Source organism: Pseudomonas sp. (genome assembly GCF_049300855.1).
Classification (GTDB): Bacteria; Pseudomonadota; Gammaproteobacteria; order Pseudomonadales; family Pseudomonadaceae; genus Aquipseudomonas.
In genome coordinates this window covers 57,672-519,044 of record NZ_JBAQKH010000029.1, presented here as the reverse complement: position 1 = coordinate 519,044, position 461,373 = coordinate 57,672, and the positions used below count along the sequence as shown (strand labels likewise).

Below are 461,373 nucleotides of genomic sequence, written 5' to 3'. Positions count from 1 at the left end.
CCGATCTGGCGGCGCAGATGCGCCAGCGCCTGCAAGGCTTTACCGGTCTGATCGGCGAACTGCGCGAGCAAATCACCGACAACAGTCAGGTCGTCTACAAGCCGATGGAAGTGGTGTTCGTCGATGAACCGTGGCATCGCGGACGCGTCCTGCTGATCGGCGATGCGGCCCACGCCACCACGCCGCACCTGGGTCAAGGCGCCGGCATGGCCATCGAAGACGCGATTGTGCTCAGCGAAGAACTCACTCACGAGCAGTCCGCCTCCACCGGCGTCGAGCAGCAGTTGCAGCGCTTTATGGCGCGGCGCTTCGAGCGTTGCAAATACATCAGCGAGAGCTCGGTGCTGGCCGGTGACAAGGAGATGCAGCACGACCGCGACTTCGATCGCATTGGCCTGGTCAAGCAAATGCTCGCGCGTACTGCCGAGCCGATCTAAGCCGCACCTGCGACTCATCCACAGCAGTTACCACTATAAAAACAAGAGGTTAACGCGATGGTTAGTTCTACGACTGCGGCGCTCGCGCGTCGCCCGGTCTGCTCGTCTGCACCCTTTGGTTTGAGCGTCGCTGCGCTACTGGTGCTGTGCAGCCAGGCCGCTCACGCTTTCGACATCGATACCGGCAACCCGGATTTCAAGCTGCGCTGGGACAACACGATCAAGTACAGCGCTGCCTGGCGCACGCAGAATCCGAGCAGCAAGTTGACCGAGGGGCAGGTGGCGCTCAATCAGGACGACGGCGATCGTGCGTTCAAAAAAGGCCTGATCTCCAATCGCACCGATATCCTCTCGGAGCTCGATCTGTCATTTAAGGACTTCGGCGCACGCTTGAGCGGCGCAGCGTGGTACGACAGTGAGTACCAGGGCAACAACGACAATAACGATCCGTCCCGCGCCAACGCACGTTCGGTCGACTACGACGAGTTCACCGATGACACCCGTCATTTGCACGGTGGTGACGGCGAAATCCTCGACGCGTTCGTCTACTGGAACGGCGAACTGGCCGACCGTGCAACGTCAGTGCGCGCCGGCCGTCATGGTCTGATCTGGGGCGAAAGCCTGTTCTTCGGCGCCAACGGTATTGCCGGGGGCATGGCCCCGGTTGATGTGGTCAAGGCGCAATCGGTGCCTAACACGCAGTTCAAGGAAATCACCCGTCCGGTCAATCAACTGTCTGGCACCTTCCAACTGACCGATGACGTATCGCTCGGTGCGTTTTACCAACTGGAATGGGAAGAAACGCGCTTGCCCGGCGCAGGCAGTTACTTCTCTACCAGCGACACCATCGGTGAAGGCAATGAACGCCTGATTGTCGGCGCGCCATTTCCGGCGTTTCTGGGTGGCAACGCCAGCAGTCCGGCGGCGTTTTTCCATGGCAAAGACAAAGATGCCAGAGATTCGGGGCAGGGTGGCCTGCAACTGAAATACAACGCCGAGACCGTGGAGTACGGTCTCTATGCCATTCAGTACCACGACAAAACCCCCAAGCTGTACCTCCGGCCTTCCACTGGCGCACCCAACTTCAGCACGGGCCAAATCGGCGATTACTACTGGGTTTACCCGGAAGACATCCGCGCGCTGGGCGCCAGTTTTTCCACCACGGTCGATGCCTACAGCTTTGCCGGTGAAGCCTCGATGCGCTGGAACATGCCGCTGGTGTCCAACGGCGTCACGGTGCTACCGGGGGTTGCTGCCGACAACGATGACGATGCGCTTTATGCCGTCGGGCGCACCGCGCACATCAACCTCAACGTGATCGCTTCGTTCGGGCCGAACTTCATTGCCAGGGAGTCCGGATTCGTCGGTGAGGTCGCCTGGAACCGTCTGCTCAGCGTCACGAAAAACCGTGCCGCACTAGACCCCAACGCCACCGATGACGGTCTCGGCTTCAAGATGGTTTACACCCCGACTTATCGGCAGTTTTTCCCCGGCGTGGATATCAGCATTCCGGTTGGCCTGAGCTATTTCCCGCTGGGCAAGTCGGCGGTTGTCAGTTCGTTCGGCGCGGATAACGGCGGTGACATGAATATCGGTATTACCGCGACCTACCTCGACCGTGTGACCGCCGGCCTGACATACACGCATTACTACGGCCCCGAGAACACCAACCTCAACGCGACCAGCCAATTCAATTTCCAGCAATCGCTGAAGGATCGGGATTACCTCGCCTTCTCCGTCAAGACCACGTTTTAAGAGGACTTGCGCATGACCTATAACAACAAAAATGCCGCGTTCACACTCAAAACCTTGTGCTTCGCGTTGCTCGCAAGCCTGGCGGTATTGAGTCAGGGTGCCGCAGCAGCCACGGCTGACGAAGCGGCGAAATTGAACAAGTCGCTGACGCCGTTCGGTGCCGAGCGCGCCGGCAATGCCGACGGCTCGATTCCGGCCTGGGATGGCGGCTACACCAAGGTCGATCCAGCCTTCAAGGAGGGCGGCAAACGCAGTGATCCGTTTGCGGCCGACAAGCCGCTGTTCAGCATCACCTCGAAAAACCTGGCGCAATACGCCGCCAAGCTCAGTGATGGCACCCAGGAGATGTTCAAGCGTTTTCCCGACACCTATCGCATCGACGTCTATCCGACCCGTCGCTCGGCCGCCGCGCCGCAATGGGTGTATGACAACACCCTGAAAAATGCCACCCGCGCCAAACTGGTCGAGAGCAGCGCTGGCCCGGTGCCCGAAGGAGCGTTTGGCGGTATTCCATTCCCGATTCCGCATAACGGCGCCGAAGCCATGTGGAACCACATCCTCAACTGGCGCGGCACGTCACTGGCCATGCACTTTCGTCATTACCTGATGACTGCAGACGGCAAACAGGTGATGACCACCGACGGCCAGGCGATCCAGGACATGCCGTATTACTACCAGGATGGCACCCCGGAAAGTTTCGCCGGTGATTACTGGCTGTTCCGCCTGCTTAACGTCGGCCCGCCGCTGCGTGCCGGTGAGCAAATCATGGGCCGCACCAATATCAACGGCGACAAGTCCCAGGCTCACGTCTATCTGACCGGCCAGCGCCGCGTGCGCAAGTTGCCGAATGCCTGTTGCGACACGCCGACGCCGGCCACCGCCGGGGTGATGTCGTTCGATGAGTTGAGCGTGTTCCAGGGGCGCATCGATCGCTTCGACTGGAAACTGGTCGGCAAGCAAGAAATGTATATCCCCTACAACACCAACAAAGTCCTCACGGCCGGCAAACCGGAAGACCTGTTTCTGGCTCACCACATGAACCCTGATTACGTGCGCTGGGAATTGCATCGCGTATGGGTGGTGGACGCCGAACTCTCGCCGGGCAAGCGTCATCAATTGCCGAAGGGCCGCTACTACCTCGACGAAGATACCTGGCAAGCCATGCTCGGCGATCGCTGGGACGCCAACGGCCAACTCGCCAAAACCTTGTGGTCGCTGCCCGCCGTGCTGCCGGATCTGCCAGCGCAGGCGCAGCTGTCTTCGGGTTTCTACGACCTGACCTCCGGCGCCTGGTTTATCCAGAACGTCTACACCGGTTTGCCTGAGCAATACGGCGTGGTCGATCGCTACAAGGCGTCTGAATTCTCGCCGGCGGCGATGGCGGGTGCCGGGGTCCGTTGAATCGGGCCGGATCGCCACACGCTGTGGCGATCCGGTTTCACAGGTGGTTTCGAGGTCGGTATGAACAGAATCTGTCAGGTGCTCGGGCGGTTGTTGGCGCTGCTGGCGCTGCCTTGCGTATTACCCGTGAGCCAGGCTCAGGCCGCTGCCGTCGGTGATGTATTGCACACCCCGGCAATGCGCGCGCCGCAGGCCCGGCAAGCGGTCTTGCTTGATCTGGCCCGGGCAGGCGCGCGGTTGGTGGCGGTCGGCGAGCGCGGCATCGTCTTGCTCTCCGATGACAACGGTATCAATTGGCGGCAGGCGCAGGTGCCGGTGTCCGTCAGCCTTACGGCGGTGCAATTTGTCGATGCCAATACGGGTTGGGCGGTCGGCCATGCCGGTGCGGTGCTGGTCTCCCATGACGGCGGTGCAAACTGGGCTGTGCAACTGGACGGCAACCGCGCTGCGCAACTGGAGTTGGATGCCGCACGCGAGCAATTGCCGACAGCCACTGACCAGGATGCAGCGGCGGCACGTGTGCAAACCGCCGAACGGATGGTCAGCGAAGGCGCGGACAAACCGTTTCTGAGCCTCAAGTTCACCGATGCGCGTCACGGCCTGATCGTCGGCGCCTACGGCCTCGCGTTTACCACCGAGGACGGCGGGGTGAGCTGGCAGTCGCTGATGGGCCATATCGACAATCCGATGGGGGCGCACCTGTATGCCATCGCGCAACAAGGCGAGCGTTGGTTTCTCGCCGGCGAGCAAGGTTATGTGGCGCGTTCCGAGGACGGCGGACAATCCTTCGTCGCGCTCGACAGCCCGTACAGCGGCAGCTTCTTCGCCCTGCAACTGCGCGATGACGGCGCGCTGCTGGCGGCAGGATTGAAAGGCAACGCGTTCATTTCCACCGACGGCGGCAACAGCTTCGTGCCCGCGCCTGTACCGATGCCCGTGTCCTTCAGTGAAGCGATTCGCACCGCTGACGGCCAGCTGTTGTTGGTCAATCAGGCGGGCGCAATGTTTCGCACCACGGGCGACGCACCCACCCTGCAGCCTTTCGGCAAACCGCTGGGCAAACCGATTGCCAGCGTCGTCGAGGCCGCCGATGGCAGCCTGGTGCTGGCCGGTTTTACCGGGTTGACGCGCCTGGCGTCGCCCACCGCTACAGCTTCGGAGTGAGGTTATGAAACCATTCGACAACGCCACGGCCAGCCTGGCGAGTTTCGATCCGCGCTCCGGCTCGGTCGTGGAACGCACTTTGTTCAATCACCGGTTGTGGGTGTTGCTGGTGTGCCTGGTGACCACGCTTTTCTTGGGCTATCAGGCCACGCGCGTCGAGCTGAACGCCAGTTTCGAAAAGATGATTCCCACGCAACAACCTTACATCGCCAATTATCTGCAACATCAAAAGCAGCTCAGCGGTCTGGGCAACTCTCTGCGCATTGTCGTCGCCAATCGCCAGGGCGATATCTACGACGCTGATTATCTGAAAACCTTGCAGGCGTTGAGCGACAAGCTTTACCTGCTGCCCGGCGTTGATCGCGCCTACATGAAGTCGCTGTGGACGCCCGCAACACGCTGGGTCGCAGTGACTGAAGACGGACTGGATGGCGGCCCGGTGATTCCGGACGTTTACGCTGGCACCCCGGCGAGTCTCGAGGCCTTGCGCCGCAACGTGCAGCGCTCCAACGAACTCGGCCAACTGGTAGCGTTTGATCAAACCTCGAGCATCATTTACGTACCGTTGCTGGCAACGACTGCCGACGGCCAGGCGCTGAATTACTCGGTGCTGTCGGAGCAACTGGAGGCGTTGCGTAGCCAGTACCAGAACGAAAGGATCGACATTCACATCACCGGTTTTGCGAAAAAGGTCGGCGACCTGATTGCCGGGCTCAAGCAGATCCTGTTGTTCTTCGCCGTCGCGATCCTGATCACCACCGCCGTGCTGTTCTGGTACACACGCTGCCTGCGCAGCACGGTGCTGGTGGTGTTCTGTTCGCTGGTGGCGGTGGTCTGGCAACTGGGTCTGTTGCCGTTGCTCGACTATCAACTGGACCCGTATTCGGTGCTGGTGCCGTTTCTGGTGTTCGCCATCGGCATGAGCCACGGTGCGCAGAAGATGAACGGAATCATGCAGGACATCGGTCGCGGCATGCACCGGGTGGTGGCCGCACGCTTCACCTTTCGACGGCTGTTTCTGGCCGGGCTGACGGCATTGCTCTGTGATGCGGTGGGTTTTGCCGTGCTGATGCTGATCAAGATCCAGGTGATTCAGGATCTGGCCGTGATCGCCAGCATCGGCGTAGCGGTGCTGATTTTCACCAACCTGATTCTGCTACCGGTGTTGCTGTCCTATGTCGGCGTAACGCCGCGCGCGGCGCAACTGAGCCTCAAGAGCGAGCAGAACGATCAGGCCGGCGCGCGGCGTCATGGTTTCTGGCGTTTTCTCGATCTGTTTACCCAACGTCGCTGGGCCAGCCTGTGCATTGTCATCAGTCTGGCGTTGGCGGCATTGGGTTTTGTGGTCAGCCTGCAATTGAAGATCGGTGATCTGGATGCCGGTGCACCGGAGCTGCGTGCCGACTCACGCTACAACCAGGACGATGCGTTTCTGACCCGGCATTACGGCGCCAGCAGTGACTTATTCGCGGTGATGGTCAAGACCCCGGCCGGGCAATGTGCGCGTTACGACATCCTTGCCAAGGTCGATGCGCTGGACTGGCAACTGCGTGCGCTGCCGGGGGTGGATTCGACCAACTCGCTGGCCTTGCTCAACCGGCGCATGCTGGTTGGCCTCAGCGAAGGCAGCGCCAAGTGGTACGAGCTGCAGAACAATCAGGCGATGCTCAACATGATCACCGCCAGTGCACCGCGCGGCTTGTACAACGAGGATTGCAGCCTGCTCACGCTGTACGCCTACCTCACCGACCACAAGGCGGAGACGCTGACGCGGCTGGTCGAGCACGTCGAGCAATTCGCCGCCGCCAATAACGACAAGGATGTGCAGTTCCTGCTGGCAGCGGGCAATGCCGGCATCGAAGCGGCGACCAATATCGTCGTCAAGCAGGCCAATCGCGAAATGCTGTTCTGGGTTTACGGGGCGGTGATCGTCCTGTGCCTGATCACCTTCCGCTCGTGGCGCGCCACGCTGTGCGCGGTGATTCCGCTGATGGTCACCTCGATCCTCTGCGAAGCGTTGATGGTCTGGCTGAACATCGGCGTGAAGGTCGCGACGTTGCCGGTGATCGCGTTGGGTGTCGGCATTGGCGTCGACTATGCGTTGTATGTAATGAGCATCCTGCTCGGCCATCTGCGCCAGGGCGCGAGCCTGTCAGAAGCCTATTACCGCGCATTGGTGTCCACCGGCAAAGTGGTGATGCTCACCGGCATCACGCTCGCCATTGGCGTGGCCACGTGGATTTTCTCGCCGATCAAATTCCAGGCTGACATGGGCGTGCTGCTGGCGTTCATGTTCGTCTGGAACATGGTCGGCGCGCTGCTGCTGTTGCCAGCGCTGGCGTACTTCCTGCTGCCTGCACGGCGCACGAACACCGACGCAGAAACGCCGGAGGAGGCAGTCGATCTAAGCCTGCCGTCGCGAGCCGTGGCGGTAGATGTTCATCAAGCGCGTCATCGGGAGACCTGTCATGGCCGTTGAGTCTTCATTTGAAAACAGCGGCCGTCACGCGGGTGTGACGCAATCGTTGCTGTTGCTGCTCGGCAGCTGTTTGCCCGTGCTCGGCGCGGTATTGCTCGCACCGGTATTGCCGCGCATGCAGGCACATTTTGCCGAGGTCGCAGGTAGCGCGGTGCTGGTGCCGATCGTGCTGACCTTGCCGGCATTGATGATTGCAGTACTGGCGCCGTTTGCCGGGGTCATCGCCGATCGGCTCGGACGCAAACCGCTGTTGTTGGCGAGCATGGCGTTGTACGTGCTTTGCGGTGTGCTGCCGCTGTGGCTGGACTCGTTACCGGCGATTGTCGCCAGCCGCGCCGGTATCGGTCTGGCGGAGGCGGGGATCATGACCTGCTGCACGACGCTGATGGGCGACTACTACAGCGGCGCACGCCGTGAACGCCTGTTTGCGCTGCAGATGGTCGCGACGTCGCTATCCGCTGCGGTGTTTATCGCGCTGGGTGGTTTCCTCGGCCAGGACGACTGGCGCACACCGTTTGCGCTGTACGCAGTCGGGCTGATTTTCCTGCCGCTGATGGCGTGGAAACTCTGGGAACCGCAACCCCGCCTGCAGCCGGCAGCAACGTTGCCGGTGTCAGCGCAGCGCGCATTTCCATGGCGGGCACTCACGCCCATGTATGCGTTGTCGCTGCTCGCGGGACTGAGCCTGTTCATCGTGCCGGTGCAGGCCGGCTACTTGCTCAATTTGTTGCACGTGGATGCGCCGCAGCAGATCGGCATGACCATGGGCGCCAATCAACTCGGTGTGCTCGCCGGGGCCCTGAGTTTTCGTTTGTTGAGTGGTGTGCGCAGCCAGCATGTGTTGCTGATTGCCTATGGTCTGGCCGGTATCGGCGGGCTGTTGATGGCCGCCGCCGGCAGCCACGCGCAGGTGGTGTTCGCGGTCTTGGTCAATGGTCTGGGCATCGGCCTGATGTTGCCGACGTTGATCACCTGGATCATGGCGCAAGTCGGTTTTGCTCAGCGGGGGCGAGCGGCGGGGTGCTTCACCGCAGCGATTTTTGCTGGCGAGTTCATCAGCCCGCTGGTGGTGCTCGCCATCACTTCCGGGGCTGCCACGGCGTTGCCGCAAGCGTTGGCCATGATCGGTTGGCTGCAATTGGTCGTGGCGCTGTTTTGTCTGTCCGTGCCGAGGCTCGGTGGTCTATTGATCCGCACGAATGTCGGCGGGCACGACTCCATCGGCAACGGCCATTGAACGAGGATATTCCATGCAAGCGCTTCCCCCTTTCAAACGCGTGGTCACCGGGCATGATGCCCAGGGCCGTGCGGTCGTCGCCAGTCGCGGAGCAACTGCCAACGTCTTCGCGCTGCAAGCGGTGCCGGGCACGGTGTTTCATGAAATATGGAACAGCAGCGGCAGTCCGGCACTGCTCGACAATGCCGATGATCCAACCAGCAAACCCTTACAGCTGAGCCCCGGCCCGCAGGGCAGTGTGATTCGTGTCGTCGACATTCCGCCAGACAGCGTGCAGAACCAGGTCAGCGCTGCCGCTGCTGCGGCTGCATTTGCCGAGATTGGCCAGGCGCATGCCGGCACCGGTCACGCCAACGCGCGACACAAACTGATGCACCGCACCGAAACCCTCGATTACGGCATCGTCACCGAAGGCGAAGTCTGGCTGGTGCTCGACGATGAAGAGGTCCACCTCAAACGCGGCGACGTGGTGGTTCAGCGCGGCACCCATCACGCGTGGAGCAACCGCACCGAGGCCATGGCGCGCATGGTCTTTATCCTGCTGGACGGGCGTTTCGCCGCTGAACTGCAAAGCTGCCCGGGAGAAAAATCATGAAGCTCGCAACCCTGAAAAACGGTAGCCGTGACGGCCAATTGGTGGTGGTTTCGCGCGACATGTCCCGGGCGCTGGACGCCCGTTCGGTGGCGTCGACCTTGCAGCACGCCATCGAAAACTGGCGCGAAGCCGAGCCGCGTTTGCAGGCCCTGGCGCGTCAACTCGAAAACCACGACTGCCGCGAGGCCATTGCCTTCGACCCCGCGCAGGCGATGGCGCCGTTGCCGCGTGCTTATCAATGGTGCGACGGTTCGGCGTTTCTCAGCCACGGCGCGCTGATGCAGAAAGCGTTCAACCTCGACCCGATCGAAGGTGCTGACCGTACGCCGTTGATGTATCAGGGCGCCGGTGATGACTTCATCGGCGCACACGATGACATCGAACTGCCGAGCGAAAGCCAGGGCATCGATTTCGAAGGCGAATTTGTCGTGCTGGTCGATGATGTGCCGATGGGCTGTTCGGCCGAGAGCGCGTTGCAGCACATCAAGCTGATCCTGCAGATCAACGATGTCAGCCTGCGTGCACTGGCACCGCGGGAAATGCGCACCGGGTTCGGTTTCCTGCAAGCCAAACCGTCCTCCAGTTTTGCGCCGCTGGCGATTACCCCGGATGAACTGGGCGAAGCCTGGCGTGATGGACGCGTGAATTTGCCCCTGCAAGTGCACTGGAACGGCGAATGGTTTGGCCAGCCGCACGGCGCGCAGATGAACTTTCATTTTGGCCAACTGATCGCTCACGCGGCCCTGACCCGTCGCCTGCGCGCCGGCACGCTGATCGGTTCCGGCACGGTGTCGAACGCCGAGCGCAATGTCGGCTCGGCGTGCATCGCCGAACGTCGGGCGATTGAGATGATCGAGCAGGGCGCACCGGTGACAGGTTTCATGCGTTTCGGCGATCGCGTGCGCATGGACGTCACCGACAGCAATGGTCAATCACTGTTCGGTGCGATCGATCAACGCGTCGTCAAAGCCAACGGCTAAGGAACGCCCATGCGTGTACTGATTACCGGAGCCAATGGCTTTGTCGGTCGCGAACTGCTGCGTTGTCTGCTCGCGCGCGGCAGTTTGCGCGGGCAAGTCATTCGTTCGTTGCTGGTGCTGGACACTGACGTCCACGGCCTGCCAGACGACCCGCGTCTGCGTCGGCACAGCGGCAGCGTGACGGACGCGGCGTTGATGCGTCGTGTCCTGGCCGATGGCATCGATGTGGTTTTTCACTTGGTCAGCATCCCCGGCGGAGCGGCGGAGGCGCATTACGAACTGGGTTATCAGGTCAACCTGCTGGCGAGCCTCGAACTGCTTGATCAACTGCGCAACAAGGCGCGGCCACCGGTGCTGGTGTATGCCAGCAGCGTTGCGGTGTATGGCGCTGATCTGCCGGCGAAGATGAACGAGCAGGCGGAACTGCACCCGCAACTGTCGTACGGGACGCACAAGATGATGGTCGAACGTGCGCTGATCGATTTGGGTCGGCGCGCTGAAGTCGATGGCCGCGCGGTGCGCCTGCCGGGCATAGTCGCGCGCCCGCGCGAACCCAACGGTTTGCGCTCGGCTTTCATGAGCGACTTGATGCGAGCCTTTGCCGAGGGCGCTGACTATTGCTGCCCGGTGTCGCCGCAGGCGACGGCGTGGTGGATGTCGGCGCGCTGTTGCGTGAACAACCTGATCCACGCCGCCGAACTGGATGACGCCGCCGCGCAACAGCGGATCTGGCAACTGCCGGTGCTGCAGTTGTCCATCGCCCAGGTCATCGATGCACTGGCGGCAACTTATGGCGAGCAACGCCGTGCGCTGATCAGTTTTGCCGCTGACCTTGACCTCGAAACCCTGTTCGGGCGCATGCCGCCCTTGAAAACCCCGCAGGCCCGCGCTGCTGGCTTCAGCCATGACGGCAACGTCGCCACGCTTATTCGCAACGCCCTCAATCCAGCCCCTTTTCGGCATCTGCCGTTGAACGGAGACACGCCTCATGTCACAGCCTATCCAGCGTAAACGTCGTCTGGTCGACCTTTCGGTGACCCTCGATAACAACCCGTACACAGATCCGCCGCCGCTGTTGCCGAAAATCGATTACATGGACCACCAGCAAGGCTGGCCGGAGATGGCGGCGATGTTCCCGGGTTTGCAGCTAGAGCAGATGCCCGGCAATGAGTCGTGGGCCGCCGAGCGTTTGCAGATCACCACTCACAGCGGCACCCACATGGATGCGCCGTGGCATTACGCCTCGACCACCGATGGTGGTGAGCCGGCGTTTGGTATTGATGAGTTGCCGCTGGACTGGTGCTTGCAGCCGGGGGTCAAACTGGATTTTCGCCATTTGCCCGACGGTCACGTGGTGACGGCAGAGGAGGTCGAAGCGGAACTGGCGCGCATCGAGCACGCGTTGCAACCGCTGGATATCGTGCTGGTTAACACTCGCGCCGGTGCGCTGTTCGGTCAGCCGGGGTATCTCGACGCCGGGATTGGCATGGGCCGCGAAGCGACGATGTATCTGCTGGAGCGTGGCGTGCGCGTTGTCGGCACTGATGCCTGGAGCTGGGACGCGCCGTTCAAATACACCCGTGAACGTTTTGCCGCCAGCGGCGATGCCTCGATCATCTGGGAAGGGCATAAGGCCGGGCGCGATATTGGCTACGGGCAAATGGAAAAACTGGCCAACCTCGAGTCGCTGCCAGCGAGCGGCTTCACGGTCTCGTGCTTTCCCTACAAGATCCGGCATGCGTCCGCAGGTTTTGTGCGCGCGGTGGCCATTTTCGAAGAATGATCGGGCTGTTCGAGGCATTCCTTTAACGACAATAAGAGAACACCGATGGCTCTATCGCGATTACCGCTGACGGCACTTTTTTGCGCCCTGACAATGGGCGGCGGCGTGGCCATGGCGGCCAGCCAACCGAATATTCTGCTGATCGTGGCGGACGATCTGGGGTACTCGGATCTGGGCAGCTACGGCGGCGAGATTCACACCCCCAGGCTGGGTGAACTGGCCCAACAGGGTGTGCAATTCACCAGCATGTACGCGGCGCCGACCTGTTCCATCACCCGCTCGATGTTGCTGTCCGGCACTGACAATCACCTTGTCGGGCTGGGCACCATGGCCGAAGCCTTGCAACCTTTCCAACGAGGCAAAGCAGGCTATGAGGGATACCTGAATGGGAAGGCCTACTCGGTTGCCGAGCTGCTCAAAGCGGGCGGCTACAACACGCTGATGGTCGGCAAATGGCACTTGGGGCTGGAAGCCGATCAAGGCCCGGATCGGCGCGGTTTCGAGCGATCGTTCACGCTGCTGGAAGGCGGGGCGACGCACTTCAAACCCGCCAGCTTTGCCCCGACGCCGTTGGAGCAAGTGCATTACCGTGAAAACGGCCAGCCGGTAGAGGTGCCCGAGACGTTCTACTCCACAGACTTTTACACCGACAAGCTGATTGGCTACCTGCAAAACACCCAACGCCAAGGCAAACCGTTTTTTGCCTATGCCGCCTACACGTCACCGCACTGGCCGTTGCAAGCGCCCAAGGAATATCTGGACAAATACCGCGGCCGCTTCGATCAGGGCTACGACACCGTGCGCTCGTCGCGCATTGAGCGCCTGAAAAAACTCGGCCTGCTGGACAAGGACTTTCAGCCAGCGCAACCGTTGCCCGTGAACCCACGGCTGCCCGGTTGGCAGCAGCTCACGGCTGAGCAGCAGAAAGTCGAAGCGCGGAAAATGGAAATCTACGCGGCAATGGTCGACAACCTCGATCACAACATTGGCCGGGTGATCGACTACCTGCGCCAAAGCGGCCAGTACGATAACACGGTGATCGTGTTCATGTCCGACAACGGCGCGGCGGCGGAAAACCATGCGCAGTTCTATCCGCCCGGCGTGAACACCGATAACAGCCTGGCCAATCTGGGCCAGCGCGGCTCGCAGATCGACTATGGATTGCGCTGGGCGGAAGTCAGCGCCGCGCCTTTTCACTTGTTCAAGGGCACCACGGCCGAAGGCGGAATTAGTGTGCCGGCGATCATTCAACTGCCCAAGACACTGCGTCGTCAGGGCGTAGAACGGGGCGTGGCACGAGTGGATGATCTGGCGCCGACATTCCTTGATTTGGCGGGCATCGCTTTGCCGAGCGAAGCTGACAAACACCCGATCACCGGCCGATCCATCCTGCCAATGCTCGAAGGCAAGGGCAGCCCTCACGACGCTGAGAGTCTGGCCGGAGAGTTGTTCGGCAATGCTTATTATCGCGAGGGCAATCTCAAATTGTTGGGTATGCGCCCGCCAGCAGGTTTCGGCGATAACACGCAGCCGCCGCAATGGCAGTTGTTTGATGTAGCACAGGATCGAGGTGAAACCCATGATCTGGCGGCTGTTCAACCGCAGACGGTCGAACGGCTCAAGGCCGCATGGCTCAAGTACGCCGAGCGGGTCGGCGTAGCATTTCCCCCGCGCTAACGCGGCAGACGCTTCAAACACAGTGGACGGCGTTGCCGCCGCCACTGTTTTGCGGCCATCAACTTGTCGGGTTGCGCAGTCGCTCGATGATTCTGCGGGCACGATTGGCACCGACGTCGACGTGAATATCAATCATCGGGCGCGTACCGAACCGGCACATGTTCTGGTACTGCGCTTCGATCACCACTTTGTCTTCGTCGAAGGTCAATCGCGTCTGGTGCAGAACTTTGGCTGTCACGGCCTCGGGATCATGTTCAGGGTTGGTGGCCATGGTCCAGAAATAGTGGCTTGTGGTGTCTGTTTCCGGTGTCACGCCGTGAAAGCCGCGCATATGAAAACCGCCCCGATCGGGATTGTCCAAATCATCGGTGCCCGCGTCTATCGCGCCAGTCCAGATGCGCAGGTGATTGAAGTGAAATTCGATCTCCTGCCAGCGGTCGATGTTGCCTTTGAACGGGTAGGCCGCGGTGTAGGTCGGCGGCGGAACGGAGTCGGGCATGTGGCGAACCACGCGAACCATCGAGTCATCACCATCGACGTTCATCTTCGCATTCATGTGAATGCTGGCGTTGCCGCCAATGGTGTGCAGATGGACGTAGCCCAGATGGCTGAGATCCATGAGGTTGTCGTGGATGAGTTGATAGGGCGCGTCGTAGTGATAGACATCACCGTCGAACAGGTATTTACCGCTGCTGTGCACGTCGTAGACCGGTGGCGCGAATGTCGGCTCTGGATGCTCAGCGCTGCCGAACCAGATCCAGATGATCTGATCCTGTTCCTGGACGGGGTAGGCAGGCACTTTGGCTTTGCTTGGAATCTTGTCCTGGCCCGGAATTTCGATGCATTTACCGCCTTCATTAAATAGCAGGCCGTGGTAACCGCAGCGCAAACCGCGTTCCTCCACTGTGCCACCGGACAGCGGCAATGCGCGATGGCAGCAGCGGTCTTCCAGCGCGGCGACCTGGTTATCTGCCGTGCGGAAAAGCACCACGGGTTTATTCAGCAACGTACGGCCAAGGGGCTGGTCTTTCAGTTCTCGGCTCAAGGCTGCGACGTACCATTGATCGAGCGGGAAACTCGGCGTAGTGGCCGGGGCGATATCGTATGCAAGGGGCAGGGCAGCGGTGGTCATGATGTTCTCCGGCGAGCGGTCAGGGCTCGGTTCAGGTCAAAGGTCCAATACCAGACGGGGCGATTTGGCACGTGAGCAGCACGGCGTGAAACGGTCGTTGGCAGCGTGTTCGGCGGCGGTCATGAACTGGTCACGGTGATCGCCAATGCCTTCGAGCAAGCCCGTGACACAGGTGCCGCAGACGCCTTGCTCGCACGATGATTCGATGGCAATCCCGGCCTCATCGAGCACTTCGAAAACAGTGCGATCGGCTGGGATGTAAAAAATCTGCCCTGTGCTCGCCAACTGAACTTCGAAGGGCGAATCAGCGCTTGCATCGACAGGAGCGGCGGCGAAGAACTCCCTGTGCACGCGATCTTCGGACCAGCCAGCGGCCTGCGCGGTGTCGAGGATGAAGTTCATGAAGCCGGCCGGGCCACATACGTAGAGGTGAGTGGCAGTGTCTGGCGCGGCGAGGAGGGCGCTTGCATCGAGTTTCTGTTCGGGCACTCCACTGTCGTCATGCAAATGCACGTGGCTGGCGAAGGGCGCTTGCCGCAGGTATTGGATAAACGCAGCGCGTTCGCTGGATCGAAAGCTGTAATGCAGCTCGAAATCTGCGCCTTGCTGATGAAGTTCATGGGCCATTGCCAGCATCGGAGTAATGCCGATACCGCCGCCAAACAGCAGGTGACGCTTGGCTGAGTCCGCGAGTGGAAAGAGGTTGCGTGGTTCGCTGATGCTGAGTGTCTGTCCCTGACTGATACTGTCGTGCATCGCGGTGGAACCGCCGCGGGAGGCAGGATCCTTCAGCACACTGATCACGTAGCGATGACGTTCTCGGGAGTCATTGCACAGCGAGTATTGGCGGGTGAGGCCGCCGGCAATGTGAATGTCGATGTGTGCACCGGCGTTGAACGGTGGTAACGGCCGATCGTCCGCTGCGCACAGCTCAAAACTGCAAATACCCTCGGCCTCGACGACTTTGCGGGTGACGTTGACTTGAAGCATGACTTTTCCCTCCACATTGAAGTGGCTGCTAAAAAACGAACGGCAAAAAGGGTGCGAGCGGGTGACGAATCAGCCGGGCGAGAAGAAATAGAAGCGGTGGGTATTCATGGGCGCCAAGGACTGGCACGGTTGGGGAGCGTTCATAAGCAAGACCTGTAATTATTTTTTTGAGGTTGTGCTACGGCGTATCATGCGGCGCATTGTCCGCAATGCTTAGCTGAGTGAATCCTCAGATAAATTGGTTGCGGTGTCAACCAATATGCAAGATCTTTGATCTATGGTGTTTTCTCGATGGCTACTGATACACAGCTGAACCTGTCGCGTTATGTACCTGGCCTGGTGACGTTCCTGGCGAACAAACTCGCCACCGGGGCTTCCCAGTGCTACCGCAAACACTTCGGAATCGGCGTGGTTGAATGGCGGATGCTTTCGATGCTTGCCGTTGAATCCGACATCACCGCCAATCGAATCTGTCAGGCGATCGGTCTCGACAAGAGCGCGGTCAGTCGTTCGTTGCAGACATTGGAAGCGGCGGGGCGGATCACCAGTCAGCTGGATCCCAAGGACGCGCGGCGTTACACCGTGCGATTGACGGCCAGCGGCAAGGAACTGCATGACCGTGTGCTTAAAGTCGCACTGGAGCGAGAAGCGCGTCTGCTCAGCGGATTGACCCCGGCTGAGGTCGACACGTTGGTTGATTTGCTTGGGCGCCTGCATCTGCAAGTGCCCAATGTGAACAGTTATGACCCGAGTGAGGAGTGAATCAGCGGAAGATCGAGATTTAGCTGACAAATTCGTCGTTCGTCTTCGATATGCGATTAACTACACTAAATGGTCGTTTAGTTGAGCTATCAAAAAACCAGCGTCAAATCATGGAGCGGGCGATGATTCAACGTAAAGCAAGCGCACAAGACGTGATCAATGCGCTGAATCTCGAACCACACCTTGAGGGTGGTTATTTTCGTAGAACCTATCAGTCAGACCATCGCGACTGGCTTGAAACCGCTGCAGGACCGCGTTACCTGTTGACGTCGATCTACTATCTGCTGACCGAGCAATCATCGGTGGGCCAGTTCCATTTCAACCAGTCGGACATCCTGCATTATTTCAATTTGGGCGACGCCGTCGAATACAACCTGATTCATGCTGACGGCTCGTTGCAAACGCTGGTGATGGGCCACGACGTTTTGGCGGGACAGCATCTGCAATTGCACGTACCGGGCGGCATCTGGAAAGCATCACGATTACTGAACGGCGCAAACGGATTTGGATTGATCAGTGAGGCGGTTTCACCAGGGTTTGATTTTGCCGACATGGAGATGGGAAGTCGCCAGAAGCTCACAACAGCGTTTCCACAGCATCGAGCGTTGATTGAAAAGCTGACGCGGGATGAGGATTGAGCGATGCAGATTCAGAGGATTATCAGGTTGGAGGGAAAGACGTTTTGAGGCTTCGCAGGAGAATGAAATCTCGTGGGCAACGAGGCTGATCTCGCAACATCATGTTACGTGTAATGTATATTATGTTAAACGACAGGTCATGTCATAAATGTTCATGAGCTACCTAAGTCGCTGATTCGACAAAACCGCTTCTGACGTCCACTCTCTCAACGGGCCATGTCCTTCGTGTTCATGGCGAGTCCTTGAATGAGGTGGCTGCCGATGAAGCTGATTCAGTGCCGTTTCTCTTCAGGTCAGCGTGTACCGCTGCTCGTGCAAGCTGGTAACGCAGCGCCTTTGCCCATAGTCATTCCGTTCATCTACGTTCAACTCAAACTCAGGTACCGAGCTTACAACACTGCTGCGGCACATCTGCGCGCGATTCAGGCTTTCTACACCTACGCCGAAAGCCGAGACCTAGATATCGATGAGGCCATCTTGGCCTACCACTTTGAGTCGATTCTGGCTTTGCTGGATGGTTACGTCCTCTGGCTCCAAAGTGGCCGTCAAGCCGATAATCTGATCGCCCGAATTGGCACAGCTGCAACGGCGCCTTTTCCGCAGATCGACCCTCGTACCCGTGACCAGTACCTGCGGTTGCTTAAGCAGTACCTGTTCTGGTGTGTCACCCGTTACATCCCGCGCGCCCGTCAGAACTCAATCGCTATGGCTAACATTGAGGTCGTATTTGCAGATGTCGCCGACGTCATTGAGCGGCGTTTTGAGAGCCATATCATCAATGCTCTTCCCGACCGCACTCGTTACCGCAGCCTGACAGATACCCAACTCCAGATCATTCGTACACTGATCCGCCCGGGTGCTCCGGAGAATCCGTTTCCGGAGCGGCTGCAGTTGCGCAATTGGCTAATGATTGAATTGCTGCTGGAGACTGGAATACGTCGCGGAGAGCTTCTGAAGCTCTACAGCACGGATATCAATCAGGGTTCTCAGCACGCCTATGTCAGCATCAATGATCGCGAACATGACGTTGGCGATCCGCGCGCTGAAGAGCCTGCGCTGAAAACACATGGACGGACGGTAGGCATTTCCGCGCAGTTGTATGGGGTCTACGAGCGCTATATCCAGGGCGAACGACGCCCTCTGCGTAACGGCAAACCGATGAAATTGCAGTACCGCTATTTGTTCATCTCGGATCGAGGTCGCCCGCTGTCGATCCGCGCGTTGTCTAACGTCCTCGATCGGCTGTTTCTGACCATTGAATTGGCTGATCCAGGGTTGTTGCCTACACTTTCTGCGCATGACTTTCGCCACACCTTTGCAGACCGGTTTTTGGCTTACCTGGTCGAAAAGCGTGTGTATGACCTCGAGCGGGCCACTGACGAACTCCGACGAGTCTGCGGTTGGTCTGAGACTTCGACGATGCCACGTCGTTATGCAAGTCGTTATTTAGCCGAGTCGGCCAACCTCCACAACGCCCAGCGTGCCTCGGCAGCCTGGAGCCGACTTGACTGTTAAGGAGGTGCGCCGTGACCGAATCAGCCGATCAAGAACACGCTTCACCCTCCTCCACTTTTCCGGCCTACGTGTTCCAGGGCCCGGCTCAGGTTGCTATCCGAACTCGTACTAATGACCAGCCAAAGTACGTCGATACTCGATTGAGCGCTTGGACGTGGTACGACGGCGGTATTGCGATGACAATCGATTGGGCCGCGCTCCAATTGAATTCGGAACTCATTGAAATAGGCAAAGGGTTTATGGCCTACGCACTTGAAAAATATGCGCCTAGAACAGTGGTAATGTTCGCAGACTCTCTTCGTTTTTTATCTAGTACGAATCTCGCAGCGAGCGTCGTCGGCGTACTACTCTCAATCCGAGCAATTTGTCCTATTCCCGGAGTCGGAGCACCAGCTGATCACCCTGCTGGAGCCGCAACGGGAAGATGAACTGGGTACCTTTATCGGCACCATTTTCAGATTTGGTGGCGCTGAACTCACACCTGTGGAAATGAAGTCAATTTTGCAGTCAGCCGGTAAAGCCGAAGAATGGGAGTCTTACGAGAATTTTTCTCGGATGCGCGAGAATGCGGCTAAGTCAGGGGATACACCCATTCAAACGATGATGGATAGCGAGCTCAAAAAGCTTGTGAAGAGATGGACAACCAGTAATCCGCCGCTAATACCACCACGGGTTGATCTTCCGCCAAGCATAAATCAGCAACTTGCGTTACGTAGCGATTACACCAGCCGCTTCGACCCCTTCGTTCTGGCGGTCGAGCATGAGGCATTGAACAGGGGCAAGCTCTCTGCGCCACCTGATGGCGGACGCGCTAAGTTTGTGCGTTTCAACCATCTAGATAATGACCTTGCGCCAAAAGAAACAAACGCTAAAGCGAAGCAGGAAGACGAAACTCAGCAATTGATGAAAAAGCTTGGCATGGCCGATCTGGGATTGATCCGAGAATTTGATCTGTGCCGATTTACCCATGGATATACGCGTGTTTCCGCCACTCCAACACTGAATAAGCGCAACCAGGATATGCCTGTTCGCTTGAAGCTCTTTGAGCCCTTGAGTAATGGCAAGCGACCTATTTATGTCGTGACCCAGGCTAACGAGGCACTGTATGTGCGCCTCGACCCTGATGCCGTTTATAAGTGGTTACAGGCTGTAGGGGTCTCAGACTTGCCGCAGTGGGACAGCAGCGGCTCCATCAAGCTGGGTGGGAAACTGCTAGAAGTGGCAGAACCTTTCGGACGCTATTTCTCCCTTCTCAAAGAAGGGGATGCATCAACCTACCGCTACGTGTACACCCTGTTGCACACATATGCACATGCACTCATGAAAAACGTGGCTGAGCTGTCAGGCTTGGACCTGGGCTCTATGGGGGAGTACATCTTTCCCCTCGACCTCGCATTTGTAGTGTATCGAAATGGCACCACCATGGACCTTGGCAACCTGTCATCGTTGTGGCGCAACGAAAACAATCTATTCCTACGGCGTTTCTTGGATACGTCGATCCACCGCTGCAACTCAGGTCGACTTTGCGATGCCGCCGGAGGGGCTTGTCCTGACTGCATCATGATTCCGGAAACGTCGTGTGTTGCGCAAAATCAGCTGCTGTCGCGTGCCGTACTGAAAGGCGGTCCTCCACCTCGCGAAGATGCGACACACAAGGGACAGCAAATCCGCGGTTTTCTCGAGATGACTAACGAACACAATGAAAGCTGAATTACTCCACGCCTTTGATGTACTCACGCCACACTGCGATGTTAGCGCTGCCTTATGTGAAGCAGCAGGTCAAGGTGCCCTAGATGTGCCCCTGGACGTGCACTCCATTTGTACTCGTGTCGGACTTCCGCAGGCACGAGCGGCGGCAGTAGAGCGGACGTTGATCATGGGGCAAACGTGCAATTTGTTCACGCAGTCAACGCCACACAAATGGCGAGTGGGTGATCGTGTTCTGGCGTTAGAGTTAGCTCCCTTTTTACACGGCGCCCGGCTTTATCGTATACGTGTTAGCCATGCTGGTGGGCAATCCCCAACCCGTATGCAGCACGTGGTTATGACGGGAACTCCCGCGCCCAGCAATTCAGAAATCGATACGGAGTCTGAAAACACTAACGAGTTGGACCTCGCGTCAGGGCTCAACCGCATTGGTCCATCGCACCGTCCAATGAACGCAGCTGAAGTTCGCCGGCGTGCGGTGGTAAAAGTCCGAGAGGATCTTCCGGCGCTTGCCGCTGAGCACCCACTTACCTTGATGGCGCTGCATGCAGATATCGAGCGGGTCTCGCTGCAGCAAATGATCGACTCATACCGCGACATGCTTGCTCAACAACTGAGCGAGAACATCTGGCAGAAGTTTTTCGACCAGAACATTTTTATACTGACGATGTTGTTCTGTGGCCCCGTGCATTTGATAAGCGGGCAGTTTCATGCCCAGCCCAGTGGAATCAGAGGGACAGGAGCCCAAATAGGTGACTACCTATTTCGAGGAGCCGGTCAGGTTTTGTCAATTGTCGAGATCAAAAAGCCCTCCACGCCTCTGGTACAGAGAAGAGAGTACCGCCGTGGCGGTGGAGTTCATGCCCCAGACTCTGAGTTAAGCGGGGCAGTCAGTCAGGTGTTGTATCAGCGCCACTCGCTACAGACAGCGTGGGGGATTCATCGTGATGATGAGATGCTTGCAGGCTCTCGGCCGGACAATACCCGCTGTGTGGTAATCGCCGGAACCCTCCCCGCCGAGTCAAAGCTACTGCGTTCGTTTGAGACTTTTAGGTGTTCCTACAAGGACGTCGAAATAATCACCTTTGATGAACTTCTGCGGAAGTTGGAAACTTTTCTGACGCACCTGGCTGCCAAGTAACTTCCCTAAATGTTAATACTGCACTTTTCATTCTCGTAAGCTCATCTGTGCAGGTACTGAGATAAACTTCGGCACCAACACAGTCGCGAATCAGCTAAATGTGAGACGATATGACCGTACTGCAAAAAGGGACAGATGGTGACTGATATGAATGAAAAACTCGAGATTGCATGCGCCGATTTTCGCCATTACGTTACGCAGATACTCGAACCTGCCAAGGACGACTTAGAGGAGAAGGTCAGGAAGGGCGATGTCTCCCTTTACCAAGCATTCGGCGCAAATCTGATCTTAGCTCACAGTGTCGACTACCTACAGGCGGTGCGATCAGCAACTGGCATCGACGAGACCCGTACTGCCTTGATCCAAATGTTCGATGAGAAGTTCTCGATTGCAGGTGCCTACCTTGGTAACCGAAAGATGGAACTAATTGACGCGATCAACAACGCCTTGAAGCACATCCGGATTGACCCTAAGCGTTACAGAAACCTAGGGGAGCGATATGGGCAGATATCCTTCCAAAGCCTGGTGGAGCAAGACGGCTACGTTTGGTGCCACCTTGAGGAACATCGGTTTGATTATTGCCGTGTGGTCCTGCTGCCGGCTTTAAGAGCGCTATCTAGCTGGCAATTCGACTCGACCGAAGACGTTCTGCATTTCGCAAGAGGCGATTTCCTCGTCATGGAAACTTCCTTCTATCCAGATGAGTATGATCCGGACGACCCGTCTACCGCGATAGATCAAATGATCGAGTTATGCAACCCGCCGTGCAGAAACTGTGAGCTCCACGCTGACGATTGTTTGTGCACTCGGTACGTTTTTGCAGGTGAGAGGGGGCAATACGAGCCCGCGTACACGCCAACCGCGAGCGAAATCAACGAGCTGATGAGCCACATTTCCCCTTCGTACGGCCGGTCGTAGGGTACGCCCAGTAACGGATCAGGCCGCGTGCAGCATTGCACGCCGGCCTCCCCGCACACAGATCCTGGGGCTACTAGAATGTCTTCCATATTTCGTTCAGAGCCTTGGCCTGCGTGGCGACAGTGCCTCGATAGGCAATCTATCGTAGTTGTAAATCATCAGCGGAGTGATGTGAGGACGAATTTGAGTCTGCCACCGTTATTGAAGCGTTTGTTATGATAATCAAGCATTCGTCATCATGCCCAATTGCAAGCGAACCATTTATTCAGAGCGTCGGGGGGGCCAGTTCAGGGTCGAAGCCGTAGCGCCGGCATTGCATATAACCTAACTTGGCAATGCGCACATCCGTTTGCCACAACCGGATGAAAGCCCGAACGCAGGCTGCATGAGGGATATAGGAACGCTCCATATTGGCAAGCTCAGCCAGAAGAATATCCGACGCTTCGTCACGGTCTCGTTCCGCTAGCAGCGCGCCAACTGCGCCAATCATTTGCGCACGCTGCTTGTGCAAATGGTCGCGTCTATTGAGACCGAAAAAATCGATGATGACGCGAGCGCGCAAATTTTCTGGTCCGCTTTGATATTTGGGAACGGCCGTCGTGAGAGTGAAAGTAATCAGATTTTCCGGATCCTCATCCCTCTCTCCCAATGGAAAACAAAGCAACGCCCCTTCGCGGATTAGATTTTCATCGGACTGTGGAACTTGTGCTCGGTCATTGAGAGTCGGAAAAAAATTAAGCTTGAAGATGGTATTGCATACCTTACATGACGCCGCGTAGTTGTGAACGTCGTAAGCAAGCCAGTAGTACCCGGTCTGCGAGGCATCGCCCAGCGGTATGTCGTAGGTTATCTCTGGATGGCGTTTGGCATTTGGCCAAGGTTCAACATCAGACTTCGGTCGGAAGTGTTCAAGGTCCCATTCGATAGGTCCGTACGCACCACCTTCCATCTGTTGTTCGCAATAAGCGCACTTATTGTGCTGAAGCTTCATGTAAACAGGTTTAACCTTGCTCCAGCTAGAGGACCTCTCCTCGTAACGGCCCAGCCGAATCAAAGCATCCGTGCGCTCGGTAGCTCCGCCTAGCCATTTGGGACTGATTAGCGAGATAGCTTGCTCAACGGCTTTTTCATTCCAAGGGTAGCGAATCATTGAAATCACTCCCCTTATGCGGATGGGGGGCTAATGCGCTGTAAAAACTCGAGTGCCGCACTAGCATCGCCTTGAGCAGCCCGTTCGAATAGCTTTCGTGCAGAATTTTCGAATGAAACTGGCCTGGTGGTCTGTAACCCGAAGTAATTGGACAGCAAGATGTGTTCGACACTCTGGCCAAGAACGTGCTCGGTGCTTTGGGTAATTGTAGCGTTGCCATCATTCGTACGGTCGGTGATGAAAATGTTCTCATTGTTCACACTGCTGGCCACCAGCGGGCTATGAGACGTCAGCACGAACTGAAGTTTTGGAAAGGTGGACGACAGCATGGGAACAACCTGCCGCTGCCATGCAGGATGAAGGTGCAAGTCTATTTCATCCACTAAGACGATGCCCGATACCTGATCAAGCCGCGTCTTCTCAGGAGTAACATCCACAAGATGCCCGATCAGATCCCCTACCCAGCCAATGAACGCCTTATATCCATCCGACAAGGCGTTGAAGGGGGTCTGCAGTCCCTCGAAGTTGAATAGGAACTGGTCATCGTCCTGCGAAATTAGACCTTCGAACTGAATGTTGTTCGGCAGGATTCGATTTAGTAGTGCCACCGACTCCTCAAATCGTTCCTCTTTCATACGGTGAGGGATGAGCCATGATGACAAGGGCCGTAAGGCAACATGATCCTCAAACAATCCGGCGATGCGTTGATAGCGCAAGCCCCGGGAGCGTCGTGCGCTGCTCGGAGAATAATCGCCTGACTCCACCCGCCGAGTAGCTCCATATCCGACAACAAAAAATGCAGTTGAAGCTTCATCTTCCAGTAGCAAGGAGATGGGGGAAAGTGGGGTTTCATTTAGGTGAATCCGATCAAGGACCCCCCGTTTCGCCACGTCCAATCGAGCCATCAACTCCATCCTTGATTTCAAGCCTGCAACCTGCTCCTGAGGGTCAGACTGGGCCACCACCTTCAGCAGGCAACGCTCCGCCGCGGGTTCACCGTTGGCCTGTCTGCGTACAAGGCGATAAGGCACAAATCCCGTGTGCATTAAGGCAGGTGCCAGAACTGCCAACGCCAGTGCCCGCAACACCGAAGACTTGCCTCCGCCATTGTCACCCAAGATCAGATTGATATTAGAAATGGTAGATGCTCCTGCACTTCTTCTGCCAGGGTACTGAAGATTGAGGATTGCCTTCTGGAAACATTTGAATTCGTAAATGGACAATTTCTTGGCATACATGTGGTATCTCCTCGTGCGGTAACACTACAAAGTCTAGAATGGGGCACTTCTCTTCTGTTAGCTCTCGTGTTACCCATGAAGATTTAGTGTCGCCTACAGATGATTGCTCTGGTCGAACTGCAAGCAGGCACAAGCGCTCTTACTCAAAGGTTTCAAAGTAACAGTTATCCTGTCACAATCTCGGCAAGCTTGGACCCATTGAAACCGCTCGCACGCCATGCACTTTCCATAATGAGATACGCCAGTAATGTTGAGCGCATCGTAGAAAACCATTGAGTGGGCGGAGCAGATAGCACAGGTGGCAAAAGAGACTACTTCTTTATCTATCGTAAAGCCGCAGCAGTGGCAGAAATAGACATCGGAAGTACGCAAGCTCAAAGACTCGCACTTGCACTTATAGCAATATTTTACAGCTTTCGAGTCAATGTTGTCATAGGCGGCGTCAAGTGCTTCAGAACGATAAGATTCATTACTGGTAAGCACCAAAAGGTTCCCTGCGGAAAGAAAGGTAGAATAGTCTACCATCTCACCATAATCCCGGCTTTGTCCCTTGGCAAACATTGCCAACGCTGAACATATCAACGACAAACAATTACCCTTAAGGACTTCCGGTTCGACTTCGGTAGAAAAGTGGATCAGTTTGTTTCTAAGGGCTGCCATTTTAAGAATTGCATTGTATTCCCATTCAACAAAAGATTCGAGACTCTCAACAGCCTTAATCGACGCTGAAAATGTTATGGTTCTTATAGACTCAATATCCACCCCAGGATTTAAATTTTCCATGATCGCAGCTAGACCGCTCTCTTGCAAAAGCCGATATTTTACCAGCAATTCGACCGCGGTCTGAAGGGAAATTACGGCGAGTTTCACAGATTGCCGATCTAATTTTTCAGCAAAAAGCAGGTTGAGACCCGCATTCAAAAAATCCTTGGCATTTTCTAAGAGCGCGATGGCTGCGCGAGCTTCGACCTCAGAAGCAGATTTTCGATGCGACTGCATTTCGCTTACCTCCGAATAAGATTAGCTGACACCGACAGCGCCCTGCCCTGCCCTGCCCTGCCATGCCATGCATGTAGGGGGCCTACCTGTTTGAAATTCATACTACCCTCTGCGGTTAAGTGGGGCAAAGGTTACCAGCTCTCGGCGGCTTAAATATACAAGGTTTAAAAGGTAACAAAAAGTAATTATAATAACTTGACTGAAGCACTTGGAAGGCGCGCCGCAGGCTAATTCTTTGCCCTTCGAGTGAGACATTGCAGTTGATACCGACGAGGCGGCGCTATCAACGTTTCGTTTAGGCTTCATATACCTAAATCTAACAACCATGATGGCAAAAATCGGTTCCATAGGATGAAGCAATGAAAAAATCAAAAATAAACAAGCCAGAAAATCCTGGTTTTGAATCTACGATTTGGATCAATGAAAGTGACATTGTAGAAAGCGCCTCAGCGTTTGGCGATGTGGCATTAAATATGTCACATACACTTAGCCCCTATGGAGATTCGAGACTTAATGTAATTTTTACCAACGGCGCTCTGGCGCTCGAACTTTTCTTTAAATCCCAATTGGTTGATAGGGTTTTCGAGCCTGCCTATATTGAGATAGAGAGTCAAAGTGTTACTACAGAGGAGCGTTACTGGAGCCAAACGACCCCATCCATAGTTGCGGTACACCATAGTCGACTACAAGTGCCCGCAAAATTTAGGACTCATGAACTAGCGAAACTTTTTGAGTTTATCGATACAAAAACGCAATCAAATATCTTGGCGTCCGTATCAAAAGAAACTCAAAAAATCCAAACCAAAGACCACATGATGGAGTTTCTTTTATCTATAAATAACTTCTTTATAGACAAGCGTTATGGGTTTGAGGGGTTTATTACAGGAGTGGATGCAGATATAAGACACCTCTATACTCTGATTCCAGTACTGCGCGGAGTAAAGAGTGCGCTAAGCGATTCCAAAACAGAATTGCCATTTATTAAATAATATCAACGGTCGCTCTTGCTCGAAAGCGGATCACCACGAACGGCCTACATCAAACTGAAGTGATTGGCGAATTCGTGCAGAAAATGTGGTGACAGCAACACTTTATGCGTATCAAAAATACTTATAAAGTTTACACTGCTTTAGATTCAGAACCTGCACCTTATTTGTTATTACGATAGTTCGTGTTCGTGGATGCATTTTTGGGGGTGTTTTTTATTTTCATCGAAGTTGTCAGTGTGGCAACTTCGCTCTGTGAATCAAATGCTAATTTGCTTATCAAATGATACAGAAGCAGCAACTGGATGACGGATGCATTAATCGGGAGACTATGAATATTAGCAAGCGCGCTTTCGGAATTTGTCCATTACTTGTCGCTGAGGCCAAACATGAAAAGCTATCAGCGTTGCCGTCTCTAGCGCAGAGCTGGAGTCAAATGACCCAAAAGCCCCCAGGGCTACCTAACCCTAGTGTTCGTTGGCGAAGCACTAGGGTGGTTTGCAATGGTTGCAAAGTAGATCTCGATTATTACAACTTTGCGAAGAGCGACGGAACCGGAGTATCCGCTGCCATCTGCTCTCAAGAGATATAACATTCCCGGCCTACCCAAGAGATAAGCATGTCCTCCAGGGTCGCTGCTTCATCTTGGTCCAATTCGAAAGGGGGAGCTTCGCCGATAAAATAAGTATACTTCTCAACGTCGTAGCCTGTCACCTTGGCCTCAATCGCTCTCCCCTTGATGTAGTTCTGTTTGCCGCGACTCGCCGGGTGCAGCTCCAACAGCAGGTTGCTTACATCGGCGGGATTTAACACATAAAGTATGCCATCAATAATAACCTTAACCCCTTCTCCCGAAGGCTCAGGGCATGAAAACCTCTTGTTCTTGCGTGCGTAAATCTTGAACGGATAGAGCATCTCATTTGCTCTCTTGAAGCGAGCATAAAGATCCGCCACCTCTGGCAAATCCGCAAAGTCCGAATGCACAATCTTATTACGAATTTTCCGCAGCTCGTTTGCCTCATCCATGAAACGAGGCCAGTGCGACGCTAACTGAGGATACAGAGGAACAGCGCTCAATCTATCCTTGATTGCATCATCGAGCGTCTCACGTTTTTTCGTGGGCGGAGGCGCTTTTTTCGTTGTTAGGTAGTCGAAGATTGAGCGCTCGAACGCAACCGCTTGGGATCTCAAATCATCGAGGGAAGGGCTATGTGATCCAGGCCTGTCTGTGTACGTGCATTCAAGAAAAGCAGCGCGTTTAAGCTGGTTTTTTTTGAACAAAGCCATCTTCATTTCCTTCTGCGAGTAAACCGGTATCGGACGCTATCACGTGAGTTGTAAGGGCCCGACTGCTGAAATCTGTAGTGTCAAAAACTCTGCGAACTGAAGTAAACTCGCGCCTAAAAAAGTAAAGCCTATAAACGTTGCTTTTTAGCACTGAGTCCTAACAGCCAGAGCTCAAAGCCCTGCACCCTTGCTAACCAGGCATACGGAGTATAATCAGACCCGCTGACTATAAGTTGGTCACCCCGGAGAAATCAATGTCTATCCGAAGCGATTTATGGCGAAAGCGTAATTGATACCCCGTGCGTTACCAAGGGCCTTTCGATGTTGAGACGGCCTACACATGCAATAGAACAAACCCGGCCTAAGTTGGACGCTTAGATCTTCATTCGCAACCACATTATCAGGACGACTACCGATAAACTGATAAATCGATCGGTTATCGTATACGCCCTATTTTATTAAATCCGATCCTGCGCTGGCGCAATGTCATCTATTACAGCAGCGAAATGACGGGCGTTGACGAGAACCGGATAATAATCGCGTATACCTTCAAGGTTTAGTGACTCGCGGGGTGCACACGTCAAATCACCGGTTAGTCAGGACCGTATGTCGGTATAGCTTGGCTTTCAGAACGCGTGACATCTCCGTAACCTCGCATTCATTACCGTGGGGTATCCCATAGCCAATCGGTTATTTAATCCACTGCCAGAGACTGACATTCCAACGCTCGTGAGCGGTCGCCTGTGAACTATTGAATGATCTCCAACTAAGAAAGTATCTATCTTTCAAATATATAGACAGGTTATGAGCAGTCGACATCGCCCACTTGTTAAATGGAGTATTACGTTACGCGCCCTCATTTGTCCAACGTCACTAACCTTCGGTCACGTTCGTACAAAACCACGTTTCTCGAAAAATCAGCAATTTGAAACCTCACCCTCATACCCAGTCTCATGTTTGCTTCTCGCTGCTGTTTCACTAATGGCCGGCTAGCATCACATGTCACGATCAGACTGGCTGTCCCTCAATCTGTTTGCTGCACGTATACGTATCAACCAACGAAGTTGACGAGTCGTGCCTTTCATTCATCCGGTGCAGGATCAACAGGTGGACTTCAAAAGTGCGGGCGGATACGTCATTACCCTCCCCCTATTCCCTGATTTCAGCTCAGCCAAGCCGCCACCCGGGAGTCAGGCAGAGTGAATGCCTTGCGCAGAAGGCTGCTCCCATGGTGGGCATGGTGACCAAGCCTCCACGAGCTTATCGATGAAGAGTCGAATTTTTGGAGATAGGTGCCGCTTGCTAGGGTAGATCACCCGAATAGGCTCTGCGGCCTCTGCATATCCAGCGAGCAATTGAACAAGCTTGCCGCTCCGCAAATCGTCGTTCACCACGTAGGAAGGAAGAGTCGCGATGCCCAGGCCAGCTACAGCTGACTGGTGCAATGACTCAGCACTGTCCATCTGTAGCCTTCCACCATGAGTCACGGGCACAGAGCGACCATTCACGCGAAAATTCCAAGGAAGCAATCTGCCGCCGCTCACGAAATGCAGGCACTGGTGCTCGGATAAATCCTCCGGCGTTTTAGGCTCGGCATGCTCGGCCAAATATTTGGGGGAAGCGCAGGTAATCATTTGTTGGTAGGCCACAGTGCGCGTTAACAACCGAGAATCTTCCTTCGGTGGCCCGATGCGCATGGCCAAATCAAACCCCTCATCGATCAGATCGACCAGCCTGTCAGAGAAGGTGATATCCACGCTCAGCGAGGGCCAATCCTTAAGACAGCGCTCAATGTGCTGAAGGACATGAAGTCTGCCCAGCGCAACCGGCAGACTCATCCGCAGTCGCCCACTGGGTGTCGAACGACGAAACGCAAGGGCATCCTCCACGTCGTCCAGATCCTGAAGAACGCCCACGCAGCGCTCATACAGAACCTGGCCGTCATCCGTCATGCTTAAACTGCGCGTAGTGCGATTCAGTAGACGTACCTGTAAACGAGCCTCGAGCCTGACTATCGACTTCCCCACCGCAGAGCGCGTGAGGCCAAGTTGCTTTGCCGCCGCAGTGAAGCTTCCCGCGTTTACCGAGCTCACAAACGCGGCAATATCATTCAGGTTATGGAGTTCCATATGGCCTCGGAGGTCTCAACGTTCGGGCGGCTTAGCACCTGTTATGGGGAACCCTATTCCCCAATAGTAAGCATAGTATCTCAATTAGCTAATCCACTCCCAACGATCAATTGAGGTCATTATGAACACTAAAGTCCAAGCAGCCGTCCAAACCTGGGCCAACAGCCTTAGCGATCTGGTACCCGTTCTTAAGGGAATCGATACCACCACAAAAATGAGCGACATCCGCGACTCTTACGCAAAAATGCTCGCGCAAAATCCAGCGCCAGCTGGCGTTAAATTCGAAGCAGTCGACATGGGTGGCGTACCCGGCACACTGGTTACTCCAGACGAGATCAAGACTGACGCGGTGGTGATGTACATCCACGGCGGCGCCTACATTGTAGGACGACCAGACGGCTACCACGGTATCGGCGGCAAGTACGCGAAAATGCTCGGTGCTCGTGTGTACATGCCGGACTACCGCCTCGCTCCTGAGCACAAGTTTCCAGCCTCTATTGACGACACATTGCGCGCTTACGAATGGTTGCTTGAGCAGAAAATCCCGGCTAACAAAATTGCGTTCTCTGGCGAGTCGGCTGGCGGCGCAATGGTTGTCAGCGTCATGGTCGCGGCTAAATCGAAAGGGCTTCCATTGCCTGCGGTTGGCTCCTCCATCTCACCATGGGCGAACCTTGAACACACCGGTGCTTCCATGAGCAACCGTGAAGGTCTGGATCCCCTGAACTCCAAGCCTGTCTTGGACATCCTCGCCAGAGCATTCCTAGGCGACACATTGGCCAATCATCCTCTGGCCTCACCTGTGTTCGCGGACGTCACCGGTCTTCCACCAATCTTGGTGCAGATCGGCGAGAACGAGCTGATGTTGAGTGATGCAATACGCCTTGCAAATCACCTGGCTGATAACCGAGTTCGCGTGAACCTGGAAGTATGGCCTGCGATGTTCCACGCCTGGCACTTCTACGCCACCATGCTGCCAGAAGGTCAGCAGGCTATGGAGAGTTCCGTTCGCTTCATCGAGGCTGGCTTGGCCGACGCTAACCACTAATACGCAGAACAACCGTGTAAGTGATCAGGTAAAAGCCGCTTGTAAATAACAGCCTCCTGGCAAAAAGGGCCCTGCAGGGCCCTTCTGTACTCAAACCAAAATCACTTTTTCAGCCAGGACTCAACGGTCGCAGAATGGGTTGAAAAGTCTTAATTAGCTTTGTTCTCAACCAAGCAATTGCCTCCATCCACCACAAGCAACTCACCGGTGATGTAACTCGCTTCAGGTGAAGCCAGGAATACAACGGCTGCGGCCACTTCTTCTGGCCGCCCCGCTCGTCCTAGAGGTGTAGAACGTGCTGCTTTGACTTCGTCAGGAGTAGTCGACCCTGTAGCTATCCAACCAGGGGCAACTGAATTCACCGTAATACCTTGATGAGCAACCTCAAGAGCCAGACTCATGTTCATACCTACCATTCCGGCTTTTGCTGCACTATAAGCCGCCTCTCCTTTATTACTGGCTCGTGTGCCGGTGGTTGAGCTGATGTTCACTATGCGGCCATAGCCTCTAGCTCGCATCCCAGGCAACACCCCTTGAGTTAACAGGAACGCAGTTGTCAGATTTCTAGCGATGGAAAGATTCCAGGTTTCGAGGCTCGTACTCGTGAACTCGGCGAACGGCTCTGGACTCCCTTGCATCGCCATACCGGCATTATTTACAAGAATATCGATGCGCCCCCAGACGGCCTCAGCCCAAGCGACGAATTCACTCACCTGTGTTTCCTGAGTCAAGTCGACCGGTCGACCGACTGCTTCGTAGCCGGCGGCGCGTAACTCCGCAACCCGCTCATTGATGCGTGCGCTGCTTGCCGTGACGATCAGCTTGGCTCCTTGAGCCCCAAGACGATGGGCAATGGCCATACCGATTCCAACCTCACTGCCCGCTCCACTAACAAGCGCCACCTGATCCGCCCAGCTTGAATTCATCATCGTTGCCTCTGTTGAAGGTTTGCGAGAAGCACATGAATGGAGGTGTAGCAGATAGCCGAAAACCAAGGTGAAGGGTTGGTTTTCTGGCTGCCGTCACTCAGTCGCCAATAACTTCCGCAATCATTGTCATGGAGATGATTGATAGCCACAGTATGGTGATCAGTCTCATGGCGGTAGCGTTGATCGCCAAGGCTATCAGCTCAAGAATGGGCCCTGATTTGTATCAGCAATTGGCCCGAGGCTTTCTCGAGAGTGCAGAACCTGCCGCCACGCCAAAGAATCCGTCTCGATAGGCCTACCGTGTGATTTTTCTAGCCAGACCCTAAGCGTCAAGCCTGGCATCCACTTCGACGTTCAACCCAAGCACCTCATAGATCCGAGAAACCACCAGCATCGTCGCCTCTTCAACCGTTCCTTCATTACGGCACAACATCCAGCCGTGATCCTTGACCGCTCGTTCGAACATCTCGGTACACGCCACATGCTCTGCGTGCTTCTGGATCACCGTGCCGCCCAGTCCTCGCGAACGTGTGGCTGCCCTCGTCCACGAAATGTCCGGATCGGTGACGACGCCGACATGCAGGTCCGGCACTCGCACGTCTCGCTCCATATTCAACTGGAGAATCTCGGCAAACGGGATGGTCTGGCGAAATGCGGCATCGGATGGATACCAGCGATCGATCAAGATAATGCTGTCCTGCGGCTGCTTCGTCAGGACGTTCTGGGAGATCCAACGACGGCTATCAGCAAGGCGCTGACACACAGTCCACTCCAGATCCCGGGAAGGATTTCTCGCCAGTGTGTTAACCAGGGCCATGGTTTCACCCCTGAAGGGATCGCTTTTTCTCTCGCAAAGCCGGATGACTTTCTGGTTGCCCGCCCTCAGCACCTGCGTGACGGCCTCCAGCAGTGTGGTTTTGCCGGTGCCTTTGGGCCCATCCAGAGAAACGAACAGCGGACGATTCATGGTTCACGCAACAATCAAGATATTGATGACCACTCTAACCTCATTTCCGCCATTCCTTTAGCGCGTTCCTGCCCCTTGCTGATACTCACGCGGCGTACAACCAAACTCCCGGCGAAACACCGTGTGCAGATACTGCGCAGATTTAAACCCGCAACTGCGCGCAACGTCGGCAATCACCGAGTCAGTATTTTTCAATCCGCGGGTGGCCGCTGCCAGTTTGAAACGCAGGATCTCGTCGTGCACGCTGCAGCCTCGTTCGGCGCGGAAATGCGCTTCGAGTGACGATCGCGACACGCCGACATAAGCCGCCACCTGCGCGGTTTTGATGCCTTGGCAAGCATATTGGCGGATGAACAGCAGCGCTTGCATGACGTACGGATTGCCCAACGGTTGGTGCAAACTCGACACCTGCACGTTGACCGCATCAGGCGGGATCAGGATCTGCGTGCCGGTGGATGGCATGCCGTGCAGCATTTGATGGAGCAATTGCGCGGCGGTACGGCCCATGGTTTCGGTGCCCTGGCTGACCGAACTCAGGGGCACGCGGGTCAGACTGCGGGTCAGCGGATCGTTGTCGATGCCGATCAATGCCACCTGCTCCGGCACGGCAATGCCGGCAGTCAGGCAGGCTTGCAGCAACTGGCGCGCGCGGGCGTCGCTGACGGCGATGATGCCGATGGGTTTGGGCAGGCTTTGCAGCCAGGCGATCAACTGTTCGACGGCGCTGTCCCAGAGCGGTGCGCTGGTACCCATGCCGCGATAGATTTCGCCGTGCAAGCCGTCGCGTTTCATCAGTTTGCGAAAGGCTTTCTCGCGCTCCTGAGCCCAGCGATTGGCCTGCGCTTCCGGCAGGCTGAAGCAGGCAAAACGCTGCAGACCCGCTTCGATCAAATGCGTGTAAGCCAGGTTGATTAGCGCGTTGTTATCGGTGGCGACGTAGGGAATCGCATTCGGATACGCGCGCTTATCCTCGTACGAGCCCCCTACTGCTACCACCGGCAACTGAATGTCAGCCAACGCCTCGCCAATCAGCGGATCGTCGAAGTCGGCGATGATCCCGTCGCCCTGCCAGCGCTCGATCCCTTTCAAACGACAGAGAAAGTCCTCCTCCAGAAACAGGTCCCAGGAGGCCCGAGTGCTGCTCAGGTAGTTGCCGATGCCGCTGATGATGCCACGGTCGTAGATCTTGCTGCCGTTGAACAACAGGGCGATGCGGTGAACAGGCGGTACGGTTTTCATTGTTTTTATGCTTGTCCCGAGCCCCTTGCCACAGAGGCGATTGGCACAGACTAGGCGCCTGGTCGAAGAAGCTCAATACGCAAAATCGCACCCGGTGTTGATGTTTTTCATAATCAGCAGGGCCGGGGCCGTTGCTAGTATCGAGACACCGCCAAGAACAACAAGGACAAGGTCCATGCAGTATTTCCCTGATGTCGAGCCGATTCGCTTCGAAGGTCCAGATAGCGACTCTCCCCTCTCCTTTCGTCACTACGACGCCGACAAACTCATCCTCGGCAAACCCATGCGTGAACACCTGCGCATGGCTGCCTGTTACTGGCACACGTTCGTCTGGCCGGGTTCCGATGTGTTTGGTGCAGGGACGTTCAAGCGCCCTTGGCAACACGCCGGCGACCCGATGGAACTGGCGATCGGCAAGGCAGCCGCGGCCTTCGAATTCTTTTCCAAACTGGGGATCGACTATTACTGCTTTCATGACACGGATGTCGCCCCCGAAGGCCAGTCTCTGAAGGAGTACCGCAACCATTTCGCACAAATGGTTGATCACCTCGAGCAACACCAGGAAGCCAGCGGCATCAAGCTGCTATGGGGCACCGCCAACTGTTTCAGCAACCCGCGTTTCGCTGCCGGCGCCGCGAGCAACCCGGACCCCGAAGTGTTCGCCTGCGCCGCTGCCCAGGTGTTCAGCGCCATGAACGCGACCCATCGCCTGAAAGGCGCCAACTACGTGTTGTGGGGTGGTCGCGAAGGCTACGAAACCCTGCTCAACACGGACTTGAAACGTGAGCGCGAACAACTGGGCCGTTTCATGCGCATGGTGGTCGAGCACAAGCACAAGATCGGTTTCACCGGCGACCTATTGATCGAACCAAAACCGCAAGAGCCGACCAAGCACCAATACGATTACGACAGCGCCACCGTGTTCGGCTTCCTTCAGCAGTTCGGGCTGGAGCACGAAATCAAGGTCAACATCGAAGCCAACCACGCGACCCTCGCCGGGCATAGTTTTCATCACGAGATCGCGACGGCTGTCTCGCTGGGGATTTTCGGCAGCATCGACGCCAACCGTGGCGATCCGCAAAACGGCTGGGACACCGACCAATTCCCCAACAGCGTCGAAGAAATGACCTTGGCCACCTATGAAATCCTCAAGGCTGGCGGCTTCAAGAATGGCGGATTCAACTTTGATTCCAAGGTGCGCCGCCAGAGCCTCGATCAGATCGATCTGTTCCATGGCCACGTCGGCGCCATGGACGTGCTTGCCCTGTCGCTGGAGCGCGCAGCGGCCATGGTGCAGAACGACGAGTTGCAACGGCTCAAGGATCAACGCTACGCCGGCTGGCAGCAGCCGTTCGGGCAGGCGGTGATGGCGGGTGACTTCAACCTTGAAACGTTGGCTGAGCACGCGTTCACCAACGAGTTGAACCCGCAAGCCGTCAGCGGCCGCCAGGAAATGCTCGAAAACGTCGTCAATCGGTTTATCTATCGCTGATCACACAGGGAGTCTGCGGGCGCATCGACGCGGTGACATTTCTACGACAAATCTGTGCCTGCGGCGTCTGCGGATTCTCTACAGTTTTACCAGCCCGATACTCATCGTCAGGCCGTGTCTTTCCAACAACAATAAAAGGACGCCCCACATGAAGAACGTAAAACGCACGTTATTGGCCACTGCCCTGGCGTTGCTGTCACTGCCGGTGATGGCTGACGCTGCCCACCCGAAAATCGGTTTCTCCATTGATGACCTGCGCCTGGAACGCTGGTCGCGTGACCGTGATTACTTCGTCGCGGCAGCAGAAAAAATGGACGCCAAGGTCTTCGTGCAGTCGGCTGATGCCAACGAGCAGAAGCAGATTTCGCAGATCGAAAACCTCATCTCCCGGGGCGTCGATGTCATCGTCATCGTGCCGTTCAACGCCACGGTGCTGACCAACGCGGTGGCCGAAGCGAAGAAAGCCGGGATCAAAGTCGTCTCCTATGATCGGCTGATCCTCAACGCCGATGTCGACGCCTACATTTCCTTCGATAACGAAAAGGTTGGCGAGATGCAGGCCAGCGGCGTGTTGAAAGCCGCGCCCAAGGGCAATTACTTTTTGCTCGGTGGTGCGCCCACCGACAACAACGCGAAGATCCTGCGTGAGGGCCAGATGAAAGTGCTGCAACCGGCCATCGACAAGGGCGATATCAAGATCGTCGGCCAGCAGTGGGTCAAGGAATGGAACCCGACCGAAGCGCTGAGCATTGTTGAAAACGCCCTGACCCGCAACAACAACAAAATCGACGGCATCGTCGCCTCCAACGACGCCACGGCCGGTGGCGCCATTCAGGCACTGGCGGCGCAGCAGTTGGCCGGCAAGGTGCCGATTTCCGGGCAGGACGCCGATCTTGCCGCAGTCAAACGGGTGATCGCCGGCACGCAAACCATGACCGTGTACAAGCCGCTGAAACTGATCGCCTCCGAAGCGGCCAAGCTTTCGGTGCAACTGGCACGCAACGAAAAACCCGCCTTCACCTCGCAGTACGACAACGGCAGCAAAAAAGTCGACACCATCCTGCTTACGCCAACCCCGCTGACCAAGGACAACATCGACCTGCTCGAACAGGACGGCTTCTACACCAAGGCGCAAATTGCCGGAAAGTGACCCCATCACAAATCCCCGGTTGTACGAAAACCCTTGTGGGAGCGAGCTTGCTCGCGAATGCGGTGTGCCAGTCAACGAAGCATTGTCTGAACTGACGCTTTCGCGAGCAAGCTCGCTCCCACAGGTTTCGTGATGTTTGAGTCTTTGATATACGAGCCCTGTCCATGTCCGACTATCTGCTGCAAATGAACGGCATCGTCAAAACCTTCGGCGGTGTCAAAGCGCTAAACGGCATCGACATCAAGGTCAGGCCCGGTGAGTGCGTTGGACTGTGCGGCGAGAATGGCGCCGGCAAGTCAACGCTGATGAAGATCCTGTCGGCGGTCTACCCCCATGGCACCTGGGACGGTGAAATCTTCTGGGACGGGCAACCGCTCAAGGCGCAATCGATCAATGAAACGGAAGCCGCCGGTATCGTCATCATTCACCAGGAACTGACACTGGTGCCCGACCTGTCGGTGGCCGAAAACATTTTCATGGGCCACGAACTGACGCTGCCCGGCGGGCGCATGAATTACCCGGCGATGATCCACCGCGCCGAAGCGCTGATGCGCGAATTGAAAGTGCCGGACATGAACGTATCGCTGCCGGTGTCGCAGTACGGCGGCGGTTATCAGCAACTGGTGGAGATCGCCAAGGCTCTGAACAAAAAGGCCCGCCTGCTGATCCTCGACGAGCCGTCGTCAGCCTTGAGCCGTTCGGAAATCGAGGTGTTGCTGGACATCATCCGCGACCTCAAAGCCAAAGGCGTCGCCTGCGTCTACATCTCGCACAAGCTCGATGAAGTGGCCGCCGTGTGCGACACCATTTCGGTGATCCGTGACGGCAAACACATCGCCACCACCGCCATGGCCGACATGGACATTGCGCAGATCATCACGCAAATGGTCGGGCGGGAAATGAGCAACCTCTACCCCTCCGAGCCGCACGATATTGGCGAGGTGATTTTCGAGGCCCGGCACATCACCTGCTACGACGTCGACAACCCCAAGCGCAAACGGGTCGACGATATTTCCTTCGTGCTCAAGCGCGGCGAAATCCTCGGTATTGCCGGGCTGGTCGGCGCCGGTCGTACCGAACTGGTGACTGCGCTGTTCGGCGCCTATCCAGGCCGGCACGAAGGCGAAGTCTGGCTCGACGGGCAAGCCATCGACACGCGCACGCCGCTCAAATCCATCCGCGCCGGCCTGTGTCTGGTGCCGGAGGACCGCAAACGCCAAGGCATCATTCCCGACCTGGGCGTTGGCCAGAACATTACCCTCGCCGTGCTGGACAACTACTCAAAACTGACCCGCATCGATGCCGAAGCCGAGCTGGGTTGCATCGATCAGGAAATCTCGCGCCTGCACCTCAAGACCGCCAGCCCTTTCCTGCCGATCACCAGCCTGTCGGGTGGCAATCAGCAAAAAGCCGTGCTGGCGAAGATGCTGCTGGCCAAACCCCGAGTGCTGATTCTCGATGAGCCGACCCGAGGCGTCGATGTCGGCGCCAAATACGAAATCTACAAGTTGATGGGCGCGCTGGCCGCCGCCGGTGTGTCGATCATCATGGTCTCGTCGGAGCTGGCCGAAGTGCTCGGCGTGTCCGACCGCGTGCTGGTGATCGGCGAAGGCCAGTTGCGTGGCGACTTCATCAACCATGAACTGACGCAGGAACAGGTACTCGCCGCCGCCCTCAGCCAGCCTGGCAGCCATAACAATAATGATCGGAAATCCGCGTAAATGAATCAGGTCAAACAACTGTTCACCCGCTACAAAATGCTCGCGCTGGTGTTTGCCGTGGTGCTGATCTGGCTGTTCTTCAGCTGGCAGACCGAGGGCGGATTCCTCACTCCGCGCAACCTGTCCAATCTGCTGCGGCAGATGTCGATTACCGGCATTCTCGCCTGCGGCATGGTGCTGGTGATCATCAGCGGCGAGATCGATTTGTCGGTCGGCTCGTTGCTCGGTCTGCTCGGGGGGCTCGCGGCGATTCTTGATGTGGTCTATCACATTCCGCTGCTGGCGAACCTGAGTCTGGTTGCCCTGTGCGGGCTGATGATCGGCCTCGCCAATGGCTACATGGCGGCTTACCTGCGCATCCCCTCGTTCATTGTCGGTCTGGGCGGCATGCTGGCGTTTCGCGGGATTCTGCTGGGGATCACCGGCGGCACGACCATTGCGCCGGTATCGCCGGAGCTGGTCTACATCGGCCAGGGTTACCTGCCCCACGCAATCGGCACGGGCCTGGGCATTTTGCTGTTTGCGCTGACGGTGTTCCTGGCCTGGAAACAACGGCGCAATCGCGCCCTGCACGGCCTGGCGGCGCATTCGTTAGCGCGTGACGTCATCCGCGTGTTGGTGATCGGCGCCGTACTCGCCGGTTTCGTGCAGACGCTGAACAGCTACGACGGCATTCCCGTGCCGGTCTTGTTGTTGCTGATTCTGCTGGGGGTGTTCAGCTACGTGACCAGTCAGACCGTGTTCGGTCGCCGCGTCTATGCCGTGGGCAGCAACATGGAAGCGACGCGCCTGTCCGGGATCAATGTGCAGGCGGTGAAGCTGTGGATTTTCGGGATCATGGGCGTGATGTGCGCCCTCGCCGGCGTGGTCAACACCGCTCGCCTCGCCGCCGGTTCGCCTTCGGCCGGCAGCATGGGCGAACTCGACGCCATCGCAGCCTGCTTCATCGGTGGCACTTCCATGCGCGGCGGTTCCGGCACGGTTTACGGCGCCCTCCTCGGCGCGTTGGTCATTACCAGTCTAGACAACGGCATGTCGATGCTCGACGTCGACAGCTACTGGCAGATGATCGTCAAGGGCAGCATTCTGGTGTTGGCGGTTTGGGTGGATGTGAGTACGCGGACCGGGCGCCGTTGAGCCACAGGGATCATGCGGCGGGCGTGGTTGCGGCCGCCGGACTGAGAATTTCCATCAGGAAATCGATAAACACATTGATCCGGCTGGACCCACGGTGATTGGGTAAATACAAGGCATTGATGCAGGTGCTGGCACTGCCGGGATTGACCTCATACTGCTCAAGCAATCGGGTCAGCCGGCCAGCTGCGACGTCGTCGCGCACCAGCCAGTCGGCCAGCAGCGTAACCCCGCCGCCGCCGATGGCTGCTTCGCGCAGGATGTCGGCGTTATTGCTTTGCAGGCGCCCGTGGACGTTGAGCTGAATGGGCGCGTCTTCATTCTGAAAGGTCCAGTGCTGGTGTGTGCCGCCGTAATCGAAACGCAGGCATTGATGCTCCAGCAAATCCCGTGGATGACCAAGCGCCGGGCTACGCGCCAGATACGCCGGACTGGCCACCACCCAGCGCTCGAACTGCCCCACGCGTTTGCTGACGATGTCTTCACTGACGACAGACGACCCCAGCCGCACCGAAACATCGATCTGCTCGCTGAGCAGGTCGCTGACCTGATCGCTCAGCGACAGACTGATCTCAAGTCCCGGATGCCGCTCAAGCAAGCGGCTCAGGTGCGGCGCAATCAGGCGCCGGCCGAACTCCACCGGCACGCTGATACGCAGACGGCCCTGCGCTTCGGCGCCACGATCGGCAACGACGGCATCGGCCTCGTCAATCGCGTCGAGAATCGCCACGGCTTTTTCGAAATAGGTCTGGCCGGCAACGGTCACGCTGGTGTTGCGCGTGGTGCGATTGAGCAGGCTCGCGCCCAGCTCGTGTTCCAGCCCCGCGACTTGCCGGGTCACTGACGACGTGGATATCCCGAGTTTGCGCGCTGCCGAGGAATAGCCCCCGCAGCGCACGGTTTCCACAAACATCTTCAGTGCCAGCAACTTGTCCATAAGCGGGGTCCGGTCGATAGGGAACGCGGATGATTGTGCATCACTGTTCCCCCGACGTCTTGTACCGCCGTGCTTGCCCGCACTTGCCGGATGTTCAGACATCGGCCTTGCGGCTCAGAAACAAGCCGAGCGCCAGCGCTGGCAGCAGCGCCACCGCGACGGCGGACAGGTTCCAGCCGAAATGCTCGTACAACGGACTGGCGACCAGCGAGCCCAGCGCGCCGCCGATGAAAATGCTGGTCATGTACACGGCGTTCAGGCGCGCACGGCTGTGGGGATCGAGGGCGTAGACCTCACGCTGGCCGAGCACCATATTCAATTGCACGGCGAAATCCAGCAGCACCGCGCACACCACCAGCCAGACATAGCCGCTGCCCGGGAGCGCGGCGATCAACAGCGAAACCGGCGCCAACAGCAACGCGACCAGCGTGCCGCGATGACCGTGCCCGGCATCGGCCAGACGCCCGGCAATCGGCGCGGCAATGGCACCCACTGCACCGACCAGCGCGAAGATCGCCACATGTGCCTGAGTGAAGCCGTGGTGACGCATCAGTTCAATCGGTGCAAGGGTCCAGAACAGACTGAAACTGGCAAACAGCAGCCCTTGATACAGCGAGCGCTGACGCAACAGCGGATAGCGCCGGGCCAAGGCAAACACCGAGCCGATCAGCGCAGCATAGGTGGCTTTATGCGTCGGTAGCCGACGCGGCAGTGCTACAGCGGTAATCAGAGCGATGACGGCCATCAGGGCTGCTGCGCTGTAAAACACCCCGCGCCAGCCGAACGCTTCCACCAACAGGCTCGACAGTGGCCGTGACAACAGAATGCCCAACAGCAGGCCGCTCATGATATTGCCGACGACACGGCCACGGCTGGCTTCGGGCGCCAGGTGTGCCGCCAGCGGCACAAGGATTTGCACGGCCACCGAGGTCAGACCGATCAGCAAAGACAACACCAGGAACATCGACGGTGAATGGGTCAGCCCGGCGCACAACAGCGTGACGCTCGCCGCCAGGGTGAAACCGACCACCAGCCGGCGGTTTTCCATCAGATCGGCCAGCGGCACCAGCAGCAACAGGCCCAGCGCGTAACCAAACTGCGTCAGCGAAACGATCAGGCTGGCATTGGCGCTGGACAGACCGATCTGCGGTGCAATCAGCTCGACGATCGGCTGTGCGTAATAAAGATTGGCCACGACCGCGCCACAGCAAAATGCCAGGAACGCGACCATCAGGCCGGAAAGTGACGTTGGCTGTTCGGCGCTGGCCGCAACGGCTGGGTTGCCCGAGAGCATGATGACACCTCATTGAGTTCAGGAAAGTGCTGACAAGGCTACGGATCTGTGGCGATGCGCAGAATCCACGCGGCGGGCAACGCAGTGATGCGTCCGGCGCAACGGCGCAGGCGTTGCTTCTCACGCAACGCGCTGTTGCGCGCGCCGCTGATTCTCCGGCGCTGGTGGTTTCTCTACGCTTTGGCCTCTGGCGCTGTCGTCCCCGGCGGCGCCCTTCCCCGGCTGTTACAAGGAGCGTTGTCATGATCCGTATCCCATCCGTCCTGTCATCGCCTGCCGCGTTTTTTCCTGTGCCATGAACAGCTCATTTCTGAAGTCCAGAACGCTATGGATCAGCGTGGCAGTCGTCGCCGTGCTCGGCCTGATCGGTGCCGCTTGGCTGATGTGGCGCCCGGCGATTGCGCCGATCGAGCGCCCGACGCTGTTCGACACTGCGCAGTTGCAACGCGGGGCGCGGGTGGTCGAGGCCGGCGATTGTGCGGTCTGCCATACCCGCCCCGGCGGTGAATATCTGGCCGGTGGGCTGCCGCTGGTAACGCCGTTCGGCACGCTGTACAGCACCAACATCACTCCGGACGCAGAGACCGGTATCGGCCAATGGTCACTGCCAGCCTTCGAGCGGGCGATGCGTCAGGGCATTGCTCGCGATGGTCACTTCCTCTATCCGGCGTTCCCCTACGTGCACTACCGGCGCATGAGCGCAGCAGACATCGCCGACGCCTATGCCTACTTGATGAGCGGCCCCGCCGTGCGCGCGCCGGCCGAGCACAACCAGATGAACTTTCCGATGAATATTCGCCCGTTGGTGGCGTTCTGGAACCTGCTGTTCCTGCACGGTGAGCCACTGACGCCGCTGGCGCAGCGCAGCATCACCGAGGCGTGGAATCGCGGGCGTTATCTGGTCGACGGTCCGGGCCATTGCGCCGGCTGCCATTCGCCGCTGAACCTGATCGGCGCGGAACAATCCTCGGAATACCTACTGGGCGGCAGCGTCGACGGCTGGCACGCGCCAGCGCTGGTCGGTATGGGACAACGCAGCAACCCGTGGAGTCGCGAGCAACTGATCGGCTATCTGCGCGCCGAGATCGTTGATGGCCACGGCACGCCCGCCGGGCCGATGCGTCCGGTCAGCTTGAGTCTGGCCCGCTTGCCGGCCAGTGAAGCCGAGGCGATTGCCGAGTATTTGCTCAGTCTGGAAAACCCGCCTTCGGTGACAGAGACGACGGCGAAGACGCCTGCCAGTGAACCGGCAGCCCCTTCGAACGGCGCCCTGCTCTTCAGCAGCGCCTGCGCCGGCTGCCATGGCCCGGCGGCGCCGATGCGCAGCATCGATGGTCGCCCGGGGTTGCAAAGCACCTCGGCGCTGCAAGCGGCCAGTTCGCGCAACTTCCTCAAGACCGTGCTCGAAGGGCTGCCCGCCTCACCCGGATCGCCCGGCCCGCTGATGCCTGCGTTCGCCGCCAGCCTGGACAACGCGCAACTCGGTGCACTGGCCGCGTATCTGCGTCAACAAGTGAGCCCTGATCAGCCGTGGGCCGACCTCTCTTCCACTATCGAAGCGTTACGTCAGGAGACGAAATGAGCCAGATCACCCTCAACGTCAACGGAGCCGCGCAACCGCTTGAGCTGGAGCCGGACATGCCGCTGTTGTATGCGCTGCGCAATCACTTGAACCTCAACGGCGCCAAATATGGTTGCGGTCTCGGTCAATGTGGCGCCTGCACAGTGATCGTCGATGATCGACCGGTGTTCGCCTGCCTGACGCCCTGCGCCGGTCTCGAAGGCAAAAAAATCCGCACCGTGGAAAGCCTCGGCAGCGCGCAAAAGCCCGGCCCTCTGCAAGCCGCGTTCATCGAGAAACAGGCTGCGCAATGCGGTTACTGCATCGCCGGCATGCTGATGCGCGCGCAGGCGTTGCTTGAAGGTAATCGACACCCGGATGAGGCGACCATTCGCGAGCACATGGCCGGCAACCTGTGCCGCTGCGGTACGCACTTGCGCATCATCGAGGCGATCAAACAAGTGGCCGGGCACAACGGGAGCCTGACATGAGTGAGTCGAATGAATTGAACCCGAGTCGACGCGCCTTTCTACGCGGTGGTGCGTTGTTGATGGCGTTTACCTTGATGCCGGTGGCGCGGCGAGCACTGGCCGACACCGAAGTCGATACGCTCGGCACCGTGGTCCTCGCGCCCGACCTGCCCGGAAGCCTGCGCACCAACCCGTTTCTCGACGCCTGGATCCGCATCGGCGCTGACGGCATTACCGTCTACACCGGCAAGGTCGAATTGGGCACCGGGGTGAAAACCGCGCTGCTGCAAATTGCCGCCGAGCGTTTGCAGGTGCCGGCTACCGCCATCAACTTGCTCACCGCCGACACCGCGCTGACGCCCAACGAAGGTTACACCGCCGGCAGCCACAGCATTTTCGACAGCGGAACCGCGTTGTATAACGCCGCCGCGCAGGTGCGCGAAATGCTCGTCGAGGCCGCCGCGCGCCGTTGGCAGGTCGATGCCGCGCTGCTGAGCACCCGCGACGCTGTGATCGTAGGCCCGGCCGGCCAGCAGATGAGTTACGCCGACGCGGTCAAGCATGTCGATGTGCATCAATACGCCGAGGCTCAGTCACCGGCGATGGCCGCCGCTGACTTCAAATTGATCGGCCATTCGTTGCCGCGCCTCGACATCCCGGCGAAGGTCAGCGGCGGCGCAGCATTCGTCCAGGACATGCGCCTGCCGGGCATGCTGCACGCGCGGGTGATCCGCCCGCCTCGTCCGGGCTGCACGCTGCAAGCATTCGATGCGGCGTCCATCGAAGCGCTGGCTGGCGTGGTCAAGGTGATCCGCGACGGCAACTATCTGGCGGTGGTCGCCGGTGATGAGTGGCAAGCGATCAAAGCCATGCGCCGTGCCAGCGAGGTGACGCAATGGAGCGAGGGCGAGGCGATTCCCGAGGCGGCCGAGATTCATCGCCTGCTCAAACGCCTGCCCTCACGGCGCTATCCGATCAGCAACAGCGGCACGCCGAGTGGCGCGGCCGACACGCGTTTTCAGGCTCGGGTCACCAAGCAGTATTTGATGCATGGCTCGATCGGCCCGTCCTGTGCGGTGGCCTGGTTCAAGGACGGCGTTCTAACCGTCTGGACCCACACCCAAGGCGTTTACCCGCTGCGCGCCGGGATTGCCGAAATGCTCGGTCTGCCACCTGAGCGGGTGCGCTGTATTCATACCGAAGGCTCAGGGTGTTACGGCCACAACGGCGCCGATGATGCCGCCGCCGATGCGGCATTGATTGCCCTGCGCGTGCCCGGTACGCCGGTGCGCGTGCAATGGATGCGCGAACAGGAAAATCTTTGGGAGCCGTATAGCTCGGCGATGGTCACCGAAGTCGACGCTGGCCTCGCTCAGGGGCGCCTGCAGGACTGGGCCTACGAACTCTGGACCACGCCGCACAACGAACGCATCGTCAACGCCGGGCGTCTGTTGCCGGCACGCTTGCTCGCGCGGCCTTTTGCCTCGGCGCCATCTGTGCCAATCGCTCAGCCTGAGGGTGATGGTGATCGCAACGCGGTGCCGCTGTACCAGTTGAACTCGACGCGCATCAACATGAGCTTCGTCACCGAAATGCCGTTTCGCACCTCGGCCATGCGTTCGCTGGGTGCGCACATCAATATCTTCGCCATCGAGGCGAGTATCGACGAGCTGGCGATCCGCGCCGGCCTCGACGCGGTCGCCTTGCGTCTGGCCCACCTCAGCGACCCGCGTGCTCGCGCGGTGGTAGAACGTGTGCGTGATGAGATCGGTTGGCCGCTAAAAAGCAGCGAACCCGGCGCCGGTATCGGTTTCGCCTTTGCCCGCTACAAAAACATCATGGGTTACTGCGCTATCGCGGTGAAACTTCGCGTGCATCCGCAGACCGGCGAGATCCGCATCGATCACGTGGTGACGGCGGTGGACGTCGGCCAGATCGTCAGCCCCGATGGGCTGCGCAATCAGGTCGAGGGCGGCATCGTGCAGTCCGCGAGCTGGACCCTGTACGAAAAAGTCGCCTACGACGCAGGGGGCATTCGCAGTTACGACTGGAGCGGTTACCCGATTCTGCGTTTCACACAACTTCCGAAAAAAGTCGATGTGCATTTGCTCGACCAACCGGGAGAACCCTTCCTCGGTGCCGCTGAAATCGTTCAGGGGCCAATGGCCGCCGCTCTTGGCAACGCCGTCGCCAACGCCACCGGCCGGCGCTGGCTGAACCTACCGCTGACGCGCTCAAACCAACCCGCCTGAGCCACGCCCGTGCTCATCGCTGATGAGCACGGGCGCCATTGCGCCGTGCGCAAAACAGCGTAGCGCCGGTCACCGATTATCAGCCCCGCTGAGCGCGGTTAAGTTAGCGGCACTGGTTCGCGGCGCAACTGCCGCACTTGAATTCCCTTTATCGATATCTGGAGCTACCCATGACTCGTCGTCTGTTCCAACCCCTCGCACTCGGTCCTTACACCCTCGCCCATCGCGTGGCCATGGCGCCGTTGACGCGCTCACGCGCCGGCCAACCGGGCGATGTACCGACGCCGATGAACGCCGAGTACTACCGCCAACGGGCCAGCGCCGCGCTGATCATCACCGAGGCCACACAAATCTCCCGGCAGGCTCAGGGATATGCCTGGACGCCGGGCATCTACAGCCCTGAGCAGGTTCGCGCGTGGCGTGACGTCAGCGCGGCGGTGCATGAGGCCGACGGGTTGATCTTCATGCAGCTGTGGCACGTCGGCCGGGTGTCCCACCCCAGTTTTCAACCCGATGCTGGCCTGCCGGTTGCGCCCAGCGCGCTGCCGGTGCCTGGCAAGACGTTTATCGTCGACGAAAACGGTCACGGCGTCTGGTGTGATGTGCCGGTGCCGCGCGCGCTGGAAACCGCGGAAATCGCCGGCATCGTCGAGGACTACCGCGTGGCCGCGCGCAACGCATTACAGGCGGGCATGGACGGTGTAGAGATTCATGCCGGCAACGGTTACCTGCTCGACCAGTTTCTTAACAGCAACAGCAACCAGCGTGACGATGCCTATGGCGGCAGCGTGGCGAATCGCGCGCGGTTTCTGCTGGAAGTGGTCGCGGCCGTGGCTGAAGAAGTCGGTGCCGAACGGGTCGGCGTACGCCTGACGCCGATGGGGCGTTTTATGGGCATGGGCGATGACACTCCAGAGGCAACCTTCGGCCACCTCGTCGAAGCGCTCAACCATTGGAATCTGGCCTACCTGCACCTGGTCGAGCCGGCGATGGTCGGCACAGTCAAAGACGAGAACTTCGACCCGCGCTGGGACGCGATCATTGCCCAGTTGCGCAAAACGTGGAACGGCGTGCTGATCCTGGCCGGCGGCTACGATGCGCAATCTGCCGAGCAGGCGCTGATCGCTGATCGTGCCGACATCATCGCTTTTGGCCGGCCGTTCCTGGCCAACCCGGATCTGCCGCGTCGGCTGCACGATGGTTTGGCGCTCAACGTGCCAGACCCTGGCAGCTTTTTCGGCGGGGATCAGCGTGGCTACATCGATTATCCATTTCATGCCTGAACAAATGCAGACCTGTGGAAGGGGCGGATGCGCCCCTTTTCTATTAGGTCATACGATCTCCGCAGTTAAACAGAGGCGAGGAAAATCCACCGTAACGCCAAAAATATGCCTGGCTTTGCGTTTTCAGGTCTATTGCTCGATGTCGCCGAATGCGATAAAACGGGCTAGTTGTACGACAACATAATAAAAACCAAGTCGTTCGAACGGCTAAAAATCCTGAGATCTGCCATGCCTCGCCCTACCGCTGCGCAAACCGTACCGCCGCCCTACCCCCGTTATCTGGCGGTGATCATTCTGTTGTGCATGGGCTGTGCGTTTGCCGGCAATCATGTGGCGGCGCGAGTCGCATTCGATGATGGTGCGGGGGTGCTGCTGGCGATTTTGATGCGGTCCGGCGGGACCTTGCTGGTGCTCGCCATCCTGGTGCTGTGGCAAAGACAAAGTCTGCGCTTGTCGGCGGGTGCATGGCGCTGGCAACTGTTGCTGGGGTTGCTGATCACTGCGCAGAGTCTGTGCCTTTACTCTGCTGTTGCACGGGTGCCGGTGGCGCTGGCCCTGCTGGTGGCGAACGTATTCCCCATTCTGCTGGCATTGCTCACCTGGGCGTTGGGTGGTCCGCGACCGAGCGCCCGCACCGCGACGTTGATGGGCTTGATTCTATTGGGTCTGGTGTTTGTGCTGGACATCCCCGGGCGTCTCTCGACCACGACAGACGTCAGTGCGCAATGGCTGACCGGCGTCGCGCTCGCGTTCTGCGCCGCCAGTGTGTTCGCCTGCGCGCTGTGGATCACCGACCACAAACTGTCTCAGTTACGCGGCTCGGTGCGCAGTCTGCTGACCATTTTCATCGTGTTCAGCAGCGTCAACCTGGCAGGGCTGACGGGCGCCCTTCCCGGCGGCTTGAACTTGCCCGCCACCTCGACCGGATGGCTGGCCCTCGCCACTCTGGTGGTGCTGTACGGCACCGGTTTTATCGTCCTGTTCATTTCCGTGCCTCGACTCGACATGCCGCGCAATGCGCCGGTCATGAACATCGAGCCATTGGCAACGCTGCTGATGGGCTGGATTGTACTGGACCAAATGCTCAGTAAAGGACAGATTCTCGGCGGGGTGATTGTGGTCACGGGCATCGTTTTGCTGACTTATCGTAAATCAGTGGTCAAGGCTGAGGTTAAAGTCAGTGCGTGAAGAAATGGCAACACCTGCGTCCCAACGTCGCAGCAAACAGCTCTTGGCAAATCCTGCACAAGCCTTAGAATCCCGCGCTCTCTTGCAGCCCCCATCGGTGGTTGCCTGCATCACTGTCACCAAAACGCGTACCTGAATGGTTGGCCGCACCTCGCTGACGTGTGTCCGACTCAACCGCCCTGCCCGATCGGCAGGCACTTGCACCACAACACACCCCGGCTTGGCAATCGCATGCGCAGAGGCGCACGTTGCGCTGTTCGATCTCTAGAGGTTTTTATGTCTCCGCGTTTGCTGGCCATGGCGCTGGCGCCCCTGCTCGGGCTGTTCATTGTTGCGCTGGGCAACGGTTTCCTGTCTTCGCTGACCACCCTTCGACTGGACGCCGCCGGTGCTTCGGCGACGATGATCGGTGTCGTTTCATCGGCCTACTTCATCGGTCTGACCCTGGGCGCCGTATTCAACGACCGTTTGATTTTGCGCATCGGCCATATCCGCGCCTACGGCAGCTTCGCCTCGCTGATTGCCGTAACCATCCTGCTGCAAGGATTGTTCTATGACACGTGGGGCTGGTTCGCCCTGCGCCTGATCAACGGCTGGGCCACGGTCGGCGTGTTTCTGGTGATCGAAAGCTGGCTGCTGCTCGCGGGCGACGCGAAGATTCGCGGGCGCTTGCTCGCGTTGTACATGATCGTCCTGTACGGCGCCGGTGTACTGGGCCAGGCAGCGCTGGGAAAAATCACCGGGTTGAGCGAGAGCGCACCGTTCATGGTTGCCGGCATGCTCGCTTCGTTTTCGGTGCTGCCGATCGTGATCCTGCCGCGCGTGTCGCCGCTGCTTGATCAGGTAGAACCGCTCAAGCCTCGACAACTGCTGGGCGTGACGCCGACCGGGCTGGTCGGCTGTTTCGGTTCGGGTGTCACCATCGCGGCGATTTACACCTTGCTGCCGCTGTATCTGCAACGCGCCGGTCTGAATGTCAGTGAAGTCGGCAGCATGATGGCCTGGACGATCCTCGGCGCGATGCTTCTGCAATACCCGGTCGGGCGTTGGTCCGACCGCAAGGATCGCTTGCAGGTGCTGACGATTCTGACGGTGGCGTGCACCGTGTTATCGCTGGTGATCGTGCTGTTGCCGCTGTCCTCGACAATGCTCGCGGTCATGTTGTTTCTGCTCGGTGGCGGTGTGTTTGCGCTGTACCCGGTGGCTGTCAGCCACGCTGCCGACCGTGCGCCTGCCGAAGCGTTGGTGCCGATGATTCAGGGCTTGCTGCTGATCAACTCACTGGGCTCGGCGATCAGCCCGATGATGATCTCACCGGTGATGAACTCGTTCGGCGCCAACGGTCTGTTCTGGGTATTTGCACTGGTCAACCTGTGCATGGTTACTTTCTTCCTGTGGCGCCGTGGCAAACGCCCGGTCCCGGCCAATCCGGCGCCGTTTGCAGCGGCGGCAACGTTCTCGCCGACGGGTGCGGAATTGCGGGTGACTGAAGATCTGCGTCAGGCAGTGCAGGAGCATCCGCCGATGGTTGATGCACTGAGCGGCGAGCCTTCGCCGCAATGTGAGACGCGCTGAGGGTTGCGCCAGTCTGCGCCAGTCTGCGCCAAGCGCAGACTGGCTCGCAGCACTATTCAGATTCGTGGGTGATATCCACGAGCGGAATCGGCTCAATCGCCCAAGCGCGAATCTGACGACGTTCGGGGCTGGGTACTGCACAGGCCCTGCGTCCGGTGAGCATTCGCGCAAGACGCTCTTCATCGATACGCCAGCCGCGCTGCTCCAGAGCCTGCACGTCTTTGCGAAAAGCAATCTGCAGCGCATCGGATTTCAACGAAACCTCCTGCTGAAAAGAGTCCGGCACACGTTCGGGCCGCACGTTTTTCAGCACGGCATGATCTTGTTCGAAGATACGGATATTGCTCGCAATGAACCGGCGATCCAGCAGTCGGGTACGCAGGAACGTTCTGCCCATCATCCACCAGGTGCGCGTGCGATTGGCGTCAATCGGCACATGCGCCGAGACGATGTAGATCCGCCAGCCGTTCGGTAACTCAAGCTCAAGCGTTGTGCATGGGCCGGACAAATGGAAACCCGGAACGGTGACCACACTGACAAACTCGGTGGAGGATTTGCGCCTCAGCAACCCTTTGCGTGCCGGCCTGCGCATGAGCATTTGCGCGCTGCCACTCCACGCATCGCTGTCGACCTCGAATGATTCAATCTCGGGATGATCCGGATCGCCAAAGGTTGAGCCATGCACGAACGGTGCATGGGCGAAATCCAGACCGTTTTCGATAATCCGGTCCCAACTGGCCTGCCAGTCAAAGTGACCCGAGACCACGCGGATGGCGGGATCGTCGATCCAGTCGAGCACGGGCAAGGGTGGACGCTCAGACTCCGGCAGATCACCTAAAAACGCCCAGATCCAACCGTAGCGTTCCAGCGTCGGGTACGCATCGACGCGGGCCTTGGCGGGAATCCGCAGGTCGGGCTGCGCCGGTATCTGCGTGCAGACGCCATCAGCGCCAAAGCGCCAGCCGTGATAGGGACACTGCACGCTGTTGCCGACCTTGCTGCCAGCGGACAGCGAGCCGCCGCGATGCACGCAAATATCCGAGAGCACATGAGCGACACCGGCGTCATCGCGGAACGCTACGAAAGGCTGTCCGAGCAATTGAACCGGCACCAATCCATCAGTCAGCTGTGACGATGGGACAACGACATACCAGAGGTTTGTGAGCATGGGGGCGTGCGATCCGTCAGTACGGTGAGTTCAAATCAGAAAAACCCTGGAATGCAAAACTAAACCAGAGGGCTCCACTTGGCCAACGTGATTTGCCAGTGCCCTTGCCCTGCCCTTTGCCTACACTTGCTTGCCAATGATGTTTACCTCTCTGCCAAAGGAGTTACGCCATGTCAAAGCTCTATCCCAGTATCGATCCTGAGGGGCTGGTCGAGTACTCGGTTGTTTACACCGACCGCTCGCTGAACCACATGTCGCAGTCCTTTCAAGGCGTGATGAAGAACATTTCCACGACCCTGAAACAGGTCTACAACGCCGAGGCTGTGGCGGTGGTTCCTGGCAGCGGCACTTTCGGCATGGAAGCGGTGGCGCGGCAGTTCGCCACCGACCAGCAATGTCTGGTGATACGCAACGGCTGGTTCAGTTATCGCTGGAGCCAGATTCTTGATATGGGCAATATCCCGGCGGTCACTACGGTGCTCAAAGCGCGGCCGGTCGAGACGGGTCGCCAGGCAGCCTATGCCCCGCCGCCGCTGGACGAAGTGCTGGCAGCCATTGCCGCGCAGAAGCCGAAAGTGGTTTTCGCGCCCCACGTTGAAACTTCATCCGGGATCCTCCTGCCCGACGACTACCTGCGAGCCGTCGGCGACGCTGTGCATGCAGTGGGTGGTCTGTTCGTGCTGGACTGCATCGCCTCCGGCACCATTTGGGTGGATATGCACCAATGCGCCGTCGACCTGCTGATCAGCGCGCCGCAGAAAGGCTGGAGCGCCTCCCCGTGCTGCGCTCTGGTGATGTTCAGTGCTTTGGCGCTTGAGCGCATCGAACAGACGCAAAGCAGCAGCTTCGCCTGCGACCTGAAAAAGTGGCTGCAGATCATGCAGGCCTACGAACAGGGTGGACATGCCTATCACGCGACCATGCCCAGTGATGCCCTCGCACGTTTTAACGAGGTCATGAAAGAGACGCAAGCCTACGGTTTCGACAAGGTTCGCGATGAACAACAGGCGCTGGGTGATCGGGTGCGCGCTCTATTGACCGGCAGAGGTTTCAAAAGCGTCGCCGCAGTCGGCTTTCAAGCGCCTGGTGTCGTGGTGAGTTACACCGAGGATGCCGACATCAAGAACGGCAAGAAATTTGCCGAGCACGGCCTGCAGATCGCCGCCGGCGTGCCGCTGCAATGCGACGAGCCGGCCGACTTCCAGACCTTCCGCCTCGGGCTGTTCGGACTTGAGAAGCTGCAGAATATCGAGCGCACGGTCAGCCTGCTGGAGCAGGCACTGGATGAGGTTATTTAGATACCCGGCAACCAGTCGTAGGGCTGCCCGGTTCGGCAGTTTAATAGACTTGAGGCACCATGATTTCCGGTGGCGTAGGACTGCGAGAGTAGTCCTCCTCGCGCACGCGCTGCGGCAGTTCAATCAGCGGTAACTCTACTTCTTCGTAAGGCATTTGGCCGAGTAGATGATTGATGCAGTTAAGTCGGGCTTTTTTCTTGTCGTCGGCTTGCACCACCCACCAGGGTGCTTCGGCAATGTGGGTGCGTTCGAGCATGATTTCCTTGGCCTTGGTATAGGCCTCCCAACGCCGACGTGACTCCAGATCCATCGGGCTGAGTTTCCACTGCTTGAGCGGGTCGTGAATGCGACTAAGGAAACGCAGGTGTTGTTCTTGGTCGGAAATGGAAAACCAGTACTTGATCAACTGAATGCCGGAACGGGCGAGCATCCGTTCAAACTCTGGCACGGTCCGGAAAAATTCTTCGTACTGATAGTCGTTGCAAAATCCCATTACCTTTTCAACGCCGGCGCGGTTGTACCAACTGCGGTCAAATAGCACGATCTCACCTGCTGCCGGCAGGTGCGAGACATATCGCTGGAAGTACCATTGAGTTCGCTCGCGGTCGTTGGGCGCGGGCAAGGCAGCGACACGGCAAACCCGGGGGTTGAGCCGCTGGGTTATGCGCTTGATTACCCCTCCCTTGCCAGCTGCATCGCGCCCTTCGAACAAGATCACTACCTTGTGTCCGGTCTTGACCACCCAGCTTTGCAGCTTCACCAGTTCACCTTGCAGGCGAAACAGTTCGCTGAAATAAAGCCGTCTGTCGTCCTTCTCAATACCATTCGGAACATGGTCATCGAACAGCGCGTTCAGATCATGCCCGTCTTCGGACAACTCCAATTCCAGCTCCTCGTCACTGTGGTCGAGCAGCTCGCGCTGAATGCGGTGTATCAACTGATCTTGAGCTGAGGGCATGGTGAAGACCTCGGGGACGGGATGGTACTGCCATACTGACGGCGATTTATGACTGAGCAGTTACCGGGGTTCTCGGGATTGCTGATTGCTTGAAGCAGACGTTGTATACCGGCCGGACGTCCCGAGCGTTCAACCTTTCGCGGGTATTTACTGAGCCAGTCCTACGCTCTGCTCTTTCGATATGTGGTCAGTCCGGGCACAATGCGCATCCTTTTTTGGCTGGCCTTGCCGGAGGCCTCGAAATGATCAAGACACCGTACTACCTCATCGATAAACAGAAACTGCTGACCAACATGCAGAAGATCGCCTATGTGCGCGAACAGTCGGGGGCCAAGGCCTTGCTGGCGCTCAAGTGCTTCGCGACCTGGTCGGTGTTCGACTTGATGCAGCAATACATGGACGGCACCACGTCGTCGTCGCTGTACGAACTCAAGCTCGGTCGTCAGAAGTTCGAAGGCGAAACCCACGCCTACAGCGTGGCCTGGGCTGACGATGAGATTGAGGAGATGCTCGACAATTGCGACAAGATCATCTTCAACTCCATCAGCCAGCTGCAACGCTTTGCCGAGCGCTCTGAGGGCAAAGTCCGTGGCCTGCGCGTTAACCCGCAAGTCAGCAGCTCCGATTATCTGCTGGCCGACCCGGCGCGTCCGTTCAGCCGTCTAGGCGAATGGGACCCGGTGAAGATCGAAGGCGTTATCAGCCAGATCTCCGGCTTCATGTTCCACAATAACTGTGAGAACGGTGATTTTGGCCTGTTCGACCAAATGCTCTGCACCATCGAAGAGCGTTTCGGTGAACTGCTGCACAAGGTCAGCTGGGTCAGCCTGGGCGGCGGCATTCACTTCACCGGTGAAGGCTACGCACTGGACGCGTTCTGCGCTCGTCTCAAGGCGTTCTCGCAAAAGTACGGCGTGCAGGTCTATCTGGAGCCTGGCGAAGCGGCGATCACTAACAGCGCTTCGCTGGAAGTCACCGTGCTCGACACCCTCTACAACGGCAAGCACCTGGCCGTCGTGGACAGCTCCATTGAAGCCCATTTGCTCGACCTGTTGATCTATCGCCTGAACGCCAAGCTGGCGCCGAGCGAGGGTGAACACACCTACATGGTGTGCGGCAAATCGTGCCTGGCCGGAGACATCTTCGGCGAGTTCCAGTTTGACCGTCCGCTGGCCATCGGTGATCGACTGTCATTCATCGATACCGCCGGCTACACCATGGTCAAGAAGAACTGGTTCAACGGCCTGAAAATGCCATCCATCGTGGTGAAACAACTCGATGGTACCGTCGAAGTGGTTCGCCAATTCGGTTACGAAGACTACCTGTCCAGCCTTTCTTGAAACGGACAGATAAAGGAGAGAAAAAGCAATTGAAAAAGAACGTTCTTATCATTGGTGCAGGAGGTGTCGCTAAGGTGGTGGCCCACAAGTGCGCGCAGCATAACGATGAACTCGGTCGTATCGCTATCGCGTCGCGCAACATCTCCAAATGCCAGGCCATCATCGACAGCGTCAAGGCCAAGGGTAGCCTCAAACAGCCCGCCGATATCAAAGCCTTCTCGCTCAATGCGCTGGATGTCGAGGCGACCAAAGCACTGATCCGTGAAACCGGATCCCAGATCGTCATCAACGTCGGCTCCGCGTTCCTCAACATGTCGGTGCTGCGTGCCTGCATCGATACCGGCGTCGCTTATCTCGACACCGCCATTCACGAAGAGCCGGGCAAGATCTGCGAAACCCCGCCCTGGTATGGCAACTATGAGTGGAAGCACCTCGCCGAGTGCCAAGAGAAGAACATCACCGCCATTCTCGGCGTGGGCTTCGACCCGGGTGTGGTCAACGCCTATGCAGCACTGGCACAACAACAGTATTTCGACCGCATTGATTCGATCGACATTCTTGACGTCAATGCCGGTTCCCACGGCAAATATTTCGCCACCAATTTCGATCCGGAAATCAATTTCCGTGAATTCACCGGGCAGGTGTGGAGCTGGCAGAACAGCCAGTGGACCAGCAACACCATGTTCGAAGTCAAACGCACCGACGACCTGCCGGTCGTAGGCTCGCAGAACCTGTACCTGACCGGTCACGATGAAGTGCACTCGCTATCGAAGAATCTGGACGTACCCAACGTGCGTTTCTGGATGAGTTTTGGCGAGCACTACATCAACGTGTTCACGGTCCTCAGGAACCTCGGCCTGCTGTCCGAACAACCGGTCAAGACCGCTGAAGGCCTGGAAGTCGTGCCGCTGAAAGTGGTCAAGGCCGTGCTGCCTGATCCGAGTTCGCTGGCGCCCGGCTACACCGGCAAGACCTGCATCGGTGACCTGGTCAAGGGCACCAAGGATGGCCAGTCGCGCGAAGTGTTCATCTACAACGTGGCCGATCACGAGGAAGCCTTTGCCGAAACCGACAGCCAGGGCATTTCCTACACCGCCGGCGTACCGCCTGTTGCCGCGGCCCTGCTGGTCGCCCGTGGCGAGTGGGATGTGCAGCGCATGGCCAACGTCGAGGAACTGCCGGCTGAGCCGTTCCTCAAGGCGCTGGACGTCATGGGACTGCCGACCCGCATCAAGGATGAAAACGGAGATCGTCCCTGGAACGGCGTAGCCTGAGGCTCGCAATAACCCGCGACGCGTCACTGCCTGCTACAAAAAACGCCGCTCATTGAGCGGCGTTTTTGTCTGCACTGAAAATCAGGACACGGCTTCTGGACATTGTTGCGCCGGATTCCTGCTCCTGCTCTGTTGTTGCCGGGCGAGCAGTGCCTGTACGTCAGCGACGGCATCCAGAACCCGCTGCGCCCAATGCTCATCCTCCGGATGCACTACACTGGCACAACTCGCGCGAATGGGCGCCGGCATTGCCCGTATCGGCGAGTTCAGCGTGAGCGAGGATCTGCAGCGCGGCGACCTGATTGCGCTGCTGGAAGCGTGGAACCCGGGGGACCAGGAGCCGATTCATGCGGTGTTCGTCGGCGGCGCGACGATGCCGGCGCGGGTGCGATTGTTTGTGGACTTCCTGGTGGAACATCACCGGATGTCAGCCGAGACGTAAGCTGATATTCGCGCAGCTGCATTGCGGATAATTCGGCGCGTGCGAATGACATCCCAAACATAAGGTGCGGTGCAAGGAAATCACCCTTTGAGTACATTTCGAAAGTATCTTTGCCTGGACTTGTCACTTTGGATCTGACTCGGTTTCTGGAATACCACGCGTCCTCTAATTATCTTGCAATGAGGCAGCCTGCTACGGAACAGCGCTCGCACTCGCGGCGGTCATCTCAATGTTGGGTCTGGCGCCGTGCGCTGAGTCGATGACTTGGGCGGAGAACATTAAAGCTCCTGCCTTTTTTTCCGATAATGCAGTAGCTGGATCTCATCACAAACACATTTTTGCAGGATCATTGCGTTAATGAAAAATCAAAACCTGACAAGCACTGCTGCTCCTGAGGATTCGCAGTCAATTAGTAGAGGAAGAAATTTTCGCGATCTTATGAAGAGAATTGCATTAGCTGGCGTCGCGCTTTGTTTTTTCCTTTTTATTATTCCGGCTCATTGGCGATTTGTATTTTTTTCAACAACTGTATTTCTGCTGATAGTCGCGGGCGGAATTCGGATGATGCAAATTCTCCACCCAGGAAAATATGAATTCACCGAACGTTGGGGGATTATAGTAAATTGGTACGAAAACCTTGAGCGCCGTCATCAACTTTACCTTAACGTCACCCTGTGCCTGCCCCTTCTGGGTTATTTTTACCTGCTGGACGCAAACAATATATTTGCACCGACCGCTATATTGTTTTTTATTTATTGCCTGTGCGTTGTTGCTTATGATGTTTATCGCATCTACGCAATTCTTTATGAGACATCGGTTGGCAAGGGGCTCATTGCCATCGCATTTGCTATTGGCTCTAATCTCGCGTTCAGCATCTCGGGAAATATAATAGGCGCGACGACTCATGTGCCGCCTATAACCTTTCCGCATACATTGTCTTTTCTAGCAATCTTTGCAATTCCATTTCTCTTTCTTGCTGCGGGAGCAGTTTTCATACCCGCCTCCATTGTAATGGCTCCAATTCTTATCTATGGATCGAGTTTTGCAAAAAAAGCACCACGACTTACAAAGTGGTTTTTTGGGGTTGAGCTAAATAGCAAAAAAAATCGCTACGTTATTGCCACAGTGATTTTCCAGATAATTTTTTACACGGCTATTGGAACGTGCGCACCAGCAACATTCCTCCTTCTGCTTAATCGATACAACCAACAACTAGAACTGACAATTGGAAAATCGATATACGAATTCGACATGTATCCCGGTACAGAATGCAAGACGGGGTTGAATTATCGCCAAGCAGCGTTAGGCGACGAGAACTATATTTTGGCAAGCAAAAGATCAACGGGAATAACATTCGAACCGCCCAAGAAGTGTGCTCTCTGACCAGCCCCTTGCTGGCGTGGTACTCCAGAAGAAACGCAAAAAAGAAGCAACTGACGGTGAGGCGAAGGCCTCACCCGCCAACAACCTGATCGGGTCAGGTCGACGTTAATCTTGCGGTCGTGCGGCCCTCTTGGGCATCGCGCTTATGCAATAGCCGGGGAAGAAGGTTTGTCATTGAGTCCCACGCTGCCTCATGAGGTACTGATCTCGTCAGGCTGTCGCGTGCGACTCGACGAGATGAACTTCCGTGGCATTGCGGCCTGCCAACCAGGCCAGCACAGAAGCTGCGACCAACACTGCGGCGCTAAGCTCGAATGTAGCTTTGTAACCGCTCAGATCGAAGGCCAGACCGCCGATGATTGCGCCGCCGGCGATCGCCAGTTGGACAATCGCCACGAGCAAGCCGCCTCCGGCCTCCGCATCATCGGGCAGCGTTTGCGCCAGCCATGTCCACCAGCCGACTGGCGCGGCCGTGGCGACCAGTCCCCAGAGGCCGAGCAAGACGGCAGTCAGCAGCGGTGATTTGCCGAAGCTGACTAATGCCAGCGCGATGGCCGCCATGATCAGCGGGATGACGGTCAGCGTGCGGTAGAGGCCGCGGCCGATAAACCGTTCGATCAAAAAGGTGCCGATAAAGCCGGCCAGTCCCAGCCCCAGCAGCATCAAGGACAACGTAGAAACGCTGACGCCCGTCACGCCTTCCAGAAAAGGTCGCAGGTAGGTGAACAGCATGAACTGGCCCATGAAAAAGACGCTGACGGCGACCATGCCCAGAGCGACGGGCAACTGTTTCATCAGCCGTAGAACGTTGCCGCTATTTGCCTGGCGCTCGACCTTGAAGGACGGCAGGCTGATCAGCAGCCACACGGCGGCAAGCACGGCGACCGGAACCACACAGAAGAATGCGCCGCGCCAGCCGATCAGCGAGCCGAGAAAACTCCCTGCAGGAGCGGCGATGACCGTCGCCAGCGCGTTACCACCATTGACGATGGCCAGCGCTCGCGCAACCTGTGCAGGCTTCACCAGGCGCATTGCGGTCGCCGCCGACAATGACCAGAAACCACCAATCGCTATCCCGATCAACGCACGTCCGAACATGAATGACGGGTAACCCGGCGCGACCGCGACGACCGTACCGGAGACGATCATCAGCAAGGTCAGGCCCAGCAGCAATTTCTTGCGTTCGATGCGCGCGGCCACCGAAGCAATCAACAGACTGGTGATCAAGGCAAACGCACCCGAGACGGAAATCCCCTGCCCGGCCTGGCCTTCGGTGATATGCAGGTCGGCTGCAATCGGCGTCAGCAAGCTGACCGGCATGAACTCTGAAGCGACCAGGGCGAATGCGGCCAACGACATGGCCAGCACGGCGCTCCAGCCGCCTGTTCTTTTAGAAGGATCTGTAGAAGGAAACGTCATGGGGACTACCTGTGGTGCGAAAAACCTGTGGATGTGATGCGCAGGGGCAAGCATTTTTTCGCCCATCCGGACACTGCCCCTGAAACAGATAGACACATTCTCCCGGTCAATCCGGCCCTTCCCTAGCGCATTCCTCTTGAATGCTTGCCTGATCCTCTGGCGATGCAGGGTGATGGATAGGAAACGTCTCGTGCGCGGATTAGAGTTCGGTCAACAGGAGTGACCCGACATGATCCCTACCCCTCTGCCCGAGGAATCACCTTTGGCGTTGCACATTGACCCGCGCGTGAGTGCGCCGGGTGACTTCGCCACGGCCATACCCGGGCTGTCGCTGTTTCGTCGCGACCAGCCAGCGCCGCCCGTGGTGTGCATGATCGAACCCAGCCTGATTCTCGTCGGTCGCGGCGAAAAACGTTTGTGGGTCGGTGGTGAGGGCTACAGCTATGACCCTTCGCGGTTTCTGGTGACCTCTCTGGACCTGCCCGCCAACTCCGAAGTGATGCTTGCCAGCCCCGAGCGGCCCTGTGTCGGCCTTGTGTTGAAGCTGGATGTGAGCATGCTCGCCGAGGTCATCACCAAAAGTGGCTTGCCGGCCAAGCGGCAGCCATCAACAGGCTCCGGCGCCGCGATTGGCAGCCTGTCGTCTGCGCTGGAGGATGCGCTCGATCGCCTGCTGGCATTGCTCGATGAGCCCGAGGCGATCCCGGTGCTGGCGCCGCTGATTCTGCGCGAAATCCACTATCGGTTGTTGCATACCGACCAAGGTGCACGCCTGCGGCAAATCACGGCCGTCGATGGTCAGGGTTACCGCATCGCCAAAGCGATTGACTGGCTCAAGGTCAACTACGCCGATGCCCTGCGCATCGACGATCTGGCCGCGCGGGTGCAGATGAGCGCGCCGACCTTTCACCATCATTTCCGCCAACTGACCGGCATGAGTCCGCTGCAGTACCAGAAATGGCTGCGGCTCAACGAAGCGCGGCGGCTGATGCTGGTCGAGCGCCTCGACGTTTCGCGGGCGGCATTTGCAGTCGGCTATGAAAGCCCTTCGCAGTTCAGCCGTGAATATGGCCGGCTGTTCGGCACCGCGCCGAGTCGCGACATCGCCCTGTTGCGCGGGCAGCCATTCGAGGCAGAAGCGCTCGGCACAGTCGCCAATTGAACGAAAAATGCTGATGCGCCTCGCTGCGTGTCACCGCTCATAACAATGCACGTCAACCGATGATCAGCGGGTGAACCATGGAACTACGAATCAACCAGAAGACCTATCAGGTCGATGCCGACGCCGATACGCCCTTGCTGTGGGTGATCCGCGATGATCTGGGCATGACCGGCACCAAGTACGGCTGTGGGCTGGCGCAATGTGGCGCCTGCTCGGTGCTGGTCGACGGCAATGTGGTGCGCTCGTGCGTCACGCCGGTAGCCGGTGTGGTTGGCCGCGAGGTCACCACCATTGAGGCGATCGAAAGCGATGAAGTGGGCAAACGGGTGGTCTCGACCTGGGTCGATTTGCAGGTCGCCCAGTGCGGCTATTGCCAGTCCGGGCAAGTGATGGCCGCCACCGCGCTGCTTAAACAAAATCCCAAACCGAATGATGCGCAAATCGAGGCGGCGATGGTCAATCTGTGCCGCTGCGGAACGTACAACGCCATTCATGCCGCCGTGCATGAACTGGCCGGCAAGGGAGACGCGTGATGAACGTTCGTATCGACCCTTCACAGCACGCCTCGCTACTGGATCTGCACGAACCGATCAATGTTTCGCGCAGACGTTTTCTGACCGGTACCGCCGTCGGCGCACTGGTCCTCGGCTTCGGCCTGCCGCTCGGTGCGACACGCGTGCAAGCTGCCGTTGCAGCGGCGACGACCGAACGTGGCACGCAGGTGCCGGCGTTTCTGGAGATTCGCCCGGACAACCGCGTGCGTCTGCTCTGCCCGTTCATGGAAGGCGGACAAGGCACGTTCACGGCGATGGCGCAGATTGTCGGTGAAGAACTGGATGCCGATCCGTCGACGTTTCTGGTCGAAGCGGCGCCGCCCGGCGAAGCCTATGTGGTGTTGGAAAACGGCATGCGCATCACCGGCGGCAGCATGTCGGTACGCATGAGTTACCCGGTCATGCGCCGCCTCGGCGCCCTCGCCCGCGCCATGTTATTGCAGGCAGGCGCGCAGCAACTTGGCGTGCCGGTAAGTGAATTGAGCACCGAGCCCGGTAAAGTCGTGCACGCCAACTCGGGCCGCTCGCTCGCTTACGGTGAACTGGCCGAGCGCGCGATGGATCTGCCGGTTCCCGATCCGGCCTCCGTGACGCTGCGTGATCCGAGCCAGTTCCGCTGGATCGGCAAACCGGTGAAGCGCCTCGATGCCTACGACAAGTCCACCGGCAAGGCGCTGTACAGCATCGATCTGAAAGTCGACGACATGCTCCATGCCGCCGTTCAACATGCCCCGCGCCTGGGCATGACCGTGGGCAACCTGCGCAACGAAGAGCAGGTCAAGGCCATGAAAGGCGTGCATTCCGTGCATCGTCTGCCGGGTGCCGTGGCGGTGGTTGCCGAGCGTTGGTGGCACGCCAAACGTGCGGTCGAAGCGATTCAGGTCGACTGGCAAGAGCCAACGGCCGAGAGCCAAGTGCGGCCGATGCCCGCCGACTTTTCCAGCGATGCCTGGTTCAAGCGTCTCGCTGAAGATAAAGGCCCGGCCAAAGATGATGAGAACCAAGGCGACGTGGCGGCGATTCTCAAGGAAACCAAGACCCGGATCGACGCCACTTACCACAACCAATACCTGAACCACGGGCAGTTGGAGCCGCCGTCGGCACTGGCGCGATTCAACCCGGACGGTTCGCTGGAAGTCTGGCTGCCGAATCAGGCGCCGGACATGTTCCGCGCCGACATCGCCAAACGCACGGGCCTCGATCCGTCGCGCATCACCTTGCATTCGCCGCTGCTGGGCGGGTTCTTTGGCCGGCATTTTCTCTACGACTCGGCCAGCCCCTATCCGCAGGCAATCGCGCTGGCGAAAGTGGTTGGCCGTCCGGTCAAACTGATCTGGAGTCGCGAAGAAGAATTTCTGCGTGACGTGCTCCGTCCCGTTGCCGCAGTGAATTTCCGTGCTGCGCTGGATAACGACGGCTGGCCGCTGGCAATCGAAGCGATCAGTGCCACCGAAGGGCCGACCGAAGCGCTCGCCGGCAAACAGGGTGAAAAACTCGACCCGACGGCACTTGAAGGCTTGTCGGGCAAATCCTATGCGATCGCCAACAAGCGCATCGCGCAGATCTACGTCAAAGGCCCGGCGATGCTCGGTTACTGGCGTTCGGTGGGCAATTCGCTCAACGACTTCTTCTATGAATCGTTCCTCGATGAGCTGGCCGACAAGGGTGGCAAAGACCCGTTCGACCTGCGTCTGCATTTACTGCGTGACAACAAACGCCTGACCACCCTGCTGCAAGCGGTGGGTGAACTGTCCGGAGGTTGGAAGCGCGGGCCGTTTACCGCCGAAGACGGAAGCAAACGTGCGCGCGGTGTGGCCATGGCTTCGCCGTTCGGAACGGAGACGGCGGTGATCGCCGAGGTGTCCATCGAAAACGGTCAGGTCAAGGTGCACGATATCTGGCAGGCGATTGACCCGGGCAGCATCGTCAACCCGGCGATTGTCGAGGCGCAGGTCAATGGTGCCGTGGCGTTGGGACTGTCGCAAACGCTGGTGGAAGAAGCCGTGTGGGTGGATGGCAAACCGCGGGCGCGCAACTACGACTTGTATCCGATCCTGCCGCCTGCGCGGATGGCCCGGGTTCATGTGCGGGTGGTCGAGAGCGGAGAAAAAATGGGCGGCATCGGTGAACCGCCGTTGCCTGCGGTCGCGCCCGCCGTCGCTAACGCGGTGGCAAGGCTAACCGGTCAGCGGGTGCGCAGCCTGCCCATGAGCCGACACACCTTCACTTGATCAGCGCCGGAGCGTCCATGAATAACAGCCGATTCGCAAGAACCGCAGGCTGGCTGGCAGTGCCGTGCCTGATCGCGGCAGGCCTGCTGGCCTGGTATGTCACCCGCGAGCCTGTCTCGCGCCTGGAAAACCATCAGATCGCCGTGGCCGACATCGACCCGGCAATGGTCGCCCGTGGCGAATACGTCGCCAGGCTCAGCGATTGCGTGGCTTGTCACAGCGTGCCGGGCGGCGCGCCGTTCGCCGGCGGCCTGGAAATGGCCACACCGCTGGGCGCGATCCACGCGACCAATATCACCCCCGACACGGACACCGGCATTGGCCATTACAGCCTGGCGGACTTCGACCGGGCGGTGCGTCACGGCGTGGCGCCCGACAGTCGCCGGTTGTACCCGGCGATGCCCTACCCGTCCTACGCCAAACTCAGTGACGATGATGTGCGTGCGCTGTATGCGTTCTTCATGAAAGGCGTGGCGCCGGTCAAACAGGCGAACTTCCCCAGCGCGATTCCCTTTCCACTGAACCTGCGCTGGCCGATTGCACTGTGGAACGGTGTGTTTGTCGACGCCGAACCGTACGCGGCGAAACCGTCGCAGGATGAACAGTGGAACCGTGGCGCTTACCTCGTTCAGGGCGCCGGGCATTGCGGCAGTTGCCATACGCCGCGTGGCCTGGCGTTCAACGAGAAGGCACTCGATGACACCGGTAAACCGTATCTCGCCGGCGCCTTGCTCGATGGCTGGTACGCACCGAGCCTGCGTGATGATCACAACACCGGGCTGGGCCGCTGGAGCGAGCAAGAGATCGTGCAGTTCCTCAAGACCGGTCGCAACCAGCACGCGGTGGTCTACGGCTCGATGACCGAGGCGTTCAACAACTCCACGCAGTTCATGAGCGATGATGATTTGTCCGCGATCGCCAGCTACCTGAAGTCGCTTCCCGGCGATCGCGAACGGGATGGTGCGCCGTGGCAGTATCAAGCGGTTTCGGCAGCGCAACGTCTGGATTCGCCCGGTGCTCATACCTACGTGACGCGCTGTGCGTCCTGCCATGGTCTGGACGGCAAAGGTCAACCTGAATGGATGCCGCCGCTGGCGGGCGCCACCTCGGCACTGGCCAAGGAAAGCGCCTCGGCGATCAACATCACCCTGAATGGTTCGCAGCGTGTCGTGACTGCCGGCGTGCCGGACGCCTATCGCATGCCGGCATTCCGTGAGCAGTTGTCGGACCAGCAGATCGCCGAAGTGCTGACCTTCATGCGCAGCACTTGGGGCAATCAGGGCAGTGCTGTCGATGCGCAGACCGTCGGCAAATTGCGTGAACACACTGATCCGGCCAGCAGCAGCCCGATCATCCTGCAGATGCGCTAGAGGAGAATCTGATGGAAAGCATCGACTTGCTGGTCCTGCGCACGGCGCGGGACTGGCTCGCCGCCGGCGAGCGTGTATTGCTCGCCACGGTGGCGCGCACCTGGGGTTCGTCACCACGGCCGACGGGGTCGATGATGGCCTTGCGTGAAGACGGTCGTGTGGTGGGCAGCGTGTCCGGCGGCTGCATCGAGGATGATCTGATCCATCGCTACACCACGGCTCACGGTGGCAACGCCTTTAACGACAGCGCGCCGCAAGTGGTGCGCTACGGCGTCAGCGCCGATGAGGCGCATCGCTTCGGCTTGCCCTGCGGTGGCACGCTTGAACTGATCCTTGAGTTCAACCCGGCGTGGCCGTCACTCGATGAACTGCTGTTGCAGCTGGACGCCGGGCAACTGGTTCGCCGTCGGCTGGCGCTGGAGTCCGGTCAGGTCACACTCGAACCGACCGCGACGCCGGAACAATTCAGCTTCGACGGCGCGCAGATGCTCAACACGTTGGGGCCGGGCTATCGGATGCTGATGATCGGGGCCGGCGCGCTGGCCGAATATCTGGCAACCATGGCCTTGTTCAACGGTTTCAAAGTGGCGGTGTGCGATCCGCGTCCCGAGTACATCGAGACGTGGGCAGTAGACGGCGTCGAGCGCATCGTCGGCATGCCGGATGATGCAGTGCGAGACTTTGCGGTCGATCTGCGCACCTGCATCGTCGCCTTGAGTCATGACCCCAAACTCGACGATCTGGCGCTGCTCGAAGCGCTCCACAGCCCGGCGTTCTACATCGGTGCCATCGGCTCGCGGCGCAACAGCCAGCTGCGCCGCGAACGATTGATCGAGCATTTTGGCGAAACCGAAGCGTCGCTTGAACGCCTGCATGGGCCGATCGGCCTCTACATCGGCAGCAAGACGCCTGCGGAAATTGCTGTCAGCGTGATGGCCGAGATTCTTGCCGCGAAGAATGGCGCGCGCCTGCCGCAAGCGTTTTCAATTGCCAGGGGCAAAGCGCTCGCGCAATGAACCGGACTTTACTCTGCGTCGGCGTTATCGGCCGGCAAGGACGCGAGCATTTCAGCGCGGCACACTTCAAGGATTTCGTCTGCCAGCGCGGAATCATCCGGGCAGGCACGCGACAAGATGATCGCGCCAACGGCCCGCGACAGCAGATCAATCATCTTCTTGCGCCCCTCACCCTCTTCGGCATCCGGCGCTGTCGGGTATTTCTCCCCCAGGGTTTGCAGGGTGTGCTCAATGCCCTCGGCAAACGTCGCTTTCACCTCATCTGACTGGCGCGCCGCGTCGCCGCCCAACGCGGCCATGGTGCAACCGCCACCACGTCCGTCGCGATGCTCTCGGTTGACGTAGACGTTGATAAAGCCCGGCACATCCAGCGCTTGGGCACCGGTCAGCGATTTGCCCAGACTGCACGCCGAGGCTTCGGCCATCAGGTCGGCCTTCGACCCGAAGTGTTTGTAGAAACCGCCATGGGTAAAACCGGCGGCCGCCATCAGATCGGCCACACCGACGCCGTCAAAGCCGCGCTCACGGAACAGCTCTGAGGCCGTTTCAACGATGTGCTCTCGATTGGCCTGCGCCTGGGCCTTGGTCACTCTCACGTGCGATACCTCGTGTTTGCGGGGAAATTCTGCGTCCGATGATACATAGATGTTGGCCATAATCAAAACCGTTGACAGCTTAGATTTCGATCATCATCCTAATGGCTCGCACTATCGATCCCGATCAACGGCCACGGAAGAAACATCAGATGACCGAACAAACCCTGTTCTCCCCTTACACGCTGGGCAATCTCACGCTGTCGAACCGCGTCGTTCTCGCGCCGCTGACACGCAACCGCGCCGGCCAAGGTTTGGTCCCCAGCGAATTCGCGGCGACCTATTACAGCCAGCGCGCCAGCGCCGGTTTGTTGATCAGCGAAGCCACGCAAATCTCCCGACAGGGCCAGGGTTATCAGGACACCCCGGGGATCTACACGCCGGCACAGATCGACGGCTGGCGCGCCGTGACCAACGCTGTGCATGCCAAAGGCGGAAAAATCTTTCTGCAACTGTGGCATGTCGGCCGCGTCTCGCACGTCGACCTGCAAGAAAACGGCGCTGCCCCCGTGGCCCCTTCTGCGCTGCGCGCCGCCACCAAAGTGTTCGTCAACAACCGCTTCGAAGATGTCTCCGAACCGCGTGCACTGGACATCAGCGAACTGCCGGGGATCGTCAGCGACTTCCGGCAGGCGGCAGCCAACGCGATCGCCGCCGGCTTCGATGGCGTGGAAATTCACGGTGCCAACGGCTATTTGCTGGATCAGTTCCTCAAGGACAACGCCAATCTGCGCACCGATGCTTACGGCGGCTCGATTGAAAATCGCGCGCGTCTGTTGCTCGAAGTGACGGCGGCTGTAGTCAGTGAGATCGGTGCAGATCGCACCGGTGTGCGCCTGTCGCCGGTGTCGCCGGCCAATGGCGTTTCCAGCAGTGATCCGCAGGCGCAATTCGATTACCTCGTCGAACAACTCGACGCCCTCGGCGTGGTTTACCTGCATGTGGTCGAAGGCGCGACCGGCGGCCCGCGTGACGTGGTGCCCTTCAATTTCGCCGCCCTGCGCCAGCGCTTCAAAAACACCTACATCGCCAACAACGGCTATGACCTCGATCTGGCCACCTCGCGGCTCGCTGAAGACCAGGCCGACCTGATCGCCTTCGGTCGCCCGTTCATTGGCAACCCGGATCTGGTGGAGCGCCTGAAACGCGGCGCGCCGTTGTCCGGGTTCAATCCCGCCACCCTCTATGGCGGCGGCGCGGCAGGCTATATCGACTACCCGACACTGGCTGAATCGAGCGTCAGCGCAAGCTGAGCGCGTTTTGTTTCTCACCTCCTCAAAGAGAGATACCCCATGAGCAATCGCCCTACTGTTCTGATCACTGGCGCCTCCACCGGCATTGGCGCCGTCTACGCTGAACGCTTTGCGCAACGCGGCCACGATCTGGTGCTGGTCGCCCGCGATCAGGCGCGCCTGGACACTCTGGCCGCACGCTTGCGCAGCGAACATGAGGTCGTCGTCGATGTGATTCCGGCGGACCTCACCCAACTCGACAATCTGAGCGTCGTTGAAAACCGACTGCGCGACGACGCGCGCATCGGCATCCTCGTCAATAACGCCGGTGCCGCGTTGTCCGGCCATTTCGTCGAGCAAAGCACCGACAAAGTGGCGCAACTGGTCGCCCTCAACACCACCGCGCTGGTGCGGCTCGCCAGCGCCATCGCTCCACGCCTGGCCAAGGCCGGTGACGGTGCGATTATCAACATCGGTTCGGTGGTGGGCCTCGCACCGGAGTTCGGCATGACGGTCTACGGCGCGACCAAGGCCTTTGTGCTGTTCCTGTCTCAGGGGCTGAGCCTGGAGCTGTCGCCTCAGGGCGTCTACGTGCAGGCCGTGCTGCCGGCGGCCACGCGCACGGAAATCTGGGATCGCTCCGGCGTCGACATCAACACTCTGAGCGAAATCATGGAAGTGGACGATCTGGTGGATGCCGCGCTCGTCGGCTTCGATCGTCGCGAACCCGTGACCATTCCGCCACTGCACGAAGCGCAGCGCTGGGATGACCTGCAGGGCGCACGTCTGGGCCTGATCGGGCAAATCCGGCAGTCTGCGGTTGCTCAGCGTTACCAGACTCCGGAGTGATCTTCAGCTAGCGAGCATGTGCGGCGGATTCGATGCGGGCGCAAGTCACTGCACCGAATCCGGCCCGCTGTCCGGAGTAACAATGAATCAAACGCAGACAAATCCCCCTTCGGATTCGCCAACGTCGTTCATCAACGCGGCGAACCAATCGATCACGGTCAACGGCATTCACTTCGCTTATCGCGACACCGGACCCGCCATCGGCGTGCCCCTGATACTGTTCAACCATTGGGGCGCGGTGCTCGACAACTTCGACCCGGCGATCATTGATGGCCTGGCGCAAACCCGACGCGTCATCACCACCGACTATCGTGGCATCGGCGGCTCGGGTGGAACCGCGCCACTGACCGTCGGCGAGATGGCTGACGATGCCATCCGATTGATCCACGCGTTGGGGCTGGACACCGTTGATGTGCTCGGCTTCTCCCTCGGCGGCTTCGTCGCTCAGGACATCGCTCTGAAGGCGCCTGAACGGGTGCGGCGGTTGATTCTGACCGGCACCGGGCCGGCCGGCGGCAACGGTATCGACAAGGTGGGCCCGGTGTCGTGGCCATTGATCCTCAAAGGCCTGCTGACCCTGCGCGATCCGAAGTTCTACCTGTTCTTCACTTCCACGACCAACGGCCGTCGATCTGCCTCGCAGTATTTGCAGCGCCTGCAAGCCCGCAAAAACAATCGCGACCCAGGCCCGACGCCCCGCGCATTCCTGCGCCAGTTGAAAGCGATCACCGCGTGGGGCAAACAGCCGCCGCAAGACCTTGAACGCTTGCGGGCACCGACGATGGTCGTCAACGGTGACACCGACATCATGGTGCCCAGCGTCAATTCGTTTGAACTGGCCAAGCGTATCCCCAACGCAGAGCTGGTGATTTATCAGGATGCCGGTCACGGCGGGATTTTCCAGCACCACGTTGATTTTGTGGCCAAGGCGCAGGCGTTCCTCGATGCCTGACCACGCTCCGGCTACCCTCCCTATAACCGACAAGAGCCGCACCTCGATGAAAGCCTTTCTGATTGATCGCTACGGCAAGCAACCCGGACGCCTCGGCGAAGCGCCAGCCCCTGAAGTGGGGGGCCACGACGTCCTGATCGAGGTCCATGCCAGCAGCGTCAACGTGCTGGACTCGAAGATCAGCACAGGCGAATTCAAGCTGATCCTGCCCTACGCGTTGCCGCTGATTCTGGGCAACGACCTGGCCGGTGTCGTGGTGACGGTTGGCGCGCAAGTGACACGCTTCAAAGCGGGTGACGAGGTGTACGCTCGCGCGCCGGAAGCACGGATCGGCACGTTCGCCGAAAGGATTGCCGTGAACGAGAACGCAATCGCTCTGAAACCGGCCAATACCAGCATGGCGCAAGCCGCGTCCCTGCCCTTGGTGGCACTGACTGCCTGGCAAGTGCTGGTCGACACCGCCCGCCTGCAAAAGGGCCAGAAGGTGCTGATTCACGCTGGCTCCGGCGGCGTCGGTACCGTTGCCATTCAACTTGCCAAGCACCTCGGTGCCTTTGTCGCCACAACCACCAGCACCGCGAATGTCGCATGGGTCAAGGCGCTGGGGGCTGACGTGGTCATCGATTATAAAAAGCAGCACTTTGAGAATGTCTTGCACGGCTACGACGTGGTGTTGAACAGCCTCGGCGCCGATGTCCTGAGGAATTCACTCAAGGTGCTCAAGCCCGGTGGCCAGCTGATTTCCATCTCTGGGCCGCCCACTGTGCAGTTTGCGCAGGAGCAAGGGTTGTCCTGGCCATTGCAGCAGGTCATGCGCCTATTGAGCCTCGGCATTCGGCGTAAGGCACGCAAGCAAGACGTCAGTTACGCATTCGTATTCATGCGCGCCAACGGCGCCCAACTGCAACAGATCAGCGCACTGGTTGAGGCCGGCATCATCAAACCGGTGATTGATCGAACGTTCCCCTTTGAATCAACGGCAGAGGCGTTGAATTATGTCGAGCAGGGACGCGCCAAGGGCAAGGTCGTTATTACGATCAAATGACGACACTGCTGATCACCTGAGATCAAGCACCGAACCTTTACCCCGAAAACAGCGTCCGAGCTAAGGCATCAATGCTTCCCGCTCGCCACGAGGTTTCCGTTTGAAAGCTGCCATCGTCAAAAAATACCGCCTGATCATCAAGACCCTGGGCTATGTTGGCTGGGCGTTGTTCTGGCTGCTGCTCTGGGACATAGCTGTCACGGTCGACTTCATGCTGTTCCTCAACGCCAAGCTGAATCTGCCATTGATGCCCCTGACGTTATTAGGTTCGGCATTGATCGTGCTGATCAGTTTCCGCAACAGCAGCGCTTACAACCGCTGGTGGGAAGCACGGACGTTGTGGGGTTCGATGATCAACAACTCGCGCAGCTTCGCCCGGCAGGTGCTGACGCTGCTGGATGATCCCGGCAGCGAGGTGAATCCGGTCAAGTCGACCTTGTTGCGCCGGCATGTGGCCTATGTGAACTGCCTCGCGGCGCATCTGCAAGGCCAGCCTTGTCCTGAGGAAGTCCGGGCATTTATTCCAGCTGATGAGTTCGCGCGCAGTGGCACCACCAATAACTTTGCCAACGATATTCTCACCGGTTCCGCGACCTTGCTCGCAAGGGAATACAAGGCCGGACGTCTCGACAGCATTCGCCTGGCGCGGCTGGAATCAACCCTGGTGGATTTGTCCAACAGCCAGGGCGGCATGGAGCGGATCGCCAATACACCGTTGCCCTACCCTTATGTGTACTTTCCGCGGCTGTTTATTTCGCTGTTCTGCCTGATCGTGCCGGTCGGACTGGTCGAGTCCTTGGGCTGGTTTACGCCGCTGGCGTCGACCGTGGTCGGCTTCATGTTGCTGGCCATCGAGCGCATTGGCACTGATTTGCAAAGCCCGTTTCGCCACAGCGAACATCAGATCCAGATGGAAGCGCTGTGCGAAACCATCGAGAAAAACCTGCAATCGATGCAGCGTGATTCGTTGGGCAATGTGCGCCGGGTTGAAGAGAACGCTTGAAGATATCGGGAGCCGTCAGCAGCTCCCGATTGAGTCAGAACGCCGGCACCACATCACCGTGATAACGCTCAAGAATGAACTGCTTCACTTGCGGTGAGTTAAGCAATGCGCCAAGTTTCTGCACCGCCGGCGCATTGGCCTTGTCGCGACGCACATACAGGTAATTGGCGTACGGCGACTCCGAACTTTCGATAAACAGCGCGTCTTTGTGTGGCACCAGTTTGGCTTCCAGCGCGTAGTTGGCGTTGATCAGCGCCATGTCTACCTGATTCAACACCCGCGGCAACATGGCCGCTTCGAGCTCCTGAAACTTCAGGTGCTTGGGATTGCTGACGATGTCCAGGCGCGTCGCCATGATGTTGTCAGGATCCTTCAGGGTAATCAGGCCTTGCTTGGCGATCAGCAGCAACGCACGACCGGAGTTGGTCGGGTCGTTGGGAATGGCGATGGTCGCGCCATCCTTGAGTTCGCTGATGTTTTTGATCTTCTTCGAATAGGCGCCGAACGGTTCGATGTGCACGGCCACGACCGGCACTTGATCGCTGCTCGGGCGGTCTTTCTTGTAGGCCTCGTAATACGGTTTGCTCTGGAAATAATTGGCGTCGAGCAAGCCTTCATCCGTCTGTCGGTCGGGCTGGATGTAGTCGGAGAAGACTTTGACATCCAGCGTCACCCCTTCCTTGGCCAGTTCCGGTTTCAAGAACGCGAGGATCTCGGCATGGGGCACAGGCACCACGGCGATTTTCAGGGTTTCGGCATAGGCATTGCTCATGGTTGCGACCAGCAATGCTACGGAGAGCGCGACGCGTTTCACGATAGTTTTCCTTCGAAGCGTTTGAGGGAGAAAGAGGACAGATCCAGGTCGGTCGAGCCGCGCATGCACCACTGCGCAAATGCTTCGCCGAGCGCGGCGGAATGCTTGAAACCGTGACCGGAACAGGCCGAGACGAACAGGGTGTGCTGCAGCGACGGATGCTCGTCGATGATGAAATGCCGGTCTGGCGTCACGGTGTAGGCGCAGACCGCAGACTTCAGCACTTTTGAGGTCACGCCAGCGATGCGGTCTTGCACCTGGTGCTCGTACATGTCCTGCGCTTCGGCCGCTGAAACCGTGCGGTCGATGGCCTGCGCTGATGTTGAGGTGTGGTACTGCGCGGTGGCGATTTTCATGCTGCTTTCGCCGGGTAGCGCGGGAAAGCCATAGTTGATTTTGTCGTCGCCGTGACCGTGGGTGAAGATGAACGTCGGTGAGTGGCCAACCAGTGCGGCGTTCTCTTCCAGTTCGAACCAGAACAGCTTTTGCCGGTAAACAGTCAGCAGATTCTCATACGGCTCACCGAGCCACTCGCCGTTCCAGTTACCTGCACTGATCACCAGTTTGTCGGCGCGTAGCGTGCGCCGGTCGGTGGTGACCTTGACACCTTCCTCGTTCGAGCTGATCGCCGTGACGGTCTCGCCTTTATAAAGCGTCGCGCCGTGTTGCTCGGCCAGTTTGAGCTGCACATCGATGCAGCGCTCCGGGCGCACGAAACCGCCACCCGGTTCGAAATAGCCGATGGCCGAGTCGTGCACGTTGGCGAATTGCGGGAAGCGCTGGCGAATCTGTTCGGCAGACAGGACTTCGTGCTCGATGCCGTAGGTCTTGGCCAGGCCAATGGTGCGCAAGGTGAAGTCGCTCTGATCTTGAGGATCGAATTCGGCGCTCGACGTCAGCACCAGCAGACCCGATTGCTCTAACAGCGATTCTCCGGTCAGTGCCTCAAGCTCATGCCAGATGCGATGGGAATTGCGCACGATGGGCACATATTGCGCGCCCTCGCCGACCGAAAGCCGAGTGATTCGAGTATCACCATGGCTGGAACCGAGGTTGTGCGGCGGGTAATGACGATCAATACCGACAACATTCACACCCGCTTTCGCCAACTGATAAACCGTGGCGGCACCCATTGCGCCCAGGCCAAGAACCACAACCTCACACCGCTCGGACATAAATAGCCACCTATCAAAAAGGCGCCAGTTGAGCGGTAAACCACGGCGAATTCCAAGATTAAAAAAGCATATCCATATAGCTCGACGCGCCCACTGACCGCTCTGGGTCGGGCTGCCGGGCGGTTATTCGTCGCATTTACAACCCGGCGCAAATCATTTAGGCCAGAAGGCACGGCTGTCGTATCTGTCACAACTCACAATCAATCTGGCAGAACAGCGATTTTTATGCGCGTTTTGACAGATATTTCCACATCCGAGCCTCCTTGTGCGCGAGTCAATTCTTCGAACTACGCTTCACGTTGAAATTTGTGTTTTAACTAGATAGTTACCTAATTATATAATGCGCGCCTCATTTCAACGGGACACTCAACGTGAAGCAGAGTCAACGCCTCTCGGGCATATCAAAATTCATTCTGGTCGGGCTGGGCGTGATCATCGCCCTGCTCGGCTTGGCGCTGGCTGCGGGCGGCGTGAAGTTGGTCAGCCTGGGAGGGTCGTGGTACTTCCTGGTGGGTGGCTTGGTCATGGCCGTTGCCGGTCTGCTGATCGCGCGCTTCAAGCCAGCGGGTGCATGGTTGTTCGCCGCGTTCCTGATCGGGACCGCGATATGGGCGGTGAGCGATGCCGGGCTGGTGTTCTGGCCAGTGTTCTCGCGCCTGTTCATGTTCAGTGCAATCGGCCTGGTCGTGGCGTTGGTCTATCCGCTGCTCAAGCGTGCCAACGGTGAAGTTGCCGGTCGCGGTGCTTACGCCGTGGCTGCGGTGCTGGCGGTCGGCGTGGCGGTGGCGGCTGGCAACATGTTCGTCGCGCACCCGACCGTTGCTGCAACCGGCACTGGCCCGGGTCTGACCCCGGTCGAGCCGGATCAGGCGCAGAAAGATTGGGCGCACTACGGTAATACCGAAGGCGGCAGCCGCTTCGCTGCGCTGGACCAGATCAATCGCACTAACGTCGACAAACTGAAAGTCGCGTGGACCTACCACACCGGTGACGTCGCCGAAAGCGATGGCAACGGCGCCGAAGACCAGCTCACCCCGCTGCAAATCGGCAACAAGGTGTTCATCTGCACCCCGCACAACAACCTGATTGCGCTGGATGCCGACACCGGCAAGGAACTTTGGAAGAACGCGATCAACGCCCAGTCGAAAGTCTGGCAGCGTTGCCGTGGCATGGCCTATTTCGACGCCACCAAAGCCATCGCCCAGCCGAGCAATTCGTCGATCATCGAAGCCAAACCGGTGCCGGCCGCCAATTGCCAGCGTCGTCTGCTGACCAACACCATCGATGCCCGTCTGATCGCGGTCGATGCGGACACCGGCGAGTTCTGCCAGGGTTTTGGCAACAATGGCCAAGTCGATCTGAAGGCTGGTCTGGGTAACGTGCCGGACAGCTACTATCAGCTGTCGTCCGCTCCGTTGATGGCTGGCACCACTGTAGTGGTCGGCGGTCGCGTGGCTGACAACGTGCAGACCGACATGCCCGGCGGCGTGATCCGTGGTTTCGACGTGATGACTGGCGCCATGCGCTGGGCGTTCGACCCGGGCAATCCGCAGGATAAAAAAGCCCCGGCCGACGGCAGCACTTATGTACGCAGCACGCCGAACAGCTGGGCACCGATGTCCTACGACCCGGCGACCAACACCGTGTTCCTGCCGATGGGCAGTTCGTCCACCGACATCTATGGTGTCGAGCGCAGCAAGCTCGATCACACCTACGGCGCTTCGATCCTGGCGCTGGACGCCACCAGCGGTGAAGAGCGTTGGGTGTTCCAGACCGTGCACAACGATCTGTGGGACTTCGACCTGCCGATGCAGCCGAGCCTGATCGACTTCACCAAGGACGGCAAAACCGTACCAGCCGTGGTCATCGGCACCAAGGCCGGGCAGATCTACGTGCTCGACCGTGCCACCGGCAAACCGCTGACCGACGTCAAAGAAGTACCGGTTAAAGCGGCGAACATCCCGAACGAACCGTACTCCCCTACTCAGCCGAAATCGCTGGGCATGCCAGAAATCGGTGCTCAGCACTTGACCGAATCGGACATGTGGGGCGCCACGCCGTACGACCAGTTGCTCTGCCGTATCGACTTCAAAGGCATGCGCTACGACGGCCTGTACACCGCGCCGGGCACCGATAAATCGCTGAGCTTCCCGGGTTCGCTGGGCGGCATGAACTGGGGCAGCATCTCTACTGACCCGGTACACGGTTTCATCTTCGTCAACGACATGCGTCTGGGCCTGTGGATCCAGATGATCCCGTCGCAGAACCAGGGCAAGGCCGCTGGCGGTGGCGAAGCGCTGAACACCGGCATGGGCGCCGTGCCGCTGAAAGGCACGCCGTACGCCGTAAACAAAAACCGCTTCCTGTCGGTGGCCGGCATTCCGTGCCAGGCACCGCCGTTCGGCACGCTCACCGCGATCGACATGAAGACCCAGAAAATCGCCTGGCAGGTTCCGGTCGGCACCGTTGAAGACACCGGTCCGCTGGGCATCCGCATGCACCTGCCGATCAAGATCGGTCTGCCAACCCTCGGCGGCACGCTGTCGACGCAAGGTGGCTTGATCTTCATCGCCGGCACCCAGGATTTCTACCTGCGCGCCTTCAACAGCGGCAACGGTGAAGAAATCTGGAAAGCACGTCTGCCGGTCGGCAGTCAGGGCGGCCCGATGACGTATGTGTCGCCGAAAACCGGCAAGCAATACGTCGTCATCACCGCCGGTGGTGCGCGTCAGTCGACCGATCGCGGCGACTACGTGATGGCTTACGCCTTGCCGTAAACCACGCTGTTCAGGTCAAGCGCGGCACCTTCGGGTGCCGCGTTGCTTTCCCCTATTGCTCAAGTTTCTGCAGGAAGATTTACATGCTATCGGCTGTTCGTTTTTCGCGTTCCGATCTGTTCAAAGGCTTGTTGATGGGCTTCGCTTGCACCACCGCCCTCCCCGCGCTGGCCGACAACGATTCCGATCTGTTGACCCGCAGCACCCTTACGGGTGACTGGGGCGGACTGCGGCACCAGATGGATGAACAAGGCGTCAAATTCACCGGCGACTACAGCGGCGAAACCGCTTACAACGCCGACGGTGGCCTGCACCGCTCGGCCCGTTATTCGCAGAACATCAAGCTCGGCGTGCAGTTCGATCTGAGCAAACTGTACGGCGTCGAAAATGCCGGCAAGGTCCAGTTGACCATCAACGATCGTCGCGGCAATAGCGCCTCGGAAGATCTGGTCGGCAACCGACTGCCGATCCAGGAAAACTACGGTGGCCTGTACACGCGCCTGACCGAACTGAGTTACGAGCGCAGCCTGTTCACCCCGGCGCTCAATGTGAAACTCGGTTACATGGCCATGGGCAACGACCTCGGCGGCCTCGACAGCGGCATCCTCTGCAACTTCATGAACGCCGGTTTCTGCGGCCATCCGCTGAACATGTCCGGCGGCAGCGGCTGGACCAACTACCCCAACGCGCGCCTCGGCGTGCGGGTCAAATACGATCTGTCGTCCGCCTGGCAACTGCGCGTGGCCGCGTTCAACGTCGACCCCGAGAGCAACGGCAACTCCAGCCGCGCCTGGCACCTGGACCCGAAACACACCACCGGCACCGTGGTACCCATCGAACTGGTGTACAAACACGCGGGCGCCCTGCCCGGCGAATACAAGCTCGGTTACTACTACGACAGCTCTGATGTGAAACGCATTGGCAGTGACAAAGAAGTGTCCGGTCGCGGCGGCCATTACCTGTTGATCGATCAAGCGGTATGGAGCTCGCCGACGTCCGAAGGCCGCAGCCTGCATGCCTTCGGTCAGTACTCGGCGGCGAGCGAAGCAGCCTCGCCGTTCAGCAAGTGGTACGGCACCGGCGTGGTTCTGTACAAGCCGTTCGAAGGTCGTCCGCGTGACACCCTCGCGCTGGGTTACGGCCGCGCCGTGCCGAACCCGCGCAGCCGCGACGTGCAACAGGACGCCGCATTGAACAACGGCACTGCGTTCCCCAACCTGGACAGTGCCGAGCAATTGATCGAACTCGGTTATGGCTATCAAGCCACGCCCTGGCTGACACTGCGGCCGAATGTGCAATACATCATCGAGCCGGGCGCGTTTTCCGGGCAGGACATCGATAACGCTCTGGTGCTTGGTTTGCAGGTCAAAGCGGCGCTCTGAGCCGCCAATAGCAGGCAATAAAAAACCCGGTGAATGCCGGGTTTTTATTGCCTTCAAGATCACTTTTTCTTTTTCGCCGGCTTGTCAGCCTTCTTCGAATCCTTGGCCTTCTCAGGCTTGCTGTCCGCTTTTTTCGCAGACTTCTTCGGTTCGGCGTCTTTTTTCTTGTCTTTCTTGTCGGAAGACTTTGACAGCGCCGACGCCGCCGCTGATTTCTTTTCAGGTGATGACTTTTTGTCTTTCAAGTCCTTGCTGGCCTTCGAAGCCTCACCTTTGTCTTTGCTTTTCTTTTCGTCTTTAGCCACGTTGACCACCTCTCGGAGTGTGCCGGTATTGGCACAGCGCCTGTGCGATTGACCACAAGCTAATCATTAGGCGAGCAGGTCCCGACGCGGTTCAGATTATTTTGCAGGATTGAAAATGAAGGCAGCGCCGACAGTCGCCAGCGCTGCCTTCAGTAGCCGCCCGACAATCAGGCTTTTTTGCCCGCCTCCTCCAGCGCTTTTTCAGCATTGAACCCGTCGAAGTTTTCGAACACGCCCATAAAGCCTGGCACGGTCACCTCGCGCGCCCAATCGCGCTGCAGTTCGCAGTACATTTGCACGCGGCTGATGAGCTTCGCACCCGCCTGTTCCATTCTGCGCAACGCCGCCTCGTGGGCGGCGAGCGACGTGCCGCCCACCGCATCGACCGGCACGTAAACCTCATAACCCTCCTGGATCGCGTCGAGCACCGGGAAGGTCAGGCAGGCTTCGGTCCACAGCGCGGTCATGATCAGTTTCTTGCGCCCGAGCGCTTTGACTGCCTGCTTGAACTCGGTGTCCTCCCAACTGTTGATCGACGTGCGGTCATAGGTGGGCAGATGGCCGAGCACCGCTTGCAACTCTTGAATCGGTGGTTTGTTGCGGCCGGTCGCGACATTGACGGTCGAGTGGATGATCGGCAGGTTGTAGTTGACCGCCGCCTTCGCGACGCTGGTGATGTTGAACACCAGTTCATCCCGTGGCATCGAGCGGATCGAGGACACCTGAACCGGTTGATAGTCGATGACGATCAATGCTGAGTTCTCGGGCGTCAGCAGTTGATCGGTGTGGGGGTTGCGGATTGCTTCGCTTGCCATTTGCAGGTCCTTTTGTATGGTTAACGCACGTGGGTGAAAAGGCCGGAGCCCGTGCGGCTAATGGATTCCAGGCACAGGCGTGTGACGCCGCCCCTGGAAAAGCCATTGTGCTGTTCCCCTATTCGCTGCAGTAGTAGCATCCCGAGGCGAACTGTGTCGCGCCAAGGGGAACGCGAAAATGGATATCGAAGAACTGCAAACCTTCGTTGAAGTGGCCGATGCCGGAGGCATTTCGCAGGCTGCGCTGCGGCTCGGGGTCTCGAAATCGATCGTCAGCCGGCGACTCGCCAGGCTTGAAGCGGAACTCGGCGTGCAACTGTTGGCACGCTCGACTCGCGGAGCGGCACTCACCGAGGCCGGCGCGACATTCCGCGATTACGCCGCCAGAGTCTGCAGCGAAATCGACATCGCCAAGGAAACCATCCTGCCCGCCGGCGCCCTGCGCGGACGCTTGCGCGTGGCTGTGCCGCTGTCGTTCGGGCCGACACACTTCGCCCCGGTGCTGGCGGAAATGGCGCGCCGTCATCCGCAGTTGCACATGCAGACCTGCTACAGCGATCGCTTCGTTGACCTCATAACCGAGGGTTACGATTGCGCGATTCGCGTGGGTTATCTGCAGGACTCCAACTTGATCGCAAGGCGTATCGGCCCGGTCTACACCAAGCTCGTCGCGAGCCCGGACTACATCAAAGCGCACGGCGCCCCGGAAACCCCGGACGAACTGCACGCCCATCAGGCGCTCATGCAAGGCACCGAAGCCTGGCAATTCTTGGAGGCTGACAAGATCATCACGGTTCGCCCGCAAGGACGCTTCAAGGCTGACAACGGCACTGCGCTCGCCTCGGCCGCGGCTGCCGGCCTCGGCGTCGCCTACTTGCCCGATTGCCTCACCCACGAACACATCGCCACGGGTGCACTCGTACCGATCATGACCAACCATCCACCGCCCCCGGCCGGTGCCTACCTCCTCCGCGCGCCCGGCCCGCACCCCGCGCGCAAGATCCGCGTGCTCACGGATCTGCTGATCGAGTACTTCGGCGAATCGCCGCACCTCGCGGTGCAGCCGCTGTCAGAGCACGATGAAGCGCCGGCGTCTAGCTGAGGAAAGATCGGTCCTGAAGCCATGAAAGGAGAAGTGAGGTGTCGCTACGCCCGCAACAGCCAACGCGTCGAACTGCATTTATCGCAGACACCACGGCGCTGATCCTGTTTTTCACCACCACCGGCATCATCAATGAACGCTTCATTGCTGGCATGACCTGGGATCAGGTACTGCACGCGCGCCTGCTGGGCGCAGCGCTGATGATTCCGGTCGCGCGACCTTACGGTGTCTGGCGCGATTGGGTGATGACGCGCGCAGGTCAGGGTCGGGTGTCGAGATTGATATGGGACAGTATTGCTCTGGTCAGTTTTCAGGTGCCGATCTATGCAGCGATCATTGCCTTCAGTGGCGCATCGGGCGAAGGTCTGGTGCGTGGCACACTTGGCGCGGCGGTGATGATGCTGGTGCTGGGGCGGCCTTATGGCGCGTTTCTTAATGGGGTGCGGAGGCTGTTTGGCTTGCCTCCGGGTGGGGACAGGCCGATGTCGTTGAAGGGTTGAGTGGCTGGGGGAGAGTTCAGAGACAGACCCCATTCAGAAAAACGTGATCTGTTCTTTAATCCCGCTCTACTGACCAGTTTCAGCGGTTCAACCTCTCGCTCCGGTTTCATAAAAATGGTCAACGCAATAGGCTCTTCCCTTGAGTACACGTTGCTTGCAGTCCTTCGCCAGACAAGCAGAAGTATCCAGGCCGCCATGATTCTCGACCATGCGCAGCTTTATCAAAGTTTCCATATCAGCTGATTCCCAGCCCTCTGGCGAGTCCAGTTTGCGCGCGTACAGGGCTTGATATTTATCCCACTCATCCGCTCGCCAAAGCTGCCCGCACTCGGGACATTGCAATAGTTTGATCCAGTCCGCCGTTGCAAGGCAGCGCATTCCTGCGACAAACGCCGTGTAACGCTGACTAATATCTACCAGATCGTCTTTATCGTTGCAGGTACATTGCATTTTCCTACTCCGAATTTTCTTGCTTCTACTCGTTCCAGGGTGAAGGTCTGCTTCTGGCCGAAAGCAGTCGTTCGTGACGAGTCTCCATCGACCATAAGCAGCTCTTGGTGGGGAGCAATAGTTGTCTGACGCAAAGATTTAATTGGCGACGTCAGCGGGGCCCGGAAGGAGTTCATAGGCCAACCCTGCCTCATAAAAGGACGTTCGCCACTCTAGAAAACCAGGACGGTCCTCGCACAGAAGGCGAACGATCTGTCCATCCTCTGCGATACAGATTTCTTCCACCAAAGCGATATCTCCCGGTACCGCCTCCCGAGAGCTAATCCAATCAGTTAAAACTACTTTTGCTTGATCAGCGCTGATTAGTTTTATGAGATCGCCTTTAGAAAGTGCCATGTCCTTTCGCCTGGATTTTTACTGATAACAAGTACATGAGCCTATCGGTTTTTTAAGACAGGGTCTTTTTTCGGTCCGAAGACTTCCTTTGGGCTATGTCCGCTTCTGGCCGGCATTAGACGTTCGCGAATAGCGGTCTACTGCCCATCGCAGCCTTTCACAAGCTGCAAGGCGCGGTCAAAGTCGAACAGTTCCACCTGCGCCGCGACGAGTGTCAGACGGTCTGCCAACGCTCGATCGAGTGGCCTGTTGCGCAGTGCCGCCAGCACGTCCAAAGCCGCCGTATCACCTTCGTCCAAAAGAACAATTAGCTTGTTCATCTGCTCGCTGATTGCCGAGTCGTCCAGCAGGTCGCCATCCGTGGAGGCCGTTGTGTCCGCCTTAAGGTCGGCCAAAGACGCCAGGGTCGGGCGCAAGCAATGCTCGACCTGCGTCGCTAGCGCTTGCACTACCGTAGCCGGCTCGTCGTTTTGGCAGGCCTGTTCTAACAAAGCGCAAGCCTGCGCCACGGCCTTGGCGCCGAGGTTGCCGGCGGTACCGCGCAAACTGTGCGCCAGCCGCCCGGCGGCAGCAGGATCCGGATCGATTCGTGCGGCCTGGAATTGCTCGGCAAAGTTTGTCTGAGTATCGCGAAACTTGCAGAGCAGACGTAAGTAGAGACCCCGCCGCCCCATGCAGGTGGCGAGACCCGCCGCCAGGTCAATGCCCTCAAGACGATCTGGCAAGCCATCGGCAAAACCTGCGTTCAGCGGTGCTTGAGCGGTACGTGGCTTGATCCATTTTGCCATTGTGGCGAACATCGTTTCGACATTCAGCGGCTTGGAAATATGGTCGTTCATGCCGCATTCGAGCGCACGTTCGCGGTCACCGTCCATTGCGTTGGCGGTCATGGCGATCACCGGAAGACTGCTGAAGCGCGGTAGCTGGCGAATTTGCCGGGTGGCCGTGTAGCCATCCATCACCGGCATCTGGCAATCCATCAGCACGCCATCGAAGTCGCCATCCTCGCCGAGGATATCCAAGGCCTCCTGGCCGTGCGTGGCGAGTCGCAAGCGTATTCCGACGCTCTCCAGCAGTTCGCTGGCCAGTTCCTGATTCAGTTCGTTATCTTCGACCAGAAGCAGCCGGGCTCCATTGAGACTGGCGACGGTACTGGCATTGTGTTGGGAGCGTTCGCCAGCCCGAGTGTCGCTGTGCGTGTCTCTGCCCAGCACGACACCGATGGCTTCGAGCAACGATGACGGCGTGACGGGCTTGGTCAGTACCACCGGCAGCTGGATGCCCTGGCGTTCGGCTTCTTCGCAGGCTTCTTCGCGGCCAAAAGCCGTCACCATGATGACCGATGGCGTGCGCAGCAGACTGGCGGAATGCATTCTGCTCACGGTTTCCATGCCATCCATGCCAGGCATCCGCCAGTCCATCAAGACCAGATCGTAAGGCAGGACCTTGTGCTCGGCGTCGGCCAACATGCGCAGCGCCAGACTACCGCTCTGCGCGACATCCACTTCCAGGCCAAAGCTGCGTGCCATGCCCGAGAGAATTTCACGCGCACTGGTGTTGTCATCCACGACAAGCACGCGCATGCCCAACAGCTCGCCAGCCTTGAACATGCGACGCGGCAGAACATTTTGCTGTACGCCGAGTTGTACCTGGAAGTGGAACGTGGAGCCGATTCCCGGCTCGCTCTCGACCCAGATTCGGCCGGCCATCAGCTCCACCAGTTTCTTGGAAATAGATAATCCCAAACCGGTGCCGCCATACTTGCGGGTGATCGAAGTGTCCGCCTGACTGAACGACTGGAACAGCCGTGAACACTGCTCGACGGTCATGCCGATGCCGGTGTCGCGCACCCAGAAATGCAGCTCCACGCTGTCCGTGTGCGCCTCCACTTCTTCCAGACCGACCACGATCTCGCCGTGCTCGGTGAACTTGGCCGCGTTGTTGCCGAGGTTGATCAGCACTTGCCCCAGCCGCAAGGGATCGCCCAGCAGTGCCGTGGGCAAGTCGGGCGGGATCTGGAACAACAACTCGAGGCCTTTGTCCTCGGTCTTCAGGCCAATCATGGCAGCGAAGCTGTCGAGTACGTCTTCGAGGCGGAACGGCACCTGTTCGAGGTTCATTCTGCCGGCCTCGATCTTGGAGAAGTCGAGGATGTCGTTGATGATCCCCAGCAGGTTCTCCGCCGAGCGGTGGACCTTTTCTATGTAGTTGCGCTGGCGTTTGTCCAGTTCAGTACGCAGTGCCAGGTGGCTCATACCGATGATGGCGTTCATCGGTGTACGGATTTCATGGCTCATGTTGGCGAGAAACTCGCTCTTGGCTTGCGTGGCTTCTTCGGCCGCAGCCCTCGCCTCTGCCAGTGCGGTGACGTCGATGTTGATGCCGGTTGCGCGCAATGGCTTACCGTCAGGCGTGCGTGAGAAGCGGTTCAGCGACCGCAGCGTGCGCACCCGTCCATCGTTTTTGCGGACGATCCGGAAGTCGAACTCGACGCGGTCATTACCACTCTGGATGGCGCTCTCGAACGCGCTGCTGACCCGTGCCACATCTTCGGGGTGCATCAGCGCCTTCCAGTGCGCCAACGTGCCACCGAATCCGCCAGGCTCAAGTCCGAACAGGGTCTCTAGCTGAGGCGTCCAATAATTTGTGCCGCTGACCAGATCGACGTCGAACAACCCGATGTCACCGGCCTCCTGTGCCAGGTTCAGGCGATCGCTTGCGGTTCGCAGCCGGGCTTCCATCGCGCGGCGTTCACTCACGTCGCGCACCGAGGCACACACGCAGACACCACGCCCCTCCAGACGCGGTAGATGAGAAAGGCCGATTTCCACGGAGAACAGACTGCCGTCTTTGCGTACCCCGCTCAGATCGTCAAGATCGCCACCCATCTGCCGGGTTCCGCCGCTGGCAATGAAGCCGTCGCGTAGGCTGACATGGCGCTCGCGGATAGCCTGCGGCACCAGACGTTCGATGCTGGCGCCAATCAGCTCGCCGGGGGCGTAGCCAAACAAGGAATCCATTTGCGGATTGGTCATCAGGATGCGGCCATCGGCCCCCAGCACCAGCATGCCGTCCGGTGCTGCCTCGATGATGCCGCGGTACCAGGCCTCGGTGGCGCGCAGTGCTGCCTGCTGGGCCTCCAGCTCTCTGGCCTGGTGTTCCAGCTGCAAGGTTTGCGCGCCCATTTCGTCAGCCTGGCGCCGAGTTTCCTGCAGCAGCGCTTGCGCTGCCTCGCTGCGTTCCATAATGGCCATTGCACCGGCCAGCCTGGGCAGGACTTCTTGCAAGAGCAGCACCTCGTTCTCCTCCAGCGAGCGAAAGCCTGCCATTTCCACAACCCCGAGCAGGCGCTCGCCACGCAGCACCGGCTGCACCATCAGGTGGCTGGCGGCAACTGCGCCCAACTGCGCGCGCACATGCCAGAACGATTCGGGCAGATCCTCAAGCTGACGGGGCTGGCGATCCAGTGCGCACTGACCAAGCAATCCCTCACCGAGTTCAAGCTCGGCGGGCAACGGGTGCGCGCTGTCCACCGCATAACCGCCGACCAGTCTCAGGCGTGATGCGCCTTCATAGAGCACGTAAAGCGCCCCCTGGCACATGCCCAAACGGGGCGCGATGCGGCTGAAAAAAGCCTGGGCCAATTGTTGCGGCGTCTCGGCTTGTTGCAGATCGACTTGCAGGAGCGAGGCGTGAGCTTTCACCCAACGCTGGCGTTCAAGTTGACAAGCCTCAACCTGCAGCGTGGCAATGGCGCGCGCCAGATCGCCGGTTTCGTTGCGCAGGTCGGTGTGCGGGATCTGGCCGTCCAGCTTGCCCGACGCCAATTCATCCACGGCCACGCGTACGCGATTCAACGGCACGCGAATGGAATAACTGACCAGCCAGGTCAACAGCAAAGCCAGTGTCGAACCGCCCAGCAGCAAGATGTACGTGATCGTAGTACTACGCTCTGCGTACTCAGCCAGGTTCTTCGCTGTATCGTGGATGTCGGTTTCCTTGTTTTTCTCGATCTGCGTGAGCAGCCCGTCGCCGCCCTGCTCCAGCGCAAGAAAGTCCTTACTGTTGAGCAACATCAAGGCCTGCCCCAAGGAACCCTTGCCGGCCAGTTCCAGTGCCTCATCACCATTTTTTTGCAGACGCTGTAATAACACCTCGAATTCCAGCAGGCTGCTGATGCTGCTCTGTCGGCGCAGTGTTGGACGAACCTGCTCCAGCGCTTCATGGAGTCGCGCCTGGGCGACATCCATCTGGGCTCTGGCGCTGATACGGATGTCCGCGTTGTTGGTTGCGATTGCACGTTGCATGGCGAGCAACAGATGCGGCAACTGCACCCGGACTTCCTGCACATGCTGGATACCCACCAGATCCTGTTGGTACAACTGCTGCATTTCATTTTTGAGCGAATACTGGGTGCGCAGGCTTTGCACGCCCAATATCAGGATCAATGTCAGCAGCGCAGCGAAGCCGATGATCAATTTACTGCGCAGGGACAGGCGCTCGAGCATCTCGAACAGTCTGTTCATAAACGGCCTCTTTCAACTGGATGTGCTAACTGATACGCGGGGCTCAGGGACGGTCGGCAATCTGCTCAAGCAGGGCTAACTGCCTGGCCATGTCCTGGTCGCTGTCGGCGAAGCGCTCGGCAATTTCGCGGAACTGCTCGGCATTGGCCAGAAACGCGTCACAGATGTCGGGATCAAAATGCGAGCCCCGGCCTTCGCGGATGATCTTCACCGCCTGCTCGTGGGGCATGCCGGGCTTGTACACGCGTCGACTGATCAGGGCATCGTAGACATCCGCCACGGCCATCAATCGGGCGCTGATTGGGATGTCATCGGTGGCCACGCCTTGCGGATAGCCACTGCCATCCCATTTTTCTTGATGGCCGTAGGCAATTTCTTTGGCCAAATGAAGGAAGTCGACGTTTATTCCCAACTGATCCTCTGCGTGCTGGATGGCGTCGCGCCCCAAGGTGGTGTGGGTCTTCATGATCTCGAACTCTTCGGCGGTGAGCCGTCCCGGTTTGAGCAGGATGCGATCAGGAATGCCAATCTTGCCGATATCGTGCAGCGGCGCCGATTTGAAGAGCAGCTTGATAGTGTCCTCGTCGAGAAAGTCCCGGAAGCGCGGGTGATTGCGCAACAGCTCAGCCAAGCGTTTGATGTAGTGCTGCGTGCGGCGAATGTGGTTGCCGGTTTCGTTGTCACGGGTTTCGGCCAGCGAAGCCATGGCGTGGATCGTGACATCCTGGATGGCGATGACCTCGCGAGTACGGCGTTGCACTTCCTGCTCCAGAAAATCGTTCTGATTGCGCAGGAAATCGGCAACGGCCTTGAGCTTGATCTGAGTCTCGACCCTGGCCATGAGCACCGGCGGGATGATCGGCTTGGTGATGTAATCCGCAGCGCCCAGGCTCAAGCCGCGAATCTCGTCCTCCGAAGCGGTCATCGAGGTCAGGAAAATGATCGGAATATGGCGAATGCGAGCGTCAAGCTTGAGCTGCTCGGCAACCTCATAACCGGACAGGCCCGGCATCATGATGTCCAGCAGAATCAGGTCGGGAAGCGGGTCGGCCTGTAGAAGGCGCAGGGCTTTTTCGCCGCTGTTGGCGGCTTTGACCCGATATTTGTCCTTGAGCAACTCGGCGATCAGCATCAGGTTATCGGGGGTATCGTCGACTACCAGAACGGTAGCTGATGGGTAAACGCCGTGAGTGCTATCCATGGTTGTTGGCTCCCTTGCCAGACAATTAAGGAGTCGGCGTGCTTGCACCAATCTCTTGCTGGCAAGCGTAGCTAGAAAAGCTGCAATCGCTAGGTGGAGACTGGTCGATAGCGGCACCTCTCGACGCTGGCGTCGACAATCACGTTTCGGCGGCACCTGTCTCGCGTTTCAGACGCTCGAGGTCCCTATGGACCAGTAACCTATGGACCAGGCCCACCGGTAACATGTAGAGGCGCCCAAAGACGTTATGCGTTACGACAGACGATGTGATCGTGAACACACGATCTGTTATCGAAAGACAAATCATGACATCCAGGTGCCGGTCTCTGACGCTCAGAACGAGCAAGTCAGGGGCGCTATGCTCCACCAGAAAAAAATCCAGTTTTTCGCCAGCCTGTACGGTTTCTCGCCGGGCACCGGAGAACCCGCCGATGCGCTTCACGCCGAATAACGAAGAAATTGCATCCCTCGTTCGAAACGCCAGCCGCATGACCAGTCCCGGCTTGGCCCGCATGAAGTTCCAGGCATCAAGAGTGGTGATTTCAACAGGCAGCAGCACCGATCTGCGGTGATAGAAATCAAGGTCGGACAATGTGCTCAGGGTATGAGCAGGTGATGGGGTGGTCATACATGATTCCTTTCAATGGGCCGACTTGTCATTTGACCATCACTTCCCTTGCTACTCTGCGCAACGACTGTGGAGATACGCCCAGTTTACGATCGCGCATTATCAAGTGATCTTCGATTTCCACATCAACAGGCGTGCAATGCGCTCAAAAGCGGCCATTTAAGGCGCGCTCTGGATAAGCACCGCCTCACATATACCAGCGATACTCCCGCGCACTGATCTCCTGCATAAACGCCAAATGATCCTGGCGTTTATTCTCGCAATACACATCGACAAACTCAGCGCCCAGCCCTTCACGCAACTGAGGCTGATGCTGCATCGTCTTCACCGCTTCAAACATCTCCGTCGGAAAACCAATCCCGCTAGCGCGATCTTCGTTCAGCGGCGCGATCGGCTCTTGACCGGACTCCAGCCCATGTTCCAATCCCACCAGAATCGCCGCCAATACCAGATACGGATTGGCATCCGCGCCGGCCAGTCGATACTCAATGCGCAGGTTCTGCTCATCTGACTCGGGAATGCGCAAGCAGGCATCTCGGTCCTCGAAGCCCCAACTGGCTTTGGTCGCGGTGTTCACCGTGCCGCCCAAGCGGCGCATGGCGTTCTGGTTAGGGGCGAAGATCGGCATGCTGTGTGGCAGCAATTCCAGGCAACCGGCGACCGCATGGCGCAACGCCTGTTGTTGATTCGCCGCCAACAGATTATGGCCGTCAGCGTCATACAGGCTGACGTGCACATGCATGCCGCTGCCCGGATGCTGCAAGTACGGCTTGGCCATGAAGCTGGCGCGATAGCCGTGTTTGAGCGCGACGCCGCGCGTGCTGCGGCAGAACAACGCTGCCCAATCCGCCGCACGCAAACCATCGTCGAGGTGGCCGAAGTTGATTTCGAATTGGCCGGGGCCAAGTTCAGCGGTGATCACCGTGGCATCGATGCCTTGCGCGCGCGTCGCTTCGACCATTTCATCGAGTACCGGCGCAAACCGCGACAGGCGTTCGATGTGCATGTTCGGTTGATCATCGGCATCCTCGCTCAATTCATCACGAGGAAATTGCGGCAGGCCGTCACGCAGCTTTTTATCGAACAAATAGAACTCCAGCTCGAAAGCTACGACCGGATGAATGCCTTTGCGCGCCAGGCGATTGAGCACCTGCGCGAGGACTTCACGCGGTTCGAATTCGATCGGGTTTTCGGTGCCGTCCGAGGTGATCAACATCTGCCCCAGCGGCTGCGCCTCCCAGGTCACCGGTTTCAGTGTGCCCGGGACCAAGCGGCGCACGGCATCCGGATCGCCATCGTTGAAGCAGTAGTCGCCAATCTTGAACAGTCCGCCCTGCACGCCGAGCAATACGCAGTTCTGCGGCAGTTTCAGGGCGCTGCCGGCGGCGACTTTTTCGAGCATGTCGACCGGATAGCGCTTGCCGTAAAAGTGCCCGGGAATGTCCAGTGAGATCAGGTCGACATAACGCACCTCGGGGTAGCGTTGGCGAAACGCCCGTACTTCAGCGAGCAGGTCAGCGCAGACAGCGTCCATCGTGTTTATCCTTTGTTGTTATCAGGTGTAGACCCAGAGCACGCGAGTCAGCTGCTCGGTGAGGTTGCCGTAGCGACAGCGGGTGTGACTGTCGAATTGAAAGCTGTCGCCGGCCTTCAACGTGGTCGGTTCTTCGTCGTCGCCCAGCCACAGCGTCAGTTCGCCCTCGAGGACGTAACCGCCCTGCTCCGAGCTGTCAGTCAAATGGCGGTCGCCACTGCTTGCGCCGGCCTCCAGATGACTTTCGAGCATGGAGAACGACGCGCGGATCTGCGGCGACACCAGAATGTCGGTGATGCCATTGGCGTAATACAGCGTGCGGCGCTCGTCCGGTCGCGTGACCCACGGCAGCTCTTTAGGCTTGGGTAGGCTGTAGAAGTAGGTGGTCGGCACGCCGAAGGTTTCGCTGATCGCGGTCAGGTCCGCCACGGTGGGCCGCGACAAACCACGCTCGACTTGCGACAGAAAGCCCACCGAACGGCCGATCTTGTCGGCGAGCTCTTTGAGGGTCCATTTCTTGTGCTTGCGCAGGTCGTGGATGAGGATCGCCAGCGCGGCGATTTCTTCTTGCTTGTTCATGCCATGGATTCCGAAAAAGGTCTCATCAGATACTGTCGCGCAGGCGATACCAGGCTTTGCCAATCGCCTCCAGCGGTGCGGCGAAATGTTTGCCGCCGGGAAAACGGCCATTGCTCAGGCCCTGATACAACGCCAATTCATCCGCATCACCGAGAATCGCGTCAGACACCGCACGTGCTGCGGCCAATGTCGGCAATACGCCGTGGCCCGAGTAGCCTTGCAGCCAATAACGATTGCCCGCGCCGCCGACATCCGGGGTTCGATTGATCGTCAGGTCGATATGCCCGCCCCAGGCAAACTCGATATCGACGCCATTGAGCTGCGGGAATACTCGCTCGAGAAATGGTCGGGTTGCCGCTGCAATGTCCTTGGGCATGCCGCCCAGATACGTGCAGCCGCCGCCAAACAACAAACGGTGGTCCGGCGTGCGGCGGAAGTAATCGAGGACGAATTGGTTGTCGGTCACGCAAACGTTGCGCGGCAACAGCGCGCTGGCCTGCTCGGGGGTGAGCGGTGCGGTGGCGACCTGGTAAGTGCCCACCGGCAGAATGCAACTGGACAGCTGCGGGTCGAGTTCATCGAGATAAGCGTTGCAGGCCAGCACCAGCACATCGGCGCGCACCGAGCCGCGCTCAGTGTTGACGCGAAAACCTGCGCCCTCCTCCTGATAACTCAACGCTTTGCTTTGTTCATGGATACGCCCACCGGCACGCTCGATGGCGGCCGCCAGACCCAGCGCGAGTTTCAGCGGATTGAGGTGCGCGCCGTGCGGGTCGTAAAGTCCGGCCTGATAACGATCAGTGGCCAGCCATTCCGGCAGTTGCTCCCGAGGAATGAACTGCAAGGCATCATGGCCCCACTTGTGGCTGGCCTCGTGTTGCCATTCCGTCAACAGGCTGACCCGACGCGGCATCACCGACGTCCACAAATGCCCGGGCCGATAGTCGCAATCGAAACCATGCCGCCCGGGCAACTCGCGTAATTCCCCAGCCGCCCAACGCATGCCATCCCACAGCCGTTTTGCCCGCTCATAACCGAGCGCGGCCTCCAGCGGCGGCATGTCGCACGACCAGCCAAGAATCGCCTGCCCGCCGTTACGACCCGACGCGGCCCACGCCACCCGACTGGCCTCCAGCAACGTGACGCGCTTGCCAGCCAAGGCCAGGCGCAGCGCCGTGTGCAGGCCGCTGAAACCGGCGCCGATGATCACCACGTCGGCTTCATGTTCGCCTTCCAGCACCGCTCGATCGCGCAGAATATCGGCGCAACTGTGGGCGTAATAGCTGTCGACGTGCTGGCTGGATTGCTGAAACATTCCCGACCTCATGAAATTATCTTTTTATAATTTCATGAAAATCTACAGAATAAATTTCACGCCGGCAACCTGAAGATGCCCGATCAAAAATCGTATCGTGCTGTCATCCCCAGTGTTCGCGGTGTGCCCAACACCCCGGTGTAGGCGCCGTTGGGTGAATTCCAAAGGGTCGTGTAATAGGTCTTGTCGAAAGCATTTTTCAACCACAGCGACACGTCCCACTGGCCCTTGCCCCAATCGCCGCGCACCCCGCCGGACAGGTTCACCAACCCGTAACCGGGTAACTGCGCATCACGGGAATCATCCACGGTGCCGACTGCATGGGAGCGCCACGCGTAGCTGCCGTTGACGTAGGATTGCAAGCCATTGTGCAGATTCCATTGATAACTGGCGTTGCTGTTAAAGATCCATTTCGACGCGCCGACCACCGCATGGCCGCTCAGATCGCAGGCTGCCGGTGCTCCGGGGCGCAAGGCGACTTCTGCCGGGCACGGGGCATCGTCGTAAGACAGATAACGCACATCGTTGAAGGCACCGTTGAGGTTGATGGTCAGGCCCGAGATTGGCCGCCAACTGCTGTCGACTTCCAGGCCACGACTGCGCACGGTGCCGGCGTTGGTCAGGTAACTGGTGAGATTGACGTCGTCGTAGGCATTGGTCTGATAGCCGTGCACCTCTGTCCAGAACAGGTTGGCATTGAGCAGCAGACGCTGATCAAGCAGCGTGGTTTTGATGCCCAATTCAGCGTCGTTGGCGCGCTCGCTGCCAATCAACAAGGAATCGGCACCGGCGACGGGCGCACTGGCGACGCTGAGATTGACCCCGCCCGACTTCTCGCCGTGAGACAGCGAGGCATACGCCAGCACCTGATCGCTGACATGCCAGGCCAGACTAGCCAGCGCCGAAGGGCTGAAGCTGTAGAGGCTCAAGTCCCCAGAGTCGTAAGCGCCGATCCGCCCTGCTCTGGCGACGGCCGCTGCCCCGCTGACGCCAGCACCACCGACCGGTTCGTTACGCGTGACTTGCGCCAGTTTGCGCTCATAGGTGCCGCGCACACCGAGGCTGAAATCCAGCTGCGGCGTCAGGTGCCAGGTGCCTTGGGCAAACGTGGCAAAACTGTCGGTGTCGACATCGCCATGGCCAACGCTGGCGACGTTGTTCAATGCGCCTTGCGGGGTGCCGTTCCAGGTGTCGGCCAAAGGCCCGTAGTCAGTGAATACCTTGTTGCTCATCTCCTGGCGAAAGTAATACGCGCCCACTACGTAGTCGAAGTGTTCCCCGACCGGGGAAGCCAGCCGTATCTCCTGCGAATACTGCTTGTCGCGTGCCGATTGACCGACGTTGTGCATCACATCGACGTTCAACTCATCATCGTTACGCGGTGTGAAATCCCACCAGCGATAAGCGCTGATCGACGTCAGTGTGAAGTCGCCGGGCAGGTTCCAGTTCGCCTCAAGCGACGTGCCACCCTGAAACACCGTGACGTTCTGATCGGCGTCGAGATTGACCCGACTCCCATCCACCAACGTCGCCCCGACAGCCGCTGCGCGCTGTTCATAGCGGTTGACACCATTGATGCTCGGCCCGGTGCTGAACAGCGAGCGCGTACCGGCACTGGAATCTTCCTCGTGATAATCAGCCAGCCAGCGCAGATTGAAATCGTCATTGGGCTGAAACAGCAGTTGCCCGCGCACGCCCTGGCGCATGCCGCCGCCGAGGGTGTGGTCGTCAAATTGGTTTTTCACGTAGCCATTTTCGTGGGTTTTGTACGCGGCTATGCGCCCGGTCAGCGTGTCATTGAGCGGGCCGGAAAAACTCGCCTGATTTTGCGAATAACCGTCCTCGCCCACAGAAGTGGCGAAGCTGCCTTGCGGCGTCGATGAAGGTCGGCGCGTGGTGATGTTCAACACACCGGCCGTGGTGTTCTTGCCGAACAAGGTGCCTTGCGGGCCGCGCAGCAGTTCGATCTGCTCGATGTCGAGCAAATCCATCACGGCCATGCCGGGGCGACCGAGATAGACGTTGTCCAGATAAATCCCGGCGCTGCCTTCCAGGCCATCGCTGGCCGGATTGTTGCCCAGGCCGCGAATCGACAGGCTCGATTGCCGGGCGTGCATGAATGCGACGTTGACGCTGGGCATTGCCTGCTGCAGATCCTGCAAGCGATACAAGCGCTGTTCCTCCAGCGTCTGCGCGCCCAGCACGCTCATGGCCGTCGGCACTTGCTGCGCGTCTTCGCTGCGCCGCCGTGATTCGACCGTGACTGTCTGCAGGACTTCATTGTTGGTGGGTAAATCATTGGCGGTAGCCGGCAGCAGCGGCATTAACGAGCACAAGCCCAGGGCGCCAGCTGAAACATTGCGCGAAAAAAGAAGATTCATCGGTGGTTCCTGGAGCGGCCTCAAGCCGCTCTTCGAGAGGAGTCGATACTTCGCTGCGCGTGGCTTGCGTGAGCGTGATCGTTGCGGTGGATGTCAGAGAATGTTCAGTCACGCAGCCAGCGCAGGTCTGCGCGCTGATAACGGTGGGCACGGAAGATCGCGTTGTTTTCGCCCGGCAGATAGCGTCGCGAGGCCGCATCGGGATACGTCGCGAAATGCGGATTGACGTACTCCCAGACCACTTCACCGGCCGGGGTGACTTCGAACAAGCGGCCGAAGTTGGCCTCGGTGATCAGCGTATTGCCGTTGTGCAAACGCTGCGCGCCGCCCATGAACGGGGTGAAAAACGCATAGCCCGGCGTATCGGCGTATTGCCATTCGATGCGTTGCGTCGACGGGTTGATTTCAAGAATGCGCGAGTGCGGCATGCTCACGTGCGGGCGGAAGATGCCGTTGTCGAACACCAGCACGTTGCCGTTTTCCAGTTCACTCGGGCAATGCTGCTGCGCGACCAGATCGTGGCCCAATCGCCACAGCACTTCACCGCTGCCGCGTTGCACGGCGATCACCGAGGAGACACTGCGCAGGCTGAGGATCACCTTGCCGTCGCGACCCGGTGTGACTGCGTTGGTCATCGGCCAGTGGTGGCGTTCAAAGGCTTCGTGCAGCGGATAGTCTTCAGGGCGCAGATGCTCCCAACTGCGCCACTCCCAAACCACATTGCCCTGACGATCGACCTCCTTGACGACATCGGCATAGATCACACCGCCGGGTGCCTCACTGCCGGGAATGCCACCCACCACACGCCGGGCCAGTTCGGCACTCAACGGCTCAGCGGTGGTGTAGAGCAGGTTGCCGTTGTCCAGCCATTGCGCGTCATGGTGGTGAAGCAGATCGGTGTGCTCCCAGACCACTTCGCCATCTGGCGTCACTTCGCTGAACGCGCCGCCATGCCACACCGACCAGCCCGGAAACAGGTCCGGTGAATCCGGGTGGTTGCCGTTGTAGCCGAGGTTGCCGTTACGCAGTATCACGGCGTCGCGGCCAGGGCGCTGCGGCAGTTTCCAGCGATGGACGACTTCGCCGTCGAGATCGATCAGGAACACATTGCCATCTGCTGTTTGTGGCGCGAACAGCGTGTAGCCGCCAGCGCTGCGGGCGTGATCGACAGCGATGAGGCCGGTTTTGCGGCGCTTGAGCGTGGTGCTTTCGAGGTTAGGCATTGGCTTTTCTCCGGGCGTGTAAAAACCTGCCGCCAGCAACGCGGCAAGTTGAACTGGATGGGTTAAGGGTTGTTTGGCAGTAACGGGTTGAAGCGAGCGTCAAAGATCTGCTGAACCTGCAGCGGTCGTGGAATCAGACGTTCGCTGGCGAACAGGTCGGCCAGGCGCTGCTGCGAAGTGATGACTGACGACTCGATCGGCACGTAGTGAAGATCCTGATGCGCAAGCATTTCCTGCACCAGCGCGACGGGAAGCCGCGTGGTTTGCGCGAAAACCTCGGCCCACTCCTGAGGATGGGCGGTGGCCCACGCCTGAGCTCGGGCCAGCCTGGCGAGCAGATCGCCCAGTTGCCTTGCACGCTGTGGATCATTCAATGCTTGCAGGCTGGCGACGGTGAAATTCAAACCGGTTTCCGGCCAGTCGCTGCCATCCACCAAAACCCGTGCCCCGCGTGATGTGGCCTGGCCGACAAAGGGATACCACACCGCCCAGGCATCGAGCTTGCCGCTGGCAAACGCATTTTGTGCATCCACCGGGCTGACGTAGGCAATGTTCACATCGCGTGGGGTGAGGCCGGCTCGCTGCAGCGCTGCCAATAACAAATAATGGCCGCTGCTGCCCTTGGCCACGGCAATGCGTTGGCCTTTCAGGTCGGCGACTTGCGTGGCCGTCGAACTTTGAGGAACCAGCAGCGCATTGTTGTTTTGTGCACCGCTCGCCACGCCGACAATGCGCACATCGAAACCACCGGCCTGAGCAAATACCGGTGGCGCATTGCCCACCACACCGGCATCGATCGCCCCGGCGCTCAAGGCTTCGAGCATCGTGGTGCCGGCCAGAAACGGATGCCACGACAGCGCATAGGTGATGCCTTGGTCTTCCCCCGCAGCCTGTAGCAAGGCCTGGGTCAAACCACTCTGGTCGCCCATTTTCAATGCCGTGTCTGCCGCTGTTGCCGAATCAGTCAGCAGCAACGCGGCGCCACATAGCAGTGCCCGCAGATACGGCACGAATTGTCTGGTGAGTGGATGCTTGGCAGCAGAAGGTTTTACCGGCATTGTCGTGCCCTCGTTTTTGCTATGAACCCAGTATGTCGAGGCCCGCCGTGCCGCTCCATGCCAAACACCCCTCCTTTACTGCCATGTCGGACACCCCGCCGCTGCCGTCGCGCACGGTCGTGGTGCTGGCCTTCGATGATCTATTGCTGCTCAATGCCGCCGGCCCGTTGGAGGTATTCGCAGCGATACCGCGCGTTTTGGGCGGCACCTTCATTGGCCAGCCGCCCTATCGGCTGTTGGTGGCGTCGCCACAGGGCGGCCAGGTCATGTCGATTTCGGGCATCAGCGTGGTGACCTGCTCACTGGCACAGGTCGACCAGATGGCCGCGGTGATCGATACCTTGATCGTCGCCGGTGGTCCGGGAATGGCCACGCTGGAAGCAGACAAACACGCCTGTGACTGGTTGCGGGGGCGCGCGCCGCAGATCCGTCGCCTCTGCTCGATTGGCACTGGCAGCTTTGCGTTGGCCGCCGCCGGGTTGCTGGATGGCCGCGAGGTGGTTACGCACTGGAAATTCGCTGCGGAGCTACAGGCGCGTTACCCGGCGGTGCGCTGTCAGAGCGATGCGTTGTACCTGCACGACGGCAATCTGTGGACCTGCGGCGGCGCCACCGCCGGCATTGACCTGGCACTCGGTCTGGTGGAACAGGACCTCGGTGCGCCAGTGGCATTGGCGCTGGCACGTTATTTCACGGTGTTCCTCTGGCGCGGCGCCGAGCAGCCGCAACTGAGCGCCTCGCTCAACGCGCAGTCCAACGCGTTGCGCACCGATCCGGACGGGCGTCTGGCCCGTCTGCATGCGTGGATTGCCGCTAACCTGAATGGCGATTTGCGCGTAGAGCGGCTGGCTGAACAGTTCGGCATGAGCGCGCGCCATTTCGCCCGCGCCTATGTCGCCGCCACCGGGAAAACCCCGGCGCAAGCGGTGGAGAACCTGCGCCTGGAGACGGCGACTCGATTACTCAAAACCACGAGCGAGCCGATCAAACGGATTGCCGAAACGGCGGGTTTTGGCCGTGAGGAACGGATGCGCCGCGCCTTCCAAAAGCACTTGGGCACCAGCCCCCACGGCTACCGCAGTGAAATGAAGGCCGCGACGTCGAGTGCGGCCCAGCCGCTGGGCATTGCACTCGCCGGGCTGGCCCAGTAGCTCGGTTCTTGAATCAATGCTGCAGCGCATAACGCCGACAATGTTCCAGATAGCCTTTTTCATGACTGCCGACCAATTGCACAACACTGGTCCACAGCCACGATGGCGCATCCAGACGTTTCGAGCGGCAGGTTTGCAAATCCGCCATCCACTCGGACCGGGTCGCCAGGTCCATTTGCCGGGCATGTGCGACGCCGACCACCCGCGCCAGATAGCCGGCCGCAAGCATCGCATCGCGCTGACTCAACTGATCGAGTTCCAGCTTCATGTCCTGCGGCAACAGTTCGCGGACGAAAAAACCATGGTCGAGCATGCGTGTCGCCAGCATCCGATTGCCCAGTCCAGGGGAAAGAAACCGCGCGCCTTCGACCACGCGCTTGCCATTGTCGCGCGGCATGGCGGCGCGGGCGGCACGCGGTGCAGCGGCGCCGACGGCTTCTTTGATATCGAGCAGGCAATATTCCTCGTCATCGCCCTTGCCCACGCCCAGCAGCACGGCATAGCGCTTTAACCCCAATGAACTACAGCCTTTGACCCAATACGCCGAGTCGAGCATTTTCACGCGATCATCCTGTGAGCGGCCCTTCAATGACGTCACCAACGTATGGATTTCGGGGGTGGCGCAGAGGGTTTTCAACGCGGCGCGCTCGTCACGCGACAGCGTCCAGAACTGTTTACCCAGCGGAATCGTCGGTTTGGTGCTCTCGATGCGCTCCTCGGCCAAATGCTTCCAGGTGCGCTGCACGGCACTGCGCATTCCCGCTTTGACTTGCGCCGGACGCGGTGGGTCTTCCTCAAGATCGCCGTCAAAGGCTTGCTCGTAACCGCGCATCATTTCTTCGAGCATGCGTGCAGTGGCCACGCCCGGCAGGTCGGAACCGCGAGCGGCTGTGGCGAGCGACAACGCCAGGCGCACCAGATCATGCGCTGGGTTGCCGATCACGGTCTGATCAAGGTCGCGGATATGAATATCGATCTGGCCTTTGAGATCCCCGGTCGGGCCGAGGTTGCCGGCATGGCAATCGCCGCAAATCCACACCGCCGGGCCTTTTGGCAGGCTGCGGCCCGGTTGACTGTGCAGCCATTCGTAAAACTGCACGGTGCTGCCGCGCACATAGGCGTGCGCGGATCGGGCCATTTTCAGATTGCGTAGTTGCGACAGCGGTTCAAGTCGGGCGGAGGGACGCGGGGTTTTCATGGACGCTTCTTAATGCAGAATGTGACCGGTTGACCGCTCGCGATGCACGAATGTTTCAAAGTGTTTCAGAGATATTCTGACCAAGCCTGTTCAACCTTTACAGCGGCAACTCAACGCGCGCCAACAAACCTGCGCCATCGCGATTGCTCAACGTCAACTCGCCGCCCTGCTCGCGCGCAATCGCCCGCGCCGCCGACAGGCCCAGACCAACGCCGCCGGTGTCGCGGTTACGCGAGGCCTCCAGGCGAAAGAACGGGTCGAAAACCCGCTCCAGTGCAGCCTCGGGAATACCCGGGCCGTCGTCACTGACCTCGATGCAGATCGAATACTCGTCACGCCGCAACGCAATACCCGGGTGCTGCGCATACTTCACCGCGTTCTCCAGCAGGTTGACGATCACCCGTTTGATCCCCAGCGGTCGGCCTTCATACACCAGATGCGCCGGGCCAGCGAAGTCGACGTTGATGTGCTGGTCGCGGTAGTCATCGACGATGGTTTGCAGCAGCTCCGAGAGATCGAACGCGGTGGTCTGCTCGCGGTGAGTGTCCTCGCGAAAGAACGCCAAAGCGGCGTTGATCATTGATTGCATCTCTTCCACATCGCGAATCAGTTTGCCCTGATGATCGAGGTCTTCCATGAACTCGCTGCGCAGGCGCATGCGGGTCAACGGTGCGCGCAAGTCATGGGAGATCGATGCGAGCATGTGCGTACGCTCGCTGATGAAATGCTGGATCTGCGCCTGCATGGTGTTGAAGGCGACAATGACCTGACGGATCTCGTCGGGGCCTTCGGGCTTGATCGGCGGTGCACGCAGGTCGGTGCCGAAACGTCGGGCGGCGCGGGCGAAACGCTGCAACGGCTTGGCCAATTGGCGCGTGGCGATCCACGCCACCAGCAACGTGGCAATCAATCCCAACGTGATGATGATCGCGATCCGCGTGCCCAGCTCCAAACCCCAACTGCGCTCAGGCGGGATAAAGGCCAACCAACTTCCATCGACCAATTGCACGAGAGCGGCGTAATGCGCCTGGGGATTGTCGTTCGGCCAGTCGCCGGGGTTGAACGCTTCGATCTTTCGATCATCACCCAGCAACTGTTGCAGCACCGGCACCCTGCTCGCGTCGATGCGCACGCCGTTATTGGGCAGGCCGAAGTCAGCGCGCTGCGCTTTCCACGCCACTTGCAGCATGGCGCTGCTCGCCGCTGCGGCCAGTTGCGGGCGCAGGTTGGCCGGGGCCGCTTCGATTACCCGTGAGGTCGCGGCAATCTGCTCCAGCAGACCGGTGCGTTCAATCGGTGGCCGCGCCCAGATCCCCGCCACTTGGAAAAACAGGGCATTGAGCGCCAGCGAAGCAACCATCGCGGCAACGATGGTCAGGGCAATACGCCGGCTCAGCGTGTCACCGCGCCACAGTCGGCGGATCACGAGTGACTGACCTTGGCTGTGAACAGATAACCGCCATTGCGCACGGTACGAATCAGGTCCGGGCGCTTGCTATCGGGTTCGATCTTGCGGCGCAGGCGGCTGACCTGCACATCGATGCTGCGATCGAAGGCGTCGTGGCCGTGGCCGTGGGTCAGGTCGATCAACTGCTCGCGGGTGAGAATGCGCTGCGGGTGTTCGAGGAACACCACCAGCAAATCGAACTCGCCGCCGGACAGGGGAATCATCACGTTTTCCGGGGAGCGCAATTCGCGGCAGGTAATGTCCAGATGCCAACCGGCGAAAGCAATCACCGGCCGCGAAGGCTCGACGATGCTTTTCTGTTCACCGGCGCGACGCTGCAAGGCACGCACGCGAGCGAGTAATTCCTGCGGGGCGAACGGCTTGGTCAGGTAATCGTCGGCGCCCAGTTCGAGGCCGACAATGCGATCACTCAGCTCGGCCATGGCCGTGAGCATGATGATCGGAATGCCCAGTTGCGCGCGCACCTTCTGGCACAGGCTCAGGCCGCTTTCGCCGGGCATCATCAGATCAAGAATGATCGTGTCCGGACGGTTCTGTGCGATCGCCGCCCACATCGCTTCGCCGTGGGGCGCCACGTCGACCTCATAGGCGTGCTGCACGAAGAACTTCTTCAGCAGCGCGAGAATTTCCACGTCGTCGTCAACGAACAGCAGTCTGCTCACAGTCACCGGTCCCTGCACCGAAAAAGAGCCAATCTAAAGCCATTTCGCCGCCCGGGTCATTTATTTCAATCGAGCAACATTTCTACGCGCCAGACATCAAGCGGACATCTTCCGGCAAAATCGCGCGGGCACTCTGCAGGTATTTCCAGCGGGGGGATTGGCATGAAGGTATTGAACAGCAAACCGGGCGTAACACAGCACAACGGTAATCGGCCGTTGATTCTCAGCCAGCGCACCGCCGCGCTCGGCCCGGACACACCGGTGGTGTTTCAGGAATCGTGCATGGGGGTTTCCACTGATCAGGGAACGGTGGTTCTGCGCCGTTATTTCGAACATTTCAGCCCGACCAATGCGCACTGGGTGGAATACGTGCACAGCGTCAGCACCGCTGATCTGATGAACTGGATCATGGCCCACGGTCGATTGCACATCGAGTGCTCGGACAACCTGGCGCAGAACAAGGAAGCCGTTTGATGTCGCGCATTCGTTCGCTGTCGCTGTCGATTGTTGCCACGTTGAGCCTGGCGGCGTGCAGCAGCAAAACCCCGGAACATAGTGGCTTCCTGCATGACTACAGCGTGTTGACCGAGCGCCAGTCGCCGTCCGGTCAGCCTGTGTTGGCGTGGGTCAGCCCGGCTCTCGCCCGGGGTCGATACACACAGGTTTATCTGGCGCCGAGTCAGTTTTATCCGAGTGCCGAGCCGACGCTGCGGATTCCCTTAAGCACGCTGTCCGGGGTTACCGACTATTACGACGCGGCGCTGCGGGTGGAATTGGGCAAGGTCATGCATCTGGTCAATCAACCGGGGCCGAACACTCTGGTGGTGCGCCCCGCCATTACCCAGGTGGCGACCAGCACTCAGGGTTTGCGCTTTTATGAGTGGCTGCCCGTCACCCTCGTCGCTGCCGGTGTGAGCACGGCGACCGGCATCCGTGATCAGGACAGCGAAGTCGCCACCGAGGTGTCGTTCGAGGACGGTTCGACCGGCGAAGTGATTGCCGAAGTGGTGCGCAAAGGCACCGGTGTGCCACTGGAGAACGACAAGCAGGTGCTGACTGCCGATGACGTCAAGGTTGTGCTTGATGGCTGGGCCAGCGACCTCGGTAAATCCTACGCGACCCTGCGCCGGTAGCGGCATTCCCCTGAGCTGCCGAAGGCTGCGATCCTGTTGGGACGCGGAGCGTCCCCGGCTGCATTCCCACGCAGAGCGTGGGAACGATCAAGATCGCAGCCTTCGGCAGCTCCTACACAGGCGCGCAGGAAAAAAAGCAGCGAGCAGTGAATTATTTCGTGTCCTCATGTATCTGAGCCAAAGAGCACGCGCCATCAAATCGATGGCATCTACGCGGCAAGATGGATCAGCAAAGAGAAGACCCGGATGAAATCACGCAAAAAAACCGTCAAGCCGATCGGCCTGAACGACATCACCATCGTCGACGACGCCAAGATGCGCAAAGCGATTACCGCTGCCGCACTGGGCAACGCCATGGAATGGTTCGACTTTGGTGTTTACGGCTTTGTCGCCTATGTGCTGGGCAAAGTGTTCTTCCCCGGCGCCGACCCCGGTACGCAGATGATCGCCGCGCTGGCGACGTTCTCCGTGCCCTTCCTGATCCGGCCTTTGGGCGGCTTGTTCTTCGGCGCTCTGGGCGACAAGTACGGACGGCAGAAAGTCCTCGCCGCGACCATCGTCATCATGTCGCTGAGCACCTTCGCCATTGGCCTGATTCCGTCCTATGCCTCGATTGGCATCTGGGCGCCGATCCTGTTGCTGCTGGCAAAAATGGCTCAGGGTTTCTCGGTCGGTGGCGAGTACACCGGCGCGTCGATCTTCGTCGCCGAATACGCGCCGGACCGTAAACGCGGGTTCCTCGGCAGTTGGCTGGATTTCGGCTCGATTGCCGGTTTCGTCCTCGGTGCCGGTGTGGTGGTGTTGATCTCCACCACGCTCGGCGAAGCCAAGTTTGAGGAATGGGGCTGGCGCCTGCCGTTCTTCCTCGCGTTGCCGCTGGGCATGATCGGCCTTTATCTGCGTCACGCGCTGGAAGAAACCCCGGCGTTCCAGCAGCACGTCGAAAAGCTTGAGCAAGGCGATCGCGAAGGCCTTGCCGGCGGCCCGAAAGTCTCGTTCAAGGAGGTCGCGACCAAACACTGGCGCAGCCTGATGACCTGCATTGGCGTGGTGGCGGTGACCAACGTTACCTACTACATGCTGCTCACCTACATGCCGAGTTACCTGTCGCACAACCTGCACTACAGCGAAAACCGTGGCGTACTGATCATCATCGCGATCATGGTCGGCATGTTGTTTGTGCAGCCGGCGATCGGCTTTATCAGCGACAAGATTGGCCGCAAACCTTTTATCGTCGTCGGCAGCATCGGCTTGTTCATTCTGGCGATTCCGGCGTTCATGCTGATCAACAGCGGCAAGATCGGTTTGATCTTCGCCGGTCTGCTGATGCTGGCCGTGTTGCTGAACTTCTTCATCGGCGTGATGGCCTCGACCCTGCCGGCGATGTTCCCCACGCACATTCGCTACAGCGCGCTGGCAGCGGCTTTCAACGTTTCGGTATTGATCGCCGGCCTGACCCCGACCGTGGTCGCCTGGCTGGTCGAGAGCACGAACGATCTGTACATGCCGGCGTATTACCTGATGGTCATCGCCGTGGTCGGTCTGGTCACCGGCGTAACCATGAAGGAAACCGCCAACAAGCCTTTGCGTGGCGCTGCCCCGGCAGCTTCCGACCTTGAAGAAGCCAAGGAACTGCTGCAAGAACACCACGACAACATCGAGCAGAAAATCGAAGACATCGACGCTGAAATCGCTGCGCTCGAAGCCAAACGCAAGGAACTGGTGCAGCAGCATCCGCGCATTAACTGAGCCGGATGCGGCGGTCAGGCAAAGCGCCTGACCGCCGCATCGATGAACTGACGAACTTTCGCGGTCTTCTGCCGATGCGCCGTGTACAGCAGATGCATTTGTCTGCTCGGCGCCTCAAAGCCTTCCAGCAACCTGACCAACTCCCCTCTGCGCAACGCTGGCTCAAGAAAATCGGCAGGCCCCAGCACAATCCCGAACCCATCGACCGCCGCTGACAACAGCGCCTTGCTCTCGTTGACGTGCAAGCGACTGCTCACCGGCACTCGCTCGACCTCGGCACCATTGAAAAACGACCACTCATGGTCGGCAGGCCGCGACCAATAGGCATAGCCCAGGCACTCATGCCGTTGCAGATCGGCGGGCACTTGCGGCGTGCCGTGTTCGGCCAGATAGCGTGGCGCCGCGCAGACGATCAATCGATACGCAGCCAATGGCCTCGCGGTCAGACTGGCCGTCGCCAGCGGGCCGATCCGGAAAGCTACCTCAAACCCCTCCTCCACCAGATCCACGGCGCGGTCGGTCAAGTGCAGGTCGATTTCCACCTCGGGGAATTCGCGCAAGAACGCGGTCACGAACGGCATCAGACTGTAAGAGCCAAAGCTCACCGGCGCGCTGACCCTGAGCTTGCCGCGCGGCGTGTCATTCATGATTTGCGCCAGTGAATCAGCCGCATCTGCCTCGCCGACGATGTGCTTGCAGCGCTCGTAATAGGCTTGGCCCAGTTCGGTCAGGCTCTGCCGGCGCGTGGTGCGATTGAGCAAGCGTGCACCGATCCGCTGCTCAAGGGCGGCAACGTGCTTGGCGACCATTTGCGCTGACATGTCCAGGCGTTGCGCGGCCCTGGCATACGAGCCGGCTTCGGCCGCCATCACGAAAGCCGCCATGCTGGTCAGCCGATCCATTCGAAACTCCTGTTATTGAATGTTAGTAACAGAGTGCAATTTATCTGCATCCGTTCAGCAATCATATTAGAGGCTCCCCACCTGACAGAGGAACACACCATGCGCATTGGAATCGTTGGCGCCGGCTTCATCGGGCGCGCCGTCGCGCAAATCGCCCTCGCCGCCGGGCACGAAGTGATGCTCAGTAACTCCCGCGGCCCGCAGACCATGAGCAGCGTGCTCGCCGGCATCACCGGTTGCCAGATCGGCACGGCCGAACAGGCCACGCAGTTTGCCGACGTGGTGTTGCTGGCCATACCCTACGAACACATCCCGAGCCTGCCGCCGGCGTGGTTCGAGGGCAAAACCGTGCTCGATGCCAACAACTATTACCCCGATCGCGATGGCCACATCGCCGCTCTCGACACCTTCCAGAGCACCACCAGCCGTTTGCTTGCCGAGCATTTGCGCGGCGCCACGGTGGTCAAGGTATTCAATGCGATCCTCGCCGCAGACCTGCTCACCGATACCCGGCCGCACGGTTCCAGCGAGCGGCGCGCCTTGCCCATTGCAGCGGATGACGCGCAGGCGAAGGCGTTGATCGTGGGTTTGCTGGACGAACTTGGCTTCGATGCGGTCGACGCCGGAAGCCTCGATGACAGTTGGCGATTCGAGCGGGCGAAACCGGCTTACTGCGCGCCGCTGGACAAGTCCGGGCTGGAGATCGCCTTGGCTGCTGCCGAGCGCGAGGTCGAATTACCCTTGGGCAGCTGGCGGCGCTGATAACACCTGAACGCTGCTGAGCCAGTCGTGCTCTGGGTGCAACAGCGTCAGATGCCGAATTAGCCACGCGCGCTCCGGCGCAGACAAATCAGGCCAGACCGTCGTGAAGTCGCTGCGGTCTTTGGGGCGCGTGTGCTTGGCTTTGAACAAGAGAACGGCGGCAGGTCGCAGATACGGGATGCCGCCCGTGCTTTGCAGAACCATTTCCGCGCGTGGACCGGTAATCGACGGATCGCGTTTATAGGCCCAGGTTTGCGGGGTGCCCGGCTCGATCATCACGTCCACGCGCCAGGCCGGTGCGGTGCGGTCGTAAGCCCATATCTGAAAAACGTCTTCGGCGGGCACGCAAGTCGCTGACAGAAACTGGAACGTACCGTCCTTTACTGCATAGAAATCGAGATCACCGAGTGCCTGGCGAAAACAGGCGAAATCGGCCCGAAGCACCGTGAATTCCAGGTCACTGTGCGCGCGGGTTTGCCGACCGAGCCAAAGGTCCAGCGCCCAGCCACCGACCACACACCATGGGCGGTCTACCGCACGCAGTCGCCGCGCCAACTCATCGGGTGTCCAGGCTTGCCATTGCTCTTGGTCCGGCACCACCGGATGGGCTGTTGTCATGTCTGGGGCTCGTAGATTAATCGAAGGGCATCGTAACGGCGCCATTCGACCTGCTTTCACCACCCGGCTCAACATTTTTATCAGCTAGCCTTGAATCCGATCGCACGTGACTCAAGGCGCATTGACCACCACATACGTCACATCACTGCCCTGATACTGCGGCTGGTACCAGGTCGAACCGCACTGCATGTAGGCGACGTTGTACTGAATCACCTGCACACAACTGCTGGGCATTTGCGCCGGGGTGAAGATCGCGCCCACCACTGCCGCCGTGACCGCGACGGTGGCCGTCACTGCCGCAGCGGTCGCCAGCGGATGGTAGTGATCGTCGTAGCCATAACGGCCATGGCCGTCGACATCAATGTCGACATCACGACTGTTGTTGATGTTGACGTTTCGGTTGCCGTTGTTGACGTTCGTGCGATTGCCGACATTGTTGCCGGCATTCACCCGATTGCCCGAATTGACCCGGTTACCGGCACTGACATTGTTGCTGCGCTGTGGCGCATTGATCCGCTGCGCCCGTTGCGCGTTCGGCGCCGGCGCGCGGTTGACGTTGGCGCGGGCATGTCCCTGAGCGCGTTGCCCCCGGGCATCGGCTTCGGCGACATAACCGGCGGTCAGCAGTGTGGCGGCGGCCAGCGACAACAACAGACTCCACGTCATCGACTTGTTCATGTCACTGCCCTCCCTGATCGCTGGCTTGTTTGAACGCAATCGCCACGTCGCCTTTGCCCGGTTTGAAGGTGAACTGCGTGTCAGGAAGGGTCGGCTTGAGGTTCCACTGATACACCGCGCTGTACTCGGGGAAGCTCTTATCGTCGGTGGTGGTGATCACCAGTTTGCACGGCAAGGGCTTGTCGGAGCGGGTCAGCCACAATTGCCAGTCGATACCTTCCTGGCGAAACGCCAAATGGTCGCAGAGCTGGCCCTTGATGACCGAGGGGCCGACATACAATGCGGCTTTCAAGGCATCGATCTGCGCCTGGTCACTGCCGAACAGAAACAGATCCTCCATCGGTACCTGCACACCGTAGAAGTTCTCGACCTTGTGCAGGGTTTCCGCGACGGTGGCCGGGGCGTCGACCGTGGTGTAGTACTTCAGGTACGGCGAATACTGGGTGAGTTTCTTGCCGTTGTAGAAGAACTCGCGGGTGCGCACGTCGCCTTCGCTTTTCGCATACAAGCGATCGTGGCCGACCACTTTCAGGGTATTGGCGGACTCGGTCTTGATCTTCTGCCCTGACTCCAGAACGGTGTCGCGCGAGACTTGGGCATCGACCTGGAATTTCGGCAGGCTGCGCAGGTAATTGCCCATGTCGATGAGCTTGTCGACCACTTGCGGGTTGATCAACGGCGCGTCGTCGCTGGCCTCGGCCGCCGGCGTGGCGGGCGGGTCTTCGGCGCGGGCACCCGGCGCGAGCACCAACGTGAACATCAGGCAGACAATACTGGCTGGGGCTTTCATCGGTTGCGCTCCTGTCCCTGCGTTGGGCGTTACGCCCCAAGGGCGACTGACTGACCAGCCTAGACCTCACTATTGCTGTGCGCCAATGCGCACAGCCATACCGTGCATTGATGGCCATAAGCTGTTACCCCGCCTCGTTGCAAGTCCCTGAAGTTCACTGGAAAAGTGTAAGAAACGGCCTACGCTAAACTTGTCCGTCGCTTGGCGTCGGCACTCATTGGAAGGATTCAGCAGGCAGTACGAGGGCCGATCATGCAAGATTCACGGGGTGGGCTTTCCGGCGCGCACTTGCGCCCGCAACGTCAGGCATTGGCGCTGGAGCCAAGAATTCTGTTCGACGGCGCCGCCGCTTCGGCAGCTGCCGATCAACATCACAGCGATCCCGCTGCCCCGCCGGCCGCTGTGGATGCCCAAGTCCCGCACGCCACGCCAACCGAAGGCCGCGCCGCCACCGAGCAAGCGCCGTCGGCCGCGCGCAGCCTGCTGGTCATCGACAGTCGCATCGAAAACCGCGACCAACTCGTCGCGCAGTTGCCGGGCAATGTCACCGCGATTGTGGTGAATGTCGGCGAAGACGGCCTCGCGGCAATCTCGGCAGCGTTGGCGCAACTGGGCAAGGTCGACTCGATTCAGATCATGTCCCATGGCTCCGCCGGGCAGTTCACCCTGGGCAACCGCACGGTCACCTCGGACAACATCGACTCGCTGGGCAAGACCCTCGAACAATGGCGCAACAATCTGACCCAAGGCGCGGATATTCAGCTGTACGGCTGCGATGTCGGCGCCGGTGTGGCCGGGCAAACCCTGGTCAGCGAACTGGCACGCTGGACCGGTGCCGATGTGGGCGCCTCCAGCAATGACACCGGCAGCAGCAAGGCTGGCGGCGACTGGACGCTGGAAACCCGCGTCGGCGACATCGATAAAAGCATTGCCATCAGCGGCCTTGCCATGGCGCATTTCGACGGCCTGCTCGCCGATGCTGCGCCGACCGCCACGGTGGCCACCGGCGGCAGCGATGTGCTGCTCGGCGACCGCTTCACCTTCACCGTGAATTTCAGCAACACCTCGACCCAAGTGGGTTATGCGCCATTCATCAACCTGGCAATGCCGGCGACCGGCAAGGATGGCGATGACGGCGTCAATTTCATCTCGGCCACGTATCTGGGGCAAAACCTGATCAGCCATGTCGTCACGTTCGACGCCAACGGCAACGCCACTCACCCGCTGGCCAAAGACGCCAACGGCAACTTTCTGATCATCAACGCAGCCACTTACGGCATGCGCGCCGGCGATAAACTGGTGGTCATCGAACTGCCCTTCGCCAGCGTGACCAACCAGCAACCGGTGATCGGCGTGCAGATCACCGCCAGTCTGAGCAATCTGGCCGACACGGCGTTTTCCAACGGCACACCCGACCTGACCATTCGCGCCAGTGGCGGCTTCGAATTCGGCAACGACGCGCTGGACAACCCGACCAATGATCCGAGCCTGATTCAGGCCGGCACCGCAGCATTCGTCGTGCACCCGACGGTGATTACCGTCAGCGAAACCATCAATACTCCGGAAGGCGAAACCGCCACCGGCCCCAACTACGTGCGCACGCTGACCCTGTCGGCGACGCCGGCACCGGGGCAAACGCTGACTAACGTTGTCGTCACCCAACCGCTGCCAGACAATATTCAAGTCAATTCAATCACCCCCGGCGCCGGCGGGCGGCTGACCTCGATCACCCTGCACGACGGCACCGTGGTGACCAATCCCGCGCAAATCGCCGTGCTGATTGCAGCCAACGACGTTTACATCAACTCGTTCACCGTCGCCTACGACAGCCTTACCGGCAAGACCGATACCGTGGTCGCCTTCTATGTGCCGGAAGTCGATGCCAACGGCCAACCGGTGCTCAACCCGGTGACCGGCGATGCTGTCACCGTGACCCTTGGCCCGCCGACCGCTTCGGGGCAATGGGTGCCGCTTGATCCACGCGACCTCACCGCGCCGAACACCACCATCGATTTCAGTGGCACCGGCCAGGGCACGCAATTCATCGCCAAGTCGATCACGCTGCTGAAAACCGCGACGATGCAGAACGACATCGGCCACACCGGCATCAGCCCCGGTGACACCCTGCAGTACACCCTGAACCTGGCGATTTCCGACTACTTTGCATTCGGCAAGGATTTTTTCAACGAAGGCCAACTGGTCATTCGCGATCAGCTCAGCGACGGTCAGACCCTCAGCGGCACGCCGACCCTGACGGTGACCATCAACGGCGTCGCGCAGACCATCACGCTGGTTACCAGCGTGGTGAACAACGCCGATGGCACGACATCAATGGTGTTCGACATCGCGCAGTCGTTGCGCGATGCGTTTAACAATGTTCGCGGCTGGCTCAACGGCGATCTGGCCTTCGACGACACCTTGCAAGGTGCGGTGATTGCAGTCCTGAGCTATTCGGCGATCGTCGGCCAGACCTACAAGCCGCCGTCGGGCGACCCGCACCCGGACATCAATGAAGGCGACGAGTTGGGCAACACCGCGACGGTGGACGGCACGCTGCTGCAGGATCAGTTCAACCTCACCGGCCAGAGCGAAACCGACGGTTCGAGCACCACCAGCGTCGTCCCCACCAGTAACGTCGATATCAGTCTGGTCGAGGTCAATAACGGCGCACCGCCGGGCAACGGCGAGTTACGTCCAGGCGATGAAGTGACCTTCGAGCTGAGCTACGACCTCGTCACTGGTGATTATGAGCAATTCAAACTGACGGCTTACCTGCCGCTGCCGTTGTTCAACGTCACCGGCATTACCTGGGGTTCGGGCGGTGACGTCGGTCAGTGGGAATTGGGCGCAGGCAATACCAATGCCGGTGGCGTGGTCAGCGTGACCAGCGCCAATGGCAACTCGGTGGTATTCGATTTCGGCAGTTTTGCCACCAACACCACCACGGGCAGCCGCATTGTCATTCGTTTCACCGTCAGGGTCGGCGATCAGCCGTTTGCCGACCAGCGTTCGCTGGACGTATTGGCGCAATCGAGCCAGCAGACCACCCTCACCGACCGCACGCTGATTTCTTCTGACGTGGTGGCGATCGTTTCCGTCGCCGAACCGGTACTCAACATCAAACATGGCGTGGTCTCCGGCTCGAACGGCACGGTCACCGGCACCAGCGGTAGCTGGAACCCACCGGGCAGCACCGGCAAGCCATTCAATGGCAGTGTCACCGATCTTTCGGCGGTCGACGGCAACATCAGCAATATCGACGGCGCCGACCGTTTGCGCCTGGTCACGGCGATTGAAAACAGCGGTGGCGGTGGCGCGTTTGACGTCAGTACCAGCATCACCCTGCCCTCCGGCTTGAGTTTCGTCGGCGGCAGTCTGGCGGCGGCCAATCTGCAGATTTATCGTGGCGACGGCACCTTGCTGGTGTTGGGCACCGACTACAGCATCAGCGGCAACCAGATCAACTTCCTTGATGCGGGCGGTCAGGCCAGTCTGTTGGCCGGGCGCAGCGGCACGACCGCCGATACCAGCGGCGCCAATGTTGTGGTGATCAGCTATGACGTCGTGGTCAGTGCGACCATCGAGGCCAGCCGCAGCCTGCAATCCACCGCGACCCTGAGCAATTACGCCAGCGTCAACGGCGGCAGCGATTTCACCCCGACCGACCTCACCGATCTGGCCAGCCAGCAAATCGCCGCGCCGGTGATCAGCAAAGTCTTCGCCGACGGCACGCTGGACAATGGCGATTCCAGCGCCAGCCACACCACGGGCAGCGATCTGGTGGTCGGCGAGAGCATGCGCTACGACATCGTCGTCACTCTGCCGGAAGGCACCACGCAAAACCTGCGCATCGAAGACCTGATTCCACCGGGCATGCGCCTGGACACCAGTTTTAATGGCGGTCTCGGCTATCAGATCATCACCACCCGTGCCGGCAGTGGCGCGCTGGGCGCCGATTTTGCCGGCAGCGTGCTGGTCAGCGGTTTTGCCGGGATCGGCGGCGCGTTGGGTGGCGACGGTGTCGATGGGCGTTGGACCTTCAGCGTCTCCAGCGTGTCGGCGGACAACCAGACCGGCAACAACACCTTCGTGATTCGTCTGCAACTGGTGGCCAACAACGTGATTGCCAACCAGGCCAACGTCTCACTGCAAAACAATGCGCAGTTGGTTTACAGCGACCCCGATGGCGATACGCCGAACGGCGCGGTGGCGCTGGATCGCAACGTGGCCCTGAGCGGTGGCCAGCCGACGGTGACCGTGCGCGAGCCGACCCTGCAAATCAATCAGGTGATCACCTCCACCTCCGGCCTTGGCGGTTATGACCAGGGCGACACCGTGACTTTCAATATCACCCTCACTAACGGCAATGGCAGCACCGATTTCAGTGCATTCGACATCAGTTTCCTCGACACCCTGCCGACCCAGCTCAGCAACGTCACGCTGGTTGGTGTGCTGTATCAGAACGGTGCGACCAATAACGGTGGCGTGGCGTTTGAAATCGTCGGCGGGCAGCTGCGCACCGCCAGTGGCGCCAATATCGATATCGCCAAGGGCGGCAGTATCGTTTTGCAACTGAGCGGCATCGTCAACGCCAGCGCCGCAGCCCTATCAAACATCGCCAACGTCGCCAGCGTGCAATGGACCAGCCTCGACGGCGGCAATGCCGGCGAGCGAACCGGCATCGACGGCGTGCTCAATGGCGGCACGCTCAATGATTACCGCAACCTGTCGACGTTGCTGATTCCTGTGGCTCAGGCCATCGAAATCTCCCGTGTCGGTGGCCTGCCGGACACGGCGGCGCCCAACCCGACCACCGCCACCGTCGAACAAGTCACCGTCGGCGAAGTGATTCGCTACCGCGTGGTGGTGCTGGTGCCCGAGGGCAACAACCCCAACTATCAGGTGCAGATCACCCTGGCCAACGGCTTGCAGTTCATCTCGCCGGACGCGCTGGTCAATGCCCTGCGCATTGCCTTCATCTCCAACGGCGGACTGACCAGCGACGCCAACCTGATCGTCGGCGGCACGCTGAATATCGACGGCAACGAAAACAGTCCTGAGGCGCTGCCGATCACTGCGGATCTGTCTGGCCTGGCGCCGCAAGGTATCTTCGACCCGAGCCGGCTGACGGTCATCACCAACCCCGATGGCAGCCAGGTGGTGACGTTCAACCTCGGCAACGTGGTTAACGGCAATGGCAACGATGACGATCTGGAAGGCATCTCGATCGAGTTCAACGTGCGTGTGACCAACATCGCCGCCAATATTGCCGGCGCGCAACTGGCGGTGACCGCGCAGGAAATCGTCAACGGTGCCGGGCGTGCGGTCAGCGATACCGTGTTTGAACGCGTGGTCGAGCCTAGCTTCAGCGGCCTCGACAAGCAGATCGTCACCTTCAACCCGAACCCGAGCGGCAGCACCGGCAATGCCACGGTGCAGCTGAGTTTTACCCAGAACGGCGGCCTGCCGGCGTTCGATGCGCGCGTCAGCGACGGCTTTGCCGGCGGCAGTAATTACACGTTGCTCAGTGTCAGCATCAACGGCGTGAGTTACGGCCCGGGCAATCTGCCGGCGGGCATCAGTTTCAGCACCAGCGGCGGTTTGAGCGTCAATATCGATCAACTGGATGTCGGTGCGCAGATTCAGGTGCGCTACTCGGTCGACCTGCCCAACTCGAGCATTGTCGCCAGCAGCAACGCGACACTGACCTGGAGCAGCCTGCCGGAAGACTTCACCAGTTGGGGCGGTAACAGCGTCGGCGTCGATGGCACCACCACCGGCGAGCGCGATGGCAGCGCCGTCGGCCCGAACCAGTACATCTTGCGCGACACCGCCGGGCTCGGCGTGATCACCGGCACCTTGTGGAACGACACCGCCACCCCGACTGCCAGCGCCACACCGGATGGCGCCGGTCTGGCCGGGCAAACCGTGACCCTGACCTGGGCCGGTGCCGACGGCCGCCTCGATACCACGGCCGACAACCTGCAATTCACCACCACCACGGATGCCAACGGCCAGTACCGCTTCGGCGTGTTGCCGCTGGGGGTGTTCCGTATCGATGTGCCGGCGGGACTGGTCAGTTATCCGCAACCGCTGGGCGATTTGCGCGTGCGGGTCGACAGCGACGCCGGCACCCTCGGCCAGATCACCATCACCCTGGGCGATGCCGACACGCAAAGCGCCAACGCCGGTTATGTCGAGCAGAACGACGCACCGGTCAACACCCTCCCCGGCACGCAAAACGGCCTGGAAGACGTGGTGCTGAATATCGGCGGCATCAGCGTTGCCGATGTCGATGCCGACCGCGATCCGAACGTCAACGACCGGGCGATCAGCGTAATTCTCACGGTCACCCACGGCACGCTGTTCCTCGGTGCGACTGTGCCCGGCGTCACCGTCAGCGGTGCCAACACCGCGAGCCTGACCCTGACCGGCAACCTCGCCGACATCAACACCGCGCTGGCCAGCCTGCAATATCTGGGCAATGCCAACTTCAACGGCACCGACACCCTCACCGTGCTCAGCAATGACCGGGGCAATTACGGCGATGCCGACGGCGATGGGATTCCCGGCACCGCAGCCGATGCGCTGACCGACACCGACACCCTGCAAATCATCCTCGCCGCCGTCAATGACAACCCGGTCGGCGTCAACGATAGCGCCACGGCCCTGGAGGCTGGCGGCACCAACAACGCCTCCGCCGGTATCGATCCGCGCGGCAATGTGCTGAGCAATGACACTGACGTCGACATCGCTACCAACGCCGATCAGTTGCACGTGGTCTCGGTCGGCCCCGGCGCCGGCATTCAGACGCCGGTGCTCGGCGTGACGGTCATCAACGGTCTGTACGGGCAGTTGGTGATTGGCAGCAACGGCTCCTATCAATACGTCGTCGATAACAACAACGCCGCCGTGCAGGCGCTGCGCCTGTCGGGCCAGACTTTGCAGGACAACTTCAATTACATCCTCGCTGACCTTGCCGGTGAAACCTCGACGGCCACATTGAGCGTGACCATTCAAGGCGCCAACGACACGCCGCAAGGCGTCGATGACGACGGTGTGGCCATCGAGGCCGGCGGTGTCAACAACGGCACACCGGGCAGTGACGCCAGAGGCAACGTGTTGAGCAATGATCTGGACGTCGACAGTGTCGCCAATGGCGAAACCCGCAGCGTAACCGGCATTCGCCCGGTGGCCGAGGCCGGCTCCGGCAACTTCACCGCGGTCAGCGGCGCCACGGCGATTGCCGGGCTCTACGGCACCTTGACCATCAATCCCGACGGCACTTACAGCTACGTGGTCAACAACAGCAACGCCACGGTTCAGCGCCTGAGTGCCGGGCAACAACTGGTCGAGTTCTTCAGCTATCGGCTGACCGATGCCGCCGGGCTGGATGATGTCGCGCAATTGCGCATCGTCATTCAAGGGGCCAACGACAACCCGGTGGCCAGCGATGACGCCGCCTCGGCACAAGCTGCGTCCACCAACGGCACCGCGTCGGAAAGCAACCCAAGTGGCAACGTGATTCAGTTCCCCAGCCGTCCCGGGCCGATCACTCAGCCTGGCGGCAACGGCGTCGATCAGGACGTCGATGCCAACGATCAGCCGAGCAGCCAGTTGCTGGTCAATGGCGTAATCAACAAAAGCGAAGCAACCTACAACTCGGCCGTCGACGTGCTCAGCGGCGTCGCCACCGGCACCACTTCCGCCAATGGCACCGTGGTGGCCGGTCTCTACGGCACCTTGCGCATCGGCGCCGATGGCTCGTTTTTCTATGACGTCGACAGCACCAATGCGCTGGTACAGGCCTTGGCGCCGGGTCAGACCCTGACCGAGTTTTTCACCTACCGCGTCACCGACACCACTGGCCTCACCGACACCGCGCAACTGGTGATTACCGTCCACGGCGTCAACGATCCACCCGTGGCGCAAAACGTCATCGCCGTCGCTACCGAAGCGGGCGGGATCAACAACCTGACGCCGGGCGTCAACCCTTCGGGCGACGTCACGGTCAACGACACCGATCCCGACGGCGACCCACTGACGGTGACGCTGATCAAGTCCGGCGCGAGCGCGGATCCAGGCACGCCGATCGCGGTCAATCTCGGCGGTACGGTGATTGCCGGGCTGTACGGCACGCTGACGATATTCCCCGACGGCAGCTACGTCTACGAAGTCGACAACAGCAACCCCGACGTGCAGGCCCTGCGCCGTAGTGCCGATCTGCTCTCGGAACGTTTCACCTACACCGTCAGCGATGGCGTCGGCGCGACCCCGCAAACCGACACGGCGGAAATCATCGTGTTGATTCGCGGGCAGAACGACAACCCGATTGCCAATGATGATGCCGGCGTGGCCATCGAGGCCGGTGGCCTGAACAACAGCCAGCCCGGTCAGGATCCCACCGGTAACGTGCTGGATAACGACAGCGATGTCGACGGCGGTGAAGTCCCAGGTGACCTGCCCAACCATGACTACGGCGAAACCCGCGCAGTGTCCTCGGTGCGCACTGGCAGCGAAGCCGCAACCGGCACGGCCGGCGCCCTCGGCACCGAGTTGCGCGGCACCTATGGCTGGCTGACCCTGAACGCCGACGGCAGTTATAGCTATCGTCTGGACAACAACATGGCGGCGGTTCAGGCCTTGCGCGCCGGCAACACCCTGCTCGATGCCTTCAGTTACGAGGTGAGTGACGCGGCCGGCGCCACTGATCGCGCCACGTTGAACATCAGCATTCAAGGACGCAACGACACGCCGGTCGCACAGAACGACAGCAACACGGCGGTCGAGGCCGGTGGCGCGAACAACGCCACGCCGGGCCTCAATCCGAGCGGGAACGTATTGGTCAACGACACTGACGTCGATGGCAACGGCGAAGTGCTCAGCGTGGTCGGCGTCAATCAGGGCGCCTCGGTGGGCCTGATCGGCAGCGGCTTCAATGGCACTTATGGCGTCCTTACGCTGAACGCCGACGGCAGCTACAGCTATCTGCTCGACAACCTCAATCCGCAGGTCCAGGCACTGCGCAGCAATGCCGACACGTTGACGGAAACCTTCACCTACCAGATCCGCGACCTCGCCGGCGCCACCAGCAGCGCAACCCTGACCATCACCATTCGCGGCGCCAACGACAACCCGGTCGCCAGAGACGACAGTGCCGTGGCGGTCGAGGCCGGCGGCACGTTCAACGGCACGCCGGGGGTCAATCCGAGCGGCAATGTGCTGACCAATGACAATGACGTCGATGCCAACGACGCGAAACTGGTGACCGGGATTCGCACCGGCAGCGAAGCGGCCGGCGGCACTTTCACCAACGTTGTCGGCGCGCAGACCTTCAACGGTTTGTACGGCACGCTGACCCTCAACACCGATGGCACTTACAGCTATGTGATCAATAACAGCCTCGCCGCCGTGCAGGCGCTGAAAGTCGGCGATTCGCTGGTGGAAACCTTCACCTACCGCCTGCGCGATATCGCCGGGGCCACCGACAGCGCACAACTGAGCATCCGCATTGACGGCGCCTGGGATGCGCCGGTCGCTGCCAACGACACCGTGCTCGCCGTGGCCGATAACGGCAATGGCAACGGCGTCAACCCGAGCGGCAACGTGCTGATCAATGACACTGACGTCGACCAGGGTGACAGCAAAACCGTCACCGGCATCCGTTTCGGCACTGAAGACGCGGGCGGCAGTCTGGCCGGGGTCACCGCAGGCACCGACAACAGCAACGGCACGCTGATCAACGGACTCTACGGGCAGTTGATCATCGGCGCCGATGGCAGCTTCACCTACAACCTCGACTCGAACAATCCGGCGGTTCTGGCCTTGGGGCCGCTGCAATTTCTAAATGAGCGCTTCACCTATCAAGTCAGCGACCGTGGCGGGCAAAACGATCTGGCGGAAATCCACATCATCATTCGTGGCCGCAACATCGCGCCGGTGGCCAACACCGACACGGCGACGGCGATCGAGGCCGGTGGCAGCAACAACGATCAACCCGGCCTCAACCCCGGCGGCAATGTGCTGGACAACGACACCGACGCCGAAAGCGATCCGCTGTCGGTGATCGGCATTCACACCGGCACCGTCGACGCGATCGGTACGGTCGGCAGCGTCGGCACTTCACTGCGCGGGTTGTACGGTGACCTGCTGATCAACGCCGATGGCAGCTACAGCTACACCGTCGATAACAATCTCGCTGCCGTCCAGGCCTTGCGCCAGAGCGGCCAGACGCTCAACGAAGTGTTCACTTACACCATCGTCGATCGCTGGGGCGACACCAGCACTGCCGAGTTGCGCATCACCGTCGATGGCCGCAACGACACCCCGGTCGCCGTCGATGACAGTGCCACGGCGGTCGAGGCTGGCGGCGTCAACAACGGCACGCCGGGCAGCAATGCCACCGGCAACGTGCTGGACAACGATACGGACGTCGACAGCGTCGCCAATGGCGAAAGCAAACAGGTGCAGAGCGTCAGCAATCAGGCCGGTCAGTCCACCGGCGCCGGGCAGGTGTTGATCGGTCTCTACGGGCAACTGACGTTGAACGCCGATGGCAGCTACACCTACGTCATCGAAAACAACAATCCCGTGGTCCAGGCCCTGCGCACGGCGGGCGAAACCCTCAGCGAAACCTTCACCTACCGCATGGTCGACACGGCGGGCGCGACCTCGGATGCCCGCCTGACCGTGGTGATTCAGGGCGCCAACGACGCACCGGTCGCCCAGAACGACAGCGGGTTCGCCAGCGACCAGTCCCCTGCCCCGCAAACCACCGGCAACGTGCTGCCCAACGATGGCGACGTCGATAACAACGATGGCCTCATCGTGGTCGGCGTGCGCACCGGCGCCGAGGCGGATGGCGGCACGTCCGGCGTCATCGGCCAGCCGATCATCGGTCTGTACGGCACGCTGGTGTTGAACGCCGACGGCAGTTACACCTACACCATCGACCAGAACAACCCCGCCGTCCTCGCCGCCGCTGGTCTCGGCCAGGTTTTGCGCGACGTGTTCACCTACACCATCAACGACCGTGCCGGCGCCAGTGATCAGGCCGAACTGGTGATCACCCTCGATATCGCTACGCCATTCATACCGGCACCGGGCGGCAACAACTTCGAGCGTGATCCCAACACCCTCAACCGCAACTTCCTGATCCCGGATCCGCAACCGGCGATCTTCGTCACGCCAGTGGTCGAGCGCGCCGCTGAAATCTCCGAGCTGTCGGCCTGGGGCGTCGATGGCAGCAACCTGCGCCTGGCAGCGGTCGGTGAGTTCAACAGTGATTCGCTGGGCAATGGCCTGGGTCTGGTGCCGGGGCAATTTGTCCAGCAAGCGGTGCGCACCAGCCGTCTCGAAAGCGAACTGGATCTGCTGTGGATTCAGGGACGGCAGGGCCGCACGGGTTTGAGCGCCGATGGTTTGTTGAGCGATCCGTCGTTGTTCACTTTGAACCCGGCCGACCTGACGCACAGTCCGGCACACGTAGAGAAACAACAGGAAAAACCCCGGGCCAAGGGCTTCAGCGCGCAATTGCGCGATGCAGCGCAACGCCGCGCACCACGATAAAGCTGTCGACCTGAAGAAAAATTCGAAGAATGCAAAGGAATGAACATGCGCCTACACGCGACCCGGCTTCTCAGTACCGCCATCGCTTCTGCACTGTTGCTCAGTGCTTGCTCATCAACGGAGCCAAAACCCTCCACCGATGAAGAAAACCGCCAACGGATCATTGCCGACCAGTCACGCATGTATTCCGGTCAGGAGCCGGTCACGGCGCCGATTACCTTTTATGAGGCCGCCGCACGGGCGCTGAAATACAACCTCGACTACCGCCTCAAACTGATGGAAAGCGCGCTGGCCTCCGACCTGCGCGACGTCTCCAGCCATGAAATGCTCCCGCGTCTGGTCGCTTCGGCCGGTTACGCCGGGCGTAACAATGATTCCGGTGGCACCTCGATCGGCATCGAAGACCGTCAGGTCAGCTTGCGCCCCTCGACCTCGGAAGAACGCTATCGCGAAGTCTACGGCCTCGGTTTGAGCTGGAGCCTGCTGGATTTCGGCGTCGCTTATTACCGCACGCAACAGAAATCCGACCAGATCCTCATGGCCGAAGAACGCCGGCGCAAAGTCGCGCAAAACGTCCTGCAAGACGTGCGCAACGCTTACTGGCGCGCACTCGGTGCCCAGCGACTGATGCCGGAAGTCGACAAACTGCTGATGCGCACCCACACCGCGCTGACCTCGGCCCGCGAAGCCGAAACCCGTGGCTTGCTGCCGCGTCAGGAAATCCTCGCTTATCAGCGTGCGCTGCTCGACTCGATCTACCTGCTGACCGTGCGCCGTCAGGATCTGGAGTTCGCCCAGGCTGAACTGTCGGCACTGATGTCGCTGCCGCCGGGCTCGAAAATGATCCTCGCCGACATGCCCGACCCGCCGCTGCCGGAAGTCCGTCAGAGCATGGCGCGGCTGGAACAGTTGTCGCTGGAGAACCGCCCGGAAATCATGGAAGAGTGGTACCGCAAACGCGTCAACCAAAAGGATCTGGAGATCGCCAAGGCGCAGTTGTGGCCGAACGTCAGCGTCGATTTCGGCTACAAGTACGACTCCAACAAATACCTCTACAACAACGACTGGATGAGCACCGGCCTGCAAGTGTCGATGAACCTGATCCGCCTGCTGCAATTGCCGTCGCTGAACGCCGCAGAGAAATCCCAGGGCGAAACTGACGACACCCGTCGTGTGGCGCTGTCGATGGCGATCCTCACGCAAGTGCGGGTCGGCACCCTGCGTTATCAATTGGCCCGGCAGGAAGTGGAGTTCGCCGAAGACAGCCTGCGCGTCGACCGAAGCCTGCTCGATTACGCGCAAGCGGCGAAAACCGGCGCGCTGGGCTCGGAGCTCGAAGTGATCCGCTCCGAAGGCCGTTATCTGCTGTCGCGTTATCAGCGTGAAGCGGCGTTCTCCAGTGCTCAGGCCGCGTGGGGGCGGATGTACAACTCGGTGGGCCTCGACGTATTGCCGAAAGAAATCTCGCAACACGACATCAAGACCCTCGCCCGGGAAATCCAGCGCACCTTGAATGAACAAGAACAACAACGTCTGCTCGCTTCTTCGCAAGGAACGCCGAATGCGCAAAATCGCCCTTGAGTCCCGTGTCGGGGCTCTGCTGTTGGCCAGTCTGATCCTGCCCGTCCACGCCGAAGACAGCCCTTCGGCCCCCGCACTGGAAAGTGCCAGTGCGATTCGTGTGTTGCTCGCCGCCGAACTGGAAACCACCCTCTCCAGCCAGATGGCCGGCACCCTCGGTGAACTGAAAGCCGGGTTCGGCGAGCAGGTCGCCAAGTCCGAACTGCTCGCCCGTTTCAACTGCAATGAAGCCGAAGCGCGCTCGAAAGTCGCCGCCGCGGAACTGGCCATGGCCAAACAGAACCTGCAAGCGAAACAGCAATTGCGTCAGCTCAACGCGGTCGGTGATATCGAAGTGTCGATGGCCAACACCGAAGTGCAAAAGGCTGACGGCGCGCGGGCCATGGGCGCGGCGCAAAGCAGCTACTGCCAGGTGCTCGCGCCGTTTTCCGGGCGGGTGGCCAAGGTTTACGTCAAGCCTTACCAAACCGTATCGGCCGGCACACCGCTGTTCGACCTGGTCAGCGACGGCGCGTTGAAAGTGCGCCTGAATGTGCCTTCGAATCTGCTCAAAGACCTCAAACCCGGCCTGCCGCTGCAAGTCAGCATCCACGAAACCGGCAAGACCTACCCGGCCCATGTCAGCGCCATCAACTCGCGGGTCGATGCGGTGGCACAGACCGTTGAACTGGAAGCCCAACTCAACAGCAAATACCCCGACCTGATGGCGGGCATGAGCGGCACGGCGCAGTTCGAACAAGTCGCTCGCCCATGACCATGAACGAATCGCTGCCCCACCCTCACCTGCTGCTCGAACTCGATGCATTGCGGGATAAAGCCATGGCCGCCGACTCGCTGAACAGTCTGGCGTTCAGCATGGCCAACGACTTGTACCCGTTACTGCCGTTTCATCAGGCGCTGGTGTTTGCCCAGCGTGAATCGTCGCTGGAACTGCTCAACGTCTCCGGCCTGTCGCGGCCCAGCGAGGACTCGCCGTATCTGGTCTGGCTGCGCCGCGCCAGTCGCTGGGTCGCGGCGCAAGTGCCCGACGCAGAGCCGGTGTGGATCGCTCAGGAAAACGCCGCGCCGCCAGCGGACATTACCGAAGGCTGGAACGAATGGTGGCCGTCGGGGCTGTGGTGCATACCGCTGCAGGATCGCGACAATCAGCGCTTGGGCCTGCTGATCCTGTTGCTGGAGCAGGAACCGCCGGCCGTGTTGTGGCAACACCTCAAAGGCCTGGTCGCGACCTGGGCGTATTGCTGGTCGGCGCTGACTCGGCGCAAGCGTTTCAGTCGCTGGCGACCCAATCGCAAGCAGTTGTTGCTCGTGGCGATTGTGCTTGGCGCCCTGCTGTTATTGCCGGTACGTCAAAGCGCTCTGGCGCCGACAGAAATCGTCTCGCGCCAGGCGCAGATCATCAGTTCGCCGATCGATGGCGTGATCGAGAAGATTCAGGTTCGGCCCAATCAACCGGTCGAGGCCGGCACAGCGCTGTTTTCGCTGGATGAAACCACCCTGCGCAGCCGCGCCGAAGTGCTCGGCAAGGAAGTTGCGGTCGCCGATGCCGAATTGCAGGCGGCCAGCCAGCGCGCTTTCGACAACCCGCAAAGCAAAAGCGAACTGACCTTGCTCGCCGGCCGCGCGCAGCAACGCCGGGCTGAACTGGCAGCGGTGCAGGCACAACTCAAACGCACGCAAGTGCTGTCGCCACGTGGCGGCGTCGCGGTGTTCAGCGATCCCAACGACTGGCTGGGCAAACCGGTCGTCACCGGCGAGCGCATCATGCAGGTGGCCGACCCGTCGCAACCGGCCATGCTCATTCAACTGGCCGTGGCCGATGCCATTGCGCTGGAACCGGGCGCTGAAGTGACGCTGTTCCTCACCGCGTACCCACTGACCCCGCTCAAGGGCCAGATTCTGGAAACCAGTTATCAGGCGCGGCCCAGCGATGAAGGTGTGGTCGCCTACCGTTTGCTCGCCAGCATCGAGGGCGCCCCGGAACACGCGCGCCTCGGCCTGCACGGCACGGCTAAGATTTACGGCGGGCGGGTGATGCTCGGTTATTACCTGCTGCGCCGCCCCTTGGCGACACTGCGTGCGTGGAGTGGCTGGTAATGCTCGCCCCGGCTGACCTGCCCGTCCCGCCGCTGCGTGAAGACTTGCGCCTGAGCGAAGCGGCCCATGGCAGCAACGGCGAGCCGGCGTGGGTGATTCAAGACACGGTGATCAACCGGTTCTACCGTATCGGCTGGCTGGAATTCGAGTGCCTGCTGCGCTGGGGTCAGTCGCCACGGCAGATCAGCGAGCAGATTGCCGACGACACAGCGCTGAAACCGGATGTCGAGCAGGTCCTCGATTTCCGCCAGTTTCTCGAACAGCATCAATTGCTGCGCGCCGGACCTGCCGCGCTGGAACGCTTGAAGGATAAAAGCGAGCAAGGCAGTTGGCTGACCTGGCGCTGGTGGCTGCACCATTACCTGTTTTTCCGCATTCCGTTGCTGCGCCCGCAACAGCCGTTGCAATACCTGGCGCGGGCGCTGGGCTGGGTGTTTCATCCACTCACCGGGATTGTCGTGCTGAGCCTGAGCCTGCTCGGGATCATTCTGGTGTTGCAACAGTGGGACGTGTTCACCAGCGCCGTGGTCGAGTCGTTTTCCACCGAAGGCCTGTTCAGCTTCGCCCTGGCGCTGATCGTCGCAAAAACCCTGCATGAACTCGGACACGCCTTGGTCGCCACGCGCCTGGGTTTGCGCGTCGGGCACATGGGCATCGCGTTTGTGGTGATGTGGCCGATGCTCTACACCGACACCGGCGAGAGCTGGAAACTCAGTCGTTCGCGGCAACGACTGGCCATTGCCTCGGCAGGCATCGTCACCGAACTGTCGCTGGCCGGGCTGTCCACGCTGGGCTGGGCGTTGTGCGATCCGGGCGCGTTGCGCAATGCGTTGCTGTACCTGGCGACCACCAGTTGGTTGTTGTCACTGGCGCTGAATGCCAGTCCGTTCATGCGTTTCGATGGCTACTTCATTCTTTCCGACCTGCTGGACTTTCCCAACCTGCACGAACGCGCCTCGGCGCTGGCGCGCGTCACCCTGCGGCGCAATCTGTTGGGTTTGCAGGAAGACTGGCCGGAAACGTTCCCGACCGGTCAGCGGCGTTTGCTGGTGACTTTCGCCATCGTTACCTGGATTTATCGGCTGGTGCTGTTTCTGGGGATCGCGCTCGCGGTCTATCTGTTTTTCTTCAAGGTTCTGGGGATTTTCCTGTTCATGGTCGAACTGTCGTGGTTTATCGCCCTGCCCGTGATGCGTGAGTTGGGCCACTGGTGGAAAAGTCGGGCGGCGATTCCCGGTCGCCGCAAACTGGCGTTTTACGCGGTGTTACTAGCGGTTCTCGTCGGGCTGGCGATGCCTTGGCGCACGCAGATCGATGCAGTCGGCGTGGCTCGCGCCGAGCATCAATTGCGCGTGTACGCGCCCTACCCGGCGCGCCTGCAATCGATTCACCCGGACGGCCCGGTCAAGGCCGGGGAAACCCTGATTACCCTCGATGAACCGGACATCGCTTCACGCCTGCAATCCAGCGAAGCCAATGCGCGCAGCTATGAAGCGCGACTCTCGGGTCTGATCGCCGACCCCGGCGGCTTGGCGGAAGACGCCGTGACCCGCCAGCGCCTCAACGTGCAGTTCGAAGAAGCCCGCGCCGCGCGCTCGGAAATCGCCCGGCTGAACCTGCAAACGCCATTTGCCGGGATGTGGCTGGACGTCAATCCCGACTGGAAACCGGGGCAATGGGTCGGTCGCCAGGAATCGCTGGGCATGCTGATTGACCCGCGCAGCTGGCAGGTCGACGCGTATGTTGCGCAGGATCAGGTGCATCGCATGGCCACCGGCGATCGCGTGCGCTTTTATCCGGATGGCCAGACCACGCCACTCAGCGGTCGCGTGGTGCAGGTCGGCAGCACCCGGGCCAGTCAGTTGTCGCACCGCATGCTGTCGTCACGCTTCGGTGGACCTGTGCCGACCACCAATGCCGAACATTCATTGATTCCGAGCAGTGCGTTGTTTCAGGTGCTGATTCAGCTGGATGAACCGCTGCCGAGCCTGCGCGAAACCCGTGGGCATCTGAAAATCGACGGCGAGCGGCGCAGCCTGCTCGCTGACGGCGCGACCCATGTGCTCGCGGTATTGATGCGCGAGAGTGGCTTCTGACAAGCGAGCCTAACCGGCGACGATGAAGATGATGATCGGCCCACACACTGCGAGCAAGACGTTGGAAATCGCATAGCACACCGTGAAACCGATCACCGGCGTGTTGCTCCCCGACTGCTCGATGATCTTGTTCATCGACGCCGCTTCCGTCTGCGCCCCGGCCAGCGCGCCAAACAGAATCATCGGATGCAGGCGCAGCACATAGCGGCCGAAGTACAACGCCACCAGTGGCGGCAGAATCGTTACCACCGCGCCGGACAGCAACAGCGCCAGGCCTTGCTCCTTCATCGCGGCAAAGGCTGCTGGCCCGGCGAGCAAACCGACCACCGCGCCAAACGCAGTCAAGCCGAATTCGGAAAACGCCCATTGCGCCGCTGGCGGCAACGCGCCGATTTCCGGGTGGCGCGAGTTGTACCAGCCAATCACCAGCGCGGCGACCAGCACCCCGCCGCCGATCCCCAGCTCCACCGGGATCATGCCAATGTGGGTCGACAACAATCCCAGCAACGAACCGAGCACCATGCCCAGAGTGTGCATGGCGATATCGCTTTTGTAGTTGTTCTTGCGGATACGGCCCAAGCGTTTGGCCATGGCTTCGACACTGGCGGTACGCCCGGTCAGCGAGATCACATCGCCGCGCCGCAGCACGGTATTGGGCAGCAACGGCAAGTCGTAGCCCTGACGGCTGATGTTGTTGACGAAGCAGCCCAGGCGCCGGTCGCTGGCCAAACGCGATTTGGCTTGATGGATAGTTTTGCCGGCGAACTCCGCCGAGGTCAGGACGATGTCTACCTGACGGGTCGGAAACGACAGGGCTTCGGGATGATCGATCTCCGGGCCGACCCAGTGACTGAGGTTGCCCACCGCATCACGCAAGGCGTAGACGCCGATGATGTCACCCGCCATCAGCACGAACTCTTCATCGCGCTCGATGACTTTGCCGGCGCGCATCACCCGCTCGACGGTGAGCGATTCGTGGGGTTTTTCCAGGTCGATGATGCGCAACCCGGCCGCCTGGCCGTTTTCCGCGACCTGATGCGCGCGCACCACCATGCGCGTATAGGGCACGGTGATCGCCTCCTCTTCCTTGGCGATACCCAGTTCCAGCTCCAGTTCCCGCGCCGACTCGCGCAGGTTCACGCCGAGCAGTTTCGGCGCGATGCTGCCGACAAACACGATCAAGCCGATGGTGCCGAACAGATAGGTAATCGCATAAGCAATCGCCATGTGGCTGTTGAGTTGCGCCTTGGCTGCGGCATCGATTGTCAGTTGATTGATCGCGCTGGTCGCGGTGCCCATGATCGCCGTGTCGGTCAACGCACCGGCGCCGAGGCCAGCGGTGAACCCGGCATCGAAATCGAACACCGAGTACATCAGCAGAATCGCCCCCAGTGCCGTGGCGCACAGCACCACCGAAAGCACCACCAGTTTCAGCGTGCCGCGATTGAGGCTGCCGAAAAACTCCGGCCCGCTCTTGAAGCCGACGGCGTAGATGAACATCACGAAAAACACCGACTTCAGGCCCGCCGGTACTTCCAGACCGATCTGGCCGATCAGCAAACCCATCAGCAGCGCGCCGGCCACCGAGCCGAGGTGAAAACTGCCGATACGAATCCGGCCAATAAACACGCCGAGGGCAATCGCCAGAAACACGGCGATTTCCGGGTCGGTGCGCAAGGCGTGAAGAATAAATTCGAGCATGGGGCGAACTCCCTTTGAGCGGCGGTCACTGATCCTTCGGTTCTTGCGCAGGCGCGGTGTACCACTTGTCCCTTGGCACCCACTTCTCTTGTTGCGGATCGCCCAGATAGTGCGGCGACATGATCTGCACGCCGTACTCGTTGAACACGTCCTGAATATTGGCGTGGAGCATGCTCAGCAACACCGCGCGCGGGCGCGGTTGGCTCGGGATGGCCTGCGCGACCAGTCGGTATTCGGGATAGAAATCCGACAGCGCGGTCTGGAACACCTGCGCCGGCGGGTCTTCGAGAACGCCCGGCGTGCGTTTTGCCGCTTCCAGCAACATCGCCTCGACCTGACGCCATGGCGTGTCGTAGCCGATCGTCACCACCGTATCGACGACATAACCGGGACCTTGCACGGTGCGCGAATAGTTTTTGGTGACGGTGCCGGTGATCATCGAATTGGGCAGCGTCAGCACTTCACCCAGACCGGTGCGAATCCGTGTGGTGAACATGCCCAGTTCAGTGACCGTGCCTTCGTACTCGCCGATTTTCACGAACTCGCCTGGGCGCAAGGTACGCGTGTAGGTGAGGATCAAACCGGCCGCCGCCTGCCCGACCACACTGGTCGCGCCGAGGGAAATCATCAGACCGATCAGCACCGACAAACCCTTGAAGGCATCGGTGCCGGCGCCGGGCAGATACGGATAGGCCATGGCCAGGGCAAACAGCCAGATCGCCAGCGCAGTCAGGCGTTGAGTCGGTTGCAGGGTTTCGTGATTGAGCCAACTGAAGGTGCCCGGCGTGGCCATGCGGCGCAGGATCCGCCGGCTGAACGCCGTCACGCCACGGGCAATAAAGAAAATCGCCAGCGCCACGCCCAGTCCGGGAATCGCCCCGACGATGCCTTGCAACAGATAGCCGGCCAGCTCGAACAGGTAGTTATTGAGGCTTTCGCCCCACGGCCGCGTATAGGGAAAGCGCGACAGGACAAAGCCCAGCCATTCATAGGTCAGCAGCAAAATCAGCAGCCAGCGCAGCAACAACAGCAAACGGCTGACCAGCGGATAAAGGAAGTTGGAGTCAATCAGTTGTACCCGTCCGACCTTCAGCGCCTGGGTGTGGCGATCCATCAGCGCGGGGAGTTTGGCCAGTAATTTTCGACGCAGATACGCCAGGCACCAGAGCAACGCGACGTAAATCAGCGTGGCCACAGCGGCCAACGCCACCGAGCGCAGGATCATCTGCAGGTTGCGCGCCTCACGGGTTTCGGTGACCACCTGGCGCAGTTTTTCCGCGGCGCCTTCGGCGGCCTGTTGCACCGAAGAGTATTCGAGGCTGTCGATGTCCTTGGGCGCAACGATGAAGGCGCGCTTGTCGCCGATCAGCACCATGTAGCTGTTCTGGATCGAATCAGTGCTGATGTTCAGCGCCGCGTCTTCATCCAGCGCCTCGCTGATGACCATTTTCGCGCGTTTGACTCGCGAGGCCGGTGCTTCCCCCAGAATGGTCGCGCGAAACAGCATGATGCTGCGGTTGGCGACCTTCAGTTCTACCGCTTCATCCGCCGGTTTTACCGCCTCATCGGCCGCCCAGCCGAGCCCACACCAGAGCGCCGCAAACACCACTATCCAAACCGCCAGCAGCCTGCTTCGCATGCGCCTGTTTCCTTACGCCCAAGTGTCAGAGAGGGATACGTAAGCCAGCGTAGTTGAGCGATGAACGGTTGTCAGATTTGTGCAGTCGACAGATGTTGCGCCCGCCAGTTTCGCGGAGAAACGCCGGTCCATTGCTTGAAGTGACGACTGAATACCGAAACATCGGCATAGCCCAGATTCAGCGCCAGATCGGTGATGCTGGTGCGCTCGCGCAGCAGGTTTTGCCGGGCGATGTCGAGCCGGGTTTCCTGCAACAACTGACTGAAACTGCTGCTCTCGGCTTTAAGGCGCTTTTGCAGCACCCGGGGTTGCAGGCCTAGCGAGTTGCTGACTGCCTCGATGTTGCATTCGCCACTGTTCAGCAAACTGCCGATCAGGTGGCAAACCTGCGCCTGGAGGTTGTCGGGGTACTGGGTCTTGAGTTGCTGCATACGGTTGGCCCAATGCTCGCGCATCAGTTCTTCGTTGGCGGACGGCGCGCGTTTGAGGTATTCGAGGGGAAAACTGACGCCGTCGAAGCTGCTGTCGAAGCGAACCTTGCCGTAGATATTGATGGCCTGCCAGCCGGGGCTTTTCGACGCAGCCTGTTGCAGGTGCAGGCGGATCTGCGGGCTATCGGCAGCGGTGAGAATTCTCACGGCATTGAACAATTGCGCGGCGCTGAGCTGACTTAAATGCTGCAGACCCTGCGGGTTGGTGAAGTCGAAGCGCAGTTTCACTTCGGCCCGCTCACCGCGCTTGCCCAACTCAAGGTGCAAACCACTGGCGTGCAAATACAGGTACTGACGGGCGAAGTTCAAGGCATCACCGACGGTAGGCTGCCGGCTGCCTGACAACGCGACATCACCGATCGCCAGCAGGCTCTGGCGTGAAGCCAGGCGCAGGCCGAACAGCGGTTCGGCACATTGCCGTGCGGTGAGGTCGAGCAAGTTGGCGGTTTTTTCGTACGACAGATAGCTGTTGGGTTGGCGCAGTTGCGCCACGACCATGCCGTGATCACGCAGCAGATTCACCGGATTTTGCCCCAGCTCGCTCACAAGGGCACTGAAACCGTCGATGGCACCGCTGCGTAACAGGAACATCTGAACAATCCTTGCTTGAAAAGTAACTAATGGATCAGTTTTTCAACGTGGATTGTCAAGCCGCGCCTGCTCCGGCGATTGCGCGGCCAGGTGGCTGACATCCGCCGGCTGATAGACCCAACCGATGAACAGTTCATAACCCACCGCGAGAATCACCGGCCCGGTAAACAAGCCGATAATGCCACTGGTGACCATACCGCCCAGCGCGCCAATCAACACCACGGGCATCGGCACCGCCACTCCGCGCCCCAGCAGCATCGGTTTGAGGACGTTGTCGGAGAGCCCGGCGATGATCATCCACACGGTAAAAATGATCGTGCCAGCACTGACGCCATCCTGGGCAAAAACGTAAATCACCACGGGCACCGTGATCAGCAACACCGGCAATTGCATGATGCCCAGCAGCAACACCATCAAGGCCAGAATGCCGGCAGCGGGAATCCCCATGATCACCAGCGCCACACCGATCAACAGCATTTGAATGAAGGCGATACCGACCACCCCCTGCGCCACGGCACGAATAGTCGCGGTACACAGTTCCGCTATTTGCGGACCGCGCACCGGCCCGGAAATCCGCGTGGTAATCGCCACGGCCGTGCGGTGGCCGCCTTCACCGTGGGTCATGATCAGCCCCGCCACGATCAGCGCCACGACAAACACCACAATTCCGGCGCCGACGCCGGCGGCCTGATGCAGCAGTACCTTGCCCCAATTGGTCAGGTGCGGCGCCAGTTCCTTGAAAGCCCAACTCAAATCCTGCGAAGCGTGCTGCCAGATGCCGAAAAGCGGCGCGCCGATCAGCGGCCAGTTCTCGACGCTGGCCGGTGGCGGTGGGATTTCGAATTGGCCTGCCTCCATCGTGTGCATGCCGACTTTGACCGAATCAGCAACGGAAGCCCCGAGCAGGCTGAGCGGCACCATCAGAATCACCAGCCCGAGCAGCACCAGAATGATTGCCGCCCAACCGTAGCGATTGCCGAGCTTCTCGCCGAGTTTCTGATTCAGTGGGTACAAGGTGATGGCAAGGATCAACGCCCACAACATCACGTTGAGGAACGGATGGAATATGTCGAAGCAGAACAGCACCAGCGTGGCAATCAGCCCGGCGCGGATCAGCACATCCAGCAGGGCTCTGGAGCTGTGAAAGGCAATCAGCGGCTTATCTTCCATCACGGTTTCTCCCGATGCCGAATTTCCGTCAGTGCGCTGAGACTAGAACACTTCGGGCCGGTTGCAATGTCAGCCGCAAGCGCACTGAGTGGCGGTTCCCTTTGCAATAGTTCGCAATAAATCAAATTCCGTTCGCCAAACATCAAGTGATCTGCGGCGCGAAAAGATAATTTATCGCCACTGAATCTACCTGCAGGTTTCGTCATGACGAACTGGAACCATCGACGTCCCCGCGTCACCTACCTTTCCGGCGGTGGCAGCGGCATTGGCCTTGGGTTCGCCAAAGCGCTGATCGCTCAGGGCGGCAGCGTGGCGATTTTCGATTTACAGATGCGCGACGAACTGCTCGCCGAACTCAAACAGGCCTGCGTGGCCCACGGCCAATCGGTGTTTTTCTACCCCGCCGACGTCACTGATCCGCAGGGTATGGACAGTGCCATGGGGCTTGCTCATCTTCATCAAGGCCCGGCCGATCTGGCGTTCAACTGCGCCGGCCTGATGCGCAACGCGGTGTTTACCGAATTGCCTTTCGAGACCTTCGTGCAAGTGATCAACGTCAACCTGATCGGCAGCCGCAACTTCGCCGCCAGTGCCCTCAAGCACATGGCGTCGCAGGGGCATCTGGTGTTCATGGCATCGCTGGCCGGAATTGTCGGCAGTTACACCCAGGCCGCGTATGCCGCTTCAAAGTTTGGTGTGGTGGGGCTGGCCGAGGTATTGCGCGCCGAGCAAAAACTGCAAGGCATCGATGTGTCAGTGGTCTGCCCCGGTGAAATCCAGACACCACTGCTCGACTACGAGCGCGAGCATGGCAGTGACGTCACCCGTCAACTCAATGCGGTGGCGGGCGTGTTGACCGTCGATCAAGCGGTGGCCGGCATTTTGCGCGGCATCCAGCGCCGGCAATTCATGATCACGCCTGGCTTCAAAGCCAAAGTGATCCGCGCCGTGGCGCGCAAATGCAGCACGCTGCAACGCTGGATCGTCGATCGCAATCTGGCCAGGAGTTTTCGTGCCAAACACCCCTCGGCAGCGCTGCGCTGATCCCTTTCACTCACAGGACGCTCCGACATGAGTGCATTTGAATCCATTCCTCACTTCGACGACTCGCGCGCCGCCGCTGGGCAGCAGGCCCGAGTCGAAGACACGCGGATCGCCGCGCAACAGTTTCGCCAGCACATGCTCAACGGTCCCAAGGTCCGCTATTTCGAATCGTTCGACCTGATCACCGTGCCCTACCCCGTGCGCTACGGTCTGCGCAATGCGTTTTCCCGCGAGCGTTTCGTCGAGTACATGCACATTCAGAATCGCCTGTTCGTGGTGCAGTTCGACACGCCGGACGGCCTCAAGACTTTGCTGGTGTCGCCGTCCGATCACGAACGCAACATCGAGACGCCGTTCTTTCGCCGCTTGCAGGATCGCACCGCTGCCTGGTTGACCAAATTGATCATCAAACGCCAAAGCAGCGTGCCGCAAATACTGGAACGCATCGGTCTGCGCCCCGAAGACGTCGATTACATCACCTACGATCACCTGCACACCCAGGACGTGCGTCGCTGGTTGGGCACCGACAAAACGCCGGGGCTGCTGCCCAACGCCACGCTGCTGGTGCACTGGCGCGAGTGGGAGTCGGCCAAAGACCTCAACCCGTACCAGGCCGACTGGTATTGCCCGGGCGGGATTGCCGGCATTCCCGAGAGCAAGGTGATCGGCTTCGACGGCTCGATCATGCTCGGTGACGGCGTCGCACTGATGCACACGCCGGGGCACACCGAAGGCAACCATTCGATCGTCGTCCATACCGATGAAGGCCTGTGGGTGACCAGCGAAAACGGCGTCAGTGTCGATGCCTATGCGCCGCTGCTGTCCACCGCCAGCGGCGTGGCGGACTACGCGAAGATGATCGGCACCGAAGTCATCATCAACGGCAATACCCTGGAAAACGCCGTCGACCAATACATTTCCATGGTTCAGGAAGCCACGGTGGCCGGGCCTTCGCGCCGTGATCCGCGCTTCCCGAACGTGTTCCCGTCCTCGGAAATGACGCCGTTCTGGATGTTCCCCGGCACCCGTCCGGCGTTCTACGTCGGGCATGCCCGGCATGGAACGCTTCAGCGTCCTTAACGTCGCTCCACTTTTTGCGCAATGGCAAAACCTGAACCAGACTGGCTCAGGTTTACCGATCCCGCATGAACAGGAATTCACTATGCACCCGTTGAAAACTGCCCTTCTGGGGATCGGCCTGAGCCTCGCGGCCATGGGCGTCACCCAGGCTGCCGAAAAACCCAACATCGTCGTGATCATGGTCGACGACATGGCGCCGATGGACGTCTCAGCTTACAACCGTGGCCTCGGCGCCGTGACCACGCCGAGCATCGACCGCATTGCCCAGGAAGGCATGATGGTCTCCGATTACTACGCGCAACCGAGCTGCACCGCCGGGCGCGCGGCGTTTATCACCGGTCAGTATCCGATCCGTACCGGTTTGACGGCCGTGGGTCAGCCCGGCGCCAAGGTCGGCATTCAGGACAGCGACGTCACCCTCGCGCAATTGCTCAAGGCCCAGGGTTACGCCACTGGCATGTTCGGCAAGTCGCACATTGGCGATCGCAATGAATACCTGCCAACCGCGCACGGTTTCGACGAATTCTTCGGTTTTCTCTATCACTTGAATGTGATGGAAATCGCAGAAATGACCAATTTCCCCAAAGACCCGAATTTCCCTGGCATTCCGCGCAACATGATCCATTCGGTCGCCACCACGACCGATGACGCCACGGTCGATCCACGCTGGGGCCGGGTCGGCAAACAAAAGATCACCGATGAAGGTCCACTGACCATCGAGCGTATGAAGTCAGTGGATGACCAGTTCACCGACCTGTCGATCGACTGGATCAAGAAACAGAAAGCCGCCGACAAGCCGTTTTTCCTTTGGTACAACCCGTCGCGCATGCACCAGAAAATCCATGTCAGTGACGAGTGGCTGGGCAAAAGCGGCCACACCGAATACACCGACGCGATCATGCAGCTCGACTCTCTGGTCGGCAAACTGCTCAAGACTCTCGACGATCAGGGGCTGGCGAAGAACACCATTGTGCTGTTCACCTCCGATAACGGCGTGAACCTGTCGCACTGGCCGGACTCGGGCGCAGCGTCTTTCCGCGGTGAAAAAGGCCTGACCTGGGACGGCGGTTTCCGCGTGCCGATGCTGGTGCGCTGGCCGGGCAACATCAAACCGAACACCTGGACCGGCGAGTTCATGACCTCCGAAGACTGGGTGCCGACCTTGATGGCAGCCGTTGGCCAGAGCGACGTCAAAGAGAAGCTGCTGACCGGCCTCGACGTCGATGGTAAAACTTTCAAGAACCACCTCGACGGCTACAACCAGCTCAACATGCTGACCAAGCCTGACGGCAAGTCCAATCGCCACGAGTTTTTCTTCTTTGGCGAAACCCACATGAACGCCGTGCGCGTCGATCAGTGGAAAGTCCACACCGCGATCAAAGACAAATGGATGGAAGCGGCCAAAGAGATTCCCGGCGGGCTGGTCATCGACATCAAGGTCGATCCTTACGAGCGCTCACCTGAAGCGGGCGATCACTTCCGCTGGCAGCAACAGCGCAGCTGGATCATCCCGATCATTGCGCCGTACATGCAGGCCTTCGCCAAGAGCATGCAGGACTTCCCGCCGTCGCAGAAAGGCGCGGGCGGCATCGGCATGGCGTCGATGGCGAACTAAAAAGCCCGCCGCTGCACTCCTGATTTTTACTGACAACGCAGGCGTCCCGCACACTCCCCAACCGGTGAGGTGCCGGGCGCCTGGGAGAATACGCATGTCGAAAAAAACACCTTGGTTGCGCTGTGCCCTTGCCGCCGCCGTGCTGAGCAGCGGGTTCTGCGGTTCAGTCGCGTTCGCCCAGGCCCAGCCAGACGCCCTGCTGAACATGCCGACCAGCCAGGAAAACATTGCTGCCGGGCTTGAGGCGGACGCCTATGCCAGCGGTATCAATGCCTACATCTGGGGTTATCCGCTGGTACGCATGGAGCGGGTGACTCGCGACTACACCGACGTGCCGAACCCGCGTCCCGACACCAGCTATCGCGCGCCACTCAATCAACTGGGCTGGGCGAAAGCCCTCGCCACCCCGGCGGCAAAGGATATGCCGACGGCCAACAACGACACCCTGTACCTGAGTTCTGTCGTGCAACTGGACGAGCCCTACGTGCTGCACGTTCCGGACACCGCCGACCGTTATTACGTGGTCGATGTGTTCAACATGTGGCAGGAACTGGAGCATTACATCGGCCGCCGCACCACCGGCACCGCCGCCGGCGATTACGTGCTGGTGCCACCGGGCTGGAAAGGCAAGCTCCCGGCCGGTCTCCAGCGTCTGGATGTGTCGACCCGCACCGTCTGGTTGTGGGGCCGCTTGCGCGTCAATGAAGGCGAGGACCTGCAACCGCTGCACGCCTTGCAGGCGCAATTCACCTTGCGTCCGCTGTCCCAGCGCGACAACCGCAGCTATCAGGCGAAAAGCGTAACCCTGCCGGCCTTGCCCGCCGCCACTGACGACGGCCTGGATTTCTTCCGTGAACTGGCGGCGGCGATCAAGGAAAACCCGGTGCCAACGCGGGATGAGGCGTTGTTTGCGCAATTCTCGCGCTTCGGCCTCACCGCCAAGGGCTTTGATCCTTCGCATTTGTCGCCGCCGCAAAAGGCCGGTCTGGTGCGTGCTTTGGCCGATGGCCCGAAGGTCGCGGTGTCTTCGCTGGTGAGCAGCGCCAGTCAACGCAATGGCTGGGCCTGGGCCAAGGGCCTGGACAGTTTCGGTACCAACTACCCGCTGCGAGCGCTGGTCAGCGGTCCGTATCTGGGTGGTCAGGGCGAGAAGGAGGCGATGTACCCGCTGCGCTCCACCGACTCGAAAGGCCAGCAGCTCAGTGGTGACAAACACTACGTGTTGCACTTCAAGAGTGCGCCACCGGTCGATGCATTCTGGTCGCTGACCGTTTACAACGCCGCCGACAAAATGCTCGTGGACAACCCGATCGCCCGCTACAAGCTCGGCACCGACACTCAGGGTTTGAAGGTGCGTACCGACGGTTCGTTCGATGTGCCGTTGCAAGCCGACAAGCCTGAGGGCGAGTTCGCCGCCAACTGGTTGCCGGCGCCCAAGGGCCCGTTCTACATGATCCTGCGGTTGTATCAGCCAAAGGGTGAAGTGCTTGAGGGCAAGTACGAGTTGCCACAGGTGGAAGCCGTTGAATAAGTCCACGTTACCCTCGCGACTGACACTGGCTGCGTTGGCGATCAGCGGTTTGCTGATCGCCCTGCCGGCCGCTCACGCCGACGAAGCTGCCATGTTTCCAGGTCCGGTGGCCAACACGGTGATGACGCCCGGCTACGCCCACGCGGTCGCGCAAATGGCTTATGCCTGGGGCTGGCCAATGGTCAACCTGCAAACCCGCCGCATCATGTATGAGCAGGTGCCGACGATTGGCCTGCTTGGCCCGACACCGGTGGCACCGGTCAATCAATTGGCGATGCTGTCTGACTACATCGACCCGAACGTACGCATCGTGGCCCACCCGAACCAGGACGTGGTCTACGGATTCGGCGCTCTGGCGCTGGATAGAAGTCCGGTGATCCTGCAAGTGCCGGACTTCGGCGAGCGATTCTGGATGTATGAACTGGCCGATCAACGCACCGACAGCTTCGCTCAAGTGGCGAAAATCCATGCCAGCAAGCCGGGGTTCTACCTGATTGTCGGCCCTGACTGGAAAGGCGAAAAACCCGATGGGGTTCAAGCGATCCTGCGCTCGCCAACCAATACCGGTGTGGTCATACCACGGGTATTCATGGCCGACACGGCGGCGGACCGTGAAGCCATTCAGCCTCTGCTCAATCAAATCGCCATGTACCCGCTGTCGGCGTTCGATGGCAAGGTCAAGACCATTGACTGGAAAAATATGCCGACATTGCCGATGCCAAAAAGCGCCACCGATCAGCCTCCTGGCGAAATGAAGTGGGTCACACCCGAACGTTTTTTTCTGCAGTTGAAGCGTGTGCTGGCCGAAGTACCGCCGCTTGCCGGTGAAGAGTCTTTGTATGCGCAGTTCCGCGCCTTGATCGCAGCCGGTGAGGCCGATCCTGCGGTCGCCAAGGTATTGCAGGACACCGCGCAGCAAAGCGAAAAGGACCTCGTCGATCCGCTGTTCTATCTCAGCCACAACGGCGTACGCATCGCCAACGGCTGGAACCGCCCGTTCAACAATGCAGCGTTTGGCACCGATTACCTGACGCGTCTGGCCATCGCCAAGTCGAACATCTTCGAGAATAACGTCAAGGAAACCACCTACATTTTCCGCGAAGAGGATGGCGACGGTCAGCGTCTGAACGGTACACGCAGTTACACCCTGACCTTCCCGGCCGGGCAAACACCACCCGTGTCCGGCTTCTGGTCGCTGACCCTGTACGACAAGCTGCACTTCTTTGCCGTCAACGAGATCAAGCGTTACTCCACCGGTACCAAGAACAAGGATTTGAAGTACAACGCCGACGGTTCTCTGACCCTGTATATCCAGCATCAGCGCCCGACCGAAGACAAAGTCGGCAACTGGCTGCCTGCTCCCGAGCAGGCGTTCGCTCTGACCCTTCGTGCCTATGGCCCGTCCGATGCGTTGATCAAAGGTGATTGGACGCCTCCGCCACTGGTGCCCGGGCCAATTCACGACTAAACCTGACGCACGTCCCTATTGATAAGGAAGTTCCGGATGAGATCCACGCACTCACTGATCATTCTTGCATTGGCCGGCACTACCGGTCAGGCCCTGGCAGGCGGCATTCAGTTGTATGAAGCGGGTCAGGAAGGCGCAGGTCTGGCCAACGCGGGTTCCGCGGCGTTGGCCACCGACCCCAGCGTGCTGATGAGCAACCCGGCGGGCATTGCCGCGCTCAAGGGGACGCAAGTCACGCTGACCGGTCAGGCAGTGCTCGGTGGGCTGGGTTTTGATCGTGACAGCGATAATGACTTCTCCGGCAACGAAGGCGGCAACCCGCTGCCAGTGCTGCCGGGCAGCAGTTTTTTCATCAGCCATGAGGTCAACGACCGCGCCAGTATCGGTTTCGGTATGTACGGCAACTTCGGCCTGAGCGTGAAATACGACGATGACTGGGCCGGGCGTTATTTCAGCCAGGAATCGACGCTGATCGGCATCTCGATGCAGCCGACCTTCGCCTACAAGATCACCGACGACCTGTCGATGGGCATCGGCCCTCGCCTGGTCTATGGCTATTTCTACGACAAAATGGCCATCGACAATAACGCCTTCCTTCCGGGCCAGCCGTTCCAGCAAGACGGCAAGTTGCAATACAAGGACACGGACACGGGCGTGGGGATCAATCTCGGCTTGCGCTATCAGCTCGATCCGCGCACCACGCTGGGATTCGCTTACACCAGCAAGGTCAAACTGGAATTCAAGGACTCGCCGTCGGTGCATGGTGTGCGCAATCCCCTGCTGAATCTGGCGCTGTCGCGGCTGGACGTCGATCAGCTGGAAATCGACATGAACATTCCGCAGACCGCGACGTTCAGCATCACCCATCAGTTGAATGAGCAATGGACGCTGCTCAGTTCGGTGAACTGGCAAGACTGGAGCGACTTCGCCGACGTCGGCGTGTCGGTGGACTCCGCCGCCGGCAATGTGTCGCGTTCTGCAGATCGAAAGTACCGGGATACCTGGCACCTGTCGTTCGGTGCGCAAAACCAGATCAGCCCGAAACTGCGCTGGAACATGGGCATCGGCTATGACAGCTCAGCCGTCAAGGACAAGGATCGCACCGTCGACAACCCGATGAACGAGAGCTGGCGGCTGGCGACCGGCCTGAGCTACAAACTGGCCGAAGACACCGATATCAACCTCAACTACACCCTGGTCTGGCTCGGTGACATGGAGGTGCAGCAAACCAAACGCAATGGCCAGACGTTGTCCGGCAGTTACCCCAACAGTGCACTGCATATCGTTGGCGGCGGCGTGACCTGGCGTTTCTGATTCACCTGTACCCGGGCCGTGCATGTGCGGCCCCTATCAAGGCTGTACAACCCTCATGAGTTACCTCACCCGTGCGTCATCACTCCATGGATTCAACGAATTCGCCCGCAGCTTGCAGCTCAACCCCGTTGAATTGCTGCGCGAAGCCGGTCTGCCGAGGAATGTGCTGGACGACCCGGATGCGCTGATTGCCTTTCACCGTTTCGCGCGGGTACTGGAACTGGCGGGCAATGCCAGTGCCAACCCGCTGTTTGGCCTGGAATTCGGTTTGTATCAAGGCGTCGGCATCTTCGGTTCACTGTTGTATCTGGTGCGCAATGCCAACAACGTGGGCGACGCATTGGCCGATCTCAGCCGCTACTTCCACGTCCATGACAATTACGGCGATGTGCGCGTGCATAGGGCCGATGGCCTGGCGCACCTTTACTACGCCACTGAAGCGCAGAATCTGCCCGGCAGCCGGCATGTCAGCGAACTGGTGATGGGCGTCGGACATCAGTTGATGCGCACCTTGCTCGGTTCACGCTGGCAGCCGATGGCGGCGACGTTTCAACATGCGCCGGCGGCCAGCGCGGCACGTTATCGCCGTCTGCTGGGCGTTGCACCACGCTTCAACAGCGCGTTCGATGCCTGGCTATTCGATGCGCGCTGGCTGGACATTTCCCTGACCGACGCTGACCCGGCGCTGTACCGTTTGATGCAACACCAGCTCGATGCCATGTCGAGTCAGCACAACACCACTCCGTTGCCGAACGATGTTCAGCGTCTGCTGCGCAGCTTCCTGCCCAGTGGCCGCGTGACCGTCGACTGTATCGCCGACTTCATGAGCATGAGCCCGCGCTCATTGCAACGCCATCTCGCAGAGCAAGGCACTTCGTTTCAGACGTTGCTTGACGAGACCCGCCAAGCCATGACCGTGCGCTACCTCGAAGAATCGGACATGAGCCTGATGCAACTGACCGACGTGCTCGGGTATGCCAATCAGAGCGCCTTCAGCCGCGCGTTCCAACGCTGGTTTGGTGTCAGCCCACGACAGTGGCTCAAACAACAGACCCCACGCGTTTAACCTCGATGGGGTGAGCACCCACAAAGCGATTGACGCCATTTGGTAAATCGCTGGCGTGAAATGCACGGTTTTCCGCCGCCCCGCTCTTCATGATCTGCCTCAGCTTGTTCCAAGCCTCCAACAATAATAATCAGGAGGGCATTTCATGACCCCAGTCAAACGCCGCACCTCGCTCGTGCGCACCGCTTTAGCCCTCACACCGTTGTCGCTGGCCGTCATGCAGGGCGTGCATGCCGGCGAGTTTGAATGGGGGGAGATCAGTGGCCGGGCCAACGGCAGTATCAGCATCGGTTCGGTCTGGAGCGCCGAGAACCCCAATGGCAATTTCATCAACCAGGCCAACGCCGACAGCATCGGCCGTGGCCACGCCGGGCAGTTCAATCCCAACAGTGCGCGCAACGTCGACGACAGCCGTTTGAACTGGCGCAAGGGTGATCTGGTGTCCTCACCGGTCACTGTGCTCGGTGAAGTCGAACTCAAGTGGCAAAACTACGGCGCTTTCATTCGCGGCAAAACCTGGTACGACTACACCCTCAATCACCACAACGTCGATTTCGGGCACTCGGCCAACGGCTATCAGGCCAACGACACATTGAGCGACAGCCACTTCAACGATCTGGCCAAGTTCCAGGGCGTGGCGCTACTCGATGCCTACGTGTTCGGCGACTTCGACATCGCTGACCACCCGCTCAATGCGCGCCTGGGCAATCAGGTGGTGAACTGGGGCGAAGGCCTGTTCTTCCAGAACGGCATCAATGTGGTCAACCCGGTCGACACCACAGCCCTGCGCCGCGCTGGTTCGCAACTCAAGGAAGCGCTGGTGCCGGTGCCGATGCTCTATGGCAACCTCGGCCTGACCGACAGCCTGAGCCTGGAAGCTTTCTACCAATTGCAGTGGAAAGCCTCGGTGCTGGAAGGCTGCGGCACGTATTTTTCCAGTAACGACTACATCACCGACGGTTGCTATGGCGTACCGCGTGCCGGTGGCAATGACCCGGCCTCCTACGCCGCCGGCCAATACATCAATCGCGGACCGGACAACGAACCTGGTGACAGCGGGCAGTTCGGTCTGTCGCTGCGCTACTTTGCCGACAGCATCGGCACTGAGTTCGGTGCCTACGCGATGAACCTTCACTCGCGCACGCCTTACGCGAGCATTACTACCGATCTGTATGGCCCGACCGGCGCCGGTTGGCGCGACCCGAATCTGGCACCGGGTAACGCGGCACGCAACGCCAGTTACTTCGCCGACTTCCCGGAAGACATTCGTATTTTCGGTCTTAGTTTTTCCAGCAATGTCTGGGGCACCTCGGTGTTTGGCGAATACAGTTTCCGCCCCAACCAACCGGTGCAACTGGCCACGGGTGACCTGATTCCAGCCTTCGCCGGCAATGCTGCATTGACCGGTGCCGCCATCGGCCAGCCGTTGACGCTGGGCAACGATGCCCTCAGCGCCGCGCCAGGCTCGGTCTACAACGGCTACGACCGCTTGAAGATTTCCCAGTTGTCCCTCGGTTTCATCAAATCGATCCCGCAAGTGCTCGGCGCCGACAGCCTGAACCTGATGGGCGAAGCGGCAATGAAATACATGCACGACCTGCCGGACCTGTCCGAGCGTCGCTACAACAAGACCGAAATCTACGGCAGCGACCTGGCGTCCGGCAGCGCCGCCGGTTGCGCGGGCGGCGTGACCGTGCAGGCATACAAGAAATACGGCTGCTCCAGCGACGGCTACACCAGTCAGTTCTCCTGGGGCTATCGCCTGCGCGCGCAACTCAACTATCCGGGGGTGTTTGCCGGGGTCAACCTGGCGCCATTCGTGGCATTCGGACAGGACGTCAAGGGCTGGTCGTACGACGGTAACTTCGTCGAAGACCGCTTGCTCGGCTCCGTCGGCCTGCGCGCCGACTATCTGCAGGATTACTCCGCCGAACTGTCCTGGTCCGGCAGTGGCAACACCCCTTTCGCCCCCACTGACAAGGACTTCATTTCCTTAAGCCTGCGGATGGGCTTCTAGTTCAAGAGATCTCGCCATGAACCACAAAAAAATACTCTGCCTTTCATTGCTCGCAGCGCTGATCAGCGCCGCCAGTGCACAAGCCTTCGCGGTGCTGGATGCCAAGGAAATCGCCCGTCTGGGCAGCGATCTGACGCCCGTGGGCGCGGAAAAAGCAGCCAGCGCCGACGGCAAGATTCCGGCCTGGACCGGTGGCCTGACCAGCGCTCCGGCCGGTTTCGATTCGTCGAAAGACTACATCGACCCGTATGCCAGCGAACAACCGCTGTACACCATTACCGCCGCCAACATGGCGCAATACAAAGCTGAACTGACGCCGGGCTATCAAGCCATGCTGCAGAAATACCCGACCTACAAGATGCTGGTCTATCCAAGCCACCGCAGTGCCGCATTGCCAAGCAGCGAGTACGCGCAAATCCGCAAGGAAGCGGCGACCGTTTCGCTGGCCGGCAATGGCAACGGCTTGCTCGATTACCAGCGCACCAGCGTGCCGTTTCCGATCCCGAAAACCGGCCTGGAAGCGATCTACAACCACGTCGTGCGTTACCGCGCCGGCGGCTACCACTACTATCCGACCGAAATGGTTGTGCAAGCCAATGGCAAGTTCACCCCGGTGCGCCGTGACGTCACGGTCGCCATGGCCTCGGCGATGGGCAATCCGGAACCCAATCGCCTGTATTACTACCTCGGCAAAGTGACTTCGCCGGAAAGCGTCGCCGGCAGCCAGAACCTGGTGCACGAACCCATCGACCAAACCAGCGAGCAGCGCCTGGCCTGGACCTACAACCCCGGCCAGCGCCGCGTGTTGCGTGCTCCGGAGATTTCCTACGACTCGCCGGTGGCGACCTCTGAAGGCCTGCGCACCAACGACATGATCGACATGTTCAACGGCGCGCCGGACCGCTACGACTGGAAACTGCTGGGCAAGCAACAAATGCTGGTGCCTTACAACACCTACAAACTCGCCGCGCACGCGCTCAAGTACAGCGACATCATTCAGCCCGACCACCTCAATCAGGATCTGATCCGCTACGAGCCGCACCGTGTCTGGGTGGTCGAAGCCACGTTGAAACCCGGTCAGCGCCACATCTACGGCAAACGTGTGTTCTACATCGACGAAGACAGCTGGGGCATTTTGGCCGCTGATCTGTACGACGGTCGCGGCGAACTGTGGCGTGTCCAGGAAGCTCACAGCCTGCAGCGTTACGACGTGCTCTCGGCGATTCATATCAGCGACGTTTCCTACGATTTGCAGGCCCGTCGCTACATCGTCTCGGGGCTGGAAAACGAAGAGAAACGCGCGCAATTCGGCATTCAGGCGAACCTGAAGGATTTCAGCACCTCGGCCCTGCGTCGCAGTGGTCGCTGACACCGTGCTTGCCGCATCGGCGGGCGGTCAGTGACCGCCCGTTTCTCGTCGTTCCACTATAAAAAAACCGGTGCTGTATGACGCTCAATAATTCCCTGCCGATGACGCTTGCCCTGCTACTGACCCTGAGTGCCAGCGCAGGCGCGCACGCGGTGACACTGACTGACCGCCTGGAACGTCCGTCGGCCATGACCCCGCGGGCCCTCCAGTCACCCTTGAGCGATGTGCAATCGGTCGGTGACCGGCAAGTGATGGTCGGCGCCTCGGGCCATATCCTTCTGCGCGACGCCAATGGCCAGGTACAACAAGCGCAGGTGCCGGTCGACCTGCTGTTGACCGCGGTGCAATTCGTCGATGCCGATCACGGCTGGGCCGTGGGCCACGACGGCGTAGTCCTGCACAGCAACGATGGCGGGCACACATGGCGCAAACAGCTCGATGGCCGCCAGATCAATCCACTGCTGGTGAAAGCCGCCGAAGCAGACGTCGCGCGTGTGGAACAGGCCGTCGATGCCGCGCCGGATGACGAGCGCCTCGCCACCGCGCTGGACAACGCGCACTTCGCCATGGACGACGCCCAGGCCGCCACGGACGCTGGCCCGGCCCGCCCGTTGCTCGGTCTGTGGTTTCGCAATGCCCATGAAGGCTGGGTGGTCGGCGCCTATGGCCTGCTGCTCAAAACCGTCGATGGTGGTGCAACGTGGGAAGTCGTCAGTGGCCTCGACAATCCCGATCGCCTGCACTTGAACAGCGTGCTCGGGCTGGCCGACGGCAGCCTGCTGGTCGCGGGTGAAGCCGGGCGTCTCTATCGCTCCGGGGATGGCGGCACACATTGGGACGCCGCGCGGCAACCCACGGATGCCTCGATCTATAGCCTCGCCGAACTGAAAAACGGCGACGTCATGGCCGCCGGGTTTGGCGGCACGTTGCTGGTCAGCCATGACCACGGTGCCACGTGGACAGCGCGTCAGTTGCCGCTGAAAACCAGCCTCTACGGCATCAAGCAATTGTCGTCCGGTGCAGTCGTAGTTGCCGGTCAAGCCGGTTCGCTGCAATTCAGCGAGGACGCTCAGCAATTCGCGGTGTGGCGCGCGCCGGGCAAAGCGGCGCTGCTCAATGTCAGTGAAACCCGCACCGGTCAGTTATTGCTGGTGGGCTCTGCGGGCCTGCAAGTACTGCCGATGGTTCCCTTCAAGGTGCAAACGAAATGAACGCCCTCTCCCATCAGTGCGATGCTGTTGTACCGCTCAGCCTCATGCAACGGATCGTCGCGGGCACCGAACGTCTATTGTTCGGCCATCGCCGCGTCGTGTTGGCCGTGTTTGCGCTTGCCACGCTGGTCTTGGCTTATGCCGCGCTGTCATTGCGACCGGACGCCAGTTTCAGCCGGATGATTCCCACCGGCCACCCGTTCATCGCCAATTATCTGAAGTTCGAAGATGTGCTGCGCCCGCAAAGCAATGTGCTGCGTGTGTTGGTGGAAAACCCCAAGGGTGACATCGTCACTCGGGAGTTTCTCGAGACCCTGCGCGAAGTCAACGACAAGGTTTTCTACATTCCCGGCGTTGACCGCAGCAACCTCAAATCCCTGTGGACGCCAAATGCCTTGTGGTCAGAAGTCACCACCGAAGGCCTGCGCGCCGGCCGGGTGATTCCCGACACCTACGACGGCAGCGCCGCGTCGCTGGAGCAGGTGCGACAGAACATTCAACGCGCCAACATGATCGGCAGCTTCGTCGCCAACGACTTTCATTCGGCAATCATCCGTGTGCCGCTGTTGGAGCGTGACCCGCAAACCGGTAAACCGCTGGATTACGGTGCCCTCACCCAGTCGCTGGAAAAACAGGTGCGTCAACACTTTGCCGCGCAAGGCCTGACCATTCGCGTCATTGGCTTTGCCCAGATCATTGGTGACCTGCTCTCCGCAGCCGCTGACATCGTGCTGTTCTTCGCCCTGACCGTCGGTTTGATCACCGCGTTGCTTTATGGTTATTGCCGCTGCTGGCGCAGTACGGCGGTGACGGTGTTGACCTGTCTGCTCACAGTGGTCTGTCAACTGGGGTTGTTGAGTCTGTTGGGTTTTGGCCTCGATCCGTACTCGATTCTGGTGCCGTTTCTGATCTTTGCCATCGGCATCAGCCACGCGGTGCAGAACATCAACCTGATGATGAGCGAAATGAGCCATGGCCTTACGCCTGTCGACGCTTCGCGCAAGACCTTCCGCGCGCTGTTTATTCCCGGCACCACCGCGCTGCTGGCTGACGCGGTGGGTTTCATCACGTTGCTAGTGATCGACATCGGCGTGATCCAGCAACTGGCGATCACCGCGAGCATCGGTGTATTCGTGGCGATCTTCACCAAAATGTTTTTGCTGCCGGTATTGATGTCCTATGTCGGCGTGAGCCCGCGCGGGTTGCGTGAGCAGCACAAGCGCAGTCGTTCGTCGTGGCCGGTGTTTCGCCGGCTGGCCACCATCGTGCAACCGCGCAAGGCCGTGACGTTGATTGCGCTCAGCCTGGTTCTGCTCGGTGTCGGTTACGCCGCGCGACAAGACCTGAAGATCGGCGACCTCGACAAGGGCGCGCCGGAGTTTCGCCCCGAGTCGCGCTATAACCAGGACAACGCCTACCTGCTCGATCACTACACCACCAGCACCGATGTGTTCGTGGTGATATTCAAAACGCCGGTGGAGCAATGCGCGCGGTTTGCCGCCGCCGACCTGGCCAATCAACTGGAACAGACGTTGCGCGCCGTGCCGGGTGTGGAGTCAGTGCAATCGCTGTACAACGCCATGCGCTTCAATATTGTCGCGCGCAACGAGGGCAACCCGAAATGGGCCGAGTTCTCCCGCGATCAGTTTGTGATGAACAACGCCCGCTCCAATGTCCCCGGCGAGTTCGTTGACCCCAACTGCAGTGTCGCGCCGATCAGCCTGTACCTGGCCGATCACAAGGCAGAAACCCTGAGCGGCGTGGTCAACGCAATCAACGCTTTCAGTGTGCGCTACGACAGCGGGGACTTCGAAATCCTCCAGGCCGCCGGCAACGCGGGCATTGAAGCGGCGACCAACATCACCATCCGCGATTCGGAAAAGACCATGCTGATGCTGGTGTTCATCATCATCAGTCTGGTGGTGCTGTGGGAGTTCCGTTCGCTGAAAGTCACGTTTGCCTTGATGGCGCCGCTGTATCTGTCAACCGTGTTGTGCGAAGCAGTCATGGCGAAAATGGGCCTGGGCGTGAAGATTGCGACCTTGCCGGTGATTGCCCTGGGCGTGGGGATTGGTGTCGATTACGGCATTTATCTTTACAGCCGCATCGAAGGATTTCTGCAGCAAGGGCTGAAGTTTCAAGCCGCCTTCTTCGAAGCGCTGAAAACCACCGGTACCTCGGTGGCCTTCACCGGCATCACGCTCGCGCTGGGCGTGGCGACATGGTCGTTCTCAGTGCTCAAGTTTCAGGCAGATATGGGCCTGCTGCTCGTGTTGCTGTTTTTATGGAACATGGTGGGGGCGTTACTGCTGATGCCGGCCCTTGCCTCGATGCTGATCTTCAACAAGCACACACGCTAAGCAACTCACGCGTGAGCGTTCCCACGCTCGGCGTGGGAACGCAGAGCGTGGGAGCAATCACCTATGAACCGATCTGCCCGGTACTGCGCAGCCAGTCCTCCGAGCGGCGCAGCCCTTCCACCAGCGACACCTTCGGCTCATAACCCAACAACCGCCGCGCCTTGGCAATAGAGATATCTGCGGTGCGCGCAAGCATGTACATCGCGTCCGGCGTCACTTCACTGTTGACCTTCAACAGCCCGTTAACCCGCCAGATCAGCGAGGTCAGCGCAGTGGCCAAGGGCAGCGGCAGGGTTTTCGGCGAGCCTTTACGCCCGGCCCAGCGCCAGTGATTGGCGAAGAACTCACCACATGTCGTCGGCCGCGCACTGCTCAAGTGGAAAATCTGCCCGCGCGCTTGCTCCAGCCCCGCCGCGAGCATGATGCCGTCAAGCAAATCATCGACGTACACCGGCGTGAATACGCCCTTACCGCGATTGGGCAAAATCAGCGCGCCGGCCTTGGCCATTTTCAACGGTTCGATCAACCAGGCCCGTGAACCCGGGCCGTAAACATCACCCGGTCGTACCACGGTGCAGTCGATCTCACCCGCCGCATGGGCAGCCAGCACCACATGCTCGCTGGCGCCCTTGGCCACGCCGTAACGATACTGATCACCGATCACCACATCGCAGCGCTCATCGGCGAGCGCCGGATAGTTCCAACCCAGCGCGGCAATCGAGGAAATCTGTACGAATCGCTTGGCGCCAGCGGCGATTGCCACATCCAGACAATGACGCACGCCGCGTACCGATACTTCGCGATACAGCGACCACGGCGCCGCCAGCGAAACCACGGCGGCCGTGTTGATGAACAATTCGCACCCGCTGGCGTGAGCCGCCCACCGCTCCGGCCGGGTCAGGTCGCCGGCGACAATATCGTTTTGTGGGTCGGCAACCAGGTCCATCCCGCGCACCGTTGCACCCAGTGCCTTGTAGCGTTTGAGCAGCGCCTTGCCGATAAAGCCACTGGCGCCGGTAATGAATACCGAGCGAGGCACGGGCGGTGTCTGTCCGTCGACGCCGGAGGGCATTCTTGCATCCGTCATAGGAGATCCTTGCAACGTGCGCAATGCCGTTGCTCTGTCAGCCATTTTTAGAGTTGAAGATCGCATGGATCCACCGGCTAGATTGAGCGCTCCGGTAGCCGGGGTTTGTCCATTTCACGCCATGTTTCCATCAGATGCTGCCAGTGCCCTGAACCGTAGCGGCAAATATGCGACGGTGGATTTCAATGCACAAAAAAACGGCAAGCGACCGGTGTTTTTTTACCACCATGAACTAGCCTTTCAGCGGGGTAAGCCCCCCAGCGCCCCCCCTTTCAGGCAATCAAGGAAAACTGCATGAAGCCCATTCTGAGCACATTGACGTTGGCTGTAGCTGTCATCACCCTCGCCGCTTGCTCCTCCACCTCGCAACCCGGCAGAACCACCCCGCTGGGCGAAGAAAACCTCAAAGGTTCAGGCTTTCTGGCCGATATCTACCCACAAATGAAAGAAGGTGACGACGGCGAAGCGCTGCGGCTGTACCGCAACCCGAAGTACGCTTCCACGGCGAGTTTTACCCGCTATAAAAGTGTGATGCTCGATCCGGTTCAGCTCTATGCCGGACCCAAGTCGAAACTGCACGAAGCACCGCAAACCGACAGCAACGCCATTGCCCAGGGGTTCTACAACCAGTTGCATGAACAACTGGCCAAGGACTATCGCATGGTCGACAAGCCGGGCCCGGACACCTTGCGCATTTCGGTGGCCATCGTCGACGCAGAGGCTGCCGACACATCGATGAAAGCCGCGTCCTACATTCCGATTCCATTGGGTGTGCCGGGTGCCAAAGCCGCCGCCATGCAAGCGGCTTCTCACACGACCGGGCAGCCACCGTTCACCGGTCAGGTGACCATCGAAGGCAAATTGGCCGATGCGCAATCGGGTGACGTCATTGCCGCTGAAATCGACCGCCGCACCGGTTCGCGCCGGCCGATCATTGGCCTGTTCGAAAGCAGCACCTACGACTCGTGGAGCGACGTCACCGCGGCAGAAAAATACTGGGCGGAAAAACTGCGTTATCGCCTGTGCATGCGTCGTGAGGCTGGTAATTGCGTGAAAGCCACCGAATAGCTCAGCGCTCCAGCATGCCGTGACACAACAGACTCAGAATCCCGCGCATGTGCAACGCATGCGCGGCTCGGTCCGGGACTTCCTGCGTCGCCAAGCGGATAAACGCCATGTTCGCGTACTGATTGAATAGCGTTGCCACGACTTCGAGATCGATCGATTCACGCACTTTTCCCGCTTGCTGGAAATGCAAAAGCAACGCCTTGGTTTCCTCAATCACCGCCGCATTCCATGGGCTCATCGCTTCAGCGAGGTCGCCCGTCAGCAGAAACGGTGCCAGTTCCCGCCACAACGAAGCCGGCATCGCTTGTAGCTGGTAATCGGTCATCAGCCCTTCGAACTCGCACAACGCCTCCAGCGGATCGCTGTCTGCGTCCAGATTCGCCCGCGCCTCGCGCATGGCCTGCTCGTCCGGTTGCTTGAGCAAGGCCAGCAGAATTTCCTGTTTGCCGCCGAAGTAATTGACCACCGTCGGCGCGGAAACGCCGGCCTGTACGGCGATCTGCTCCAATGTGGTCGCCGCGAAACCGTTGCTTTTGAACAGCTCAAGCGCCGCTGCGGCGATGACTTCCCTGCGCTGTTCCTTCTGCCGTTCTCTGAGTCCGCTCATGTTGCCTCTGATGATCCTTGCGTGTCGGGCTCAGCCTACGGCGATATTTTTTCACCGACAAATATTTTCTTTACAAAAATATTTTTAAGTGACAAAACTTTGCTCGCACAACGCAGGAATGAACGCACTCACTTATCCCGTTTATCTGGAGATCAGCCATGTCCGCCGAATTCGACCGCACCACCCGCGATTACCAAGCCGCCGACGCTGCGCACCACATCCATGCGTTCGTTGATCAAAAGGCCCTCAACGAGGAAGGCCCACGGGTGATGGTCAGCGGCGATCGGCTGGCGTTGTGGGACAACGACGGCAATCGATATCTGGACGGCATGTCGGGTCTGTGGTGCACCAACCTCGGTTACGGGCGCAAGGATCTCGCCGCCGCGGCGACCGCACAGCTGGAACAACTGCCCTACTACAACATGTTCTTCCACACCACTCACCCGGCGGTGATTGAGCTGTCCGAGTTGCTCTTCAGCCTGCTGCCCAAGCACTACAGCCACGCGATCTATACCAACTCAGGCTCCGAAGCCAACGAAGTGCTGATCCGCACCGTGCGCAAGTTCTGGCAAGTGATGGGCAAGCCCGAGAAGAAAATCATGATCGGCCGCTGGAACGGCTACCACGGCTCGACCCTGGCCGCGACGGCGCTGGGCGGGATGAAGTTCATGCACGAGATGGGCGGCACCATTCCCGATGTGGCGCACATCGATGAGCCGTACTGGTTCGCCCACGAAGGCAACCTCAGCCCGGAACAATTCGGCTTGCGCGCGGCGCGGCAACTGGAAGACAAGATTATCGAACTGGGCGCCGACAAGGTCGCCGCGTTTGTCGCCGAACCGTTTCAGGGCGCGGGCGGCATGATCATTCCGCCGGCGACGTACTGGCCGGAGATTCAGCGTATCTGCCGTCAATACGACGTGCTGCTGTGTGCGGACGAAGTGATTGGCGGGTTCGGCCGCACCGGTGAATGGTTCGCGCATCAGACGTTCGGCTTTGAGCCGGACACGCTGTCGATCGCCAAGGGTCTGACCTCCGGTTACATCCCCATGGGCGGCTTGATTCTGTCGCGGCGCATGGCTGAAGCATTGGTCGAGAAAGGTGGCGTGTTTGCCCATGGCCTGACCTATTCCGGCCACCCGGTGGCGGCCGCCGTGGCGATTGCCAACCTCAAGGCCTTGCGCGATGAAGGCGTGGTCACCCGGGTGAAAACCGACACCGGGCCGTACCTGCAGAATTGCCTGCGCGAAGTGTTTGGCAATCACCCGCTGGTGGGTGAGATTCAGGGCGTCGGGCTGGTGGCGGCGTTGCAGTTTGCTGAGGACAAAGCGACGCGCAAGCGTTTTGCCAATGAAAACGACATGGCCTGGCGTTGCCGCACGATTGGCTTTGAGGAAGGCTTGATCATTCGTTCGACATTGGGGCGGATGATCATGGCACCGGCGCTGGTGGCCACGCGCACGGAGCTGGACGAGTTGATCGACAAGACGCGGATCGCGGTGGATCGGACGGCGCGGGAGTACGGCGTACTTTGATCGACTGAAGTGATGGGTTGGCCGGGCTGACGCCTTCGCGAGCAAGCTCGCTCCCACATTTGGAATGCATTCCACTTTGGCTGCCTGGTTCCAATTTGAAATGCAGTCCCTGTGGGAGCGAGCTTGCTCGCGAAGGGCTCGCCGAGGATTCATTGTCGAACAAACAGCATTCCCACCGATTACTCCGCGCGCCGCTTGGTGTTAAATAGGCGCCAGTCTTAACCTTGTCGCGTAAAGCCGTGCAACGAGAACCGCTATGAACACCTCTTCCAAGAAAAACACCCAAATTCAAACGGCGGTGACCGCATGATCGAAGTCACCGAAGTTTCCATTGCCCAACTGCGCGCTGCGCTGGAGTCTGGCCAGACCACTTCGGTGGAGCTGGTGCAGGCGTATCTGGCGCGTATCGATGCCTATGACGGTACCGACACCCCGACGGCGCTGAATGCTGTAGTCGTGCGCAACCCTGAAGCCTTGAACGAAGCGCGGGCGTCCGATGCGCGCCGTGCCAAGGGCGAAACCCTCGGCCCGCTCGACGGCATTCCTTACACCGCCAAGGACAGTTATCTGGTCAAAGGCCTGACCGCTGCGTCCGGCAGCCCGGCCTTCGCCGATCTGGTCGCCCATCGCGATGCCTTCACCATCGAACGCCTGCGCGCTGCCGGGGCGATCTGCCTGGGCAAGACCAACATGCCGCCGATGGCCAATGGCGGCATGCAGCGCGGCGTCTACGGTCGCGCCGAAAGCCCTTACAACGCCGCTTACCTCACCGCGCCGTTTGCCTCCGGCTCGTCGAACGGTGCCGGCACCGCCACTGCCGCGAGTTTTGCCGCATTCGGTCTGGCCGAAGAAACCTGGTCGAGCGGGCGTGGCCCGGCGTCGAACAATGGTTTGTGCGCCTACACGCCGTCGCGCGGGGTGATCTCGGTGCGCGGCAACTGGCCGTTGACGCCGACCATGGACGTCGTCGTGCCTTACGCGCGGACCATGGCTGACTTGCTCGAAGTCCTCGACATCGTCGTCGCCGAAGACCCGGACACCCGTGGCGACCTCTGGCGCCTGCAACCGTGGGTGCCGATCCCGAGCGTCAGTTCCGTGCGCCCCGCCGCTTACAGCGAACTGGCTGCCGACGCCAAAGCGCTGGCCGGCAAGCGTTTCGCCGTGCCTCGCATGTTCATCAATGCCGACCCTGAAGCCGGCACCAGCGAAGCACCGGGCATCGGTGGCCCGACCGGCCAGCGCATCAACACCCGTGAGTCGGTGATTGATCTGTGGCAGCAGGCGCGTCAGGCGCTCGAAGCCGCCGGTGCCGAAGTCATCGAAACCGATTTCCCGTTGGTCTCCAACTGCGAAGGCGATCGTCCCGGCGCGCCGACTGTATTCACCCGTGGTCTGGTCTCGAAAGAGTTTCTTCACCATGAGCTGTGGGATCTGACTGCCTGGGCGTTTGACGACTTTTTGCAGGCCAACGGCGACCCGAAACTCAATCGTCTGGTCGACGTCGACGGCGCGAAGATCTTCCCGCACGAACCGGGCACCCTGCCCAACCGTGAAGGTGATCTGGTGGCGGGCATGGATGAATACGTGCGCATGGCCGAGCGCGGCATTACGCCGTGGAATGAAATCTCCACCGTACCCGATGGTCTGCGTGGTCTGGAGCAAACCCGCCGCATCGATCTCGAAGACTGGATGGATAAACTGGGCCTCGACGCCGTGCTTTTCCCCACCGTCGCCGACGTCGGCCCGGCGGACGCCGATGTCAATCCTGAGTCGGCCGACATCGCCTGGAGCAACGGCATCTGGGTGGCCAACGGCAACCTCGCGATCCGCCACCTCGGCGTACCGACCGTCACCGTGCCAATGGGTATCATGGCCGACATCGGCATGCCGGTCGGCCTGACCTTCGCCGGCCGCGCCTACGACGACTCGAACCTGCTGCGTTTGGCCGCCGCGTTTGAATCGACCGGCAGCAAACGCCAGATCCCGCCGCGCACGCCGCCATTGTCGTAACGTGGTGAAAAGGTGTGTCAGGCAACAAAAATGTTGCCCGACACACCGCCATCGCTGGCACAGGTTTTCGCTCCAGTCACAAAAGCCTCATATAACCCAAAACCCTGTGGGAGCGAGCTTGCTCGCGAAAGCGGTGTGTCTGCCGAAAGAAATGTCGCCTGATTTGCCGCCTTCGCGAGCAAGCTCGCTCCCACAGGTTTTTTGTGATGCCGTTCATTGAGCACATCCACTCAATCCTTCTTCCTGCAATCACTTGATCATCCCAGCCATCTTAATTGCCGCTGGCCACCGACCATGATCGACCGCGCCCCTTCGCGTCTCACCCTCCTCGCGCTGCTCTGCGGTCTGAACCCAACCGCCCACGCCAGCGGTTTTTTCGACGATGCCAAAAGCGAAATCCTCAGCCGCAACTTCTTCCTCAGCAACGACTACCGCTCGCCCTCAGCCTCCGGCAAAAACTACAAACAGGAATGGGCTCAAGGCTTTATCGGCACCTTCTCATCTGGTTTCACCTCTGGCAGTGTTGGTTTCGGCATCGATGCCCACGCCTTCGCCGGGATGAAGCTGGACGGCGGCCGGGGCCATTCCGGCACGGGTCTGCTGCCAGTCGACACCGACGGTCGCAGCGAAAACGATTACTCCAGCGCCGGCGGCGCGCTCAAGTTGAAAACCTCGCGCACCACCCTCGCCTTCGGTGAAATGACCGTCGAAACCCCGGTATTCGACACTTCCGACAAACGCCTGCAACCGGAGTACGCCACAGGCTTTCTGCTCAACAGTGCCGAGTTCGACCACATCAATCTGGTGGCCGGGCATTTCACCGCGTTCAAGAATCAGGACAGCTCATCGGGCAAAGACGACTTTTACGGTTACGGCGCCAATACCGAGGCCGGCGGCATTAGTTTCCTCGGCGCCGACCTGTTCACCGACAGCCCCGTCGGCGGCGCGTTGTACGCCTCTGAACTCAGTGAGACCTGGCACCAGTACTACGGCAATCTGCATTTCAAGCAGTCCGGCGTACTGCTCGACGCCAACCTCTACCACACCCGCAACACCGGCCGAGCGCTGGCCGGCGCCATCGACAACACCGCGTTGAGCCTGTCCGGCAGATACGCCTTCGGCCCCCACGCGGTGATGCTCGGCTGGCAAAAGATCAATGGCGACACGCCGTTCGATTTCGTCGGCGGCGATTCGATCTACCTCGCAAACTCGATCAAATACGCCGATTTCAACGGCGCCAACGAGCGTTCCTGGCAAGCGCGCTACGACCTCGACCTCGGCGCCTTGGGCATTCCCGGCCTGAGCTTCATGACCCGCTACGTCTCCGGCAGCCACATCGACGGCACCCATGCGCCCAAGGGCGGCGCCTACAACCCGTTCGATCCTGACAGCGGCAGTTACCAGCCGCAGCAAGGCGATGGCGGCAAGCATTGGGAGCGGGATATTGATCTGAAGTACGTCGTGCAATCGGGCACGGCGAAGGATCTGTCGGTGCAGGTGTCGCATGTTTCACACCGGGCCAATGAGGCGCAGGCCGGGGATGACATTGACCGGATCTATGTCGTTATCCAGTACCCGTTGGGTTTCTGACGCGACACGATCAATCCTGCCTGCAATCATTCAACTGTGGGAGCGAGCTTGCTCGCGAATGCAATAGATCAGTTACATTGATTTCGCCTGACAAAACGCCTTCGCGTGCAAGCTCGCTCCCACAGGTTTCTGCGTCCGTCACAAACCCTGGGGGTAACAGGGACAGACCACGGTTGCACCCAACCAGTCGCCCAATCTTTTGCCTTTTAAACTGGAGTGTTTAAAAGACACCTCCAGACACGCCTTCAAGGCTACAAATTCTTGCGCCATTGCCTACAGCTACGCCAGAATCCGCCGGCTTGTGCGCCTTGGGGGCGGGTTCTATTGTGGGTCGGTCGCTGATTGTTCAGTGATCGGGTTTAGCAGCCCGGGTTTTTCTCTAGACGCATAAAGTCCGTTGCCGTTATGGCGGCTTTGCGTGGGGCACTTCGGTGCGCCGGGTTCTAGAGTCCTGGTCTGCTAACCCGCGTACAGCCGCCACCTCCTTCGTTAGCAGCGAACGGTGGCAGCTTCATTTACTCTAGAGGCTTTACCGATGATCAAACCAACACCCAACCCACCCGAAATCGACTCCACCTCCCCCTACGAATCCCTCAACTCCAAAAAACTCCACGAAGCCGCCGACCGCGCGCTCGATCACTACCTCTGCCCGCCCGGCTCCACGCCACCGCCGCGTAAAACCCGCCGGATGTACGCGGTCACTGCGGACTTCAAAAATGAAGAACTGCTGGCCGATGCCAGCGAAACACTCGCCTCCGCCAGAACCATCGCCCATGACTTCGCCCATCTCATACCGGCATCGCAGCGCAGGACGCTATTGGGGATCGCGCAACTGATCATGCTCGGCGAGCTGGCAGTGAATCGGGTGATGGATAATCTGGATTTGCCGCAGTAGCGGCCCTCGATGATCGTTCCCACGCTCTGCGTGGGAATGCCTCAACGGACGCTCCGCGTTCGGCTTTGGTAGGGACGCGGAGCGTCCCGGGCTGCATTCCCACGCAGAGCGTGGGAACGATCAAAAACGGCAATCGCGAGCAGGCTCGCTCCCACACTGGATCGGGGAGTTCCGGAGGAAAAACTGGCGGAAGGCAGCCGGAGTCGAACCTGCCCGGGAACGGATGCCGTCCCCAACCGGGTTTGAAGCCCGGCCGCGCCACCGGGCGCGATTGCCTTCCTTTTACTTATTGTGCGTCGGCGTTAGCCAGTGCGTTGTCGGGGCGGATCTGGCGGGATTCGCCGATGCGGCGGGTCAGGCCGACGCGGTCGAAATATTCCAGATACTGAATACAGCGTTTGCGTCCCAAGCCTAGCGCATCGCGGAAGGTTGTCACCTGGATCTGCGGATTTTCCTTGGCCAGTTTGAGCAACACGTCGGCCATTCGGCGCAGTTGCACGTCACTCAAGAACAGGTCGCGCACCACTTGATGCATCAGGCCGAGCCGTGCCAGTTTGCGCAGCAGCAGGCGTACGACGGCGTCGTCCTGGCTGAGCATTTTGGCGACGTCGCGCACCCACGGCGGGTCGAATTCGGCGTTTTCGAACAGCGGTTGCAGTTGTTGCCAGAGGGCTTCGTCCTCGGCATTCAGGCACACCTGATGATCCGGCAGATGCAGCCACGGCCCGCTCGACTCGATTGATCCGGCGGTGAGCATTTCATCCAGCAAGCTGACAAACGTCGAACGCTCCAGCGCCAGACCACTGAAGCGGCGCAGGCGATCGCGGTCGGGGCCCATCTGGTCGGGCTCCTGTTCATGAAACTGTGCAAGTTGTTCCAGCAGGGTGAATTTCAACTGCGCCCAGCGTTGCACGTTGAACAGCACCGGGCCTTGGCGGGTGTCGATCAGGCGGACGTTTTCGGCTAACGACCACGACGCGCGCGGGCGATTGAACTGGCGCTCCAGCCGTTGCGGATCGAGGCCGCCGGCGCTGTAGTTGAGCAGCACGGGCAAGACCTGTTCGAGTTCGCCGCCGCAGGCCAAGGTGCGCAGTTGCTCCAGACGTTCAGGGCTGCGCCGTTGTCGCGCCGGGGCGAACGGATCGAGCACCTGGCCACCGCCCAAGGTGCGTTGCGCGCTCTGGTCGCGCAAGATCAGACGATCACCTTTCACCGCGTGCACCGGCGCATTGATCAGCAGTTGCGCAAACATGCGCTCGCCGGGACTCAGTCGCGGACCTTCGAGTAAAGCCACCCGAGCGATGACGTCCTGCGTGCCGAGGTGCACATGTACCGGGTGAAAGTGTTCGAAGGTGCGCTCGCCGGGCAACAGTTGAAAGTCGATGTCGACCCGTTGCGTCGGCGCGTGCAGCCAGTCGCTGAGCAACCATTGGCCGCGATGGATCTGCGCCAGTTCAAGACGCTCGCCGCTGATATTCAACGCCACCCGTTGCCCGGCGAAAGCCTGTTCGGCGGGTTGGTTTTGCGCATGCAAGCCGCGAATCCGGACCGACTTGCCAGAGGGCCCGAGGGTGAGTTTGTCGCCGATGACCACCGAGCCCGACAACGCCGTGCCGGTCACCACAATCCCCGCGCCGACAACGCTGAACGCACGGTCGATGGCCAAGCGAAAACCACCTTCGCGACTGCGCTCGTGCACTTCGCTTTGCGTCTGCAGCAACACCTCGCGCAACCCATCAATGCCCTGCCCGCTCAGACTCGACACGGTGAGGATCGGCGCCTCGGCAAATGGCCCCGGGGCGAGCAAATCGAGCACCTGCCGCTGCACCTCTTCCACCCGGCCCGCCTCGACCCGATCACATTTGCTGATCACCACCAAGGCGCGCGGAATGCCGAGCAATTCAACAATCGCCAGATGCTCGCGGGTCTGCGGCATCACGCCGTCGTCCGCCGCGACCACCAGCAACACCAGATCAATACCCTGGGCGCCGGCAAGCATGTTGTGGGTGAATTTCTCGTGACCCGGCACGTCGATAAACCCGGTTAGCCCCGCGCCCGGTTCCAGTTCGGCATAGAGATAGCCAAGGTCGATGGTCATGCCGCGTTCGCGTTCCTGCGGGCGGCGGTCGCCGGTTTGTCCGGTCAGGGCTTGCAGCAGCGACGTCTTGCCGTGGTCGATATGCCCTGCCGTGCCAACGATCACGGGTCGACCTGCAACTGCGGCAATTGCGCGAGCCACGCCGGTTCGTCGTCGAGTTGGCGCAGATCGAGCCACAGCGCATCGTCGTCGATACGACCGAGCACCGGGATCGGCAACGCTCGCAACGCCGCTTCCAGATTCAGCAGGCAGCGCCCGCGCAAACGCTTTGAAACCTGCGGACGGCAACACAGCGCCGCACTCGGTAAACGCGCCACCGGTTGGCTGCCGCTGCCGATCATGCCCAAGGCCTCGACTGCACTGACCTGCCAAACCGACCCCAAAATTTCAGCCATCAAGGGCTGCAAGCGTGAGGCCTGGGCGAGGATGTCGGCTTGCGGTCGGGTCAACAACCGCAAGCTAGGCAGACGTTCGGCCAGCCGATCCGGGTCCCGATATAACCCGAGCACCGCCTCCAGCGCCGCCAAGGTCAATTTATCGACCCGCAATGCGCGTTTCAGCGGGTTTTTCTTGATCTTCGCGATCAGCTCTTTGCGCCCCACGATCAACCCGGCCTGCGGGCCGCCGAGCAATTTGTCGCCGCTGAAGGTGACGATATCCGCGCCATCGAGCAACGCCTGCCGCACCGTCGGTTCGGCCGGCAAACCCCAACGGGTCAGATCCAGCAGACTGCCGCTGCCCAGATCCTCCAGCAACGGCAAACCATGTCGATGGGCCAACTCGGCCAGTTCCGCCGTCGGCACCCGCGCGGTAAAACCCTCGATGCTGTAGTTGCTCGCGTGCACGCGCATGATCAAACCACTGCGCGGGCTGATCGCCGCTTCGTAGTCGCGAGCATGGGTGCGATTGGTCGTGCCGACTTCGTGCAGACGCACACCGGCGCGGGCCATGATGTCGGGGATGCGGAAGGCGCCGCCGATTTCGATCAGCTCGCCACGGGAAATGATGCCTTCCTTGCGCGCGCCCAGACTGTTGAGCGTCAGCAGCACGGCAGCGGCATTGTTGTTGACCACGGTGACGGCTTCGGCGCCGGTCAGTTCGCGGATCAGGCCTTCGATCAGGTCATCGCGATCGCCGCGTTTGCCGCTGGCCAGATCGAATTCCAGATTGAGCGGATAACGCGCGGCCATTTGCACGGCGTCGATGGCTTCGTCCGGCAACAAGGCGCGGCCGAGGTTGGTGTGCAGGACGGTGCCGGTGAGGTTGAACACCCGGCGCACGTTGCTGCGTTGTTGCTGGGCCAGGCGCTCACCGACGCGGCCGGCGAGCACTTCGGGGCTGATTTCAATCGCCGACAATTGTCCGTTCAAGACGCTGGAACGCAGCTCATCGAGCAACTGACGCAAACTCGCCAGCAATGACTCACGCCCGTGACGCTCAAGCAAAGGCACACACGCCGGGTGACGCAACACACCATCAATGGAAGGTAACCGCAGGGACATCAGCCACTCCTGGAAACAGATCGTTCGCCGAGAGTGTAGACCCTGCTGTCACTCGTCTCCGGGTGCTAGCAACAAGTTCGGCGCCAAGCGCTGATAACCGTCCTGCGCCAGACGCATATCCAGAAGCAAGCTGCTCAAATCAGCCGACAATGCCTCAGCATCGGCATCGTTTTCCAGATACACCAGTTTCAGATAACTGTTGCAGCCCGGACAGACTTCCGCCCTTATCGGCGCCTGATTGGCCGCATGGCGATCATCCTCAAGGCTGAAATAATCCAGCCCCTTACTCGACTCGCAGTACACGCACTTGACCCGCACCACATGCCATTCGCAGGCACACAGCGAGCACACCAGATAACGCAAACCGTTGTGCTTGCCGCGATGGCGGATCACACCGGCCATCGCCGGCGAACCACAGGCCGGGCATTGGCTGAGGCTGTCGCCGGGTTTGAGTTTCAGATCCGGCGCGCTCAGCAGCCAGTGACTCCACGCCACTTGCAGCGCCGCGCCAAGAAACGGCACCAGTTGCGCCGGCACCATTGAGTATTGGCCACTGACCAACGCCACGGCCCAAGAGCGCAATTGGCCGGTACTGGCGACCCGCAACGTCGTCACTGCATCAATAACAGCGGGATTTTCAGAAGGATCATAACGCTGCAACAAAGCCTCAAGATAAGCCTGCCAGCCCTCTTCACGCACCAACGTATCGGCAGCAAACGGCGGCAAACCATGCTGCTGACAAGCCTCGATCCTTTGCTGATCAAAAGGCGCCGTCAGCGGTGGATCGTCGAAGACCTGCTGCTGCACCCGGCACAACCCGGCAATCAGCCGCAGATACTCAGCCAGCGCATGCCCCTCGGCCAGTTGCTCCAGTCGATCCGCCCGCAGCGCAAACAGATTGTGCGGCGGCAGATGCAGGAACGGCGGCGAACTCGCCGCCGCTTCAATTTCCCCAGGTTCCAGAATGGTTGGCAAACGTCAGCCCTTTTTGGTGATCGGTCGTTCCGGCACGTCCGGTTGGCGTTCATCGCGGGTGATGTCGCGATACCAGAGTTCATGGTGTTTTTTCGCCCAGGCGCGGCTGACCCAGCCATGCATCATCGCGTCGACCGAGCCCTTGATCCACAGCCCGGCGTAGATGTGAATGATGATGCTCAGCACCAGCACAAACCCGGCCAGCGCATGCAGGAGCATCGCCCAGCGGATCACGCTGATGCCGAAATACGCACTGAAATACGCGCGCCAGATCACCAGCCCGGTGAACAGCAAACCAAGCATGCACAGCAGTAAAGTCCAGAACAGCAGCTTCTGCCCGGCGTTGTATTTGCCCACCGGCGGCACGCTTTCTTCATCGTTGACCAGTACTCGGTCAATACGGCGCATCCATTTCCAGTCGTTGTCGATAAAGAAGTTCGCACGCCAGAAACGCAACACCAGGCCGAGGAACAACACAAACATCGCCACGCCCATGAACGGATGCAGAATCCGCGTCCACGGCCCGCCGCCGAACAGGTTGCTCAGCCAGAACAGCGACGGATGAAACAACGCCAGCCCGGACAGCCCGGCCATGAAAAACAGGATCGCCACCAGCCAGTGATTGGTGCGCTGGTTGGCGGTGTAACGCAGGATCGTCTTGTTGCTCATGGCCGCTCCTCCCCGCGTGGATCGAAGGTGTGCACCGCCGGATCGACGACCTGCACCGAAGTGTCGGGCGGCGTTGGGTGTTCATCCTCTTCGACCCGATTCGGCCCGATGCGCACGTAATGGAAGAACCCGGCCAGCACCGCCGCGCCCATGGCCAGTAGGCCCAGCGGTTTGCTGATGCCTTTCCACAGGCTCACCAATGGGCTGATCGCCGGATCCTGCGGCAGATTGGCGTAGATGGTCGGTGTGTCCGCGTGGTGCAGCACGTACATCACATGCGTGCCGCCAACACCGGCCGGGTCATACAGACCGGCGTTTTCGAAGCCACGGCTTTTCAAGTCGACGATGCGTTCAGCAGCGTGTTCCTTCATGTCTTCCTTGGTGCCGAAAACAATGGCGCCGGTCGGGCAGGTTTTCACACAGGCCGGTTCCAGCCCTACTGCCACGCGATCCGAACACAAGGTGCACTTGTAAGCCTTGTGATCTTTCTGCGAAATGCGCGGAATGTTGAACGGGCAACCGGTGATGCAATAACCGCAACCGATGCAGTGATCCTGATCGAAATCGACGATGCCGTTGGCGTGCTTGATGATCGCGCCGGGGCTCGGGCACGCCGCCAGACAACCGGGCTCGGCGCAGTGCATGCAGCCGTCCTTGCGGATCAGCCATTCGAGGTTGCCGGCGTCGGTTTCGTGCTCGGTGAAGCGCATCAACGTCCAGGTTTCCGCGCTCAGATCCTGCGGATTGTCATAGGTGCCGTGGTTGTGCCCGACCTCGTCGCGCAGCTCGTTCCATTCCGAACAGGCGACCTGGCAGGCTTTGCAGCCGATGCATTTGGTGGTGTCGATCAGCTTGGCGACGGCCTCCTGATTCCTCACCGATGGCGGCACGGTGGTGGTGGCCGAGCGGGCAATGATGTCTTGGCTGGCCATTTAAAGATTCTCCATCAGAGCTTCTCCACGTTGACCAGGAATGACTTGGATTCCGGGGTCTGTGTATTGCCATCGCCGAGGAACGGCACCAGGGTGTTGGTCAGGTAACCGTGACGCGTCAGGCCGGTGAAACCCCAGTGCAGCGGGATGCCGATCTGATGCACGACCTGGCCGTTGACCTGCAGCGGCCGGATCCTTTTCGTCACCACCGCCACCGCTTCGATAAAGCCACGCTTGCAACTGACCCGTACGCGATCACCGGCAGCAATGCCCTTCTCTTTCGCCAACACTTCGCCGATTTCCACGAACTGCTCGGGTTGGGCAATCGCGTTCAACTTGCAGTGCTTGCTCCAGAAGTGGAAATGCTCGGTGAGCCGGTAACTGGTGCCGGCGTACGGAAAGTCCTTGGCCTCGCCGAGGGTTTCCCAGACCGAATCGAAGATCCGCGCCGCCGGGTTGCTGGTGGCTTTCTTGTTTTGCGGGTGCAGAGGATTGATGCCGATCGGCGTTTCGAACGGCTCGTAGTGCTCGGGGAATGGCCCCTCGTTCATCTTGTCGACGGCGAAGAACCGCGCCACGCCTTCGGGGTTCATGATGAACGGGTTCATCCCGGCTTCCGGCGGTACGTCAGCCTTGTAGTCCGGCACGTCGGTGCCGCCCCAGGCTTTGCCGTTCCACCAGACCAGACGCTTTTTCGGATCCCACGGTTTGCCGGCGACGTCTGCCGAAGCGCGGTTGTAGAGAATCCGCCGGTTGGCCGGCCAGGCCCACGCCCAACCAAGATGCTGGTGCATGCCGAACGGATCGCTGTTGTCGCGGCGGGCCATCTGGTTGCCGGCCTCGGTCCAACTGCCGGCGAAGATCCAGCAACCGGACGCGGTGCTGCCGTCGTCCTTGAGCAAGCCGAAGCCCGCCAGTTGCGAGCCGGCCTTGACCGCGACGCCCGTAGCATCGGTGAAATCGGCGACAGCGCTGCCGTTGATTTCCTTGGCCAATTCCTCCGGCGAAGGCTCGTCGGGGATCTTGTACGGCCACGACAATTTCAACAGCGGATCGGCGAATTTACCGCCCTCGGCCTGATAACGCTTGCGCAGGCGCAGGAACAGTTCAGCCATGATGCGAATGTCGGTCTGCGCCTCGCCCGGGCCGTCGGCGCCTTTCCAGTGCCATTGCAGCCAGCGGCTGCTGTTGACCAGCGAGCCGTCCTCTTCGGCAAAACAGGTGGTGGGCAGGCGAATGACTTCGGTCTGGATCTCCGCGCTTTTCACATCGTTGTACGGCCCGACGTTGTGCCAGAACTCCGAGGTTTCGGTGGCCAGCGGGTCCATCACCACCAGCCATTTCAACTTGGCCAGCGCGCCCATCACGCGGTTTTTGTCCGGCAGCGCGGCGATCGGGTTGAAGCCTTGGCAGAAGTAGCCGTTGACCTTGCCCTGGCTCATCAGGTCGAACATCTTCAGCACGTCGTAGTTGGGGATGTCGAGTTTCGGCAAATGGTCGTAGAGCCAATTGTTCTCGGCAGTGGCGTTGGCGCCGTACCACGACTTCATCAGGCTGACGTGGAATTTGCTGTAGTTCTGCCAGTACGACAATTGCCCCGGACGCAGCGGCACTTGCGTACGTTTGTGGATGAAGGTGTTGTAGTCCTGCTCGCTGTCGCTGGCCAGGGTCAGATAGCCCGGCAGCGCATTGGAGAGCAAGCCCAGGTCGGTCAGCCCCTGAATATTCGAGTGGCCGCGCAAGGCATTGACCCCGCCGCCGGGCATGCCGACGTTGCCCAACAGCAGTTGCACCATCGCCGCGCTGCGGATGATTTGCGCGCCGATCGAGTGCTGCGTCCAGCCGAGGGCGTAGAGAATCGTCATGGTCTTGCCCGGGATCGAGCAAGTGGCGATTTCGTCCCAGATTTTCTGCATGGCGTCGACCGGCATGCCGCAGATCTGGCTCGCGAGGTCGATGTTGTAGCGGCTGTAATGCACCTTCATCAATTGATAGACGCAGCGCGGGTGTTGCAACGTCGGATCGACTTTGGCAAAGCCGTCGTCGCCCATCTCGTAGCCCCAACCGGACTTGTCGGTGTAACTGCGCTTGGCCACGTCGTAGCCGCTGAAGATGCCGTCTTCGAAGCCATAGCCTTCTTTGACGATGAACGACACGTCGGTGTAATTGCGCACGTACTCGTGCTGGATCTTGTCCTCGGTCAGCAGGTAATTGATCAGCCCGCCCATGAAGGCGATGTCGGTGCCGGTGCGGATCGGTGCGTAGTAGTCGGCCACGGACGCGGTTCGGGTAAAACGCGGATCGACCACGATCAGCCGCGCAGCGTTATGCGCCTTGGCCTCGGTCACCCATTTGAAGCCGCACGGATGCGCTTCTGCGGCGTTGCCACCCATCACCAGGATCAGATTCGCGTTGGCGATATCGGTCCAGGTATTGGTCATGGCACCACGGCCGTACGTCGGGGCAAGACTTGCCACCGTCGGGCCGTGTCAGACACGCGCCTGGTTATCGAACCCCAGCATGCCGAGACTGCGAATCACCTTCTGGGTGATGTAACCGGCTTCGTTGGACGCCGCCGATGCGGCGAGGAAACCGGTGCTCAGCCAGCGATTCACCGTTTGCCCGTTGGCATTTTGCTCGATGAAATTGGCGTCGCGGTCGGCTTTCATCAGGTCGGCGATGCGATCGAGCGCTTCGTCCCAACTGATCCGCGTCCATTCGCTGCTGCCCGGCTTGCGCGTTTGCGGGTAAAGCAAACGGCCGGGGCTGTGAATGAAGTCGAGCAGGCCTGCGCCTTTCGGGCAGAGGGTGCCGCGATTGACCGGGTGGTCGGCGTCGCCCTCGATGTGAATGATGCTCTGCGCTACGTTCTTCGCTCCATCGCCCTGGCTGTACATGATCAACCCGCAGCCGACCGAGCAATACGGGCAGGTGTTGCGGGTTTCATGGGTGTGGGCAAGCTTGAAGTGGCGCACCTGCTCGGCGAAGGCCAGCGTCGGGGCCATGCCCAACGCGCCCAGGCTCGAGCCTGCAAGGCCGATACCGGCGACCTTGAAGAACTGACGACGGCTGAGATCCATCGTGCACTCCTGATCAGGTGGACCCGGTACTGGTGCCGGGTTTTATCTGGACAATCACGGTTGCGGCAGACAAGTGCCGACCTTTTCACTGTAGACAATGACCTTACGTTCTGTGTGAAAACCGACCGTCGGCCGTTTGTCGGCACTCCCACTAACAACCGCAACCCCTGTGGGAGCTGGCTTGCCAGCGATGACGTCGGCTCCTCCAACAATGATGGTGACTGACCCACCGCTATCGCTGGCAAGCCAGCTCCCACAGGGTTTGAGTGTGTTTCAAAAGGGACATGGGTTTATCATGCCCGGCAGGATCCATCCCGACTTCACGAGACCGCGCATGACTTTCGATTTTGATCAGGTATTCGACCGCCACGACACCGGCAGCACCAAGTGGAGCCGTTATCCGGCCGACGTCTTGCCGATGTGGGTCGCTGATATGGATTTCGCCGCGCCGCCGGTAATCATCGAGGCTTTGCAACAGCGTTTGCTGCACCCGCTGGTGGGCTACAGCGTGGCGCAGGACAACCTGCGTGAGGCCATCGTCGCCGACCTCTGGGCCAAGTTCGCCTGGAAGGTCAAACCGCAGGAGCTGATCTTCCTGCCGGGCGTCGAGTCCGGTTTCAACATGGCTTTGAAAGCGCTGGTGCAGCCACAACAGAATGTCGTGGTGCAAGTGCCAAACTACCCGCCACTGCGCCATGCGCCGGGGCATTGGGGGTTGAACAAGATTGAGCTGGAGTTTGTCGCGCAGGCTGATGGCACTTACCTGACGCCGCTGGACGTGCTGCGTGAATCGCTGAGCGGCGGGGGCGCGCTGCTGCTGAGCAACCCGCACAACCCGATCGGCAAAGTGTTTGGCCGTGAAGAGCTGCAAGCCGTGGCCGACATTTGCGTGGCGCAGGACGCCTGGATCATCTCCGACGAAATCCACGCCGAACTGTGCTTCGACGGTCGCGTGCACATTCCGACCGCGTCGCTGAGCCCGCAAATCGCCCAACGCACCATCACCCTGATGTCGGCGAGCAAGGCCTACAACATCGCCGGCCTGAAGACTTCGTTCATGATCATTCAGGACGCCGCCCTGCGCGAGCGCGTCAACCACGCCCGTTGCGGCATGGTCGACAGCGTCAACCCGCTGGGCATGGAAGCCACCCGCGTGGCTTATAGCGAAGGCGCACCGTGGCTGGCCGAGTTGAAAACCTATCTGCAGGCCAACCGCGACTGGCTGGTTGATGCCGTACGCAGCCGCTTGCCGGGCGTGACCATCAATGTGCCGCAGGGCACGTATCTGGCGTGGCTGGATTGCTCGGCGCTGGAACTGGACAACCCGCAGCAATTCTTCCTTGAGCAGGGCAAGGTTGGCCTCAGCGCCGGTCTGGACTTCGGCGATCAACACCAGCAGTTCGTGCGCCTGAACTTCGGCTGCCCGCGTTCGCTGCTCGAAGAAGGCATTACCCGTATGGAACGCGCCCTGACACAACGCAATACCTGAAACCACCACCAAACCCTGTGGGAGCTGGCTTGCCAGCGATAGCGGTCTGACATTCAACATTAATGTCGACTGATACATTGCTATCGCTGGCAAGCCAGCTCCCACAGGTTCTTTATTCAGTCTGAAGACCGTTGTAAATCCGATCGAACTCACGGCAAACACCCCGGGTCAACCACCCATACCTGCCTTGAGACCTCGGAGACCCGCGATGACCGACTATCCAAAACCACCCTTCCCCGCACAAGCCCAAGCCGTGCCCGGTTCGCAACGCAAGATGGAACCGTATCCGGACTGCGGCGAGCAAAGCTATGTCGGCTCAGGTCGACTGGCCGGCAAGATTGCCCTGATCACCGGTGCCGACAGCGGCATCGGCCGCGCCGTGGCGATTGCCTTCGCCCGTGAAGGCGCCGACGTCGCTGTGGCCTATTTGAATGAACACGAAGACGCCAAGGAAACCGCGCGCTGGGTCGAACAGGCCGGACGCCAGTGCCTGTTGCTGCCTGGCGACATCGCGCAAAAGGCTCACTGTCAGGCCTTGGTCGACAAGACTGTCGAACGCTTCGGCCGCATCGATGTGCTGGTCAACAACGCGGCGTTCCAGATGACCCACGAAACCTTCGAAGAAATCCCCGACGAAGAATGGGTGATGACCTTCGACGTCAATATCACTGCGATCTTCCGGCTGTGCCAGGCGGCGATCAAACACATGCGCGCCGGGTCGTCGATCATCAACACCAGTTCGATCAACTCGGATTTGCCCAAACCGACCCTGCTCGCCTACGCCACCACCAAAGGTGCGATTGCCAACTTCACCGGCGGTCTGGCGCAAATGCTCGGGCCGAAAGAGATTCGCGTGAATTGCGTGGCACCGGGGCCGATCTGGACGCCGCTGATCGTCTCGACCATGCCCGACGAAGAAGTACAGAACTTTGGCGGCAACACCCCGCTCGGCCGCCCCGGCCAACCGGTGGAGGTGGCGCCGATCTACGTGCTGCTGGCCTCGGACGAAGCCAGTTACATCACCGGCCAGCGTTACGGCGTGACGGGCGGCAAGCCGATGCTGTGATGATCCCCTTATCAGCGCCTAGAGTAAGGCTGAAGACTCATTGAACACGGTGCGATTGCCGTCATTTCGACCATTTGAGGGCGGCACATCATGAGTTTTATCGTGTGGGTGGCGGTGCTCGGCGCCGTGTTGCTGACCCTGGCTCTGACCTCGTCGTACCTGCGCTGGATGCCGGTCACCACCTCGGCGGTCTGCCTGTTGCTGGGGATCGGCATTGGCCCCAGCGGCCTCGACCTGCTGAAGCTGCCACTGGAAGACGCCTCGTTGTGGATGGAGCACCTGACGGAAGTCGCGGTGCTTTTTTCATTGTTTGTCTGTGGGCTGAAACTGCGATTGCCGCTGCGCGACAAGCGCTGGCGAATTGCCTTTGGCCTCGCGGGGCCGGTGATGGTGCTGACGATTGTCGGCGTGTGCGCGCTGTTGCATTGGGGGTTGCGGTTGCCATGGGGGCCGTCGTTGTTGATCGGCGCGATTCTGGCGCCGACCGACCCGGTGCTTGCCGCCCTGGTGCAGGTCAACGATGCGCGGGATGTCGACAGTGTGCGATTCGGCCTCTCCGGGGAGGCCGGGCTGAATGACGGCATTGCCTTTCCTTTTGTGATTCTCGGCCTGTTGCTGCTTCACGGTGACGGCTCGGCTGCCGAGTGGCAGGGCTGGGTCTTGCGCAACGTATTGTGGGCGGTGCCCGCCGGACTCTTGACCGGTTACTGGATGGGCCGCGGTATCGGCCGCGTGACCCTTTCGCTGCGCATCCGCAATGACGACAGCACCTTGAGCCCCAACGATTATCTGGCGTTGTCGCTGATCGCCTTGGCCTATGTGGTTGCCGAGGCCATTGGCGGCTACGGCTTTCTCTCGGTATTCGCCGCCGGCCTCGGCTTGCGTCAGGTCGAGGTGAAGTCCACCGGCGCCAGCCAGCCACCCGCCGAGCACTTGGTGCAGCCGGTGGTCGGCCATCAGAACGTCGAACCGCAGCACGCCGTGCATGGCGACACCGAACGGCTGGAAAGCAGTCAGGTCGCGGCCGGGATCATGATGGGCGATATGTTGTCGTTCGGCGGGCTGGTCGAGCGCGCCATGGAAGTGTTTCTGGTGACACTGCTCGGCGTGGTGCTGGTGGCGCATTGGGATTGGCGCGCGCTGTGGGTCGGTGGTGTGTTGTTCTGCCTGATTCGCCCGGCCTGCGTTGCGCTGATGCCATGGGGCGCGCTGCTGGAGGGGCGGCAACGGTTGTTGATCGGCTGGTTTGGCATCCGCGGGATCGGCAGCCTGTTCTACTTGTTTTACGCCTTGAACCACGGGCTGACCGACACGGTAGCCAAGCAATGCACCGACCTGACCTTGTCAGTGGTGGCACTGAGCATCCTGCTTCACGGGATCAGCACCCAACCGATCCTCGCGCGCTATGAACTGCACAAGAAACGGAAATCCTGATTTTTAATTCCGGGTTTTATCGACTGACTGATCGAATTTTTTTCTGTAAAAAAATGGATCCCTGCTTAATCGCCGACAGTCACAAGCATAACCCCTCGCCAGATACATCCGGCGGGGCCCGGCAGGTTCGGTTCCCCTGCGGCGATACGCCTATGAAACGGAATCCTTGAAGAATAAGGTCACGGTCATGAAAGAATGCTCGACTCCTGCGCAAATCAAGGCTTGCAGAGCGCTGGCTCTGGAACGCAATCGTCAATTGTTCGATAACGCCCACACGCTCAACCGCGCGGCCAATGCGCTGCTTGACGTCAAGGATCTGGACATCGAACAGTTCGAGCGCTACCGCGCGTTGCGCAAGAAGGCCGATTCGATGTTTGAAGATGCCATCGACCATTTGTGCGTGTTGAACGAGGATTTTCCGCCGATCCCGATGTCGTCGCAGAACTCGGTGGCGTTGCGTCGAGAGCTTGAAACCGTGGAATGAGCCAGAACAGCCCCTCACCCTAGCCCTCTCCCCCTGGAGAGGGAACTGACCGAGGTGGATGGTCGAGATACGCCGACGTGAGATACCGAGTCGAACGCAGATTTTGAACAGCACAAAAATCTGCTCCCTTCCCCCCTCGCCCCCCTTGGGGGAGAGGGCTGGGGTGAGGGGGATCGATCTAAAGTGCAACACACAATCCAGACAAAAATGAAAAGCCCGGCTACCTAAGCCGGGCTTTTCCATACCTGCCCATCACCCCCCAGGATTGGTCACCTGAATAAACACCGCATAACTCCCCAGCGCCACCCAGAACGTCGCAAAAATCCACGGCGTGCGCACTGAAAACAGCAGTGACTTGCGATAGCCCTTGTGGCTCGACTCCATCTCGCTGAACAGCGGCGATTCGTCATACGCCAGCCCCATCAACGGCTCGCTGTGCAGCAAGTGGCTCTGCTTGAAATGCCAGTGATCGATGATGTCATACGCCGCACGAATGCCTGGCCAGGCATTCAGCGAACTGAGCAGGCCGAGCAGCGCCAGAAACGGTGGCACCACCAGCGTGAACAACTTGCCCCACTCCGGGTTGAGGTTGGCCATGCACGAAGCAAAAGCGATCACCAGAAACGACTGCGCCGCCAGATAGGCATCGGTACGGTTGGCCAGAATGCTGGTTTCGTACTGGATCTCCCGACGATAAAAATCCAGCCGTTCCTTGGGAGAGCCGAACATCTTGGCGTCATGTTCGGTCAGGGTTTCTTCAGCGCTGGGCTCAGTCAGTATGCGAGGCACGACACGCACGCTCCGGGGTGGGGAAAGCGTTTAGAAGCGCGCGCTTTGCGACAAGTTCAGCCGGATGTGCCGGGGGTCATTTCATCGCCTGGGCAATGATCTCCACCAGACTTATCTGATTGAACGGTTTCGGCAGACGCGGCAACTGCGCGGCGAACCCCTCAAGGCGCTCGGCATAACCGGTGGCGAGAATGATCGGCAAATCCGGCTTGAGCAGACGCACCGCATGGGCAAGCTGTGCGCCGCTCATTTGCGGCATGGCCATGTCGGTAATCATCAGGTCAATCACCTCGTGCTGATCGAACAGCGCCAGCGCTTGAGCGCCGGAGGTGGCATTGATTACCCGATGGCCGAGGTCTTCAAGCAACAGGCTGGTGCTGGTCAGAACCAACGAGTCGTCGTCCACCACCAGGACACTGAGCCGTGGCACCGTAATCGGTTCGGCCGGCAGCAACAGAGGTTGACGCGTCACGTCCGCGCCGGCCACCGGCAACCACAGTTCAGCGGCAGTACCGTGGCCCTTTTCGCTCTTGAGGATAAAACGTCCGCCCAATTGCTCAATGAAACCGTGAACCATCGACAAGCCCAACCCGGTGCCTTTGCCCAAACCCTTGGTGGTGAAGAACGGATCCTTGGCCGAGGACAATGTCTCGGCGTCCATGCCTTCACCACTGTCGACCAGGCTGAGGCAGACGTAACGCCCCGCAGCCATGGTTGAATGGCTTTGCTCAAGCACGACTTCCGGCTGCGCGCTGATGACCACGCTGCCGCCATCGGGCATCGCGTCGCGGGCATTGGTGGCCAGATTGAGTACCGCCAGTTCCAACTGGTTGGTATCGGCCAGTACCGGGGAAAGGTCCTCTGGAAAGCGGGTTTCGATGCGAATCCCCGGCCCGAGCGAACTGCGCAACAGCCCGGTAATCCCCTGGATCAGCTGTGGAATATCGACCGATTCGGTCTTGAGCTCCTGACGACGGGCGAACGCCAGCATCCGTTGGGTCAGCGAGACACCGCGCAACGCACCTTGGGTGGCGTTTTCCAGCAAGCGATTGATTTTCGGGTCATCGCCGGTGCGCTTCTGCAGAATCTCCAGGTTGCCCAGGATCACCGTCAGCAAATTGTTGAAATCATGGGCGATGCCGCCGCTGAGCTGACCGATGGCCTGCATCTTCTGCGCCTGGAACAACGCCTCGCGGGTTTTCTCCAGTGCTTGCTGGGCCTGGTGGGTTTCGGTGACATCGCGGGTGATCTTGGCAAAGCCGAGCAGCGTGCCGGTTTCGCCGCGAATCGCATCGACCACCACGTGCGCCAGAAACCGCGTGCCGTCCTTGCGCATGCGCCAGCTCTTGTTTTCGAAACGGCCCTCGCGGGTGGCGATCTCCAGTGCCCGTTCAGGCTCACCGATTTCACGGTCTTCGGGGGTATAGAAAATCGAAAAGTGCTGACCGATGATTTCTTCCGGCAAATAGCCTTTGATCCGCTGCGCGCCCTGATTCCAGTTACTGACGCGGCCTTCAGGGCTGAGCATGTAAATCGCGTAGTCGGTGACGCCTTGCACCAGCAAGCGGAACTGCTGCTCGCTTTGCTTGAGGGTTTCCTCAGCCATTTTGCGATCGGTGAGGTCACGGGTGATTTTGGCGAAGCCGAGTAATTTGCCATCGGGGTCGATGATCGGGTCGATCACCACGTGCGACCAGAAGTTGGTGCCGTCCTTGCGCACTCGCCAGCCCTCGCCTTCGAAGCGCCCTTCACGGATGGCGGTATCGAGCGCACGTTGCGGCAGACCGGCGGCGCGGTCGTCAGCGGTATAAAAACGCGAGAAATGCTCGCCGAGAATCTCGGCTTCTTCATAGCCCTTGAAACGCTTCGCGCCGCTGTTCCAGCTGGTGATGATGCCGTCCGGATCGATCATGTAAATCGCATAGTCGACCACCGCATCGATCAGCAGACGAAAACGCATCTCTTCGATCGCAGCAGTCTTGGTTTTTTCGCTCATCACACTCACCGGGCATTGTCATGAGCAGAAGTATGCGTCAATCCGCCGAATTGGGAAGCGGCCGGCTCATTTTTGATGGCCCACCAGCGCGGCAGCAATTGTTTGATCCGGCTCTCGGCGAAGCGGTCGTCGATCAACATCACCACGCCGCGATCCTCGCGGGTACGAATGACCCGGCCGGCGGCCTGCACCACTTTCTGCACGCCGGGGTACAAATAGGTGTAGTCGTAACCGGCGCCGAAGATCGCCGCCATGCGTTGCTTGAGTTGTTCGTTGACTGGGTTGAGCTGCGCCAGCCCCAGCGTGGCAATGAACGCGCCGATCAATCGCGCGCCGGGCAAATCGATGCCCTCGCCGAACGCGCCGCCCAACACGGCGAAGCCGACGCCCTGGCTGTGCGCGGTGAATTGCTCGAGAAACGCCTGCCGCTGCCCTTCGGCCATGCCGCGCGACTGCTGCCACAACGTGATGTGCGGGTGCCGCTCGGCCAGTAACGTCGCCACCTGTTGCAGGTAATCGAAGCTGCTGAAGAACGCCAGATAGTTGCCCGGACGTTCGCTGAACTGGCGGGCGATCAGTTCGACGATGGGCTCCAGCGAAGCCTGACGGTGGGTGAAGCGCGTCGAGATGCGGCTGACGATGTGCACCTGCAATTGCTCGGCACTGAACGGAGATTCGACGTCGATGCACACGGTGTCGGCCGGCGTACCGAGCAAGTCAGCGTAATAGTGCCGTGGGCTGAGGGTGGCGGAAAACAGCACGCTGCTGCGCGCCGCTTTCAGGCGCGGGCCAATGAACGCCGCCGGCACCACGTTACGCAGGCACAGCTGTGACAGCGGCCGTTTGCGCTCGAGGTCGCGTTTGCTGATGTCGAACAGATAATGCTCGTCGTACAGTTCTGCCACACGGGCGAATTGCAGCAGATCGAAATAGAAATTCTGCAGGCCGCTGTCCAGTCCTTGCGGATGGTCATTGAGGTAATCGCCGATGGCCGAGCAACATAAAGAAATCGCTTGCAGGAGTTTTTCCGGTGCCTTGTCGTAGGCCTGATACGGCGCCAATTGCGGCGCGTGCAAAGCGTTCCATTCACGGTTGATCCGTTGCAGGGACTTTTTCAGCGCTTCGGGAGCGGCTTTGCGCACGCTGCCCAGTGTCGCCTGATCAAGACTGGCGCTGTACATCTGCCGGCCGCGCTCGACCAGGTTGTGCGCCTCGTCCGCCAACACCGCGACTTTCCATTGATTGAGTTGCGCCAGACCGAACAGCAGCGCACTGAAATCGAAGTAATAGTTGTAGTCGGCGACGACCACATCAGCCCAGCGGGCCATTTCCTGGCTGAGGTAATACGGACACACCGAATGCTGCGCGGCCACCTCGCGCATCGCCGCCTGATTGAGCAGGTTGACCCGACTGGCCGCTTCACGCGCCGCCGACAGACGATCGTAGAAGCCTTGCGCCAACGGACACGATTCGCCATGACAGGCTTTGTCCGGGTGTTCGCAAGCCTTGTCGCGGGCGACCATCTCCAACACGCGCAACGGCAAACTCGGCGACTGATCGAACAACACCTGACTGGCGTCCAGCGCCAATTGGCGGCCGGGGGTCTTGGCGGTGAGGAAAAACACCTTGTCCAGTTGCTGCGGCGCCAACGCCTTGAGCATCGGGAACAGCGTGCCGAGGGTTTTGCCGATGCCGGTGGGTGCCTGCGCCATCAGGCAACGCCCGGTGCTGACGGCCTTGAACACCGACTCGGCCAGATGCCGCTGACCGGGGCGAAAATCGGCATGGGGAAACGCCAGTTGTTGCGCGGCCAGATTGCGCGCCTCGCGATGGGCCATTTCCTGTTCGGCCCAATGCAGGAACAGCGTGCATTGCTGCTCGAAAAAGCTTTTCAACGCATCAGCGCTGAACGCCTCGACCAGACAGGTTTCCTTTTCGCTGACGATATCGAAATACACCAGCGCCAGATTGATCTGTTGCAGGTCCAGTTTGCGGCACATCAACCAGCCGTAGACCTTGGCCTGCGCCCAGTGCAGTTGCCGGTGATTGGCCGGTTGCTTGCTCAGGTCGCCACGGTAGGTTTTGACTTCTTCCAGGCAGTTTTGCGCCGCGTCGTAGCCATCCGCCCTGCCCTTGACCTTCAATTGCAGGAACTCGCCTTCCAGCGCCACTTCACTTTGATACTTGTCGCTGCGCCGCGAAGCCACGGTGCGGTGCCCGGCGATGCCTTCGAGCGCCGTAGGGGACGGCGTGAAACGCAGATCGAGGTCACCGGTCTTCGCGGTGAACTCGCACAACGCGCGCACGGCAATGCTGTAGCTCAAGCGCTCTGCTCCGCCCATTGCACGTAACACACGGCGACGGGCATCTGGTGTTGGTGGCAGAACTCCAGCCAGCGCAGTTGATTGTCCTGCAAGCGATCGCCAGGGCCTTTGACTTCAATCATTCGGTAGGTTTTGTGCTGCGGCCAGAACTGAATCAGGTCGGGCATGCCGGCGCGGTTGGCCTTGATGTCGAGCAGCAGGCGGTTGAACCAGTGTTTGAGGTGTTCGGCGGGCAGGCAGGCCAGCGCCTGCTCCAGCAAGTCTTGATTCAGTGCGCCCCAGAAAACGAACGGCGACTGAATGCCCGATTTGCCGACGAAGCGCTCGCGAATGGTCTGCGCATAGCGGCCGTCGTCGAGTTCCGCCAGACAGGCGCTGAACAGTTCGGCGCGGCGTTGCTGGAAGTCTTCATTGAGCAGGTCCACCGGGCCACGCTGGAACGGGTTGAAGAACGCCCCCGGCAGCGGCGCGAAAATCGCCGGCCAGCACAACAGGCCGAACAACGAGTTGATCAGGCTGTTTTCCACGTAATGCACCGGGCCGTCATCGTCGTGCAGATGCGCCTGCACGTAAAACTCCACCGACAGCGCCGGGTCGCTGCGCGGTAACTGCAAGTCGAGGCGTTCAACCGGTCGCGGCGCTGTCCGTTTCAGTGGCGGACCACCGAGTTTGCGCCGCAGGCGCGGCAATATCCGTTGCAGGCCTTGTTGTTCGGCGGCGCTCTCAGGGGCCTGCCCGGCGCGCGTGCCGAGTTCCAGCGCCAAGGCGTATTCGGCGCAGCGCTCCAGCACGCGGACCATCCGTAGCCGCGCGCCGGGGTAGGCGCAGTCGCGGTAAATACTCAGGGCCAGGGCAAATTCACTGATGCGCTCACAGTACTGGCCTATCTGGAACAGCACCTTGCCACGCCGACGCTGCAGCCATGGGTTGTCGAACTGCAACGCGGTGACTTGCTCGACAATGCCTTGCAGCGGTTCCCCGGCTTCGAAGCGCAACTGGCAGTTGTGCAGGAACAGGCAGGCGTCGACGTCTTCGCGGCTGCGCAGGCCTCGGGAATCGGCGCAGAACTCGACTTTTTCGTAGGTGAAGATACCGAGGTCAGCCAGAACGAACTCCGACCAGTCCTGATACAGATTGCCGAAGAACATCAGCCGCAAGCGGTCGCACAGGTCCATGATGGTCAGGCTGAACAGACGCTCGTCGAGTGACGGCGCCCAATCACGCAGGCTGCGCGGGTCGGCGAACTGCTCGGCGAGTAGCGGCAGCCAATCGTCCTTGCGGCCCTTGGGCTGTTCGATGTACGCGGCAAACGCTTGCAGAAGTTCGGCCTTGAGCAAGACGTCGAATACTTCTGCCATGGTCAGCGCCGCATGCTCATCGAGCCAGCCGTGAACCAGCAGCGGCTGTGCGGCCGCGGCGATGTCGCCAATTTCCGCATAAGCGAGTTTGCCGGCGCGAAAATGCACGCCCTTGCGCATCACCATCCGCACCAGCAAGCCTTGCGCAGGCTTGGGCAATGCCCGGAAGTCGCGGATAAAGGCATGTTCCGTCACACTCATCACATCGGCATAGCGAAGCTCAAGCCAATCAAGCACTTGCCGAAAGTTGTTGAGGTAATAGAACGGGTCATCGAGGGGATTGGCGGTCACGGGAATTCTGGGCCATGGCAAGCGAGTACTGGTTATGCGTACAGATAACAGCTCTGCCCTGTCCGGTGCAAACGGAAAAAGATCAATGGCATTTTTTGACCGGGACATCGAACTTTTTCCACCGCGATGGCACCAACCGCGTTAGAAGACCGACAATGCTCGGTATCACATGGAATGAGGATCAAGAGGTGGCTATGAACATCAAGACATTGGGCATTCCTTTGGCGGTTGCCGCGCTGCTGGTATTGGGCGGCTGCTCGACGCAGACCGTGGTCACCCTGCAAAACGGCACGCAGTACCTGACCAAGGACATGCCGAAAACCAAAACCAAGGACGGTTTTTATGAGTTCGAGGATATTTCCGGCGCCAAGGTGAAAGTGCGCGCCGATGAAGTGGCCACCGTGCGCAAGGAAGACTAGGTTTTGTTCGCGCGCTCCCACGTTGGATGGGAACGCGCATGAGTTGAGTGTTATTCGAAGGCTGGCAGGCCCGGGAGGCTGCCGTCGCAAGGCATGTACGTGCCGCCCCGCTTGACCACTTCACCCTGCAAACGCTGGCAGCGCTCCAGGTCTTGTTGGGCCATGCGGTCGATACTCAGATTGCCGGTGGTTTGCGGTTGCTTGCCATCACCCAGGCGAATCGTCACGAACGGCTGTTCAGGCTGGATCTGAAACAGGCTTTTCTCTTCGACCGGCTCTGCCATTTCGGTTTTGGCCGGGCTCGGCAGTTGATCGGGGCTGATGCCGTAACGGCTCAGAATCGAGCTTTGAGGCAGATCGGCCCAGACGTTGGCCGAACACAGCGCCAGTCCGACGATGCCGATAAACCCCTTGAAACCTTTCACGTTTGAATCTCCTGTACTCGATGGCGACTAGCGATAGAACGTGTGTGCACGTGCTGGCTTTAGGCCGCAATTCCTGTTTCGCAGGGTTTTGAGTCAGGTCGTGGCCATCGAGTCACTTTTGAAACCGAGTTATCGTTCTTCACGAGCAGGCTCGCTCCCACACTGGATCTGTGTCGTTCACAAATCCCCTGTGGGAGCGAGCTTGCTCGCGAAGGGGCCCTTAAAGGCGCCCCATCAACATCAGGCGATCACCACACCGTCAGCACTCAGGCTATTCAGCGACACCCCGACCAACGTCACCGAATCGTTGCCAAACGTCAGCACCGTGTCCTGCCCAACGGTCGCAGCATGGGCGCGGAAGTCTTCCGCCGGCAAAACACCCTGCACGCCAAGAAATACCAGTTTGTCATTGGACGTGAAACCAACCACCCGATCCTGCCCGAACGCGCCGTTAAACAGGAACGTATCCGCCCCGCCACCCGACTCCATCAGGTCATTGCCGGCGCCGCCGACAAACACGTCATTGCCCGCGCCACCGATCAGGTGATCGTTGCCGTCCAGCCCGAACAGCCAATCACCACTGGCATGCGCCTTGAGCGTATCGGCGCCACTGCTGCCCTTCACGCTCGACTCATACGCCGTGACGTTATTGCCGACCTTCAAACCGCTGGCCGTGACGCTGTGGGTCACATCGTCCTTGAACAAGCCCCAGAGAAACCCCGATTCCTTGGTGACGATGCTGCCGATGTCGCGGGTGATGCTGATCCCGCCATTGGCGTCGCGGATGTACAGATTGCCGGCGCCGTCGTTGGCAAAGTCGAAGTTCTTCACCGCGCTTTGCAGATCGAGGGTGTTGCTGCCCTGCCCGCCAAGGATGACGTTGTAGCCGCCGCCGTCGCGGAAGGTGTCGTTGCCGGCGCGACCTTCCAGATAATCGTTGCCGCTACCGCCCTGGATCAGGTCATTGGCGTCACTGCCAATGATGAACGTGCTGCCCTTGTGGGTTTCAGCGTTGCGGTTGAGGTCCTGCACCCAGGTGTTGGCCCGCGCCGGATCCGAGAGGTTGGCGACAATGATCGTCGAGTCGCGGCTGGTCAGGTCGTAGAATTTTGAGTCGATCACCCGGTTCATGCCCTCGCCATACGCGGTCGGCAAATGCGAGATCCAGGTGGGAATGTTGAGAATCGAGTACGGCAGCAGATTCCACGCGGTCGAGGCGTAGTGATCGTTGAAGCTGACGATGTTGTCGGTGGCCGAGGCCTTGGGCGCATCGTGCACGCCGATCGAGGCGCCGGTGAAGGTCGAGCCGTCGAGGGCGCGGAACACCGGATCGTTTTCGTAGCCGACGTTGAGCACCTTGTCGGTGCTGCTCTGGGTCGGCGAGGCGTAAGCGATGTAGTTGGAATCGCTGAAGAACCCGCCCCACTTGCCGCCGCTCAGGTCGGCCATGCTGTTGACCGCCAGGCCGCCGAGACTGTGGCCGCTGACCAGCACATCTTTGCCAGTGAGGCCGTTGGCCTTGGCAAACGCCACCACGTCATTGAGCAGATTGCCGAACGCTTCACCGACGTAGTTCTTGGCGTAATCCTTGGGACCGAAGGCGGCGAGCAGGTCGTTGATGACGTCGCCGATGGAGTCGAGGATCAGGTTTTCCCGCGGGCCGCTGGTGCCGCGAAAGGCAACGCCGAGTTCGGTTAGATGGCCTTGGGCGTCGTACTTGCCGAGGATTTCCACTTGCGCGGTGGTGTAGCCGGCCTTCTCGCCGAAGAAGGTGCCGCGCGCGTCGGTCTTGCCGTCGTAGCCCAATTGCGAGGCGGTGATGGGCGTCCACCCGGCCTTTTTCACGGCGTCGAGGGCGAGTTTTTCCGAGTCGGGGTTCCACGGAATGCCAGGAATCACCCCTTGCGAATCAGTGCCGCCGAGCAGCGCCGTGACCAGCGTGGCCGGCAGGCCGACGCCGAAACCGTTGTGCTGATAACCGGCCGCAAAGCCGTTATCAAGGTTGTGATAGGAATACAGCGTGATCGCCATGGCATCGCTGAACAACGCCTTGGAATCGGCTGTGCCGAAGTTCTTGTAGTCATACACACCCATTGCTATTGCCTCTCTCTTGTTGGAATTGTTAGAGATAGCTCACAGCCAGGGCGCCCCACGGGGACGCCCCGGAGCATTTCAGTACTACTTACTGCTTTTAACTGTGGGAGCGAGCTTGCTCGCGAAAGCGGTGTGTCAGCTACAAAAATGCTGACTGATACACCCTCTTCGCGAGCAAGCTCGCTCCCACATTGGATCTACGCGAACATGAAACTGGAGTCCGACAGGTTAGCCACTCCCACCCCGATCAGGGTCACGGCATAGTCGCCAATCTTCAGCACGGTGTCGTTGCCGGTCTGCGCCGCGTGTTGCTTGTAGTCGTAGCCCTGCCCCGCGCCTTCGACGCCCATGAACACCAGTTTGTCGCTGCCCTGATAACCGTTGATGGCATCGAAACCGAACGCGCCGCTGAACAGGAAGGTGTTGTTGCCACCCACCGCCGTCATCACGTCGTTGCCGGCACCGCCAACAAAGGTCACATGGCCCTTGTCGCTGATCAGTTTGTCGTCGCCACCGAGACCGAACAGCCAGTCACCGTCGGCCGTCGCGTGCAGCGCATTGCCGTAGCCATCGCCGCTGAGCGAGTGGTTGTACTGAGTCAGCTCGCTGCCATTGGTCAAACCCTTGGTCGTTACGCCCCAGGTGATTTCCTTGCTGCCCCACCACGAACCCGACTCCTTGCTCACCAGCGCGCCGATGTCGCGGGTCATGCTGATGCCGCCGTAGGCGTCGCGCACGTACAGCGTGCCGTCACCGTCGTTGGCGAAGCTGAAGTTTTGCAACGGTTTCTGCAGTTCGAAAGTGTTGTGGCCCTGGCCACCGAGCAGGATGTTGTAGCCGCCGTCATCACGAAAACGGTCATCGCCGCCCAGGCCTTCGAGGAAGTCGTTGCCCGCGCCGCCCTTGAGCCAGTCGTTGCTCTGCGTGCCGATGATGAACGTGCTGCCGGTGTGCGGCTCGCCGCTGCGGCCCAGGTCCTCGACCCAGGTCTTGCCACGGGACGCTTCTTCGAGGTTGGAGACGATGATCGTCGAGTCTTTATGCGTCAGGTTGTAGAACTTCGAATCGATCACCCGATTCAAGCCATCGGCATACCCCAGCGAGCCGTGGGCCGACCAGCTCAGCGGGTTGATGATGCTGAACGGCACGAGGTTCTGCGCGGTGGACGCGTAGTTGTCGTTGAAGTTGACGATGTTGTCGGTGGTCGAATCGTGTGGCTTGTCGTGTTTGCCCATCGAGGCAGTGCTGAACGTGGTGCCGTCGAGCACGCGGAACACCGGGTCGTTCTCGTAACCGATGTTGAGCACGTTGTTGCCGGTGCTGCTCTGGGTTGGCGAGGCGAAGGCAATGTAATTGGCGTCCTTGAAGAAGCCACCCCAGTTGTTCGCGCTCAATTCGGCCACGCTGTTGACGCCGAGCCCGCCAAGGCTGTGGCCGCTGATCAGCACGTCCTTGGCGGCGATGCCATTGGCGATGGCAAACGCGGCGACAGCCTTGAGCAGATTGTCGAAGGCATTTTTCGCGTAATTGCTTGCGTAGTCCGACGGCCCGATGGCGGCCAGCAAGTTGTTTTTCAGGTCGCCGAAGGTGTCGCTGTAACCCAGCCCGCCGGTGCCACGAAAGGCCACGCCGATGCCGATCAGTTTGCCGGCAGCATCGTATTTGCCGAGTACTTCCGCCTCGGCGCTGGTGAAGCCGTCCTTCTCACCAAAGAACGTGCCCTGCGGCCCGACCTTGCCCTGATAACCCAGCGCAGTGGCTGTGACCGGCGCCCAAGCGGTGGCCGGCAACGGTTTGCCGGTCGGCGTGTAGGCATACAACGTCAGTGCGATGGCATCGCTGTACAACGCTTTGCCATCGGCATTTTTATAATCGAACAGTCCCATGTTGTGCTCTCTCTTCCTTCAAATGTCTGGCAGCTCTTTGCAGAGCTGCCAGCACGCCTTAGAACTGCCAGTCGAGGGTCAGACCCACGCCGTGGTCCTTCTCGTTCGAGCCGATCAGTCCGTTGTAATCCAGGTTCACCCGCACATCGCGATTGAGCGCCAGACCTGCGCGCACACCGACCACTGCGGCGTCGCGATCCATCGACACGCTCTGCACGGTGAACGCGCTGTTGCCGTTGGCAAACGCCAGATGGCTGTCCGCGTCGACACTGCTCAGGTTGTGCTGCCAGCCGAGGCTCGCGCCCAGTTCCAGTTGATGCTGATCCGACAAGGCGAACGAACGCTTGGCACGCACGCCGAGGGTCGACAGCACCACATCGCGATTGTCCTCACCGCCCTTCAACGCTGCAGCATCACCTTTTTCGGTGAAGCTTTCAGTGTTCAGGTGCACGTAAGCCAGATTGGCGAACGGCTCCAGGTTCATCGGTTGCAGACCCAGATCATAAGCGGCTTCAGTGAACACTTGAGTGGTTGCGGCATCGTGCTTGGTCTTTTGTTTACCGCTGACGTCCCCGAACTGCAGGTCACGTTTGACGTCAACGCGATGCCAGCTGTAAGCACCACCGACGGTCAGGCGCAGTGCATCGATCTGATGCCCCAGGTACGCACCCAAATGGTAACTGTCGACCGACGTCGACGAATGCGTGCCGCTGCCCATGCTCAATGAGCTGTCGCTATAACCGGTAACGAAACCGAGACGGGTATCTTCAGCGATCAAACCGTCGACACCGGCCAACAGGCCACCGATGGAGCTGTTGGAATCGGCATTGTCATGCCCGCCATCGCTCTTGCCCCACGAACCCAGGACCTTGACCCAGGCGTTGCTGCGGTCGTCGGTCGGTGCGCCAGCGTTGAACAGATCACGCTCGCGCAGACGCTCGCCGACGGCTTCGCGCAGGTAACGGCTGTCGTTGATCAGCATCGTGCCAATGGCCGGGTGGATTTCGCCGGACAGTTGCTGAAAGGCTTGCTGCGCCGACGCCGCATTCGGCGACAGCAACAGGGTTTCGAACAGCGCATTGCCGGCGCCTAGACGTTCAGTCGCCGCACCGACCGCACGCTGGTTCGGTGTCAGGCCGACACTGGCGAACGAGGCATCGTTACGCCCGACCGCCAACTGGATGCCATCCGCCGAGTACGCCAGCGTACCGCCGAGGAAGGCGTAATCCGGCAGCACCTGACCGAAGCGCCCTTCGATACCGCCGGCCGCTTGCAGGATGTTGTAGCGCGTGCCGAGCAGGCTTTGCACCTCGTTGGTGGTCAGCAACGTCGGGCTGTTTTCCAGCGACATGCTCACCGTGGCGCCTTCAATCACGGCTTTGCCAGTAGCGATAATTTGATCGCTGCTGGTGGGCGACAGCTCTACGGCGTAGGTCGAACCCGGTGCAAACGTCACGTCGCCAGCCACGTTCAGCGTACCGATCGAGTTGCCGGGTGCGACCGTACCGCCGCTTTTCACCGACAGCGCGCCGATGTGGCCGTTGCCGCCGAGAATACCGCCGTCATTCACCGTCACCGCCGATTGCAGCGAACCATTGATGGCCAGGCGCCCCTGATTGACCAGGGTCGGGCCGCTGTAAGTGTTGTTGCCGGTCAGCACCAACGTGCCGATACCTTGCTTGGTCAACCCGCCGTGACCGGAAATGTCATTGCGCCAGGTGTCGAGGCCGCAGGTGATGTCATTGCACACGCGCTCGGTCGGTTTGCCCTGATCGATGATCGCGCCGATGCCCGGCAAATCGGCAACGAACTGGCCGGAACCGTAAGCGCCATCGATGCGGAATTCCGCCGGAATGTCCTGCTCGGTGACAAACATCGATGGGCCGTCGATGCCTTTGCGCAGGTTGATCATGCCCCAGCCGTACAAGGCGTCGATGCCCGGCGCGCCGAGGTCGGTGGCGGTGGTGCGCAGTACCGTGGCGACTTGATCACCGGTCATGTACGGGAAGCGCTCCATCAGCACCGCCATGGAGCCGGCGACGTGCGGCGCGGCCATCGAGGTGCCGTTGTAATTCTTGTAGCCGGTGGTCAGGTTGTCGGCGTTGGTGCCTTCGATGATCGAGCTGAAAATTTTCGTGCCCGGTGCCGAAACACAGAAACTCGCGGTGTAGCCGCAGCGCGAAGAGAACGTACTCATGATGTACGGGTTGGCGCTGGCCAGGTCCGGGTTCTGCTGCAACGCGGCGACGGTGATCCAGTTCGGCGCGATGTCCGGGACGAAGTAGCCGAGGCCGGCGATGGCGTCCGGGTTGTTGAGGTTGTAATCGTTGCCGGCGGCGAAGATCGTGACGATGCCGCTGCGTGCGGCGGCAATTGCGCCGTCGTAAGCGCCGCCGGGTTTAGTGCCGAGCAGTGTGCGGATCTCGTTGAACTGCAACTGCGCGTCATTGACGGTGAAATGCGGGTACGCCGGATCGCGGCCACCGAGGTCGAAACGGTCGGTGATGCCGATGCCCCAGCTGTTATTGATGATCCGCGCGCCGCTGGCGATCAGGGCATCCCAACCGGCCTTGTACACCGCGCCATCGTTACCCCGAACGATGCCGTCTTCCGGGCCCGGGTCGCCGTTGTCGGCGCTGATGATCTGCGCGCCGAACGCCACGCCGTGCATCACGCCGCCGTCGCGGCTGCCGGCGGCGATACCGCCGACGTGGGTGCCGTGGGCGCCGAGTTTGCCGTCGGAGCCGACCGAGGGCGAACCGTCATAGCGGAACGCATCGCCGGCTTTGACCGGGATGTACGGGTCGGTGTATTCGCGAATACCGCTGGTGACCAGCGTCACCACCTTGTTGCTGCCGGAGAACTCCGGGTGCGCGGCATAGACCGGTTGGTCGAAGATGCCGAGTTTGACGCCTTTGCCCGAATAACCGGCGGCGTAGGCGTAATCCGCGCCGATCGCGCCCAGGCCCCAATCGGCCTTGAATTCGCTGCTGCGCCAACTCGACGGATCGCCCGTACGACCGTTTTCCACGTACGGCGCAGCGTGTGCCGTGCCGATGGCACAGAGCACGGCGAGCGTGAGGGTTTTGAGGGCAAAGCGGCCACCCGTTTGCGCGGGGGTATTGTTGTTATTCATCCAGCGACCTTCCTTAGTGATGTTGCGAAAAATCCGTCTCTTCAGCTCTTATGATCGTTCCCACGCTCCGCGTGGGAATGCAGCCCGTGACGCTCCGCGTCACTGGACGCAGAGCGTCCCTAGAGGCATTCCCACGCAGAGCGTGGGAACGATCGGACGCAGAGCGTGGGGTTAAAACTGCCAGTTAAGGCTCAAGCCAACGCCATGAAGCTTCTCGCGATTGGCCAGTTGTCCGTTGTAATCAAGGTTCACCCGTACGTCTTTGCTCAAGGCCAGGCTGGCCTGCACGCCAACCAGCGCCGCATCGCGCACCAGCGCGGAGCTCTCCACCGCGTACGGCGTGCCACCGCTGGCAAAGCGCAGATGCTGCTCGGAATCGATGTCGCTCAGGCTGTGTTGCCAGCCGAGGTGACCACTCACGTCGAGTGATTGCTGGGGCGAAAGATTGAAGCTCTTGATCGCTCGCACACCGAGGGTGCTCAACACCGCGTCACGCTGATCACCGGAGCTTTTCAGCGCGGCGCCGTCACCCTTCTCGGTCAGACCTTCGGTGTTGAGGTGCACATAGGCCAGATTGGCAAACGGCTCCAGTGCCAGCGGTTGCAGGTGCAGTCGATACGCGGCCTCACCGAACACCTGAGTCGTCGTCGCGTCTACCTTGGCTTTCTGTTTGGCGCTGACGTCGCCGTACTGCAAATCGCGTTTCACATCAGCGCGATGCCAGCTGTAGGCCGCGCCGGTGCTCAAGCGCCAGGCGCCGATTTCGTGACCGGCATAGGCGCCGAGGTGATAACTGTCGACCTTGGCCGATGAGTGCGTGCCCGAACCCATGCTCAATGAACTGTCGCTGTAACCGGTGACCACACCGATGCGCGTCTGCTCGTCCAGCGCGCCATCGACACCGGCCAGCAGACCGCCGATGGAGGTGTTGTAGCCCGCCGTGTCATGGCTTGAATCGGTGTTGCCCCAAGCGCCGAGGGCCTTGACCCAGCCATTGCCTGGCGCCGCGTTGGTGTCGTGCAGACGTTCGCCCACCGCGTCGCGCAATTGACGGCTGTCATTGATCAGCATCGAACTCAACGCCGGGTAGATCTCGCCGCTCAGTTGCTGGAAGGCGTGTTGGGCAGAAGCGGCGTCAGGCGACAGCAACAGGCTTTCGTACACCGAATTGCCCGCGCCCAAGCCTTCGACGGCAACTGCGACCGAGCGTTGATTCGGCGTCTGGCCGACGCTGGCGAAGGTTGTCGCGTTGCGTTCGATGTCGAGTTGAATACCGTTGGCGGCGTAGTCGAGGCTACCGCCAATGAACAGATAGTTCGGCAGCACCGCGCCGAACCGACCCTGAATGCCACCGGCCGCTTGCAGGATGTCGTACTGGCGACCGAGCAGGCTTTGCGTCTGGGCAGTGCTGAGCAAAGTCGGACTGTTTTCCAGCGACAGGCTGACGGTGGCGCCGCTGATGTTGGCTGTGCCGCCGGCAACGATACGGTCGCTGCTGGTCGGTGACAGCTCCACCGCGTAAGTCGAACCCGGCGCGAAAGTGACGTCACCGGCCACGTTCAACGTGCCGATGGAATTGCCCGGCGCAACGCGGCCACCGCTGTTGGCGGTCAACGCGCCGATCCGCCCGGAACCGCCGAGTGTGCCGCTGTCGTTGACGGTGACACTTGAGCTCAGCGCACCGTTCACCGTCAGCAAGCCGCCATTGACCGTGGTCGGGCCGCGGTACGTGTTGTCACCGGTCAGGGTCAAATGTCCGCCGCCGGATTTAATCAGGCTGCCTTGATAGACCCGCGCTGCTGCCGCCGCATCACGGGCGCTGCCGACCGCGTAATCGGTCTGATCCTGTTGGCTGGCGTCCGCCGCAACGCCGTTCTGCCAGCCCTTGTCTTGCAGGGTTTGCTGCCAGGCCGCTTGTTCGGCGAGGTCTTCGCTGTGCCGCTGGATCAGTGCCCTGTCAGAGATGTCGTTGCTCCAGACATCGCTCTGCCCGGCCGCCAGACGGGCATCGAACGCCCCGAGTAACTGTCCCGGCCCGCGCATCGCCCGGTTCAGATTGGCCACGCCCCAGCCAACCCGCTCGGTGGGCGCATCGGTCGCCGAGCCATCCAGTTGCGTCGCGGTGGTCAGCAGCACGTCGAGGGCCTGCTGATTGTTCAGGTACGGGTAGCGTTCCATCACCAGCGCCAGTGCCCCGGTTGCATGCGGTGCAGACATCGAGGTGCCAGACTTGATCGCGTAACCGCCACCGGGAATGGTGCTGTCGATCTTCGCCCCCGGCGTGGTGATGCACCAGTATTTGGCGAGGCCGCACTGGTTGTACTTTTGCTGATTGCTCTGATCGAGGCCCGAGACCGCCAGCCAGTGACCTTCGAGGTCGGGCTGAAAGTACGGCAATGCCGAGCGCACGCTGGCATTCGGGTAGCCGCTGTTGCCGGCGCTGAACACGTTGATCACGCCGCGCCGGGACACATCGGCGGCGGCATCGAGCCAGGTGCCTTTGTTCCAGTGCTGGGCGTAAGCGGCGTGCAGATCGGCCAGTGTCCGGTAGCTGACATCTGGCGGCTGACTGCCCCAACTGTTGTTGATCGCGCGCACGCCGGCATCGGCGAGGGCGTCGTACACCGCTTTGAAATAGCGCGGGTCGGGATTCGGGCCGAACAGGAAGCTGTCGTTCTTGTTGGTGTTGCCCACGTAGATCTGCGCGTTGTACGCCACGCCGTGCATGCCGGTGCCGTCGCGAGACGCGCCCATGGTGCCGACGACGTGAGTACCGTGGGAATCGTTATTGGGATTGAGGGTGCCGTCGACGCTGAACAAAGAACCATCGATGTAGCTGCCGCTGGCCAGTACCGGGTGATAGCGAGCCGAGGCGAACTCGGGGTGGGCGGCATCGAAACCGGAGTCGAGCGCGCCGATTTTCACCCCTTGGCCGGTGATGCCGGCGGCGTAGGCTTGTTCGGCCTGCATGCGGCCCAGGCCCCAGTCACGCAGGAACTCGGCGCTGCGCCAACTGGCCGGATCGCCGGGTTTGCCGGCTTCGAGGTATTGGGCCTGCGCCTGGGTTGCAGAAATCACAAGCAGCAGGGTGCCGACCGAAATCGGCTTGATGCGTACGTCCATGTTCACCACTCACTTTTATTGTTTTATGCAGGTTCTTCTGCGGTGTTGCCTGTTCCCCTCACCCCAGCCCTCTCCCCGAGGAAGAGGGAGCCGACCGAGGTGTCTTGCGTCATGCATCGACCTGGGAAAAAGCGTCGATTGTCGATTTGGTAGAGCACATTCCCCGGGCAATGACCGAGGTGTCTTGCGTCATTCATCGACCTGGAATGCCCCGTCGATCTTGGATTCGGTGCCGCTCGTTCAGGTCGGTGTACTGCTGCAATATCCCCGGATCGGTCCCCTCTCCCTCCGGGAGAGGGTTAGGGTGAGGGCTGGTGAGCGACCACAAAAGCCTCGTCCACCCGCGCCAGATCCTGCTCGTTCAAGGTCCCGGCGTAGTAATGCAATTTCGTCCAGGCCATCAAATAGTCGTACCGCGCCTGCGCCAGATCGCGGCGTGTGGTGAACAGTTGTTGTTCAGCGTTCAAGGCGTCCAGATTGGTCCGCTCACCGCCGAGAATGCTCTGCCTGGTCGACACCACCAGCGCTTCAGCCGAGCTCAGCGCTTTTTGATAAGCGCGCAGTTTGCTCACCCCCGACAAACAGGCACTGAACTGCCGCCGCAGTTCAATCAGCGTCTCGCGCGTTTTGCCATCCAGTTCGTATTCGGCCTGCTCCATGGTGCGACTGGCCTGACGCGTCGAAGCCGACACCCCGCCACCGGCATACAACGGCACGCTGACTTCAAAACCAATGGTGTTGGTCTCGTAGCGCTGGTTGTACGTGTTGCCACTTTCCGACTCGTTCTGGCGCATCGACGCATACGCGCTGACCTTCGGCAGATGCCCGGCGCGGTTGCGCTCCACTTCATAGCGGGCGACCTCCACGGCCTGGCGTTGCGAGGCCAGATTCGGGTTATTGCTGACCGCTATTTCGTGCCAGGTGTCGTAGTTGGTCGGCTGCAGCGTGAACGTCTGGAAGTTCTGATCCAGCGGCACCAGATCGCCGATATTCACCGCCGGCGTGCCGACCAGTGCGCCCAGTTCCCGCAGCGCGGCATCCTGCTCGTTGCGCGCCTCGATCTCTTCGGCAGTCGCCAGCTCATAGCGCGACTCAGCCTCGAGAATGTCGGTGCGCGTGCCCTCGCCCTGCTTGAACATGTGCTCGTTTTGCTGGAACTGCTGCTCGTAGGCCTTCTTCTTCGCCTGGGCGATGTCGATCTGGTCCTGGGCAAACAATGCCTTGGTGTAGTTGTCCAGCACGCGGACCAGCAACTCCTGGCTCTTGCCACGAAAGTTCTCGTCGGCAAACAGCGACTGCGCGACACCTTTGCGATACGCGGCATAGGCCTCGTAATCGAGCAACGGTTGCTGCAGGGTCAGCGCCGAGCCGTAACTGCTGTAGTTGCGATCATCGGTACGGTTGCGCGCGCGCTCATCGAGCGACGTGGCTTTGGACGTGTTGCGCCCTTTGTTGTAGGTGTAACCGATGCGCGGCAGTAGGCCGGCACGGCCAATCGCGCGGTTTTCCAGGCCGGCATCGCGTTCCTTGATCGCGCCAAGGAACACCGGGTCATTGCGCAACGCTTGTTCGTAAATCTCGAACGGCCCCATCGCCGCCATTGCACTGTTGCCCGCCAGCAGCGCGAACGCTGCCGCCAGCATCGAAAGCTTATTCATACAGCCGAACATCCTTATTCCTCGGTCAACGCGGAGCCGGCCCGGTCGAGCAGCGGTTTGAACAGATAGTTGAGGAGTGAACGTTCGCCCGTGCGCACGAACATTTCTGCCGGCATGCCGGGCTTGATCACCAGACCGTTGAGTTTTTCCATGGCCTGATCGCTGACGCTGCTGCGCAACACGTAGTACGGCACGCCGGTTTTCTCGTCGACCATCTGGTCGGCGGAAATCAGGCTGACTTCGCCCGGCACACGCGGGGTTTTGCTCTGATTGAACGCGGTAAACAGAATGTCCACCGGCAAATGTGTGCCGACCTTGTCGATCAGGTTGATCGGCAAATGCCCTTCCACTTCCAGCCGCGTGCCTTGCGGAACGATCTCCAGCAACGTCTCGCCCTGACGCACCACGGCGCCTTCGGTGTGCACACCAAGGTTGACCGCGACACCGTCCGCGGTGGCGATAATCTCGCTGTGTTGCAGGTCGAAACCGGCGGAGGTCAGTTGCTCGGACAGGGTGACGCTCTTCAACTGCGCATCGGCCAGTTGCGTGCGCACTTCCTTCTGATATTCCTCGCCGTGCTGTTGCAGTTTCAGGCGCGACTCGAGGATGCCCTGCTCCACACGCCCGCTTTCACCGGTGTTTTCCGCCAGTTGCTGCTGCACTTGCGACAGCTGACGCTGGTATTCCATCAAGCGGTTGCGCGGGATGTAGCCGTTGTCTGCCAGCGGTTGCAGGTTGCTCAATTGTTGCTGCAGCGAATCGGCCTGGGCATTGAGGTCGGTACGCGCGCGGCGCATGCCGGCCAGTTGCGCGGTGGCGCCTTCGATGCTTGCGCGCAATCCGGCCTGCTCGCGGTAGAACGCTTCGCGACGGCTGCTGAACAGTTGCCGCTGACCTTCCAGCACCAGGGCCAGACGCGGATCCGGATCGCTGCTCAGTTCAGCCGGAAAGGTCACTTGTTTGAGGTTGTCACGCTCGGCCTGCCAACGCGCCAGGCTCGCCCACGCCATGCGGTATTGCGCTTGCAGCGATTGCACGTCGGCCGCGACCTGGGTCTGATCGAGACGAAACAGCGGCTGGCCCTGTTTCACGATCTCGCCTTCGCGCACCAGAATCCGGCTGACCACGCCACTGCTCATCGATTGCACGGCCTTGCGCTTGCCGGACACCACGACCGTGCCCTGCACCGGGATGCCTTGATCCAGCGGCGCCAATGCCGCCCAGGTGAAGAAACTGCCGGCGCCAACAATGGCCAGAATCCAGCCCATGCGTGCGAAGAACTTCGCGTCACGTTCAGGGCGTTCGGTGATGTAGGCGTGTTCCATGCTCGCTTCGTTTTCAGTGTTCATGCTGGCGCTGCTCATACACCCGAATTCCTTGTCGAGGGCTGATACTGTCGGCTCATGCTGAGCCCGCCCGGTGCTTGCGCAGGTTTCTCACGTTGTTGCTCCTGTTGGCCGGAGAGTGCCTTGAGCACGTCCTGACTCGGGCCGAAGGCTTGCAAACGGCCATCATTGAGAACCAGTAGTTTGTCAGCCTGGGCCAGCACCGAAGAGCGGTGTGTCACCAGCACCACGGTGGTGCCTTGGGCTTTAAGCGCGGCGATGGCGCTGGCCAATGCGGCCTCGCCGACGGTATCGAGGTTGGAGTTCGGCTCATCCAGCACCACCAGGCTCGGCGTGCCGTACATGGCCCGCGCCAGTGCCACGCGTTGCTTCTGGCCGCCCGACAGACCACTGCCGTCTTCGCCCAGTTGCGTGTCGTAGCCTTGCGGCAAACGCAGGATCATTTCGTGGACGCCGGCCTGTTGCGCGGCGGCGACGACTTTCTGTGCATCCGCCTCGCTGAAGCGCGCAATGTTCTCGGCGATGCTGCCGCTGAACAGTTCGATGTCCTGCGGCAGATAGCCAATGTACGGACCGAGTTGATCGCGGTTCCAGCGGTGAATGTCGGCGCCGTCCAGGCGCACGATGCCACCCAGGGTCGGCCACACGCCGACCAGCACCCGTGCCAGCGTCGACTTGCCGGAACCGGAAGCGCCGAGCACACCCAGCACTTCACCGGCAGCGAGATTGAAATTGACCATGTGCAAGGTCGCCGCACGTTGGCCCGGCGGGCCGGCGCTGACCTGTTCGAAGGTGATCTGGCCTTTCGGCGCGGGCAACGCCATGGCCTCGTCACTCGGCGGGAACGCTTGCAGCAGCGCATCGAGACGACGGTACGCCAGCTTCGCCCCGCTCCACTGTTTCCACACTGCGATCAACTGGTCGATCGGGCTGAGCACACGGCCCATCAGGATCGAACCTGCGATCATCATCCCGGCGGTCATGTCGCCCTTGATCACCAGCAATGCGCCAAGGCCCAGCACCAGCGATTGCAGGCACAGGCGCAGGGTTTTACTCAACGAACTGATCACCGCGCCGGTATCGCTGGCCTGATTTTGCAGGCCGAGGAAGCGCGAGTGCACCTGGAACCAGCGCTTGCGCAGCGAGCCGAGCATGCCCATCGCCTGAATGGTTTCGGCGTTGTGCAGGTGGCTGGTGGCCAACTGGCTGGATTTCTGCGAAAAGCCCGCGGCATCGCCCAGCGGTTTCTTGGTCATGTATTCGTTGAGGCACGCCAGCGCGATCAGCAGCAGTGCACCCGCGGTAGCGAGCACGCCGAGCCAGACGTTGAACAGGTAAATCACAAACAGATAAACCGGGAACCACGGCGCATCGAAAAACGCGAACAGCGCAGGCCCGGTGACAAATTGGCGGATGTGCGTCAGATCGCCCAGCGATTGCCCGGCGTTACCCTCGCCCTTGAACAGGTTGCGCTCGAACGCCGCTTGATAGACACGCAGGTTGAAGCGGCGCTCCAACTGGCTGCCGATGCGGATGACGATAAAGCTGCGGATCACCTCCAGCAGACCGATGAAGGCAAAAAAGCCTACGACCATCAGCGACAGCATCGCCAGGGTCGTTTCGTTCTGCGACGACAGCACCCGGTCATAGACCTGGAGCATATAGATGGAGGGCACCAGCATCAGCACGTTAATCAGTGCGGTAAAGCAACCGACGCTGATCAGGATACTTTTATAGTCACCCAATGCCTTGAATAAGGGAGCGGTGGCTGGGGCCTTCGCCATCTTCATTGATTATTCCTGAAAGATATCTCTCGCCAATCTTTGGCAAGACTGCAATTAGTTATCCGCGCACAGTCGGCATTTTCTTTTCAAGTGGCTGCTTACACTTTCATAACAACTTCCGCAATTTAAGGCGGTGCAGTTGCAATCGATCCTGTCTGCTTATAACCACCGCGTGTCGCTTTATATTAAAACTGTGTCGTTCGCTGGATGATCAAGACTATTGCGCAGCACGCTCAAGTGTAATCACCAGCCCCGACTTCAAAGTCGTCAGATAAAACCCATCACGTTGTCGGCTGAAAAACTGGATTCTTGAGCCTTCCTTGCCGGTGATCGACAGGCCATCGGGATCGGGAAACCAGCCGATCGGGGTTTCTTCAAGCCACGCGCCGAGGCAGTCGGCGCCCTCTCCCAAGGTCTTGTTTACTTTTAATTCCAAGGAGCAAGTGTTGGAGGGTTTGTCCTGCTGCTTTTGCGCTTGTGCGTCGTCATCCCGGGTCGACAAGGTGGCCTGCCAGGGCCCGGCAAATACCGAGGGTTCTTCAAGTCTGAGGCTGCTTGCCATACTGGTTTCTCCTGAAATCATCATGAGCGCCGCCGAAAGCCACGCCGCTACCGTGTAGGTAAAAGCTTTATTGATCATGGGAATTTTCGCTCCGGCGCGTAGCCTTGCCTACCGATTCGACCGATGCAAGTAAAGAAAGCGGCGCATCACACGCCGCTTTCCACTGCTACATCACGCCACGATGTCGCTGGTCGCGGCCTGGCCAACGGTGCTGACCTGGAAATCAGCCACGCCGTGCCCGGAGAAGTCCACCGACAGCAGGCTGTTGCCGCCCGACGAGGTCAGGATGGCGTCGCCGGCAGCACCGGTGAAGCTGCTGACGAAGTGCAGGCCCGCACCGTTGGTGATACCGGTCAGATCGATTTTGTCGAGGCCGCTGACGAAATCGAGTATCTGATCGATCGCACCTGGCTTGGAGTCCGAGCTGGCAGCGAACACGAAGGTGTCCGAACCCGCGCCGCCCCACAGCTTGTCGGCACCGCCCGCGCCGTAGAGGATGTCGTTGCCGGCACCGCCCTTGAGCTCGTTGGCCACGCTGTTACCGATCAGCAGGTCGTTGCCCGAACCGCCAATGGCGTTCTCGATGATCGCGCCTTTGGCAATGGACACGTTGCCCACCAGGCCGCCAACGTCGGAGAACGAGGCGTCATTGAGGTTGATCTTCTGGTTCTGGGTGAAGCCCGAGAAGTCCAGAGTATCCTTGCCGCCGGCATCCCACACCGAGAACACCACTTTGTCACTCGACGACGAAGCGCTGAGGAAATCGCGGCCAGTGTTGGAATTGAAACCGTAGGTGGTGTCACCGGTACGGGTGGTGGTGTTGGCGCCGTAGAGCTTCTGGATGGCGGCGATGTCGTCCATCAACGGGCCGGAAGCATAGGCTTCTACGCCGCCCTTGCTGAAGTTCTGGTTGGTGTTGCTTTCGCTCCAGTAGCTCATAAGGCTGTAACCGCGGGTGTCTTGCCCGTAGGAAGCATCCTTGTAAGTCGGGTTGCCTTCGCCGGCGTTGTAATCACCAGGGTGAGACAAGCCCAGGGTGTGACCGATTTCGTGCGTCAGGGTTTGACGCCCGTAATTGCTCAGGCCCGGGGTTTTGTTGACGTCGTAGCCACTGCCGGTCAGGTACCAGGACTGACCGTCGTAGCCAGGCTCGGTGCCTGGCAGGAACGCAAACGCTGCTGCCCCTTCCTGGCCGCCGCTGTAGTTGCCGAAGGTCATGTGACCATCGCCACCTCTGGCAGCTTCGGTAAACGTTACATTGGCGACATCGGCCCAGGATTGCATGGCGAGCACGGCCTGAGCCTTCTGCAGGGAACTGAACTGACTGAACCCGGTGACACCCAGGCCGCTGAAGTTGGCGGTTTTGGCGGTCAGAAAGGTGTAGGTCAGTTCGATTTTGCCGCTGTGATCAAGGTCGTTCCAGTGCGCGCCATCGCGCAGTAACTGGGTGGCGGCCTGGTCGACCGAGAAGGAGGGTTTGCCATTGACCGTGAGGTTGCCGCCACGATCGTATTGATGGCTGAAGCTATTGATCTGGTTATACGCCGAGCTGGCCGCAGCCAGGGATTGTGGCGCTGCGGACAGCAAAAAAGCCTGTTCGGCGGTATCAATAGCATTAGCTTTAACTTTCGACATAAACACACTTCCTTGTTTAGCAATGGAACAGTTTTTGTCCGACAGGACGTTCTCTGGCGAGATCGTCCTATCACTCGCCCAATGAAGGCGTAAGAAACCTGACACAATTTGAAATCTGCCGTAAAGGATTTTTTTGAGATCAAATCGGACTGTTTCGCAAAACTGCCGTAAACAAAGCGCGCGGGGTCGAAAGAATGTTTTAGTTGTGGTGCTTTTGCCTAATTGTCTGACGATTTTCTATTTAAATATTAAATATCGGTAAGTTGTTTTTTGTTAGACGCGTCTCACTTTGCTGCACTTTATTAGTGCAATGCCAGTGTATTGATATCACTTTCTAAAACACTGAAAACCCAATGTGGGAGCGAGCTTGCTCGCGAAGGCTTCTAGTCACTCACCATTGATGCTGAATGACACTTCGCCTTCGCTAGCAAGCTCGCTCCCACAGGGGTGATTTATGTATGCCTGGGTGATCAGCTACCGGTGCGGATCTTGTTCCACACACGGGTGCGGATCCGGTCAATGTTGAGCGGCATCGCCTCCAGCGCAAACAACTTGCCCATCATCTCCGGGCTCGGATACACCTTGGTGTCGTTCTTGATCGCCGGGTCGATCAGGCTGTCCGCCTGCTCGTTACCGTTGGCGTAGTGCACGTAGTTACTGATGCCGGCCATCACGTCCGGGCGCAGCAGGTAGTTCATGAAGGCGTAACCGGCCTTCTCGTCCGGCGCATCGGCGGGCATGGCGACCATGTCGAACCAGATGGCTGCGCCTTCCTTGGGAATGTTGTAGCCAATGTCGACACCGTTCTTGGCTTCCTTGGCGCGATTCTCGGCTTGCAGAATGTCGCCGGAGAAACCAACCGCCACGCAGATATCGCCGTTGGCAAGGTCGCTGGTGTATTTCGAGGAGTGGAAGTAGCTGACGTACGGCCGCACTTTCATCAACAGCGCTTCGGCTTTCTTATAGTCCTCGGGATTTTTGCTGTGGTGCGGCAGGCCCAGATAGTTGAGCGCCGCCGGCAGTAATTCCGGGCCGTTGTCGAGGATCGCCACGCCGCACTTCTGCAGCTTTTCCATGTACTCGGGCTTGAAGATCAGGTCCCAGGAATCCACCGGCGCGTTGTCGCCCAGCACCGCTTTGACCTTGGCGATGTTGTAGCCGATGCCGGTGCTGCCCCACAGGTACGGGAAGCCGTGCTCGTTACCCGGATCGTTGGTTTGCAGCGCTTTGAGCAGCACCGGATTGAGGTTTTTCCAGTTCGGCAATTGGCTCTTGTCGAGCTTCTTCAGCGCCCCGCCCTGAATCTGCCTGGCCATGAAGTGGTTGGACGGGAACACCACGTCATAACCGGATTTGCCGGTCATCAACTTGCCGTCGAGGGTTTCGTTGCTGTCGTAGACGTCATAGGTGACACCGACGCCGGTTTCTTTCTCGAAGTTCTTCGTGGTGTCCGGTGCGATGTAGTCGGACCAGTTGTAAACCTTGACCGTTTCCGCTGCCTGAGCAAGGGAAACGGCGAGCATCAGCGGTGCCAGAGCGAGGGTCTTGCGGATCATGGATCGATTCCTGTGTGGGTTTTCTTTTTTGTTGGCAGGCAATCAAAGGATCAAACAATCAGAAAATCAGCACGTAGCTCTTGCGCACGGTTTCCTGGATATCCCAGATCCCGAGCGTGTTGGCCGGCAACATCAGTGCGTCGCCACCTTGTATGTGCAGGGTTTCGCCGCCACCGTCGGGGGTGAACGTGCAACGCCCGGAGATGAAATGGCAGAACTCTTGCGCGGTGATCTGCCGGCGCCAGCGCCCCGGCGTGCATTCCCAGACGCCGGTTTCGACGCCGTCGTCGCGCTCGACGCTGGTGGTCGAAGCGATCGCCACCGGTTCGCCGAGGGGCACGGCCACCGGGTTGGACTCATCCAGTTGCAGGGTTGCAGTGTTTTTAAACTGGGTAATGCTCATGGTCTGACCTGTCTTTTGGGCTTTCTTGAAGTCAATCGGCGTTTAGTGCATGAAACCTTCCATGAAACCCGCCACCTGGCTGGCGAGTTTGCGCCGCCATGGCGCAGTCGCCGGATTGGCCAGGGTCTGGTCTTCATGGACAAAGCTTTTGATGATCGCGTTGTAGCCGAGCCAGCGACATGGCTCCGGCTCCCAGGCGCGCAGCGCATGAATGCCGCCGTCCGGCAGCACCCACGGTTGCTGAGTCAATTCACTGTCGCGCTCAAGAATCAGGTCCGCGAGGGTCCGGCCGCCGAGATTGCTCGCACCGACGCCCTCGCCGCCATAACCGCCGGACAGCGCGATGCCATTGGCGCGGTCGCAGAGCATGTGCGGCTTGAAATGCCGGGACATGCCGAGATTGCCGCCCCAGGCGTGAGTGATCTGCACGTTCTTCAATTGCGGGAACAGTTCGCCGAACAGGTAGCGACGCAACTCGACTTCATCGCGAGTCAGATCGAAGTTGTGGCGCAGCTTGCCGGCAAATTGATAACCGCCACGTGCGCCGAAGATCAGGCGGTTATCCGCGCTACGCTGGCCGTAAGTGACCTGGCGGCTGAATTCGCTGAAGGCTTGTCCACGGTTGAGGCCAATCTCGTCCCAGGTCGCGGCGGACAAGGGCTCGGTGGCAACGATCAGGCTCTGCACCGGTAACTGATAGCGGCCCAGTGGCGGCAACGTCACCGAATAACCCTCGACGGCCGGCACGATCCAGCGACTGCGCACACTGGCCTTGGCCGTGCGCAGGCTGCCCGATTGCCAATGGGTGACCGGGCTGTTTTCGTAAATCTTCACGCCCATGTTTTGCACGGTTCGCGCGAGGCCGCGTACCAGTTTCGCCGGATGGATAGTCGCCACATGAGGTGCGTAAATCCCGCCATAAGGCTTGGCGACGCGGATCTGCTGCGCGAGTTGTTCGGGGCTGAGCCAGCGGTAATCGTCGTCGGTCAGGCCTTGGGCGTGCAGCTTGGCCAGATATTCACGCAGCGTCGCTTCCTGCTCCGGGTAACGTGCCGCGCAATACAGCACGCCGCCCTTGCGGTAATCGCAGTCGATGCCTTCACGTTCAAGGACGATTTCCACTTCATCCGGAATGCTGTGCAGCAGATCGAACGACGCGCGGCGCTGCTCCGGCGACAACCCGGCCAGCAGACGATCTTCGCCGAGCAGATTGCCCATCAGCCAGCCACCGTTGCGGCCAGAGGCGCCGAAACCGGCGGTTTGCGCCTCGATAATGGCGATATCCAGACCGGGGGCGAGTTTCTTCAGGTAATACGCGGTCCACAGCCCGGTGTAACCGGCGCCAATGATGGCCACGTCGACGTCCAGGTCTCGCTGCAACTCAGGCCGCGCGGTCAGCGGCTCGTCGAGTTGATCCATCCACAAACTGATAGTGCGCCACGCCGGCATGCAAGACTCCGCCACTGAAATTCTTCGATGGCGTCGATCCTAGTGCGCAGGCTCAGGAGAAGTCTTGCGCGCGTGTCCGCAAAGAAATTTGTTTAACGTAAGCCTTGGGTGACTGGCCGGTGTGCTGCCGGAAACAGCTGTAGAACGCCGACAACGAATTGAACCCGGCAGCGAAGGCCAGCTCATCGATGCGCACTGGTGGCACGGCGTTTTCCAGCGCGCGCAGCAAATGTTGCAGGCGCGCCTGATTGACGTAGCGATAGAAGCGCTGCCCCAGCACCTGGTTCAACAGGTAGGAAATCTGGTTGCGGCTGTAGCCGCACTCCTTCGCCACGCGCTGAAGGTCGAGTTCGGGATCGAGGTACGGCTGCTGCCGCTCGAAGTATTGCTGCAGATCGTCAGCCATGAAGCTCAACTGGCGCGGCGACAGGCCCAGACGACTGACTGCCGGGCGCTGGCTCGGCGTTTTGCTGCCCTCGCTCTGCGTGCGCACCAGCGAAGCGTATTCGTTGACGCGCCAGATCAGCCCGTCCTTGACCGTGATCGCCTCACTGGAGCGGAACGACACCAGCCCTTCACCACCGCGCAAGGTCACTTCGTATTGAATGAACGCGGTATTGCCGTCGATCCGAATTCGGTCGCAATGCTCAAGCAACTCGTCGGATTCTCGCGGCATGCTGACGCGCACGTACTCACGCAATTCGTCGAGGCCGAGCACGCGGTTCTGGAAGAAATCGTTGTACTGGATGTCCGGGTGATACAGCGCCATGACGCTGTCCAGATCGCGGTGCTTCCAGCTCAAGTGATAGCGCATGACCGTGGCAGCGGTGGCCGGAGTCTGTTCGGGGCCGTCGTCGTCGGCGTGCATAAGGGGCTCGGCGAAAAAGAATCGAGCTTGCCCAAGTTCGGCACCGGCTTCAATGACTAATCCGTAGTGGCATTCTGGCGACGTTTGCGTAGGCCGTGACTTACATCAAAAAATGCGAAGCAATCGCAAAAAGAACTGAAAAATCTCACAGGGATTTCACACCGGGATGCTACTTTTAATGGCAGTCACCGGTTGAGCCAATGAAGGCTCTTCCCACCTAACATGAGCAAACGGAAGCGCTCGATGAAGAAGGCGGGCAACACATGAATAAAGGGTCAAGCAAAGTCACGTTCCCCAATGCATGCCAGCTGATGCGCTGGCATTTTCATCCCATGGGTTTCGAGGCGACGATGGACGCGCCGGGCAGCATGATTGCCCGTCTGTTTGATCGCGCCAGTGGCGAAACCATGATCGCGATTGCCGGCATCCCGTGCGCGACGGTGATGAATGCGGCCGATGTCGAGCGAATTATCGAGGCTGTGGAGGACGAGCTGGAAGCTTTTGTACCTCCGGAGTCTCTCAGGAGTTACGCATAACCTATTGATTAAAAACAAAAAGCCCGCATTGATGCGGGCTTTTTTGTACTCAGGCAGGTTGTTTTTCCGCACGGTGATCAACGAAAAACGGCTTACCCTTGGCGACCCGTTCGGATGCCCGTGGCATGTTTACCGCTTGCGCATCTTGCGGCTCGACATACCAGTAACAATGGCTGACCGCCCGGGTGATGCCGACGTAGGCCAGGCGCAGTATTTCGTCCTTTTGTGCACTGTCGTAGGGTTCGCTGTCGCCGCTTTTGCCCAATCCGGCCATGCGATAGACCTGATTCTTGTACGGCGAACTGGTCAGGTGCTGGCAATCGCCGAGCAGAAACACCGCGTCGGCCTGCAAGCCTTTGGCGCTGTGGTAGGTCAGTTGTTTCAGCCGTCGTGCTTCGTACGGCAAGCTCGACTCAACATTAACTACAGCCTGAATATGCTCTTCAATCAATGACTTATCGCTGCTTTTTCGATAAAGCATCAAGATCGAATGGCCCTGTCGATAGTGCTCGGCCAGTCGCTGCCCCAGCGCTTGATCATCGCGCTCCAGCACGTTGACCGGTTGCAGCGGCTTGGCTGCGCCACTGGCTTTGGCTTTCTTGCCAGCAATCGCCGGCGCCGCGCGAACGATATGCTCTGCCGCATCAATGATGTGCTGATGGCTGCGATAGTTATCGCTTAGCATCACCCGCGTGGTGCTGGGTGACGGGAATTCCTTGTTGAACTCCATGAAGTAACTCGGCGAACTGCCGCGCCAGCCGTAAATCGACTGCCAGTCATCGCCCACGCACAATAACGAGGAGCGCTGTGCGCAGCGACCGACATGCATGGCCGGACCACGACTGCGGATTTCTCTGAGACTGGCACGAATCCATGAAACGATCTGCGGCGATACGTCCTGAAATTCATCGATCATCAGGTGCGCCATCGGCCGCAGCAGCGCATCGCCGAGCAGTTTGAGGTTTTCCGGCGAGTGTTCGCTGAACAGCGCGAACATGCGGTTATAGGTCATTACTGGCGGCTTCTGGTCGAGCAAGTGATCCTCGAATGCCCGCCAGAACAGGCTCAGCGCCTCGAAGAAATACCGGTCCGGGTCATCCTTGGCGAAACTCATGCGTCCGACCGCGTCGGGCACGTCCAGGCCGAGGTTCTCGATGAACCCTGCGGCAGCGACAAAACAATCAAGCAACGGCGCGGAAGCCAACTCGCCCTTGACCTTGTAATCGAAGCCCGGACCTGCGCTCGCGTCGCCAGCCAAAGTGGCCAGAACGCGCTTCGCCGAATCGTAGTTATCCAGCCAAATCAATGGCTTACGACAGAAAGCTTGAAACAGGGTGCGCTTCACCGCCCACTCTGCGCGCACACTGAGCTTGGCGTTCGGTCGGCACACTTGTGGGTTTTCTCGCGGATCGAACCCGAGCACAACCCAGGCATCCAGACTCGGCACATAGCCATGGCAATGAAAGGTCGAGCCGTTGATGTCGAAGACCTGGCGATTCGGTTCGATGCCTTTGATCGGCCAGGCGCCGGCGCGAAACCACAGATCCTCGATGGCGTCGCACAGTTCGTCATCGCGCCGGGACGCGAGTTCGGTCACGGCCATGCGCTTCTGCACATCGGGGTGATCGCGCTCCAACTCCTTGAGCTGCAATCCGGCGCGGGACAACGGCTGAATCAATTGGCGGAAACGCTCATCGTCGTTAAACAAACGGTAATAGCAGGCATTGAGTTGCTGGCGCTGAGCGTCGTTGATTCGCAGGTCGAACGGATTGCTGTCGACCTCCTCGTCTGCGCCCTGTGCTCGGTTGCTCAGGTTCTCGAAAGCCTGCAAACGCTCAAAGCCCGGTAGGCTACGCACCATCGGCAAGATGCGCGAATGGAAGGTGCGCACCAGTTCCCGCGCCTGTTTCAAGCTCAGGGCATGGCCCCAGAGCGCGAACAGCTCGGTCAATTTATGGATGAAATCCTTGCGTGATTCGCGGGTGAACGTCACCACGGTCATCGAGTCAAGTTCAAAACCGAGGTAGTGCGTAAGCAGCAGGATACGCAGCACCAACGTCGTCGACTTGCCGGCCCCCGCGCCAGCGACCACGGAGGTTGACGGCGTGTCGCTGAAAATCATCTTCCACTGTGCAGCGCTCGGCTGGGCGTGCTCGGGCAGCAATCGCGCAACGTCGGCCTTCATGCGCTTCTTCAATTCGGCGGTCAGCGGCAGGCGCCAGTCATCGAACAGATGGTTGTCGACGTTCGGCGGACGATGCTCAGTGTTGCGGCTGTCGCGGATCAGCAGCACCTGCCGCCCTTCTTCCAGCCCCTCAAGCTTGCCTTCTTTAAAGCCGTATTCAACGCCGGCGGTGTGACCGCTGCGAAATCCATCTGCCTGACCATGCAGCCACGACGCCCGGTGTTGTGCGCGCAGACGGGTCAAGCCATGGCCAAAAAAGCGCGCGGCGAGGCGCTTGAACCAGGGCATCTCGGCCAAAGGGCGAAGTTCGGGAGGAAGATCGGGGGTGTGTTGCGCCACGCTGACGGACTCCAGGGCTGAGGCTGTTGGGGGCTATGGTGGCTTTATTTGCCCGTGAGTTCTAGCGAAATGCTTACAGGTCATTGGCTTAGGCGATGAATTGAAGGTGTACCGAGACGATTTCGAGCCTTTGATCAATCAGCTAATTCGATGGTCATGCCGCATTTTTTACGCTTTTTATCGATGTTTGCCTGATAGATGATCGCCGTCATACACCACCGGATTCGCAATGGGTGCTGACCGTGCGCCCCCTGACGAACCTTTTGAGGAGACGATCATGCTTGAACTCAGACCTTTCAGCTCGCTGGGCGGCGCCCATCACGGCTGGCTGGATGCCCATCACCACTTTTCGTTTGCCGAGTACTACGACCCGCAGCGCATGAGCTGGGGCAACCTGCGGGTGTGGAACGACGATGTGATCGCGGCGGGCACGGGCTTCCCGCAACACCCACACCGCGACATGGAAATCATCACCTACGTACGCGAAGGTGCAATCACCCACCAGGACAACCTCGGCAACAAGGGCCGCACCGAGGCTGGCGACGTGCAAGTGATGAGCGCAGGCACCGGCATTGCGCACAGCGAATACAACCTGGAAGCGCAGGACACCAAGATCTTTCAGATCTGGATTTTGCCCACTGAAACCGGCGCGCCACCGTCATGGGGAGCGAAACCGTTCCCGAAAGGTCAGCGCGAAGGCTTTGTGACACTGGCCAGCGGCAAGGAAGGCGACGACCAAAGCCTGCGCATTCGTGCGGATGCGCGCCTGGTTGCAGCCAATATCAAGGCCGGGGAAACCGCGGAATATCTTTTGGATGAAGGTCGCCGGGCTTATCTGGTCCCTGCCACAGGGGTGATCGAAGTCAATGGTTTGCGCGCACAAGCTCGGGACGGCGTCGCGGTGGCGCATGAACGGGTGCTGACCGTCACGGCGCTTGAAGACAGCGAAATTGTGCTGGTGGATTTGGCATAAATCGCGGACAAAAAAAGGGCGACTTAGAAGTCGCCCTTTTTGCAGGTGCCGCTTTCAGATCATTTGCCGGAAATCGCGCCGTCTACCAACGTCTGCGCTTCAACCACCAGTTGCTTGAGGTGGTCGTCGCTGATGAAGCTTTCAGCGTAAATCTTGTAGATGTCCTCAGTGCCCGACGGACGTGCGGCGAACCAGCCGTTTTCGGTCATGACTTTCAGGCCGCCAATCGCCTGATCGTTGCCCGGTGCGTGACTGAGGATGCTCTGGATTTTCTCGCCCGCCAATTCGGTCGAAGTGACCTGCGCTGGCGACAGCTTGCTCAGCAGCGCTTTCTGCTCCGGATTGGCCTTGGCGTCGACGCGCACCGAGAACGGCTCGCCCAGCTCATCGGTCAATGCCTTGTAGGCCTGGCTCGGGTCGCGGCCGGTACGCGCGGTCATTTCGGCAGCAAGCAAAGCCGGAATCAGACCGTCCTTGTCGGTACTCCACACGCCGCCGTCCTTGCGCAGGAACGATGCGCCGGCACTCTCCTCCCCGCCAAAACCCAACGAACCGTCGAACAAGCCTTCGGCAAACCATTTGAAGCCGACCGGCACTTCGTACAGGCGACGGCCCAAACGCTTGGCCACCCGATCGATCAAGCCGCTGCTGACCACGGTTTTACCCACGGCGGCATCAGCGCGCCATTGCGGACGGTTCTGAAACAGATAGTCGATGGACACGGCCAAATAGCTGTTCGGTGCCAGCAAACCACCGGACGGCGTCACGATACCGTGGCGGTCATGATCGGGGTCACAAGCAAAAGCGACGTCGAAACGTTGTTTGAGGCCGATCAAACCCTGCATGGCGTGGCTGGACGATGGGTCCATGCGGATCTGACCATCCCAGTCGACGGTCATGAAACGGAAAGTCGCGTCGACTGCTTTGTTGACCACGTCGAGATCAAGACGGTAATGCTCAGCGATGGCCGACCAGTAACGCACCCCTGCACCACCCAGTGGATCGACACCCAGACGCAGCTTGGCATCCCGAATGACGTCGAAATCGATCACGTTGATCAGGTCGGCGACGTAGGTGTTCAGGTAATCGTGACGATGGGTCGTGCTGGCCTTCAGTGCTTGCTCGTAGCTGATGCGCTTCACGCCTGCCAGTTTGTTGGCCAGCAGTTCGTTGGCCTTGGCTTCGATCCATTTGGTGATGTGGGTGTCGGCCGGGCCGCCATTGGTCGGGTTGTATTTGTAGCCGCCGCTTTGTGGCGGGTTGTGCGAAGGCGTGATGACCACGCCGTCAGCCAGCCCCGAGGTGCGACCACGGTTGTAGCAGAGAATCGCATGGGAAATCGCCGGTGTCGGCGTGTACTCATCGCCTTCGGCGATCATGACGGTCACACCGTTCGCCGCCAGCACTTCAAGCGCGCTCGCCCCGGCTGGAGTCGACAGTGCGTGAGTGTCGATGCCGACAAACAATGGCCCGGTGATCCCTTGTGCTTCGCGATACAGGCAGATCGCCTGGCTGATGGCCAGAACGTGCCATTCGTTGAAACTCAAATCGAAGGAGCTGCCCCGGTGCCCGGAGGTACCGAATGCCACACGCTGTGTGGAAATCGAGGCGTCCGGCTGGCCCGTGTAATAAGCCGTTACCAGTCGCGGGATGTCGACCAACAATTCTGCCGGTGCCGGTTTGCCCGCAAAAGGACTGAGAGTCATGCAAAACCTCTGAAATAGAGTGGTTCGAGAATACAGCGCAGTTTACTGGCAGTTTGACCGCAGTGCGATGAGATGTATCCGGCCATCTCCCGATGTTTTTTAACGTTAATCTCCAGGTGCCAGACGCAAGGCGTCACCCAGCAGTCCGACGACGCTGGCCAAGTCATGATCACCATGCTCCAGCGGGCTCAAGCGTAGATGGTGCGCATGCAGGCCCTGGAGGCTGAACAACTCGCCCGGCGCAATGATGATTTGCTGCCTGAGCAGGCGCTGGAACACATTGCCCATGTCCACCGGTCGCAGCGAACGCACCCAGACCGTCGCCCCACCCTGCGGCTCGACAATCTGCAACGCATCGCCACGCTCGCGCAACAACTGAATCAACTGCGTCCGCCGCTCCTTGAGCATCCGCCGCAGAATCGCCAAATGCTGGTCCAGCCGACCGCCGCCCAGCAACCTGGCAACTGCCTTCTGGCGGATCGGCGACAAGCGGAACGCGCGCAACAGAAAATGGCGCTGCAGTTCGCTACGCCAATGGCGCGACAGGACAAAACCGAAAGGCGCTTCGGCGCCGATGAATTTCTCGAACGTGGAAAACACCAGCAAACGATCAGGGTCCAGCCAATCGCGCAGACGCTGCGCGTCGCCACTCTCATCGAGTTCGCTGTAACAGTCGTTTTCCAGCACCCAGATGCCGTGACTGCCGAGCAGATGCGCAATCGCCTGTCGAGTGGCAACAGGCATCAGGCTGCCTCGAGGCATGCTCAGCACGGCGGACAAAAGCACCAGGCGCACCGGCTCGCTTCTCAGCAGTGACTCCAGCTGTTGCAGATCGATCACGCCTTCGGTCAGCATCGGTAACTCGATAACGCGCACACCGGCAGCTTCCAGCAGGCGCAGGATCACCCAGTCACACGGTGATTCGACCACCACGGTGGTTCGGCGCAACTCGAGCACCGATATCAGTATCTCCAGCACTCCGCGCAAATCGGCGCCGATGTAAACGTCATCCGCCTGCCAGCTATTCACCGTCGACGAGGTGTAGCGAGCTGCGAGCACGGTGCGCAACTCCAGGTCGCCACACGGTTGCACCAGCCATTGGGACTGGCGCGGATACTGGCGCAACAATTCGCGCTCGAGCATCAGCAATGGACTGTCCAGCGGTTGCAACGACGCCGGATCGTCGGCGCTTAACACGCACATGCCCGGACGCCTGGCATTGATGTAAACAGTTTCAAGCAAATCACTGCCGTTGCCGAGCAGGTCCACAGTCGGCAACGCTTGTGCGTAATACCCGGACTTGGCTATCGAATAGACCCGACCTTCCTTTTCCAGCAGCGAGTAAGCGTATTGCACCGTCGAGATCGACACATTCAAGCGCTCCGCCAACTGCCGCAATGAGGGCAAGCGCACTGCCGAGTTTCTGCCTACTTCACTGATCAGTTGCGTCAGATACCGATAAACCGCCTGATAAACGAAGTCGGTTTCCCGCGTCGCTTTCACGACCCCGCCTCCACGGGCATCGATTCATATCCTCGACAATCGCTCACGATCAGCCTTCCGCCGACCGATCGACGTCAGGCGCTGCAGCCGCTGCACGCAGATCGTCTTCTAACGAAGGCGTTGCGCAGACGGCCGGCATCGGCCCCATGGCGTAGAGCCGCACAATCAAGCTGACTGGCAACCCACTGACCTCGGTCATCCATTTCAGCACCTGCTCCGGCGCATGCTGGCCCTGCATAGCCCGGTGCAGATCCGGCAATGCCACCAGCATGCCCGGGTGGCAATGGCGCAAAAACTGTTCGAGACCGGCCCCATGATCAATGAACGGTGCAAACAAAAGGCAGGTCAGCTGGACTTCGTTCAGATCGAAATTGGCCAATAGCCATGCTTGTGACTGTGCGCGCAAATGTTCGGGATCATTCAGATCACCGAAACTGGCGAGCAGTTGCTCGCACACCGGCTCGGGCACCTGCTTGCGGCGCATCTCCAGCAAGGTGCTCTGCAGATGCTCGCTGACGCCGGCCTCATAGGTTCGGCCCTCAATGATCTGCGCCTGCAGACCGCGCAAGTGTGCGGCGACCAAGGGGTCCGCGTACTCATCATCACTTTGATACAGCGTCAGATCGTCGGCCTGGAAACCAAGGAACTCAGTGAGCAAGGGCCAGCGTTCTTCAAGTTTACCGACGATCATGTCGTTGATATTGACGAAGCCGGTGCGCCGACAGGCCTCGTACTGACCTTCGGGGCGCCAGGTTATCTGTTCTTCGTCGGCGTAGAACTCACGGTAGAAATTTCCGCCCAGCCCGTCGAGTAACGGGAACAGCACCTCAAAACCGGCGGTACTGGCCAGCGGCCCGGAAATTGCCGCTTTTTGCAGCGCGCGACTCAAGCCACTCATGAAGTGCTGCTGCCGACGCGGCGATTCAGCACCGATCATTGCATCGACGCCATTGTTCCAGCGGGCAATCTGGCCGTAGTACTCGGCGGTGGCGAGATAAGCGTCATCCCACAACTCGAGTGTTTCACTGAAGGTTCGTCGATGTGCGATCAGCAGCAGATTGATCCGGTTGGCTTCACGCCCGCCGTCACAGATCGGCGCCTGATAATCGAACGGCAATACCTCGCGGTGATCGACCATCAACAATTCGACCCGAGGATCATCGTAGAGAAACAGCGCGGCGTAGCTGCGGTGTATGTTTTGCAATGCCATTGCGCTGTCACCGTTCCAGCGCAAGGTCGCCACGCGCAGCTGGAAGGTCGCCGGGGCACGCACGGCGAGGCTCAATTGCGCCGCCCGCAGCAGTGCCAGTGTGTAGCAGCTGTCACGCGATCCGGACTGGTTTACCAGCACTTTGAAGTGACCAATGTTATCCATGCCGCCAGCGGCCACGACCAGTCGCTGAATCAGCAGCTGCAAGGCCGTGCGCTCGGCGCGAGAGAAGAAACTCAGCAAACGTTGCAATACTTGCTGGTAGACATAGTTCATTGCCTGATCATGGATCGTGCTCATCGGTATTTACCCGGTATAAAAAGATTCCTGCCGCAGCAGTTCAAACGCCTGCTTCGCGACAATTCATCAATAAGTAATAGACGCTCAGATGCTAACACTTACAAATTTGTAGTTATTTGAAACACTTGAGCATCGGAAATCCGCAAGTCGCCCGCAACACAACTTTAACTTACTGTTTTTTATAGGTTTATTTTAACGTTAAATATTCCTAGGAAACTTCCCACAGCATCCCACGGAAAATGAGTACAAGAAAAAGAGATGTGGTTTCCGAAGGGCCCTACAGCAATTAAACAAAAATTGGCACGACCAGAAAAGCTAGCCGAATGATATTGCTCGGGGCAAATTGAATGCACAGCCATGACTCATTCCTTGAGATGAAAGTAATCATTCAATTATCAGGGCTTAAAGTGTGATTAGAAGATACAGATCGCGGGCAAAAACCAGTTCAGTTGCTGCACGACCGCGGATGCAGCACCCGCGGGGATCTGTTTTTCGAAAGGAATAAATGCAGAAGAGTCCGTGGAACCACGGACTCTGACGAGCAGACTTACGCAGGTTCGACTTGAAGCGCGACACGCTCGCGGCATGGGCATTCGTCCATGTAGCGGTGAGCCTCGACGAACTCGTTGAACGGGAATACACGCGTTTTCAGCGGCACCAACACGCGATCAGCGGTCAACTGGTTGATATCACGCAGGGCACGTTGCAGCGCGACGTGATCCTGAGTGATGCCCAGCTCCGGCTTGCCGGTGAAGTTACCAATGCAGTGCACGAAGAACTGAATATTCTTCTGGAACGCCGCACAGGCCGGGAACGGTGTCTGATTGCCACCCTGCAGGCCGTACAACACCAGGCTGCCACGCGGCGCCAGCACATCACCCAGCAGTGACATCTGTGGGCCGCCGAGACCGTCGAAAACTACGTCGACACCGCGGTTGTCAGTGATCTTGTTGATTCGCATCAACAGATCTTCCTCTTCGGTGACAATCACCTTTTCGGCGCCGAGGGACAGCAGGTACTCGCGTTCCTCCGCCTCCTTGGTGGCGGCAATCACCCGTACCCCCATGGCTTTGCCCAACTGGACAAACGAAGGGCCGGCGCAGTGACTGGCGTCAGTCACCAGAGCGAACTGGCCCGGCTTGACCCGTGCCAGATCGGCGTAGGCAAAGTAGGCGATCAACAGCGGTGTGTAATGCACGCTGGCTTCAATCGGGCTGAGCACATCCGGATAACGGGTCAGCGCGGTACGCGGCAGCACGATCGATTCGCCGTAGACCGGGTAGTCGTTCGCACTCTCGGCCGGAAAGCTGGCGACCTTGTCACCCACTGCCAGATCATCGACACCGTCGCCGACAGCGGTGATCACACCGGCCATCTCGTGACCAAGACCGGCAGGCAGCCGCGCCTGAGACGAGGCCAGATTCTGACGCCAGAGGGTGTCATACCAGCTGATGCCGATCGCCTCGACACGCACCTGCACTTCGCCAGGACCTGGCTGAGCGGCCGCATGCTCTTCGCATTTGAGCACCTCGGCCGGACCAAACTTGTGAAAACGGATCGTGCGGGACATCGCAAACCTCGTCAAAGTAACCTCTAATGCCATGAACTCTATCTGGGCTTTTAACCCAAGACTATCAGTGGCTATTAATAGTCGACATGCCTGTCATTGATTCCGCAGCAGGGGCGGCATTGGCAAAAACGATGAAAAACTGTCGCCACCGTCTCAGTAAAGCTGAATTTTCCGGTGCAGAGTACCAGCCTTTCCCCGTAAGATTCATGCCGGCCATTGTTCTCATATGGCCGCTCTCGTCAAGCTTGATGACTCTGCCAGGACTCCAGATGAATCGTAATGACCTGCGTCGTGTCGACCTGAACCTGTTGATCGTATTCGAAACATTGATGCACGAACGCAGTGTGACCCGGGCGGCAGAAAAACTGTTTCTCGGTCAACCGGCGATCAGTGCGGCGCTCTCGCGCCTGCGCAGCCTGTTCGATGACCCGCTGTTTGTACGCACCGGGCGCAGCATGGAACCGTCCGCCCGCGCGGTGGAAATCTTCGCCCTGCTCTCGCCGGCCCTCGATTCGATTTCGACCGCCGTCAGCCGTGCCGCCGAATTCGACCCGGCTACCAGTACCTCGGTGTTTCGTATCGGCCTGTCCGACGACGTCGAGTTCGCTTTGCTGCCAATGCTGCTCAAACGCCTGCGCGCCGAATCCCCGGGCATCGTGCTGGTGATCCGTCGAGTCAACTACATATTGATGCCGGGCCTGTTGGCCTCCGGCGAAATATCCATTGGTGTCAGCTACACCACGGACCTGCCGGCCAACGCCAAGCGCAAGGTCTTGCGTCGCAGCGCGCCAAAACTGCTGCGTGCCGATACCGTGCCGGGGCCGTTGAGCCTGGATGACTATTGCGCGCGTCCGCATGCGCTGGTGTCGTTTGCTGGCGACCTCAGTGGCTTTATTGACGAAGAGCTGGAGAAACTGGGCCGCAAACGTCATGTGGTGCTAGCCGTTCCGCAGTTCAATGGGTTGAGTACGTTGCTGGCAGGCACTGACATCGTGGCGACCGTGCCGGATTACACGGCAGATGCGTTGACGGCGGCTGGCGGCGTTCGCGCGGAAGACCCGCCGTTGCCGACGCGTACGTTTGAGTTGCATATGGCTTGGCGGGGATCGCAGGATAATGATCCGGGTGAGCGGTGGTTACGGTCGCGGATTCAGATGTTTTTCGGGGATCCGGATAGTCTCCAGGGCTAGGACTCCCTGCTATTCGATAGACCGGCCTGAGGCTTTCAGCGGAACGGTAGAAGCGATAACCCTGCGTATGTCGGCCGAATGAAAACAGTGAGCGCTCACCGTTTTCATTCGGGTAGGGATACTAATATTTGAAACGACCCACCAAACCTTTGAGCTGACCAGAAATCTCTATCAATCGACCCGAACCTGCCTGTGACGACTGAGCAAAGCCTTCGACCAGTTGGGCATCGGCATGGATCTGCGCGATGTGGCGATTGATCTCTTCCGCCACCTGGTGCTGCTCCTCGGCGGCTGTGGCGATCTGGGTATTCTGGTCGCGGATCGAGTCCACCGAGCCACGGATCTTGTCGAAGCTGTCACGCGCCTGCTGGATGCGTTCAACACTGGCGTGGGACACTTGCAGGCTGCCTTGCATCTGCTGCGTGACCTCCTGAGTGCGGCGGGCGAGATTGCCCAGCAAGCTGTCGATCTCTCCGGTGGAGTCGGCTGTCCTGCGAGCCAGGGCGCGGACTTCGTCGGCGACCACGGCGAAGCCTCGGCCTTGGTCACCGGCGCGCGCCGCTTCAATCGCCGCATTGAGCGCTAGCAAGTTGGTCTGCTCGGCAATCGAGCGGATGGTGTCGAGAATGGTGTTGATGTTCTGGCTGTCCTGCTCCAGCAACTGCATGGTCTGGGTCGACTTTTGCAGGTCTTCGCTGAGCTTGAGCACGCTGCCGGTGGCTTCGCCGATGTGCTGCTGGCCGTCATGGACGTCGCGGTAGCCTTCGTCGGCACTCGACGCGGCAGCACTGCACGAACGTGCAACTTCGTTGGCAGTGGCGACCATTTCGTTGAACGCAGTGCTTACCAGCTCCACGGCCTCACGCTGGCGGCCTGCAGCCTGGTTCATGTTGTTGGCCACTTCGCTGGTATCCGCGGCGGCGGTCTGCAGGTCCGATGAGGCGTTGCCGATGCGTTGCACCAATTGCGCGATCATGCCCAGGAACTGGTTGAACCAGCCCGCCAGGCTGGCGGTTTCGTCCTTGCCTTGCACCTGGAGTTGGCGAGTCAGATCGCCTTCTCCTTCGGCGATTTCTTGCAAGCCGTCGGCCACGCCGCGAATCGGACGCACGATGACGCTGGCAAAGCTGGTGCCTACTATCGCGAACACCAACGCCAATGCCGCGGCAATGGCGGCGATCAACCAAGTCAGCCGGCTGACGTCGGCCATCACTTCATCACGCTTGATCAGTCCGATAAAGCGCCAACCCAGGTCTTTGGAACTGACCACGTTGGCCATGTAAGCCACGCCATCGATCTCGATCCGGGTCACGCCGTCACCTCTCTTGGCTAGTTCGGCGTAGTTGGGACCCAGGTCGGCCAGAGGTTTGAAGTTGTGCTTCGCGTCGCTGGCGTCTACCAGCACGTTTCCGTTGTCTTCCACCAGCATCAGGTAGCCGCTATCGCCCAGCTTGATGTTGCGCACCAGTTCAGTGAGCTGTTTGAGCGATACGTCAAGGCCCACCACTCCCAGGATATTCCCGCTGGCGTCGGCGACAGTACGCACGGTGCCGATCAGCGTCACATCGTCCGGCGCCCAATAGTAGGCACCCGTGCGCACAGTGGCGCCTGGAGCGGCGATGGCCGCTTTATACCAGGGACGTACGCGCGGGTCGTAGTTGTTCAGCTTGGTGTCGTCCGGCCAACTGGCGTAGCCGCCGTCGCTCAGACCCAGGGACAGATAAGCAGTGCTCGGATGGCTTTTGGCGAACTGGTCAAATATCGCCAGCAGCTCTTTGTTGGCCTGAGTAAGTGGAATTTGCGCTGCTTCGGCACCCGCGTAGCTCTTGAGGTCTTTGGCCGCGACAACGCGCGGGTCCTTGGCTACATAGTCGACGTTTTGGCTTATGCCGTCGAAAAACTGCTTCATGCCATTGTCGATCTGGCGGATCTCACGACCGCTGCTGTCGAGAAAATTGGCCTGGGCCCCCTCTCGCAAATTCAGCACTACCAAAACGGCGACCAAGATGACCGGGACGCACGCAATAGCTGCGAACGCCCAAGTCAGCTTCTGCTTGATATTCATGACTTCACCTGCGGATATTTATAGTTTTGGCAAGGGGAAACGCTAGCAGTGAACGTCGCATGTGTTGTTATGAGGAGATAGAGCCCATGCGTACTCTGAGTTATCGACCGCGACGGTGCGCACTTTAGAACGGCGAACATCGGCAGACTCAGGGCAACCTATCTGCGATTAAAAAAGGCTTCCCTGCCTTGGAAAACCTTCTAAAGCGGCGCATCGATTTTCCTGGCCGCCGCTTCACTGACCCATTCCTGCCGGATTTCGGGATCCGGCTTCTGCGCCAGTTGGACCAAGTCCACCTGGCCCATTAGCGGCGTGGGAGTTCAGTAACAGAACAGGATCGGTTCGCCCCGCCTGCAGCTCGATAACACGACGTCCCCGGTTACGGACGGATCGAGGCGGTTTGGCGAACCGAATCAAAGGTGCAACGCGGGTCTGGGCTGGCGAACGTCATGGGCAGCTGGGACGCGGACACGCAGGGCAATCAGTAACGCCGCCAGCAGCATCAGCACGGCCGCCGCTACGAATACGCCTGCGCTGCCACCGAGGCTGAACATTGCACCGCCAGCGGCGGCGCCTGTGGCAATGGCTGACTGCACAGATGCCACCACCATGCCTCCGGCGCTTTCCGCCTGATCAGGTACCGCGCTGGCGACCCAGTTCGACCACGCCACCGGCACACCACCAAAGGCCATGCCCCAGACCGCCAGCAGTACCGCCTGCCCCGGCACCGAGGCCGGCAACAGCACCAACGCCAGTGCTGCAACGCCGACCAGCGCGGGCATCAACACCAGAGTGGCCAGCGGGTGACGCTCCAGCAGCCTGCCGGCCAACAGCGTGCCGACGAAGTTCGCCACACCGAACCCCAGCAGCATCAGTGACAGCCCTTGCGCGCCGATGCCGGTAGTCCCTTCAAGGAATGGCCGAACATAGGTAAACATCGCGAAGTGCCCGCTGTGCACCAGCACACAACCGAACATTCCCATGGCGATGCCAGGGCGCTGCAACACCTCGAAAACGGTGCGAAGTCTTGCTGGCCGGCGCGGCGCAAGACGCGGCAAAGTGAACGACTGGAAAGCCAGGGTCACCATGCCTACCGCCGCCGCGGCAAAGAACGCGCTGCGCCAGCCATACAACCCGCCCAGATAGCTGCCCAGCGGTACCGCCACTACCGTGCCGATGGCGATGCCGCTGAAAATGATCGACAGCGCCCGGGGCAACAAGGCACTTGGCACCAAGCGCATCGCAACCGCCGCCGCCATGCTCCAGAACCCGCCAAGGGCAATGCCCAGCAAGATGCGCATCGATAACAGCACCGCGAAGCTGGAGGAAACGGCGACCAACAGATTGGAGGCGACCATCAACATGGAAAAACCCAACAACACCCAACGTCGGTCGATGCCGCGGGTCAGGCCTGGCACCAACAAGCCAGCGAACAGCGCCACCACGGCGGTCACCGTTACCGCCTGGCCTGCCAGCGCTTCGGACACCCCCAGATCAGTCGCCATCAGCGTCAACAAACTGGCCGGAAGGTACTCAGCGGTCAGTAATCCGAACACCCCCATTGCCAACGAGAAGACGGCCATCCACGCGGGTGCCGCAGGCTCTACGTCCGCGCCGACGCCGCAATGGCGGTCGGATACGGCGTTACATACACAGTCATTCATTGCACGGATCTCCCAATTTTCATTGCGAGCCGAAGTCTAGGCGCCGAAAACCGGATGATCTATGATCAAAAGTCTCTAATTTTTGACCAAAACACCTAAACAATGCCTGCAGATCAGTTTGCGCTTTCCTCGGACCTCATCAACGAACTGTTGCGCGGCATGCGCCTGCGTGGTGTTGAATACCGGCGTATCCAGGCGGGCCCTGCCTTTGGTCTGGGCTTCGCGGAAAAACCTGGGCATGCCTGGTTCCACTTCATGGCCGTCGGCAATGCGGTATTGCGAATGGAGGACGGCAGCACCTACGCGCTGTCTGCCGGCAACGCCGTGTTCATCTCTCATGGCGCGGCCCATCAACTGTTTTCCCATCAGGGCGCGCCTGTCCAGGACATCGATCGTCTAGACGGTGCGCCCTTAGGTGACACCGTCAGCGCGGTGGATACCGGAACCGATGCCGGCGCCGCTCCGAGCACTATTCTGTTCAGTGGTTGTATGGAGTTTGAACTGGGCAGTATCCATGGTCTAGGCCGGCTGATGCCGGGCCTGATGCTGATTGATGCCGGCGGTCAGCGTTACCCCGGGCTGGTGCCGATCCTGACCACCATGGAACGCGAGGTCAGCGCCGCACGCGTCGGCTACGCCGGTATCCTCGCGCGTTTGGCCGACGTGGTGGCGGCCATGGTCGTTCGCGGCTGGGTGGAGTGCGCTTGCGGGAATGCCTCTGGCCTGGTCGCCGCATTGCGCGATCCCCGCTTGGCCGGTGCACTGCTTGCGCTCCATCAACAACCGGGCCGCGACTGGACTGTTGCGCAGTTGGCAGAGCACTGCAATACCTCACGTTCAGTCTTCGCGGACCGCTTCCAGGCGACGATTGGCATGGCCCCGCTGCGCTATGTCACCGAACTGCGGATGCGGCTTGCGAGCCAGTGGCTGACCCTCGAAAGGCTGCCGATTGAAGAGGTAGCACAGCGCTTGGGCTACACATCACAGGCTGCTTTCAGTCGTGCATTCAAACGCATTACGGGCAACACACCGGGTTTGAGTCGTAAGGTGAGGCAAGCCGAACGCAGGTAATCGATGATCCCTGCCACCGACTCATTTACCCCCCGTTACATCGAGGAATGTACCGGTAACGAATGATGCCTCCGCACTCGCCAACCATAGAATCGCGCGTGCCACTTCCTCAGGCTGTCCGCCCCGCCCCATCGGGATCGAATCCTTGACACGATCGACCCGCCCCGGCTCACCGCCACTGGCATGCATTTCGGTATAGATATGTCCGGGGCGAATACAGTTAACGCGTATACCCTCCCGTGCGACCTCCTTTGCAAAGCCAATGGTGAACGTCTCCAAGGCCCCCTTTGACGCCGCATAGTCGACATACTCATTGGGACTGCCAAGGCGCGCCGAGGCCGATGAAACATTGATCACCACACCGCCCGGGCCGTTGTGACGGTAAGACATGCGCTTCACCGCCTGTTGGGCACAGAGAATTGGCCCAATGGCATTGACCGCAAAGATGCGCTGCATCCGTTCGAAGCCGAGATCCTCCAGGCGTGACTGAGGCGCCAGCATCCCGGCGTTATTGACCAGGACGTCAATGCGTCCGAACGAGTGGTCGATGGCCGCGAACAAATCGGCCACCTGTTGGGGGTTAGCACTGTCCGCGCGCATCGCCAACGCCCGGCGCCCCAATGCTTCTACATCCGCAGCCACGGCCAGCGCTGCGGACTCGTTGGCAACGTAGCTGATCGCCACGTCATAACCTCTTGCTGCCGCCAACCGGGCCGTTGCGGCCCCTACTCCACGACTTCCACCCGTAATTAGAATCAGCGGTACCTGCGAGATGTTGGCCATGAAACATTGCTCCTGAGCCGTTGGCTGTATCAGCCGATGATGAGAGTGCCGCTGGCGATCACTACACACGCCAGTATCCGCCGAGCGGTGAGCGTCTCGCCGAGAAACACATAGCCGATCAACGCCGCAAACACCACGCTGGTTTCGCGCAATGCCGATACCGCGCCCAGCGGCGCTTCGTTCATTGCGTAGATGACCATTCCATAGGCGAGCAAAGAGACCAGCCCGCCGCCCAATGCGGTCAATGTTCCGGGCCGGACGGAGAACAAGCTGCGGGTGTCGCGTAGGCCGATGTAGACCACTGGCATCAGTACGCCCCACAGGGCGCACATCCACACCGTGTAGGCAAGCGGCGCGCCGGAGAGCCTGGCGCCGATGCCGTCGACTACGCTGTAGGCCGCGATAAAACCGCCCGTTCCCAGCGTATAAGGCAGGCTGGGAATCGATAGGCTGCGCCTTCTGAAGGCCAGAGAGATAATCCCGCCTGACACCAGCGCAATACCGAGTAACACGTCAGGCGTGATGCGTTCTCCGGCAAACACGGCGGCCCCCAAAGTGATCAGCACCGGCGACGACCCACGTGAAATCGGATAGATCTGCCCGAGGTCGCCAACCCGGTAACTGCGCACCAGAAACAGGTTGTAGCCGACATGCAGCAACCCCGAAAGCACCGCGTAGCCCCAGCTCTCAATCGCGGGGGGCTGCATGAACACTGCAGCGATGACACTGGTGATGGCGATGGCAATGCACATCACCGTCATGGACCACAACCGATCGGCACCGCTACGCAGCAGCGCATTCCAGCTGGCATGCAGGAGCGCGGCGAAAAGCACGAGGAAGATGATATGAATAGGCATGCGCCACTTTAGGCAATGCGGCACCGGGACTAAAGCAAAGCCTCCTCATCACGGCATGAACGAACACTCATGACTCACCCGTGCAGTGGTTGGACTTTCAGCGCTTCGCTGACCAACCATTGACGAAAGCTGGCGATGTGCGGTTGTGATTCGATGCCCTTGGGGCAGACGAAGTAGTAAGCCAGCGGTGATGGGAATGGCACATCAAACAGCCGCACCAAACGGCCATCGCTGATTTCGTTCTCGACATGCCCGCTGCGGACCAATGCAACGCCCTGGCCGAGCAAGGCTGCCTCGACCGTCATGTTGGTATCGCCAAATCTGACGCTCTCCTTGAGCGGCAGATAAGCCAGCCCGACGGCCTGAAACCACACCTCCCACTTTGGCACCAGTTCGGCACCATCCCGCGTCAGCAGCGGGAAATGCAACAGTTCTGCGGGGCTTTGCGGAGTACCGACGCGTCGCAACAGTTCGGGGCTGGCCACAGGAAATACCTGCTCCCCAAACAGGAACTCAGAATGCAGACCGGGGTAATCGCCCTTGCCGAGCCTGATCGCAACATCCGCCTGGCCGTGAGAGAAGTGGATTATTTTATCCGTGGTGTCCAGCGAGACCAGCAGCTCGGGATGCTGACGAGCCAGACGCGGCAAGCGTGGCAGCAGCCATTTGAGCGCGAAGGAATAGGTGGTGCTGACGCTGAGTCGAACTCTGTCTTTTTGCTCGCGCAAATCACCCAAAGTCGCCTCCAGGCTGATGAAAAACTCGCGCACGATGGGCGCCAGCGCAGCCCCCGCAGCGGTGAGACGTAACGCCTTGCCACGTTCAAACAACTGCACTCCCCAAAGGGCCTCAAGATGCTTGAGCTGATGACTGACCGCGCTTTGAGTCACATGTAGCTCTTGTGCGGCCGACGTAAAAGTCGAGTGCCGGGTGGCAACTTCAAATGCGCGCAAGGTCGCGGTGGGCGGCAGGTCTCTCATAAGAGCAGTATCCAGCGACTGATCGGAAAAGTGCATCCATGAACGCTAGCTCATGATAGTGCGAAACTCACTCGAAACCTGGCGACCGGACGATACTCACGGAGCGTTGAATCGCCTCAGCGACTGCAACGCTCCGCATCACCTCACTCCACCGGCTCGCAAACGATGCGGCCGATGCGCAGGAAAGTCTCATGAGCGTTAAGCTCGTAGACGCTCAAAACGGCATGGTCCTTCGCCGCCAGATACCGCCAGCGCCCCTCTTCAAGCATGAACTCCTTAAACGCTTCGCCGTCCTCGCTCAGGTAGATGCGCTGGGCGTCGTTGGCTTTGGTGAACAGGCTTACGCGTTCCAGGTGGAAGACGCTGTCGACGCGCAATTCCTGCGACTGGAGTTTCCAGTCGTAGCCCTTGTCCGAAGTCAGGTACTCGTCCCAGCAGACGCACATCAACTTACCGCTCATGCGGGTGATCAGCGGATCGTCGAAGTGGTCCTTGTCGCTGTCCCACGTGCAGGTGCGCCCACTCTTGCCCGGCAAGTAGTAATTGACGAACGACTTGGCATCGTTCTTCTTCCTGTCCCGGACGTATGAGTAGTTGTAGCTGCAGAACAGCAAGAGGCACGGCAAGCCCGGCAGCGAGCGCATGCTCTTCACCTCCACGCCCTCGGACAGATTCGGAGTGCCATCCCAGCGGGTCCAGGCGCCATCGAGGCGATCGGCACTGTAGAACAGCGGCTTGTAGTAGGTGGACGTCTTTGTGGAGTCGAAGATGATGCCCTTTTCGACATACGAGTATTCGGCTCGCTCGGTGAAGCGCCACAGCCATTGACCGTTGAAGTGCACGACGTCTTCGGTCGCCGAATAGCCGTAGCTGGCGGGCAACTCTGGCACCTGGCTACGCTGCCAGGTCAAGCCATCATGGGAGAAATGGAAACTTTCGCCGTAAGCCGCGATGAGGATCCACACCCCGTCGACGACGGACAGCTTTCTGCCGTAGAGCTTCTCTTCCTGCGGATCCGGGCGCACGACCTGCCAGTGCAGCCCGTCCTCGCTGCGATGGAACACGCCATCGTCGTCGACCAGCAGCCAGACCTTGCCGTTGGTTTTGATCTGGCGGACGTTCTCCGGATCACAGGGTGGATTGTCGAGGTTTTGCCATTCGATACTGAAGCGGTGCGCGCGCCCCTCGATCTCAAGCACGACGGCCGACTTCTCCAGCCGCTCCTGCTGCCGGGCCAGTTCGCGGGCGGCACGCTCCTGTGCCTCGATCTCCACTACGGACCTGTCGAACTCACCAGCCTTGAACAGGTCGATCTGGCGATCCGCCGCGGAACACGCTTCAGAGAAAGCGCTCAGGGTGTTGTCGACCTGCCTTTCGTAACGACAGAACTGCTCATGCCAGTCGTCATTCGAGGCCGAGTTGTCCAGGTCGAAGTCGCTGTAGCCCAACTCGCTGTCGAAGTTGATCGGCGGCAGATTCATGCGCCGGATCATGCCGTTGGCCGAATTCAAGGCGCCGCCGTGTTCTGAAATCAGCTCGCTGGCCTTCTTGCGCACGGTGTTGAGGCTCGACAGCGCCAGGCCGCGGCCTACCGAGCAGGCGGAAGCGCTGACCGCCGAACTGACCTTGGCCAGGAAGCCATCGTCGAACGATTCCATGTAGAACGAATGGTCCGAGGCCTTGCTGGTGACCGCAATCAGGTCGAAGCTCAGGGTCGTCGCAGCCCAACTGGCGGTGTGCAGCTTCTTGCCGATGTCCTCGTAGGTCTGCTCGAAGCTCAGAACGCGGTAACGAACGATGTTTTTCCAGCCACGGGTCTGCGCGGCCAGTTTCGCGGCAGCGTCGAGCAACGGCTTTTCCTCGGTCTCCCGGAGCAGCGTCTGCATGTGCGAGAAGTTGTCGCGGAACTGCGCCGGCTTGAGGGTCGCGAGAATCCGCGCCACGTACGGGTTCTCGATTTTCCGGCCGCACAGGGTCAGCAGGAAGAAGGCATCCAGCAGCCAGGTGTAGGTGCGGTCATCCTCGTTGAGCAGCGTCTGCACGACCGGCAGATAGTCCTGCAGCTTGCGTGGGCTGTCGGCGATCTGGCCGATCTGCCCGACGACGTCCGGGCAACCGGCCTTCTCCGCCAGGTGTTCAAGGAACTCCACGCCTGCTTTGTTCAGCGTTGCGGAGCCCTCGATGGCCAAAGCGAACAGGCGCAGGTAGGTGCGTCGGGTTTCTTCGTCGGGTGTCGTGTCGAAGAAGCTGTGCACCTTGATCTCTGGCAACGCCGAGGTCAGCGACAGCGGCTCGCCCTCCTGATGCTCGTGCTCGTCGTCCTGCTCGACGACGTTGAGCCCGTTGACGTCCTTATAGATGTCGATGGCCAGTGCGCTGCCGCCGATCACCTCGCCGATCAGGTCACGGATGCCGTAGGTGGTCGACAGCCCGGAGAACTCCTCGCCGAACAGCTTCGAGATGATGTTCTCGCGGTCCTCGTCGCTGCGGCAGATCTCTTCGTCATCAATGAGGCTGACGATGCGCTCGTACTGATCGGACAAGAAATACAGCGCATTGAAACCAATACCGGAGATGTTCTTCTGGATGAAGTGCGAATCCACCACATGCTCGTCGAAGCCCAGCGCGATCATTTCGCGGAAGCGATCGATGCCGGCAAGCTCGATGCCCTCGATCAACTCCATGATGAAGTCCAGCAGGCGGACATCTTCGTCGCAGTCGATCCCCAGCTTGTCGAGGGTAACGACCAGGTGGTTGACGTCCCGCGAGGTCAACACCACGTCGCGGTGGCTGCGTATGAAGTCATAGGTGAGGTGCAGCACCAGCAGGTTGCGCGGGATCGACTTGAAGCGACGCTTGTTGGCTTCGATGTGCAGCGACCAGTTGGTAAAACTGGCGTGGTTCTCTACCTGCACCAGGCGACTGTTGATCTTGTCGACCGCCAGCGAGAGGAATTCCCGGGTCTCGATGATGTATTCGTTCATCGTCCCCAGGTTGTTGCGGATCACCGCGATGCTCTGGGCGTTGATCAGGTTTTGCTGCTGCAATTGCTTGAGGTAGTGCCAGGCGAATTTCTGCATCTGCAGCATGTCGACCTGGTTGTGCAGCTGATCCTGGCCGGTCTTGCCGCTGACCTTGTTGCCCAAACGCTTGAAGAAACCCGCGCCGGTCTGCCTGGCCAAGCGTTCCTGGCTGGACGCCAGGACCCGCGAGGCATCGAGCGCCAACTGCTGGGTCAGGGCGGCATTGCCCTTGTGCTGGTTCACCAGAGCTTCGATCGCTCGAGCGTCTGCGTCTTCGAGAGGCTGTTCGAAGATCTCTTGCGTTACCTCAACAGTGGTGTCGGTCATTTCATTGGCCTTAAAGGTTTTCGATCTGGTGTTTCAGTCGTTTGCTTTGTCCTGCCAGGGTCCGGACCTGCCCGGCGAAATGGCGCTCGGACAGGTACAGGCCCTTGTGAAAATCGGCGTAGAACTGCTGGGAAACCTGCAGAAACTCCAGCGCTTGATGCATGCCGATGGCGCTGCCCACGACCTGCTCGGTACTGGCGAGGGTGAGCTGGAACTCTTTCTCGATATGGTTATCCAGGGCGATGTTCATCGCCAGGGTGGTGATCAAGCCACCGATCAGGCTGCCCACCAGCGCCCCGGGCGGGCCGCCGATGGCCCCCACAGTGGCGCCGACCGACGCGCCGACCACGCCCGCGCCGGTCTGGAACAGGTTCTTGCCGGTGCGGGTTTCCATTTCCTGCGCGCTCATCTTGCCGGCCGAGAACAGCACTAGGCACTGCACCAGGTCGACCGCGCACACTGCCGCACCGGCGACGCCGCCGTTGGCCAGGCTGCGCTTGAACAGAGTGCCCGTGAACAGGCCGGGCATGGAACGCGCGGCGATACTCACGCTGGCGTTGGCCACGCCGGCCTTCAGGGCGCTGTCGCCAGCGGCGATCACGGTGTTCTCAAGGATGCGCAGGGTGGCTTGCTCCGCCGTGATCTGGCCGTCCTTGAACTGCTTGATGTACTGGAAGGTGTTAATGCTGCCGGCGATCACCGTGGTGATGACCGCCGCCGAGCCAGCGGCGCGCAGGCTTTGCTGCACCGTTGCCTTGTTCAGGTAGCCGGTCTGCAAGTTGTCGTGCAGCTCCTGGCCGGTCTTGCTCGCGGTGCCCAGGTGCTCGGCCTCACGCTTGCTCAAGGAAGTGGACTGCACGCCATCGACGTCCAGTTGCCCGCTGGTGTTGTCCCGGACCTTTTCTGCAGCCCGAGACACTTCCGGCCGGGTCTGCTGATTCCGCAAGACGTCGCGCTCGGCCGAGAGGCGCACGCCTTCGATCTGGTCCGAGGGACCGAGGAACAGGTCGCTGTCCTTGTAGGCGTGCACGCCGTCCTTTGTGGAGCGAAACGCCTTCTGCGTCGCCTCGGCATTTTTGAAGTACTTGAGTTGCGCGCCCAGCAACTGGTCGTCACCGCGCATGACCACGATGTCGTGGGTCATGTCGTTGCGGCCCAGCGGCGTGTTGGCGAAGTTGTCGGTGAAGGCGCGCACGTCCTTATCCTTCAGGATCGCGTCGAGATTGAATGACTCGGCGTGCCAGGTCTCCGCTGCGAAACCGCCCTTGATCGCGGCGTTTTGCGCGGTGGACGAAACCTTGGCGAGGATGCTGTTGGCCTGGCCGATTTCCGCAAGCATGCGCCCGGCCTTGTCCGCGGCTTGCACGGTCCAGATCGGGCACAGGCTGACGGACTGCTCAAGCGCGCGTTGGCGTTCTTTATCCATGGGTATTCCTCAGGATGGTTTCCTGGATAGCGGTGTCCGCTGAAAGGGGTTGCCGGCCGTCGAGACCAGGCATCCGGTAAAGCGCGTGCATGCTGTGCAGGCGCTGGGCGATCTCGTCGACCCAGACCTGCGGTGCGTGGACACGAATGTTGTCGTTCAGGCCAAAAATCCACCACAGCGTGTCGCGATCCTGAGGCACCCAAGCGCGCAGGCGCTTCCACGCTTGTCCGGGGATGATCTCGAGGGACTGTCGCGCACTGAGCGGGGTTTCTTCGAGCAGCACGGCGATCTGCGCGCTGACATCGGCGATCAGTTCCACCTGCGTCTCGGCCTGGCGGTGGCTGAAGATCCCGGTGGCGATGTAGTCGTCGACATCGAACTGGCCATGCAACGGCGACCGGACGTCGACCACCGAGACCTGCTGCATACGATGCAGAGCGAACTGGCGCACGTCGTCGTAACCATCTACCGAGGCCAGCAGGTAACTGATGGAGTGCCGCGAAACCAGGCCCGCCGGGTGCAGGCGAAACTGCTTGAGTTCGCACTTGCTGCGACTGCGGTAGGCCACGTCGAGCGGTCGACGCTCGAGCAAGGCCTGGGACACCTGGGCCCAGGTTCTCGGGGTGATGGCGGCCGGGATCAGGGTCTTGCCGTTAGGCACCGCACGCACCCGCCGCGACCAGTCGGCCAAGCCGTTGTGGCCAAGGTCACCGAGGAAGTTGCGGGCCCGGCGGAATTGCGGGCCGAGCTGGTCGAGCACGGTCTGCGGTAGCAAGGTGTTCAGGTAGCTTTCCGACAGGTACAGAGCAAGCGCCGTCGAAGCGTCCATGTCCTGCAGCTGCAACGGCGCGTCCTTGGTGAAGCTCCAGCGGAACGGCACCTCGCTGTCGTTGCACTGCAGCGAGAACGGGATGGACAGCCGGTTGAGATCGCGCTGGATCGAACGCAGCGTCACCGAAAAGCCCTTGTCGCGCAGCTTTTCCAGCAAGGTCGTGGTGGCGATACGCTGCGGTTCGGTAGGAATAAGGCGCAACAAGGCAAACAGCCTGAGCAGTGTGTCTTTTGCCTGGGACATCAAGACTTCCTTGTACTTTTCGCGACCGCTACAGCGACCGGGCGTTGCAGTGGATCCAATTCAACAGAGTGGCATTCTGCCATAGCTGCGTAATGGTTCCACCCCGAATTCATCCTCCAATTCATGACGGCAGCCACGTCAGGAGTCTGCCCGTTGGCGTTGCTCGTGTTGAGGTCGGTGTATTCGGTGTAGAACTCGTAGCCCTTTTTAAGCACTACGCACAGTCCAATGAAAGCGAAGAGGTTTTTCATGATGAGGGTCTCGGTGACGTTTGACCCCATCTTCCAGCGCCGGGCGACAAACCGTGTCGCCGGGTTGTTCAGGCAAGGGCGGCAGGCGATCGAGGACAACAATGCCGAGGGCCTGGCAAGAACAAATGTAAAAAATGATGATGGCATAACGCCTCAGTAACCGGCAAAATCCCCACGCTCCCAAAGGACTTGAAGGACCGGTTCCGATGACATGGCCAGTCACGCTGAAACTCGACAGCGCAGCCTACCCGCTTAACGTGGTGCAACGCGCTGCATATTCCCTGGCCGACACTGTCGCGATCCAGGTCGCTATTGAAGCCAGTCAGATAAGCCTCACGGCCCACCCCGCTGAAGTAAGGCTAATGCTTTCTCCCGAGCAGGCTCACTCGCTGATCCTCCAGCATCTGAACGACTTCGCGCTACGCGACCATATCAACCGCGAAACAGCAGGGTTGCGCGAAATCCTGGCCCGTGCCGCGCTCGCTGGGTGTGGGATTTCGCAATGACACTGATTGCGACAGACGCCAGGCACTACCGCTTGCTGCCTTTTCGATTCATGCGCATGAACACCGGACATGAACGTGACATCCTGCTCACCTCCGATACTGGTGAGTACATGCACGTGAACGACGCGCAATTACGAGCCCTCAGTTATTTCGACGTTCAAGCGGGCACGCCTTTTTACAAGGACCTGCTGGCCCGCCACTTCATCCACGAACCAGGCCGCCACGATCCGCTCCCGGAAATGGCCGCGCAATATCGCAGCCGCAAGGACTTCATCTTCCAAGGCCCCGCACTGCACTTGTTCGTGGTGACATTGCGATGCAACCACACCTGCCAGTACTGCCAGGTGTCGCGGGCCCCGCTGGGAGGATCCGGCCACGATCTTTCGGAAGCCGATGCACTGGCGGCAGTGGATCGCCTGTTCGAATCAAACGCTCCTGCTTTGACTGTGGAGTTTCAGGGTGGCGAGCCGCTTCTGGCCTTCGAGCGCGTCCGCCAGATTGTCGAATGGGTCGTTGAACGGAACGTGGTCGAACAACGGGATATCCAGTTCGTCATCACCACCACGCTGCACCACCTGACGGAGGAAATACTCGACTTCGCAGAACAAAATCGAATCCAGTTTTCCACCTCGCTCGATGGGCCGGCGCCCTTGCATAATGCCAACCGCCCAACACCGTCACGAGACTCGTACGAACGCACTGTAAAAGGCATCCAGTGGGTCCGTGAGCGCCTGGGCAATGATGCAGTTTCCGCGCTGACCACGCTCACATCAAGAAGCCTCGAACAGCCTGAAGCGATCATCGATGAGTATGTAAGTCAGGGCTTCTCGAGCATTTCGCTTCGGCCTCTGAGCCCTTATGGGTTTGCCACCAAGAGTGCCCATCGACTTGATTACCCTATTGAGCGGTACCTGGCCTTCTACAAGAAGGCACTGGCTTATTTGCTGCATGTCAACCAACAAGGCGTTTACCTCTCGGAGAGTTATACGAGCCTGTTACTGAAGAATATCCTCACACCCTTTTCCTCCGGGTATGTAGACCTGCGCTCCCCAGCAGGCGCAGGCACTGCGGCGCTGGTTTATAACTATGACGGTTACGTCTATCCGTCGGACGAAGCCCGAATGTTGCTGGAGATGGGTGAAGACGGCTTGAGACTCGGCACCGTGCAGCAACCCTTGTCTGAATTACTCGCATCGCCCGTTATGAATGCGTTGCTCGCCAGTGGTGTAGCAGAGGCACTGCCAGGCTGCTCCGACTGTGCACTTGTCCCCTACTGTGGTGCTGACCCCGTCGAACACTATGCCCGCCAAGGTGACCCGATCGGGCACCGAGTATTCAGCAGCTTCTGCAAGAAGAACATGGGACTACTGAAGCATCTCTTCGGTTTGCTACGCGATGGCGACGACAACGTGCAGAGAGTGCTGCTGTCCTGGTTGAACAGGCGCTCTTACAACGATGTTCGATTTCCGGGTTACAGGGGCTGATGGCGATGCTGCGCAAAGACACCCACTTCGAAATCCATCACCTGAATGAGCCGAAACTGCTCAAGGTCATCACTCTGGATGAGTTCATCGAACAAGGCTTGGCTGTTTGTGCCGGAAACGCTGAGTTCGCTGACCTGCTACTTTGGCTGCCAAACGAAGAACGGCTGCGCAGCCCGCATCTGCTGTCATTACCAGTGGGTGGATTCCTGACACCGGAGCCTTTGGTTGGCGACTTCGACAGCACGCGGCCACACCTGCACACCCCCAAAGATGCGGATGTCGTGCAACCCGGCGATGTCATTGCCATCACACCCGGCAACGCATTGGTGCGAGTGCTCTATCGACGAGGCTCAGACAGCAACCTGCTGTTCATGACCGATCGTTGCAACAGCCTCTGCCTGATGTGCTCCCAGCCGCCCAAAGATATCGATGACCGCTGGCACATCGAGGAGAACCTACGGCTGATCGACCTGATGGACCCGGGCGAAGAAAATCTGGGAATCAGTGGCGGAGAACCCACGCTTTATCGCGATGGCCTGCTCGAAATCCTGGCCAAGTGCAAAGCCGTTTTGCCACACAAATCGATCCATGTACTCAGCAACGGGCGTCTATTCCAAGACCCTGGCTGGATCGCAGCGCTCTCTACCATCGGCCATCCTCAGTTGAGCTGGGGCATCCCGCTGTATGCCGACAATGCCGAAGATCATGACCATGTGGTGCAAGCGTCAGGTGCTTTCAGCGAAACCCTGCGAGGTCTTTACAACCTGGCTCGCGCGAACCAGATCATCGAGATACGCGTGGTGCTCAATCGTCTGACCACGCCACGCTTGCCCGAGCTCGCCCATTTCGTGTTCAGGAACCTGCCCTTCGTGCGACATGTTGCGCTGATGGGTATCGAAAGCACCGGCCTGGCCAGGAAGCATTACGAAGAACTGTGGATTGACCCGCTGGACTATCAGGAGTCGTTGAGTCAGACCGTGTACTTCCTGTTCAACCGCGGCGTGCCGGTTTCGATCTATAACTTGCCCCTGTGCCTGATCCCGGCCCACCTCTCGCGTTTCGCCCGCCAGAGCATCTCCGACTGGAAGAACCTGTTCATCGATACCTGCCAGCAATGCGCTGCCGTCAAACATTGCTCTGGCTTCTTTAAATCCCACACCGACCGCTGGCAGAGCCGCGGCGTACAACAACTATCGACCGAGGCCTTTAGCGCCTATGCAAGGAGTGCTCCGTGAAATTGCTCGACCGCTGGAAAGTCATGATCAGTGGGATCAGTCTGCTGCCAATGGCAGGTACTACCCTGGCGCAGGTAGGCCATCTGCCGCTCGCCGATGCGAACTGGCTAACCAACGACAAGCTACAGCCTCCGGTATTTGCCGATACGCTCAATGCGCCAGACACCGTCAACATCTATGCGGCACATCGTTCGCACAGTTCACATCGGTCCCACAGTTCGCACAGTTCACACTACAGCGGTTCGGGTGGCTATAGCGCCCCTCGCTACTACAGCCCACCCGCTACCAGTACCCGGAGCTACAGCGCGCCGGGTACTTCTAGCAGCACCTCAAACAGCAATAGCTTTTATCAGTCGTCCGGCACTACCAGCGGGACAAGTTCGAGCAGTTCAAAGAACCGTGCGACCAATGAGCAGAAAAGCAACCTGGTCACCCGTGTGCAGACCGCGCTGATGGTGCGCCAGTATTACCAAGGCACCATCGATGGAGTGATGGGCAAGGCGACACGTGGTGCGTTGATGGCATTTCAGATGGACAGTGGGCTGACCGTGAATGGCCGGATGGATACCCCATCGCTGAATGCGTTGGGTATCAAGATTCCATAAGTCGCTTCAAGTCAAAGCCAATTTCCGCTCAGCAACAAAGGAGTTATCCCATGCAGCACATCATTCAAGTCGACAACACCCTCTGGGCATTGATCAGCCGCCTGCAAGGCAAGGAGCTGCAAACTCCTTCGCGTAAGGCTCGTTTCCGTATCACGACCGTTGATGCAGATCGCGTTGTGATTGAGACGGGATCGAAAGATTCGCAATTGGCACTGACGCGAGCAGCTTTCCAGCAAACGTTGGACTACCTCGCTGATAACAGTCACTTCGGTCAAGCACACGCGGTGGAAATCGGTTCCAACCATACGTACGAAGAAGCCGGCCCACTCTGCCGGGCGGCTCGTTACAGAGCAGAAGGCAACCCGGGCCCGACCAACATCACCTACATACTGCCGATTCTGGAGCAGTGTCAGGCCGTCGGCATTCGTTCAACCACCCCAAACAGCACCTGGCTGCTGCCCTGAACCGCTCTGGATATCTTTATAAGGACGCCAACATGTACGCCAAAATGGACACCTTCCGCATCAACAGTCCCGCCTCGTTCGATGAGCCCTGCAAGGTTACGATCGACAACGAATTTATCACCGTCGCCTATGACCACGCGGGTCAGAGCTGGAAATACCGAGGCCAGGCAAAAGGCCCGGGGCATTACGAACTGCAAGCCGATGGCTTCGACGGCAGAGCGACACTGCACCACTTCGAGGGCTCAAATGTACTGGAAGGCACTTGGGTAGAAGAAGGTGTACGCGGAATGTGGCGAATTGTCTGCCAAGCCGATTGATTCGCCAGTCGTGCTCACGTAACAAGCTGAACTCGTGGTGGTTTGATGGGCCGCCACGGAGTCATTAGTTGAAGTAGTCCACCACACACAAATACGCGCGAGCCACACATTATTCCTCCCTGATATCAGAGTTTGAGATGCGCAATACTATTGAACGTAACAGTGGCTTGCGGCATTCTTTGCAACGAAATTTCCAGGGACGGTAAGATTTTATGCGTACTTCGCGCATGCAAGCGCTTGTACCTCTCGCCTCTTCAAGCATCGTCGATGTGATTGAAGGCGAGCACGCGCGTGCGTCCGGATGCCCACGTGGTCAACGTCTCGCTGAACTGACACCCCACCTTCGCACTTCCCCGTCACCACGACTGCTTGAGGCCGATATTCTCAGGCCAGCTCAAGCGCTGCTTACCAGCCGTCGCTGCACGAAAACCATTCAACGAATAGCCTGTGACCTCTTGAAACGGAACTTCCAATGAGCGGAAAACCTGCTGCACGCCTTTCGGACCCCACTAGCTGCCCTCTTCCGGGGCATGGCACGAATCCAATTGCCAGTGGCTCGCCCAACGTGAACTTCGACGGACTTGCTGCCGCCCGGATGACCGACAAGTCCGCTTGCGGCAGTCCAATCACGGGGGGCGTCAGCTCAACCGTTTTCATCAATGGCTTGAACGCTGCGACGATAGACAGCACGGGCGGGCACGGCAATGTCGTGGTGGGTGGCTCCGGAACAGTGATTATCGGCGACACATTCGTCTCGGCACCTTTCAGTGGTCTGCTGCCGATGCCGGTGCACTTCAGCGACAAGATCAAACTGATCAACGAAAGCACCGGTGAACCCATGCCTAACCATGGTTACGCCATTCAACGCGCTAACGGCAGCTTCGAGTACGGAACCAGTGATTCGCTGGGGTTCACCCACGTTGTGAGTTCACACGTGGCAGAAACCTTCAAACTCTTTCTGGAAGATTGACAGCATGCCGGCAGAGCAAATCCAGCTTCCCAATGGCAATACCGCGAGTCTGGCAGTCACGCCGACGTTAACGCTCGTGAAGGATCAGTCGGTAAAGACGGCTCCTGTTGCAGTAAAGAAAGCGATCGTTTTTTTCATCGGTGGGGCTGCCGACCAGGAGAAATACTATTTCCAGGGCGCGTTCCACAATATCGATGCCGCACAACAACTGCTCGACGGCAAAATTGCCGGTAACGAAAAGCTGAAGGCGAAATACTCGGGATTCCCCAAAAGCTACAAGGATGCAAGGGGGGCCGGCGATATCCAGACTCACTTCATCGACAACATACCCAGCAAGTCCTGCCCGGTTTACATCGTCGGCCACAGTCTCGGCGCATGGAACGGTGCACATCTGTCACAGATCCTGTCCGAAGCCGGTTACACCATCAAATATCTGGTGACACTCGATCCCGTGGGTGAAGGGTTTCTCGTATGGCTGGGTTCTGACATCTACTTCTCTGAACCAACGCCGGTCGCTGAAACATGGATCAACATCCGGGCCAACGCCAGTACACCTGACCAATCCGACGGTGTCGCGGACTTCGGTGAGCGCTGGATTATCGAGGCAGGTCCGACCATCAATAAAACCATCGATAAGCACCATGCTTCTGCTGACTGGATGTTTTACGAACCGGTGCAAGGAACGAAGTCCGCTTGCGATCTGATTTTTGATTCAATCAACGATATCTTCGGCCAATGAACAGATTCCGCGCAGTCATTTACCTGGTAGTTCTTCTCTGCACCGGCTGCGTAAAAACAGCGGGCATCCCACCTGCCGAACTCACGTTATCGTCGTTCACACTGAGCCCCAACAACCTGTTCACCGCGCACTTCAGTTCCACGGTGGACTTGCAGAGTGCTTTCAATGATTACGAAAAATCCAATCAGCTCACACCGACACTGATCTGCTCTCTCAATCGTGATATGGAGTTTTCGTCTGAGCATTCAATCGCGATAAAAGCCGAAGGCCGAGTCAACGCGAGCAGTCAGGCCAAGCCCAACTACAAATTTTCTTCCGATCTGATCTTTTACTACACCAATCCGGATGGAACGCAACGCGACCTGAATGACTACGACGCCATCAAGCCGTTGCTGGCGTCGCAAGCTTCAATTCCGTGCAAAGTTCGCATCACTGCCTATGGGTATGAGGCCTATTACACGAACACGATGTTCATTCCATCCAAGGTCATGATTGAGCAGCTTTTCAGGTAACCACCACCTCGTAAACGGTAACCGGGTATGGCTTATTGAACCGGTTATTGCCACCCCTCAAACACTTGACCAGCTCGTCAACGACATACCTGACCTTGGGCCGCAGATGTGACACCTTCGGCCAGACAGCATGAACGTCGACGGGCTCGGGTTCGTAATCCCCCAATACGGTGTACATGACACCGTTCGACGGTTTCAGCCGCTAACCCTCAACTCACTGCCATAGAGCCACCGACCCAAAGGCGATATCTCTGGCAGTAACAACTTGCGGCTTTTAATACAAAACGGCACAACCCAGAGTTTCAAGTCTTGCGAACTCGTGAAGTCGAATACAGGCAAAGGTTGGGTAAATGACTCAGTCCACGGGTAGATCAACACCACGCTCCCCGTGCTCTTCAAATAGAGGTGAGCGTAGGCGTGTAATTGGTAGAAATCGCTTTGGCTGAGTTGGTATTTCTCCACACTGTTACCCTTGGCACTATCCAGAAGCTTCCATTTCGTATCGAGCACCATGCAAGTTTGCGCGCCCTGCTCTATCAGCAAATCCGGTTTGAGACGGAACCAGCCTTGCTGCTTATGGCTCACTAAATGGTGTTTGCTGGTCTGGGTCCGCAGGTTGAAACCCTGTCGGACCTGAGCTCCAAGGTGCTTCGCCACATAAGCCTCGAACACCGCCTCCATAGGAAACAACATGGAAGGTGCGTTGTGCTTTCCTGCACCTGTCACCGGGCTGTCGCCCTGCAGGATTAACCGTGCCCAGGCAATCGCAGGTTCGTAATAGGCCATGCCCCGATCCAGCCGGATGCGCTTGAGATCCTGGGCAATGTCGGTGCACATCGGCACTTCGGCAAACACGAAACTCAACTCGCGCGCCAAGCGCTGGTTAGCCGGTGCCTTGCACATGCCAAGCGCTTTTCGCAGAGCAGTATGAATAAGCCTGTTTTCCGCCCTGTCTTGAATAAACTCGTCGTATTCGGTGAAAAACCGGTCACGACGCACCACGTTCTGCGAGAGATGAGGCGCTATCAACAATTTGCCACGCAGGCTCGACAGATTTGCTTGCCGAGTGCTGTAGTCACTTCGAACTCCTCGCTTTACCACATCCCTTACTGACGCTAGAAACTGCTGGAGAAATACCTCGAACAACGGCATCTGTTGCTTTTGAAGATCAGCATTAGCTGTTTTGATATGACGAAAGCCGCGCAGACACTTGAGCATCTCTATCAACTTTGTGCGTGCGTCTTCCACTGTTGTATTGCGACCGATCTTGGGCAGGATCTCTATCTGATAACCGCAAGGAGCGCAGAGCACGCCGACATAGTTGCTGAACTGGATGGCGCGCCGCCCCTGGCGACTTGTCAATTTCATTCAGACTGGCGCGAGTACGTCAGGGCTCAGGCATTGTTCTTCAAGCCAGGCAAATACCTTCGCAGGGACAGTGTTGCCATTCGCACCGTCAGTCCTGGGTATCAGCGTGTCGAACTCGAAAATCTGTATGGACGTCATTAAGCAATCGTCGCGTAGATTTCTATAAAAGCTTGCGGGTGATGCAGTGCATCCGCATTCAAACGGTACTGAGGGCGCAGTGCGTATTCATCCAGACCGTGATTGGCGCCAAACAGATCCTTGGGGAGACTGTCGGTTTTCAACTCCTGGACAAACTCGAACATGCCCACCGATTTCTGGTTATCACCCAATACCAGTCGAATTTTTTGCCAATCCTCGAAAAAATACTCTTCCAGCAACGGAATAATGCGCGTCTTGAAAATGCCGGCAAGAGACTTGAAACGCTCCTCGATCGCGATATTTTTCAACGAAGTGAAATACGCGTGCCCAATGGCATGTTCACGGTCATACAACGCCTCGATACGCTTGTTGAGTACAGTCAGCAGGTCATCGAGACGGATGTTATGGCCTCTTTCGGAAACCTCGATTCCGGTCAACACCGCTGGTTCTGGCATCAACTCAATGAATTCGAATCGGCGACGCAACGCCGTATCAACCAATGCCAGTGAGCGGTCAGCAGTGTTCATTGTGCCGATCAAGTCAACATTTGAAGGAACGCTGAATGGCTCGCCTGAGTAAGGCAGTGTCAGGGTTACCTCATATTCGCCACCCTTGCGCTTGTCGACTTCAATCAGCGTGATCAACTCGCCAAAAATCTTGCTGATGTTGCCGCGGTTGATTTCGTCGATCACCATTGCGTACTGCTGATCCGGATTTTTCTGCGCCTCTTCGCACAGCCGCAGGAATGCGCCTTTTTTGATCTCGTAGTGAACGTCTTTTGGAGGCTCCGCTTGGGCCTTCTCATCAGGTGTCTGACCTTCACGATCGACAAGCACCGGGCGCAGGCCCTCAACAAACTCTTCGTAGCCGTAGGATTGGTGAAAGGTTACAAACTCGTAGTGCTTAGTGCCTTCGGAGGACGTGTATTTATCGCGGAGTAAACTCTGCAACATACGCGTTTTGCCAGTACCCGGAGGACCAAAATAGATCTCATTGCAAGTTGGGGTTCTCTTGGTCTGAGCAACGCTATTTGGCTGTTCGCCCTCCTCCCCGTCTGCCTTTTCTTCACTACCGTAATCATCCGGCCAAAAACCTTTGCGACTGGAGTGTTGGCGGCCATTGGCTCCGATAGCGATTTCCGCTTCGACCAAAGTAACCAGTTCATCAGTCATTTCCTCGTACTCCAATATCGGTTTCAAGCTACCGAAGGATACAAATTTGACATGAACACGATCCCCTTGAACAAACAACTCACCAAACGCCCCACCGTTTTTCTTGATCTTTTCCTTCTTGCCAAAAACCAGTTGAGCGTTGGTCGTCTTTGTATGCCACCAATCCCATCCGATGTTATGAACCGCAACTGCGAACCGCACGAATAACTGCGTGGTCTCGTCGCTCCACGTAGGCTGCCGCTTGCGGAAAGCTTCGCTGACTTGGAAATGCCCCAATATCTGAGCCACGGTTGGTGTCCCGCTCAAGCCAAGCTGTGTAGCCATATCGTCGTATCCAATTGCAAATTTTTTAATGGCCGCGGCACTCCAATCCACAATCCCCTGAAAGCCGCGCGCCAAGCCTTCTTCAGCCGGCAAGGTCGCAACAATAGGTGATGACTGATAAGGGCCGCGCAACTTTTCATAGCGCTCACGCAACGTGGGATCTGTGATCTTTTTATCGACCCGATCAAGTTTGACGACAAAGCCCCAAGTGGCATCGATACCGACGGTATACGCCAAGCCTTGAGGAGCGTCCGCACGAGGATAGATTCGTGCCCAGTTGTAGCCCAAAAACTTCTTGCTCCACTGGCCAATGGGCCTGCGGATGACTTGGGGATCAATGCTGTTCGGAAATACACGTCGTTGCAATGCGTACGCCCATTGTTTGGTGATGTCGTACGCCTCGCGCAGCTCACTGTAAGCTTGCCGATGTGAAATGTCGGTCTTGTCAAAGACCTTCTCGTGCCAGGTATTCAAGCAGTCGAACTGGGCGGGGGTAAAAAAGTTTGACGTCACGTTTGTCATCCCATCCTTGAAAGTGATTGCATGGTGCCACCACTAATGACGCACAGCTAGAGCGCCATAAAATAGTTTTTCATTCGTGCGCCTCTTTTGCATTTTTGTGCGACACATCGTCTTTCAGGACTCCCGCAAGGCTCTGGCACGGTGTTAGTTTGTAAGTGTATGTGTCTCAACGTTGAGACACGCCTAACTCACTGCCCTGCAAAGGAATGCCCTTCGTAATGAATGTCCCTTTCAAAAAACTGGCTGCCACCACCTTGATGCTCGCCGGTCTTGCCGTGTTCACTGCGCCCGCGCAAGCCAATATCACCCCGCAACAGAGCGCCGAAATTCTCAAGAGCTACAGCGCCGACAAAGCCACTGATTTCCGCCAGTTCCTTGGCAATCTGGGCAAGAGCGATCTGGCGAAAACCGCGGACATCGGCCCGGCCATTGCTGCTTACCTCGATAAGAAAACCCTGACCGCCGATCAGCAGAACGAAATCTATCGTCTGCTCGGTCTCTACACGCGCGCGAAATATAGCGCTGCCGCCACTGAAACCCTGCGCGAACTGGTGGAGATCCCGACTTATCGCAAAGACGGCGTCGATCAGCATGACAACCCGGAATTCATCAAGATCGCGGCGAAGATTCAGAGCCTTGCCGAGTCCTTCAACCTGAAATTCCGCAATATCGATAATCGCGTCTACGAGATTTCCCTCGACGGCAGCGGCGACGAAGTGGTCGGCATTCATGCGCACGCTGACGTGGTGCCGGTGACGCCGGAAAACTGGGTGCTCAAGGATGGCACCCGCCTCGACCCGTTCAAGATCACCCTGATCGGCGACCGCATGTATGGTCGCGGCACCGAGGATGACAAGAACGGCATCGTGGTCACGCTCTATGCCATGAAAGTCATCAAGGAAGAAAAACTGCCGCTGGTGCGCAACTTCAAGTTGCTGGTCGACACCACTGAAGAAACCACGGGCGACGCGATTCCCTATTATTTCGAACGTAACCCGACGCCGAACTACAACCTGGCGCTGGATGGCGGTTACCCGGTGGTGATTGCCGAGAAAGGCTATGGCACTGTTATGGCCAACTTTGCCCAGCGCAAAGGCGAAGGCAAAGGTGCGGAGATCATCTCGATGACCGGCGGCCTGGCGACCAACCAGATTCCATCGGCGTCGGTCGCCACGCTGGTCACCGACAAGCCTGCAGAACTGGCCGCCAGCCTGCAGAAGGCCGGTGACGAGTTTGCCAAGCATAATGGCGGCGATTTCCAGGTCAGCGCCAAGGTCGACGGCAAAGATGTCAAACTGACGGTGACTGGCGTATCCGCGCACTCCTCCGAACCTGAGTCAGGGGTTAACCCGGTTGCGCGGATGCTGGTCTTCATTCATAGCCTGGATGGCAAGGTTGCGCTCAAGCACAACCACATCACCGATGCCGCGCGTTACGCTGCCGACAATTGGGGCCTGGATTACCTGGGTAACAAGCTGGGGGTCGGCTTCGCTGATTCCTTCATGGGGCCGCTGACAACGTCGCTGACCTACGTCGGCAAGGATGACAAAGCCTTCAAACTCGCAGTCAACCTGCGCGTGCCGAAGGGCAAGTCGCCAGAGAAACTCAAGGCTGAGATTGCGGAGAAACTGGTGGCGTGGAGCAAGAAAAGCCACGTTGCCGTTGCTTTCGATTACTCGATTGCCGAGCCGATGTACCGCAACCCTGAGGGTGAGTGGGTCAAGGCGCTGTTGGCAGTATCGACTGAAAACCTCGGCATGAAACACGAGTTCGGCACCTCCGCTGGCGCCACCTCGGTGCATGAATTGCCGAACGGCGTGCAATTCGGTCTGGCCATGCCGAACGTGAAGTACACCGGTCACACCGATGGCGAGTTCAAGACTGTGGAGCAATTCCAGTTGGATCTGCAAATCGTCACAGAAATGATTGGCCGCATCGGCCAGTTGCCGAAACTCTGATACAGCTATGGCGAGGGGCTTGCCTCTCGCCACAGTTACTCATCGTGACGCAATCCCCATCGCACAACATTCGCAGGTCTGGCAAGGAAGCCTTGCAGCCACAACCCGCCGCTCTATATGATAAGCATTATCATTTGTGATACAGCTCACACGGCGTCCCGTTAAATGCTTCCATCCACCCAGACCAACACTTTCTGCGATGTCGCCGTGCTTTATCGTCAGCAACACAGCTGGCTACAGAACTGGCTACGTCGCCGGCTCAATTGCTCGCAAAGTGCAGCGGATCTGGCACAGGACACTTTCTTGCGCCTGCTGGCCAAGGAACACGTGCCAGAACTGCACGCCCCACGCACCTTTCTGGCAAAGGTCGCACAAAGTGTTTTATCCAATCATTACCGTCGGCAAAAACTTGAGCGCGCCTACCTTGAGGCGCTGGCGGCAATGCCCGAGCAACTGGCGCCGAGCCTGGAAACCCAGGCGATCCTGCTGGAAACCCTGATTGCCCTCGACGGCGCACTCGAAAGTCTCGAGCGCCCGGTTCGCGAAGCGTTTCTCTTGTCGCAACTGGATGGCCTGAGTCATGGAGAAATTGCCGCGCGGCTCAACGTTTCCATTACCACGGTCAAGCGCTACATCATCAAGGCGGGAGCCCTGTGCATCATGCTCGATGACAGCCTCGATCTCTCATGAACCGCGAAGATACCCCAGTGATCTCCAGTGACGTGGCCGAGCAAGCCATGCACTGGCACCTTGAACTGCAGGAAACCGACGTCAGCGAAGCTACGCTGTCAGCCTGGATGCGCTGGCGACAGGCACACCCGGCGCATGAGCACGCCTGGCAACGGGCACAAGTGTTTGCTCGACGCATGCACGACATTCGCAGCCCCGATCAGCGCCCCCTCGCCCACGCGACGTTGCGACCATCGCTGTCTCGACGCTCGGCAATCAAACAGTTGAGTGTGCTATTGGCCGCCGGTGCAGGCGCCTGGTTGACGAAAGACACTGCTTTTGTCCAGGACTGGAGCGCCGATTATCACAGTCGGATTGGCGAACAACGGCGCCTCACGCTGGCCGACAAGACCCGGGTGCAGCTCAATACGGACAGTGCGATCAACGTGGTTTTTGATCGTGAGATCCGGCGTATCAAGTTGTTGCGCGGCGAGATGCTGGTCACTCGCGATAATCTCGCCGAGGGGCGTCTGCTGTCGGTGGACACCGCCGAGGGGCGTCTGGAGTCGACCCAGGCGAAATTCAGCGTCAGGCAACGTGCCGGATTTACCCAGGTCAGCGTTTTTCAGGGTGCACTGGTCATCACCCCTGCCCTGCAACCGCACCAGCCCATCGCGCTAAAGGCCGGTGAATACGTGAGTTTCAGCCCCCGGGAAGTCTTGACCCGGCAAGCAACGGCGCTGACTGCGCCCGCCTGGAGCCAAGGCATGCTGGTTGCGCAGGGCCAGCGTCTGGGGGATTTCCTCGAAGACCTGAGCCGTTATCGCCGCGGTCATCTGGCATGTGATCCTGCTTTAGCGGATCTTCGAGTTTCCGGCACGTTTCCGCTCGACAATACCGAGAACATCATCTTCGCCGTCGCTGATACCTTGCAGCTCGATGTACAACAATTCACTCGCTACTGGGTGACATTGAAGCCGCGCACGGCCTGAGCCTGTAAATATTTGCACGTTGGGTGGTCCGATCCGGATTCTCGCGAGACTTAAACCCCAGACACTTCATTCAATGGGGAAGCAACTTGTGAATCTCACCACACGCAAACGCCAGGGCAGGCACTTTTCATTCAAACAAAAACTGGCCGGCGCCGTGGTTCAAGGCATCGCGTGCATGACCGCGACAGCGCCGCTGTTACTGATGCCCGCCTGGGCCGCAGCGACGGAACAGACCCAGGCAGATTTCGATATTCCCGCCGGAGCGCTCGCACCGGCATTGACGCGCTTCGGCCAGACCGCGCACATCCTGCTGTCCTATTCCACGCTGCTGACCGAGGGGCGCAACACTTCCGGGCTCAAAGGGCGTTACAACGTCGATCAGGGTCTGGCGATTCTGCTGGCGGGTTCCGGGCTTGAGGCCAGTCGCGGCGCCAATGGCAATTACTCGCTGCAAGCCAGTGCCGGTGATGCGCTGGAGCTGGGCGCGGTGTCGATTTCCGGCAAGGCCCCGGGTTCGACCACTGAAGGCACGGGGCTTTACACCACGTATTCCTCCAGTAGCTCGACGCGGCTCAACCTCACGCCGAGGGAAACGCCGCAATCGATGACGGTGATGACCCGTCAGCGCCTCGATGACCAGCGCCTGACCAACCTGACCGACGCCCTTGAGGCCACCCCGGGTATCACCGTGGTGCGCGACGGACTAGGCTCGGAAAGCGACTCCTATTGGTCGCGCGGTTTTGCGATTCAGAACTACGAGGTCGACGGCGTTCCGACCAACACGCGCCTCGACAACTATTCGCAAAGCATGGCGATGTACGACCGCATCGAAGTCGTGCGTGGCGCCACCGGTTTGATCAGCGGCATGGGCAACCCGTCCGCGACGATCAACCTGATCCGCAAGCGCCCCACCGCCGAAGCCCAGGCCAGCATCACCGGCGAGGCTGGCAATTGGGATCGCTACGGCACCGGTTTTGATGTCTCGGGACCGCTGACCGAAACCGGCAATGTGCGCGGACGCTTTGTCGCCGATTACAAAACCGAAAAAGCCTGGATCGACCGCTACAACCAGCAGTCCCAGCTGATCTACGGCATCACCGAATTCGACCTGACGGAAGACACGCTGCTGACCATGGGCTTCAGTTACCTGCGCAGCGATATCGACTCGCCGCTGCGCTCCGGCCTGCCGACGCGCTTCAGCAGCGGCCAGCGCACCGACCTGCAACGTTCGCTAAATGCTGCGCCAGACTGGTCGTACAACGATCACGAACAGACCAGTTTCTTCACCTCCATCGAACAGCAACTGGGCAACGGCTGGAGCGGCAAGATCGAACTGACCCACGCCGAAAACAAGTTCGACGAACTGTTCAACTTCGCCATGGGTGACCTGAATACCGACGGCAGCGGTCTGTCGCAACTGCCGGTGCGCTTCTCGGGCACGCCGCGTCAGGACAACCTTGATGTGTACGTCACCGGCCCGTTCAGCCTGTTCGGTCGCGAGCACCAACTTATCACTGGCATGACCCTGTCGCAGTACAAAGAAAGCACGCCGAGCTGGGGCGGTTGGCGTTACGACTACAACGGCTCGCCGGCGGGCGCTATCGACAACCTGTTCACCTGGGACGGCAACTCGGCCAAACCGGACTTTGCCGTCAGTGGCAAATCGTCGATCGACGAAGACCAATATGCGGCGTATCTGACCTCGCGTTTCAGCGTCAGCGATGACCTGAGCCTGATCGTCGGTAGCCGCGTGATCGACTGGAAACGCGACACCCACGAACGGCCTTACGGCGGCGAAGAAACCGAAGTCAATCGTGAAGAAAACGGCGTGTTCATTCCGTTCGCCGGCGTCGTTTACGACCTCAACGACACCTGGTCGCTGTACGCCAGCTACACCAAGATCTTCAACCCGCAAGCCTCGTGGGTCACCGACGAAGACAACAAACCGCTCGACCCGATGGAAGGCAAAGGCTACGAGATCGGCATCAAGGGCACGCACCTCGATGGCAAGCTCAACTCCAGCCTGGCCGTGTTCAAACTCGAACAAGACAACCTGGCGATCTGGCAACACGACAACGTCTACAGCTCCGAGCAGGACACCACCTCCAAAGGCATCGAGATGGAGCTGAACGGCGAACTGGCCGAAGGCTGGCAGGCCTCCGCCGGCTACGCGTATTCAGTGACAACCAACGCCGACGACGAGCGCATCAACACCAACCTGCCGCGCAACAGCTTCAAGACCTTCACCAGCTATCGCCTCCACGGCCCGCTGGACAAAGTCACGATTGGCGGCGGCGTGAACTGGCAGAGCAAAGTCGGCGCCGACCTGCATACGTTCAGCCAGGGCAGCTACGCGGTGACCAACCTGATGGCCAAGTACGACATCAGCCACAACCTCAGCGCTTCGGTGAATCTGAACAACGTGTTTGATCGCGAGTACTACAGCCAGTCCGGTCTGTACGGGGTTTACGGCGCACCTCGCAATATCATGACGAGCTTCAAGTACAACTTCTGATCCGCTCTGAAGTGGCGCGCCCTCTTTATGGGTGCGCCATGCGCCGGCAGCCCTCTCGCATGAAACTTCCATTAAGGATATTGATAGCACCCTAACGAAAGGTGCATGCTAGAGGGCTCGTTCGGCTCTTATATCATTCCGAATGATAGTTACCTTTGCTTCATTCGATTCGTGCCATCACACCCCGCCGAGCATCATCCGCCCATCTTCAATACATTGGCGGATGCATCCATGGAACAGTCACTCAAACATTTGCGCTTCCCGTTGGCCATGCTGGCCATCCTGGTGATGAGCGCCTGCGGCAAGACTCCGGAGACTGCCGCCACCGCGCCTGCTGCCAAAGTCAGCGTGGCCAAGGTGTTGGAACAACCGGTCAACGAGTGGGACGAATTCACCGGGCGCCTCGAAGCGCCAGAAACCGTTGAAATCCGTCCACGGGTCTCCGGCCAGATCGACGATGTCGCTTTCACTGAAGGCGCCCTGGTCAAGAAAGGCGACCTGCTGTTCCAGATCGATCCGCGTCCGTTCCAGGCCGAAGTTCGCCGCCTCGAAGCACTGGTCGCCCAATCCCGCGCCAACGCCACCCGTAGTGAAAACGAAGCCGGCCGTGGTGAGCGCTTGCGCGCCAGCAATGCGATCTCTGCCGAACTCGCCGACTCGCGCACCAGCGCCGCTCAAGAGGCCCGCGCCGCCGTCGGTGCCCTGCAAGCACAACTGGACCTGGCCAAACTGAACCTGAGTTTCACCCGCGTCACCGCGCCGATCAGTGGCCGCGTCAGCCGTGCCGAAATCACCGCCGGTAACCTGGTGACCGCCGACACCACCCCGCTGACCAGCGTGGTTTCCACCGATCGCGTTTACGCCTACTTCGACGCCGACGAGCGTGTGTTCCTCAAGTACACGCAACTGGCGCGTAACGGTCAGCGCGGCACCACCACTCCGGTGTACATGGGCCTGTCCAATGAAGACGGCAACCCGCACCTCGGCCAGATGAACTTCGTCGACAACCAGGTAAACCCGAAAACCGGCACCATCCGTGGTCGTGCGGTATTCGACAACAGCGACGGCACCTACACCCCGGGCCTGTATGCACGCCTGAAACTGGTTGGCAGCGGCACCTACAACGCCATGTTGATCAACGATGAAGCGGTCGGTACCGACCTCGGCAAGAAGTTCGTACTGGTGATGGATGCGGACAACAAGACCGCGTACCGCGCCGTTGAACTCGGTCCGAAAATCGAAGGCCTGCGCATCGTCCGTACCGGCCTGAACAAGGACGACACGATCATCGTCAAGGGTCTGCAACGGGTTCGTCCTGGCTCACCGGTCACCCCTGAAGTGGTGCCGATGGCCAGCGAACAGACCATCGCGGCACTCGCTCAACAACGTCAAGCGCTGGAAGCCAGCAACCTGCCCAAAGTCGCCCCTGCCAAAGGCGCGTCCGGTTCGGTTGTGAAGCTGGCTGCTACGACCCCACGCGGTTAAGGGACGACAACTCCGATGAATTTTTCCCAATTCTTCATTTCACGGCCGATCTTCGCAGCGGTGCTTTCGCTGCTGATCCTGATCGCCGGTGCGATCTCGCTGTTCCAGTTACCGATCAGCGAATACCCGGAAGTCGTGCCACCAACCGTGGTGGTGCGTGCCAACTTCCCGGGCGCCAACCCAAAAGTCATCGGTGAAACCGTGGCGGCTCCGCTGGAGCAAGCCATCACCGGCGTCGAGAACATGCTGTACATGTCCTCGCAGTCGACCGCCGACGGCAAAATCACCCTGACCATCACCTTCGCCCTGGGCACTGACCTGGACAATGCGCAGGTGCAGGTGCAGAACCGGGTGACCCGTACCGAACCGAAGCTTCCCGAGGAAGTGACGCGCATCGGTATCACCGTCGACAAGGCCTCCCCCGACCTGACCATGGTTGTGCACTTGACCTCGCCGGACAAGCGCTACGACATGCTCTACCTGTCCAACTACGCGATCCTCAACATCAAGGATGAGCTGGCGCGTCTCGGTGGTGTCGGTGACGTGCAGCTGTTCGGTATGGGCGACTACTCGCTGCGTGTCTGGCTTGACCCGAACAAGACTGCTTCGCGCAATCTGACCGCGACCGATGTCGTCACCGCGATTCGTGAACAGAACCGTCAAGTGGCTGCCGGCCAGTTGGGCGCGCCCCCTGCGCCGAATGCCCAGAGCTTCCAGCTGTCGGTCAACACTCAGGGCCGTCTGGTCACTGAGGAAGAGTTCGAGAACATCATCATTCGCGCAGGCGACAACGGTGAAATCACGCGCCTCAAGGACATCGCTCGCGTTGAACTGGGCTCCAGCCAATACGCTCTGCGTTCGTTGCTGAACAACCAGCCGGCGGTGGCAATCCCGATCTTCCAGCGTCCAGGCTCCAATGCCATCGATATCTCGAACGAAGTTCGCGGCAAGATGGAAGAGCTGAAGAAAGGCTTCCCGCAGGGCATGGATTACAGCATCGTCTATGACCCGACGATCTTCGTGCGCGGCTCGATCGAGGCGGTGGTTCACACCCTCTTCGAAGCACTGATCCTCGTGGTATTGGTGGTGATCCTGTTCCTGCAGACCTGGCGCGCCTCGATCATTCCGTTGGTGGCGGTGCCGGTATCGTTGATCGGTACGTTTGCGGTGATGCACCTGTTCGGCTTCTCGCTCAACGCGCTGTCGCTGTTCGGCCTGGTACTGGCGATCGGGATCGTGGTGGACGACGCCATCGTGGTGGTGGAGAACGTCGAGCGGAACATTGAACTCGGACTGACACCGGTCGAAGCAACCAAACGGGCCATGCGTGAAGTCACCGGCCCGATCATCGCGACGGCGCTGGTGCTGTGTGCGGTGTTCATTCCGGCGGCGTTCATCTCCGGCCTCACCGGGCAGTTCTATAAGCAATTCGCACTGACCATCGCTATCTCGACGGTGATCTCGGCGTTCAACTCGCTGACCCTGTCGCCAGCACTGGCCGCGGTATTGCTGAAAAGCCACGACGCACCGAAAGACCGCTTCTCCAAGGTGCTCGACAAAATCTTCGGTGGCTGGCTGTTCCGTCCGTTCAACCGTTTCTTCGACCGCGCCAGCCATGGCTACGTCGGCACGGTTGGCCGGGTTATCCGCAGCAGCGGCATCGCCCTTCTGCTGTACGCAGGCCTGATGGTGCTGACCTTCTTCGGTTTCTCCAACACCCCGACCGGTTTCGTACCCGGCCAGGACAAGCAATACCTCGTCGCCTTCGCGCAATTGCCGGACGCCGCGAGCCTGGATCGTACCGAAGACGTGATCAAGCGCATGTCCGACCTGGCGCTGAAACAGCCAGGCGTGGAAAGCGCGGTAGCGTTCCCGGGCCTGTCGATCAACGGCTTCACCAACAGCCCGAACGCCGGCATCGTCTTCGTGACCCTGAAGCCGTTCGACGAGCGTAAAGACCCGAGCATGTCCGCCGGTGCAATCGCCGGAGCCTTGAACGGTCAGTATGCAAACATTCAAGAAGCGTACATGGCGATCTTCCCGCCACCGCCGGTACAAGGTCTGGGCACCATTGGTGGTTTCCGCCTGCAAATCGAAGACCGGGGCAACCTGGGCTACGACGAGCTGTACAAAGAAACCATGAACATCATCAACAAGAGTCACAGCGTGCCGGAACTGGCCGGGCTGTTCACCAGCTACACCGTGAACGTGCCACAGGTCGATGCCGCCATCGACCGTGAAAAAGCCAAGACCCACGGCGTGGCCGTCAGCGACATCTTCGACACCCTGCAGATTTACCTGGGTTCGCTGTATGCCAACGACTTCAACCGCTTCGGGCGCACCTATCAGGTCAACGTTCAGGCCGAGCAACAGTTCCGCCTCGAATCCGATCAAATCGGTCAGCTGAAAGTACGCAACAACAAAGGCGAAATGATCCCGCTGGCGACCTTTATCAAGGTCAGCGACACCTCGGGCCCGGATCGCGTCATGCACTACAACGGCTTCATCACTGCAGAAATCAACGGTGCTGCTGCACCGGGCTACAGCTCTGGCCAGGCCGAAAAGGCCATCGAGAAACTGCTCAAGGAAGAACTTCCGAACGGCATGACCTACGAGTGGACCGACCTGACCTACCAGCAGATTCTGTCCGGCAACACCGCGCTGTTCGTGTTCCCGCTCTGCGTACTGCTGGCGTTCCTGGTGCTCGCCGCGCAATACGAAAGCTGGAGTCTGCCACTGGCGGTGATCCTGATCGTACCGATGACCCTGCTGTCGGCCATCACCGGTGTGATCATCTCGGGCGGTGACAACAACATCTTCACCCAGATCGGCTTGATCGTACTGGTGGGACTGGCGTGTAAGAACGCGATTCTGATCGTCGAATTCGCCAAGGACAAACAGGAAGAAGGCCTCAACCCGCTCGCGGCGGTACTGGAAGCCTGCCGTCTGCGTCTGCGGCCGATCCTGATGACCTCCTTCGCGTTCATCATGGGTGTGGTGCCACTGGTGTTCTCCAGCGGTGCCGGTGCCGAGATGCGTCACGCCATGGGTGTGGCGGTGTTCTCCGGGATGCTCGGGGTGACCTTCTTCGGTCTGTTGCTGACCCCAGTGTTCTACGTACTGATCCGTAACTTTGTCGAACGCGGCGAAGCCCGCAAAGCGGCCAAGGCCCTCAAACTGGAGGCGCAACAATGAGTCTGAAAGTCTTCCTGCCGAGTCTGCTGGTGCTGGCCCTCAGTGCCTGCGCCGTCGGCCCCGACTACAAGACCCCAGCCACGGAGGCGGCCAACATCACGGCCGTCACCGACGGCGCCGCCGGGCAAAAGAACTTCGACCGCTCGAAATTCGAAGGCATCTGGTGGCAGCAATTCGACGATCCGACCCTCAACCAGTTGGTGACCCAATCGCTGCAAGGCAACCGTGAACTGCGCGTGGCGTTCGCCCGCTGGAAAGCCGCTCGGGCGATCCGCGACGACGTCAGCAACGATGCGATGCCAACCATCACCAGCCGCGCCAGCAGTGACCTGGCCAAGGGCCAAATCCCTGGCCAGACCACCAACCGGGTCAATAGCGAACGCTATGACCTCGGTCTGGACATGGCTTGGGAACTGGACTTGTTCGGGCGCATCCAGCGCAATCTGCAAGCCAGCGACGCCGACCAACAGGCCGCCGAAGCCGATCTGTACCAACTGCAAGTCACTATGATTGCCGAACTGGTCGACGCTTACGGTCAATTGCGTGGCGCGCAACTGCGCGAAAAAATCGCCGTGGCCAACCTGAACAACCAGGTCGAGTCACGCAAGATCACCATCAGCCTGCGTGATGCTGGTGTGGGCGATCAGCTCGATGTAGAGCGTGCCGATGCACGTCTGGCCTCGGTCGAAGCCAGCGTGCCGCAGTTGCAGGCTGAACAGGTTCGGCAGAAAAACCGTATCGCCACCCTGCTCGGTGAGCGTCCGGACAAACTGACCGTCGATCTGAGCCCGAAAGACCTGCCGGCGATTGCCAAGGCGCTGCCGATCGGCGATCCGGGCGAACTGCTGCAACGTCGTCCGGACATCCTCAGCGCCGAACGCAAACTGGCTTCGGCGACGGCGCGCATCGGTGTGGCGAAAGCCGATCTGTTCCCACGGGTCAGCCTTAGCGGGTTCCTCGGCTGGACGGCTGGACGCGGTTCGCAAATCGGTTCCTCGGCGGCCAACGCCTGGGCACTCGGCCCAAGCATCACCTGGGCCGCGTTCGACCTTGGCAGCGTGCGCGCCCGTTTGCGTGGCGCCGATGCCGATGCCGAAGGCGCCTTGGCCACCTACGAGCAACAAGTGCTGCTGGCCCTGGAAGAATCGGAAAACGCCTTCAGCGATTACGGCAAGCGCCAGCAACGCCTGATCTCGCTGATTCGCCAAAGTGAATCGAGCCGCAAGGCTGCCGATCTCGCGGAAATTCGCTATCGCGAAGGCACCACCGACTTCCTCGTGCTGCTCGATGCCCAGCGGGAACGGCTGAACGCCGAAGACAGCCAGGCGCAGGCCGAAGTCGATCTGTATCGCGGCATTGTCGCGATCTACAAAGCCCTTGGCGGCGGCTGGCAACCAGAGACGGTCGCCAGTCAGTAACAGTTGTTAAAGAGCTCCTTTGGTTGGCCGCAACCAACCAATTTTTTGCCCCGCGTATCATTCGGTCGCGGGGCTTTTTTGTGGCTTTTTTTCAGGCAATGAACGTTTGTGGGATCAGGGCTGCTGTTGATTTCTTTGGTCTTCCATCACCGTGACAGTGGCTGTGGTGCCTGCGCGCAAGCGGTTCTTCCCGGCATAGTCATGATCAATGTCGATCCGCACCGGTACTCGTTGTGCCAGCTTCACCCAGGTATAACTCGGGTTGATGTTGGCCAGTAACCGGCTGCCCGGGGCGTTTTCCCGGTCAGCGATGGCGAAGGCAATGCTTTGCACCGTGCCGCCGAAGGTTTCGCCGCTCATCAACTGAATCCGCACCCGATCGCCCTCCTCGATCCTTGGCAGCTTGGTTTCTTCGAAGTAGCCGCTGACGTAAAACGATTCGCTGTCGACCAGTGCCAGCAAGGCACCACCGCTCACGGCGTAGTCGCCCTCACGGGTCAACAGGTTGGTCACATAACCGCTGACCGGCGATTCGACGCGGGTGCGCTGCAAGTCCAGCTCTGCCTGGGTCAGCGCAGCAATCGCCAGTTGCACATTGGCTTGCGCCAGGCCGAGGTTGGCCTGATTGCGTAACAGGTCGGCCTGGGCCACCGCCACGTCAGTGCTGGATTTCTCCCACTCCTCACCGGAGATGGCAAACCCTTGCTTGAGCGTGCGCCGCCGACGCTCTTCGCTTTGGCGCTGCTTGAGCAGTGCTTCACTGGCGACAATCGCCGCCTGCGACTGGCCCAAGGTGGCCCTCGCCACTTCAACCGAGCGTTTGGCGTGTTCGACTGCCAAGCGGTAGCGCGCCGGGTCGATCTCCATCAACAGCTGGCCCTTGTCGACATGCTGGTTATCCTGCACCGCCAGACTGACGATGCGCCCCGAGACATCCGCCGACAACGTCACCACGTCCGCCCTCACCCGGGCATCGCGGGTCCATGGGGCGCGGGTGTAATGTTCCCAGGCAAACCAGCCAAGCACGATCGCCAGAATCACCACCGCCAACGTCGTCAATCGCGTGAGCATTACTTTCAAGTGATCAGGCTCCCATCAGTAAAATCAGCGTGGCACAGACGCAGGCATACAAGGCACCTTCGAACAATGCCTCATGCCAGACCAGACGCAACACGCCCAGGCGTCGCAGGCCCCAGTCCAGCACCATGAAGATGGGGATGGCCAGCAACAGCGCCTGGGCAATCGGCGGCAGGTAAACCCCGCCAATCTCGAAATCAATGGGCAAGGGCAGGTTCTCCTTCCGTTGCAGGGTCTTGCAGTTGTTCGCCGTGACGCTGCAAAAATGACACCACGATCAACAGAGCGACGCGCATGCGGAACACCGACCACAGATGCTCATGACTGGCGACGTGCAGCTCATCCAGTTCATCGCCCAAGGTGTGCAACGAGCTCAGCAACGGCGTCAGTTGTACATCCGGGCGACCGGCGACAAAACGCCCGGTCTTGCGCAAGGCCGAAGCCAAGTGACGACTGAACGCTTCTGTCAGCAACGAATTGTTCTGCGCCTGCTGGCGCAGTTGATGCATCGCGACACCCAGCGCAACGCACGCAAGGCTGATTTCATACAGTTGTTGCATCACGCGATCATTAACCGCTGGCAACAAGCCGAGCATGCTGGTCAAGCGATCGACCATGCGACTTTCGAACGCGAATTGCTGCTCATCGGTGGCGGGCATTTTGCTCAGTTGATACACCTGCTCGCGCGCCTCGTTATAGAAGCGGCGAATGCGCCATGCGGGACGAAACGGAAAGATCCACGCATAGACAATCAGCGCCAACATCGCCGCACTGACGTAAGCACCGGCAAATTCGAACCATTGAATCGCCGTGTTCTGGCCGGTGCCGATATTCTGCGGGCCGAGCATGAGAAAACTCGATAACCCCAGCCCCATGCCAATACCCGCCGTCGCCGGGCTCGCCAGACCGACCGCGATCACGTACAGCAGCGGTGCCAACAACAATGCCAGCCATTCGAAATCACTGATCGCCGGCACCAGCATGAATTGATAAAGCGCCGATACCAGCAACGCCAGTCCCAGACCGCGGGCGTAACTCTGCGCGGCCATCAGCGGACGCGGAAACGTCGCCATCAACGAACACAGAATGCCCACCAGAATCATCCCGCCCCGCGCGCCATCCCACGCCGTTTCGATCCAGATCAACCCGGCCACCAGCAACGCGGTGAACGCGCGGATGGCGTTCATCGTCGCCAGGGTGAAATCCAGGTGCAGCGGACTGGCCTGACCGCGATAGAGGCAACTGGCTTCACGACCATCCTGAATGGCATCGCTCAATTCCAGAATCTGCTCCAACTGGTGCAACAACCGCGCCTGTTCCCAGCGCAAGGCCCATGCCAGCGAACGCAGGGTGGCGCTCATGTCTTCGGTGAGTTGTTCGGCCTGATAAGCCAACGCTTCGAACTGTTGCTGCAGCGTGACGAATTGATGCCGCGCCTGGGCAGGTAATGACCGACCTTGTTGCGCCAACTGATCGAGCAAGGCCAACTCCTCGGCACGCAGGCGCTGGACGTCCAGCGGCAGATCACCTTCCCAGCGCTCGGTCAGCAACTCGCGCTGATGACGCAAAGCGGTCAACCGCGACGTCAGCAACATCAATTGATTACCCAGCAACAGCACCAGATTGTTGGCACTGCGCAGACGTGGCGCATCAAAATACAGGTGCCGGCGCAGGCCTTCCAAGGCACTGATTTCTCCGAGCAGCTGCATTTGCCTGCGCTGGAAATCAGCCTCGCTTTCCTCCGTGCGCAGCACCGCCGCGGCATGGCTGGCCGCCAGTTTGATCACTTGATCGACCTTGGCGAAATACCCTTTGGCTACCGCCTCCGGCCGCGCCGTAAGCAGACTGATCACGCAGACACACGCCACCGCCAGCAAGGTTTCGGTAACGCGGGTGACCGCCAGTAAAAAGGTGCCGTCCTGATCCGGTATCGCCAGCATCGCCACCACCACGGCGGTGTAGCCACTGAGGACGAACGCCTGGGAACTGGTGTAGCGCAGCAACGTTCCGCCCGCCGTGCACAGCGCCAGCCATAACGCCAGTGTGGTAATGAACGGCAATGGCGCCTGCGGAAAGATCGCCATGATCAATACCGCCACCGCCGCGCCCAGCGTGGTGCCGATCACCTGACCAAAACTGCGCGCCAGTGCCATCCCGGCCAACGGCTGACTGACGATCACCACCGCCATGATCGACCATTTCGGCTGGTCGAGGTCGAACAGAAACGCCAGATACAGGGTCAGCAGCCCGGCGGCAATGGTTCGCAGGGCAAACAGCAGCACCGCCTGGCCGGGATGGATCACTGCTTTGAAGTAATTGAACAGGGCTTGCATGGGCACACTCGTCAGAACAACTCCTGCAAGCGTAGACACTGCCAGCCAAGCCTGACGGTTCACAGCGTCGACGCGACGTGTAGGGCGTTTCGCAGGCATTGGGTTTGACTCACGGCGCGCGCTGACCGAAGCTTGCCGCTCTGCCAATAGAACGCCAGTTCACGGAAACCTGCATGCCTGCTTCTCGCCGCTATTTGCTTATCAGCCTTGCCCTTGTGCTTATCGTCGTCGTGGCCTGGCTGTCCCTGCGCAGTACCGCCCCGGTCGTTCCGGAAGCCATTCGGCGTGGTTACAGCGAAGCGTTGAACGCCGCGCGCACCGGTCAGCCGGGCGCGGCGCGGCAGTTGTATCAACAGATGGGCCGCCCGGATCTGTCGATTAAACGCCGGGTCTGGCTACACGGCGAATTGCCGAACTATCCAAGCCCCCAGGCATTGAAACTGGCCGACGCCGACCTGCAAAACGAAGCGCCCGAGGTGCGGCTGGCAGCGATCCACAGCGTGGTGGGGCTGGTGCCCGGCGGGCAACGCAGCCTGTTGCTGGGGCCCATGCTCGATGATGAAGATCAGACCGTGCGTTTTGCCGCGATCAATGCCCTGCTCGGCTTGACGCCTGACGAACTGGGTTTGTATTTCGCGCCGTTGCAGCAAGCGATCGATGGCTGGGAGCAAGCGCTCAAGGCCGAGCCGGAAAGCGCCGCCACTTACGCGCAACTGGCGCGCCTGTATATCCATAACGTCGAACTCAAAGAAGCCCAGGTCGCACTCGACAATACCCTGCGTCTGGAGCCCGGCAACCTGCAGGCGCTGGTCATGCAGATCGACGTGCTCGACCGTCAGGGCCAGAGCGACGCCGCCCGGCAGTTGCTCGCCCAACAACTCAAAGCCCAGCCCGACTCAGCGTATCTGCAACATGCCTTGGGCCTGTGGCTGTTGCACCACGGTCAACGCGAATACGCCCTGCTCGGCTTGTCCAAAGCGGTGGAACTTGAACCCGACAACAAGGATTACCGCTACGACCTCGCGACCACCTTGCACAACGCCGAAGAGCTGGAAGCAGCGCAAAAGCAGTTGCAGGAAATCGTCCAGCGTCATCCGGCCGATCGCAAGGCGCGGGTGCTGCTGATCAATTACTGGAAAGAAAGCGGCCAATTGCAAAATGTGCAGATCCTGCTGGCGCAACTCGAACAGTTGAATCCCGACGATCCGGCCCTGCAGCAAGGGCTGTAAAGCAAATCCAGAAGAAATTTGTGAACTGCCATCACGCCAGAGGGTCAAGTAATTCAGGCGACCGCTTTGAATAAAGCGCCTCGACTCCCCTAGTCATGAGAGGGCATTTTTTGTCTACATCTAACGCGTTGATCAGTGCAAAAGCCGCCACCGGCATCGAGGGTCTGGATGACATCCTCGCGGGTGGCTTGTCTCGTGGACATGTGTTTTTGCTCGAAGGTGAACCCGGAACCGGCAAAACCACGGTCGCATTGCATTTTCTAATGGCCGGGGCACGCGCCGGCGAACGCTGTTTGTACATCACGCTGTCGGAAACCGAGCGTGAGTTGCGCCAGGGTGCGCTCTCCCACGGTTGGGAATTGGGCGAGAACATCGAGATTTTCGAGCTGACGCCACCGGAAAGCCTGCTCAATGCCGAACATCAGCAGAGCTTGCTGTACTCCTCCGATCTGGAACTGGGCGAAGCCACCAAGCAGATTTTCGAAGTGGTCGAGCGCTTCAAGCCGACCCGCGTGGTGCTCGACAGCCTGTCGGAGATTCGCTTGCTGGCGCAGAGTTCATTGCGCTACCGCCGCCAGATCCTCGCGATCAAGCACTACTTCGTACGCTATGACGCTACGGTGCTGTTGCTCGACGACCTGACCACCGAATCCCTCGACAAGACCGTGCACAGCGTGGCTCACGGTGTGATTCGCCTAGAAGAATTGACCCCCAACTATGGCGCCGAGCGCCGGCGTGTCCGGGTGGTCAAATACCGTGGTCAAAAGTATCGCGGCGGCTTCCATGACTTCACCATCATGGGCGACGGCGTGCACGTATTCCCGCGACTGGTCGCGGCGGAACACCGCGGCGAATATGCACGCCTGCAGTTGACTAGCGGCATCAAGGAAATGGACGCCCTGCTAGGTGGCGGCATCGAAACCGGCTCAAGCACGTTGATTCTCGGCCCCGCAGGCACCGGTAAATCATTGATCTCGATGATCTTTGCCGCGTCTGCCGTACAGCGCGGAGAAAAAGCGGCACTGTTTATCTTCGATGAGGAGTTGGGCCTGCTGTTCGAGCGCATGAACAACATCGGCATCGACCTCAAGGCCCTGCAAGCCACCGGTAACCTGCTGATCGAACAAGTCGACGCTGCCGAATTGTCACCGGGCGAGTTCTCGCACCGGGTGCGACGTTGCGTCGATGAGGGCGAGATCAAAACCGTGGTCATCGACAGCATCAACGGCTATCAAGCGGCGATGCCGGAAGAAAACGCGCTGGTGCTGCACATGCATGAACTGTTGCTGTACCTCAACCGCAAAGGCGCCGCGACCTTCATGACGGTTGCCCAGCACGGTCTGGTCGGCGACATGCAAGCGCCGGTGGACATTACTTACCTGGCCGATACGGTGATTCTGTTGCGCTATTTTGAAGCCATCGGCAAAGTCCGGCGGGCGATTTCCATCATCAAGAAACGCACCGGCAGCCACGAATCGACCATTCGTGAATACCGAATTTCCACGCAAGGCATGACCATCGGTGAGCCGCTGGAAGCCTTCCAGGGCGTGCTGCGCGGCGTGCCTACTTACCTCGGCGCGAGCAACCCACTGCTTCGGGAAGAAACCTTGTGACGTTGAGCACGCCACTGGCCGAACGGGCGCTGATTCTGGCGCCCGTGGGTCGCGACAGCCAGATTGCGCGGATGATCCTCAACGAAGCAGGTTACGGCGGCCTGATCACACCGACTCTGGGCACGCTGTGCTCGGAGCTTGAGCTGGGTGCGGGACTGGTATTGATCGCCGCCGAAGCGTTGCACGGTCCCGAGCTTGATGCGTTGTTCATGTACCTTGAACAGCAACCGGCGTGGTCGGACCTGCCCATCGTACTGCTCACCCATCACGGCGGCCAGGAACAAGGCCCCTCCTCGCGGCTCAGCGGTCAATTGGGCAACGTCACCTTCCTTGAACGGCCGTTTCATCCGGCGACCCTGGTCAGCCTGGTTTCTGCCGCCCTGCGCGGGCGACGACGACAGTACGAAGCCCGCGATCGACTGATTGACCTGAGTGAAAGCGAACGCCGTCTGCAATCGACGCTGGAAACCCTTGAGCAACAGGTCGAGGAACGCACCGCCCAACTGCGCCATAACGAAGAAGCGTTGCGTCAGTCGCAGAAAATGGAAGCGGTCGGCCAGCTGACCGGCGGCATCGCGCATGACTTCAATAACATGCTCACCGGGATCATCGGCAGCCTGGAGTTGCTGCGCCGGCGCCTGGCCCGTGGTCGCACCGACGATCTCGACAGCCTGATCGACCTCGGCGTGACTTCCGCCAACCGTGCTGCCGGCCTGACCCACCGACTATTGGCGTTCTCGCGCCGCCAGTCACTCGACTCCAAAGCCGTGCAAATGAACACGCTGGTGTTGTCGATGGGCGAACTGCTGCAACGCAGCCTCAACGAAAGCATTCAACTGGACATGCGCCTGAACGACAAACTGTGGGTCGCCGAAGCCGATCCGAATCAGTTGGAAAGCGCCCTGCTCAACCTCGTCATCAATGCCCGCGATGCCATGCCCGAGGGCGGCAAACTGGTTGTCGAAACCAGCAATCAGGTGCTCAAGCGCGAATTCACCGAGGCTTACAGTAACCTTGAGCCCGGTGATTACGTGATGTTGAGTGTCACCGACAACGGCAGCGGTATGCCGCAGAGCGTGATCAACCGGGCGTTCGATCCTTTTTTCACCACCAAACCCATCGGCCAGGGCACCGGCCTTGGCTTGTCGATGATCTACGGTTTCAGCAAACAATCGCGTGGCCATGTGTCGATCGACAGCGAAATCGACCAAGGCACCACGGTCAAACTCTACCTGCCGCGTTTCCGTGGTGAAGAACTCGCCCACCCCGAGGTCGATGTCCAGCAAGCGCCGGAAGCGCTGGACGGCGAAACCGTGCTGATTGTCGAAGACGACCCCGCCGTGCGTGTATTGGTCAGTGCGGTGCTCAGCGAGTTGGGTTATGCCTTCGTGGAAGCCGGCGACGCCGATGGCGCCGTGCCGATCCTCAACTCGGCGCAACGCATTGACTTGCTGATCAGCGACGTCGGCCTGCCGGGCATGAACGGCCGGCAACTGGCGGAAGTCGGCCGGCAATACCGGCCAGGTCTGAAAGTGCTGTTCATCACCGGATACGCCGAGCATGCGGCGGTGCGCGGTGGCTTCCTCGATTCGGGGATGCAGATGATCACCAAACCGTTCACCTTCGATCTGCTGACGGCGAAGGTCAGAGAGATGATTCGCCAGTGACGTGGTTCACACGTTCATCGGCAGCATTTCGGAACCGTTTTTCCGCACACTGCGAGCCATCCGCCTTGCTTGCGCGGCTTGCAGATTATCTTCGGTGCTCGCTTTTGTAGTTGTTTCGTTGGGGATGGCATTCACTTCATTCAGACACGCACCTGACAGCACCATTTCCCCCACAATCGCATCGGCTTCATTGGCAATCTGCAGATTGTCCACGCCTGCTCGCAACGTCGAAGCACCGTCACCCAATGTTAGCGTCACAAGACTATTGATCCCGGTATTGGCCAGACCATAAACCGAAGACATCGCCGTATCATGGATGAATGTCTTGGCGGCTGTTTGCGTGCCTGACGTGGTTGGCAAACTTATCGGATCGCGGTGCCTGCTTTCCTTATAGCTGGCAGGTACATATTCCGATGCACGAATATTGTCGCCGACAAAGCTTTTCAACGCGCCATTGGCCGCTGACCTTAAAATCGGGTTGACACTGCTCGACACCGGCCCCAGCCACATACCCTCAACAAGATTGACACCCAGATTGGCGACCATATTGATAGCTTGCGAACCCAGGGTGGCATTGGCGTCATAGGCAATCGAGGGGCCGAAACGAGAGATCATCCTGCCAGTGGTGACCCCGCCAAGATCCTTTGCAATGTCACTCAAAACATCGATCGGATCACCATTGGAAAAACCGCCTGTAAAACCGGTAGCGAAACCCAACACCCCCATCGCCCCTACAGCCAGGCTTTTGCTCATGCCACCGGTCCCACGCTGGTCAAGAATATGCGCGGTGCTTGCTGCTGAAGCATAAGCCACTGAAGCGCCGCTCATGATCGCCAAGGGATAACTTGCCAGCTGTCCCACCGCGGCTTTAATCCCCATTTTCGCGAAGTATTTCGCCTGGTTTCCGGCGACCCCCTTGATCGCCCCGCGAATCACCCCTGCTAAAACAGCTTTTGCGCGTTCGCCCTTGGTAACCCGGGTCTTGCTTAACCCCTGCAAGTCCACAAAACCGATCGGATTCCCGCCCACCATACGGTACAAATTCAGCCCGTCGTGAACGCCACCCGGATCGGCACTCAGCCATCGCTGCCGCCACGGCAGGTAGTAACGAAATCCGTAGTAATACAAACCCGTTGCATCCCGCTCCTGCCCCGAATAACGCACCGTCCGGTAACTGGCTTCGACTTTGTCACGCCCGGCCCACCAGGCGGTTCCGCCGTAGGCGTAGTAGCTTTCCTGGCTGATCAGCAGGCCCTGTAGGTCCAGCTCCAGACTGCTGGAACCTAGATGATCGGTCAGGATAAAGCGGTGTTGGTCGTCGGCGATGCCCGACGGCCGGACTTTTTCCCAATGCAGAACCTGCACGTTGCAGCGACCGGCCTGGACACTGATGACCTGTAGGGTTTCTTCGGGACTGGTGCGAATTTCCAGCCCCGGGAAATAGCGGGTTTCATACAAACGCGTCAGTTGAGCGTTATAGACCGTGCGGACTTTGCGCCGCCGCTGGCCTCCTCCATCGTAGAAATAGCACTCGTTGTCATTGGGTTGATCTACGCGCACTACCTGATCGACACAATGTAAACGGTCGCGACAGTCCCATCGCAACGCCTGACCTTTTTGCAGCGTATTAAGGTTGCCATTGGCGTCATACGCCGCGCAGATTTCGCTTTCCCCTGGCCGCTCGCCAAGGGTGGTATACGGCAAACTGCGATTGCTCAACGTCGCCACGGCCGTGCGTTCAGTGCGCTGACCACTGTCGGCATGATGGTGCAAGGTAAACAGATTGCCGCCATCATCGTAGTCAAACGTCTGTCGATAATTTTCCAGCTGACCGGGATCGGGTGGTGAACTGAACTCCGGCAACTGCGGCCCCCCCGGCAGGTTGATGCGTTGCTGGCCTGTGGCTTCGATCAATTGGTAGAGCGTGTCATAACGATAAGTATTGACCGCGTAAACCCGTTGATTGCGCGAGTAACGAATGGGTTGAGCGCCATCATTGATACTGATGAGATTGCCGACGGGATCGTAGGTGTACGCCAGATTCTGCAGCGCAGGCTTGCCAGCGAGATGGGCGAGCAAACGGCTCAAGCGTCCATTCTCGGGATCAAACGAGCAACGAGTGACAACCTGGTTGCCGGCCGTCTGCTGCTCGATCTGCCCTTCAGCGTTGTAGTGAATTTCACCAACCAGCGTGGTCTCTTGCCGGGCACCGGCCATTTTCAGGCTGATTCCGGCCAGTTCCCCCGCCAGCGTCTGCTGCACACATTGCGCATGGCCCGCTGCATCGAGATGGCGGGTCTGCTCCCCCAACGCGTTATAGCCGGTGTGGGAAACCGCACTTTCATCTTCCAGCAGCGCGTCTCGTTCGAGGGGATCGAGGGGCCAGTCCGGCACCTGCGGCGTATTCAGAAAGCGCCACGCTTGCTCAAGCGGGGCTCCCAGGATAGTGAACTCATTAAAGAGTTGCGTACCCGCCGTATCGTCATGCCTTATCAGCTGTCCGCAACGGTTGTGCCGTGCGGATTCGGTAGTGGCGTCAGCATAAGAAAAGCACTCGGCGCGCCCTTCCCCTTGATCGTTCATAGCCTCGAAGACGAATGCCGGACGCAGCAACGCATCGTAGACAGTCCTGCGTTGATTGAGCTTCTGATCCCAGTGCTGCAACGGCTGCCCCGACGCGCCCGGCAGGCTCAAATGCCAGCCGGCGTCGACATTGACGGACAGCAAAGCGCCGCCAGACAGACTGGCGATTGTGCTGTGATTGGAGGGGGTTGCGGGGTCATCCTGCAATAACGCGAACAATCGCGGGTCGCGAACATGGCTGGCCCGATGCTTGAAGTCGTCGACTGTCTGGGTAATACGCGGCTGCGGATCATCCTCGGCAGACCGCCTGCAATAGGCAACCGTGCGAGCAGTGGCACCGCGAGCGTCGTACACAGTGATTGCAGGTGTATGCCGATGCATGAGCGTGGACCTCAATCGATAATGAGGTCTTTTATGGGCGCGGGCCTTGACGGCGTCAACTGTCAGAAATTACAGGTGCGACCCGCCTGGTCCTGTTTCAGGCCAACAACTCCTGAATCTTTTCCTGCAACACATCCAGATCGAATGGTTTTTCCAGGATCGGCGCCTTGCGCGTGATCGGGCTGCCGGTCTCGCGGATTTCCTGCGGATAACCGCTGATGAAAATCACCTTCAGGTCCGGGCGCAGCTTGACGGCCGGTTCAGCGATCTGCACGCCGGAGATGCCGCCGGGCAGACGAAAATCAGTGATCAACATGTCCAGATGCGGTTTGCTCGCCAGGATCTCGAACGCCTGCTCGCCGTTTTCGGCCTGCAACACGCGATACCCCTGCCCCGACAAATAATCGGTCAGGACCATCAAGATAACCGGTTCGTCCTCGACGACGAGTACTACATCTTGTGCATCTACGCTCATGGGAAGCCTTTGTTCGGTCAATAGCTGCTGATACGACCGTGTGGTCACTCAGAGGTTGCGTCGGATTTGCCGTTTTCCTCGATCGGCAGACAAACGCGAAACAGGGCGCCTTCGTTGATTTCACTCTCGACGACGATGGAACCGCCATGGGCGGCGACGATCTGCTCGGAAATGAACAGACCCAGCCCGAGCCCGGCCACTACCGTCTTGGCGGAAACCCGTTCGAACTGTTGGAAAATACGCTTCTGGTTCTCTTGGCTGATGCCGATGCCACGATCCTGCACCTCGACCCGCGCCTCATCACCTTCACGGTAAACCCGCACCTGAATCGGGCTGCGGCCACCGTAGCGCAAAGCGTTGGTCAGCAAATTAGTCACCACCTGCTCGATACGGAATTCGTCCCAATTGCCTTCCACCGGCGCTGGCGCGGTGAACGACACTTCGGTTTCAGCGGCTTCGATCTGTTGCGCGAAGTTCTGCAACAGATTGCTGACCAGTTGCATCAGGTCGAAGCGATTCGGCCGGATCGACAACTTGCCGGTGCGGATCCGCGACACATCGAGCATGTCTTCAATCAGGCGAATCAGGCTTTTGATCTGCCGCTCGTCGCGGTCGACCATGGCGTGCATCTTGTCCAGGGTAAACGCCGCGGCGTTGTCGCGGGCCAGATGCATCTTGCGCAATTGGGTTTCAAGTATCAGGCCGTTGAGCGGCGTGCGCACTTCGTGGGCGACGATTGACATGAAGTCATCACGCATACGCACCGCCTGTTCCAACTCCAGTTGCGTGCTCTGCAATTGCTCCAGCAACGCTTCCTGTTCGCGGCGGGCCAGCTCGAGTGCCTCGACCTGTTGCTTCATCGCCTTGCTTTGGCGGTACAGGTCGACGAAAACGTTGACCTTGCTTTTCACCGCATGGATATCCAGCGGTTTGTGCAGGAAGTCCACCGCCCCGCTCTCATAACCCTTGAACGCGTAATTCAGTTCGCGGCCGGCGGCACTGACGAAAATGATCGGGATGTTTTTGGTTTTTTCGGTGCCGCGCATCAGTTCGGCCAGCTCGAAGCCGTTCATGCCCGGCATCTGCACGTCGAGAATGGCCATGGCGAATTCATGCTGCAACAGCAGCGACAACGCTTCGTCCGCCGACAGCGCCTTGTAGACGGTGCGGTCTTCGCGTTTGATCAGCGCTTCGAGGGCCAGCAGGTTTTCCGGCAGATCGTCGACGATCAACAGTTTGGCTTGAATATTACTCAGCATGCGATTCGTTCCAGCTCGACAAGCAGACGGCCGATGCCGTGAATGGTTAGGACATGGTCAGGCTGCTGAATTTTCAGGGCAGCCAGGGGCATGGTGGCGACTTGCGCCTCTTCGGGGTCCTGGACAATGGTCAAACCGCCACGGCGTTTGACTTGTGCCAGGCCGCGCGCGCCATCGTGGTTGGCGCCGGTGAGCAAAACAGCGGCCAGCGACTCACCGTAGGCGTCAGCCGCCGATTCAAACAGATAGTCGATCGATGGCCGGGAATAATGCACGCGCTCCTCAAGGCTCAGCGACAGGCTGCGATCCTGCTCCACCGACAGGTGATAGCCCGGTGTGGCGAAATAAACCGTGCCGGGAGCGATGTCCTGCTTGTCCGTCGCCTCTTCCACCGGCAACATCAGGCGCCGGGCGAACACTTCAGCCAATTGACTGCGGCGCTCTTCTGGCAGATGCAGCACGACGATGATCGGCAGCACGAAGCCCTGGCGCAGCGGCCCGAGCAGGCTCAGCAAGGCCTCGACGCCACCGGCGGAAGCACCGACCACAATCGCCTCGATTCGAGGCAGATTCGCAGTTTCGTTCATGATTTGCGGTAGATCCGTTCTTGCTTCACCAACGCTTCGAACTGATTGGCATAGCTGGAAAAATCCAGCGTTTCCTTGCTGCCCAGCACCAGAAAACCACGGTGGCAAAGCGATTCGTGGAACAGCCCGAAGGCGCGGTCCTGCAGCTTCTTGTTGAAATAGATCAACACGTTGCGGCAGGAAATCAATTGGGTTTCAGAGAACACGCTGTCCGTCGCCAGACTATGGTCGGCGAACGTCACGTTCTCGCACAGGCTCTTGTCGAAAATCGCATAGCCGTAGGCGGCCGTGTAGTAGTCGGCAAACGAGCACTGGCCACCGGCCTGCTGGTAGTTGGCGGTATACGCCCGGACGTTCTCCATCGAGAAAATCCCTTGCTTGGCCTTGTCCAGCGACCGCGGATTGATGTCGGTGGCATAAATGATCGTGCGGTCGAGCAAGCCTTCTTCGCGCAGCAGGATCGCCATCGAGTATACCTCCTCACCCGTGCTGCACCCGGCGATCCAGATCTTGATCGACGGATAGGTGCGCAGCAACGGCACCACTTCCTTGCGAATCGCGAGGAAGTGCGAAGGGTCGCGGAACATCTCGCTGACCGGAATCGTCAGCAACTGCAACAGCTGCATGAACGCGGTCGAGTCGTGCAGGACCTTTTCCTGCAACGCCGAAATCGTCGCGCACTCGAACTGGCTCAGCGCATGTTGCACCCGGCGCTTGATCGACGCGCCGGAGTAATCGCGGAAATCGTAGCTGTACTTGAGGTAGATAGCCTCAATCAACAAGCGTAATTCGATCTCGCTGTTTCGTTCGGCGGGTGTGCTGCGTTCCACTAAATACGTTCCATCTTCGGTAACCACACGCGAATCAGCGAGAACAGACGATCCAGGTCGATGGGCTTGGCCAGATAATCATTGGCGCCCGCCTGCAGGCAGCGTTCCTGATCGTCCTTCATGGCCTTGGCCGTCACCGCGATGATCGGCAGCTTGCGCCAGCGCGGATCCTTGCGGATTTCAATGGTGGCTTCAAAACCATCCATCTCCGGCATCATCACGTCCATCAACACCAGATCGATGTCCTCGACTTCGTTAAGTCTCTCAATCGCCTCACGGCCGTTACGACCGATCACCACGACTGCGCCTTTGTGTTCCAGCGCGCTGGTGAGGGCGAAGATGTTGCGCACATCGTCGTCCACCAGCAGCACTTTGCGACCCTCGAAGACCTTGTCGCGGCTGCGCGCGGTCTTGAGCATCTTCTGCCGTTCATGGGACAACTGCGATTCGACTTTGTGCAGAAAGAGTGTCACCTCGTCGAGCAAGCGTTCCGGCGAGCGCGCGCCCTTGATGATGATCGACCGCGAATACTTGCGCAGTTCGGCCTCTTCATCACGGGTCAGGTTGCGCCCGGTGTAGACGATCACCGGCGGGAACGAGCAAATGTCTTCGGTGGACATGCGCTTGAGCAGGTCATTGCCAAGCATGTCCGGCAGCTTCAGGTCGATGACCATGCAGTCGTAGATCGTCGTGCGCAGCAGCTCCAGCGCATCCTGCGCGAGGCCGACGGCGGTGATTTCGATGTCCTCGTCGCCGATCAGTCGGGCGATGCTTTCACGCTGCAAGTCATCGTCTTCGACCAGCAGCACGCGTTTGACCTTCTGCGTGAGCTTGGCTTCGAGACGGGCAAACACGTCTTTGAGCTCTTCGCGGGTGGTCGGTTTCACCGCGTAGCCGATGGCGCCCATGTGCATCGCCGCTTCGACGCGGTCTTCGACCGAGATCACGTGCACCGGGATGTGCCGGGTTTCGGCGTGCTCTTTCAGGCGTTGCAGCACGGTCAGACCGGAATGATCCGGCAGGCGCATGTCGAGCAGGATCGCGTCCGGGACGAATTCTTTCGCCAGGTCATAACCTTCGTCCGCACCGTGAGCGACCAGGCATTGGTAACCCAACTCATGCGCCAGATCGTAGAGGATGTGCGCAAAGTTCGGCTCGTCTTCCACCACCAGAATGCAGCGGGTGGCGAATGGCGCCTTGTCGCGGTCATCGGCAAAGCGCGGAATGTGCACCGGCGCCAACGGCGACACCACGGCCGCCAGCGGAGCAACCGGCGCGCTGACGAAGGCAGCCGGCGGGGTGAACGTCAGCGGTGCGGATCGACTATCCGCCGTCTCGCTGTACTGCTGCGGCAACACCAGGGTGAACACACTGCCCTGCCTCGGCGCGCTGCTGACGCTGATCGAGCCGCCCAGCAATGTCGCCAGATCGCGCGAGATCGACAGCCCCAGACCGGTACCGCCGTACTTGCGGTTGGTGGTGCCGTCGGCCTGGCGGAAGGCCTCGAAAATACTGTCCTGTTGATCGGCGGCAATGCCGATCCCGGAATCACGCACGATGAACGCCACGCGATCGTTGGGCTGGCCGCTGATGGTCAGGCTGACCGCGCCCGACTCGGTGAATTTCACAGCGTTAGACAGCAGGTTCTTGATCACCTGCTCCAGACGTTGCCGATCGGTGAACAGCGTCACCGGCGCATCGGGTTGCAGGTCAACGCTGAACGTCAGCCGCTTGTCCGCCGCCAAGGGCTCGAACACGCTGCGCAAGCCGTCCGCGAGACGCGCGACACTGGTGTTCTCGGGGATCACCTCAAGCTTGCCGGCCTCGACCTTGGAAATATCCAGAATGTCGTTGATCAGGTTCAGCAGATCGTTACCGGCCGAGTAGATCGACTCGGCAAACTTGACCTGCTCGGCGCTGAGATTGTCCTGCGGGTTCTCCGCCAGCAACTTGGCCAGAATCAGCGAACTGTTCAACGGCGTGCGCAGTTCATGGGACATGTTGGCGAGGAACTCGGACTTGTACTTGCTCGAACGCTGCAGCTCTTGCGCGCGCTCTTCGAGTTGCACTTGCGCCTGATTGAGTTCGGTGTTCTTCAAGTCCATGGCGTCGCGTTGCTCGGCCAGGGTCTGCGCCTGCTCGGCAAGCTGTTCGTTGGTCTGTTCCAGCTCGACTTGCTGGGTTTCCAGATGGGCCTGGGATTCCTTGAGAATCCGCGACTGTTCTTCCAGTTCTTCGTTGGCGGTTTTCAGCTCTTCCTGCTGCACCTGCAACTCTTCGTTGAGCTGCTGGGTTTCCGCCAGCACTTCCTGCAAGCGCTGACGATAGCGCGCCGCTTCGATCGACGTGCCGATGTTGCCGGCGATCAGCTCCAGCAGTTCGAGGTCGCGATCCAACAGCGGCCGCAGGAAACCCAATTCGATCACGCCGTTGACCCGACCATCATCACTGGTCGGCACCACCAGCACGCTGTGCGGCAAGCCTTGACCCAGACCGGAGCTGACTTTGAAGTAGTCAGACGGCACCGAATCGAGACGAATGCGCCGCCCCTGCTGGGCCACTTGCCCGACGATGCCTTCGCCGCTGTAAATCGACTGGTCCAGTTCTTCCTGTTCACGGGAGAAGCCATAGCTGGCCACCCGCTTCAGGCCGCCGTGCTCCTCGCTGACATACAGCGCCGCCACGGCCGTCCCGAGATACTGCGCGCAGAATTGCAGGATATTGCGCCCCAACAGGTTAAGCGTCAGTTGCCCCAGCACCTGCTCGGCGAGTTCGGTCTGGCCGTTGCGCAGCCACGCCTGTTGCTCCAGACGCCCGGCGCTGGCCTGTTGGGCGGCAAGGTTGGCGCTGTAGTTGTCGGACAGATTGACCAGATCGCGACGGCCGATATACGCCAGCAAACCGCTGATACCGGCAATGAACAGCAGGTACAGGCTGATGCTCCAGATCGTCGTGCGGCGCACTTCTTCGTTGCGCGTGGTGCGCAACGTCTGCTCGGTTTCGATCACATCTTCGAATTGTTTGCGAATTTCGTCCGTCAGGCGTTTGCCGCGTCCGGCCTTGACCGCGCCTTTATAGTCGCCACTGCTGCGCTGCAGATCGATCATCGATTGCGCGTAATTCGCCCACTCGGTCTGCAAGGCCTGAAGCCGGCGCAGACGATCGGTTTGCACCGGGTTGTCGGCAGTCAGTTCGAGCAAGGTATTGAGCGCCACCGTGATCCGTGGCTTGGCGGTCTCGTACGGATCGAGGAAATGTTCATCGCCACTGAGCAGGAAGCCGCGCATGCCGGTTTCCAGGTCAACGGTGAGTTTCACCGCTTCGTTGGCGTTATTGATCACCCGATCGGTGTGCTCGACCCATTGGATCACCGACAGCAGGTAGGTGATCAGCGACACGAAGAACACGGCACTGAGCACACCAACGCCCAAGGGCAGACTGATGTTGCGGCTCAGGAGTTTGCGAAACCGTTGCTCATCAACCGAAGACGGAGAGGACATGGGGCAGCCTTGTCGAACTGTTGAAAAACCCGGAGTTTGCCCCAAAACAGCGGCATGGATCCATTTTTCTCACAGATTTAGCCGCAATTTCCTACATTTGCCCGCGCTCGCGCGATGGGCAACGGTTATCCTTGTCGGCTTGTTTGCGCCTATTCTTTTTTGTATCGATCCGGGAACTTGTGGCTATGCGCCACTTACTCATGCAAGAGCCCGGTAGTTTTGATCGGCCGACGCACCTGAATTTCCATTTTTGAGAGACCCATTATGTCCACCCCAGCGTCCACCATCCTTGTAGTCGAAGACGATGACATCGTACGCATGCTGATCGTCGATGTGCTGGAGGAACTGGAGTTCAAGGTGTTGGAGGCGGATGGCGGCGAGCAGGCATTGGCAATTCTCAATGACGCGACCAAGCACATTGACTTGATGATGACCGATGTCGGCCTGCCGGGCATGGATGGCCGCGAACTCGCCACTGAAGCACGCAAACTGCGCCCTGAACTGCCGATCCTGTTCGCCAGTGGCTACGCTGAATCCATAGAAGTGCCGGCGGACATGCATGTCATCGGCAAGCCCTTCTCGATTGATCTGTTGCGCGACAAAGTCAAAGGCATTCTTGCCGAATAATCCACAAGCCGGGTCCTGCCCGGCTTGCTGTTTTCAGTGAGAATGTTTTGTCATGTCGAGCAACAAGGTGCCTTGCAGAAATTGCCCTTGCGCGGTGTTCTTCAAGGCATTGCGCAAAGCGGCAAGGTTGAAACTGAACACCGCATAGTCGGTTTCTCGTTGATGCAGCATCGCCACGGCCACCGAATAAGACTCCGCATTCAGCAGCGCGGGGTTTTTACGAACGATCGTTCGCCGCGCGTTAAAACCTTCCTCAAACTCTTCGAACCCCGGGGGGTATGCCAGTCGGTAATGCGGATTAGACAGGTTCTTGGGGTGTGCCTTTTTTGCGTCCCGCGCCAGTTCAACCAAGCCGATGACGTCATAATCGGCCGATAATTTGGCGGCCGAGGTCTCGCAGTAATACAGATCCAGCGTATCAGGCGCCCCGTGAGCCATTTCGTGAATCAGTACGTCACTGAGCCGGGCATCATCGTAGTTCGCCAAGCGGTAATGGTCATCCAGTACTTCGGGATAGATATCGATAAACTTTTGCGCGTTACCTTTCAGCGGGGCGCCCGTCTGTATCCCCGTTTTCCAACGCTTGTAAGCCGCCGGGCGCAACGCCGCCAAAGCGTTTCCCTCAGATCGGCGGAATGACATATTGGCCAGCGTCACCCGGTCAAGATCCATCCGCATCGCGCGCAAATTATCGCCAACCAGCGTCAGCGCTTCGTCGGCGTCACTGCCGAACAGGCACTTCACCATATCGCGGATCTCTTTTTCTTGAGAGTTCCTCACAAGCTGCGTGATGGCGTTATCAAGTTTGTCTTTCGCATGAGGAATCGCTTTTTTAACGTAAGCGCGGGTATAGCTGTGGGGCTTGGGTTTGCGGAACCACCGCAACGGTGAAAAATCGGCCAGTTTCAGATTCTTCAGCCTTGGGCCCCAAGCGCCACCGGTGCGCAGGTTCAATGCATACCATTGACTGTTGCGTTGCAACACCGCCAGATCGATTGCCTCGACCGCATTCTCGGCGGCCCGCCAAGTGCCGTGGTTCACATCAGTGTGGCGGACGGCCTGGATCAGATCGTAAGCATGACCGCCGCCCGTGAGCGCACGCAATTGCCCGGTTCCCGCCTGCACGGCATTGGCGCCGTACTCCCCCAGCAGCAACAAACCCCGCTGAACCTTGCGTACACCTTTCCAGGCCAGTGTCGGCAAACCATCGATTGGATTGATCAGCGAGACCACTACGCGACCTACCGATTTGGCGATGCTTAACAGCTTGGCGGTGGTCGAGCCGGTTTTCGCCAGAACATTGATCGCGGTCGCCCCCAGACCGATCAGCAAGCCCAATATCGACAACCCATCCAGAATGCAGCCACCGATACCTTCGGACACGCTGGCAGGACGCCCGGAGCGTATGTCTTCGACGCATTTCTTGAACGGCACGATCAGGTTGATGAACGCCGTTTCGGCCATCTCCCGGCCGGTGCGCAGTTGCTGCAGTTCCGTCTGAGTGTTTAACGCCGCATACAACTCCTCGCGGGTGGCCAGCGGGTGATGGGTCATCAGGAAGTCGGCCAGACTGCTCAGTTGCGGGGAGAAAAACAATGAAACCGGACGCACATCGGTCGTGTTCAAGCTCATCTGCCAAAGCTTTTCCACTACCACGCTGGAGGTCACATCGCTGCGCGCCTCACTGCCCTCCCGGTAAGCGGCAAAATCCAGTGGCCACTGACGCTGCGGATTTTTCGCCTGAAAATCGCTCTTGTTCCCGACATAGCCCAGCGTAGACAGGTCGTTGATGATGCCCGTGCTTTGCAGCATCGCCGCGACTTGCGCAGCTTCGCGACAGACACCCCGCAGCGTGAACAACTCGTAACAGCGAACGCTGCCACCGTTCTCACTGCAAATGAGCAAACCGTAACGCCCTCTCGCCTCGTCCCGGTGATCCTGGGTTTCTTCGAAAGCATTCAAATCATTGACTGATTTGCGCACGGTATAAAAGCTCAAACTGCCGTTGCACAACACTAGCCGGTCGGCTTCCGGCAGATTGCTGATGGCCATTTTTATGACCGACGACAAACTCTCTTGCGAACTTTCGTAATATTTTTCAAAAGCGTCATCGAAGACTTCATCGATCGCCGGCACTTCAGCAATGCGCTTGAAGGCATCAGCGGGGACTTCAAGATTGCTTTTGGTTGTAAATCTGCTGGTCAATTCCCCGTCCTCCAGCAGATCGCCGGACAGGTAGAGATCGAGAATAGAGAAGCGCATCCGCAGCAACCGTGACAGCGCCGCTTCGCTGAGGCCCAGTTGATCGACAGCAACGTCGTAGCTTTCGCCAATCACCCCGCCAGGGCTTGCGAAACTGAATGCTTCCAGCCAGCTTTTCTCGCGGATGGAATCCACATAGTTGAACCCGTAAGCGTTGTATTCAAGGTACTCACCTTTTGGCAAAAACCGCTGCAACGTACTCAACGCCAACTTTCGCTTGTCGGGCGGCACGGCCAGCAAACCTGTTTCGGATTTGTGCAGCGCCTCTATATAGCGCTCAAAGTAACCGCTTGCGGCCTTGAACACCTGTGGGTCGTATTGTCGTTGTGGACTGTAAGCAATCACGCCATTCATGACCGCCCAATTGATAATCGGCAAGACCGCCGCCCATGCGTGCAATACGCCTTGCTCAGCCGTCACCGGCAGCAACTGCGAGAAGGCGATGATTTGCGTGTAGGACATTGAGCGGGTTGCTCCGGGCGCGGCAATTTCGATGAGCGCTACCGCTTGCGCCAGAACAACGTGGCCGGGCTTGTCCAGGGTCATTTCGGCTGGCGTGCCGAGTACCAGCAGTTCAGGTGCCGTCGCCGCGAGACAGAGGTGGACAGCCAGCGGCGCGTTTGCGTCGTCGCAGGCGCCCTCGGCGATCAGATGCTGCTCCAGCGTTTCCCGCACCTGAGCCGCCGTGCACAACGCATTCCCCGGCTGGTACACGTCGTAACCGAGAATGTCGTGTTTGTCCCGCTCGGGCACCCATTCGAGAATCAGCGCGGCGACGACCAACTGGCGAATCTGTCGGTCGGCGACCTCAGGATTTTCTGTCTCCAGGTGCCATTGCAGCCGCTCATGCAGCACCTGCCCCAACGCCTTGGCCCTGCTCCTACCGAGCAGTGACTGGACAAACGTTGCCGCGTGTTCACGCCGCTCAATCAGCGGAAGCAGATCGAAGTTCTGCACATTCAAATAGTGCAGCAGACCGAATTTGCCATCAGTTGTTTCTGCACACACCTGCCTGATAATCCGGCGGTCCGCGTCCGACAAGTAAAAAGGCGAATCCTCGGTGGCTGCCAGCAACTCATGGTAATCACCCAACTCCGGGGCGGGCGGTAACTTGAAGTTCAGAAACGCCAGCAGATTGCTGGTCTCCGCGATATCGCTCGGCACGTGGTAATGGTTGAAGCGCAGCCACTGGTGAACACAAATCACCTCGCCGGAAAACAGATAACCGCCGGTTTGCGCCGCACACTCGGCCAGCATGCCCAGCTCTTCGCCCACCATGGCCGAATCAGCCTGACCGTAAGAAAGCGGGCTTCGATGGTAATCAATCTGCAGGAAAAACCCGGGTTGCTCATCGAAGCCGATCAAGGCGTTATCCAGCAGCGCATTGACCTGGTGGATAGCCAAGGCGTCAATCGATTTAAGCAGTGCAATGCGCGCGGGCTCATTGATTTCATCGAACGTTGAATCCGCAACTCTGGAGATAAACAAGGATTGCAGATCAATACTCGCCGTATCCAAACGGTCGGTGATGGTCTCGCTCAATATTTTGATGATGCTGTGTTTCTCTTGCTGATCAGCAAGCTGACGTTTTTCAATACGATCAACGAGAGCCGTTCGTGAATCAACATCAGATGTTTTCTCAAGCAATAACGTTGCCATCAACTTCGACCTTATTAATATTATCTTGAATAAGTTCAGCGCAAAAAGCCTGATAAGCAAAGCGCTCTGCACTGCAACTATGAGCAGCCGAAGGATATGCAGAATTTCTTTTAATCAACAGCACCACTGAGTTTCAAATTATGAGGAAACTAAAAGTTCTTCTTCGCCAACAGAAAGACAATAGTTATTAGCATTCTTTACATCGCCGCCCTCTTTAAAATGGACATTGGATAATCCGATTGACGCATGGCTGCACCTGACCACGACCACTGTGGTTTAATTGCGCGCTTTTTTGCGCCACCCTCCAAGGAACATGCTTCATGACTCAGCCCTGCGCCACCAAAGTCCTGGTCATCGGTTACGTCTGGCCCGAGCCTCGCTCTTCGGCGGCCAGCGGCCACGTCATGCAGATCCTCGAAACGTTCTTGCAGCAAGGCTGGGACATCACCTTCAGCAGCCCTGCCGGCCCCGGCGAGCACAAGGCGGATTTGGCGGCGCTGGGTATTCGTGAAGTGCCGATCGAACTCAACAACAGCAGCTTCGATGCGTTCATCAGTGAACTGGCACCGGATATCGTCCTGTTCGACCAATTCATGATGGAAGAACAATTCGGCTGGCGCGTCGAGAAACACTGCCCCGATGCCCTGCGCGTTCTGGAAACTTCAGACCTGCAAAGCCTGCGTCACGCCCGCCATCAGCGGCTCAAGGAGCGCTTGAAAGCCAATGCTGACCAGGATGACTTCAGCGAACTGTTTGCGCCGGCACTGCGCGAAGAGTTCGAACTGATGGCCGACACCGATCTGGCCAAACGTGAAGTCGCCGCGCTGTACCGCTGCGATCTGAACCTGATGATTTCCGAGGTGGAGATCGATTTGCTGGTCGAGCAGTTCGGCTTGCCGCGCCAACAATTGCATTGGTGCCCGCTGATGGTTGATCTGCCAACGGCCCCACCCAAGGCATTCGCCGAGCGCGCGCACTTTCTCAGCATCGGCAACTTTCGGCATGCGCCCAATTGGGACGCGGTGCTCTGGCTGAAATCCACGGTATGGCCGCTGATTCGCCAGCAATTGCCGCAGGCCCAACTGCACATCTATGGCGCCTACACACCGCCCAAAGCCACGGCACTGCACAATGCCGCGCAGGGTTTTCATGTGTTGAACTGGGCTGAAGATGCACTGGAGGTCATGTCCGCGACGCGGGTATGTCTGGCGCCCCTGCGGTTTGGTGCCGGCATCAAGGGCAAACTGCTCGATGCCATGCTGTGCGGCACGCCCAGTGTTACCACGCCGATTGGCGCTGAGGGCATGCACGGCGAGGCCGAATGGCCGGGTTCCGTCACGCGCAGTGCCAGCGAATTCGCCGATCATGCGGTGCAGCTTTATCAGGACGAACCCCGATGGCAGGCCGCGCAACAGGCCGCCAACACGTTGCTCGGTGAGCGCTACCAGCGTGCCAAACATGGTCCGGCGCTGATCGAAAAACTGCGACTCTGCCAACAACATCTACCCGCACTTCGAGCCGATAATTTTACCGGCAGCATGCTGCGCCACCATTTCCACAAGAGCACGCAATACATGTCTCAGTGGATTGAAGCAAAAAACCGCAACGCTTGATCCAGCGTCACACAAGCCGGGCAAGGTCCGGCCTGTCAGCGTCATGTCAGCACCAGCGATATTGGGTACTGAATGAACTGGTTATCAGCCGTCACTTCGAGTGCACGCTCGATTTCAAACATGTTCTGATAAAACTCCACAGCGTTGGTTTTACGCTGATTCAGCAGACTTGCCGCCAATGCATACGACTGCGCATTCAATAATGCAGGATGGCTGCGAATGATCGACGGTCGACCTGATAACGTCCCCTCGAATTCCCTGAATCCCTCTGCATGAGCCATCCGCAGATGCGGATTGAGCACGTTGTCCGGGTGCGCGCCGCGGGCATCGCGGGCGAGTTCAAGCAAACCGGTGATATCAAACTCGGCCGGTGATCGATCGACAAGGGCACGACTGTAATAAAGATCCAGTGCCTGCGGCGCGCCGTGAGCCATTTCATGGATCACTACATCGCTCAACAGCGCATCACCCGGATCGACATAATTGAGCACGCGATAGTAGTCATCCAGTTGTTCGGGATAGATGTCGAGAAACTTCCTGGCCTCTCCCTGCAGTTCGTTCCCGGTTTCGATCGCGCTCTTCCAGCGCTTGTAAGCGGCCGGGCGCAACGCCGCCAAAACCCCGCGGTTGCCTTGCTTGAAGGCAACGTTGGCCAAGGTCACCGAGTCGAGGTCTTTGCGCATGGCGGACAGGTTTTCGAAAATCATTTTCAGCGCAGCGGTGCTATCGCTGCCGAACAGATACCTCATCAAATCCCGGACCTCCTCGCCGGGTGAACCGATGAACTGCGAGAGGGCGTTATCGAGTTTGCGCCTGGCAAGACGTAGCGCGTTTTTGACGTAGGAGCGCGTAAAGCTAAAGTCCTTGACCTTGAAGAACCACCGCGCAGGCGGCAAACCGAGCAGCTCGTGATATTTCACCCGCCAATTCCAGCTGCCATTGACAAGTTCGCTCATCGCATACCAATGCACATCTTCTTGCAGCACCGCCAGATTGACCGCGTCAAGCCGTTTACCCGGGTTACCGGGGGACGACTCGACAAGTCGCCCAGCCTGAGTCAAATCGTCGGCCCGCCTCGCGCCAGTCAATTTGCGCAACTGCCCGGTGGCCGTGTGGGCGGCACCGACCGCACCTTCGCTGAGCAACAGCAGGCCTCGCGGAACCTTGCGTACCCCTTTCCAAACCAACGTCGGCAAGCCATCGACCGGGTTGGCCAGTGCCGTGACGACGCGCCCGCCAGCTTTGGCAATGCTCAGTATTTTTGCCGTCGTTGAACCGGTTTTGGCGATCACACTGACCACCGTGGCGCCCAGACCGATCAGCAACCCAAGCACCGCCAAGCCGTCCAGGATGCAGCCACCAATGCCCTCGACGACCCGTGGCGCATTAGCCGTTTTGATGTCTTCAACGCACCGTTTAAAGGGGACCACCAGGTCTAAAAATGCGTTCTGCAGGTGTTCCTTGCTGATGCGCCACTGTTCCAGTTCTGTGCGCGGAGTCAGCGCGTCGTACAGCGCCTGACGAGGTGCGACGGGATGATGGGTCATGATGAGATCGGCGAGATTTTGCAATTGCGCTGAAAAAAACAACGCTACAGGCCGGATATCCTCGGCCTGCATGCCGACTTGCCAGAGTTTCTCGACGACGACTCTGGACACTTCACCGCTGCGTGGTTCGCTGCCGTCACGGTACGCCGCAAAATCCAGAGGCCACACGTGCCAGCGGTTTTTCGCCTGATAGGCCGTGTTGCCACGGACAAAGGAAAGGCTCGGTACATCATGGATGATGCCGCTGCTTTGCAGCATGCCCACGAATTCCGGACGCTCGCGACAGACGCCGCGCAAAGTGAATAACTCATAGCAACGATGCTCGTTCCCGTAGGTGCTGCAGAGGATCAGTCCATAGCGCCCTTTCGTCTCATCCCGTTGCCTTTGAGTTTCTGCGCCGGGAATGAAATGACTCGTCTGCTGGCGAACCGTATACAGACTCAAATTGCCATTGTTAAGCGCCTGCCTGTCGGACTCCGGCAAACTGGCAATGGTCATTTTGATCACCGACGCCAGACTTTCCTGCACCTGCTGGTAGTACTGTTCGAAGGCTGCTTCGTACAGAGTGTCGAGTGCGGGTAGTTCAGACAACTCGGCAAATGCGCCGGCAGGTGGCATGAAATTGTCGCGCGTCTTGAACCGGCCGGAAAGTTGCCCGTTTTCGAGCAAATCACCGGATACGTACAAATCTACAAGGGAGAAGCGCAGACGGAGCAACTGCGACAGTTGAATCTCATCGATCCCCGCTTCACTGACCGCGTAGTTATAGACTTCTGCAACACTACCGAAGGGACTGCCAAGTTCGAGCGCGTCGAGCCAGGTCCTTTCGTTCATCGAGCCCTGATAGCTGAACTTGAATGCCTTTTGTTCCAGGTAATCACCCTTCGGCATGACCTTTGTCAGCTCGGCCAGAGCGAGTTTTCGGCGATCCGGGGGCGCAGCGGTCAAGCCGTGTTCGGACTGATGCAGCGCCTCTATGTACCGTGTGAAGTACGTCGTGGCGCTGAGCAAAGTGTCCTTGTCGTAGTCTTTGTCAGCGCGATAAGGGATCACCCTGTTCAACACGGCCCAATGGATGATCGGCATGACGGCCGTCAATTCGTGCAGTTGCTGTAGCTCAAGCGTTACTGGCGAGAGTTGCGAAAACGCCATGATTTGCGCATAGGTCAGCAACCGTGTTGCGCCTGGCGCCGTCAGTTCGATCAACGCCACGGCTTGTGTCAAAGCCAGCCAGAGCGGTTTGTCCAGCGACAGGCCGAGCGGCGTGTCCTTGACGACATACTCTGGTGCGCTGCCGCAAAGCAAAAGATACGCGGCCAACGGGGCGTGGTCGGCATCGACCCGGCCGTTTTCGACCAGATAACGCTCCAGATCTTCCTGGACTTGCTGCGCCGTCCACTGAGCAGCGTCCGGCCGGTAAACCTCATAACCGGCGTCGGGCAGTATTCCCTGCGCTGGGCTCAGGCTGATGATCAGTGCCGCGGCGACCATGAGTGTGCGCTGGCGCTCGATGGTTGCCCGGTCATCCGTCGCAAGGTGCCAGCCAAGACGCTCATGCAGCGCCTTGCCGAGTGCCCTCGCCCTCGGTCGATTCAGCAATGCGTGCAGTAAAGTCGCCGCGTGCCGGCGCCGATCATCGATCGCAATCAAATTGAAATTCTGCACATTGAGAAACTGCCACACGCTGGCGCTACCGGATGCCGACTCTGCGCACACCGCCCTGATCATCGAGCGGTCTGCCGCCGACAGGTGAAACGCTGCATCCACAGGTGTTCTCAGCAGTTCATGGAAGTCGCCCAGAGGCGGACTGGGCGGCAGCTTGAACTGCAGAAACGCAATCAGGTTTTTCGTGTCGGCGACCTGGCTCGGCACAATGAACTGTTCAAATCGCAGCCACTGCGCCACGCCGATCACCTCACCGGATAACACATAGCCGCCAGTGAGCGCCGCACAGGCCGCTAACGTTTCCAGTTCGTCTTCATCGGCTGCGCAACTGACAGGCGTCGTCGACAACGGCAATTGATGGCCGTCAATCACGGCAAACAATCGGGCTTTAAGGTCGACGCCGATCAAGGTCTCGGCTGCCAGGGCGTTTTTTTTGCGGATCCCATGTTCGTCGATCATCGCCAACAACGCCCTGCGCGCGGGCGCATGAATGGCATCCAGCGCAGAGCCTTTGACTCGCGCAACAAATAGCGCCTGCACATCCACATACGCCGCGTCTGTTTTTTGCGCGACGGCCTCAGTGAGTGCGCTGACGACACGGTGTTTTTCCTGCTCGCGCGCGGACGCTGCGAATGTCGCGTGAAGATCGATGCCGGGCAAATTTCCATATAACGAAGGCGTCATAAATGTTTCATCCTGAACGAGGTACGCCCTTACATCTCATCATGCCAGTGAACACTCCTTGTTCACTTCCAGCACAACGACGGGAAACGCCAGAATAGTAATATTGTTCAACACAACAAAAGCAAAGATTAATTCAAATTATTATCAACATGCATTTAATCCATTCCAGGAAAATAACAAACCGCACACTTCACCAACACCAACCCTCATCAAAATGTAATCTCCAATGACTACATTACTTGCATCAAAACAAACATTGGCGCATTCAACAATCCATCTTATAAAACCCTCCGACACTTATATTTATATCGCAAGGAGGATGTGCAAGATGAACAACTACAGTCGAGACGAACTCGCAACGCACCAATGGATGGCTGCAACGGCGGAGCTGGACAATCTCAAACTGACTGAACTGACACTGCCAGGCACGCACAATGCCGGCTGTGACCGGGAAGCTTCTTACCCATTGATCCCCGGGAAAAACTGGCTCGCCTGCCAGGACGTGTCGTTCTACTCACAACTGAATCGCGGTGCCCGGGCGCTGGACCTTCGATTGGTTTACGACGACAAGGGCCGGGGTTTCGAGAAGTTCCGTTTCCAGCACGACAACTATCGCTCCAGCCGTCACTTGGGAGATCTGGTCCGCGACATAAAGGCGTTTTTTGAAAGGAGTCCGAATGAGTTCATCATTCTCGACTTTCATGAACTCGCCTCGGGCGATAGTGCGTTTAATCATGCAGAGTTCAAACAGTTGATGTTGACGCACCTCGGCGCACGCTTGATTCCGGAAAACCATCGGCACCTGACGCTTGGCCAACTCAAGGACATCAGCCCGTTACAACGCCTCCTGCTGGCTGCGCCGTTGCCCTGGAATGTGCGTGACGATCACTTTCACAAGCAGATCAGTCATCAGTGGATCGGCGAGTCACTGGTCAGTGCATCCGACCTGCAAGCCTATATCACGGAGGTTTTAAGTGACCCGCCCGGTCAGTGGCAGCTGTGGTCGCTATCGGCCACCGCTTATCACGGGTTGTACGGCCCCCTGCGGATTCTGCAAGAACTGGACGGCTGGTTCGATCCCGCCACGTCCGACTGGGCGAAAAAGTGCAACATCATCAACTTCGACTTCATTAAAAACTCCGACATCGTGCATTTTTGTCGCTTGGCCAATCTGCAAAAAGCCGAGGCCAAGACCCCGTTAGTGCTGACCGCCCGCGCAGTGTGAGAGCGCCGACAGGGTTAGCCACGGCGAACTGGCGCATTGCACGCCAAACGAGGCATGATCGGCAGGCGATAACAAAAAAAGAACTCCGTCATGACTCGAACTGCCCGCGTGACCGACCCTTCCTATGAGTTGATGGATGACCACAACGGGTTGTCCATCATCTACCGTCAGCACGGCTTTCCTTGCCCGTTGGTGCGCTGGCACTTTCACAAGGAGTACGAACTGCACCTGATCGTTGCCAGCTCCGGCAAGGTGTTCATCGGCGATTACATCGGCAACTTCTATCCCGAAACGCTGTTTTTGACCGGTCCGAATCTGCCGCACAACTGGATCAGCCAGGTGGCGGAAGACGAAGTGGTCGAGAAGCGCGACATGCTGGTCAACTTCACCGATGAGTTGTTCGAAAGCGGGCATCAAGTGTTCGCTGAACTGAAAACACTGGCGCCGCTGCTCGAACGCGCGCAGTACGGCATCGAGTTCCGCAGCAAACACACAATCCGTCATGCCATGACGTTGATGCAACGGATTGCCGACTCCAAAGGCATCACCCGCCTCGGGCACTTTTTTATTCTGATGGAGTTGCTCGCGGCGTGTGACGACTATCACCTGTTGTCCGGCGCGACCACGCCGCAACTGGCTGACGAGCACAATATCGACCGCACCAACCGCGCGGTCGATTACATCTTCACGCATTACGCCCGGGAGATAACCCTGGAAGAAGTGGCCGAGCATCTGGGCATGAAACCAACGTACTTCAGTCGGGTGTTCAAACAAGCCACGGGGCGCAACTTCATCGAGTTCGTCAATCGACTGCGCATCAGCAAGTCGTGCGAACTGTTGGCCGATGGCGACAAACCGGTGACCGAGGTGTGTTTTGAGTCCGGGTTCAACAACATCTCCAATTTCAATCGGCGCTTTCAGCAGCTCAAGGGCATGACGCCATCGCACTATCGACGCTTGGCGGTGCAGCGCCTGACCGAACAAAACCACGGCTGACGCCCCACATTCTTGTAGGAGTGCTGTGCAATGCTCGGAAACCTGTACGTATTCAATCACTGCCCATCGCTGTAAAGCCCTTCCCTGCGTTAACCCCGCCAAACCCCAGTGCAAAAAAGTATCGATTCAAGTGCTAGGGATGATTTGTCAGTCGGCCAATTGAAGGCTGTAATCAGTGCACATTCTTCCTGCCCCGGAAGACACAAAAACAATAACTGTCCTTCTGCCTCCCACCGGACGCAGAAAAGGAGTGCACGATGCAACCCACTGCAAAAGCTCTGCTTGCCCTCACCTGCATGACCCTCAGCAGCGTCAGCCTTGGCGCCCAGACCCTGACCATCGCCACCGTCAACAACAGCGACATGATCCGCATGCAAAAGCTCTCGAAAACCTTCGAGAGCGAGCATCCGGACATCAAGCTCAATTGGGTGGTGCTGGAAGAAAACGTTCTGCGGCAACGCTTGACCACCGACATCGCCACTCAGGGTGGCCAGTTCGATGTGTTGACCATCGGCATGTACGAAGCGGCACTGTGGGGGGCCAAGGGTTGGCTGGAGCCGATGAAGGATCTGCCGGCCAGTTACGCGCTCGACGATGTGTTCCCGTCGGTGCGCGAAGGCCTGTCGGTCAAGGGTTCGCTGTACGCCCTGCCGTTCTATGCGGAAAGCTCGATCACCTACTACCGCACCGATCTGTTCAAGGATGCCGGCCTGACCATGCCCGAGCGTCCGACCTGGGAAGAGATCGCCGGGTTCGCCGAAAAGCTCACGAAAAAGGACAAGGAACAATACGGCATCTGCCTGCGCGGCAAGGCCGGCTGGGGCGAGAACATGGCGCTGATCAGCACTGTCGCCAACGCCTATGGCGCACGCTGGTTCGATGAAAAATGGCAGCCGGAATTCACCGGACCAGAGTGGAAAAACGCGCTGAATTTCTACGTCGACACCATGAAAAAATCCGGCCCGCCGGGCGCTTCCAGCAACGGTTTCAACGAGAACCTCGCGCTGTTCAACAGCGGCAAATGCGCGATCTGGGTCGATGCCAGCGTCGCCGGTTCGTTCGTCACCGACAAGACCCAGAGCAAGGTCGCCGATCACGTCGGCTTCACCTTCGCGCCGCATCAAGTCACCGACAAAGGTTCGGCCTGGCTGTACTCATGGGCGCTGGCGATTCCGACCAGTTCCAAAGCCAAAGACGCCGCCAAGGAATTCAGCGCCTGGGCGACCTCCAAAGAATACGGCGAGTTGGTGGCCAAGAATGACGGCATCGCCAACGTTCCGCCGGGCACCCGCGCTTCGACCTACAGCGACGCCTACATGAGCGCGGCGCCGTTCGCCAAGGTCACCCTGGAATCGCTGAAAGCGGCTGACCCGAGCAAACCGACGCTGAAACCGGTGCCGTACATCGGCATTCAACTGGTGACCATTCCTGAATTCCAGGCTGTGGGTACGCAGGTCGGCAAGCTGTTCTCGGCGGCGTTGATCGGTCAGACCACGGTGGATCAAGCCTTGGCCGCTGCGCAGCAAACCACTGAACGCGAGATGAAGCGCGCCGGTTATCCCAAGTAACCGCCACTCAACCTGTGGGAGCTGGCTTGCCAGCGATGAGGCCGGCACATTCAACATTACTGCCGGCTGAACTATCGCTATCGCTGGCAAGCCAGCTCCCACAGGGTCCGCGCCGATGTCAGGAATGTTGTCTTCCTGAACATGTTTCTGCACCCAATTGGTTGTGATCGCCATGAATACTTCAACTGCCAAAGCCCACCTCGACCTGTCGCAGCCTGCGCGCAAGGTCCGCGTACGCAATCCCGGCTGGTTTCTGGTCAGCCCTTCGGTGGCCCTGTTGCTACTGTGGATGATCGTGCCGCTGGGCATGACCATCTACTTCTCGATGATCCGCTACAACCTGCTCTACCCCGGCGAAAACCAGTTCGTCGGGCTGGAAAACTTCACTTACTTTCTGACCGACTCGGGCTTCATGCCCGGCGCCACCAACACGCTGTTGCTGGTCGGCAGCGTGTTGCTGATCAGTGTGGTGTTGGGCGTGTTGATCAGCGCCTTGCTGGAGGCCAGTGAATTCCTCGGGCGTGGCATCGTGCGGGTCATGCTGATTTCGCCGTTTTTCATCATGCCCACGGTCGGCGCGCTGATCTGGAAGAACCTGATTTTCCATCCGGTCTCGGGGATTCTCGCCTACGTCTGGAAGCTGTTCGGTGCCGAGCCGGTGGACTGGCTGGCGCACTACCCGCTGCTGTCGATCATCATCATTGTCTCGTGGCAATGGCTGCCCTTCGCCATCCTGATTCTGATGACGGCCATGCAGTCCCTCGACCAGGAACAGAAAGAAGCCGCGCGCCTGGACGGTGCCGGGCCGATCGCGATCTTCTGGCACCTGACCCTGCCGCATCTGGCGCGGCCGATTGCCGTGGTAGTGATGATCGAAACGATCTTCCTGCTGTCGGTGTTCGCCGAGATTTTCACCACCACCAACGGCGGCCCCGGCTACGCCTCGACCAACCTCGCCTACCTGATCTACAACCAGGCGCTGGTGCAGTTCGACGTCGGCATGGCCTCGGCAGGCGGCTTGATTGCCGTGGTCATCGCCAACATCGCCGCGATCATTCTGGTGCGGATGATCGGCAAAAACCTGACTGACAAAGCCTGAGGCCTGCCATGACTCTCCAACAATCCCGCCGGCTGCAAAGCCTGCTGCTCGGCACCCTGGCCTGGGCCATCGCGATCGTGATTTTCTTCCCGATCTTCTGGATGGTGATGACCAGTTTCAAAACCGAAATCGACGCGTTCGCCACGCCGCCGCAGTTCATCTTCACACCGACGCTGGAGAACTACCTGCACATCAACGAGCGCAGCGACTACTTCAGCTTCGCCTGGAACTCGGTGGTGATTTCCTTCAGCGCCACGGCCCTGTGCCTGTTGATCGCGGTGCCCGCTGCCTACTCGATGGCGTTCTACGAAACCCAGCGCACCAAAGGCACGCTGCTGTGGATGCTCTCGACCAAGATGCTGCCGCCGGTGGGCGTGCTGATGCCGATCTACTTGCTGGCCAAAAGTTTCGGCCTGCTCGACACGCGCATTGCGCTGATCGTGATCTACACGCTGATCAACCTGCCGATCGTGGTCTGGATGGTTTACACCTACTTCAAGGACATCCCCAAAGACATCCTCGAAGCCGCCCGCCTCGATGGCGCCACGCTGTGGCAGGAAATGGTCCGCGTGCTGTTGCCGATCGCCAAGGGCGGCCTCGCCTCGACCGTGCTGCTGTCACTGATCCTGTGCTGGAACGAAGCGTTCTGGTCGCTGAACCTGACCTCGTCGAAAGCCGCGCCACTGACCGCGTTGATCGCCTCGTACTCAAGCCCCGAAGGTTTGTTCTGGGCCAAGTTGTCGGCAGTGTCGACCCTGGCCTGCGCACCGATTCTGATCTTCGGCTGGATCAGCCAGAAACAACTGGTGCGCGGCCTGTCGTTTGGCGCCGTGAAATAACCCGTCCGGTTCATCTGAATAATAAATTGCGGAGGCCCATCATCATGGCCAACCTGAAAATCAAGAATCTGCAAAAAGGCTTCGAAGGTTTCTCGATCATCAAAGGCATCGACCTTGAGGTGAACGACAAGGAATTCGTGGTCTTCGTCGGCCCGTCGGGCTGCGGCAAATCCACCCTGCTGCGGCTGATCGCCGGTCTGGAAGAAGTCAGCGACGGCACCATCGAACTGGATGGCCGCGACATCACCGAAGTCAGCCCGGCCAAGCGCGATCTGGCGATGGTGTTCCAGACCTACGCGTTGTACCCGCACATGACCGTGAAGAAAAACATGTCGTTTGCCCTCGATCTGGCCGGTGTGCCGAAGGCCGAAGTCGAGAAGAAAGTCGGCGAAGCGGCGCGCATCCTCGAGCTCGGGCCGATGCTGGAGCGCAAGCCAAAACAACTTTCCGGTGGCCAGCGTCAGCGCGTTGCGATTGGCCGCGCCATCGTGCGTAATCCAAAAATCTTCCTGTTCGACGAACCGCTGTCCAACCTCGACGCCGCGCTGCGCGTGCAGATGCGTCTGGAACTGCTGCGCCTGCACAAGGACCTGCAAGCGACCATGATCTACGTGACCCACGATCAGGTCGAAGCGATGACCATGGCCGACAAAGTTGTGGTGCTCAACGGCGGCAAGATCGAACAGGTCGGCTCGCCACTGGACCTGTATCACCAACCGGCCAACCTGTTCGTCGCCGGGTTCCTCGGCACGCCAAAAATGGGTTTCCTCAAGGGCAAGATCGCCCGCGTCGATGGCCAGAGCTGCGAAGTGTCGCTGGACGCTGGCACGCGCATCACCCTGCCGTTCAACGCCGCCAATCTGAGTGTCGGCAGCGCCGTGACCCTGGGGATTCGCCCGGAACATCTGGAACTGGCGCAATCCGGCGACTGTACGCTGCAAGTCACCGCCGACGTCAGCGAACGCCTGGGTAGCGACACCTTCTGCCACGTCAGCACCAGCGCCGGCGAAGCCCTGACCATGCGTGTGCGCGGGGATCTGGCCAGCCGTTACGGCGAACAACTGAGCCTGCACCTGGACCCGGCGCACTGCCATTTATTCGATGCCGAAGGTGTCGCGCTGACCCGTCCGCTGCGCGCTGCGGCCTGATTTCGAGAATTCCCGATGAAACTCAACCAACAGAATCTCCATCGTCTGGCCAGCGAAGTGCAACTGCCGGCCTACAGCCTCAGCGACACCCGTCAGGGCATCGCCCACATTGGCGTCGGTGGCTTCCATCGCGCGCATCAGGCGTACTACACCGACGCCTTGATGAACACCGGCGAAGCCCTCGACTGGGCCATTTGTGGCGTCGGCCTGCGCGCCGAAGACCGCCGCGCCCGCGACGACCTCAAGGAACAGGATTACCTGTTCACCCTGTTCGAACTCGGTGACAGCGACGACACCGAAGTCCGTGTGATCGGCGCGATTCGCGACATGCTGCTGGCCGAGGACGGCGCTCAGGCGTTGATCGACAAACTCGCCGACCCGCAGATCCGCATCGTCTCGCTGACCATCACCGAGGGCGGTTATTGCATCGACGACAGCAACGGCGAATTCATGGCGCACCTGCCGCAGATTCAACACGACCTGGCCCACCCGGAAAACCCGAAAACCGTGTTCGGTTTCTTGTGTGCAGCCCTGGAAAAACGCCGGGCGGCAGGTATCCCGGCGTTTACCGTGATGTCTTGCGATAACCTGCCGCACAACGGCGCCGTGACGCGCAAGGCGTTGCTCGCATTTGCCACGCTGCGCAACAGCAACCTGTGCAGCTGGATCGACGCCAACGTCAGTTTCCCCAACGCCATGGTCGACCGCATCACACCCATGACCAGCACCGCGCATCGCTTGCAACTGGCCGATAAACACGGCGTCGACGACGCCTGGCCGGTGGTCTGCGAACCCTTTGTGCAATGGGTGCTGGAGGATAAATTCGTCAACGGTCGCCCGGCTTGGGAAAAGGTCGGCGTGCAGTTCACCGACGATGTTTCGCCCTACGAAGAGATGAAAATCAAACTGCTCAACGGCAGCCACCTGGCGCTGACTTATCTGGGCTTTTTGAAGGGCTATCGGTTTGTTCACGAGACCATGAACGATCCGCTGTTCGTGCGTTATATGCGCGCCTATATGGATCTGGACGTGACCCCACAACTGGCGCCGGTGCCGGGTATTGATCTGACCGATTACAAAAATACGCTGGTGGCGCGCTTCTCCAATCAGGCGATTGCCGATCAACTGGAGCGGGTGTGTTCGGACGGTTCGTCGAAGTTTCCCAAGTTCACCATTCCGACGATCAACCGGTTGATTGCCGATGGGCAGGAGACCAAGCGTGCGGCGTTGGTGGTGGCGGCCTGGGCGCTGTATTTGAAAGGCGTGGATGAAAATGGTGATACCTATTCGATCCCGGATCCACGGGCGACGTTTTGTCAGGCGTTGGTGGCGGACGATGCTTTAATCACCCAGCGGTTGTTGGCGGTCGAAGAGATTTTCGGCACGGCGATCCCGCGTTCGGCGGAGTTTGTGGCGGCGTTTGAGTGGTGCTGCAATAGCTTGCGCGAAGAGGGTGTGACGCGGACGCTGGAACGGATACTCGCCTGAAAAGCCCCTCACCCTAGCCCTCTCCCAAAGGGAGAGGGAACTGACCGAGTGGTTTGTGCACCTTACATCGACCTGAAAGTCCGGAGTCGAACTCAGGATTTGAACAGCTCCGGTTTGAGAGAACCGCAGTCGAACTCAGCTTTTGAACAACCCCGGTTGAGAGAACCGGAGTCGAACTCAGGTTTTGAACAGCCCCCGATCGGCTCCCTTCCCCCTCGCCCCCTTGGGGGAGAGGGCTGGGGTGAGGGGGTAAGCTCTTGATCTTCACCGCAACCCAACGGGTTCACACATGACAACACAACAACTATTCCTAGGCATCGACTGCGGCACCCAAGGCACCAAAGCCATCATCCTCGACGCCGCCAGCGGCCAAGTCCTCGGCCAAGGCGCCGCCGCGCACACAATGATCAGCGCCGCCAACGGTCGCCGCGAGCAGGACCCCCAGCAATGGCTGGAAGCCTTCGCCCTCGCCACTCGCGACGCATTGCTGGCGGCGAATGTCGACGGTCAATCGATCCTCGGCATCGGCGTCTCCGGCCAGCAACACGGTCTGGTCCTGCTCGATGATCAGGGTGAAGTCCTGCGCCCGGCCAAGCTCTGGTGCGACACCGAAACCAGCGCCGAAAACGACCGGCTACTCACTCATCTGGGCGGCGAAAAAGGCTCGCTGGAACGCCTCGGCGTGGTCATCGCCCCGGGCTACACCGTGTCGAAACTGCTCTGGACCAAAGAGCAGCACCCCGTGGTGTTTTCGCGCATCGCCCGCATCCTGCTCCCCCACGACTACCTGAACTTCTGGCTCACCGGCCGCGCCTGCAGTGAATACGGCGACGCTTCCGGCACCGGCTATTTCAACGTGCGCACCCGCCAATGGGACTTGCAACTGCTGCGCGACATCGACGCCAGTGGCCGGTTGCAAGCGGCATTGCCGGAGCTGATTGATGCGCACCAAGCGGTCGGCACAATCCTTCCGGCCATTGCTGAACAGCTCGGCATCAACCCCGACGCGCAGGTTTCCAGCGGCGGTGGCGACAACATGATGGGCGCCATCGGCACCGGCAATATTCAGCCCGGCGCGATCACCATGAGCCTTGGCTCCTCCGGCACCGTTTACGCCTATTCCGAGGTGCCGAAAGTCAGCCCGGATGCCTCGGTCGCGACGTTCTGTTCCTCCAGCGGTGGCTGGTTGCCGCTGATCTGCACCATGAACCTGACCAATGCCACCGGGGCGATTCGTGAACTGTTCGACCTCGATCTGGAGCAGTTCAACCACCTCGTCGCCCAAGCCCCCATCGGCGCCGAGGGCGTAAACATGCTGCCGTTCCTCAACGGCGAACGCGTCCCCGCCCTGCCCCATGCCACCGGCAGCCTGCACGGCTTGACGCTGGACAACCTGACTCAGGCCAATCTGTGCCGCGCCGCCGTCGAAGGCACCACCTTCGGTTTGCGCTACGGGCTGGATTTGCTGCGCCAGAATGGTTTACAAAGCCGCAGCATTTGCCTGATCGGCGGCGGCTCGAAAAGCGCGGTGTGGCGGCAGATCGTCGCCGACATCATGAACACCCCAGTGATCTGCACCGAGCAAAGCGAAGCCGCGGCCCTTGGCGCAGCGATACAAGCGGCGTGGTGCAAATCCTGGTCGAACGGTCACGAAGACAGCCTGGCCGACCTGTGCCAGCGCTGCGTAACGCTGGACCTGAGCAGTGAAACCCTGCCGAACGCCGCCAACGTCGCGGCGTTCCAGCAGGCTTATGAACGCTATCAACAGCATGTCGCAACCCTATAAAGAGCAAACAATTATGTATTTGGTGTGTGGCGAAGCGCTGTTTGATTTTTTCAGTGAAGACGACGCCAGCGGTCAGGCCTCGAAAGTGAATTTCAAGGCGATTGCCGGCGGCTCGCCGTTCAACGTCGCCGTGGGCTTGCGCCGTCTGGGCGTGGACTCGGCCTTGTTTGGCGGGCTCTCCACCGACTACCTCGGCCGGCGCTTGCAGCGAGTGCTGCAGGATGAAGGTGTGCGCCCGGACTATCTGGTGGATTTCGCCGCGCCGACCACCTTGGCCATGGTCGCCGTCGGCGCCAACGGCTCGCCGCACTACAGCTTTCGCGGTGAGGGCTGTGCGGACCGGCAGTTGAGTCTTGCCCATTTGCCAGCGTTGGGTCCCGAGGTGCGCGGTCTGCACATTGGCTCGTTCTCGCTGGTGGTGCAGCCGATCGGCGACACCTTGCTCGCCCTGGTGCAACGTGAAAGCGGCAAACGCCTGATCACCCTCGACCCGAACGTGCGCCTCAATCCCGAGCCGAACATCGACCTGTGGCGCGAGCGCATCGCGGCACTGGTGCAACTGGCGGATCTGATCAAAGTCAGTGACGAAGACTTGAGCCTGCTCTACCCCGAACAGGACCCGCAACGCGTGATCGAGGGCTGGCTCGAACAGCGCTGCCAGATCGTCTTCCTCACCCGCGGTGGCGACGGTGCCAGCGTGTTCAGCCGCCAACACGGCACATGGTCAGTCCCGGCGGCCTCGGTAAAGATCGCCGACACCGTTGGCGCGGGCGATACCTTCCAGGCCGCGCTGATCACCTGGCTGACCGAGCACGGACTGGATTCGGTCGAAGGCGTGCAGCAACTCGCTCGCCAGCAGATCGACGCCATGCTCAACTTCGCCGTGCAAGCTGCCGCGCTGACCTGCAGCAAGACCGGTCCGGATCTGCCCTATCGTCACCAATTGAGCTGAGCGCGTAGACTGTCGGCTTTTTGCGCACGACGGGATAACAGCTTTTGAATTACAGGCAAACGCTTGGACTACTGACACTGGCAACGCTACTGAGCGGGTGCGGCACCTCGCCGCCCCGCTCGCCGGAAGACATTTGCGAAATCTTCCGCGAAAAAAGCGACTGGTACGACGCGGCGCAAGTCACGCAAAAACGCTGGGGCGTGCCGATTCAGCTGCCCTTCGCGATCATGTATCAAGAATCCGGCTACCGCTACGACGCCAAGACCCCGCGCAAATACTTGCTGTGGGTGATCCCGTGGGGCCGCGTCTCGACTGCCTCAGGTTATGCGCAAGCCAAAGATGAAGTCTGGGCCGACTATCAGAAAAGTACTGGCCGCGGCGGCGCCGATCGCGAAGACTTCGACGACGCCATCGACTTCGTCGGCTGGTACATGGACAAGACCTATTCGATCAATGGCGTCTACAAGTACGACGCCTACAACCAATACCTCAACTACCACGAAGGCTGGGGCGGCTTTCGCAACAAGACCTACGCGAGCAAAGCCTGGCTGATGCCGACGGCGCGCAAAGTGCAGAACCGCTCGGACGTGTATGCGCGGCAATATGCCGGGTGCAAGGACGATTTGAATCGGGGGTTCTGGAGCCGGTTCTGGCATTGGTTGTAACAGTTACTTTTCGGTGACTTCAAAGCCGCCATCGCGGGCAAGCCCGCTCCCACAATGATCTGCAGTGAACACAAATCTCGTGAACACCCGCGAAACCTGTGGGAGCGGGCTTGCCCGCGATGACGGCCGATCAGACGCTACAGCGCCACGCCTTACAACACCGAAAAGCTGTAACTCACAATCAACCGGGTCTCATCCACATCCCGGGCAAACTTTTCATAGTTGGTGCGGTAAGTCGCATTGCGCAAACGCAGACTCACATCCTTGAACGTGCCGGTCTGAATCACGTACTTCAACTCGCTGTCGCGCTCCCACTCTTTCCCTTCCTGATCACTGCCCAACACCTTGATGTGGTCACCGTTCACATAACGCGTCAGGAAACTCAAACCATTAATGCCAATGGCCTTGAAGTCATAGTCATAACGCAATTGCCAGGAGCGTTCCTGCGCCGCGGCGAAGTCGTTGACCTGCACGTAGTTGACCAGATACGGGTTACTGCCATCCAGATACGGCATCGAGTTGTCGCCGTTCATGCGCTGCCAACCGGCGCTGAACGTATGACCGCTGTGCGCGTAAGAGAGCATGCCGCTCAACGCACGGTTATCGATGGAACCGGCCTTGGCATCACCGCTGTCGGCACTTTTCAGCACCCGCAGATCAGCTTTAAGTACACCGCCAGCCAACGCTTGATTACCCAATAATCCAATAAAGTGCTGACGATAAATGTCTTCGAGTTCGGCGTAGTGATACTGCGCGGTCAGGCGATCGTTGATCTTGTAATCGAAACCGTACATGTCGAAATGATCGGCAGTAGTGTTGCACGCGTAGCGCTTGTTCTTGCAGTGCACGCGGATGTCTTGCGAATCGGTGGAATCGCGCGCGGTGTACTTGTCCAGACGCGCCGCCATGAAGGTCAGGTCTTTCACCTCTTTAGAAGTGAGCATCGCGCCATTGAACATGGTCGGCAGCAAACGACCGTCGTTGTATTTCAGCAGCGGCAAATCCGGCAGCAGCGCGCCGTACTTCAGCACCGTGTCCGAAACCTTGACCTTGGCGGTCAAACCCATTTTCGCGTACTGGCCCTTCGAGCCGCGCGGGTCGTTGCCGCTCGATGGCAGCAAGCCGCTGTTGCTGCGGTCCGGGCTGGAATCGAGTTGAAAGCCAAGCATGCCCAGCGCATCGATACCAAAACCCACGGTGCCTTCGGTGTAGCCCGATTGCAGATTAAGAATAAAGCCCTGCGCCGACTCTTCACGCTTGGAAGCGCCCTGATCGTTCGTGGTGTGCCCATCACGGAAATCGCGGTTGAAGTACACCGTGCGCGACTCGATTTTCGCCGTGGTGTCTTGAAGAAATCCGCTGGCCTGAACCTGTGCGGTAAAACCTGCGCACAGCACAAAGGCTCCGAAGCCAAACGACTGGCGCGGGGTGATGAGGGGAAATGGGGGACGCATGAAAAACTCCAACATTGCAGCGTTTGCGCACGGGCGCAATAAGCCAGAAAAATAGCTCCCGTCCCGGGTCAGTCTGAACCGGGAAGAAGTGAACACGCAGGGGTGAACGGCGATGGTGGCAGATGGCTTTTACGCATTAAAGGCGACTTTAGTCTGAAACTGACTGCCTATTCCTCTGCACCCATACGCTCGGAGTTACCGGATTTTTGCCCGAGCGCCTCCCCGAACTGCCCGTATTCATTGGTCGAAAGGCGTTGCCTAAGGGTTTTCCCTAGGCATGGATGCACCGGTTCCTACGGCATTTGCGCCTTGAACGAGGCGGTTTAATCCTCCATCATTCGTCCCCTGCTTATTCAACGGACGGAATTCAAGGCATGCTGGACGCCAACGCAACCCACATCACCCTCACGCTTGAAGGCGCCAACGCGGACCTGCAAGTCCTCAGCTTCACCGGTCGCGAAGCCCTCAACGAACCGTTCCGTTTCGACCTCGAACTGGTCAGCGCCCGCCCCGACCTCAAACTCGAAGAGTTGCTGCACAAACCCGGCGTCCTGACCTTCGGCGCCACCGGCGAAGGCAAGATCCACGGTCTGGTCTATCGCATCGAGCAAGGCGACTCCGGCAAGACCCTGACCCGTTACAGCCTCAGCCTGGTGCCACAACTGGCCTACCTGCGGCACAACCATGATCAGCAGATCTTCCAGCAACTGACCGTGCCGAAGATCATCGCTCAAGTGCTGGAGGATCGCGGCATCCTTGCCGACGCCTACAGCTTCCAGCTCGGCGCCGAATACCCGCAGCGCGACTACTGCGTGCAGTACGACGAATCCGACCTGCATTTCATCCAGCGCCTGTGCGAGGAAGAAGGCATTCACTTCCACTTCCAGCACAGCAGCAGCGGCCACAAACTGGTGTTCGGCGACGACCAGACCGTGTTCCGCAAACTGAAACCGGTGAGCTACCAGCAAGACTCCGGCATGGCCGCCGACAAACCGGTGATCAAGCGCTTCAACCTGCGCCTGGAAACCCGCACCACCCGTGTCAGCCGCCGCGATTACGACTTCGAGAAACCGAAGATCCTCCCCGAAGGCGCGGTGAAAACCGAGTTCGCCCCGGACCTCGAGGACTACGACTACCCCGGCCGCTTCACCACCCGCGAGCGCGGCAAGTTCCTCTCCACCCGCGCCCTCGAACGCCATCGCAGCGACTACAAACTCGCCGAAGGCAAAGGTGACGAACCGACACTCACCAGCGGCCACTTCCTCACGCTGGCCGAACACCCGCGCGCCGAATGGAACGACCTGTGGCTGCTGCTGGAAGTCTTCCACGAAGGCAAACAACCGCAAGTGCTCGGCGAGAACGTCACCAGCGACGTCACCGACAACAAAAGCGATTTCCACCAGGGCTACCGCAACAGCTTCCTCGCCACCCCGTGGGACGCACACTACCGCCCTGCCCTTGAACACCCGAAACCGAAAGTCCTCGGCAGCCAGACCGCCGTCGTCACCGGCCCGGCGGGCGAAGAAATCCATTGCGACCAATACGGCCGCATCAAAGTGCAATTCCACTGGGACCGCGACGGCCAATCCAACGACAAAACCACCTGCTGGATGCGCGTCGCCAGCGGCTGGGCCGGCGCAGCGTACGGCGGCATCGCCATCCCGCGCATCGGCATGGAAGTGCTCGTCACCTTCCTCGAAGGCGATCCCGACCAGCCGCTGGTCACCGGCTGCCTGTACCACAAGGAAAACGTCGTCCCCTACGACCTGCCGGCGAACAAGACCCGCAGCACCTTCAAAACCCTGAGCTCACCGGGCGGCAAGGGCTACAACGAATTCCGCATCGAAGACAAAAAAGGCGCTGAGCAGATCTACATCCACGCTCAACGCGACTGGGACGAGAACATCGAGCACGACCAGAAGATTCGCGTCGGCAACGAACGGCATGACACCGTTGAAGCCAACACGCTGAGTGAATTCAAGGTTGAAGAGCACCGGATTACCCATCTGGATCGGATTAGCGAGATGCGTGCGGATGATCACCTGACCGTCGGTGTCACCCAGCACCTGAAAGTGGGGACTGCGCAGTTTGTCGAAGCCGGGACGGAGATTCACTACCACGCCGGCGACAAGGTGGTGGTTGAAGGTGGCATGGAGCTTACCGCCAAGGCTGGCGGGAGTTTCGTCAAGGTCGACGCCGGTGGCGTGACCATCAGCGGTGCGGAAGTGAAGGTGAATTCGGGTGGCGGGCCGGGAGCCGGCACCGGCATTCAGATCCTCGCTCCATTCATCCCGGGGCTCGCAGCCATTGATAACGCCGGACGTCTGATGCAAACCCGCGCCAACCAGATGATGCAGGCGGAGTCCCTCGCCGTGACGCCGAAACTCAAAGCACCTACCGGCATCTGCGTCGAATGCCTAAAGAAAGCCATGCGCGAAAAACTCGCCCTGCAATCGGGGGCCAATTGATGACAAAGAGTGACGCGGCGAAAGCCTGGAGCGAAGCGCAAAAGAACGCTCAGTCGATATTCGCGATCGTTGAAACCGGTCTGTTGCCGGACCCCGCTCGATTGCAGTTCGTCAGTGCGGACCCGTCGCGACGGCCGTTGATGGTGCAACCGGAATTCGCCGAACTGCGCAACTACGGCCCTTGGCTCGTCGACGTTAGCCACATGGAATTCGAGGCCTTTCTCGCTCACGAACACTTCACCGGCTGCACCGCGATGGCCAGTTGGATTCGTACCGACTGCCCGGCCGACAAGCTCGCCGCTCACCTGAGTGATGCGTTGCTGGCAAAAAATGAAGCTGGCGAAGTCCTGATGATCCGTAGCTACGCGCCAGAAGTGCTGCCGATGCTGTATGCACGCGATGATCTGTCTTGGCATGCGTGGCTGTTTGGCCCGCTGCAGGAATGGTGGGTGCCCACAGAAGAAGATCAATGGCACTCTCTGAAGGGCCTCAACCTTGAAAAGCCCGGAAGATACGAGCCTATTTTTCTCGACGCAAAACTGTGGACGGACATGGAGATCGATCCCCTGCCCTACAGCCTCACCACTGAACTGGAAAAAGAAGCGCCTGAAGTGTTTGCCAGCACCTGCCACGGCGCGCGGTTGAAGCAAGTGAAAGAAGCGCTGGACGCTGGCCGCAGTGAAGGTTTAACAGACGCGGAAGACGTCACTCTCTTTGCCAGCCTGCAATTGATGGACCGCGAATTTCCGGCGAACTGGCCGATGTGGGAAAAGGCGAAAGAACGGGCAATTGGAGAGAAGTTGCCGCTTGGTGTGGTGATGCGAGAGTTGTCGGAGTGAGTGTCGTGATGAGCATGTTGATCAGCACTTTCTGTCTGTCTCAAAGTTTTCTGGATATTCAAGATGCATTGCTGGATAAGGAATTTACGTAAATGACCGTGGCCATGAATACTAAGCGGCAAAAAATCTGGCGTCGCCGCAACCTTGTCATCGGGGTATTCGTTTTACTGCTGCCTTTCATTGGATCGTATCTTTATAACCAGTTTCGTACGCCGGGTGCGATGTTGACATCTGCGAACTATATGGATCGGCCTATTCTAAGCTTTTGGATAAACGATTTCTGGGGCGGAAATCTCGCCGCAATGGGAGGCGGCGGCACTATGTGCTGCAAAAAAATTCAAGGACCTACTGTAAAAGTAACTTGGATTCTTAGCCGAACTGGAGAGCAACTCCGTCAAGGGGTAAAAAAAGAAACTCATGAAAGAGTTCTTCCTTTACCTGAACGTCAAAGGACAGATGAGTTTCTTCACGTACGATTCCTTCCTGGAAATATCGTAGAACTGAAATGGAGTCCTGACCTCGTTAGCCCATTCGAAAAATTCCATAGATCTTCAACCAGTCCGCAGCAAGGAAGCCTGAAATGAGCGGAAACTCTAATCTAGATCGTGCTCAGACGGTCAGTACAAAAGCTTGCGCAGGTACTGACGGGCAGAAAAAATCAGTTTTGCCCTGCGAGTCCACGCTACACATCTCATTTTTTTTTGATGGGTTCGGTCGAAATTCGGTCAACGATGTTCAGGAAGGTAACCTAAGCAATGTGGCCCGCCTGTTTTTCGCACATCCGGATGACACTGGCCAAGACAGAATTCAAACAAACGTGGATCGCCGCAGATACTACATATCCGGTCTAGGGTCTGACTTCGATGCGTCACTCGGCGGCGGCGCTGCTACCAGCGGGGCTGGCATTGATGGCGCGTTGAGCCGAGCCAAAGACAGTGCTTTGAAATCCCCCGAAGACACTTTCAGTAAAAGCCCACTTGATGCAGCAAAAGATATTCTCACGGGTAAAAAATGGTGGGAATCTTTGTTAAACAACCTGAAGGTTGGCAATGTCATCTCCGGAGCTATTAAAGCCGCAGCGCCGGCGGGGCTGGATCTTTTCGGAATAACTCGAGACAACCAGTATACCGCTACCTTTTTCAAAACAGGCGTTGATACGCGACTTGAGGCAGCATTTAAAGTCGTAGAAAAGACACTCGCCGATGCAAAAGAAAAAAGTGGCGCGCCTGTAAAGCGTATTTCCATCTCTGTTTTTGGATATGACTTCGGGGCGACTCTTGCTCGAGCATTCACCCATAAACTATTCGAAGAGTGTGATCCCGCAACAACTGTTTTTAAAGGCGCCCAACTCGAAGTGAACTTCGCCGGATTGTTTGACGCGGTGGATCGAAGCGGCGACAGCTCTATTTTACTGGAATATTTCATCCCGTTTGTGAACACTGTGGATGACGGCGAGTGCCTCGCTGGGCCCGTTAAATCTGCGCTTCATCTCATTGCCGCCCATGAGTGCCAGGATTCTCGCCGCTCGAGGCTGATCGGCACTGGTCCGTCCACTCCTAAATGGGAGGAACGATTAGTACCAGGGACGAGCTATGACGTGGGAGGAGGTTTGAACAAAACCGACGTCGCTCATAGCACTGAGCTTCAACTAGCAAGTTTGCATGAAATGTATCAAGCTGCCCGAAAGGCAGGAGTTCCCTTTCCTACACTTAACGAATTGTATGAGAGCCAGCCAGATATCGCCGAGTACTTCATACTGAACGATCACATCAACGGGACAAGTGCGATCGGCGCGAGCAAAGATTACATGAGTAAAGCGGGTAATAAAAAAGTATCTGCTGAAAGCTTCCTAGCTCATCGTCGATTGTATATCCAACGTTTGCGTGGTTTATGGGAGTTGTATCGTGGGCAGCATCAAGCATATGACGACCAAGAAGAGCGCCTACAACGTCCTATTTTTAGCAAACAAGGCTCAATCGCACGAGCGCTAGGGATGAGCAGCGAAAGCGCCGCTCAAGCTGCAAAACGCGATCAGGCTCTCAAGCAAACTCAGCAAGGCAAGGCTGCCCTTCGCGCCGAGCTAAGTTGGCTTGAGGACGTAGACCGCGAAGCCTGGAGGTTGAAAACCAGCTTTCCCTCTGCCCCCGTAAAAGCGCTGTTGGACGAGTGGTTTGCTCCAGTTGCCAAAGGCCTTAGTATCGACGTTGAAGATCTACTCGAATTTTACATAAACGATCAATACATGATCCAACAGATACCTCGGGGCACAGGTATTCCGATACCTAAATACTTTCGCATTCGAGAGTTCGACATGCCGAGCCTGAATAAAACCAAAGGGATGGCCCCCGACTATCTGGAACAGATGATGCGGAAACCTTCAGCAGAGGCTCCCGGTGCATCAACCTAAACTCAGGAAGATTCATTTCAGTCTCAAAGACTGAATATTGCTTTTCTAGTTTGGATTTCATGCGCTTGATAGATATTGCTGCGGACGCACGTCGAAAACGTACATGGCGAAGAAGGCGAATAGCCGTTGCTTTACTAGCTTTGCTGATTAGCTACGCCACCCCAAAAATCATTGATCTATTTCGTACGCCCGGCGCCATGCTGACGTCAGAAAACTATACAGATCGTCCAATTTTGAGCTTTTGGATAAATGACTTTTGGGGAGGCAACCTGTTCGCAATGGGTGGCGGAGGGGTTATGTGCTGCCAACGAATTGAAGGAGAAACCGTTCGTGTTTCTTGGATTCTCAGTAGGACTGGCGAACAGTTTCGGCAAGGCGTCCAGAAGGAGAACCATGAGGTAATTTTACCGCTACCTCGCCGAAAACGTGGTGATGTGTATTTGCACGTGCGCTTTTTACCCAAAAATATTGTTGAGTTGAAATGGAGTCCAGACTTGGTCAGCCCGTTTGCTCCTGTTCCTAATTCAGAGTCTCTTCTCTAACTAGCTGTTGTAAACATCAAGCACAGGCAGAAAATGCCTCTGCCCGTGACTGCTAGACAATTCAAACAGAGATCAAACCGGCGCCTTCCAACTCAACATCTGCTGCTGCGCGACCTGCAGCAAATCATTGCCATCCTGCGTCAACAGGTAAAGCGCATGGGTGATGTGTGGAATGTCCTGCACGTCGGCGTGCTTGAAGCACAGGCAATGCAGGGTTTCGAGCAGGTCGGCGGCGGCGCGGATGCGCTGGACGGCGGCTTCGAGGATGTCTTTCGGGTTGGCTTGGGTGTCGATGAGCAGTGTCGGGGTTTCGGTGACGTTGCTGCTGAGGGGGTGATAGCGGTTTTGTAGCAGTTTAATTATTGGCATTCTGATTACTCAACTGTATTAGAAGGTAACCGCCATAGCCGTGACCAAACGGTGGGAGGCGGCCGTGTACAGGCTTGGTCAACCGAGAACAGTTCAAAACTCAGCTCGCCCGAAGGCGTCCTGCACACAGCCGCCATAGCAATGCACTCCACGGATCAAGAAATCCGAGCGGTGCGAATGATGGCACATATGCAATGAACTTTTGTCAGGTGACCAAACCCGAACCACTGATTTTGCAGCGGCAACCGACAATACCCGCCCCTCTCCAGCCGCCGAAAGCAGACAAGGCACCAGCCTTTGTAGGAATTCGCCAAACCTTCCTGAGAAAACCACCCCACTCCCTGACAGCCGGCGTTCAGCTCGGTTAACCATCCCTTAACGCCGTGGTCAAAAACTCTACTGAACCGCACGCCCTCAGCCATTCTGGCTGTTGCCCAGTGCGGCAGGTTCGGCTGAATCACGCCGAACTCTAGAACCGCCACACGGGAGTCCTTTCATGAACATTCGTCCTTTATTGCTCAGCGCCGCCCTCGCCTGCACCGCGTTTGCCGCGCTGGCCCAGGCCAATGACACCTCTGCCACGTCCAAAGCCGTGCCGTATGAGTACGGCATGCCGCTGCATGTGGCCAAAGTGGTGTCGTTGACCGAGCCGCCAACGCAACTGTGCAAGGTGGTCACGGCCGATATGAAGTACATCGACAATGCCGGTAAGCCCGAGGAGATCAGCTACCGGAAATTATCTGACGCGTGCAACTTCCAGAACTGACAGAAACGTCTGATTTGCGGGTTTGCGGTAGGCGTGGGGAGTTTCGGCGGTTATGCTCGGAGCCCTCCTCACTGCCGCAAGGATTCGCCATGCAGTTGTCGTTTCGCTCGTTGTCGGGCTTCACGTGTTCGTTGTGTTTTTTGCTGGCACTGGCCTGGGGCATTTTCCCGGAGAGGCTGCTGGCGATCTGGAGCATCGAGTACTCCGACGCTGCCGGGTTTGTCGCGCGGCGCAGTGCGGTGCTGTTTGCGGCGTTGGGGGTGATGTTTTATCTGGTGCGCAATGCACCGCCGTCGCTGGGGCGCAATGCGCTGAGCAACGGGTTTATCGTCGGTTGTTTTGGTTTGGCAGTGCTGGGTTTTGCGGAATGGCTCAACGGTCATGCCGGCCCCGGGATTTTGCTCGCGGTGCTGGTCGAGTTCGCGCTGGGCCTTGGTTTCGTGCAGGCCCGGCGCGTGACGGTCGAACTGGGTGAAACGGTGCGTTAAATGGCTCTGGAGCGTGGGCTGTAGTGATGTTGCACAGCTTGCTTGTTCAGATCCGAGCGCAACCCGGCGATCAGTTCATTGATTTCACGACAGCCATTGAGGTGGCTGGCGTCGATGCCGCTGACCAACAGATCGACCTGATCGGTCTGGTGATCGCCGAAAACCTTGACGGTCATCGACAAGTCCGGCGACAGCGTGCACTGGCAGCGTTTCGGCAGGAAACTGCTTTCAATGATATTGCGTAGTTCCAAGGCAGACAGAAACATGGCGAAACCCTCTCCTTACTGTGAGATGCCAATCAAGTATTCACGCTGACCGTTGCGGCCCCTGCACGGGTGTGTCCCCGCTGTTTCCCTGGGTGCGACAAGCGGTGGTACTGCGAAATGCCTATTGGAGTGTAGGCGCCCAAGGCCGGTGCGCCGCACTGAAAAGACGCATAAAGCGTGCCTTTCATCGATTCATTTTCACCCTCATGAAATCAAGCACTTGGCGGCGGTGCCAGTATTTGGCTACTTGCAAATTGCAAGAATGGCCTCGGCGGGGACTGCAATTTGCAACTCGACGCTGGTTTGCAATCACGGCCCATGACGGTAAGAATGCCCGTTATCCACCCTACACCCGCACGGAGGCTTCCATGGGTTCTTTCCGCGTTTACGCGACCACCGGGCTGTTCATCGCCAGCCTGTCCACCCTCGCCCACGCCGCCAAGCTTGAAGACGTCGCGCCGTATCCCAAGGCTGAAGCCGGATTCACCCGCCAGGTCATTCACTTGCCCAAGCAAGAGCAGGAAGACAACTTCCAGGTGGAAATCCTCGCCGGCAAAACTTTGGAAGTGGATTGCAATCGCCAGCGTTTGGGCGGTGTTCTCGATGAGAAGAATCTTGAAGGCTGGGGTTATCCGTTCTATCGCCTGGAAAAAGTCATCGGGCCGATGAGCACGATGATGGCCTGCCCGCCCGGCAGCCAGAAGAAGCGCGCGTTCGTGCCGGTCGTCGGTGACGGTTTCATGTTGCGTTACAACAGCAAGTTGCCGGTGGTGGTGTATGCGCCGTCGGACGTCGAGGTGCGTTATCGCATCTGGTCAGCCTCGGACAAAGTCGGCACAGCCCTGCAGGAATAACCCGAACAAGGAGTGTGTTACTTGATTACCTGCCACGTCCGATATGTTATCGATCCATACCAGCTGCCTGAGTTCGAGGCCTACGCCAACGCCTGGCTCGGCATCGTCGAACGCTTGGGCGGCACTCATCACGGCTACTTTTTACCGTCCGAAGGCGCGAGCAATATCGCTTATTGCCTGTTCAGTTTTCCGTCACTGGCGGATTACGAAAGCTATCGGCACATCGCGATGACCGACCCGGAAAGCACCGCACTGGTGGCCAGCCTGGTCGAGAAGAAGTTCATCGTCAGCTACGAGCGCAGTTTCCTGCGTCCGTTGCTGCCGTAAACCTCTTCACGCCGAGACGCTGCAAACTGCGGCGCGCTCGGCGACATGGCGCAGGCTGTCGAAGTTGATATTGGCGCCCGAGTCGATCGCCACGAGTGTCTGCTCGCGCACTCCGGTTCGCGCTACGTATTGCTTGATGCCGGCCACGGCCAGCGCGCCGGAAGGCTCGGTGATCGAGCGGGTATCGTCGTAGATGTTCTTGATCGCAGCGCAGAGGTCGTCGTTGCTGACGGTGATCACTTCGTCGACGCAGAAACGGCAAACCTCAAACCCGAACGCGCCAATCTGCGCTACCGCCACACCATCGGCGAAGGTGTCGACATTGGGCAGTACGACGCGCTGATCGGCTGCCAGCGCAGCCTTGAGGCACGCTGAATGTTCGGATTCGACGCCGATGATGCGCACTTCCGGGCGCAGGTATTTGACGTAAGCCGCGATGCCGGCGATCAGGCCGCCACCGCCCACCGGGATAAAAATCGCATCCAGCGCACCTTGATGCTGACGGAGGATTTCCATCGCCACAGTGCCCTGCCCGGCGATCACCTCAGGGTCATCGAACGGTGACACAAACGTGCGTCCGCTCTGTTCCGCCAGTTGCAGCGCATGGGTCAGCGCGAATGGAAAGCTCTCGCCATGCAGCAGCGCTTCAGCCCCGCGACTGCGCACGCCCATCACTTTCAGCTCCGGCGTCGTCTGCGGCATGACGATGGTCGCCGCAATCCCCAGTTCGCGGGCTGCCAGCGCCACACCTTGCGCGTGATTGCCGGCCGAGGCGGTGATCACGCCGCGTTTTTTCTGCTCGTCGCTTAACTGCACCAGTTTGTTGTAGGCGCCACGGATCTTGAAAGAGAACGTCGGTTGCAGGTCTTCACGTTTGAGCAGAACGCGGTTGCCCAACGCGTCGGACAAGGCTGGCGCTGCCTGCAAAGGCGTACGCACCGCAATGTCGTACACCGGCGCGGCGAGGATCTTTTTCACGTAGTGCTCAAGCAGTGTTTGCTGATCGGGGCTGTGCGGCATGGTCGTCTCCTGACATTTTTCAAAACCCCGGAGACAGAAAGTAAAAACCCGCCACTAGGGCGGGTTGGGTGCTGCAGTCGTGAGCTAGCCCGCCAAATGAGGAATGGCGGTAATAATCATTGGCTGGCAACGCGATACAGTCGAAGTCATGGGCTGGAAATTAGCCTGCAGGCTGGTGGCAAGTCAATGGCCAATTTCGCGCGGCGGCGTTAGTCTGGCGACTCTCTCATCACACCAAGGAAGGATTGCATGATGTCTATCGCCCTGCCCCTCACGGCTTTGCTCGCTTTTGCCGGTTACACGGCTTCGGTGATGCTCCAGGCTGAGCAATCGTTGATCGATTTCGGAATCAGTTTGATGTCACGCCCCGACACCGCGCAGGTGGTGATTGATCTTTATCTGCTGGCGACACTGGCCGGCGTCTGGATGGTCAAGGATGCCCGGTCGCGGGGGCAATCGGTCTGGTCGCTGGTGCCATATTTGTTGCTGACAGCGGTTTTTGTTTCGATTGGGCCGTTGTTGTATCTGGTGGTGCGTGGGGTTCGCGAGCGCCGGAAGGCGGTGGCAAAGTGCAGCCAGATCTTATGAACACCTGAAACCCTTGTAGGAGTGAGCCTGCTCGCGATAGCGGAGTGTCAGCCAAAGATGAGGTGACTGACACTCCGCTATCGCGAGCAGGCTTACTCCTACAATGGAATGTCGTGGGATTCAGGTTTTTTTATGGCGACGAACGCAGCGGTTTCGTAGGGCACCGCCACCACATCCTTGTCGCGCAGTTGCGGTTCCGAGGCAATCAACGCGCGGATCTGCTCATCAACCTTCGCCCGCTGGGCGTCCGGCAGTGCGGCGATGAAACTGGTCGAGCGCACGCGATTGAAAATCACGTCTTCCGGCGATCCGGTATGACCGTTGTGAAACTGCTGCAATTGCAGCGTACCGAACGCTGGATGCGGGAATGCGCTGCGCCAGGCGCCGGTGTAATAGCGCGGCGTGTCGCCTTCGAGTGCGTTGACGATCGCATCGAGCTTGGGCACCCAGCTGACTTGGGTGTCGCGCAGGTTCCAGATCAGGCCAAGTTTGCCCCCGGGCTTGAGCACACGAGCAATTTCCGTCAGCGCCTGGGCGCTGGCGAACCAGTGAAACGCCTGCGCACAGACCACCACATCGACAGACGCATCGGGTAACGGCAAATCGGTCGCCGTGCCGCTCACCGCCAGCACCTGAGGCCAGGCGTCGGAGAGTTTTTCCAGCATCTGCGGCACCGGTTCCACGGCGATCACCTGTGCGCCCGTCGCCACCAGACGCCCGGTGAACTTGCCGGTGCCGGCGCCCAGATCGATCACGGTTTTATGCCCATCCAGACCCAGCGTCACATTCAGCCACTCCGTCACCTGCGGCGGATAATCCGGCCGGCCTTTGACGTAAGTGTCGGCAGCGGTTTTATAGCCGGCAGCGGCTGAGTGATGGACGTGGTCGGTCATGGCAACGCTCCTTACGGCAAAACATCGGATCGACGGCAGACGCTGACGAGCATAGCGCTTGAATTTACGCTGAACTTGAACAGTCACTGATAAAGCAATGAATAAAAATTCACCCTGTGGTGTTCAAAGTGAAACATAACCCTCTGTGGAGCCTTGCCCATGACTATCCGTTCCGTTATGTTCGCCGCCCCGTTGTTGCTGGCCGCCGCAATGTCGAGCCATTTGGCCTTCGCCAACGGTGATGAAGAAGCGCCGGTGCAAAAGCCCGAATGCCCGAAAGGCCAGGTCTGGGACAGCAAAACGCAGAAGTGCGTGCTGCAAACCAGCAGCCTGCTGCCGGATGCCGATCGTACCGACTACGCCTATCGCCTCGCCAAGGTCGGTCGCTACGAAGAAGCCCTGGCGTTGCTCGACACGCTGAAACAGCCGAACACCGCCAAGGCCCTCAACTATCGCGGTTATGCCACGCGCAAACTGGGGCGCACCGACGAAGGCATCGGTTATTACCTGCAATCGGTAAAACTCGATCCGCAGTACGCGCAAGTGCGCGAATACCTCGGCGAAGCCTATGTGATCAAAGGCCGCGTCGACCTGGCGCAAGAGCAGTTGCAGCAGATCCAATCGATTTGCGGCACCTCGTGCGAGGAATACCAGGACCTGGCCGAAGCCATCAACGATTCAACGAAAACCTGAGCATTTGAAAAGGACCGCCATCATCGTCAGCGATCAGGCCTTCAGAGCAGAACTCGGACAGCACCTGGCGCGCCTGTGGCGCTACGGTTTGCTGCTGTCACGCAATCGGCATGTGGCCGAGGATCTGGTCCAGGCCACCTGTGTGCGCGCGCTGGAACGTGCGGCTCAGTACGTGGCCGGCACGCGTATGGATCGCTGGTTGCTGAGTATTTTGCATTCGATCTGGCTCAACGAAGTGCGCGCTCGTCGCGTGCGTCAGGGCGCCGGCCAGGTGGATGCCGATGGCCAACTGGCGTTCGATGGTGAATACGCGGCGCAGACTCACGTCATGGCCGCGCAAGTGATTCGCCGCGTCGATGCGCTGCCGGAGAGCCAGCGCGAAACCGTGTATCTGGCCTATGTCGAAGGCTTGTCCTACCGCGAAGTCGCGGAGATCCTGCAAGTACCAATCGGCACGGTGATGAGCCGTCTGGCCACCGCCCGCCTGAAACTCGCCGAATACCCGCCGCTGCAAGCGGTGCCGAAATCCACCGAAGGAGACCGGTCATGAACACACCTTCGGATGAACAACTGGTCGCCTACCTCGACGGCGAACTCGACGGCGAATATCGCAATCAACTCGACCACGCCATTGCCGAAGACCCGCTGCTCAGTCTGCGCGTGCAATGGCTCAGTCGCAGCTCCCTGCCGTACAAGAATGCCTATGACGAACTGGCGCAACAGGCGCCGCTGGATCGTTTGCAGGCGCGGCTGGATGCCATTGCGTCGCCACAGCGCCCAGGCTTCAATCGCCGCTGGTTTATCGGTGGCGCCGCTGCCACGCTGTTGGCTGGCGGCGTGTTGGCCGATCGCTTATTCCTTGGCTGGCACGCCGCGCAATCGAACAACTGGCGAGGACTGGTGGGCGATTACATGGCGTTGTATGTACCGCAGACGCTCGATCATCTGCCGACCGACGAAGCGTCCCAGCGCGCACAGCTGCGCACGGTGGATGCACGCCTTGGGCTGAACCTTTCACCCGCCACGTTGAAGCTGCCGGGTGCCGAATTCAAACGCGCGCAAATGCTGGAGTACGACGGCGTACCTATCGCACAGATTGTTTATCTGGATGCCAAGCATGGACCGTTGGCGCTGTGCGTGACCCGTTCCAACAGCGGCAGTCAGCCGCTGGCGCACGAGCGGCGGCATGAGATGAATGTGGTGTATTGGACCGAGCGTGAGCATGCGTGGATGTTGATTGGCCGTAACTCGCCGGCGGAGCTGGAGCAACGTGCGACACTGCTGGGCGCGCAATCACTGAAAGCGTGAGGACGCTGTAGACCTACGCTTGCTCGCGAAAGCGCTATGTAGGCGAAGTATGCGTTGACTGGCCTGACGCCTTCACGGGCAAGCCCGCTCCCACAGGGGCTTCGGGTGTTCATACATTCTATGTACAACCCGCGAACCTACATGGAGTTCTTCGCAGGCTTGACGGTGGTGGGCAACCACAGCCGAAAGCGCGCCCCGCCCAATGGCGAAGACTCTACGGTCAACGTGCCGCCCTGCGCTTCCAGCGCCCGGCGACTGATCGCCAGCCCCAGACCAAACCCGCCCGTGGCCCGATCGCGACTGCGATCCAGTCGATAGAACGGCTCGAAAATACGCTCGCGCTCATCATCGGGAATGCCGATGCCGTCATCATCGACCCAGATCTCACAGCCCTCGGCATTGACCTGCACACCAATCTGTATGCGCTTTTCGCAATAGCGCATGGCGTTACGCAGCAGATTCTGGATTGCCCGCGCGGTCAGGCGAGGATCGAGCGAGAAGCGTTCGAGCTGACCGTGCAGCAACACGTCGATGACGATTTCCGGCGACTCGAGTTCTTCATCGACGCTGCCCAGAATGCTGTCGATGAACTCATCCAGCGAGACCTCGACCTGCTCCGGCAACTGCGCCGGATTCTGCAAGCGGCTGTAAGACAGCAACTCCAGCACCAGTTCATCCAGCTCGCGAATGTGCGCGACCAGTCCCAGCAAACGCTCGCGGCTGGCGGTCGGCAAATCATCGGACAGCGCCAGGGCCAGGCCAAAGTCCAGGCGCGTCAACGGCGTGCGCAGTTCATGCGATACCGCGTTGAGCAAATCACGCTGTTGGTTAAGCAAGTTCTCGATGTCACCGGCCATGGTGTCGAAAACATGGGCGAGGCTACCGATGTTGGAGCTCTGAGCGATTTTCGTGCGTTCGCTCAAATGGCCTTTACCGAAACGTTCAGCGGTGCCTTTGAGGCGTTCCAGATCGCGCCAGTGCGGGCGTAGCCACATCAACAGACAAGCCAGCAGGCTCGCACCGATCAAGACGTTGATGCTCCAGTACAACAGATTGACGTCCAGCGGATCCGGCGGCACGACCATTTGCACGGCAGTGGTGTCATCCAGCGGCGCCACCGCCAGCGTGCGCCAGCCCCAATCACCAATGCGCACGACGTTTTCACCGCGGCGCAGGCGCGCCTGTTCGATGGCGGTGAACTCGGCGTCGTCGATGCGCGCCAGGACGATGTGCAGCGGCTGGAAATCCTTGTCCATCGACGCCGCCAGCGCCGGCCATTGATCGTGCGGCGCGGCGTGAAACTGGCGGGTGATCAGCGATTGCAGCCCACGCGAATAGTCGAGGTTGTAGGTGACGAAGCGATCCCGGAACGCCATGACCACCAGATCCGGCACCAGATAAATCGCCGCGCTGTACGAGACGATCGTCACCAGATAAAGGCGAAACAGGATGCGAAACATCAGCTCAGCATTCCCACTCGGAACGGCTGAACAAGTAGCCCTTGCCCCACACGGTCTTGATCTTGCGCGCCTCGCCGGCGTGGTCGTCAAACTTGCGGCGCAGCTTGGAAATCGCCACGTCCACCGAGCGGTCGGTGCCGTTGAATTCGATGCCGCGCAGGCGTTGCAGGATCTGGTCGCGACTCAACACTTCGCCGGCGTGTCGCGCCAATACCACGAGCAAGTTGTATTCGCCGCTGGACAACTCGACCGGTTGATCACGCCAGGTCACGGTGCGTTCGGACAGGTCGATGCACAGATTGCCCATCAGGATGCGGTCGTTCGCGGTCATGGGTTCGCCGAGGCTGCTGCGCCGCAACAAGGTGCGCACCCGTGCCAGCAGAACGCGCGGTTCGCACGGTTTGGTGACGTAATCGTCGGCGCCCATTTCCAGCCCCAGCACCTGATCGTGGCTGTCATCGCGAGCCGTCAGCATGAGGATCGGCAGCGTCGCCGAATCGGCGCGTAACAAGCGGCAGACTTGCAGGCCGTCGAGGCCCGGCAACATCAGATCGAGGATCACCAGGTCCGGCGGATTGACCCGCGCCCGTTCGCGCACGTGGTCGCCACGGCCGATCACGCTGACGGAGTAGCCGTTGCGCTCCAGGTAGCTGGAAATCAGTTCGGCGAGGGCGGTGTCGTCTTCGACCAGGAGGATGTTGGGCATGGGGTGATCCAGAAAGTGCTGTGGCGACTGTTAAGGCCCATTCGCGAGCAGGCTCGTTCCCACACTTGGAATGCGATCCCTTGTGGGAGCGAGCCTGCTCGCGAAAGCTGTCTATCTGTCGCAATAAATTTCAAGACCTGAAGGATATACGCCCTCACCCGTCCCTGAGTAAAACCCTTACACAATTTCACACAGCGCCTACAAAGCTTCACCGCTAATCTCGGCGTCTGTCCGTAGGATGCGGGCATCAATATTGGGGGTTGTACATGTCGAAACATCTGCTGGCCGGGCTCGGCCTGATCGCAATGGCGCTGACGCTGAGCGCCTGTGATTCATCCTCGAACGCCGAAGAACAGGCGCCGCCAGCGACCGTGCGCATCGAGACCATCCAGACCCATCCGCTGTCGATCAGCAGCGAACTGAGCGGGCGGATTGCCGCGCCACGCATTGCCGAAGTGCGCGCCAGGGTCCCGGGCGTGGTGCTGCAACGCACGTTCCGCGAAGGCAGCGACGTGAAAAAGGGCGATGTGTTGTTCCGCATCGATCCGGCACCGTTCAAGGCTGACCTCGACAGCGCCGAAGCCGCGCTGCGCAAGGCCGAAGCCAATGCGTTCCAGGCGAAGCTGCAGGAACAGCGCTACGCCCAGTTGATCGACGACAAAGCCATCAGCGGTCAGGACTACGACAACGCGCGCGCCAACGCACGGCAAACCGCCGCCGACGTCGCCGCCAACAAGGCCGCGGTAGAACGGGCGAAACTGAACCTGGGTTACGCCACGGTCACTGCCCCGATCTCCGGGCGCGTCGGTCGCGCGCTGGTCACCGAAGGTGCGCTGGTCGGGCAGAACGAAACCACGCCACTGGCGCTGATTCAGCAACTCAACCCGATTCATGCCGATGTGACCCAGTCGACCCGTGAGCTCAATGAGTTGCGCCGCGCGTTCCGTTCCGGGCAGTTGCAGCAGGTCGGTCAGGATCAAGTCAAGGCGACCTTGATTCAGGACGACGGCAGCCTCTATCCGTTGCCGGGCAAACTATTGTTCGCCGACATCACTGTCGATCCGGGCACCGGCCAGATCATTCTGCGCAGTGAATTCCCTAATCCGGACCTTGACTTGCTGCCGGGCAGTTTCATCCGCGTGCGTCTGGAACAGGCAACGATTCAGAACGGCATCACCGTGCCGCAACGTGCGGTGCAGCGTGACAGCGCCGGTATCGCGCAAGTGCTGACCGTTGACGAGCAAATGCGTGTGGCCCTGCAACCGGTACAACTGGGCGCGGTGCAGAACGATCGCTGGATCGTCACTGGCGGCCTCAAACCGGGCGACCGCATCGTCATCGAAGGCCTGCAACACGCCCGTCCCGGCGAGAAAGTGCAGATCGACGACACCCCTCTTCCACTTGCCCAGACCTCTGGTCAGTAAGCAGGACGCTTTTATATGCCGCAGTTCTTTATCGACCGCCCGGTGTTTGCCTGGGTGGTCGCATTGTTCATCCTGTTGGCCGGTGCGCTGGCCATCCCGCAATTGCCGGTGGCGCAGTACCCCGACGTCGCGCCGCCGCAGATTGAAATCTATGCCGTGTACCCCGGCGCCTCGGCGCAGACCGTCGATGAGAGCGTGGTCAGCCTGATCGAGGAAGAGCTCAACGGTGCCGACCACCTGCTGTATTTCGAATCGCAGAGCAGCCTCGGCAGCGCGACGATCAAAGCCACGTTCCAGCCGGGCACCAACCCGGAGCTGGCGCAGGTCGACGTGCAAAACCGCCTCAAGGTTGTTGAATCGCGCCTGCCGCAAGCGGTCACTCAGCAAGGTTTGCAGGTCGAAAAGGTTTCGTCCGGTTTCCTGTTGCTGATTACCCTGACCTCCAGCGACGGCAAACTCGATGACGTGGCGCTCAGTGATTATCTGGCGCGCAACGTGATGAACGAGATCAAGCGTCTGGACGGTGTCGGCAAGGCGCAGTTGTATGGCGCTGAACGGGCGATGCGCATCTGGATCGATCCGCAGAAACTGATCGCATTCAACCTGACGCCTGCGGACGTCAACGCCGCCATCGTCGCGCAGAACGCCCAGGTGTCCGCCGGCAGCATTGGTGATCTGCCTAATCCGTCGAGCCAGGAAATCACCGCGACCATTCTGGTGAAAGGTCAGTTGTCGACGCCGCAAGAGTTCGCCGACATTGTGCTCAAGGCCAATCGCGATGGTTCCACCGTGCGCGTTGGTGACGTCGCGCGGGTCGAGATCGGTAGCCAGGAATATCAGTTCGGCACGCGCCTCAACGGCAAACCGTCGACCGCTGTCGGCGTGCAACTGTCGCCGGGCGCCAACGCACTGAACACCGCGACCCTGGTACGGGCGAAGATGGATGAACTGTCGCGCTACTTCCCGGCGGGCGTCGAATACAAGATCCCTTACGACACTTCGCCGTTCGTCAAAGTCTCGATCACCAAAGTGGTTTACACCTTGGGCGAAGCGATGCTGCTGGTGTTCGCGGTGATGTTCCTGTTCCTGCAGAACGTGCGCTACACGCTGATCCCGACGCTGGTCGTGCCGGTGGCGTTGATGGGTACGTTCGCGACCATGCTGGCGCTGGGCTTCTCGATCAACGTTTTGACCATGTTCGGCATGGTGCTGGCCATCGGCATTCTGGTCGACGATGCCATCGTCGTGGTGGAGAACGTCGAACGGATCATGGCCACCGAAGGCCTGTCGCCCAAGGAAGCCACGCGCAAGGCCATGACGCAGATCACTGGCGCGATCATCGGCATAACCCTGGTGCTGGTCGCGGTGTTCATTCCGATGGCGTTCATGCAGGGCTCGGTCGGGGTGATTTACCAGCAGTTCTCGCTTTCGATGGCGACGTCGATCCTGTTCTCGGCATTCCTCGCCCTGACCCTCACGCCGGCACTGTGCGCGACGCTGCTCAAGCCGATTGCCAAAGGCGAGCATCACGAGAAATCCGGGTTCTTCGGCTGGTTCAACCGCCGCTTCGAACGCCTGACCGATCGTTATCAGGGCTGGGTTGGCTATGCGCTGAAGCGTACCGGGCGTTACCTGTTGATCTACGTAGTGCTGTTGGTGGGACTGGGCCTGTGCTTCGCGCGCCTGCCCTCCTCGTTCCTGCCGGTGGAAGATCAGGGCTACACCATTACGGATATTCAACTGCCACCCGGCGCCACCAAGAACCGTACCGTGGCAGTGGCCGAGCAACTGGAGGCGCATAACGCCGGCGAGCCGGGGATCAGTGACAGCGTGGTGATTCTCGGTTTCAGCTTCTCTGGCAGCGGGCAGAACGCCGCGTTGGCGTTTTCGACGCTGAAGGATTGGTCGCAGCGCAGCAGTGATGACTCCGCCAGCTCGATTGCCGATCGCGCCAACATTGCGCTGAGTCAGATCAAGGACGCGGTGGCGTTCTCGGTACTGCCACCGCCCGTGGATGGCCTTGGCACGTCGAGCGGTTTTGAGTTCCGCCTGCAGGATCGCGCTGGCCTTGGCCACGCAACACTGATGCAGGCGCGCACTGAGTTGCTGGCCGCGGCCGAGAAAAGTCCGGTATTGATGAACGTGCGCGAAAGCGCGTTGGCCGAAGCGCCGCAAGTGCAGCTGGAAGTGGATCGCCGCCAGGCCAATGCACTGGGCGTATCGTTCGCCGAGATCGGCAACGTGCTGTCGACCGCGGTGGGCTCCTCCTATGTCAACGACTTCCCCAATCAGGGCCGGATGCAACGGGTGGTGGTCCAGGCTGAAGGCGACAGCCGCAGCCAGGTCGACGACCTGTTGAAAATGCACGTGCGCAACAACGACGGCAACATGGTTCCGCTGTCGGCCTTCGTGCAAGCGAAATGGACGCAGGGCCCGGCGCAACTGACCCGTTACAACGGCTACCCGGCCATTGCGATTTCCGGCGAACCGGCTCCCGGTCACAGCACCGGTGAAGCCATGGCGGAAATCGAACGACTGGTAGCGCAAGGCCCTAAAGGCCTGGGCCAGGAATGGACGGGGCTGTCGTTGCAGGAGCGTTTGTCCGGCAGTCAGGCGCCAATTCTGTTGGGCCTGTCATTGCTGATCGTGTTCCTGTGTCTGGCGGCGCTGTACGAGAGTTGGTCGATCCCGACCTCGGTGTTGCTGGTGGTGCCGCTGGGCGTGCTCGGTGCGGTATTGGCGGTGACGTTGCGCGGGATGCCCAACGACGTGTTCTTCAAGGTCGGGCTGATCACCATCATCGGTCTGTCGGCGAAAAACGCGATCCTGATCATCGAGTTCGCCAAGAGCCTGTATGACGAAGGTCACGACCTGATCGATGCGACGTTACAGGCAGCCCGGCTGCGTCTGCGGCCTATCGTGATGACCTCGCTGGCGTTCATCCTCGGTGTGGTGCCATTGGCCATTGCCACGGGTGCCAGCTCGGCGAGTCAGCAAGCGATCGGCACAGGGGTGATCGGCGGGATGATCACCGCGACGTTGGCGGTGATCTTCGTACCTGTCTTCTTCGTCGTTGTCATGAAGCTCGTACAACGATTCACCAAACCCCACTGATCTTAATTGTGGGAGCGAGCTTGCTCGCGAAAGCGTCGTTACATTCAACGTTGATGTTGGATGACCGGACGCCTTCGCGAGCAAGCTCGCTCCCACAGGGATCTTCATAAACTCGAGCCTGTGGTCATATTCTCCATCGCTGGGCTAAGGTGTCTGAACCACCCTGGCCCATCGAGTCCCCATGCGCTTCCTTGCCCGCACCCACCCTCGCCTGTCCGCCGCCGCCCTGTTCGGCCTTGCCACCGGCCTGTTGGCCCCCGCCGATTCCATCGTCAGTAAAATCCTCATCGGCTGGAACGCCGGTGTCTGGACTTACCTGATCCTGATGTTCTGGCTGACCGTGCGCGCCAAGGCCCCAGACGTCAAACGCATCGCTGAAGTCGAAGACGAAAATGCCGGGCTGGTGCTGTTCGTGGTGTGCATCGCCGCGCTGGCCAGTCTGGCGACCATCACCTTCGAACTGGCCGGCAGCAAGGATCTGGAAACCACGCGCAAGCTTCTGCATTACGGTTTCACCGCGCTAACGGTGATCGGTTCATGGCTGCTGATCGGGGTGATTTTCTGCGTGCACTACGCAAGGTTGTATTACACCTGGGACGGCAAGGAGCCGGCGCTGCGCTTTGCCGAAGGGTTGACCACGCCCAACTATTGGGATTTTTTGTACTTCTCGTTCACCATCGGCGTGGCCGTGCAGACTGCCGATGTCGGCGTCGCCACACGGGAAATCCGCAAAATCGTATTGGCGCAATCACTGATCGGATTCGTGTTCAACACTGCGATTCTGGGCTTTTCCATCAATATTGCTGCCGGCTTGTTCGGTTGAAGAGCCCCGCCCGTCGGCAGCCAGTCAATGGCAGGCAATCATTTACTTGACGACAGATTTGTTTTTGGTGTTTCCTGAAACCGGTTTCAGCGCTGCTTGCAGGCACTGAAAACCTATAAATCCAATAACAAGGTTTCAGACCGTGAATGACTTTTCCGCCGCCCAGCGCAGCCGCGTGACCATGCTCGACGTTGCCGAACGTGCCGGTGTGTCCAAGGCCAGCGTCTCGCGCTTTATCGGCGACGACCGCGCCCTGCTCTCCGATACCATTGCCCTGCGCATCGAGCAGGCCATCAGCGAACTCGGCTACCGCCCCAACCAAATGGCTCGTGGTCTGAAACGCGGGCGCACCCGCCTGATCGGCATGCTCGTCGCCGATATCCGTAACCCTTATTCGATTGCCGTGATGCACGGGGTGGAAACCGCTTGCCGTGCGCACGGCTACAGCCTGGTGGTGTGCAACACCGACCGCGATGACGAGCAGGAACGCCAGCATTTGGCGCTGCTGCGCTCATACAACATCGAAGGGCTGATCGTGAATACGCTGGGCCATCACCGTGACGAACTGCATGAGCTGCGTCGCGAGATGCCGCTGGTGCTGGTGGATCGCAAGGTCGACGGGCTCGACAGCGACATGGTTGGGCTGAACAACCCGCAAGCGGTGCAGATGGCCCTCGCGCACCTTGAGCAGCGTGGCTATCGCGATCTGCTGTTGGTGACCGAACCCTACGACGGCACCAGTTCGCGGATCGAGCGAGTCAGCAGTTTTCAGGCACAGATTGCGCAGCGTTCAGGGTTGACCGGGGCGGTACTGGAAACCGGCGATGAGCTGAACGCGCAACTTCAAACCTTTTTAAACACTCCCGGCAATGGCCCAAAAGCGCTGTTTTGCGCCAATGGCGTGGCGGCGTTGGCGACCACGACGGCGTTGCGGGCGATGGGGTCGCGGTTGTTCGAGGATGTCGGGCTGATCGCCCTCGATGATCTGGATTGGTATCCGTTGGTGGGCAGCGGAATTACTGCGCTGGCTCAGCCGACGGCAGAGATTGGCGCGCGGGCGTTTGAGTGTCTGCTCAAGCGTTTGCGTGGGGATGATGAAATGGCGCGGGTGGTGGATTTTGCGCCGGTGCTGGTGGAGCGTGGGTCGACCCATGGGACTGGTGGTGTTTGATCTGACGCTATCGCTGGCAAGCCAGCTCCCACAGTGTTCGAGTCGTACACAAAGGCTTGGTACACCTCTAAACCTGTGGGAGCTGGCTTGCCAGCGATGAGGCCCTGAAGGACACCACCGAAACACCTGATATTTTTTTGAACAAAAATGAAACCGGTTTCAGAGGTCAATAACAATGAATAAACCCGCCGTTTCCATCAGTCTGTCCAGCTACGGTGCCGAGCTCGTGCGCCAACGCGGGCAGGATTTTTTCATCGACGTGCTCGCCGCCGCCGGTGCCGATCGCATCGAATGGCGCGAAGAATTACTCACCCGCGAAGTGCCCGCGCAACTGAGCGCCGCCACTCAAGCGCAGGGCCTGCAAAGCATTTATTCCTCACCCACTGAGCTGTGGCTCGCCGGTCAGTCGCGCCCTAACCCCGAGCTGATCAACGCGCTGCAGAACGCCGAAGCGTTCGGCTCGAAGTGGCTGAAGGTTTCTCTCGGCTACTTCACCGATAATAATGATCTGCAAGCCCTGGCCGAACGCTTGAAGCACAGCCCGGTGCAGTTGCTGGTCGAGAACGACCAGACCTTGCACGGCGGTCGCATCGAGCCGTTTCAGCGTTTCTTCGCCGCCGTCGAGCAGCACAACTTGCCGATCAAAATGACCTTCGACATCGGTAACTGGCAGTGGCAGGACCAGTCCGCCGCGAATGCTGCGCGCCTGTTGGGCCGGCACGTCGGTTACGTGCACTGCAAAGCCGTGGCCCGCCGCCCGGACGGCAAACTGGTGGCGGTGCCGCCGACGGTCAGTGACCTGCATCTGTGGGAACAACTGTTGCGGCACATGGCCCAAGGCGTTATGCGCGCCGCCGAATATCCGTTGCAGGGCGAAGATCTGGTGCAACTGACCCGCGAGCACGTCGCCGCCCTCGCCCGCCTCGGCCAATCCCGTCTGGAGCCTGCTCATGTCTGAGATCGATATTCTCTCGTTTGGCGAAACCATGGCGATGCTGGTCGCTGAGCAGACCGGTGATCTGGCGGCGGTCGAACACTTTCACAAGCGCATTGCCGGAGCCGACAGCAATGTCGCGATCGGGCTATCGCGGCTGGGCTTCAACGTCGCGTGGCTAAGCCGGGTCGGTGAGGATTCGCTCGGGCGCTTTGTGGTCGAAACCTTGATCAAGGAAGGCCTGGATTGCAGCCACGTCGACATAGATAAACAGCACCCGACCGGTTTCCAGTTCAAATCCCGCACTGACGATGGCAGCGATCCGCAAGTCGAGTACTTCCGTCGCGGTTCGGCCGCCAGTCACCTGTCGCCACAGTCGATCACCGACAGCTTGCTCAGCGCTCGCCACTTGCATGCCACCGGCATTCCTCCAGCGCTATCGGCCTCGGCGCGGGCGATGTCGTTTGAACTGATGACACGCATGCGCAAGGCCGGGCGCAGCGTGTCGTTCGACCCCAATCTGCGCCCGAGCCTGTGGACCAGCGAGCGCGAGATGATCAGCGAGATCAACCGCCTCGCCGCCCTCGCCCACTGGGTGTTGCCGGGGCTGAGTGAAGGCCGCTTGCTGACCGGTTTTGAAGACCCGGCGGACATTGCGGCGTTTTATCTCGATCAGGGTGCGGAGGCCGTGGCGATCAAGCTTGGCCCGGAAGGCGCTTATTACCGAACGCATCTGGCGTCGGGATTTGTCGCCGGGGTGCCGGTGGCGCATGTGGTCGACACGGTCGGTGCCGGTGACGGCTTTGCGGTGGGGATGATCAGTGCCCTGCTGGAGCACCAGAGTTTTGCCGAGGCGGTGCAGCGGGCGAACTGGATTGGCAGTCGCGCGGTGCAGAGTCGCGGGGATATGGAGGGCCTTCCAACCCGGGCAGAACTCTTCAGCGAATTTGAGGCCGCCATCGCTGGCAAGCCAGCTCCCACAAGGGTTGGTGGTGGCAACGCAATCTTTGACATACCCGAGATCCCTGTGGGAGCTGGCTTGCCAGCGATGAGGCCCTGACAGGCAACCGATTCATTGAACCTGCTGCGACAAAAACAACAAGCTCAGGAGCAAGACCCATGAAAACCGCAACCCTCGCCACCCGCCGCTGGTGGTACATCATGCCGATCGTGTTCATCACCTACAGCCTGGCGTATCTTGATCGCGCCAACTACGGTTTCGCCGCTGCGTCCGGCATGGCGGCCGACCTGATGATCACCCCGGGCCTGTCATCGCTGCTCGGCGCGCTGTTCTTCCTCGGTTACTTTTTCTTCCAGGTACCGGGCGCGATCTACGCGCAAAAACACAGCGTGAAGAAGCTGATTTTCGTCAGCCTGATCCTCTGGGGCGGGCTCGCGACGTTGACCGGCGTGGTCTCCAACGCCTATTGGCTGATCGTCATCCGCTTCATGCTCGGCGTGGTCGAAGCGGCAGTCATGCCGGCGATGCTGGTCTACCTGTGCCACTGGTTCACCCGTGCCGAACGCTCGCGTGCCAACACCTTTCTGATCCTCGGCAACCCGGTAACGATGCTGTGGATGTCAGTGGTCTCGGGCTATCTGGTGCAGCACTTCAGTTGGCGCTGGATGTTCATCATCGAAGGCTTGCCGGCGGTGATCTGGGCATTTATCTGGTGGCGTCTGGCCGATGATCGTCCGGCGCAGGCCACGTGGCTGAGCGATCAGGAGAAGCAGGACCTGGAAAGCGCTCTGGCCGCTGAACAGGTCGGCATCAAAGCGGTGAAGAATTACGCCGAGGCTTTCCGTTCGCCGAAGGTGATCATTCTCGCGTTGCAGTTTTTCTGCTGGAGCATCGGCGTTTACGGCTTCGTGTTGTGGCTGCCGTCAATCCTCAAGGCCGGTGCGCAAATGGACATGATCGAGGCCGGCTGGCTGTCGGCGCTGCCGTACCTGGCGGCGGTGATCGGCATGCTCGCGGTGTCGTGGGGCTCGGACAAGTTGCAAAAGCGCAAACGCTTCGTCTGGCCGCCGCTGCTGATCGCTTCAATCGCTTTTTATGGCTCGTATGCACTGGGCGCTGAGCATTTCTGGTGGTCGTACACGCTGCTGGTGATCGCCGGCGCCTGCATGTACGCGCCTTACGGGCCGTTCTTTGCCATCGTCCCGGAGATTCTCCCCGCCAACGTTGCCGGTGGCGCGATGGCGCTGATCAACAGCATGGGCGCGCTCGGCTCGTTCGGCGGCTCGTATCTGGTCGGTTACCTGAACAGCTCCACCGGTTCGCCCGGTAGTTCGTATCTGTTGATGAGCGGCGCGTTGCTGCTGTCGGTGGTGCTGACGATTTTTCTCAAGCCCGGCGCGAGTGATCGCGTCGTGGCCAAAGCCGCTGCGCCACGCCCGGTGCCGGCGCATCCCTGAATTGAAGAGAGCATTGCGATGAAAAAGCAGGTTGTGTTGTACAAGAAACTCTCGCCAGCATTAATGGCGCGTCTGCAAGAACACTGCGACGTGACGCTGATTGAAAGCCTCGACACCGACGGCCTCATGCAACTGCGTGATGCCCTGCCCCGTGCTCACGGTTTGCTCGGCGCCAGCCTGAAACTCGATGCTGCGTTGCTCGATCTGGCGCCGCAGTTGCAGGCCATCGCCAGCGTCTCGGTGGGCGTCGACAATTACGACATTGATTACCTGAGCCGGCGCAAGATCCTCCTCAGCAACACCCCGGACGTGCTCACCGAAACCACCGCTGACACCGGTTTCGCGCTGATCCTCGCGACTGCCCGGCGGGTGGTCGAACTGGCGAACATGGTGCGCAGCGGGCAATGGAACCGCAACATCGGCCCGGCGCATTTCGGCACCGATGTGCATGGCAAGACGCTGGGCATCATCGGCATGGGCCGTATCGGCGAGGCGTTGGCGCAGCGTGGGCATTTCGGTTTTGGCATGCCGGTGATCTATCACAGCCAGTCGCGCAAACCGGCGGTCGAGGCGCGGTTTGATGCGCAATATCGCAGCCTTGAAGAGCTGCTCCAGCAGGCCGATTTCATTTGCCTGACCTTGCCGCTGACCGCGCAGACCGAAGGCTTGATCGGCGCCGAGCAGTTTGCGCTGATGCGCCCGCAAAGCATCTTCATCAACATTTCGCGGGGCAAAGTGGTGGATGAGGCGGCGATGATAGAGGCGCTGCGTCATCAGCGCATTCGGGCGGCGGGGCTGGATGTGTTCGAGCGTGAACCGTTGCAGCATGACTCGCCGTTGTTGCAACTGAATAATGTGGTGGCGACGCCGCACATGGGCTCGGCAACGCATGAGACGCGCGAAGCGATGGCGCGCTGTGCGGTGGAGAATCTGTTGGCGGCGCTCGCTGGGGAAAAACCTGCGAATCTGGTGAACCCATCGGCCTGGCAGGGCTGAGATCTTTATTGCCTGATCTGGCCTCATCGCTGGCAAGCCAGCTCCCACAGGGTTTTGTGTCGTTCTAAAATGTAACCAACACCGAGAAACCTGTGGGAGCTGGCTTGCCAGCGATGAAGCCAGCGAGAGCACTGCAAAACCATCAGGCACTGCGCGCCTGTAACAGCTGCGCCGCACACAGTGCAATCCGCGAGCAGGCGTCCGCCAGTTTGACCCGATCGACCACCAGTCCAATCCGGATATGCCCCGCCGCACTCGGCCCGAACGCCTCACCGGCCAGCACCGAAACGCCATACCCCTCCAGCAACCGTTCGGCAAACGCCTGGGCGCCGAGCCCGGTCTGGCGCACATCGACCATCACGAACATGCCGCCGTCCGGGCGGATCGGATGCAGCCCCGGGCAACCGCGCAACCGTTCGCACACCAGATCGCGACGCAAGCGATATTCCTCACGCATGTGCGTCACTTCCGGCAGATCGGTTTCCAGCGCGACCTGCGCGGCTTTCTGCACAAAGTCCGGCAAGCCAAACAGCATGCTCAACGACAGATTGACCAGATGCTCGGCCAACGGCCGCGGCCCGATCATCCAGCCGATGCGCCACCCAGTCATGGCGTGGGATTTCGACAGGCTGTTGATCGTCGCCGTGCGCTCGGCCATGCCCGGCAAACTCGCCGGGCTGACATGCTCGCCTTCGTACAGCAATTCGCTGTAGACCTCATCGCTGATCAGCCACAGGTCATGGCGAATGCACAGCGCCGCCAGTTCCTGCCAGATCAGCAGCGACAGACTGGCGCCAGAGGGGTTATTCGGGCTGTTGAGCAACAGCGCGCGGGTTTTGCCGGTGATCCGCGCCGCGACATCGGCAGGATCCACGCGAAAGCCGTTTTCCGGACGGACCGGCACCGGCACCACCGTCGCGCCGCACGCGCCGAACACACCTTCATAAGTGACGTACATCGGTTCGGCGACGATCACCTCGTCGCCCGGATCGAGTAAACACTGTGCCACCGAATACACCGCGCACTGCGCGCCGGGCATGACGATCACATCATCGGCATCGACGGCCTGACCACTGTGTCGCCGATGACGCTCGGCAATCAACTTGCGCAGCGCCAGGCGACCGCGCACTTCGGAGTAATGCGTATCGCCCGCCAGCAAACTGTCGATCGCGCCGTGAATGATCGGCAATGGCGTATCGAAATCCGGATCGCCGACACTCAGCAGCAAGACATCGACACCCTCGGCGCGCAACTCCAGCGCTCGGTCATGAATCTGCCAGGCTGACGCCCCCTCTCCGGCGATTCGTTGGGTCAAGGCTGAATAGCGCATGTACGTCTCCTGATTGCGCGGTCTCCAGCCTTCACCGTATCTCAAATCACGAAACGCGCCACCATGGCGTTCAAATCGACTGCCAGACGCGACAGTTCGTGGGTCGCGGCGCTGGTCTGGTTGGCCCCGGCGGCCGATTGTGTAGCCAGATCGCGGATGTTAACCAGGTTGCGGTCGACTTCGCGCGAGACCTGCGCCTGCTCTTCCGAAGCGCTGGCGATGACCAGGTTGCGCTCGTTGATCTGATGAATCGACTGGGTGATCTGCTCCAGCGCGACGCCAGCGGCGCGGGCCATTTCCAGGGTCGACTGGGTGCGCTGGTTGCTTTGCTGCATCGACGAAACCGCCTCACCGGTGCCGTTCTGGATGCCGGCGACCATTTTTTCGATTTCCTGGGTCGACTGCGCGGTGCGGTGGGCCAAGGCGCGCACCTCGTCCGCGACCACGGCGAAGCCGCGTCCAGCTTCACCCGCACGTGCCGCTTCGATGGCGGCGTTAAGCGCCAGCAGGTTGGTCTGTTCGGCGATGGCGCGGATCACGTCGAGGACTTTGCCGATGTCGCGGCCCTGCGCGGCGAGGCCTTCGATCATTTGCGCGGTGTTCTGCACGTCGTGGGTCATGGTCTGGATCGCGTCGACGGTTTTCACCACTTGATCGCGACCTTCGCGGGCGGCGTGGGTCGACTGGTTCGAGGCTTCGGAGGTCGACACGGCATTGCGCGCGACTTCTTCCACGGCGGCAGTCATCTCGTTGACGGCGGTGGCGGCTTGTTCGATTTCGTTGTTCTGCTGCTGCAAGCCACGGGACGCCTCTTCGGTGACCGCGCTGAGTTCTTCGGCAGCGGCGCCCAGTTGCGTGGCGGAACCGGCGATCTGTTCGATGGTTTTGCGCAGGTTGGTCTGCATCGCGGCCAGTGCTTCGAGCAGGCGCGCCGGTTCGTCCTTGCCGTCGACCTCGATGTTTTTGGTGAGGTTGCCACTGGCGATGGTTTGCGCGGCCTGCACGGCGCGGTTCAACGGTGTGACAATGCTGCGGGTCAACAGCAAGGCGAGCAACACCGTGGCCAGTGCGGCAAACACCGAAACGATGATGATGCCGGTAATGGCGCTGTCGTAATGTTCGCCGGCCTGACTGGAAGCGACTTTCGCGTCAGCGGCGTTGATCGCGATGAGTTTGTTGAGCTGTTCGCCCATCTGGTCGGTGCCGTCCTTGATCCGCGTGTTGATCAAGGTACGCATCTCATCGACTTTGTCCTGGCGCGACAGCTCCATCATCTGGTTTTGCGCTTGCAGGTAGTTATCGAGCGTTGCTGCGAAAGCCCGATATTGTGCGGTCTCTTCGTCGCCAGCCGGCAGCGCGGCGTAGCTGGCCTGGGCACTGCGGACCTTGTCCACCAGCACGCCGATGCGCGTCTGGGCTTCTTGCAAACCTGCCGGATCACGGTTGACCAGAATACGGAACGACAGAATGCGCAGGCGCAGGACGTTTTCTGTCACGACACCGAGATAGCCGACGCTGGGCAGTTGATTCGTCGCCATGTCAACGGACGCCTGGCGGATGGTGGTCATGCGGTTGACGGCGAACACGCCGAGCACGATCACCAACAAGGCGATAAAGGCAAAACCGAGGAAGGCACGCGGCGCGATATTCAGGTTACGCAAGGACATAGTTGGACTCTCGGAAGATAGAAACTACGAGCGTCCATGCCGTGATCACTGGCCCGGAGGGCGGGCTTCAGTCCGGCGTCACTGTTTTAGGAGATTTTGTGCGCGCCTGATCCTTGTATCGGCCAGGCTTTAGGAAGATTGCGGGTCAAGAGCAATTATTTTTCAGGGTGTTACAAGATTGAAACACCCTGTGAGTCAGATTCAAACGTTGTGTTTGGCCATTTGCCAGACGCGGGCGATGTCGGTGGCGCGTTCACGCAACAGGCGCGGTGCTTCGGCGCAGGCCTGCGCCAGCGTCATCGGGCCGCTGGTGACGGCAAAAGCCGCGTCGATGCCGTGCTCGTAAAGTGCCTGATAACCCTCGCCCAATGTCCCGGCGATAACGATTACGGGCACTGCGTGCCGTTTGGCAATCCGCGCGACACCGAACGGCGTCTTGCCGCGCAGGGTTTGCGCATCGAATCGCCCTTCTCCGGTAATCACCAGATCGGCACCGTGGACGGCTTCAGCGAGGCCGACCAGTTCGGCGACCACTTCGACGCCGGCCTGAAACTGCGCGCCGAGAAACGCCTTGGCGGCAAACCCCAGACCACCCGCCGCGCCGCTGCCCGGCTCATCACGCACGTCCTTGCCCAACGCTTGCGCGCACAGTTGGGCGAAATGCCCCAAGGCCTGATCGAGCTGTTGCACCTGCGCCGGCGACGCACCTTTCTGCGGGCCGAAAATCGCTGAAGCGCCGTGCGGACCGCAGAGTGGATTGTTGACGTCCGCCGCGATGTCGAAACGCACGTGCGCCAGTCGCGGATCGAGATCACTCAGATCCACCCGCGCCAGTTGCGCCAATGCCAAGCCGCCGGGCACTAACGCCTGCCCTTGTGCATCCAGCAACTTCACGCCCAAGGCTTGCATCGCTCCGGCGCCGCCGTCGTTGGTCGCGCTGCCGCCAATGGCCAGAATCACCCGCTGCGCGCCGGCGTCCAGCGCGGCACGAATCAGTTCGCCGGTGCCGAAGGTGCTGCTGATGCAGGCATCGCGTTGGCCAAGCGGCACCAATTGCAAACCGCTGGCCTCGGCCATTTCGATGATCGCAGTGTGGTTGTGCGGCAGCCAGCCCCACGCGGCGTCGACCGGCGCACCCAACGGGCCACGTACGCGGGTGCGGCGCAGTTCGCCATCGCACGCGGCGAGTATCGACTCCACCGTGCCTTCGCCGCCGTCAGCCATCGGGCATTTGACCAGTGTCGCGTGCGGCCAGACCTGCGCCAGGCCCAGTGCAATGGCCTCGGCCACGCCTTGGGCACTCAGGCTGTCCTTGAACGAATCGGGGGCGATGACGATCTTCATGCGAATTCTCCAGTTGCAATGCCCTCATGCTGCCAGTCCGTCTGCGCAATGACGCCTGTCCGCTGCACAAGCGGCGTGGGCGTTTATTGTTCATTTTCACAAAAAAGATTTTTGTTGAAGGCGTCCTTGAGGGCGACCAATCAATTGGGTTCGGTCTGCGGCAGCAACTGCACCCCAAGATAAAGCGCCAACATCCCATCCAGCCGCAGCGGATCCACCCCGCTCAACTCGGCAATGCGCTCCATCCGATAACGCAGACTGTTGCGATGAATGCCCAAGGCATCGGCACATGCCTGACTCTGACCATCGTGCTCACACCAACTGCGCAATGTCGCCAGCAACTGGCCGTTGGCGTCCTTGGCGATAACCTTGCGCAAAGGCTTGAGCAATTCATCCAGCGCATCGTCGTTGCGATGTCGCCACAACATGACCGGCAAGCGATAACGATGCAGCGTCAGCAGTCGCGAATGCGGCAACACCTCACGGCCATAGGCGAGCAAATCGCCAACGCGTCGATAACAGCGGCGCAACCCGGCCAATCCATCCGCCTGCCCACCGACGGCAATACGCAAAATGTTCCAGCCCAGCCCATCGAGTTTTTCCAGCAAGCGCTCATGCTCGACGTTTTGACTCGCCGGACGACACCACAACAGTGACGATTTGGCCGAACTCACGCACCAGCTGTCGGGATAACGCGACATCAGCCAGGCACTCAGCGCCTCAACGGTTTGCCCCGGCCCGTGTTCCAGCCCCAGTTCGAACAGATACGGCACCCGCGTCAATTGCGGTTTGAGGCCAAGTTGCTGGGCCTCATCGACCAGGCGCGGCGAGTCCCCCGCCTCGCTCAACAGCAACGCCAGCAAATCATCACAACGCTGGCGCCGCCATTGCTGCTCGGCCTGCTGATTGCGCTGACCGACGAGCATTTCGGCGGTCATGCGCACCAACTCGGCGTAGGTGCGCAATTGCTCCGGTTCACCGGTGATGCCGAGCACACCGATCAAGCGCTGATCGAGCAACAGCGGCAAATTGATGCCCGGCTGCACGCCTTTCAAATGCACGGCGGTATGCGCGTCGATCTCCACCACCCGACCATTGGCCAGCACCAGTTGCGCACCTTCGTGACGGGTGTTGATGCGCTCCGGCTCGCCACTGCCGAGGATCAGTCCCTGGCTGTCCATGACGTTGACGTTGTAGGGCAAAATGGCCATGGCCCGGTCGACGATGTCCTGGGCGAGGTCGTGATCGAGTTCGAACATAAGCGCTGGAATCCTTGAAAACAGGCACGGACAAGTTGTTCACCCGCACAGGGTCTGACGGCAAACCCTGTGCTCAGGCACAAAGACAATCCGGCCAAAGGTGACCGAGACTCTCAGGGCGATCAACGTTACCCTTTGCATCGCAAAAAATCATAATAAAGAGAGAGCCGCTATGTCGCACAGCGCCGCAGCTACCCAGACCATCGAAGACGATAAAAACGCCGTCTACAAACGCATTACCCTGCGTTTGATCCCCTTCATTTTCATCTGCTACTTGTTCAACTACCTCGACCGGGTCAACGTTGGATTTGCCAAACTGCAGATGCTCGACGCCTTGAAATTCAGCGAAACCGTGTACGGCCTGGGGGCCGGGATTTTCTTCATTGGCTACGTGCTGTGCGGCGTACCGAGCAACCTGGCGTTGAGCAAATTCGGTCCGCGACGCTGGATTGCAGTGATGATGATTACCTGGGGCACGCTGTCGACCTGCCTGTTGTTCGTCACCACACCCACCGAGTTCTATACCCTGCGCCTGTTCACCGGTGCGGCCGAAGCCGGGTTCTTCCCGGGCGTTGTTTTGTACCTCTCGCAGTGGTTCCCGACTTTCCGCCGTGGGCGGATCATGGCGCTGTTCATGTCGGCGATCCCGGTGTCCGGTCTGCTCGGCAGCCCGTTCTCTGGCTGGATCCTCAATCACTTTGCCGCCGGCCAGGGTGGTCTGGCCGGTTGGCAGTGGATGTTTCTGCTGCAAGGCATTCCGACGGTGATCCTTGGTGCTCTCGCCTACTTCCTGTTGAGCGACAGCTTCGCCAACGCCAAGTGGCTGACGCCGCACGAACGCGCAGTGCTTGAAGCAGATCAGGCCGAAGATTTGGCGAACAAACCGAAAACCACCTCCGACTCGCTGCTGGCGGTGTTCAAGAACCCGGCGATCTGGGCGTTCGGCCTGATCTATTTCTGCATTCAGAGCGGCGTCTACGCGATCAACTTCTGGCTACCGTCGATCATCAAGAACCTCGGCTTCAGCGATAACCTGGTGATCGGCTGGTTGAGTGCGATTCCATATCTGCTGGCGGCGGTGTTCATGCTGGTGGTCGGACGTTCGGCGGACTTGCGTAAAGAACGCCGCTGGCACTTGGTGGTGCCGATGCTGATGGGCGCGATCGGCCTGGTGATTGCGGTGAATTTCGCCGCCAATCCGGCGATTGCGATTCTCGGTCTGACCATTGCCACCATGGGCGCGCTGACCGGCCTGCCGATGTTCTGGCCGGTGCCGACGGCCATGTTGAGCGCGGGCGCTGCGGCCGGTGGTCTGGCGTTGATCAACTCGATGGGGCAAATGGCCGGTTTCCTCAGTCCGTATCTGGTGGGTTGGGTCAAGGACAGCACCGGTTCGACCGATGCGGCGTTGTATCTGCTGGCGGGTGTGATTGTGGGCGGCAGCCTGTTGGCCTTGCGCATGACCCGGACGTTGCGCGCTTGAGGCGTTGATGCAAGGCAGAACGGCCCTTTTCAGGGCCGTTTTTTTATGGGGGTGTTCGGCTTGGGATTTGTGGTGTTATGTGGATCTGTTCCCCCTCACCCCAACCCTCTCCCCCAAGGGGGCGAGGGGGAAAGGGAGCCGATTGCCGCGCTTTTCAAGATTTGAGTTCGACTCGGCAGAAGCGAGCCGATTTTGGTGCTTTTCAAGGCCTGAGTTCGACTCGGTATCGCACGTCGGCGTAACTCGCTCAAACACCTCGGTCGGTCCCCTCTCCCTCGGGGAGAGAGTTAGGGTGAGGGGCTTCTGAAGCATCCAGTTCAATCACCAGGCCACCCGGCATCTGCACGAAAATCTGTGCGATCCCCTCGCCCGGCACCTGCGCCAGTTGATACGGCAAACCACTCTCACGCACCCGCTGCAACACCCTTTCGGCCGGCTCATCGGTGCGAAAAGCAATATGGCTCAATTCAGTCGCGGCGAACGTCGGCTGCTCGATCACATGCACCACCGCGTGCTCATCCTGATACAGCCAGCGCCCGGGAAACGGAAACGGCGGCCGCCGCCCCGGTGCCAGTCCGAGCAATTTGGCGAAATTGTCCTGCAAGGTCTGACCGTCGGCGGTATTGAAGGCCAGATGATCGAATGTCCAAGTCATACGTATCCCCTGCGATTGTTGATTGATTGCAGTATCTACTCTTGCCAGTCAGCAAAAAATCCCGCAAAAACGCAAAGATCTTTAAAGGATTTTTAGCAATGAGCTCGATTCTCGATCTGGAGATCTTCGTCCGTGTCGCCGATTCAGGCAGCATTTCCGCTGCGGCGCGGGGGCTCGAGCTGACGCCGGCACTGACTGAAGTTCCGCGAAACCGTCGACGTTGCGCTGCGCTTCGGCGTGCCGAGCGATTCAACGCTGGTGGCGTTGCCGATTCTGCCGCAGCACCGGCGCGTCGCCTGCGCCAGCCCTGACTATCTGGCAAGGCATGGCACCCCGCAACATCCCGGCGAATTGAGCGAGCACAGCGTCCTGCTCTACCTGCGCAATGGCCGGCCCTACAACACCTGGCGTTTCACGCGCGACGACGAAAGCCTGGAAGTCGAAGTTCACGGTGACTACCTCAGCGATGACGGTTAAGTCGCCCGACGCTGGGCACTGGCAGGGCATGGCATCGTCTACAAAGCCTGGCTCGACGTCGCCCAAGACTTGCAGGCCGGACGCTTGCTGACGCTGTTCGATGCCTGGCAAGGCGAAAGTGTGCCGTTCAATCTGCTTTGTCCGCACCGGGTGCAGGTGTCTGAACGGGTCAAGGTGTTGCAGGTGTTTTTGCGCGAGCGTTGTGCGGTATTGCGCCGATAAATGACTTTGCCGCTTCACCTGCTTCTGGTATTTGATTAAGGCTTTCCCCGCGACAAAAAGGAAATCGGCATGAGCTATCGCACACTGGGGCATTCGGGGTTGCAGGTGTCCACCCTCACCCTCGGCACGATGATGTTTGGCGAGCAGACCAGCGCAGACGACTCCGCGCGCATCATCAATAAGGCCTGGGATCAGGGCATCAATTTCATCGACACCGCCGACGTCTACACCAACGGCCGCTCGGAAGAGATCGTCGGTGAAGCGATCGCCCGGCATCGGCATGAATGGGTGCTGGCGACCAAGGTCGGTTTCGGACCGGTGGACGGCCTGCCGAACCGCAGCGGCTTGAGCCGCAAACATATCTTCAATGGCATCGAGGCCAGCCTGACCCGGCTCGGCACCGACTATCTCGACATCTATTACCTGCACCGCGAAGACCACAACACGCCGCTCGAAGTCACGGTATCGGCGATTGGCGATCTGATTCGTCAGGGCAAGATTCGCTATTGGGGCCTGTCGAACTATCGCGGCTGGCGGATTGCCGAGGTGATCCGCATCGCCGACAACCTTGGCGTTGATCGCCCGGTGATCAGCCAACCGCTGTACAACATCGTCAACCGCCAGGCCGAAACCGAGCAAATCACCGCCGCGCAAACCTATGGCCTCGGCGTGGTGCCTTACAGCCCGCTGGCGCGGGGTGTGCTCAGTGGCAAATACGCACCGGACATCAAACCGGACGCCAACAGCCGCGCCGGGCGCCAGGACAAACGTATTCTGGAAACCGAATGGCGGGTGGAATCCTTGCGCATCGCCCAGCAGATTCAGCAGTACACCGAACAGCGTGGTGTCGGCATGGTTGAATTCGCGATCGCCTGGGTGCTGAACAACCGCGCGGTCACCTCGGCGATTGTCGGGCCGCGCACTGAAGAGCAATGGGACGCCTACACCAAGGCGCAGGCCGTGAAAATCAGCGCCGAGGACGAAGCGTTTATTGACTCGCTGGTGACACCGGGACATGCGTCGACACCGGGGTTCAACGATGTGAGTCATTTTGTGTCGGGGCGTAAACCCAGTTCGGCTTGATATCCCTGCCCTCTCCCTAGCCCTCCGAAACGTCGGACCGCCCTGAGGGAGAGGGAACCGATTGGGGGATATTGAGGCTACGCTTTGGCCTGAAGCTTTCGTGGTGAATCCATAATCGACTCGATATTTCACGTCGCTGAATATCGTGAAGCATCCCAGGTCAGTCCCCTCTCCCTCAGGGCGGTCCGACGTTTCGGGAGAGTTAGGGTGAGGGGCTTGTGTGGGGAATATTGATCACTTGGCCAATATTCAGCACAAAAACCACGTATCCTTCGCGCCCCGTTTGACCATCAACCCCGCGAGGACAGTTTGTCTAAAGGTATCGCTCTATCGGTTTCAGCCTCGGTGCTGTTTGCCGTCATGTATTACTACACCTCGCTGCTCACCCCATTGAGTGGCGTGGAGATTTTCGGCTGGCGGATGCTGCTGACCGTGCCGTGCATGACCGTGTTCATGCTGGTGTCGGGCGAATGGCGGCGGGTGGTGGAGCTGGTTCGACTGATGACCGCGAAGCCGAAACTGATCGGCGGGCTGATCGTCTCGGCTGCCCTGCTCGGCGTGCAACTGTGGCTGTTCATGTGGGCGCCGCTCAACGGCTACAGCCTTGACGTTTCGCTGGGTTACTTCCTGCTGCCGCTGACGATGGTGCTGACCGGACGGATCGCCTATGGCGAAAGCCTCTCGTACTTGCAGAAAATCGCCGTGTTCTTCGCCAGCCTGGGCGTACTCAATGAGCTGTATCAGGTCGGCGGCTTTTCCTGGGCAACGCTGGTGGTCGTGGTCGGCTATCCGCTGTACTTCGTGCTACGCAAACACTTGAAGACCGACAACCTCGGCGGCTTGTGGGTCGACATGACCCTGATGCTGCCAGTGGCTTACTGGTTCGTGCAGGGCGGCGAGCAAGGTTTTGGCGTGTTCGATCAATACCCGGGGCTGATGTGGCTGATCCCGCTGCTCGGGTTGATCAGTGCGTCGGCACTGGTGGTGTATATCATCGCCAGCCGCTTGCTGCCGTTCAGTCTGTTTGGCTTGTTGAGTTATGTTGAGCCGGTGCTGCTGCTTGGTGTGGCGCTGCTGCTCGGTGAGAGCATCAAGTCCGGTGAATGGCTGACGTACATTCCGATCTGGCTGGCGGTTGTGGTGCTGATCTTCGAAGGCTTCAAACACCTGATGCGTCAGCGCCGCCCTTGAGCCCAACGCCCACAGGGTTTGCATGAAGCAAAAAAAATCCCGGCCCTGCATCTCTGCAGGCCGGGATTTTTCATTTCAGTGGCGGTTACTCGGTGGCCAGCACACCACGGCGCACCTGATCACGCTCAATCGATTCGAACAGGGCCTTGAAGTTGCCCTCACCGAAACCGTCATCGCCTTTACGCTGGATGAATTCGAAGAACACCGGGCCCATCAGGGTTTCCGAGAAGATCTGCAGCAACAGGCGCTTGTCGCCCTGCTCCGAAGCGCCGTCCAGCAGGATGCCGCGCGATTGCAGTTGATCGACCGGCTCGCCGTGATTCGGCAGACGACCTTCGAGCATTTCGTAATAGGTGTCCGGCGGTGCGGTCATGAAGCGCATGCCGATCTTCTTCAACTGATCCCAGGTCTTGATCAGGTCGTCGGTGAGGAACGCAACGTGCTGGATGCCCTCGCCGTTGAACTGCATCAGGAACTCTTCGATCTGGCCGGCGCCCTTGGACGACTCTTCGTTCAACGGGATGCGGATCATGCCGTCCGGTGCGGTCATCGCTTTCGAGGTCAGGCCGGTATATTCGCCCTTGATGTCGAAGTAGCGGATTTCGCGGAAGTTGAACAGCTTCTCGTAGAAGTTCGCCCAGTAAGCCATGCGACCGCGATAGACGTTGTGGGTCAGGTGGTCGATGATTTTCAAACCGGCGCCCACCGGGTTGCGATCAACGCCTTCGATAAACACGAAGTCGATGTCGTAGATCGAGCTGCCTTCGCCGAAGCGGTCGATCAAGTACAGCGGTGCGCCGCCAATGCCTTTGATCGCCGGCAGGTTCAGCTCCATCGGGCCTGTTTCGATGTGGATCGGCTGAGCGCCGAGTTCCAGTGCACGGTTGTAGGCTTTTTGCGAATCCTTGACGCGGAACGCCATGCCGCAAACGGACGGACCGTGTTCGGCCGCGAAGTACGAAGCGACGCTGTTGGGTTCGTTGTTGAGGATCAGGTTGATCGCGCCCTGGCGGTACAGGTGCACGTTCTTGGAACGGTGGGTGGCGACTTTGGTGAAGCCCATGATCTCGAAGATCGGCTCCAGAGTGCCCGGCACCGGCGATGCGAGCTCGATGAATTCAAAGCCCATCAGGCCCATTGGGTTTTCGTATAAATCTGTCATGGTGACGCCTCATCATTCTTATCAAATTAACCAGAGTTATTTGTCAGTCTGCGAGGTCGGTGGGTGGCGCACAGGAGATGCCACGCACACTGCGGGCGAGGAAGTCACCGTAGATCAGTTGAAACCCGAATATCTTCATTGTCGACCCAAGGCTCTTGCGGGCGAGGCTTCTGCTGCCAGAAGACGATTATTATTGTATGCGTAAACCGATTCTACACAGCGTAAATAGGCTTGTCTGCTCTCTCTATAAAATCCGCTTTTTTGCGCCGGGCGCAAGGGGTTTGTTGCACAGGTAAATGCCCGCGAGGATCAGCGCCATCAGCGGATTGTGTGTGGCAAATACGCCAGGCGTCGCCGGCCACCTTGGCATTTATTAAATTGACTGGCGCAATGCATCAACGATGAGCGGCATAAGCGCTGTGCGCCATCTATCATCCGTTCTGGCTGATCTGCTTTTCGGCGGCGTGCCCTTGCCCGGCCTGCATTCGGGCGCCCCACTTTCTCGCGACAGGATGCGCCCATGCCGTTAACCGTCAGACCCCGCCGTAAACGCAGCGCCCGCCTTATCATCACGCTGCTCAGCGGCCTGCTCCCTGTCATATTGGGCAGTGTGATTCTGTACATGCAGGCGGAACGCACCCTGGAGCAAAGTTCGCAGCAGACGGCTGAAGAGGCGTTGCGCCAATTTGACCTGATGCTCGACAACACAGCCCAGGCTGCCCGGGAATTACTGCCGCTGGCCGGGCAGACGTGCGAAATCGTCAAACTGGCCCTGCGCGAGCAAGTCACTCGCCGCCCGTTCGTGCGTTCGACCAATCTGGTGTGGGACGACAATCTGTATTGCAGTTCGTTATTCGGCGACTACAAGGAAGCCGTCAACGCCGGTGATTACGCTCAAGGCAAGCTGTGGTTGATGAACGGCAACCCGGTGACGCCCGACACGGCACTGCTGGTGTATCGGCTGAGTGAAGGGCGCGGCGGCGCACTGACCACTCTCGACGGCTATCACTTGAGCAATATTCTGCGCCTGATCGGCCGGCACACCCTGCTGTTACTGCAAGTCGGCAACCATTGGCTGTCGGCCGACGGTAAAGTGCATCAGGGCCACTTGCCGACGCTGCCGGTGGCTCAGAGCATGCTCAATTCTTCGCACTATGCGTTCAGTGTTGCCGCCGGTTTCCCCGAAGGCGAAACCTGGCGTTACATGGCCGATGAATATCCGCCACTGTTCAGCCTGCTGATCTTTTTTGGCGTGGTGGCGGGCGCGATCGGGCATGTTTTGCAGAAACGCTCGACGTCGCCCAGCCATGAAATGCTGCGTGCCCTGGAGGCTGGCGAGTTCATTCCATACTTCCAGCCCGTCGTGCATGGCGACAGCAAGCAATGGTCGGGAGCCGAAGTGCTGATGCGCTGGAACCACCCGAAAGAGGGGCTGGTGCGCCCGGATCTGTTTATCCCGTTCGCCGAGCACTCCGGCTTGATCGTGCCGATGACCCGCGCCTTGATGCAGCAAACCGCCGCCCTGCTTGGGCCACAATCTGCCTCGTTCGCCACGCCCTTCCACCTCGGCATCAACATAACGGCCAGCCATTGCCAGGACCTTGAACTGGTCGATGATTGCCGCGAACTGCTGGCGGCCTTCGCAGCGGGCAGTATCAATCTGGTGCTGGAGTTGACCGAGCGCGAGCTGATCGAACCCACCGACATCACTCGGCAGTTGTTTGAGCAACTCCATCAACTGGGGGTGATGATCGCCATCGATGACTTCGGTACCGGGCATTCCAGCCTCGGCTACCTGCGCAAGTTCAACGTCGACTTCCTGAAAATCGATCAGAGTTTCGTCGCGATGATCGGCATCGACGCACTGTCGCGGCACATTCTCGACACCATTATCGAACTCTCGGCCAAACTGGATCTGGGTATTGTTGCCGAAGGTGTCGAAACCCAGGCGCAGGCCGATTATCTGACCGCACATAACGTCAACTTCCTGCAGGGCTATCTATTCGGCAAACCGATGGCGGCTGCGGATTTCATCAGTGCATTAAGTCATCATTAACTAAATGCGCTGTGGCTGAGCCCTGCGACAAGGCGCACCAATTTGATACAAAAGACTGTGTTTGTTACATGGAGAAAAAGTCAGGATTTACTCTTGGCTCATTAACTACTACAATTTTTCATGCCTGTTGCAAGATTGGCAGGTGAGCCATTATCACCGAGTCGCTTCAAGGCTCTTGGCTTATAGCTTTGTTTGCGGTTGGTATCAGCCAAACACACTATTGGAGTAAAGATATTGTCCAGACTCGCTGAATTTCGTGCAGCTGAAAAGGCCCTTCAGGAACAGCTCAAGCAGCTGGAATCGCTGAAGAACGATGCCGGGCTCAAGAAAGAAATCGAATTCGAAGAAAAGCTCCAGGGGCTGATGAAACACTACGGCAAAGGCCTGAAAGAAATCATCGCCATCCTCGATCCGAACCCGGCCAAATCCGGTCTGCAAGTGTCTGCAGCACCTAAAACCCGCCGCGCTCGCGTGGTCAAGGTTTACCAGAACCCGCACACTGGGGAACTGATTGAAACCAAAGGCGGCAACCACCGTGGCCTGAAAGCCTGGAAGGAACAGTACGGTGCAGCCACCGTTGATTCCTGGTTGCGCGGTTAATTCCACGCCAACACCAAAGCCCTGCATCATGCGGGGCTTTTTTATTGACAATATCTAACAAATGAAATGAATTTCATCAAAAAGTTAGGTTTTCACCTGTAACGTTGGTGAGCCACGGCGCTAAACAATTTGATGCTTGGTGTTGCCGTCCGGGCCGTGCTTAAACTTTGTGCTTAATCCCTTCGGGTATCTAACCATCCTTCAAATAGATCAGAAGATTAAAGTTTCAGGCTATTTCGTACCGCCACTATTTCGTCTGCGCTCGCCTTATAAACCTCAGCCTGACCGGCATACGAAAGAACATAAGCATTATCCGCATCGACTGCTGCAACCAACGTTTGCGACAACACATGCCGACCGTTTTCGGTCACCGTGCAAGTCGTTTCCAGTGCCGACAAAGACCCCAGCGCAGCGGGATGCACCTTGTTGCAGACACTTTGATAGCCGCCCTGGAAAAAGTCCTTTTGAATCGACTTGCGCATCTCCAGCAACACACCCTGTAAATTGACCTGATGGCCCGCCTCCACCTGTGTCATCGTCAACTCCATGACCATAACCTGATTGCCATCGGCATCGTTTTTGACCGCCCGCTGACGAAAAACCTGAGGCGCTGTATCCGGGAGCACCTCGACCTCCCAGCCCGCCGGCCACGTAATACTCGGCTCGTTCGCTGAAACGCAAACGGCTACCAGAGAAAAACCAATAAAACCAAAGAGCCTTTTCAACAGTCGGATCATTGCCGGACACACTCGCAGATTGAACGGCAAAGTCTGAGCCCCGCCCGCGCGCAGGGCAAGCCTGCCCTTTCATTTGGCGATGCCGGCGGGCATGCGTATCATTGCGCCCATTCACTCGCCCATAGTTATTGGAGGGCCCATGAGCCTGCACGAACTGAACACTTTTCCCGGCGTCACCGCCACGCCAGACAGCGCAACCCGCAACTTCGTCTTCAACCACACCATGCTGCGTGTGAAGGACATCACCAAGTCCCTGGACTTCTACACCCGCGTGCTGGGTTTCTCGCTGGTCGAGAAGCGTGACTTCGCGGAAGCCGAATTCAGCCTGTACTTCCTCGCCCTGGTCGACAAAGCGCAGATTCCGGCCGACGCCGCTGCCCGCACCGAGTGGATGAAATCGATTCCGGGCATTCTCGAACTGACCCATAACCACGGCACCGAAAACGATGCCGACTTCGCCTATCACAACGGCAACACTGACCCGCGTGGGTTTGGCCATATCTGCATTTCGGTGCCGGACATCGTTGCCGCGTGCGCACGCTTTGAAGAACTGGGCTGCGACTTCCAGAAGCGCCTGACTGATGGCCGCATGAAGAGCCTGGCGTTTATCAAGGATCCGGACGGTTACTGGGTCGAGATCATTCAGCCAGCGCCGCTGTAAAAGCTGAAAAGCCACTCGATTGGCGTTGAATCCATAATCGACTGGCGCTTTCGATTGGCACGGAATCCATAATCGACTGGATCTTTCAGGTCGATGGAAAACGCCAGACACCTCGATCGGCTCCCTCTCCTTCGGGAGAGGGCTGGGGTGAGGGGCCGCTTTTAACGCGCAATAAAAAACCCGTGATCGCTCACGGGTTTTTCATTTCTGGTTTAACGCTTACGCCGGGGCCGAAGTGCGGATCAGGTGATCAAAAGCACTCAACGAAGCCTTGGCGCCCTCGCCCACCGCAATCACGATCTGCTTGTACGGCACAGTGGTCACGTCGCCGGCCGCAAAGATCCCCGGGATAGAAGTCTCGCCGCGGTTATCGACAATAATCTCGCCACGCGGCGACAGCTCGATTGTGCCCTTGAGCCAGTCAGTGTTCGGCAGCAAACCGATCTGCACGAAGATGCCTTCCAGCTCGACAGTGCGCAGTTCGTCAGTGTTGCGATCCTTGTAGCGCAGGCCGTTGACCTTCTCGCCATTACCAGTGACTTCAGTGGTTTGCGCACTGGTGATCACGGTGACGTTCTTAAGGCTGTGCAGTTTGCGTTGCAATACGGCATCGGCACGCAGTTGCACGTCGAACTCCAGCAGCGTTACATGCGACACGATACCGGCCAGGTCGATGGCCGCTTCAACGCCGGAGTTACCGCCGCCGATCACCGCCACACGCTTGCCTTTGAACAGTGGGCCGTCGCAGTGCGGGCAGTACGCCACGCCTTTGTTGCGGTATTGCTGCTCGCCCGGCACGTTCATCTCGCGCCAGCGCGCACCGGTCGCCAGAATCACGCTTTTGGCTTTCAGGGACGCGCCGCTGGCGAAACGGACTTCGTGCAGCTCGCCATTCTTGCCCGGGATCAGTTTGTCGGCGCGTTGCAGGTTCATGATGTCGACGTCGTACTGTTTGACGTGTTCTTCCAGCGCCGTGGCCAGTTTCGGCCCTTCGGTTTCCTGTACGGAAATGAAGTTCTCGATGGCCATGGTGTCGAGCACCTGTCCGCCGAAGCGTTCGGCTGCAACACCGGTGCGGATGCCTTTGCGCGCAGCGTAGATGGCTGCCGAAGCACCGGCCGGGCCACCGCCGACGACCAATACGTCAAAGGCTTCTTTGGCGCTGATTTTCTCGGCTTGACGCTCGATGGCGCCGGTGTCGAGTTTGGCGAGTATCTCTTCCAGGCCCATGCGGCCCTGACCGAAGTTTTCACCATTGAGGTAGATGCTCGGCACGGCCATGATCTTGCGATCGTTGACTTCGTCCTGGAACAACGCACCATCAATGGCAACGTGGCGGATGTTCGGGTTGAGCACAGCCATCAGGTTCAGCGCCTGGACCACGTCCGGGCAGTTCTGGCAAGACAGCGAGAAGTAGGTCTCGAAGCTGAACTGGCCTTTCAGCGCGCGGATCTGCTCGATCACTTCAACACTGGCTTTAGATGGGTGGCCGCCGACTTGCAGCAAGGCCAGCACCAGCGAAGTGAACTCGTGGCCCATCGGGATACCGGCGAAACGCAGACTGATGTCAGCCCCCGGGCGGTTGATCGAGAACGATGGCTTGCGCGCGTCGTCACCGCTGTCGATCAGAGTAATTTGGCTCGAAAGACTGGCAACGTCTTTCAGCAGTTCCAGCATCTCACGGGATTTCGCACCGTCGTCGAGGGAGGCAACGATCTCGATCGGCTGGGTGACCCGTTCCAGGTACGATTTCAACTGGGCTTTAAGATTGGCGTCCAACATACGGGCGATTTCCTTTATTTGAGGCGAAAAAAAGCCCGAGCGAATCTCGCCCGGGCATTTTTATTGGGCGGTGCAGCGTACTTAAGAAGGTGCGGCGTACCGCCCTGAGTTGCGTGTCACAGACTTAGATCTTGCCGACCAGGTCCAGGGACGGTGCCAGAGTGGCCTCGCCTTCTTTCCACTTGGCTGGGCAAACTTCGCCTGGGTGAGCAGCAACGTACTGAGCAGCCTTGATCTTGCGCAGCAGCTCGGAAGCGTCACGGCCAACGCCGCCATCGTTCAGTTCAACGATTTTGATCTGGCCTTCAGGGTTGATCACGAAGGTGCCACGGTCAGCCAGGCCAACTTCTTCGATCAGCACGTCGAAGTTGCGGGAGATGGCGTGGGTCGGGTCGCCGATCATGGTGTATTCGATTTTGCCGATGGCTGGCGAAGTGTTGTGCCAGGCAGCGTGAGCAAAGTGGGTGTCGGTGGAAACGCTGTAGATCTCTACGCCGAGTTTCTGGAAGGCAGCGTAGTTGTCAGCCAGGTCTTCCAGTTCGGTTGGGCAAACGAAGGTGAAGTCGGCTGGGTAGAAAAACACGACCGACCACTTGCCTTTCAGGTCAGCGTCCGAGACTTGAACGAAGTCGCCGTTTTTGAACGCGGTAGCTTTGAACGGTTTTACTTGGCTGTTGATGATAGGCATTGATGACTCTCCGTCAGGGTTGTGAATTCGATGGGTGAATCCTACCCACTCACTTGACGGATGGCTCATTGGCAAACCTGATGCTGCTGATTTGTTTTCGCTATTAGCTGACTGTATTAATAGAAGAAAACGATATCTACGACGAAGCCGGCTTATCCGTAATCCGAGCCATCCCCTGGAATGGGCTGGCTTCAACATAGCGCATCGCGGACTTCATATCCTTCCAGCCGACGTAACTCATCAACGATTTCAGATCCCAGCCGCTTTGATGGGCCCACGTGGCGAAGCCTCGGCGCAGAGAGTGGCTGGTGTAGTTTTCGGCGGCAATGCCAGCGCGCTGCAAGGCTTGGCGCAGCAGAGGAATGATGCTGTTGGCGTGCAAGCCCTCCTCGTTCAGATTGCCCCAACGGTCGATGCTGCGGAACACCGGGCCACGCACCAGCGCTGCTTCGGTGATCCAGTCGATGTAGGCCTGCACCGGGCAGAGTTTGAGCAGCGCCGGGGCTTGATAAGTCTGGCCGAGGTTTTCCCGGTCGCCCTTGCTGCGTGGCAGATACAGGGTGATGCCGCTGCCGGCGTGCGCTTGCACATGTTCGATTTGCAGGCGGCACAGTTCATCGCTGCGGAAGCCGCGCCAGAATCCCAGCAGAATCAATGCGCGATCACGGTAAGCCTTGAGCAGTGACGGACGATCCTGCTGCTCTCTCGCGGTTTTCGCTTCATGCTCAAGCCAGTCGATCACGCGCTGCAAATCCTGCAACTGCAACGGCTCGGCCTGTTTCTCCTGCGCCGGGTGCAACGCGCGAATCCCTTTGAAGACTTTGCGCACCACTGGCGCCTTTGTCGGATCGGCAAAGCCTTGGCTGTTGTGCCATTGCGCCAGCGCCGACAGACGCAGCTTCAACGTGTTGATCGACAGCTCTTCAGCGTGTGCCACCAAATACCGCGCGACGCTGTCGGACGTGGCCGGCAAGAACCCGCCCCACTTCACTTCGAAATGCTCGATGGCCGCGCGATAGCTGCGGCGGGTGTTGTCACGGGTGGCGGCTTGCAGATAGCGATCCAGATCGCTCATGGGCTGTTCTTCTCGCTGGCGTACTGATTGAAGGGTGCTGATCGGCATTTTGCCGTCTGACACTGGGTAATACCAGTATATCCCGCGTCTTTAATATCAACGGTTTATCTTTATTTTTGAGATGGTACACTGCGTACTTTAGTGGCATGTACCACAGTACGTAACCGTAGGAGTTCTCATGGCCCGTGGCGGCATTACCAAAGCACTGGTGCAGATCGCGCGCACAGCGATCCTCGCCCGTGGCGAACACCCGAGCATCGATGCAGTACGCATTGAAATGGGTAACACCGGCTCGAAAACCACGATCCATCGCTACCTGAAAGAGCTGGACGACGGCGCGCAGCCGGTTGAAGCCTCGGCAGAACCCATCGATGACGAGCTGACCGCCCTCGTCTCGCGCCTCGCCCAACGCCTCAAAGAACAGGCGCAAGAGCCTATCGAACTGGCTCGCGAGCAGTTTGAGGAACAGCGCGAAGCCCTGGAGTCGGAGCTGAAACAAACGCGCCAGGCACTGGAAAAGCTTGAGCAAGAGCACGATATTCAAGGCGCGGCACTGGCGCGCGAATCCGAAGCGCTGGGCAACACCCGTTCGATGCTGCAAACCGAACAAACCCGCAATGCCGGGCTCAATCAGGCGCTGGCCGATTTTGAGTTGCGCTTGCAGGACAAGGACGAGCAGATCCGCTCGCTGGAAGAGAAACACCTGCACGCTCGCGATGCGCTCGAGCACTATCGCAACGCCAGCAAAGAGCAGCGCGAACAGGAACAGAGCCGTCACGAAGCACAAGTGCAGCAGATTCAGGCCGAATTGCGTCAGGCACAGCAAAGCGCAATGGTGCGCCAAGACGAAATCACCCAGTTGCACCGTGACAACGAACGCCTGCTTACCGAGAACCGTGGCACACAGCGCGAATTGAACCTGATGCAGGATCAGCTCAAGCAGAGCAATCAGCGTCAGGATCAATTGCTCGAGCAAGCAACCCGCGTCGACAGCGAGCGCACCCTCCTCCAGGAACGCTTGCGCGTGGCCACACTGGAAAGCCAGACACTCAAACAGAACGTCGAGGAGCAGACACTGCTCAACCAGTCATTGGAAAAGGAATTGAGTAAAACCCAGGCAAGCCTGGAAGAAAGCCAGCGTCTGGCGGCTACCGTTGCGGCAGCGCCAGACTCAGCCAAACCGAAAGACGCTTAAGCGCCGACCGGCGTACGCATAGTCACAAACTCTTCGGCGGCCGTCGGATGAACCCCGATCGTGTCGTCGAAGTCACGCTTGGTCGCGCCAGCCTTCAGCGCAATTGCCAGACCCTGGACGATCTCGCCCGCGTCCGGTCCAACCATGTGGCAGCCGAGGACTTTGTCAGTCTTGCCGTCGACCACCAGTTTCATCAGCGTCTTTTCCTGGCACTCGGTCAGGGTCAGCTTCATCGGCCGGAAACGGCTTTCGAAGATCACCACGTCGTGGCCAGCCTCGCGCGCTTCTTCTTCGGTCAAACCGACCGTGCCGATGTTCGGCAGGCTGAATACCGCTGTCGGGATCATCTTGTAATCCACCGGACGGTATTGCTCAGGCTTGAACAGACGCCGCGCCACCGCCATGCCTTCAGCCAATGCCACCGGCGTCAGTTGCACACGACCGATGACATCGCCCAGCGCCAGAATCGATGGCTCGCTGGTCTGGTACTGTTCGTCGACTTTGATGAAGCCTTTGTCGGTGAGCTGCACATCGGCGTTTTCCAGGCCCAGATTGTCGAGCATCGGGCGCCGGCCAGTGGCGTAGAAAATGCAATCCGCCTCCAGCTCACGACCATCTTTAAGCGTGGCTTTCAAGCTGCCGTCGGCCTGCTTGTCGATACGCGCGATGTCGGCATTGAATTGCAGATCCAGACCGCGCTTGGTCAGTTCTTCCTGCAAATGCTTGCGCACCGAACCGTCGAAACCGCGCAGGAACAGATCGCCGCGATACAGCAGCGTAGTGTTCGCGCCGAGGCCATGGAAAATCCCGGCAAACTCGACCGCGATGTAACCGCCGCCAACCACCAGCACACGCTTTGGCAGCTCTTTGAGGAAAAACGCCTCGTTCGAACCAATGGCGTGTTCGTGCCCCGGAATCTCCGGAATCTGCGGCCAGCCACCGGTGGCGATCAGAATGTTCTTCGCGGTAAAGCGCTCACCATTCACTTCGACTTCATGCGGACCAACGATCTTCGCGTGCGCTTCATGCAAGGTCACGCCACTGTTGACCAGCAGATTGCGGTAAATGCCGTTGAGGCGATTGATCTCGCGATCCTTGTTGGCGATCAGCGTCGCCCAATCGAAATTTGCCTCACCCAGGCTCCAGCCAAAACCGGACGCCTGCTCGAAGTCTTCGGCGAAATGCGCGCCGTACACCAGCAGCTTTTTCGGCACGCAGCCGACGTTGACGCAGGTCCCGCCCAGATAGCGGCTCTCCGCCACCGCCACTTTCGCGCCGAACCCGGCCGCAAAACGCGCAGCACGCACACCTCCGGAACCGGCACCAATCACATAAAGGTCAAAATCGTAGGCCATTTCTATCTCCTCGGCAGGGGATCAGCATACCTGCAGATGCTCATTGAGCAAGCCTCTGCCGTTATGCCGATGACCAATGCCAAGGGTTCGAGCAGCAAGCTTTTGATCAGTGACATTCTGCCGACTGAGCCTTTGGTAACCGCAGCGTACGCCAGGCGATCAAAACCGCTATGAATGCCAAACCGAAAGCGACCCATGATACCAATGCAATTCCGCCTTCAAATGCACTTCCCGCCCGCTGCATTAACTGTTGTGCTTGATCCCCCGCCAACCCCGTCGCCACATGATGGGCGCCAGCCAGCGTTTCACTTGCCAGCATCGTCTGGGCATCGTTCAAAAACGCTGGAAGCTGCAAGTCTGCACGATAGTGAGCCGTAACCAGGCCGCCAAGCAGGGTCGTCCCCAAGACGACGCCTACCTCATAGGCTGTTTCACTGATAGCGGAAGCTGCACCGGCCTTAGCTGGGGGCGCCGCCGACAAAATCACGTCATTGGAAACCGTAGCGATCGCGCCTACTCCGATATTCAGCAACGCGAACGCCGCAACCAATACCGCAAGACTACTTCCCACGCTGGCCACGAGTAAAAACGCCACAGCGGCGAAGGCCACCAGAATCGGTATCAACACATGCACAGGCATACGCTGAGCGACGGGGACGACCGCCATTCCAACAACAATCGCCATGATTTGGCCCGGCACCAACGCTAGGCTCGCACTCAAAGGCGACATCTGCAGGACAATCTGCAAAAACTGAGTGGTAAAGAAAACAAAACCAACGAGGAACGCAAGACTCATCAAATTGATCAGAACAGACCCGCTGAAAGTCCCGTTGCGGAACAGAGTCATATCCATCAGCGGCACAGGAAGACGTAACTGGCGCCGGACAAACATCCAGCCTGCCAATACGCCGACCAGAAACGCCCCCAGTACGACCCCGTCAACACCTTCACTGGCGGCATGCTTGATGCCGTAAACTATGCCACCCAAGGCGGCCATCGACTGAAGAATGCTGATCGGATCCAACGGCCCAGATGCATCACGCTCCGACTCAGGAAGCAATAGCGGACCCAACACCAACAGCGGAATCAGAACGGGTACCGCCAACAGAAAAATCGCGCCCCAATCAAAGAACTGCAGCAACACTCCGCCCACCAAAGGCCCCAGCGCCGAACCGACGGTCAATGTCGTGGCCCAGATCGCGACAGCCAGCCTGCGCTCCTCTCGATCCTCAAACACCGAACGTATCAATGCCAATGTGGAAGGCATCAGCATCGCCCCGAAAATCCCCATGCAGGCACGCCCGATAATCAACTGCAAGGCCGTCTCGGAATAAGCGGTCAGCACCGATACCAGAGCAAATCCGAGCGAGCCGATAAGCAGCAACTTGCGGTGCCCGACCCGATCTCCCAGACTTCCCATGGACACCAGCAGTCCGGCGAGCACCAACGAGTAGGCGTCGATCATCCACAGTTGCTGACTGGCACTTGGGCGCAAAGCTTCGGCGATTTTGGGTAATGCGAAACCCAGTACGGTGTTATCAACGGTTACCAGTAGCACTGGCAACATCAACACGCCCAAACCAAACCAACGCCTGGATTTTGCTTGGATCTGCGTAATCTCATGGGTGAGCGGCACTGGCAAATTCCTTATGCTGCAATCTTGATTCCGCAGACCTGAACGAGTAGTCGCGAAAGAATTACCTGCGCACATCCGTGGCGAGGATCGATGAGTTCAACATCGAACAAACACGCTGACAATTACTCATTTGTTTCATATTACAACTCGGAAATCTCCTTCGACTTTCGTCCCTTTTCACTTGAAGCGAACTTTTTCCAGCGCAAAAAAAACGCCCCGAACGAGTCGGGGCGTTTTTTTGACCTTTGCACAAATGACGCAGTGCAAAGTCACTACTGACGAATCAAGCGCTCTTAATAAGCCTTGCCAGTCTTGTAGAAGTTCTCGAAGCAGAAGTTGGTCGCTTCGATGTAGCCTTCAGCGCCACCGCAGTCGAAACGCTTGCCTTTGAACTTGTAGGCCATCACGCAGCCATTCTGGGCTTGTTTCATCAGGGCGTCGGTGATCTGGATCTCGCCGCCCTTGCCTGGCTCGGTCTGTTCGATCAGGTCGAAGATGTCCGGGGTCAGGATGTAACGACCAATGATCGCCAGGTTCGACGGCGCGTCTTCCGGCTTTGGCTTCTCGACCATGCTGTGAACGCGGTAGATGTCGTCGCGGATCATCTCGCCGGCGATCACGCCGTATTTGCTGGTTTCCTGCGGGTCGACTTCCTGGATGGCGATGATCGAGCAGCGGAACTGCTTGTACAGTTTGACCATCTGGGTCAGGACGCCGTCGCCTTCGAGGTTGACGCACAGGTCGTCCGCCAGGACCACGGCGAACGGTTCGTCACCGATCAGCGGGCGACCGGTAAGGATCGCGTGGCCCAGACCTTTCATTTCGGTCTGGCGGGTGTAGGAGAACGAGCACTCGTCGAGCAGTTTGCGGATACCGACCAGGTATTTCTCTTTGTCGGTGCCTTTGATCTGGTTTTCCAGCTCGTAGCTGATGTCGAAGTGGTCTTCCAGAGCACGCTTGCCACGACCGGTCACGATGGAGATTTGCGTCAGGCCAGCGTCCAGAGCTTCTTCAACGCCGTACTGGATCAGTGGCTTGTTTACCACCGGCAGCATTTCTTTAGGCATGGCTTTAGTCGCTGGCAGGAAGCGAGTACCGTAACCGGCTGCTGGGAACAAGCATTTCTTGATCATATAAGTCCTTGAAAGGGCTGTGTGTACGAGTTTCGGCGCAGTCTAATCAGGCGGCGTGCACCTTACAATGCCCCGCACTGGCTAACCGATGCCAACATAGAGAAATATTCTCGCCGATAGTTCCATCGACATCCTGACGCAGCCAGATCAGCGTAGCTCAAAGCTGCCGATAAACTGAATCACCATACGCTCATCGCCCCCCAATGCGAGCATTTGCCGGTATCATGGCGCCTTTGAACCAGCGAACGAGACAGATAGATGGCCGCGGTAAAAATCGTCAACGGGTATGTGATCGACAAGAAAGACGGCAAGTGGACGCTGACCACCACCAATGGTGAGCACATTGCCGGGCCTTTCGACAGCGAGCAAATGGCGACCGATGTAGCGGCAGTGTTCACCGACACTCCGGCATCGGCGAAGCGTCGCGGCAAAGATCAGGACTGATCAGCGGCGACACGCCCCAAGCCCTGCCAGTGTGCAGGGCTTTTTTGTGGCCAGGTGCAATCAAGTGGCCAATCGCTATAACCTTTTCATCGCGGCGCTGTCACAGCGTCTAGTCCCCTCCCTCGCTGAAGACCACCACTATGAACACGAACAAATTGCTCGCCCTGATTGCGGTATTGGCCTTGAGCGGCTGCGCCACCTCTCAGCCCACTTACTTGAACAACGGTGAGCAGGGTTTGAGCATCGACTGCTCCGGCGAAGCCAATTCCTGGGCCACGTGCTACGAAAAAGCCGATGCATCGTGCGCTGGCACCGGTTATCGCATCGTCGGCACGGACGGTACGCCGCAGCCCAAAGAAAGCGACAAAACCCTGGGCGTCGATGTCGGCAACTACAAGAACCGCAGCGTCGTTGTGGTCTGCAAATAGACCTTACATATGAATTTCGGCAAATTTGATGCCGAGGCCGCGCACCACTTCGATCAGATCGTCGAGTCGATTGAACGACTCGACCTCATCGTTATCGTCGACGAGGAAATAGCTGCGTCCTGCGCTTTTCTTGAAAAACACGATCCACTCCCCCGGATTCGCCGGGTTCTGAATCACATGGGTGGCAGAGATCAGGCCCTCTACGTGGCGCTCACGTACTTGCTCTCGCTTCATCGCGACTCCAGAAATAAAAATGCCGTCACAGCATGACTGTGACGGCATCGATGCTGATGACTCATAGTCTATCAGCCGGAAATACACGCATTGGCAGCGTCGCGAACATCGCGCGGGCGTACAGGCACATTCGACATGCGCTCATGCAGCTTGATGCTGCTGCCGCCGGAGCGATCCTCGATATCAAACACGGCAGCCGGCCCCGAGGACAGCTTCCCCGGAACGATCACTCGCACCCCATCCTTGTGCGGCTGGACTTGCAGCGCGCCACGGCTGTCAGCCAGTTTATCGGCGAGGCACTGCGCATATTCATGGGGTTTCTTGCCAGAGATCACGCTCATGGTCGGCAGCGTTTCATTGATTTCAGAAACACTCGCGCAACCACCCAAAGCCAAAACCAACGGCAGACACACCACACCCCACTTCATACAAAACCTCCGTTAAAGACCGTCCGACAGCACAAATGCCGTTTTTCTCCGGGGTCTTCTGCATTTAACCCGCATCCAATCGCGAATATCTGTTCAAAATTGTCAAAGCAACGCCCGACGGCCAGATAATAACCCGTTCAGGCTGATAAACTGCGCTCATTGATAAGCTATCGTTTTGATTTTGTAGAAAAAGCCCTTCTGGAGGCGCCCATGAAATTTATTCACCAGCGCGAGCACCTCAACGAGGACGACATCGTCGTCATCCAATGCTCGCAAATGTGCAACATCCGTCTGATGAACGACGCCAACTTCCGCAGCTTTAAAAATGGCGGCCGTCACACCTATCACGGCGGCGCTTTCGACACGTTTCCGGCCCGCATCACTGCGCCGAGCACCGGTTTCTGGAACATCACCATCGACACCGTCAACCGTCGCCCGATCAGCGTGACTCGCAAGCCGACCCTGACGCATTCGATCAAGATCATCCGCCGCTCCAGCACCAAACTCAGCTGAGCCGTTCCGCCCATTCAGAGAGGTAAGCATGACCGTGGCCCAAACGACCAAATACGTCATCAAGTACAAACTCAACGGTGAGCGTCGCTTCGAGTTCGCTCAGTTGGTGAACGGGACTGAAGAGGAAGCCAAGGCTGAGCTCGACAAACTCCATGAGCCGCAAGAAGTGATCAGCGATATTGCCGTCAGCAAAGCCCTGTAGGTACCGACAGGAATTCGACCGCAAGCGGCGGAGTGTTCTGCCGCCAGGCCACGCCTAGTCTGACTGCCTCGACCATGAGTCAAGGAGTCCGCATGTCGATGTCCCCCTCTCGGCTGGAAACGCTCGACTGGGCAAGCCTGGAGCAGCAACTGGATGACGACGGTTGCGCGATCATCCGCTCGCTGCTGTCGCCAGAAAGCTGTGTGCGCTTGAGTGCGCTCTATCCGCAGGCCGAACCGTTTCGCTCGCAGGTCATCATGGCGCGTCACGGTTTTGGTCGCGGCGAGTACAAGTATTTTCGCTATCCGCTTCCCGCAACCGTCGAACGCCTGCGCACAGCGCTTTACCCACGCCTGGTGCCACTGGCAAACCGCTGGTACCAGCGCATGAACCTGGCGGAGCGCTTTCCCGAGACGCACAGCGAATTCCTTCAGCGCTGCCATGCGGTCGGTCAGTCGCGCCCTACTCCACTGTTATTGCAGTACGGTGCGCAGGACTACAACTGTTTGCATCAGGATTTGTACGGCGAATCGGTTTTTCCCCTGCAAGTCGCGATTCTTCTGTCAGAGCCGGGGAAGGATTTTACCGGCGGCGAATTCGTGCTCACCGAGCAACGCCCGCGCATGCAATCGCGGCCGCTGGTGCAGGACCTGAAACAAGGTGACGCGTTGATCTTTGCGGTGAATCAACGCCCGGTCAAAGGCGTGCGCGGCGACTATCGGGTAACAATGCGTCACGGCGTCAGTCGCCTGCACAGCGGAAAAAGGCATACCCTAGGCATCATCTTTCACGACGCAACCTGATGGCCATGTCCTCGACAACACTCGACCTGTTCGCTGACCACGAACCCGAACAACGCGCCCGAGCCGAGCAGATTGGCGAGCAATCATGGCTGTTGCGCGGCTTCGCCCTGCCGATAGTCGATCAGCTACTGCCGGCGCTGGACGCCGTTCTCGCTGCGGCCCCGTTGCGTCACATGATGACCCCGGGAGGTTTCAGCATGTCGGTCGGCACCAGCAGTTGCGGTGAGTGGGGCTGGATCACTGATCGCAGCGGCTATCGTTATTCCGGGGTCGATCCACTCAGTGGCCTGCCTTGGCCGCGAATGCCGCAGTCATTCGCCGCGCTGGCACACTCGGCAGCCGAGCGAGCCGGGTTCACTGATTTCAATGCCGATTCCTGCCTGATCAATCGCTATGTCCCCGGCGCAAAGATGTCATTGCATCAGGATAAAGACGAAAAGGACTACGGCGCGCCGATCGTTTCCCTGTCCCTCGGATTACCGGCCATGTTCCTGTTCGGTGGTTTTACCCGCAGCGACAAGACCCAACGGATCCCGCTGCTGCACGGTGACATGGTGGTCTGGGGCGGCGTCGATCGCTTGCGCTTCCACGGCGTCCTGCCGATCAAGCAAGGTCAGCATTCACGCCTGGGTGAACAGCGGATCAATCTGACGTTTCGTGTCGCCCGGTAAATTCGCAAAATTTGACCGCAAGGCCCGGAGTGTTGTGCCAAGCGACGCTGGTTAACCTGAATCAAACAGGTCAACGGATTACCCATCATGAAAACACTTTCGGCCACGCTCACTATCGAAAATGATCCGCGCTGGGCCGCTGTGCTTGCACGGGATCCTAAGGCGGACGGGCAATTTGTCTACGCAGTCAAAACCACTGGCATCTATTGCCGCCCGAGCAGCCTCGCCCGGTTGCCAAAACCACAAAACGTCGAGTTCTTCGATACCGCCGAACAGGCTGAGGCGGCGGGCTATCGGCCGAGTAAACGCGCCAGCAAGGATCAAAGTGCTGTCGCGGCGCAGCATGCGGCGACCGTCGCGACAGCGTGCCGGCAAATCGAAACCGCCGAGAACCCGCCGCCGCTGAACGAGCTCGCTGATACGGCCGGTTTGAGCCCGTTTCATTTCCATCGGGTATTCAAAGCCGCGACCGGCCTCACACCGAGAGCCTACGCCGCCGCCCATCGTTCGCGCAGAGTCCGTGAACGCCTGGCCGGCGGGGGCTCGGTGACCGATGCGTTGTACGACGCAGGCTTCAACTCCAACAGCCGCTTTTATGAATCAGCCAACCAACTGCTGGGCATGAAACCCGGCGACTACCGCGCTGCCGGTCAGAACAACGACATCCACTTTGCTGTCGGCCAATGTTCGCTCGGCGCGATTCTGGTGGCGCAAAGCGAGCGTGGGGTGTGCGCGATTCTGCTGGGTGATGACCCGCATCAACTGGTGTGCGACCTGCAGGATCAGTTCCGCAAAGCCAACCTGATCGGCGCGGACAGCGGCTTCGAACAGTTGATCGCCAAAGTCGTGGGCTTTATCGAGGCGCCGGCCATTGGCCTCGACCTGCCGCTGGACGTACGCGGGACGGCGTTTCAGGAGCGCGTCTGGCAAGCATTGCGTGAAATCCCGCTCGGCAGCACCGCCAGCTACGCCGAAATCGCCCAGCGCATCGGCGCGCCGACCTCCATGCGTGCGGTGGCTCAGGCGTGCGGGGCGAATCGCCTGGCGGTGGCGATCCCTTGCCATCGCGTGGTGCGCAGCGATGGCAATTTGTCGGGCTATCGCTGGGGCGTCGAGCGCAAACGGCAGTTGCTTGAGCGCGAGACGCAGCCTTAGCCGATACCGATGTAGCAAGCGCCGTGATGGCGCTTGCTTTGTCAGCGATTGACGTCGACCACAACCCGTCCGCGCAACTGTCCGGCGAGCAATTTCGGCGCCGCGTCGATCGCTTCGCTCAAGGCGATTTCGTGGCTGATCAACCCCAGCAAAGCGAAATCCAGGTCCTTGGCCAGACGGTCCCAGGCTTCCAGGCGACGAGCCTTGGGCTGGGTCACGCTGTTGATGCCGGCCAGGGTCACGCCACGCAGAATGAAAGGCGCGACCGAGGCCGGAAAGTCCATGCCCTGCGCCAGACCACAGGCAGCGACAGTCCCTTCCGCGCGAGTACTGGCGCAGGCGTTGGCCAACGTATGACTGCCCACCGAATCGATCACCGCTGCCCAACGCTCCTTCGCCAATGGCTTGCCCGGCTCGGACAAGGTTGCGCGATCAATGATTTCGCTGGCGCCCAGTTGCTTCAGATATTCATGCTCGGAGAGCCGGCCAGTAGACGCCACCACTCGATAACCCAGTTTGTTGAGCAGCGCGATAGCGAAACTGCCGACGCCGCCATTGGCTCCCGTCACCAGCACTTCGCCCTGCTCCGGGGTCACGCCATTGCGCTCCAGCGCAAGGATGCACAGCATCGCCGTGTAACCGGCCGTACCGATGGCCATCGCTTGTGCGGCAGTAAATGCCTTCGGTAACGGGATCAGCCAATCGCCTTTGAGCCGGGCCTTTTGCGCCAGTCCGCCCCAGTGACTTTCACCGACACCCCAGCCATTGAGCAGCACCTGATCACCCGTTTTATAATCGGGGTGAGAACTGCTTTCTACAGTGCCCGCGAGATCGATCCCCGGCACCATCGGAAACTTGCGCACCACCGGACTGCTGCCGGTAATCGCCAGGCCATCCTTGAAATTCAGCGTGCTGTAGGCGACTCGTACAGTTACATCGCCTTCGGGTAATTGATCGTCGTTGATCTGCTGCACGCTGGCGCGATAACCGCTGTCGTCTTTATCGATCAGGATGGCGTTGAACATGGCGACCTCTCGTGGAATGGATGTGAAGATTGCGTCCATTGAAATACCACATCGCAACACATTGCCACACTCGACTTTCAGCCAGTCGGCGAATCCGCCGGGTATTTCCACGGCCGGCGACTATGCTTTTGCGACGGTTGTGCTTTCGCGATTATTCCTTCAAAAATCGGCCTGTCGATGGAGTTGACAATGTCTTACCCGCGCTGGTTTTTTGTGCTGTCGATCCTGTGTTTTCTGAGCGTGGACAATGCCTGGGCAGCCCCCGCCGCACCGGCCGCCGAGGCAGCGCCGAGCGCGCCGACATGGCCGCAGGTGATCACCAGCGGCAAGGCGAAACTGACGGTGTATCAGCCGCAACTCGACAGTTGGGATGGCTACACCCTGAATGCCCGCGCGGCTGTCGAAGCCACCGCTGCCGACGGTAAATCGACTTACGGCATCGTCCAGTTCAGCGCGCACACCCTGGTCGACAAAGCCACGCGCTGGGTCGCGCTCGATCAATACAAAATCCTCAAAGCCGACTTCCCGGCAGATGCCAGTCAGGCCGACACCTGGGTCGCCGCACTGCAAAAAGACGCCGCAAACCGCAAAAAAACCATCTCGCTGGATCAACTGGAAGCTGCCGTTGGCGTGCTGTCGGCAGAACAGCAGGCTGATAACGCGCCACTGGAGAACACCCCGCCGGCCATCATCACCTCCGACGTTCCCGCCCTGCTCGTCTATATCGATGGCGATGCAGCGTATCGGCCGGTAGACGGCACGGCGCTGCAACGAGTGATCAACACGCGGCCGCTGTTATTGAAAGATGCGCAGGGCAAACATTATCTGCATGTGTTCGATGGCTGGATGGTCGCCGACCAGTTGAACGGCGAGTACACGCAACTGGCCGCGCCACCTGCCGATCTGGAGAAAGCCAAGCAGGCCGCCATCAAAAGCCGGCAAGTCGATCTGCTGACCGGCCAAAGTGATCCGAAAGACAAAGTGCCGAGCCTGGCCAAACCGCCGCAACCGAAGATTTTTATCGCCACCGCGCCCACCGAACTGCTGGTCACCGACGGTGCCCCTCAATGGCTGCCGATTCAAGGCACCAGCCTGTTGTATGTGAGCAATACCACCGGACATATCTTCAAGGAAATTGGCGATCAGAACAGTTACGTGCTGATCTCCGGGCGCTGGTTCCGTGCCAGCGATATGCAGGGGCCGTGGACATTTACCCCGGCAGACAAACTGCCCGCAGACTTCGCCAACATCCCCGACGACAGCCCGAAGGAAAACGTCAAGGCTTCGGTCGCCGGCACCCCGCAGGCCAAGGAAGCGGCGATTGCCGCGACCATTCCACAAACCTCGGCGATCAAGAAAAGCGCGGTGAAGATGAGCGCTCCGCAGTTCGATGGAGAGCCACAACTCAAAGTCATCAACACCACGCCGCTGCAATACGTGATCAACAGCGCCACTCCGATCATTCGTGTCGACAACGACAGCTGGTATGCGGTGGAAAACGGCATCTGGTTCACCTCAACCACGGTGAATGGCCCATGGGCCGTGGCCACCGCCGTACCGGCAGTGATCTATTCGATCCCGCCGAGCTCGCCCATGCATTACCTCACTTACGTCAAAGTCTATGAGTCCAGCGGCGACACCGTGGTGGTTGGCTACACGCCGGGCTATCAGGGTTCCAATCTCGATCCGGCGACCGGCGTCGTGGTCTACGGCACCGGTTATCCGTATACACCGTGGGTCGGCAGTGTCTGGTACGGGCCGCCCGTGACCTATGGCTTCGGCGTCGCCATTCGCTATACGCCCTGGACCGGCTGGACCTTCGGTTTCGGATTCGGCTGGAGTTGGGGCGGCAGCACGGTGGCAATGGGCTGGGGCTGGGGCGCTTATCCGTGGTGGGGCAATTATGGCTGGGGCTATGCGTGGGGCCCGCACCTGTATCCGGCGCCGCTGGCGTGGGGTGGCGCCGCTTATGGTTATCGCGGCGGCGCTGTCGCCTGGGGGCCGGGCGGCTGGGCCGGCACCACCGGCAATATTTACCATCAGTGGGGGGATCGGGCCACGGTCAGTCGCTACGGCGCAGGTTACAACGCCTGGACCGGTAATCGCTGGGCGGGTCAGGTCGGTGCTTCTTATAACTCACGCACCGGTGTCGCGGCTGCCGGGCAAAGGGGCGCGGTGCACAACGTCTACACCGGCAACTACGCAGCCGGGCGCAGTGGCGTGGCGGTCGGCCCGAACGGAGGCGCGATTGCCGGCGAACGCGTCACCGCCGGCAATGCGCGCAATGGCACACAAGTCACCGCCAATCGCGGGGCCGTGTACAACCCCAACACCGGCAACACCACCCAATATGGCGGTGTCCGTGGACGCAACAGTGGCGCGGCACACGTCGGCGACAACGTCTATGCCGGGCACGACGGCAACGTCTACAAAAAAACCGATAATGGCTGGCAATCAGTGGTCGGCCGTGGTGGTGCGACACGGACCGCGCCGGTGCACAACAATGCGCAATTGCAAAACCTCAACCGCGAATCCGCCGCGCGTAACTTCGGCAATCAGCGCACCAACAACTTTCACAACTCTTCGCAGTTCATGAACCATTCGTTTGGCGGTGGCGGTGGCGGTGGACTTCATCGGCGCTGAAAAACTGCACGCGTTATTCTGAATTTCGAACTGGCTCCAAAACCGGTTTTGCTGCTAAAAACCGCTTCTGCCGCCCCTGCCCGTTTTGTCGTCCGGAGAACCGCTGTCATGAACCAATGGCCAGATACCCGCATTCTTGACCTTCTCGGCATTGAGCTGCCGATCATTCAAGGCCCGATGGCCGGCGCGACAAATTCATCGATGGTGATCGCTGTGTGCAATGCCGGCGGCCTCGGTTCAATGCCGGCAGCGATGCTGAGCATCGAGCAGCTTCGCGAAGAGCTGAAAACGATTGGTGCGCACACCGACAAACCTTTCAACGTGAACTTCTTTTGTCATCAGCCACCGCAGCCCGATGAACAGCGGGCGCGCGACTGGAAGAATCTGCTGCAACCGTACTACCGCGAACTCGGCGTCGACTTCGATGCACCGACACCGGTGTCCAACCGCGCGCCCTTCGATGCGGCCGCGTGCGAAGTGCTGGAGGAGTTTCGCCCGCAAGTGGTGAGTTTTCACTTCGGCCTGCCGGAGAAATCCTTGCTCGATCGGGTCAAGGCCACCGGAGCAAAAATTCTTTCCTCGGCCACCACCGTCGATGAAGCCATGTGGCTGGAGCACAACGGTTGCGACGCGATCATCGCCATGGGCTACGAAGCCGGCGGCCATCGAGGGATGTTTCTCAGTGAAGACCTGAGCAGTCAGGTCGGCACCTTCGCCTTGGTGCCGCAGGTGGTCGATGCGGTGAAGATTCCAGTGATCGCCGCAGGCGCCATTGCCGATGCGCGTGGCGTTGCCGCGGCGTTGATGCTCGGTGCATCGGCGGTGCAGGTCGGTACTGCGTACCTGTTCACGCCGGAGGCGAAAGTCAGTGCCGCGCATCACCAGGCACTGCGCACGGCCAAGGAAAGTGAAACCGCCATTACCAATATTTTTACCGGACGCCCGGCCCGAGGTATTCTCAACCGCGTCATGCGCGAGCTGGGGCCGATGTCGCCCAAGGCGCCCGCATTCCCATTGTCCGGCGGTGCGCTGATGCCGCTTAGGGCCAAAAATGAAGCGGAGTTCGCCAACCTCTGGGCGGGCCAGGCGTTCACCCTGGGGACAGACGTCAGCAGCGCCGACCTGACCCGGCAATTGGCGCACGGGGCCTTGGCGAAACTGCTTCGTCGTTGAGCCTCAACAGCGTGAGGAATTCAGCGTCTTCACGCTGGTTTCAACCAACACTTTCCGTTTAGCGGCATTTCGCTATATATTCAGCTATATAGCGATTTCACCCCTCGCATCGGCGCAGCCACCCCTAACAATAACTGCCCTCTGCACACGCCAACCACGGAGCTGTTACATGACCATTCGTGCCTCACGTTTTGCCCCAACCTGCCTGGCCTCCCTGCTCGCCGTCTTCGCCATGGGCGCTGCGCAGGCTGATGAAGTGCAGGTCGCTGTTGCCGCCAACTTCACCGCACCGATCCAGGCAATCGCCGCCGATTTCGAAAAAGACACCGGGCACAAACTGGTCGCAGCCTACGGCGCCACTGGCCAGTTCTACACCCAGATCAAAAACGGCGCGCCGTTCGAAGTGTTCCTCTCGGCTGACGACACCACCCCGGAAAAACTTGAAAAAGAAGGCGACACTGTCAAGGGCTCGCGCTTCACCTACGCCATCGGCACCCTGGCGCTGTGGTCGGCAAAAGAAGGTTATGTCGATGCCAAAGGCGAAGTGCTGAAAAAGAACGAATTCCAGCATTTATCCATCGCCAACCCGAAAGCCGCGCCGTACGGCCTGGCCGCCACCCAAGTGCTGGAGAAGCTGAAACTGACCGAGGCGACCAAAGCCAAGATCGTTGAAGGCCAGAACATCACCCAGGCTTATCAATTCGTTTCCACCGGCAACGCTGAGTTGGGCTTCGTGGCCCTGTCGCAGATCTACAAGGATGGCAAAGTCAGCAGCGGCTCGGCGTGGATCGTGCCGGCCAACCTGCACGACCCGATCAAACAGGACGCCGTGATCCTCAACAAAGGCAAAGACAACGCTGCCGCCAAAGCGCTGGTTGAATACCTCAAAGGCCCGAAAGCCGCTGCGGTGATCAAGTCTTACGGCTACCAACTCTAAATGTCGCTGACGAGTGCCGATTTCGCGGCGATCTGGCTGACCCTGAAACTGGCTTCCCTGACCACCGTGATCCTGTTGGTCGTCGGCACTCCGATTGCCCTGTGGTTGTCGCGCACCCGTTCCTGGCTGCGCGGCCCCATCGGGGCGATTGTCGCTCTGCCCCTCGTGCTGCCACCCACCGTGATCGGTTTCTATCTGCTGCTGATGATGGGGCCGCACGGTTTTCTCGGCCAATTCACCCAATGGCTGGGCCTCGGGACCTTGACGTTCAGTTTTACCGGGCTGGTGATCGGCTCGGTGATCTATTCCATGCCGTTCGTGGTGCAACCGTTGCAAAACGCGTTCTCGGCGATCGGCACCCGCCCACTGGAAGTCGCCGCGACCTTGCGCGCCAACCCATGGGACACTTTTTTCAATGTGATTCTGCCGCTGGCGCGCCCCGGCTTCGTGACGGCGGCGATCCTCGGTTTCGCCCACACCGTCGGTGAGTTCGGCGTCGTGCTGATGATCGGCGGCAACATCCCCGACAAGACCCGCGTGGTCTCGGTGCAAATCTACGACCACGTCGAAGCCATGGAATACGCGCAGGCGCATTGGCTGGCCGGGGCCATGTTGGTGTTTTCGTTTCTGGTGTTGCTGGCGCTCTACTCCAGCCGCAAGACCCGCGCGGGCTGGAGCTGATCAATGATTGATGCACGTCTGAAAATCGCTTATTCAGGCTTCAGCCTCGACGTCGACCTGCACTTGCCGGGGCGTGGCGTCACCGCGTTGTACGGTCATTCCGGCTCTGGCAAAACCACCTGCCTGCGCTGTATCGCCGGGCTCGAGCGCGCTGAACAGGGCTTTATCCGGATCAACGACGAAATCTGGCAGGACAGCGATAACGGCATTTTCGTGCCGCCGCACAAACGCGCACTCGGCTATGTGTTTCAAGAAGCCAGCCTGTTTCCACACCTGTCGGTGCTGGCCAATTTGCAGTTCGGCCTCAAGCGCATCGCCAAATCACAACGCCGGGTCGATATGGCCCAAGCCACCGAACTTCTCGGCATCGGGCATTTACTCGAACGTCATCCACAGCATTTGTCCGGTGGCGAACGCCAGCGTGTCGGCATCGCCCGCGCATTGCTGACCAGCCCGAAACTGCTGTTGATGGACGAGCCATTGGCCGCCCTCGACAGCCAGCGCAAAAGCGAAATCCTGCCGTACCTGCAACGCCTGCATGACGAACTGGATATTCCGGTGCTTTACGTCAGCCATGCGCAGGATGAAGTCGCGCGGCTGGCCGATCATCTGGTGTTGCTCAGCGACGGCAAAGCCTTGGCCAGTGGCCCGATCGGCGAGACCCTCGCACGTCTGGACCTGCCCATGGCGATGGGCGACGACGCCGGGGTGATCATCGAAGGCCAGGTCTGTGCCTACGACGCGGATTATCAATTGCTGAGCCTGCAATTGCCGGCGACCGAGATGAGTATTCGCGTCACGCACGCACCGATGGCACTGGGTCAGGCCCTGCGCTGCAAAGTGCATGCGCGGGACATCAGCCTCACCCTGCAAAACACCGAATTCAGCAGCATCCTCAATCGGCTGCCGGTCACCGTGGTCAGCGAGCAAGCGGCGGATAACGCCGCGCATGTGCTGATTCGCCTCGACGCCGGCGGCACGCCGCTGGTGGCGCGCATCACGCGGTTCTCTCGGGATCAACTCGGCGTGCATCCGGGCCAGCAGCTCTGGGCGCAGATCAAGGCAGTTGCAGTGCTGGCGTAAATCATTCGGCACGACGGCCACGGCGTGCGGTCAATCGTTTTACAGACCGCCACCACCCCAAGGACGCTGCCATGCCCGACACCGAGCTGATCGACACACTGCCATCCGACCTGCACTATGTCGATGACATCCAGCCCGGCATCACCCGCAAGAAACTGCGCGGCAAGTTCAGCTATTTCGAGCCGTCGGGGCAGCGGATTACCGATCCCGACGAAATCCAACGCATCAACGCCCTCGCCGTGCCGCCGGCCTACACCGACGTGTGGATCTGCCCTGACCCGCGTGGCCATTTGCAAGCCACCGGCCGCGACGCCCGTGGCCGCAAGCAATATCGCTATCACCCACGCTGGCGCGAAGTGCGGGACGCCGACAAATATTCGCGTCTGCGTGAGTTCGGCCTGGCCTTGCCGAAATTGCGCAAACAACTCGAAGCGCTGCTGGCCGCACCCGGCTTCAGTCGGGACAAGGTCATGGCGACCGTGATCACCCTGCTCGATGCCACGCTGATCCGCGTCGGCAACACGCAATACGCGCGGGACAATCGCTCTTACGGCCTGACCACGCTGCGCAGCCGCCATGTTGAAGTCAACGGCAGTGCGATCCTGTTCCAGTTTCGCGGCAAGAGCGGCATCGAACATCAGATCACCGTCAAGGATCGGCGTCTGGCGCGAATCATCAAACGCTGCCTGGAAATTCCCGGACAGAACCTGTTCCAGTACCTGGACGAAAATGGTGAACGACACACCGTCAGCTCTTCCGACGTCAACGCTTACCTGCAAACCCTGACCGGCGCCGACTTCACCGCCAAGGACTATCGAACCTGGGCCGGCAGTGCCCTGGCATTGGCGGTGTTGCGCGAGCTGACCCACGAGTCGGAGACCGAAGCCAAACGCCACGTCGTCGAGATGGTCAAGGGTGTGGCCAAACAACTGGGCAACACGCCGGCGGTGTGTCGCAAGTGCTATATCCATCCCGCCGTGGTGGAAAAATTCATGCTCGGAGCGCTGGCCGAATTGCCCCGCCCTCGCGTGCGTAAAGGCTTGCGTGCCGAAGAGGTGGCGCTGGCAATGTTTCTCGAACGCATGAGTGAGATGACCGTTGCGCCTTGATCGACCGGGCAGCGTCGTCTAGGCTAGACACCTTTCCCTCCTCAGGACGATCGCAGAAGTGAACAACCAGGCCTTCTAAAAATGTAATCGCGACATGCCGCCCACGGCGCGTGTCAGTGTTCACGACATTTTCTGGAGGTGCCGATGACTCACGTCTCGCGTACGCCTGCTCTCGTCTCCCTGAATCAATTGGGTTTTCAGTTCGCCAATGGCGAGACGCTGTTCAACGCACTGAATTTGACCTTCGATCATCAACCGACCGCCATTGTCGGACGCAATGGCGTCGGTAAAAGCGTACTCGCGCGATTGATCGCCGGGCACTTGCAACCCACTGCTGGCCGTGTGCTGCGCTCGGTTTCCGTGCATTACGTCGCGCAAACCTTCAGTGCCAGACCCGGACAAACCGTGGCCGATGCGACCGGTACAACTGCGGTGCTGGCGGCACTGGATCGGCTCGATCTGGGTCTCGCCGCTGCTGAAGACTTCGACACCATCGGCGCGCGCTGGGACCTGCGCGAACGCCTGCGGCACATTCTCGATGAGGCCGGACTCAGCGACATTGCGCCAACCGATCCGGCGAAAAATCTCAGTGGCGGCCAGCAAGCCCGCATCGCGCTGATCGCTGCGCTGCTGAGCGAGGCGCAACTGCTGGTGCTCGATGAGCCGAGCAATCATCTCGACGCGGCGGGTCGACAGTGGCTGATGAGCAAGCTGGAAACGTGGCGTGGCGGTCTGATTGTCGTCAGCCACGACCGGCAATTGCTGGAGCAGATGCAGCGCATCATCGAGCTCACGCCGTTGGGTGCCACAGTCTTCAGTGGCAACTATTCGGACTTCGCCGAGCAACGTCGAATCCATCAGGCAGCGGCGCAGGCGCAACTCGATCAGGCCCGAATCGAACGGCAACGTGAGCGAACGCGATTGCAGCGCGAGCACGACACGATCCAGCGCCACGCTGCCGGCAGCCGCCGCAACGCAGAAACCGCGAACGTAGCCGGCTTTGAGCGGGCGGCCATGAAAGCGGCTGCGAAGGACATCATGGGCCATGTAAAAGTCGCTCACCAGGCACGCAAAAGCGACCTGGATGAGCGGGTGCGCCAGGCTTACGCGAATGTCCCGCCGGAGGATGGTGTGCTGATTAACATGCCGGGAAGCAGGGTTCCAAATGCACGTCACGTATGTACGCTGGTCGACGTCCGTTTACCTTGGCTACCGATTACCGCGCCCGCCAGTCGACTGAATATTTCCCTGCATGGGCCGATGCGCGTGGCTGTCACGGGTCCCAACGGGTGCGGAAAATCAACTTTGTTGAAGCTGCTGGCCGGCGAACAGTTACCCGTGAGCGGCGCCTGTAGCACCCATGTGCCTTTCGCCTTTCTCGATCAGCAATTGGCCCTGCTGGATGAAAAAACCTCGATCGTTGAACAATTGAAGGCTCAGGGCACGCCTTTGAGCGAAGGCACCTTGCGCAGCTACCTCGCCCACCTGCAACTCGATGCGCAGCGCGCGACGCAGCCCTGTGCTGCGCTCAGCGGCGGCGAACGCTTGAAAGCTGCGCTCGCGCTGGCGTTGTGGCGGCAGACACCGGCGCAATTGCTCCTGCTCGATGAACCGACCAATCATCTGGACCTCGCCTCTGTGCAAGCTTTCGAACTGGCCTTGAAGACTTTTCCCGGGGCCATTGTCGCGGTTTCCCACGATCAAGCGTTTATACGCGCGTTGAACCCTGATTACTGTCTGAGCTGGGATTGCACTGGCTGGCAGTGGCAACCGACGAGCTGAACTGACTATTTTTTGCACGATTGCCGAGGAGTTCTATAGTTGATCTGACACGAATCAGCTGCGGTGACGCCATGGAAGACATTTTCGTCGTGAAGCGTTGCAACAAGGTCATTATTCACGGTCGACGCGCCGAAGACAGCCAGCATGATCCTGCTGAAACCATTAGCTGGTTTCGCATCTGCGACACGCGCACGGGCGGTTTCATCGGCGATGGCTACGACGCGGAGCAAGATGCAACGCGAGAATGCACGCGTCTCAACGCAGTCAGTTCCCCACTACCGGCCCGTGAATCGTCAGGCTGATGCCGATCAGAAGCGGGTCTATACTGAAACCAGCTGAAGGAGCAGCACCCCACGGCAGAAGGCTCGCAACACGCGAGCTTTTTGCTGCAGCTCAGGTTTCATAGAACGGAGGTGTTCCATGTCCGAAAAAGAGTCCATCACCACCCTCCTCACCTTGCTCGACGCCCGGCAGGCGCGCCTCGCAGCCGCTTGCAAAGAGATCGCCGACTGGGTCGACCATCAAGGTGGTCACCCGACAGCCCTGCGTATTCGTGATCGGCTGAACGACATCGAAAAGGATGCGCCGCTGATTCGCAACACGCTGTCGGCACTCAAACCTGTCGATCGGCCGCTGCCTCGGTTCAGATAACGACACACGAGTCATCGCCCTGACGAAAATCAAGCGGGATATTGCAGCGGCGGCATAACGTTACCGGGCCTCGGGTCGCCCGCCATTTATCTTCGCGCGCGCAGGTCTGTTTCTTTTCACAAAACCATCACCTCTGTTCACTTACTGTGAAATCACTCCTTTAGTGACACATTCAACGCCCGCCCGCATGCGGGTGTTTTTTTGCCTGCGTTTTGACTCGGCGAACACCTTTGGCTGTCAGATGTCATAACCAGTACACGTCACAAAGGAGACGGTTCATGGTTATCCATTTCAACGTCGACGGGCATTTGGCTTGCGGTCACAAAGGTCAACACCTGACCGCCAGCCGCGAACTCAACCGCGTGAAATGCCGCAGTTGCCGTAACACCGATGCCTACAAACAAGCGAGAAAAGATCAACGCAACGCCGCCAGACGCGCAGTCAGGCACGCCAAAACGCCTCACGGCGCAGCCAACTGGCGTGCAGAGTGGGTTGAACGGCTGACAGCGATGTCCGGCCGCCAGCGGTTGCCACGGGGTTTTGCCCATCAGGCATTTGTTTAAGGCCATAAAAAAGCCCAGCTCGATGGCTGGGCTTTCGCTTCAGGTGTTCTGCTCGGAATTTGTCGTCGTCGAAACATCGCCCCGGAAACAAACAAGGGCTTGCATCAGCTTTCGCCCGCAAACCCTTGATTCAAGATGGTGCCCGAAGCCGGAATCGAACCGGCACGCCCTTACGAGCGGGGGATTTTAAGTCCCATGCGTCTACCAGTTTCGCCATTCGGGCGGTAGCGCGGTGTTGCTCTGTCCGGCAGCCGAGCGGCGATCCTGGCAGGATCGAGGCTTCAGCAGCCGAGCGGGAAATATATACATCAGTTCCCGGTGAAGCAAGTTCGCAATGGCCGTTTTCAAGACTAAATCTTGCAGCGCACTGCAAATAAAAAAGCTCCGTAAATCATGGATCTACGGAGCTTGTTTATAGTGGAGGCCGAGGTCGGAATCGAACCGGCGTAGGTGGATTTGCAATCCACTGCATAACCATTTTGCTACTCGGCCTCAAGACGTTTGCTATCAGTAGCACGACAACAAACGCGTTTTAAACTTGGAGCGGGAAACGAGACTCGAACTCGCGACCCCGACCTTGGCAAGGTCGTGCTCTACCAACTGAGCTATTCCCGCTTGGTGATGCGCATTCTATAGAATTAAGAAGCTCCGTCAACCCCTTGATTCAAAAAACTTTTATTTCTTTTCAACATCGGTCTTCAGATGTGGCCAGGCGGCGCGAAGGTACTGAACCATCGACCAGAGTGTCAGGCCTGCGGAGACCATCAGCAAGGCGTAACCCAACACGACCCAGAAGCTGAAGTCCTTTGGATTGGCCAGCAGGATCACCAGTGCAAGCATCTGCGCAGCGGTTTTCCATTTGCCCAGATTCGATACGGCAACATGGGCGCGAGCACCGAGCTCGGCCATCCATTCACGCAATGCCGACACCACGATCTCGCGACCGATGATGACCGCAGCGGGCAGTGTGAGCCAGAGATTGCCGTGCTCTTGCACCAGCAGCACCAGCGCCACGGCAACCATGAGCTTGTCGGCTACCGGATCGAGAAACGCTCCGAACGGAGTGCTCTGCTCCAGACGACGGGCCAGATAACCATCCAGCCAGTCCGTGGCTGCCGCAAAGGCAAACACCGAGGCGGAGGCCATGTAACTCCACTGGTAAGGCAGATAGAACAGCAAAATGAAAATCGGAATGAGCAGGACGCGTAGAACGGTAATCAGATTAGGGATATTCATCGGCACAACTGGCTACGAGGTGAAGGGGCATTCTACTCGCTATGCAGGTTTGCATAAATCGACTCTGCGAGCTTTTTACTGATCCCCGGGGCTTTGGCGATCTCTTCGATGCTTGCACGAGACAGCTCCTGCAATCCACCAAAATGTTTCAACAAGTCGCGTCGTCGCGTCGGCCCTACCCCGGCAACGCCTTCCAGCGTTGACGTACGGCGGGTTTTGCCACGGCGCGCGCGGTGTCCGGTAATCGCGAAGCGGTGGGCCTCATCGCGGATCTGCTGAATCAGGTGCAGCGCCGGTGAGTCGCCACGCAAAGTGAACTCATGCGCTGCATCATTCAGATACAACGTTTCGAAACCAGCCTTGCGCGTTGCGCCCTTGGCAACGCCCAGCAGGATCAGATCGGGAACGGCCAGTTCGTTGAGCACATCACGGGCCATCGACAACTGGCCCTTGCCACCGTCGACCAACAAGATGTCCGGCAACTTGCCCTCGCCTTCCTTCAGCTTGCTGAAACGTCGGGTCAGCGCCTGATGCATGGCCGCATAGTCGTCGCCCGCCGTGACACCTTCGATGTTGTAGCGGCGGTAATCCGATTTGATCGCGCCTTCCGGCCCAAAGACCACGCAGGACGCAACGGTCGCCTCACCACTGGAATGGCTGATGTCGTAGCATTCCAGGCGCTGTGGCGGCTCATCCAGATTCAACACTTCAGCCAGGGCCTCGAAGCGCGCAGCGGTGTGTTGACGGTTGGCCAGACGTGCGCCCAGCGCCTGCTCGGCGTTGGTGACTGCCAATTGCTGCCAACGCGCACGTGTACCGCGAACCCGGTGGCTGATGGCCAACTCACGGCCGCGCAATTCATGAATGGCCTCGATCAAGGTCGGAAAGTCTTCGTGCACGACGTTGACGATCAATTCGCTCGGCAAATCGCGCTCTGGACTACTGATGAAGTACTGCCCGAGGAATGCTGCCATGACTTCAGACACATCTTCTTCGATCCCGACCTGGGGGAAGAAATTCTTGCTGCCCAACACCCGGCCGCCGCGGACGCTGATCAGGTGCACGCAGGCGCCACCCGGATTGACGAATGCGGCGATGACATCAATATCGCCGGTGCCGCCCTCCATGCTCTGCTGATCCTGAACGCGGCGCAGCAGTGCGATCTGATCACGCAACTCGGCAGCTCGCTCGAACTCAAGATTGATCGCCGCCTCTTCCATCGCCGTTGACAGCTCATTGGTCAGCGCGTGACTCCGGCCTTCGAGGAACATCACCGAGTGACGTACATCCTCGGCATAGACTTCAGGCTCGACCAGCCCTACACACGGTGCCTTGCAGCGCTTGATCTGATATTGCAGACAAGGCCGGGTGCGGTTCTTGTAGTAACTGTCTTCACACTGGCGAACGAAAAAAGTCTTCTGCAGCAGACTGAGGCTTTCGCGAATGGCCCCGGCGCTCGGATAGGGCCCGAAGTATTTGCCCTTGGCTTTCTTTGCGCCGCGATGAATGCTCAAGCGCGGGAACTGCCCATCGGACAAAAATACATAGGGATAGGATTTGTCGTCGCGCAACAGAATGTTGTAGGGCGGCCGCCATTCCTTGATCAGCGTCTGCTCAAGCAGCAGCGCCTCGGTTTCGTTGGCCGTGATGGTTGTTTCGACCTGAGCGATACGCCCGACCAAGGCTGCGGTTTTCGGCGCCAGACCGGTCTTGCGGAAATAACTGGCCAAACGCTTTTTGAGGTTCTTGGCCTTGCCGACGTAGAGCAGGCGCGCATCGCTGTCGAACATGCGATACACACCGGGACGCCCACTGACCGTCGACAGAAAGGCGCCGGAATCGAATGCTTCAGTCATGATCAGGCGCTGGCATCAACCATGCCGTGACGCACCGCCAGCAGTGTCAGTTCGACGTCGCTGCTGATCGAGAGCTTCTCGAAAATACGGTAGCGGTAGGTATTCACGGTTTTCGGCGACAAACACAGTTTGTCAGAAATGATCTGGACCTTTTGGCAGCCAACGATCATCAAGGCGATCTGAATCTCGCGTTCGGACAAGGCATCGAACGGCGAATCGTTGGTAGGCTGAAAGGATTTGATCGCCAACTGCTGAGCGATCTGCGGGCTGATATAGCGCTGGCCGGCAAAGACCAGGCGAATCGCCTGGACCATTTCCGGCAACCCTGCCCCTTTGGTCAGGTATCCGGCGGCACCCGCTTGCAGCAAGCGAGTCGGAAACGGATCCTCTTCACACACCGTGACAGCCACTACCTTGATATCCGGATGACTGCGCAAAAGCTTGCGCGTGGCTTCCAGGCCACCGATACCAGGCATCTTTACGTCCATCAAAACCACATCGGGCTTCAATTCACGGGCCTTGATCAGGGATTCCTCCCCTGACTCGGCCTGACCAACCACCTGCAAGCCATCGATATCGGCCAGCATACGGGTAATGCCTGTACGAACGAGATCATGGTCGTCGACCACTAGCACCCTAATCAAGCAGACACCTCGCGATATGGTCTTATTGGGATGCCGGACACCTTAGCAAAAAGTGCCGGACAGACCTAGCGGAAAGCCGCATTTAAAAAGTTTCATTTCATCTTTCAGGGCTTGCAGGCCGTGGGTTTCAGAGCACAGGTGTACTGATATCAAGCTGCATTCGCAGGAAACACTCATCCTCACCCTGGACGTGTAGTCCTTTTCTTTCATACAAATGTTTTGCCGGATTATTTTCGAACACCGTCAAGCGCAATGCCGGACGCCTCTCCTTGCGGGCCATCGCGATAACCTGATCGATTGCCCAGGAACCTGCGCCCTGCCCCTGAAACGCTTCAGCCATCTGCAATTCACGAATATACAGAGCCCGCGCATCCCGACTGAGGCTGAGAAACCCTGCCACCTCATCGCCGTTAGATATCAGCCAATTGTCGCGCCCCATCCACGCCACGTCGAAAGCCTCGTCCTGCCACAACAGGTCATGCTGGATGTAGTAACGCAGCATGTTCTGGCAGGTGAGATTTCGCGAAAATGCCAGATCAGCTGCTGTAGCGCGACGTAACTGGTAGGTCATGGCGCGTCCGTCAACGCAACGACCTGCCCCTGCCATGCGCCGGATTCGCGCCGAGCAACAACCAGAACGTCACCGGGCCCGGGCGCGGCGACAATCAGCAAGCCCTGCGCAGACCAGATTGCACTGCGCCCCGCCGACACCCACCCACCGGTAGGCCCGCCGTGATTGGCCATCAAAACCAGCATCGAATGTTCACGGGCATAGCCCTGAAGCAGGGCCGTATCGGGCGCGTAGCCTTTTTCGCTGATCAATACGCCAGCCGCATAAATGTTGGCACCTTGCTCGGCAGCAGCGGCCGCATGACTGGCGTGAGAAAAGTCGGCGCAGACGGCCAACGCAACGGTGTCAGCGCCAAAGACCAGGGACGGACCACCGACACCAGCCGCGAAGAATACTTCCTCACCCGCATGCAAATGCTGCTTGCTGTAGACCCCAAGAGAACCGTCAGCCGCCAGTATCAGCGCACCGATCAACACGGCAGGGCTCGCTTGCTGGCGAATCGGCATGCCAACGACAGTGGTGATACCCAGTTCACAGGCGAGGTCTCGCAGGGGCGCCAACACCGCATCCAGCGGATCAATCGCTAATGCTGAGGCCATCTCGCCCTCATAGCCGGTCAAGGACAACTCTGGAAAAACCAGCAACTGGACACCCTGTTCCGCAGCCGCCGTCATGAACCGCATATGACTGGCAATGTTGGCGTTGAGATCACCGGCGATGGAGACAGCCTGGGCGGCGGCGAGGGTCAGTGTCGACATGATTCTTCCTTGATGCTCGGGTAAAGCGCAGAGTGTGTCACAACTCTTGAAGCACTTGATCAATAGGTATTTTGTTGGCCACGCAATAGCAATTTCTGATTGCTGAGGCGTATCCGCCTCTAGTAAGCTCGGCGCATTCATCGGAGACAGACCATGTTCAACGCCCTTCCACAGCTACGTACCGCCAGCGCCCTGCGCTCGGTTTCGGCTGCCCGGGCGACTGACGCATGTGCTCCGGTCAGCTTTTATTTTGGGTATTGGTTTAGCCACTGGCGCGCCTGATACCCACTCGGCGCCCATGTAAACGGGTCGCCACCAGAGAATTTCTCAACCCCCGGTCGGCTTCCCGACCGGGGGTTTTGTTTTTTTCAGGCCCTGACTTTTTAGCAACACACCAGACACTTTGAGGATTCAACCCATGACCTACGCCACTTATTACCGTTACGACAGCTTTAGCGCCTGGCGATTTACCAGCTTCCGCTCGGGACAGCCTGCCGCCTCCGATCGGTCACCTACAGGTGGCAAGCACCCACACATAGCCAATACGGCCAACTGTCGAACACCCCAGTAGGGCCGAGCGAGCGGGAAGCACCCGCCGCCTGCCCAGGAAGACCGAATATGAATTCGTCCGTTTCTGCTCTGCCACTGTCCAGTCTCGATTCTGCCAACGAAGCGCTGACCCTGCGTCTGCCCAGTTCGTTGCAACTCAAACAGCAATTGCCACTGAGCACTGCCTTGAGTCAGCAGGTCGCCACCCACCGCCAAGCGGTTCGCGCCATCCTTAATGGTGAAGACCAGCGCCTGCTGGTCATTGTTGGCCCCTGCTCCATCCACGATCCACAGTCCGCGCTTGAGTACGCCGGCAAACTCGCACGCCTTGCTGACGAGGTCCGCGACGAAATGCTCCTGGTCATGCGCGCCTACGTCGAGAAACCGCGCACCACCGTCGGCTGGAAAGGCCTGGCCTACGACCCGCATCTGGACGGCAGCGATGACATGGCCGGCGGACTTAGACTCTCCCGTGAATTGATGCTGGAAATGATTCGACTCGGCTTGCCGGTGGCTACCGAGCTACTGCAACCCATGGCTGCCGGTTACTTCGACGACCTGCTCAGTTGGGTTGCAATTGGTGCCCGCACCACCGAATCACAGATTCACCGGGAAATGGCCAGTGGCTTGAGCATGCCTGTCGGCTTCAAGAACGGCACCGACGGCGGCGCGGCCATTGCAGTAGACGCGATGCGCTCGGCAGCCCACCCACATCGGCACTTCGGCGTCGACAGCCAAGGCCATCCAGCAATCATTCAGACCCCAGGCAACCCCGACACCCATCTGGTGTTGCGTGGCGGCCATCAGGGCCCGAACCATGATCGCGACAGCGTGGCGAAAATCCAGGCTGATTTGAATCGACTGAAAATCCCGAGCCGGATCATGGTCGATTGCAGCCACGCCAACAGTGGCAAGGATCCACTGCGTCAGCCCGCCGTTTTCAACGATGTGCTTGAGCAGCGCCTTCAAGGCGACGGTTCTTTGATCGGCATGATGCTCGAATCGCATCTGTTCGAAGGCTGCCAGCCCCTAAGCGCGAATCTGCGCTATGGGGTATCCGTCACCGATGGCTGCCTGGGTTTCAATGCAACCGAACATCTGTTGCTGGATGCGGCGCAGCGTTTGCGCACACAAGCCCAAGACTGATGAGGTGGCTTGCCCTCTGGTTTCGTTGAATCCGGAGGGCGAGCGCCACTACAGCTAGGCCTCTACCTGCACTCGCGTCACCGCGGACTCCTGACTGGTGTCGTCCAATCGCTCAACCGTATAAGCGACTCGGACAGTGCCACCAGCATGCTCGCGCCAGAATCGCTGTGGCACGATAAAGATCAGTGGTTTGCCGGCGGTTTCCCGCGTGATCTCGCGGTCATCCCGATGATTGAACAAGTCACCGTCACACTTGAGATAGACCAACTCGCCTTCTTGCGTCTGGACGTTGCCAATGACAACGGTTACGCCATCAATCGTATCTTCAGTCACCAGCAAGCCATCCTCGGCTTCCAGCACATCGGGCGCGGCCAGCTCACCTAGCAGGAAGGGGATCATGCGAATGCTTGCAGGAGTGGATTCGCGTACCGCCCCACACGCCTGCTCGACGCGATACTGCAGCGTCAACTCGTCACCAGGCTGCACAGCGAAATGCTCCGGGGCGACCCAGAATGACAGAGCCTGCGCAACCGCAAACGCTTCGACCTTCAAGGTGTCGGTGAACGGCGTCGGCGATATGCCGTTGTTGCAGATGAGCGACACCCGGTCGCCTGCGGCCATTCGGGCGTACGGCTGCAACGTGACAAGCACCCCCTCCCTCACCCGCGCGGGGTCAAGCGTGCCGCCGACGACACCTTCGACATGCGCAGCCAACAGTTGCGGCGGTGTATCGCCTACCGATAACGCCAGGCGCGCAGACGCTAGCGGCTCGGGCAATCCCGCGCTGACAAGCGTCCAGTAGATGTCTAGCGAACCACCATCCAGAGCCGCGATGTGCATGCCCTTGATGACAAAAATCACATCATTGCCAAGCTGCGACTCGCTGATAAAGCGAACCATCTCATGCTGATAAGTGAAGCCCTCTATATCCAGACCTTCCCAACTCAACAGCAACTGGTCTCCGCACACCATATTGGCATAAGGCGCGACACGAACGACGACCCTGTTCAGAGCCGGATCGAGCACCGCGCCCTCCAGAGAGTCAAGCGATGGTGCGGGCAACGGTTCTGTCGACATGCTGGCGCTGACAGGGTGGCGCATCCGGTAGCAAAACTCGATTTCATGGGTGTTCATTCGCCGCTCCATTCCTTGGATAAACGCCAATCTCATCGATGGCGTGACAACGAATATTGAACGCCATTCCCACTGGCTTCGATGTCAGCAGAGTTCGCCGCAACCATCGGGCAAAAGCTACGGACCAAGTAGGCCAGTAACCGGAAAAATCGCTTAGTTCGGCAGTAGACGTCCACAACTTCCGATTCGAGCCTCACGAGAAACAGAAACGCCCTACGCCCCCTGATCCAGATTCGTCGGACAACCTAGGCTTCTTCGTACTTCGCCAGCGGCATGAGTGTTTTAGAGTGGCTCACAGGTTTCCCGATGAACTTCTGTGAAAAAGGTAAGAACATGCAACGGAATGCTACAACTCGCTTTCCCATACTGTTGATACACGGCCTCTTCGGATTTGAGCGAATCGGTCATTTCGAACTTTTCCACGAGGTAAAAGAGGCACTTAAGGCAACTGGCAACCGGGTGTTGGTTCCGCACCTGTCAGCCACACACAACAACGAAACAAGAGGTGAACAGTTACTGCAACAAATCGATCGCGTCCTCACCAGTACCGGCGCTGAAAAAGTCAACCTCATCGGTCACAGTCAAGGCGCACTGAGCGCACGTTACGCGGCTGCGCATGCGCCACACGCCGTCGCCTCGGTTACCTCCGTCAGCGGCCCGAATCACGGTTCGGAACTGGCCGACTTCCTGCGCAAGGCGCTGGTCCCGGATCGCCTGCCGGAGGCCGTTGCCCTGAATGTAGTGACGCTGTTTTCCGAGTTCCTGACTTTACTGAGTGGCAGCCTGACGCTGCCGCAAAATGCCCTGGCGGCTCTCAACGCCCTGACCACGGAAGGTGTGGGCGATTTCAATGACAAATACCCGCAAGGACTGCCAACCACCTGGGGTGGGCACGGCGCAGAGCTGGTTGATGGTGTCCGCTACTATTCCTGGAGCGGTACCCTGCCAGCGACAGGAGCGCCCACGCTCGATCCGCTGCATGAAGTCTGTCGTGGGCTGTCGGAGTACTTCATCACCGAGGCAGGACAAAATGACGGCATCGTCGGCCGCTACAGTTCGCACTTGGGCACGGTCATCCGCTCCGACTACCCGCTGGACCATCTGGGCAGTCTGCGCCGCACGATTGCCAGCGCAGCCTCCGGCCCCGACCCGATCGCCCTGTACCTCGAGCATGCAGCGCGCCTGCAAGCCGCGAACCTCTGAGGCACGCTGCAGGACCACCGAACGGAACTTTGCCGAGAATTCGCCCACTGAATCCGGTAGGCTCCACACTTTACTGAAATAGATTGGAGATTTTCCCCATGGCTAAAGCCACTGCCCGCCACATCCTGGTTTCCAGCGAAGACAAGTGCAACGAACTCAAGGCCCAGATCGAAGGCGGCGCTGATTTCGCCGAAGTCGCCAAGGCCAACTCCACTTGCCCATCCAGCCGTCAGGGCGGCGACCTGGGCTCTTTCGGTCCTGGCCAGATGGTCAAGGAATTCGACACTGTGGTTTTCAGCGCGCCCATCAACGTCGTGCAAGGCCCGGTGAAGACTCAGTTCGGTTATCACCTGCTGGAAGTCACCAGCCGTCAGGACTGATTGATCGCCTGATTGCTCCCCAACGGCCCGCCATTTGGTGGGCCGTTGTGTTTCAGTTACACATACGGCTGGCGACAGACGCGCCTCTCGCGTACAAATTGCGCTTATCGATTTCTCGCTCCAAGGCTGACAATGCGACTGCTTTTCCCCACATTGATGCTTACCGCCCTCACCCTGTTGTCGGGCGTCACCGGCGTGAACGCGGCACCGCAACACGCGTTGACCGTTTATGGCGAGCCGGCCAAATACGCTCCCGGCTTCAGCCACTTCGACTACACCAACCCGCAAGCGCCCAAGGGCGGAACAATGCGTCGTTCGGCGATCGAGATTGGTCACTTCGATCATGTCCTGCCCTACATCGACAAAGGCATTGGCGTCACCCAGATCGATGGTCTGTTGTACTCACCGCTGGCGCAACGTTCGATGGACGAGCCCTACACCGTTTATGGTCTGGTGGCGGAAAAAATGGAGCGTTCGGATGACGGGCTGTCTCTGCGTTTCTTCATCAATCCAAAGGCGCGCTTCGCTGATGGCAAACCGATCACCGCGCAAGACGTGCGTTACACCTATGATCTATTAATGACCCAAGGCAGCCTGCGTTATCGCACGCAGTTCGCCGATGTCAAAGACGTCGAAGTGGAAGCACCGCTAATCGTGCGTTTCGACTTCAAGAACAACGAAAACCGCACCCTGCCGCTGGACATCGCGACCCTGCCAGTGTTTCCCGAACATTGGTGGAAGAGTCGCGATTTCGCTGGCGGCGGTGGCTATGAGCCGCCGCTTGGCAGTGGTCCCTATCGCGTCGGCAAGGTCGACTCGGGGCGCAGCATTACGTTCGAACGCAATGCAGACTGGTGGGGCAAGGACCTGCCGGTCAGTCGCGGCCTCTACAACTTCGACCATTTCAGCATCGAATACTTCGGCGACACCGACGTCGCTCGACAGGTGCTGCGCGGCGGCGCTTATGACTACAACCGTGAGTTCTCGGCCACCGGCTATTCAATCGGCTACGACAGCCCGGCCCTGAGCGATGGTCGTTTGCAAAAGGCTCACCTGGCCACGCAAGCGCCGCAATCGGCCCAGGGCTTCGTGTTCAATCTGCAAAAACCGATGTTCAAGGATCGCCGTGTGCGTCAGGCGCTGGCCATGCTCTGGGACTTCGAGTGGAGCAACCGGCAGATGATGCGCAACCTGTACATCCGCCAGCAAAGCTACTTTTCCAACACCGATCTGGCGGCTCGTGCACTACCGGATGCGGCGGAACTGAAGATCCTCGAACCGCTGCGCGGGCAGATTCCCGATGAAGTTTTCACCAGTGTCTTCGAAGCGCCGAAAACCGATGGCAGCGGGCTGATCCGCGACAAGCAGTTACAAGCCCTCGAACTGCTTGAGCAAGCCGGCTGGAAACCCGATGGCGATCAACTGGTGAATGCCGAGGGCGAGCCATTGAGCTTCACCTTCCTGGTCAGCCAGAACGGCATGGATCGCCTGTTGTTACCGTACAAACGCACGCTGAAACAGATCGGCATCAACCTGGATATCCGCCGCATCGACTCTTCGCAGTACGTCAATCGGCTGATGAGCCGGGACTATGACATGATCGTCACCGGCTATCCCGTGACCACCTCTCCGGGTGGCGAATTACTCAATTACTTTGGCTCCGCCTCGGCCAACGACCCCGGTGCCAACAACTACATGGTGCTGAAAAACCCGGCGGTGGATACGCTGATCAATGGCCTGATCCGCGCCTCCACACAATCCGACATGCTGCATTACGCCCACGCGCTGGATCGGGTGCTGCAATGGAACTACTACTGGATTCCCAACTATTACCCGCCGGGCACCTCGACCGTGTGGTGGAACCGTTTTGGTATCCCGACGGTTCAGGCGAGCAATGACGAAGCGATCGAGAGCTGGTGGGAAATCAGCAGTACCGCGCTGACCAACCAACAGATGACCGCCGAGAAAATCCGCCGTGGCAGACCCGGAGGGCCGCACTGATGTGGGCTTATATACTGCGGCGTCTGCTGCTGATCATCCCGACGCTGGTGATCATCCTGCTGGTCAATTTCGTCATTATTCAGGCCGCGCCCGGCGGCCCGGTGGAACAGGCGATCGCCCATCTGCAAGGCATCGGCGGCGGCAATGTCGGCGGTGGCACGGGCGAAACCATGAGCGGCACCTCGCGCGCCAGCCGTGGCCTCGATCCGCAATTGATCAAGGACATTGAAAAACAATACGGTTTCGACAAACCCGCCCATGAACGCCTGTGGCTGATGCTCAAGAACTACGCCCAACTGGACTTCGGCAAGAGCTTCTTTCGCGGCGCAACCGTCACCGACCTGATTCTGGAAAAAATGCCGGTGACCATTTCCCTCGGATTATGGGCAACGCTGATCACCTATCTGGTATCGATCCCGCTGGGCATCCGCAAGGCCGTGCACCACGGCAGCCATTTCGATATCTGGAGCAGCACGGCGATCATCATCGGCTACGCGATGCCGGCGTTCCTGTTTGCGATGTTCCTGATCGTGGTGTTTGCCGGCGGCACGTCGTTGAACTGGTTCCCGGTTCGCGGTCTGGTCTCGGATAATTTCGAGTCGCTGTCGACCCTCGGCAAGATCACCGATTACTTCTGGCACCTGGTGCTGCCGGTGACGGCGCTGGTGATCGGTGGATTCGCCACACTGACGATCCTCACCAAGAACTCGTTCCTCAATGAGATCACCCGCCAGTACGTGGTGACTGCCCGGGCCAAAGGCCTGAGCGAGCGCCGTGTGCTCTACGGGCACGTATTCCGCAATGCGATGCTGCTGGTGGTCTCGGGGATTCCCCAAGCCTTCATCAGCGTGTTCTTCGCCGGCTCGTTGCTGATCGAGGTGATCTTCTCCCTCGACGGTCTCGGCCGCATGAGTTACGAAGCGGCCGTGTCCCGGGATTACCCGGTGGTGTTCGGGTCGCTGTTCATCTTCACGCTGTTCGGCCTTTTGATAAAACTGATCGGCGACCTCTGCTACACCTTCGTCGATCCGCGCATCGACTTCGCCGCGAGGAATGCCTGATGTTCAAGCTCTCGCCGTTAGGCCGTCGCCGTTTCGAGCGCTTCAAGAAAAACCGACGCGGCTGGTGGTCGCTGTGGTTGTTCATCGGTCTGTTCCTGCTGACCCTCGGCGGTGAACTGATCGCCAACGACAGGCCGTTGATGGTCAGCTATCAAGACCAGTGGTACTTCCCGGTGCTCAAGCGCCACACCGAGCAGGAGTTCGGCGGGCAACTGCCGTTTCAGGCCGACTATCGCAGCGAATATGTACAGAACCTGATCCGCAAGGACGGCGGCTGGTTGCTGTTCCCGCCGATCCCGTTCAGTGATGACACGCCAAATTATGACCTCAACAAACCGGCGCCAAGCCCACCCACCTCGGTCAACTGGCTCGGTACCGACGATCAGGCGCGGGATGTGTTGGCACGGGTGATTTTCGGTGCGCGGGTGTCGATCCTGTTTGCGTTGATGCTGACCGTTGTCAGCGCTCTGATCGGCATCGCAGCCGGCGCCTTGCAGGGCTACTACGGCGGTTGGGTCGACCTGCTCGGCCAGCGTTTGCTGGAGGTGTGGTCGGGGCTGCCGGTGTTGTACCTGCTGATCATCCTGTCCGGTTTTGTCGAACCGAATTTCTGGTGGCTGCTGGGCATCATGGCGCTGTTTTCATGGCTGGCGCTGGTCGATGTGGTGCGTGCGGAGTTCCTGCGCGGGCGTAACCTGGAATACGTCAAAGCAGCGCGCGCGTTGGGCTTGACCGATCGCAAGGTGATCGTCCGGCACATCCTGCCTAACGCCATGAACGCGACGTTAAGTTATCTGCCGTTCATCCTCACCGGGGCGATTTCGACCCTTACGGCACTGGATTTTCTCGGTTTTGGCATGCCTGCCGGCAGTGCCTCGCTGGGCGAACTGATCGGTCAGGGCAAGCAGAACCTGCAAGCGCCGTGGCTCGGCTTGACGGCGTTCTTTACGCTGGCGCTGATCCTTTCTTTATTGGTGTTCATCGGCGAAGCGTTGCGCGACGCCTTCGACCCTCGATCCTGAAGCGTGACCATGACTGATAACCTGATAGAAATCCGCAACCTCAACGTCGCCTTCCACGGCCAGAACGTGGTGCGTGACCTGTGCCTGGACATTCGCCCCGGCGAGTGCCTGGCGCTGGTTGGCGAGTCGGGCTCGGGCAAGTCGGTGACCGCCCACTCGATCCTGCAATTGCTGCCTGACAGCGAAGCGCAAACTACCGGCAGCATTCGCTATCGTGGCGAGGAACTGGTCGGCGCCGATCCCAAGGTTTTGCGTGAACTGCGCGGCAACCGTATTGCGATGATTTTTCAGGAGCCGATGACCTCGCTCAATCCGTTGCACACGATCGAAAAGCAGATCGGCGAAACCCTTCTGCTGCACCGTGGCCTAGGCGGTAAAGCGGCGCAACAGCGCATTCTCGAACTGCTCGAACTGGTCGGCATCCAGAAACCCAAAGAGCGGCTCAAGGCCTATCCCCATCAGCTGTCCGGCGGGCAACGACAACGGGTCATGATCGCCATGGCCCTGGCCTGCGAACCCGAATTGCTGATCGCCGACGAGCCGACCACAGCGCTCGATGTCACCGTGCAGCGCAAGATCCTGCTGCTGCTCAAATCCCTGCAACAGCGGCTCGGCATGTCGCTGCTGCTGATCAGCCACGACCTCAATCTGGTGCGCAGCATCGCCCAGCGCGTGTGTGTCATGAAGGCCGGACAGATCGTTGAGCAGGCACCCTGCGAAACGTTGTTCACGGCACCGCAGCACCCGTACAGCTGCGTGTTGCTTAACGCCGAGCCGGAAGGCGAAGCGTTACCACGCGATAACCGTGAAAACGTCCTGGAGGTGGAAAACCTCAAGGTTGAATTCCTCATCGGCGGCGGTCTGTTTCAGCGCAAGCAACACCTGCGCGCCGTGGACGGCATCAGTCTGAACATCCAGCGCGGCAAGACCTTGGGCATCGTTGGCGAGTCCGGCTCTGGCAAGTCGACATTGGGTCAGGCGATCCTGCGCTTGCTCGACTCCGAGGGCAGCATCCGCTTTCAGGGTGAAGCGCTCGACGGTCTCAACCAGAAGCAGTTGCGGCCATGGCGGCGGCAGATGCAGGTGGTGTTCCAGGATCCGTTCGGCAGCCTCAGCCCGCGCATGTCAGTGGCGCAGATCATCAGCGAAGGCCTGGAAGTGCACTGCGAATCGAGCGCCGATGAATGCGATGAACAAGTGATCCGCGTGCTCAAGGAGGTCGGCCTCGACCCGCAAAGCCGTCATCGCTACCCCCACGAATTCTCCGGTGGCCAGCGCCAGCGCATCGCGATCGCTCGGGCACTGGTGCTGAAACCGGCGCTGATCCTGCTCGATGAACCGACCTCGGCACTCGACCGCACGGTACAGAAACAAGTCGTCGCCCTGCTCCGCGACCTGCAGGAAAAACACGGCCTGACGTATCTGTTCATCAGCCACGATCTGGCGGTGGTGCGTGCCCTCGCCCACGACATGATCGTGATCAAGGACGGCAAGGTGGTCGAGCGTGGCGCCAGTCATGAGGTGTTCGATGCGCCGCAGCATCCGTACACCAAAGAGCTGTTGGCGGCGGCGCATCCGGGCTAGGCATACTCGCCGTTCGACTTGCAACCGAGTCGCGGCCTTCGCTGGCAAGCCAGCTCCCACAGGGGCCTGCGGCGTACACAACATTTGTGAACGAGCGAAATTCCTGTGGGAGCTGGCTTGCCAGCGAAGGGGCCCGAATTAACAACCCAAATCCCGGATCAGCCGTCAGATGAACACCACCGAAAGCCTCAAGGACTACCAACGGGTTCGCACCCTGGCAATTCGCTCGCTGTTCGAGATCATCGAGCAGTCCAGCGAAGGCACGGTGATCGTTGACCGCGACGCCAATATCGTCTGGATGAACGAGCGTTACGCGCGCCGTTTCGGTCTGGAGTCGGCCGCTGGCGCAATTGGCAAACCCTGCGAAAGCGTGATCCCCGGCAGCCTGCTGCGCGAAGTGGTGCGCAGCGGGCGGCCGATTCTGCTGGACATGCAAGACACGCCGAAAGAACCACTGGTGGTGATGCGCCTGCCGATCCACGACGACGCCGGCACGGTGATCGGCGCGATCGGTTTTGCCCTGTTCGATGAATTGCGCACGCTGTCGCCGATGCTCAAACGCTACCTGAGCATGCAGGAAGAACTGGCCTCGACCCGCTCATTGCTGCGCGCCCGGCAGACCAAATACAACTTCGCGCATTTCATTGGTACCAGCGCCGCCAGCCTTGAAGTCAAACGCCGCGCCCGCCGCAGCGCCAGCGCCGAGTCGCCGGTGTTGCTGCTCGGCGAGACCGGCACCGGCAAAGAACTGCTGGCCCAGGCTATTCATAGTGCCTCGCCGCGAGCGCACAAAGCGTTCGTCAGCATCAACAGCGCGGCGATTCCCGAAGCATTGCTCGAGGCTGAATTTTTCGGCACCGCGCCCGGCGCATTCACTGGCGCCGACCGTAAGGGTCGCACCGGCAAGTTGCAGATTGCGCAGGGCGGCACGCTGTTCCTCGATGAAATCGGCGACATGCCGTTGCCCCTGCAAAGCAAACTGCTGCGGGTGTTGCAGGAAAAGGAATTCGAGCCTGTAGGCTCCAACGAAGTGATCCAGAGTGACGTGCGAGTGATCGCCGCCACCTCGACGGACTTGCAAGCCGCGATCAAACGCGGTGAGTTCCGCGCCGATTTGTATTACCGCCTCAACGTGCTGCCGATTCAGGTGCCACCACTGCGTGAACGTCTGGATGATCTGCCGGCGCTCAGTGAAGCGATCCTCGAAGAATTGCGCAGTCAGCACGAACTGCACCGTGATGCCCTGGAATTGCTCGGGCAGCATGCATGGCCGGGGAACATCCGCGAGTTGCGTAATGTGCTTGAGCGGGCGGCGCTGCTCAGTGATGACTTGATGCTGACGCAAAACGATATTCGCGCGGCTATCGGCACGTTCACCCCGGTCGAGCACGCAACGGCACCGGCGTTAAATCCGTTGAAGCAGGAAACATTCGCACAGGCGCGAGAGCGTTTTGATCGGCAATTAATCGCGTCCACGCTAGCGCAGTGTGCGGGAAACGTTCCGCAAGCCGCAGCTCGGTTAGGGCTGGGAAGATCAACGCTCTACAAAAAAATGCTGGCGCTGGGGATTGCCGGATCTCATTAATGAGACTGACGTCTCCAATTCAGGACGAGATCAAAGGCTTCGCGAGCAGGCTCGCGTCTACTGGAAAACGCACTCAAAAGTAGGCGCGAGCCTGCTCGCGAAAGCGTCATCCCTGCCGTCGAAAGTCTCTAAAAGGAGACAACTGTGATTACCCCATCCAAAACAAAATAAATAACTATTAGATATCAATGACTTAAAGATCTGGCACAAATCTCGCTAACAGCTCTCCCACACCTGTTTCACCCACAAAAATAACAATTCTGGAGAGACACACCATGAGTGTGATCATTGCCTTGGCGGCCCTCGCGCTGCTGATGCTGGCCGCCTACCGTGGCTACAGCGTTATCCTCTTCGCCCCGATTGCCGCCCTCGGCGCCGTCCTGCTCACCGACCCTTCTGCTGTCGCCCCCGCGTTCACCGGGGTGTTCATGGAGAAAATGGTCGGTTTCATCAAACTCTACTTTCCAGTGTTTCTGCTCGGCGCCGTGTTCGGCAAGTTGATCGAACTCTCGGGGTTCTCCCGTTCGATTGTCGCGGCGGCGATTCGCTTGCTCGGTACCCGACAAGCGATGCTGGTGATCGTGCTGGTCTGCGCCCTGCTCACCTACGGCGGCGTGTCGCTGTTTGTGGTGGTGTTTGCGGTGTATCCGTTTGCGGCCGAGATGTTCCGGCAGAGCAACATCCCTAAACGTCTGATCCCGGCGACCATCGCCCTCGGCGCGTTTTCTTTCACCATGGACGCCCTGCCCGGCACACCGCAGATCCAGAACATCATCCCCAGCACCTTTTTCAACACCACGGCATGGGCCGCGCCGTGGCTGGGAGTGATCGGTACGATTTTCGTGTTCTGCACCGGCATGCTGTTTCTGCAGCGTCAACGCAACAAGGCCCAGCGTGCAGGTGAAGGCTATGGCACCGAGTTGCGCAATGAACCGGAAACCGCTGAAGATCTCAAGCTGCCGAACCCGTGGATCGCGCTGTCGCCGTTATTGGCGGTGGGCATCATGAACCTGCTGTTCACGCAATGGATTCCACAGTGGTACGGCAAGACGCACAGCCTCGCGCTGCCGGGCATGGCCACGCCCGTGACCACCGAGATCGCCAAGCTGACGGCGATCTGGGCCGTGCAGGCGGCGCTGCTGATCGGCATCCTCATGGTGCTGGTGTTTGGCTTCAAGGCGATTCGCAGCAAGCTCGCTGAAGGCAGCAAAAGTGCTGTCAGCGGTGCGTTGCTGGCGGCAATGAACACCGCCTCTGAATATGGTTTCGGCGCGGTGATCGCCTCGCTGCCGGGCTTTCTGGTGCTGGCCGACTGGCTCAAGCAAATCCCCAATCCACTGGTCAACGAAGCCATTACCGTTACCCTGCTGGCCGGGATCACGGGTTCGGCATCGGGCGGCATGAGCATTGCGCTGGCGGCGATGTCCGAGCAGTTCATCGCGGCCGCCCACGCGGCGAACATCCCGCTGGAAGTGCTGCACCGTGTGGCCGCGATGGCCAGCGGCGGCATGGACACCCTGCCGCACAACGGCGCCGTCATCACCCTGCTCGCGGTCACCGGCCTGACCCACCGTGAAGCCTATAAAGACATTTTCTGTATTACGCTGATCAAGACCCTCGCGGTTTTCGTAGTGATCGGCACTTTCTACGCCACTGGCATTGTGTGAGGTATTCATGACGACTCTTTCGGGCAAAACCGCACTGGTCACCGGCTCCACCAGCGGCATCGGTCTGGGCATCGCACTGAGCCTGGCCAAGGCAGGGGCGAACCTGATTCTCAATGGTTTCGGCGATGCGTCCACCGTCATCGCCGAGGTCGGACAATACGGCGGCAAGGTCGGCCATCATCCGGCCGATGTCAGTGATCCGGCACAGATTGCCGAGATGATCGCCTACGCCGAGCGCGAGTTTGGCGGGGTCGATATTCTGGTCAACAACGCCGGCATTCAACATGTGGCGGCGGTCGAGGAATTCCCGGTGGAGCGCTGGGATTCGATCATTGCGATCAACTTGTCGTCGGTGTTTCACAGCACCCGGTTGAGCCTGCCGGGCATGCGCGCCAAAGGTTGGGGGCGGATCATCAACATCGCTTCCGTGCACGGTCAGGTCGGTTCGACCGGTAAAGCGGCTTACGTTGCCGCCAAGCATGGCGTGATCGGCCTGACCAAAGTGGTCGGGCTGGAAACCGCGACCAGCCAAGTCACCTGCAATGCGATCTGCCCGGGCTGGGTGTTGACGCCGCTGGTACAAAAGCAGATCGATGATCGTGCGGCCAAGGGTGTCGATCCGCAGCAGGCGCAGCATGATTTGCTCGCCGAAAAACAGCCGTCGCTGGAGTTCGTCACGCCGCAGCATCTGGGGGAACTGGTGTTGTTTCTGTGCAGTGAGGCCGGCAGTCAGGTACGTGGCGCGGCGTGGAATATTGATGGCGGGTGGTTGGCGCAGTAAGCCCCCCCTTTCTGTGGGAGCGCGCCTGCTGGTGAAAGCGCTGTAACAGTCGACACCGCTGTTGAATGTCAGTCCGCTATCGCGAGCCGGCTCACTCCCACAGGTTCAGCGTGATAACAAGAGGCAAACCAATGTCCGAAATTCTCTGGCAACCCGAGCCCCAGCGCATCGCCAAATCGCGTATGGACACCTTTCGGCGTGCGATCAATCAGCGTCATTCGCTGCACCTTGACGACTACCCTGCCCTGCACCAATGGAGCATCGAGCAGCGCAGTGAATTCTGGCAGGACATCGTCGACTTCTTCGATATTCGCTTCCATACCCAGCCCGACGCCGTACTGCGTGAGGGCTCACAGATGCCCAGCGCGACATGGTTTCCCGGTGCCACCCTGAACTTTGCCGAACACCTGTTGCGGCGTCGCGACGATGCCGTGGCAGTCGTGGCCGTGGCGGAAAACGGCCAGCGTGAACAGTTGACCTGGGCTGAGCTGGCCGAACAGGTCGCTGGCTTTCAGGCCAGTTTGCAAGCCGGCGGCGTCGGCCTCGGTGATCGGGTGGCAGCATGCATGCCCAACACCTGGCAAACCCTCGTGGCAATGTTGGCGACCACCAGTCTCGGCGCAATCTGGTCGTGCTCGTCGCCGGACTTCGGCACCCACGGGGTGATCGACCGTTTCGGCCAGATCGATCCGAAAGTGCTGATCACCTGCGCCGGCTACCGGTACGCCGGCAAAGCAATCGACCAGACCGACAAGCTCAACGAAATCCTGCAACAACTGCCCTCGCTGCAACAGTTGATCATCGTGCCGTACGCGCGCCCGCAAGCTCGCGCCGAGGATTACCGGACCGACGCCGAAGTCAGCCTGTGGGATGACTTCTACCAAGCCGCCGGCGAGCCGGATTTTGTCCCGGTGCCGTTCAATCATCCGCTTTACGTGCTCTATTCGAGCGGCACTACGGGCGTGCCGAAATGCATCGTTCACAGCACCGGCGGCGTGCTGTTGCAACACGTCAAGGAGCACGGTCTGCATTGCGATCTCGGCCCCGGTGACCGGCTGTTCTACTACACCACCTGTGGCTGGATGATGTGGAACTGGCTGGTCTCGGCCCTCGCCGTCGGCAGCGCCGTGGTGTTGTACGACGGCTCACCGTTTTATCCCGAAACCGAGCGCTTACTGGGCTTGATCGACGATGAGCGCATCACTGTATTCGGCACCAGCCCCAAGTTCCTTGCGACACTCGAAAGCAGCGGCTGCAAACCGCGCGAAAGTCATGACCTGGGCACTCTGAAAACCCTGCTCTGTACCGGTTCTGCCCTGTCGCCGCAAAGTTACGACTATGTCTACCGTGACGTCAAAGCCGACGTGTGCCTGGCCTCGATGTCCGGCGGCACGGACATCGTCTCGTGCTTCGTCAACGGCAACCCGCTGTCACCGGTCAGGCGTGGCGAAATCATGGGCAAAAGTCTGGGCATGGCCGTGGCAGTGTGGAATGACGCCGGTCAACCCGTGATCGGCGAAAAGGGTGAGCTGGTGTGTACCCGGCACTTTCCGGCGATACCGATCGGGCTGTGGAATGACCCCGATGGCAGCAAGTTGCGGCAATCGTATTTCAGCCTCTTCCCAGGCGTCTGGGCGCAAGGTGACTACGCCGAACAACTGCCCCACGGCGCCATGCTGATCCACGGCCGCTCTGACGCGGTGCTCAACCCCGGTGGTGTGCGCATCGGCACGGCGGAAATCTATCGGCAGGTGGAGAAACTCCCGCAAGTACTCGACAGCGTCGCCATCGGCCAGCAATGGCAGGATGACGTGCGGGTGGTGCTATTTGTACGCTTGCAGGACGGCGTCGAACTGGATGAACCACTGCAGGCGCAGATCCGTCAGGTGATTCGCGCCAACACCACGCCGCGGCATGTGCCGGCGAAGATCGTTGCCGTCACTGATATACCGCGCACCATCAGCGGCAAGATCGTTGAACTTGCCGTAAGAAACGTGGTGCACGGGCAACCGGTGAAAAACACTGACGCTCTGGCCAACCCCGAAGCGTTGGAACAGTTTCGGGATCGGCCGGAACTGGGCGCGATCGAGGTCATTCAAAGATGAAATTCGCGTTGCACAGTTTTAGTTCAGGCTGACCACAATTTCACCCGTAATCGGCTGATTCGCACTGGCATTAATTGCTGCACGCATGACGCCGACGGTCACCGAAAACAGGGCTTCGTCCGTTTTCAACAGACTGAGCAATGCCACCGTAAGCGCTAGCGAGTCCGCATTGGCGAGCGCTTGATCACTGTTGTAGAAATCGTCAGCGCCGCTCATCTCCGTTCGCCGGTGGCGTCCCTTCGCCAGGTTTAGCAGCGGTGCGACATCCAGGCCTATCTTGCCGTCGATAGTCGCGCTTTCTGCTGTGACCAGACTGGTCTTGGCAGGGGTAACCCGTGTCATTTCATGAATGAGGTCATCCGCGATTTCGCCATAACCCGACAAGCTGAATCGCTGATTGAAGTTGATCGTATTGACCGTCATGTAACGCAAATGCTTCCTCTCCTGCGCACCCGCATTTTTCCACTTACCATAATCGAAAGGGTTTACCTGGATGATGCTGTCATCGACTTTAAAAACGTCCAGGTAAAGGTTACTCGCGGAAATGCCGCCAAAATCCAGCCTGATTGCACCTAATAAATTCGATAAGCCATCACGCGCAGCCGGGGTACTGCCCAAAAACAGTCCGATCGCGAGGTCAGTTTTGAAGTTCAAGTTGGGAGACCGCAGCACATCAATTGCGTTGTCAATTTTCAAGCGGGCTGCTGTCAAGCTGCGCTCTATAATATGACTCGTAAAAATATCCGGTATCGGCTTTTGTAGCAGCGGCAAACTGAATTTCTGTTGATGATCGAAATTAACAAGTCGCTTTCCCCATGGCTTACCCAGACGGTTGACTGCAAACCACTGACTACTTTTATTGATCGCGCAAACATTCAAAGCTGCCGCCGTACTTCCCACGGGACGCCACTTACCAAGCCCCAGACCTGCCGCACTCGACAGTTTGTGAAAATCCTGCGCAGTACCGGTCAACCTGCCCATCTGGACAACAGCAGCCTCCACCACCTTCACTCCTGACACACCTAAATGCATGACACTCTTAAACAATGCTTTGGACGCTTGGTAACCCGCGGTCGGTAATCCATCAATCGGGTTGAAGGTAGAAACCGTAAGCGACATGCCAAACCTGACCAGGCTGCCGATTTTTGCGGTCAGTGATACTGTCTTGGCTGCGATGTGCAAAATTTTCGCCGGCGCACCCAATACAGTAAAAAATATACCGATGGCATCCATCGTACATGCATAAACCCCATCAACAACCTGATTTTTATTTCCAGACGCCAAATCCTCGATGCATTTTTTGAATGGAACGCACAAATTAATAATATAGGTCAACAGCTCTTTATATGTATTGGCTGTACGCTCTTTATCTGTGTACTCGGTAAATACATCCCTGAAATCCTGAAGACTGCCCAACGGTCTGTTTTCCATTACAAAGCGGGCAATATTCTCGATGTGCTCATTGACAAAAAACTGATAAGAATTACGAGCCGTTTTCGTTGTGGATGTTGGCGCCGGGACTGAACCGAGCTTTTCTATGACCATGATCCCTGAAGCATTCTGCACAGGTTTTGTCCCGACGATGTAGCTATCGAAATCAGTCGGCACATTATGCGTTGCGGGCAATGGAAAAGATGCATCATTTAGCTTCCCTTTGTACTCTACCCTGCCAAGCATATTCATTTTTTTAGTGTAGACAATCAGTTTGCCTAACTCGTCATTCCTTCTGCACTCACCCAGCAAGGTGAACATTTCATAACATAACGTCTGATTATTGCCGTAGGACGCTATCATGATCACGCCAAACCGCCCTACCGCTTGATCCTTCTTTAACTGAACCTCGATATTTTCAGTTGGTTTATTACCCACACCCACCAGATTGTAATTGCTCGATGAGGGATAGTGCAGCTCGGCGACCGAGGGCCGAACAGTAAAAAAAGTGATCTTGCTGGAAGCAAATATTTCCCGATCGACACGAGGCATTCCGGCTATAGCCAATTTTATATTCGAACCCATAGCCTTATGAATATCTTTGTGATAACTGGCCAATTCCGCTTCGAACATCGGCTTGATCGGAGGCAACAGCAACAGCTCGGGATAGGCATTAAATATATTGGGCTCTTTATTCCAATCCCATTTCGCGGATGTCAATAAACCTTCGATATGCAGATCAAGCATCGATACCCTCATCGCAGAGAAGGCTTCCGGGCGTAACAGCGGTTGTTCGATAAAATCACAGTTGGGTACTGCCTGCTTCAAGGCGGTCATCGCCAATCGTTTTCGATTAGGAGGGGGCGCCGCAAACGCCTTGACTCCAAAGACCATTGCATCGACATGAGCTTTATAGGCATCCAGTGCACTTTGGGCTGCAGCAGTAGCAGAGGTGTTGAGGTTTTCATGAGTGATGACCTCGTTGATCAATGCCCAGTCAATGATCGGGTCGATAGCAGCAATACCCTGAAGTTGCCCCAGTACAGGACTAACCGTCTCCATATTTGCGAACTTCATGATCTGCTCATAAGACATGAAGCGCGAGGATCCTCTTCGATTGACCTCGACAAAATTTAGCGCTTGGCAAAAAGTCACCCAGCCTATCGAGCCGACATGAAGCGCCGCCGGCAGGTTTTTCACCAGCAGTCCGGGTGCCAAGTGAGCCAACAGCAAATGAGAAATCAAGGGGACGATCGAGTGCCAGTGACCCTCTGCAACGAGATAAGCCTCAAAATTTTCACGAAGCGTATACAAAGGCTTGTCAGCCATTGAACCAGGATCGTAAATATCAAACCGCCCAATGCAATTACGCTTTCTGCTTATCCCGATAGAGGGATCCGATTGCAAAATAATAGCGGTCAGTAAGACTTGCGCAAGGTCGTCTTCATCAACTTGTTGGGATGCCGTTGCCCCCCACCAGCCCAATGCCTCGATATATTCCCTGGCAAGTTTCTGCGAGGTGGAATGGCGAAGCAAAATCGCTATGACCTCATTCGCACTATTCCAATCGACAGTAACAGTATTATATGGCTTGACCCGTTTAAAAATACTGCCAAGCAAGCTCTCACCCGCTGGAACCTTTTTTTCAGTCAACGCACGGATCTCGGCACACTGAAGCGGCGTCAAGGCGATCGATCCATCATTGAAACCTGTTATCTGCTCCCAATAGTTGGCAAAGTTATCCGCCTCAGGCCACTTCCATTCAAGAAAACCAATTAAATTATCAAGTTTTGTGCTGTCATCCGGTACGTTGAACCCGTGAAAGCTTAACCATTGTGAGAGCAGCACTGTGTTATCACTGTAAACAAAGCCGCCGAGATCCTTGGCAATTGCAACTATCCGCTCAAGTTCAACAATGGCCTCGGCATTATGTTTAACGTTGTGCGTCACATCCACCCAGCCTTCTTCAAACAGATATACCTGAAGCTCCCCCGATGACGTCACCCTGCTGTACAGCGTTGAACTCATCAGTTTTATCAGTGCCCCAAGCATTTCACTCGCGGGTTTCTGCAAGCGCCCGAAAGAGGACTCTGGCCACAGCCTCATACCCCAGTCGCTAGTTTTCGATAAATCAAGCGCTTCATTTTCTTGCATTGCGCTCCTGAACTTCTTCAACTGATCGATCAATACCCTCCGCTCCGCTTCGTCTGCAGCAGAACTACGCACATTATCGACAGCAATCAATCCGGACATCTTGTTCAAATCACATCGATTCTTCATATCACGACTCTGTTTATTAATTATGACTTCTAGAACAGCAAGCCAAACTTAATAAAAACAGAAAAACTTTCAACTAATTAAATATAAGCCCACGTTTCACCCCCCCAACCCAACGATATTTTTCGGCATTCAACTTACTCCACCAACCCCCAATCACCTGTAGACATATCAGCCCCCCCTACAGACTCAACTTTCAGCTTTATACCAAGCCTTAAATTATTGACCGAGTCCGCATGTTTCAATGCCTCATCCACTGTAATCGCGCGCTCTTCGACCAACCGCAGCAGTGCTGTATCGAAGGTCTGCATGCCCGACTCTGCGGATTTTTCCATGAGACTTTTCAATTCGCCCAACTCATTGCGGCGGATCGAATCAGCAATTGTCGGAGTGCCCAATAACACCTCGACAGCCGCCCTTCGCTGCCCATCAACAGTGCGCACTAACCGCTGCGAGATAAATGCTTTCAGATTATTGCCCAGCGTGTGCAACAACTGTGGCCGTTGCTCTTCCGGGAACATGTTGATGATCCGCTCCAGTGCCTGATTGGCGTTGTGCGCGTGTAACGTCGACAGCACCAGATGCCCGGTATCGGCAAATGCCAAGGCATGCTCCATGGTTTCACGGTCACGTATTTCGCCGATCAGCACCACGTCCGGGGCCTGACGCAGGGTGTTTTTCAAAGCGGCGTGGAAGCTGCGCGTATCGACCCCGACTTCCCGTTGATTGATGATCGAACGCTGATGGCGATGGATGTACTCGATCGGATCCTCGATGGTGATGATGTGCCCGGTGCTGTGGCGATTGCGGTGATCGATCAGCGCCGCCAGAGACGTCGACTTGCCGGAATCGGTGGCACCGACGAATAGGATCAGTCCTTGCTTGAGCATGACGGTTTCGAGCAATACCGCTGGCAGTTTCAAATCAGCGAAACGCGGTATGTCGAGTTTGACGTTGCGAATGACGATCGATACATCGTTACGTTGTTTGAAAATGTTCACACGAAAACGCCCAATGCCCGTTCGCGAAATCGCCAGGTTCATTTCCAGATCCCGGTCGAACTCCCGGCGCTGCTCGGCGTCCATCAGGGAGGCGGCTATAGCGGCAGTGTCGCCGAGTTTGAAGGGCTGTTCGCTCAGCGCTGTCAGCACACCGTCGACACGCGCACTCGGCGGCGCGCCCGTGGAGAGGAACAGATCCGAACCGTTTTTATTGGACAAAACTGACAACAGTGCATCGATTTCCATGGCAAAAAGCACCCGCGAAGCATTCAATGAACAGAAATGGCCTGCGACACGCGCAGCTCAACTGCAACAATGATAGACGTCGCCTCACCGAACCACGCTCAGGACTGATGCAATGAATGCTGTACCGAACACCGACGACGCTCAGGCGCTGATTGCCCGCACCGACTGGAGCCGCAGCCCGCTGGGCGCTGCCAGCGGCTGGCCGCAAAGCCTGCGCACGGCGGTGGACATCGTGCTGCACTCGCCGATGCCGATGCTGCTGCTGTGGGGGCCGCAGCTCACGCAGATCTACAACAACGGCTTCGCCCTGCTCGCCGGCCACAAGCATCCGCACGCTTTCGGACAGCCGGCGCACCTTATATGGCCGGAACTTCGCGACTTTACCGACCCGATTTACAGCGCCGTCCTACAAGGCCAGGTGCGCACCTACAGCGAACGCCGCTTTACCCTGCAACGGGATGGCAAGGATTCCGACTTCTGGCTGGATTTGACCTACAGCCCGATCCGCGATGAAACCGCGCAAGTGGCCGGTATTCTCGTCACGGCCATCGAAACCAACGAGCGCCGGCGCATCGCCCTGGAATTGCAGCAACGCTCCGAAGACAGCCTCAAGGCGCAACGGCAAACCGAAGAACGCCTGCAACTGGCGTTGGCCGCAACCGATGCCGTGGGCACCTGGGATTGGGACATCGGCGAAGACCGCTTCATCGCCGACGCGCATTTCGCCCAATTGCATGGCGTTGATCCGGCGCAGGCCAGTCGGTTACCCATCACGGATTACTTGCAGGGCGTGCACCCGGAAGACCGCGCGTTGATCGCCCGCAGCATCAAACACTGCATCACCCACGGCACCGAATACGCCGAGGAGTATCGGCTGCTGCAGCCCGACGGCGTGCTGCGCTGGGTGTTTGCCCGTGGCCGTTGCTACAAGGATCACCATGGTCGGCCCGTGCGCTTCCTCGGTGCGGCGCTGGACCTGACCGAGCGCAAACACACCGAACAGGCCTTGCGCCAGAGCCAGACGGAACTGCAGTTGATCATCAACGCCATGCCGATCCTGATCAGCTACGTCGACCACGAAGAACGCTTTCGCCTGAACAACGCCGCCTATCTGGACTGGTATGGGCTGACGCCGCAGGAACTCTACGGCCGCACCATTCGCGAAGTGATCGGCGAAGAAGCCTACTTCTTGCGCGCGCCATACATCGCCGAAGCGCTGGCCGGCAGGCCGTGTTCGTTCAGTCTGTACACCACGCACCGGGATGGCAGCAGCCGCCATGCGTTGATGAACTACCTGCCGCGCCACGGTGCCGATGGCGCGGTCAACGGTTTCTACATCTTTGTCATCGATGAAACCGAGCGCAAGAAAACCGAAGAAGCGTTGCGTAATCTCAACGAGACGCTGGAGGAGCGCGTCAGCGCCCGCACCGAGCAACTGGCCCAGGCCAATCAGCGTCTGCAGAACGAGATGTTCGAGCGCGAGCGCGCCGAAGATGCGTTGCGCCATGCGCAGAAGATGGAAGCGGTCGGCCAGCTCACCGGCGGCATCGCCCACGATTTCAACAATATGCTCACCGGCATCATCGGCAGCCTCGACCTGATGCAGCGCTACATAGCCGACGGACGGGCCAACGAGATCGGGCGCTTCACCGAGGCAGCCGTGTCGTCGGCCAATCGCGCGGCGGCCCTGACCCATCGCTTGCTGGCGTTTTCCCGACGCCAGTCGCTGGACCGCAAACAGCTCAACGTCAACGAGCTGATCGCGTCGCTGGAAGATCTGATACTGCGGACCAAAGGCGATCCGATCGAACTGAAACTGAAGCTGGCGGAAAATCTGTGGCCGGTCAGCACTGACGTCAGCCAATTGGAAAATGCCCTGCTCAATCTGGTGATCAACGCCCGCGACGCGATGCCCGACGGCGGTGAACTGCTGATCGAAACCGCCAACGTCTACCTCGACGGCAGTGACATCACCACACTGGAACCGGTGAAGGCTGGTGACTACCTGATGCTGGCGGTCAGCGACAACGGCACCGGCATGACGCCCTCCGTGCGCTCCAAGGCATTCGATCCGTTCTTCACCACCAAACCGATCGGCCAGGGCACAGGGTTGGGGCTGTCGATGATTTATGGTTTTGCCCAGCAGTCCGGTGGCCATGTCAGCCTCGACAGCCTGCCGGGCCAGGGCACTTGCGTGCGGTTGTACTTGCCGCGCTGGTACGGCGCCGAGGCGGAACAGCCGGCAATCACGCCCTCTGAACAAGCGCCGGCGACGGCGACGGGCGAGACCGTGGTGGTCGTTGAAGATGACCCGGCCGTGCGCATGCTGGTGCTCGACCTGCTCAAAGAGCTCGGTTATCGGGCGTTCGAAGCCGAAGACGCGAAGACGGCGCTGCCCCTGCTGGAATCCGATCTGCGCGTCGACCTGCTGGTCACCGATGTTGGCCTGCCGGGCATGAACGGCCGGCAACTGGCGGAGATCGCCCGTCAGCATCGACCGGGGCTCAAGGTGCTGTTCATGACCGGCTACGCGCAGAAAGCTGCCGAGCGTCAGGGCTTTCTCGAAGACGGCATGGACATGGTCGCCAAACCTTTTGCCATTGAGTTACTCGCCAGCAAGATCCGCACGATGATCAGTCAAACCCCGTGACTTGAGGCATAATCCGCGCCCCGCCGTCACCCCGTTATCAGGTATCGCACGATGAAAGCCCAAGCCCGCCACATTCTGGTGAAAACCGCCGAAGAAGCCGAACAGCTCAAACAACGCATCGCCAAGGGTGAAGCGTTTGATGTGCTGGCAAAGAAATTTTCGACCTGCCCGTCCGGCAAGCGTGGTGGTGATCTGGGTGAAGTGCGGCCGGGGCAGATGGTCGGCGCGATTGATGCGGTGATCTTCAAAAAGCCGCTGCGCACAGTGCATGGGCCGATCAAGAGCAAATTCGGTTATCACCTGGTGCAGGTGTTTTACCGCGACTGAAGACTTGGCTTCAGGGCCCTTTCGCGAGCAAGCTCGCTCCCACATTTGGAATGCACTTTCCGGTGGGAGCGAGCCTGCTCGCGAACCGATTGCGCAGCAAGCGGCCATTCAAGCCTGTTTCGGAATCAATGCCCCCGGCACCTGAATCACCCGGCTCGCCAATTGATGCCCGGCCTCGGCAGCCTCCGTCGGACTGCCGCCCAGCAATCGACTGGCCAAATACGCCGCACTGAACGAATCCCCCGCCGCCGTGGTGTCCACCACCTTCTCGACCTTCTGCGCCGGCACTTCGAACGCCTCACCCTCACACTGAATCAGACACGCCTCGGCACCGCGCTTGAGCACCACTTCCGCCGTGCCGAACTGTGCGTATGCGGCAAACACCGCAGCGCAATCGGCAAAACCGAACAGCGCCTGCTCGTCATCCACCGTCAGCAATGCCAGGTCAACGTAGGGCAAAACGCTGCGATAGGCGGCCCGCGCGTCTTCCACCGAGGCCCACAAGCGCGGGCGGTAGTTGTTGTCGAAGACAATTCGCGCATCGCGTTGACGCGCATCGATCAGGGTCTGGATCAAGCGCTCCCGGCCCTTCGCGCCGAGCACAGCCAGGGTGATGCCGCTGAAATACACCACGTCGTAATCCGGCAACGCAGCCAGAATCGGTTCGGCAGCCGGGGTGGTGAAGCAGTCGCGAACCGCCGCCTCGTTACGCCAATAGAGGAAACGCCGCTCGCCCTTGGCGTCGGTCTGAATGCAGTACAGGCCCGGCAGACGCCCGGGCAGGCGCTGGACCAGATCGAGACCAATGCCTTCGTCGGACCAGATCTGGCACATGGCGTCGCTGAAACTGTCATCGCCCAGCGCGGTGACGTAGTCGACCTCGGCCTTGTCGCCCAAAGCGCGGGACAGGTAGACCGCTGTGTTGAGGGTGTCACCGCCGAAGCTTTGCTGGAGGCTGCCGTCGGCGCGCTGCTGCAGTTCGATCATGCATTCGCCGATCAGGGCGATGCGCGGGATGTTCGGGCCCAGGGGGCTCAGGGTGTTCATCTTGTGCTGTCTCTGTTGATTCGCGGGTGTCTGGGCGGGCTTCATCGCTGGCAAGCCAGCTCCCAAGGATTCATGTCGTACACAGATCTTTTCATCACACTTAACCCTGTGGGAGCTGGCTTGCCAGCGATTGGCCGCCACTCGGTCTCGGGCCTTAGAAACAGGTTTCCATGCTCTCGATCACCGACAACTCTTCATCCACCAGCAAACCCACGCGCCACTTGTCAAACGTCAGGCACGGGTGCGATGTGCCAAAGGAAATGATGTCACCCACGCGCAACTCAACGCCCGGCGCCACCGTCATGAACGCGTGCTGATCCATCACCGCCGTGACCTTGCACGCACCGACATCTTCGCCCAACGCCGGCACCACACCGGCCTTGTAACGCAACAACGGCACCGGCAAACCGGCATCGAACGCGACATCACGCTTGCCCAGCGCGATCACCGCAAAGCCCGGCTCGGGCAGCGACTGCACGTGCGCCCAGACTTCCAGTGCCGGACGCAAACCTTCGTGCAGATCGCTGCGGCGATCGAGCACGCAGCACTGCGCCTCTTTGTAGATGCCATGGTCGTGGGCCACGTAACTGCCCGGACGCAACACGCTGAGGAAACGCCCGGCGGCGTTCTGCGCTTCGAACGATTCGGCAATCAGGTCGTACCAGGCCGAGCCCGAGGCAGTGATGATCGGTTTGCCGATGGCAAATGCGCCGCTGTCCTGCAACTGCACGGCCAGGCGCACCAAGGACGCCGCAAACTCACGAATCCCGCTGACCGCGTGATCGCCGTGAATCACGCCTTCGTAACCTTCGATGCCGGTGAGGGCCAGCGCCGGTTGCGCGTTGATGGCCTTGGCCAGCGCGATGACTTCCTGCTCGCTGCGGCAACCGCAGCGCCCGCCGACCACGCCGTATTCGATCATCACGTTCAGCTTGACCCCGCGCGAGGCGAAGTAGGCGCCGAGATCGGCGACGTTGTCCGGATGGTCGACCATGCAATAGAAATCGAACGACGGATCGGCGAGCAGATCGGCAATCAACGCCATGTTCGGCGTGCCGACCAACTGGTTGGCCATGAGCACGCGGCGTACACCGTGAGCATAGGCCGCGCGCGTCTGAGTAGCGCTGGCCAGCGTGATGCCCCATGCGCCGGCGTCGAGCTGACGCTTGAACAGTGCCGGGGTCATGCTGGTTTTGCCGTGAGGCGCAAGTTGCGCGCCGCTGTCGCTGACAAACTTCTGCATCCAGCGGATGTTGTGCTCGAGCGCCTCGCGGTGCAGCACCAGGGCCGGCAGGCTGACGTCGCGAACCAGTTGCGCGCCGACGGCGGCGTCGCCCTTTTCCACAGCAGAATTGATGGCAGTCGTCATGGTCGAACTCCTCGTATTCACGGCGGCAGGCAGCCGTGGTTATTCGTTGATGCGCCGGGCGAGGCTGTTGGCGCTCTCGATCAGAACCCGGCGATAGTCGTTGTAATTGTTCTTCGCATCGGCCCGGGGGGCGACGATGCACAAGGTGCAAATCGCTACGCCTTGGGGGTCTTTGACCGGGGCGGCGAAGCAATGGGTAAAGGTGTCGGCGACGCTGTCGAAAGAGAAGAATCCATCGATGCCGGCCTGGCGGATTTGCGCCAGGAACAGCTCCAGCGGCAAGCGTTCGCCGTCCGGCAGGATGTAATCGTCTTCGTCGATCAAATCGATGATCTGCTGATCGCTCAAATGCGCGAGCAACAAGCGCCCGGAGGCTGTCCACGGGATCGGGGCGTTTTCACCGATGTCGGAAGAAATGCGAAAGTGCCGCTCGCCCTCCTTCATCAGTGCCACCGTGTATTTGCGCCCGTTGAGCAGGCACATCTGCGCGGTTTCATGGGTCTGGCTGACGATCTCCTGCAAGGCGTGATCGGCTTCGCGACTGAGGTCGAAATGACGCAAATGCGCCTGACCGAGAAAGTACAACTGCCGGCCGAGATAGACGTGACCGTCCTTGCCCACCGGTTCCAGAATCCGCCGCTCCAGCAGCGAAGCGACCAGTTCGTAGACCGTGGATTTCGGGCTGCCGATGCCGTTGGCGATGTCGTTCGGGCGCAGCGGCTGGCCGATCTCCTTGAGGAAATCGAGGATATCGAACGCCCGGTCCAGACCGCGGGCCCGGCGCTTGATGGTGTCTTCGGTCATTTCAGTGGTTCCCATTCAAAGTCGCCGGATGGTAACTGGCCCTAGGGGTTGTGTCAGTTGGATTGCTGCCCTCACCCCCCGCCCTCTCCCCGAGGGAGAGGGAGCCTGACCGTGTCGATGCATAAATCACTGATAAACGCTGACTCTGCATCGATACAGATCAGTTCCCTCTCCCTCCGGGAGAGGGCTAGGGTGAGGGGGAAGCTTCACTCAGATTTTCTTCTTGTAGGCAATGCAGTCGATCTCAACCTTGCAATCAACCATCATGCTCGCCTGCACACAAGCCCGCGCCGGTGCGTGTTCAGGTTTGAAGTATTCGCCGAAAACCTTGTTGAAACTGCTGAAATCCCGCGGATCATCCAGCCACACCCCGGCACGCACGACATCTTCCAGGCCATAACCGGCTTCTTCGAGAATCGCGATCAGGTTCTTCATGGTCTGGTGGGTCTGCTCGACGATGCCGCCAACAATGATTTCGCCATCCACCGCCGGCACCTGGCCGGACACATGCAGCCAGCCATCCGCTTCAACGGCGCGAGCGAATGGACGGGGCTGGCCGCCCGCGGCGGTGCTGCCGGTGCCGTAACGGGTAATGCTCATGGGAACTTCTCCTGATTCAAAACGAAAGTTAAAACCGCGTGCTCTTGAGAAACTCAGCCAGACGCGGTGATTGCGGGCGTTCGAACAGCTCCTTGGGAGGCCCCTGCTCTTCGATCCGCCCCTGATTCATGAAAACGATCTTGTCCGAGACCTCGAAGGCAAAACGCATTTCGTGGGTCACCAGCAGCATGGTCATGCCGTCCTCGGCCAGGCCCTTGATCACGTTGAGCACTTCGCCGACCAGTTCCGGGTCGAGGGCCGAGGTGACCTCATCAAAGAGCATCAAACTCGGGTTCATCGCAATCGCCCGGGCGATCGCCACGCGCTGTTGCTGACCACCCGACAACTGGCCGGGAAAGTGATTGCGCCGTTCCAGCAGGCCAACGCGCTCCAGCCATTTTTCGGCGAGCACCACGGCTTCGTCCTTGTGCATCTTCTTGACCTTGAGCAGGCCCAGGGTGACGTTTTGCAACGCGGTCAGATGCGGGAACAGGTTGAACTGCTGGAACGCCATGCCGGTCATCGCGCGATGGCGGGCGATGACTTTTTCCGCATGCCGAACGCGCTTGCCGTTGACCTCGTCGTAACCGATGGATTCACCGTCGAGCAGAATCTGTCCGCCCTGAAATTCTTCGAGCATGTTCACGCAACGCAGCAGCGTGGTCTTGCCCGATCCGCTGGAGCCGATCAGCGTCACTACGTTGCCGCGCTGCATGCTCAGATCGACACCCTTGAGCACTTCGACTGCGCCGTACTGTTTGTGCAGGCCACGGATGTCCAGCAACGCCTGATTCTGTGGGGAAACTTGAGCTTGAGTCATGGCAGGGCCACCCGCTTTTCAATGTGCCGGCCGAGTAATTCGATGCCGTAGTTGATGACGAAGAACAGAAAACCGGCGAACAGGTAGAACTGCAGAGTCATGAAGTTCCGGGCGATGATCTGTTGCGTGCTGAGCAGCAATTCGGCGACGCCGATCACCGAGAGCAAGGTCGAGGCCTTGACGATTTCGGTGGACGAGTTGACCCAGGTCGGCAGGATCTGCCGCAATGCCTGAGGCAACAGTACGTAGCCGAGGGATTGATAGAACGTCAGGCCGATGGCCTGGCTCGCTTCCATCTGCCCGCGCGGCAAGGCTTGCAGCGCACCACGGACAATCTCGGCGACGTGGGAGCCGCAGAACAGCGTCAGCCCCAAGGCCCCAGCCTGAAATGCACTGATCTGCCAACCGAGTGCCGGCGCCATATAGAAGCAGGCCAGCACCAATACAAACACCGGTGTACCGCGAATCAGGTCGACGTAAAAACGGAACGGCGCGCGCATCCAGAACTTGCCGTAGGTCAGCACCAGACCGGTGACCACGCCGAGCACAGTGCCGAGCAGGATCGCCAGCGCCGACACTTGCACACTGGTCAAAAAGCCCTGCCACAGCGGTTCACGCGCGACCCACAATTCATGTAACCAACTGGGAGATTCGTACATCGCAGCCTCCTATCGGCGGATTGCCAGACGCTGCTCGAGGTAACGCAGCAGCATGGCAATGAGGTAACAGGCCGCGACATACAACGCCGTGGTCACCAGCCAGGTTTCAATCACCCGGTAGCTTTCGACGTTGATCTTGCGCGCGTAATAGGTCAGCTCCGGCACCGCAATCGCGGCGGCCAGCGAGGTGTCCTTGAACAGCGAAATGAAGTTGTTCGACAGTGCCGGCAAGACATTGCGCAACATCACCGGCACCGTGACGTAGGCCTTGACCTGCCACTCGCCGAGACCGATGGCCAACCCGGCTTCGCGCTGGCCCTTGGGGATGCTCAGCAAACCACCGCGGAACACTTCGGTCAGGTACGCACCGGCATACAACGACAGGGTGATGATGAACGACGGGATTTTGTCCAGACGAATCCCCAGGCTCGGCAAGGCAAAGTAGATCAACAGAATCAACACCAGAATCGGCGTGTTCCGCACCACCGTGACGTACACCGAAGCCAGCACCCGCAAGGCGCGATGCTTTGACAGCAAGGCAAACGCCATCAGCAGGCCGATCACGCAGCCGATGGCGATCGACACCAGTGCCAGTTCAAGGCCCAGACCGAGCCCCGCCAGCAAGGTGTCGAAATCGCGCCACACGGCGGCAAAGTTCAACTGATAGTTCATGGTCAGCAGTACCTTGAGCGGGGCGAAGTAAATCGCCCCACTCTCACGGGATCATTTGAATTCGACTGGGAAACCAATGGCTGGGGAAGGCAGATCAACACCGAACCACTGCTTGAACGAGGCGGCGTAAGTCGGGAATTCAACGCCGGTCATGGCTTCATGCAACGCCGTGTTGACGAAGTTCAGCCAGTCCTGATCGCCGCGTTTGACTGCGCAGGCGTAGGTTTGCGGGCTCCACGCATAGCTTGGGCTGCGATAGCGGCCAGGGTTCTGCACCATCAGGTACTTGACCGAGGACTGGTCGGTGGCAGCGGCATCGGCGCGACCGGAGTTCACCGCCTGGTACATCAGGTCGACGCTGTCGTACTGATCGACCTTGGCTTTGGGCAGGGCCTGATGCACCAATTCTTCGGCATAGACGTTTTGCAGCACCGCCACGGTGACGCTGTCGCCGCCGGCTTGCAGGTCTTCGATTTCCTTGTACTTGCTGTTGTTCGGCAGCAGCAGACCAACACCTTCGCGGTAGTACGGCAGCGTGAACGCCACTTGCTGCGCACGGCTGGCTGTAACGGTAATGAACTGGCAGCTCATGTCGACCTTGTCGGTGAGCAGATTGGGGATCCGCGCATCAGACGACTGCACGACGAACTCGACTTTGCTCGGGTCGTTGAACAGACCTTTGGCGACGATCCGCGCGATGTCGATATCAAACCCCTGCAACTTGCCGTCCGCGCCCTGAAAGTGCCACGGCGCATTGGTGCTGCCAGTACCGACAATCAATTTGCCACGGGCCAGAACACTGTCGAGCTTGCTGTCGGCCGCCTGGGCCGTGCCCATGACAGCGGACGAAGCCGCAAGAACAAAAACACACGCTTTGAACAAGGAAGGTCGGCGATGCATGGCAAGCACTCCAGAGGTTGTTTATTCCGCTATACCGGAACTCGTTTTGTTACTACGGAATAGACAGCAGAAAGTGTGCCACAGGATTGGACGAGAATCTGCGACGAAGCGAAATGTTTTCGAAATCAAAGAGATGCAAAAAGGCAGGGAGGCGCTGTTACGTAAGGCCTCCTGAAGACACGCTACCGTAGGCTACACACGGCGGGTATTCGCGCCACATTTCAGGGCACCTGACACAAAACCGCGCGGGTTACACCTGTCAACTCTGACAGTAGGCGCAGTGTCCGGGCAGGTTTACCGTCACCTGATTCAACGACGCCCGAAAAGGACAGGCTCATGAGCGCGAATATCCCCCTCTTCACGTTGCCCCCCACCTACCGCAAAGCCCTGAAAACCTGGCGTCCGGTGATCCTGTATTTCGCCAACGAGCACTGCCCCGCCTGCGAGTGGGCCGGCCCGATCTTTCGCCAGACAGCCGAGCCATATCGGCATCGCGCCAATATCTACATGCTCAATACCCGCGAGTCGCCGCGCCATCCGCTGGTAACGGGGACGCCCACGGTGCTGTTTTACAAGAACGGCAAACTGGTGAAGAAGCTCAAAGGCATCGGCACTGAAGAAACGCTCGCACGGGATTTCGCCGAGCACATCGGCAAGATCAAAGCTCCATCGACTCCGCATAGGCACCGGCATGATATGGCGTGGTTGCGCCGAACACTTCGTACTCTGCGCACTGTCCCTCGGGCACGCCTGCGGAGCCTGTGTTGAACATGCAGACTGAATAGTCCCCAGTGACATCTACATAGGCGGACAGATTGTCATCGCTGGCAAACCAGCCACAGGTTCGATGGCGCTCAAAAATTCCGAGTCCGACACCAAATCCTGTGGGAGCTGGCCTGCCAGCGATGGGGCCTTACGGTCGACAATACTTTTAAGCGCTGGCGCGCACCAAAAGCACCCGCGTCACCCGCCGCTCTTCCACTGCTTTGACCGTCATGTGCCAACCATCGAGTTCCAGACGATCACCAATAACCGGCAGACGATCCAGCAAACTCATGACCAGCCCCGCCATGGTCTGATAGTCCTCAGTCGCTTCGGCGCCAAACCCGGTACGTTGTCGCACTCGCGCCAGGTTCAACGCGCCGCTGACGATAAACCCGCCCTGCGCCTCGACCACGTCCGGGCCTTCGATTTCGCTGGCGTCCGGCAACTCACCGGCAATCGATTCAAGAATGTCGGTCATCGTCAGCACGCCGACGAAATCACCGAATTCGTTGACCACGAAGGCAATGTGCGTCGATGCCGCGCGCATCTGCTCCAGCGCATTGAGGATCGAATAGCTGTCGAGCAGGTTGATCGTCTTGCGCGCCAGATGCTCAAGATTCGGTTCAACGCCGGCGAGGTATTCCTTGAGCAATTCTTTCTTGTGCACAAAACCCAGTGGCTCATCCACCGCACCGTGGCGAATCAGCGGCAGACGCGAGTAAGAGGAATGCATCAGCTTGGTGCGAATCGCTTCGGCGTCGTCAGCCAGATCAATGCTGTCGACATCGGCGCGTACCGTCATCAAGCGACGGATCGGGCGCTCGGCCAGTTGCAATACGCCGCTGATCATCACCCGCTCGCGACGGTCGAACAGTTCCGCGCTTGGCGCGTCACCGTCGTCAAGCAGGTCAGAGATCTCCTCGCCAACCTCTTCCGCCGCCAGTTTGCGTCCGCCCAGCAGGCGCATCACCGCGTGAGCGGTGCGCTCGCGCATCGGCCGCAGGCCCTGCATCGAGCGCTTGCGACGGGCCCGGGCGATCTGGTTGAACACCTCGATCAGAATCGAGAAACCGATGGCGGCGTACAGATAACCTTTCGGGATGTGGAAACCCAGGCCTTCAGCGGTCAGGGCAAAACCGATCATCATCAAGAAGCCCAGACACAGCATGATCACCGTCGGGTGCGCGTTGACGAAGCGCGTCAGCGGCTTGCTCGCGACGATCATCAGACCGATCGAGATGATTACCGCGATCATCATCACCGCCAGCTCATCGACCATGCCCACGGCGGTAATCACCGCGTCGAGCGAGAACACCGCGTCGAGCACCACGATCTGCGCCACGATCGGCCAGAACAGCGCATAGGCTGTGTTGCTCGATCGCTCGCCAACGTGGCCTTCCAGTCGTTCGTGCAACTCCATCGTTGCCTTGAACAACAGGAACACACCACCGAACAGCATGATCAGGTCTCGGCCGGAGAAGCTCTTGTCGAACACCTCGAACAACGGCTGCGTGAGGGTCACCAGCCAGGAAATACTCGCCAACAGGCCCAGACGCATGATCAGCGCCAACGACAGGCCGATGATCCGCGCACGGTCACGCTGATGCGGCGGCAGCTTGTCCGCGAGGATGGCGATGAACACCAGGTTGTCGATACCCAGCACCAGTTCCAGCACGATCAATGTCAACAAGCCCAACCAGGCCGTGGGATCCGCTAACCATTCCATAAAACGTCTCTATCTCTCTCAGTGAATTCAGGCAGCCGGACACGGCAAAGTGCAACGCGAAGGCGCTAAAGCCGCGTTATCAACGATGGTCGGGAGTCGAAAAACTGGATGCTGCGAGTGCGTCAAGACCGCGCCATGGCGCGAGGGGAAGCTGAAACTGGGAGGCTCCGAGAGGGTGTTCATGCAAATCCTGAATGAAAAATGGCCTTGGAGCGTACAGGCTTTGGGAACATTTCCTACAGCGGCAAATCATTTCAAAATCTGTAAAACACATCGAATAGCCGCTGAAGGAGTTGTTCCAGCGCGCTATCAGCGCCCGGCAAAGCGCAACCGCGACAGCTGCCGCAAATCGCCTTCGAGGTAGTAATCGTTGGTCCAGCTGTCATCCACAGCCAACGGACTCACCTGCTTCAACGCCAGTTTCTTCGCGAAATAGCGAAAGCGGTAATGCTCGTAAAACCGCAGCAGTTCGAGGCCGTAACGATCCGCCAGGTCGGTGTCGCCGCGAATGATCAGATAGTTTTCGTCGTTGCCATTGCTCGCTGAAGCGCTGAGGTTGTGGCTGCCGCTGATGATCGTCGGCGCATCCGTGGTGAAGTCGGTGACCACCGCTTTGGTGTGCACCAGCAAGTTGCCCTTCTGGCCCTTCATGTTTTCGCGCAGCCAGCCTTCCAGACCGGTATTGAGCAATGCGGTGGCGGCGAATTCCGCCGTGCGGTCGGCGTGAAAACCGGTGATGCGGCTGGCGGTGTTCTGCAGGCCGTACCGCAGGATGTCGTCGTGGGGTTTGCCTAACAGAGCGTTGAGAATGCTGTCGGGCAAGGTAAACGCGGTGACGAACAACACGTCCTTGTGCGCCGCCTCGATGATCTCGACGAACTCACGCAGATCGGCACCGCCGGTGCGCGGCGAGAACCCGGCGGACAGCGGCTGTGTGGCGTCCATCGGGTTGTGCGCGGTGATCCAGTCACGCGTGGCACCGACGTCGGCAGGCGTGGCCCAGACCTCTTCGAAGGTGCGCAGATAACTCGCACTCACCGCCGCGTCTTCAAGAACATGCACCACGTTGGCCTGGCGATACACGCCGTTGGCGGTGAAATTGGTGCTGCCGCACAGGACCGCTTGCGGCGTGCGCTGACCGCCCTCGCCGACACGACTGAGAACAATGAATTTGTTGTGGAAAATGTTGTGGGTGATGCGCCCCCGTTTGCTGGTTGCCGGCAGTTTCGCCAGGCTCGCTTGGTTGATCGTGGTGTCTTCGTCATCCGGCCGGGCGTGATACAGCACGCGTACCTGCACGCCCCGCGCAAACGCGGCATCGACCGCGTCGACGATGACCTGCAACTGATATTCGTAGATCGCGATGTCCAGCGCCCACTGTGCGTCGACCGCGCGCTCGATAAACCCCAGCAGACGCCCGAGCAAACCATTTTCCAACCACTGTCGCGCGGCATCGGGCCAGGCTTCGATGGGCATGTTTTTGTTGGTGCTGATCTGTGCGTCGAGGTCGGGAAACTTGCGCTGAAACGCTTGGCTGGCGGCGACCGCGCGGTTGAAGATCACGCTTTGCGCGCTGGGCTGGCCATCGTCGCAAGTGATCGTCAGCTCCAGCGCTTCGCCCAGTAGCGGCGCATCCGGCGTGCCGTACGCCAAGTGCACCCGGTAATGGATCGTCATCCCCGGATTGGCCGCGTAATCGGCCCAGCGAAACTTCTGCAGCGGGGCTTTATCGCTTGGCGTGGCATGAAATTGCGCAAATGTGTGGGTTTTACCGGGGAAGGTCAGGCTGTTGAACAGGAACAACCAGGGTTTGGCGCCCTGCTGCTTTTCGATGGCGAAGCCGAGTAAACCCTGGCGGCGGGACTCGGCGAGGTCCATCGCCAGCAGTACACCGTTGGTGCCGGCGTAGGCCTTGACGCGGAAATCGTCCTGAGGGTTTTTGACCAAAACGCGCATCGCTCACTCCTTGTGATTGGGCTGGGTGCAGCATAGAGCATGGGATGCGGGTTTTGGTTGTTGGCTTCTAGACCGAGTCGATGCAATCGCGAGCAGACACAGAAAGTATCAGAAGCAAATCAGCTCATCGATATGTCGATACTCTGACCCCAACGCCTCAGCCAGATCCCTCGCCCGACCAAGCCGAATCGGCCCACGCTCGATATCAATCAACAATCCGCGACACGCCAGCGCCGGCAGTGCGCCGCAGTCTTTCAAGCGGCCATCCGTCACCACCAGCAAACGCTGCTGCTCGGCGGGAAAGCGTTTGCGTCGCAACGTCAGCCATTGCTGCGCCTCGGTTAATGCCGCCAGCAACGGAGTGCCGCCGCCCGCACCCAGTGTATCCAGCCACACGCGCAAACCGCTGGAGGCCTTCAAACCCTGCACCTGCCACTTCGGCGCCGAACCACTGGCAGTCAACAACGCCAACCGCGCACGCTGGCGGTAGGCGTCATCGAACAGTTGCGCGAGCAGACCTTTGGCATCGCTCAAGGCCTGATGGCGACGGGTAGAAGCCGAGGCATCGACGATCACCAGCCACAATTCATGTGGCGTGCGCGTGCGTTGCGCAAACAGCAGATCATCGCGGGTTTGCGGGCGGCCATTGAGCAGCGTTCCCGGCCAGTTCACCGTACCGCCAAGGGCAGCATGGCGCTTGCCCTGACGTCCGTGGTCCAGCTGTCCGGCGCGGGGTCTGGCATTCGCCCCCACTTCGGATCGGGGGCGAATGCCTAGGGCTTTTTTGGCCAGCTCGGCACTTCACGGCGCGCGCCGGTGGCGAGTGCCGGGGCCGGCATGTCGCCCCATTGGCCCTGCCCTTCGCTCGGCTCGGTCTGCGCGTTGCCTGGCGCTTGCGCCGGCGGTTGTTGTGGGCTGGATGCAGGCTGTTCGCGACGACGATGGCGCAAGGCGAATTCTGCGACGGCGTCGATATCCTCTTTCTCAATGGCGTCAGCACCACGCCACGCGGCATGTGCCCGCGCCGCGCGCAACCACACCAGATCGGCGCGCAAGCCATCGACGCCAGCAGCGAAGCAACGCTCGGTGATCTGCGCCAGTGCAGCGTCGTCCAGCGGAATGCTGGCCAAGGCATCGCGGGCGTTTTCGCAACGTTCGCGCAACGCTTGTTGCTGTGTTTCCCAATGCGCGCAAAACGCTTGCGGGTCGTGGTCGAAATCCAGTCGGCGGCGAATGATCTGCCCGCGCTCGGTCGGCACTGTGTGACCACTGAGGGCGACGTTCAAACCAAAACGGTCGAGCAATTGCGGACGCAACTCACCCTCTTCCGGGTTCATCGTGCCGATCAACACGAACCGCGCGGAATGCCGATGGGAGATACCGTCGCGCTCGATCAGGTTGGTGCCGCTGGCGGCGACGTCGAGCAACAGATCGACGAGGTGATCCGGCAACAGGTTGACCTCATCGACATAGAGCACGCCGCCGTCAGCCTTGGCCAACACACCGGGGGAAAATTGCGCGCGCCCGGCACTGAGCGCAGCGTCGAGGTCGAGGGTGCCGACCAGACGTTCTTCGGTGGCGCCCAGCGGCAAGGTGACGAACTGACCGCTGGCGAGCAGATCGGCCAAACCGCGAGCCAGGGTGGATTTGGCCATGCCGCGCGGGCCTTCGATGAGTACGCCGCCGATTTTCGGGTCGATGGCGGTGAGGCACAGGGCGAGCTTGAGGTCATCGGCGCCGACCACGGCGGAGAGCGGGAAATGCGGGGTGTCGGTCATTTGGGTTTTCTCTGTCGTGGTCTTTGGTGTGCTTGAGTGTTGTGGGGTGTCAGTTGGGTGGCCCTCACCCTAGCCCTCTCCCGGGGGGAGAGGGAACTGACCGAGGTGTTCTGGCGAATTACGCCGACTTGATATATCGAGTTGAACTTAAGTTTTGAACACCCCACAGATCGGCCCCCTCTCCCTCCGGGAGAGGGCTGGGGTGAGGGTAGCTTTTGACCGGCTACATATCTTCCTCGATATCCAGCAACAGATTCTCCAACGCCTCTTTATAAGCCCCCGGTTCCTGCCACATCCCGCGCTGCTGCGCCTCAATCATCCGTTCAGTCATATCGCGCAGCGCATGCGGATTATGCTCGCGAACAAACTCCCGCGTCGCCGGATCGAGCAAATATGCATCCGCCAACAACGCGTACTGGTGATCATCGATCAACTGCGTCGTCGCATCAAATGCGAACAGGTTGTCGACCGTCGCCGCCAGTTCGAACGCGCCTTTATAGCCGTGGCGCTTGACCCCGTCGATCCATTTCGGATTGGCCGCGCGCGAACGGATCACCCGGTTCAGCTCTTCTTTCAAGGTGCGGATCTTCGGCAGATCCGGTTGGCTGTGGTCGCCGTGATAACTGGCTGCAGCTTCACCGCGCAGGCTTTCCACGGCGGCGAGCATGCCGCCCTGGAACTGGTAATAGTCGTTGGAATCGAGCAAGTCGTGCTCGCGGTTATCCTGATTCTGCAGCACCGCTTGCACTTGGCTGAGGCGCTGGACGAACTGTTCGCGCGCGGCGGTGCCCTCGTCGGAGCCGCCATAGGCGTAGGCGCCCCAGTTGAGATAGACCTCGGCGAGGTCCTCGCGGGTCTGCCACAAACGCCCATCGATCGCGCCCTGCACACCGGCGCCATAGGCACCGGGCTTGGCGCCGAAGATTCGCCAACCGGCCTGACGCCGCGCGGTGTCTTCGTCGAGACCCGATTGCAGCAGCGCCTCGCGCTCGGCACGGACTTTGGCGGCCAATGGATTGAGATCGTCCGGTTCATCCAGCGCAGCCACTGCTTGCACGGCCGCGTCGAACAGGCGGATCAGGTTGGCAAACGCATCGCGGAAAAACCCGGACACGCGCAACGTGACATCCACACGCGGACGATCGAGCAGACTCAGCGGCAGGATCTCGAAATCATCGACGCGTTGACTGCCGGTGGCCCACACCGGACGCACGCCCATCAACGCCATGGCCTGGGCGATGTCATCGCCGCCGGTGCGCATGGTCGCCGTGCCCCACACGGATAAGCCGAGCTGGCGCAGGTGATCGCCGTGGTCCTGCAAATGGCGCTCAAGAATCAACGTCGCTGACTGGAAACCGATGCGCCAGGCGGTGGTGGTCGGCAGGTTGCGCACGTCGACCGAATAGAAATTGCGCCCGGTCGGCAGCACGTCGAGGCGCCCACGGCTTGGCGCACCGCTTGGGCCGGCAGGGACAAAGCGGCCGCTGAGGGCGTCGAGCAGACCGCGCATTTCGGCGGGGCCGCAGGCGTCCAGGCGTGGGGCGACGACTTCACGCAGGGATTGGATGATCGCATTTACATCAGACCACCCCGATCCCTGTGGGAGCGAGCTTGCTCGCGAAAGCTGCGTGTCAGTGAATGAAGTGTTGGCTGACACGACGCCTTCGCGAGCAAGCTCGCTCCCACAGGGATTGTGCAGGGCTTGGGAAATCAGCTGTGTGGCGAACAGTTCGAGGCGTTCGCGGGTGTCGCCAGCAGTGCGCCAAATCTCGTCGCTTTGAGATTGCAGCTCTGCGGGACGTGGGCCTGTCCATGGATCAGCCAGCGCGCAATCGAGCGGATCGAAACCCAGTTCGAATGCCTTGGCCAGCGCGCGCAGCAGACTCGATTGCGCACCCTTGCCGTCTCCGCGTGGAATCCGCAGCAACGCCAACAACGTATCAATGCGCAGTCGCCCGCTCGGCGACTCACCGAAAATATGCAAGCCATCGCGGATCTGCGATTCCTTCAGATCACACAGATACGTGTCCAGTCGCGGCAACCAGATTGCCGCGTCGGCATCACTGTCCAGCGCCGCGTCGAGTTGCAGTTCACGGTCGATCTGGGTATCGCGCACCAGTTGCAGAATGTCGCGCTGCAACTCCCGCGCGCGGCGTGGGTCGAGCAGTTGTGCTTCGTAATACTCGTCGGCGAGCAATTCCAGATTGCGCAACGGGCCGTAGGTTTCGGCGCGGGTCAGCGGTGGCATCAAGTGGTCGATGATCACCGCTTGCGTACGCCGCTTGGCCTGAGCGCCCTCACCCGGGTCGTTGACGATAAACGGATAGATGTTCGGCAGTGGCCCGAGCAATGCGTCCGGCCAGCAATTCTCCGACAACCCGACGCCTTTGCCCGGCAGCCATTCGAGGTTGCCGTGCTTACCGACGTGAATCACGCCGTGCGCGCCGTAAGTGTTGCGTAGCCAGAAATAGAACGCGAGATAGCCGTGCGGCGGCACCAGATCCGGGTCGTGATACACCGCGCTCGGGTCAACCTGATAGCCGCGCGCCGGCTGGATGCCGACAAAGGTCAGACCGAAACGAATGCCGGCGATCATCATCCGCCCGTCGCGGTACATCGGATCGTTTTCTGGCGTGCCCCAACGCGCAACCACAGCGGCACGATTGGCGTCGGGCAGTGCGTTGAACATCGTCAGGTAAGCGTCCATCGCCAGGCTTTGCTGGCAGGGGCGCAGATCAATCGTGTCGAGATCGTTGCTGACGCCGCCGAGCAATTGCTGAATCAACTCGGTGCCGCTATTCGGCAACTCTGCCGTAACCGGATAGCCGTCCGCCTGCAACGCGCGCAGAATATTCAGCGCCGCTGCCGGCGTGTCGAGACCGACGCCGTTGCCGATGCGTCCGTCGCGAGTCGGGTAGTTGGCGAGGATCAGCGCGATGCGTTTTTCGCCGTTCGGCACCCGTGCCAGAGCGCTCCAGCGCCGCGCCAGTTCGGCGACGAAATCCATGCGCTCGGGCTGCGCGCGATAGCAGACCACATCGGACTGACTGCGCTCGCTGCGCCAGGCCAGATCCTTGAAGCTGATCGGCCGGCTGATGATGCGCCCATCGAGTTCCGGCAAGGCAATGTGCATGGCCAGATCGCGTGGGCCAAGGCCCTGCTCGCTGGCGCGCCAGCCGGGCTCGTTGTCTTGCGCGCAGATCGCCTGAATCACCGGGATGTTGCGGCGAAACGGCCGCAAGTGCGGCGCCTCCGGGCTGGACTGGGCGAAACCGGTAGTGTTGAGAATCACCCCCGCCGCGACTTCGTCCAGCCAATCCTCGACCACCGTCAGGCAGCCGGGTTCTTTCAGACTGGCCACTGCGATCGGCAGCGGATTAAGCCCTGCCATCTGCAAGCGCTGGCAGAACACATCGATGAACGCGGTGTTCGCCGCTTGCAAGTGCGAGCGGTAAAACAACACCGCCGCCACCGGGTTCTCGGGCAGCCATTCGGCTTGCCAGTCACTCAGTGCGGCGGTGTTTTTTTGTGGATGGTAAATCGCCGTGCGCGGCAGGGTTTGCGGTTCGTCCCAAGCGTAATCGCGGGCGAGCCAACGGTTGGCCAGGCAGCGGAAGAAATCCAGCGCATTGCCCAGCCCGCCCTGACGCAAAAACTGCCAGAGGCGGTCGCGATCCTCGGCATTGACGGTGCTCAAGTCGCTGAGTTCCGGGTCCGGCCGATCATCGCCCGGCACCAGAATCACCTGCACGCCGCGCTCGGACAACTCGATCAGACGCTCGACGCCGTAACGCCAATAGGCGATGCCGCCGTGCAGCGAAATCAGGATCACCTTGGCGTGGCGCAGCACTTCATCGACGTACAGATCGACCGAAGCGTGATTCTGCACCTGCATCGGATTGGCCAGACGCAGGCTCGGATAATCTTCCGGCAACTGCTGCGCCGCTTCGGCGAGCAGCGCGAGGCTGGAGTCGCCGCTGCACAGGATCACCAGCTCGGCGGGGGTTTGTCCAAGGTCGGCAATGTTGTCATCCGAGACGAATCCGCCGGGCTGGGTCCTGAGCAGGTGCATGGCTTAAACGCTAAGCGCAGCGCGCAGTTGCGCTTCGAGTTGCGCGGCGTCGAGTTCCTGACCGATCAACACCAGACGCGTCACGCGCGCTTCATCGGCGCCCCACTGACGGTCGAAATGCTTGTCGAAACGCGTGCCCACACCCTGGATCAGCAAGCGCATTGGTTTGTTCGGGATGGCGGCGAAACCTTTGACGCGGAGGATGCCGTGCTTGACCACCAGTTGCGTCAGGGCGTCGAGGAGCAGGCTTTCGTCGGCTTGCGGCAGTTCGATGGAGATCGAATCGAAAGCGTCGTGATCGTGGTCATCGTGATCGTCATCGCCTTCACCGTGATGATGGTCGTGATGGCTGTGGCGGCTGTCGATGTGTTCTTCGGAACCGGCGCCGAGGCCGATCAACACGTCCAGTGGCAGGCGACCGTTGCTGGCTTCGATGATTTTCACCGCCGGTGGCAGCTCTTCGGCGACTTCAGCGCGCACGCGAGCGAGGTCTTCCGGGCTGGTCTGGTCGGCCTTGTTCAGGATGACGAGGTCGGCGCTGGCCAGTTGGTCGGCGAACAACTCGTGCAGTGGCGATTCGTGATCAAGGTTCGGGTCTAGTTTGCGCTGGGCATCGACCTGATCCGGGAACGCGGCGAAGGTACCGGCGGCCACAGCCGGGCTGTCGACCACGGTGATCACCGCGTCAACGGTGCAGGCGCTGCGGATTTCCGGCCACTGGAAGGCTTGCACCAACGGTTTTGGCAGGGCCAGGCCCGAGGTTTCGATGAGGATGTGGTCGAGATCGCCGCGACGCGCGACCAGTTCGCGCATCACCGGGAAGAACTCTTCCTGAACGGTGCAGCACAGGCAGCCGTTGGCCAATTCGTAAACGCGGCCGGTGGCTTCTTCTTCGGTGCAGCCGATGGTGCATTGTTTGAGGATTTCACCGTCGATGCCCAACTCGCCAAACTCGTTGACGATCACCGCGATGCGACGGCCCTGAGCGTTGTCGAGCATGTGGCGCAGCAATGTAGTTTTGCCCGAGCCGAGGAAGCCGGTGACGATGGTGACGGGGAGTTTGGCCAGTGTTTTCATCGGTATGCCCTTTGGCAAGCGGCGGGCATACGGGACGAGAACCGGCCACGCGCGTGCGCGCCGGAAGCGTTCGCCACCGGATCACCCCGCCCGGTTGTAGTGAGAATCTGTGTCGAGGCAGGTCTCCTGGCTGACGGTGTTCAGGCGTTGGGCCTGGCGTTTGCTGCGCCTTCCCGCTGGCTCATCGATTGAGCTGGCAGTGGCGTGGCAGCGAACAGCACCGTTCACAGTTGCGGGGGCAGCCGCGGCATTGACCGCGTTCCCTTCTTAGCTTCGGCGTGGGCCGAAGAACCTCGAAAGCGCAAGGCTACGCATCGGGTGGTTATGGGTCAATGGGTTGGGGTTTGGTTTTGGGGGCATATCCGTTGCTGCGGGTGCCGCCGCTGGCGGTTTCGCTCTTACAGCGAGTCACCTTTTCCAAACGCCGAAAAGGTAACCCAAAAGGCTTGGCCCCGGCGTACGGCACTTCGCTGAGGCTCAGTGTTCCCTCGCTACGGTGTCCATCCGGGGACATCGCCTACGGTTTGCTTCGCTGCACCTCCTCTCGATGTGTGCGGCTGCGCCGCACGGCGCTGCGCGCCTGATCCCCGGATGAACACCTTCGCTCGGCCTGCCGAAGGGGCTTAAGATCAAAAGCCAAAGCTAAAGCCAAAGCTAAAGCCAAAGCCAAAGCCAGATCAAGAGCCCCTCACCCTAGCCCTCTCCCGGAGGGAAAGGGGATTGAACGCAGTGTTTGGGAGAGCTACGCCGACTTGCGATACCGAGTTGAACGCAAATTTTGAGAGGCACACCATCAGCTCCCTCTCCCTCGGGAGAGGCCTGGGGTGAGGGAAAAATCCACCACCAATCCAAAGCCGACCACGCTGTGCTCCTCACCACTCAATAGGCCGAGTGTCAGCTCGCCTGCTCTTGATCTTGATCTCGGAGCCCGTCGGCAGGCTGAGCGGAGGGATTGATCCGGGGTGGGAGCGCAGCGACCGTTTGGCGCAGCCAAACACATCGAGAGGAGGTGCAGCGAAGCAAACCGTAGGCGATGAACCCCGGATCAATCCCGCAGCGAAGGAACCCGAGCCACAGCGAGGGCCGAACGTCAGGGCAAAGCCTTTTTGGTTACTTTTTCGGCGTCTGGAAAAAGTGACCCGCCGTAAGGGCGGAACCCTAATCAGCAACACCCGCAGCAACGGATATACACCCAAAAATTGACCAAAACCCCACCCCCATGCTCTCCTACACAACTTGTTACGGGTGCCCTTCACGGGGTGAAACGGGAAACCGGTGAATCATGTGCTTTACTCAAGCCCATGTCAGTCCGGTGCTGCCCCCGCAACGGTAAGCGAGCGAAGCGTCAAAACCACTGTGCCGGCAAGGCATGGGAAGGTGACGCTTGCAGGTCGGCCTGACGCCAACCCCTCGTGAGCCCGGAGACCGGCCCGCAACACACAGCGCGCATTTGTGCGTCGCTGAACATAACAAACCCGCGGTGGGCGGGCGCTGTTCGAACCTCTGCGCGCCTGACCCGCAGGGGTTTTCATGCGCTCGATTCACCCGCTGACACTCCAGAGGGAAGCGCCATGTCGATCATCAGCAGCACCGGCAGCAACACCGACAAAATCTCCAGCACCGCCACACTGAGCCAACGCCTGAGCGCCGCGATCTTCGCGTCGATCCTCGGCGCCAGCCTGGTCTACTTCGCCGGCTTCTCGCACATCGAAGCGGTGCACAACGCCGCCCACGATACCCGCCACAGCGCCGCGTTCCCGTGCCACTGAGACCTGCCGACATGATCAAGCGTATTGTGCAAACCGCAGGTTTCACCGGTCTGCTGGCCGCCCTGCTCCTCACCCTGCTGCAAAGCTTCTGGGTCTCGCCGCTGATTCTACAAGCGGAAACCTTCGAGAAAGCCGAGCCCGTCGCCGTGCATGAACACGCCGAAGGCGCCATGGCCGGTCACAGCCACGACGCCGAAGCCTGGGAGCCGGAAGACGGCTGGCAGCGCGTGGTCTCGACCACCGGCGGTAATCTGGTGGTGGCTGTCGGTTTCGCCCTGATGCTCGCCGGCCTCTACACCCTGCGCGCCCCGACCAAAACCTCGCAAGGCCTGCTCTGGGGCCTGGCCGGTTACGCCACCTTCGTCCTCGCTCCCACCCTGGGCCTGCCGCCTGAATTGCCGGGCACCGCAGCGGCTGATCTGGCCTCGCGCCAAATGTGGTGGATCGGTACGGCGGCGTCGACCGCAGTCGGCCTGGCACTGATCGTGTTCAGCCGCCACTGGCTGATGAAAGTCCTTGGGGTGGCGATCCTCGCTGTGCCGCACGTGATCGGCGCACCGCAGCCGCAAGTGCATTCGATGCTCGCACCCGAGGCATTGGAAGCGCAGTTCAAAATCGCTTCGCAGCTGACCAACGTCGCGTTCTGGCTGGCCCTCGGCCTGATCAGCGCCTGGTTGTTCCGCCGCAAAAGCGCGGGCCAATACCACGCATGACCAATGACAGCGCAGCGCCGACCTTCGTGGTCGGCCTGGGCTGCCAGCGCGGCTGCCCGGCCAGCACGCTGCGCGCGTTACTTGATCAGGCGTTACAGGCGCATCGGATTGAGCTGCAAACGGTCAAGGCCTTGGCCAGTATCGACCTGAAGCGCGATGAACCCGGTCTACAGGAACTCGCCGCACAACTGGCGCTGCCGCTGCTGTATTTCAGCAGCGAGGAATTGGCCAGTTATCAGGAACGACTCAGCCACCGTTCCGAGATCGCCTACGAACGCACCGGTTGCTACGGCGTTGCCGAAAGTGCCGCACTGGCCCTCGCCGAACAGTTGATTCAAGCCCCGGCAAAACTGCTGATTTCCCGGCAAAAATACGCTCAGGCAACACTGGCATTGGCCGGCGCTGCGTAAAATCCCGATAATCCCCGCCATTGATCATGAGCGTTGTTCATCTGCAACGCGGTCGTGCCCTCTTTTACTCAGGATTCAACGATGACCGTCTACTTCATCGGCGCCGGCCCCGGCGACCCGGAACTGATCACTGTCAAAGGCCAGCGTCTGATCCGCAGTTGCCCGGTGATTATCTACGCAGGTTCACTGGTGCCGGCGGCGGTACTCGACGGCCATTCGGCTGAAACGGTGGTCAACAGCGCTGAATTGCACCTGGAACAGATCATCGATTTGATCAAAACCGCGCACGCCCAGGGCCAGGATGTGGCGCGGGTGCACTCCGGCGATCCGAGTCTTTATGGCGCTATCGGTGAGCAGATCCGTTATCTGCGCGAGCTGAATGTCCCGTTCGAGATCATTCCCGGTGTGACGGCAACGGCAGCGTGTGCCGCGCTACTGGGCGCAGAACTGACCCTGCCAGACGTGTCGCAAAGCGTGATTCTGACCCGCTACGCCGACAAGACCGCGATGCCGGCAGGCGAAGAACTCGGCAGTCTGGCGCAGCACGGCGCGACCATGGCCATTCATCTGGGCGTTAATCATCTGGATAAGATTCTGGCCGAACTGTTGCCGCACTACGGCGCGGATTGCCCGATTGCGGTGATTCACCGAGCAACATGGCCGGATCAGGATTGGGTAGTCGGGACGCTGGCGGATATCGCCGGAAAGGTCGAGGCCAAAGGGTTTCGGCGTACGGCGTTGATTCTGGTGGGTCGGGTGTTGGGCAGTGAGGTGTTCAGCGAGTCATCGTTGTATCGCGCCGGGCATGCGCATCTCTATCGCCCATGAAGCCGCCTTCGCGAGCAAGCTCGCTCCCACATTTGGAATGCGATCAAATGTGGGAGTGAGCTTGCTCGCGAAGGCGTCGGTACATTTCACCCATAAAAAAACGGCGCTCACGGGGCGCCGTTTTTCATGTCCGCAGCGAACACCTTAGTAGTAGGCGTTTTCTTTCTGCGTGTGGTCGGTCACGTCGCGAACGCCTTTCAGTTCAGGGATGCGCTCGAGCAGTGTGCGCTCGATGCCTTCCTTCAAGGTCACGTCCGCCTGGCCGCAGCCCTGGCAACCGCCACCGAACTGCAGCACGGCGATGCCGTCTTCAACCACATCGATCAGGCTGACCTGACCGCCGTGGCTGGCCAGCCCCGGGTTGATTTCGGTTTGCAGGTAATAGTTGATGCGCTCGTTGACCGGGCTGTCGGCGTTGACCATCGGTACTTTGGCGTTTGGCGCCTTGATGGTCAGTTGACCGCCCATACGGTCGGTGGCGTAGTCGACAACGGCGTCATCGAGAAACGCTTCGCTGAAGTGATCGATATACGCGGTGAAGCTTTTCAGCCCCAGCGCGGTGTCTTCAGGTTTTTCTTCGCCCGGCTTGCAGTAGGCAATGCAGGTTTCGGCGTACTGGGTGCCAGGCTGGGTGATGAAGACGCGGATGCCGATGCCCGGGGTGTTCTGCTTGGAAAGCAGATCGGCCAGGTAATCGTGGGCGGCGTCGGTAATGGTAATAGCGGTCATGGAAACTCCTCGCAGGCTTGGGCGCAGTTTACGCCAATCATTGCGCCGGACAAAGTCCTAGTATTTTTGTCGGGAAAGATTCTCGTCGGGCTTCTCGTCGACCTGCGACTTGAGCCAATGGTAACTGCGCTTTTCCACCCATTCGTAGCTCAACCACGAGCCGATGCCGATCGTCAGCGCACACACGGCGAACATCAAATACGGGTTGATCGCGTAGCGCTGCGCGACAAATCCACCCGCCGACAGCACCAGAACGTGCATCAGATACACCGAATACGAGCAATCGCCGAGCAGTTTGAGCACCCGGCTGCGCTCGACATAACGCTCAAGTGAGATACACGCCATCACCAGCACTGCGCTCGGCACGCCCCAGTTCAGCAGCCGTGGCGCCGGTGCCAAGTGGTAGATCGTCAACAATGCCGCGCCGATCGCCAGCAGCGGCAACCACAGGCCGGCGCCGATCCAGCCCCGGCGATAAAGCATGCCGATGCCAATCCCCAGCAGAAACTCGTAGACGATGTCCGAGCGATAGAACTGACTGATCCAGCCAAACCCGGTCCAGGTCTGACACACGGCAAACAACAGCGCCGCGACCACCAGCAAGCGCACCTGCAAGCGAAACAACAGCGCCCAGGCAAACAGCAGATAGAAGAGCATTTCGTAATTGAGCGTCCAGCCGACATTCAGCGTCGGATAGATACCGTAACCGCCGGGGTTCTCAGTCGGGATGAACAATAACGACAGCAGCAAATGCGGCCAGTCCACCGTTTGATCCGGCAGCAACGGCTGGGCAAACACCACCAGCAGCGCCATCAGCAGCGTGTACAGCCAATACGCCGGGACGATGCGAAACAGCCGGTACAGCAGAAACCGCGCCGGCGGCAACGGTTTGCTCTCGGTAGACAGGAAGATCACCAGCCCGCTGATGACAAAGAAGATATCGACGCCCACCGCGCCTTTGTCGATGAACAGTTGCCCGATCGGCCCGCGTGCCTGGAAGTCGAAGAAAATCTGCATGAAGTGGTGGCAGACCACCGTCCACGCTGCAAGCGCACGCAAGGCTTGCACTGAAATCAACATCGGCCGCTCCCGCTAACATTTGCAAAAACACCACTTCACCCTGTGGGAGCGAGCCTGCTCGCGAAAGCGACGGCACATTCAGTATATCGGTGCCTGACACTCCGCCTTCGCGAGCAAGCTCGCTCCCACAGGGGATTTGTGTGTTACCTGAAGCTATGACAGTCGGCCTGTTTCAAACGATCAAAGATTCTCGTAGCGGTTCATGTCCAGCACGCCCTCTTCCACCGGATCGGTTTCGTGGATGTACTGACTCAGGTCGTGGAAATACAACCAGAATTGCGGATGACTGCGACGAATCCCCCAACGTTCGACGATTTTCTCGAAGCGGTTGGCATCCTTGGCGTTCTCCATCGCATCGACAAACGCCGGCACCTGATCGGCCGGAATGTTGAAGATGAAATTCGGATAACTGCTGAGCACGCCCGGGTAAATCGTGAGGGTGTCCAGCCCCGGCTGGTAGCGCAGGGATTCACCGAGCAAGAATGCCACGTTGCTGTGCGCGCGGTTGCGCAACAGGCTGTAGACCTCGCGTTTGCCGCTGGCAGTTTCAATGCGCAGCATGGTCGCTTCCGGCAGTTGGTCGATGACCTTCAAACCGGCGGCCGGGCGCGAGGTCAGGCGACTCAGCGCCTGTTCGGCATTTTGCAGCGCCGGCTCGATGTTCGGCCGCGAGCAGTAAGCGCCATCGCAACGGTTGATCGGATCGGGCCGTGCATTGAGATCGCCGTAACGCGCGAGTAATTGCATGGCGAAGTCGTATTTCGGGTCTTTTTCGTCGAGCTTCAGCGCGGTCGGCTTATCGTCGTCAATCGCCTCATAATCGAGCCACATCTTGAACTGGCCGCTGCTCTGATACCAATCGTCGAGGTAATCCTCACGGGAATCGGCCGGCATCAGGCGCAGGAAGTTTTGCTCGGCGCCATTGCGGATCAGGTCGAAATACAGGCGGGTTTGCGCCTGATGCGAGACGTTGCCGAACACATCAAAGTTGACCGCCAACTGGTAATAGGTGCGCTCGAGCAAGGGATAGTCAAACAGCCACATCGTTTGCGGCACCTCGCCGATCAGGCCTTTGCTCACCGAGGCGCTGTCGAAGTGGCGGAAAATACTCAGCAACGCGTTGTCGTTGCCCGCCCACAGCGTCGACCAGCTCGGCGCCGGTTGATCGGCATAACTGTCGCGGCGCAAAGCCTCGTACTCGTTACGCTTGTCGCGGTAGTTGTGCCACAGGCTGAGGACGCTGCCGACATCGTCGTTCTGCCCCGGCATCGCCAACAACGGCGTAGTTTGGCCACGATATTTCGGGTCGGTGATATACAGGTCGTGTTCCGGTGCCTGGAACAGTGCCCAGAAGTTATCGCGGATCACGTCCGTGGCGATCTGCCCCCGGCACACCGGGCCGCGAATAAAGGTGCGGACGAAGTATTCAGCGTTGTCGAGCATGAACTGATAACGCGCCTGCGCCGGAATCGCTTCGAACGTCGCGAATGGATTGGCGCGGCTCTGCGGGCCGTAACCGGGCAGCGCATTGACCTGCCAATTGCCGCTGTAAAACAGGCTTTTGACCCGCGCCATCTTCGCCGCGCTCAGCGGATAGGTGATGTGGGTTTTATGCACAATCACGCCCTGCACCGGCCACAAGCGGTAATACACCTGAGTGCCCGGATCATCGTTGGGGCGACGGGTGGCGATCAGGTCGATCGGCTGACCGCTCGGTGTACGCGAACGCACCCACTGAAAATAATGCCCCGGCTCGCCATCCTTGAAATAGAGGTGTGCGAGATACCAGTGCTCGTACAACCAGCGGCCGACCAGACTTTGCCGTGCGCCGGGGGCGTTGAGCAGGTTTTCCCACTGGACGATCTGCAGCGCCTCTTTGGCGCTCGGTGCCAAGCCTTGTTCATCAATCGGCGCACCAGAGGCCAGCCAGCGCTGCAGCGTCTGATATTGCTGATCGGTCAGCCCGGTGACCGCCAGCGGCATGCCTTCTTTCGGATGAGCGCCGGCGTAGCCTTCGAACTCGGCGGGCAGCGCGCACATGTTCTCGCGATTCAGGCCCAGCACGATGTCTTGCGGGAGTTTGGCGTTCGGTGTCAGCGGCGTCTTGTGCCCGAGTTCGAGCATGCGCGCCATCAGCGCCGCCTGACTGCCCTGCGCATCGAGCACTGAATAGAAGTCTTTCTGCTGCCAGGCACGTTTGCCAAAGGCGTCGTAGAACAGCCGAGTAGTCGGTGCCGCTTGGGTGCGCTCGCCATCGTAGACCGGCATCTTGCTCGCGCCCCGGGCCGCGCCCTCGCCACTGCCCAGATTGAGCTGACAGGCCGAGTCGTAGCACGCATGGCAGGCCACGCACTTCTCGGTGAAGATCGGTTGAATATCACGGCTGTACGAGATCGTGGGCTCTTGCGCCACGGCGCCCCAGCTGAGAAACAGCAACACAAAACCAATGAAGCAGTAAGACATGCTGCTGATCCCGATTGTAAAAAAACGCCGCGATTCTACAGTATGACGCTCGTACCAACATGAGCGATATTCATGCAAAAGCCCCGCATGCTCCAAAAGCGCACAGGTTTGCTATGATCCCGCTCCTTCGTAATGGTCTTTCCGAGTAGTCCAAATGTCCGATCGCAGCGTCCGCCTTCAAGCTCTCAAGCAAGCTCTCAAAGAGCGCATCCTGATACTCGACGGCGGCATGGGCACGATGATCCAGAGCTACAAGCTCGAAGAACAGGATTATCGCGGCAAACGCTTCGCGGACTGGCCGAGTGACGTCAAGGGCAACAACGACCTGCTGGTCATCACCCGTCCCGACGTGATCGGCGGCATCGAGAAAGCCTATCTGGATGCCGGCGCCGACATTCTCGAAACCAACACCTTCAACGCCACACGCATTTCCATGGCCGACTACGGCATGGAAGAGCTGGCCTACGAGTTAAACGTAGAAGGCGCACGCCTGGCGCGCAAGGTCGCCGACGCCAAGACCGCCGAGAACCCGGCCAAGCCGCGTTTCGTCGCCGGCGTGCTGGGCCCGACCAGCCGCACCTGTTCGCTGTCGCCAGACGTCAACAACCCGGGCTACCGCAACGTCACTTTTGATGAGCTGGTGGAGAACTACACCGAAGCCACCAAAGGCCTGATCGAGGGCGGCGCCGACCTGATCCTGATCGAAACCATTTTCGACACCCTCAACGCCAAAGCGGCAATCTTCGCCGTGCAAGGCGTGTTCGAAGAGCTGCACATCGAACTGCCGATCATGATTTCCGGGACCATCACCGATGCCTCTGGCCGTACCCTGTCGGGGCAGACCACCGAAGCGTTCTGGAACTCGGTGGCGCACGCCAAGCCAATCTCGGTCGGCCTCAACTGCGCGCTCGGCGCCAGTGAACTGCGTCCTTATCTGGAAGAGCTGTCGAACAAGGCCAGCACCCACGTGTCTGCGCACCCAAACGCCGGTTTGCCGAACGAATTCGGCGAGTACGACGAACTGCCGTCGGAAACCGCCAAGGTCATCGAAGAGTTTGCCCAGAGCGGCTTCCTCAACATCGTCGGCGGTTGCTGTGGCACCACGCCGGGGCACATCGAAGCCATCGCCAAAGCCGTCGCCGGTTACGCGCCGCGCCAGATCCCGGATATCCCGAAGGCCTGCCGCCTCTCGGGTCTGGAGCCGTTCACCATCGATCGCAGTTCGCTGTTCGTTAACGTCGGCGAGCGTACCAACATCACCGGTTCGGCCAAATTCGCCCGCCTGATCCGCGAAGACAACTACACCGAAGCGCTGGAAGTCGCCCTGCAGCAGGTCGAGGCCGGCGCGCAGGTGATCGACATCAACATGGACGAAGGGATGCTCGATTCGAAGAAGGCCATGGTGACCTTCCTCAATCTGATCGCCGGTGAGCCGGACATCTCGCGCGTACCGATCATGATCGACTCCTCCAAATGGGAAGTCATCGAAGCCGGCCTGAAGTGCATTCAGGGCAAGGGCATCGTCAACTCGATCAGCATGAAAGAAGGCGTCGAGCAGTTCATCCATCACGCCAAACTGTGCAAGCGCTACGGCGCGGCGGTGGTGGTGATGGCGTTCGACGAAGCCGGCCAGGCCGACACCGAAGCGCGCAAGAAAGAAATCTGCAAACGCTCTTACGACATTCTGGTCAACGAAGTCGGCTTCCCGCCGGAAGACATCATCTTCGACCCGAACATCTTCGCCGTCGCCACCGGTATCGAAGAACACAACAACTACGCTGTGGACTTCATCAATGCCTGCGCCTACATCCGCGACGAACTGCCGTACGCGCTGACCTCAGGCGGCGTGTCCAACGTGTCGTTCTCGTTCCGCGGCAACAACCCGGTGCGCGAGGCGATTCACTCGGTGTTCCTGCTGTACGCGATCCGCGCCGGTCTGACCATGGGCATCGTCAACGCCGGGCAACTGGAGATCTACGACCAGATCCCGCAAGAACTGCGCGACGCCGTCGAAGACGTGGTACTCAACCGCACGCCAAACGGCACCGACGCCCTCCTCGCCATTGCCGACAAGTACAAGGGCGACGGCAGCGTCAAGGAAGCCGAGACCGAAGAGTGGCGCAGCTGGGAGGTCAACAAGCGTCTGGAACATGCGTTGGTCAAGGGCATCACCACACACATCGTTGAAGACACCGAAGAATCGCGTCAGTCGTTCGCCCGTCCGATCGAAGTGATCGAAGGCCCGCTGATGTCCGGCATGAACATCGTCGGTGACCTGTTCGGCGCCGGCAAAATGTTCCTGCCGCAGGTGGTGAAATCCGCCCGTGTGATGAAGCAGGCCGTGGCCCACTTGATCCCGTTCATCGAACTGGAAAAAGGCGACAAGCCAGAAGCCAAGGGCAAGATCCTCATGGCTACGGTGAAAGGCGACGTGCACGACATCGGCAAGAACATCGTTGGCGTGGTGCTCGGTTGCAACGGCTATGACATCGTTGACCTTGGCGTGATGGTGCCGGCGGAGAAGATTCTGCAGGTGGCCAAAGAGCAGAAGTGCGACATCATTGGCCTCTCCGGCCTGATCACGCCGTCGCTGGATGAAATGGTTCACGTCGCGCGCGAGATGCAGCGTCAGGACTTCCACCTGCCGTTGATGATCGGTGGCGCGACCACCTCTAAAGCGCACACGGCGGTGAAGATCGAGCCGAAGTACAGCAACGATGCCGTGGTTTACGTGACCGACGCCTCCCGCGCGGTCGGCGTGGCCACGCAGCTGCTGTCGAAAGAATTGAAGGCCGGTTTCGTTGAGAGAACCCGTGCCGAATACGTTGAAGTGCGCGAACGTACTGCCAACCGCAGCGCCCGTACCGAACGCTTGAGCTACGCCGCCGCGATTGCCAAGAAGCCGCAGTTCGACTGGGCGACTTATGAGCCGGTCAAACCGACGTTTACCGGCAGTAAGGTGCTGGACAATATCGATCTCAAGGTGCTGGCCGAATACATCGACTGGACGCCGTTCTTCATCTCTTGGGATCTGGCCGGCAAATTCCCGCGCATCCTCGAAGACGAAGTGGTCGGTGAAGCCGCCACCGCGTTGTACAAAGACGCGCAAGAGATGCTCGCCAAGCTGATCGACGAGAAGCTGATCAGCGCCCGTGCGGTGTTCGGTTTCTGGCCGGCCAATCAGGTGCATGACGACGACATCGAACTGTACGGCGATGACGGCCAGCCAATGGCCAAACTGCATCACCTGCGCCAGCAGATCATCAAGACCGACGGCAAGCCGAACTTCTCGCTGGCCGACTTCGTGGCGCCAAAAGACAGCGAAGTGACCGACTACGTCGGAGGTTTCATCACCACCGCCGGCATCGGCGCCGAAGAAGTCGCCAAGGCCTATCAGGACGCCGGCGACGACTACAACTCGATCATGGTCAAAGCGCTGGCCGACCGTTTGGCCGAAGCTTGCGCCGAATGGCTGCACCAGCAAGTGCGCAAAGAGCACTGGGGTTATGCCAAGGACGAAGCCCTCGACAACGACGCGCTGATCAAAGAGCAATACAGCGGCATCCGCCCTGCACCGGGTTATCCGGCGTGCCCGGACCACACCGAGAAAGCGGCGCTGTTCGCGTTGCTCGACCCGGAGGCCGAAGAGATGCGTGCCGGCCGCAGCGGCGTGTTCCTCACCGAGCACTACGCGATGTTCCCGGCGGCAGCGGTCAGCGGTTGGTACTTCGCCCACCCGCAGGCGCAGTACTTTGCCGTGGGCAAGATCGACAAGGATCAGGTCGCCAGCTACACCTCGCGCAAAGGTCAGGAATTGAGCGTGACCGAGCGTTGGCTGGCGCCAAACCTGGGCTACGACAACTAAGCAGCCTTCGCCAGCGCCTACAGGTGCCCGCGCCGTTCACAAATCCTGTGAACCAACGCTAAACCTGTGGGAGCTGGCTTGCCAGCGATGGCGTCGGGTCAGCCAACATTGATGTCGCGTGTGCCGGCCTCATCGCTGGCAAGCCAGCTCCCACAGGGTTTCGGGGATGCTCGCTCAACCCTCTCTCCTGCCCATTTCCCACATTTGCTTTTGCGGTGTTCTGCAAAGGGTTGGCTATGCTTGTCTGACACACACGGCAGACGAGGGATTTATGGACGATCCAGTCGACAACAAACCGCCGACCTTCTGGCAAATGCTGCACAGCGTAATGGCCGCAGCGTTCGGGGTGCAGAGCGGCAAGAACCGCGCAAGGGACTTTACCCATGGCAAGCCCAGCCATTTCGTGCTGCTGGGGATTCTGTTCACGGCGGTGTTCGCGCTGACGCTGTTTGCCATCGTCAAACTGGTGCTGCTGTTCGCCGGGGTCTGACGCGGTCAGCGCATCAGGGTCTGCAAGGTGAACGGGTAGCGATACGACGCCGGTTGCCCCTTGGCCGAGAGCTTGCGGAAATTCACGCCATAGTTCGGCGATTCGCCCATGGCCAGCATTTGCCGGGCGTGCGCTTTGTCGATCAACTGCAACAAGGGAATCTGCCGGTCGCGGCCGCCGTAGTGATTCAAATCGACGCCTTGCTCGACATCATGCAACTCGACCAACGCCCAGCCGCCCAAGGTGAAATGCCCGCCGACCAGCGCGCTCAGGCGCCCCTCAACCAACGCCTGCAAGGCCGCTGGTGAGGTATTGACCGCGCTGAACAAGGCGTCTTTGCCGGGGACTTTGCCGGTCTCGGCGTACGCGCGCATCGCGCCGAAGGCCATTTCATCATTGGCCGACCACACCAGCGACACCTTCGGGTAGCGGGCGAACAGCTGCTTTGCCTGCTCATAGGCGCGTTCTTGCGTCCAACCGCTGTACACCAATTGTCGCAGGCGCATCTGTGGGTGTTCGGCCAGCGCCCGCTGCATGCCGCGCTCGCGCAGTTGCGCCGAAGGCGTGACCTTCAGCCCGGAGAACGCCAACACTTCAATCGGCTCAGCGGCGGGCGTCGGCGGATGCAGGCGGATCAGTTCCTTCATCATCAGGTAACCGCCCTCCTCGTCGTTCGGCACCAGGCTGCCGATACGATCGTCACGCCGGCCAAGCAGCGTCAACTGGTCAGGAGTCAGTGCGGCATTGACCATAAACAGCTTCACGCCGCTGTTCTCGGCCAGGCGCAGGATTTGCGGGGCGACATATTGTTCGTTGACGAACACCAGGTACTCGGGACGATTCGGCCCCTGCAACGCGACGCGCGCCTGAGCCAGGGTCAGTTCGGGCTGGCGTTGCGAGTAGAGAATCTGCAGATCAATGCCCAGATCATGCGCAGCCGCCTGCATGAATTGCGAATAGCTGACCCAAAAGGCTTCCTGTGTCGAGCCCGGGTTCAAAAACAGCACAGACTCCGCCCGCGCGCCGGTCTGAAACAGCGCGCCGAACAACAGAAGACTGAGGTGGAAAAACTTGAACATGAAGCATCCGGGCCCTGGGAAAAATGGCCGCGCATTATAGCCCTCGTTCCACCGGCTATTGATGCCTGATCCCGTTTTTTGTCCGACAATCTGTCGGAAGCGGGCCCGGATGGGTCGTTTACTGATGGCTGACCCAGAATACCGCTGTCCCTACTACCAGAATGATCAGGAACAAAATGGCCCACGCATCGACGCTACTGTCGCTTTTTCTTGCCTTGGTCGGATTGCTCATTGCATCGCCTCTTGTCGGTTTTATCGGTGATTGCAGAAAGACTCGACCACAGTTAAGACGATGATTGTCCGCACGACAAATGTGGGTTAGTTGACAGCCATTCTCGTTAGGCGATTTGGTTCTTTCCATATACTCAAACATCACTTTTGCGCATAACTGCAAACAGGTATATTGCCCCGGCTCCCTTAGGGAGCGCGCGGCCGTGCGCGCAGAATTGCAGAGGCACCATCGGACTTCAGCAAGCGAAAACGCAGCGTTTTCCGAGTAGCCCAAAGCCTGAGAACAGGACTTATATGTACGTATACGACGAGTACGATCAGCGGATCATCGAGGACCGCGTCAAGCAGTTCCGTGATCAGACCCGACGCTATCTGGCAGGTGAGCTGAGCGAAGAAGAATTCCGCCCTCTGCGCCTGCAAAATGGCCTGTACATCCAGCGCTTCGCGCCGATGTTGCGTGTGGCGGTGCCTTACGGCCAACTGACTTCGCGTCAGACGCGCATGATGGCCAAGATTGCCCGCGACTATGACAAGGGCTACGCCCACATCAGTACGCGGCAGAACGTGCAGTTCAACTGGCCGGCGGTGGAAGACATCCCGGACATCCTCGCGGAACTGGCCACCGTGCAGATGCACGCGATCCAGACCAGCGGCAACTGCCTGCGCAACGTCACCACCGACCAGTTCGCCGGTGTCGCTGCCGACGAAGTGATTGATCCGCGCCCATGGTGCGAAATCGTCCGTCAGTGGACCACGTTCCACCCGGAATTCGCCTACCTGCCGCGTAAATTCAAGATCGCCGTCAACGGTTCCACCGCTGACCGCGCCGCCATTGAAGTCCACGACATTGGCCTTGAGCCGGTGCACAACGCCGCGGGCGAACTGGGTTTCCGCGTGCTTGTCGGCGGTGGCCTCGGTCGTACGCCGGTGGTGGGTGCATTCATCAACGAGTTCCTGCCATGGCAGGACCTGTTGAGCTACCTCGACGCCATCCTGCGTGTGTACAACCGCTACGGCCGTCGCGACAACAAATACAAGGCGCGGATCAAGATCCTCGTCAAAGCCCTCACGCCGGAAGTGTTCGCACAGAAAGTCGATGCGGAAATGGAACACCTGCGCGGTGGCCAGACCACATTGACCGACGCCGAACTGCAGCGTGTGGCCAAACACTTCGTCGATCCGGACTACAAGGCGCTGGACAACCAGACCGCGCAATTGGCCGATCTCGACAAGGAACATCCGGGTTTCGCCCGCTGGCGCACCCGCAACACCCTGGCGCACAAGAAGCCGGGGTACGTCGCCGTGACCCTGTCCCTGAAGCCGACCGGCGTTGCCCCGGGCGACATCACCGACAAGCAGCTCGACGCCGTCGCTGATCTGGCCGACCGCTACAGCTTCGGTCAACTGCGCACCTCGCACGAGCAGAACATCATTCTCGCCGACGTCGAGCAAAGCCAGTTGTTCACCCTCTGGGGCGAGCTGCGTGAAGGCGGTTTCGCCACGCCGAACATCGGCCTGCTGACCGACATCATCTGCTGCCCGGGCGGTGATTTCTGCTCGCTGGCCAACGCCAAGTCGATCCCGATCGCCGAATCGATCCAGCGTCGTTTCGACGACCTCGATTACCTGTTCGACATCGGCGAGCTGGACCTGAACATCTCCGGTTGCATGAACGCCTGTGGTCACCACCACGTCGGCCACATCGGCATCCTCGGCGTGGACAAGAAAGGCGAAGAGTTCTATCAGGTCTCCCTCGGCGGCAGCGCCAGCCGTGACGCGAGCCTGGGCAAGATCCTCGGCCCGTCCTTCGCCCAGGAAGCCATGCCTGACGTGATCTCGAAGCTGATCGACGTGTACGTTGAACAACGTACCGAAGACGAGCGCTTCATCGACACCTACCAGCGTATTGGCATCGACCTCTTCAAGGAACGCGTCTATGCAGCGAATCATTAAAAACAACGAGGTCGTCGACGAAACCTGGCACTTGCTGCCCAAGGATTTCAACATCGACGAGATCAGCAACTGCGACGATCTGATCGTGCCATTGCAGCTGTGGCGCGAACACAGCCGCATGCTCAAGGCCCGCGACGGCGGTCTGGGTGTCTGGCTGGACGCTGACGAGGAAGCCGAGGAAATCGGTGAAGACGTCGCCGCGTTCCAAGTGATCGCGCTGAACTTCCCGGCGTTCACCGACGGCCGCAACTACTCCAACGCCCGTCTGCTACGCGACCGTTACGGTTTCAAAGGCGAACTGCGGGCGATTGGCGACGTGCTGCGCGACCAGCTGTTCTACATGCACCGCTGCGGCTTCGATGCCTTTGCCGTGCGTGCCGATAAAGACCCCTACGAAGCCCTTGAAGGTCTCAAGGACTTCTCGGTGACCTATCAGGCCGCCACCGACGAACCGCTGCCGCTGTTCCGTCGCCGCTAAGCCTTCAGGTTTAGCGCGGACAAAAAAACGCCGGTCATGTGACCGGCGTTTTTTTATGCCTGCTCGAGTTACCAGAAGCGCTGTTGGGTCAGGCGACTCCACCAGCTCAGCAGTACGCGGTCAACCGAGCCGCTGGCGGCCATGCCGATACGCTCCTGCAGGCTTTTACGCTCGGCGTAGTGCAGGTGGTAAACCTCGGCCTGTTTGGCCTTCTGCGCCAGGTATTCATCGCTGGTCTTGAGCTCATCGACCAATTGCTTATCCAGCGCCGCGACGCCGAGCCAGACTTCACCGGTTGCCACTTCATCAATCGCCAGCTGCGGGCGATAACGGGCGACGAAGTTCTTGAACAGCTGGTGGGTGATGTCCAGGTCTTCCTGGAACTTCTCGCGGCCCTTCTCGGTGTTTTCGCCAAACACGGTCAGGGTGCGTTTGTATTCGCCGGCGGTCAGTACTTCAAAGTCGATGTCGTGCTTTTTCAGCAGGCGGTTGACGTTGGGCAACTGCGCGACCACACCAATCGAGCCGAGAATCGCGAAGGGCGCACTGATGATTTTCTCGCCAATGCACGCCATCATGTAGCCGCCGCTGGCCGCGACCTTGTCGATGCACACGGTCAGCGGCACGCCGGCCTCGCGGATCCGCGCCAGTTGCGACGATGCCAGGCCGTAGCTGTGGACCATGCCGCCACCACTTTCCAGGCGCAGAACCACTTCGTCCTTTGGCGTGGCGAGGGTCAGCAGCGCGGTGATTTCATGGCGCAGGCTCTCGGTGGCCGAGGCTTTGATATCGCCGTCGAAATCCAGCACGAACACCCGCGGTTTGGCCTCGGGCTTGTGCTTTTGCTTCTTCTCGCCCTTCTCGGATTTGGCCTGGCTCTTGCGCAGTGCCTTGAGCTGATCCTTGTCGAGCAGGGTCTGTTCGAGCCGCTCACGCAGGCCTTTGTAGAAATCATTGAGCTTGCTGACCTGCAACTGGCCGGCCGACTTGCGCCGACCCTTGCTGCGCAGCGCGGCAAAACTGGCGAGCACCACCAGAATGGCGATCACCAGGGTGACGGTCTTGGCCAGGAAGCTGGCGTATTCGGTGAAAAACTCCACAGAGACTCCTTAGAACAGTGCGTGGATGTGAAACACACGCGGGATGGCTCCAGCATACCCATGCGCCGGCTCATCGGCCAGCCGTGAAACCTCTGGCAACACCCCTGCAACGGGCATTTCAAACAAGCGTATGTTTTTTCATTGACAGCTCTCCGCCATCCTCATAACCTCGCCGAAACTTCAACGTAACGGGATGATGCGGACGTGGGCAGCATCTACTTGATTCGACATGGCCAGGCCTCCTTTGGTGCAGACGACTATGACGTCCTGTCGCCCATCGGTGTGCGCCAGGCTGAAGTCCTCGGTCAGCACCTTGCTGAACTGGGCCTCAGCTTTGATCGCTGCCTTGCCGGAGACCTGCGACGTCAGCAGCACACGGCCACCAGCGCGCTGGAACAATACGCCACCAAAGGCCTGTCGGTGCCGACGCTGGAAACCGATGCGGCGTTCAACGAATTCGATGCCGACGCGGTGATCCGCGCCCTGCTTCCGGCAATGCTGGCGGACGAGCCCGAAGCCCTCGACATCCTGCGCAACGCCGCGCAGAACCGTGGCGAGTTCCAGCGTATTTTTGCCTTGATCATCGAACGCTGGCTGGCCGGCACCTACGACACGCCGGGGCTGGAAAGCTGGCTGGGCTTCGTCGAACGGGTTCAGGCGGGTTTGCACCGAATCCTCGAACAGGCGCAAAAGCACCAGAAGATCGCCGTGTTCACCTCCGGCGGCACCATCACCGCCCTGCTCCACCTCATTACGCAAATGCCTGCAAAACAGGCTTTTGAGTTGAACTGGCAAATCGTCAACACCTCGCTCAACCAGCTGAAGTTCCGCGGTCGCGAGGTGGCTTTGGCCTCCTTCAACAGTCACGCACATTTGCAACTGTTGAAGGCTCCGGAACTCATCACTTTCCGCTGAGTCCGGTTAGCTGTGAACCTTGCTGTAATCAACCAGCTCCTATTACCAAGAAAGGATCGAACCATGACCTCCGTAGCTGATGCCGTAAAAGCAATGCAAGCCAAGTTCAACCCAGCCGCCGCTGCCGGTCTGGATCTGGTCTTCGGTTTCAACATCACCGACGAAGACAAGCAATACTCGCTGATCGTCAAAGACGGCACTTGCGACATCCAGGAAGGCGAAAACCCGGACGCCAACTGCACGCTGGTACTGGATAGCGAAACCCTGAAAGGTATCGTCAGCGGCGAAACCGACGGCATGCAGGCGTTCATGGGCGGCAAGCTGCGCGTTGAAGGCGACATGATGTTGTCGATGAAACTGTCCGAGCTGTTCCCTTCGTAAGATGGCTGTGCAGTGACAGCAAAATCCCGCCCCTGTGGCGGGATTTTGCGTTTCAGGCGAACGACGCTGCCAGCAACTCGCGGGTATACGGATGCTGCGCCGAATCAAACAGCGCCTGTGTTTCCCCGCGTTCCACCACCTTACCGTCCTGCATCACGATCAAATCGTGGGCCAGCGCCCGCACCACCGCCAGATCATGACTGATGAACAAATACGTCAGGCCATGTTCCGCCTGCAATCGCCGCAACAACGCCACGATCTGCTTTTGCACCGTGCGATCCAGCGCCGAAGTCGGCTCATCAAGCAATATCAGATCCGGTTTGAGCACCAACGCCCGGGCAATGGCGATGCGTTGTCGCTGGCCACCGGAAAACTCGTGGGGATAGCGATGGCGAGTAGCCGGGTCGAGACCGACTTCGCGCAACACATCAATCACCGCCCTCTCGCGCTCACCGGCATTCAAATCGCTGTGCACCTGTAGACCTTCGGCGATGATCTGCTCCACGCACAGGCGCGGACTGAGACTGCCGAACGGATCCTGAAACACCACTTGCAGGCGTTTGCGCAGCGGCCGGAGCTGTCTACCGCTCAAGTGCTCCAGCGCCTCGCCTTGAAAGCGAATACTGCCTTGGGCATCGAGCAAACGCAGAATCGCCTGGCCCAGCGTCGACTTGCCGGAACCGGATTCGCCGACGATCCCCAAGGTTTTACCGCGCTGGAGATTCAGATCAATGCCGTTGACCGCGTGCAAGTACGAATTCGCACGCAGCCAACCACCGCCCAAACGGAAGCGCACATTGAGATCGCGCACCTGCAGCAAATCTTCCGCAGGCTCCCGGCACAACGCTTCGCCACCCGGTTCGGCATTGAGCAACTCGACGCTATAAGGATGCTGCGGCGCGCTGAACAGCTGTTCACAAGACGCCTGTTCGACAATCACCCCGCCGCGCATCACCGCCACCCGCTGAGCGATATTGCGCACCAGATTCAGGTCATGGCTGATGATCAGCAACGCCATGCCCAGCCGCTCCTGCAGTTCTTTGAGCAGCAACAGAATCTTGCGTTGCACGGTCACATCCAGCGCGGTGGTCGGCTCGTCGGCGATCAGCAATTGCGGCTCGCAGGCCAGCGCCATGGCAATCATCACCCGTTGCCGCTGGCCGCCCGACAGCTGATGCGGATAGGCCTTGAGCCGTTCGCGCGGGCGTTGAATGCCGACCAGTTCGAGCAACTGCAGAATCCGTTGGCGCGCCGCCGCGCCGGCCAGCCCCTTGTGCAGCGCAAGGCTTTCACCCAGTTGTCGCTCAATCGTGTGCAAAGGGTTCAGCGAGCTCATCGGTTCCTGAAAAATCATCGCGATGCGGTGACCGCGCAGTTGCCGCAGATAGCGTTCATGCACGCCGAGCAGCTCCGTGCCGTCATAGCGGATGCTGCCGCCGATCCGGGTGATGGCCGGGTCTAGCAATTGCAGAATACTGTGCGCCGTCACCGATTTACCCGAGCCGGATTCGCCGACCAGCGCCAGGCACTCGCCGGGGCGGATATCGAGGTCGATGCCATGCACCACAGGCTGGCCATTGAAGGCGACACGCAGGTCGCGTATTTCGATCAGATGTTCAGGCATCTCAAGTCCTCGGATCAAACGCATCGCGGCAGGCTTCGCCGATGAATACCAGCAGCGAAAGAATCAGCGCCAACGCAAAAAACGCGGTCAACCCGAGCCATGGCGCTTGCAGGTTGCTCTTGCCTTGGCCGATCAATTCACCCAGCGAAGCGCTGCCGGCCGGCATGCCAAAACCGAGAAAATCCAGGGCCGACAGGGTCGCGATGGCTCCGGTGAGAATGAACGGCAGATAGGTCAGCGTTGCGCTCATGGCGTTGGGCAAGATGTGCCGCACGATCACCTGCGTATCCCCCACGCCCAGCGCCCGCGCCGCTTTTACATACTCAAGACCACGGCTGCGCAAGAACTCGGCGCGCACCACATCGACCAGGCTCAGCCACGCGAACAACGCCATGATCCCCAGCAACCACCAGAAATTCGGCTCGACGAACCCGGATAGAATGATCAGCAGGTACAACACCGGCAGCCCCGACCAGACCTCCAGCAAGCGCTGACCGATCAGGTCGACCCAACCGCCGTAGTAACCCTGCAATGCGCCGGCGGCGATGCCGATCAGCGCACTCGCCGCCGTCAGCGCCAAGGCAAATAGAAGCGACACGCGCGTTCCGAAAATCACCCGCGCCAGCACATCCCGCGCCTGATCATCAGTGCCCAGCCAGTTGTCGCCACTGGGCGGACTCGGTGCCGGTTCCGTCAGTTCGTAATTGACCGTGTCGAACGCGAACGGAATCGGCGCAAACCACAGCCGCCCGCCCTGGCCCTCGATGAACTGCCGCACCTGCGCGCTGCGATAGTCCGGCTGAAATGGCAGCTCGCCGCCGAAATCCTGCTCGGTATAACGCTTGAACGCCGGGAAATACCAGTCGCCCTGATACGTCACCAGCAGCGGCTTGTCATTGGCTACCAGCTCACCGCCGAGGCTCAGGCCGAACAGCGCAAGAAACAGCCACAACGACCACCAGCCGCGCCGATGCGCCTTGAACCGCGCCCAGCGGCGCCGCCCGATTGGAGACAATCTCAGCATCAGGCAGCCCTCGCGGTGAAGTCGATGCGCGGATCGACCAGCGTGTAACAGAGATCGCCGAGCAGTTTTATCAGCAGGCCGAACAGGGTGAAGATGAACAGCGAGCCGAACACTACTGGGTAATCGCGTGCCACCGCTGCTTCGTAACTGAGGCGGCCGAGGCCATCGAGGGAAAAGATCACTTCAATCAGTAGCGAGCCGCCGAAGAACACTGTCACCAATGCTTGCGGCAATCCGGCGACGACCAGCAGCATCGCATTGCGAAACACATGGCCGTACAACACCTGTTTTTCACTCAGGCCCTTGGCGCGCGCAGTGACCACATATAAGCGCGAGATCTCGTTGAGAAAGCTGTTCTTGGTCAGGATCGTCAACGTGGCAAAACCACCAATGACCAAGGCGATCACCGGCAACACCAAGTGCCAGAAATAGTCGGCCACCTTGGCCCACGGCGACAGTTCGGCGAAGTTGTCCGAAACCAGTCCGCGAACTGGAAACCAGTCCAGCGCGGTGCCACCGGCAAACACCACGATCAGCAACAGCGCGAAGAGAAACCCCGGCAGCGCATAACCGATGATGATCGCCACGCTGCTCCAGACATCGAACACCGAGCCGTTGTGCACGGCTTTGCGAATGCCCAGCGGAATCGACACCAGATAGGTGATCAGTGTCGCCCACAGGCCCAGCGACAAGGTCACCGGCAGTTTCTGCCAGATCAGTTCGGTGACGCTGGCGCCGCGAAAAAAGCTCTGACCGAAATCCAGTTGCGCATAGCTTTTGAGCATCAGCCACAAACGCTCGCTGGCGGGTTTGTCGAAGCCGTACTGACGCTCGATATCGGCCAGCAGTTTCGGGTCCAGCCCTCGGGTCGCGCGGGATTCACCTCCAACGGTTTCGACATGGCTGGAACCCACCGCCGCGCCCACGCCGATTCCCTGCAAGCGCGCGATGGCCTGCTCCACCGGGCCACCGGGCGCGGCTTGCACGATGACGAAATTGACCAACAGGATCGCCAGCAACGTCGGCACGATCAGCAGCAGACGCCGCAGGCTATAACCCCACATGGCTGTACTCCTTGGGCATCTGAGTAGTGGTCAGTGCGGTGGGGCTGATTTCCCACCAGGTGTCGAGACCGGCGTCGTACAGCGGCGCAATCGCTGGTCGGCCGAAGCGGTTCCACCACACCGTGGAAATCCCCGGCGGGTAATAGTTGGGCACCCAGTAATAGCCCCACTGCAACACCCGATCCAGCGCATGAGCATGGCGCAGCAGGCTCTGGCGATTGTCGGCCTGCACCAGCCCTTCGAGCAGCGCATCGACGGCCGGATCGCGCAGCACCATGTAGTTGTTCGACCCCGGGTCATCGGCACCGTCAGAGCCGAAATAGTTGAACATCTCGCGCCCCGGCGCCTGACTCACCGGGTAGCCGGCAACAATCATGTCGTAGTCACGATTACGCACGCGGTTGGTGTATTGCGCGGTGTCGACCTGGCGGATATCGAAGCCGATGCCGATCTGCGCGAGGTTACGTTTGAACGGTAACAACAGTCGTTCGAAACCTTTCTGGCCATTGAGAAAAGTGAAGTGCAACGGCTCGCCACTGGCATTCACCAACTGATCGCCCTGAGGTTTCCAGCCAGCGGCTTCAAGCAGTTTCAGTGCCTGCAATTGTTCGGCGCGGATATTGCCACTGCCGTCGGTTTTCGGTGCTTCAAACACCGTGGTGAACACTTCATCGGGAATCTGCCCGCGCAACGGCTCAAGAATCTTCAGCTCTTCGGCATCCGGTAACGCAGTGGCCGCCAATGCGCTGTGGGAGAAGTAGCTGCGCTGACGCAGGTACATGCTGCGCATCATCTGCCGGTTGCTCCATTCGAAATCCCAGAGCATGGCGATCGCCTGACGCACGCGACGATCCTGAAACAGTGGTTTTTGCAGGTTGAACACAAAGCCCTGCGCACCTTGCGCAGCACCGGGCGCGAGGTGCTCACGGAGCAATTTGCCTTGCTCGAGTGCAGCGCCCGCGTAGCCGATGGTGAAACTGGTGGCCGAGAACTCGCGGTTGTAATCGAAGCCGCCGGCCTTGAGCACCTGCCGCGACACGTCGGTGTCGGCGAAAAACTCCACGCTCAATTGATCGAAGTTGTAGAGGCCCCGCGTGATCGGCAGGTCCTTGGCCCACCAGTCCTGCACCCGTTGAAATTTCACGCTGCGCCCGGCATCCACCGCGCTGATGCGGTACGGGCCGCTGCCCGGCGGAATCTCGAAACCGCCGCCCTCGGCGAAATCCCGCGAGCGCCACCAATGTTCGGGCAGCACTGGCAGTGTCGCCAGGTCCAGCGGCAAGGTGCGGCTGTCGTTGTTCCTGAAGAGGAAGCGCACCTGCGTCGGCGACTCGACGACGACCTCGGCGACATCGCGAAACTGCTGGCGGTATTTGAGGCTGCCCTGAGTGGTGAACAGGTTGAAGGTGTAGCGCACGTCTTCGGCGGTGATCGGCGTGCCATCCTCGAAACGCGCCTTCGGGTTCAGGTAGAAGCGTATCCAGCGGCGATCCGGATCCAGCTCCATCTGCTGCGCCACCAGACCGTAGACGCTGTAGGGTTCGTCCTTACTGCGATAGGCCAGTGGCGCGTAGAGCCAGCCATCGATATCGGCCACGCCGGTGCCTTTGTCCGTGTAGGGAATCAGGTGGTCGAACGGGCCGCTTTCCAGCGAAGAACGGCGCAGGCTGCCGCCCTTCGGCGCGTCGGGGTTGGCGTAGGCCAGGTGCTGGAAGTCGGGGGCGTATTTGGCGGGTTCGCCGTAGACCGTTAACGCTGGTTGCGGGGCGGCCAAACCGAGCGGGGTTAAAAGCGCAAAAGCGCTGAATAATATGAGTCTGGAGAACATCGGCAGATCCTTTTACAAGGTGCTGCTAATGGCCTCATCGCTGGCAAGCCAGCTCCCACAGGGTCTGTGGTGTTCACAAATTCCATGTGGGAGCTGGCTTGCCAGCGATGAGGCCAGAGCAGTCAACACACCTTCTGCCTACCTGTGATGTGCAACAGGCCGGCGATTTTTATAGGGCAGGCTTTAGATCGATAAGTGACTAAAACCAGCCATTACTGATCATTTTCAAAACTTGTAACTGATCCGCGTGTACAGCGTCCGCCCGAACGGATCGCCATATTTCGGGTCGTAGCCGCTCTGGAATGTGTAAGTCTGGTTGCTGAACGGTGGTTCGCGGTCGAACAGGTTTTTCGCGCCGAGGGTCACGCTCAAGGTCTTGCGCCAGGAGTAGGTGCCGGCCAGATCCCAGACGTTGTAAGAGCCGACATAGTCGTGGGTGTCGCGATCAGAGTCGTGATAGCCGCTGGTGTAACGATTGGTCAGGGCCGCGCCGAACGGGCCGTAATTCCAGCTGCCGGTCAGGCTGTGGCGCCAGCGCGCCACGGCACCCGCCGACGCAAAATCACCGCCTCGGAAATCGCCGAGCTTGTCGATGTAGTCGCCCTTGAGTTGTTGCTGGTAGTCATAACGAGTGACGTAAGTACCTTGCAGGCCGATGCCGAAGTTGCCGTACGGTGTGCTTGGCAGACGGTAATCGAAGCTGACGTCGACGCCGTTGGTCTTGATCTTGCCGAGGTTGGCCAGCCCGGTGACGATGTGATCGATGGAGCCGTCCGGCTTGCGCACCAAACGATCCGGGTACAACTCAGGATTCTCGAATACCGCCGATTCGGGGAACTCGGCAATCTGGTTGGCGATGTCGATCCACCAGAAATCCAGCCCGGCCGTCAGGCGCTCGAATGGTTGATAGACAAACCCGAGGGTGACGTTGCGTGCGGTTTCCGGACTCAGGTCGGTGTTGCCGCCGCTGGTGCGGTTGAACTGTTGCGCACAGTCACGGTTGGCGATCCCGCCGTTGCTCGGATTCCCTCCGGGGCAAAGACGCGGATCGTTGTAGTTGGCGTTGGTGAAACTGGTGAAGGTCGGGTTGTACAACTCATACAACGATGGCGCGCGGAAGCCTTCACTGTAGGCGCCGCGCACCACCAGTTCCTTGAATGGCTGGAAGCGGAACGAGTATTTCGGATTGGTGGTGCTGCCGAAGTCGCTGTACTTGTCGTGGCGTACGGCGGCGGACAGTTCGAGGCTGTCGAGCACCGGCACGTTGACCTCGGCGTACTCGGCGGAGACGCTGCGATCCCCGGCAACACTACCGTTCGGATCAACACCGAGGCTTTGCACGTCGCCGGCAAATGCGGCGAAATCCTGATGAAAATCTTCCTTGCGATACTCGCCACCTAACGCCAATGCCGAAGGACCGGCACCGAACCAGTCGCCGATCTCGCGGCTGATGCGCCCGTCGATGGCCTTGACCCGCCCAACCGCCGTGGCGTAATCACCGTCCACCGCATTGGCCGCCAACAGCGCCGAACCGGCAGCCGTCTGCGGGCCGAACGGGTTGATCACGCCGTTGGCAATGCCGGCGCTGACCGCACGATCGTTGACGTAGCCGTCCTGAATGCTGTTGACCACTTTGTTCTGGTTGTACGAAGCACCGAGGTTGTAATCCCATCCGGCGAGCGTGCCATCGAAACTCAAGAGCAAGCGCTGACTGGTGTTGTCGTCCTCATGCTGGCGCGCGCCAACGGCGGTTTCACGCCAGTTGACGTCCACCGCTTGCGTAGGATCGAGGGCGAAACCGTTCGGTCCCGGCGTGATGCCGTTACCCGGATAGAACGCCGTGCCGGGATTGACCTGATTGCCCATCAACGTGCCGGGACCGATTTGCGTGCGGTTTTCGTTGCGTGCCCAGAAATATTCGAGACTGACGTTGTGATCGTCCGACAGCTTGCCGGTGGCTTTGGCGAAGGCCGACGTCTTCTCGGTTTCCGGGACCAGATCGAGGTAGTTCCACAGGCTTTGCCGGCAGATGCCATTGCGCGCGAGCAACCCCGGCGCGTTGCAGCCGGAGCCTGCCAATGGGTTGGTGGCGTTGCTGCCCTGACTCCAGTTGGCCGGCGATGCGGTGCCGGAGGTGTAATCGAGCCCGCGGTTGGGCTGATAGTTGTAGGTGTAACCGCGATCTTCGGCGGCCAGCCGTTGCTGCTTGTCGTAACTGACCACGCCGAACACGTTGAAGCGATCATCCTGCAAATCACCGAAGCCCCAACTGCCGCTGAAGTTACGGCTCTCACCGCCACCGGCATGCGTCGGTGTGTCGTAGTTGGTACTGATCTGGCCTTCAGTCAGGCTGGTTTTGGTGATGAAGTTGATCACCCCGCCAATCGCATCGGTGCCATACAGCGCCGACGCGCCATCGCGCAGCACTTCCACACGATCGATGGCCGCGAACGGAATGGTGTTGAGGTCGACACCCGAGCCATTGATTGCGTTAGTGGCGTTATTGCTCAAACGCCGTCCGTTGAGCAGTACCAAGGTTTTGTTAGCGCCGATGCCGCGCAAGTCGGCATACGACGCCCCGCCACTGCTCGACCCCACCGAACGCCCGGAGCCAACCGAAGACTGGTTGGCGGAAATGCGACTGACCAGCTCCTCCGTGGTAGTAACCCCCTGCTCGCGCAGCTCTTCGACGCGCAGGATGGTCACCGGCACTGCGGTTTCCGCATCGACCCGCCGGATTGCCGTGCCGGTGACTTCGACCCGTTGCAGTTGCGTGGTTGGTTCGGTTGCGGTGCTGTCGGCAGCGATCGCCGGCAGGGTGTTGATTGCCAGCAGCAAGGCCAGGCTCAAAGGTGATTTGACGGGTGAAAACTGAATCATGAACAGCCATCCCTGCGTTTTGGTTTATGCAGGGATGTGCGATGACGAATCAGGATTTATAGAGGGCGATTTAGACTGTTGGGTGCTGAGGTTATGCAAAAAGAGCCATGCCTCGATATCAATCCGATGCCATTTCCCTCAGCAACCGTGTATCCAGGCCAAAACGCTCTTGAGAGATCATCTTGAACTGCCCCTCTGCCAGATCGCAGCTCACCAACAGATTCCACGAGTGGCGGGTTGCCGCCGAGGGGATCAGGACAAACGGATGTTCATCCAGTAAAGCGTCGGCAAACCGCTGTTGATTGGGCGACGGCCACGCGGGACTCAACCAGTAAGGATTCGGTACCTCTTCGGGCTGAACGACTTTAACCCGTGCATCGCCGATGACCTCAAAGCAAGTCAGCACATAAGGCTCTCTGTCCAGTACATCGAAACTATTATTGGCTGCCACCTCCAGAATGGCCGAGGACGGGTCGACAGATGCATAGACGACTCGCCGGCCAGGCGCATTCCATCGACCGCCCTTCAGTTTTGGACCCATCCCGCTGTCCCACGTATCTCCGTAGGCCTCCTGATCCAGGCGCCAGCCATACCAGTGCCCTTCCCAGGGCAAGGGATTCATGGATAACCCCCGTACAGGAGCCGACACAAGTATTGCTCGACCATCTGGAAGCCCAGTGGATGACGGGTCAGTTCCAACGGTACGTAGCCGTTCAGGTAAGGGGTGGACTTCTGCATCCATATTTCCGCCTGCGGCAGCCCCCCGAACGCCCGAGTGGCCATCTCCAGCACCAGCGCATATTGGTAGGCGACGACACTCTGCTGCGAGTCAAGCCGTACCGATTTGCCTTCCTTCAACAGCCGCTGCACGGTTCTGACAGATTTGCCGGTGATGCGTTTGACCATGTCTTCGCGCAGGTACATTTCGGAAGTTGAAAGCATGTTGACGACGTCGCTCAGCTCAAAGCCCTCGTCGGTAAGGCGGACAATCAGCATGGCATCGTCACCGAGGTCCTGGCCGTGCACGAGCAAATCGACCGGTTTTCCCTCGGCCTTCTTCTGCACCGTCAGCCGGGGTGCTTTTGATCTGGGCATCGCGACATCCTCCATGGGGCATCTGGCGCGATCGTCGATCCAGAAGTTGCGCAGGGAATAAACAGGGGTTTCATGTTCGATGTGTGGGGTACGCATAATAGATCCTTGATCTGGGAGCCTGAGCGTTCAAACCGCTCAGCGACTTCAATGTCAGGTCCGATGCTATAGATCGCGCTTCCGACGACCAACCTGAAAATGTCGTCGGAAATATCCCCTGCTTGCCGCAAAACCCGCCATTTTCCGTAGGACGTCAACGCCAGATTGCTGCCATCAGCCGCCGAAGTGATAACTCACATCCAGCCACCACTGCCGTCCGTACGGGTCATAGTTGCCGGTCGGGTAATACGGCCACCCCGCCGAATCATCGTGTTTGACCTGATTGAGCACGTTGTTCACGGTCAACCCGACACTCGCCCGGTCATTGAGCTTGTAACGCGCACTGGCGTTGAACACCGTCCACGGCGACAGGCGCCCGTCTCCTGCGCCGTTGGTGACTGAACCGTAACGAATGCCCATCAGTGTCGCCGTGGCTTTCTGGTAATCCCAGGTCAGGCTGGCGTTGACCTTGCTACGCCAGTCGTAATTGGTGCGCGAAGTACGCAAGTCTTGCGTCGGCGCTTCGTCCGATTCCTTGTAGTAATGCGACAACACCAGGGTGTAGCCCAGCGCCGAACTGAACGCGCCGTATTGCCCGGCGCCCCAGCGGATATTGCTCTTGAAGTCCAGACCACTGACCCGTTCGCTGGCGGCGTTGATCGCATTGACCCGCACACGATTCAGCTGGTTCGGATCGACTGCGGCATTGCCGGCGTTACGATCGATGCGCGCCAGGGTCGATTGGCAATTGGCCGAGTTGATGTCCTGGGTGCCGTTGCGGCACTCGTTCTCTTGTTGCAGCAAGCGGTTTTCATCGACGGTGGTCAGCAGATCGTCGATCTCGACGCGCCAGAAATCGGTGGAGAAATCGAAGTTGCGCGACGGCGACCAGACAAACCCGTACGTCCACGATTTGCCGCGTTCGGACTCCAGATCCGCCGTGCCGCTCTGGGTGTAATCGACCCGTCCACGATCACACGCGCCCTCGACGCCCTGGCTGCAACCGTAATAGTCGATCTGCGCCGGGTAGTAGCCGTTGCTGTCGGATTGATAGATGTAGTTCAGGTCCGGCGCGCGGAAACTGGTACCGTAACTGCCGCGCAACAACAGGCTGGTCACCGGCCGCCATTCCAGGCCGAGGTTGTAGGTTTTTTGCTGCTCGGTGCGGCCACTGAATTTGTATTGATCCCAACGCCCCGCCGCCGTCGCCAGCACGGTGTCGGTGACCGGAATGCTGAACTCGCCACCGGCCGCATAACGCTTGCGCGAACCACCAGAGCTCTGCGCCGGGCTGACGCCATAGAAGGTGCCATCGTTGAGGCCGTCATCGGGGTCGACGCGGTATTCCTGCTTACCGGCCTCCAGCACCCCGGCGAAGCCCACCGGGCCGGCCGGCAGGTCAAACAGATCACCGTTGACCGAGGCGTTGTAACTGGTCGACACCGATTTGCTGCTCTGGGTCAGGTTGCCACGAAACTGCTGCCACTCCTGCGGTGTCAGCGGCCGATCGAGACGCGAGGCATCCGGGGCGAATACCGGATAGCCGCCGCTGACGCCCAGTTGCGGGCCCAGGTAGAAGTCCTGGATCGACGACAGTGGCGTATAGCGCGTGGTCCTGACACTGCGATATTCCGAGCGATTGGCCGCCAGATCATAACTCCAGCCGGTGTCGGCAATCTTGTCCGAGAGACCGAGGGTGCCGGTCCACGAGGTATCGCGCCACTTGCTGTTGTTGCTGGTGCGCCCGCCAATTTCTTCCTCACCGAAACGGCGATACCAGCGCTCCAGATTGCCGCTGTTCTGATTGATGAAATCCGGCGAAGTGAAGGTCGGCCCGCGCGTGTTGTTCTGGATGTGGTCGAGGCCGTACATCAAATCGGCAAAGACCTGGCCGCTGTCGCTGAAATGCCAGGTGCCACGGGTATAGCCGTCGTAGTTTTCCTTCTGGGTTTGCACGGTCCAGTAATCGTTGTACATCTGGTCGGTGCGGCAGCGCCCGCCGCTGTTGAACAGCTTGTTGTCGAAGGTGCCCTGATAAGCGCCGCAGCCCGGTCCCAGATAACGACTGTTGCTCAGGTCTCGGCGGTAACCGACATCCGCCAGCGGACCGCTTTGCATGAAACCACGGTCATCGGCCCAGATCGGATCGCGGTTGGTCAGCTCCAGGCCGAACAGGCCGTCGAAGTCGCCCCAACTGCCGCCACCGCTGAGCTGCAAGCGCTGATTGTCACCGCCGCCGCGCTCAGACGTGCCGCCCTTCAAGTTAACGTCGATGCCATTGATTTGCTTCTTGAGAATGATGTTGACCACCCCGGCAATCGCGTCCGAACCGTAAATCGCCGAAGCGCCGCTGCTGAGAATTTCGATACGTTCGATGACTGCCGACGGAATGTTCGCCAGGTTGGTGAAATTGACTTTGCCGTCGTACGGTGTCGGGTAATCGGCGACGCGCCGGCCGTTGATCAACACCAGCGTGTGGTTGGGGCCGAGGCCGCGCAAGTTGAGCGCACTGGCCGCCGGCTGCCAGGTGTTGCCGTAGTCTTCGCCCTGGGTCATGCCGGTGTTTTGTGTCTGCGTGGCCAAGGCGTCATAGACGTTTTTGTAGCCGCGCGCTTCCATCTCCTCATGGGTGATGACGTTGACCGGCGTGGCGCCATCGCTCTGTGCGCGAGCAATGCGCGAGCCGGTGACGGTGACTTTTTCCATGCGGTAATCGGCGCTGGTGGCGGGTGCCACGGCGCTGACTGTGGCGGGCGTCGGCACCACCGCATCAGCCTCGCGAACGCTCAAGCCCTGCGCACTTTGCTCGACTTGCAGCCCACTGCCGAGCAGCGCTTTCTCCACCGCCTGACGTCCGCCCAACGCGCCGCGCACGGCCGCACTGCGCTTACCTTGCACCAGTTGCTGACTGAACGAAATCGGCACACCGGTCTGCCGCGAGATGTCCAGCAGCACCTCGTCGAGCGCGCCACTGGCGATATCGAACGTAAACACCGCCGCCGCAGGTTCCTGGGCAAAAACGGTCGCGGGGGCAATGCCCATCACCAAGGCAGCGGCGAGGGTCAATCGAGGCAATTGTTGTTTGAGTAAGAACATCGGGGGGCTTCCCTGTTGAAGGCGTCTGCAGGGAATGAGCAGCGGGCCGGCGCTTTTTATAGGGCGACGATTAGTCCAAGAAGTCATATCGCTATAACCAACACACCCGCCGTTACAGGACTGGCCGTGGTTCGACGCTGACCCAGTAGGGGTTGTGCCAGATGACGCGGATTGGCAGTGAGCGTTCCAGCAACTGCAACGTGCGGTCACTGTCGTCGAGTGGATAGAGGCCGCTGAGGCGCAGGCCGGCGACCTCCGGGCTCAGGTGCAAGACGCCACGGCGGTAAGTGCGCAGGCTGTCGATGACCTCGCTGAGCGGCCGGTCGCGCACCTCTAGCCGCCCTTGCAGCCAGGCACTTTCGTGGCCCTTGCTGCGTTCCACCGAGAGCATGCCCGCGCCGTTGAACAGCGCGCTCTGCCCCGCCGTCACCACTTGCCGCGCACCGCTCGCGGTGACCACTTCGACCTGCGAATGAAGCATGACCAGGCGTGTAGCCTGCGCGCCCTGCTGCACCAGAAACCGCGTGCCGAGCGCACGCATGCGCCCGTGCTCGGTCTCGACCACAAACGGCCGCGACGGATCCTTGGCCACGTCCACCAGCAACTCGCCGCTGCGCAATGCCAGCAGCCGCTGATCGCTGTCGAAAAAAGGCACCACGCGACTGCGCGCATTCAGCGTCAGCGCACTGCCATCGGCCAGCACAAAATCACGCCGCTCGCCGGTGCCGGTGGCCAACTCACCCGCCTCGGGCAACCAGCCAAAACGCCGTCCGAGCAGTCCCGCCAGCAGCGCGATACCGAGCACACTCAAACTGCCGCTGATAAACCGCCGGCGGCTCGAAGGCGCATTCAAACTGTGCAGCAGACTGTTGCGCGGCAGCCCGCGCAACGTCGGATTGCGCAGCAGATTCAGACCACCGCCCATTTGCTCGATGATCTGTTGGTGGCGTGGATCCGCCACGCGCCAGGCCTCGAACGCCGCTCGTTCAGCCAGGCTGACTTCGCCCGATTGCAGCAACGCCAGCCATTGCGCCGCTTCGTCGATCACTGCCTCATCCGCCCTCATGCCTGCATCGCCTGATAGCAGCGCTTGAACGCCTCGACCATGTATTGCTGCACGCGACTGGTGGAGACGCCGAGGCGCTCACCAATCTCGCTGTAAGTCAGACCGTCGAGTTGGTGATAGAGAAATGCTGCCTTGGCTTTCGCCGACAAGCCGTTGAGCAAGCGATCTACCGCCAGCAAGGCCTCAATCACCAACGCACGCTCTTCCGGCGACGGATGCACCGGCTCCGGCGCCAGCGCCAGGCTTTCCAGATAAGCGCGTTCCAGGTCCTGGCGACGCCAGCCTTCGTAAACCAGCCGCCGGGCGATGGTGGTCAACAACGCGCGTGGCTCACGAATGGCCGTCGGGTCCGGCAAGGCCAATACCCGCAGAAATGTTTCCGAAGCGATGTCCTGCGCACTGTGCGGGCACCCCAGCGTGCGGCCGACGGCGGCGCACAGCCAGCGATAGTCCTTTTGGAACATTTGCCCAATGATCTGGTAATGCGGGTTATGCCCACCCATGACTTGCTCCCTGAAACGGGTCCCACCCGCTGCGAAAAACCGTCGTTCTGCCGGGATCGTCCGGCTCTGATCAGGCGCGACTGTGCAATAGCCTCGAAGACATTTGAAGTAATAAAAAATCAGCACAAGCAAACCATTGAGCATAAGCCGCTTCGTCGCCGCAGAAACACTGGCTGACAGAACCTTGACCTCGATCACTGGCGCGTGGACGGCCACTGATTAATCTCGCGGCTCCATCGAAAGCCAGGGACGGCTCACCGAGAGCCGTGGCTAAACCCACTCAAGGAAGAGAAGCATGCGACCTCTCAACATCATTCTGCTGTCGTCGGCGTTCAACGGCCTGACCCAACGTGCGTGGCTAGAACTGCGCGAGGCCGGGCACTCGCCCAGCGTCGTACTGTTTACCGATGAAAACGCCGTGTGCGAACAGATCGAACACAGCGGCGCCGATCTGGTGATCTGCCCGTTCCTCAAGGATCGCGTACCGCAGGCGCTGTGGAGCAACGCCGAACGTCCGGTGGTGATCATTCATCCGGGCATCGTCGGCGATCGTGGCGCCAGCGCCCTGGATTGGGCGATTACCAACGAACTGCCGAGCTGGGGCGTGACCGCGCTGCAAGCCGTCGAAGAAATGGACGCCGGACCGGTTTGGGCCACTTGCGAATTCAACCTGCCTGCGGGCCTGCGCAAGTCCGAGCTGTACAACGGGCGCGTCAGCGATGCGGCGATTCAGTGCATTCGCGAAGTGGTGGAAAAATTCATCGAAGGCTTCGTGCCGGCTGCCCTCGATTACACCGACCCCGCCGTGCGTGGGCGCTTGCAGCCAAACATGAAACAGGTCGACCGCAGCTTTACCTGGCACGATTGCGCGCGGTTCATCAAACGCTGCATCGACGCTGCGGATGGTCAGCCCGGCGTGTTGGCGAGCCTGGCCGGTGGTCAGTATTACGTGTACGACGCGCATCTGGATTCGCGCAGCGGCGTGCCCGGCGAGATTCTCGCGGTGCATGACGATGCGGTGCTGGTCGCGGCCGGCGATCAAAGCCTGTGGATCGGCGCACTACGGCGCAAACCGCAACCCGACGAAGAAACCTTCAAGCAACCGGCACGGCACGTGCTCGCCGGGCAACTGGCCGACCTGCCGGTGCTGGATTGGTCAGTCGCCACGCAGCCGTTCAGCGACGAGGCCTATCAACCGCTCCGCTATCGCGAGTCGGGCCAGGTTGGTGAGTTGACGTTCGAGTTCTACAACGGCGCGATGAGCACCGAACAATGCCAGCGAATGGTCGCCGCGCTGCGCTGGGCCAAGTCCCGTGATACTCAAGTGCTGTTGATCAAGGGCGGGCGCGGCAGCTTTTCCAATGGCGTACATTTGAACGTGATTCAAGCCGCGCAGGATCCGGGCGCCGAAGCCTGGGCGAATATTCAGGCGATCGACGACGTCTGCGCAGAACTGCTGACGGCCCGGCAACTGGTGGTCAGCGGCGTCACCGGCAATGCTGGCGCCGGCGGTGTGATGCTCGCGCTGGCCGCCGATATTGTGTTTGCCCGCGCCGATATCGTACTCAACCCGCATTACAAGAGCATGGGTTTGTATGGTTCCGAATACTGGACCTATAGCCTGCCCCGCGCCGTCGGCCCGGCGATGGCCGAACAACTGACTCAGGCCTGTCTGCCGGTGAGCGCGGTACAGGCGTGGCAACTGGGTATGGTTCAGGAAATCGGTCCGCGCTGCCCGGATGAGTTTTCGCTGTGGTTGCTGCAACGGGCCAATGGAGTTTTGAGCGATCCGACCTATGCAGCGGTGCGCGAGCGCAAGGCGCGGGTTGATCAGGTGTTGATCCAGCAGTGCCGCGAAAACGAGTTGCAAGAGATGCAGGAAGACATGCTCTACAACCGCAGTCAGTTTGCCGAGAAATGCCGCCATTTTGTATACAAGCGCAAGGTGTGTGGCACACCGGCGCGGTTGGTTGAAGCGTGGGCGCGGGTGCGTTCGGTTGAGTTGGCCGGTTGATTTTGTGGTGACTGGTTTCCCCTCACCCTAGCCCTCTCCCCAAGGAGAGGGGACCGAGCCGGGTATATTGGCGATCTACACCGACCTGAGGGTCTTGCTGTGAATCCATAATCGACTGGATCTTTCAGGTCGATGTATGACGAAAGACACCTCGGTCAGTCCCCTCTCCCTCGGGGAGAGGGTTAGGGTGAGGGGCTTTTGCCTTTACAATGCCCGACACCTCTAACACCGGCCCACCCATGGACATCGACCTCGCTCGCACCTTTCTCGAAATCGTCCGTCACGGCAGTCTCGCCGCGGCCGCGCAGAAGCTGTTCGTCACGCAAACGGCGATCACCGCCCGCGTGCAGAAACTCGAAAGTCAGCTGGGCAGCACGCTGTTCGTGCGCAACCGCGCCGGGGCGAAACTGACGGCCAATGGCGAAGCGTTTGTGGTCTACGCCAATCAACTGGTACAGACCTGGGAAGCCGCGCGCCGCGACCTGCCGTTGCCCGAGGGTTACCACAACGTGCTGCACATCGGCGGCGAAGTCAGCCTGTGCAATCCGCTGATGCTCAGTTGGGCCGCCGAGCTGCGCGAGAAGATTCCCGGGCATGCCCTGCGCATGGAAATCCGCGACGGCGAAAATCTGCTGCGGCAACTCGAACTCGGCGTGCTCGACGCCGCATTGGTCTATCAGCCGGAATACTGGCCAGGCTTGCAGGTCGAGCAAGTGCTGGAAGAAAAACTGATTCTGGTGCGCGCCCCCGATCGCCCGGATCCCTATGTCTACATCGACTGGGGCCCGGATTTCCGTCGCCAGCATGACGCCGCCCTGCCGGAAAAAGCCAAAGCCGCACTGAGCTTCAACCTTGGTCCGTTGGCCCTGCAATACATGCTCGAGCACGGCGGCAGCGGCTATTTCCGCACGCGCGTGGTGCGCTCTTATCTGGAAAGCGGCGCGCTGGAAGCGGTGACCAAAGCCCCGGAGTTCAGCTACCCGACCTATCTGGTGTACTCGCGGGACCGCGACTCGGCGACCCTGCAACACGCCTTCGATCTGCTGCGCGAGGTGATCCAGGCCGATGATGACTGGTCACAGCGCTGGAATCCGTTGAGCTGATGCGGCGCCTTTACACCGGAGCATGGCGCAAGTGACATAGAGGTCTGGTCTGCACTACTGGCCGGATCGACTACTCTGCCGGGTATAACAACAAATACCCGCAGGTGAACGCAGTGAGGCAAACCACCGAGGCATTCCGCAGCCGCTATCGTGCGGCCATCCATCCGCGTTACAACCCGTGGCTGCACGGCATCTTTGTGCTGTTGTTCGGCGTGCTGGCCATCGGCGCGTTCTGCAGCGGCGTTCAACACGTCACCTGGCTGGAATGGCTGACCGTGCCGCTGACCCTGTTGTTCTTCAACTTCGCCGTGTACATGGTTCATCGCCATCTCGGCCACCACAAAAAGACCTTCGCCACGCTGTTTTACGCCCGGCATGCCGGCGATCATCACAGCTTCTTCACGCCCGGCCACATGACTTACGACGGCCCCCGCGACTGGCGGGTGATTCTGTTCCCGGCCTGGCTGATCGTACTGCACACGCTGGTGATTTCCCTGCCGCTGTGGTGGCTGGTCGCGCAGTTCAACGGCAACGTCGCCGGCCTGTTCGGCGGCTGCATGGTCCTCGGATATCTGACTTACGAAGTGTTCCATGCCTGCGAACACCTGCCGCCCGACAACCCGCTGACACGCCTGCCGTGGATCCGCCAGATGCGCCGTCTGCACGAACTGCATCACCGTCGCGAACGCATGCAAGAGCGCAATTTCAACATCGTCTTGCCGCTGATGGATTACCTGTTCGGCACCCTCTACTGGGAACCGGACGTCGCCCCTTTGAGCTATTCGAGAATGCCCATGACCCGCCTGCAGCACCACATCGATATCGCCGGCGAGCCGGTGGCCGTGCTCGCCTACGCCGCCAGCGTCAACCGTTGGCCGGAGTGGCACCCCTCGTCGCTGAAGATCGACGGCCCGCAAGGTCCGCTGCATGCCGGCGCGCATTTCGAAGAGGACATTCATGCCGGTGGCCGTGAAGGTCATCTGAGCTGGGAAGTCACTGAGTACCTGCCCGGTCGGCGCTGGTGCGCGCGGGCGCAGGGTGATCACGGCCTGTCGCTGCGGCTGACTTATGAGTGCTCGGCTGAGGGCGCTGCAACACGATTTGTGCGCACGCTGGATTATCGATTTGACGGATTGGGCATGCGCATTGCCAATCAGTTGCTGCTCAAACGGCGTATTGATCGCGAATCCGCCGCGTCGCTGCTGGCGTTGCGCGACAAGGCGGCGCAGTACCTCGCCTCGGCAAGGGCCAGCGCATGAAGTGGCGGCATGTTGTGCTGCTGCTGAGCATCCTCGTCATCGGTTTTTTGTTGCTGATGCCCACCCGGGTTGAACCGCTGGCCTGGACACCGCCGCCAGCGCCGTCGCTGACAGACGGGATCTATGCCGAGAACCAGAAACTCAAAGCTACGGCCCAGGTCGGACCGAGCGATATCGAGGGCCCCGAAGCCTTGTTGCTGGAGCAGGATTACCTGATCACCGGCTTGCATGACGGGCGCCTGATCCGCACCAGCCTCGACGGCAAGGAACGCAAAGTGCTCGCCGACACCGGCGGCCGGCCACTGGGCCTGGCGCGGCATCCGAATGGCTTGCTGGTGATTGCCGATGGCGTCAAAGGCTTGCTGTCGCTCGATGCACAAGGACGCCTGATTCCGCTGACCACCGCCGCCAACGGTCTGGACTTTGGTTTCACTGATGATGTGGCGATCGACAAATCCGGGCATTACGCCTACTTCAGCGATGCCTCCAGCCGTTGGGGTTACGGCCATGACGGCGAGGCGATCATCGAGCACGGCGGTGATGGGCGTTTGCTGCGCTATGACTTCCAGAGCGGTAAAACCAGCGTGCTGCTGGACAAACTGGAGTTCGCCAACGGCGTAACCCTCGGCCCGGACGACGCCTATGTGCTGGTCAACGAAACCGGCGCGTATCGCATCAGCCGTTACTGGCTGACCGGGCCGAAAGCCGGCACTCACGACCTGTTCATCGATAACTTGCCGGGGCTGCCGGACAACCTCGCGTTCAATGGCAGCAACCGGTTCTGGGTGGCGTTGTATGCGCCGCGCAATGCTTTGCTCGACGGCACTGCGGGGCATCCGTTCGTGCGCAAGATGATCGTGCGGGCGCTGAGGGTTTTACCGAAACCGGTGGAGAAACGCGGGTTTGTTTTGGGGCTGGATCTGGACGGCAAGGTGATTGCCAATCTGCAGGATGCGAGCAGTGGCAATTACTCGCCGATCACTACCGTGCGCGAGTATGGGCCGTGGTTGTATTTCGGCTCGTTGAAGGCGATGCATATGGCGCGGATGCCGTTGGATGCGGCGCTGAAGTGAATCCTCAGGCTTGGCGTTGAATGGACGGACGCCATCGCTGGCAAGCCAGCTCCCACAGGTATCGCGTTGGCCATGAACTTTGTGAACGACGGAGAACCCTGTGGGAGCTGGCTTGCCAGCGATGGCGGTCTGTCAGTTGCTGGATTTGTCGAACTTGTCCGGATCTTCGTCTTCCGGCAGATCCTCATCCGGCTCCTCGGGATTAGCCGTGGTATGCGCCGGGCTGTTCGGTTCGGGATGGGTGGGAACCGGGTCGAATGCGCCCAGCTCTTCACTGGGAAATTTGGGATCGTTCATAAGGCACCTCGCAAAGAGTCGGTAAAGGAAGACTCTGAACATTCGAGGTGCCGGTCGTGGCTGTCGTTCCAGTCAATTCACCACCGAGGGGCGGTGGCGCGACTGGCGGTCAAGATTGTGCCTGCAATTGCGCGACGATCTTGTCTTTGACCTGCAAGCGTTTCTCTTTGAGCTTTTTCAGCGTGTCATCGCTGGGAGCATCCGAGGTCGCCGTCTCGGCCTTGACGACGTCGGCGTCCGCCTGGGAATACTTGTTGATCAGTGCGTCCAGATGTGGATCCGCGGTGCGTTTTTGCTGGATCTCTTCCTTCGTAAGCTTCAAGTCCTGTAACAGATCATGGGTCACCGGCATGGAACACCTCCGTCAGTTGATCGGCAGCCAACGCGACCGCTGCGCTGGCCAGTTATCAGAATGGCCTCGGTTGCAGGGTTCTGTCGACCACCTGTCAGACCAGCGGTGCCCGTTCGTCGCCCTGTCGCAAATGCGATAAAACCTTTATTCGCAACGTTGCCTCCATTGGTTAACCCCAACAAAAACTGCGTGGAGATACACCAATGGACGGATTCAACCTGCGTCATCTGTTTCTGGCTGTCGCTTTGAGCACTGGCATGGGCAGCGCCTTCGCGGCCACCGACAACAACTTCGTCGATAACGCCGCCGCCGGTGGTATTGCCGAAATCGAAACCAGCCGTCTGGCCCTGGAAAAAAGCCAATCGGCCGACATCAAAGCCTTCGCCAACATGATGATCACCGACCATGGCAAGGCCAACGATGAACTGGCGAGCATTGCTCAGGCCCACGACATCAAGGTGCCGGACACCACCACACTGGTGAAACAGGCCAAGGAAAAAATCCTCGACCTGCGCGATGAGTCCTTTGATGCCGCTTACGCCAACAATCAGGTGAAGGCGCACGAGGAGACCATCGAGTTGTTCAAGAAAGAAGCCAATACCGTGACGGATGACAAGGTTAAAGGTGCCCCTGAATTGAAGGCATTTGCGCAGAAAATGCTGCCGGCGCTGGAGAAACATCTGGCGGCGGCAAAAGAGCTGCAGGCAAAACATCCGAGCAAGTAAAAAGCCTTACCCTCACCCCAGCCCTCTCCCGGAGGGAGAGGGAGCCGACCTTGTTGGATGTTCGGGTTACATCGACCTGAAATCTCGAGTTGAATTCAGGTTGTGAAAGGCACCGAGATCGGCTTGCTTCCTTTGGCGAGGGAGCCGACCGGGATGGATGTTCGAGTTACATCGACCTGAAATCTTGAGTTGAGCTCAGGTTCTGAAAGGCATCGAGATCGGCTCCCTTTCCCCCTCGCCCCCTTGGGGGAGAGGGTTGGGGTGAGGGGGATCGATCTCAGCCACACCACCAAACCCAAGCGAAAAAAAGGCCGCACCCACTGGATGCGGCCTTGTCATATCCGCCGAAATCAACCGCCATCCGTATCGATATCAGCATCCGTCTCCTCCCCCGGCTTCGCCCGATCCGGCTGCGGTTTGAAGCCCGGGCTGAACTCATTGTCGTTGTCGGTATGTTTTTGCTTCTGATCCACCGCCGGGTCCGCACTCTGCGCCTGCTCTTTATCGCCCTGCTGTTGCGTCGGCGCCGGCTGCCCCGGCACCTGCGGGTCGATGGCCGGATCGTTGCGGTTGATCGGTTCGGCGGATGGGTTCTGCTGATGTTGCGTTTGCTCGTTCATGGCCACCTCGTTCGTCAAAGCCAACCCGACACACACCCGTCGGGCCTTGAAGTTTCGAAACCTGTGCCCCGACAACGTTCAAAACATCGCCTTTCGTGGCTACGGCGGCTAGAGTTACCGGGACGTTCCTTGCGCCAGATCAAAAATATACGTGCAAGAACGAACAACTATTTCGAACGGCAAATGTCGATCATTCCGCGGCGATCACTTTCCACGATCGCCCCCCTATTCGCGACGGAGCAACAGGCACATGGCAGCACTGCAGAACAGCACACTCGATGCGATGAAAAACAAACAAGCACAACTGCTGGGCGAATGGATCAACGGCCTGCAAGCCAGCGGCGCCACCCGTAACCTGAAAGAGCACGATCTGCAGCAACAGACCAGCGAATTCCTGCAATTGGTTGTCAGTGGCATCGAGAACGACAACGGCTCCAATATCGCCGCGCCGGGCTGGGACGCCATCCGCCAGTTCCTCGAAAAGCTCTCCCACAGCCGTGCCCTGCTCGGCCAGGATTCGCAACAGACTGCCAGTTTCATCTTCGCCCTCAAGGGCCCGCTGTTTAACCTGCTCCAGGCCCATTACAAAGACCAGCCGGCGCTGCTCGCCGAACAGCTGTGGGAAATCTCCGAACTGCTCGATGCGCTCGGCATGCACACCATCCGCACCTTCCAGAAATCCCGCGAGGCGGTGATCAAGCGCCAGCAGGAAGAACTGCTGGAGCTGTCGACCCCGGTGGTCAAGCTGTGGGACGGCGTGCTCGCCCTGCCAATGATCGGCACGCTCGACTCGCAACGCACGCAAGTGGTGATGGAATCGCTGCTGCAACGCATCGTCGACACCGGCTCGGAAATCGCCATCATCGACATCACCGGCGTACCTACCGTCGACACCCTGGTCGCCCAGCACCTGCTGAAAACCGTCACCGCGATCCGCCTGATGGGCGCCGACTGCATCATCAGTGGCGTACGTCCGCAAATCGCGCAGACCATCGTCCACCTCGGCCTCGACCTGCAAGGCGTTGTCACCAAAGCCAATCTGGCGGATGCCTTGAAACTGGCCCTGACCCGCCTGGGCATCAGCATCGGCAAAGCGGTCTGAACCCATGGAAAGAATTCCGATTCTTCAGATGGGCAAGTTCCTGCTGGTGACCATTCAGGTCGACATGCATGACCAGCTCGCCCTCACCTTGCAGGACGACTTGTCCGAGCGCATCAGCACGACCTCGGCGCGTGGCGTGCTGATCGATATCTCGGCGCTGGACATGGTCGATTCGTTCATTGGCCGAATGATCAGCACGATCTCCGGCCTGTCGAAAATCATGGACGCCGAAACCATGCTGGTCGGCATGCAGCCGGCGGTGGCGATCACCCTGGTCGAACTCGGCCTGACCCTGCCCGGTGTCAGCACGGCATTGAACGTCGAGCGCGGGATGAAGCTGCTGCAGGAACGAGTAGACCGGCAATGACCGTACGCAGCAGCGGTACTCAACCCATCCACATCGAGCAAGATGTCGTGCTCGCGCGCCAGACCGCACGCAAACTGGCCAGTGAATGCGGAATGCGCCTGATCGACCTGACGAAAATGGTCACGGCCGTCAGCGAACTGGCGCGCAACACCATGGTTTACGGTGGCGGCGGCGACATGGACTGGCAAATTCTCGATGAGGATCACAAGGTCGGCCTGCGCCTGACCTTCCGCGACGAGGGCCCGGGCATTCCCGACCTGAAACTGGCGATGACTGACGGCTGGACGTCCGGCAGCGGCATGGGCCTGGGCCTGACCGGCGCCAAACGCCTGGTCGAAGAGTTCGAACTGGAAACAGAGCCCGGCAAAGGCACACGCATAACGATCACACGATGGACATGAATATCGGCGCAAGCCTGACGCAAGTGCTGCCCATAGAAGACAGCAGCCAGATCGGCCACGCACGGCGTACTGCGCAGCAACTGGCCGAGCAACACGGGTTCGATGAGCGCGATGCCGGGCGAGTGGCGCTGGTGGCGACGGAGCTGGCAAGTAACGTGCTCAAACACGCCAACCACGGCGAAATGCACCTGCGGGTGTTGCCGCGCGCCGATGGTTTCGGCCTGGAAATGCTCGCCATCGATCGTGCCCAGGGCTTTGATCTGGAGGCCTGCCTGGCCGACGGTTTTTCTACCGGTGGCACGCAAGGCATCGGCCTCGGCGCGGTATCGCGCCAGACCGAGGTGTTCGATGTGTATGCCGATGCCCGCGGCGCGGTGTTATTGGCCCGCCTGTATCCGCGCACCGATCGCGCACCCGACATGCGCTTCGGTGTCAGTCAGCATTCACTGCACAACGATCCCGCGTGCGGCGATGTCTGGCACCTGGCCTATGAAGACGGCAACCTCAGCGCGCTGATCGTCGACGGCCTGGGTCACGGTGAAGAAGCCGAACGCGCCGGCCGCGCCGGCGCCGAAACCTTTGCCCTGTCGCCGTTCGCCGAACCGGTGATGCTGATGGAAGACATGCACCGCGACATGATTGGCACCCGTGGCGGCGCCGTCGCGTTTGCCCAGTTCGATGCCCGGTGGGACCGCCTGACGTTTGCCGGTGTCGGCAACATCGGCGGCAGTCTGATCAACGCCGAAAAAACCCGCGGACTGGCCTCGCATCCGGGTATTGTCGGCGTGCAATACCGGAAAGCCCGGCCTTTTGACTATGCTCACGTGAATGGACATCTTTTGATCATGTACAGCGACGGCTTGCAGTCCCGTTGGAACCTTCAAGACTACCCCGGTCTGGTGCACCGCCATCCCGCCGTGATAGCCAGCGTCCTGCACCGCGATTTCTGTCGCGGGCGCGACGATGTAACGGTGCTGGTCGTTGCCCTGGAGGCCGCCCATGGCTGAATCGCCCATTCTGAGCAGCGCCGAACAGACTGCGCTGATTGCACAGTTGCAGAGCGAGACCGCGGCCCTGCGCGAAGAACTCGATGAAACCAATCAGGGCGTGCTGGCCCTGTACGCAGAACTCGACACACAGGCAGAGGAATTGCGCCAGGCTTCGGACCTGAAAAGCCGCTTTCTCTCGTACATGAGTCATGAGTTTCGCACGCCACTGGGTTCGATCCTGAGCATCAACAGCCTGCTCGCCGACGAACTTGACGGCCCGCTCAGCCCGGAGCAGCACAAGCAAGTGGCATTCGTCAGCACCGCCGCCCGCGAGCTCAGCGACATGGTCGACGACTTGCTCGATCTGGCGAAGATCGAGGCCGGGCGCATCAGCATTTCCCCGGCGTGGTTCGACATGTTCGACCTGTTCTCGGCGCTGCGCGGGATGTTCCGGCCGATTGTCGATGCGTCGGCGGTGGATTTGATCTTTGAAGAACCGATCGGCTTGCCCCGGCTGTACACCGATGACAAGAAACTCGGGCAAATCCTGCGTAACTTCATTTCCAATTCGCTGAAATTCACCACCCGTGGCGAAGTGCGGGTTTCCGCGCGGCTCGAAGGTGCGGACAAGATCCGTTTCGCCGTCAGCGACACCGGAATCGGTATCGCTGCCGAGCTGCATGGCGCATTGTTCGAAGACTTTTCCCAGGTCGACTCGCCGTTGCAGAAACGCCTGCGTGGCACCGGGCTGGGCCTGTCCCTGTGTAAACGCTTCGCCGCCCTGCTCGGCGGTGAAGTCGGGCTGGAAAGCACGCCGGGGGTCGGTTCGACCTTCTTCGTGATCATTCCACTGGCGATCGCTCTGGAGAACGTCGATGAAACGTGACATCCGCCTGTTGATCGTCGACGACAACGTCGCCACCCGCTACGCCCTGCGTCGGCGGCTGGAGCGTCACGGCTATGAAGTGCTGGAGGCCGGCACGGGTGGCGAGGGGCTGGCGCTGATCGACAGCGAAGCACTCGATGCGTTGATTCTCGACGTCAATCTGCCGGACATGAGCGGCTTCGACATCGTGCGCATTTTGCGCGCCGACAGCCGCACCGCGCTGCTGCCGGTGATCCATGTCTCGGCGGCGTCGATTCAGACTGGCGATATCATCACCGGCCTCGATGCCGGCGCCGATGCCTACCTGATTCACCCGGTCGACCCCGACGTGTTGCTGGCCACCCTGCGTACGCTGCTGCGGGTGCGCGACACGGAAAATGCCCTGCGCGAAAGTGAAGCGCGGTTTCGCGAGATTTTCGCCAACGTTTCCGCACCGATTGCAGTGCTCGATGCCAGCCTCAAGGTGCATGAGTGCAACCATGCCTTCGCGCAACTGATTCTCGACAATCAGGACCCGCAAATCCTGCGTGAATGCTTCGCCGAGGAGCAGAGCGCCATCCTCAATGAACTGCGCCTGCGGCTGGTCGATGGCGAGCGCTGGAAGGGCACGCTGAACATGCGTGTGCAGGGCCAGATCCGCGAAACCGAGTGGCAGATTTCGCCGTACCGCACCCCCGAATCAAGCCTGGTATTCGTCGAGGATGTCACCGAGCACCGGCATCGCGAGCGCTCGCATCTGGCGCGTCTGGACGACACCACCACGCAACTGGCCAAGGAAGTCGCCGAACGTGCGCGCGCCGAGGCGCAGTTGCTGCAAGTGCAGAAAATGGACGCGCTGGGCAAACTCACCGGCGGTATCGCCCACGACTTCAACAACCTGCTGACCGGCATCATTACCAGCCTTGAGTTGATTCAAAAACGCGTGGCCGATGCGCGTCCGGACAAGGTGCAGTTTTACGCCGAGGCGGCGCTGAATTCAGCGATGAGCGCAGCATCCCTGACCCATCGCCTGTTGGCGTTTGCCCGTCAGCAACCGCTCGACACCCGCCCGGTGGACATCAACGAGCAGGTGCGCTCGCTGGAAGAATTGCTGATGCGCACCATCGGTGAACGCATCACCCTCAAACTTGAGCTGACCAATAAACCGGCCATCGCGCTGGTCGACCCGGTGCAACTGGAAAGCGCCGTGTTGAATCTGGTGATCAACGCCCGCGATGCGTTGCCTTCGGGCGGCAATATCTGGGTCAACACCTACTCGGCGTATTCCCACGGCGATCCGAATCTGGCTGACGGAGCTTACGTGGCGCTGTCGGTGCGCGATGACGGTACAGGCATCGAGCACAACGTGATCGACAAGGTGTTCGATCCGTTCTTCACCACCAAACCGCTCGGCCAAGGCACCGGTTTAGGGCTGTCGACGATCTACGGTTTCGCCCGTCAATCGGGTGGCGATGCGCACATCCGCAGCGTCGCGCGGCGTGGCACCGAAGTGACGATCATGTTGCCGGCCACCACTGACCCGACTGGCGTCGACACCCCCGCGCCAGTGGTCGACCCGCAGGGCACCGGCGAACATGTGCTGATTGTCGAAGACATGTCGGCGGTGCGCATGTTTGTCACCGAAGTGCTGGAGGACGCCGGTTATCGCTGCACGCAGGCGGCGGATATTGAAACAGCGCTGGAGCGCTTGCAGAACGATCCGTCGATCAACCTGTTGCTGACCGATGTTGGCCTGCCGCGCATGAGCGGTCGCGAGCTGGCGGATGTCGCGCGCGGTTGGCGTGACGCGCTGCCGATTCTGTTCATGACCGGTTATGCAGAAACAGCGCTCAATCGTCAGGTGTTTCTGGGCAGTGGCATGGACATGCTGGTCAAGCCGTTTCAGATCAGTGAACTGCTCGACAAGGTTCGCCGCACCCTCGATGGCGCCTGACCCAACGCCTTCGCGAGCAAGCTCGCTCCCACAAATATTTCTGTAGATTACAGATCCAATGTGGGAGCGAGCTTGCTCGCGAAAGCGTCAGTCCAGCCAACACCGTTAGCGGTTCAACGCCCGGGCGAGATACGGCGCAGTACGGCTCTTCTTGCTCGCCGCAACCTTCTGCGGCGTGCCCGCCACCACAATTCTGCCGCCCTGATCCCCCGCCCCCGGCCCGATGTCGATCACCCAGTCACTCTGCGCCACCACGCGCATTTCGTGCTCGACCACGATCACCGTGTGCCCCGCCGTCACCAGCGTATCCAGCTGTTCCAGCAATCGATCGACATCGCGCGGATGCAACCCGGTGGTCGGTTCATCCAGCACATACAAGGTCGCGCCGCGCTGGTTGCGCTGCAACTCGGTGGCCAGTTTGATCCGCTGCGCCTCGCCGCCGGACAACTCCGTGGCCGGTTGGCCCAGGCGCAGATAGCCCAGACCGATGTCGCGCAGCACTTCCAGCGAACGACGAATCCCCGGCTGCTCGGCAAACACCGTCACCGCTTCAGCGACGGTAAGTTGCAGCACCTGCGCGATGCTCAGGCCCTCCCAGAGAATCGCCAGCGTCTGCGGGTTGTAGCGCGCGCCATGGCAGGTCGGGCACGGTGCGTAGACGCTGGGCATGAACAGCAATTCAACACTGACAAAGCCTTCGCCTTCGCACGTCGCGCAGCGGCCCTTGGCGACGTTGAACGAGAACTGCCCGGCGTCATACCCCGCCGCTTGCGCGTCGGGCGTGGCGGCGAACAGCTTGCGCACGTTGTCGAACAGCCCGGTGTACGTCGCCAGGTTGGAGCGTGGCGTGCGGCCGATGGGTTTCTGGTCGACCTGCACCAGACGCTTGATCGACTCCAGCCCTGAGGTCACCTGGCCGCCGCTGACCTGCGGCGCGTCATCTTCGAGGCTGAGTTCTTCCGGCTCAGCGTCAACGGTCGGCCGTCCGAGCTGCGCGCCCACCAGCTCAAGCAATGCCTGACTGACCAGACTCGATTTGCCCGAGCCAGACACGCCGGTCACCGAGGTAAAGCAACCCAGCGGAAACTCGGCACTGAGGTTGTTCAGGTTATTGCGCGTGATGCCGTCGAGTTTCAGCCACGCCGTCGGTTTGCGCGCAGTGCGGGTCTGACGCTGCGCTTCGGCAAACAGATAAGCACGAGTCTGCGATTGCTCGATCTCGGCCAGACCTGCCGGGGGGCCGCTGTACAACACCTGCCCGCCCTGCTCGCCCGCCGCCGGCCCGACGTCGATCAACCAGTCGGCGCGGCGCATGGTTTCCAGGTCATGCTCGACCACAAACAGCGTGTTGCCGTCAGCCTTCAAGCGTTGCAAGGCTTCGAACAGCGCTTCGCCATCGGCCGGGTGCAGGCCGGCGGAGGGTTCATCCAGCACATAGATCACGCCAAATAACTGCGAGCCCAACTGCGTTGCCAGGCGCAAGCGCTGCAACTCACCGGACGACAGCGTTGGCGTGCTGCGTTCCAGCGCCAGATAACCCAGGCCCAGATCGGTCAGGGTGCTGACCCGCTCCAGCAAATCCTCGGCAATGCACTGCGCGGCCAAACGTTTTTCCAGCGACAGGTTTGGCGTGTGCCGTACATCCGGTGCACTCGCATGCCCGCTGGCGCCATGGGCCACGCGCTGCTGGCGAGCCTCGCGGGTTTGCGCGTGGCTCAACGTCTCGCCAGTTTCTTCAGGCTGCTCGAGGTAACTGAGCGCTGCCACTGGCCTGAGTACGTCAGCCACTTGCAGCAAAGGCATCTGCGCCAGCTCACCGATGTCATACCCGGCAAACGTCACCGACAACGCTTCACGTTTCAGGCGCTTGCCGTCACACAACGGACAAGGACTGCCGAGCATGAACTGCGCAACACGCTTCTTCATCAGCGCACTTTGCGAATGACTGAAGGTGTGCAGGATGTAGCGCCGGGCGCCGCTGAAGGTGCCCTGATAACTCGGTTCCATCTTGCGCTTGAGGGCGACGCGGGTTTCTTCCGGGGTCAGCCCGGCGTATACCGGCACGGTCGGGGTGTCTTCGGTGAAGAGGATCCAGTCGCGCTGTTTTTTCGGCAGCTTTTTCCACGGGATGTCGACATCGATGCCCATGGTCACGAGGATGTCGCGCAGGTTCTGCCCCTGCCACGCCAACGGCCAGGAAGCCACGGCGCGCTGGCGGATGGTCAGGTTCGGGTCCGGCACCATCAGCGCTTCGGTGACTTCATACACCCGCCCGAGGCCATGGCATTCCGGGCAGGCGCCCTGCGGCGTGTTCGGCGAAAAATCCTCGGCGTAAAGCATCGGCTGCCCCGGCGGGTAACTGCCGGCGCGCGAATAGAGCATGCGGATCAGGCTCGATAACGTCGTCACGCTGCCCACCGATGAGCGCGTGCTTGGCGTGCCGCGTTGCTGTTGCAGGGCCACGGCCGGCGGCAGGCCTTCGATGGAGTCGACATCCGGCACGCCGACCTGATCGATCAGCCGTCGCGCGTAGGGCGCCACTGATTCGAAGTAGCGGCGCTGGGCTTCGGCATACAAGGTCGAGAACGCCAACGAGGATTTGCCCGAACCGGACACGCCGGTGAACACCACCAGCGCATCGCGGGGAATGTCGACGTCGACGTTTTTCAGGTTGTGTTCACGGGCGCCGCGCACCCGGACCATGCCGGCGGGCGCTTTGGAGGTGCGTTTGGAAGTCATCGACCTGCCTTGGTGAAGGAATGTTCAACGCTCAGCTACCGAGCACCACGCGAATCATCTGCAACATGGCCTCTGGGCTATACGGTTTGCCGAGCAAATGCGTGTCGGAGCTCAACTGATGATTGCGCGAGATGATGTCGCGGGTGTGCCCGGAGGTGAACAGCACCGCCACCGGCGGCGTCTGCACCTTGGCCCAGGCGAACAGGTCGGAACTCTTGATCAGCCCCGGCATGACCACGTCGGTGAAGATCAGGTCGACCTCGACACCTTCAAGGAGCATCTGCATGGCCGCATCGCCATTGCCGGCAGTCAACACGCGATAACCTTCCTCGCGCAGCAACTCGACCGCCGAGGCGCGCACCGCGTCGTTGTCCTCGACCACCAGAATCTTCTCGTGACCACCGCTCTGCTGCCGTTGCAGATTGGGCGACTCGTCGAGGATCGGCCGCAAACTGCGCGGGAAGTACAACTGCACCCGCGTGCCCTCGCCGATCGCACTGGCAATGTCGACATGCCCGCCGCTCTGTTTGACGAAGCCGAAGACCATGCTCAAGCCCAACCCGGTGCCCTGGCCATCGGCCTTGGTGGTGAAAAACGGCTCGAACACCTGCTCGAGAATGTCTTGCGCAATGCCAGCGCCGCTGTCACTGACGGCGACTCGGACAAACTCGCCGGGAACGATGCCTTTACCGGCACAAAACTCGCGGTCGAGTTGCACGTTGGCAGCGCTGAGCCCGATGGTGCCCTCGCCCTTCATGGCATCGCGGGCGTTGATCGCCAGATTGAGAATGGCGTTTTCCAGTTGATTGCGGTCGACGTTGATGTGCCATGGCGCGGGCGGCAACTGCACGTCGATCTGAATGGTTTCGCCCAGCGCCCGTTGCAGCAATTCGCCAACGCCTTCGAAAATCTGCTGCGGGTTGCACACCGCCGGCGACAACGGTTGACGACGGGCAAACGCGAGCAATTGCGAGGACAGCTTGGCGCCGCGCTCGACCGCCGCCAGCGAGGCACTGACCCGGCGCTGCACATTGGCGTTGTTCGGTTCATGGCGGGCGAGCAAATGCAGATTGCCGGCGATCACTTGCAGCAGATTATTGAAGTCGTGAGCGACGCCACCCGTCAGACCTCCGATGGCCTCAAGCTTCTGCGACTGGCGCAACTGCTCTTCCGCCGCCAGGCGTGCCTCGACCTCTTCGGCCACGCGCTGTTCGAGGTTGCGGGTAAATTTGAGCAGGGATTCTTCGGCAATCTTGCGTTCATGAATATCGATCAACACGCCGGGAAAGCGCAGCGGCTTGCCGTGCTCGTCGAACTCGCAGCCGCCGCTGGCCAGCACCCAAAGATAGCTGCCGTCAATCCGCTGGACGCGGTATTCAGCGTTATACGGCTCGCCGGTCTGCACGGAATGGGCAACGCGCTCTTGCACCCAGGCGTGGTCATCGGGATGGATGCGCGACTCGGCAATGTCCTGGGCCAGATTGCTCAGGTCGTGATCCGGCGGGTAAGAGAAGGTACGGGCAAAACGCTCATCTGCTGACAGCGTGTTGTTTTTCACGTCCCAGACAAACGAGCCAAGCAACGCGCCGGCATTCAGTGCCAGTCGCACCCTTTCGTTGTCGGCTCGGTAGGCGTCTTCCGCTTCCTGGCGCAGGCGTTCGGAGTTCACAAACTCGGTGGTTTCCACCACCATCGCCATCACGCCAGCAGGAGCCCCCTCGTCATTGGCCACAGGGCTGTAATAAAGATCGAGCCAGACGTCTTCCGGAACGCCATCGCGCAGCAGTACCAATACTTTATTGCGAAACGACAAGGTGCCACCGGCCAGGCAGGTATCGACCACATTGCGATTGAAATCGGCGACTTCCGGCCAGCCCAGTTCAACTGGCGAGCCGAGCAGATACGGATGGCGACCGCCGGCAAACTTCGAATAGGCGTCGTTGTAGATCATGTAGCCGGCGCGGCCCCAGAGCATGACCATCGGCAGTGGCGAGGCCAGCATCAGTTGCACCGCGCTGCACAGGCTGGCCGGCCAGCTGTTCAGAGGGCCAAGTTCGGTGTGGCGCCAGTCGAACGCACTGATGCGCCCGGCCATCTCGCCTTTCCAGCCATCACAACCATGGCTATCGGATAAAAACTGCATCGACTGACTCAGTGTCCTGTGGTGATTGCCCGATAAATCGCGACGCCAGAACGACGCGACGCCCGTCTGTTTCGAGCGTCTGCAAGCGTATTGGTTTCATGTGAGTTATAGCCGATTTCATCCCCGCCAGCAGACTAGACCCCGATCAGGTGCTTGAGCGGATGGTAGCCAGTTTTCATCTTCGCGGCGACGTCGAGAATGGCCTTCTCGATACCGTTCAAATGCATGCAGGTCAGCTCGATCGCGGCGCTTTGATTGCCGGCCTCGATGTACTCGATCAGGCGCAGGTGTTCGTCATCGCGGCACACCTCATGACTGTCGTCGTCCAGCGCAGCCGCGTACAGCGAGGCGCGGGAGATCAGCTTCTGGAACCAGTCGAGCAGCACCGGATTGTTCAGGCTGCGCGCCAGTTTGATGTGGAACTCGCCGAGCAGATGAATCAGCCGTTCGTGGTCGCCGGCAGCGTGCGCTTGATCTTCCAGCAACAGGTGTTCACGCAAGTCCTGCATCGCGGCGCTGTCCTTGCGGCGGCACAGTTCGGTGACGATGCCGATCTCGATCAGGCGCCGGGTTTCGAACAGCGAACGGATCTCTTCATTGCTCGGCAACGACACCGACGCACCTTTATTGGGCTCGGTGGTGACCAGGCCATCGGCCTCCAATTGCTTCAATGCGGCGCGCACCGACGTGCGACTGACATTAAATAACTCGGCCAGCGAGGCTTCACCCAGTTTCATGCCGGGGCGCAACGAACGCTTGCTGATCGCCTCGTAAACCCCTTGGTAGACGCGGTCGACCGTGGTTTCCAGTTTCTTCTCGGTCATTCGAACACTCCTGTAGCGTCGGGCAACCAACCCCTGACGATGCCTGGCCATGGAAAAAGGGCGGCAGACGCAGGTTAATCCGGGCCTTGGCAAATTGCATTCATATATTGCATACGGGCGGATGATGGCGCTGAACATTGGTCAGTTGCGGGAGATCAGTTTTGGCGAGGTGTTGAAGGCGCATGTGCGCGATGAGTGGATCGGTCCGAAGACGCTGGGCTTGGATGCGATCAGGCGCACGGGCGGTGGCGAGCGGTTTTGGCCAGAGCGTTGATTCATGATCGTTCCCACGCTCTGCGTGGGAATGCCGCTATGGACGCTCTGCGTCCACTGTGACGCGGAGCGTCACGGGATGCGTTCCCACGCAGCGCGTGGGAACGATCATTACCGGGCTCAGTCCGTGCCGTACTTCGGCGAGCGCGGGCCGTACAGCAGGCCTGCCGGATGCCCGGCCGAGAGCAGACGATTGCTCGCCCTACCGGCAATCGGGTAGCCGGCGTCGGTCGAACTGTTGATGATCTGCTTCACTGCCGCGGTGATCAGCATACCGATCAACCCACCGGCGTTGCCGTTGTTGCCCTCCTCGCTCGACGCCCGCGCCGAACCGGTCCACAGCGTGGTGCCGCTTTTCAGGTCAACCAGTTTCGCCGTCGCGGTCACCGCGGTTTCGCTGCTGATCACCATGTAACGCGTGCCGTATTCGGTCACGGTGATGTACAGCGCTGCGTCCGCACCGAAGATTTCCTTCAGTTTGTTCGGCGGTGCCTGATGGATATCGTCCGGCGTGGTCAGGCCGTTCTGGCGGAACGTCTCGTCCACCAGCGCAATTGGCAACACGTAGTAACCGGCTTCGGCCAACGGGAACGTCACTTGCGACAAGAGGCTGTACGAGGCCTTCACGTCCGGCGAGGTGTTCAGTGGCGGCAGCACCAGAATGGTCTTCGGCCGCGCTTGTTTGTAGGCCGAATAATCCACGGTCTTGGGCGCGACGCAGCCACCCAGCACGGTCAGGGCCAAACCGGCAGCCAGCAGTTTCAAGGTGCGCGCGATCATTTCGCGTCTCCGCTCTTGGCGTTCTTGAGCAGGAAGTCCATGTACGTGCCGGACTCGGGGAACAGGGTTTTCTCGGTGTTGAACTGCTGCACCATCTGGTCGTCCTTGCCCATGCTCAGATAGAGCAGGCCAAGGTGCGCGTGGTAACCCGGCGGCACGGCTTTGCCAGTGGAGCGGATTTTCTGCAGGTCACGTTCCAGCGCTTCAGCCTGGGCTTCTTTCGGCTCTTCGCCTTTGAAGTATTCGTAGACCTGGGGTTCGTAGCCTTCCCACTGATACAGGGTTTTCGGGCCGGAAGCACAACCGGCCAGCAAGGCGCTGGCGGCCAGCGTCAGCGCCATTAGCGAGCGCGACAAAGTCAGATTCATGGGTGTTGCTCCTTGCAATGGGCGTCGATCAGTTGCCCGGTTTCCAGGCACCGGCGTTCATGCCATCGACCAGACGATTGATCGCCTCGCGCATGGCCAGATCCAGTACTTTGCCGTTGAGGGTCGAGTCGTAGGCAGCGGTGCCGCCGAAGCCGATGATTTCGCGGTTGGACAAGGCGTATTCGCCGGCGCCCTGGGTCGAATAGACCACTTCGGAGGTGCTGATGTTGACGATGTTCAGGTTGACCTTGGCGTAGGCGACCTGGGTTTTGCCACGGCCGAGAATGCCGAACAACTGATGATCGCCGGTCTCTTTGCGGCCGAATTCGGTGACGTCACCGGTGACCACATAATCAGCGCCTTTGAGACGCTGGGCCTGGCCCTTGATCGCCGCTTCCTGCTGGATTTCGCCCATGTTGTCGCGATCCAGCACGCTGAAGCGGTTGGTCTGCTGCAAGTGGGTGATCAGAATGGTCTTGGCCTGACCGCCGAGACGGTCGACGCCGTCGGAGAAGATTCCGCGCATGTAGCTCGAACGGTTGTCGAACTTGCCCACGGCCATTGGCACACGAACGCCGGTCCAGACCTGAGTGGCGCTTTCCACCTTGGCCACTGGCAGCGCGCGGGAGCTTTCGGTGGCGCAACCGGCGAGTGTGCCGGCAATCGTGCCGAGCACAGCAATCGCGACGCCTGAGACCAGCATCCGGGAGATCATTCTCACTGAGTATTCCTTTTGAAAAACGGGGATGCCCCGCCACGGCAATGCGGTCGGGAACTGAAAAGGGCCGGCATTATGACAAAGTGCCATCATTCGCGACAGGATTTTTTTGACGCCAATGAATTGGCTTGATTGGCCTTACGCAAATCCATTGTGGGAGCGAGCTTGCTCGCGAAAGCGGTTCGTCATTCAACGAATATTTGTCTGATGCACCGCCTTCGCGAGCAAGCTCGCTCCCACAGGGTTTTGTGTCTGGGGTGGGTTGGTGTTTGGCTTGGGAGAAAGGATCAGTGAAAATCGCGGCTCTGCACGCGGATGCCATTGAGCAGCGGGCTGAGATCGCTCAGGCGGCCGGCGATCAGGTGGCGCACTTCGCCTTCGCGCTCCCAGCGGCCATCGACTTTCAGAAGTTGCGAGCCGACCAGCACTTGCCGCTGACGCTCGGCCAGATCGCGCCAGACCACCACGTTGACGTTGCCGAATTCATCTTCCAGGGTCACGAAGGTCACGCCACTGGCGGTGCCCGGTCGTTGGCGCCCGGTCACCAGCCCGGCAACGCTCACCGGCCGGCCGTGCTCGACCTCAAGTAATTCCTGCGAACTGCGACAGCGCCGCGCCTTCAGTTCGCCACGCAACAACGCCAGCGGGTGCGGGCCCAACGTGGTGCCAATCGTGGTGTAGTCCGCGTGCAGATCCTCGCCGACACTCGGCTTGGGCAACACCACGTCCGGCTCTTCCTGACTCGGCAATCCGGCAAACAACCCCAGCTGTTTCTGCACCCCGGCGACTTCCCAGCGCGCCCGATGCCGATGCCCGGCCAAACCGCGCAACGCCCCGGAATCAGCCAGCAACGCCTGCGCCCGACTGTCGAGCGCAGCCCGTTCGCCGAGGTCGGCGACATCGGCAAACGCCCCGCGCTCGCGCGCCGCCTCGATGCGCCGGGCGTCGTCCTCGCGAAAGCCCTTGATCATGCGCAGGCCCATGCGAATCGCCGGTTGCGCCCCGGTGGTGGTTTCCAGGCTGCAATCCCAGTCACTGGCGCGCACGTCGACCGGGCGGATCTGCAACTGATGCCGGCGTGCGTCCTGCAGAATCTGATCGGGGCTGTAGAAACCCATCGGCCAGCTGTTGATCAGCGCACAGGCGAAGGCGGCCGGTTCGTGGCACTTGAGCCAACAACTGGCGTAGGTCAGCAAGGCAAAACTGGCAGCGTGGGATTCGGGGAAACCGTAACTGCCGAAGCCTTTGATCTGCTCGAAAATCTGCGCGGCGAACTCTGGCGTGTAGCCGTTTTTCTTCATGCCGGCGGCCAGTCGCTCCTTGTGCGGCTCCAGTCCGCCATGGCGTTTCCACGCGGCCATCGAGCGACGTAATTGATCGGCCTCACCGGGGCTGTAATCGGCGGCGACAATGGCGATCTGCATCACCTGTTCCTGAAACAGCGGCACGCCGAGGGTGCGTTTGAGCACCACTTCCAGCTCCGGCGACGGGTAGGTTTCTTTTTCTTCCTTGTTCCGGCGCCGCAGGTACGGATGGACCATCCCGCCCTGAATCGGCCCCGGACGGACGATGGCCACCTCAATCACCAAGTCATAGAACTTCGCCGGTTTCAGGCGTGGCAGCATCGACATCTGCGCCCGCGACTCGATCTGGAACACGCCGATGGTGTCAGCGCGGCTGATCATGTCGTAGGTCGGTTTGTCTTCGGTCGGAATGGTCGCCAGGCTCAGGTCCCGATTGCGGTGACGCCGCAGCAGGTCGAAACAGCGGCGAATCGCGCTGAGCATGCCGAGGGCGAGGATATCCACCTTGAGCAGGCCGACCGCGTCGAGGTCGTCCTTGTCCCACTGGATGATCGTGCGCTCGGCCATGGCGGCGTTCTCGACCGGCACCAGGGTGTCCAGCGGCTGCTCGGAAATCACGAAGCCACCGGGGTGCTGCGACAGGTGTCGGGGGAAGCCGATCAACTGCCCGGTCAGGCTCAGCACCCGGCGCAACACCGGACTGTCCGGGTCGAAGCCCCCCTCAAGCAAACGCTCGAGCGGCGGCGTTTCATCACTCCAGTGGCCGCAGCAATCGGCCAATGCATTGATCTGATCCGGCGGCAGGCCCAAGGCCTTGGCCACGTCGCGCACCGCACCGGCAGCGTGGTAAGTGCTGACCACCGCGGTCAGCGCGGCACGACCACGGCCATAACGGCGAAACACGTATTGCAGGACTTCTTCGCGGCGTTCGTGTTCGAAGTCGACGTCGATGTCCGGCGGCTCGTTGCGCTCCTTGGACATGAAGCGTTCGAACAGCAGCGTGGTGCGGTCCGGGTCGATTTCGGTGATGCCCAAGGCGAAACACACCGCCGAGTTGGCTGCCGAGCCACGGCCCTGACACAGAATCTTTTGCTCGCGGGCGAAGCGCACCACGTCGTGCACGGTGAGGAAGTAGCTTTCGTAGCCGAGTTCGGCGATGAGTTTCAGCTCGTCGTCGATCTGCTTGAGCACTTTGGCTTGCGGGCCTTTGGGCCAACGCCAGGCGATGCCCTCTTCGGTCAGATGACGCAACCAGGAACTGGCGCTGTGCCCCTCAGGCACCAGTTCTTTGGGGTATTGATAACGCAACTCGCCCAGATCGAAGGTGCAGCGCCGGGCCAGACTCACCGATTCGTCGAGCAAGGCCTGCGGATACAACTCGCGCAACACCTCGACACTGCGCAAATGCCGTTCGCCATTGGGGTGCAAGCGCAACCCGGCTTCGGCCACCGGCACGTGATGACGGATCGCCGTCATGGTGTCCTGCAAGGCGCGCCGGCCACGGGCGTGCATGTGCACATCACCACTGGCCACGGCCGCAATCTGCAACTCGGCGGCCAGACTCAACAATGCCGCCAACCGCTGCTGATCGTCCTGGCCACGATGCAATTGCACCGCCAGCCACAGGCGCTCGCCGAAGGTCTGCCGCAGCCAACGGCCCTCGTCCACCTGATCAAGCGAGTCCGGCACCCACAACACCAGCAACCCCGGTAGCGGCTCGGCGAAGTCCTCACGCAGCACTTGATACTGGCCTTTCTGCGTGCGCCGCCGCGCACGGGTGATCAAACCGCACAGGGCCTGGTAGCCCGCCAGGTTCTCCACCAGCAACAGCAGTTTCGGGCCGTTTTCAATGCGCACTTCACTGCCGATGATCAGCGGCAGCTCAACCGATTTCGCCGCTTGCCAGGCGCGGACGATCCCGGCCAATGTGCATTCATCGGTGATTGCCAGCGCTTGATAGCCATGTTTTTTCGCTCGCTGGAACAACTCAAGGGCACTGGAAGCACCGCGCTGAAAACTGAAGTTCGACAGGCAGTGCAGTTCGGCATAGCCATCGTTCATGCAAACCAGCCCTGCAGCCACAACGGACCGCCCTCGCCCACCGCGCGATAAGCCCAGCCCTGTTGGCCGGCGCGGTTCTGGATCAGGTAATAATCGCGGCGCACATCGTCGCCGTCCCACCAGCCCGATTCGATACGCTCCGGGCCCATGAGAATCCGCGCCGAACCTTCTGCCACGCTTTGCGGCTCGCCGAGTAACCAGCCCGGACGGTGCACACTGGGCAAACCTGCGCAGCGTTGTTTGTCGACGCCGTGCTGCCACGCGCACTCGGGGCGATGATCGGCCTGAAAGCGCAACCCCTGCACGGCGTCATCGCCCAAGCGTGCACGCAGACGTTCGCGCAATTGCTCCCACGGCAAGGTCTGCTGCGGACGGTCGTCGAACAGCTCCTGAAACTGCGGCACGAAGCTCGGCAGATCCTCGGCGCGCAGACGAAAGCCACGCACGGGCGCCTCGACTTGCACTTGCTCCAGGCGCCCGCGCGCCAGTTCGAAGAGCATCGCCGGATCACGTTCGGCGCTGAGCAAACCAACCTTGATCACGCTGTCCGCCAACCCGGCGTGTTCCAGATGCAGGTCGAAACGCTGCACGCCGCTGTCACGCCCACAGAGGAACGCCGACAGATCGCCAGTCAAACGCCGCAGCGGGAACAACAAGGCCTGATGCGATTGCACGTCAAAATTGAGTTCGATGCGCACATCGAAGCGATCCGGCGGCAGGTAAAACTCCAGCGCCAATGGCCGCGCACCGAACAAGGTGTCGAGATGCTTGAGCATCTGCGCCTCAAAACGGCGGGCCAGCGCCTGACGCGGCAGGTTCTGCACCTGACTGAGGTTGCGCAGGCCCATGCGCGACAACGCCGTGGCTACACTTGGCTCCAGGCCTACGCGGTCGACAGGCAACTGGCCGAGGTGATGCTGCAAGGCCTCGCCGTCCGGCACCACCAAGCCATCGTAAGCATTGGCCAGCACTCGCGCCGCCACCGGATTGGGTGCGGCGACGATGCGATGACGAAAGCCCAGCTCGGTCAGTTCCTGGCGCAGTCGTGCTTCGAACTGCGCCCAGGAGCCGAACAGGCCCAGGCTCGATTCGATCTCGAAGACCACGGTGCGCGGGTAATGCACGCTGACTTGCGCGCTGAAACGGTAGGCCCACGCGGCGAGAAATTGCTGCCAATGCTCGACCTCGGCAGCCTCGTAGTCAGCGGTGGCAAAACCTTTGCTCATCGCCTGCGCAGCGGTCATCGACTGACCGGCGCGCAGACCGAGTTTGCGCGCCGCCGGGTTAACCGCTTGCAGCACCCGCCGTTGGGCCGGGCCGCTGAGCAGCACCAACGGTTCATCGGGATCGGGACGTTGCCGCAGCACCGCGTCCAAGGCCAATTGCGGAAACACAATACACACCCAGCGCATGGCGACCTCAGTGACCCACGGCAAAGGCAATCGGCGCCGCACGCGCCAAACCGCCACGGCACTTGAGCACGCGCAACTGCGCAGGCTTGGCATCGATGGCAATGCGCAGTGCCGCCGGTGACGGGTTGACCGCTTCACTCAACGGCCGCCAGGCAAATGCCAGGGTCTGGCCGGTTTCCGCCGCCACCTGCAAACGGCGCAACGCGCGATCATCGGCCTTGTGCGGCCAGCACAGCACCGCGCCGCAACTGCCGGAACGCAAACACTGCTCGGCCGCCCACAAGGCATCGCGCTCGCTGGCCTGAATCACCGACAACTGACGCAGATCGACCCCGGCGTTTTCCCACGCCTGCGGGTACGGCACGAATGGCGGCGCCACCAGCACAATGCGCTCGCCCGCCGCCGACAACCGCGCCAGCGTCGGCCAGACCAGTTGCAGTTCACCAACACCGGGGCCGGCCAAGAGGATTTCGCTCAGCGCCGCTTCCGGCCAGCCACCGCTGGGCAGTGCCGCGTCCAGCGCGGCGTGCCCGGTCGGTTGCGGACTGGCGGCCGGGGGCGCAGGCCGGCCCTTCCAGACCTGGCCGCCATTGAACAGCGTATCCAACGCAACGACGGCGCCCATCAGCCTTGCCTCACCAGACCACAGAACACCCCTTCGATGGCCAGATCCTGATCATCGCGCACGACAATCGGCTGATACGCCGGGTTGCGCGGCAACAGCCGCACTTCATCGCCGAGCCGTTCGAAGCGTTTGATGGTGACTTCACCGTCGAGTCGCGCCACCACGATCTGGCCGTTGAGCGCCTCGGGATTGCGCCGCACGCCGACCAGATCGCCGTCGAGAATGCCGTCCTCGATCATCGAATCGCCCTGCACCCGCAGCATGTAATCGGGTGTGCGCGAGAACAGAGCCGGATCGAGCAGCAAGCGGCTATGGATATCGGCATCGGCGCCAATCGGCGCACCGGCAGCGACGCGACCGAGCACGGGGATGTCGAGCAGCTCCGGACGCGGCGGCTGCCCGAGCAGGCGAATGCCCCGGGCCTGATTGGGGTTGACCTCGATAAACCCGGCTTCAGTGAGCGCGAGCACGTGTTTGCGCGCCACGCTGCGCGAGGCAAAACCAAAAGCCTCGCTGATTTCAGCGAGGCTTGGGGGCTGACCGTGTTCGGCGATTCGCTCGCGGATAAACGTCAGGATGGCGGTACGGCGGGGAGTCAGGTTCGTCATGGAGTACATTTGTACTCCTGT

The 461,373-nt window shown here is 59.5% G+C and carries 360 protein-coding genes, 4 tRNA genes, 8 pseudogenes and 2 riboswitches (1 of these 374 cut by a window edge); of the genes and pseudogenes, 198 read left to right on the top strand and 174 right to left on the bottom strand.

All coding sequences use genetic code 11. The features are described from left to right. The 11 genes in view from WA225_RS17320 to WA225_RS17270 are tightly spaced (at most 60 nt apart) and all read left to right on the top strand, a layout consistent with a single transcriptional unit that may run on beyond the window. On the top strand, positions 1–437 hold the end of the coding sequence (locus tag WA225_RS17320; RefSeq protein WP_422608864.1) for an FAD-dependent oxidoreductase. 700 nt of this gene lie to the left of the window's left edge; only the last 437 of its 1,137 coding nucleotides appear in the window; its start codon lies beyond the left edge, outside the window; the stop codon is at positions 435–437. Between the two features lie 57 nt (positions 438–494). Next, positions 495–2,192: a DUF1302 domain-containing protein gene (locus WA225_RS17315; RefSeq protein WP_422608863.1), complete on the top strand. Its 1,698-nt coding sequence runs from the start codon at positions 495–497 to the stop codon at positions 2,190–2,192. Positions 2,193–2,204: 12 nt separating this feature from the next. Beyond that, on the top strand, positions 2,205–3,593 hold the full coding sequence (locus tag WA225_RS17310) for a DUF1329 domain-containing protein (protein WP_422608862.1): 1,389 nt from the start codon (positions 2,205–2,207) through the stop codon (positions 3,591–3,593). A gap of 60 nt (positions 3,594–3,653) precedes the next feature. Beyond that, the gene (locus tag WA225_RS17305) at positions 3,654–4,757 is read left to right on the top strand and encodes a WD40/YVTN/BNR-like repeat-containing protein (protein WP_422608861.1); all 1,104 of its coding nucleotides are present in this window, start codon (positions 3,654–3,656) and stop codon (positions 4,755–4,757) included. Positions 4,758–4,761: 4 nt separating this feature from the next. Next, positions 4,762–7,236: an efflux RND transporter permease subunit gene (locus WA225_RS17300; protein ID WP_422608860.1), complete on the top strand. Its 2,475-nt coding sequence runs from the start codon at positions 4,762–4,764 to the stop codon at positions 7,234–7,236. Then, the gene (locus WA225_RS17295) at positions 7,226–8,473 is read left to right on the top strand and encodes an MFS transporter (protein ID WP_422608859.1); all 1,248 of its coding nucleotides are present in this window, start codon (positions 7,226–7,228) and stop codon (positions 8,471–8,473) included. The genes WA225_RS17300 and WA225_RS17295 overlap by 11 nt, the downstream gene beginning before the upstream one ends. Before the next feature lie 13 nt (positions 8,474–8,486). Further along, complete coding sequence (locus WA225_RS17290) at positions 8,487–9,068, top strand: cupin domain-containing protein (RefSeq protein ID WP_422608858.1); 582 nt, start codon at positions 8,487–8,489, stop codon at positions 9,066–9,068. Next, entirely contained in the window at positions 9,065–10,048 is a 984-nt protein-coding gene (locus WA225_RS17285; RefSeq protein ID WP_422608857.1) for a fumarylacetoacetate hydrolase family protein, read from the top strand. Before WA225_RS17290 ends, WA225_RS17285 begins: the two co-directional genes overlap by 4 nt. Before the next feature lie 9 nt (positions 10,049–10,057). After that, positions 10,058–11,059: an NAD-dependent epimerase/dehydratase family protein gene (locus tag WA225_RS17280; protein WP_422608856.1), complete on the top strand. Its 1,002-nt coding sequence runs from the start codon at positions 10,058–10,060 to the stop codon at positions 11,057–11,059. Beyond that, positions 11,037–11,831 carry a cyclase family protein gene (locus WA225_RS17275; RefSeq protein WP_122746200.1) on the top strand — a complete coding sequence of 265 codons (795 nt, stop codon included), beginning with the start codon at positions 11,037–11,039 and terminating at the stop codon, positions 11,829–11,831. The genes WA225_RS17280 and WA225_RS17275 overlap by 23 nt, the downstream gene beginning before the upstream one ends. Before the next feature lie 45 nt (positions 11,832–11,876). Continuing rightward, positions 11,877–13,508 carry an arylsulfatase gene (locus WA225_RS17270; RefSeq protein ID WP_422608855.1) on the top strand — a complete coding sequence of 544 codons (1,632 nt, stop codon included), beginning with the start codon at positions 11,877–11,879 and terminating at the stop codon, positions 13,506–13,508. Between the two features lie 58 nt (positions 13,509–13,566). Here WA225_RS17270 and WA225_RS17265 read toward each other — a convergent pair whose 3' ends face one another. Beyond that, on the bottom strand, positions 13,567–14,640 hold the full coding sequence (locus WA225_RS17265; protein ID WP_422608854.1) for a Rieske 2Fe-2S domain-containing protein: 1,074 nt from the start codon (positions 14,638–14,640) through the stop codon (positions 13,567–13,569). 36 nt (positions 14,641–14,676) lie between these two features. Next, positions 14,677–15,630 carry a PDR/VanB family oxidoreductase gene (locus WA225_RS17260; RefSeq protein ID WP_422608853.1) on the bottom strand — a complete coding sequence of 318 codons (954 nt, stop codon included), beginning with the start codon at positions 15,628–15,630 and terminating at the stop codon, positions 14,677–14,679. A gap of 291 nt (positions 15,631–15,921) precedes the next feature. Between WA225_RS17260 and WA225_RS17255 the strand changes: the two genes are divergently transcribed. The 7 genes from WA225_RS17255 to WA225_RS17225 all read left to right on the top strand — a co-directional run bounded on the left by WA225_RS17255 (position 15,922) and on the right by WA225_RS17225 (position 22,311). Next, positions 15,922–16,392 (top strand): MarR family winged helix-turn-helix transcriptional regulator, encoded by a 471-nt coding sequence (locus WA225_RS17255; protein WP_401042016.1) that lies wholly within the window; start codon positions 15,922–15,924, stop codon positions 16,390–16,392. 122 nt (positions 16,393–16,514) lie between these two features. Next, entirely contained in the window at positions 16,515–17,030 is a 516-nt protein-coding gene (locus tag WA225_RS17250) for a cupin domain-containing protein (protein WP_422608852.1), read from the top strand. Between the two features lie 261 nt (positions 17,031–17,291). Next, complete coding sequence (locus tag WA225_RS17245) at positions 17,292–18,545, top strand: tyrosine-type recombinase/integrase (RefSeq protein ID WP_422608851.1); 1,254 nt, start codon at positions 17,292–17,294, stop codon at positions 18,543–18,545. A gap of 11 nt (positions 18,546–18,556) precedes the next feature. Further along, complete coding sequence (locus WA225_RS17240; protein WP_422608850.1) at positions 18,557–18,973, top strand: hypothetical protein; 417 nt, start codon at positions 18,557–18,559, stop codon at positions 18,971–18,973. A 61-nt stretch (positions 18,974–19,034) separates the two neighbouring features. Then, positions 19,035–20,255: a hypothetical protein gene (locus WA225_RS17235; RefSeq protein ID WP_422608849.1), complete on the top strand. Its 1,221-nt coding sequence runs from the start codon at positions 19,035–19,037 to the stop codon at positions 20,253–20,255. Further along, positions 20,245–21,393 carry a Shedu immune nuclease family protein gene (locus WA225_RS17230; protein WP_422608848.1) on the top strand — a complete coding sequence of 383 codons (1,149 nt, stop codon included), beginning with the start codon at positions 20,245–20,247 and terminating at the stop codon, positions 21,391–21,393. Before WA225_RS17235 ends, WA225_RS17230 begins: the two co-directional genes overlap by 11 nt. 147 nt (positions 21,394–21,540) lie before the next feature. After that, the gene (locus WA225_RS17225; protein ID WP_422608847.1) at positions 21,541–22,311 is read left to right on the top strand and encodes a hypothetical protein; all 771 of its coding nucleotides are present in this window, start codon (positions 21,541–21,543) and stop codon (positions 22,309–22,311) included. Between the two features lie 265 nt (positions 22,312–22,576). Here the strand turns inward: WA225_RS17225 and WA225_RS17220 are convergent, their stop codons facing one another. The 3 genes from WA225_RS17220 to WA225_RS17210 form a co-directional block, all read right to left on the bottom strand. Then, positions 22,577–23,461, bottom strand: coding sequence for a hypothetical protein (locus tag WA225_RS17220; protein WP_422608846.1), 885 nt, complete (start codon positions 23,459–23,461; stop codon positions 22,577–22,579). A gap of 14 nt (positions 23,462–23,475) precedes the next feature. Then, positions 23,476–24,699 carry an AAA family ATPase gene (locus tag WA225_RS17215; protein ID WP_422608845.1) on the bottom strand — a complete coding sequence of 408 codons (1,224 nt, stop codon included), beginning with the start codon at positions 24,697–24,699 and terminating at the stop codon, positions 23,476–23,478. A 93-nt stretch (positions 24,700–24,792) separates the two neighbouring features. Beyond that, positions 24,793–25,698, bottom strand: a complete 906-nt coding sequence (locus tag WA225_RS17210) for a hypothetical protein (RefSeq protein WP_422608844.1) — start codon at positions 25,696–25,698, stop codon at positions 24,793–24,795. A gap of 359 nt (positions 25,699–26,057) precedes the next feature. Between WA225_RS17210 and WA225_RS17205 the strand changes: the two genes are divergently transcribed. Continuing rightward, positions 26,058–26,687, top strand: a complete 630-nt coding sequence (locus tag WA225_RS17205) for a hypothetical protein (RefSeq protein WP_422608843.1) — start codon at positions 26,058–26,060, stop codon at positions 26,685–26,687. 576 nt (positions 26,688–27,263) lie between these two features. Here WA225_RS17205 and WA225_RS17200 read toward each other — a convergent pair. Next, a complete protein-coding gene (locus WA225_RS17200; RefSeq protein WP_422608842.1) occupies positions 27,264–27,971 on the bottom strand; it encodes a hypothetical protein in 708 nt (235 codons plus the stop codon). A 1,190-nt stretch (positions 27,972–29,161) separates the two neighbouring features. Continuing rightward, positions 29,162–30,100, bottom strand: a complete 939-nt coding sequence (locus WA225_RS17195; protein WP_422608841.1) for a LysR family transcriptional regulator — start codon at positions 30,098–30,100, stop codon at positions 29,162–29,164. A 121-nt stretch (positions 30,101–30,221) separates the two neighbouring features. Here WA225_RS17195 and WA225_RS17190 point away from each other — a divergent pair, with 121 nt between their 5' ends. After that, positions 30,222–31,148 (top strand): alpha/beta hydrolase, encoded by a 927-nt coding sequence (locus WA225_RS17190; protein ID WP_422608840.1) that lies wholly within the window; start codon positions 30,222–30,224, stop codon positions 31,146–31,148. 149 nt (positions 31,149–31,297) lie between these two features. Here WA225_RS17190 and WA225_RS17185 read toward each other — a convergent pair whose 3' ends face one another. Next, entirely contained in the window at positions 31,298–32,074 is a 777-nt protein-coding gene (locus tag WA225_RS17185) for an SDR family NAD(P)-dependent oxidoreductase (protein ID WP_422608938.1), read from the bottom strand. Positions 32,075–32,151: 77 nt separating this feature from the next. On the opposite strand from WA225_RS17185, the pseudogene WA225_RS17180 reads away from it, so the two are divergent. After that, positions 32,152–32,370 (top strand): annotated as a pseudogene (locus WA225_RS17180) (chloride channel protein); the annotation flags it as partial. A gap of 29 nt (positions 32,371–32,399) precedes the next feature. On the opposite strand, the gene WA225_RS17175 reads toward WA225_RS17180, so the two are convergent. Both WA225_RS17175 and WA225_RS17170 read right to left on the bottom strand, forming a co-directional pair. Beyond that, entirely contained in the window at positions 32,400–33,044 is a 645-nt protein-coding gene (locus WA225_RS17175) for a dTMP kinase (RefSeq protein ID WP_422608839.1), read from the bottom strand. 57 nt (positions 33,045–33,101) lie between these two features. After that, positions 33,102–34,283 carry a XylR family transcriptional regulator gene (locus tag WA225_RS17170; protein ID WP_422608838.1) on the bottom strand — a complete coding sequence of 394 codons (1,182 nt, stop codon included), beginning with the start codon at positions 34,281–34,283 and terminating at the stop codon, positions 33,102–33,104. Between the two features lie 175 nt (positions 34,284–34,458). Between WA225_RS17170 and xylA the strand changes: the two genes are divergently transcribed. The 4 genes from xylA (at position 34,459) to WA225_RS17150 (ending at position 39,783) form a co-directional block, all read left to right on the top strand. Further along, positions 34,459–35,775 carry a xylose isomerase gene (gene xylA, locus WA225_RS17165; RefSeq protein ID WP_422608837.1) on the top strand — a complete coding sequence of 439 codons (1,317 nt, stop codon included), beginning with the start codon at positions 34,459–34,461 and terminating at the stop codon, positions 35,773–35,775. 148 nt (positions 35,776–35,923) lie between these two features. Beyond that, positions 35,924–36,925, top strand: a complete 1,002-nt coding sequence (gene xylF, locus WA225_RS17160) for a D-xylose ABC transporter substrate-binding protein (protein ID WP_422608836.1) — start codon at positions 35,924–35,926, stop codon at positions 36,923–36,925. 164 nt (positions 36,926–37,089) lie between these two features. Beyond that, entirely contained in the window at positions 37,090–38,646 is a 1,557-nt protein-coding gene (gene xylG, locus WA225_RS17155) for a D-xylose ABC transporter ATP-binding protein (RefSeq protein WP_422608835.1), read from the top strand. Next, positions 38,647–39,783 carry a sugar ABC transporter permease gene (locus WA225_RS17150; RefSeq protein WP_422608834.1) on the top strand — a complete coding sequence of 379 codons (1,137 nt, stop codon included), beginning with the start codon at positions 38,647–38,649 and terminating at the stop codon, positions 39,781–39,783. Between the two features lie 10 nt (positions 39,784–39,793). Here the strand turns inward: WA225_RS17150 and WA225_RS17145 are convergent, their stop codons facing one another. Together WA225_RS17145 and WA225_RS17140 are read right to left on the bottom strand one after the other, a co-directional pair. Next, entirely contained in the window at positions 39,794–40,717 is a 924-nt protein-coding gene (locus WA225_RS17145; RefSeq protein WP_422608833.1) for a LysR family transcriptional regulator, read from the bottom strand. Between the two features lie 94 nt (positions 40,718–40,811). After that, positions 40,812–42,011, bottom strand: a complete 1,200-nt coding sequence (locus WA225_RS17140; protein ID WP_422608832.1) for an MFS transporter — start codon at positions 42,009–42,011, stop codon at positions 40,812–40,814. Between the two features lie 337 nt (positions 42,012–42,348). Here WA225_RS17140 and WA225_RS17135 point away from each other — a divergent pair, with 337 nt between their 5' ends. The 6 genes from WA225_RS17135 to WA225_RS17110 all read left to right on the top strand — a co-directional run bounded on the left by WA225_RS17135 (position 42,349) and on the right by WA225_RS17110 (position 50,340). Beyond that, entirely contained in the window at positions 42,349–43,593 is a 1,245-nt protein-coding gene (locus WA225_RS17135; protein ID WP_422608831.1) for a c-type cytochrome, read from the top strand. After that, positions 43,590–44,063, top strand: coding sequence for a (2Fe-2S)-binding protein (locus WA225_RS17130; RefSeq protein WP_422608830.1), 474 nt, complete (start codon positions 43,590–43,592; stop codon positions 44,061–44,063). The genes WA225_RS17135 and WA225_RS17130 overlap by 4 nt, the downstream gene beginning before the upstream one ends. Next, the gene (locus WA225_RS17125) at positions 44,060–46,294 is read left to right on the top strand and encodes a molybdopterin cofactor-binding domain-containing protein (RefSeq protein WP_422608829.1); all 2,235 of its coding nucleotides are present in this window, start codon (positions 44,060–44,062) and stop codon (positions 46,292–46,294) included. The genes WA225_RS17130 and WA225_RS17125 overlap by 4 nt, the downstream gene beginning before the upstream one ends. A 170-nt stretch (positions 46,295–46,464) precedes the next feature. Then, positions 46,465–47,577 carry an alkene reductase gene (locus WA225_RS17120; protein ID WP_422608828.1) on the top strand — a complete coding sequence of 371 codons (1,113 nt, stop codon included), beginning with the start codon at positions 46,465–46,467 and terminating at the stop codon, positions 47,575–47,577. A gap of 228 nt (positions 47,578–47,805) precedes the next feature. Then, positions 47,806–48,765 carry an EamA family transporter gene (locus WA225_RS17115; RefSeq protein ID WP_422608827.1) on the top strand — a complete coding sequence of 320 codons (960 nt, stop codon included), beginning with the start codon at positions 47,806–47,808 and terminating at the stop codon, positions 48,763–48,765. Positions 48,766–48,996: 231 nt separating this feature from the next. Next, positions 48,997–50,340: an MFS transporter gene (locus WA225_RS17110; protein ID WP_422608826.1), complete on the top strand. Its 1,344-nt coding sequence runs from the start codon at positions 48,997–48,999 to the stop codon at positions 50,338–50,340. Between the two features lie 52 nt (positions 50,341–50,392). Here WA225_RS17110 and WA225_RS17105 read toward each other — a convergent pair whose 3' ends face one another. Next, on the bottom strand, positions 50,393–51,508 hold the full coding sequence (locus tag WA225_RS17105) for a Rieske 2Fe-2S domain-containing protein (protein ID WP_422608825.1): 1,116 nt from the start codon (positions 51,506–51,508) through the stop codon (positions 50,393–50,395). A 170-nt stretch (positions 51,509–51,678) separates the two neighbouring features. Here WA225_RS17105 and WA225_RS17100 point away from each other — a divergent pair, with 170 nt between their 5' ends. Then, positions 51,679–52,806: an alanine--glyoxylate aminotransferase family protein gene (locus tag WA225_RS17100; RefSeq protein ID WP_422608824.1), complete on the top strand. Its 1,128-nt coding sequence runs from the start codon at positions 51,679–51,681 to the stop codon at positions 52,804–52,806. A gap of 40 nt (positions 52,807–52,846) precedes the next feature. On the opposite strand, the gene ppk2 is transcribed toward WA225_RS17100, so the two are convergent. Further along, positions 52,847–53,764 carry a polyphosphate kinase 2 gene (gene ppk2 / locus WA225_RS17095; protein WP_422608823.1) on the bottom strand — a complete coding sequence of 306 codons (918 nt, stop codon included), beginning with the start codon at positions 53,762–53,764 and terminating at the stop codon, positions 52,847–52,849. A 242-nt stretch (positions 53,765–54,006) separates the two neighbouring features. Between ppk2 and WA225_RS17090 the strand changes: the two genes are divergently transcribed. The 4 genes and pseudogenes from WA225_RS17090 (at position 54,007) to WA225_RS17075 (ending at position 58,203) form a co-directional block, all read left to right on the top strand. Further along, positions 54,007–55,104 carry a carboxynorspermidine decarboxylase gene (locus WA225_RS17090; RefSeq protein WP_099759153.1) on the top strand — a complete coding sequence of 366 codons (1,098 nt, stop codon included), beginning with the start codon at positions 54,007–54,009 and terminating at the stop codon, positions 55,102–55,104. A gap of 29 nt (positions 55,105–55,133) precedes the next feature. Then, on the top strand, positions 55,134–56,378 hold the full coding sequence (locus tag WA225_RS17085) for a saccharopine dehydrogenase family protein (protein ID WP_242208310.1): 1,245 nt from the start codon (positions 55,134–55,136) through the stop codon (positions 56,376–56,378). A gap of 214 nt (positions 56,379–56,592) precedes the next feature. Beyond that, positions 56,593–56,820: pseudogene (locus WA225_RS17080) on the top strand (LysR substrate-binding domain-containing protein); the annotation flags it as partial. 357 nt (positions 56,821–57,177) lie between these two features. Next, positions 57,178–58,203 (top strand): hypothetical protein, encoded by a 1,026-nt coding sequence (locus WA225_RS17075; protein WP_422608822.1) that lies wholly within the window; start codon positions 57,178–57,180, stop codon positions 58,201–58,203. A gap of 210 nt (positions 58,204–58,413) precedes the next feature. On the opposite strand, the gene WA225_RS17070 is transcribed toward WA225_RS17075, so the two are convergent. Beyond that, a complete protein-coding gene (locus tag WA225_RS17070; protein ID WP_422608937.1) occupies positions 58,414–59,622 on the bottom strand; it encodes an MFS transporter in 1,209 nt (402 codons plus the stop codon). Positions 59,623–59,851: 229 nt separating this feature from the next. Between WA225_RS17070 and WA225_RS17065 the strand changes: the two genes are divergently transcribed. The 5 genes from WA225_RS17065 to WA225_RS17045 all read left to right on the top strand — a co-directional run bounded on the left by WA225_RS17065 (position 59,852) and on the right by WA225_RS17045 (position 65,955). Then, on the top strand, positions 59,852–60,784 hold the full coding sequence (locus WA225_RS17065; RefSeq protein ID WP_422608821.1) for an AraC family transcriptional regulator N-terminal domain-containing protein: 933 nt from the start codon (positions 59,852–59,854) through the stop codon (positions 60,782–60,784). Between the two features lie 77 nt (positions 60,785–60,861). Further along, positions 60,862–61,317, top strand: coding sequence for a (2Fe-2S)-binding protein (locus WA225_RS17060; protein WP_422608820.1), 456 nt, complete (start codon positions 60,862–60,864; stop codon positions 61,315–61,317). Continuing rightward, a complete protein-coding gene (locus tag WA225_RS17055; protein ID WP_422608819.1) occupies positions 61,317–63,569 on the top strand; it encodes a molybdopterin cofactor-binding domain-containing protein in 2,253 nt (750 codons plus the stop codon). The genes WA225_RS17060 and WA225_RS17055 overlap by 1 nt, the downstream gene beginning before the upstream one ends. Before the next feature lie 17 nt (positions 63,570–63,586). Beyond that, on the top strand, positions 63,587–64,939 hold the full coding sequence (locus WA225_RS17050) for a c-type cytochrome (RefSeq protein ID WP_422608818.1): 1,353 nt from the start codon (positions 63,587–63,589) through the stop codon (positions 64,937–64,939). A gap of 11 nt (positions 64,940–64,950) precedes the next feature. Next, a complete protein-coding gene (locus WA225_RS17045; protein WP_422608817.1) occupies positions 64,951–65,955 on the top strand; it encodes an XdhC family protein in 1,005 nt (334 codons plus the stop codon). A gap of 8 nt (positions 65,956–65,963) precedes the next feature. Here the strand turns inward: WA225_RS17045 and WA225_RS17040 are convergent, their stop codons facing one another. After that, complete coding sequence (locus tag WA225_RS17040) at positions 65,964–66,551, bottom strand: TetR/AcrR family transcriptional regulator (protein WP_422608816.1); 588 nt, start codon at positions 66,549–66,551, stop codon at positions 65,964–65,966. A 149-nt stretch (positions 66,552–66,700) separates the two neighbouring features. Between WA225_RS17040 and WA225_RS17035 the strand changes: the two genes are divergently transcribed. The 5 genes from WA225_RS17035 (at position 66,701) to WA225_RS17015 (ending at position 71,629) form a co-directional block, all read left to right on the top strand. Next, positions 66,701–67,801 carry an alkene reductase gene (locus WA225_RS17035; RefSeq protein ID WP_422608815.1) on the top strand — a complete coding sequence of 367 codons (1,101 nt, stop codon included), beginning with the start codon at positions 66,701–66,703 and terminating at the stop codon, positions 67,799–67,801. Positions 67,802–67,840: 39 nt separating this feature from the next. Further along, positions 67,841–68,629 carry an SDR family NAD(P)-dependent oxidoreductase gene (locus WA225_RS17030; protein WP_422608814.1) on the top strand — a complete coding sequence of 263 codons (789 nt, stop codon included), beginning with the start codon at positions 67,841–67,843 and terminating at the stop codon, positions 68,627–68,629. Positions 68,630–68,711: 82 nt separating this feature from the next. Beyond that, entirely contained in the window at positions 68,712–69,581 is an 870-nt protein-coding gene (locus WA225_RS17025) for an alpha/beta fold hydrolase (protein ID WP_422608813.1), read from the top strand. A 46-nt stretch (positions 69,582–69,627) separates the two neighbouring features. Beyond that, the gene (locus WA225_RS17020; protein WP_422608812.1) at positions 69,628–70,626 is read left to right on the top strand and encodes an NADP-dependent oxidoreductase; all 999 of its coding nucleotides are present in this window, start codon (positions 69,628–69,630) and stop codon (positions 70,624–70,626) included. Positions 70,627–70,726: 100 nt separating this feature from the next. Beyond that, a complete protein-coding gene (locus WA225_RS17015; protein ID WP_422608811.1) occupies positions 70,727–71,629 on the top strand; it encodes a bestrophin family protein in 903 nt (300 codons plus the stop codon). A 34-nt stretch (positions 71,630–71,663) separates the two neighbouring features. Here WA225_RS17015 and WA225_RS17010 read toward each other — a convergent pair whose 3' ends face one another. Together WA225_RS17010 and solA are read right to left on the bottom strand one after the other, a co-directional pair. Continuing rightward, positions 71,664–72,443 carry a MetQ/NlpA family ABC transporter substrate-binding protein gene (locus WA225_RS17010; RefSeq protein WP_422608810.1) on the bottom strand — a complete coding sequence of 260 codons (780 nt, stop codon included), beginning with the start codon at positions 72,441–72,443 and terminating at the stop codon, positions 71,664–71,666. After that, complete coding sequence (solA, locus tag WA225_RS17005) at positions 72,440–73,618, bottom strand: N-methyl-L-tryptophan oxidase (RefSeq protein WP_422608809.1); 1,179 nt, start codon at positions 73,616–73,618, stop codon at positions 72,440–72,442. Before solA ends, WA225_RS17010 begins: the two co-directional genes overlap by 4 nt. Before the next feature lie 371 nt (positions 73,619–73,989). Between solA and WA225_RS17000 the strand changes: the two genes are divergently transcribed. Together WA225_RS17000 and WA225_RS16995 are read left to right on the top strand one after the other, a co-directional pair. Then, entirely contained in the window at positions 73,990–76,395 is a 2,406-nt protein-coding gene (locus WA225_RS17000; protein ID WP_422608808.1) for a glucose/quinate/shikimate family membrane-bound PQQ-dependent dehydrogenase, read from the top strand. Between the two features lie 83 nt (positions 76,396–76,478). Then, complete coding sequence (locus tag WA225_RS16995; protein WP_422608807.1) at positions 76,479–77,777, top strand: carbohydrate porin; 1,299 nt, start codon at positions 76,479–76,481, stop codon at positions 77,775–77,777. Between the two features lie 59 nt (positions 77,778–77,836). Here WA225_RS16995 and WA225_RS16990 read toward each other — a convergent pair whose 3' ends face one another. Both WA225_RS16990 and WA225_RS16985 read right to left on the bottom strand, forming a co-directional pair. Then, a complete protein-coding gene (locus tag WA225_RS16990; RefSeq protein WP_422608806.1) occupies positions 77,837–78,082 on the bottom strand; it encodes a hypothetical protein in 246 nt (81 codons plus the stop codon). Between the two features lie 167 nt (positions 78,083–78,249). Next, the gene (locus WA225_RS16985) at positions 78,250–78,897 is read right to left on the bottom strand and encodes a hydrolase (RefSeq protein WP_422608805.1); all 648 of its coding nucleotides are present in this window, start codon (positions 78,895–78,897) and stop codon (positions 78,250–78,252) included. A gap of 178 nt (positions 78,898–79,075) precedes the next feature. On the opposite strand from WA225_RS16985, the gene WA225_RS16980 reads away from it, so the two are divergent. Both WA225_RS16980 and alaE read left to right on the top strand, forming a co-directional pair. Beyond that, positions 79,076–79,999: a LysR family transcriptional regulator gene (locus WA225_RS16980; RefSeq protein WP_422608804.1), complete on the top strand. Its 924-nt coding sequence runs from the start codon at positions 79,076–79,078 to the stop codon at positions 79,997–79,999. 38 nt (positions 80,000–80,037) lie between these two features. Next, entirely contained in the window at positions 80,038–80,499 is a 462-nt protein-coding gene (gene alaE / locus WA225_RS16975) for an L-alanine exporter AlaE (protein ID WP_422608803.1), read from the top strand. Positions 80,500–80,586: 87 nt separating this feature from the next. Here the strand turns inward: alaE and WA225_RS16970 are convergent, their stop codons facing one another. The 11 genes from WA225_RS16970 to WA225_RS16920 form a co-directional block, all read right to left on the bottom strand. Beyond that, positions 80,587–80,949, bottom strand: a complete 363-nt coding sequence (locus WA225_RS16970; RefSeq protein WP_422608802.1) for a hypothetical protein — start codon at positions 80,947–80,949, stop codon at positions 80,587–80,589. Positions 80,950–81,087: 138 nt separating this feature from the next. Beyond that, entirely contained in the window at positions 81,088–81,345 is a 258-nt protein-coding gene (locus WA225_RS16965; RefSeq protein ID WP_422608801.1) for a hypothetical protein, read from the bottom strand. 137 nt (positions 81,346–81,482) lie between these two features. Further along, positions 81,483–85,871, bottom strand: coding sequence for a response regulator (locus WA225_RS16960; RefSeq protein WP_422608800.1), 4,389 nt, complete (start codon positions 85,869–85,871; stop codon positions 81,483–81,485). A 43-nt stretch (positions 85,872–85,914) separates the two neighbouring features. After that, positions 85,915–87,072 carry a response regulator gene (locus WA225_RS16955; protein ID WP_422608799.1) on the bottom strand — a complete coding sequence of 386 codons (1,158 nt, stop codon included), beginning with the start codon at positions 87,070–87,072 and terminating at the stop codon, positions 85,915–85,917. A gap of 139 nt (positions 87,073–87,211) precedes the next feature. Next, positions 87,212–87,700 carry a DUF2867 domain-containing protein gene (locus WA225_RS16950; RefSeq protein WP_422608798.1) on the bottom strand — a complete coding sequence of 163 codons (489 nt, stop codon included), beginning with the start codon at positions 87,698–87,700 and terminating at the stop codon, positions 87,212–87,214. A gap of 187 nt (positions 87,701–87,887) precedes the next feature. Then, positions 87,888–89,234 (bottom strand): glutamine synthetase family protein, encoded by a 1,347-nt coding sequence (locus WA225_RS16945; RefSeq protein WP_422608797.1) that lies wholly within the window; start codon positions 89,232–89,234, stop codon positions 87,888–87,890. Positions 89,235–89,255: 21 nt separating this feature from the next. Continuing rightward, positions 89,256–89,813: a helix-turn-helix domain-containing protein gene (locus WA225_RS16940; RefSeq protein WP_007913292.1), complete on the bottom strand. Its 558-nt coding sequence runs from the start codon at positions 89,811–89,813 to the stop codon at positions 89,256–89,258. Positions 89,814–89,838: 25 nt separating this feature from the next. Next, on the bottom strand, positions 89,839–91,128 hold the full coding sequence (locus WA225_RS16935) for an NAD(P)/FAD-dependent oxidoreductase (protein ID WP_422608796.1): 1,290 nt from the start codon (positions 91,126–91,128) through the stop codon (positions 89,839–89,841). 83 nt (positions 91,129–91,211) lie between these two features. Continuing rightward, the gene (locus tag WA225_RS16930; RefSeq protein WP_422608936.1) at positions 91,212–93,452 is read right to left on the bottom strand and encodes a TonB-dependent receptor; all 2,241 of its coding nucleotides are present in this window, start codon (positions 93,450–93,452) and stop codon (positions 91,212–91,214) included. 161 nt (positions 93,453–93,613) lie between these two features. Next, the gene (locus tag WA225_RS16925) at positions 93,614–94,732 is read right to left on the bottom strand and encodes an aryl-sulfate sulfotransferase (RefSeq protein WP_422608795.1); all 1,119 of its coding nucleotides are present in this window, start codon (positions 94,730–94,732) and stop codon (positions 93,614–93,616) included. A 62-nt stretch (positions 94,733–94,794) separates the two neighbouring features. Next, positions 94,795–95,790: an ABC transporter substrate-binding protein gene (locus WA225_RS16920; protein WP_422608794.1), complete on the bottom strand. Its 996-nt coding sequence runs from the start codon at positions 95,788–95,790 to the stop codon at positions 94,795–94,797. 32 nt (positions 95,791–95,822) lie between these two features. Between WA225_RS16920 and WA225_RS16915 the strand changes: the two genes are divergently transcribed. Beyond that, positions 95,823–96,941: a GlxA family transcriptional regulator gene (locus WA225_RS16915; RefSeq protein WP_422608793.1), complete on the top strand. Its 1,119-nt coding sequence runs from the start codon at positions 95,823–95,825 to the stop codon at positions 96,939–96,941. A gap of 13 nt (positions 96,942–96,954) precedes the next feature. On the opposite strand, the gene WA225_RS16910 is transcribed toward WA225_RS16915, so the two are convergent. From WA225_RS16910 to WA225_RS16900, 3 genes are all read right to left on the bottom strand, one after another. Continuing rightward, positions 96,955–98,139 carry a DUF2252 family protein gene (locus tag WA225_RS16910; RefSeq protein WP_422608792.1) on the bottom strand — a complete coding sequence of 395 codons (1,185 nt, stop codon included), beginning with the start codon at positions 98,137–98,139 and terminating at the stop codon, positions 96,955–96,957. Positions 98,140–98,236: 97 nt separating this feature from the next. Next, on the bottom strand, positions 98,237–99,565 hold the full coding sequence (locus tag WA225_RS16905; RefSeq protein ID WP_422608791.1) for an ATP-binding protein: 1,329 nt from the start codon (positions 99,563–99,565) through the stop codon (positions 98,237–98,239). Then, positions 99,562–100,269: a response regulator gene (locus WA225_RS16900; RefSeq protein ID WP_422608790.1), complete on the bottom strand. Its 708-nt coding sequence runs from the start codon at positions 100,267–100,269 to the stop codon at positions 99,562–99,564. The genes WA225_RS16905 and WA225_RS16900 overlap by 4 nt, the downstream gene beginning before the upstream one ends. 162 nt (positions 100,270–100,431) lie before the next feature. Here WA225_RS16900 and WA225_RS16895 point away from each other — a divergent pair, with 162 nt between their 5' ends. The 3 genes from WA225_RS16895 (at position 100,432) to proP (ending at position 103,151) form a co-directional block, all read left to right on the top strand. After that, complete coding sequence (locus WA225_RS16895; protein WP_422608789.1) at positions 100,432–100,743, top strand: hypothetical protein; 312 nt, start codon at positions 100,432–100,434, stop codon at positions 100,741–100,743. Then, positions 100,743–101,402: a DUF3313 domain-containing protein gene (locus WA225_RS16890; RefSeq protein WP_422608788.1), complete on the top strand. Its 660-nt coding sequence runs from the start codon at positions 100,743–100,745 to the stop codon at positions 101,400–101,402. The genes WA225_RS16895 and WA225_RS16890 overlap by 1 nt, the downstream gene beginning before the upstream one ends. 246 nt (positions 101,403–101,648) lie before the next feature. Then, positions 101,649–103,151, top strand: coding sequence for a glycine betaine/L-proline transporter ProP (gene proP / locus WA225_RS16885; RefSeq protein ID WP_242208353.1), 1,503 nt, complete (start codon positions 101,649–101,651; stop codon positions 103,149–103,151). A 14-nt stretch (positions 103,152–103,165) separates the two neighbouring features. Here the strand turns inward: proP and WA225_RS16880 are convergent, their stop codons facing one another. Beyond that, positions 103,166–104,053 carry a LysR family transcriptional regulator gene (locus tag WA225_RS16880; RefSeq protein WP_422608787.1) on the bottom strand — a complete coding sequence of 296 codons (888 nt, stop codon included), beginning with the start codon at positions 104,051–104,053 and terminating at the stop codon, positions 103,166–103,168. Between the two features lie 81 nt (positions 104,054–104,134). On the opposite strand from WA225_RS16880, the gene WA225_RS16875 reads away from it, so the two are divergent. Further along, the gene (locus tag WA225_RS16875; protein ID WP_422608935.1) at positions 104,135–104,815 is read left to right on the top strand and encodes an NADPH-dependent F420 reductase; all 681 of its coding nucleotides are present in this window, start codon (positions 104,135–104,137) and stop codon (positions 104,813–104,815) included. Here the strand turns inward: WA225_RS16875 and WA225_RS16870 are convergent. The 3 genes from WA225_RS16870 to WA225_RS16860 all read right to left on the bottom strand — a co-directional run bounded on the left by WA225_RS16870 (position 104,789) and on the right by WA225_RS16860 (position 106,901). Beyond that, positions 104,789–105,433 (bottom strand): nucleotidyltransferase domain-containing protein, encoded by a 645-nt coding sequence (locus tag WA225_RS16870; RefSeq protein WP_422608786.1) that lies wholly within the window; start codon positions 105,431–105,433, stop codon positions 104,789–104,791. The two genes, WA225_RS16875 and WA225_RS16870, sit on opposite strands and share 27 nt — an antisense overlap. Positions 105,434–105,544: 111 nt before the next feature. Continuing rightward, complete coding sequence (locus WA225_RS16865) at positions 105,545–106,111, bottom strand: hypothetical protein (protein ID WP_422608785.1); 567 nt, start codon at positions 106,109–106,111, stop codon at positions 105,545–105,547. Between the two features lies 1 nt (position 106,112). Beyond that, positions 106,113–106,901: a DUF2092 domain-containing protein gene (locus tag WA225_RS16860; protein WP_422608784.1), complete on the bottom strand. Its 789-nt coding sequence runs from the start codon at positions 106,899–106,901 to the stop codon at positions 106,113–106,115. A gap of 252 nt (positions 106,902–107,153) precedes the next feature. On the opposite strand from WA225_RS16860, the gene WA225_RS16855 reads away from it, so the two are divergent. Genes WA225_RS16855 through WA225_RS16835 form a run of 5 tightly spaced genes read left to right on the top strand, consistent with a single transcriptional unit; the run spans position 107,154 to position 124,243 of the window. Further along, the gene (locus WA225_RS16855; RefSeq protein ID WP_422608783.1) at positions 107,154–118,469 is read left to right on the top strand and encodes a VCBS domain-containing protein; all 11,316 of its coding nucleotides are present in this window, start codon (positions 107,154–107,156) and stop codon (positions 118,467–118,469) included. A 45-nt stretch (positions 118,470–118,514) separates the two neighbouring features. Continuing rightward, the gene (locus WA225_RS16850) at positions 118,515–120,050 is read left to right on the top strand and encodes a TolC family protein (protein WP_422608782.1); all 1,536 of its coding nucleotides are present in this window, start codon (positions 118,515–118,517) and stop codon (positions 120,048–120,050) included. Continuing rightward, positions 120,031–120,804 carry an efflux RND transporter periplasmic adaptor subunit gene (locus WA225_RS16845; protein ID WP_422608781.1) on the top strand — a complete coding sequence of 258 codons (774 nt, stop codon included), beginning with the start codon at positions 120,031–120,033 and terminating at the stop codon, positions 120,802–120,804. The genes WA225_RS16850 and WA225_RS16845 overlap by 20 nt, the downstream gene beginning before the upstream one ends. Next, a complete protein-coding gene (locus tag WA225_RS16840) occupies positions 120,801–122,147 on the top strand; it encodes an efflux RND transporter periplasmic adaptor subunit (RefSeq protein WP_422608780.1) in 1,347 nt (448 codons plus the stop codon). The genes WA225_RS16845 and WA225_RS16840 overlap by 4 nt, the downstream gene beginning before the upstream one ends. Then, a complete protein-coding gene (locus WA225_RS16835; protein WP_422608779.1) occupies positions 122,147–124,243 on the top strand; it encodes an HlyD family efflux transporter periplasmic adaptor subunit in 2,097 nt (698 codons plus the stop codon). Before WA225_RS16840 ends, WA225_RS16835 begins: the two co-directional genes overlap by 1 nt. 9 nt (positions 124,244–124,252) lie before the next feature. On the opposite strand, the gene aspT is transcribed toward WA225_RS16835, so the two are convergent. The 4 genes from aspT to WA225_RS16815 all read right to left on the bottom strand — a co-directional run bounded on the left by aspT (position 124,253) and on the right by WA225_RS16815 (position 129,835). Further along, positions 124,253–125,944, bottom strand: coding sequence for an aspartate-alanine antiporter (gene aspT, locus WA225_RS16830; RefSeq protein WP_422608778.1), 1,692 nt, complete (start codon positions 125,942–125,944; stop codon positions 124,253–124,255). Positions 125,945–125,969: 25 nt separating this feature from the next. Continuing rightward, positions 125,970–127,583, bottom strand: coding sequence for a mechanosensitive ion channel family protein (locus WA225_RS16825; protein WP_422608777.1), 1,614 nt, complete (start codon positions 127,581–127,583; stop codon positions 125,970–125,972). Positions 127,584–127,654: 71 nt separating this feature from the next. Next, positions 127,655–128,665 carry a helix-turn-helix domain-containing protein gene (locus WA225_RS16820; protein WP_422608776.1) on the bottom strand — a complete coding sequence of 337 codons (1,011 nt, stop codon included), beginning with the start codon at positions 128,663–128,665 and terminating at the stop codon, positions 127,655–127,657. A gap of 42 nt (positions 128,666–128,707) precedes the next feature. Further along, positions 128,708–129,835, bottom strand: coding sequence for an AI-2E family transporter (locus WA225_RS16815; protein WP_422608775.1), 1,128 nt, complete (start codon positions 129,833–129,835; stop codon positions 128,708–128,710). A 204-nt stretch (positions 129,836–130,039) separates the two neighbouring features. On the opposite strand from WA225_RS16815, the gene WA225_RS16810 reads away from it, so the two are divergent. From WA225_RS16810 to WA225_RS16760, 11 genes are all read left to right on the top strand, one after another. Next, positions 130,040–130,879 (top strand): SDR family NAD(P)-dependent oxidoreductase, encoded by an 840-nt coding sequence (locus WA225_RS16810; RefSeq protein WP_422608774.1) that lies wholly within the window; start codon positions 130,040–130,042, stop codon positions 130,877–130,879. 27 nt (positions 130,880–130,906) lie between these two features. Then, positions 130,907–131,959 (top strand): hypothetical protein, encoded by a 1,053-nt coding sequence (locus tag WA225_RS16805; RefSeq protein ID WP_422608773.1) that lies wholly within the window; start codon positions 130,907–130,909, stop codon positions 131,957–131,959. Between the two features lie 82 nt (positions 131,960–132,041). Beyond that, on the top strand, positions 132,042–133,574 hold the full coding sequence (locus WA225_RS16800) for an arylsulfatase (protein WP_422608772.1): 1,533 nt from the start codon (positions 132,042–132,044) through the stop codon (positions 133,572–133,574). 94 nt (positions 133,575–133,668) lie between these two features. Continuing rightward, entirely contained in the window at positions 133,669–135,105 is a 1,437-nt protein-coding gene (locus tag WA225_RS16795) for a DUF1254 domain-containing protein (protein ID WP_422608771.1), read from the top strand. Next, positions 135,098–136,573 carry a DUF1254 domain-containing protein gene (locus WA225_RS16790; RefSeq protein ID WP_422608770.1) on the top strand — a complete coding sequence of 492 codons (1,476 nt, stop codon included), beginning with the start codon at positions 135,098–135,100 and terminating at the stop codon, positions 136,571–136,573. Before WA225_RS16795 ends, WA225_RS16790 begins: the two co-directional genes overlap by 8 nt. 36 nt (positions 136,574–136,609) lie before the next feature. Then, positions 136,610–137,887, top strand: coding sequence for an OmpP1/FadL family transporter (locus WA225_RS16785; protein ID WP_422608769.1), 1,278 nt, complete (start codon positions 136,610–136,612; stop codon positions 137,885–137,887). 55 nt (positions 137,888–137,942) lie between these two features. Beyond that, positions 137,943–138,953, top strand: a complete 1,011-nt coding sequence (locus WA225_RS16780) for an AraC family transcriptional regulator (RefSeq protein ID WP_422608768.1) — start codon at positions 137,943–137,945, stop codon at positions 138,951–138,953. A 145-nt stretch (positions 138,954–139,098) separates the two neighbouring features. After that, the gene (locus WA225_RS16775; RefSeq protein ID WP_422608767.1) at positions 139,099–140,970 is read left to right on the top strand and encodes a DUF1302 domain-containing protein; all 1,872 of its coding nucleotides are present in this window, start codon (positions 139,099–139,101) and stop codon (positions 140,968–140,970) included. Between the two features lie 16 nt (positions 140,971–140,986). Continuing rightward, a complete protein-coding gene (locus WA225_RS16770) occupies positions 140,987–142,339 on the top strand; it encodes a DUF1329 domain-containing protein (protein ID WP_422608766.1) in 1,353 nt (450 codons plus the stop codon). 77 nt (positions 142,340–142,416) lie between these two features. Further along, complete coding sequence (locus tag WA225_RS16765; protein WP_422608765.1) at positions 142,417–143,550, top strand: WD40/YVTN/BNR-like repeat-containing protein; 1,134 nt, start codon at positions 142,417–142,419, stop codon at positions 143,548–143,550. Further along, on the top strand, positions 143,547–145,910 hold the full coding sequence (locus WA225_RS16760; protein WP_422608764.1) for an efflux RND transporter permease subunit: 2,364 nt from the start codon (positions 143,547–143,549) through the stop codon (positions 145,908–145,910). Before WA225_RS16765 ends, WA225_RS16760 begins: the two co-directional genes overlap by 4 nt. Before the next feature lie 61 nt (positions 145,911–145,971). Here WA225_RS16760 and WA225_RS16755 read toward each other — a convergent pair whose 3' ends face one another. Then, a complete protein-coding gene (locus WA225_RS16755) occupies positions 145,972–146,997 on the bottom strand; it encodes an NAD-dependent epimerase/dehydratase family protein (protein ID WP_422608763.1) in 1,026 nt (341 codons plus the stop codon). 294 nt (positions 146,998–147,291) lie between these two features. On the opposite strand from WA225_RS16755, the gene WA225_RS16750 reads away from it, so the two are divergent. Next, positions 147,292–148,065, top strand: a complete 774-nt coding sequence (locus tag WA225_RS16750; RefSeq protein WP_422608762.1) for a DUF3313 domain-containing protein — start codon at positions 147,292–147,294, stop codon at positions 148,063–148,065. Between the two features lies 1 nt (position 148,066). Here the strand turns inward: WA225_RS16750 and WA225_RS16745 are convergent, their stop codons facing one another. Further along, the gene (locus WA225_RS16745) at positions 148,067–148,672 is read right to left on the bottom strand and encodes a TetR/AcrR family transcriptional regulator (protein ID WP_422608761.1); all 606 of its coding nucleotides are present in this window, start codon (positions 148,670–148,672) and stop codon (positions 148,067–148,069) included. Positions 148,673–148,830: 158 nt separating this feature from the next. Between WA225_RS16745 and WA225_RS16740 the strand changes: the two genes are divergently transcribed. Together WA225_RS16740 and WA225_RS16735 are read left to right on the top strand one after the other, a co-directional pair. Further along, positions 148,831–150,207 carry an aspartate aminotransferase family protein gene (locus WA225_RS16740; protein ID WP_422608760.1) on the top strand — a complete coding sequence of 459 codons (1,377 nt, stop codon included), beginning with the start codon at positions 148,831–148,833 and terminating at the stop codon, positions 150,205–150,207. A gap of 306 nt (positions 150,208–150,513) precedes the next feature. Then, positions 150,514–152,217, top strand: coding sequence for an amidase (locus WA225_RS16735; protein WP_422608759.1), 1,704 nt, complete (start codon positions 150,514–150,516; stop codon positions 152,215–152,217). Positions 152,218–152,312: 95 nt separating this feature from the next. Here WA225_RS16735 and WA225_RS16730 read toward each other — a convergent pair. After that, positions 152,313–152,447 (bottom strand): annotated as a pseudogene (locus tag WA225_RS16730) (metal ABC transporter ATP-binding protein); the annotation flags it as partial. A gap of 64 nt (positions 152,448–152,511) precedes the next feature. Here WA225_RS16730 and WA225_RS16725 point away from each other — a divergent pair. Continuing rightward, entirely contained in the window at positions 152,512–153,807 is a 1,296-nt protein-coding gene (locus WA225_RS16725; protein ID WP_422608758.1) for an OprD family porin, read from the top strand. Between the two features lie 535 nt (positions 153,808–154,342). After that, positions 154,343–154,702 carry a DUF6124 family protein gene (locus WA225_RS16720; RefSeq protein WP_422608757.1) on the top strand — a complete coding sequence of 120 codons (360 nt, stop codon included), beginning with the start codon at positions 154,343–154,345 and terminating at the stop codon, positions 154,700–154,702. A gap of 184 nt (positions 154,703–154,886) precedes the next feature. Here the strand turns inward: WA225_RS16720 and WA225_RS16715 are convergent. The 7 genes from WA225_RS16715 to fdnG all read right to left on the bottom strand — a co-directional run bounded on the left by WA225_RS16715 (position 154,887) and on the right by fdnG (position 163,958). Then, positions 154,887–154,982 (bottom strand) — tRNA-Sec (locus tag WA225_RS16715). Between the two features lie 6 nt (positions 154,983–154,988). After that, entirely contained in the window at positions 154,989–156,905 is a 1,917-nt protein-coding gene (gene selB / locus WA225_RS16710; RefSeq protein ID WP_422608934.1) for a selenocysteine-specific translation elongation factor, read from the bottom strand. Further along, a complete protein-coding gene (selA, locus tag WA225_RS16705; RefSeq protein WP_422608933.1) occupies positions 156,902–158,305 on the bottom strand; it encodes an L-seryl-tRNA(Sec) selenium transferase in 1,404 nt (467 codons plus the stop codon). The genes selB and selA overlap by 4 nt, the downstream gene beginning before the upstream one ends. Positions 158,306–158,350: 45 nt before the next feature. Beyond that, positions 158,351–159,277 carry a formate dehydrogenase accessory protein FdhE gene (fdhE, locus tag WA225_RS16700; RefSeq protein WP_422608756.1) on the bottom strand — a complete coding sequence of 309 codons (927 nt, stop codon included), beginning with the start codon at positions 159,275–159,277 and terminating at the stop codon, positions 158,351–158,353. A 3-nt stretch (positions 159,278–159,280) separates the two neighbouring features. Next, a complete protein-coding gene (locus WA225_RS16695; RefSeq protein ID WP_422608755.1) occupies positions 159,281–159,946 on the bottom strand; it encodes a formate dehydrogenase subunit gamma in 666 nt (221 codons plus the stop codon). Then, positions 159,943–160,878, bottom strand: coding sequence for a formate dehydrogenase subunit beta (gene fdxH / locus WA225_RS16690; RefSeq protein ID WP_422608754.1), 936 nt, complete (start codon positions 160,876–160,878; stop codon positions 159,943–159,945). Before fdxH ends, WA225_RS16695 begins: the two co-directional genes overlap by 4 nt. A gap of 14 nt (positions 160,879–160,892) precedes the next feature. After that, a complete protein-coding gene (gene fdnG, locus WA225_RS16685; RefSeq protein ID WP_422608753.1) occupies positions 160,893–163,958 on the bottom strand; it encodes a formate dehydrogenase-N subunit alpha in 3,066 nt (1,021 codons plus the stop codon). Positions 163,959–164,292: 334 nt separating this feature from the next. On the opposite strand from fdnG, the gene WA225_RS16680 reads away from it, so the two are divergent. The 4 genes from WA225_RS16680 (at position 164,293) to WA225_RS16665 (ending at position 168,431) form a co-directional block, all read left to right on the top strand. Next, positions 164,293–165,447 carry a MalY/PatB family protein gene (locus WA225_RS16680; RefSeq protein WP_422608752.1) on the top strand — a complete coding sequence of 385 codons (1,155 nt, stop codon included), beginning with the start codon at positions 164,293–164,295 and terminating at the stop codon, positions 165,445–165,447. Positions 165,448–165,655: 208 nt separating this feature from the next. Beyond that, positions 165,656–166,513, top strand: a complete 858-nt coding sequence (locus WA225_RS16675) for a glucose 1-dehydrogenase (RefSeq protein ID WP_422608751.1) — start codon at positions 165,656–165,658, stop codon at positions 166,511–166,513. 90 nt (positions 166,514–166,603) lie between these two features. Beyond that, a complete protein-coding gene (locus tag WA225_RS16670; RefSeq protein ID WP_422608750.1) occupies positions 166,604–167,947 on the top strand; it encodes a cation:proton antiporter in 1,344 nt (447 codons plus the stop codon). A 187-nt stretch (positions 167,948–168,134) separates the two neighbouring features. Further along, complete coding sequence (locus tag WA225_RS16665; protein ID WP_064389907.1) at positions 168,135–168,431, top strand: hypothetical protein; 297 nt, start codon at positions 168,135–168,137, stop codon at positions 168,429–168,431. 252 nt (positions 168,432–168,683) lie between these two features. Here WA225_RS16665 and WA225_RS16660 read toward each other — a convergent pair whose 3' ends face one another. The 4 genes from WA225_RS16660 to WA225_RS16645 all read right to left on the bottom strand — a co-directional run bounded on the left by WA225_RS16660 (position 168,684) and on the right by WA225_RS16645 (position 175,189). Further along, on the bottom strand, positions 168,684–169,220 hold the full coding sequence (locus WA225_RS16660; RefSeq protein ID WP_422608749.1) for a hypothetical protein: 537 nt from the start codon (positions 169,218–169,220) through the stop codon (positions 168,684–168,686). A gap of 76 nt (positions 169,221–169,296) precedes the next feature. Beyond that, positions 169,297–171,216 carry a PAS domain S-box protein gene (locus WA225_RS16655; RefSeq protein WP_422608748.1) on the bottom strand — a complete coding sequence of 640 codons (1,920 nt, stop codon included), beginning with the start codon at positions 171,214–171,216 and terminating at the stop codon, positions 169,297–169,299. A gap of 5 nt (positions 171,217–171,221) precedes the next feature. Continuing rightward, complete coding sequence (locus tag WA225_RS16650; RefSeq protein WP_422608747.1) at positions 171,222–173,540, bottom strand: helicase C-terminal domain-containing protein; 2,319 nt, start codon at positions 173,538–173,540, stop codon at positions 171,222–171,224. Then, complete coding sequence (locus WA225_RS16645) at positions 173,537–175,189, bottom strand: VRR-NUC domain-containing protein (RefSeq protein WP_422608746.1); 1,653 nt, start codon at positions 175,187–175,189, stop codon at positions 173,537–173,539. The genes WA225_RS16650 and WA225_RS16645 overlap by 4 nt, the downstream gene beginning before the upstream one ends. Positions 175,190–175,383: 194 nt before the next feature. Here WA225_RS16645 and WA225_RS16640 point away from each other — a divergent pair, with 194 nt between their 5' ends. Next, on the top strand, positions 175,384–175,608 hold the full coding sequence (locus WA225_RS16640; protein WP_064118029.1) for a YgdI/YgdR family lipoprotein: 225 nt from the start codon (positions 175,384–175,386) through the stop codon (positions 175,606–175,608). Between the two features lie 50 nt (positions 175,609–175,658). Here WA225_RS16640 and WA225_RS16635 read toward each other — a convergent pair whose 3' ends face one another. The 14 genes from WA225_RS16635 to WA225_RS16570 form a co-directional block, all read right to left on the bottom strand. Then, positions 175,659–176,033 carry a hypothetical protein gene (locus WA225_RS16635; RefSeq protein WP_422608745.1) on the bottom strand — a complete coding sequence of 125 codons (375 nt, stop codon included), beginning with the start codon at positions 176,031–176,033 and terminating at the stop codon, positions 175,659–175,661. Positions 176,034–176,273: 240 nt separating this feature from the next. After that, positions 176,274–178,127: a polyurethanase gene (locus tag WA225_RS16630; RefSeq protein WP_422608744.1), complete on the bottom strand. Its 1,854-nt coding sequence runs from the start codon at positions 178,125–178,127 to the stop codon at positions 176,274–176,276. 197 nt (positions 178,128–178,324) lie between these two features. Further along, positions 178,325–180,013, bottom strand: a complete 1,689-nt coding sequence (locus WA225_RS16625) for a polyurethanase (protein WP_422608743.1) — start codon at positions 180,011–180,013, stop codon at positions 178,325–178,327. A 58-nt stretch (positions 180,014–180,071) separates the two neighbouring features. Continuing rightward, positions 180,072–183,149, bottom strand: coding sequence for an autotransporter domain-containing protein (locus WA225_RS16620; protein ID WP_422608742.1), 3,078 nt, complete (start codon positions 183,147–183,149; stop codon positions 180,072–180,074). 171 nt (positions 183,150–183,320) lie between these two features. After that, positions 183,321–186,272, bottom strand: coding sequence for an autotransporter domain-containing protein (locus WA225_RS16615; RefSeq protein ID WP_422608741.1), 2,952 nt, complete (start codon positions 186,270–186,272; stop codon positions 183,321–183,323). 299 nt (positions 186,273–186,571) lie between these two features. After that, entirely contained in the window at positions 186,572–187,942 is a 1,371-nt protein-coding gene (locus tag WA225_RS16610) for a TolC family outer membrane protein (protein ID WP_422608740.1), read from the bottom strand. 2 nt (positions 187,943–187,944) lie between these two features. Continuing rightward, positions 187,945–189,294 carry an HlyD family type I secretion periplasmic adaptor subunit gene (locus tag WA225_RS16605; protein WP_422608739.1) on the bottom strand — a complete coding sequence of 450 codons (1,350 nt, stop codon included), beginning with the start codon at positions 189,292–189,294 and terminating at the stop codon, positions 187,945–187,947. Continuing rightward, complete coding sequence (locus WA225_RS16600) at positions 189,291–191,066, bottom strand: type I secretion system permease/ATPase (protein WP_422608738.1); 1,776 nt, start codon at positions 191,064–191,066, stop codon at positions 189,291–189,293. The genes WA225_RS16605 and WA225_RS16600 overlap by 4 nt, the downstream gene beginning before the upstream one ends. Positions 191,067–191,277: 211 nt before the next feature. Beyond that, positions 191,278–191,700 (bottom strand): AprI/Inh family metalloprotease inhibitor, encoded by a 423-nt coding sequence (locus WA225_RS16595; protein WP_422608737.1) that lies wholly within the window; start codon positions 191,698–191,700, stop codon positions 191,278–191,280. Between the two features lie 93 nt (positions 191,701–191,793). Next, a complete protein-coding gene (locus WA225_RS16590; protein WP_422608736.1) occupies positions 191,794–193,257 on the bottom strand; it encodes a serralysin family metalloprotease in 1,464 nt (487 codons plus the stop codon). 470 nt (positions 193,258–193,727) lie between these two features. Beyond that, the gene (locus WA225_RS16585; protein WP_257355198.1) at positions 193,728–194,813 is read right to left on the bottom strand and encodes a polyamine ABC transporter substrate-binding protein; all 1,086 of its coding nucleotides are present in this window, start codon (positions 194,811–194,813) and stop codon (positions 193,728–193,730) included. 58 nt (positions 194,814–194,871) lie between these two features. Further along, complete coding sequence (locus WA225_RS16580) at positions 194,872–195,216, bottom strand: cupin domain-containing protein (protein WP_093431317.1); 345 nt, start codon at positions 195,214–195,216, stop codon at positions 194,872–194,874. 42 nt (positions 195,217–195,258) lie between these two features. Next, a complete protein-coding gene (locus WA225_RS16575; protein WP_422608735.1) occupies positions 195,259–196,665 on the bottom strand; it encodes an NAD(P)/FAD-dependent oxidoreductase in 1,407 nt (468 codons plus the stop codon). A 52-nt stretch (positions 196,666–196,717) separates the two neighbouring features. Further along, positions 196,718–197,533 carry a helix-turn-helix domain-containing protein gene (locus WA225_RS16570; protein ID WP_422608734.1) on the bottom strand — a complete coding sequence of 272 codons (816 nt, stop codon included), beginning with the start codon at positions 197,531–197,533 and terminating at the stop codon, positions 196,718–196,720. A gap of 263 nt (positions 197,534–197,796) precedes the next feature. On the opposite strand from WA225_RS16570, the gene WA225_RS16565 reads away from it, so the two are divergent. Continuing rightward, positions 197,797–198,069, top strand: coding sequence for a DUF1652 domain-containing protein (locus WA225_RS16565; protein WP_038367758.1), 273 nt, complete (start codon positions 197,797–197,799; stop codon positions 198,067–198,069). A 49-nt stretch (positions 198,070–198,118) separates the two neighbouring features. On the opposite strand, the gene WA225_RS16560 is transcribed toward WA225_RS16565, so the two are convergent. Further along, positions 198,119–200,593, bottom strand: coding sequence for a UvrD-helicase domain-containing protein (locus WA225_RS16560; RefSeq protein ID WP_422608733.1), 2,475 nt, complete (start codon positions 200,591–200,593; stop codon positions 198,119–198,121). A gap of 277 nt (positions 200,594–200,870) precedes the next feature. On the opposite strand from WA225_RS16560, the gene WA225_RS16555 reads away from it, so the two are divergent. Further along, the gene (locus WA225_RS16555; protein WP_422608732.1) at positions 200,871–201,566 is read left to right on the top strand and encodes a pirin family protein; all 696 of its coding nucleotides are present in this window, start codon (positions 200,871–200,873) and stop codon (positions 201,564–201,566) included. Positions 201,567–201,625: 59 nt separating this feature from the next. Here WA225_RS16555 and pgm read toward each other — a convergent pair whose 3' ends face one another. The 4 genes from pgm to WA225_RS16535 all read right to left on the bottom strand — a co-directional run bounded on the left by pgm (position 201,626) and on the right by WA225_RS16535 (position 207,855). After that, a complete protein-coding gene (gene pgm, locus WA225_RS16550; protein ID WP_422608731.1) occupies positions 201,626–203,272 on the bottom strand; it encodes a phosphoglucomutase (alpha-D-glucose-1,6-bisphosphate-dependent) in 1,647 nt (548 codons plus the stop codon). A gap of 105 nt (positions 203,273–203,377) precedes the next feature. Continuing rightward, positions 203,378–204,775 (bottom strand): PLP-dependent aminotransferase family protein, encoded by a 1,398-nt coding sequence (locus WA225_RS16545; RefSeq protein ID WP_422608730.1) that lies wholly within the window; start codon positions 204,773–204,775, stop codon positions 203,378–203,380. 49 nt (positions 204,776–204,824) lie between these two features. Next, complete coding sequence (locus WA225_RS16540) at positions 204,825–206,285, bottom strand: hypothetical protein (RefSeq protein WP_422608729.1); 1,461 nt, start codon at positions 206,283–206,285, stop codon at positions 204,825–204,827. 547 nt (positions 206,286–206,832) lie between these two features. After that, positions 206,833–207,855, bottom strand: coding sequence for a zinc-dependent alcohol dehydrogenase family protein (locus WA225_RS16535; protein WP_064118012.1), 1,023 nt, complete (start codon positions 207,853–207,855; stop codon positions 206,833–206,835). A gap of 269 nt (positions 207,856–208,124) precedes the next feature. On the opposite strand from WA225_RS16535, the gene WA225_RS16530 reads away from it, so the two are divergent. Continuing rightward, positions 208,125–209,045, top strand: a complete 921-nt coding sequence (locus WA225_RS16530; RefSeq protein WP_422608728.1) for a LysR family transcriptional regulator — start codon at positions 208,125–208,127, stop codon at positions 209,043–209,045. Positions 209,046–209,166: 121 nt separating this feature from the next. Here the strand turns inward: WA225_RS16530 and WA225_RS16525 are convergent. The 3 genes and pseudogenes from WA225_RS16525 to WA225_RS16515 form a co-directional block, all read right to left on the bottom strand. Beyond that, a pseudogene (locus tag WA225_RS16525) lies at positions 209,167–209,682 on the bottom strand (methyl-accepting chemotaxis protein); the annotation flags it as partial. Positions 209,683–210,027: 345 nt separating this feature from the next. Then, a pseudogene (locus tag WA225_RS16520) lies at positions 210,028–210,954 on the bottom strand (HAMP domain-containing protein); the annotation flags it as partial. A gap of 569 nt (positions 210,955–211,523) precedes the next feature. After that, positions 211,524–212,774 carry an MFS transporter gene (locus WA225_RS16515; protein WP_422608727.1) on the bottom strand — a complete coding sequence of 417 codons (1,251 nt, stop codon included), beginning with the start codon at positions 212,772–212,774 and terminating at the stop codon, positions 211,524–211,526. Between the two features lie 102 nt (positions 212,775–212,876). Here WA225_RS16515 and WA225_RS16510 point away from each other — a divergent pair, with 102 nt between their 5' ends. After that, entirely contained in the window at positions 212,877–213,845 is a 969-nt protein-coding gene (locus tag WA225_RS16510; protein WP_422608726.1) for an AraC family transcriptional regulator, read from the top strand. Positions 213,846–213,866: 21 nt separating this feature from the next. On the opposite strand, the gene WA225_RS16505 is transcribed toward WA225_RS16510, so the two are convergent. From WA225_RS16505 to WA225_RS16475, 7 genes are all read right to left on the bottom strand, one after another. Then, positions 213,867–214,628 (bottom strand): SDR family oxidoreductase, encoded by a 762-nt coding sequence (locus WA225_RS16505; protein WP_422608725.1) that lies wholly within the window; start codon positions 214,626–214,628, stop codon positions 213,867–213,869. 29 nt (positions 214,629–214,657) lie between these two features. After that, positions 214,658–215,485: an EamA family transporter gene (locus tag WA225_RS16500; protein ID WP_422608724.1), complete on the bottom strand. Its 828-nt coding sequence runs from the start codon at positions 215,483–215,485 to the stop codon at positions 214,658–214,660. A 74-nt stretch (positions 215,486–215,559) separates the two neighbouring features. After that, positions 215,560–216,465, bottom strand: a complete 906-nt coding sequence (gene gcvA / locus WA225_RS16495; protein ID WP_422608932.1) for a transcriptional regulator GcvA — start codon at positions 216,463–216,465, stop codon at positions 215,560–215,562. 143 nt (positions 216,466–216,608) lie between these two features. Beyond that, entirely contained in the window at positions 216,609–219,815 is a 3,207-nt protein-coding gene (locus tag WA225_RS16490) for a hypothetical protein (protein ID WP_422608723.1), read from the bottom strand. A gap of 10 nt (positions 219,816–219,825) precedes the next feature. Continuing rightward, complete coding sequence (locus WA225_RS16485) at positions 219,826–221,241, bottom strand: hypothetical protein (protein WP_422608722.1); 1,416 nt, start codon at positions 221,239–221,241, stop codon at positions 219,826–219,828. Further along, positions 221,234–222,316: a helix-turn-helix transcriptional regulator gene (locus WA225_RS16480; protein ID WP_422608721.1), complete on the bottom strand. Its 1,083-nt coding sequence runs from the start codon at positions 222,314–222,316 to the stop codon at positions 221,234–221,236. Before WA225_RS16480 ends, WA225_RS16485 begins: the two co-directional genes overlap by 8 nt. Beyond that, a complete protein-coding gene (locus WA225_RS16475) occupies positions 222,316–222,714 on the bottom strand; it encodes a hypothetical protein (protein WP_422608720.1) in 399 nt (132 codons plus the stop codon). Before WA225_RS16475 ends, WA225_RS16480 begins: the two co-directional genes overlap by 1 nt. Before the next feature lie 59 nt (positions 222,715–222,773). Here WA225_RS16475 and hxsD point away from each other — a divergent pair, with 59 nt between their 5' ends. The 9 genes from hxsD (at position 222,774) to WA225_RS16430 (ending at position 229,399) form a co-directional block, all read left to right on the top strand. Then, a complete protein-coding gene (gene hxsD / locus WA225_RS16470) occupies positions 222,774–223,073 on the top strand; it encodes a His-Xaa-Ser system protein HxsD (RefSeq protein ID WP_422608719.1) in 300 nt (99 codons plus the stop codon). Then, the gene (gene hxsB, locus WA225_RS16465; protein WP_422608718.1) at positions 223,070–224,557 is read left to right on the top strand and encodes a His-Xaa-Ser system radical SAM maturase HxsB; all 1,488 of its coding nucleotides are present in this window, start codon (positions 223,070–223,072) and stop codon (positions 224,555–224,557) included. The genes hxsD and hxsB overlap by 4 nt, the downstream gene beginning before the upstream one ends. Continuing rightward, positions 224,557–225,792 (top strand): His-Xaa-Ser system radical SAM maturase HxsC, encoded by a 1,236-nt coding sequence (gene hxsC, locus WA225_RS16460; RefSeq protein ID WP_422608717.1) that lies wholly within the window; start codon positions 224,557–224,559, stop codon positions 225,790–225,792. Before hxsB ends, hxsC begins: the two co-directional genes overlap by 1 nt. Next, positions 225,789–226,397, top strand: coding sequence for a His-Xaa-Ser repeat protein HxsA (gene hxsA, locus WA225_RS16455; protein WP_422608716.1), 609 nt, complete (start codon positions 225,789–225,791; stop codon positions 226,395–226,397). The genes hxsC and hxsA overlap by 4 nt, the downstream gene beginning before the upstream one ends. Before the next feature lie 50 nt (positions 226,398–226,447). Further along, on the top strand, positions 226,448–226,861 hold the full coding sequence (locus tag WA225_RS16450; protein WP_422608715.1) for a hypothetical protein: 414 nt from the start codon (positions 226,448–226,450) through the stop codon (positions 226,859–226,861). A gap of 32 nt (positions 226,862–226,893) precedes the next feature. Next, positions 226,894–227,178 (top strand): hypothetical protein, encoded by a 285-nt coding sequence (locus WA225_RS16445; RefSeq protein WP_422608714.1) that lies wholly within the window; start codon positions 226,894–226,896, stop codon positions 227,176–227,178. Between the two features lie 472 nt (positions 227,179–227,650). After that, a complete protein-coding gene (locus WA225_RS16440; protein ID WP_122600456.1) occupies positions 227,651–228,148 on the top strand; it encodes a PAAR domain-containing protein in 498 nt (165 codons plus the stop codon). A 4-nt stretch (positions 228,149–228,152) separates the two neighbouring features. Then, on the top strand, positions 228,153–228,887 hold the full coding sequence (locus tag WA225_RS16435) for an alpha/beta hydrolase (protein ID WP_422608713.1): 735 nt from the start codon (positions 228,153–228,155) through the stop codon (positions 228,885–228,887). Continuing rightward, a complete protein-coding gene (locus WA225_RS16430; protein ID WP_422608712.1) occupies positions 228,884–229,399 on the top strand; it encodes a hypothetical protein in 516 nt (171 codons plus the stop codon). The genes WA225_RS16435 and WA225_RS16430 overlap by 4 nt, the downstream gene beginning before the upstream one ends. 195 nt (positions 229,400–229,594) lie before the next feature. Here the strand turns inward: WA225_RS16430 and WA225_RS16425 are convergent, their stop codons facing one another. Both WA225_RS16425 and WA225_RS16420 read right to left on the bottom strand, forming a co-directional pair. Next, positions 229,595–230,767, bottom strand: a complete 1,173-nt coding sequence (locus WA225_RS16425; protein ID WP_422608711.1) for an McrC family protein — start codon at positions 230,765–230,767, stop codon at positions 229,595–229,597. A gap of 137 nt (positions 230,768–230,904) precedes the next feature. Beyond that, positions 230,905–232,923 (bottom strand): McrB family protein, encoded by a 2,019-nt coding sequence (locus WA225_RS16420; protein WP_422608710.1) that lies wholly within the window; start codon positions 232,921–232,923, stop codon positions 230,905–230,907. A 218-nt stretch (positions 232,924–233,141) separates the two neighbouring features. Here WA225_RS16420 and WA225_RS16415 point away from each other — a divergent pair, with 218 nt between their 5' ends. The 7 genes from WA225_RS16415 (at position 233,142) to WA225_RS16385 (ending at position 245,155) form a co-directional block, all read left to right on the top strand. Beyond that, complete coding sequence (locus WA225_RS16415) at positions 233,142–234,881, top strand: dipeptidase (protein ID WP_422608709.1); 1,740 nt, start codon at positions 233,142–233,144, stop codon at positions 234,879–234,881. Between the two features lie 165 nt (positions 234,882–235,046). Next, positions 235,047–235,571, top strand: coding sequence for a sigma-70 family RNA polymerase sigma factor (locus WA225_RS16410; protein WP_422608708.1), 525 nt, complete (start codon positions 235,047–235,049; stop codon positions 235,569–235,571). Further along, positions 235,568–236,542 carry a FecR domain-containing protein gene (locus WA225_RS16405; protein ID WP_422608707.1) on the top strand — a complete coding sequence of 325 codons (975 nt, stop codon included), beginning with the start codon at positions 235,568–235,570 and terminating at the stop codon, positions 236,540–236,542. The genes WA225_RS16410 and WA225_RS16405 overlap by 4 nt, the downstream gene beginning before the upstream one ends. Before the next feature lie 175 nt (positions 236,543–236,717). Further along, positions 236,718–239,057, top strand: coding sequence for a TonB-dependent siderophore receptor (locus WA225_RS16400; protein WP_422608931.1), 2,340 nt, complete (start codon positions 236,718–236,720; stop codon positions 239,055–239,057). Between the two features lie 231 nt (positions 239,058–239,288). Beyond that, complete coding sequence (mexE, locus tag WA225_RS16395; RefSeq protein WP_422608706.1) at positions 239,289–240,542, top strand: multidrug efflux RND transporter periplasmic adaptor subunit MexE; 1,254 nt, start codon at positions 239,289–239,291, stop codon at positions 240,540–240,542. A gap of 15 nt (positions 240,543–240,557) precedes the next feature. Continuing rightward, positions 240,558–243,737 carry an efflux RND transporter permease subunit gene (locus tag WA225_RS16390; protein WP_422608705.1) on the top strand — a complete coding sequence of 1,060 codons (3,180 nt, stop codon included), beginning with the start codon at positions 240,558–240,560 and terminating at the stop codon, positions 243,735–243,737. After that, complete coding sequence (locus tag WA225_RS16385; RefSeq protein WP_422608704.1) at positions 243,734–245,155, top strand: efflux transporter outer membrane subunit; 1,422 nt, start codon at positions 243,734–243,736, stop codon at positions 245,153–245,155. The genes WA225_RS16390 and WA225_RS16385 overlap by 4 nt, the downstream gene beginning before the upstream one ends. A gap of 114 nt (positions 245,156–245,269) precedes the next feature. Here WA225_RS16385 and WA225_RS16380 read toward each other — a convergent pair whose 3' ends face one another. The 3 genes from WA225_RS16380 to WA225_RS16370 are packed head-to-tail and all read right to left on the bottom strand — an operon-like array spanning position 245,270 to position 248,565. Next, entirely contained in the window at positions 245,270–246,235 is a 966-nt protein-coding gene (locus WA225_RS16380; RefSeq protein ID WP_422608703.1) for a biotin/lipoyl-binding protein, read from the bottom strand. A gap of 4 nt (positions 246,236–246,239) precedes the next feature. Next, positions 246,240–246,440: a DUF1656 domain-containing protein gene (locus WA225_RS16375; RefSeq protein ID WP_016987298.1), complete on the bottom strand. Its 201-nt coding sequence runs from the start codon at positions 246,438–246,440 to the stop codon at positions 246,240–246,242. Beyond that, the gene (locus tag WA225_RS16370) at positions 246,430–248,565 is read right to left on the bottom strand and encodes an FUSC family protein (protein WP_422608702.1); all 2,136 of its coding nucleotides are present in this window, start codon (positions 248,563–248,565) and stop codon (positions 246,430–246,432) included. The genes WA225_RS16375 and WA225_RS16370 overlap by 11 nt, the downstream gene beginning before the upstream one ends. A 173-nt stretch (positions 248,566–248,738) precedes the next feature. Here WA225_RS16370 and WA225_RS16365 point away from each other — a divergent pair, with 173 nt between their 5' ends. The 3 genes from WA225_RS16365 to WA225_RS16355 all read left to right on the top strand — a co-directional run bounded on the left by WA225_RS16365 (position 248,739) and on the right by WA225_RS16355 (position 253,074). After that, entirely contained in the window at positions 248,739–249,794 is a 1,056-nt protein-coding gene (locus WA225_RS16365) for a tetratricopeptide repeat protein (protein WP_422608701.1), read from the top strand. Between the two features lie 110 nt (positions 249,795–249,904). Then, a complete protein-coding gene (locus tag WA225_RS16360) occupies positions 249,905–251,407 on the top strand; it encodes an ATPase domain-containing protein (protein WP_422608700.1) in 1,503 nt (500 codons plus the stop codon). Then, positions 251,404–253,074 (top strand): ATP-binding protein, encoded by a 1,671-nt coding sequence (locus tag WA225_RS16355; RefSeq protein ID WP_422608699.1) that lies wholly within the window; start codon positions 251,404–251,406, stop codon positions 253,072–253,074. The genes WA225_RS16360 and WA225_RS16355 overlap by 4 nt, the downstream gene beginning before the upstream one ends. A 6-nt stretch (positions 253,075–253,080) precedes the next feature. On the opposite strand, the gene WA225_RS16350 is transcribed toward WA225_RS16355, so the two are convergent. From WA225_RS16350 to WA225_RS16325, 6 genes are all read right to left on the bottom strand, one after another. Next, positions 253,081–256,038, bottom strand: coding sequence for an RHS repeat-associated core domain-containing protein (locus tag WA225_RS16350; RefSeq protein ID WP_422608698.1), 2,958 nt, complete (start codon positions 256,036–256,038; stop codon positions 253,081–253,083). Between the two features lie 97 nt (positions 256,039–256,135). Then, a complete protein-coding gene (locus WA225_RS16345) occupies positions 256,136–256,513 on the bottom strand; it encodes a response regulator (RefSeq protein ID WP_003225116.1) in 378 nt (125 codons plus the stop codon). A gap of 44 nt (positions 256,514–256,557) precedes the next feature. Next, positions 256,558–257,772, bottom strand: a complete 1,215-nt coding sequence (locus tag WA225_RS16340; protein WP_422608697.1) for a hybrid sensor histidine kinase/response regulator — start codon at positions 257,770–257,772, stop codon at positions 256,558–256,560. Then, complete coding sequence (locus tag WA225_RS16335) at positions 257,766–258,359, bottom strand: chemotaxis protein CheB (protein WP_422608696.1); 594 nt, start codon at positions 258,357–258,359, stop codon at positions 257,766–257,768. Before WA225_RS16335 ends, WA225_RS16340 begins: the two co-directional genes overlap by 7 nt. Then, entirely contained in the window at positions 258,356–259,189 is an 834-nt protein-coding gene (locus WA225_RS16330) for a CheR family methyltransferase (RefSeq protein WP_422608695.1), read from the bottom strand. Before WA225_RS16330 ends, WA225_RS16335 begins: the two co-directional genes overlap by 4 nt. Continuing rightward, positions 259,189–262,689, bottom strand: a complete 3,501-nt coding sequence (locus WA225_RS16325) for a response regulator (protein ID WP_422608694.1) — start codon at positions 262,687–262,689, stop codon at positions 259,189–259,191. Before WA225_RS16325 ends, WA225_RS16330 begins: the two co-directional genes overlap by 1 nt. Positions 262,690–262,953: 264 nt before the next feature. Here WA225_RS16325 and WA225_RS16320 point away from each other — a divergent pair, with 264 nt between their 5' ends. Further along, positions 262,954–263,316 (top strand): response regulator, encoded by a 363-nt coding sequence (locus WA225_RS16320; RefSeq protein WP_422608693.1) that lies wholly within the window; start codon positions 262,954–262,956, stop codon positions 263,314–263,316. A 33-nt stretch (positions 263,317–263,349) separates the two neighbouring features. Here WA225_RS16320 and WA225_RS16315 read toward each other — a convergent pair whose 3' ends face one another. Next, positions 263,350–267,237, bottom strand: coding sequence for a hypothetical protein (locus tag WA225_RS16315; RefSeq protein ID WP_422608692.1), 3,888 nt, complete (start codon positions 267,235–267,237; stop codon positions 263,350–263,352). Positions 267,238–267,557: 320 nt separating this feature from the next. On the opposite strand from WA225_RS16315, the gene WA225_RS16310 reads away from it, so the two are divergent. Then, entirely contained in the window at positions 267,558–268,850 is a 1,293-nt protein-coding gene (locus WA225_RS16310; RefSeq protein ID WP_422608691.1) for a glycosyltransferase, read from the top strand. 41 nt (positions 268,851–268,891) lie between these two features. On the opposite strand, the gene WA225_RS16305 is transcribed toward WA225_RS16310, so the two are convergent. Then, a complete protein-coding gene (locus WA225_RS16305) occupies positions 268,892–272,746 on the bottom strand; it encodes a hypothetical protein (RefSeq protein ID WP_422608690.1) in 3,855 nt (1,284 codons plus the stop codon). Positions 272,747–272,972: 226 nt separating this feature from the next. On the opposite strand from WA225_RS16305, the gene WA225_RS16300 reads away from it, so the two are divergent. The 10 genes from WA225_RS16300 (at position 272,973) to WA225_RS16255 (ending at position 284,512) form a co-directional block, all read left to right on the top strand. Next, complete coding sequence (locus tag WA225_RS16300) at positions 272,973–273,971, top strand: phospholipase (RefSeq protein ID WP_422608689.1); 999 nt, start codon at positions 272,973–272,975, stop codon at positions 273,969–273,971. A 90-nt stretch (positions 273,972–274,061) separates the two neighbouring features. Continuing rightward, positions 274,062–274,967 (top strand): AraC family transcriptional regulator, encoded by a 906-nt coding sequence (locus tag WA225_RS16295; RefSeq protein WP_422608688.1) that lies wholly within the window; start codon positions 274,062–274,064, stop codon positions 274,965–274,967. Between the two features lie 257 nt (positions 274,968–275,224). Next, the gene (locus WA225_RS16290) at positions 275,225–276,535 is read left to right on the top strand and encodes an ABC transporter substrate-binding protein (protein ID WP_422608687.1); all 1,311 of its coding nucleotides are present in this window, start codon (positions 275,225–275,227) and stop codon (positions 276,533–276,535) included. Positions 276,536–276,707: 172 nt separating this feature from the next. Further along, complete coding sequence (locus WA225_RS16285; RefSeq protein ID WP_422608686.1) at positions 276,708–277,634, top strand: carbohydrate ABC transporter permease; 927 nt, start codon at positions 276,708–276,710, stop codon at positions 277,632–277,634. An 8-nt stretch (positions 277,635–277,642) separates the two neighbouring features. Then, entirely contained in the window at positions 277,643–278,473 is an 831-nt protein-coding gene (locus WA225_RS16280; RefSeq protein ID WP_034154211.1) for a carbohydrate ABC transporter permease, read from the top strand. A 44-nt stretch (positions 278,474–278,517) separates the two neighbouring features. Beyond that, positions 278,518–279,621 (top strand): ABC transporter ATP-binding protein, encoded by a 1,104-nt coding sequence (locus tag WA225_RS16275; protein WP_422608685.1) that lies wholly within the window; start codon positions 278,518–278,520, stop codon positions 279,619–279,621. A 15-nt stretch (positions 279,622–279,636) separates the two neighbouring features. Next, positions 279,637–281,109, top strand: coding sequence for a mannitol dehydrogenase family protein (locus tag WA225_RS16270; RefSeq protein WP_422608684.1), 1,473 nt, complete (start codon positions 279,637–279,639; stop codon positions 281,107–281,109). A gap of 289 nt (positions 281,110–281,398) precedes the next feature. Further along, on the top strand, positions 281,399–282,895 hold the full coding sequence (xylB, locus tag WA225_RS16265; RefSeq protein WP_422608683.1) for a xylulokinase: 1,497 nt from the start codon (positions 281,399–281,401) through the stop codon (positions 282,893–282,895). Positions 282,896–282,908: 13 nt separating this feature from the next. Further along, positions 282,909–283,847 (top strand): carbohydrate kinase family protein, encoded by a 939-nt coding sequence (locus WA225_RS16260; RefSeq protein WP_422608682.1) that lies wholly within the window; start codon positions 282,909–282,911, stop codon positions 283,845–283,847. Positions 283,848–283,891: 44 nt separating this feature from the next. Continuing rightward, positions 283,892–284,512, top strand: a complete 621-nt coding sequence (locus tag WA225_RS16255; protein WP_422608681.1) for a hypothetical protein — start codon at positions 283,892–283,894, stop codon at positions 284,510–284,512. A gap of 152 nt (positions 284,513–284,664) precedes the next feature. Here WA225_RS16255 and WA225_RS16250 read toward each other — a convergent pair whose 3' ends face one another. After that, positions 284,665–285,966 carry an OprD family porin gene (locus WA225_RS16250; RefSeq protein WP_422608680.1) on the bottom strand — a complete coding sequence of 434 codons (1,302 nt, stop codon included), beginning with the start codon at positions 285,964–285,966 and terminating at the stop codon, positions 284,665–284,667. A gap of 374 nt (positions 285,967–286,340) precedes the next feature. On the opposite strand from WA225_RS16250, the gene WA225_RS16245 reads away from it, so the two are divergent. From WA225_RS16245 to WA225_RS16225, 5 genes are all read left to right on the top strand, one after another. Continuing rightward, a complete protein-coding gene (locus WA225_RS16245; RefSeq protein WP_422608679.1) occupies positions 286,341–288,434 on the top strand; it encodes a type VI secretion system tip protein VgrG in 2,094 nt (697 codons plus the stop codon). Continuing rightward, positions 288,434–289,273 carry a DUF4123 domain-containing protein gene (locus tag WA225_RS16240; protein ID WP_422608678.1) on the top strand — a complete coding sequence of 280 codons (840 nt, stop codon included), beginning with the start codon at positions 288,434–288,436 and terminating at the stop codon, positions 289,271–289,273. Before WA225_RS16245 ends, WA225_RS16240 begins: the two co-directional genes overlap by 1 nt. A 92-nt stretch (positions 289,274–289,365) precedes the next feature. Continuing rightward, positions 289,366–289,857, top strand: a complete 492-nt coding sequence (locus WA225_RS16235; RefSeq protein WP_422608677.1) for a DUF3304 domain-containing protein — start codon at positions 289,366–289,368, stop codon at positions 289,855–289,857. After that, entirely contained in the window at positions 289,854–291,680 is a 1,827-nt protein-coding gene (locus WA225_RS16230) for a hypothetical protein (protein ID WP_422608675.1), read from the top strand. The genes WA225_RS16235 and WA225_RS16230 overlap by 4 nt, the downstream gene beginning before the upstream one ends. A gap of 59 nt (positions 291,681–291,739) precedes the next feature. Then, positions 291,740–292,222, top strand: coding sequence for a DUF3304 domain-containing protein (locus tag WA225_RS16225; protein WP_422608674.1), 483 nt, complete (start codon positions 291,740–291,742; stop codon positions 292,220–292,222). Positions 292,223–292,294: 72 nt separating this feature from the next. On the opposite strand, the gene WA225_RS16220 is transcribed toward WA225_RS16225, so the two are convergent. Further along, a complete protein-coding gene (locus WA225_RS16220; protein WP_422608673.1) occupies positions 292,295–292,591 on the bottom strand; it encodes a hypothetical protein in 297 nt (98 codons plus the stop codon). 496 nt (positions 292,592–293,087) lie between these two features. Here WA225_RS16220 and WA225_RS16215 point away from each other — a divergent pair, with 496 nt between their 5' ends. Both WA225_RS16215 and WA225_RS16210 read left to right on the top strand, forming a co-directional pair. Further along, on the top strand, positions 293,088–293,357 hold the full coding sequence (locus WA225_RS16215) for a DUF2790 domain-containing protein (protein ID WP_150775564.1): 270 nt from the start codon (positions 293,088–293,090) through the stop codon (positions 293,355–293,357). 89 nt (positions 293,358–293,446) lie between these two features. Further along, entirely contained in the window at positions 293,447–293,845 is a 399-nt protein-coding gene (locus WA225_RS16210; protein WP_077573050.1) for a hypothetical protein, read from the top strand. On the opposite strand, the gene WA225_RS16205 is transcribed toward WA225_RS16210, so the two are convergent. Beyond that, a complete protein-coding gene (locus WA225_RS16205; RefSeq protein WP_064117971.1) occupies positions 293,842–294,111 on the bottom strand; it encodes a DUF1652 domain-containing protein in 270 nt (89 codons plus the stop codon). The genes WA225_RS16210 and WA225_RS16205 overlap by 4 nt on opposite strands. A gap of 368 nt (positions 294,112–294,479) precedes the next feature. Between WA225_RS16205 and eco the strand changes: the two genes are divergently transcribed. Beyond that, a complete protein-coding gene (gene eco / locus WA225_RS16200; RefSeq protein WP_064391153.1) occupies positions 294,480–294,965 on the top strand; it encodes a serine protease inhibitor ecotin in 486 nt (161 codons plus the stop codon). Positions 294,966–294,986: 21 nt separating this feature from the next. Beyond that, positions 294,987–295,292: an NIPSNAP family protein gene (locus WA225_RS16195; RefSeq protein WP_134177394.1), complete on the top strand. Its 306-nt coding sequence runs from the start codon at positions 294,987–294,989 to the stop codon at positions 295,290–295,292. Positions 295,293–295,322: 30 nt separating this feature from the next. Here WA225_RS16195 and ilvA read toward each other — a convergent pair. Next, positions 295,323–296,312 (bottom strand): annotated as a pseudogene (gene ilvA, locus WA225_RS16190) (threonine ammonia-lyase, biosynthetic); the annotation flags it as partial. A gap of 249 nt (positions 296,313–296,561) precedes the next feature. Between ilvA and WA225_RS16185 the strand changes: the two are divergent. Next, on the top strand, positions 296,562–296,900 hold the full coding sequence (locus WA225_RS16185) for a DUF2834 domain-containing protein (protein ID WP_422608672.1): 339 nt from the start codon (positions 296,562–296,564) through the stop codon (positions 296,898–296,900). A gap of 98 nt (positions 296,901–296,998) precedes the next feature. Here WA225_RS16185 and WA225_RS16180 read toward each other — a convergent pair whose 3' ends face one another. Beyond that, positions 296,999–297,793 carry a class I SAM-dependent methyltransferase gene (locus WA225_RS16180; RefSeq protein ID WP_422608671.1) on the bottom strand — a complete coding sequence of 265 codons (795 nt, stop codon included), beginning with the start codon at positions 297,791–297,793 and terminating at the stop codon, positions 296,999–297,001. A 159-nt stretch (positions 297,794–297,952) separates the two neighbouring features. On the opposite strand from WA225_RS16180, the gene WA225_RS16175 reads away from it, so the two are divergent. Genes WA225_RS16175 through WA225_RS16165 form a run of 3 tightly spaced genes read left to right on the top strand, consistent with a single transcriptional unit; the run spans position 297,953 to position 299,794 of the window. Beyond that, positions 297,953–298,486, top strand: coding sequence for a tetratricopeptide repeat protein (locus WA225_RS16175; RefSeq protein WP_422608670.1), 534 nt, complete (start codon positions 297,953–297,955; stop codon positions 298,484–298,486). Positions 298,487–298,490: 4 nt separating this feature from the next. Beyond that, on the top strand, positions 298,491–299,036 hold the full coding sequence (locus tag WA225_RS16170; RefSeq protein ID WP_422608669.1) for an RNA polymerase sigma factor: 546 nt from the start codon (positions 298,491–298,493) through the stop codon (positions 299,034–299,036). Then, positions 299,033–299,794 (top strand): anti-sigma factor family protein, encoded by a 762-nt coding sequence (locus tag WA225_RS16165; RefSeq protein ID WP_422608668.1) that lies wholly within the window; start codon positions 299,033–299,035, stop codon positions 299,792–299,794. Before WA225_RS16170 ends, WA225_RS16165 begins: the two co-directional genes overlap by 4 nt. A 137-nt stretch (positions 299,795–299,931) precedes the next feature. Here WA225_RS16165 and WA225_RS16160 read toward each other — a convergent pair whose 3' ends face one another. Beyond that, entirely contained in the window at positions 299,932–301,254 is a 1,323-nt protein-coding gene (locus tag WA225_RS16160; RefSeq protein WP_422608667.1) for an ATP-binding protein, read from the bottom strand. Between the two features lie 4 nt (positions 301,255–301,258). Further along, positions 301,259–301,960 (bottom strand): response regulator transcription factor, encoded by a 702-nt coding sequence (locus WA225_RS16155; protein WP_277762008.1) that lies wholly within the window; start codon positions 301,958–301,960, stop codon positions 301,259–301,261. A 266-nt stretch (positions 301,961–302,226) separates the two neighbouring features. Here WA225_RS16155 and WA225_RS16150 point away from each other — a divergent pair, with 266 nt between their 5' ends. From WA225_RS16150 to WA225_RS16115, 8 genes are all read left to right on the top strand, one after another. Beyond that, entirely contained in the window at positions 302,227–303,384 is a 1,158-nt protein-coding gene (locus WA225_RS16150) for an efflux RND transporter periplasmic adaptor subunit (protein ID WP_422608666.1), read from the top strand. A 15-nt stretch (positions 303,385–303,399) separates the two neighbouring features. Beyond that, on the top strand, positions 303,400–306,498 hold the full coding sequence (locus WA225_RS16145) for a multidrug efflux RND transporter permease subunit (protein WP_422608665.1): 3,099 nt from the start codon (positions 303,400–303,402) through the stop codon (positions 306,496–306,498). Between the two features lie 181 nt (positions 306,499–306,679). After that, positions 306,680–307,321, top strand: a complete 642-nt coding sequence (locus WA225_RS16140) for a DUF1345 domain-containing protein (protein WP_422608664.1) — start codon at positions 306,680–306,682, stop codon at positions 307,319–307,321. A gap of 142 nt (positions 307,322–307,463) precedes the next feature. After that, positions 307,464–308,492 (top strand): LacI family DNA-binding transcriptional regulator, encoded by a 1,029-nt coding sequence (locus WA225_RS16135; protein WP_422608663.1) that lies wholly within the window; start codon positions 307,464–307,466, stop codon positions 308,490–308,492. 175 nt (positions 308,493–308,667) lie between these two features. Continuing rightward, complete coding sequence (locus WA225_RS16130; RefSeq protein WP_422608662.1) at positions 308,668–309,450, top strand: sugar phosphate isomerase/epimerase family protein; 783 nt, start codon at positions 308,668–308,670, stop codon at positions 309,448–309,450. Beyond that, positions 309,443–310,486, top strand: a complete 1,044-nt coding sequence (locus tag WA225_RS16125) for a sugar kinase (RefSeq protein ID WP_422608661.1) — start codon at positions 309,443–309,445, stop codon at positions 310,484–310,486. The genes WA225_RS16130 and WA225_RS16125 overlap by 8 nt, the downstream gene beginning before the upstream one ends. A 59-nt stretch (positions 310,487–310,545) precedes the next feature. Then, a complete protein-coding gene (locus WA225_RS16120) occupies positions 310,546–311,844 on the top strand; it encodes an MFS transporter (RefSeq protein WP_422608660.1) in 1,299 nt (432 codons plus the stop codon). An 18-nt stretch (positions 311,845–311,862) separates the two neighbouring features. After that, positions 311,863–312,840, top strand: coding sequence for a 2-hydroxyacid dehydrogenase (locus tag WA225_RS16115; RefSeq protein WP_422608659.1), 978 nt, complete (start codon positions 311,863–311,865; stop codon positions 312,838–312,840). 142 nt (positions 312,841–312,982) lie between these two features. Here WA225_RS16115 and WA225_RS16110 read toward each other — a convergent pair whose 3' ends face one another. From WA225_RS16110 to WA225_RS16095, 4 genes are all read right to left on the bottom strand, one after another. Further along, the gene (locus WA225_RS16110; protein WP_422608658.1) at positions 312,983–314,170 is read right to left on the bottom strand and encodes a pyridoxal phosphate-dependent aminotransferase; all 1,188 of its coding nucleotides are present in this window, start codon (positions 314,168–314,170) and stop codon (positions 312,983–312,985) included. Between the two features lie 41 nt (positions 314,171–314,211). After that, positions 314,212–315,837: a methyl-accepting chemotaxis protein gene (locus WA225_RS16105; RefSeq protein ID WP_422608657.1), complete on the bottom strand. Its 1,626-nt coding sequence runs from the start codon at positions 315,835–315,837 to the stop codon at positions 314,212–314,214. Between the two features lie 201 nt (positions 315,838–316,038). Next, positions 316,039–317,181 (bottom strand): glycerate kinase, encoded by a 1,143-nt coding sequence (locus tag WA225_RS16100; protein WP_422608656.1) that lies wholly within the window; start codon positions 317,179–317,181, stop codon positions 316,039–316,041. Between the two features lie 140 nt (positions 317,182–317,321). Next, positions 317,322–318,440, bottom strand: coding sequence for a sugar diacid recognition domain-containing protein (locus tag WA225_RS16095; RefSeq protein ID WP_422608655.1), 1,119 nt, complete (start codon positions 318,438–318,440; stop codon positions 317,322–317,324). A gap of 172 nt (positions 318,441–318,612) precedes the next feature. Between WA225_RS16095 and WA225_RS16090 the strand changes: the two genes are divergently transcribed. After that, positions 318,613–319,923 (top strand): MFS transporter, encoded by a 1,311-nt coding sequence (locus WA225_RS16090; RefSeq protein WP_422608654.1) that lies wholly within the window; start codon positions 318,613–318,615, stop codon positions 319,921–319,923. Between the two features lie 247 nt (positions 319,924–320,170). Here WA225_RS16090 and WA225_RS16085 read toward each other — a convergent pair whose 3' ends face one another. Beyond that, complete coding sequence (locus tag WA225_RS16085; protein ID WP_422608653.1) at positions 320,171–320,578, bottom strand: hypothetical protein; 408 nt, start codon at positions 320,576–320,578, stop codon at positions 320,171–320,173. Between the two features lie 201 nt (positions 320,579–320,779). Here WA225_RS16085 and WA225_RS16080 point away from each other — a divergent pair. The 3 genes and pseudogenes from WA225_RS16080 to rarD all read left to right on the top strand — a co-directional run. Continuing rightward, a pseudogene (locus WA225_RS16080) lies at positions 320,780–321,277 on the top strand (substrate binding domain-containing protein); the annotation flags it as partial. A gap of 69 nt (positions 321,278–321,346) precedes the next feature. After that, positions 321,347–322,360, top strand: a complete 1,014-nt coding sequence (locus WA225_RS16075) for an aldo/keto reductase (RefSeq protein WP_422608652.1) — start codon at positions 321,347–321,349, stop codon at positions 322,358–322,360. Between the two features lie 309 nt (positions 322,361–322,669). Further along, complete coding sequence (gene rarD, locus WA225_RS16070) at positions 322,670–323,551, top strand: EamA family transporter RarD (RefSeq protein WP_422608651.1); 882 nt, start codon at positions 322,670–322,672, stop codon at positions 323,549–323,551. Between the two features lie 85 nt (positions 323,552–323,636). Here rarD and hppD read toward each other — a convergent pair whose 3' ends face one another. Further along, positions 323,637–324,713: a 4-hydroxyphenylpyruvate dioxygenase gene (hppD, locus tag WA225_RS16065; RefSeq protein WP_016984437.1), complete on the bottom strand. Its 1,077-nt coding sequence runs from the start codon at positions 324,711–324,713 to the stop codon at positions 323,637–323,639. 520 nt (positions 324,714–325,233) lie between these two features. On the opposite strand from hppD, the gene WA225_RS16060 reads away from it, so the two are divergent. Both WA225_RS16060 and WA225_RS16055 read left to right on the top strand, forming a co-directional pair. After that, on the top strand, positions 325,234–326,769 hold the full coding sequence (locus WA225_RS16060; protein WP_422608650.1) for an EAL domain-containing protein: 1,536 nt from the start codon (positions 325,234–325,236) through the stop codon (positions 326,767–326,769). Positions 326,770–327,003: 234 nt separating this feature from the next. Continuing rightward, the gene (locus WA225_RS16055; protein ID WP_422608649.1) at positions 327,004–327,369 is read left to right on the top strand and encodes a histone-like nucleoid-structuring protein, MvaT/MvaU family; all 366 of its coding nucleotides are present in this window, start codon (positions 327,004–327,006) and stop codon (positions 327,367–327,369) included. A 218-nt stretch (positions 327,370–327,587) separates the two neighbouring features. Here the strand turns inward: WA225_RS16055 and WA225_RS16050 are convergent, their stop codons facing one another. Further along, entirely contained in the window at positions 327,588–328,106 is a 519-nt protein-coding gene (locus WA225_RS16050; RefSeq protein ID WP_422608648.1) for a DUF4946 domain-containing protein, read from the bottom strand. Positions 328,107–328,245: 139 nt separating this feature from the next. Here WA225_RS16050 and gloA point away from each other — a divergent pair, with 139 nt between their 5' ends. Then, a complete protein-coding gene (gene gloA, locus WA225_RS16045; RefSeq protein WP_422608647.1) occupies positions 328,246–328,767 on the top strand; it encodes a lactoylglutathione lyase in 522 nt (173 codons plus the stop codon). Positions 328,768–328,986: 219 nt separating this feature from the next. Here the strand turns inward: gloA and ahpF are convergent, their stop codons facing one another. The 3 genes from ahpF to WA225_RS16030 form a co-directional block, all read right to left on the bottom strand. Beyond that, positions 328,987–330,549, bottom strand: a complete 1,563-nt coding sequence (gene ahpF, locus WA225_RS16040) for an alkyl hydroperoxide reductase subunit F (protein ID WP_422608646.1) — start codon at positions 330,547–330,549, stop codon at positions 328,987–328,989. 124 nt (positions 330,550–330,673) lie between these two features. Then, positions 330,674–331,237 carry an alkyl hydroperoxide reductase subunit C gene (ahpC, locus tag WA225_RS16035; protein ID WP_007912224.1) on the bottom strand — a complete coding sequence of 188 codons (564 nt, stop codon included), beginning with the start codon at positions 331,235–331,237 and terminating at the stop codon, positions 330,674–330,676. A 136-nt stretch (positions 331,238–331,373) separates the two neighbouring features. Further along, on the bottom strand, positions 331,374–332,312 hold the full coding sequence (locus WA225_RS16030) for a site-specific integrase (protein ID WP_422608645.1): 939 nt from the start codon (positions 332,310–332,312) through the stop codon (positions 331,374–331,376). A 178-nt stretch (positions 332,313–332,490) separates the two neighbouring features. On the opposite strand from WA225_RS16030, the gene WA225_RS16025 reads away from it, so the two are divergent. Beyond that, a complete protein-coding gene (locus tag WA225_RS16025) occupies positions 332,491–333,507 on the top strand; it encodes a DNA-binding protein (RefSeq protein WP_422608644.1) in 1,017 nt (338 codons plus the stop codon). Here the strand turns inward: WA225_RS16025 and gorA are convergent. From gorA to galU, 3 genes are all read right to left on the bottom strand, one after another. Then, positions 333,504–334,862: a glutathione-disulfide reductase gene (gene gorA, locus WA225_RS16020; RefSeq protein WP_422608643.1), complete on the bottom strand. Its 1,359-nt coding sequence runs from the start codon at positions 334,860–334,862 to the stop codon at positions 333,504–333,506. The two genes, WA225_RS16025 and gorA, sit on opposite strands and share 4 nt — an antisense overlap. A 106-nt stretch (positions 334,863–334,968) precedes the next feature. Continuing rightward, positions 334,969–336,498, bottom strand: a complete 1,530-nt coding sequence (locus WA225_RS16015; RefSeq protein ID WP_422608642.1) for an MFS transporter — start codon at positions 336,496–336,498, stop codon at positions 334,969–334,971. Positions 336,499–336,791: 293 nt separating this feature from the next. After that, positions 336,792–337,631: a UTP--glucose-1-phosphate uridylyltransferase GalU gene (galU, locus tag WA225_RS16010; RefSeq protein ID WP_129394025.1), complete on the bottom strand. Its 840-nt coding sequence runs from the start codon at positions 337,629–337,631 to the stop codon at positions 336,792–336,794. 258 nt (positions 337,632–337,889) lie between these two features. Here galU and WA225_RS16005 point away from each other — a divergent pair, with 258 nt between their 5' ends. Both WA225_RS16005 and WA225_RS16000 read left to right on the top strand, forming a co-directional pair. After that, the gene (locus WA225_RS16005) at positions 337,890–338,075 is read left to right on the top strand and encodes a hypothetical protein (protein WP_090283267.1); all 186 of its coding nucleotides are present in this window, start codon (positions 337,890–337,892) and stop codon (positions 338,073–338,075) included. A gap of 140 nt (positions 338,076–338,215) precedes the next feature. Continuing rightward, positions 338,216–338,503, top strand: coding sequence for a hypothetical protein (locus WA225_RS16000; RefSeq protein WP_422608641.1), 288 nt, complete (start codon positions 338,216–338,218; stop codon positions 338,501–338,503). A 3-nt stretch (positions 338,504–338,506) separates the two neighbouring features. On the opposite strand, the gene WA225_RS15995 is transcribed toward WA225_RS16000, so the two are convergent. After that, a complete protein-coding gene (locus WA225_RS15995; RefSeq protein ID WP_008082673.1) occupies positions 338,507–338,737 on the bottom strand; it encodes a hypothetical protein in 231 nt (76 codons plus the stop codon). 71 nt (positions 338,738–338,808) lie between these two features. After that, complete coding sequence (locus tag WA225_RS15990) at positions 338,809–339,165, bottom strand: hypothetical protein (protein ID WP_422608640.1); 357 nt, start codon at positions 339,163–339,165, stop codon at positions 338,809–338,811. Positions 339,166–339,375: 210 nt separating this feature from the next. Here WA225_RS15990 and WA225_RS15985 point away from each other — a divergent pair, with 210 nt between their 5' ends. The 5 genes from WA225_RS15985 to ada all read left to right on the top strand — a co-directional run bounded on the left by WA225_RS15985 (position 339,376) and on the right by ada (position 342,509). After that, complete coding sequence (locus WA225_RS15985; RefSeq protein WP_016984992.1) at positions 339,376–339,678, top strand: DUF1883 domain-containing protein; 303 nt, start codon at positions 339,376–339,378, stop codon at positions 339,676–339,678. Positions 339,679–339,706: 28 nt separating this feature from the next. After that, entirely contained in the window at positions 339,707–339,880 is a 174-nt protein-coding gene (locus tag WA225_RS15980; protein ID WP_422608639.1) for a hypothetical protein, read from the top strand. 92 nt (positions 339,881–339,972) lie between these two features. Next, positions 339,973–340,683, top strand: a complete 711-nt coding sequence (locus WA225_RS15975; protein WP_422608638.1) for a 2OG-Fe(II) oxygenase — start codon at positions 339,973–339,975, stop codon at positions 340,681–340,683. Between the two features lie 5 nt (positions 340,684–340,688). Further along, the gene (gene alkB / locus WA225_RS15970) at positions 340,689–341,354 is read left to right on the top strand and encodes a DNA oxidative demethylase AlkB (RefSeq protein ID WP_422608637.1); all 666 of its coding nucleotides are present in this window, start codon (positions 340,689–340,691) and stop codon (positions 341,352–341,354) included. An 87-nt stretch (positions 341,355–341,441) separates the two neighbouring features. Beyond that, positions 341,442–342,509 carry a bifunctional DNA-binding transcriptional regulator/O6-methylguanine-DNA methyltransferase Ada gene (gene ada, locus WA225_RS15965; RefSeq protein WP_422608636.1) on the top strand — a complete coding sequence of 356 codons (1,068 nt, stop codon included), beginning with the start codon at positions 341,442–341,444 and terminating at the stop codon, positions 342,507–342,509. Positions 342,510–342,550: 41 nt separating this feature from the next. Here the strand turns inward: ada and WA225_RS15960 are convergent, their stop codons facing one another. Then, positions 342,551–343,534 (bottom strand): MDR family oxidoreductase, encoded by a 984-nt coding sequence (locus tag WA225_RS15960; RefSeq protein ID WP_422608635.1) that lies wholly within the window; start codon positions 343,532–343,534, stop codon positions 342,551–342,553. A 189-nt stretch (positions 343,535–343,723) separates the two neighbouring features. Between WA225_RS15960 and WA225_RS15955 the strand changes: the two genes are divergently transcribed. The 10 genes from WA225_RS15955 to WA225_RS15910 all read left to right on the top strand — a co-directional run bounded on the left by WA225_RS15955 (position 343,724) and on the right by WA225_RS15910 (position 354,156). Next, positions 343,724–346,177 (top strand): autotransporter, encoded by a 2,454-nt coding sequence (locus WA225_RS15955; protein ID WP_422608634.1) that lies wholly within the window; start codon positions 343,724–343,726, stop codon positions 346,175–346,177. Between the two features lie 108 nt (positions 346,178–346,285). Next, a complete protein-coding gene (locus tag WA225_RS15950) occupies positions 346,286–347,350 on the top strand; it encodes an NAD(P)H-dependent flavin oxidoreductase (RefSeq protein ID WP_422608633.1) in 1,065 nt (354 codons plus the stop codon). A gap of 169 nt (positions 347,351–347,519) precedes the next feature. After that, entirely contained in the window at positions 347,520–348,287 is a 768-nt protein-coding gene (modA, locus tag WA225_RS15945) for a molybdate ABC transporter substrate-binding protein (RefSeq protein ID WP_422608632.1), read from the top strand. Further along, entirely contained in the window at positions 348,288–348,968 is a 681-nt protein-coding gene (gene modB, locus WA225_RS15940; RefSeq protein WP_422608631.1) for a molybdate ABC transporter permease subunit, read from the top strand. A gap of 3 nt (positions 348,969–348,971) precedes the next feature. Beyond that, positions 348,972–350,051, top strand: a complete 1,080-nt coding sequence (gene modC, locus WA225_RS15935; RefSeq protein WP_422608630.1) for a molybdenum ABC transporter ATP-binding protein — start codon at positions 348,972–348,974, stop codon at positions 350,049–350,051. 71 nt (positions 350,052–350,122) lie between these two features. After that, positions 350,123–351,160, top strand: a complete 1,038-nt coding sequence (locus tag WA225_RS15930; RefSeq protein ID WP_422608629.1) for a DNA topoisomerase IB — start codon at positions 350,123–350,125, stop codon at positions 351,158–351,160. A gap of 144 nt (positions 351,161–351,304) precedes the next feature. Beyond that, positions 351,305–352,942: an ABC-F family ATP-binding cassette domain-containing protein gene (locus WA225_RS15925; RefSeq protein ID WP_422608628.1), complete on the top strand. Its 1,638-nt coding sequence runs from the start codon at positions 351,305–351,307 to the stop codon at positions 352,940–352,942. Between the two features lie 71 nt (positions 352,943–353,013). Beyond that, complete coding sequence (locus WA225_RS15920; RefSeq protein WP_422608627.1) at positions 353,014–353,244, top strand: hypothetical protein; 231 nt, start codon at positions 353,014–353,016, stop codon at positions 353,242–353,244. A 118-nt stretch (positions 353,245–353,362) separates the two neighbouring features. Next, positions 353,363–353,593 (top strand): hypothetical protein, encoded by a 231-nt coding sequence (locus tag WA225_RS15915; protein ID WP_008082703.1) that lies wholly within the window; start codon positions 353,363–353,365, stop codon positions 353,591–353,593. A 278-nt stretch (positions 353,594–353,871) separates the two neighbouring features. Then, entirely contained in the window at positions 353,872–354,156 is a 285-nt protein-coding gene (locus WA225_RS15910) for a hypothetical protein (RefSeq protein WP_422608626.1), read from the top strand. 136 nt (positions 354,157–354,292) lie between these two features. On the opposite strand, the gene WA225_RS15905 is transcribed toward WA225_RS15910, so the two are convergent. From WA225_RS15905 to WA225_RS15870, 8 genes are all read right to left on the bottom strand, one after another. Beyond that, positions 354,293–354,379 (bottom strand) — tRNA-Leu (locus tag WA225_RS15905). A gap of 195 nt (positions 354,380–354,574) precedes the next feature. After that, positions 354,575–354,648 (bottom strand) — tRNA-Cys (locus WA225_RS15900). Between the two features lie 47 nt (positions 354,649–354,695). Then, positions 354,696–354,771 (bottom strand) — tRNA-Gly (locus WA225_RS15895). Between the two features lie 60 nt (positions 354,772–354,831). Beyond that, on the bottom strand, positions 354,832–355,392 hold the full coding sequence (gene pgsA, locus WA225_RS15890; RefSeq protein ID WP_016984200.1) for a CDP-diacylglycerol--glycerol-3-phosphate 3-phosphatidyltransferase: 561 nt from the start codon (positions 355,390–355,392) through the stop codon (positions 354,832–354,834). A gap of 32 nt (positions 355,393–355,424) precedes the next feature. After that, positions 355,425–357,248 carry an excinuclease ABC subunit UvrC gene (gene uvrC / locus WA225_RS15885; RefSeq protein WP_422608625.1) on the bottom strand — a complete coding sequence of 608 codons (1,824 nt, stop codon included), beginning with the start codon at positions 357,246–357,248 and terminating at the stop codon, positions 355,425–355,427. 2 nt (positions 357,249–357,250) lie between these two features. Continuing rightward, positions 357,251–357,892: a response regulator transcription factor GacA gene (gene uvrY / locus WA225_RS15880; protein WP_024012761.1), complete on the bottom strand. Its 642-nt coding sequence runs from the start codon at positions 357,890–357,892 to the stop codon at positions 357,251–357,253. Between the two features lie 127 nt (positions 357,893–358,019). After that, positions 358,020–358,463 carry a GNAT family N-acetyltransferase gene (locus WA225_RS15875; RefSeq protein ID WP_422608624.1) on the bottom strand — a complete coding sequence of 148 codons (444 nt, stop codon included), beginning with the start codon at positions 358,461–358,463 and terminating at the stop codon, positions 358,020–358,022. Further along, a complete protein-coding gene (locus tag WA225_RS15870) occupies positions 358,460–359,221 on the bottom strand; it encodes a carbon-nitrogen hydrolase family protein (protein ID WP_422608623.1) in 762 nt (253 codons plus the stop codon). The genes WA225_RS15875 and WA225_RS15870 overlap by 4 nt, the downstream gene beginning before the upstream one ends. Positions 359,222–359,839: 618 nt before the next feature. Between WA225_RS15870 and WA225_RS15865 the strand changes: the two genes are divergently transcribed. Then, positions 359,840–360,916, top strand: a complete 1,077-nt coding sequence (locus tag WA225_RS15865) for a 3-deoxy-7-phosphoheptulonate synthase (protein ID WP_422608622.1) — start codon at positions 359,840–359,842, stop codon at positions 360,914–360,916. Positions 360,917–360,970: 54 nt separating this feature from the next. Here WA225_RS15865 and WA225_RS15860 read toward each other — a convergent pair whose 3' ends face one another. Then, entirely contained in the window at positions 360,971–362,050 is a 1,080-nt protein-coding gene (locus tag WA225_RS15860; RefSeq protein WP_422608621.1) for a hypothetical protein, read from the bottom strand. A gap of 333 nt (positions 362,051–362,383) precedes the next feature. Here WA225_RS15860 and WA225_RS15855 point away from each other — a divergent pair, with 333 nt between their 5' ends. The 10 genes from WA225_RS15855 (at position 362,384) to WA225_RS15810 (ending at position 375,439) form a co-directional block, all read left to right on the top strand. Continuing rightward, positions 362,384–363,253: an esterase/lipase family protein gene (locus WA225_RS15855; RefSeq protein ID WP_422608930.1), complete on the top strand. Its 870-nt coding sequence runs from the start codon at positions 362,384–362,386 to the stop codon at positions 363,251–363,253. A gap of 98 nt (positions 363,254–363,351) precedes the next feature. Then, positions 363,352–363,633: a peptidylprolyl isomerase gene (locus WA225_RS15850; RefSeq protein WP_007912303.1), complete on the top strand. Its 282-nt coding sequence runs from the start codon at positions 363,352–363,354 to the stop codon at positions 363,631–363,633. 132 nt (positions 363,634–363,765) lie between these two features. Further along, the gene (locus WA225_RS15845) at positions 363,766–365,634 is read left to right on the top strand and encodes an extracellular solute-binding protein (protein WP_422608620.1); all 1,869 of its coding nucleotides are present in this window, start codon (positions 363,766–363,768) and stop codon (positions 365,632–365,634) included. Then, on the top strand, positions 365,634–366,695 hold the full coding sequence (locus tag WA225_RS15840) for a microcin C ABC transporter permease YejB (RefSeq protein WP_422608619.1): 1,062 nt from the start codon (positions 365,634–365,636) through the stop codon (positions 366,693–366,695). The genes WA225_RS15845 and WA225_RS15840 overlap by 1 nt, the downstream gene beginning before the upstream one ends. Continuing rightward, complete coding sequence (locus WA225_RS15835) at positions 366,695–367,717, top strand: ABC transporter permease (RefSeq protein ID WP_422608618.1); 1,023 nt, start codon at positions 366,695–366,697, stop codon at positions 367,715–367,717. The genes WA225_RS15840 and WA225_RS15835 overlap by 1 nt, the downstream gene beginning before the upstream one ends. Before the next feature lie 9 nt (positions 367,718–367,726). Next, positions 367,727–369,301, top strand: coding sequence for an ABC transporter ATP-binding protein (locus WA225_RS15830; RefSeq protein WP_422608617.1), 1,575 nt, complete (start codon positions 367,727–367,729; stop codon positions 369,299–369,301). A 169-nt stretch (positions 369,302–369,470) separates the two neighbouring features. Then, positions 369,471–370,886, top strand: a complete 1,416-nt coding sequence (locus tag WA225_RS15825) for a sigma-54 interaction domain-containing protein (RefSeq protein WP_422608616.1) — start codon at positions 369,471–369,473, stop codon at positions 370,884–370,886. 275 nt (positions 370,887–371,161) lie between these two features. Then, entirely contained in the window at positions 371,162–372,553 is a 1,392-nt protein-coding gene (locus tag WA225_RS15820; protein ID WP_422608615.1) for a GntP family permease, read from the top strand. 7 nt (positions 372,554–372,560) lie between these two features. Further along, positions 372,561–373,334 (top strand): 3-hydroxybutyrate dehydrogenase, encoded by a 774-nt coding sequence (hbdH, locus tag WA225_RS15815; protein ID WP_422608614.1) that lies wholly within the window; start codon positions 372,561–372,563, stop codon positions 373,332–373,334. Between the two features lie 131 nt (positions 373,335–373,465). Beyond that, positions 373,466–375,439, top strand: a complete 1,974-nt coding sequence (locus WA225_RS15810; protein WP_422608613.1) for an acetoacetate--CoA ligase — start codon at positions 373,466–373,468, stop codon at positions 375,437–375,439. An 18-nt stretch (positions 375,440–375,457) separates the two neighbouring features. Here WA225_RS15810 and WA225_RS15805 read toward each other — a convergent pair whose 3' ends face one another. Together WA225_RS15805 and WA225_RS15800 are read right to left on the bottom strand one after the other, a co-directional pair. Next, positions 375,458–379,132, bottom strand: coding sequence for a hypothetical protein (locus tag WA225_RS15805; RefSeq protein WP_422608612.1), 3,675 nt, complete (start codon positions 379,130–379,132; stop codon positions 375,458–375,460). Between the two features lie 152 nt (positions 379,133–379,284). Further along, a complete protein-coding gene (locus WA225_RS15800) occupies positions 379,285–380,394 on the bottom strand; it encodes a PilT/PilU family type 4a pilus ATPase (protein ID WP_422608611.1) in 1,110 nt (369 codons plus the stop codon). 112 nt (positions 380,395–380,506) lie between these two features. Here WA225_RS15800 and WA225_RS15795 point away from each other — a divergent pair, with 112 nt between their 5' ends. Beyond that, positions 380,507–383,044, top strand: coding sequence for a PAS domain S-box protein (locus WA225_RS15795; RefSeq protein WP_422608610.1), 2,538 nt, complete (start codon positions 380,507–380,509; stop codon positions 383,042–383,044). Between the two features lie 51 nt (positions 383,045–383,095). After that, positions 383,096–383,371, top strand: coding sequence for a peptidylprolyl isomerase (locus WA225_RS15790; protein WP_007912322.1), 276 nt, complete (start codon positions 383,096–383,098; stop codon positions 383,369–383,371). 108 nt (positions 383,372–383,479) lie between these two features. Here WA225_RS15790 and WA225_RS15785 read toward each other — a convergent pair whose 3' ends face one another. The 8 genes from WA225_RS15785 to WA225_RS15750 all read right to left on the bottom strand — a co-directional run bounded on the left by WA225_RS15785 (position 383,480) and on the right by WA225_RS15750 (position 390,242). Further along, positions 383,480–384,418, bottom strand: coding sequence for a sugar kinase (locus WA225_RS15785; protein WP_422608609.1), 939 nt, complete (start codon positions 384,416–384,418; stop codon positions 383,480–383,482). A 154-nt stretch (positions 384,419–384,572) separates the two neighbouring features. Beyond that, a complete protein-coding gene (locus WA225_RS15780) occupies positions 384,573–385,787 on the bottom strand; it encodes an amino acid deaminase (protein ID WP_422608608.1) in 1,215 nt (404 codons plus the stop codon). 39 nt (positions 385,788–385,826) lie between these two features. Continuing rightward, on the bottom strand, positions 385,827–386,591 hold the full coding sequence (locus tag WA225_RS15775; protein WP_422608929.1) for an IclR family transcriptional regulator: 765 nt from the start codon (positions 386,589–386,591) through the stop codon (positions 385,827–385,829). 210 nt (positions 386,592–386,801) lie between these two features. Next, entirely contained in the window at positions 386,802–387,191 is a 390-nt protein-coding gene (locus WA225_RS15770) for a RidA family protein (RefSeq protein WP_422608607.1), read from the bottom strand. Between the two features lie 28 nt (positions 387,192–387,219). Further along, positions 387,220–388,011 (bottom strand): amino acid ABC transporter ATP-binding protein, encoded by a 792-nt coding sequence (locus tag WA225_RS15765; protein ID WP_007912331.1) that lies wholly within the window; start codon positions 388,009–388,011, stop codon positions 387,220–387,222. Further along, positions 388,008–388,670 carry an amino acid ABC transporter permease gene (locus WA225_RS15760; protein ID WP_422608606.1) on the bottom strand — a complete coding sequence of 221 codons (663 nt, stop codon included), beginning with the start codon at positions 388,668–388,670 and terminating at the stop codon, positions 388,008–388,010. Before WA225_RS15760 ends, WA225_RS15765 begins: the two co-directional genes overlap by 4 nt. A 9-nt stretch (positions 388,671–388,679) precedes the next feature. Then, positions 388,680–389,342, bottom strand: a complete 663-nt coding sequence (locus WA225_RS15755; RefSeq protein ID WP_003225455.1) for an amino acid ABC transporter permease — start codon at positions 389,340–389,342, stop codon at positions 388,680–388,682. A gap of 51 nt (positions 389,343–389,393) precedes the next feature. After that, the gene (locus WA225_RS15750; protein ID WP_422608605.1) at positions 389,394–390,242 is read right to left on the bottom strand and encodes a transporter substrate-binding domain-containing protein; all 849 of its coding nucleotides are present in this window, start codon (positions 390,240–390,242) and stop codon (positions 389,394–389,396) included. Between the two features lie 336 nt (positions 390,243–390,578). Between WA225_RS15750 and WA225_RS15745 the strand changes: the two genes are divergently transcribed. Continuing rightward, a complete protein-coding gene (locus WA225_RS15745; protein WP_422608604.1) occupies positions 390,579–391,010 on the top strand; it encodes a thioredoxin family protein in 432 nt (143 codons plus the stop codon). A 163-nt stretch (positions 391,011–391,173) separates the two neighbouring features. Here WA225_RS15745 and WA225_RS15740 read toward each other — a convergent pair whose 3' ends face one another. The 6 genes from WA225_RS15740 to cobW all read right to left on the bottom strand — a co-directional run bounded on the left by WA225_RS15740 (position 391,174) and on the right by cobW (position 401,616). Further along, positions 391,174–392,733: a TerC family protein gene (locus tag WA225_RS15740; RefSeq protein WP_422608603.1), complete on the bottom strand. Its 1,560-nt coding sequence runs from the start codon at positions 392,731–392,733 to the stop codon at positions 391,174–391,176. 309 nt (positions 392,734–393,042) lie between these two features. Beyond that, a complete protein-coding gene (locus WA225_RS15735) occupies positions 393,043–394,689 on the bottom strand; it encodes a phospholipase D-like domain-containing protein (protein ID WP_422608602.1) in 1,647 nt (548 codons plus the stop codon). A gap of 108 nt (positions 394,690–394,797) precedes the next feature. Further along, a complete protein-coding gene (locus WA225_RS15730; RefSeq protein WP_422608601.1) occupies positions 394,798–395,442 on the bottom strand; it encodes a vWA domain-containing protein in 645 nt (214 codons plus the stop codon). 20 nt (positions 395,443–395,462) lie between these two features. Then, positions 395,463–396,467: an ATP-binding protein gene (locus tag WA225_RS15725; protein WP_422608600.1), complete on the bottom strand. Its 1,005-nt coding sequence runs from the start codon at positions 396,465–396,467 to the stop codon at positions 395,463–395,465. 223 nt (positions 396,468–396,690) lie between these two features. After that, the gene (cobN, locus tag WA225_RS15720) at positions 396,691–400,539 is read right to left on the bottom strand and encodes a cobaltochelatase subunit CobN (protein WP_422608599.1); all 3,849 of its coding nucleotides are present in this window, start codon (positions 400,537–400,539) and stop codon (positions 396,691–396,693) included. A 3-nt stretch (positions 400,540–400,542) separates the two neighbouring features. Next, positions 400,543–401,616 (bottom strand): cobalamin biosynthesis protein CobW, encoded by a 1,074-nt coding sequence (gene cobW, locus WA225_RS15715; protein ID WP_034154301.1) that lies wholly within the window; start codon positions 401,614–401,616, stop codon positions 400,543–400,545. 99 nt (positions 401,617–401,715) lie between these two features. Then, positions 401,716–401,927: riboswitch (cobalamin riboswitch) on the bottom strand. 915 nt (positions 401,928–402,842) lie between these two features. Then, positions 402,843–403,064: riboswitch (cobalamin riboswitch) on the top strand. Between the two features lie 123 nt (positions 403,065–403,187). On the opposite strand from cobW, the gene WA225_RS15710 reads away from it, so the two are divergent. The 4 genes from WA225_RS15710 to cobM all read left to right on the top strand — a co-directional run bounded on the left by WA225_RS15710 (position 403,188) and on the right by cobM (position 405,336). After that, entirely contained in the window at positions 403,188–403,385 is a 198-nt protein-coding gene (locus WA225_RS15710) for a CbtB domain-containing protein (protein ID WP_034152302.1), read from the top strand. Between the two features lie 11 nt (positions 403,386–403,396). Beyond that, positions 403,397–404,098: a CbtA family protein gene (locus WA225_RS15705; RefSeq protein ID WP_422608598.1), complete on the top strand. Its 702-nt coding sequence runs from the start codon at positions 403,397–403,399 to the stop codon at positions 404,096–404,098. Further along, entirely contained in the window at positions 404,095–404,508 is a 414-nt protein-coding gene (locus WA225_RS15700) for a cobalamin biosynthesis protein (protein ID WP_422608597.1), read from the top strand. Before WA225_RS15705 ends, WA225_RS15700 begins: the two co-directional genes overlap by 4 nt. A gap of 81 nt (positions 404,509–404,589) precedes the next feature. Further along, positions 404,590–405,336 (top strand): precorrin-4 C(11)-methyltransferase, encoded by a 747-nt coding sequence (cobM, locus tag WA225_RS15695; RefSeq protein WP_422608596.1) that lies wholly within the window; start codon positions 404,590–404,592, stop codon positions 405,334–405,336. 144 nt (positions 405,337–405,480) lie between these two features. On the opposite strand, the gene nfuA is transcribed toward cobM, so the two are convergent. The 3 genes from nfuA to WA225_RS15680 all read right to left on the bottom strand — a co-directional run bounded on the left by nfuA (position 405,481) and on the right by WA225_RS15680 (position 409,608). Continuing rightward, a complete protein-coding gene (gene nfuA / locus WA225_RS15690) occupies positions 405,481–406,065 on the bottom strand; it encodes a Fe-S biogenesis protein NfuA (RefSeq protein ID WP_007912592.1) in 585 nt (194 codons plus the stop codon). A 57-nt stretch (positions 406,066–406,122) separates the two neighbouring features. After that, positions 406,123–407,145, bottom strand: coding sequence for an acyltransferase family protein (locus WA225_RS15685; protein WP_422608595.1), 1,023 nt, complete (start codon positions 407,143–407,145; stop codon positions 406,123–406,125). 180 nt (positions 407,146–407,325) lie between these two features. Then, the gene (locus WA225_RS15680) at positions 407,326–409,608 is read right to left on the bottom strand and encodes a fatty acid cis/trans isomerase (protein ID WP_422608594.1); all 2,283 of its coding nucleotides are present in this window, start codon (positions 409,606–409,608) and stop codon (positions 407,326–407,328) included. A gap of 154 nt (positions 409,609–409,762) precedes the next feature. Here WA225_RS15680 and metH point away from each other — a divergent pair, with 154 nt between their 5' ends. Continuing rightward, on the top strand, positions 409,763–413,473 hold the full coding sequence (gene metH, locus WA225_RS15675) for a methionine synthase (protein WP_422608593.1): 3,711 nt from the start codon (positions 409,763–409,765) through the stop codon (positions 413,471–413,473). 271 nt (positions 413,474–413,744) lie between these two features. Then, complete coding sequence (locus WA225_RS15670; RefSeq protein ID WP_422608592.1) at positions 413,745–413,963, top strand: DUF2970 domain-containing protein; 219 nt, start codon at positions 413,745–413,747, stop codon at positions 413,961–413,963. Positions 413,964–413,968: 5 nt separating this feature from the next. Here WA225_RS15670 and WA225_RS15665 read toward each other — a convergent pair whose 3' ends face one another. Continuing rightward, positions 413,969–415,042 (bottom strand): ABC transporter substrate-binding protein, encoded by a 1,074-nt coding sequence (locus tag WA225_RS15665; protein WP_422608591.1) that lies wholly within the window; start codon positions 415,040–415,042, stop codon positions 413,969–413,971. A 525-nt stretch (positions 415,043–415,567) separates the two neighbouring features. Between WA225_RS15665 and WA225_RS15660 the strand changes: the two genes are divergently transcribed. Together WA225_RS15660 and WA225_RS15655 are read left to right on the top strand one after the other, a co-directional pair. Next, positions 415,568–417,226: a nitrite/sulfite reductase gene (locus WA225_RS15660; protein WP_034152311.1), complete on the top strand. Its 1,659-nt coding sequence runs from the start codon at positions 415,568–415,570 to the stop codon at positions 417,224–417,226. Then, a complete protein-coding gene (locus WA225_RS15655; RefSeq protein WP_422608590.1) occupies positions 417,210–417,704 on the top strand; it encodes a DUF934 domain-containing protein in 495 nt (164 codons plus the stop codon). The genes WA225_RS15660 and WA225_RS15655 overlap by 17 nt, the downstream gene beginning before the upstream one ends. Before the next feature lie 68 nt (positions 417,705–417,772). On the opposite strand, the gene sohB is transcribed toward WA225_RS15655, so the two are convergent. Next, on the bottom strand, positions 417,773–418,804 hold the full coding sequence (gene sohB / locus WA225_RS15650) for a protease SohB (protein WP_422608589.1): 1,032 nt from the start codon (positions 418,802–418,804) through the stop codon (positions 417,773–417,775). A 204-nt stretch (positions 418,805–419,008) separates the two neighbouring features. On the opposite strand from sohB, the gene WA225_RS15645 reads away from it, so the two are divergent. Both WA225_RS15645 and WA225_RS15640 read left to right on the top strand, forming a co-directional pair. After that, the gene (locus WA225_RS15645) at positions 419,009–419,719 is read left to right on the top strand and encodes a histidine phosphatase family protein (RefSeq protein WP_422608588.1); all 711 of its coding nucleotides are present in this window, start codon (positions 419,009–419,011) and stop codon (positions 419,717–419,719) included. Positions 419,720–419,782: 63 nt separating this feature from the next. Then, a complete protein-coding gene (locus tag WA225_RS15640; RefSeq protein WP_007912567.1) occupies positions 419,783–420,100 on the top strand; it encodes an SCP2 sterol-binding domain-containing protein in 318 nt (105 codons plus the stop codon). A gap of 52 nt (positions 420,101–420,152) precedes the next feature. Here the strand turns inward: WA225_RS15640 and WA225_RS15635 are convergent, their stop codons facing one another. From WA225_RS15635 to WA225_RS15590, 10 genes are all read right to left on the bottom strand, one after another. After that, positions 420,153–421,724, bottom strand: a complete 1,572-nt coding sequence (locus tag WA225_RS15635; protein WP_422608587.1) for an ABC transporter ATP-binding protein — start codon at positions 421,722–421,724, stop codon at positions 420,153–420,155. 1 nt (position 421,725) lies between these two features. After that, positions 421,726–422,748 carry an ABC transporter permease gene (locus WA225_RS15630; protein ID WP_422608586.1) on the bottom strand — a complete coding sequence of 341 codons (1,023 nt, stop codon included), beginning with the start codon at positions 422,746–422,748 and terminating at the stop codon, positions 421,726–421,728. Next, positions 422,748–423,812 (bottom strand): microcin C ABC transporter permease YejB, encoded by a 1,065-nt coding sequence (locus WA225_RS15625; RefSeq protein WP_422608585.1) that lies wholly within the window; start codon positions 423,810–423,812, stop codon positions 422,748–422,750. The genes WA225_RS15630 and WA225_RS15625 overlap by 1 nt, the downstream gene beginning before the upstream one ends. After that, positions 423,799–425,640: an extracellular solute-binding protein gene (locus tag WA225_RS15620; protein ID WP_422608584.1), complete on the bottom strand. Its 1,842-nt coding sequence runs from the start codon at positions 425,638–425,640 to the stop codon at positions 423,799–423,801. The genes WA225_RS15625 and WA225_RS15620 overlap by 14 nt, the downstream gene beginning before the upstream one ends. A gap of 225 nt (positions 425,641–425,865) precedes the next feature. Further along, complete coding sequence (locus WA225_RS15615) at positions 425,866–428,520, bottom strand: TonB-dependent receptor (protein ID WP_422608583.1); 2,655 nt, start codon at positions 428,518–428,520, stop codon at positions 425,866–425,868. A 118-nt stretch (positions 428,521–428,638) separates the two neighbouring features. After that, positions 428,639–429,142 carry an RES family NAD+ phosphorylase gene (locus tag WA225_RS15610; RefSeq protein WP_422608582.1) on the bottom strand — a complete coding sequence of 168 codons (504 nt, stop codon included), beginning with the start codon at positions 429,140–429,142 and terminating at the stop codon, positions 428,639–428,641. Further along, positions 429,139–429,615 carry an antitoxin Xre/MbcA/ParS toxin-binding domain-containing protein gene (locus WA225_RS15605; protein WP_422608928.1) on the bottom strand — a complete coding sequence of 159 codons (477 nt, stop codon included), beginning with the start codon at positions 429,613–429,615 and terminating at the stop codon, positions 429,139–429,141. Before WA225_RS15605 ends, WA225_RS15610 begins: the two co-directional genes overlap by 4 nt. 270 nt (positions 429,616–429,885) lie before the next feature. After that, on the bottom strand, positions 429,886–432,807 hold the full coding sequence (locus WA225_RS15600) for a TonB-dependent receptor domain-containing protein (protein ID WP_422608581.1): 2,922 nt from the start codon (positions 432,805–432,807) through the stop codon (positions 429,886–429,888). Positions 432,808–432,919: 112 nt separating this feature from the next. Then, complete coding sequence (locus tag WA225_RS15595; RefSeq protein WP_422608580.1) at positions 432,920–433,873, bottom strand: FecR domain-containing protein; 954 nt, start codon at positions 433,871–433,873, stop codon at positions 432,920–432,922. Next, positions 433,870–434,376, bottom strand: a complete 507-nt coding sequence (locus WA225_RS15590) for a sigma-70 family RNA polymerase sigma factor (protein ID WP_064120628.1) — start codon at positions 434,374–434,376, stop codon at positions 433,870–433,872. The genes WA225_RS15595 and WA225_RS15590 overlap by 4 nt, the downstream gene beginning before the upstream one ends. Before the next feature lie 295 nt (positions 434,377–434,671). On the opposite strand from WA225_RS15590, the gene WA225_RS15585 reads away from it, so the two are divergent. The 4 genes from WA225_RS15585 (at position 434,672) to WA225_RS15570 (ending at position 439,825) form a co-directional block, all read left to right on the top strand. Then, positions 434,672–436,390, top strand: a complete 1,719-nt coding sequence (locus tag WA225_RS15585; protein WP_422608579.1) for a hydrogenase maturation protein — start codon at positions 434,672–434,674, stop codon at positions 436,388–436,390. Between the two features lie 239 nt (positions 436,391–436,629). After that, entirely contained in the window at positions 436,630–437,493 is an 864-nt protein-coding gene (locus WA225_RS15580) for a LysR family transcriptional regulator (RefSeq protein WP_422608927.1), read from the top strand. 113 nt (positions 437,494–437,606) lie between these two features. Further along, positions 437,607–438,752, top strand: a complete 1,146-nt coding sequence (locus WA225_RS15575) for an SRPBCC family protein (RefSeq protein WP_422608578.1) — start codon at positions 437,607–437,609, stop codon at positions 438,750–438,752. Further along, positions 438,749–439,825: an SMP-30/gluconolactonase/LRE family protein gene (locus WA225_RS15570; protein ID WP_422608577.1), complete on the top strand. Its 1,077-nt coding sequence runs from the start codon at positions 438,749–438,751 to the stop codon at positions 439,823–439,825. Before WA225_RS15575 ends, WA225_RS15570 begins: the two co-directional genes overlap by 4 nt. 132 nt (positions 439,826–439,957) lie before the next feature. On the opposite strand, the gene WA225_RS15565 is transcribed toward WA225_RS15570, so the two are convergent. After that, the gene (locus tag WA225_RS15565; RefSeq protein WP_422608576.1) at positions 439,958–440,122 is read right to left on the bottom strand and encodes a hypothetical protein; all 165 of its coding nucleotides are present in this window, start codon (positions 440,120–440,122) and stop codon (positions 439,958–439,960) included. A gap of 109 nt (positions 440,123–440,231) precedes the next feature. Then, positions 440,232–440,474: a YdcH family protein gene (locus tag WA225_RS15560; protein WP_064120633.1), complete on the bottom strand. Its 243-nt coding sequence runs from the start codon at positions 440,472–440,474 to the stop codon at positions 440,232–440,234. A 203-nt stretch (positions 440,475–440,677) separates the two neighbouring features. Here WA225_RS15560 and WA225_RS15555 point away from each other — a divergent pair, with 203 nt between their 5' ends. Continuing rightward, positions 440,678–441,199 (top strand): DUF4142 domain-containing protein, encoded by a 522-nt coding sequence (locus WA225_RS15555; protein ID WP_064120634.1) that lies wholly within the window; start codon positions 440,678–440,680, stop codon positions 441,197–441,199. Positions 441,200–441,549: 350 nt separating this feature from the next. On the opposite strand, the gene WA225_RS15550 is transcribed toward WA225_RS15555, so the two are convergent. Continuing rightward, positions 441,550–441,819 carry a hypothetical protein gene (locus tag WA225_RS15550; protein WP_422608575.1) on the bottom strand — a complete coding sequence of 90 codons (270 nt, stop codon included), beginning with the start codon at positions 441,817–441,819 and terminating at the stop codon, positions 441,550–441,552. A gap of 250 nt (positions 441,820–442,069) precedes the next feature. On the opposite strand from WA225_RS15550, the gene WA225_RS15545 reads away from it, so the two are divergent. The 6 genes from WA225_RS15545 to WA225_RS15520 are packed head-to-tail and all read left to right on the top strand — an operon-like array spanning position 442,070 to position 447,497. Further along, entirely contained in the window at positions 442,070–442,921 is an 852-nt protein-coding gene (locus tag WA225_RS15545; protein WP_422608574.1) for an STAS domain-containing protein, read from the top strand. Positions 442,922–442,925: 4 nt separating this feature from the next. Further along, positions 442,926–443,288, top strand: a complete 363-nt coding sequence (locus WA225_RS15540; protein WP_422608573.1) for an STAS domain-containing protein — start codon at positions 442,926–442,928, stop codon at positions 443,286–443,288. Continuing rightward, positions 443,285–443,689 (top strand): anti-sigma regulatory factor, encoded by a 405-nt coding sequence (locus WA225_RS15535; protein ID WP_422608572.1) that lies wholly within the window; start codon positions 443,285–443,287, stop codon positions 443,687–443,689. Before WA225_RS15540 ends, WA225_RS15535 begins: the two co-directional genes overlap by 4 nt. Continuing rightward, positions 443,686–444,696, top strand: a complete 1,011-nt coding sequence (locus WA225_RS15530) for an ATP-binding protein (RefSeq protein ID WP_422608926.1) — start codon at positions 443,686–443,688, stop codon at positions 444,694–444,696. The genes WA225_RS15535 and WA225_RS15530 overlap by 4 nt, the downstream gene beginning before the upstream one ends. Further along, positions 444,689–445,564, top strand: coding sequence for a sensor histidine kinase (locus WA225_RS15525; RefSeq protein ID WP_422608571.1), 876 nt, complete (start codon positions 444,689–444,691; stop codon positions 445,562–445,564). Before WA225_RS15530 ends, WA225_RS15525 begins: the two co-directional genes overlap by 8 nt. Continuing rightward, positions 445,554–447,497 carry a response regulator gene (locus tag WA225_RS15520; RefSeq protein WP_422608570.1) on the top strand — a complete coding sequence of 648 codons (1,944 nt, stop codon included), beginning with the start codon at positions 445,554–445,556 and terminating at the stop codon, positions 447,495–447,497. Before WA225_RS15525 ends, WA225_RS15520 begins: the two co-directional genes overlap by 11 nt. 105 nt (positions 447,498–447,602) lie before the next feature. On the opposite strand, the gene WA225_RS15515 is transcribed toward WA225_RS15520, so the two are convergent. From WA225_RS15515 to WA225_RS15505, 3 genes are all read right to left on the bottom strand, one after another. Beyond that, complete coding sequence (locus WA225_RS15515) at positions 447,603–450,236, bottom strand: excinuclease ABC subunit A (protein ID WP_422608569.1); 2,634 nt, start codon at positions 450,234–450,236, stop codon at positions 447,603–447,605. Positions 450,237–450,267: 31 nt separating this feature from the next. Next, on the bottom strand, positions 450,268–452,379 hold the full coding sequence (locus WA225_RS15510) for an ATP-binding protein (protein ID WP_422608568.1): 2,112 nt from the start codon (positions 452,377–452,379) through the stop codon (positions 450,268–450,270). Between the two features lie 134 nt (positions 452,380–452,513). After that, positions 452,514–453,203 carry a GntR family transcriptional regulator gene (locus tag WA225_RS15505; protein ID WP_064387687.1) on the bottom strand — a complete coding sequence of 230 codons (690 nt, stop codon included), beginning with the start codon at positions 453,201–453,203 and terminating at the stop codon, positions 452,514–452,516. Positions 453,204–453,282: 79 nt separating this feature from the next. Between WA225_RS15505 and WA225_RS15500 the strand changes: the two are divergent. After that, positions 453,283–453,477 (top strand): annotated as a pseudogene (locus tag WA225_RS15500) (flavin reductase family protein); the annotation flags it as partial. Between the two features lie 119 nt (positions 453,478–453,596). Here WA225_RS15500 and WA225_RS15495 read toward each other — a convergent pair. The 7 genes from WA225_RS15495 to lexA all read right to left on the bottom strand — a co-directional run bounded on the left by WA225_RS15495 (position 453,597) and on the right by lexA (position 461,361). Continuing rightward, positions 453,597–454,256, bottom strand: coding sequence for a DUF799 domain-containing protein (locus tag WA225_RS15495; RefSeq protein ID WP_422608567.1), 660 nt, complete (start codon positions 454,254–454,256; stop codon positions 453,597–453,599). Continuing rightward, a complete protein-coding gene (locus WA225_RS15490) occupies positions 454,253–454,624 on the bottom strand; it encodes a DUF4810 domain-containing protein (RefSeq protein ID WP_422608566.1) in 372 nt (123 codons plus the stop codon). The genes WA225_RS15495 and WA225_RS15490 overlap by 4 nt, the downstream gene beginning before the upstream one ends. A 28-nt stretch (positions 454,625–454,652) precedes the next feature. Beyond that, positions 454,653–455,339 carry a CsgG/HfaB family protein gene (locus tag WA225_RS15485; RefSeq protein WP_161986630.1) on the bottom strand — a complete coding sequence of 229 codons (687 nt, stop codon included), beginning with the start codon at positions 455,337–455,339 and terminating at the stop codon, positions 454,653–454,655. 290 nt (positions 455,340–455,629) lie between these two features. Then, on the bottom strand, positions 455,630–458,707 hold the full coding sequence (locus WA225_RS15480) for an error-prone DNA polymerase (protein WP_422608565.1): 3,078 nt from the start codon (positions 458,705–458,707) through the stop codon (positions 455,630–455,632). Next, entirely contained in the window at positions 458,704–460,119 is a 1,416-nt protein-coding gene (locus WA225_RS15475) for a Y-family DNA polymerase (RefSeq protein WP_422608564.1), read from the bottom strand. Before WA225_RS15475 ends, WA225_RS15480 begins: the two co-directional genes overlap by 4 nt. A 7-nt stretch (positions 460,120–460,126) precedes the next feature. After that, a complete protein-coding gene (gene imuA / locus WA225_RS15470) occupies positions 460,127–460,744 on the bottom strand; it encodes a translesion DNA synthesis-associated protein ImuA (RefSeq protein WP_095121011.1) in 618 nt (205 codons plus the stop codon). After that, on the bottom strand, positions 460,744–461,361 hold the full coding sequence (gene lexA, locus WA225_RS15465) for a transcriptional repressor LexA (RefSeq protein WP_422608563.1): 618 nt from the start codon (positions 461,359–461,361) through the stop codon (positions 460,744–460,746). The genes imuA and lexA overlap by 1 nt, the downstream gene beginning before the upstream one ends. Positions 461,362–461,373 lie beyond the last annotated feature (12 nt).

What these genes read in the sequence shown, in the direction of transcription:
- WA225_RS16500 (WP_422608724.1), bottom strand. Translation starts at nt 215,485, where the DNA reads ATGCCTATTCATATCATCTTCCTCGTGCTTTTCGCCGCGCTCCTGCAT.
- WA225_RS15520 (WP_422608570.1), top strand. Translation starts at nt 445,554, where the DNA reads ATGAAACGTGACATCCGCCTGTTGATCGTCGACGACAACGTCGCCACC.
- WA225_RS16230 (WP_422608675.1), top strand. Translation starts at nt 289,854, where the DNA reads ATGAGCGGAAACTCTAATCTAGATCGTGCTCAGACGGTCAGTACAAAA.
- WA225_RS16670 (WP_422608750.1), top strand. Translation starts at nt 166,604, where the DNA reads ATGAGTTTTATCGTGTGGGTGGCGGTGCTCGGCGCCGTGTTGCTGACC.
- xylA (WP_422608837.1), top strand. Translation starts at nt 34,459, where the DNA reads ATGCAGTATTTCCCTGATGTCGAGCCGATTCGCTTCGAAGGTCCAGAT.
- WA225_RS16005 (WP_090283267.1), top strand. Translation starts at nt 337,890, where the DNA reads ATGGCCGCGGTAAAAATCGTCAACGGGTATGTGATCGACAAGAAAGAC.
- WA225_RS15735 (WP_422608602.1), bottom strand. Translation starts at nt 394,689, where the DNA reads ATGCGCGTTTTGGTCAAAAACCCTCAGGACGATTTCCGCGTCAAGGCC.
- WA225_RS17090 (WP_099759153.1), top strand. Translation starts at nt 54,007, where the DNA reads ATGATCAAGACACCGTACTACCTCATCGATAAACAGAAACTGCTGACC.
- WA225_RS16630 (WP_422608744.1), bottom strand. Translation starts at nt 178,127, where the DNA reads ATGGGTGTGTATGACTACAAGAACTTCGGCACAGCCGATTCCAAGGCG.
- WA225_RS16620 (WP_422608742.1), bottom strand. Translation starts at nt 183,149, where the DNA reads ATGAATAACAACAATACCCCCGCGCAAACGGGTGGCCGCTTTGCCCTC.
- WA225_RS16915 (WP_422608793.1), top strand. Translation starts at nt 95,823, where the DNA reads ATGTCGAGGCCCGCCGTGCCGCTCCATGCCAAACACCCCTCCTTTACT.
- WA225_RS15620 (WP_422608584.1), bottom strand. Translation starts at nt 425,640, where the DNA reads ATGTTCTCCAGACTCATATTATTCAGCGCTTTTGCGCTTTTAACCCCG.
- WA225_RS16120 (WP_422608660.1), top strand. Translation starts at nt 310,546, where the DNA reads ATGAAAACCGCAACCCTCGCCACCCGCCGCTGGTGGTACATCATGCCG.
- gloA (WP_422608647.1), top strand. Translation starts at nt 328,246, where the DNA reads ATGAGCCTGCACGAACTGAACACTTTTCCCGGCGTCACCGCCACGCCA.
- WA225_RS15830 (WP_422608617.1), top strand. Translation starts at nt 367,727, where the DNA reads ATGACTGATAACCTGATAGAAATCCGCAACCTCAACGTCGCCTTCCAC.
- WA225_RS15670 (WP_422608592.1), top strand. Translation starts at nt 413,745, where the DNA reads ATGGACGATCCAGTCGACAACAAACCGCCGACCTTCTGGCAAATGCTG.
- WA225_RS16320 (WP_422608693.1), top strand. Translation starts at nt 262,954, where the DNA reads ATGTCCACCCCAGCGTCCACCATCCTTGTAGTCGAAGACGATGACATC.
- WA225_RS15590 (WP_064120628.1), bottom strand. Translation starts at nt 434,376, where the DNA reads ATGGGTGGGCATAACCCGCATTACCAGATCATTGGGCAAATGTTCCAA.
- WA225_RS17310 (WP_422608862.1), top strand. Translation starts at nt 2,205, where the DNA reads ATGACCTATAACAACAAAAATGCCGCGTTCACACTCAAAACCTTGTGC.
- WA225_RS15595 (WP_422608580.1), bottom strand. Translation starts at nt 433,873, where the DNA reads ATGAGGGCGGATGAGGCAGTGATCGACGAAGCGGCGCAATGGCTGGCG.
- WA225_RS17245 (WP_422608851.1), top strand. Translation starts at nt 17,292, where the DNA reads ATGAAGCTGATTCAGTGCCGTTTCTCTTCAGGTCAGCGTGTACCGCTG.
- WA225_RS17255 (WP_401042016.1), top strand. Translation starts at nt 15,922, where the DNA reads ATGGCTACTGATACACAGCTGAACCTGTCGCGTTATGTACCTGGCCTG.
- WA225_RS17100 (WP_422608824.1), top strand. Translation starts at nt 51,679, where the DNA reads ATGTCAAAGCTCTATCCCAGTATCGATCCTGAGGGGCTGGTCGAGTAC.
- WA225_RS16840 (WP_422608780.1), top strand. Translation starts at nt 120,801, where the DNA reads ATGACCATGAACGAATCGCTGCCCCACCCTCACCTGCTGCTCGAACTC.
- WA225_RS15605 (WP_422608928.1), bottom strand. Translation starts at nt 429,615, where the DNA reads ATGCCCAGATCAAAAGCACCCCGGCTGACGGTGCAGAAGAAGGCCGAG.
- WA225_RS16540 (WP_422608729.1), bottom strand. Translation starts at nt 206,285, where the DNA reads ATGAGCACGATCCATGATCAGGCAATGAACTATGTCTACCAGCAAGTA.
- WA225_RS17290 (WP_422608858.1), top strand. Translation starts at nt 8,487, where the DNA reads ATGCAAGCGCTTCCCCCTTTCAAACGCGTGGTCACCGGGCATGATGCC.
- WA225_RS16150 (WP_422608666.1), top strand. Translation starts at nt 302,227, where the DNA reads ATGTCGAAACATCTGCTGGCCGGGCTCGGCCTGATCGCAATGGCGCTG.
- WA225_RS15955 (WP_422608634.1), top strand. Translation starts at nt 343,724, where the DNA reads ATGTCTTACCCGCGCTGGTTTTTTGTGCTGTCGATCCTGTGTTTTCTG.
- WA225_RS16385 (WP_422608704.1), top strand. Translation starts at nt 243,734, where the DNA reads ATGAGTCTGAAAGTCTTCCTGCCGAGTCTGCTGGTGCTGGCCCTCAGT.
- WA225_RS17285 (WP_422608857.1), top strand. Translation starts at nt 9,065, where the DNA reads ATGAAGCTCGCAACCCTGAAAAACGGTAGCCGTGACGGCCAATTGGTG.
- WA225_RS15810 (WP_422608613.1), top strand. Translation starts at nt 373,466, where the DNA reads ATGTCCGAAATTCTCTGGCAACCCGAGCCCCAGCGCATCGCCAAATCG.
- WA225_RS15860 (WP_422608621.1), bottom strand. Translation starts at nt 362,050, where the DNA reads ATGAACACCCATGAAATCGAGTTTTGCTACCGGATGCGCCACCCTGTC.
- WA225_RS17190 (WP_422608840.1), top strand. Translation starts at nt 30,222, where the DNA reads ATGAACACTAAAGTCCAAGCAGCCGTCCAAACCTGGGCCAACAGCCTT.
- modB (WP_422608631.1), top strand. Translation starts at nt 348,288, where the DNA reads ATGTCGCTGACGAGTGCCGATTTCGCGGCGATCTGGCTGACCCTGAAA.
- WA225_RS15820 (WP_422608615.1), top strand. Translation starts at nt 371,162, where the DNA reads ATGAGTGTGATCATTGCCTTGGCGGCCCTCGCGCTGCTGATGCTGGCC.
- WA225_RS16880 (WP_422608787.1), bottom strand. Translation starts at nt 104,053, where the DNA reads ATGGATCGGCTGACCAGCATGGCGGCTTTCGTGATGGCGGCCGAAGCC.
- WA225_RS16250 (WP_422608680.1), bottom strand. Translation starts at nt 285,966, where the DNA reads ATGCGTCCCCCATTTCCCCTCATCACCCCGCGCCAGTCGTTTGGCTTC.
- WA225_RS16110 (WP_422608658.1), bottom strand. Translation starts at nt 314,170, where the DNA reads ATGCGCTATTCAGCCTTGACCCAACGAATCGCCGGAGAGGGGGCGTCA.
- WA225_RS16290 (WP_422608687.1), top strand. Translation starts at nt 275,225, where the DNA reads ATGCAACCCACTGCAAAAGCTCTGCTTGCCCTCACCTGCATGACCCTC.
- WA225_RS16960 (WP_422608800.1), bottom strand. Translation starts at nt 85,871, where the DNA reads ATGAACAGACTGTTCGAGATGCTCGAGCGCCTGTCCCTGCGCAGTAAA.
- lexA (WP_422608563.1), bottom strand. Translation starts at nt 461,361, where the DNA reads ATGTACTCCATGACGAACCTGACTCCCCGCCGTACCGCCATCCTGACG.
- WA225_RS16765 (WP_422608765.1), top strand. Translation starts at nt 142,417, where the DNA reads ATGACGCTCAATAATTCCCTGCCGATGACGCTTGCCCTGCTACTGACC.
- WA225_RS16870 (WP_422608786.1), bottom strand. Translation starts at nt 105,433, where the DNA reads ATGACAACAGCCCATCCGGTGGTGCCGGACCAAGAGCAATGGCAAGCC.
- WA225_RS17295 (WP_422608859.1), top strand. Translation starts at nt 7,226, where the DNA reads ATGGCCGTTGAGTCTTCATTTGAAAACAGCGGCCGTCACGCGGGTGTG.
- xylF (WP_422608836.1), top strand. Translation starts at nt 35,924, where the DNA reads ATGAAGAACGTAAAACGCACGTTATTGGCCACTGCCCTGGCGTTGCTG.
- WA225_RS15865 (WP_422608622.1), top strand. Translation starts at nt 359,840, where the DNA reads ATGAATTCGTCCGTTTCTGCTCTGCCACTGTCCAGTCTCGATTCTGCC.
- WA225_RS15985 (WP_016984992.1), top strand. Translation starts at nt 339,376, where the DNA reads ATGAAATTTATTCACCAGCGCGAGCACCTCAACGAGGACGACATCGTC.
- WA225_RS17035 (WP_422608815.1), top strand. Translation starts at nt 66,701, where the DNA reads ATGACCGAACAAACCCTGTTCTCCCCTTACACGCTGGGCAATCTCACG.
- WA225_RS16640 (WP_064118029.1), top strand. Translation starts at nt 175,384, where the DNA reads ATGAACATCAAGACATTGGGCATTCCTTTGGCGGTTGCCGCGCTGCTG.
- WA225_RS15745 (WP_422608604.1), top strand. Translation starts at nt 390,579, where the DNA reads ATGAGCGCGAATATCCCCCTCTTCACGTTGCCCCCCACCTACCGCAAA.
- WA225_RS17025 (WP_422608813.1), top strand. Translation starts at nt 68,712, where the DNA reads ATGAATCAAACGCAGACAAATCCCCCTTCGGATTCGCCAACGTCGTTC.
- WA225_RS16165 (WP_422608668.1), top strand. Translation starts at nt 299,033, where the DNA reads ATGAACACACCTTCGGATGAACAACTGGTCGCCTACCTCGACGGCGAA.
- WA225_RS16280 (WP_034154211.1), top strand. Translation starts at nt 277,643, where the DNA reads ATGACTCTCCAACAATCCCGCCGGCTGCAAAGCCTGCTGCTCGGCACC.
- WA225_RS15925 (WP_422608628.1), top strand. Translation starts at nt 351,305, where the DNA reads ATGACTCACGTCTCGCGTACGCCTGCTCTCGTCTCCCTGAATCAATTG.
- WA225_RS15960 (WP_422608635.1), bottom strand. Translation starts at nt 343,534, where the DNA reads ATGTTCAACGCCATCCTGATCGATAAAGACGACAGCGGTTATCGCGCC.
- WA225_RS16895 (WP_422608789.1), top strand. Translation starts at nt 100,432, where the DNA reads ATGAAGGTATTGAACAGCAAACCGGGCGTAACACAGCACAACGGTAAT.
- WA225_RS17280 (WP_422608856.1), top strand. Translation starts at nt 10,058, where the DNA reads ATGCGTGTACTGATTACCGGAGCCAATGGCTTTGTCGGTCGCGAACTG.
- WA225_RS16025 (WP_422608644.1), top strand. Translation starts at nt 332,491, where the DNA reads ATGGCCCGTGGCGGCATTACCAAAGCACTGGTGCAGATCGCGCGCACA.
- WA225_RS16000 (WP_422608641.1), top strand. Translation starts at nt 338,216, where the DNA reads ATGAACACGAACAAATTGCTCGCCCTGATTGCGGTATTGGCCTTGAGC.
- WA225_RS16590 (WP_422608736.1), bottom strand. Translation starts at nt 193,257, where the DNA reads ATGTCGAAAGTTAAAGCTAATGCTATTGATACCGCCGAACAGGCTTTT.
- ppk2 (WP_422608823.1), bottom strand. Translation starts at nt 53,764, where the DNA reads ATGCCCTCAGCTCAAGATCAGTTGATACACCGCATTCAGCGCGAGCTG.
- WA225_RS15550 (WP_422608575.1), bottom strand. Translation starts at nt 441,819, where the DNA reads ATGAACGAGCAAACGCAACATCAGCAGAACCCATCCGCCGAACCGATC.
- WA225_RS17140 (WP_422608832.1), bottom strand. Translation starts at nt 42,011, where the DNA reads ATGCTCTCGGGCAACCCAGCCGTTGCGGCCAGCGCCGAACAGCCAACG.
- WA225_RS16090 (WP_422608654.1), top strand. Translation starts at nt 318,613, where the DNA reads ATGTCGCACAGCGCCGCAGCTACCCAGACCATCGAAGACGATAAAAAC.
- WA225_RS15835 (WP_422608618.1), top strand. Translation starts at nt 366,695, where the DNA reads ATGTTCAAGCTCTCGCCGTTAGGCCGTCGCCGTTTCGAGCGCTTCAAG.
- WA225_RS15565 (WP_422608576.1), bottom strand. Translation starts at nt 440,122, where the DNA reads ATGAACGATCCCAAATTTCCCAGTGAAGAGCTGGGCGCATTCGACCCG.
- WA225_RS15525 (WP_422608571.1), top strand. Translation starts at nt 444,689, where the DNA reads ATGGCTGAATCGCCCATTCTGAGCAGCGCCGAACAGACTGCGCTGATT.
- WA225_RS17210 (WP_422608844.1), bottom strand. Translation starts at nt 25,698, where the DNA reads ATGCAGTCGCATCGAAAATCTGCTTCTGAGGTCGAAGCTCGCGCAGCC.
- WA225_RS16305 (WP_422608690.1), bottom strand. Translation starts at nt 272,746, where the DNA reads ATGACGCCTTCGTTATATGGAAATTTGCCCGGCATCGATCTTCACGCG.
- cobW (WP_034154301.1), bottom strand. Translation starts at nt 401,616, where the DNA reads ATGAAAACACTGGCCAAACTCCCCGTCACCATCGTCACCGGCTTCCTC.
- WA225_RS15700 (WP_422608597.1), top strand. Translation starts at nt 404,095, where the DNA reads ATGACCAATGACAGCGCAGCGCCGACCTTCGTGGTCGGCCTGGGCTGC.
- WA225_RS15630 (WP_422608586.1), bottom strand. Translation starts at nt 422,748, where the DNA reads ATGCTGAGATTGTCTCCAATCGGGCGGCGCCGCTGGGCGCGGTTCAAG.
- WA225_RS16665 (WP_064389907.1), top strand. Translation starts at nt 168,135, where the DNA reads ATGAAAGAATGCTCGACTCCTGCGCAAATCAAGGCTTGCAGAGCGCTG.
- WA225_RS16145 (WP_422608665.1), top strand. Translation starts at nt 303,400, where the DNA reads ATGCCGCAGTTCTTTATCGACCGCCCGGTGTTTGCCTGGGTGGTCGCA.
- WA225_RS17055 (WP_422608819.1), top strand. Translation starts at nt 61,317, where the DNA reads ATGAACGTTCGTATCGACCCTTCACAGCACGCCTCGCTACTGGATCTG.
- hbdH (WP_422608614.1), top strand. Translation starts at nt 372,561, where the DNA reads ATGACGACTCTTTCGGGCAAAACCGCACTGGTCACCGGCTCCACCAGC.
- WA225_RS15775 (WP_422608929.1), bottom strand. Translation starts at nt 386,591, where the DNA reads ATGACCGAAGACACCATCAAGCGCCGGGCCCGCGGTCTGGACCGGGCG.
- cobN (WP_422608599.1), bottom strand. Translation starts at nt 400,539, where the DNA reads ATGCACCTGCTCAGGACCCAGCCCGGCGGATTCGTCTCGGATGACAAC.
- WA225_RS15600 (WP_422608581.1), bottom strand. Translation starts at nt 432,807, where the DNA reads ATGTTCTTACTCAAACAACAATTGCCTCGATTGACCCTCGCCGCTGCC.
- WA225_RS16400 (WP_422608931.1), top strand. Translation starts at nt 236,718, where the DNA reads ATGACCGCGACAGCGCCGCTGTTACTGATGCCCGCCTGGGCCGCAGCG.
- WA225_RS15910 (WP_422608626.1), top strand. Translation starts at nt 353,872, where the DNA reads ATGGTTATCCATTTCAACGTCGACGGGCATTTGGCTTGCGGTCACAAA.
- WA225_RS17030 (WP_422608814.1), top strand. Translation starts at nt 67,841, where the DNA reads ATGAGCAATCGCCCTACTGTTCTGATCACTGGCGCCTCCACCGGCATT.
- WA225_RS16310 (WP_422608691.1), top strand. Translation starts at nt 267,558, where the DNA reads ATGACTCAGCCCTGCGCCACCAAAGTCCTGGTCATCGGTTACGTCTGG.
- WA225_RS17275 (WP_122746200.1), top strand. Translation starts at nt 11,037, where the DNA reads ATGTCACAGCCTATCCAGCGTAAACGTCGTCTGGTCGACCTTTCGGTG.
- WA225_RS16125 (WP_422608661.1), top strand. Translation starts at nt 309,443, where the DNA reads ATGTCTGAGATCGATATTCTCTCGTTTGGCGAAACCATGGCGATGCTG.
- WA225_RS16655 (WP_422608748.1), bottom strand. Translation starts at nt 171,216, where the DNA reads ATGAGCGAAAAAACCAAGACTGCTGCGATCGAAGAGATGCGTTTTCGT.
- galU (WP_129394025.1), bottom strand. Translation starts at nt 337,631, where the DNA reads ATGATCAAGAAATGCTTGTTCCCAGCAGCCGGTTACGGTACTCGCTTC.
- WA225_RS15540 (WP_422608573.1), top strand. Translation starts at nt 442,926, where the DNA reads ATGGAAAGAATTCCGATTCTTCAGATGGGCAAGTTCCTGCTGGTGACC.
- WA225_RS16820 (WP_422608776.1), bottom strand. Translation starts at nt 128,665, where the DNA reads ATGTTCCTGTTACGCAGCGGTGCCATCGACGGTTTCAGTGCCCTTGTG.
- WA225_RS16605 (WP_422608739.1), bottom strand. Translation starts at nt 189,294, where the DNA reads ATGAGCAGCGCCAGCATGAACACTGAAAACGAAGCGAGCATGGAACAC.
- WA225_RS16205 (WP_064117971.1), bottom strand. Translation starts at nt 294,111, where the DNA reads ATGTTTCTGTCTGCCTTGGAACTACGCAATATCATTGAAAGCAGTTTC.
- WA225_RS16215 (WP_150775564.1), top strand. Translation starts at nt 293,088, where the DNA reads ATGAACATTCGTCCTTTATTGCTCAGCGCCGCCCTCGCCTGCACCGCG.
- WA225_RS16140 (WP_422608664.1), top strand. Translation starts at nt 306,680, where the DNA reads ATGCGCTTCCTTGCCCGCACCCACCCTCGCCTGTCCGCCGCCGCCCTG.
- WA225_RS15765 (WP_007912331.1), bottom strand. Translation starts at nt 388,011, where the DNA reads ATGACTCAAGCTCAAGTTTCCCCACAGAATCAGGCGTTGCTGGACATC.
- WA225_RS16780 (WP_422608768.1), top strand. Translation starts at nt 137,943, where the DNA reads ATGAGTTACCTCACCCGTGCGTCATCACTCCATGGATTCAACGAATTC.
- hxsC (WP_422608717.1), top strand. Translation starts at nt 224,557, where the DNA reads ATGGCGATGCTGCGCAAAGACACCCACTTCGAAATCCATCACCTGAAT.
- WA225_RS15990 (WP_422608640.1), bottom strand. Translation starts at nt 339,165, where the DNA reads ATGAAGTGGGGTGTGGTGTGTCTGCCGTTGGTTTTGGCTTTGGGTGGT.
- proP (WP_242208353.1), top strand. Translation starts at nt 101,649, where the DNA reads ATGAAATCACGCAAAAAAACCGTCAAGCCGATCGGCCTGAACGACATC.
- WA225_RS16565 (WP_038367758.1), top strand. Translation starts at nt 197,797, where the DNA reads ATGAATAAAGGGTCAAGCAAAGTCACGTTCCCCAATGCATGCCAGCTG.
- WA225_RS17105 (WP_422608825.1), bottom strand. Translation starts at nt 51,508, where the DNA reads ATGCTCACAAACCTCTGGTATGTCGTTGTCCCATCGTCACAGCTGACT.
- WA225_RS15930 (WP_422608629.1), top strand. Translation starts at nt 350,123, where the DNA reads ATGCCCGACACCGAGCTGATCGACACACTGCCATCCGACCTGCACTAT.
- WA225_RS15770 (WP_422608607.1), bottom strand. Translation starts at nt 387,191, where the DNA reads ATGAGCATTACCCGTTACGGCACCGGCAGCACCGCCGCGGGCGGCCAG.
- WA225_RS16575 (WP_422608735.1), bottom strand. Translation starts at nt 196,665, where the DNA reads ATGCCGGCGTGGCGCACTATCAGTTTGTGGATGGATCAACTCGACGAG.
- WA225_RS16420 (WP_422608710.1), bottom strand. Translation starts at nt 232,923, where the DNA reads ATGACAAACGTGACGTCAAACTTTTTTACCCCCGCCCAGTTCGACTGC.
- WA225_RS17150 (WP_422608834.1), top strand. Translation starts at nt 38,647, where the DNA reads ATGAATCAGGTCAAACAACTGTTCACCCGCTACAAAATGCTCGCGCTG.
- WA225_RS16810 (WP_422608774.1), top strand. Translation starts at nt 130,040, where the DNA reads ATGACGAACTGGAACCATCGACGTCCCCGCGTCACCTACCTTTCCGGC.
- modA (WP_422608632.1), top strand. Translation starts at nt 347,520, where the DNA reads ATGACCATTCGTGCCTCACGTTTTGCCCCAACCTGCCTGGCCTCCCTG.
- cobM (WP_422608596.1), top strand. Translation starts at nt 404,590, where the DNA reads ATGACCGTCTACTTCATCGGCGCCGGCCCCGGCGACCCGGAACTGATC.
- WA225_RS16755 (WP_422608763.1), bottom strand. Translation starts at nt 146,997, where the DNA reads ATGACGGATGCAAGAATGCCCTCCGGCGTCGACGGACAGACACCGCCC.
- WA225_RS15640 (WP_007912567.1), top strand. Translation starts at nt 419,783, where the DNA reads ATGACCTCCGTAGCTGATGCCGTAAAAGCAATGCAAGCCAAGTTCAAC.
- WA225_RS16865 (WP_422608785.1), bottom strand. Translation starts at nt 106,111, where the DNA reads ATGAACAAGTCGATGACGTGGAGTCTGTTGTTGTCGCTGGCCGCCGCC.
- WA225_RS17205 (WP_422608843.1), top strand. Translation starts at nt 26,058, where the DNA reads ATGAAAAAATCAAAAATAAACAAGCCAGAAAATCCTGGTTTTGAATCT.
- WA225_RS17065 (WP_422608821.1), top strand. Translation starts at nt 59,852, where the DNA reads ATGATCCCTACCCCTCTGCCCGAGGAATCACCTTTGGCGTTGCACATT.
- WA225_RS16535 (WP_064118012.1), bottom strand. Translation starts at nt 207,855, where the DNA reads ATGTCCCGCACGATCCGTTTTCACAAGTTTGGTCCGGCCGAGGTGCTC.
- WA225_RS17225 (WP_422608847.1), top strand. Translation starts at nt 21,541, where the DNA reads ATGAATGAAAAACTCGAGATTGCATGCGCCGATTTTCGCCATTACGTT.
- WA225_RS16155 (WP_277762008.1), bottom strand. Translation starts at nt 301,960, where the DNA reads ATGCCCAACATCCTCCTGGTCGAAGACGACACCGCCCTCGCCGAACTG.
- WA225_RS15490 (WP_422608566.1), bottom strand. Translation starts at nt 454,624, where the DNA reads ATGAATCTGACTTTGTCGCGCTCGCTAATGGCGCTGACGCTGGCCGCC.
- WA225_RS16955 (WP_422608799.1), bottom strand. Translation starts at nt 87,072, where the DNA reads ATGGATAGCACTCACGGCGTTTACCCATCAGCTACCGTTCTGGTAGTC.
- WA225_RS16285 (WP_422608686.1), top strand. Translation starts at nt 276,708, where the DNA reads ATGAATACTTCAACTGCCAAAGCCCACCTCGACCTGTCGCAGCCTGCG.
- WA225_RS16175 (WP_422608670.1), top strand. Translation starts at nt 297,953, where the DNA reads ATGACTATCCGTTCCGTTATGTTCGCCGCCCCGTTGTTGCTGGCCGCC.
- ada (WP_422608636.1), top strand. Translation starts at nt 341,442, where the DNA reads ATGAAAACACTTTCGGCCACGCTCACTATCGAAAATGATCCGCGCTGG.
- WA225_RS17050 (WP_422608818.1), top strand. Translation starts at nt 63,587, where the DNA reads ATGAATAACAGCCGATTCGCAAGAACCGCAGGCTGGCTGGCAGTGCCG.
- ahpF (WP_422608646.1), bottom strand. Translation starts at nt 330,549, where the DNA reads ATGTTGGACGCCAATCTTAAAGCCCAGTTGAAATCGTACCTGGAACGG.
- WA225_RS16295 (WP_422608688.1), top strand. Translation starts at nt 274,062, where the DNA reads ATGACTCGAACTGCCCGCGTGACCGACCCTTCCTATGAGTTGATGGAT.
- WA225_RS16435 (WP_422608713.1), top strand. Translation starts at nt 228,153, where the DNA reads ATGCCGGCAGAGCAAATCCAGCTTCCCAATGGCAATACCGCGAGTCTG.
- WA225_RS15555 (WP_064120634.1), top strand. Translation starts at nt 440,678, where the DNA reads ATGGACGGATTCAACCTGCGTCATCTGTTTCTGGCTGTCGCTTTGAGC.
- WA225_RS15850 (WP_007912303.1), top strand. Translation starts at nt 363,352, where the DNA reads ATGGCTAAAGCCACTGCCCGCCACATCCTGGTTTCCAGCGAAGACAAG.
- WA225_RS17145 (WP_422608833.1), bottom strand. Translation starts at nt 40,717, where the DNA reads ATGGACAAGTTGCTGGCACTGAAGATGTTTGTGGAAACCGTGCGCTGC.
- WA225_RS16995 (WP_422608807.1), top strand. Translation starts at nt 76,479, where the DNA reads ATGCTATCGGCTGTTCGTTTTTCGCGTTCCGATCTGTTCAAAGGCTTG.
- WA225_RS15480 (WP_422608565.1), bottom strand. Translation starts at nt 458,707, where the DNA reads ATGAACGATGGCTATGCCGAACTGCACTGCCTGTCGAACTTCAGTTTT.
- WA225_RS15915 (WP_008082703.1), top strand. Translation starts at nt 353,363, where the DNA reads ATGTCCGAAAAAGAGTCCATCACCACCCTCCTCACCTTGCTCGACGCC.
- WA225_RS16850 (WP_422608782.1), top strand. Translation starts at nt 118,515, where the DNA reads ATGCGCCTACACGCGACCCGGCTTCTCAGTACCGCCATCGCTTCTGCA.
- WA225_RS16795 (WP_422608771.1), top strand. Translation starts at nt 133,669, where the DNA reads ATGTCGAAAAAAACACCTTGGTTGCGCTGTGCCCTTGCCGCCGCCGTG.
- pgsA (WP_016984200.1), bottom strand. Translation starts at nt 355,392, where the DNA reads ATGAATATCCCTAATCTGATTACCGTTCTACGCGTCCTGCTCATTCCG.
- WA225_RS15725 (WP_422608600.1), bottom strand. Translation starts at nt 396,467, where the DNA reads ATGACCGACACCCCGCATTTCCCGCTCTCCGCCGTGGTCGGCGCCGAT.
- WA225_RS16985 (WP_422608805.1), bottom strand. Translation starts at nt 78,897, where the DNA reads ATGGCAAGCGAAGCAATCCGCAACCCCCACACCGATCAACTGCTGACG.
- WA225_RS16260 (WP_422608682.1), top strand. Translation starts at nt 282,909, where the DNA reads ATGTATTTGGTGTGTGGCGAAGCGCTGTTTGATTTTTTCAGTGAAGAC.
- WA225_RS16130 (WP_422608662.1), top strand. Translation starts at nt 308,668, where the DNA reads ATGAATAAACCCGCCGTTTCCATCAGTCTGTCCAGCTACGGTGCCGAG.
- WA225_RS16775 (WP_422608767.1), top strand. Translation starts at nt 139,099, where the DNA reads ATGACCCCAGTCAAACGCCGCACCTCGCTCGTGCGCACCGCTTTAGCC.
- WA225_RS17130 (WP_422608830.1), top strand. Translation starts at nt 43,590, where the DNA reads ATGAGCCAGATCACCCTCAACGTCAACGGAGCCGCGCAACCGCTTGAG.
- WA225_RS15760 (WP_422608606.1), bottom strand. Translation starts at nt 388,670, where the DNA reads ATGTACGAATCTCCCAGTTGGTTACATGAATTGTGGGTCGCGCGTGAA.
- WA225_RS17170 (WP_422608838.1), bottom strand. Translation starts at nt 34,283, where the DNA reads ATGAAAACCGTACCGCCTGTTCACCGCATCGCCCTGTTGTTCAACGGC.
- WA225_RS17300 (WP_422608860.1), top strand. Translation starts at nt 4,762, where the DNA reads ATGAAACCATTCGACAACGCCACGGCCAGCCTGGCGAGTTTCGATCCG.
- WA225_RS15755 (WP_003225455.1), bottom strand. Translation starts at nt 389,342, where the DNA reads ATGAACTATCAGTTGAACTTTGCCGCCGTGTGGCGCGATTTCGACACC.
- WA225_RS16160 (WP_422608667.1), bottom strand. Translation starts at nt 301,254, where the DNA reads ATGTTTCGCATCCTGTTTCGCCTTTATCTGGTGACGATCGTCTCGTAC.
- WA225_RS16580 (WP_093431317.1), bottom strand. Translation starts at nt 195,216, where the DNA reads ATGAGCATTACCCAGTTTAAAAACACTGCAACCCTGCAACTGGATGAG.
- WA225_RS16585 (WP_257355198.1), bottom strand. Translation starts at nt 194,813, where the DNA reads ATGATCCGCAAGACCCTCGCTCTGGCACCGCTGATGCTCGCCGTTTCC.
- solA (WP_422608809.1), bottom strand. Translation starts at nt 73,618, where the DNA reads ATGTCCGAGCGGTGTGAGGTTGTGGTTCTTGGCCTGGGCGCAATGGGT.
- WA225_RS15845 (WP_422608620.1), top strand. Translation starts at nt 363,766, where the DNA reads ATGCGACTGCTTTTCCCCACATTGATGCTTACCGCCCTCACCCTGTTG.
- WA225_RS16695 (WP_422608755.1), bottom strand. Translation starts at nt 159,946, where the DNA reads ATGAGCAACAAGACGATCCTGCGTTACACCGCCAACCAGCGCACCAAT.
- WA225_RS17215 (WP_422608845.1), bottom strand. Translation starts at nt 24,699, where the DNA reads ATGTATGCCAAGAAATTGTCCATTTACGAATTCAAATGTTTCCAGAAG.
- WA225_RS15610 (WP_422608582.1), bottom strand. Translation starts at nt 429,142, where the DNA reads ATGAATCCCTTGCCCTGGGAAGGGCACTGGTATGGCTGGCGCCTGGAT.
- WA225_RS16595 (WP_422608737.1), bottom strand. Translation starts at nt 191,700, where the DNA reads ATGATCAATAAAGCTTTTACCTACACGGTAGCGGCGTGGCTTTCGGCG.
- WA225_RS16365 (WP_422608701.1), top strand. Translation starts at nt 248,739, where the DNA reads ATGCCTGCTTCTCGCCGCTATTTGCTTATCAGCCTTGCCCTTGTGCTT.
- WA225_RS15655 (WP_422608590.1), top strand. Translation starts at nt 417,210, where the DNA reads ATGCAGCGAATCATTAAAAACAACGAGGTCGTCGACGAAACCTGGCAC.
- WA225_RS15535 (WP_422608572.1), top strand. Translation starts at nt 443,285, where the DNA reads ATGACCGTACGCAGCAGCGGTACTCAACCCATCCACATCGAGCAAGAT.
- WA225_RS16240 (WP_422608678.1), top strand. Translation starts at nt 288,434, where the DNA reads ATGACAAAGAGTGACGCGGCGAAAGCCTGGAGCGAAGCGCAAAAGAAC.
- WA225_RS16815 (WP_422608775.1), bottom strand. Translation starts at nt 129,835, where the DNA reads ATGGAAGATAAGCCGCTGATTGCCTTTCACAGCTCCAGAGCCCTGCTG.
- WA225_RS16475 (WP_422608720.1), bottom strand. Translation starts at nt 222,714, where the DNA reads ATGCCATCATCATTTTTTACATTTGTTCTTGCCAGGCCCTCGGCATTG.
- hxsD (WP_422608719.1), top strand. Translation starts at nt 222,774, where the DNA reads ATGACATGGCCAGTCACGCTGAAACTCGACAGCGCAGCCTACCCGCTT.
- aspT (WP_422608778.1), bottom strand. Translation starts at nt 125,944, where the DNA reads ATGCTCGAATTTATTCTTCACGCCTTGCGCACCGACCCGGAAATCGCC.
- WA225_RS15580 (WP_422608927.1), top strand. Translation starts at nt 436,630, where the DNA reads ATGGACATCGACCTCGCTCGCACCTTTCTCGAAATCGTCCGTCACGGC.
- WA225_RS16600 (WP_422608738.1), bottom strand. Translation starts at nt 191,066, where the DNA reads ATGAAGATGGCGAAGGCCCCAGCCACCGCTCCCTTATTCAAGGCATTG.
- WA225_RS16445 (WP_422608714.1), top strand. Translation starts at nt 226,894, where the DNA reads ATGTACGCCAAAATGGACACCTTCCGCATCAACAGTCCCGCCTCGTTC.
- WA225_RS16740 (WP_422608760.1), top strand. Translation starts at nt 148,831, where the DNA reads ATGTCCGCCGAATTCGACCGCACCACCCGCGATTACCAAGCCGCCGAC.
- WA225_RS17260 (WP_422608853.1), bottom strand. Translation starts at nt 15,630, where the DNA reads ATGCTTCAAGTCAACGTCACCCGCAAAGTCGTCGAGGCCGAGGGTATT.
- WA225_RS15685 (WP_422608595.1), bottom strand. Translation starts at nt 407,145, where the DNA reads ATGTTGATTTCAGTGCAAGCCTTGCGTGCGCTTGCAGCGTGGACGGTG.
- WA225_RS16980 (WP_422608804.1), top strand. Translation starts at nt 79,076, where the DNA reads ATGGATATCGAAGAACTGCAAACCTTCGTTGAAGTGGCCGATGCCGGA.
- WA225_RS15570 (WP_422608577.1), top strand. Translation starts at nt 438,749, where the DNA reads ATGAAGTGGCGGCATGTTGTGCTGCTGCTGAGCATCCTCGTCATCGGT.
- WA225_RS15840 (WP_422608619.1), top strand. Translation starts at nt 365,634, where the DNA reads ATGTGGGCTTATATACTGCGGCGTCTGCTGCTGATCATCCCGACGCTG.
- WA225_RS16340 (WP_422608697.1), bottom strand. Translation starts at nt 257,772, where the DNA reads ATGCTGAGTAATATTCAAGCCAAACTGTTGATCGTCGACGATCTGCCG.
- eco (WP_064391153.1), top strand. Translation starts at nt 294,480, where the DNA reads ATGGGTTCTTTCCGCGTTTACGCGACCACCGGGCTGTTCATCGCCAGC.
- WA225_RS16245 (WP_422608679.1), top strand. Translation starts at nt 286,341, where the DNA reads ATGCTGGACGCCAACGCAACCCACATCACCCTCACGCTTGAAGGCGCC.
- WA225_RS17115 (WP_422608827.1), top strand. Translation starts at nt 47,806, where the DNA reads ATGCCTCGCCCTACCGCTGCGCAAACCGTACCGCCGCCCTACCCCCGT.
- WA225_RS16315 (WP_422608692.1), bottom strand. Translation starts at nt 267,237, where the DNA reads ATGGCAACGTTATTGCTTGAGAAAACATCTGATGTTGATTCACGAACG.
- WA225_RS16530 (WP_422608728.1), top strand. Translation starts at nt 208,125, where the DNA reads ATGAATCGTAATGACCTGCGTCGTGTCGACCTGAACCTGTTGATCGTA.
- WA225_RS17070 (WP_422608937.1), bottom strand. Translation starts at nt 59,622, where the DNA reads ATGACGTTTCCTTCTACAGATCCTTCTAAAAGAACAGGCGGCTGGAGC.
- WA225_RS15980 (WP_422608639.1), top strand. Translation starts at nt 339,707, where the DNA reads ATGACCGTGGCCCAAACGACCAAATACGTCATCAAGTACAAACTCAAC.
- WA225_RS16300 (WP_422608689.1), top strand. Translation starts at nt 272,973, where the DNA reads ATGACTACATTACTTGCATCAAAACAAACATTGGCGCATTCAACAATC.
- WA225_RS16100 (WP_422608656.1), bottom strand. Translation starts at nt 317,181, where the DNA reads ATGAAGATCGTCATCGCCCCCGATTCGTTCAAGGACAGCCTGAGTGCC.
- WA225_RS16615 (WP_422608741.1), bottom strand. Translation starts at nt 186,272, where the DNA reads ATGGACGTACGCATCAAGCCGATTTCGGTCGGCACCCTGCTGCTTGTG.
- fdxH (WP_422608754.1), bottom strand. Translation starts at nt 160,878, where the DNA reads ATGGCCAGCCAAGACATCATTGCCCGCTCGGCCACCACCACCGTGCCG.
- WA225_RS16440 (WP_122600456.1), top strand. Translation starts at nt 227,651, where the DNA reads ATGAGCGGAAAACCTGCTGCACGCCTTTCGGACCCCACTAGCTGCCCT.
- WA225_RS15680 (WP_422608594.1), bottom strand. Translation starts at nt 409,608, where the DNA reads ATGTCTTACTGCTTCATTGGTTTTGTGTTGCTGTTTCTCAGCTGGGGC.
- WA225_RS15710 (WP_034152302.1), top strand. Translation starts at nt 403,188, where the DNA reads ATGTCGATCATCAGCAGCACCGGCAGCAACACCGACAAAATCTCCAGC.
- alkB (WP_422608637.1), top strand. Translation starts at nt 340,689, where the DNA reads ATGTCCTCGACAACACTCGACCTGTTCGCTGACCACGAACCCGAACAA.
- WA225_RS17185 (WP_422608938.1), bottom strand. Translation starts at nt 32,074, where the DNA reads ATGAATTCAAGCTGGGCGGATCAGGTGGCGCTTGTTAGTGGAGCGGGC.
- WA225_RS16910 (WP_422608792.1), bottom strand. Translation starts at nt 98,139, where the DNA reads ATGAAAACCCCGCGTCCCTCCGCCCGACTTGAACCGCTGTCGCAACTA.
- WA225_RS15705 (WP_422608598.1), top strand. Translation starts at nt 403,397, where the DNA reads ATGATCAAGCGTATTGTGCAAACCGCAGGTTTCACCGGTCTGCTGGCC.
- WA225_RS16855 (WP_422608783.1), top strand. Translation starts at nt 107,154, where the DNA reads ATGCAAGATTCACGGGGTGGGCTTTCCGGCGCGCACTTGCGCCCGCAA.
- WA225_RS15660 (WP_034152311.1), top strand. Translation starts at nt 415,568, where the DNA reads ATGTACGTATACGACGAGTACGATCAGCGGATCATCGAGGACCGCGTC.
- WA225_RS16450 (WP_422608715.1), top strand. Translation starts at nt 226,448, where the DNA reads ATGCAGCACATCATTCAAGTCGACAACACCCTCTGGGCATTGATCAGC.
- WA225_RS16920 (WP_422608794.1), bottom strand. Translation starts at nt 95,790, where the DNA reads ATGCCGGTAAAACCTTCTGCTGCCAAGCATCCACTCACCAGACAATTC.
- WA225_RS17045 (WP_422608817.1), top strand. Translation starts at nt 64,951, where the DNA reads ATGGAAAGCATCGACTTGCTGGTCCTGCGCACGGCGCGGGACTGGCTC.
- WA225_RS17195 (WP_422608841.1), bottom strand. Translation starts at nt 30,100, where the DNA reads ATGGAACTCCATAACCTGAATGATATTGCCGCGTTTGTGAGCTCGGTA.
- WA225_RS17305 (WP_422608861.1), top strand. Translation starts at nt 3,654, where the DNA reads ATGAACAGAATCTGTCAGGTGCTCGGGCGGTTGTTGGCGCTGCTGGCG.
- WA225_RS16490 (WP_422608723.1), bottom strand. Translation starts at nt 219,815, where the DNA reads ATGACCGACACCACTGTTGAGGTAACGCAAGAGATCTTCGAACAGCCT.
- gcvA (WP_422608932.1), bottom strand. Translation starts at nt 216,465, where the DNA reads ATGAGAGACCTGCCGCCCACCGCGACCTTGCGCGCATTTGAAGTTGCC.
- mexE (WP_422608706.1), top strand. Translation starts at nt 239,289, where the DNA reads ATGGAACAGTCACTCAAACATTTGCGCTTCCCGTTGGCCATGCTGGCC.
- WA225_RS17125 (WP_422608829.1), top strand. Translation starts at nt 44,060, where the DNA reads ATGAGTGAGTCGAATGAATTGAACCCGAGTCGACGCGCCTTTCTACGC.
- WA225_RS16350 (WP_422608698.1), bottom strand. Translation starts at nt 256,038, where the DNA reads ATGCATCGGCATACACCTGCAATCACTGTGTACGACGCTCGCGGTGCC.
- pgm (WP_422608731.1), bottom strand. Translation starts at nt 203,272, where the DNA reads ATGACTCTCAGTCCTTTTGCGGGCAAACCGGCACCGGCAGAATTGTTG.
- WA225_RS16805 (WP_422608773.1), top strand. Translation starts at nt 130,907, where the DNA reads ATGAGTGCATTTGAATCCATTCCTCACTTCGACGACTCGCGCGCCGCC.
- WA225_RS16220 (WP_422608673.1), bottom strand. Translation starts at nt 292,591, where the DNA reads ATGCCAATAATTAAACTGCTACAAAACCGCTATCACCCCCTCAGCAGC.
- WA225_RS15750 (WP_422608605.1), bottom strand. Translation starts at nt 390,242, where the DNA reads ATGCATCGCCGACCTTCCTTGTTCAAAGCGTGTGTTTTTGTTCTTGCG.
- WA225_RS16060 (WP_422608650.1), top strand. Translation starts at nt 325,234, where the DNA reads ATGCCGTTAACCGTCAGACCCCGCCGTAAACGCAGCGCCCGCCTTATC.
- WA225_RS16720 (WP_422608757.1), top strand. Translation starts at nt 154,343, where the DNA reads ATGATCAAACCAACACCCAACCCACCCGAAATCGACTCCACCTCCCCC.
- WA225_RS16345 (WP_003225116.1), bottom strand. Translation starts at nt 256,513, where the DNA reads ATGAGCGTAGATGCACAAGATGTAGTACTCGTCGTCGAGGACGAACCG.
- WA225_RS16480 (WP_422608721.1), bottom strand. Translation starts at nt 222,316, where the DNA reads ATGTCCCAGGCAAAAGACACACTGCTCAGGCTGTTTGCCTTGTTGCGC.
- WA225_RS16505 (WP_422608725.1), bottom strand. Translation starts at nt 214,628, where the DNA reads ATGGCCAACATCTCGCAGGTACCGCTGATTCTAATTACGGGTGGAAGT.
- WA225_RS15995 (WP_008082673.1), bottom strand. Translation starts at nt 338,737, where the DNA reads ATGAAGCGAGAGCAAGTACGTGAGCGCCACGTAGAGGGCCTGATCTCT.
- WA225_RS15790 (WP_007912322.1), top strand. Translation starts at nt 383,096, where the DNA reads ATGAAAGCCCAAGCCCGCCACATTCTGGTGAAAACCGCCGAAGAAGCC.
- WA225_RS16935 (WP_422608796.1), bottom strand. Translation starts at nt 91,128, where the DNA reads ATGTTTCAGCAATCCAGCCAGCACGTCGACAGCTATTACGCCCACAGT.
- WA225_RS16860 (WP_422608784.1), bottom strand. Translation starts at nt 106,901, where the DNA reads ATGAAAGCCCCAGCCAGTATTGTCTGCCTGATGTTCACGTTGGTGCTC.
- WA225_RS16485 (WP_422608722.1), bottom strand. Translation starts at nt 221,241, where the DNA reads ATGGATAAAGAACGCCAACGCGCGCTTGAGCAGTCCGTCAGCCTGTGC.
- WA225_RS15800 (WP_422608611.1), bottom strand. Translation starts at nt 380,394, where the DNA reads ATGGAAATCGATGCACTGTTGTCAGTTTTGTCCAATAAAAACGGTTCG.
- WA225_RS16510 (WP_422608726.1), top strand. Translation starts at nt 212,877, where the DNA reads ATGCCTGCAGATCAGTTTGCGCTTTCCTCGGACCTCATCAACGAACTG.
- WA225_RS16925 (WP_422608795.1), bottom strand. Translation starts at nt 94,732, where the DNA reads ATGCCTAACCTCGAAAGCACCACGCTCAAGCGCCGCAAAACCGGCCTC.
- WA225_RS16610 (WP_422608740.1), bottom strand. Translation starts at nt 187,942, where the DNA reads ATGTTCGGCTGTATGAATAAGCTTTCGATGCTGGCGGCAGCGTTCGCG.
- WA225_RS15870 (WP_422608623.1), bottom strand. Translation starts at nt 359,221, where the DNA reads ATGTCGACACTGACCCTCGCCGCCGCCCAGGCTGTCTCCATCGCCGGT.
- WA225_RS16800 (WP_422608772.1), top strand. Translation starts at nt 132,042, where the DNA reads ATGCACCCGTTGAAAACTGCCCTTCTGGGGATCGGCCTGAGCCTCGCG.
- WA225_RS16050 (WP_422608648.1), bottom strand. Translation starts at nt 328,106, where the DNA reads ATGATCCGACTGTTGAAAAGGCTCTTTGGTTTTATTGGTTTTTCTCTG.
- WA225_RS15780 (WP_422608608.1), bottom strand. Translation starts at nt 385,787, where the DNA reads ATGACGACTGCCATCAATTCTGCTGTGGAAAAGGGCGACGCCGCCGTC.
- WA225_RS15665 (WP_422608591.1), bottom strand. Translation starts at nt 415,042, where the DNA reads ATGTTCAAGTTTTTCCACCTCAGTCTTCTGTTGTTCGGCGCGCTGTTT.
- WA225_RS16335 (WP_422608696.1), bottom strand. Translation starts at nt 258,359, where the DNA reads ATGAACGAAACTGCGAATCTGCCTCGAATCGAGGCGATTGTGGTCGGT.
- WA225_RS16425 (WP_422608711.1), bottom strand. Translation starts at nt 230,767, where the DNA reads ATGAAATTGACAAGTCGCCAGGGGCGGCGCGCCATCCAGTTCAGCAAC.
- WA225_RS16235 (WP_422608677.1), top strand. Translation starts at nt 289,366, where the DNA reads ATGACCGTGGCCATGAATACTAAGCGGCAAAAAATCTGGCGTCGCCGC.
- WA225_RS16970 (WP_422608802.1), bottom strand. Translation starts at nt 80,949, where the DNA reads ATGCAATGTACCTGCAACGATAAAGACGATCTGGTAGATATTAGTCAG.
- WA225_RS16675 (WP_422608751.1), top strand. Translation starts at nt 165,656, where the DNA reads ATGACCGACTATCCAAAACCACCCTTCCCCGCACAAGCCCAAGCCGTG.
- WA225_RS16390 (WP_422608705.1), top strand. Translation starts at nt 240,558, where the DNA reads ATGAATTTTTCCCAATTCTTCATTTCACGGCCGATCTTCGCAGCGGTG.
- WA225_RS15625 (WP_422608585.1), bottom strand. Translation starts at nt 423,812, where the DNA reads ATGTGGGGTTATAGCCTGCGGCGTCTGCTGCTGATCGTGCCGACGTTG.
- WA225_RS16555 (WP_422608732.1), top strand. Translation starts at nt 200,871, where the DNA reads ATGCTTGAACTCAGACCTTTCAGCTCGCTGGGCGGCGCCCATCACGGC.
- WA225_RS16930 (WP_422608936.1), bottom strand. Translation starts at nt 93,452, where the DNA reads ATGCCGCTGCTGCCGGCTACCGCCAATGATTTACCCACCAACAATGAA.
- WA225_RS15510 (WP_422608568.1), bottom strand. Translation starts at nt 452,379, where the DNA reads ATGCAGTTTTTATCCGATAGCCATGGTTGTGATGGCTGGAAAGGCGAG.
- WA225_RS17120 (WP_422608828.1), top strand. Translation starts at nt 46,465, where the DNA reads ATGACTCGTCGTCTGTTCCAACCCCTCGCACTCGGTCCTTACACCCTC.
- WA225_RS15530 (WP_422608926.1), top strand. Translation starts at nt 443,686, where the DNA reads ATGAATATCGGCGCAAGCCTGACGCAAGTGCTGCCCATAGAAGACAGC.
- WA225_RS17270 (WP_422608855.1), top strand. Translation starts at nt 11,877, where the DNA reads ATGGCTCTATCGCGATTACCGCTGACGGCACTTTTTTGCGCCCTGACA.
- WA225_RS16105 (WP_422608657.1), bottom strand. Translation starts at nt 315,837, where the DNA reads ATGTCCTTGCGTAACCTGAATATCGCGCCGCGTGCCTTCCTCGGTTTT.
- WA225_RS15560 (WP_064120633.1), bottom strand. Translation starts at nt 440,474, where the DNA reads ATGCCGGTGACCCATGATCTGTTACAGGACTTGAAGCTTACGAAGGAA.
- WA225_RS16785 (WP_422608769.1), top strand. Translation starts at nt 136,610, where the DNA reads ATGAGATCCACGCACTCACTGATCATTCTTGCATTGGCCGGCACTACC.
- WA225_RS16890 (WP_422608788.1), top strand. Translation starts at nt 100,743, where the DNA reads ATGTCGCGCATTCGTTCGCTGTCGCTGTCGATTGTTGCCACGTTGAGC.
- WA225_RS16760 (WP_422608764.1), top strand. Translation starts at nt 143,547, where the DNA reads ATGAACGCCCTCTCCCATCAGTGCGATGCTGTTGTACCGCTCAGCCTC.
- WA225_RS17315 (WP_422608863.1), top strand. Translation starts at nt 495, where the DNA reads ATGGTTAGTTCTACGACTGCGGCGCTCGCGCGTCGCCCGGTCTGCTCG.
- WA225_RS16845 (WP_422608781.1), top strand. Translation starts at nt 120,031, where the DNA reads ATGCGCAAAATCGCCCTTGAGTCCCGTGTCGGGGCTCTGCTGTTGGCC.
- WA225_RS15875 (WP_422608624.1), bottom strand. Translation starts at nt 358,463, where the DNA reads ATGACCTACCAGTTACGTCGCGCTACAGCAGCTGATCTGGCATTTTCG.
- WA225_RS16950 (WP_422608798.1), bottom strand. Translation starts at nt 87,700, where the DNA reads ATGACCACCCCATCACCTGCTCATACCCTGAGCACATTGTCCGACCTT.
- hppD (WP_016984437.1), bottom strand. Translation starts at nt 324,713, where the DNA reads ATGACAGATTTATACGAAAACCCAATGGGCCTGATGGGCTTTGAATTC.
- WA225_RS16745 (WP_422608761.1), bottom strand. Translation starts at nt 148,672, where the DNA reads ATGAGCGGACTCAGAGAACGGCAGAAGGAACAGCGCAGGGAAGTCATC.
- WA225_RS15515 (WP_422608569.1), bottom strand. Translation starts at nt 450,236, where the DNA reads ATGACTTCCAAACGCACCTCCAAAGCGCCCGCCGGCATGGTCCGGGTG.
- WA225_RS16735 (WP_422608759.1), top strand. Translation starts at nt 150,514, where the DNA reads ATGATCGAAGTCACCGAAGTTTCCATTGCCCAACTGCGCGCTGCGCTG.
- WA225_RS15855 (WP_422608930.1), top strand. Translation starts at nt 362,384, where the DNA reads ATGCAACGGAATGCTACAACTCGCTTTCCCATACTGTTGATACACGGC.
- WA225_RS16940 (WP_007913292.1), bottom strand. Translation starts at nt 89,813, where the DNA reads ATGAACAAGCAAGAAGAAATCGCCGCGCTGGCGATCCTCATCCACGAC.
- WA225_RS16965 (WP_422608801.1), bottom strand. Translation starts at nt 81,345, where the DNA reads ATGGCACTTTCTAAAGGCGATCTCATAAAACTAATCAGCGCTGATCAA.
- WA225_RS16825 (WP_422608777.1), bottom strand. Translation starts at nt 127,583, where the DNA reads ATGCGAAGCAGGCTGCTGGCGGTTTGGATAGTGGTGTTTGCGGCGCTC.
- WA225_RS17175 (WP_422608839.1), bottom strand. Translation starts at nt 33,044, where the DNA reads ATGAATCGTCCGCTGTTCGTTTCTCTGGATGGGCCCAAAGGCACCGGC.
- WA225_RS16275 (WP_422608685.1), top strand. Translation starts at nt 278,518, where the DNA reads ATGGCCAACCTGAAAATCAAGAATCTGCAAAAAGGCTTCGAAGGTTTC.
- WA225_RS15545 (WP_422608574.1), top strand. Translation starts at nt 442,070, where the DNA reads ATGGCAGCACTGCAGAACAGCACACTCGATGCGATGAAAAACAAACAA.
- WA225_RS16725 (WP_422608758.1), top strand. Translation starts at nt 152,512, where the DNA reads ATGATCGACCGCGCCCCTTCGCGTCTCACCCTCCTCGCGCTGCTCTGC.
- WA225_RS16075 (WP_422608652.1), top strand. Translation starts at nt 321,347, where the DNA reads ATGAGCTATCGCACACTGGGGCATTCGGGGTTGCAGGTGTCCACCCTC.
- WA225_RS16945 (WP_422608797.1), bottom strand. Translation starts at nt 89,234, where the DNA reads ATGGACGCTGTCTGCGCTGACCTGCTCGCTGAAGTACGGGCGTTTCGC.
- WA225_RS15825 (WP_422608616.1), top strand. Translation starts at nt 369,471, where the DNA reads ATGAACACCACCGAAAGCCTCAAGGACTACCAACGGGTTCGCACCCTG.
- WA225_RS17020 (WP_422608812.1), top strand. Translation starts at nt 69,628, where the DNA reads ATGAAAGCCTTTCTGATTGATCGCTACGGCAAGCAACCCGGACGCCTC.
- WA225_RS17110 (WP_422608826.1), top strand. Translation starts at nt 48,997, where the DNA reads ATGCGCAGAGGCGCACGTTGCGCTGTTCGATCTCTAGAGGTTTTTATG.
- WA225_RS17235 (WP_422608849.1), top strand. Translation starts at nt 19,035, where the DNA reads ATGAAGTCAATTTTGCAGTCAGCCGGTAAAGCCGAAGAATGGGAGTCT.
- WA225_RS15615 (WP_422608583.1), bottom strand. Translation starts at nt 428,520, where the DNA reads ATGATTCAGTTTTCACCCGTCAAATCACCTTTGAGCCTGGCCTTGCTG.
- WA225_RS15975 (WP_422608638.1), top strand. Translation starts at nt 339,973, where the DNA reads ATGTCGATGTCCCCCTCTCGGCTGGAAACGCTCGACTGGGCAAGCCTG.
- WA225_RS16115 (WP_422608659.1), top strand. Translation starts at nt 311,863, where the DNA reads ATGAAAAAGCAGGTTGTGTTGTACAAGAAACTCTCGCCAGCATTAATG.
- nfuA (WP_007912592.1), bottom strand. Translation starts at nt 406,065, where the DNA reads ATGACCGCTATTACCATTACCGACGCCGCCCACGATTACCTGGCCGAT.
- WA225_RS15585 (WP_422608579.1), top strand. Translation starts at nt 434,672, where the DNA reads ATGCGACCTCTCAACATCATTCTGCTGTCGTCGGCGTTCAACGGCCTG.
- WA225_RS15950 (WP_422608633.1), top strand. Translation starts at nt 346,286, where the DNA reads ATGAACCAATGGCCAGATACCCGCATTCTTGACCTTCTCGGCATTGAG.
- WA225_RS16415 (WP_422608709.1), top strand. Translation starts at nt 233,142, where the DNA reads ATGAATGTCCCTTTCAAAAAACTGGCTGCCACCACCTTGATGCTCGCC.
- hxsB (WP_422608718.1), top strand. Translation starts at nt 223,070, where the DNA reads ATGACACTGATTGCGACAGACGCCAGGCACTACCGCTTGCTGCCTTTT.
- WA225_RS16680 (WP_422608752.1), top strand. Translation starts at nt 164,293, where the DNA reads ATGACTTTCGATTTTGATCAGGTATTCGACCGCCACGACACCGGCAGC.
- imuA (WP_095121011.1), bottom strand. Translation starts at nt 460,744, where the DNA reads ATGGGCGCCGTCGTTGCGTTGGATACGCTGTTCAATGGCGGCCAGGTC.
- WA225_RS17200 (WP_422608842.1), bottom strand. Translation starts at nt 27,971, where the DNA reads ATGGCTTTGTTCAAAAAAAACCAGCTTAAACGCGCTGCTTTTCTTGAA.
- WA225_RS16570 (WP_422608734.1), bottom strand. Translation starts at nt 197,533, where the DNA reads ATGCACGCCGACGACGACGGCCCCGAACAGACTCCGGCCACCGCTGCC.
- WA225_RS16085 (WP_422608653.1), bottom strand. Translation starts at nt 320,578, where the DNA reads ATGACTTGGACATTCGATCATCTGGCCTTCAATACCGCCGACGGTCAG.
- WA225_RS16750 (WP_422608762.1), top strand. Translation starts at nt 147,292, where the DNA reads ATGAAGCCCATTCTGAGCACATTGACGTTGGCTGTAGCTGTCATCACC.
- WA225_RS16370 (WP_422608702.1), bottom strand. Translation starts at nt 248,565, where the DNA reads ATGCAAGCCCTGTTCAATTACTTCAAAGCAGTGATCCATCCCGGCCAG.
- WA225_RS16625 (WP_422608743.1), bottom strand. Translation starts at nt 180,013, where the DNA reads ATGGGACTGTTCGATTATAAAAATGCCGATGGCAAAGCGTTGTACAGC.
- WA225_RS15635 (WP_422608587.1), bottom strand. Translation starts at nt 421,724, where the DNA reads ATGCCTGAACATCTGATCGAAATACGCGACCTGCGTGTCGCCTTCAAT.
- WA225_RS17230 (WP_422608848.1), top strand. Translation starts at nt 20,245, where the DNA reads ATGAAAGCTGAATTACTCCACGCCTTTGATGTACTCACGCCACACTGC.
- WA225_RS15495 (WP_422608567.1), bottom strand. Translation starts at nt 454,256, where the DNA reads ATGATCGCGCGCACCTTGAAACTGCTGGCTGCCGGTTTGGCCCTGACC.
- WA225_RS16030 (WP_422608645.1), bottom strand. Translation starts at nt 332,312, where the DNA reads ATGAGCGATCTGGATCGCTATCTGCAAGCCGCCACCCGTGACAACACC.
- WA225_RS16515 (WP_422608727.1), bottom strand. Translation starts at nt 212,774, where the DNA reads ATGAATGACTGTGTATGTAACGCCGTATCCGACCGCCATTGCGGCGTC.
- WA225_RS16770 (WP_422608766.1), top strand. Translation starts at nt 140,987, where the DNA reads ATGAACCACAAAAAAATACTCTGCCTTTCATTGCTCGCAGCGCTGATC.
- WA225_RS17075 (WP_422608822.1), top strand. Translation starts at nt 57,178, where the DNA reads ATGAAAAATCAAAACCTGACAAGCACTGCTGCTCCTGAGGATTCGCAG.
- WA225_RS17250 (WP_422608852.1), top strand. Translation starts at nt 16,515, where the DNA reads ATGATTCAACGTAAAGCAAGCGCACAAGACGTGATCAATGCGCTGAAT.
- gorA (WP_422608643.1), bottom strand. Translation starts at nt 334,862, where the DNA reads ATGGCCTACGATTTTGACCTTTATGTGATTGGTGCCGGTTCCGGAGGT.
- WA225_RS15740 (WP_422608603.1), bottom strand. Translation starts at nt 392,733, where the DNA reads ATGGAATGGTTAGCGGATCCCACGGCCTGGTTGGGCTTGTTGACATTG.
- metH (WP_422608593.1), top strand. Translation starts at nt 409,763, where the DNA reads ATGTCCGATCGCAGCGTCCGCCTTCAAGCTCTCAAGCAAGCTCTCAAA.
- xylG (WP_422608835.1), top strand. Translation starts at nt 37,090, where the DNA reads ATGTCCGACTATCTGCTGCAAATGAACGGCATCGTCAAAACCTTCGGC.
- ahpC (WP_007912224.1), bottom strand. Translation starts at nt 331,237, where the DNA reads ATGCCTATCATCAACAGCCAAGTAAAACCGTTCAAAGCTACCGCGTTC.
- WA225_RS15475 (WP_422608564.1), bottom strand. Translation starts at nt 460,119, where the DNA reads ATGCGCTGGGTGTGTATTGTGTTTCCGCAATTGGCCTTGGACGCGGTG.
- WA225_RS16185 (WP_422608672.1), top strand. Translation starts at nt 296,562, where the DNA reads ATGATGTCTATCGCCCTGCCCCTCACGGCTTTGCTCGCTTTTGCCGGT.
- WA225_RS17265 (WP_422608854.1), bottom strand. Translation starts at nt 14,640, where the DNA reads ATGACCACCGCTGCCCTGCCCCTTGCATACGATATCGCCCCGGCCACT.
- WA225_RS17220 (WP_422608846.1), bottom strand. Translation starts at nt 23,461, where the DNA reads ATGATTCGCTACCCTTGGAATGAAAAAGCCGTTGAGCAAGCTATCTCG.
- modC (WP_422608630.1), top strand. Translation starts at nt 348,972, where the DNA reads ATGATTGATGCACGTCTGAAAATCGCTTATTCAGGCTTCAGCCTCGAC.
- WA225_RS16430 (WP_422608712.1), top strand. Translation starts at nt 228,884, where the DNA reads ATGAACAGATTCCGCGCAGTCATTTACCTGGTAGTTCTTCTCTGCACC.
- WA225_RS15920 (WP_422608627.1), top strand. Translation starts at nt 353,014, where the DNA reads ATGGAAGACATTTTCGTCGTGAAGCGTTGCAACAAGGTCATTATTCAC.
- uvrC (WP_422608625.1), bottom strand. Translation starts at nt 357,248, where the DNA reads ATGACTGAAGCATTCGATTCCGGCGCCTTTCTGTCGACGGTCAGTGGG.
- WA225_RS15785 (WP_422608609.1), bottom strand. Translation starts at nt 384,418, where the DNA reads ATGAACACCCTGAGCCCCCTGGGCCCGAACATCCCGCGCATCGCCCTG.
- WA225_RS17060 (WP_422608820.1), top strand. Translation starts at nt 60,862, where the DNA reads ATGGAACTACGAATCAACCAGAAGACCTATCAGGTCGATGCCGACGCC.
- WA225_RS16835 (WP_422608779.1), top strand. Translation starts at nt 122,147, where the DNA reads ATGCTCGCCCCGGCTGACCTGCCCGTCCCGCCGCTGCGTGAAGACTTG.
- WA225_RS16210 (WP_077573050.1), top strand. Translation starts at nt 293,447, where the DNA reads ATGCAGTTGTCGTTTCGCTCGTTGTCGGGCTTCACGTGTTCGTTGTGT.
- WA225_RS16325 (WP_422608694.1), bottom strand. Translation starts at nt 262,689, where the DNA reads ATGTCCTCTCCGTCTTCGGTTGATGAGCAACGGTTTCGCAAACTCCTG.
- WA225_RS16405 (WP_422608707.1), top strand. Translation starts at nt 235,568, where the DNA reads ATGAACCGCGAAGATACCCCAGTGATCTCCAGTGACGTGGCCGAGCAA.
- WA225_RS16095 (WP_422608655.1), bottom strand. Translation starts at nt 318,440, where the DNA reads ATGTTCGAACTCGATCACGACCTCGCCCAGGACATCGTCGACCGGGCC.
- WA225_RS15485 (WP_161986630.1), bottom strand. Translation starts at nt 455,339, where the DNA reads ATGATCTCCCGGATGCTGGTCTCAGGCGTCGCGATTGCTGTGCTCGGC.
- WA225_RS16410 (WP_422608708.1), top strand. Translation starts at nt 235,047, where the DNA reads ATGCTTCCATCCACCCAGACCAACACTTTCTGCGATGTCGCCGTGCTT.
- xylB (WP_422608683.1), top strand. Translation starts at nt 281,399, where the DNA reads ATGACAACACAACAACTATTCCTAGGCATCGACTGCGGCACCCAAGGC.
- WA225_RS15505 (WP_064387687.1), bottom strand. Translation starts at nt 453,203, where the DNA reads ATGACCGAGAAGAAACTGGAAACCACGGTCGACCGCGTCTACCAAGGG.
- WA225_RS16225 (WP_422608674.1), top strand. Translation starts at nt 291,740, where the DNA reads ATGCGCTTGATAGATATTGCTGCGGACGCACGTCGAAAACGTACATGG.
- WA225_RS16180 (WP_422608671.1), bottom strand. Translation starts at nt 297,793, where the DNA reads ATGACCGACCACGTCCATCACTCAGCCGCTGCCGGCTATAAAACCGCT.
- WA225_RS15795 (WP_422608610.1), top strand. Translation starts at nt 380,507, where the DNA reads ATGAATGCTGTACCGAACACCGACGACGCTCAGGCGCTGATTGCCCGC.
- WA225_RS16270 (WP_422608684.1), top strand. Translation starts at nt 279,637, where the DNA reads ATGAAACTCAACCAACAGAATCTCCATCGTCTGGCCAGCGAAGTGCAA.